The sequence below is a fragment of the Bacillus sp. URHA0034 genome, from assembly GCF_056280405.1.
In genome coordinates, this window is record NZ_JBWCDK010000002.1 from 2,360,195 (window position 1) to 2,821,567 (window position 461,373).

Annotated in this window: 363 protein-coding genes, 46 tRNA genes, 24 rRNA genes, 9 pseudogenes, 4 riboswitches and 3 other annotated features (1 of these 449 running past the window's edge); of the genes and pseudogenes, 61 read left to right on the forward strand and 381 right to left on the reverse strand. The window is 41.3% G+C overall.

Annotated elements, in window-relative coordinates; all coding sequences use genetic code 11:
* Positions 1-43 precede the first annotated feature (43 nt).
* The 14 genes from ACZ9EE_RS13435 to ACZ9EE_RS13500 form a co-directional block, all read right to left on the reverse strand.
* On the reverse strand, positions 44-829 hold the full coding sequence (locus ACZ9EE_RS13435) for a 3-hydroxybutyrate dehydrogenase (RefSeq protein ID WP_476027787.1): 786 nt from the start codon (positions 827-829) through the stop codon (positions 44-46).
* A 37-nt stretch (positions 830-866) separates the two neighbouring features.
* A complete protein-coding gene (locus tag ACZ9EE_RS13440) occupies positions 867-2,300 on the reverse strand; it encodes a GntP family permease (protein WP_476027789.1) in 1,434 nt (477 codons plus the stop codon).
* A 220-nt stretch (positions 2,301-2,520) separates the two neighbouring features.
* The gene (locus ACZ9EE_RS13445) at positions 2,521-3,705 is read right to left on the reverse strand and encodes an acetyl-CoA C-acetyltransferase (protein ID WP_476027791.1); all 1,185 of its coding nucleotides are present in this window, start codon (positions 3,703-3,705) and stop codon (positions 2,521-2,523) included.
* A 115-nt stretch (positions 3,706-3,820) separates the two neighbouring features.
* The gene (locus tag ACZ9EE_RS13450) at positions 3,821-4,471 is read right to left on the reverse strand and encodes a 3-oxoacid CoA-transferase subunit B (RefSeq protein ID WP_476027793.1); all 651 of its coding nucleotides are present in this window, start codon (positions 4,469-4,471) and stop codon (positions 3,821-3,823) included.
* Positions 4,468-5,121 carry an acetate CoA-transferase subunit alpha gene (atoD, locus tag ACZ9EE_RS13455; protein ID WP_476032949.1) on the reverse strand — a complete coding sequence of 218 codons (654 nt, stop codon included), beginning with the start codon at positions 5,119-5,121 and terminating at the stop codon, positions 4,468-4,470. Before atoD ends, ACZ9EE_RS13450 begins: the two co-directional genes overlap by 4 nt.
* A 241-nt stretch (positions 5,122-5,362) precedes the next feature.
* Complete coding sequence (locus ACZ9EE_RS13460; protein WP_476027795.1) at positions 5,363-6,544, reverse strand: ABC transporter substrate-binding protein; 1,182 nt, start codon at positions 6,542-6,544, stop codon at positions 5,363-5,365.
* A 371-nt stretch (positions 6,545-6,915) separates the two neighbouring features.
* On the reverse strand, positions 6,916-7,968 hold the full coding sequence (gene mglC / locus ACZ9EE_RS13465) for a galactose/methyl galactoside ABC transporter permease MglC (protein WP_476027797.1): 1,053 nt from the start codon (positions 7,966-7,968) through the stop codon (positions 6,916-6,918).
* Positions 7,969-7,980: 12 nt separating this feature from the next.
* Positions 7,981-9,486: a galactose/methyl galactoside ABC transporter ATP-binding protein MglA gene (gene mglA, locus ACZ9EE_RS13470; RefSeq protein ID WP_476027799.1), complete on the reverse strand. Its 1,506-nt coding sequence runs from the start codon at positions 9,484-9,486 to the stop codon at positions 7,981-7,983.
* A gap of 541 nt (positions 9,487-10,027) precedes the next feature.
* On the reverse strand, positions 10,028-11,092 hold the full coding sequence (gene mglB, locus ACZ9EE_RS13475) for a galactose/glucose ABC transporter substrate-binding protein MglB (protein WP_476027801.1): 1,065 nt from the start codon (positions 11,090-11,092) through the stop codon (positions 10,028-10,030).
* Positions 11,093-11,320: 228 nt separating this feature from the next.
* Entirely contained in the window at positions 11,321-11,782 is a 462-nt protein-coding gene (locus ACZ9EE_RS13480) for a helix-turn-helix transcriptional regulator (RefSeq protein WP_476027803.1), read from the reverse strand.
* The gene (locus tag ACZ9EE_RS13485; RefSeq protein ID WP_476027806.1) at positions 11,767-12,909 is read right to left on the reverse strand and encodes a response regulator; all 1,143 of its coding nucleotides are present in this window, start codon (positions 12,907-12,909) and stop codon (positions 11,767-11,769) included. Before ACZ9EE_RS13485 ends, ACZ9EE_RS13480 begins: the two co-directional genes overlap by 16 nt.
* Entirely contained in the window at positions 12,884-14,368 is a 1,485-nt protein-coding gene (locus ACZ9EE_RS13490) for a sensor histidine kinase (protein ID WP_476027808.1), read from the reverse strand. The genes ACZ9EE_RS13485 and ACZ9EE_RS13490 overlap by 26 nt, the downstream gene beginning before the upstream one ends.
* Positions 14,365-15,366, reverse strand: a complete 1,002-nt coding sequence (locus ACZ9EE_RS13495) for a sugar-binding protein (RefSeq protein WP_476027810.1) — start codon at positions 15,364-15,366, stop codon at positions 14,365-14,367. Before ACZ9EE_RS13495 ends, ACZ9EE_RS13490 begins: the two co-directional genes overlap by 4 nt.
* A gap of 177 nt (positions 15,367-15,543) precedes the next feature.
* Complete coding sequence (locus ACZ9EE_RS13500; protein WP_476027812.1) at positions 15,544-17,940, reverse strand: beta-glucosidase; 2,397 nt, start codon at positions 17,938-17,940, stop codon at positions 15,544-15,546.
* A 405-nt stretch (positions 17,941-18,345) separates the two neighbouring features.
* Here ACZ9EE_RS13500 and ACZ9EE_RS13505 point away from each other — a divergent pair, with 405 nt between their 5' ends.
* The gene (locus tag ACZ9EE_RS13505; protein WP_476027814.1) at positions 18,346-20,700 is read left to right on the forward strand and encodes a glycoside hydrolase family 3 C-terminal domain-containing protein; all 2,355 of its coding nucleotides are present in this window, start codon (positions 18,346-18,348) and stop codon (positions 20,698-20,700) included.
* Positions 20,701-20,745: 45 nt separating this feature from the next.
* Positions 20,746-22,074, forward strand: a complete 1,329-nt coding sequence (locus ACZ9EE_RS13510) for a prolyl oligopeptidase family serine peptidase (RefSeq protein ID WP_476027816.1) — start codon at positions 20,746-20,748, stop codon at positions 22,072-22,074.
* 89 nt (positions 22,075-22,163) lie between these two features.
* On the opposite strand, the gene ACZ9EE_RS13515 is transcribed toward ACZ9EE_RS13510, so the two are convergent.
* From ACZ9EE_RS13515 to ACZ9EE_RS13645, 27 genes and pseudogenes are all read right to left on the reverse strand, one after another.
* Positions 22,164-23,156 carry a LacI family DNA-binding transcriptional regulator gene (locus ACZ9EE_RS13515; protein ID WP_476027818.1) on the reverse strand — a complete coding sequence of 331 codons (993 nt, stop codon included), beginning with the start codon at positions 23,154-23,156 and terminating at the stop codon, positions 22,164-22,166.
* 3 nt (positions 23,157-23,159) lie between these two features.
* Positions 23,160-24,218 (reverse strand): aldose epimerase family protein, encoded by a 1,059-nt coding sequence (locus ACZ9EE_RS13520; RefSeq protein WP_476027820.1) that lies wholly within the window; start codon positions 24,216-24,218, stop codon positions 23,160-23,162.
* A 36-nt stretch (positions 24,219-24,254) separates the two neighbouring features.
* The gene (gene galT / locus ACZ9EE_RS13525; RefSeq protein WP_476027822.1) at positions 24,255-25,736 is read right to left on the reverse strand and encodes a UDP-glucose--hexose-1-phosphate uridylyltransferase; all 1,482 of its coding nucleotides are present in this window, start codon (positions 25,734-25,736) and stop codon (positions 24,255-24,257) included.
* Between the two features lie 65 nt (positions 25,737-25,801).
* A pseudogene (locus ACZ9EE_RS13530) lies at positions 25,802-26,966 on the reverse strand (galactokinase).
* A 231-nt stretch (positions 26,967-27,197) separates the two neighbouring features.
* On the reverse strand, positions 27,198-28,427 hold the full coding sequence (locus tag ACZ9EE_RS13535; RefSeq protein ID WP_476032951.1) for an Ig-like domain-containing protein: 1,230 nt from the start codon (positions 28,425-28,427) through the stop codon (positions 27,198-27,200).
* Between the two features lie 81 nt (positions 28,428-28,508).
* Positions 28,509-29,669, reverse strand: a pseudogene (locus tag ACZ9EE_RS13540) (arabinogalactan endo-1,4-beta-galactosidase); the annotation flags it as partial.
* A gap of 786 nt (positions 29,670-30,455) precedes the next feature.
* Entirely contained in the window at positions 30,456-32,525 is a 2,070-nt protein-coding gene (locus ACZ9EE_RS13545; RefSeq protein ID WP_476032952.1) for a beta-galactosidase, read from the reverse strand.
* A gap of 37 nt (positions 32,526-32,562) precedes the next feature.
* Positions 32,563-33,414, reverse strand: a complete 852-nt coding sequence (locus ACZ9EE_RS13550; protein WP_476027824.1) for a sugar ABC transporter permease — start codon at positions 33,412-33,414, stop codon at positions 32,563-32,565.
* A 3-nt stretch (positions 33,415-33,417) separates the two neighbouring features.
* Positions 33,418-34,674: a carbohydrate ABC transporter permease gene (locus ACZ9EE_RS13555; protein WP_476027826.1), complete on the reverse strand. Its 1,257-nt coding sequence runs from the start codon at positions 34,672-34,674 to the stop codon at positions 33,418-33,420.
* Between the two features lie 191 nt (positions 34,675-34,865).
* The gene (locus ACZ9EE_RS13560) at positions 34,866-36,143 is read right to left on the reverse strand and encodes a sugar ABC transporter substrate-binding protein (RefSeq protein ID WP_476027828.1); all 1,278 of its coding nucleotides are present in this window, start codon (positions 36,141-36,143) and stop codon (positions 34,866-34,868) included.
* A gap of 152 nt (positions 36,144-36,295) precedes the next feature.
* Positions 36,296-37,288: a LacI family DNA-binding transcriptional regulator gene (locus tag ACZ9EE_RS13565; RefSeq protein ID WP_476027830.1), complete on the reverse strand. Its 993-nt coding sequence runs from the start codon at positions 37,286-37,288 to the stop codon at positions 36,296-36,298.
* Positions 37,289-37,620: 332 nt separating this feature from the next.
* Complete coding sequence (locus ACZ9EE_RS13570; RefSeq protein ID WP_476027832.1) at positions 37,621-38,748, reverse strand: glycoside hydrolase family 88 protein; 1,128 nt, start codon at positions 38,746-38,748, stop codon at positions 37,621-37,623.
* Positions 38,749-38,766: 18 nt separating this feature from the next.
* Positions 38,767-40,407, reverse strand: coding sequence for a response regulator transcription factor (locus ACZ9EE_RS13575; protein ID WP_476027833.1), 1,641 nt, complete (start codon positions 40,405-40,407; stop codon positions 38,767-38,769).
* Complete coding sequence (locus ACZ9EE_RS13580; RefSeq protein WP_476027836.1) at positions 40,385-42,223, reverse strand: sensor histidine kinase; 1,839 nt, start codon at positions 42,221-42,223, stop codon at positions 40,385-40,387. Before ACZ9EE_RS13580 ends, ACZ9EE_RS13575 begins: the two co-directional genes overlap by 23 nt.
* Before the next feature lie 58 nt (positions 42,224-42,281).
* Positions 42,282-43,628, reverse strand: coding sequence for an ABC transporter substrate-binding protein (locus ACZ9EE_RS13585; protein WP_476027838.1), 1,347 nt, complete (start codon positions 43,626-43,628; stop codon positions 42,282-42,284).
* A 451-nt stretch (positions 43,629-44,079) separates the two neighbouring features.
* Positions 44,080-48,861, reverse strand: coding sequence for an FIMAH domain-containing protein (locus ACZ9EE_RS13590; protein WP_476027840.1), 4,782 nt, complete (start codon positions 48,859-48,861; stop codon positions 44,080-44,082).
* A 90-nt stretch (positions 48,862-48,951) separates the two neighbouring features.
* Positions 48,952-50,637 (reverse strand): hypothetical protein, encoded by a 1,686-nt coding sequence (locus ACZ9EE_RS13595; protein WP_476027842.1) that lies wholly within the window; start codon positions 50,635-50,637, stop codon positions 48,952-48,954.
* A gap of 98 nt (positions 50,638-50,735) precedes the next feature.
* Entirely contained in the window at positions 50,736-51,518 is a 783-nt protein-coding gene (gene kduD / locus ACZ9EE_RS13600) for a 2-dehydro-3-deoxy-D-gluconate 5-dehydrogenase KduD (RefSeq protein ID WP_476027844.1), read from the reverse strand.
* 18 nt (positions 51,519-51,536) lie between these two features.
* The gene (gene kduI, locus ACZ9EE_RS13605; protein WP_476027846.1) at positions 51,537-52,367 is read right to left on the reverse strand and encodes a 5-dehydro-4-deoxy-D-glucuronate isomerase; all 831 of its coding nucleotides are present in this window, start codon (positions 52,365-52,367) and stop codon (positions 51,537-51,539) included.
* 112 nt (positions 52,368-52,479) lie between these two features.
* Positions 52,480-54,315 carry a DUF2264 domain-containing protein gene (locus ACZ9EE_RS13610; RefSeq protein ID WP_476027848.1) on the reverse strand — a complete coding sequence of 612 codons (1,836 nt, stop codon included), beginning with the start codon at positions 54,313-54,315 and terminating at the stop codon, positions 52,480-52,482.
* Positions 54,308-56,032, reverse strand: coding sequence for a heparinase II/III domain-containing protein (locus ACZ9EE_RS13615; RefSeq protein ID WP_476027850.1), 1,725 nt, complete (start codon positions 56,030-56,032; stop codon positions 54,308-54,310). Before ACZ9EE_RS13615 ends, ACZ9EE_RS13610 begins: the two co-directional genes overlap by 8 nt.
* Positions 56,033-56,061: 29 nt before the next feature.
* On the reverse strand, positions 56,062-56,724 hold the full coding sequence (locus tag ACZ9EE_RS13620) for a DUF624 domain-containing protein (RefSeq protein WP_476027852.1): 663 nt from the start codon (positions 56,722-56,724) through the stop codon (positions 56,062-56,064).
* 5 nt (positions 56,725-56,729) lie between these two features.
* The gene (locus tag ACZ9EE_RS13625; protein ID WP_476027854.1) at positions 56,730-57,590 is read right to left on the reverse strand and encodes a carbohydrate ABC transporter permease; all 861 of its coding nucleotides are present in this window, start codon (positions 57,588-57,590) and stop codon (positions 56,730-56,732) included.
* Between the two features lie 12 nt (positions 57,591-57,602).
* Positions 57,603-58,538 carry a carbohydrate ABC transporter permease gene (locus tag ACZ9EE_RS13630; protein WP_476027856.1) on the reverse strand — a complete coding sequence of 312 codons (936 nt, stop codon included), beginning with the start codon at positions 58,536-58,538 and terminating at the stop codon, positions 57,603-57,605.
* 118 nt (positions 58,539-58,656) lie between these two features.
* Positions 58,657-59,955 carry an ABC transporter substrate-binding protein gene (locus ACZ9EE_RS13635; RefSeq protein WP_476027858.1) on the reverse strand — a complete coding sequence of 433 codons (1,299 nt, stop codon included), beginning with the start codon at positions 59,953-59,955 and terminating at the stop codon, positions 58,657-58,659.
* A 502-nt stretch (positions 59,956-60,457) separates the two neighbouring features.
* Complete coding sequence (locus ACZ9EE_RS13640) at positions 60,458-62,239, reverse strand: ABC transporter ATP-binding protein (protein ID WP_476027860.1); 1,782 nt, start codon at positions 62,237-62,239, stop codon at positions 60,458-60,460.
* Positions 62,226-63,995, reverse strand: a complete 1,770-nt coding sequence (locus tag ACZ9EE_RS13645; RefSeq protein WP_476027862.1) for an ABC transporter ATP-binding protein — start codon at positions 63,993-63,995, stop codon at positions 62,226-62,228. Before ACZ9EE_RS13645 ends, ACZ9EE_RS13640 begins: the two co-directional genes overlap by 14 nt.
* Positions 63,996-64,140: 145 nt before the next feature.
* Here ACZ9EE_RS13645 and ACZ9EE_RS13650 point away from each other — a divergent pair, with 145 nt between their 5' ends.
* The gene (locus tag ACZ9EE_RS13650; protein WP_476027864.1) at positions 64,141-65,019 is read left to right on the forward strand and encodes a helix-turn-helix transcriptional regulator; all 879 of its coding nucleotides are present in this window, start codon (positions 64,141-64,143) and stop codon (positions 65,017-65,019) included.
* A gap of 96 nt (positions 65,020-65,115) precedes the next feature.
* Here ACZ9EE_RS13650 and ACZ9EE_RS13655 read toward each other — a convergent pair whose 3' ends face one another.
* The 3 genes from ACZ9EE_RS13655 to ACZ9EE_RS13665 form a co-directional block, all read right to left on the reverse strand.
* Positions 65,116-68,274, reverse strand: a complete 3,159-nt coding sequence (locus ACZ9EE_RS13655; protein WP_476032953.1) for a family 43 glycosylhydrolase — start codon at positions 68,272-68,274, stop codon at positions 65,116-65,118.
* A gap of 91 nt (positions 68,275-68,365) precedes the next feature.
* On the reverse strand, positions 68,366-70,411 hold the full coding sequence (locus ACZ9EE_RS13660) for a glycoside hydrolase family 2 protein (protein WP_476027866.1): 2,046 nt from the start codon (positions 70,409-70,411) through the stop codon (positions 68,366-68,368).
* 690 nt (positions 70,412-71,101) lie between these two features.
* Entirely contained in the window at positions 71,102-71,695 is a 594-nt protein-coding gene (locus ACZ9EE_RS13665; RefSeq protein WP_476027868.1) for a biotin transporter BioY, read from the reverse strand.
* Positions 71,696-71,805: 110 nt separating this feature from the next.
* Between ACZ9EE_RS13665 and ACZ9EE_RS13670 the strand changes: the two genes are divergently transcribed.
* Both ACZ9EE_RS13670 and ACZ9EE_RS13675 read left to right on the forward strand, forming a co-directional pair.
* Positions 71,806-72,030, forward strand: coding sequence for a hypothetical protein (locus ACZ9EE_RS13670; RefSeq protein ID WP_476027870.1), 225 nt, complete (start codon positions 71,806-71,808; stop codon positions 72,028-72,030).
* Between the two features lie 242 nt (positions 72,031-72,272).
* Positions 72,273-72,809, forward strand: a complete 537-nt coding sequence (locus tag ACZ9EE_RS13675; protein ID WP_476027872.1) for a ribonuclease H-like YkuK family protein — start codon at positions 72,273-72,275, stop codon at positions 72,807-72,809.
* 40 nt (positions 72,810-72,849) lie between these two features.
* Here ACZ9EE_RS13675 and ACZ9EE_RS13680 read toward each other — a convergent pair whose 3' ends face one another.
* The 5 genes from ACZ9EE_RS13680 to ACZ9EE_RS13700 form a co-directional block, all read right to left on the reverse strand.
* On the reverse strand, positions 72,850-74,310 hold the full coding sequence (locus ACZ9EE_RS13680) for a PAS domain-containing sensor histidine kinase (RefSeq protein ID WP_476027874.1): 1,461 nt from the start codon (positions 74,308-74,310) through the stop codon (positions 72,850-72,852).
* A gap of 194 nt (positions 74,311-74,504) precedes the next feature.
* Positions 74,505-75,455 (reverse strand): siderophore ABC transporter substrate-binding protein, encoded by a 951-nt coding sequence (locus tag ACZ9EE_RS13685; RefSeq protein WP_476027876.1) that lies wholly within the window; start codon positions 75,453-75,455, stop codon positions 74,505-74,507.
* Positions 75,456-75,469: 14 nt separating this feature from the next.
* Positions 75,470-76,231: an iron ABC transporter ATP-binding protein gene (locus tag ACZ9EE_RS13690; protein WP_476027878.1), complete on the reverse strand. Its 762-nt coding sequence runs from the start codon at positions 76,229-76,231 to the stop codon at positions 75,470-75,472.
* The gene (locus ACZ9EE_RS13695; protein ID WP_476027880.1) at positions 76,228-77,181 is read right to left on the reverse strand and encodes an iron chelate uptake ABC transporter family permease subunit; all 954 of its coding nucleotides are present in this window, start codon (positions 77,179-77,181) and stop codon (positions 76,228-76,230) included. The genes ACZ9EE_RS13690 and ACZ9EE_RS13695 overlap by 4 nt, the downstream gene beginning before the upstream one ends.
* A complete protein-coding gene (locus ACZ9EE_RS13700) occupies positions 77,174-78,124 on the reverse strand; it encodes an ABC transporter permease (protein ID WP_476027882.1) in 951 nt (316 codons plus the stop codon). The genes ACZ9EE_RS13695 and ACZ9EE_RS13700 overlap by 8 nt, the downstream gene beginning before the upstream one ends.
* 220 nt (positions 78,125-78,344) lie before the next feature.
* Here ACZ9EE_RS13700 and ACZ9EE_RS13705 point away from each other — a divergent pair, with 220 nt between their 5' ends.
* Positions 78,345-78,824, forward strand: coding sequence for a hypothetical protein (locus ACZ9EE_RS13705; protein ID WP_476027884.1), 480 nt, complete (start codon positions 78,345-78,347; stop codon positions 78,822-78,824).
* 110 nt (positions 78,825-78,934) lie between these two features.
* Here the strand turns inward: ACZ9EE_RS13705 and ACZ9EE_RS13710 are convergent, their stop codons facing one another.
* The 9 genes and pseudogenes from ACZ9EE_RS13710 to ACZ9EE_RS13750 form a co-directional block, all read right to left on the reverse strand.
* Positions 78,935-79,951: a DUF418 domain-containing protein gene (locus tag ACZ9EE_RS13710; protein ID WP_476027886.1), complete on the reverse strand. Its 1,017-nt coding sequence runs from the start codon at positions 79,949-79,951 to the stop codon at positions 78,935-78,937.
* A gap of 70 nt (positions 79,952-80,021) precedes the next feature.
* Positions 80,022-80,624 carry a class I SAM-dependent methyltransferase gene (locus ACZ9EE_RS13715; protein ID WP_476027888.1) on the reverse strand — a complete coding sequence of 201 codons (603 nt, stop codon included), beginning with the start codon at positions 80,622-80,624 and terminating at the stop codon, positions 80,022-80,024.
* Positions 80,625-80,725: 101 nt separating this feature from the next.
* Positions 80,726-82,171 (reverse strand): N-acetylglucosamine-specific PTS transporter subunit IIBC, encoded by a 1,446-nt coding sequence (gene nagE / locus ACZ9EE_RS13720; protein ID WP_476027890.1) that lies wholly within the window; start codon positions 82,169-82,171, stop codon positions 80,726-80,728.
* A gap of 263 nt (positions 82,172-82,434) precedes the next feature.
* On the reverse strand, positions 82,435-83,346 hold the full coding sequence (locus ACZ9EE_RS13725; RefSeq protein WP_476027891.1) for a Gfo/Idh/MocA family protein: 912 nt from the start codon (positions 83,344-83,346) through the stop codon (positions 82,435-82,437).
* A 55-nt stretch (positions 83,347-83,401) separates the two neighbouring features.
* Positions 83,402-84,151 carry a sulfite exporter TauE/SafE family protein gene (locus ACZ9EE_RS13730; protein WP_476027893.1) on the reverse strand — a complete coding sequence of 250 codons (750 nt, stop codon included), beginning with the start codon at positions 84,149-84,151 and terminating at the stop codon, positions 83,402-83,404.
* A 138-nt stretch (positions 84,152-84,289) separates the two neighbouring features.
* Complete coding sequence (locus ACZ9EE_RS13735; RefSeq protein ID WP_476027895.1) at positions 84,290-85,051, reverse strand: TerC family protein; 762 nt, start codon at positions 85,049-85,051, stop codon at positions 84,290-84,292.
* A gap of 196 nt (positions 85,052-85,247) precedes the next feature.
* Positions 85,248-85,562, reverse strand: a complete 315-nt coding sequence (locus ACZ9EE_RS13740; RefSeq protein ID WP_476027897.1) for a hypothetical protein — start codon at positions 85,560-85,562, stop codon at positions 85,248-85,250.
* Positions 85,563-85,586: 24 nt separating this feature from the next.
* Positions 85,587-86,360, reverse strand: a complete 774-nt coding sequence (locus tag ACZ9EE_RS13745; RefSeq protein WP_476027898.1) for an FtsZ/tubulin family protein — start codon at positions 86,358-86,360, stop codon at positions 85,587-85,589.
* A gap of 157 nt (positions 86,361-86,517) precedes the next feature.
* Positions 86,518-87,715: pseudogene (locus ACZ9EE_RS13750) on the reverse strand (MFS transporter).
* A 222-nt stretch (positions 87,716-87,937) separates the two neighbouring features.
* Between ACZ9EE_RS13750 and dltX the strand changes: the two are divergent.
* The 5 genes from dltX to dltD are packed head-to-tail and all read left to right on the forward strand — an operon-like array spanning position 87,938 to position 92,216.
* On the forward strand, positions 87,938-88,087 hold the full coding sequence (gene dltX, locus ACZ9EE_RS13755) for a teichoic acid D-Ala incorporation-associated protein DltX (protein ID WP_215045259.1): 150 nt from the start codon (positions 87,938-87,940) through the stop codon (positions 88,085-88,087).
* A 19-nt stretch (positions 88,088-88,106) separates the two neighbouring features.
* On the forward strand, positions 88,107-89,615 hold the full coding sequence (dltA, locus tag ACZ9EE_RS13760) for a D-alanine--poly(phosphoribitol) ligase subunit DltA (protein ID WP_476027901.1): 1,509 nt from the start codon (positions 88,107-88,109) through the stop codon (positions 89,613-89,615).
* Positions 89,612-90,778 carry a D-alanyl-lipoteichoic acid biosynthesis protein DltB gene (dltB, locus tag ACZ9EE_RS13765; RefSeq protein ID WP_476027903.1) on the forward strand — a complete coding sequence of 389 codons (1,167 nt, stop codon included), beginning with the start codon at positions 89,612-89,614 and terminating at the stop codon, positions 90,776-90,778. The genes dltA and dltB overlap by 4 nt, the downstream gene beginning before the upstream one ends.
* Before the next feature lie 5 nt (positions 90,779-90,783).
* Positions 90,784-91,020, forward strand: coding sequence for a D-alanine--poly(phosphoribitol) ligase subunit 2 (gene dltC, locus ACZ9EE_RS13770; RefSeq protein ID WP_476027904.1), 237 nt, complete (start codon positions 90,784-90,786; stop codon positions 91,018-91,020).
* Complete coding sequence (gene dltD / locus ACZ9EE_RS13775; RefSeq protein ID WP_476027906.1) at positions 91,017-92,216, forward strand: D-alanyl-lipoteichoic acid biosynthesis protein DltD; 1,200 nt, start codon at positions 91,017-91,019, stop codon at positions 92,214-92,216. The genes dltC and dltD overlap by 4 nt, the downstream gene beginning before the upstream one ends.
* Before the next feature lie 113 nt (positions 92,217-92,329).
* Here the strand turns inward: dltD and ACZ9EE_RS13780 are convergent, their stop codons facing one another.
* Complete coding sequence (locus ACZ9EE_RS13780; protein ID WP_476027908.1) at positions 92,330-93,181, reverse strand: helix-turn-helix transcriptional regulator; 852 nt, start codon at positions 93,179-93,181, stop codon at positions 92,330-92,332.
* Between the two features lie 106 nt (positions 93,182-93,287).
* Here ACZ9EE_RS13780 and fabF point away from each other — a divergent pair, with 106 nt between their 5' ends.
* Positions 93,288-94,523, forward strand: coding sequence for a beta-ketoacyl-ACP synthase II (fabF, locus tag ACZ9EE_RS13785; protein ID WP_476027910.1), 1,236 nt, complete (start codon positions 93,288-93,290; stop codon positions 94,521-94,523).
* Between the two features lie 125 nt (positions 94,524-94,648).
* Here fabF and ACZ9EE_RS13790 read toward each other — a convergent pair whose 3' ends face one another.
* From ACZ9EE_RS13790 to garR, 3 genes are all read right to left on the reverse strand, one after another.
* Positions 94,649-95,968: a gluconate:H+ symporter gene (locus tag ACZ9EE_RS13790; RefSeq protein WP_476027911.1), complete on the reverse strand. Its 1,320-nt coding sequence runs from the start codon at positions 95,966-95,968 to the stop codon at positions 94,649-94,651.
* A gap of 72 nt (positions 95,969-96,040) precedes the next feature.
* Entirely contained in the window at positions 96,041-97,477 is a 1,437-nt protein-coding gene (locus ACZ9EE_RS13795) for a four-carbon acid sugar kinase family protein (protein WP_476027913.1), read from the reverse strand.
* A 3-nt stretch (positions 97,478-97,480) separates the two neighbouring features.
* Positions 97,481-98,374: a 2-hydroxy-3-oxopropionate reductase gene (gene garR, locus ACZ9EE_RS13800; RefSeq protein WP_476027915.1), complete on the reverse strand. Its 894-nt coding sequence runs from the start codon at positions 98,372-98,374 to the stop codon at positions 97,481-97,483.
* Positions 98,375-98,627: 253 nt separating this feature from the next.
* Between garR and ACZ9EE_RS13805 the strand changes: the two genes are divergently transcribed.
* A complete protein-coding gene (locus ACZ9EE_RS13805; protein ID WP_476027917.1) occupies positions 98,628-99,257 on the forward strand; it encodes a GntR family transcriptional regulator in 630 nt (209 codons plus the stop codon).
* A gap of 113 nt (positions 99,258-99,370) precedes the next feature.
* On the opposite strand, the gene ACZ9EE_RS13810 is transcribed toward ACZ9EE_RS13805, so the two are convergent.
* From ACZ9EE_RS13810 to ACZ9EE_RS13860, 11 genes are all read right to left on the reverse strand, one after another.
* The gene (locus tag ACZ9EE_RS13810; RefSeq protein WP_476027919.1) at positions 99,371-100,078 is read right to left on the reverse strand and encodes a M48 family metallopeptidase; all 708 of its coding nucleotides are present in this window, start codon (positions 100,076-100,078) and stop codon (positions 99,371-99,373) included.
* Between the two features lie 18 nt (positions 100,079-100,096).
* The gene (locus ACZ9EE_RS13815) at positions 100,097-100,594 is read right to left on the reverse strand and encodes a YehS family protein (protein ID WP_476027921.1); all 498 of its coding nucleotides are present in this window, start codon (positions 100,592-100,594) and stop codon (positions 100,097-100,099) included.
* A 26-nt stretch (positions 100,595-100,620) separates the two neighbouring features.
* Entirely contained in the window at positions 100,621-101,991 is a 1,371-nt protein-coding gene (gene rlmD / locus ACZ9EE_RS13820) for a 23S rRNA (uracil(1939)-C(5))-methyltransferase RlmD (RefSeq protein ID WP_476027923.1), read from the reverse strand.
* A gap of 256 nt (positions 101,992-102,247) precedes the next feature.
* Positions 102,248-103,717, reverse strand: coding sequence for a nicotinate phosphoribosyltransferase (locus tag ACZ9EE_RS13825; protein ID WP_476032954.1), 1,470 nt, complete (start codon positions 103,715-103,717; stop codon positions 102,248-102,250).
* 63 nt (positions 103,718-103,780) lie between these two features.
* On the reverse strand, positions 103,781-104,326 hold the full coding sequence (locus ACZ9EE_RS13830; protein ID WP_476027925.1) for a cysteine hydrolase family protein: 546 nt from the start codon (positions 104,324-104,326) through the stop codon (positions 103,781-103,783).
* A gap of 96 nt (positions 104,327-104,422) precedes the next feature.
* On the reverse strand, positions 104,423-105,364 hold the full coding sequence (locus ACZ9EE_RS13835; protein ID WP_476027927.1) for a diacylglycerol kinase: 942 nt from the start codon (positions 105,362-105,364) through the stop codon (positions 104,423-104,425).
* Between the two features lie 94 nt (positions 105,365-105,458).
* Positions 105,459-106,376: a hypothetical protein gene (locus ACZ9EE_RS13840; RefSeq protein ID WP_476027929.1), complete on the reverse strand. Its 918-nt coding sequence runs from the start codon at positions 106,374-106,376 to the stop codon at positions 105,459-105,461.
* 84 nt (positions 106,377-106,460) lie between these two features.
* A complete protein-coding gene (locus ACZ9EE_RS13845) occupies positions 106,461-107,546 on the reverse strand; it encodes a hypothetical protein (protein WP_476027930.1) in 1,086 nt (361 codons plus the stop codon).
* Positions 107,543-108,040: an anti-sigma factor family protein gene (locus ACZ9EE_RS13850; RefSeq protein WP_476027932.1), complete on the reverse strand. Its 498-nt coding sequence runs from the start codon at positions 108,038-108,040 to the stop codon at positions 107,543-107,545. The genes ACZ9EE_RS13845 and ACZ9EE_RS13850 overlap by 4 nt, the downstream gene beginning before the upstream one ends.
* Positions 108,037-108,555, reverse strand: coding sequence for an RNA polymerase sigma factor (locus ACZ9EE_RS13855; protein WP_476027934.1), 519 nt, complete (start codon positions 108,553-108,555; stop codon positions 108,037-108,039). Before ACZ9EE_RS13855 ends, ACZ9EE_RS13850 begins: the two co-directional genes overlap by 4 nt.
* A gap of 218 nt (positions 108,556-108,773) precedes the next feature.
* A complete protein-coding gene (locus ACZ9EE_RS13860; protein ID WP_476027936.1) occupies positions 108,774-109,559 on the reverse strand; it encodes a class I SAM-dependent methyltransferase in 786 nt (261 codons plus the stop codon).
* A gap of 102 nt (positions 109,560-109,661) precedes the next feature.
* On the opposite strand from ACZ9EE_RS13860, the gene plsY reads away from it, so the two are divergent.
* Complete coding sequence (plsY, locus tag ACZ9EE_RS13865; RefSeq protein WP_476027938.1) at positions 109,662-110,288, forward strand: glycerol-3-phosphate 1-O-acyltransferase PlsY; 627 nt, start codon at positions 109,662-109,664, stop codon at positions 110,286-110,288.
* Between the two features lie 36 nt (positions 110,289-110,324).
* Here the strand turns inward: plsY and ACZ9EE_RS13870 are convergent, their stop codons facing one another.
* A complete protein-coding gene (locus ACZ9EE_RS13870; RefSeq protein ID WP_476027940.1) occupies positions 110,325-110,876 on the reverse strand; it encodes a thioredoxin family protein in 552 nt (183 codons plus the stop codon).
* Between the two features lie 21 nt (positions 110,877-110,897).
* Positions 110,898-111,431, reverse strand: coding sequence for a DUF1697 domain-containing protein (locus ACZ9EE_RS13875; RefSeq protein ID WP_476027942.1), 534 nt, complete (start codon positions 111,429-111,431; stop codon positions 110,898-110,900).
* 180 nt (positions 111,432-111,611) lie between these two features.
* On the opposite strand from ACZ9EE_RS13875, the gene ACZ9EE_RS13880 reads away from it, so the two are divergent.
* On the forward strand, positions 111,612-112,043 hold the full coding sequence (locus ACZ9EE_RS13880) for a VOC family protein (protein ID WP_476027944.1): 432 nt from the start codon (positions 111,612-111,614) through the stop codon (positions 112,041-112,043).
* A 452-nt stretch (positions 112,044-112,495) separates the two neighbouring features.
* Here the strand turns inward: ACZ9EE_RS13880 and dgoD are convergent, their stop codons facing one another.
* From dgoD to gatC, 6 genes are all read right to left on the reverse strand, one after another.
* On the reverse strand, positions 112,496-113,644 hold the full coding sequence (dgoD, locus tag ACZ9EE_RS13885; RefSeq protein WP_476027946.1) for a galactonate dehydratase: 1,149 nt from the start codon (positions 113,642-113,644) through the stop codon (positions 112,496-112,498).
* A gap of 244 nt (positions 113,645-113,888) precedes the next feature.
* Complete coding sequence (gene ebgA, locus ACZ9EE_RS13890) at positions 113,889-117,074, reverse strand: beta-galactosidase subunit alpha (protein ID WP_476027948.1); 3,186 nt, start codon at positions 117,072-117,074, stop codon at positions 113,889-113,891.
* A 170-nt stretch (positions 117,075-117,244) separates the two neighbouring features.
* Positions 117,245-117,382: an IclR family transcriptional regulator domain-containing protein gene (locus ACZ9EE_RS13895; protein ID WP_476027950.1), complete on the reverse strand. Its 138-nt coding sequence runs from the start codon at positions 117,380-117,382 to the stop codon at positions 117,245-117,247.
* Positions 117,383-117,890: 508 nt separating this feature from the next.
* A complete protein-coding gene (gatB, locus tag ACZ9EE_RS13900; RefSeq protein WP_476032955.1) occupies positions 117,891-119,318 on the reverse strand; it encodes an Asp-tRNA(Asn)/Glu-tRNA(Gln) amidotransferase subunit GatB in 1,428 nt (475 codons plus the stop codon).
* Between the two features lie 12 nt (positions 119,319-119,330).
* The gene (gene gatA, locus ACZ9EE_RS13905; RefSeq protein WP_476032956.1) at positions 119,331-120,788 is read right to left on the reverse strand and encodes an Asp-tRNA(Asn)/Glu-tRNA(Gln) amidotransferase subunit GatA; all 1,458 of its coding nucleotides are present in this window, start codon (positions 120,786-120,788) and stop codon (positions 119,331-119,333) included.
* Between the two features lie 12 nt (positions 120,789-120,800).
* Positions 120,801-121,094, reverse strand: a complete 294-nt coding sequence (gene gatC, locus ACZ9EE_RS13910) for an Asp-tRNA(Asn)/Glu-tRNA(Gln) amidotransferase subunit GatC (protein WP_335498431.1) — start codon at positions 121,092-121,094, stop codon at positions 120,801-120,803.
* A 202-nt stretch (positions 121,095-121,296) separates the two neighbouring features.
* Between gatC and ACZ9EE_RS13915 the strand changes: the two genes are divergently transcribed.
* Positions 121,297-121,956 carry a lysozyme family protein gene (locus ACZ9EE_RS13915; RefSeq protein ID WP_476027952.1) on the forward strand — a complete coding sequence of 220 codons (660 nt, stop codon included), beginning with the start codon at positions 121,297-121,299 and terminating at the stop codon, positions 121,954-121,956.
* Positions 121,957-121,963: 7 nt separating this feature from the next.
* Here ACZ9EE_RS13915 and ACZ9EE_RS13920 read toward each other — a convergent pair whose 3' ends face one another.
* Positions 121,964-122,440 carry a VanZ family protein gene (locus tag ACZ9EE_RS13920; protein ID WP_476027954.1) on the reverse strand — a complete coding sequence of 159 codons (477 nt, stop codon included), beginning with the start codon at positions 122,438-122,440 and terminating at the stop codon, positions 121,964-121,966.
* Between the two features lie 90 nt (positions 122,441-122,530).
* Here ACZ9EE_RS13920 and ACZ9EE_RS13925 point away from each other — a divergent pair, with 90 nt between their 5' ends.
* Positions 122,531-122,983, forward strand: coding sequence for an OsmC family protein (locus ACZ9EE_RS13925; protein ID WP_476027955.1), 453 nt, complete (start codon positions 122,531-122,533; stop codon positions 122,981-122,983).
* Between the two features lie 25 nt (positions 122,984-123,008).
* On the opposite strand, the gene fosM is transcribed toward ACZ9EE_RS13925, so the two are convergent.
* The 19 genes from fosM to ACZ9EE_RS14020 form a co-directional block, all read right to left on the reverse strand.
* Complete coding sequence (gene fosM / locus ACZ9EE_RS13930) at positions 123,009-123,428, reverse strand: FosM family fosfomycin resistance protein (RefSeq protein WP_476027957.1); 420 nt, start codon at positions 123,426-123,428, stop codon at positions 123,009-123,011.
* A gap of 84 nt (positions 123,429-123,512) precedes the next feature.
* On the reverse strand, positions 123,513-123,959 hold the full coding sequence (locus tag ACZ9EE_RS13935) for a YueI family protein (protein WP_476027959.1): 447 nt from the start codon (positions 123,957-123,959) through the stop codon (positions 123,513-123,515).
* 586 nt (positions 123,960-124,545) lie between these two features.
* Complete coding sequence (aceA, locus tag ACZ9EE_RS13940) at positions 124,546-125,829, reverse strand: isocitrate lyase (RefSeq protein WP_476027961.1); 1,284 nt, start codon at positions 125,827-125,829, stop codon at positions 124,546-124,548.
* 196 nt (positions 125,830-126,025) lie between these two features.
* A complete protein-coding gene (gene aceB / locus ACZ9EE_RS13945) occupies positions 126,026-127,618 on the reverse strand; it encodes a malate synthase A (RefSeq protein ID WP_476027963.1) in 1,593 nt (530 codons plus the stop codon).
* A 171-nt stretch (positions 127,619-127,789) separates the two neighbouring features.
* A complete protein-coding gene (locus ACZ9EE_RS13950; RefSeq protein ID WP_476027964.1) occupies positions 127,790-128,407 on the reverse strand; it encodes a precorrin-2 dehydrogenase/sirohydrochlorin ferrochelatase family protein in 618 nt (205 codons plus the stop codon).
* The gene (locus ACZ9EE_RS13955; protein ID WP_476027966.1) at positions 128,404-129,267 is read right to left on the reverse strand and encodes a hypothetical protein; all 864 of its coding nucleotides are present in this window, start codon (positions 129,265-129,267) and stop codon (positions 128,404-128,406) included. The genes ACZ9EE_RS13950 and ACZ9EE_RS13955 overlap by 4 nt, the downstream gene beginning before the upstream one ends.
* Entirely contained in the window at positions 129,212-129,859 is a 648-nt protein-coding gene (gene cobA / locus ACZ9EE_RS13960) for a uroporphyrinogen-III C-methyltransferase (protein ID WP_476027967.1), read from the reverse strand. Before cobA ends, ACZ9EE_RS13955 begins: the two co-directional genes overlap by 56 nt.
* A 19-nt stretch (positions 129,860-129,878) precedes the next feature.
* Entirely contained in the window at positions 129,879-130,199 is a 321-nt protein-coding gene (gene nirD, locus ACZ9EE_RS13965) for a nitrite reductase small subunit NirD (protein WP_476027969.1), read from the reverse strand.
* Positions 130,196-132,619 carry a nitrite reductase large subunit NirB gene (nirB, locus tag ACZ9EE_RS13970; protein WP_476027971.1) on the reverse strand — a complete coding sequence of 808 codons (2,424 nt, stop codon included), beginning with the start codon at positions 132,617-132,619 and terminating at the stop codon, positions 130,196-130,198. Before nirB ends, nirD begins: the two co-directional genes overlap by 4 nt.
* 227 nt (positions 132,620-132,846) lie before the next feature.
* Positions 132,847-133,833 carry a hypothetical protein gene (locus tag ACZ9EE_RS13975; RefSeq protein WP_476027973.1) on the reverse strand — a complete coding sequence of 329 codons (987 nt, stop codon included), beginning with the start codon at positions 133,831-133,833 and terminating at the stop codon, positions 132,847-132,849.
* Between the two features lie 81 nt (positions 133,834-133,914).
* Entirely contained in the window at positions 133,915-134,142 is a 228-nt protein-coding gene (locus ACZ9EE_RS13980) for a hypothetical protein (protein ID WP_476027975.1), read from the reverse strand.
* A gap of 305 nt (positions 134,143-134,447) precedes the next feature.
* Complete coding sequence (gene pruA, locus ACZ9EE_RS13985) at positions 134,448-135,995, reverse strand: L-glutamate gamma-semialdehyde dehydrogenase (RefSeq protein ID WP_476027977.1); 1,548 nt, start codon at positions 135,993-135,995, stop codon at positions 134,448-134,450.
* A 141-nt stretch (positions 135,996-136,136) separates the two neighbouring features.
* The gene (locus ACZ9EE_RS13990; protein ID WP_476027979.1) at positions 136,137-137,297 is read right to left on the reverse strand and encodes a CamS family sex pheromone protein; all 1,161 of its coding nucleotides are present in this window, start codon (positions 137,295-137,297) and stop codon (positions 136,137-136,139) included.
* A 13-nt stretch (positions 137,298-137,310) separates the two neighbouring features.
* Positions 137,311-139,317: an NAD-dependent DNA ligase LigA gene (gene ligA / locus ACZ9EE_RS13995; RefSeq protein WP_476027981.1), complete on the reverse strand. Its 2,007-nt coding sequence runs from the start codon at positions 139,315-139,317 to the stop codon at positions 137,311-137,313.
* 47 nt (positions 139,318-139,364) lie between these two features.
* Positions 139,365-141,665, reverse strand: coding sequence for a DNA helicase PcrA (pcrA, locus tag ACZ9EE_RS14000; RefSeq protein ID WP_476032957.1), 2,301 nt, complete (start codon positions 141,663-141,665; stop codon positions 139,365-139,367).
* 55 nt (positions 141,666-141,720) lie between these two features.
* Positions 141,721-142,404: a heptaprenylglyceryl phosphate synthase gene (pcrB, locus tag ACZ9EE_RS14005; RefSeq protein ID WP_476027983.1), complete on the reverse strand. Its 684-nt coding sequence runs from the start codon at positions 142,402-142,404 to the stop codon at positions 141,721-141,723.
* Between the two features lie 272 nt (positions 142,405-142,676).
* On the reverse strand, positions 142,677-142,988 hold the full coding sequence (locus ACZ9EE_RS14010; RefSeq protein ID WP_476027984.1) for a YerC/YecD family TrpR-related protein: 312 nt from the start codon (positions 142,986-142,988) through the stop codon (positions 142,677-142,679).
* A gap of 13 nt (positions 142,989-143,001) precedes the next feature.
* A complete protein-coding gene (locus tag ACZ9EE_RS14015) occupies positions 143,002-144,045 on the reverse strand; it encodes a DUF3048 domain-containing protein (protein WP_476027986.1) in 1,044 nt (347 codons plus the stop codon).
* A gap of 70 nt (positions 144,046-144,115) precedes the next feature.
* The gene (locus tag ACZ9EE_RS14020; RefSeq protein ID WP_476027988.1) at positions 144,116-145,861 is read right to left on the reverse strand and encodes an adenine deaminase C-terminal domain-containing protein; all 1,746 of its coding nucleotides are present in this window, start codon (positions 145,859-145,861) and stop codon (positions 144,116-144,118) included.
* A 164-nt stretch (positions 145,862-146,025) separates the two neighbouring features.
* Between ACZ9EE_RS14020 and ACZ9EE_RS14025 the strand changes: the two genes are divergently transcribed.
* Positions 146,026-146,319, forward strand: a complete 294-nt coding sequence (locus ACZ9EE_RS14025; protein ID WP_476027990.1) for a YgaP family membrane protein — start codon at positions 146,026-146,028, stop codon at positions 146,317-146,319.
* 496 nt (positions 146,320-146,815) lie between these two features.
* Here ACZ9EE_RS14025 and purD read toward each other — a convergent pair whose 3' ends face one another.
* The 14 genes and pseudogenes from purD to ACZ9EE_RS14095 form a co-directional block, all read right to left on the reverse strand.
* Positions 146,816-148,087, reverse strand: a complete 1,272-nt coding sequence (gene purD, locus ACZ9EE_RS14030; protein ID WP_476027992.1) for a phosphoribosylamine--glycine ligase — start codon at positions 148,085-148,087, stop codon at positions 146,816-146,818.
* 15 nt (positions 148,088-148,102) lie between these two features.
* The gene (gene purH, locus ACZ9EE_RS14035; RefSeq protein ID WP_476027994.1) at positions 148,103-149,641 is read right to left on the reverse strand and encodes a bifunctional phosphoribosylaminoimidazolecarboxamide formyltransferase/IMP cyclohydrolase; all 1,539 of its coding nucleotides are present in this window, start codon (positions 149,639-149,641) and stop codon (positions 148,103-148,105) included.
* Positions 149,616-150,218: a phosphoribosylglycinamide formyltransferase gene (gene purN, locus ACZ9EE_RS14040; RefSeq protein WP_476027996.1), complete on the reverse strand. Its 603-nt coding sequence runs from the start codon at positions 150,216-150,218 to the stop codon at positions 149,616-149,618. Before purN ends, purH begins: the two co-directional genes overlap by 26 nt.
* A complete protein-coding gene (gene purM / locus ACZ9EE_RS14045; RefSeq protein ID WP_476027998.1) occupies positions 150,215-151,249 on the reverse strand; it encodes a phosphoribosylformylglycinamidine cyclo-ligase in 1,035 nt (344 codons plus the stop codon). Before purM ends, purN begins: the two co-directional genes overlap by 4 nt.
* A gap of 14 nt (positions 151,250-151,263) precedes the next feature.
* Complete coding sequence (purF, locus tag ACZ9EE_RS14050; RefSeq protein WP_476028000.1) at positions 151,264-152,667, reverse strand: amidophosphoribosyltransferase; 1,404 nt, start codon at positions 152,665-152,667, stop codon at positions 151,264-151,266.
* Positions 152,652-154,871, reverse strand: coding sequence for a phosphoribosylformylglycinamidine synthase subunit PurL (gene purL, locus ACZ9EE_RS14055; protein ID WP_476028002.1), 2,220 nt, complete (start codon positions 154,869-154,871; stop codon positions 152,652-152,654). Before purL ends, purF begins: the two co-directional genes overlap by 16 nt.
* Positions 154,855-155,538: a phosphoribosylformylglycinamidine synthase subunit PurQ gene (purQ, locus tag ACZ9EE_RS14060; RefSeq protein WP_476028004.1), complete on the reverse strand. Its 684-nt coding sequence runs from the start codon at positions 155,536-155,538 to the stop codon at positions 154,855-154,857. The genes purL and purQ overlap by 17 nt, the downstream gene beginning before the upstream one ends.
* Positions 155,535-155,789 (reverse strand): phosphoribosylformylglycinamidine synthase subunit PurS, encoded by a 255-nt coding sequence (gene purS, locus ACZ9EE_RS14065; RefSeq protein WP_476028006.1) that lies wholly within the window; start codon positions 155,787-155,789, stop codon positions 155,535-155,537. Before purS ends, purQ begins: the two co-directional genes overlap by 4 nt.
* A pseudogene (gene purC, locus ACZ9EE_RS14070) lies at positions 155,782-156,502 on the reverse strand (phosphoribosylaminoimidazolesuccinocarboxamide synthase). The gene purS and the pseudogene purC overlap by 8 nt, the downstream one beginning before the upstream one ends.
* Before the next feature lie 79 nt (positions 156,503-156,581).
* Positions 156,582-157,880, reverse strand: a complete 1,299-nt coding sequence (gene purB / locus ACZ9EE_RS14075) for an adenylosuccinate lyase (RefSeq protein WP_476028008.1) — start codon at positions 157,878-157,880, stop codon at positions 156,582-156,584.
* Between the two features lie 4 nt (positions 157,881-157,884).
* Entirely contained in the window at positions 157,885-159,033 is a 1,149-nt protein-coding gene (gene purK, locus ACZ9EE_RS14080; protein ID WP_476032958.1) for a 5-(carboxyamino)imidazole ribonucleotide synthase, read from the reverse strand.
* Complete coding sequence (gene purE, locus ACZ9EE_RS14085) at positions 159,026-159,514, reverse strand: 5-(carboxyamino)imidazole ribonucleotide mutase (protein ID WP_476028010.1); 489 nt, start codon at positions 159,512-159,514, stop codon at positions 159,026-159,028. The genes purK and purE overlap by 8 nt, the downstream gene beginning before the upstream one ends.
* Before the next feature lie 126 nt (positions 159,515-159,640).
* A riboswitch (purine riboswitch) is annotated at positions 159,641-159,742 on the reverse strand.
* 88 nt (positions 159,743-159,830) lie between these two features.
* Positions 159,831-160,028, reverse strand: coding sequence for an NETI motif-containing protein (locus tag ACZ9EE_RS14090; protein WP_476028012.1), 198 nt, complete (start codon positions 160,026-160,028; stop codon positions 159,831-159,833).
* Entirely contained in the window at positions 160,025-160,549 is a 525-nt protein-coding gene (locus tag ACZ9EE_RS14095) for a DUF2179 domain-containing protein (protein WP_476032959.1), read from the reverse strand. Before ACZ9EE_RS14095 ends, ACZ9EE_RS14090 begins: the two co-directional genes overlap by 4 nt.
* A gap of 141 nt (positions 160,550-160,690) precedes the next feature.
* On the opposite strand from ACZ9EE_RS14095, the gene ACZ9EE_RS14100 reads away from it, so the two are divergent.
* Positions 160,691-161,941 carry a TolB family protein gene (locus tag ACZ9EE_RS14100; RefSeq protein ID WP_476028014.1) on the forward strand — a complete coding sequence of 417 codons (1,251 nt, stop codon included), beginning with the start codon at positions 160,691-160,693 and terminating at the stop codon, positions 161,939-161,941.
* A gap of 139 nt (positions 161,942-162,080) precedes the next feature.
* On the opposite strand, the gene rrf (ACZ9EE_RS14105) is transcribed toward ACZ9EE_RS14100, so the two are convergent.
* From rrf (ACZ9EE_RS14105) to ACZ9EE_RS14145, 9 genes and pseudogenes are all read right to left on the reverse strand, one after another.
* Positions 162,081-162,196, reverse strand: a 5S ribosomal RNA gene (gene rrf / locus ACZ9EE_RS14105).
* Positions 162,197-162,277: 81 nt separating this feature from the next.
* Positions 162,278-165,211 (reverse strand): 23S ribosomal RNA (locus tag ACZ9EE_RS14110).
* 204 nt (positions 165,212-165,415) lie between these two features.
* Positions 165,416-166,965 (reverse strand): 16S ribosomal RNA (locus ACZ9EE_RS14115).
* The 16S, 23S and 5S rRNA genes sit together here with 1 tRNA gene alongside, the layout of an rRNA operon.
* Before the next feature lie 389 nt (positions 166,966-167,354).
* Positions 167,355-167,423 (reverse strand) — tRNA-Arg (locus ACZ9EE_RS14120).
* A gap of 208 nt (positions 167,424-167,631) precedes the next feature.
* Complete coding sequence (locus ACZ9EE_RS14125) at positions 167,632-167,835, reverse strand: hypothetical protein (protein WP_476028016.1); 204 nt, start codon at positions 167,833-167,835, stop codon at positions 167,632-167,634.
* Positions 167,828-168,354: pseudogene (locus ACZ9EE_RS14130) on the reverse strand (ATP-dependent DNA ligase). Before ACZ9EE_RS14130 ends, ACZ9EE_RS14125 begins: the two are co-directional and overlap by 8 nt.
* A gap of 256 nt (positions 168,355-168,610) precedes the next feature.
* Entirely contained in the window at positions 168,611-169,735 is a 1,125-nt protein-coding gene (locus ACZ9EE_RS14135; RefSeq protein ID WP_476028018.1) for a restriction endonuclease, read from the reverse strand.
* A 483-nt stretch (positions 169,736-170,218) separates the two neighbouring features.
* Positions 170,219-171,088 (reverse strand): YitT family protein, encoded by an 870-nt coding sequence (locus ACZ9EE_RS14140; protein WP_476028020.1) that lies wholly within the window; start codon positions 171,086-171,088, stop codon positions 170,219-170,221.
* A 472-nt stretch (positions 171,089-171,560) separates the two neighbouring features.
* Positions 171,561-171,761: a cold-shock protein gene (locus tag ACZ9EE_RS14145; RefSeq protein WP_027322891.1), complete on the reverse strand. Its 201-nt coding sequence runs from the start codon at positions 171,759-171,761 to the stop codon at positions 171,561-171,563.
* A gap of 349 nt (positions 171,762-172,110) precedes the next feature.
* On the opposite strand from ACZ9EE_RS14145, the pseudogene ACZ9EE_RS14150 reads away from it, so the two are divergent.
* Positions 172,111-172,874, forward strand: a pseudogene (locus ACZ9EE_RS14150) (IS110 family transposase).
* Between the two features lie 469 nt (positions 172,875-173,343).
* Here ACZ9EE_RS14150 and ACZ9EE_RS14155 read toward each other — a convergent pair.
* From ACZ9EE_RS14155 to ACZ9EE_RS14250, 20 genes are all read right to left on the reverse strand, one after another.
* The gene (locus tag ACZ9EE_RS14155) at positions 173,344-173,775 is read right to left on the reverse strand and encodes a hypothetical protein (protein WP_476028022.1); all 432 of its coding nucleotides are present in this window, start codon (positions 173,773-173,775) and stop codon (positions 173,344-173,346) included.
* Between the two features lie 301 nt (positions 173,776-174,076).
* Positions 174,077-174,280 carry a hypothetical protein gene (locus ACZ9EE_RS14160; protein ID WP_476028024.1) on the reverse strand — a complete coding sequence of 68 codons (204 nt, stop codon included), beginning with the start codon at positions 174,278-174,280 and terminating at the stop codon, positions 174,077-174,079.
* 199 nt (positions 174,281-174,479) lie between these two features.
* A complete protein-coding gene (locus ACZ9EE_RS14165; protein WP_476028026.1) occupies positions 174,480-175,454 on the reverse strand; it encodes a tyrosine-type recombinase/integrase in 975 nt (324 codons plus the stop codon).
* 123 nt (positions 175,455-175,577) lie between these two features.
* A tRNA-Arg gene (locus tag ACZ9EE_RS14170) sits at positions 175,578-175,651 on the reverse strand.
* Between the two features lie 18 nt (positions 175,652-175,669).
* Positions 175,670-175,744 (reverse strand) — tRNA-Asn (locus ACZ9EE_RS14175).
* A 43-nt stretch (positions 175,745-175,787) separates the two neighbouring features.
* Positions 175,788-175,861: transfer RNA gene (locus tag ACZ9EE_RS14180), tRNA-Ile, on the reverse strand.
* Between the two features lie 4 nt (positions 175,862-175,865).
* A tRNA-Gly gene (locus tag ACZ9EE_RS14185) sits at positions 175,866-175,939 on the reverse strand.
* Positions 175,940-175,951: 12 nt separating this feature from the next.
* Positions 175,952-176,027 (reverse strand) — tRNA-His (locus ACZ9EE_RS14190).
* A 5-nt stretch (positions 176,028-176,032) separates the two neighbouring features.
* A tRNA-Tyr gene (locus tag ACZ9EE_RS14195) sits at positions 176,033-176,117 on the reverse strand.
* Between the two features lie 28 nt (positions 176,118-176,145).
* A tRNA-Phe gene (locus tag ACZ9EE_RS14200) sits at positions 176,146-176,218 on the reverse strand.
* A gap of 313 nt (positions 176,219-176,531) precedes the next feature.
* Positions 176,532-176,608 (reverse strand) — tRNA-Pro (locus ACZ9EE_RS14205).
* 3 nt (positions 176,609-176,611) lie between these two features.
* Positions 176,612-176,688, reverse strand: a tRNA-Arg gene (locus ACZ9EE_RS14210).
* 39 nt (positions 176,689-176,727) lie between these two features.
* A tRNA-Leu gene (locus ACZ9EE_RS14215) sits at positions 176,728-176,809 on the reverse strand.
* 25 nt (positions 176,810-176,834) lie between these two features.
* A tRNA-Lys gene (locus tag ACZ9EE_RS14220) sits at positions 176,835-176,910 on the reverse strand.
* Between the two features lie 145 nt (positions 176,911-177,055).
* A tRNA-Thr gene (locus ACZ9EE_RS14225) sits at positions 177,056-177,128 on the reverse strand.
* 174 nt (positions 177,129-177,302) lie between these two features.
* Positions 177,303-177,378: transfer RNA gene (locus ACZ9EE_RS14230), tRNA-Val, on the reverse strand.
* A 12-nt stretch (positions 177,379-177,390) separates the two neighbouring features.
* Positions 177,391-177,465: transfer RNA gene (locus ACZ9EE_RS14235), tRNA-Glu, on the reverse strand.
* A 42-nt stretch (positions 177,466-177,507) separates the two neighbouring features.
* Positions 177,508-177,623 (reverse strand): 5S ribosomal RNA (gene rrf, locus ACZ9EE_RS14240).
* Positions 177,624-177,704: 81 nt separating this feature from the next.
* Positions 177,705-180,638: ribosomal RNA gene (locus ACZ9EE_RS14245) — 23S ribosomal RNA — on the reverse strand.
* A 204-nt stretch (positions 180,639-180,842) separates the two neighbouring features.
* Positions 180,843-182,392 (reverse strand): 16S ribosomal RNA (locus ACZ9EE_RS14250).
* A 393-nt stretch (positions 182,393-182,785) separates the two neighbouring features.
* Here ACZ9EE_RS14250 and ACZ9EE_RS14255 point away from each other — a divergent pair.
* Complete coding sequence (locus tag ACZ9EE_RS14255) at positions 182,786-183,403, forward strand: YitT family protein (RefSeq protein WP_476028028.1); 618 nt, start codon at positions 182,786-182,788, stop codon at positions 183,401-183,403.
* Between the two features lie 9 nt (positions 183,404-183,412).
* Here ACZ9EE_RS14255 and cysC read toward each other — a convergent pair whose 3' ends face one another.
* The 5 genes from cysC to ACZ9EE_RS14280 are packed head-to-tail and all read right to left on the reverse strand — an operon-like array spanning position 183,413 to position 187,276.
* Positions 183,413-184,012 carry an adenylyl-sulfate kinase gene (cysC, locus tag ACZ9EE_RS14260; RefSeq protein WP_476028030.1) on the reverse strand — a complete coding sequence of 200 codons (600 nt, stop codon included), beginning with the start codon at positions 184,010-184,012 and terminating at the stop codon, positions 183,413-183,415.
* 29 nt (positions 184,013-184,041) lie between these two features.
* Entirely contained in the window at positions 184,042-185,205 is a 1,164-nt protein-coding gene (gene sat, locus ACZ9EE_RS14265) for a sulfate adenylyltransferase (protein ID WP_476028032.1), read from the reverse strand.
* 56 nt (positions 185,206-185,261) lie between these two features.
* Positions 185,262-185,972, reverse strand: coding sequence for a phosphoadenylyl-sulfate reductase (locus ACZ9EE_RS14270; protein ID WP_476028034.1), 711 nt, complete (start codon positions 185,970-185,972; stop codon positions 185,262-185,264).
* Between the two features lie 16 nt (positions 185,973-185,988).
* Positions 185,989-186,525: a histidine phosphatase family protein gene (locus tag ACZ9EE_RS14275; RefSeq protein ID WP_476028036.1), complete on the reverse strand. Its 537-nt coding sequence runs from the start codon at positions 186,523-186,525 to the stop codon at positions 185,989-185,991.
* A 1-nt stretch (position 186,526) separates the two neighbouring features.
* Positions 186,527-187,276, reverse strand: a complete 750-nt coding sequence (locus tag ACZ9EE_RS14280; RefSeq protein WP_476028038.1) for a phosphosulfolactate synthase — start codon at positions 187,274-187,276, stop codon at positions 186,527-186,529.
* Positions 187,277-187,440: 164 nt separating this feature from the next.
* On the opposite strand from ACZ9EE_RS14280, the gene ACZ9EE_RS14285 reads away from it, so the two are divergent.
* The 4 genes from ACZ9EE_RS14285 (at position 187,441) to ACZ9EE_RS14300 (ending at position 190,288) form a co-directional block, all read left to right on the forward strand.
* The gene (locus ACZ9EE_RS14285) at positions 187,441-188,685 is read left to right on the forward strand and encodes an MFS transporter (protein ID WP_476028040.1); all 1,245 of its coding nucleotides are present in this window, start codon (positions 187,441-187,443) and stop codon (positions 188,683-188,685) included.
* A gap of 42 nt (positions 188,686-188,727) precedes the next feature.
* Positions 188,728-189,009, forward strand: coding sequence for a hypothetical protein (locus ACZ9EE_RS14290; protein ID WP_476028042.1), 282 nt, complete (start codon positions 188,728-188,730; stop codon positions 189,007-189,009).
* Positions 189,010-189,149: 140 nt separating this feature from the next.
* A complete protein-coding gene (locus tag ACZ9EE_RS14295) occupies positions 189,150-189,914 on the forward strand; it encodes a sulfite exporter TauE/SafE family protein (protein WP_476028044.1) in 765 nt (254 codons plus the stop codon).
* Positions 189,915-190,015: 101 nt separating this feature from the next.
* On the forward strand, positions 190,016-190,288 hold the full coding sequence (locus tag ACZ9EE_RS14300) for a YqhV family protein (protein WP_476028046.1): 273 nt from the start codon (positions 190,016-190,018) through the stop codon (positions 190,286-190,288).
* 67 nt (positions 190,289-190,355) lie between these two features.
* Here ACZ9EE_RS14300 and ACZ9EE_RS14305 read toward each other — a convergent pair whose 3' ends face one another.
* The 15 genes from ACZ9EE_RS14305 to ypfJ all read right to left on the reverse strand — a co-directional run bounded on the left by ACZ9EE_RS14305 (position 190,356) and on the right by ypfJ (position 214,983).
* Positions 190,356-191,831 carry a spore germination protein gene (locus ACZ9EE_RS14305; RefSeq protein ID WP_476028048.1) on the reverse strand — a complete coding sequence of 492 codons (1,476 nt, stop codon included), beginning with the start codon at positions 191,829-191,831 and terminating at the stop codon, positions 190,356-190,358.
* 119 nt (positions 191,832-191,950) lie between these two features.
* Positions 191,951-192,066 (reverse strand): 5S ribosomal RNA (gene rrf / locus ACZ9EE_RS14310).
* Positions 192,067-192,147: 81 nt separating this feature from the next.
* Positions 192,148-195,082 (reverse strand): 23S ribosomal RNA (locus tag ACZ9EE_RS14315).
* A gap of 196 nt (positions 195,083-195,278) precedes the next feature.
* Positions 195,279-196,827, reverse strand: a 16S ribosomal RNA gene (locus ACZ9EE_RS14320).
* Between the two features lie 390 nt (positions 196,828-197,217).
* Positions 197,218-197,333, reverse strand: a 5S ribosomal RNA gene (gene rrf / locus ACZ9EE_RS14325).
* 83 nt (positions 197,334-197,416) lie between these two features.
* Positions 197,417-200,352: ribosomal RNA gene (locus ACZ9EE_RS14330) — 23S ribosomal RNA — on the reverse strand.
* Positions 200,353-200,545: 193 nt separating this feature from the next.
* Positions 200,546-202,096 (reverse strand): 16S ribosomal RNA (locus tag ACZ9EE_RS14335).
* Between the two features lie 366 nt (positions 202,097-202,462).
* Positions 202,463-204,511: a glucose-specific PTS transporter subunit IIBC gene (gene ptsG / locus ACZ9EE_RS14340; RefSeq protein WP_476028050.1), complete on the reverse strand. Its 2,049-nt coding sequence runs from the start codon at positions 204,509-204,511 to the stop codon at positions 202,463-202,465.
* Positions 204,512-204,700: 189 nt separating this feature from the next.
* Entirely contained in the window at positions 204,701-205,543 is an 843-nt protein-coding gene (gene glcT / locus ACZ9EE_RS14345) for a glucose PTS transporter transcription antiterminator GlcT (protein WP_476028052.1), read from the reverse strand.
* A gap of 146 nt (positions 205,544-205,689) precedes the next feature.
* Positions 205,690-207,015, reverse strand: coding sequence for an NCS2 family permease (locus tag ACZ9EE_RS14350; protein WP_476028054.1), 1,326 nt, complete (start codon positions 207,013-207,015; stop codon positions 205,690-205,692).
* Positions 207,016-207,124: 109 nt separating this feature from the next.
* Positions 207,125-207,226: riboswitch (purine riboswitch) on the reverse strand.
* A gap of 246 nt (positions 207,227-207,472) precedes the next feature.
* Complete coding sequence (gene guaA, locus ACZ9EE_RS14355; RefSeq protein WP_476028056.1) at positions 207,473-209,011, reverse strand: glutamine-hydrolyzing GMP synthase; 1,539 nt, start codon at positions 209,009-209,011, stop codon at positions 207,473-207,475.
* 257 nt (positions 209,012-209,268) lie between these two features.
* A riboswitch (purine riboswitch) is annotated at positions 209,269-209,370 on the reverse strand.
* Positions 209,371-209,530: 160 nt separating this feature from the next.
* Positions 209,531-211,738 carry a DUF4129 domain-containing transglutaminase family protein gene (locus tag ACZ9EE_RS14360; protein ID WP_476028058.1) on the reverse strand — a complete coding sequence of 736 codons (2,208 nt, stop codon included), beginning with the start codon at positions 211,736-211,738 and terminating at the stop codon, positions 209,531-209,533.
* Positions 211,735-212,952, reverse strand: a complete 1,218-nt coding sequence (locus ACZ9EE_RS14365) for a DUF58 domain-containing protein (protein ID WP_476028060.1) — start codon at positions 212,950-212,952, stop codon at positions 211,735-211,737. The genes ACZ9EE_RS14360 and ACZ9EE_RS14365 overlap by 4 nt, the downstream gene beginning before the upstream one ends.
* Positions 212,953-212,954: 2 nt before the next feature.
* Entirely contained in the window at positions 212,955-213,911 is a 957-nt protein-coding gene (locus tag ACZ9EE_RS14370) for an AAA family ATPase (RefSeq protein WP_476028062.1), read from the reverse strand.
* A gap of 241 nt (positions 213,912-214,152) precedes the next feature.
* A complete protein-coding gene (gene ypfJ / locus ACZ9EE_RS14375; RefSeq protein WP_476028064.1) occupies positions 214,153-214,983 on the reverse strand; it encodes a KPN_02809 family neutral zinc metallopeptidase in 831 nt (276 codons plus the stop codon).
* 249 nt (positions 214,984-215,232) lie between these two features.
* On the opposite strand from ypfJ, the gene ACZ9EE_RS14380 reads away from it, so the two are divergent.
* The gene (locus ACZ9EE_RS14380) at positions 215,233-217,620 is read left to right on the forward strand and encodes a M14 family zinc carboxypeptidase (protein WP_476028066.1); all 2,388 of its coding nucleotides are present in this window, start codon (positions 215,233-215,235) and stop codon (positions 217,618-217,620) included.
* A 255-nt stretch (positions 217,621-217,875) separates the two neighbouring features.
* Here the strand turns inward: ACZ9EE_RS14380 and ACZ9EE_RS14385 are convergent, their stop codons facing one another.
* Positions 217,876-219,999 carry a glycoside hydrolase family 3 protein gene (locus ACZ9EE_RS14385; protein ID WP_476028068.1) on the reverse strand — a complete coding sequence of 708 codons (2,124 nt, stop codon included), beginning with the start codon at positions 219,997-219,999 and terminating at the stop codon, positions 217,876-217,878.
* 412 nt (positions 220,000-220,411) lie between these two features.
* Here ACZ9EE_RS14385 and ACZ9EE_RS14390 point away from each other — a divergent pair, with 412 nt between their 5' ends.
* On the forward strand, positions 220,412-221,329 hold the full coding sequence (locus tag ACZ9EE_RS14390) for a helix-turn-helix domain-containing protein (RefSeq protein WP_476028069.1): 918 nt from the start codon (positions 220,412-220,414) through the stop codon (positions 221,327-221,329).
* Between the two features lie 171 nt (positions 221,330-221,500).
* Here the strand turns inward: ACZ9EE_RS14390 and ACZ9EE_RS14395 are convergent, their stop codons facing one another.
* Positions 221,501-223,033 (reverse strand): glycosyltransferase family 4 protein, encoded by a 1,533-nt coding sequence (locus ACZ9EE_RS14395; RefSeq protein WP_476028071.1) that lies wholly within the window; start codon positions 223,031-223,033, stop codon positions 221,501-221,503.
* 10 nt (positions 223,034-223,043) lie between these two features.
* Positions 223,044-224,129, reverse strand: coding sequence for a CotS family spore coat protein (locus ACZ9EE_RS14400; RefSeq protein ID WP_476028073.1), 1,086 nt, complete (start codon positions 224,127-224,129; stop codon positions 223,044-223,046).
* 287 nt (positions 224,130-224,416) lie between these two features.
* On the opposite strand from ACZ9EE_RS14400, the gene ACZ9EE_RS14405 reads away from it, so the two are divergent.
* Both ACZ9EE_RS14405 and ACZ9EE_RS14410 read left to right on the forward strand, forming a co-directional pair.
* Positions 224,417-225,724, forward strand: a complete 1,308-nt coding sequence (locus tag ACZ9EE_RS14405; RefSeq protein WP_476028075.1) for a UDP-glucose dehydrogenase family protein — start codon at positions 224,417-224,419, stop codon at positions 225,722-225,724.
* 141 nt (positions 225,725-225,865) lie between these two features.
* Entirely contained in the window at positions 225,866-226,855 is a 990-nt protein-coding gene (locus ACZ9EE_RS14410; protein WP_476028077.1) for an NAD-dependent epimerase, read from the forward strand.
* 166 nt (positions 226,856-227,021) lie between these two features.
* Here ACZ9EE_RS14410 and ACZ9EE_RS14415 read toward each other — a convergent pair whose 3' ends face one another.
* The 11 genes and pseudogenes from ACZ9EE_RS14415 to ACZ9EE_RS14465 form a co-directional block, all read right to left on the reverse strand.
* Positions 227,022-228,347, reverse strand: coding sequence for an amidohydrolase (locus tag ACZ9EE_RS14415; RefSeq protein ID WP_476028079.1), 1,326 nt, complete (start codon positions 228,345-228,347; stop codon positions 227,022-227,024).
* Complete coding sequence (locus tag ACZ9EE_RS14420) at positions 228,331-230,055, reverse strand: adenine deaminase C-terminal domain-containing protein (protein ID WP_476028081.1); 1,725 nt, start codon at positions 230,053-230,055, stop codon at positions 228,331-228,333. Before ACZ9EE_RS14420 ends, ACZ9EE_RS14415 begins: the two co-directional genes overlap by 17 nt.
* A 79-nt stretch (positions 230,056-230,134) precedes the next feature.
* On the reverse strand, positions 230,135-231,196 hold the full coding sequence (locus ACZ9EE_RS14425) for an ABC transporter substrate-binding protein (protein ID WP_476028083.1): 1,062 nt from the start codon (positions 231,194-231,196) through the stop codon (positions 230,135-230,137).
* A 51-nt stretch (positions 231,197-231,247) separates the two neighbouring features.
* Positions 231,248-232,289 (reverse strand): annotated as a pseudogene (locus tag ACZ9EE_RS14430) (ABC transporter ATP-binding protein).
* A 42-nt stretch (positions 232,290-232,331) separates the two neighbouring features.
* A complete protein-coding gene (locus tag ACZ9EE_RS14435; protein ID WP_476028085.1) occupies positions 232,332-233,111 on the reverse strand; it encodes an ABC transporter permease in 780 nt (259 codons plus the stop codon).
* The gene (locus tag ACZ9EE_RS14440; protein WP_476028087.1) at positions 233,104-233,940 is read right to left on the reverse strand and encodes an ABC transporter permease; all 837 of its coding nucleotides are present in this window, start codon (positions 233,938-233,940) and stop codon (positions 233,104-233,106) included. Before ACZ9EE_RS14440 ends, ACZ9EE_RS14435 begins: the two co-directional genes overlap by 8 nt.
* 1,406 nt (positions 233,941-235,346) lie before the next feature.
* Positions 235,347-237,059: an NAD-dependent malic enzyme gene (locus ACZ9EE_RS14445; protein WP_476028089.1), complete on the reverse strand. Its 1,713-nt coding sequence runs from the start codon at positions 237,057-237,059 to the stop codon at positions 235,347-235,349.
* A 205-nt stretch (positions 237,060-237,264) separates the two neighbouring features.
* Complete coding sequence (locus tag ACZ9EE_RS14450) at positions 237,265-238,233, reverse strand: 2-keto-3-deoxygluconate permease (RefSeq protein ID WP_476028091.1); 969 nt, start codon at positions 238,231-238,233, stop codon at positions 237,265-237,267.
* Positions 238,234-238,354: 121 nt separating this feature from the next.
* Positions 238,355-239,062, reverse strand: coding sequence for a response regulator (locus ACZ9EE_RS14455; RefSeq protein WP_476028093.1), 708 nt, complete (start codon positions 239,060-239,062; stop codon positions 238,355-238,357).
* Complete coding sequence (gene dcuS / locus ACZ9EE_RS14460) at positions 239,055-240,659, reverse strand: DcuS/MalK family sensor histidine kinase (RefSeq protein ID WP_476028095.1); 1,605 nt, start codon at positions 240,657-240,659, stop codon at positions 239,055-239,057. The genes ACZ9EE_RS14455 and dcuS overlap by 8 nt, the downstream gene beginning before the upstream one ends.
* Before the next feature lie 109 nt (positions 240,660-240,768).
* Positions 240,769-241,521 carry a sulfite exporter TauE/SafE family protein gene (locus tag ACZ9EE_RS14465; RefSeq protein ID WP_476028097.1) on the reverse strand — a complete coding sequence of 251 codons (753 nt, stop codon included), beginning with the start codon at positions 241,519-241,521 and terminating at the stop codon, positions 240,769-240,771.
* A gap of 276 nt (positions 241,522-241,797) precedes the next feature.
* On the opposite strand from ACZ9EE_RS14465, the gene ACZ9EE_RS14470 reads away from it, so the two are divergent.
* Entirely contained in the window at positions 241,798-242,679 is an 882-nt protein-coding gene (locus ACZ9EE_RS14470) for a YsnF/AvaK domain-containing protein (protein WP_476028099.1), read from the forward strand.
* 332 nt (positions 242,680-243,011) lie between these two features.
* On the opposite strand, the gene ACZ9EE_RS14475 is transcribed toward ACZ9EE_RS14470, so the two are convergent.
* The 8 genes from ACZ9EE_RS14475 to pdxR form a co-directional block, all read right to left on the reverse strand.
* The gene (locus ACZ9EE_RS14475; protein ID WP_476028101.1) at positions 243,012-243,719 is read right to left on the reverse strand and encodes an SH3 domain-containing protein; all 708 of its coding nucleotides are present in this window, start codon (positions 243,717-243,719) and stop codon (positions 243,012-243,014) included.
* Positions 243,720-244,386: 667 nt separating this feature from the next.
* Positions 244,387-245,169, reverse strand: coding sequence for an SDR family NAD(P)-dependent oxidoreductase (locus tag ACZ9EE_RS14480; protein WP_476028103.1), 783 nt, complete (start codon positions 245,167-245,169; stop codon positions 244,387-244,389).
* Positions 245,170-246,137: 968 nt separating this feature from the next.
* Entirely contained in the window at positions 246,138-247,700 is a 1,563-nt protein-coding gene (gene sdaAA, locus ACZ9EE_RS14485) for an L-serine ammonia-lyase, iron-sulfur-dependent, subunit alpha (RefSeq protein WP_476028105.1), read from the reverse strand.
* Between the two features lie 78 nt (positions 247,701-247,778).
* Complete coding sequence (locus ACZ9EE_RS14490; RefSeq protein WP_476028107.1) at positions 247,779-249,182, reverse strand: amino acid permease; 1,404 nt, start codon at positions 249,180-249,182, stop codon at positions 247,779-247,781.
* A gap of 50 nt (positions 249,183-249,232) precedes the next feature.
* On the reverse strand, positions 249,233-250,210 hold the full coding sequence (locus tag ACZ9EE_RS14495; RefSeq protein ID WP_476028109.1) for an L-threonine 3-dehydrogenase: 978 nt from the start codon (positions 250,208-250,210) through the stop codon (positions 249,233-249,235).
* 110 nt (positions 250,211-250,320) lie between these two features.
* Positions 250,321-251,511: a glycine C-acetyltransferase gene (locus tag ACZ9EE_RS14500; RefSeq protein ID WP_476028111.1), complete on the reverse strand. Its 1,191-nt coding sequence runs from the start codon at positions 251,509-251,511 to the stop codon at positions 250,321-250,323.
* Between the two features lie 206 nt (positions 251,512-251,717).
* On the reverse strand, positions 251,718-254,045 hold the full coding sequence (locus tag ACZ9EE_RS14505; RefSeq protein WP_476028113.1) for a helix-turn-helix domain-containing protein: 2,328 nt from the start codon (positions 254,043-254,045) through the stop codon (positions 251,718-251,720).
* 233 nt (positions 254,046-254,278) lie between these two features.
* Positions 254,279-255,682 (reverse strand): MocR-like pyridoxine biosynthesis transcription factor PdxR, encoded by a 1,404-nt coding sequence (gene pdxR / locus ACZ9EE_RS14510; protein ID WP_476028115.1) that lies wholly within the window; start codon positions 255,680-255,682, stop codon positions 254,279-254,281.
* 106 nt (positions 255,683-255,788) lie between these two features.
* Between pdxR and pdxS the strand changes: the two genes are divergently transcribed.
* Positions 255,789-256,673 carry a pyridoxal 5'-phosphate synthase lyase subunit PdxS gene (pdxS, locus tag ACZ9EE_RS14515; protein WP_328049295.1) on the forward strand — a complete coding sequence of 295 codons (885 nt, stop codon included), beginning with the start codon at positions 255,789-255,791 and terminating at the stop codon, positions 256,671-256,673.
* A gap of 1 nt (position 256,674) precedes the next feature.
* Positions 256,675-257,265: a pyridoxal 5'-phosphate synthase glutaminase subunit PdxT gene (pdxT, locus tag ACZ9EE_RS14520; RefSeq protein WP_476028118.1), complete on the forward strand. Its 591-nt coding sequence runs from the start codon at positions 256,675-256,677 to the stop codon at positions 257,263-257,265.
* A 624-nt stretch (positions 257,266-257,889) separates the two neighbouring features.
* Here pdxT and ACZ9EE_RS14525 read toward each other — a convergent pair.
* The 3 genes from ACZ9EE_RS14525 to ACZ9EE_RS14535 all read right to left on the reverse strand — a co-directional run bounded on the left by ACZ9EE_RS14525 (position 257,890) and on the right by ACZ9EE_RS14535 (position 260,876).
* The gene (locus tag ACZ9EE_RS14525) at positions 257,890-258,744 is read right to left on the reverse strand and encodes a Cof-type HAD-IIB family hydrolase (protein ID WP_476028120.1); all 855 of its coding nucleotides are present in this window, start codon (positions 258,742-258,744) and stop codon (positions 257,890-257,892) included.
* A 13-nt stretch (positions 258,745-258,757) separates the two neighbouring features.
* Positions 258,758-259,411, reverse strand: coding sequence for a bifunctional 4-hydroxy-2-oxoglutarate aldolase/2-dehydro-3-deoxy-phosphogluconate aldolase (locus ACZ9EE_RS14530; RefSeq protein ID WP_476028122.1), 654 nt, complete (start codon positions 259,409-259,411; stop codon positions 258,758-258,760).
* 76 nt (positions 259,412-259,487) lie between these two features.
* Positions 259,488-260,876, reverse strand: a complete 1,389-nt coding sequence (locus ACZ9EE_RS14535; RefSeq protein ID WP_476028124.1) for a PTS transporter subunit EIIC — start codon at positions 260,874-260,876, stop codon at positions 259,488-259,490.
* 296 nt (positions 260,877-261,172) lie between these two features.
* Between ACZ9EE_RS14535 and ACZ9EE_RS14540 the strand changes: the two genes are divergently transcribed.
* On the forward strand, positions 261,173-262,372 hold the full coding sequence (locus ACZ9EE_RS14540) for an enolase C-terminal domain-like protein (protein WP_476028126.1): 1,200 nt from the start codon (positions 261,173-261,175) through the stop codon (positions 262,370-262,372).
* A gap of 85 nt (positions 262,373-262,457) precedes the next feature.
* Positions 262,458-263,171 carry a GntR family transcriptional regulator gene (locus tag ACZ9EE_RS14545; RefSeq protein WP_476028128.1) on the forward strand — a complete coding sequence of 238 codons (714 nt, stop codon included), beginning with the start codon at positions 262,458-262,460 and terminating at the stop codon, positions 263,169-263,171.
* Positions 263,172-264,083: 912 nt separating this feature from the next.
* Here the strand turns inward: ACZ9EE_RS14545 and ystJ are convergent.
* Entirely contained in the window at positions 264,084-265,277 is a 1,194-nt protein-coding gene (gene ystJ / locus ACZ9EE_RS14550; RefSeq protein ID WP_476028130.1) for an NADP-dependent malic enzyme, read from the reverse strand.
* Positions 265,278-265,641: 364 nt separating this feature from the next.
* Between ystJ and ACZ9EE_RS14555 the strand changes: the two genes are divergently transcribed.
* Entirely contained in the window at positions 265,642-267,021 is a 1,380-nt protein-coding gene (locus ACZ9EE_RS14555) for an MATE family efflux transporter (protein WP_476028132.1), read from the forward strand.
* Between the two features lie 170 nt (positions 267,022-267,191).
* Here the strand turns inward: ACZ9EE_RS14555 and ACZ9EE_RS14560 are convergent, their stop codons facing one another.
* On the reverse strand, positions 267,192-268,586 hold the full coding sequence (locus ACZ9EE_RS14560) for an MATE family efflux transporter (protein ID WP_476028134.1): 1,395 nt from the start codon (positions 268,584-268,586) through the stop codon (positions 267,192-267,194).
* 299 nt (positions 268,587-268,885) lie between these two features.
* Between ACZ9EE_RS14560 and ACZ9EE_RS14565 the strand changes: the two genes are divergently transcribed.
* On the forward strand, positions 268,886-269,083 hold the full coding sequence (locus ACZ9EE_RS14565) for a tyrosine-type recombinase/integrase (protein ID WP_476028136.1): 198 nt from the start codon (positions 268,886-268,888) through the stop codon (positions 269,081-269,083).
* 449 nt (positions 269,084-269,532) lie between these two features.
* Here the strand turns inward: ACZ9EE_RS14565 and ACZ9EE_RS14570 are convergent, their stop codons facing one another.
* The 4 genes from ACZ9EE_RS14570 to groES form a co-directional block, all read right to left on the reverse strand.
* Positions 269,533-270,102, reverse strand: a complete 570-nt coding sequence (locus ACZ9EE_RS14570) for an SF0329 family protein (protein WP_476028138.1) — start codon at positions 270,100-270,102, stop codon at positions 269,533-269,535.
* A 349-nt stretch (positions 270,103-270,451) separates the two neighbouring features.
* Complete coding sequence (locus ACZ9EE_RS14575) at positions 270,452-271,630, reverse strand: M24 family metallopeptidase (protein WP_476028140.1); 1,179 nt, start codon at positions 271,628-271,630, stop codon at positions 270,452-270,454.
* Between the two features lie 782 nt (positions 271,631-272,412).
* Complete coding sequence (groL, locus tag ACZ9EE_RS14580) at positions 272,413-274,047, reverse strand: chaperonin GroEL (protein WP_476028142.1); 1,635 nt, start codon at positions 274,045-274,047, stop codon at positions 272,413-272,415.
* An 87-nt stretch (positions 274,048-274,134) separates the two neighbouring features.
* Positions 274,135-274,422, reverse strand: coding sequence for a co-chaperone GroES (groES, locus tag ACZ9EE_RS14585; RefSeq protein ID WP_476028144.1), 288 nt, complete (start codon positions 274,420-274,422; stop codon positions 274,135-274,137).
* Between the two features lie 359 nt (positions 274,423-274,781).
* Between groES and ACZ9EE_RS14590 the strand changes: the two genes are divergently transcribed.
* Both ACZ9EE_RS14590 and ACZ9EE_RS14595 read left to right on the forward strand, forming a co-directional pair.
* A complete protein-coding gene (locus ACZ9EE_RS14590; RefSeq protein ID WP_476028146.1) occupies positions 274,782-275,504 on the forward strand; it encodes a lysostaphin resistance A-like protein in 723 nt (240 codons plus the stop codon).
* The gene (locus ACZ9EE_RS14595) at positions 275,501-275,701 is read left to right on the forward strand and encodes a YdiK family protein (RefSeq protein ID WP_476028148.1); all 201 of its coding nucleotides are present in this window, start codon (positions 275,501-275,503) and stop codon (positions 275,699-275,701) included. The genes ACZ9EE_RS14590 and ACZ9EE_RS14595 overlap by 4 nt, the downstream gene beginning before the upstream one ends.
* 41 nt (positions 275,702-275,742) lie before the next feature.
* Here the strand turns inward: ACZ9EE_RS14595 and ACZ9EE_RS14600 are convergent, their stop codons facing one another.
* The 6 genes from ACZ9EE_RS14600 to moaC form a co-directional block, all read right to left on the reverse strand.
* Entirely contained in the window at positions 275,743-277,254 is a 1,512-nt protein-coding gene (locus tag ACZ9EE_RS14600) for an MDR family MFS transporter (RefSeq protein WP_476028150.1), read from the reverse strand.
* A gap of 12 nt (positions 277,255-277,266) precedes the next feature.
* Entirely contained in the window at positions 277,267-277,977 is a 711-nt protein-coding gene (locus tag ACZ9EE_RS14605) for a cytoplasmic protein (RefSeq protein WP_476028152.1), read from the reverse strand.
* 15 nt (positions 277,978-277,992) lie between these two features.
* A complete protein-coding gene (locus ACZ9EE_RS14610) occupies positions 277,993-278,715 on the reverse strand; it encodes a polymer-forming cytoskeletal protein (RefSeq protein ID WP_476028154.1) in 723 nt (240 codons plus the stop codon).
* Between the two features lie 12 nt (positions 278,716-278,727).
* Positions 278,728-279,351: a YhbD family protein gene (locus tag ACZ9EE_RS14615; protein ID WP_476028156.1), complete on the reverse strand. Its 624-nt coding sequence runs from the start codon at positions 279,349-279,351 to the stop codon at positions 278,728-278,730.
* A gap of 107 nt (positions 279,352-279,458) precedes the next feature.
* Entirely contained in the window at positions 279,459-280,112 is a 654-nt protein-coding gene (locus tag ACZ9EE_RS14620; RefSeq protein WP_476032960.1) for a redox-sensing transcriptional repressor Rex, read from the reverse strand.
* A gap of 33 nt (positions 280,113-280,145) precedes the next feature.
* The gene (gene moaC / locus ACZ9EE_RS14625; protein ID WP_476028158.1) at positions 280,146-280,643 is read right to left on the reverse strand and encodes a cyclic pyranopterin monophosphate synthase MoaC; all 498 of its coding nucleotides are present in this window, start codon (positions 280,641-280,643) and stop codon (positions 280,146-280,148) included.
* 279 nt (positions 280,644-280,922) lie between these two features.
* Between moaC and ACZ9EE_RS14630 the strand changes: the two genes are divergently transcribed.
* Positions 280,923-282,842, forward strand: a complete 1,920-nt coding sequence (locus ACZ9EE_RS14630; protein ID WP_476028160.1) for an ABC-F family ATP-binding cassette domain-containing protein — start codon at positions 280,923-280,925, stop codon at positions 282,840-282,842.
* 541 nt (positions 282,843-283,383) lie between these two features.
* Here ACZ9EE_RS14630 and tsaD read toward each other — a convergent pair.
* From tsaD to ACZ9EE_RS14730, 20 genes are all read right to left on the reverse strand, one after another.
* Entirely contained in the window at positions 283,384-284,409 is a 1,026-nt protein-coding gene (gene tsaD / locus ACZ9EE_RS14635; protein ID WP_476028162.1) for a tRNA (adenosine(37)-N6)-threonylcarbamoyltransferase complex transferase subunit TsaD, read from the reverse strand.
* Positions 284,406-284,855: a ribosomal protein S18-alanine N-acetyltransferase gene (gene rimI / locus ACZ9EE_RS14640; protein ID WP_476028164.1), complete on the reverse strand. Its 450-nt coding sequence runs from the start codon at positions 284,853-284,855 to the stop codon at positions 284,406-284,408. Before rimI ends, tsaD begins: the two co-directional genes overlap by 4 nt.
* A 12-nt stretch (positions 284,856-284,867) precedes the next feature.
* Positions 284,868-285,575: a tRNA (adenosine(37)-N6)-threonylcarbamoyltransferase complex dimerization subunit type 1 TsaB gene (gene tsaB / locus ACZ9EE_RS14645; RefSeq protein ID WP_476028166.1), complete on the reverse strand. Its 708-nt coding sequence runs from the start codon at positions 285,573-285,575 to the stop codon at positions 284,868-284,870.
* Positions 285,576-286,028: a tRNA (adenosine(37)-N6)-threonylcarbamoyltransferase complex ATPase subunit type 1 TsaE gene (gene tsaE / locus ACZ9EE_RS14650; protein WP_476032961.1), complete on the reverse strand. Its 453-nt coding sequence runs from the start codon at positions 286,026-286,028 to the stop codon at positions 285,576-285,578. It abuts the gene before it with no gap.
* A gap of 703 nt (positions 286,029-286,731) precedes the next feature.
* Positions 286,732-286,808, reverse strand: a tRNA-Asp gene (locus ACZ9EE_RS14655).
* Positions 286,809-286,811: 3 nt separating this feature from the next.
* A tRNA-Met gene (locus tag ACZ9EE_RS14660) sits at positions 286,812-286,885 on the reverse strand.
* A gap of 167 nt (positions 286,886-287,052) precedes the next feature.
* Positions 287,053-287,168 (reverse strand): 5S ribosomal RNA (gene rrf, locus ACZ9EE_RS14665).
* Positions 287,169-287,245: 77 nt separating this feature from the next.
* Positions 287,246-290,181, reverse strand: a 23S ribosomal RNA gene (locus tag ACZ9EE_RS14670).
* 193 nt (positions 290,182-290,374) lie between these two features.
* Positions 290,375-291,924, reverse strand: a 16S ribosomal RNA gene (locus tag ACZ9EE_RS14675).
* 98 nt (positions 291,925-292,022) lie between these two features.
* Positions 292,023-292,096: transfer RNA gene (locus ACZ9EE_RS14680), tRNA-Gly, on the reverse strand.
* Positions 292,097-292,113: 17 nt separating this feature from the next.
* Positions 292,114-292,190 (reverse strand) — tRNA-Pro (locus ACZ9EE_RS14685).
* 6 nt (positions 292,191-292,196) lie between these two features.
* Positions 292,197-292,273 (reverse strand) — tRNA-Arg (locus ACZ9EE_RS14690).
* Positions 292,274-292,333: 60 nt separating this feature from the next.
* Positions 292,334-292,419 (reverse strand) — tRNA-Leu (locus ACZ9EE_RS14695).
* 61 nt (positions 292,420-292,480) lie between these two features.
* A tRNA-Leu gene (locus tag ACZ9EE_RS14700) sits at positions 292,481-292,565 on the reverse strand.
* Positions 292,566-292,579: 14 nt separating this feature from the next.
* A tRNA-Lys gene (locus tag ACZ9EE_RS14705) sits at positions 292,580-292,655 on the reverse strand.
* 118 nt (positions 292,656-292,773) lie between these two features.
* Positions 292,774-292,848 (reverse strand) — tRNA-Gln (locus ACZ9EE_RS14710).
* 57 nt (positions 292,849-292,905) lie between these two features.
* Positions 292,906-292,977: transfer RNA gene (locus ACZ9EE_RS14715), tRNA-Glu, on the reverse strand.
* Between the two features lie 15 nt (positions 292,978-292,992).
* A tRNA-Ser gene (locus ACZ9EE_RS14720) sits at positions 292,993-293,083 on the reverse strand.
* Positions 293,084-293,090: 7 nt separating this feature from the next.
* Positions 293,091-293,165: transfer RNA gene (locus tag ACZ9EE_RS14725), tRNA-Asn, on the reverse strand.
* Positions 293,166-293,284: 119 nt separating this feature from the next.
* Complete coding sequence (locus ACZ9EE_RS14730; protein ID WP_476028168.1) at positions 293,285-293,755, reverse strand: SprT family protein; 471 nt, start codon at positions 293,753-293,755, stop codon at positions 293,285-293,287.
* Positions 293,756-293,854: 99 nt separating this feature from the next.
* On the opposite strand from ACZ9EE_RS14730, the gene cmpA reads away from it, so the two are divergent.
* On the forward strand, positions 293,855-293,968 hold the full coding sequence (gene cmpA, locus ACZ9EE_RS14735; RefSeq protein WP_007083554.1) for a cortex morphogenetic protein CmpA: 114 nt from the start codon (positions 293,855-293,857) through the stop codon (positions 293,966-293,968).
* 78 nt (positions 293,969-294,046) lie between these two features.
* Here cmpA and ACZ9EE_RS14740 read toward each other — a convergent pair whose 3' ends face one another.
* The 6 genes from ACZ9EE_RS14740 to acpS all read right to left on the reverse strand — a co-directional run bounded on the left by ACZ9EE_RS14740 (position 294,047) and on the right by acpS (position 300,265).
* Complete coding sequence (locus ACZ9EE_RS14740) at positions 294,047-296,233, reverse strand: Tex family protein (RefSeq protein WP_476032962.1); 2,187 nt, start codon at positions 296,231-296,233, stop codon at positions 294,047-294,049.
* Positions 296,234-296,465: 232 nt separating this feature from the next.
* Complete coding sequence (ndoA, locus tag ACZ9EE_RS14745) at positions 296,466-296,816, reverse strand: type II toxin-antitoxin system endoribonuclease NdoA (RefSeq protein ID WP_007083556.1); 351 nt, start codon at positions 296,814-296,816, stop codon at positions 296,466-296,468.
* 4 nt (positions 296,817-296,820) lie between these two features.
* Positions 296,821-297,102 (reverse strand): CopG family ribbon-helix-helix protein, encoded by a 282-nt coding sequence (locus ACZ9EE_RS14750; protein ID WP_098531723.1) that lies wholly within the window; start codon positions 297,100-297,102, stop codon positions 296,821-296,823.
* A 264-nt stretch (positions 297,103-297,366) separates the two neighbouring features.
* Entirely contained in the window at positions 297,367-298,539 is a 1,173-nt protein-coding gene (gene alr / locus ACZ9EE_RS14755; RefSeq protein WP_476028172.1) for an alanine racemase, read from the reverse strand.
* 158 nt (positions 298,540-298,697) lie between these two features.
* Positions 298,698-299,717 carry a LolA family protein gene (locus ACZ9EE_RS14760; protein ID WP_476028174.1) on the reverse strand — a complete coding sequence of 340 codons (1,020 nt, stop codon included), beginning with the start codon at positions 299,715-299,717 and terminating at the stop codon, positions 298,698-298,700.
* 200 nt (positions 299,718-299,917) lie between these two features.
* Positions 299,918-300,265, reverse strand: a complete 348-nt coding sequence (gene acpS / locus ACZ9EE_RS14765) for a holo-ACP synthase (protein WP_476028176.1) — start codon at positions 300,263-300,265, stop codon at positions 299,918-299,920.
* A 67-nt stretch (positions 300,266-300,332) separates the two neighbouring features.
* Here acpS and ACZ9EE_RS14770 point away from each other — a divergent pair, with 67 nt between their 5' ends.
* Positions 300,333-301,079 carry a rhomboid family intramembrane serine protease gene (locus ACZ9EE_RS14770; protein ID WP_476028178.1) on the forward strand — a complete coding sequence of 249 codons (747 nt, stop codon included), beginning with the start codon at positions 300,333-300,335 and terminating at the stop codon, positions 301,077-301,079.
* A gap of 39 nt (positions 301,080-301,118) precedes the next feature.
* Here the strand turns inward: ACZ9EE_RS14770 and ACZ9EE_RS14775 are convergent, their stop codons facing one another.
* Together ACZ9EE_RS14775 and ACZ9EE_RS14780 are read right to left on the reverse strand one after the other, a co-directional pair.
* Complete coding sequence (locus ACZ9EE_RS14775; RefSeq protein ID WP_476028180.1) at positions 301,119-302,555, reverse strand: PH domain-containing protein; 1,437 nt, start codon at positions 302,553-302,555, stop codon at positions 301,119-301,121.
* Complete coding sequence (locus tag ACZ9EE_RS14780) at positions 302,548-303,027, reverse strand: PH domain-containing protein (RefSeq protein WP_476028182.1); 480 nt, start codon at positions 303,025-303,027, stop codon at positions 302,548-302,550. The genes ACZ9EE_RS14775 and ACZ9EE_RS14780 overlap by 8 nt, the downstream gene beginning before the upstream one ends.
* Positions 303,028-303,220: 193 nt before the next feature.
* On the opposite strand from ACZ9EE_RS14780, the gene ACZ9EE_RS14785 reads away from it, so the two are divergent.
* The 6 genes from ACZ9EE_RS14785 to menC are packed head-to-tail and all read left to right on the forward strand — an operon-like array spanning position 303,221 to position 308,722.
* Positions 303,221-303,817 carry a MurR/RpiR family transcriptional regulator gene (locus ACZ9EE_RS14785; RefSeq protein ID WP_476032963.1) on the forward strand — a complete coding sequence of 199 codons (597 nt, stop codon included), beginning with the start codon at positions 303,221-303,223 and terminating at the stop codon, positions 303,815-303,817.
* Positions 303,818-303,851: 34 nt separating this feature from the next.
* Positions 303,852-304,067 carry a hypothetical protein gene (locus ACZ9EE_RS14790; RefSeq protein WP_476032964.1) on the forward strand — a complete coding sequence of 72 codons (216 nt, stop codon included), beginning with the start codon at positions 303,852-303,854 and terminating at the stop codon, positions 304,065-304,067.
* Between the two features lie 27 nt (positions 304,068-304,094).
* Positions 304,095-305,228: an amidohydrolase gene (locus ACZ9EE_RS14795; protein ID WP_476028183.1), complete on the forward strand. Its 1,134-nt coding sequence runs from the start codon at positions 304,095-304,097 to the stop codon at positions 305,226-305,228.
* Positions 305,229-305,251: 23 nt separating this feature from the next.
* On the forward strand, positions 305,252-306,733 hold the full coding sequence (locus tag ACZ9EE_RS14800) for an amino acid permease (protein ID WP_476028185.1): 1,482 nt from the start codon (positions 305,252-305,254) through the stop codon (positions 306,731-306,733).
* Between the two features lie 21 nt (positions 306,734-306,754).
* Positions 306,755-307,582, forward strand: coding sequence for a GNAT family N-acetyltransferase (locus ACZ9EE_RS14805; RefSeq protein WP_476028187.1), 828 nt, complete (start codon positions 306,755-306,757; stop codon positions 307,580-307,582).
* 27 nt (positions 307,583-307,609) lie between these two features.
* Positions 307,610-308,722 carry an o-succinylbenzoate synthase gene (menC, locus tag ACZ9EE_RS14810; RefSeq protein WP_476028189.1) on the forward strand — a complete coding sequence of 371 codons (1,113 nt, stop codon included), beginning with the start codon at positions 307,610-307,612 and terminating at the stop codon, positions 308,720-308,722.
* Between the two features lie 622 nt (positions 308,723-309,344).
* Here menC and uvsE read toward each other — a convergent pair.
* From uvsE to ACZ9EE_RS14840, 6 genes are all read right to left on the reverse strand, one after another.
* Complete coding sequence (gene uvsE / locus ACZ9EE_RS14815) at positions 309,345-310,307, reverse strand: UV DNA damage repair endonuclease UvsE (RefSeq protein ID WP_476028191.1); 963 nt, start codon at positions 310,305-310,307, stop codon at positions 309,345-309,347.
* 257 nt (positions 310,308-310,564) lie between these two features.
* Positions 310,565-312,064 carry a degradosome RNA helicase CshA gene (cshA, locus tag ACZ9EE_RS14820; protein WP_476028193.1) on the reverse strand — a complete coding sequence of 500 codons (1,500 nt, stop codon included), beginning with the start codon at positions 312,062-312,064 and terminating at the stop codon, positions 310,565-310,567.
* A 217-nt stretch (positions 312,065-312,281) separates the two neighbouring features.
* A complete protein-coding gene (locus ACZ9EE_RS14825) occupies positions 312,282-312,977 on the reverse strand; it encodes an alpha/beta hydrolase (protein WP_476032965.1) in 696 nt (231 codons plus the stop codon).
* A gap of 20 nt (positions 312,978-312,997) precedes the next feature.
* Entirely contained in the window at positions 312,998-314,377 is a 1,380-nt protein-coding gene (locus ACZ9EE_RS14830) for a UDP-N-acetylmuramoyl-tripeptide--D-alanyl-D-alanine ligase (protein ID WP_476028195.1), read from the reverse strand.
* A 79-nt stretch (positions 314,378-314,456) separates the two neighbouring features.
* Positions 314,457-315,536 carry a D-alanine--D-alanine ligase gene (locus ACZ9EE_RS14835; protein ID WP_476028197.1) on the reverse strand — a complete coding sequence of 360 codons (1,080 nt, stop codon included), beginning with the start codon at positions 315,534-315,536 and terminating at the stop codon, positions 314,457-314,459.
* 333 nt (positions 315,537-315,869) lie between these two features.
* Entirely contained in the window at positions 315,870-316,646 is a 777-nt protein-coding gene (locus tag ACZ9EE_RS14840) for a hypothetical protein (protein WP_476028199.1), read from the reverse strand.
* 247 nt (positions 316,647-316,893) lie between these two features.
* Here ACZ9EE_RS14840 and mgtE point away from each other — a divergent pair, with 247 nt between their 5' ends.
* Both mgtE and uptA read left to right on the forward strand, forming a co-directional pair.
* Positions 316,894-318,252 carry a magnesium transporter gene (mgtE, locus tag ACZ9EE_RS14845; RefSeq protein WP_476028201.1) on the forward strand — a complete coding sequence of 453 codons (1,359 nt, stop codon included), beginning with the start codon at positions 316,894-316,896 and terminating at the stop codon, positions 318,250-318,252.
* A gap of 215 nt (positions 318,253-318,467) precedes the next feature.
* A complete protein-coding gene (gene uptA / locus ACZ9EE_RS14850; protein WP_476032966.1) occupies positions 318,468-319,064 on the forward strand; it encodes an undecaprenyl phosphate transporter UptA in 597 nt (198 codons plus the stop codon).
* Here the strand turns inward: uptA and ACZ9EE_RS14855 are convergent, their stop codons facing one another.
* From ACZ9EE_RS14855 to argS, 5 genes and pseudogenes are all read right to left on the reverse strand, one after another.
* The gene (locus ACZ9EE_RS14855; RefSeq protein ID WP_476028203.1) at positions 319,065-319,457 is read right to left on the reverse strand and encodes a hypothetical protein; all 393 of its coding nucleotides are present in this window, start codon (positions 319,455-319,457) and stop codon (positions 319,065-319,067) included.
* Positions 319,458-319,463: 6 nt separating this feature from the next.
* Positions 319,464-319,569, reverse strand: a riboswitch (guanidine-I (ykkC/yxkD leader).
* A 31-nt stretch (positions 319,570-319,600) separates the two neighbouring features.
* The gene (locus ACZ9EE_RS14860; RefSeq protein WP_476032967.1) at positions 319,601-321,427 is read right to left on the reverse strand and encodes an APC family permease; all 1,827 of its coding nucleotides are present in this window, start codon (positions 321,425-321,427) and stop codon (positions 319,601-319,603) included.
* Positions 321,428-321,668: 241 nt separating this feature from the next.
* Positions 321,669-322,847, reverse strand: coding sequence for an MFS transporter (locus tag ACZ9EE_RS14865; protein ID WP_476028205.1), 1,179 nt, complete (start codon positions 322,845-322,847; stop codon positions 321,669-321,671).
* Positions 322,848-322,923: 76 nt separating this feature from the next.
* Entirely contained in the window at positions 322,924-323,391 is a 468-nt protein-coding gene (locus tag ACZ9EE_RS14870) for a DinB family protein (protein ID WP_476028207.1), read from the reverse strand.
* Between the two features lie 74 nt (positions 323,392-323,465).
* Positions 323,466-325,162 (reverse strand): annotated as a pseudogene (gene argS, locus ACZ9EE_RS14875) (arginine--tRNA ligase).
* Positions 325,163-325,215: 53 nt separating this feature from the next.
* Positions 325,216-325,428, reverse strand: a binding site (T-box leader).
* Between the two features lie 98 nt (positions 325,429-325,526).
* Here argS and ACZ9EE_RS14880 point away from each other — a divergent pair.
* Together ACZ9EE_RS14880 and ACZ9EE_RS14885 are read left to right on the forward strand one after the other, a co-directional pair.
* Entirely contained in the window at positions 325,527-325,781 is a 255-nt protein-coding gene (locus tag ACZ9EE_RS14880; protein WP_476028209.1) for a small, acid-soluble spore protein, alpha/beta type, read from the forward strand.
* Positions 325,782-325,883: 102 nt separating this feature from the next.
* Positions 325,884-326,210 carry a hypothetical protein gene (locus ACZ9EE_RS14885; protein WP_476028211.1) on the forward strand — a complete coding sequence of 109 codons (327 nt, stop codon included), beginning with the start codon at positions 325,884-325,886 and terminating at the stop codon, positions 326,208-326,210.
* Positions 326,211-326,241: 31 nt separating this feature from the next.
* Here ACZ9EE_RS14885 and ACZ9EE_RS14890 read toward each other — a convergent pair whose 3' ends face one another.
* Positions 326,242-326,793, reverse strand: coding sequence for a TetR/AcrR family transcriptional regulator (locus tag ACZ9EE_RS14890; RefSeq protein WP_476028213.1), 552 nt, complete (start codon positions 326,791-326,793; stop codon positions 326,242-326,244).
* A gap of 246 nt (positions 326,794-327,039) precedes the next feature.
* Between ACZ9EE_RS14890 and ACZ9EE_RS14895 the strand changes: the two genes are divergently transcribed.
* Positions 327,040-327,945: a nuclease-related domain-containing protein gene (locus ACZ9EE_RS14895; protein WP_476028215.1), complete on the forward strand. Its 906-nt coding sequence runs from the start codon at positions 327,040-327,042 to the stop codon at positions 327,943-327,945.
* A gap of 927 nt (positions 327,946-328,872) precedes the next feature.
* Positions 328,873-330,129 carry an aminopeptidase gene (locus ACZ9EE_RS14900; RefSeq protein WP_476028217.1) on the forward strand — a complete coding sequence of 419 codons (1,257 nt, stop codon included), beginning with the start codon at positions 328,873-328,875 and terminating at the stop codon, positions 330,127-330,129.
* A 79-nt stretch (positions 330,130-330,208) separates the two neighbouring features.
* Here ACZ9EE_RS14900 and ACZ9EE_RS14905 read toward each other — a convergent pair whose 3' ends face one another.
* From ACZ9EE_RS14905 to ACZ9EE_RS14960, 12 genes are all read right to left on the reverse strand, one after another.
* Complete coding sequence (locus tag ACZ9EE_RS14905; protein ID WP_476028218.1) at positions 330,209-331,900, reverse strand: glycerol-3-phosphate dehydrogenase/oxidase; 1,692 nt, start codon at positions 331,898-331,900, stop codon at positions 330,209-330,211.
* A gap of 186 nt (positions 331,901-332,086) precedes the next feature.
* The gene (glpK, locus tag ACZ9EE_RS14910; RefSeq protein ID WP_476028221.1) at positions 332,087-333,577 is read right to left on the reverse strand and encodes a glycerol kinase GlpK; all 1,491 of its coding nucleotides are present in this window, start codon (positions 333,575-333,577) and stop codon (positions 332,087-332,089) included.
* A gap of 33 nt (positions 333,578-333,610) precedes the next feature.
* Positions 333,611-334,435 carry an MIP/aquaporin family protein gene (locus ACZ9EE_RS14915; RefSeq protein WP_476028223.1) on the reverse strand — a complete coding sequence of 275 codons (825 nt, stop codon included), beginning with the start codon at positions 334,433-334,435 and terminating at the stop codon, positions 333,611-333,613.
* A gap of 213 nt (positions 334,436-334,648) precedes the next feature.
* On the reverse strand, positions 334,649-335,197 hold the full coding sequence (locus ACZ9EE_RS14920) for a glycerol-3-phosphate responsive antiterminator (RefSeq protein WP_476028224.1): 549 nt from the start codon (positions 335,195-335,197) through the stop codon (positions 334,649-334,651).
* A gap of 123 nt (positions 335,198-335,320) precedes the next feature.
* Positions 335,321-336,463 carry a mannitol-1-phosphate 5-dehydrogenase gene (locus ACZ9EE_RS14925; protein ID WP_476028226.1) on the reverse strand — a complete coding sequence of 381 codons (1,143 nt, stop codon included), beginning with the start codon at positions 336,461-336,463 and terminating at the stop codon, positions 335,321-335,323.
* A 5-nt stretch (positions 336,464-336,468) separates the two neighbouring features.
* The gene (locus ACZ9EE_RS14930; protein WP_476028228.1) at positions 336,469-338,592 is read right to left on the reverse strand and encodes a BglG family transcription antiterminator; all 2,124 of its coding nucleotides are present in this window, start codon (positions 338,590-338,592) and stop codon (positions 336,469-336,471) included.
* Between the two features lie 310 nt (positions 338,593-338,902).
* The gene (locus tag ACZ9EE_RS14935) at positions 338,903-340,807 is read right to left on the reverse strand and encodes a PTS mannitol transporter subunit IICBA (protein WP_476028230.1); all 1,905 of its coding nucleotides are present in this window, start codon (positions 340,805-340,807) and stop codon (positions 338,903-338,905) included.
* 224 nt (positions 340,808-341,031) lie between these two features.
* Positions 341,032-341,469, reverse strand: a complete 438-nt coding sequence (locus tag ACZ9EE_RS14940) for a PTS mannitol transporter subunit IIA (protein WP_476028232.1) — start codon at positions 341,467-341,469, stop codon at positions 341,032-341,034.
* 2 nt (positions 341,470-341,471) lie between these two features.
* Positions 341,472-343,592, reverse strand: coding sequence for a BglG family transcription antiterminator (locus ACZ9EE_RS14945; RefSeq protein WP_476028234.1), 2,121 nt, complete (start codon positions 343,590-343,592; stop codon positions 341,472-341,474).
* 197 nt (positions 343,593-343,789) lie between these two features.
* Positions 343,790-345,238, reverse strand: a complete 1,449-nt coding sequence (locus tag ACZ9EE_RS14950) for a PTS mannitol transporter subunit IIBC (RefSeq protein ID WP_476028236.1) — start codon at positions 345,236-345,238, stop codon at positions 343,790-343,792.
* A 433-nt stretch (positions 345,239-345,671) separates the two neighbouring features.
* Positions 345,672-346,523 (reverse strand): aldo/keto reductase, encoded by an 852-nt coding sequence (locus ACZ9EE_RS14955; RefSeq protein WP_476028238.1) that lies wholly within the window; start codon positions 346,521-346,523, stop codon positions 345,672-345,674.
* Between the two features lie 37 nt (positions 346,524-346,560).
* Complete coding sequence (locus tag ACZ9EE_RS14960) at positions 346,561-347,544, reverse strand: aldo/keto reductase (protein ID WP_476028240.1); 984 nt, start codon at positions 347,542-347,544, stop codon at positions 346,561-346,563.
* Between the two features lie 329 nt (positions 347,545-347,873).
* Here ACZ9EE_RS14960 and ACZ9EE_RS14965 point away from each other — a divergent pair, with 329 nt between their 5' ends.
* Positions 347,874-348,791, forward strand: a complete 918-nt coding sequence (locus ACZ9EE_RS14965; RefSeq protein ID WP_476028242.1) for an AraC family transcriptional regulator — start codon at positions 347,874-347,876, stop codon at positions 348,789-348,791.
* A 262-nt stretch (positions 348,792-349,053) separates the two neighbouring features.
* Here the strand turns inward: ACZ9EE_RS14965 and glmS are convergent, their stop codons facing one another.
* The 6 genes from glmS to sigW all read right to left on the reverse strand — a co-directional run bounded on the left by glmS (position 349,054) and on the right by sigW (position 356,225).
* Positions 349,054-350,856, reverse strand: a complete 1,803-nt coding sequence (glmS, locus tag ACZ9EE_RS14970) for a glutamine--fructose-6-phosphate transaminase (isomerizing) (RefSeq protein ID WP_476028244.1) — start codon at positions 350,854-350,856, stop codon at positions 349,054-349,056.
* Positions 350,857-351,370: 514 nt separating this feature from the next.
* The gene (gene glmM / locus ACZ9EE_RS14975) at positions 351,371-352,720 is read right to left on the reverse strand and encodes a phosphoglucosamine mutase (RefSeq protein ID WP_476028246.1); all 1,350 of its coding nucleotides are present in this window, start codon (positions 352,718-352,720) and stop codon (positions 351,371-351,373) included.
* A gap of 39 nt (positions 352,721-352,759) precedes the next feature.
* Positions 352,760-354,070: a CdaR family protein gene (locus ACZ9EE_RS14980; RefSeq protein ID WP_476028248.1), complete on the reverse strand. Its 1,311-nt coding sequence runs from the start codon at positions 354,068-354,070 to the stop codon at positions 352,760-352,762.
* Positions 354,063-354,890, reverse strand: a complete 828-nt coding sequence (gene cdaA, locus ACZ9EE_RS14985; protein WP_476028250.1) for a diadenylate cyclase CdaA — start codon at positions 354,888-354,890, stop codon at positions 354,063-354,065. The genes ACZ9EE_RS14980 and cdaA overlap by 8 nt, the downstream gene beginning before the upstream one ends.
* Positions 354,891-355,022: 132 nt before the next feature.
* The gene (locus ACZ9EE_RS14990; protein WP_476028252.1) at positions 355,023-355,646 is read right to left on the reverse strand and encodes a zf-HC2 domain-containing protein; all 624 of its coding nucleotides are present in this window, start codon (positions 355,644-355,646) and stop codon (positions 355,023-355,025) included.
* A 15-nt stretch (positions 355,647-355,661) separates the two neighbouring features.
* Positions 355,662-356,225 (reverse strand): RNA polymerase sigma factor SigW, encoded by a 564-nt coding sequence (gene sigW, locus ACZ9EE_RS14995; RefSeq protein ID WP_476028254.1) that lies wholly within the window; start codon positions 356,223-356,225, stop codon positions 355,662-355,664.
* Between the two features lie 188 nt (positions 356,226-356,413).
* Here sigW and ACZ9EE_RS15000 point away from each other — a divergent pair, with 188 nt between their 5' ends.
* Entirely contained in the window at positions 356,414-356,599 is a 186-nt protein-coding gene (locus ACZ9EE_RS15000; protein ID WP_476028256.1) for a Spo0E family sporulation regulatory protein-aspartic acid phosphatase, read from the forward strand.
* Between the two features lie 16 nt (positions 356,600-356,615).
* On the opposite strand, the gene rocF is transcribed toward ACZ9EE_RS15000, so the two are convergent.
* The 15 genes from rocF to ACZ9EE_RS15075 all read right to left on the reverse strand — a co-directional run bounded on the left by rocF (position 356,616) and on the right by ACZ9EE_RS15075 (position 364,717).
* Positions 356,616-357,515, reverse strand: a complete 900-nt coding sequence (gene rocF, locus ACZ9EE_RS15005; protein ID WP_476028258.1) for an arginase — start codon at positions 357,513-357,515, stop codon at positions 356,616-356,618.
* An 816-nt stretch (positions 357,516-358,331) separates the two neighbouring features.
* A tRNA-Ala gene (locus ACZ9EE_RS15010) sits at positions 358,332-358,407 on the reverse strand.
* Positions 358,408-358,409: 2 nt separating this feature from the next.
* Positions 358,410-358,484: transfer RNA gene (locus tag ACZ9EE_RS15015), tRNA-Gly, on the reverse strand.
* Positions 358,485-358,513: 29 nt separating this feature from the next.
* Positions 358,514-358,586, reverse strand: a tRNA-Lys gene (locus ACZ9EE_RS15020).
* A gap of 1 nt (position 358,587) precedes the next feature.
* A tRNA-Gln gene (locus ACZ9EE_RS15025) sits at positions 358,588-358,662 on the reverse strand.
* Positions 358,663-358,708: 46 nt separating this feature from the next.
* Positions 358,709-358,793: transfer RNA gene (locus ACZ9EE_RS15030), tRNA-Tyr, on the reverse strand.
* An 18-nt stretch (positions 358,794-358,811) separates the two neighbouring features.
* A tRNA-Thr gene (locus ACZ9EE_RS15035) sits at positions 358,812-358,887 on the reverse strand.
* 19 nt (positions 358,888-358,906) lie between these two features.
* A tRNA-Val gene (locus tag ACZ9EE_RS15040) sits at positions 358,907-358,982 on the reverse strand.
* Between the two features lie 36 nt (positions 358,983-359,018).
* A tRNA-Glu gene (locus tag ACZ9EE_RS15045) sits at positions 359,019-359,093 on the reverse strand.
* Between the two features lie 21 nt (positions 359,094-359,114).
* A tRNA-Thr gene (locus ACZ9EE_RS15050) sits at positions 359,115-359,187 on the reverse strand.
* A gap of 28 nt (positions 359,188-359,215) precedes the next feature.
* Positions 359,216-359,290, reverse strand: a tRNA-Asn gene (locus tag ACZ9EE_RS15055).
* 14 nt (positions 359,291-359,304) lie between these two features.
* Positions 359,305-359,420, reverse strand: a 5S ribosomal RNA gene (gene rrf / locus ACZ9EE_RS15060).
* Between the two features lie 135 nt (positions 359,421-359,555).
* Positions 359,556-362,491, reverse strand: a 23S ribosomal RNA gene (locus tag ACZ9EE_RS15065).
* Between the two features lie 193 nt (positions 362,492-362,684).
* A 16S ribosomal RNA gene (locus ACZ9EE_RS15070) occupies positions 362,685-364,234 on the reverse strand.
* Positions 364,235-364,486: 252 nt separating this feature from the next.
* On the reverse strand, positions 364,487-364,717 hold the full coding sequence (locus tag ACZ9EE_RS15075) for a hypothetical protein (protein WP_476028260.1): 231 nt from the start codon (positions 364,715-364,717) through the stop codon (positions 364,487-364,489).
* A gap of 137 nt (positions 364,718-364,854) precedes the next feature.
* On the opposite strand from ACZ9EE_RS15075, the gene pdaB reads away from it, so the two are divergent.
* Positions 364,855-365,607, forward strand: coding sequence for a polysaccharide deacetylase family sporulation protein PdaB (pdaB, locus tag ACZ9EE_RS15080; RefSeq protein WP_476028262.1), 753 nt, complete (start codon positions 364,855-364,857; stop codon positions 365,605-365,607).
* Positions 365,608-365,637: 30 nt separating this feature from the next.
* Here pdaB and ACZ9EE_RS15085 read toward each other — a convergent pair.
* Positions 365,638-366,328 (reverse strand): annotated as a pseudogene (locus tag ACZ9EE_RS15085) (KinB-signaling pathway activation protein).
* A gap of 148 nt (positions 366,329-366,476) precedes the next feature.
* Between ACZ9EE_RS15085 and gerD the strand changes: the two are divergent.
* Positions 366,477-367,034 (forward strand): spore germination lipoprotein GerD, encoded by a 558-nt coding sequence (gene gerD, locus ACZ9EE_RS15090; RefSeq protein ID WP_476028264.1) that lies wholly within the window; start codon positions 366,477-366,479, stop codon positions 367,032-367,034.
* A 51-nt stretch (positions 367,035-367,085) separates the two neighbouring features.
* Here gerD and ACZ9EE_RS15095 read toward each other — a convergent pair whose 3' ends face one another.
* The 3 genes from ACZ9EE_RS15095 to ACZ9EE_RS15105 form a co-directional block, all read right to left on the reverse strand.
* Complete coding sequence (locus ACZ9EE_RS15095; RefSeq protein ID WP_476032968.1) at positions 367,086-367,883, reverse strand: Mrp/NBP35 family ATP-binding protein; 798 nt, start codon at positions 367,881-367,883, stop codon at positions 367,086-367,088.
* A gap of 381 nt (positions 367,884-368,264) precedes the next feature.
* Positions 368,265-368,987: an N-acetylmuramoyl-L-alanine amidase CwlD gene (gene cwlD, locus ACZ9EE_RS15100; RefSeq protein ID WP_476028266.1), complete on the reverse strand. Its 723-nt coding sequence runs from the start codon at positions 368,985-368,987 to the stop codon at positions 368,265-368,267.
* A gap of 165 nt (positions 368,988-369,152) precedes the next feature.
* Positions 369,153-369,596, reverse strand: a complete 444-nt coding sequence (locus ACZ9EE_RS15105; RefSeq protein ID WP_476028268.1) for a YbaK family protein — start codon at positions 369,594-369,596, stop codon at positions 369,153-369,155.
* 170 nt (positions 369,597-369,766) lie between these two features.
* Between ACZ9EE_RS15105 and ACZ9EE_RS15110 the strand changes: the two genes are divergently transcribed.
* The 3 genes from ACZ9EE_RS15110 to ACZ9EE_RS15120 are packed head-to-tail and all read left to right on the forward strand — an operon-like array spanning position 369,767 to position 373,395.
* Positions 369,767-371,233 carry a spore germination protein gene (locus ACZ9EE_RS15110; protein ID WP_476028270.1) on the forward strand — a complete coding sequence of 489 codons (1,467 nt, stop codon included), beginning with the start codon at positions 369,767-369,769 and terminating at the stop codon, positions 371,231-371,233.
* Between the two features lie 15 nt (positions 371,234-371,248).
* Positions 371,249-372,337 carry a GerAB/ArcD/ProY family transporter gene (locus tag ACZ9EE_RS15115; RefSeq protein ID WP_476028272.1) on the forward strand — a complete coding sequence of 363 codons (1,089 nt, stop codon included), beginning with the start codon at positions 371,249-371,251 and terminating at the stop codon, positions 372,335-372,337.
* Positions 372,334-373,395, forward strand: coding sequence for a Ger(x)C family spore germination protein (locus tag ACZ9EE_RS15120; RefSeq protein ID WP_476028274.1), 1,062 nt, complete (start codon positions 372,334-372,336; stop codon positions 373,393-373,395). Before ACZ9EE_RS15115 ends, ACZ9EE_RS15120 begins: the two co-directional genes overlap by 4 nt.
* 286 nt (positions 373,396-373,681) lie before the next feature.
* On the opposite strand, the gene ACZ9EE_RS15125 is transcribed toward ACZ9EE_RS15120, so the two are convergent.
* From ACZ9EE_RS15125 to ACZ9EE_RS15150, 6 genes are all read right to left on the reverse strand, one after another.
* A complete protein-coding gene (locus ACZ9EE_RS15125; protein ID WP_476028276.1) occupies positions 373,682-375,268 on the reverse strand; it encodes a SagB family peptide dehydrogenase in 1,587 nt (528 codons plus the stop codon).
* Positions 375,269-375,290: 22 nt separating this feature from the next.
* A complete protein-coding gene (locus ACZ9EE_RS15130) occupies positions 375,291-377,231 on the reverse strand; it encodes a TOMM precursor leader peptide-binding protein (protein WP_476028277.1) in 1,941 nt (646 codons plus the stop codon).
* The gene (locus tag ACZ9EE_RS15135; protein WP_476028279.1) at positions 377,231-379,192 is read right to left on the reverse strand and encodes a putative thiazole-containing bacteriocin maturation protein; all 1,962 of its coding nucleotides are present in this window, start codon (positions 379,190-379,192) and stop codon (positions 377,231-377,233) included. Before ACZ9EE_RS15135 ends, ACZ9EE_RS15130 begins: the two co-directional genes overlap by 1 nt.
* 161 nt (positions 379,193-379,353) lie before the next feature.
* Positions 379,354-379,668 carry a heterocycloanthracin/sonorensin family bacteriocin gene (locus tag ACZ9EE_RS15140; RefSeq protein WP_476028281.1) on the reverse strand — a complete coding sequence of 105 codons (315 nt, stop codon included), beginning with the start codon at positions 379,666-379,668 and terminating at the stop codon, positions 379,354-379,356.
* Positions 379,669-380,070: 402 nt separating this feature from the next.
* On the reverse strand, positions 380,071-380,328 hold the full coding sequence (locus ACZ9EE_RS15145; protein ID WP_476028283.1) for an ATP dependent DNA ligase: 258 nt from the start codon (positions 380,326-380,328) through the stop codon (positions 380,071-380,073).
* Positions 380,303-380,995, reverse strand: a complete 693-nt coding sequence (locus tag ACZ9EE_RS15150; RefSeq protein ID WP_476028285.1) for an ATP-dependent DNA ligase — start codon at positions 380,993-380,995, stop codon at positions 380,303-380,305. Before ACZ9EE_RS15150 ends, ACZ9EE_RS15145 begins: the two co-directional genes overlap by 26 nt.
* Positions 380,996-381,092: 97 nt before the next feature.
* Between ACZ9EE_RS15150 and ligD the strand changes: the two genes are divergently transcribed.
* The gene (ligD, locus tag ACZ9EE_RS15155) at positions 381,093-381,992 is read left to right on the forward strand and encodes a non-homologous end-joining DNA ligase (protein ID WP_476028287.1); all 900 of its coding nucleotides are present in this window, start codon (positions 381,093-381,095) and stop codon (positions 381,990-381,992) included.
* 198 nt (positions 381,993-382,190) lie between these two features.
* Here ligD and ACZ9EE_RS15160 read toward each other — a convergent pair whose 3' ends face one another.
* The 97 genes from ACZ9EE_RS15160 to cysK form a co-directional block, all read right to left on the reverse strand.
* On the reverse strand, positions 382,191-383,435 hold the full coding sequence (locus ACZ9EE_RS15160; RefSeq protein WP_476028289.1) for an MFS transporter: 1,245 nt from the start codon (positions 383,433-383,435) through the stop codon (positions 382,191-382,193).
* A 286-nt stretch (positions 383,436-383,721) separates the two neighbouring features.
* Complete coding sequence (gene pqqE / locus ACZ9EE_RS15165; RefSeq protein WP_476028291.1) at positions 383,722-384,855, reverse strand: pyrroloquinoline quinone biosynthesis protein PqqE; 1,134 nt, start codon at positions 384,853-384,855, stop codon at positions 383,722-383,724.
* On the reverse strand, positions 384,836-385,171 hold the full coding sequence (gene pqqD / locus ACZ9EE_RS15170) for a pyrroloquinoline quinone biosynthesis peptide chaperone PqqD (RefSeq protein WP_476028293.1): 336 nt from the start codon (positions 385,169-385,171) through the stop codon (positions 384,836-384,838). Before pqqD ends, pqqE begins: the two co-directional genes overlap by 20 nt.
* 24 nt (positions 385,172-385,195) lie before the next feature.
* Positions 385,196-385,933, reverse strand: a complete 738-nt coding sequence (gene pqqC / locus ACZ9EE_RS15175) for a pyrroloquinoline-quinone synthase PqqC (protein ID WP_476028295.1) — start codon at positions 385,931-385,933, stop codon at positions 385,196-385,198.
* A gap of 3 nt (positions 385,934-385,936) precedes the next feature.
* On the reverse strand, positions 385,937-386,869 hold the full coding sequence (pqqB, locus tag ACZ9EE_RS15180; protein ID WP_476032969.1) for a pyrroloquinoline quinone biosynthesis protein PqqB: 933 nt from the start codon (positions 386,867-386,869) through the stop codon (positions 385,937-385,939).
* Complete coding sequence (locus ACZ9EE_RS15185; RefSeq protein ID WP_476028297.1) at positions 386,859-387,098, reverse strand: hypothetical protein; 240 nt, start codon at positions 387,096-387,098, stop codon at positions 386,859-386,861. Before ACZ9EE_RS15185 ends, pqqB begins: the two co-directional genes overlap by 11 nt.
* 388 nt (positions 387,099-387,486) lie before the next feature.
* Positions 387,487-387,675 (reverse strand): hypothetical protein, encoded by a 189-nt coding sequence (locus tag ACZ9EE_RS15190; RefSeq protein WP_476028299.1) that lies wholly within the window; start codon positions 387,673-387,675, stop codon positions 387,487-387,489.
* A 108-nt stretch (positions 387,676-387,783) separates the two neighbouring features.
* Positions 387,784-388,290: a hypothetical protein gene (locus ACZ9EE_RS15195; RefSeq protein ID WP_476028301.1), complete on the reverse strand. Its 507-nt coding sequence runs from the start codon at positions 388,288-388,290 to the stop codon at positions 387,784-387,786.
* Positions 388,291-388,353: 63 nt separating this feature from the next.
* Complete coding sequence (locus tag ACZ9EE_RS15200) at positions 388,354-390,282, reverse strand: outer membrane protein assembly factor BamB family protein (RefSeq protein ID WP_476032970.1); 1,929 nt, start codon at positions 390,280-390,282, stop codon at positions 388,354-388,356.
* A 355-nt stretch (positions 390,283-390,637) separates the two neighbouring features.
* Positions 390,638-391,030, reverse strand: coding sequence for a 30S ribosomal protein S9 (gene rpsI / locus ACZ9EE_RS15205; protein WP_476028303.1), 393 nt, complete (start codon positions 391,028-391,030; stop codon positions 390,638-390,640).
* Between the two features lie 20 nt (positions 391,031-391,050).
* Positions 391,051-391,488, reverse strand: a complete 438-nt coding sequence (gene rplM / locus ACZ9EE_RS15210; RefSeq protein ID WP_476028305.1) for a 50S ribosomal protein L13 — start codon at positions 391,486-391,488, stop codon at positions 391,051-391,053.
* A 414-nt stretch (positions 391,489-391,902) separates the two neighbouring features.
* Complete coding sequence (gene truA, locus ACZ9EE_RS15215) at positions 391,903-392,640, reverse strand: tRNA pseudouridine(38-40) synthase TruA (protein ID WP_476032971.1); 738 nt, start codon at positions 392,638-392,640, stop codon at positions 391,903-391,905.
* A 12-nt stretch (positions 392,641-392,652) separates the two neighbouring features.
* The gene (locus tag ACZ9EE_RS15220; RefSeq protein WP_476028307.1) at positions 392,653-393,450 is read right to left on the reverse strand and encodes an energy-coupling factor transporter transmembrane component T family protein; all 798 of its coding nucleotides are present in this window, start codon (positions 393,448-393,450) and stop codon (positions 392,653-392,655) included.
* On the reverse strand, positions 393,447-394,316 hold the full coding sequence (locus ACZ9EE_RS15225; RefSeq protein WP_476028309.1) for an energy-coupling factor ABC transporter ATP-binding protein: 870 nt from the start codon (positions 394,314-394,316) through the stop codon (positions 393,447-393,449). Before ACZ9EE_RS15225 ends, ACZ9EE_RS15220 begins: the two co-directional genes overlap by 4 nt.
* Complete coding sequence (locus tag ACZ9EE_RS15230; RefSeq protein ID WP_476028311.1) at positions 394,292-395,131, reverse strand: energy-coupling factor ABC transporter ATP-binding protein; 840 nt, start codon at positions 395,129-395,131, stop codon at positions 394,292-394,294. The genes ACZ9EE_RS15225 and ACZ9EE_RS15230 overlap by 25 nt, the downstream gene beginning before the upstream one ends.
* 370 nt (positions 395,132-395,501) lie before the next feature.
* Complete coding sequence (rplQ, locus tag ACZ9EE_RS15235; RefSeq protein WP_215047068.1) at positions 395,502-395,864, reverse strand: 50S ribosomal protein L17; 363 nt, start codon at positions 395,862-395,864, stop codon at positions 395,502-395,504.
* Between the two features lie 52 nt (positions 395,865-395,916).
* Positions 395,917-396,861 carry a DNA-directed RNA polymerase subunit alpha gene (locus ACZ9EE_RS15240; RefSeq protein WP_476028313.1) on the reverse strand — a complete coding sequence of 315 codons (945 nt, stop codon included), beginning with the start codon at positions 396,859-396,861 and terminating at the stop codon, positions 395,917-395,919.
* Positions 396,862-397,034: 173 nt separating this feature from the next.
* Entirely contained in the window at positions 397,035-397,424 is a 390-nt protein-coding gene (gene rpsK, locus ACZ9EE_RS15245; protein ID WP_024027886.1) for a 30S ribosomal protein S11, read from the reverse strand.
* 22 nt (positions 397,425-397,446) lie between these two features.
* Positions 397,447-397,812 carry a 30S ribosomal protein S13 gene (gene rpsM, locus ACZ9EE_RS15250; RefSeq protein ID WP_335503930.1) on the reverse strand — a complete coding sequence of 122 codons (366 nt, stop codon included), beginning with the start codon at positions 397,810-397,812 and terminating at the stop codon, positions 397,447-397,449.
* A gap of 21 nt (positions 397,813-397,833) precedes the next feature.
* A complete protein-coding gene (gene rpmJ / locus ACZ9EE_RS15255) occupies positions 397,834-397,947 on the reverse strand; it encodes a 50S ribosomal protein L36 (protein ID WP_000868344.1) in 114 nt (37 codons plus the stop codon).
* A 41-nt stretch (positions 397,948-397,988) separates the two neighbouring features.
* Positions 397,989-398,207 carry a translation initiation factor IF-1 gene (gene infA, locus ACZ9EE_RS15260; protein WP_007085268.1) on the reverse strand — a complete coding sequence of 73 codons (219 nt, stop codon included), beginning with the start codon at positions 398,205-398,207 and terminating at the stop codon, positions 397,989-397,991.
* Positions 398,208-398,483: 276 nt separating this feature from the next.
* Positions 398,484-399,134 carry an adenylate kinase gene (locus tag ACZ9EE_RS15265; protein WP_476028318.1) on the reverse strand — a complete coding sequence of 217 codons (651 nt, stop codon included), beginning with the start codon at positions 399,132-399,134 and terminating at the stop codon, positions 398,484-398,486.
* 56 nt (positions 399,135-399,190) lie between these two features.
* On the reverse strand, positions 399,191-400,486 hold the full coding sequence (secY, locus tag ACZ9EE_RS15270) for a preprotein translocase subunit SecY (RefSeq protein ID WP_476028320.1): 1,296 nt from the start codon (positions 400,484-400,486) through the stop codon (positions 399,191-399,193).
* Entirely contained in the window at positions 400,486-400,926 is a 441-nt protein-coding gene (gene rplO / locus ACZ9EE_RS15275; RefSeq protein WP_098533196.1) for a 50S ribosomal protein L15, read from the reverse strand. Before rplO ends, secY begins: the two co-directional genes overlap by 1 nt.
* 32 nt (positions 400,927-400,958) lie before the next feature.
* Positions 400,959-401,138, reverse strand: a complete 180-nt coding sequence (rpmD, locus tag ACZ9EE_RS15280) for a 50S ribosomal protein L30 (protein ID WP_098533198.1) — start codon at positions 401,136-401,138, stop codon at positions 400,959-400,961.
* Between the two features lie 13 nt (positions 401,139-401,151).
* The gene (gene rpsE, locus ACZ9EE_RS15285) at positions 401,152-401,652 is read right to left on the reverse strand and encodes a 30S ribosomal protein S5 (protein ID WP_098533200.1); all 501 of its coding nucleotides are present in this window, start codon (positions 401,650-401,652) and stop codon (positions 401,152-401,154) included.
* Between the two features lie 24 nt (positions 401,653-401,676).
* Positions 401,677-402,039, reverse strand: a complete 363-nt coding sequence (gene rplR, locus ACZ9EE_RS15290) for a 50S ribosomal protein L18 (protein WP_476028323.1) — start codon at positions 402,037-402,039, stop codon at positions 401,677-401,679.
* A gap of 32 nt (positions 402,040-402,071) precedes the next feature.
* Positions 402,072-402,608, reverse strand: coding sequence for a 50S ribosomal protein L6 (gene rplF / locus ACZ9EE_RS15295; protein ID WP_476028325.1), 537 nt, complete (start codon positions 402,606-402,608; stop codon positions 402,072-402,074).
* Positions 402,609-402,639: 31 nt separating this feature from the next.
* Entirely contained in the window at positions 402,640-403,038 is a 399-nt protein-coding gene (rpsH, locus tag ACZ9EE_RS15300) for a 30S ribosomal protein S8 (RefSeq protein WP_098533206.1), read from the reverse strand.
* A 29-nt stretch (positions 403,039-403,067) separates the two neighbouring features.
* Entirely contained in the window at positions 403,068-403,253 is a 186-nt protein-coding gene (rpsN, locus tag ACZ9EE_RS15305) for a 30S ribosomal protein S14 (protein ID WP_007085277.1), read from the reverse strand.
* Between the two features lie 24 nt (positions 403,254-403,277).
* A complete protein-coding gene (rplE, locus tag ACZ9EE_RS15310) occupies positions 403,278-403,817 on the reverse strand; it encodes a 50S ribosomal protein L5 (protein WP_098533207.1) in 540 nt (179 codons plus the stop codon).
* Positions 403,818-403,843: 26 nt separating this feature from the next.
* The gene (rplX, locus tag ACZ9EE_RS15315; RefSeq protein ID WP_215047087.1) at positions 403,844-404,152 is read right to left on the reverse strand and encodes a 50S ribosomal protein L24; all 309 of its coding nucleotides are present in this window, start codon (positions 404,150-404,152) and stop codon (positions 403,844-403,846) included.
* A 36-nt stretch (positions 404,153-404,188) separates the two neighbouring features.
* Positions 404,189-404,557 (reverse strand): 50S ribosomal protein L14, encoded by a 369-nt coding sequence (gene rplN / locus ACZ9EE_RS15320; protein WP_034676100.1) that lies wholly within the window; start codon positions 404,555-404,557, stop codon positions 404,189-404,191.
* Between the two features lie 41 nt (positions 404,558-404,598).
* Entirely contained in the window at positions 404,599-404,862 is a 264-nt protein-coding gene (gene rpsQ, locus ACZ9EE_RS15325; RefSeq protein WP_476028330.1) for a 30S ribosomal protein S17, read from the reverse strand.
* A 23-nt stretch (positions 404,863-404,885) separates the two neighbouring features.
* A complete protein-coding gene (gene rpmC, locus ACZ9EE_RS15330; RefSeq protein ID WP_098533209.1) occupies positions 404,886-405,086 on the reverse strand; it encodes a 50S ribosomal protein L29 in 201 nt (66 codons plus the stop codon).
* Positions 405,076-405,510: a 50S ribosomal protein L16 gene (gene rplP / locus ACZ9EE_RS15335; RefSeq protein ID WP_476028333.1), complete on the reverse strand. Its 435-nt coding sequence runs from the start codon at positions 405,508-405,510 to the stop codon at positions 405,076-405,078. The genes rpmC and rplP overlap by 11 nt, the downstream gene beginning before the upstream one ends.
* A 2-nt stretch (positions 405,511-405,512) precedes the next feature.
* Complete coding sequence (gene rpsC / locus ACZ9EE_RS15340; protein WP_289989307.1) at positions 405,513-406,169, reverse strand: 30S ribosomal protein S3; 657 nt, start codon at positions 406,167-406,169, stop codon at positions 405,513-405,515.
* 3 nt (positions 406,170-406,172) lie between these two features.
* Positions 406,173-406,514, reverse strand: coding sequence for a 50S ribosomal protein L22 (rplV, locus tag ACZ9EE_RS15345; RefSeq protein WP_098533214.1), 342 nt, complete (start codon positions 406,512-406,514; stop codon positions 406,173-406,175).
* Between the two features lie 17 nt (positions 406,515-406,531).
* The gene (rpsS, locus tag ACZ9EE_RS15350) at positions 406,532-406,810 is read right to left on the reverse strand and encodes a 30S ribosomal protein S19 (RefSeq protein WP_026565526.1); all 279 of its coding nucleotides are present in this window, start codon (positions 406,808-406,810) and stop codon (positions 406,532-406,534) included.
* 60 nt (positions 406,811-406,870) lie between these two features.
* A complete protein-coding gene (rplB, locus tag ACZ9EE_RS15355; protein WP_476028336.1) occupies positions 406,871-407,701 on the reverse strand; it encodes a 50S ribosomal protein L2 in 831 nt (276 codons plus the stop codon).
* 29 nt (positions 407,702-407,730) lie between these two features.
* Positions 407,731-408,018: a 50S ribosomal protein L23 gene (gene rplW, locus ACZ9EE_RS15360; RefSeq protein ID WP_176541446.1), complete on the reverse strand. Its 288-nt coding sequence runs from the start codon at positions 408,016-408,018 to the stop codon at positions 407,731-407,733.
* Positions 408,015-408,638: a 50S ribosomal protein L4 gene (rplD, locus tag ACZ9EE_RS15365; protein WP_476028338.1), complete on the reverse strand. Its 624-nt coding sequence runs from the start codon at positions 408,636-408,638 to the stop codon at positions 408,015-408,017. The genes rplW and rplD overlap by 4 nt, the downstream gene beginning before the upstream one ends.
* 29 nt (positions 408,639-408,667) lie before the next feature.
* The gene (gene rplC, locus ACZ9EE_RS15370; protein WP_476028340.1) at positions 408,668-409,294 is read right to left on the reverse strand and encodes a 50S ribosomal protein L3; all 627 of its coding nucleotides are present in this window, start codon (positions 409,292-409,294) and stop codon (positions 408,668-408,670) included.
* A gap of 38 nt (positions 409,295-409,332) precedes the next feature.
* The gene (gene rpsJ, locus ACZ9EE_RS15375; protein ID WP_007085291.1) at positions 409,333-409,641 is read right to left on the reverse strand and encodes a 30S ribosomal protein S10; all 309 of its coding nucleotides are present in this window, start codon (positions 409,639-409,641) and stop codon (positions 409,333-409,335) included.
* A gap of 1,050 nt (positions 409,642-410,691) precedes the next feature.
* Positions 410,692-411,879, reverse strand: coding sequence for an elongation factor Tu (gene tuf, locus ACZ9EE_RS15380; protein ID WP_335573455.1), 1,188 nt, complete (start codon positions 411,877-411,879; stop codon positions 410,692-410,694).
* 128 nt (positions 411,880-412,007) lie between these two features.
* On the reverse strand, positions 412,008-414,089 hold the full coding sequence (fusA, locus tag ACZ9EE_RS15385; RefSeq protein ID WP_476028343.1) for an elongation factor G: 2,082 nt from the start codon (positions 414,087-414,089) through the stop codon (positions 412,008-412,010).
* Between the two features lie 48 nt (positions 414,090-414,137).
* The gene (rpsG, locus tag ACZ9EE_RS15390) at positions 414,138-414,608 is read right to left on the reverse strand and encodes a 30S ribosomal protein S7 (protein ID WP_215047099.1); all 471 of its coding nucleotides are present in this window, start codon (positions 414,606-414,608) and stop codon (positions 414,138-414,140) included.
* Between the two features lie 41 nt (positions 414,609-414,649).
* Positions 414,650-415,072, reverse strand: a complete 423-nt coding sequence (gene rpsL, locus ACZ9EE_RS15395; protein WP_026565517.1) for a 30S ribosomal protein S12 — start codon at positions 415,070-415,072, stop codon at positions 414,650-414,652.
* A gap of 102 nt (positions 415,073-415,174) precedes the next feature.
* The gene (locus tag ACZ9EE_RS15400; RefSeq protein WP_476028346.1) at positions 415,175-415,423 is read right to left on the reverse strand and encodes a 50S ribosomal protein L7ae-like protein; all 249 of its coding nucleotides are present in this window, start codon (positions 415,421-415,423) and stop codon (positions 415,175-415,177) included.
* Between the two features lie 161 nt (positions 415,424-415,584).
* On the reverse strand, positions 415,585-419,184 hold the full coding sequence (rpoC, locus tag ACZ9EE_RS15405) for a DNA-directed RNA polymerase subunit beta' (RefSeq protein WP_476028348.1): 3,600 nt from the start codon (positions 419,182-419,184) through the stop codon (positions 415,585-415,587).
* Between the two features lie 215 nt (positions 419,185-419,399).
* A complete protein-coding gene (gene rpoB / locus ACZ9EE_RS15410; protein WP_476028350.1) occupies positions 419,400-422,960 on the reverse strand; it encodes a DNA-directed RNA polymerase subunit beta in 3,561 nt (1,186 codons plus the stop codon).
* Between the two features lie 257 nt (positions 422,961-423,217).
* Positions 423,218-423,817 carry a class I SAM-dependent methyltransferase gene (locus ACZ9EE_RS15415; protein ID WP_476028352.1) on the reverse strand — a complete coding sequence of 200 codons (600 nt, stop codon included), beginning with the start codon at positions 423,815-423,817 and terminating at the stop codon, positions 423,218-423,220.
* Between the two features lie 205 nt (positions 423,818-424,022).
* Positions 424,023-424,385: a 50S ribosomal protein L7/L12 gene (gene rplL / locus ACZ9EE_RS15420; RefSeq protein WP_101645926.1), complete on the reverse strand. Its 363-nt coding sequence runs from the start codon at positions 424,383-424,385 to the stop codon at positions 424,023-424,025.
* Between the two features lie 78 nt (positions 424,386-424,463).
* A complete protein-coding gene (gene rplJ / locus ACZ9EE_RS15425) occupies positions 424,464-424,964 on the reverse strand; it encodes a 50S ribosomal protein L10 (protein WP_476028355.1) in 501 nt (166 codons plus the stop codon).
* Between the two features lie 33 nt (positions 424,965-424,997).
* Positions 424,998-425,141: a sequence feature (ribosomal protein L10 leader region), on the reverse strand.
* A 53-nt stretch (positions 425,142-425,194) separates the two neighbouring features.
* On the reverse strand, positions 425,195-425,893 hold the full coding sequence (gene rplA, locus ACZ9EE_RS15430; RefSeq protein WP_476028357.1) for a 50S ribosomal protein L1: 699 nt from the start codon (positions 425,891-425,893) through the stop codon (positions 425,195-425,197).
* 185 nt (positions 425,894-426,078) lie between these two features.
* Complete coding sequence (gene rplK / locus ACZ9EE_RS15435) at positions 426,079-426,504, reverse strand: 50S ribosomal protein L11 (protein ID WP_141561102.1); 426 nt, start codon at positions 426,502-426,504, stop codon at positions 426,079-426,081.
* A 235-nt stretch (positions 426,505-426,739) separates the two neighbouring features.
* Positions 426,740-427,273: a transcription termination/antitermination protein NusG gene (gene nusG / locus ACZ9EE_RS15440; protein ID WP_476028359.1), complete on the reverse strand. Its 534-nt coding sequence runs from the start codon at positions 427,271-427,273 to the stop codon at positions 426,740-426,742.
* Between the two features lie 182 nt (positions 427,274-427,455).
* Positions 427,456-427,638, reverse strand: coding sequence for a preprotein translocase subunit SecE (gene secE / locus ACZ9EE_RS15445; RefSeq protein WP_476028361.1), 183 nt, complete (start codon positions 427,636-427,638; stop codon positions 427,456-427,458).
* Between the two features lie 47 nt (positions 427,639-427,685).
* A complete protein-coding gene (gene rpmG, locus ACZ9EE_RS15450; protein ID WP_476028363.1) occupies positions 427,686-427,829 on the reverse strand; it encodes a 50S ribosomal protein L33 in 144 nt (47 codons plus the stop codon).
* A gap of 117 nt (positions 427,830-427,946) precedes the next feature.
* Positions 427,947-428,597 carry an RNA polymerase sporulation sigma factor SigH gene (sigH, locus tag ACZ9EE_RS15455; protein WP_476028365.1) on the reverse strand — a complete coding sequence of 217 codons (651 nt, stop codon included), beginning with the start codon at positions 428,595-428,597 and terminating at the stop codon, positions 427,947-427,949.
* Positions 428,598-428,667: 70 nt separating this feature from the next.
* On the reverse strand, positions 428,668-429,177 hold the full coding sequence (locus ACZ9EE_RS15460; protein WP_476028367.1) for an NYN domain-containing protein: 510 nt from the start codon (positions 429,175-429,177) through the stop codon (positions 428,668-428,670).
* Between the two features lie 5 nt (positions 429,178-429,182).
* Positions 429,183-429,926, reverse strand: a complete 744-nt coding sequence (gene rlmB, locus ACZ9EE_RS15465; RefSeq protein ID WP_476028369.1) for a 23S rRNA (guanosine(2251)-2'-O)-methyltransferase RlmB — start codon at positions 429,924-429,926, stop codon at positions 429,183-429,185.
* A gap of 42 nt (positions 429,927-429,968) precedes the next feature.
* On the reverse strand, positions 429,969-430,379 hold the full coding sequence (locus tag ACZ9EE_RS15470) for a Mini-ribonuclease 3 (RefSeq protein WP_476028371.1): 411 nt from the start codon (positions 430,377-430,379) through the stop codon (positions 429,969-429,971).
* Between the two features lie 3 nt (positions 430,380-430,382).
* Positions 430,383-431,780 carry a cysteine--tRNA ligase gene (gene cysS, locus ACZ9EE_RS15475; RefSeq protein WP_476028372.1) on the reverse strand — a complete coding sequence of 466 codons (1,398 nt, stop codon included), beginning with the start codon at positions 431,778-431,780 and terminating at the stop codon, positions 430,383-430,385.
* The gene (gene cysE, locus ACZ9EE_RS15480) at positions 431,761-432,435 is read right to left on the reverse strand and encodes a serine O-acetyltransferase (RefSeq protein WP_476028374.1); all 675 of its coding nucleotides are present in this window, start codon (positions 432,433-432,435) and stop codon (positions 431,761-431,763) included. Before cysE ends, cysS begins: the two co-directional genes overlap by 20 nt.
* Positions 432,436-432,484: 49 nt before the next feature.
* Positions 432,485-432,738 (reverse strand) — a binding site (T-box leader).
* 220 nt (positions 432,739-432,958) lie between these two features.
* Complete coding sequence (gene gltX, locus ACZ9EE_RS15485) at positions 432,959-434,416, reverse strand: glutamate--tRNA ligase (RefSeq protein WP_476028376.1); 1,458 nt, start codon at positions 434,414-434,416, stop codon at positions 432,959-432,961.
* Between the two features lie 70 nt (positions 434,417-434,486).
* Positions 434,487-434,969 (reverse strand): 2-C-methyl-D-erythritol 2,4-cyclodiphosphate synthase, encoded by a 483-nt coding sequence (gene ispF, locus ACZ9EE_RS15490; protein ID WP_476028377.1) that lies wholly within the window; start codon positions 434,967-434,969, stop codon positions 434,487-434,489.
* A 136-nt stretch (positions 434,970-435,105) separates the two neighbouring features.
* Entirely contained in the window at positions 435,106-435,810 is a 705-nt protein-coding gene (gene ispD, locus ACZ9EE_RS15495; protein ID WP_476028379.1) for a 2-C-methyl-D-erythritol 4-phosphate cytidylyltransferase, read from the reverse strand.
* Between the two features lie 57 nt (positions 435,811-435,867).
* A complete protein-coding gene (locus ACZ9EE_RS15500) occupies positions 435,868-436,959 on the reverse strand; it encodes a PIN/TRAM domain-containing protein (protein ID WP_476028381.1) in 1,092 nt (363 codons plus the stop codon).
* Between the two features lie 204 nt (positions 436,960-437,163).
* Entirely contained in the window at positions 437,164-438,240 is a 1,077-nt protein-coding gene (gene disA, locus ACZ9EE_RS15505) for a DNA integrity scanning diadenylate cyclase DisA (protein WP_476028383.1), read from the reverse strand.
* Positions 438,241-438,243: 3 nt separating this feature from the next.
* Positions 438,244-439,626: a DNA repair protein RadA gene (radA, locus tag ACZ9EE_RS15510; protein ID WP_476028385.1), complete on the reverse strand. Its 1,383-nt coding sequence runs from the start codon at positions 439,624-439,626 to the stop codon at positions 438,244-438,246.
* Between the two features lie 157 nt (positions 439,627-439,783).
* Positions 439,784-442,225, reverse strand: a complete 2,442-nt coding sequence (gene clpC, locus ACZ9EE_RS15515; RefSeq protein ID WP_476032972.1) for an ATP-dependent protease ATP-binding subunit ClpC — start codon at positions 442,223-442,225, stop codon at positions 439,784-439,786.
* Between the two features lie 13 nt (positions 442,226-442,238).
* On the reverse strand, positions 442,239-443,312 hold the full coding sequence (locus tag ACZ9EE_RS15520) for a protein arginine kinase (RefSeq protein ID WP_476028387.1): 1,074 nt from the start codon (positions 443,310-443,312) through the stop codon (positions 442,239-442,241).
* A gap of 1 nt (position 443,313) precedes the next feature.
* Positions 443,314-443,862, reverse strand: a complete 549-nt coding sequence (locus ACZ9EE_RS15525; protein WP_476028389.1) for a UvrB/UvrC motif-containing protein — start codon at positions 443,860-443,862, stop codon at positions 443,314-443,316.
* A 27-nt stretch (positions 443,863-443,889) separates the two neighbouring features.
* Entirely contained in the window at positions 443,890-444,351 is a 462-nt protein-coding gene (locus ACZ9EE_RS15530) for a CtsR family transcriptional regulator (RefSeq protein WP_476028391.1), read from the reverse strand.
* A 343-nt stretch (positions 444,352-444,694) separates the two neighbouring features.
* A 5S ribosomal RNA gene (gene rrf, locus ACZ9EE_RS15535) occupies positions 444,695-444,810 on the reverse strand.
* Positions 444,811-444,893: 83 nt separating this feature from the next.
* Positions 444,894-447,829, reverse strand: a 23S ribosomal RNA gene (locus ACZ9EE_RS15540).
* A gap of 205 nt (positions 447,830-448,034) precedes the next feature.
* Positions 448,035-449,584, reverse strand: a 16S ribosomal RNA gene (locus ACZ9EE_RS15545).
* A 165-nt stretch (positions 449,585-449,749) separates the two neighbouring features.
* Positions 449,750-449,825: transfer RNA gene (locus ACZ9EE_RS15550), tRNA-Ala, on the reverse strand.
* A 16-nt stretch (positions 449,826-449,841) separates the two neighbouring features.
* Positions 449,842-449,918 (reverse strand) — tRNA-Pro (locus ACZ9EE_RS15555).
* A gap of 8 nt (positions 449,919-449,926) precedes the next feature.
* Positions 449,927-450,003, reverse strand: a tRNA-Arg gene (locus tag ACZ9EE_RS15560).
* 17 nt (positions 450,004-450,020) lie between these two features.
* A tRNA-Leu gene (locus tag ACZ9EE_RS15565) sits at positions 450,021-450,109 on the reverse strand.
* Between the two features lie 7 nt (positions 450,110-450,116).
* Positions 450,117-450,188 (reverse strand) — tRNA-Gly (locus ACZ9EE_RS15570).
* A 30-nt stretch (positions 450,189-450,218) separates the two neighbouring features.
* A tRNA-Leu gene (locus ACZ9EE_RS15575) sits at positions 450,219-450,303 on the reverse strand.
* A 43-nt stretch (positions 450,304-450,346) separates the two neighbouring features.
* Positions 450,347-450,422, reverse strand: a tRNA-Lys gene (locus tag ACZ9EE_RS15580).
* A gap of 150 nt (positions 450,423-450,572) precedes the next feature.
* A tRNA-Thr gene (locus tag ACZ9EE_RS15585) sits at positions 450,573-450,645 on the reverse strand.
* 22 nt (positions 450,646-450,667) lie between these two features.
* A tRNA-Val gene (locus tag ACZ9EE_RS15590) sits at positions 450,668-450,743 on the reverse strand.
* Between the two features lie 7 nt (positions 450,744-450,750).
* A 5S ribosomal RNA gene (rrf, locus tag ACZ9EE_RS15595) occupies positions 450,751-450,866 on the reverse strand.
* Positions 450,867-450,949: 83 nt separating this feature from the next.
* Positions 450,950-453,885: ribosomal RNA gene (locus tag ACZ9EE_RS15600) — 23S ribosomal RNA — on the reverse strand.
* Between the two features lie 205 nt (positions 453,886-454,090).
* A 16S ribosomal RNA gene (locus ACZ9EE_RS15605) occupies positions 454,091-455,640 on the reverse strand.
* 323 nt (positions 455,641-455,963) lie between these two features.
* The gene (lysS, locus tag ACZ9EE_RS15610) at positions 455,964-457,448 is read right to left on the reverse strand and encodes a lysine--tRNA ligase (RefSeq protein ID WP_476028393.1); all 1,485 of its coding nucleotides are present in this window, start codon (positions 457,446-457,448) and stop codon (positions 455,964-455,966) included.
* 274 nt (positions 457,449-457,722) lie between these two features.
* On the reverse strand, positions 457,723-458,724 hold the full coding sequence (dusB, locus tag ACZ9EE_RS15615; RefSeq protein ID WP_476028395.1) for a tRNA dihydrouridine synthase DusB: 1,002 nt from the start codon (positions 458,722-458,724) through the stop codon (positions 457,723-457,725).
* 17 nt (positions 458,725-458,741) lie between these two features.
* Entirely contained in the window at positions 458,742-458,948 is a 207-nt protein-coding gene (locus tag ACZ9EE_RS15620; protein WP_476028397.1) for a helix-turn-helix domain-containing protein, read from the reverse strand.
* Positions 458,900-459,427 carry a 2-amino-4-hydroxy-6-hydroxymethyldihydropteridine diphosphokinase gene (folK, locus tag ACZ9EE_RS15625; RefSeq protein ID WP_476028399.1) on the reverse strand — a complete coding sequence of 176 codons (528 nt, stop codon included), beginning with the start codon at positions 459,425-459,427 and terminating at the stop codon, positions 458,900-458,902. Before folK ends, ACZ9EE_RS15620 begins: the two co-directional genes overlap by 49 nt.
* A 2-nt stretch (positions 459,428-459,429) precedes the next feature.
* A complete protein-coding gene (folB, locus tag ACZ9EE_RS15630) occupies positions 459,430-459,789 on the reverse strand; it encodes a dihydroneopterin aldolase (RefSeq protein WP_476028401.1) in 360 nt (119 codons plus the stop codon).
* The gene (gene folP, locus ACZ9EE_RS15635; protein ID WP_476028403.1) at positions 459,782-460,624 is read right to left on the reverse strand and encodes a dihydropteroate synthase; all 843 of its coding nucleotides are present in this window, start codon (positions 460,622-460,624) and stop codon (positions 459,782-459,784) included. Before folP ends, folB begins: the two co-directional genes overlap by 8 nt.
* A gap of 96 nt (positions 460,625-460,720) precedes the next feature.
* Positions 460,721-461,373: the 3' portion of a cysteine synthase A gene (cysK, locus tag ACZ9EE_RS15640; RefSeq protein WP_215045763.1), read on the reverse strand. Its footprint extends 274 nt past the window's final position; only the last 653 of its 927 coding nucleotides appear in the window; its start codon lies off the right edge, out of view; its stop codon occupies positions 460,721-460,723.

Sequence of the window (461,373 nt, forward strand, 5' to 3'; positions counted from 1 at the left end):
TGCAACAAAGAATCCTATCCGTCATCGAATAGGATTCAAAAATTTATTGTGCGGTATAGCCGCCATCTAAAATCACGGCTTGGCCGGTAATTCCTCTTCCTTTATCACTTGCTAAAAACACTGCATAATCGGCAATTTCTGTTACGGATAAAAGTCTTTTTTGTGGAACAAGCGGTAAAAGCACTTCATCGATTACACTGTCTAAGCTGACATTTCTTGTTGAAGCAAGGTCTGCTAATTGATTTCTTACCAGTGGTGTATCAACATATCCTGGGCAAAGGGCATTGACCGTGATTCCGCACTCTGCGCCTTCCAACGCTGCAACCTTTGTTAATCCGATGACGCCATGTTTCGCACTATTATAAGCAGCCTTTCCAGCAAAGCCAATCACTCCATTAATAGATGCCATATTAATTACTCTTCCAAAGCCCTGCTCCTTCATAATGGGGAAGACGTTTTTAATACCGATGAAGGGTGCTGTTAACATGATTTTAACCAAGAGTTCAAACTTTTCCGTTGGGAACTCCTCAATTGGTGAAACATACTGCATACCGGCATTATTAACTAAGATATCAAGACGGCCAAAAGTTTTATAGGCTTGTTGGATACTATTCTTAAAAGCTTCCTCGTTTGTGACATCACATGGAGCAGCAATGGCTTCAAATCCCTGGTCCCTTAATTCAGCTGCCTCCTGTTCACTTTTTTCTGCATTTAAATCGGAAATGACAACCTTTGCTCCTTCATGAGCGAAAGCCTTGGCAATACTTAAGCCAATCCCGCTCGCTGACCCTGTAATGAATGCTGTCTTTCCTTCTAGTAACTTGCTCATTTATGTCGGCCTCCTAATTGTCTAGTAATCTTTTTTCTTAGATGATTCCAAAGATGGTATATAGTGCGATCACAAAGAATACCGCTAATGTTTTAATCACCGTAACGGCAAAAATATCTTTATATGATTGTTTGTGTGTTAAGCCTGTTACTGCAAGCAGGGTAATAACTGCACCGTTGTGCGGCAATGTATCCATCCCGCCAGATGCCATTGCAACCACGCGGTGCATGACTTCTGGTGGAATATTGGCTGCGGCAATCGCCTGGTTATACTTATCAGCCATAGCTCCTAAGGCAATCCCCATTCCTCCGGAGGCTGAACCTGTCATACCGGCAAGTGTACTTGTTGTGACTGCCCCGTTTACAAGCGGATTCATGAAGGTACCGGAAATACCATCACTAATTTTTGCAAAACCAGGCAGTGCGGCGATGATTCCGCCGAAACCATACTCAGCACCTGTGTTCATCGTTGCCAGCAGGGATCCGCCAATTGCGGTGTTAAGCCCTTCTTTAAAGTTTTTCGTGACTCGTTTCCAATCATAAAAAAGCGAAGAAATAATCCCAACAACCAATGCCATAATAATAGCCCAAATCGCCGCCATTGCCGTAACATCGACAGTGTAGGCCTTCAAGCCAATTGTTGAAAAATCAAAGCCATTTGGATACCATTTCGGAATATATGTTATAAATAATTTATTCGTCACTCCCACTAGAATGAGTGGAACAAACGCTAAAATTTGTTTTAGAACGGATTGTTGAGAGGTTAAATCTGGAGCAGCTGCTTCATTTGCTTCTAATTTTTCAGCGGCAGCCGCGTTTTCAGCACCAAAGCCATAATAGCCCTCTCCTGCTTTTTCTGCCTTCCTTCTTCTTGATTCAAGATATACGAGTCCTAGAACTAAAACAAAAATAGCTCCAATGATTCCTAGAGTCGGTGCCGCATAAATATCTGTTTTAAAAAAGTTAATTGGGATTACGTTTTGTATTTGTGGTGTTCCCGGTAAAGCGTCCATGGTGAAGGTAAAGGCACCAAGAGCAATCGTCCCAGGAATAAGCCTTTTAGGAATATTCGCTTGTCTAAACATTTGTGCTGCAAATGGATAAATGGCAAAAACGGCTACGAATAAACTTACGCCGCTATACGTTAAAATAGCTCCTAATAAAACAATCGACAGCATCGCACGTTTTGCTCCAAGTAAACGGACAATCGTTTTAGCGATAGATTCTGCAATCCCTGACATTTCAACTACTTTTCCAAAAATCGCCCCTAATAAGAAAACGGCAAAATAGGATTTAATGAAGCCAACCATTTTCTCCATGAATACCCCGGAAAAGAAAGGTAAAACATGGCTTGGATCAATTAGTAATACAGCAAGAAGTGCACATAATGGCGCGAATAAAATAACGGAAAACCCACGGTAGGCTACGAAAATCAACAGCCCGAGCGCCAGTAAAATAACAAATAATTCCATGTAAATCCCCCTAAATTGTTTTTGTAAGTTTCCTCGTTTACCTTCCCCAAATGTTAAGCGCTTCCATTTAAAAACTTACACCTATTTATTTGCAAGAATTATGCCAATTTTTATTTATATTTAAATGAACTAATCATATCTGGAACGATTCCGTAATTCCGGAAAAGTGATTGAAAGCGTTTCTGCAAAAACGGAATTTTCCGTATTTGCGGAAACAATGTTATTTCTCCATTTCTACTACGGTAGCAATTCCTTGACCACCGCCAATACATAGTGTGGCTAGTCCGTAACGGGATTCTCTTCGTTTCATTTCGTGAAGCAGGCTAACTAACACGCGGGCACCGCTTGCACCGATTGGGTGGCCTAAGGCAACCGCACCGCCGTTAACGTTTAATTTTTCTTTTGGAATCTCCAAGTCCCGGCCTACAGCAAGGGATTGAGCTGCAAATGCTTCGTTCGCTTCCACTAAATCCATCTCATTTATGGAAAGAGCTGCTTTTGCTAGTGCCTTCTTAGATGCGGGCACAGGGCCAATTCCCATTATTTTTGGATCCACCCCTGAGGTCCCATTGCCGCGGATGACAGCCATTGGCTTAATTCCCAGCTCTTCTGCCTTTTCTCTGCTCATTAGTACTAGTGCTGCCGCGCCGTCATTGATCCCGGAGGCATTGCCAGCTGTCACCGTACCGTCCTTTTTAAAAGCAGGCTTTAATTTTGCTAATTTTTCAGCTGTCACCCCTGAGCGCGGGAATTCATCTGTATCAAAAACTACAGGCTCTCCCTTACGCTGCGGAATGACAACAGGGACAATCTCATCTTTAAATTGGCTGTCTTTGATGGCTGCTTCTGCCTTTTGCTGGCTCCAGGCCGCAAACTCATCTTGCTCTTCGCGGCTGAGGTCATACTGTTCGGCAATGTTTTCAGCGGTTACGCCCATATGATACGAGTTAATAGCACATTGCAGTCCATCTTGAATCATACTATCGAGAATTTTGCCATCACCCATGCGGTAGCCTGTTCGTCCATCCATCAGCAAGTATGGTGCAAGACTCATATTTTCCATGCCGCCAGCAACGACAACTTCAGCTTCACCAGTTTGGATAGCTTGGGCTGCCAAATGGACTGCTTTTAGACCGGAACCGCACAGTTTGTTGATCGCCATAGCTGAAACCTCAATTGGCAAACCAGCCTTGAGTGCGGCTTGACGTGCAGGACCCTGGCCAAGACCTGCTTGCAGAACATTTCCCATAATGACTTCATCCACTTGATCTCCGCTAATTCCGGCGCGGTTTATGGCTTCTTTAATCACAATGGCCCCTAATTCGGTTGCTGTTGTATTGCTTAATGTCCCCATGAAACTGCCAATTGCTGTCCGTACAGCACTAACGATAATTACCTCACGCATAAATATTTTCCTCCCTCTGCCTGCTCTTATCTATTTTTCTTTTAAAATTACAAACTTGACATTATCAATCACTTTCTAAAGTACTGCCGCGCTTCTTTTTGGAGCCAAGAAGGATTTATCTTATAACAGGACTAACGATAAAAGCAGCTTCTGTCTTTTCCTTTACTGTCTCTAGATCGACACCGTCTTGAAGTTCTTCAAGAACCAAGCCATCCGCTGTTACACGAAAAACAGCCAATTCCGTTACAATTAGGTCAACTACCCCTTTACCAGTCAAAGGAAGGCGGCATTGTTCGAGAATTTTAGACGAACCATTCTTGGCCGTATGTTCCATTGCGACAATAACCTTTTTAGCGCCAGTAACAAGGTCCATTGCCCCACCCATTCCCGGAACCATTTTTCCTGGAACCATCCAGTTGGCAAGATTTCCTTTTGCATCTGCTTCAAGTCCGCCCAGGACGGTAACATCGACATGACCACCGCGAATTAATTCGAAGGAAAACAGGCTATCAAAGAAGGCACCGCCGCGAATAATACCAGCTGGCTGGCCACCGGCATTAACTAAGTCTGGATCAATATCGCCCTCTAGAGGTCCAAGACCCACATAGCCATTTTCCGATTGTAAAATCAAATTAACACCTTCAGGCAAGTAGTTTGGCACCATGGTTGGCAGACCGATGCCCAGGTTTACTACATCACCATCCTTCAATTCCTTTGCCACGCGTGCAGCGATGATTTGTTTTGGATTGACGAGTGTAGTCTTCATGATGGACGACCTCCTTGAACATAAATTTTATCGACGAGGATTCCAGGTGTCATGACTTCATCTGGATCGATTTCTCCTACTTCTACAAGCTGCTCCACTTGGACAATAACGGTGTCAGCAGACAAGGCCATCAACGGGTTAAAGTTCCTGGCCGAGCGGTGATAAATCAAATTTCCGGCCTTATCGGCTTTAAAAGCCTTTAACAAAGCAACTTCAGCACGAAGGGGTTTTTCAAGCAAATATTCCCGACCGTCGACTGTAAACTTTTCTTTTCCTTCCTCGACAACGGTTCCCACTCCAGTAGGAGTTAGCACTCCCCCTAACCCTGAACCACCGGCACGGACACGTTCAGCCAAGGTTCCTTGTGGAACTAGCTCTACTTCCATTTCACCAGCAATCATTTGCCGGCCGGTCTCCGGATTTGTTCCAATATGTGAGGCGATCACCTTTTTCACCCGTTTATTTACTATTAAAGGTCCTACACCCGTTTCTAGGAAAGCGGTGTCATTAGCAATTAAGGTAATGCCCTTTACATTCGTTTCAAGCATTGCTGTAACAAGCTCCTGAGGTGTCCCAACCCCCATAAATCCCCCAGCCATAATGGTCATTCCATCGGCAAAAAGGGATGACACTTCTTCCCTTGAAATCATTTTATTCACTTCAAAAGCACCTCCTGAAAATTAAAAGCGAAGTAAATATGGTTACGCTAATTTAATATGCAAGAAGTGTGCCAAGTACACTAGGCGCTGGGCGCTGGAGCTGGACGTAGATTACTCGTAATACTAATTCACATAGATAAATTTATAATCTCCCACCAAGTAAAAAAGACTCTTTCACCATAGAAGTGAAAAAGTCTTTGTAGAAAATCATATTTCGAGGGAAACCTCAGATTTATTCCGGAGCAACCTTTGTATTAAATACTTGCTTACCGTCTTTATATTCTAAAACTGTTGCAGATTTAATCGGATTGTGATTTTTGTCAATCGTTACCACACCGGTTACAAGTGAAAGATCTTTAGTTTTCTCTAAAGCTGCCTTAATTTTGCTAGGGTCAGTACTTCCCGCACTCTTAATCGCATCTGCTAATAGATAGACAGAATCATAGCCAAGGGCGTTGAAAGCATTCGGTGATTCTCCCTTGTTCTTTTCTTTATAGGCAGATACAAACGTTTGGATCTTTTTGTCTGGATCTTCAGATGAATAGTGATTTGTAATATAGGTGTTGTTTAACGCGTCGGCACCAGCTAATTCTACTAATTTCGGTGAATCCCAGCCATCTGCCCCCATTAATGGAACATTAATTCCTAACTCACGGGCTTGTTTTACAATTAGTCCAACTTCTTCGTAGTATCCAGGAATAAAGATAAATTCAGGATTCTTAGACTTGATACGCGTTAATGTTGCACGGAAGTCTGTATCCTTCCCAACATATGCCTCTTCAGAAACGACCTTACCGCCTGCTTTTTCAAACGTTTCTTTAAATGACGCTGCCAAGCCTTTCGCATAGTCACTGGCACTATCAGCAAAAATTGCAACATTTTTAACCTTTAATTCCTTCGCTGCAAAGTTTGCTGCAACTGTTCCTTGGAATGGGTCAATAAAAGAAGTACGGAATACGAATTCGTTTAATTTCCCTTTATCTGTAACCGTTACATTTGGAGCTGTACCTGATGGAGTTAATAAAACGGTTTTATTGCTATCGGCGATTTCAGCTTGGGCAACTGTGTCACCGCTTGTAGCCGCACCGATAATAGCTGTTACTTTATCTTGGCTAGTTAACTTAATGGCACCATTTGTCGCTTCCGCTGCATCTGATTTATTGTCCACTTTAACAAGCTCGATCTTCTTGCCGTCGACTCCGCCCTTTTTGTTAATTTCATCAACAGCAAGATTGATACCTGAAGCAAGCGACTCCCCATAAGAAGCAACTCCACCTGAAAGTTCTAAGTTTACGCCGAATTTAACGGTATCTCCTCCGCCTCCAGCACTATCTTTTGCTCCCGAACATCCGGCTAATACGCCAGCCAATAATGTTGAAGCCATAAACATCTTTGCAAAATTCTTCTTCATCATGACATCCCCTTTATCTATTTATCTGATTTTTCTGACATAAACATCCATTATTTAGTAGTTTAATAGTTTTAGTGTGTTTAGTCGTTGAATTAATTGATATTTAGTATTGTAATACAATTATTTTCATTCGTCTAGTATATTATTTGTTAATTTGAATATTTCTGAAATATATTATTTTTCAAATACATCAATTGTAAAAAACCCATCTTATAAACAGTTTATCTCTGTCCATAGCTTCTTTTTCCTATTTCCAAAGGTATTCTATAATATCGAACGGTCTATGATTTAAATAACAACGATGGTTGCGTTTTCTTAATAAGATAGCAAAAAGGCAGCTCTCCATGTTGGATGCTGCCCGTTTAGTTTTGTGTTTATTTTTTCTTTGCGTGTTTGCGCATGTCGAAGGCTACTGCGACGATAATGATTAAGCCTTTTACGATAAATTGAATGTACGGGCTTACACCTAGGAAAGCTAATCCGTAGTTGATAACTTGGAAAATAAGAACTCCAGTCACGATCCCTGGAACGGTTCCTATCCCGCCAGTCAATGATACCCCGCCGACTACGCAGGCTGCAATCGCGTCCATTTCGTACATGTTACCTGTATTGTTAGTGGCACTACCTACACGTCCTGCTTCAAGAACGCCAGTGAAGCCGTATAGAAGACCAGCAATCATATAAATGATAATGATATTCTTGGCTACGTTAACCCCTGAAACCTTTGCTGCCTCAGGATTTCCACCGATCGCGTACATGTTTTTACCAAGCTGCGTTTTATTCCAAATAACCCAAATAATAAGCGATACAATAATGGCATAGAAAATTAGATATGGGAATTCATATTGACCAAGCTTAATTCCTCGTTGTGCAAAAGTTGTAAACTTCTCACTTAAACCACCAATCGGCTGTGCACCATATGGAGGACGGTCAAAATAGATGGAAGATGTACCATAAACGACAATCATCATACCTAGTGTGGCAATGAATGGAGGCACATGGAATTTTGCCACAATCACACCACTGATCGCAGAAATTAAACCAGTTGCTAACATCGCAATAATAATTGGAACAAATAGTGGTAATTCATGTAAATGTGGATACATTTTATAAGCATAGTCACTTGCTTGAAGCATGGAGGCTGAAACAACCGCTGCCAGACCGACCATCCGGCCTGCAGAAAGGTCCGTACCCGCCAGAATCAAAATACCTGCTACCCCAAGGGCAATAATAACGCGTGATGACGCCTGACTTAGAATATTAATTAAGTTCGTCATCGATAAGAAGTCTGGAGATGCTACAACGATTCCAACGACTAGTAGAAGTAATACTAAATAAATAACATTATCAACAATCCATTTTGAAAAACCTGATTTCGATCCTTTTGCTTCTTTTAATCCCGCTTTTTTTAATGCTTCTGTACTCATTTTTGTCGCCTCCTAATACAATGCGGCTAATCGCATGATTTCTTCTTGAGAAGTAGTCTTCGTATCAACGATCCCAGCTGCTTTTCCATTACTCATTACTAGAATTCTATCTGTCGTACCCAACAGCTCCGGCATTTCGGAAGAGATCATGATAATTCCCTTTCCGTCTGCTGCTAATTGGTTGATTAATTGGTAAATCTCGAATTTTGCCCCAACATCAATACCTCGTGTGGGTTCATCGAGCAATAATATATCAGGCTTCGTCAATAGCCAGCGCCCAATAATCACCTTTTGCTGGTTCCCGCCGGATAAACTGCCAATTGACGTTTTCTGTGATGGAGTTTTTACCTTCATCGAATCAATTACCCATTGGGTATCGTCTGCTACTTTCTTATTGGATAGGAATCCACTCTTTGTTTTATACTGCTTCATGTTTGAAATGATCGAGTTAAAGCTGATGCTTAAATCGGAAAATATACCGGTGGATCTTCTTTCCTCCGTTACAAGGGCAAAGCCGTTTTTAATGGCGTGCTGCGGAGATTGATTCTTAACCACCTTGCCATTCAGCTCAATCTTTCCGGATTTTAAGGACCTGATTCCAAAAATTGCTTCAACTACTTCTGTCCGTTTGGAACCTACCAAGCCGGCAATTCCGAGTATTTCACCCTTTTTCAGTTCAAAGCTTACATTTTCAAAAGATGGCTGTGTTTCCGCTGTTAAATCAGAAACCTTTAAAATAATATCTCCTGGCTTGTTTTCTTTAGCTGGGAAGCGCTGCGATAGGTCACGGCCTACCATTAGCTTAATGATTTCATCTGTTGTCAGGTCATTTGCGCTTCTAGTCGCAATGTACTGGCCATCCCGCATAATGGTTACTTCGTCTGAAATCTTTAAGATTTCTTCCATCTTGTGCGAGATATAAATGATCGCCACATTCTCACTTTGAAGCCGCTTAATAATTCTAAATAAGTGATTTACTTCCGTCTCCGTTAGGGATGAGGTTGGCTCATCCATTACGATAATTTTTGAATGATAAGATACAGCCTTTGCAATTTCAACCATTTGCATCTCAGAAACAGATAACGAACTAACCTTACTGCGCGGGTCGATATTTATATCTAAACCTTTGAATATCGCTGCGGTATCCTCATACATTTTCTTTTCATCTACGAAAATACCTTTTTTCGGATAACGGCCGAGCCATATATTATCCATAACATTTTGCTGGCGGACCTGGTTCAATTCTTGGTGCACCATGGAAACGCCGTTTTCTAACGCCTGCTTGGAATTGGCAAATGAAATCTCACTTCCATTAAAGATGATTTTGCCATTATCCATCGAATAAATACCGAATAAGCATTTCATCAAGGTCGATTTTCCTGCACCGTTTTCTCCCATTAAGGCATGGACCGATCCCGGCCTCACTTTCAAGCTAACATTGTCTAATGCAAGTACTCCAGGAAATCTTTTTGTGATATTCTGCATTTCAAGTAGATAGGTAGTACTAGATCCTGTCATAAGTGAACCTCCTAACTTAACCATTTAAAAAGTATGAGTGATCCTTCCAAGTCCAACTCATATCTATTTAATAAAAAGTATCTGAGTTTAATATTTGCACGGTTTCCAGCTTCACAAATAGGGAAGCTTAGGTCTCCGAACGAAGGAAAAGCATGATCTTTTCCTTCGTTCGAAGAGCGCCAAGGGGAAGATGGCTCCAACCCCCGGACAGGCGCTTTTCATAGTTTACTTCTTACTGTCTAACTCGAGTGCCTAGGAAAAAAAGAACTAAGGCTTTCCGCTTTTCTATTTGCCTAGATCCAGCTCCCAGCGGCTAGTGTCCTTCGCTCTTTGTCCTACGATAAGTCAACATCGATTCGCTATTTGCTCATCGTGCTGTCTAGCTACAGTGCCTAGGGGCTCGGGGTCATAAGCCAATCCGTCAAGAAGGCTCGTCTTATGCCTGTCGCACCTGATCAAGGCACTTCCGCTTTTCTATTTTCCTTTATCTCGGTCAAAGCGCTCCAGTTCATACGCCGCTAAACGGTCGCTTCCGCTTTTCTTATTTATAAGCATCCTTACCAACTTGGATGTTGTCCTTCGTGATTTCAACATAAGGAACACGAACTGCTTTCTTGTCGTCAAGCTTCCACTCAGTTCCATCTAAAACATCTTTTCCTTTTGCTGCATTTGCTGCAAGGTCAATTGTTGCTTTTCCTTGGTTCTTCGCGTCATTCAAGACTGTACCAACCATTTTGCCTTTTTCGATCATTTCAAGAGCTTCCGGAATTGCGTCAACACCTACAACTGGTACAAACTTGTCGCCAGTGAAGTAGCCTGCTTTTTCAAGCGAGGAAATTGCACCTAATGCCATACCATCGTTGTTAGCGATTACAAATTCGATTTTATCGTTGTACTTAGAAACCCAAGCATCCATCTTTTCAGTTGCTTTTGTTGCATCCCACATTGCTGTATCCATTGCTAATTGATCCACTTGGATACCCTTAGACTTAATGGTGTCAATTACATATTTTGTACGAGCTTCCGCATCTGGGTGTCCTGGCTCACCTTTTAATAATACATATTGAAGCTTGCCATCATGGTTTTTGTCCCACTTATCTTTGTTAGCTTCCCAAGCTTTAGCGATTAATTGACCTTGCAGAACGCCTGATTCTGAAGAAGTAGTTCCTACATAGTAAGCTTTATCATAGCCGCTTAATACGCTTTCGTCCGGCTCTTTATTAAAGAAGATAACAGGAATATCTTTAGCTTTTGCTTTGTCTATAATGGTTTGTGCGGCTTTTGGATCTACTAGGTTGATTGCCAGCGATTTTGCACCTTTAGCAATTAACGTATCTACTTGCTCAATTTGTTTTGCTTGGTCGTTCTGTGAGTCGTTCAGCATTAAATTAACCGTTCCTTTTGCTGACGTTTCCATCGCACGACGCACGTAAGACATGAAGTTATCATCGAACTTATAAATTGTTGCTCCTACAGCTGGAAGGTCACTGCCCTTCTTTCCAGAATCTCCAGATCCGCTTGTCGAACTGCTGCTGCAGCCTGTTGCTAATAGAATACTAGATGCAACTGCTAATGATAGAACCAAACCTTTTTTCTTCACACTCATCAAACTCCCTTTTCTTTTTATAAAGACCCTATTAAGCTGTTTACTTGAAGCTTAATTCAGCCTTAATGTAAGCCCTTGCAAATATAGTATCATGGTGACACCGGCTACAATAGGTGCTACATATAGCACTAATTTGTGATTTCCTAGATTATTTTGCAATCTTTGAAACAAATCCGTAATAAAAAATAGGACCATTTTCGCATGAAATTGGTCCTGAACATTATCTTCTTAATTGGCCGTTGCCTTTCGGAACTCACTTGGAGACAATCCTGTCAGTTTCTTAAATACCCTGCTGAAGTAGTTAGGATCCCGGTAGCCGACCGAATAACAGATTTCTTTCATGCTCTTTCCCGGGTCCAGCATTTCCGTTTTGGCTTTCTTGATCCTGATCTCCGTTAAGTAATCAATAAAGGTCAGTCCAAATCGATCTTTAAAGAGCTTGCTAAAATAAAACGGACTTAATTCGACGTATTCAGCGACCGATTCTAGGGTAATTGAATCTGCATAGTGCGTTTCTATAAAATCCTTTGCTTTTTGCAGCATCCCCTTAGCATGATTATTCCGCCACACCTGTACATGCTGGACAACTGCAAGTAAGTGCGACTTGCCCGTTTCCAAAACCATCCGGATATCAACGGATTCATCGATGTTGGGAATCCGTTCATAGTTAATCCCTAAATCATGCAGCATTCGAGAAATGAGAATATAAACAGCTCATCAAACGACTTTTTTACAAAAGATGCTGTTACTGTATTGCTGTTAATTTTTGAAACAAAGGAATCAAAGATTAACAGCACCTGATTGACATCCCCTTGTCTGACACTGTCAAGCAGTTTTTTCTCCACTTCAATCACCTCTGAGTCAGAGGGAACATCAAAAGCTGACCCCTGCTTGTTGCAGAATAAATATTTACGGTTTGGCATTTTTAAAAGCTCTTCGAGTGCCAAGACCGCCTCGTGATAAGATTTATTGAGCTCATGTGCATGGTTATAGGGGTGACCAATGCCAATTTTCATTTCTGCACCAAGGCTTTCTTGTTTAAATAAGCGATAAAGGTTGTCGATGATGGTTTCAGCATTAGTCCTAAAATGGTTTTTCTCCGCCGACTTTTTGCACAGAAATAAAACTGGAACCTGACAGTCCATCATCGCTCCCACGATAATTTCATGTTTGACGACAATGGACTTGAGCGATCCCTTTAGCCAGCTGTACCATTTCTCTTTTTTTGACAGGGACAATTCCCCTTGAGAAGATGGTTTTAATGTAAATAACATCATATATCCGGAGGTAATTTCCACACCAAGGAGCTGACTCCATTCATCAAATGATATATCCTGCACCTGGTTCATTAGTAAGGAGGTAACCCATTCCTTTTGAGCTATGGAAACGGCCCGATCCAGATTTGCTCTTAGACTATGCTGTTCTTCCTTTTGCTTTCGTTCTGACTGGATTTCATCTGCAACCCGCTGCATGCTTTCAAGCAGATCCTTTTTACTGCTCGGCTTGAGAATGTATTCCTTAACCCCTTGCTGCATGACCTCCTTTGCATATTCAAACGTATTAAATGCTGAAACCATGATAAAACGAATACCCTGATCGAACTTTTTTATTTCCTTCACCGCTTGAACGCCGTCAATACCGGGCATTTTAATATCCATAAAAACGATATCCGGCCGGTGTTCCTGTGCCATTTCAATCGCAATTCTTCCGTTCTGTGCTTCCCCAATGACCATGACATCCTCTTTAGAGCTTTGAATTATTTTAGCTACTGCTTTTCGTTCGAGTACCTCATCATCTGCTATAAGAATTTTCAACAAGTTCGGTTCCTCCTTTGGCTGCGACAGGAATCGTCAGTCGGAAAATGGTTCCATTGTTTAGTTCTGATTCTATTTCAACAATATCTTTTCTTTGGTAAAAAAGCTGCAACCTTCTAATCACATTTTTAACTGCTATACCATTGGATTGATCTTTGGGTTTCGCCGTTTCAACGGTTTCTTCCGCTTCCAGCTGATGGACGTAATTAAGCAGTTTCTTTTTCGTCCGCAGGTCCATTCCCGCTCCGTTGTCGATTACTTCTACATTAATGCAATCATTCACCCGATAAATATGGAGCTCGATCACACCATTTTCTTCATATCCTTCGACGCCATGGATGAAGGCGTTCTCAATTAATGGCTGGAGAACTAAACTCGGGATTTCCATATCCAAATATTCATCCTGAATATCCGTAATAAATTCAATTCGATCACCGAATCTTGTTTTTTGAATAAAGAAATACTCTTTCACAATACTTACTTCATCCCTTAAGGTTGAGACCTTATCGAAATCACTTAGATTGTAGCGTAATAATGCGGCAACTGCTTCGATCAACCTTGACGTCTCCTCTGCTTCTTCAAGGTAAGCCATCTTTGAAACAGTATTGAGGGTATTGAATAAAAAGTGCGGATTGATTTGGTTTTGCAGACTTCTCAACTCTAATTCTTTTAATAGTTTATCGAGTTCACCTTGTTGTTTGATTTCGGTAACCAGTACTTTTAAATTTGTACGCATTTGATTAAATGTCTCTGTTAAAAGCTTAAGCTCATCCTTTGTGGTTATTTTAATATCATCACCTGATAAGTTACCTGTTGCTATTTCTTTAGCAGCACTTGATAGCATACTAATCGGCTTTGTAATCCCTCCGGAAATCCATAATGCCAATAAAGTGCTAAGGAAAAAGGCCGCCGCAAATAAGGACATCGACAGGAGCTTATAATAATGGTTTTGCTGCTCCATTTGATCATAGAATTTTTGATAGTCTGTTAATTTATTATTCAATAAGGCAAGTGTACTTTCCTGAAGAAACGAGTTAATTTTTAAGACTTCGTTAAAGTGGTTGGAGTATTGATTAATCTGGTCCTGCTCAAATGTGCCGATGGTAGCATCACCCTCGTCTAGGAAGCTGTCAATCATATTTTTGTAATTTGTAAGGGTCACATCATTGCTGTTCATCACTTTAATCAGTCTCTTCTGGTCCTTAATTAACTTTAGTTTTTCACTGCGATAGTCATGAAAATACGATTTTTCCTTATCTAAAATATACGCATGCAGCTTTTCTGTCAGGAGATTACTTCTCTGTGAAATATCATTCAGTAAAAGAAAACGTTCAAAACTATTATCGTATTCAGAAACTAGTTTTTCACTGCGATCATAAAAAAATGTGCCAACTGAGGTCAGTAATACGACAAGGACAATAAAATAGAGTAACAGTTTAGAACGGATCCGAAATAGCATCATTGGTCAACCGCCTTTCGGAACTGATTACTCACAGGCAGATCTGATTTTCTTAAGATCCGGGTATCGGTATGGACGACTGGCGGGACCTTTTTTCCTTGAATAAGATCAATCATCATTTTAACGGCTCCATACCCCATTTGATAAGGCTCCTGAACAACCGTTGCACTGATGGTGCCCTCACGAATAAAATCAATTGTTTCTGGGAGCGTATCGAATCCAATGATATAAATCTGCTTTTGTTTATGATATTTTTTGACCACATGGGCTATTTCAATTCCATCAAGGGCACTTGTACCAAAAAAGGCTGTCACCTCCGGATGATCCTGCAGGATTTGATTGGCCTTTTCGGCCGCTTTTACCCTGCTAATCTCTGATTCTTCCACCGCGACGATGTTGATTCTAGGTTCCGGTTTAACCGCATCTTCAAACCCTTTGACACGCTGCTGCATATGGTTCGCATAAAAACTACCTGTAATGATAGCGACATTTACTTTCCCGAATGTATCCGCTATCAAAGCTTTCCCTGCCAAATAACCCGCATAATAATTATCGGTTCCAATATAAGCCATTCTTCTGCTGTTGGCTGCATCAGTATCAACGGTAACAACAGGAATCCCGCTTGACACGACTCGGTCGATCAGCGGCGTAAATTGTTCATCACTCAATCCTTGGGTCATGATTCCATCTACTTTGGAGGCAGCTGACATTTCAATCGTCTTTACATGATCTTCAATGTTTGCCTGCTTTGGACCAGCATATTCAAGAAGAACTCCATATTTATTGGCTGCATCTTTTGCCCCTTTTTCGACAAGCTTCCAATATTCATTGTCTAGCTCTTCTGGAACTAGAACAAAATGATAGTTATACTTTTCTACTGTTTTCTGTTCTTTAGGTAAATCATGAGTAATTACCTTGTAGCCATAATAGATTGAAAATGAGCAACTAATTAAGAAAAACAAACTTCCCACTGAATAGGCAATGATGGATAATCTGCTCATATCACAACTCCGATCCCTCAGCATAGATAAACCTATTATACGTAACTTTCCAAAAATCGACAATCTCATTTAAATGGCTGCATGTTTCAGAATTATACAGTTTAATAATACTGTGTAAAACTATGAAAAAACCAGCCTTCATGTACCTTATGATGGCTGGTTTTGATAATTATTTCGTTATTTAGTAAGTCTCTCAAATTCAACTTTCGGTGCCAATGCCTCGTTAACTTTTTCAACGATCACATCATGATCTACTGTAAATGTGGCAGATCCTTTAATATCCTCTGAGGACGCCCCAACTTTAACTGTATAGGTGCCTTTTTCAAGAACCCATGCATTTTCCTCTTCATCGAAGGAGGCAAGGTCTTTGGCATTAAGTTCGAATTGAAGAAGCTCACGCTGATGAGGTTTAAGATCCTTTGTTTTACCAAAGGCTTTTAGTTCAACAGCAGGTTTCTCAAGTTTTCCATCTGGTGCCGAAACATACACTTGGACAACCTCTCTTCCAGAGAGGTTACCTGTATTTTCAACCATAGCAGACAGTTTAAGCTTGTCTTTAAATTTCTTGCCCTCACTAATAGTTAAATGATTAATATCAAAGCTTGTATAGGACAATCCATAACCGAATTCATAAGCAGGCTTTACATTAAATGTGGTATTGTAACGGTAGCCAACATAAATGTCTTCGTTATAGACCACCTGTTTTGGGTTATCTACAGGCGTACCAGGGAAACTGTTCGCCGATGCCACATCACTGTATTTTACAGGGAAGGTAGTTGCCAATTTCCCAGAAGGATTGACTTTACCGGAAATAACATCCGCAACAGCATAACCTGCTTCTTGACCTGGCTGCCATGCTAATAGGATTGAGTCGACTTTATCCCGCCAGCTGGCTACTTCGATAGGCCCGCCAATATTCAAAATAACGGCCACCTTTTTTCCTTGCTCATGGTACTCTGCTGATACTTTCGAAATCATGTCTTGTTCTGCATCGCTTAATAAATAATCCCCTTTTACAACTTTACGGTCTGCACCTTCCCCAGAATTACGGCCAATTACAATGATACCGATATCCGATTCTTTGGAAGAAGAAGCAATATCGTTATCTGCCAGAGGCTTTTCAGGAATGGCTGGAATTAACTTGCCAAAATCTTCACCCCATGGACTTTGTTTAATTTTATACTGATCCTGCGAGCGCAATGTATCAATATATGTCTTATATTCCTGAAGTAAACGTTGATTTATTTGGTATCCAGCACTCTTTAGCCCATCAACAATAGAAGTGGTGTAAGCCGCATTGACATCGCCGCTTCCTGTTCCTCCTTTAACTGTTTCGATTTGTGTATTGCCAAATAAAGCAATCTTCTGATCCTTGCTGATAGGAAGCGGCATCTTGTCGTTCTTTAAGAGAACCATCCCTTCTGCCGCTGCTTTTCGAGCTGTTTGGGCATGTCCAGCCAAATCTGGCTTGTCTGTGTTTTGATACTTTTTAAATTCAGGAGTTTGGATGACGATTTGGAGAATGTTTTTAATATTACGGTCAAGTACCTTTTCATCTAGATTCCCAGTTTCAACAGCTGCTTTAATTAAATCGGATTGATTGGACGTACCCGGCATAATCATGTCATTACCAGCTTTCATTTGTTCTACCGGATTATCCCCGCCAAACCAGTCTGTCATGACAAACCCTGTGTAGCCCCAGTCTTTACGTAAAATAGTTGTAAGCAAGTCCCTATTTTGGGATGTGTATGTTCCATTAAGTTTGTTATAGGAACTCATAACAGACCATGGATGGGATTCTTTAACAGCAATTTCGAAGCCTTTAAGATAAATTTCTCTTAATGCTCGTTCTGAAACGATCGTATCAATGCTATTCCTGTTTGTTTCCTGGTTATTGGCAGCAAAGTGCTTGATTGTTGCTCCAACACCATTGGATTGTATCCCATTTACCACCGCCGCGGCCATTTTTCCTGCAATTAAAGGATCTTCTGAATAGTATTCGAAGTTTCGTCCGTTTAATGGATTACGGTGGATATTGAGTGCCGGAGCTAGTAAAAGGTCGACACCGTATTCTTTCACTTCATTTCCCTGAGCTTGACCTACAGCTTCTGCTGTTGCAGGATCCCAAGTGGATGCAAGAGCCGTCGCAATCGGGAAAGCGGTTGCATAATAAGTTTGGGTTTGTCCCGGTCTGGTCGGCCTAATCCTAAGACCTGCCGGGCCGTCAGCTAAACGTAGTTCAGGGATACCTAAGCGGGGAATTCCAAATGTACCGCCTACAGCTCCAGTTACTTCAAATGGAGGTGTCCCCCCGAATCCAGGCATTCCTACACCCACAACGAATTTAGCTTTTTCCTCGAGGCTCATCGCTTGAATAACACTGTCAATGGAAGCTGCATCAGTTAAAAATGGTGCTGCTGTTTGTATAATAGAAGTTTGGTTTTGTTGCATGGTTGTTGAATCTGGACTCTGAGCGGATGCAATGTCAAAGGTGAGTCCTGAGAGAATTAATGATGATGTAAGAGTGATTGCTAGTAGATTTGATTTTTTCTTTTTCTTAAGTTTTTTTAACATAAATTAGTACCCCCTTCAATTGGTTAAAATTCCACACTTATAAGCGCTTCCAAAGTTAGTTTAACCGAATTGAATGTTCAGAGTTTTAGTAATATTCTGGATTATTTTGCGAAATTCTTCACTATTTTGTTTTTTGATAGACAGTTAATAGAATAACACCATGTGATAAAATCTACCCATTTTTCAGCCGTTAATACTCCTGTAACTAAAGTCATGTCGGATATTGTCTAAGGAATATGAATAAATACTCTTGATTTTTTTGTTTTTGATTGAATTTTCAGATAACAACAATTTAATCTAGTAAATCGCAAGTTAATGCTACTTCTTGTAACTTACCGAATTAACATTCACATGCTAACTTCTTAAATGTAAGGGTTTTCAGATAAATAAAAGGGGTTGTTAAGTGTGAAGGGTTATTACAAAGTTCTAAGTACATCCATGTTTAGTTTAATGCTTTTATCATCAGGTTATACTAGTGCATTTGCTGAGGAACAGCAAACAGCGCCAGTACATGCTACGGCTGTTATATCAGATACTGGGAGTGTACAAACAGGTGCAGCCGAGGGACAAACGCCAATTTTAGTTGACCAAGCCTCGATTCCAGCCGTTATTAAAGCTATGACACTGGATGAAAAAATTGATTTGATTGGCGGTGCCGGAGCATCCATTACAGGGGCTGCAGGCGGTACCTTTGCCATTCCACGGCTTGGCATTCCGAAGCTAAACTTTGCAGACGGTCCAGCCGGGCTTCGCTTTGGATCGACAGCAAATAAATCTACAACAGGTTTCCCTATTCCAACAGCCCTCTCTTCAAGCTTCAATAAAGACCTCATGTATAATGTAGCTGCAGCTATGGGAAAAGAAACTCTTGATTATGGTGTGGATGTGATTTTAGGACCTGCCTTGAATATACATAGGGATCCTCGAGGCGGACGGAACTTCGAATATTACTCTGAGGATCCACTTCTAAGCGGTGAAATGGCAGCTCAGTTTACTAAAGGAGTTCAGGATCAAGGCGTTGGTGTCAGCATGAAGCATTTTGCTGCCAATAATCAGGAAACCAACAGACAATCCGTTAATGAGGTTATTTCTGAACGCGCCTTAAGAGAAATTTACTTAGCTGGTTTCGAACGGGTGGTAAAAGAAGCTCAGCCATGGACCGTGATGAGTTCCTATAACTCAATTAATGGACCTTTCTCTGCCCATAATTCCTGGCTCTTAAATGATGTATTAAGAAGTGACTGGGGCTTTAATGGGATGGTCATGACAGACTGGGGCGGATCTAAAAATAATGGTATTGCTATGTTGAACGGCGGAAATGACTTGTCCATGCCAAGTTTAAATTCTGTGGGTAAGGCGGCAGTAAAAGCGGCAATTTTAGACGGTTCATTATCAGAGGAAAAACTTGATACCGCGATCGAAAATATTCTTGCCTTAGTTGTTAAGTCCCCTACTTTCAAAAAGCTAAGTACCGTTGATAATACGAAACTAAGCGTTAGTACTGATCTAGCTGCCTCTGATGCACAGATTTCACGAGAAGCCGCTCCAGAAGGTATGGTCTTATTGAAAAATGAAAATAAAGCGCTTCCGTTTAATAACAAGGTGAAAAAGGTTGGTATAGTGGGTAACTCCTATTCAATGCCTAGCTGCGGGTTTGGTACTCCTTTATCTGCCTGTACCACTGATAATGCCGCTTCAAAAATGTTCTTAATGGGTACAGGCAGTGCCTATGTTACCCCAACGCATTCCGTGCAGCTTCCTGACGGACTAATTAAAGCAGGATATACACCAGTGACTACTAATGCTAGTGGTGCTGAAATCGATGAAAATCTTACCGCCGAAGATGCCGCTTATATGGCTCAGAATTCAGATATTGGCGTGGTGGTAATTGCTCGAGGATCCGGCGAAGGGGCAGATGGAAATGCTACGACCTTTGAACCAACTGCAAAAGAATTAGAACTTATTAAAAGGGTATCTACTGCTTTTCATACAGTAAATAAAAAGGTAGTAGTAGTCTTAAATGTTGGGGCTCCATTTAACACGGTACCTTGGAGAAATGACGTAGACTCCATTTTATTATCCTGGCAGCCAGGCATGGAAGCTGGAAACGCCCTTACAGATGTTCTTTCTGGAAAGGCCTATCCATCTGGTAAACTCCCGGAGACTTTTCCAATCCGTTTGGAGGATGCTCCAAGCTATGCGAACTTTCCAAACTCTGATGGCAATCCAAACTTAGTTAAATATACAGAAGATATTTATGTTGGTTACCGTTACTATTCTACTTTTAATATCAAGCCTGCTTACGAGTTTGGCTACGGTCTCTCCTATACCACTTTTGATTATAGTGATTTTAAATTAAACAAAGATAGCTTATCTAATAAAATCAAAGTCTCGTTTAAGGTTACTAACACTGGTTCATTTGCAGGGAAAGAGGCACCGCAAGTTTATGTAAGTGCGCCTGATGGAAAGTTAGAAAAACCAGCCATTGAGCTTAAAGCCTTCGGAAAAACCCGTGAGCTCAAACCCGGTCAAAAAGAGACATTCAACTTCTTTATCGATCCAAAGGATATTGCTTCCTTTGATGAATCTACTTCCTCTTGGATTGTTGAAAAAGGGACATACAAATTCAAGGTTGGTGCCTCTTCTGCCGATATCAAGGGGACACTGGATTTTAAAGTGGACAAAGATATCATTGCTGAATTAGATAATGACAATGGACCTGATGTGCAATTAGACACACTATCAAAATACAATCAGTAGAGACGTTTTGACGTTCAAAAAAATAACATTTTGGAGGTAAAGAAAATGCTTAAAAAAATGAAAAAAAGAGCCATGTTGGCCACGATGGCGGTAACGATGACATTATCATTCAATTCGAACGTTTTCGCGAAGCAAATCAATCCACAGCCAACATCCTACCAAACTGTCACAGAAATTGAAGATTGGGGTGCAGCAACAACGAAAGTAATTGTCAATGTTGGGAAACCGATACCAAAGGGCTCTATAACAGCAGATACCTTTAAAGTCCATGTCGCAAGAAGCGATGAACGGTTAAAAAATCCGTTTTTAGAGGAAGGCGACCGAACTATTACTAAAGCCTACGTAGCAGATAAAGACGGCAATCCCGCTGTCCAAACAGGTAAATATGTGGTCTTAGAAATGAAAATTGGCCCTGATGTATCCTTAGGTTCACCTCTTAACTATGATTGGGCGACTACTGGTTTTAATGATTGGGTTGATATGAAATATACAATCACACAGCAAAAAGATATTGAAACAAGTGCAGGAACCATTTCAGGATTAGTTGTCGACCAATTTGCTGGGGAAACAAGAGAACTGGTAGATGATTTTTCAACGGGAAAAGGAACCTATGATAATATTAGTTTAACTTATGCGGACTATTCCCCAGCTACTGACAATCATAAGAATCCATTAATTATCTGGCTGCATGGAGCTGGTGAAGGCGGCACAGATCCTACGATTCCAATCTCGGCCAATAAAGCAGCCAACTTCGCTTCAAAGGATATGCAATCCTACTTTGATGGTGCCTACGTTCTTGCCCCTCAAACTCCAACCTTTTGGATGGACGGTTTTACCGGTATGGGAGATGGCACCTCTAAATATGAGAATGCTTTAATGTCTTTAATTAAGGATTATGTAGCTAATCACAAAGACGTTGATACCAGCAGAATTTACATTGGCGGTGACTCTAACGGCGGGTATATGACCATGTTAATGGCCCGGGATTATACCAATTACTTTGCTGCTGCCTTCCCAACATGCGAAGCCTTAAAGGATACGTTAATAACAGATACACAAATTAATAAATTGAAAGATCTTCCGATTTGGTTCATTGCCGCTAAAACAGACCCAGTGGTTATCACATCTCAATATGTTGAACCTACGTATCAACGCTTAGTCGATGCCGGCGCCAAAAATGTCCATTTATCATTATTTGATAAGGTACTAGATACCTCCGGTTTATATACCAAAGTGGATGGTACTCCATATGAATACAACGGACACTGGTCTTGGATATATGTCTACAATAACAAACCGACCGATTTGATCAACGGAAAAACCACAACCATAATGGAATGGTTAGCCAACCAAAACAACACAAACACGAAGTAAATAGTTTAATTGGTGACAGGCACCATTAAAAGACAAAATAGGCGGGATTGTCCATGTTGGATGGACAATCCCGCCTATTTCATTCTTCGTTAGAAGCTGCTGTTGCGAATCACGAGTTTGGTAGCGATGAGAATTTTTTTGGCGGTCTTTCTGCCTTCGATTCGTTCTAAAAGGGTATCTACCGCCGTCTCACCCATAAGCTCTGTATATACTTTTACTGTACTCAAAGTTGGGTAGACATATTTGGAGATGCTGATATCATTGACTCCAATAATGTTAACCCGATCCGGGACAGCAATGCCTTCTTCAAGCAGCGCTCGTAAAGCCCCAACTGCAATTGAGTCATTTCCCGCAAAGAAAGCTGTTGGCAAATTGTCACCATGATCTTGAATCGCCTGTTTCATCAAGGCATGGCCATCCTCTGCCGAAAATGTTCCATTATACATAAAGTTGTTAATGAAAATACCCTTTTCCGTTAAATACCGTTTAAAGGTCTCTTCCCTTGCATCCTCGATTGCCGAGGTCTTGTCTTTAAATTCCTCTTTGCCGCCGATATAGCCAATTTGCGTATGACCCTTTTCGATAAAATAATCGAGCACTTTCTTCGTTGCCTTCTCAAAATCGATGACAATCGAATCATACTGTTCTTCATCGGGTGAGTTGTCCACAAACACAATATTCTTAGTAATCGACCGCATTTCTTTCACTTGTTTACGACTAAACTTTCCAATCGCGATCAGCCCTTGAAGCTCATCATCTTGTTTTAACTCCTCATAGTTATCCTGAAAATACTTAACAAGCTGGAGACCATGATGACGACAGCGATTTTCAACACCCAGCCGGATCGACATATAATATAGATCTTCTAGTTCTTCCTTTTCGGTATACCATTGCAGGACAGCAATCTTGCCGGAATCCTGTTTACGAGCCGGTTTCTTCTTATAAGAGAGCTCCTCAGCCGCCTCAAAAATCCTCTTTTTTGTTTCATCGCTGACAGAAAGCGTCGTATCATAATTCAGCACCCGCGAAACCGTCGCAATCGAAACACCCGCTAACTGAGCAATATCCTTTATTGTAGCCATAAATTAATCACCTAACATCTTGGTTAAGAAACGATACGTGGTCGCTGCACGGTATACATCCTCAGGTTTTAAAGTCACAGATGGAAAGTTTGGATGATGGATCGCATCTGGCAGCCCTTGGGTCTCTAAGCAGACACCTAGATAATTTCCAGCCTTTACACCTGAAATCTCAAACTCTCCATCTAACATATTGGACGTATACAGAACAACGCAAGGCTGGTCGGTTGTAATCTCAAGAACCCGTCCGCTCTCTTCCTCACTTAACACAATCTGATTTTCCCCTTCTTTTGAGAAAACAAGCGGGTGGTCGTAACCTTTTCCAACCAAGACATTTTGCGGAAAGGAAGACTCGATCCCATCCTTTAATTTTCTTCCGTTAGTAAAATCAAACGGTGTATTCACTGACACCGGCATCTCCCCTGTGGGCATAAGGTCCGGAGCTAATTCTACGTATCGGTCACTATCCAACTGGAGTACGTGTTCAGAACAATTACGCTTGTTATTTCCACTTAAATTAAAATAGGAATGATTGGTTAAGTTCACTAAGGTTGTTTTATCTGTTCTTGCTTCATAGCTTACTTTCAGTTCATTATTATTTGTTAACAAGTAGGTTACCGTTGTTTCTAGATTTCCTGGGTATCCTTCTTCCCCATCTGGACTAGTATAAGAGAATGCCAAACCAACTGCATCATCTGCCTCAATTTTTTTCGTTTTCCAAATAACCGAGTCAAACCCTTTTACACCACCATGAAGGTGATTCAGTCCATCATTTTGCTCAAGAACATATTCCTTTCCATCCAATTCAAAGCTTGCCGCTTTAATTCTTCCCGCGACTCGTCCGCAAACAGCACCAAAATACGGCGACCATTTTGGATAATCTTCGAAGTTATCAAAACCAAGGACCACATTTTCTACATTTCCATTCCTGTCAGGAACGAGGATTTTCGTAATCACACAGCCGTAATTTAAACAAGATACGGTCATGCCGGAGTCATTGCTTAACGTGTACTCTACTACATCCGCTCCATCATAACTGCCAAAAAGCTTCTCATTCATTTCCATTGCTATTCCACTTCCTTTTTTTAGTAGGGAGAAAATTTATAATGTATCGATAAAGCGGCGGAATCCTGCCTCTCCCACTTCATTCCGCTTAAACACACCAGCATCTTCTAAAACTCGTAAAAACTTTTTGCCTACTTCTTCTCTTACCAGCGTTTCTACTTGGGCTTCGTCAACAGACGTTCCATAACGGTCCTTTAATTCATTTGCCCAATCAAGATGATAGTCAGCAACCGTATCCGTTTTACCAAGCAGGAAGTTCTCTACCTCTTCCAGTTCTCCCTTAAGGCGGGCAGGGAGGACCGCCAATCCCATTACCTCAATCAGCCCAATGTTTTCCTTCTTGATATGGTGAACATCTGCATGCGGATGGAAAATGCCTAGTGGATGTTCGTCACTCGTCCGGTTATTACGGAGAACCAAGTCTAGTTCAAACATATCACCATTTTTACGGGCAATCGGGGTAATCGTATTATGCGGTGTTTCATCCGTCCAAGCTAAAATATCAAGGGCTTCATCACTGTAGCCTTTCCATTTTTCAAAAATATGAGCTCCAGCTTCCACCAGTGAACCGATATCAGCTGACTGCAAACGAATCACCGACATTGGCCATTTTACAATCGAACCTTCCACATTCGCAAATCCCTCGATGGCAAATCTCCAATCGATCCCAGCCTTGGCCATCGCAAATTGATAGTTTCCGCCTTGATAGTGCTCATGAGATAAAATAGAGCCTCCAACAATCGGAATATCCGCATTTGAACCTAAGAAATAATGAGGGAATTGCTCAACAAACTCCAAGAGCCGTTTAAACGTGTAGGGACTGATTTTCATGTCCGTATGTGTTTCTGATAACACAATGCAATGCTCGTTATAATAAACATAAGGAGAGTATTGTAAATACCAATTCTCATCTGTTAAATTCACTCGAATCATCCGATGGTTCGAACGTGCAGGGTGGCCGATTCTTCCAGCATACCCTTCGTTTTCGATGCAAAGCAAACATTTAGGATAGCTGGACTTTTTCGCCAGCTTCTCGAGTTCAATACTTTTTGGATCTTTTTCCGGCTTCGATAGATTAATCGTAATGTCTAACTCGCCATATTCTGTCTTAGCCTTGTATTCGATATTTTGACGGATTCGCTTCATCTGGATATAGTTACTGTTCTTACTAAATTCATAAAAGTACTCCGTCGCCTGCCTAGGATTTTCTAGATACTTTTCATAAAACTGGGCGTTCACACTCGATGGCCGGGCGATAAAGCAATTCATGATCTTACTTGAAAAAATATCCTTATGATCAAAGATATCTTCGATGATTCCTTGTTCCACTGCATAATCAACGATCTTTTCAAGCAGGTCAGGAATCTCATCGATGCCCTCTTCAAGTTCAACTTCCTTATACTCCTCTAATTGCAGTAGTGCGAGTACTTGGTTTCTTGCATATATTTCGTCTTCCCGCTCAATTAATTGAGCGGCAAGTGCCTGTTCACCTAATTGCTGGACTAATTGAAAAATCATATTTGATCGCCACCTAAATTTGATAACTTTTGGATGATGCTCATGGTAGGTCCAAGCATCTACTATTATAATTCTTTTGCTCCGTCACCAATACTAGCTACATAAAAATCTGCTTCATAGCCAATTTTTTCAGCATATGCTGCTCCAACATTTGCAATAAAGTTTTCAACCTGATCATTTTCAACAATGGCAATCGCACAGCCGCCAAAGCCTGCTCCTGTCATCCGTGCCCCAAGGACACCTGGTTGTTTCCAAGCTGCTTCAACTAAACTGTCAAGTTCAATCCCTGTCACTTCATAATCGTCTCGAAGCGAGATATGTGATTGGTTCATTAATTGACCGAAGGCTTCTAAGTTTCCAGCCTTTAGTTCTTCAAGCGCACGTAATGTTCTAATATTTTCATAGACCGCATGCTTTGCCCGTTTACGAACAATTTCATTGGTAATTAAAAACTGATTCTCATCAAATTCCGCTTCGGTAAGCTGTCCAAGCGCTTCGATTGGAAGCTTTTGCTGCAAAATTGCTAATGCCTCTTCACATTCACCTCGGCGCTCATTGTATTTGGAGTCAGCTAACTCCCGGCGCTTGTTGGTGTTCATAATGATAATTTTGTGATTTTCTAGCTGAATCGGCGCGTATTCGTATTTCAGTGTCTGGCAATCAAGTAAAATTCCTGCATCCTTCTTGCCCATACCAATTGCAAACTGGTCCATAATTCCACTATTAACACCAATAAACTGATTTTCGACCTGCTTGCCAATTTTAATCAAATCAAGACGAGGAATCTCTAAACTAAACAGTCCCGCGACAAGAACCCCTGTTAATAACTCAATTGAAGCGGATGATGATAGACCAGCACCATTGGGGATATTTCCTTCAATCACGCACTCAAAGCCGGTTGGAATTTGGTATCCCGCCTCTGAAATATACCGAATCATTCCCTTTGGATAGTTGGCCCAATTGTGATCCTTATTGTATTCGAGTTGTTCTAAGGTAAATTCAATCACACCTTTGTCTGGGAAGTTAGCTGAATACAAACGAACAAGCTGGTCATCCCGCTTTTTTGGCAACCGCATAGGTCCCATACGTAATCGCACACGGAAAAACATGGCCGCCATTATAGTCTGTATGTTCACCAATCAAGTTAATGCGCCCCGGTGCAAAGAATGACTTTTCCGGTGCGGTATTAAAAATAGTTTGAAATATAGAATTAAGTGTTGAGATGGTCATTGTATCGTTCCTCCCTATTGTAATCCTTTTCATTTGTCTAAATCTTAATATGAATCTTTACTTTCATTTTACTTACTTCAGTAAAAGAAATCAATATTTTTACTAAAATATTACTAAAAATAAAAATGGCGCATGAATTGTTTACCTTCATGCGCCGTTTCTTTATTATTTACGTATTGTTTTCTACTTTTACCAACAACATACTATCTGTTTATTCATCAGAAGAATAGCTTATTTTTTTGAATTATCATGTTTAACCATAATTTGATTGGATTGAATTACAGAATTTCCAGCATTATCCCAAGCCTTATAGGTTACCGTATAAACTCTGTCACTGTTTCCGCTTCTCTCTGCTCTCAGCAGGAAATCAGTATCAAAGGTTCCATAGTTCGCTTCCTGAATATCATTGACTGTATTTCCGTCACCCATTCCATTATCTAATTGATTACTTTTAATCGAAACTAATTCAATCCTGTTAATCCCTGATTGAACGTCATTACCAACAACCGAAGCCGTAATTGGAATGAGAGCATGGTCTCGATCGAATAGGATGCTAGAGTTAAAAGAGACATTCAATGTCGGAGCTGTTTTATCAATTTTAACGGTAACAGATTGTGCGTCTTCAACATTACCCACTTGGTCTGTACTTCGGTATTGAATAATATTTACCCCTTCTGTTGTTACATCAAATGGTCCGCTATAAGTTTGCCAATTGCCATCATTAACTTTATATTCTGTTGCGGCCAGACCGGATTGATCATCAGACCCATTTAGACTTACCTTAACATTCTGATTATACCAGCCATTTACGGCTTGTCCTGAAAGATCTGCATTTGTTACAGGTGCCTGAGTATCTTGATCATTTGACCGGTATAAATAGAAATCATCTAAACTCCCCCATGCACCGCCATTAGCTTTTATATTTGCTCCAATCGTTATGGTTCCATCTTTAACGAGAATATTTTGGATTTCAGGATTACTCCAATTTACCCAGCCATTTACACCTGTAGCAACTTTTATTTGTTTACCGCCAGTTTGGGCATAGAGATTCATTACAGGATTTACTGCGTCTCCGCCTTGTAAAAACATAGAAAGATTATAATATCCTGGCTTTAAGCCTGAAATCGTCTGTTCTACTCTAAAATCAACTCCAGCAGCTGAGTAAAAGTGCAACGAATAATTGCCTGTTTTGGCATCTGAAGCCTTTTGTTGATAATCTGTATGTGCTGCTGTTCCATTTTCATAAATAATTTTCCACATCGATCGATTACTATTTTCAAAACTTGGGTTCACTACAAAGTTTTCTGCCTTAATTTGAAGATGTGCCTTAACAGCCGCTCCACCTTCGACAGTACCATTAATCACATAATTTCCTGTCCCACTTTTGATCGCATCGGCAAGTGCGCCTTTATCCCATGTAACGGAAACCGTCCCTGTGCTTCCATCATTATAAGTAACCACAACCGTTTTTGGTAAAGTGATTGTGTCCCCTTGTACGGCACTAACGGAAATATCTTTAATTTCGTCAATATTTAACGGAGCAACCGCACCGGTATCAACATATTTAAAGACATTTAAAGAAGGAAGCGGATGTCCAGTGAAATCAAACATAGCCTGATTGTCAACCGCACTGCCGCCGTACCACAAACCAGCGTCGGCAGGATCGTATTCCTTAGAATAGCTAGCAGCCCATCCAGAACCATATTGCTCCCAAAGCTGTTTATTTTGGGTTATATTTTGCGGAGGCCCAACCGGAATCCATGCAGGCTCCCAATAAAATACACCAATCCCAGCTTCACCAACATTCGCAACCGCTTGGATGACATCCCGAACGGCATTGGCTTGACCCTGAACGGTAATCGGGTAATTTAATGTTTGACCGGAATCTTTTGGGGCTGTATTATCATGTCCGTCCCCATCTGCTGCGGTATAGGTGTAAGATGTTTCAGCGACCATCACCTTTTTGCCATAAGTATCTGCAACATTCTTTAGAACCGACGTCAAATTGCTTAATGTACCATGCCAGAATGGATAATAAGAGCTGGCAAATACATCATAATCTACGTGATTATCAGCAAGAGTTTTAGCATAGGAAGCATATCTTCCTGCTGTTTCAGGATTCGTAAAATGAACAGCGACTAAAATATTCGGATCCACTGCTCTTACTGCTTTACTTCCTTCATTAAATAAAGCACTGATGTTTGTCCAATCCTTTTCTCCAGCAACTCCGCCATTCGTTTCATTGCCAACTTGAACCATACCAATATTAATCCCTGCAGCCTTCATGGCATCAAGGCTATTTTTAGTATAGTTATATAAAGCTGTCTTCTTATCTTCAAAACTTAAGTTAGCCCATGCTTTTGGTACCTGCTGCTTAGCTGGGTCTGACCAAAAGTCGGAATAATGGAAGTCTACTAATAGCTTCATTCCATTTGCAGTTGCTCTTTTCCCAATTTCAATCGCCTTAGCTAAATCATTATTACCGCCGCCATAGCCATGTCCCTGGGCATCATAAGGATTATTCCAGACACGAACCCGAATATAATTGACTCCTGCATCGTGCAAGGTTTTAAAAATATCCTGCACTTCACCGGCTGTATTATAAAATTTAACTCCGCTGTCCTCTAAGGAAATAACACTAGAAACGTCCACACCTTTAATGAAATCCTTACCGATTCCATCTACTTTTTTTACAAAAATATCAGCATTGACAGGTTGCGAAACATTCCCACTATCGAGGGAAGTTAAATTAAAGCTATCTAAATATCCCCATCCCTTCGGTGCTCCAGAAACCACTGCGCCTACTTTTAAATTAGAAGTATCTTCCTTTAAATCGAATCGCAAGGTAATTTTTCCCCAATTATTGTAACCTGTTGTGGCAACAGCATCGATCGTATTTGTACCAGCAAAAAGTTTAATACTGCCTGCTTCAGAAGCTGCTCCACCCATCGATTTTACTGATAACTCATAGCTTCCGGCTGGAAGTGTGGAAATCGTTTGTTGAACAGTAAATGATGGATTACCCGTTGCAGTATCTTTAATCCAATATTTAAATGCATGATCCCCTTCATCTTTCGTCATCCAAGAATCATTTGCATAAGCATATTGGCTAATATCAAAATTTCCCAAATTGGTCGTTTCAATGTTCCATGAACCATCATTCCAAAAATCGCTTTCAAATCCTCCATTCTTTACATTTTGCGTTTGTGAATCGGCAGCGAAACTAATGTGACTATTGAACAGAAGTGTACTAAACACCATCACAACAGTTAATAGAATCGCAAACGGTTTGACTGTTCTTCTCAAATTCTCCCACCCTCTCATTTGTTTTTATGAAAATAGCAAAATCATTGCCAAATCACCAATTAAGCGTTTCCAGAAAACTGTAAAACTATCAAACTATAGAAAAGACATCCACTCTAACTAACGGAATGGATGTTTTCTCAGTTTGGACAAATCAGAGCGGGAAGGACCCCAGCTCATCATCTATTAATTATTTCTAGTCTTTTCTAAAATGCGAACCTCATATTTTCCCAATGTCAGCTCACCTGTAAGCTCATCACCGGTAACTAAATCTTTTAGATGATCCTCAATTACGATCGGCTGCTTTTCTTCCGTAAAATTCATGATAAAGATATAATCTTGATCAGGCGCTTGTCTAACTTGTACCGAAACGCCTTTTTCATGTTTTACAGAAACAACTGGCTGAAGTGCCAATTCATTGATTACGTCCTGGTAAAACTCACGATGGAAGGCATCTTCTAAGCGCCCGCCAATATAGTAGGTTTTTCCTTTTTCATATTCATGGCTCGTTACCGCTGGAGTATTGGCATAAAAGTCTTCTTCGTATTGACCCTCTGTCTTTGCAGCATCTAGCTCAATGACAGTAGCATAGTCCTTCAGTTCATAGGATTGATTCCGATAGCTCACATAGTTTTTATCATTTGGATATAATGTATCGGTTTCAACCGGCTTGATTCCGAATATTTCTTGCAAGTCTTTGTGCCAGCCGCCCAAATACGTTAAATCATGTTCGTTAACAAGTCCACTGATATAAGTCATAACTAATCTGCCGCCATTTGCAACAAATGTCTTTAAACGGGCAATGGTTTCTTCACTTACTAAATAAAGCATTGGAACAACCAATAGTTTATAAGAAGAAAAATCTTGTTCTTTGGTAATGACATCAACTGGGATATCTTTTTCCCAGAAGGGACGGTAATGATCGACTAATGTTTGCGGGTAGCGCTTGGTCTCCAATCCAAACCCTTGGGCATCATTTAATGCCCAGTTGCTTTCCCAATCATATAGGATTGCTACATCTGACGGACGATTTGTTCCAACCACATCAGATAGCTTTTCTAACGTTTGACCAACCTGCGCCACTTCTTTAAATACACGGTTTTCCGAACTATTATCATGGTCGACAACCGCACCATGGAACTTTTCCGACGATCCGCGTGATTTCCGCCATTGGAAATACATCACGCTATCAGACCCATGAGCAACCATTTGCATGGATGCAAGCAGGTGCATACCTGGGCGTTTTGCTTTATTAACATTATGCCAATTGACACCGCTTGGGGTAGATTCCATTAATAAAAATGGCTGTTGTTTTAGACTACGGTATAGGTCATCGATAAAGCCAACCCTCATCGCTAAATCAGCAGTACTTTCCCAGTCATTGTGCCATGCAGGATATGCATCCCAGCTAATCACATCGAGATGTTTAGCAAATTTGCTATAGTCCAAGGCCTGGAATGGAATAAGTTCATGCGTATCTGCCATAAAGTTTGTGGTAATTGGAATATCTGGTGTCAATTCTTTTATTGGAACAATCTCATTTTCAAAGAATGAAATCGTTTGATCGGTAACAAACCTGCGCCAATCAAGGTTTAAGCCATGAACCATATTTTCTCCGATTGGTGATGGCGATTCAATTTGTGACCAATCCGTAAAGGTATGACTCCAAAATGGACCCCACCAGGCATCATTCAGTGCTTTAAGGTCGTTATTGTATTGTTCTTTAAGCCAGTTTCTGAAAGCATGCTGGCATTTTTCACAATGGCATTCACCGCCGTACTCGTTGGAAATATGCCACATTAATAAAGCTGGGTGGTTTCCGTATCGTTCTGCGAGCAAGCGATTGATCTTCTGTGTTTTTTCACGATAAACCTCAGAAGTAAAACAATGATTATGTCTTCCGCCATGCAGTTGTTTCACCCGCGCACCATTTACACGAAGAACTTCTGGATATTTTTGTGACATCCAGGCAGGTCGCGCCCCGCTTGGAGTAGCTAAAATAACCCTTCCGCCAATTCCATGAATGTTGTTGAAAATCTCATCTAACCATTCAAAGTTGAAAACTCCCTCTTCCGGCTCCAACGCTGCCCAAGCAAAGATTCCGACAGAGAACGTATTTGTATGTGCAAGCTGCATCAATTTGATATCGTCTGCTAAAATATCAGGCCGATCTAACCATTGATCTGGGTTATAGTCTCCACCATGAAGCATGAAGTTCGCTTTCGTTGTATAGGTCTTTTCACGATTTGTCATAATAATCTCCTTCTACCATTTATCAATTCATGTTGTTCCATTAACCTTTTGTTCCACCTGCCGTTAAGCCTGAAACAAAGTGCTTTTGCAATAACAGGAAGGCGACAGCAATTGGTATACTGATGAGAATAGCCCCTGCAGCAAAGGTTGTGTAACTTGCCCCCATTACTTCATTGACTAAATTGTATAGTCCGATTGGCAATGTGTAGGATTCAGGTGTTCTCAAGATGGTTGATGACATAACGAAATCCCCAAGTGGTCCCGTAAATCCATTCATCGCAACTACCGCTAGCATTGGTCTTGATAGTGGCATGATAATTTGTAAGAAGATTCTTGTATTGCTTGCACCGTCAATTTTGGCACTTTCATCTAAATCCATAGGAATCGAATCCATATACCCTTTCATCAAATAGGTATTCATTGGAATCGTACCGCCAATATAAAGCAGGATTAAGAGCCAATGGCTGTTCATCATACCAAGAAGCTGAGCCAGTACGAACAAGGCAATTAAAGCGGAAAACTGCGGAATCATCTGCAGTAACAAAAACAAGGTTAAGGCATTTTTTCTGCCTTTAAAGCGGAACCGAGAAAAAGCATAAGCCGTAAAGGAAACACTGATAACCGACCCGATCATTGTAAAGATACTAATCTTAAGGGAATTCAAATACCAATGTCCATATTGCAGACTCTCTTTTCCAGCGAACAACTCTTTGTAGTGATCCAAGGTTGGATTTTTAGGAATAATTGAATTACTAACTAAACTGTTACCGGGATTAAAGCTGGCTCCCACGGTCCAAAGTAAGGGGTAAATAATAATTACCGCCATTAGAATTAAGATTACATGTGAAGTGAGGAGACGAAAGAATCTATTACTCTTCATTCCTGTCAGCATCTATTAAGCCCCCTCCTTAAATGAATTTGTTCTTCTGAACTGCCATAAAGCAATCGCAATGACAAATACAGATAATAAAATGGTCAAGGCTGCTGCAAGTGAATATTGACTTGATTGCATAGTCAATTTGTAAATCCAAGACACTAATATATCGGTTCCGCCGGCATTTGAACCTGGAACGGCTGGGCCGCCGCCGTTGAACAGATAGATAATATTGAAGTTATTGAAGTTAAACGTATACTGAGTAATAATAATTGGTGCCATTGCAAGTAAAATCATTGGCATAGTGATATGTCTGAATTTAGCAAAGATGGATGCCCCATCAATCGTTGCTGCTTCATAAAGATCATCAGGAATCGACTGAAGAACGCCTGTCGTCACAATAAAAATATACGGGAATCCAAGCCAGCCCTGCATCAGAATAAGCGCTAATTTAGACCATGCTGCATTGGTCATCCAAGGAATTGGATCGATTCCAAACGATGCTAAAATCGTATTATTGATTGCACCAAAGCTGTCGTTAAATAGACCAGCAAAGATCAAAATCGTAACAAACCCAGGTACTGCCCATGGTAAAACTAAAATCGTACGATAAAGTCTTTTAAATTTAAGATCCTTTTGGTTAACTAAAACAGCTAAGAAAATTCCAAGAGCAACCTGAACGGTTGAAGCAACTAGGGTCCAGATCACTGTCCAGCTTAAAACATCAAAAAATGTTGATCGCCAGATATCTACAGTAAATATTTGCTTAAAAGTGTTTAAACCAACCCAATCTGCTAAGTGCGCAGGCGGTGAATGATATAAATCATAATTCGTAAAAGCTAGTGCAAAACTGAATAAAATCGGAAAAACAACTGCGAAGATCAAAATAAACAATGATGGTCCACTAATAACATACGGATAACCTTGTGAAATTAAATTATGATAATCTTCCCGAAGAGAAGTTGGTTCCATATTTTCGTCACGCATTTTTCCATTTTTATAGGCATCTCGGAAATTTGCGTAATAAACGGCCAGTCCGAATGCTGTCACAATAAGAGCAATAATCCCTTCAGCCAATAGGAAAATAGAGTTATCACGCGGCACTTCCGTCCCCAGTGTCATTAAACCCCAAAAACCCATATTTAATAGATCTTTAAACACCGCAATGAACGATACACCTAATATAAGAAACAATAAACCTTTTACCCACTGCTTATTGTATAATTGGCCAAGTCCAGGAATAACGGATAGTACTAAGGCTGTTTTACGATGCTGCATATCTTTCACCTCTTTATTATTGAAAAGCGTAAGCTCCTTGGTCAGCCCCGATGAAGGAGCTTTTTGCCTTTCCAAAGCGATTAACTTATTACCCCGAGGGGCAAGCGTTGAAGCTAGACACTATTCGAATTCTTTAGAAAACAAATGGTGTCAAACATCATTAGGCGTTTGACACCATTCTTCATACCTAATTACTTGCTGTGTTTTGCTTTAATTTGTCCTTTAATCGTTTCAGCAGCTTGATTTAAGGCTGCTTTTGGCTGTGCCTTACCTGTTGCGATTGTTTGTAATGCTGCATCAGCAGGAGTCCAAACTTCGTTCATCTCAGGAATATTTGGTGTTAATTCTGAGAATTGAGATTGCTCAGCAACCGCTTTTGCTGCATCGCTCTCTGTTACGACTGGGTCATTCGCTAAATCCTTAACAGCAGGAACTTCTTTTGTAATTTCGAAACGTTTCTTAGAATTATCTTTGTTAGCTAAGAATTCAACTAGCTGTTGTGCAAGGTTAGCATTTTTCGAATAAGCACTTACGTTATAGCTTTTCACACCAACAAATGCGCTCATGTTTTTACCATTGTCTAAGGCTGGAAGTTTCGCTACACCATAATTCACGCCTGCTTTAGTAAATGGTTCAATATTCCATGGACCAGAAATGATCGCTGCAGCTTTTCCGGATGTAAATAATGATTCTAATACATTAATACCTTGCGCACCGATAATACCGGCAGGGAATAATTTTTCTTTATAGAACTTTTGAATAATTTCTGCACCCTGTACAGAACCATTATTATTGATACCAATGTTAGCTGGATCATAATTTCCTTTATCATCTTTATTAAAGATGTAGCCGCCATAACCACTCATAACACTTTGAGCATAATAGATCTGGTCAAATAGGGCTAAGAATCCATAGTTGCCGCCTTTAGTTACTTTCTTATCATACTCGTACCATTCATTAAGTGTTTTTGGCAGATCTTTTTCTGCAATTAGATCTTTATTATAGTAAAGCATTGTGGTTTCGACTGCTTTTGGAAGTCCGTAAACTTTACCATCCACTTTTTGTGATTGCATCGCCACATCGGTATAGATTGACTGAACATCGTCACCTACGTTTAACTCTTTAATCAACCCTTCTGTTACAGCTGTTCCAATTTGGTCACCAGGCATTGTCAGTACATCTGGGCCTGTCCCAGCTGGACCATCTAAACGCAGACCTTCAATTTGTTTCGCATATGGCTTTTCAACAACTTTAATCTTTACGTTATGGTCTTTTTCAAATTGAGCAATCGCATCTTTGATACCAGCTGCCTTCTGTTGATCTTCCCAAACTAATAACTGCTTAGTTTTATTATCAGACTTAGAAGTATCTGAGCTTGACTTTCCGCTATCCTGTGGTCCACAAGCAACTAAAGAGAAACTCAATGCAAGTCCGCTGACGATTCCAGCGTATTTCTTAAAATTTTTCATATCTATTTCGTCCTTTCAAGTCATTTAGGTGAAAGCGTTTTACAAGAATAATATATCACCTAGAAGGAAAAGTGTAAACAACTTTTTTACTAAAGTTAGTAAATATTTTTACGAAAAATATTCCGTAAATTAAGCTAATGATTTTTACTAATTTAATTCGTGCTCTTTCTAACGACTAATTCCGCACCTAAATATAAGGTTTTAACGGACTTACGTTTTTCTAACACTAGCTCCAGCAGTAATTCAATCGCGTTTTTACATATTTCCTTTAAATCAATATGAAAGGTAGTCAATGGCGGGGAAACATATTTAGCGATACTTATGTTATTAATACTGATAACGCTTACGCGATTAGGTATGGCGATTCCGTGTTCATTTAAGGCCTGGAGACAACCGACAGCGATCGGGTCTGCTGCGATATAGAAGGCAGTTGGTAATTGGTCACCGAGCTTATTAATAGCATCCGTCATTAATCGGTAACCATTTTCGACAGAGAAACCTCTGTGACAAAAGATATTTCGCTCCTCCAATAATCCCTTCTCCGTCATATAAGCACGAAACGTCTGTTCACGAATATCCATTTCATCAAGGTCTGTATTAGGATTATGATAGGTACCGCCAATAAAACCGATATCATGATGGCCTTTTTCAATAAGAAAGTCTACTGTTCTTTTCGTGATTTGAACTAGATCCGGGCGAACGGAATCATAATGATTCGGGTCTGGTGTTGTATCAAGAAACACTCCCTTTGTCGTGATTTTTCGTAAATAGGCTAATTCTTTGTCTGAAAACATACCTACGGCAATAAAGCCCTCGATCGTATCAGGGATTTTTTCTATTCCGTCGCTTATTTTATATGTGGTTAGCTCGATGTTATATTTACTGGCCCACTTTTCGATTTCAATCCTCATCGTTTTAAAATAAACATCTTCTAATTCTTCAATGTCTGTTAACCAGTATAAAAAGGCAATATTCTTTACTAATAGCCTTACCGTTTTCTTACGATAGTTTAGTTTTTCAGCAATTTCATATATTTTTTCCCTTGTTTCATCAGGTACAGAAAGGCTTTGATCATTATTTAAGACACGCGAAACGGTTGAGATTGAAAAACCCGACTCTTCAGCAATATCTTTTATTGTTGCCATTCTATCCACCCCCACTTTTGTTATTGTCGCCTATATGCGCATTTATTATTTTTACTATTTATCCGATAGTATTTTTGTGAAAGAGTAAAACATTTTACTTGTATTTTACTTGTTTTTCTTAAAGTGGTCAACCCCTTCGAGTGATTTGGGTTTTTCTATATCGGAGAGTAAAATAAAAAAGAGCCTCATGAATAGACTCTTTTCTTACAAACTTTTATTAATAAATCCTGTTAATTTTACATTTAAATCGTCAATGTTGATCTGCATGAGCAGGGGGTCCTTTATGAATGGTTCTCCCCAGATTTCGTACTTATTAAAGTGGATTGTTAATCCTACCAGAATAGCTTCTTGTACCCTTTTAAACTCGCAAGACCTTCAACAAAATAGTAATCTCCATAAATCAGTGAGTTATCTATGTATTTCCCTTCAGGAAAATGACTTGTACCATGCAAGATTAACCCCTCCTCTGCACCTTCCCAATCACCATAATTTTTGTATAACGATTCGAGGATTTTCTCTCCGGCCCTTTGATATGCAGGCGACTCTGCCTTCGTGACTTTATTTGCTAATAACAGGAGCCCGCATGCTGCAATCGCCCCCGCAGAGGAATCCTTTGGAGAATTGATATCAGCAGGAAGACGGAAATCCCAGGCTGGAACGAAATCTTCTGGAAGGTGGGAAATAAAGAAATGAGCCACCTTTTTGGCTGTTTCCAAGTATAGGGCTTCTCCTGTGTAATGGTGGCTTAATGTTAAACCATAAATCGCCCAAGCGGTTCCTCTTGACCAAGCTGAATCTGGGGCAAATCCTTGTCCCCCCAATGCCTCAATTCTCTGCCCACTTTCAGGGTCAAAGCGGACAATATGATGAACACTGCCATCACTCCGGATAAAATTCTCCAAGACCATATCAGCATGCCTTCTAGCAACACTTTTGAACCTTGGGTCACCTGTTTCTTCGGTTGCCCAAAAAAGAAGTGGCAAATTCATCATGCAATCAATAATTGCAATACCTCTATTGTCTTCTCCTTCATGCCACGGGTTCCAAGCCCGGATGAAGTTTCCATTTGCATTAAAACGCCCCATTAGGAGATTCGCAGCCACTAGTGCGCGACGCTTGGATTCCTCCTCCTTCAAGAGCTTATATCTAGCGACACTCGTTAAGGTCCACATAAAGCCCATATCGTGATCGAGCTTATAGAACTCATGTTGGACAGCATCCAGCCTGCCCTCACATTCCTCTGCCAGTTTCTTTAAATCAGGATTCTTCGTATCCTGATAAACCAGCCAAAGCAAACCAGGCCAAAAACCAGCTGTCCACCAATGAGGTTCCTCAAGGGTATATTCTCCCTTTACACTTGCATGTGGGAAATTGGCCCCTATTCTTTTGCTTGTTCTATCGATTTTGTTTGTAACTTGCTGCCACGCCTCATTTACCCATTGCAATTGTTGTTCTGTCATTTTCTTCACCTTTCTCAATCAAATTGGCAACTCTTTTTTTTGCACCGCTGAGACTCTTCCGCCCCGATACTCGATCGGCGTTATCCCAACATGGTTTTTAAATAGCTTGATAAAATAGCTTTGATTATCGTAGCCTAGGCGTTCACAAATTTTCCCTACCGAGTCGGCGGTTTGTTCAAGTAATTCTTTAGCTCTGGAAATTTTCATTTTTGTAACGTATTCTACAAAGGTCTCTCCCATTTCCTTCTTAAACAAACGGCTAAAGTAGCTTTGGTTTAAGAACAGATACCCGGCCACCTCTTCCAGGCTAATTTTCTTTTCCAGATTCATAGAGACGTAACTGATCGCGTCCAAGATTTCCGTTCGTTTTGTCTGATTGTAAACTTCATTTGATAGATATAATAATGATTTGAAATAATCAATTAATAAATCCCTTACTTCACATAAAAAATTACACATAATAATCTCTTGATGCAGACATTCAACATCATGATCTTGACGGAAAAACTGAAGAGCATGCAATTTAACCTTTAGATCTAACAATAGTTTCAAGATCCATTCTTTGACTAACTCCGGAGGAAATTTCTTTTCCTCGAGGTATTTGATCCATTTAGACACAATTGGAACAATCATACTCTCTTCCTTCATTAACAATAAATCCTTGAAGTCTGATGAAACTTCATCGTATCTTGAAAAAAGATCCTCATTAACTGCTTGAATGTCCCCCCTGTTTAAAATAGTTCCTGGCTGCATGTAAAAACTCTGATGCTTAGTATTAAGCAATAGAGACAACTCCTGCATTATATCTGAAAGGCATGAAAAGTCTTTTCCTATCAAAAAGGATAAATCAATGTTCAAATAGGTTTTTAACACCTTTTGAATTTTTTTTATCTTTTCATTTATTTGATCAAAGGAACCTGTCTTCAACGATTTATCACATGGAAAAAACAAAAACAATTGGTTTGCAGCTAAAAAAAAGTGAACGGCATCCAAGTTAGATTCAGCAATATGTTCTTCTAATATATTATTAATTGCAAAAATCAAATTATCTTCGGAGAGGTACCTCTGTTTAACTAATTGATAATCATGAACGAATGCTAGTGTTGCAGTGTATTTGTGTTTCGCTAATTGTAATCCAAGGGCACTAGCATCTAGCAGCCAATCTTTTTCAGAGATATGGAATTGATTAATTGTTTGCCTGATAAACTTTTCTTTTACATTCTCTTTATTTTTATCAAGCATATGCTGGAGCTGAAGCTGCACTAACGATTCCTTTTGGAGATGATCAAGATTTACTTTTACTGTTTTGACTACTTCACATAAATCTTCCGGATTAAACATGTCCTTCACTAAATAATCTTGCACTTGCAGCTTTAATGCTTGTTTGGCAAATTCAAATTCAGAATGACATGACAAAATAATAACCTGTAAATTAGGATTTAATTGCTTTAAGCGCTTTGTTAGTTCAATACCATTCATTTTTGGCATTCCAATATCGGTAATTAGTATATCAGGCATCTCTTCCAATGCTTTCTCAAACGCACTTGCGCCATTTTCATGCGTACTTTCAAGTGTTACGCCAAGCCGCTCCCACTCAATGGTTGCTGTTAAAAATTCTAATACCGGGTAATCATCATCAACTAGCATTACTTTGTACATTAGACTTGCCGCCTCCTTTAGGAATAGACAGAATGACTTGAGTTCCCTTGCCAACTTCACTTTTTATTTCCATTTTAAATTCCTGTCCAAAGGTCATATACATTCGTTCATACACATTTGATATCCCCAATGATGAGAAGCCTTTTTTATTTTGGATGATCGAATAATCGGTGTCATTTGAGAGGATAAGCTTATTTTGCAACTTTTGCAGCGTCTCTTCATCCATCCCCTGACCGTCATCCTCAATCATAATAATCAGTTCTTTTTCTCTTACTTTTGTCACTACCTTAATCGTCCCTGCACTCTGGTTCAAACCATGGATGATACTATTTTCAATAATTGGCTGCAGGATAAACCTTGGAATCAGTACTGTATGAGTCTCTTCATGGACCGATAGTTCCACATTCACCTTTTCTTTTTGCCTCATATTCATAATATTTATAAAGTCCAAGACAATTTGTATTTCCTCAAGAAAAGTAATTATTTTTTTCTCCTTTGATATGGTCATTCTCATTAATTTCGATAACGAACTAATCATATTGGCACTTTCTTTATCTCCTTTTACCAATACCTTCATCCGAATAGAATTAAGGACATTAAAAAGAAAATGGGGATTAATTTGAGCCTGTAGCATGTCCAGCTCTGCTTTTCTTTTTCTTTCCTCTGTAGCTTTAATTTCATAAATCTTTTCATTAATGCGATCAAGCATCAAATCAAAGGATTCAGACAGTTTGCCTATCTCGTCCCTGCCTCGAATCCGCGAACGGATCGTTAAATTTCCTTGCTGGACAATATCTGCAACATTCCCCAGGCGGGAGATAGGTTTCGTAATCGTCCTCAGCAGATAGGTCATTAGGAATAGAAAAAGGGTGAAAAATATAATCTGAACAATAATTACCTTATTAAAAATCGAATTCACTTTATTTGTTGCTTGTTTATATGGGATAACAGAAACTAGTTTCCAGCCTGTGAAAGAAATTTTATGCTCCGCAATTAAATAATTCTTTTTAGATACTTGAAAAATGTTTGAGTAATTATTTTCTCTAACTTGATCTCGGTATCTGAATAGTTTACCAATTCTGGAGTTATCTCTGTTTGAAATGATATGATTGGAAGAATCAAGGAGCACCATTTCTTCATGCCCTGTCATGTTTTCGAATATTTGACTAATTTTATTTTCCATAATGGTAACAATTACATAACCGTAAATATTTGAATTCTCATCCCTTAACGTTCGAGCAACTGAAACTTGATAGGGATTCATTTTTTTCTCCGATTTAAACATGGTAGGCTGGCCTCCTATCCATACTGACTCGTATCCCTTTGTTTTATTCAATTGCTTAAACCAATTCTCATGAAACAAATTCGTCGGGTGATATTCACTGCTGGAATAGTTTGTATATGATTTGCCGTTTTTCAGAAGGATTGTAACGTAGGATTTTCCTCCAAGTAATGTAATATTATCAATGGTTTTGTTGATTTTGCTGTCATCCATAAACATTTGATATTTTTGGTCGGGAGTTTGTTCCAAGATGTTCTTTGTTTTTCTTTTTAAAAGGGTATTCATCTCAGCGTCAACTTGGATAAAATTTGTAATATACATCATATCTTCGAGGAGCTTTTGCACATATTCATTTGCAATTGTCAGCTCTCTATTTGCATTAGATAATGCCTGTTCTTTGATCGTATCTTTCGTTAAATAGTTATAGATAAATAACGTCATAGTTGCCGGGATAAGCAGACAGATGATTGATATAAATATGACTTTAAAACGAAATGATTGAGGTGCCAGTATATTTCGAATCTTTTTCCCCATATGCTCAGTCCTTTTAATCGAAAATCAGCAGCGCTTATCCACAGTACAAATCTATCTTTTATCGATTGTTATCGATTATTTCTTGTACCCTTTCTTGACATACTTTGATCGTTTTATCAATGTCTTGTTCTCCAAAAATTAACTTTTCGTATTCTTCGTTAATTACCTTATAAATTTCAGCCTGGGAAGGAGCTGGTGCAATGAACTTCGATGACCTTGCATTCGTTAACACATTTATAAGGGACTCTTTATCAACTTTTTCGGGATACTTACTTCCACCAAGAATACGGTCTATGATTTTTCTTAAGTCATGATTTTTAACTTTTTTCCATGAAGGAATGTTTTTACCTTGGACGATCTGTCCTTCTGTTGTATACCACCTAATAAAAGTATATGCTTCTTGTTTATGCTTTGAATTTGCAGCAACTGCCATATAGTCCGTTGTAACTGGTGCATAACCGCCTATATCCGTTTTTTTGTTTTTTGGGAAAGGAGCAACAGCAACATTGAAATTGATTGGGTATTCGTCTGTACCTGCAAGCTCTGTGTTCATCCAGCTTCCTATCAGTACAGAGCTTACATCCTGATTAAAAAACTCATCACGGTAATGAAGCTTTTGTGAGATGACATCTGCATATGGAACAGCAGATTTATCAACCTTCTCCATTTTTAATCTGATTTCAAGTGACTTTTTAAAGAGCGGATTGTCTAGATTTGGCTTCCCATCAGCAGTTAGGAATTCTGAATTTTCAGACTCACTTGCAAGTGCAAGCCTCATATACTCCATCCAACTACCATCCTGTGGTCCATGAAAGTATGTTCCATAATGCCCATCTCTTGTTAGCTCTTTCGCATATTTCATGAATTCATCCCATGTCCAATCCCTTGGTACCTTTAGCCCAGCTGCATCCAAATGGTCTTTATTTAGCAGAACGTACCATGGATTAAATTTGCCTGGGAGTGCATAATATTCACCGTTCACCATCGTATCAACCTTATATTCATCTGAAACTTTGTATCCATCCGCTTTTATAAATTCATCAAGGGGTGCAAGCATTCCCATGCTTACATGCTGGGCATAACTAGCTGATTCACTAAACATAAGAACATCCATCTGTTCGCCCGAAGCTGCAGCAAGGTCTAACTTCTTAGTTGCTTCTTGTGTGTCTCCCTTATCACTTAATACGACTAAATCAACATCGATGTTTGGATACTTTTTCTCAAAAGCCTTGATTGTCTTCTTCCAGTTGTAGCTTGCCTCGGTTCCATGGGAATAGAATTTTAAAGTAACCTTTTTGTCATTGTTTTTATCTGGCGAGGCATTGCTTTCGCTAACCGAACAGCCCGTAACTAGACCCGAAAATATTACGGTACACATAAATAACGACCATATTTTTTTCTTCATTCTTTTCCCCCCAGGAGTCTAGGCTCCATAAGAAAGCCTTTTCAAAAATCCCTATTGAAATTTCTCCAACTAATATAAATAATTATACTAGTTTCACAGGAAATTTGACATGTTTTTATCCTCCCGGAAAAAGAGAATTGGTCACTTCTTGCCAAAAGTAGTAGATTATTAATGGTATTTGTCATTTCTCCAACAATCCTGTCAGACAATGAATCACTCTGTTTTTTTTATTATAAAATAAACATGAAACACTTCTTTAACGTTATTTTGATTTATCTGTCCATTTATTTGACCTTCATTTATTCAGTGATCATTTTTGGTACAATATATCACTGTTTATATATTTAGTCGTTTTTATCTATTATTTAGTTCCCAAGAAAACAAAAAGAAACGACTCATTTCTTGAATGAATGAGTCGCTATTGCTTACTGATTTAATTTCCTTCCATTTACTATTTAGTTATCAGATACCTTGCATCTGCATTTAAAATAGTTTTAGCTTTTTCACTGATATATTCATTTAAGGATTTATTATTTAGATGGTCGATAAAGTCTTGAATATGTTTAACCGCATGATCAGATCTGCCTACGTCCAGTTGATGCTGTGCCTGATCGAGAGCACTTGTTAACTGTGATATCATTGGCCCGCTAAGCTCCTCTTGTGAAATAAAGCGATCAACTAGCTGCTTGATTGATTTAATACTAGTTGTGACCTTAAAGGAAAAGGGAACGGTTACGATATTACCTGCATGATCCTCTTCGGTAATTGTTGCTGTGAAACTTCCAAGTTGCCCCGACAAATCTATCTCCACACTCTGCGTTTGAGGATTAATCGAATAGCTTTTACCCCCGATGTTGATTGTTGCAGAGGCAATACCGGATAAATTATCGGCTGCTTTAAAGGTTAGCGGCAAATAATCATCCAAGCCTTCTCCATCGCTAAGATCCTTACCGTTTACTGACAATTCGAAATGAGGCTTAGTTTTATCCACTTTTATTATCTGCTGTTTTGCCTCTTCTATATTCCCTGCTTTGTCGATTGAACGATAAAGCAGGGAAATTGTACCTTCTCGGTTAAGAAGAATGGGCTTACTATAAGGGGTCCAGTCGCCACTTTCGCCAATCCTGTACTCTGTTTGATCAATACCGGTAACCTTATCTTCTCCACTTAAAGTAACCGTAACATCGGTATTGTACCAATTGTCTTTTTCCTTTCCATTTACCTCTGCAGTAGTAACTGGCGGCGTATTATCAATTAATTTATCTAGCACCTCAATGGCATCAATGGAGAATGAGCCGCTTACTGTTTGAACCTGAATCGTATGCTTCCCATAATCCAAACCTTTTACAAAATAAGAAGCAGCACGGTCAGCAGTTGAAGAAATACTATAATTATCGGCTACTTCTTTTCCATCAATTGTAACATTAATCTTAGATGGTCCAGTGTTACCCACAAGATTGATTCCGGTTCCAGTAAACGAGTAATTCATCGTACTGCCGGCAGAACTTACGGAATTTGTCCGATTAAAGTTGCCAAAGCCGGTTGAAGCATTTTTACTCCATGTTCCCTGATAATGGACACTTGAATCCAAATCATCTACCCTGCGGACATAAGCTGAATATCCCTCAATCGGGACGACCTTCAGGTTATCAAACTGAGTATGGTAATATCCGCTGGTAATCCCTACTTTTCCAGACATATACTGACTTGATGGATCTGTAAACTCGGCAATTTGCTCACCGTCGACATAAGCGGTAATCGTATTGTCCACAGCCTTTAAAGCTTCATTGTGCCACTTAGTGTTGTCAAACCCCTTAATCGTTCCTGATAATTTTACAGAGCCTCCTTTAAGCAGCTGGTAGGTACCATCCGTAAATACCTTGAAAATATATCCCGGATTTTCACCACCGCTAGTAATTAGATTTCGTGCAGCGATTCCAGCATAGTTAGCTCCAGTGCCCGAAGTAGCAGTATCAAGTTTAAAATCAATGCTTACCTGGTAATTAGACCAGCGATCATCTCCAAGCACAGTATCGTTACCTGGCTTAGGATTCCATTCTCCAGTTGCATGAGTACTTGAGTCGATTACTGCTTCTAGAGTATTATTGTCAGTTCCCTCTTTAACCTCAAAAGCACCGCCAATATCCGTAGTGTAACGTGGCGTATCTCCACGGCTGGCAAGGTAACCTTGCTCACTGCTGTTTAAGACCGATTCATCTCTATACGAAGTATATTTTGCATCTTTATACTCAAAATCGTCCGTATAAGGCAATGGCAGAACCTTATCATTTTTCTCTGCCTGATCAGCATCACGTTTATATTCTTTTTGTCCGCTCGTTGTTGTCAACGTAAGGATTGAATTAGGTTTTACAATATAGGTAAACGTGTAGCTTCCGTCACCATTTTCCGCAGGCGTTATGTCATCTATATGTTTCATCCAGTTTGTATCATATGCTTGTCCATAATCTGGACCCTTTGTCTCCCATACTTTAAGGCCAGTTCCGGCTTTTTTCAGGTTTTTCACCGTAACGCTATACTTACGTGGCACAGCACTGTCATTGGTGAAAATCATGGAATAGTCATCTGTGTTTGGATCGGTAAGGGTCAGGTAATTATTTGTCGTATTGCTAATAGAGTTTGCACCGGTTCCATCTCCAAAACATGCACCGAGAATATATTGCCATCCTGTCTGAGCAAAGTTCATAAATTGACGTACCATCTGAACACCAGAATCGGAATAAGAATAGCCGGACCAAGGGCTGTCTGCATGAATCAGCTCTTTAGAGGAATACTGTCCGCCATCGTAGAATGAGCCGATAGCTGGTTGAAATTCATAACGGGTCATATAGGCGCTCTTGGTATCTGTTGAATAAAACATGTTAATCAAGTGGTTTGCAGTATCAATAATACTGTTAGTACCACCCATGCCACCTGCAGGATTCGAAGAATTGACCCGATATTCAGAGAATGTCATCGGTGCTGTTCCCTCGCTATACCAAACTTCCTTACCGTATGTCTTATTCATTAGAATACTGTCAGCAGTTCCATAGGCATTATAATGCATGCTGATAACATCCACTGCATTGCGCAAATCTTGATCGTTTTTCATTAACGTTGCTATTTTTATCGTACCATTTTCATCGGAGGCAACTATTTTGATTTTGCTATAATCATAGCGTTCATCCAATTCACTATTTAGGCGCTGAGAAAAGTATTTGATCCATGCCGTATCTGGTGAACCGGTTTCATTTTTATCAGGATCAATATAGTCCATTTTTATCCCATAAGTATCATATACTGCATCAATGGTGTTCTTATACCATTTGTAACGGGCTTGGTATCCAGCATCTGTGCTAGTTTTAAATGCATCACTCACCCATTTAGGATCTGCCCAGCGAAGCGCATCAACCGTAATATTGGGATTAATCTTTTTAGCATCTGCAACTAGATGCCAATCAGCCCCGCGTAATACATTGGCCTTTTCATCGGCTGTCCGCATTGTAGCTGGTGTTGCTTCAGTTGAGGTATTTACATCAGCGCCTAACTCCACCTTTAAATGGTTGAGTCCTGCGCCTGTGGCTGGATTAAAAAGCTCATTTAAGATTTCCTCATACTTCTTTGGATTTTCGGCTTTGTAATCAAGCAGCAAACGCGAAGTTCCATTAGCGGATACCATACCAAATCCCTTAAAGTTGTTGGCTGGATTCTGATCTGCTTTGTCACCGTCAACAGTGATTGAAGTAGCTTCAAGGCTCTCAGTTGTTACCTTGATAGATGAAGATTTATCTGATTCTCCTGCCCCATTCTTTGCTGAAACCTCATAGTAATAAGTGGTATCTGGTAATACCTTATCATCTGTAAAGGTATTTGTCGTAACTTCATCCACAAGCTTATAATTGCCGTTACTGCTATCAGACCTATATACTTCGTAACTGTCCGCTCCAGGTACTGAATTCCAGTTAAAAGCTGCTGATCCGGAGGTTACTGTTCCTATTGCAAGATCAGTGGGAATAGAAGGTTTAACAAGCTTGGTGGTCACTTTCACTTCTTGACTTTTTGCCGATTCATTTTCATTACCATCAACAAATTTCATAACATAGTAATAGGTTTTACCGGTAACTAGTGATGTCTCAGTAAAGGAATCATCTTTACCAGAATAAACAAGCGAATAGCCGCTTCCGGACGTTGATGATCGATATAGATTATAACCATTTGCCCCGTTAATACTTTCCCATTTCAGAGTCGCAGCCGTGTCTGTAACACTGGAAGATGAAAGCACTGCTGGATTAGAGATTGCTTCAGTTGTTGTACTTTTTATAGAGTCAGACAAGCTCGATTGCCCGCCTTGTCCAACTGCTGCTATTTTGTAGTAATATGGCGTTAAAGGGTCCAGCCCTTTATCTGTAACAGATGTCCCATTCACGTTGGATTGAACCAAATCATAGGGCCCTGCAGCATTTGCAGCCCGGTATAGATTATACCCAGTCGCTCCATCCACAGCATTCCAGCTTAAATGTACAGTAGTAGATGAAGCTGCAGCAGTGAAACCTGCAGGTGCTGTTGTTCCTGCCCCAGTGATCGCAGTGACCTGAACATCATCCACATAAACTGGCTGCCATTTATCTCTTATCGCTATTTTACCACTAGTAAATGTATTATCGGTTGCATCAATGACAAGTGTATCCGCTCCATTATTGACGGTATAACACTTGATAGAGTTACCTGCTACTACCATTCTTAAGGTGTACCAGGTATTCTCTTTCGTGGTAAAACTGGCACTTTTAATGGTGGTACTGGTTCCGTTGATCACTTTTGTAAGGACTAAACTTGATTTTTGCATCTGTAAATAATAATAATTACTCTTATCCTTAAAGCGTGCCAAAATTCCCGGCCAAACATTTGCCGTGCTAGGCGCCTTCAAACGCATCGATACAGAATAATCTGTCCAATTGGGGCTTCCCGCACTAATAATTCCCTCGTTTGTATCTGTTTGATTCAATACTTTATTAGTTGAATCAGCAGGGTCGGTAGAAATCTGCCATACGCCAGAATCTACAGTCCAGGTAGGATTAGCGGTATAGTCACCATCTCCAAAATCATCTTGCAGAAGAGCATTAGTTATGTGTGCAGATGTTTCCGTATCTGCAAATGCAGAAATGCCTGGTGGAATAATTAAATTTGAACTAACCATGAGCGTCGCTAGAATCGAGTAAACTTTCCTCTTTCGTTTCATCTTGAACCTCCTTTAATGGATAGGAAAATATTATTTTCATTAAAATAAGCTAACTGCACAGGTCATGAGTAACTTTTTTCAGCCGGGAAATTATATTTGATAATCGTTAAAACTCATCACTTGGTCATCTATTAATCTGGTAACTTTTTCTTGTGAAGAATCATATTTTAATTCCAACCTCTCACCTTGCGTAGTTATGTAATCAATGACCAACTCATCACCTCCCTTAATTTTAAAATCCACTTTAAAACTTTCCATATAGTTTTTTAATTCTCCAATATTTTGAATGTTCAGTGATTTAACCTCGTGTGTAGTTAAAGCTTCAATGACTACCCCATTTGTATTTCCAACACTTTTTACTAAAAAATGACTGTCCTTCTCTATCAATGAAATAGGGTTAGCTAAGTGAATGGCAACATACACTTCGCCAATTTTTCCATAAAGATCCTTTTCATCCTTTAGCCATTCGCCGTTTGGAAGATATCCGACAATAAATTGAGTTTCCTTTGGTAAATCATTATATAGAGCACAAACTACATTTTTATGAAAAAGCACTTCACTATAGGGGCTTTGATGTCGCCCGTCTTCCATACTGGAATGATATCCTTCACCCGGATGAAAGAAATAAACTTGATTTATGGTATCGTTATGTTCCACCGGTAAGGAAATATCCCAGCGGTGCTGCTCATTTAAATATTCCTCTGTCCGTTCCCACATTCCCCCGATTGCAAAGGAAGAAGTGATGTAGACATAATGATGAAGTTCCTCTCGTTCCGTCCTTTCTTCTTCAGAATATAAACGGATTTGCTTTTTTATCTCAACTGGCTGATCATGATTCAATGCCCTTTCACGTATGGATTCGGGAACTTGGTAGGATAAAAACCCCGCCCCCTCTAACCGGGATATGGAAGAAGGCATTGGAAAATTACCGAACTGGATATAGTCAATAAGAGTATTATCATCCTTAGATATATCATGTGGCAGACCTCTGGAATGAGCGCCCACCCATGCTCCTTTTAAATAAAAAGCCGCCCGTTCTTTCCAAAAAAAGTTTAATAAGTCGGTTAGGACTTGCTTAATTGGTTCTTCGTGAATGTATTCTTGAGCAAAAGTAAGAGACTGAATCCGGTGCCATAACCACGGTAAAGCACCATACTCTCTGAGCCCATATTCAGTGAGATGGCGGTATAGCACTTTCAAATGGTAATAGCCATTATTCTTCATCTCATCGTCATGGAAGAATTGACCAAACATTAATTGAATAACAAATATTTTCGTTTCATGATGGTTAAATAATTCAGGGACTCTATCTTTCAACTTACTTTGATAAATAGTGGTGAGAGCATTGTTGATCTCTATGTACAAATCCTCGGAAAACGCAGCTTTAAATTTTTCGTAAAAATGTAACAGCAAACTGCCAAATAACTCGACTGGTAACGTGTTCTTTTCAGCCTTTAAAGGTACCGGGTAAAGACTTAGTGGCCAATGGCCAAACATAGGACTCTTGGGATCTTGGTCTTGAAGTTTGATGCTATTGATTAGCACCATTTCCGCTAATCTTTTAGCCGATTCCTTATCTATGGTTAAGGAAATACGGTCTTCCTCTGTTGCTGCAAAAAGATGCATGGCATAATAAAAATTATCCCGAATGTCGTCAAGAAACCAATAATGTTCTTTTATTAATGGCAAATGAAGCGCCTTTTCTGCCGCCATTGAAGTTATTTCAAGTTTTCTAGTTTCAAAACCGATGTCACTCTCCCCCTTTTTCTCTAACACTTACATGAAAAAAGCCTTTTACAAATCTAGGAAACCTATTCTTTGTAAAAGGCAGAATCCACCTTTCATAGTATACGAAGGTACTATTTTTTTAATTTCTATCTTGCCAGCCAGCCTCCGTCGACAGCTAAAATATGGCCATTCATATAATCTGAAGCTTTACTTGCCAAGAAGACAACGACTCCTTGTAAGTCTGCAGGTGTTGCCCAGCGTCCGGCAGGAATACGAGAGGTAATTTCTGCTTTCCGTTTTTCATCTTCGCGGATTGGTGCAGTATTGGCCGTTTCTACATATCCAGGTGCAATCGCATTAATTTGAATATTATATTCTGCTAGCTCGTTTGCAAAAGCCCTTGTTAACCCAGCTACAGCGTGTTTGCTCGCTGTATATGGCGGGACAAACTTTCCTCCTTGGAAAGATAACATGGAAGCTACATTAATAATCTTCCCGCTCTTTTGTTCGACCATTACTTTCGCTGCTTCCTGACTTAAAAAATAAAGAGAGTTTAAGTTAATATCCATGACAGCATCCCAATCCTCTTGCTTATACTCAAGGAGCGGCGCACGGCGGATGGTTCCTGCATTGTTTACTAAAATATCAATTCTTCCATATGCATTTAAACAAGCGGAGACAATATCTTTAATAGATTCACGATTGGTTAAATCTGCCTGAAAAAATTCGACTCGACGCCCCTCTTTCTCAATTAATTCTTTCGTTTCTTCCCAATTACGTCCATGTGTCGTAATAAAGAGATCTGCCCCTGCTTTGGCTAGTGCTACAGCATAGCCTTGACCAAGGCCTGTATTTCCACCTGTTACGATTGCCACCTTACCTGCTAATGAGAAATAATCTAATGAAAAATGCTGCAAATTATTTTCCATCAATATACCTCCTGAAGTTTATCGTAATTCTTCCATCTTTATATGATCCATATCATCATAAGTGATGTTTTCTCCACACATCCCCCAAATAAACGTATAGTTGCTAGTTGCCGTACCTGTGTGGATAGACCAACTTGGAGAAATCGCTGCTTGTTCATTTTTCATGACTAAATGTCTAGTTTCATCAGGTTTGCCCATAAAGTGGAATACACGAGTATCTGGTTCCATATCAAAATATAGATATACTTCCATTCGACGTTCATGAGTATGGCAAGGCATCGTATTCCAAACACTGCCAGGGGATAACATGGTTAATCCCATTTGAAGCTGGCATGATTCACAAACATTTGGATGGACATATTGATAGATTTTTCTTTCATTTAAAGTACCAGGTTCTCCAGCTTCAAGCGGTTTGATATTCTTGATATCAATTTTTACCGTTGGGTATGTATGATGGGCAGGAGTAGAGTTAATGTAAAATTTGGCTGGATCTTTTGAATCCTTAGAGCGGAACAATACTTGTTCTGTTCCCTTCCCTACATATAAACCATCACGACGCTCCATATCATATTCAACGCCATCCAGGATAACAGCACCTGTTCCGCCAATATTAATGATTCCGAGTTCACGGCGTTCCAAGAAGTAATTTACTCCTAATTCTTTATCCAATTTAATCGTTAATTCTTTTTCGACTGGAGTGACTCCACCAAAAATCATACGGTCAACATGGGTATAGGTTAAATGAACTTTTCCTGGTTCGAAAATCGTTTCAACAAGGAAATGGTTCCTTAAGTCTTCTGTTGTAAATCTTTTCATTTCTTCCGGATGATTTGCATAACGTGTTTCCATTTTTATCAATCTCCTTTGACATGATTTAGGAATATTCCATTTACCTTTAGCGAGCAATTTTACCAGGTACACTTTTCAACTATTGCGTAAATCTCTTCTTATAGATGTAAGTTTAGTTATCTAAATCTAATAAACTCTTTGGTATGGAAACCTGATCTTCTCCAACTGATAAGATAATTTCATTTTCTTCTATCGTACAGTTTGGTTCTGGAATCTCATCTTCAATAAACGTCCCATAAAAACCATGAATTAATAAATGCTTGCCTTTTTCCACTTTATCCTTTGCTGTTGGGATAAAGGTTTGATCTTTCATGATATTGGAATTCGGCTCACCAAATACAAATTCCAGTTCTGAATGATGACTAAAATCGATTACTCCAACCTGGTGTTCAGCACTCATCACCTTAATTTGATTGGATTCAGTCATGATTTTTTTCTGGATATGAGCACCATCATTTTCAAATCCTAAAGCAAAACTTCCATCTGCAAGATAGATAGTTTTATCCGTTTCAATCACATGGATTCGGAAATGAAACGGAGTAAATGGAACAATAATACTTCTAATTCTCACGCCTTCGTATGGATTCCAGTTTGTCAGCAAGTATTGGTCCGTAATCTGATAGGGCGATTTTTCATAGCGCATTCTGTAGTATCTTTCCGGCTCTAAACTAACCGCAAGAGTATTATCAAATGCCCCTTGCCTTAAATTTAACTGACCTTTAGAAACACTAAATCCAAACACACTTGAATAAACAAACTTTTCATATTTCGCATCGCAATGGGTGTGTGGTTCACAATGCAGTCCAGCCGTATACAATTGAACTTGTGCATTTTGATGATCCCGTGTCACATAGAATCGTGCCGGAGTGATTAGCTTTTTACTAGGAAGTTCTGGTGCCTTTGCTGAAATTGACCAAAATGGATGCTGTTCTGGCAATCCCAATAACAAAAATGTCTTTAATGCCCAATAAGGCGAACCAAAAGCATTATATCCTTCAGTAAACACTTGATTTCTATAATAATAACCTACCGTCAGCAAGCCATCATGACTGAAAATAGATTGTTTCATCCAATGCTTTAGGTGTTCCATAACCAGCCATTTCATTTCTGGATAGGGCAGAACTTCAATTTCAGCAAAAATGGCGGCACTAAAAAAGGCTGCCTGGGCAAAACGATAGGTCATACTCCGGCCAAATGGGACAGCTGCACCATTACCATCAAAGAAGCAGGCAAATGATTGGGCAAACTCTTTAGAGCGTTGCACAAAAATTCTTGCATGCGGGTCATCTTCAGCCGCTGTTTTTGCGTACACTAAACCGTAAAAATGGATGGCGAAAGGAACATAATAGTCTATTTGATCAGGATATCCGTCTACATACCATCCTTCACCCTGGTAAAATGAGTGAACGGTCTCCAGATCTTTCTCTAAGGTTTTTAAATTATAAGGTAATCCATTCAGTCGAAAACCATGATTGATTAAGATACGGAAGAAAGTCCAATTATTTCTCGGTATATCCCGATCATTGATTTGGTTTAACCACGCATGCAGTTGCTTTTGTTCTTTTTCATTAAAGTAACTTAACCACTTTTCTCCACAAATGCATAAAGCTAATCCAATAACAGCCATTTCCACAAGCCGTTGGTCATAATTATGGGTTTCCCCAAAATAATGGGGATGTTCTGGATGAATACCTTTTTTAAGTCTCGCAATATATTTTTCTAACCCTTTATACTTGGTTCCCCCTGCAAGTAACGGAACGATTCCCCAAAGTGGTCGAAATAAGGCTTCCATTTGCCGGGTTGTTTCGCTGTAATGCGTACCACCCGTATCAAACTTTAAACCAGGACCTTCATGATCAAAATGCACGAGTAGTGGGTCAAGCAGTTTTTCTAAAATATCTACTAACTCATTTCGGGCCGATACCTTTATCACTTCGACATTATTCATCTTTTTCACCATCCAACCAGGTTATCTTTAGAGTAAAATTACAGCAATTTTGATCCTTAGAAGTAAAAATGAGGGTGTAGATTGTTTCAGTTTCATTAAGATGATTGTTAATTTCTAACTCTTCTATCTCAACAGTAAATAATTCCTTATTAAAATGGATAGCCCATTGTCCATGATTCCAAAGAATAGTCTCGGAATAAACTTCCGGTTTCCTTCTTGTTATAAAATGTGTCTCATATGGAACAGGCTGCGATAAAACGTCCGTAATGGTAAGCTCCCGTTTATCAGGGAACAATGTATAAGAGCGGGTAAAATAAATGTCTCTTGTATTTGGATAGGCATCTTGAAGCTCAATCTTCACACATAGCCTATTAGAATCCTTACTAATTTCTGAAATGGCAGAGTGATAGTCTGAACCATCCCTTTGCTCCTGTTTATCCAAGCGGGGAACAGAATGGTAATAGGATCTTGCATGGGCAACCTCATATCTGTTTTCACCAAAATAATTGGCAGTATAAACTGGCGCACCCAAATCATCAAAAATTAGGCCCTCTTTATCCCCTAGAATGAAATGTCCTAAGTCATTATGATTATGAGATTCACCATTATGCCCGCCTTTTGCGGCAAAATATAGATTTGCTCGTTTAACAATTACCCATTTAGCATCTTCGATAATGAACTCTCCATTTAGTTCTAGATAGGAATTTCTTACTTCCTCATTACTCCACCACAAAATCCGGCTAACATGCCCCCAGCGATAACAGTGATCAAAGTGAAAATTCGTAACCTCACTTTCCTTTGCAGGGACAATCCCAAACTTTTTGTAAAAGAAAGCATTAAGGCTCGAAGGAATGGTCACTTGCTCTGGTGAATCTGAAAAGGGCAGGTACTTTCCCGAAGGCATAACGGCCTTTAAAGGAAATGACACAATATTTTCCCACTTTGGATTGGTAAATAAGTTTTTCCCTTCCAGTTGTTCATACATATCTGCAAAATATGTGTAATAACCTACACCGTATACCCAATAACCCATTCCTTCTACACAGGCGCCATCATCTCCATATCCGTGTAAAAAATATTCAAGCGCATTTTCTACCCGTTGTAAGATGAGGCTCTTCCTGTCCAAATCTTCCTCTACTATTAAAGCGGCCATGCCAATAGAACCGGCACAAACGGCACTCCAATTATTTGTCAGTCTTTCAAACGCCCATTCCTTTTTGACAAATGGAGTTAATACTCTCTTTTGAATTTCTGTTTTGATTATATCCATTAATGACGGTTCTAATTTATTTTTAAAAAGAACCGTACATTCTGCTAAAAAATGGGCCGTTTCCGATGCAAATAAATCAACGGTTTCATATGAATCAATATAGCTGGTTTTATTTTCATTAATGGGAATATGAGCGGGTAATGCCCAGCTATATTCCTGACAAATAGTAAAGAGCATCTCTTCAAACAGCTGTAATTTTTCTTCACTTTCTCCCCATTGCAAGTAGAGCGCTAAAGAAGCAGCATCTCTTCGTCGCTTAAAATATACATCTTCCAGCTTCTTACGATTTCCTTCTTTCAAGAATGCTAGATATCCTTCAAGCTTCGGTAAGGGGAGGGTCACATTACTAGTTAATTGTGCAACATGATGTTCTACCTGTTCTTGGAACTGTTTCGTATAATTTTTATTTATACTAAAATTCGAGAGATACTCCTCAACAGATTTCACTTTTTGGCACTTCCTTTAGAAAATTTCCATTATACAATCGGCTCATTGCAGATCACCAATGAACTATTACGCACGATCAAGAAAAAAATTAAACTCGGTAAGACCATAAAGGCAAACACAGGCTTAAATAAGAGAATGAAGATAAAAAAGCAAGCCAAAGCTGTGTTTAAAAAGGTAATATAGAATTTTTTTATTGAATAATAGAATGACAGGATGAAGAGCGTTTTTAATTTATGTTTTGTCTTTGTCATGATCACTAAGCCACAAATCACCATATTTAAAAGGAGGATCGATAAGATAATAAATAAGGGAGAAGCCATTGCAAATATAGATTTATCTATGAATACCGCAATATCAATCGTTAAAATGAATAACAGTGATAAAGTGATTGTCCATAGAAGGATAGAAGACGAGAAATTCCCCTTATAAAACTTCCAAAAATCTTTGGTTACACTTATATCTTTTTCTACTACAATTTTATTAAGAGATGCCATTAGTGCTGCCAAGGCAGGTCCCATTGGAATAAGCGTGATAAAATAATAAATCATATTGGATGGAACAAATTGTAACGTAGACAGAGCCAAAATAAAGGGTATATTAGCAATCGCAAAATACAAATTTAACATCAAAAACCAATAACCGTAATTAAAAATGGCAGCATATTGGAAATGTGACAGGTTCATTCGAAACATCAGGATCAACCTTTCATGCCAGTAGTCGCTATTCCTTCGATAATGTATCTTTGTGCAAAAATGAAGATAATGGTGATCGGTATAATCGAAACTAAAGATGCCGCCATAATCAGCGCATATTGTGCATCATATAAAGTGACAAACATGCGTAAACCTAGCTGAATTGTTTTCACTTCTGTTGAATTCAAGTAAATAAACGGTCCCATGTAATCATTCCAAGTATTGACGAAGGTTAAAACAATCAGGGTTGTAAGTGCTGGTTTGGATAATGGCAGGATAATCTTGAAGTAGATTCCATATTCACTTAATCCATCTACACGGGCAGCTTCACTTAATTCTTCAGGAATACTCATATAGAACTGTCTCATTAAGAAGACACCAAACGCACTAAATGCTTGTAATAAGACTAAAGACCACAATGAATCCGTTAAATGAATATCTCTCATCATAATAAACTGTGGAATCATATAAGCCTGCCATGGTACCGCAATCGTCCCAATATAAGCTAGGAAAAGAGTGTTTCTCCCCTTAAATCTCATCTTAGAAAAACCATATGCCGCAAAACTACTAGTCAATACTTGAATAAAGGTAACGACTACACTTAAAAAGATGGTATTTTTAAAGAATGTTAAAAGTGGAATTTGGTGCCAAATTTCCACAAAGTTCTTCCATTGCGGTTTTGCAGGAATCCATTGAATTGGGATACTAAATACTTGATTATCCTGTTTTAACGAGGATGAAATCATCCAGAAAAAAGGAATTAAAACCAATAGAGATAAGATAAGTAAAAAGATATACGTAATGGTATTCCCTATATGCTGCTTTGTACTTCGAGACATTCCAGGGCTTTTTGCTGTTGCATCCAATGTTTTCACTCCCTAATAGTCTGTATTTTTTTCTTGAATGCGGAATTGAATAATCGTGATTCCTAAGACAAGAACGAATAAGATTAACGCGATCGCAGAAGCATAACCAAAGTCATATTTGACAAACGCTTGATTATAGATTTGATAGACCAATACGTTAGTAGCCCGGCCTGGTCCACCCATTGTCATGACTTGAATCAAATCAAATACTTTAAAACTAGAGATTGTTAACATAATTAATACTAGGAAGGTGGTCGGAGCAAGCATTGGTAAAGTTACATGTCTAAATTCATGCCATTTATTGGCCCCATCAATTTTGGCAGCCTCATATAACTCTTTTGGTATACTCTGTAATCCCGCTAAATAGAGGACCATATAATAACCCATACCACGCCAAACACTTACGATAATAATAGCTGGCATGGCCCATTTGGACGAAGATGTCCAGCCTGGCGGATTTTCAATTCCAATCCAGCGTAAGAATTCATTGATAAGCCCCATATCTGGATGAAATAACATATTCCATACAACTGCAACGGCTACCAAGGAAGTTACATAGGGAAAAAAGAGCGCCGCCCGGAAAACCCCGATTCCACGGATCTTCTTATTTAGCAGAATGGCTAAAAGCAAAGCACAGATTAATGTTAATGGGACGGTACCGATGGTATAGTAGACAGTGTTCCAAAGGGAAATCCAAAAAGTAGTGTCATGAATCATGGTTTTGAAATTTTCTAATCCAACGAATTCAGGAGCTGAAAATGCATCCCATTTCATAAAAGCGATTACGAAGGAAGCTACTACAGGGATTAAGGTAAAAATAAAGAATCCAAGGAAATTCGGGGTAATAAAGGACCAGGCAACTAATGTGTTTCTTCTTTTTCTTTTCTTTTCGGAAACCACTTTAATCGCAGGGGAGTTAACTACCACGTTTGTGTTTGTATTACTCATATTGTCCCACCCTTTCTAATTGGCGGTTCTCTCCTTTCAAAAGAAGCATTTAAAAAATGGGACAAAAGCTGAGATTAGTAATCTCTATACCTATTTACTTTTGTCCCGCCATGTTTAATTACTTATTTAAAACTTCAGACTTAACACGTTTTCCCATTGTTTTGATTCCTTTGTCAATACTGTTTTCACCAATCATGATTAAGTCATGCTCTTCATTTAAAATTTGGTCGATGGCAGCAGAGTTTTTGTCCATTGGCATTTCAATATTGACAAAATCAGGGTTAAACGCTTTCTTAGAAAGTTCATCGCTAGGCATACCGGCAACCTTAAAGTAGATATTATTAATTTCATCTGTACGATAAGCTGGAACTACACCAACACCTGCGACGACTTTTGCCCCTTCCTCACCGGAAGCCCATTTAACAAATTTTTCAGCTTCTTTACTATGGGCTGCGTTCTTATTTACAGCGAAAGCTGTTGGCGAACCCCATGATTTAACTTCACCTTTTTCTGCTTGAGGCAGTGGAGCAATTGCCCAATCTACATTAGTTTTTCCAGCATTTTTCGAATTAAGAACACCAGCCATGTACCAAGTACCCATTGGAAGCATAGCCGCTTTTTCGGTTTCAAATTGTGAAGCATACGTAGTATTAGTTGATTTTGCCGTTCCATAATCTAATACACTCTTATCTTCCTGCATACCTTTAAAAACCTTATACATTTTGGTTAGGAAGCTATAGTCACCTTTGATCAATGCATTTGGTTTTCCTACTTCTTGTGCCGCTGCGGTTGCATTTGTAATCGATCTCCAAACATGGTTATAAGCGCCATATACTTTTGTATCTCCTGAACCAGAAGTTAATTTCTTAGCTGTTTCTCTATACTCATCCCATGTTAAATTTTCAGGATACTTTACGCCTGCTTGATCAAATAGTTTTTTATTGTAATAAAGCACCCAAAAGTCATTACGATATGGTAAAGCGTAGATTTTTCCATTGGCATCTTTCATATTCTCTAACATGCCCTGATATTTATCTCCATCTAGGCTTTTAGCGTATGTAGTCAAGTCTTTTAATTGACCGCGGTAAGCATAGTTAGAATAACCGATCAAGTTTTTCATTGTTAAAACATCAGAATCATCGTTACCAGCCAGCATGGTTGTTAATTTTTGATCATACTGTGCTGCTTCAATATCAACTGGTTCAATTTTTACATTCGGATTTTCTTTTTGATATGCTTCAAATAATGCTTTAAATTCAGGTGTTGTATCATAGTTCCATACCGTTACCTTTAAGGTAACTTTTCCATCTGATCCTTTTTCTGTTTCCTTTGATGCGGTATCTTTAGAACTACAACCCGCCATTACACTACTGAGCATAAGTAATAGTACAAATATTAAAGCGAAATGCTTCTTCATAATTTACCCCCATTATTTCATTTTTTTAATTATTTTTACTCTTTAAGCAGTGCTTACTGTAAATAAACTAAATCTTGCTAAAGATAAATTCCTTGTTTGACCTAAATCAATGCATTTTTCATTGAATAAGGGACTTTCATCTCCCTTCCGATTTGATTAATCAATATTGAAAGCCTTTACAAGTAAAAGATTAACAAATTTTCGTATCCTACCTATAAGAATAATTTTACTTGGTGAGTGAAAATTTTGACTTTTATCAGAACAAAAGCGCAAGCGCCTTGAACAGCCCCGACAAGCATAAGACGCTCAGGGAAAGAAGGCGTTCTTTGCCTTCATCATTCCCTGAGTGGCTGTAGACCATCGAGGGGCTAGGCGCTGGAGCTGGACGGCAACAGACCTTTTATTAACAGTTATCAACAAGCGAAAATTTAATCATTTCCTAAAACGATAAAAAAAAGAACTTTGTTTATCTCTTTCGAGAAAGACAAAGTTCTTCTTGTTATTATCCCACTTCTAAAGATTGATGCTGCGATTGATGAAGTTTCCAATAGTAACTCTTTTGGTTTAATAATTCACGATGTGATCCTTCCTCAATGATTCTGCCTTTGTCGATGACAAGGATACGGGATGCATTTTGAATCGTTGAAAGGCGGTGAGCAATTATAAAAGAGGTCCTTCCGGCAAGTAAGATCTCAAGCCCTTTTTGTAAGGCCAGTTCTGTTTCCGTATCAATGGAAGAGGTAGCCTCATCGAGAATTAAGATTTTAGGATCAGCCAAGAGTGCGCGGGCAAAAGAAATCAACTGTCTCTGTCCGGTAGAAAGCCTTGTGCCTCTTTCGTTGACCTCTGTTTGGTACCCTTCTGACAGACCGCTGATGAACTGATGAGCCTGGACCGCCTTCGCCGCTGCAATTACTTCTTCGTCGGTAGCATCAAGCCGGCCATAACGGATATTATCCATTATTGTTCCAGAAAAAATAAATGGATCTTGGAGCATGACGCCCATTTGCATCCGTAAAGACGGAATGGTAACCGTACTGATATCAACTCCATCGATTTCTATTTTCCCGCTGCTTACATCATAAAAACGGCTGAGCAAACTGACAATCGTTGTCTTTCCCGAACCGGTTGCACCGACAAGTGCTATTGTTTCACCAGGTTCTACACAAAAATTTATATTCTTAAGGATTCTTTCCCCTTCTTCATATTCAAACACAACATCTTTAAATTCAACTTTCCCGTTGATCATTGGAAGCTCGACAGCATTTGGACGATCTTCAACTGTCGGACGTTCATCGATCATCTCAAAAATTCTTTCCAAATAGGCCGTCGCATTGATAATGGCATTGTAGAAGTTCCCAATATTGGCGATTGGGGTCCAAAACATACCGATATAGCCAACAAAGGCAACCAAAGCACCGACGGTTACTCCTTCACCTATCTGAGATATTCCAAAAACATAAATGACGGAAGTCGTAAGAATCGAAATGTTTTCAATTGAAGGCCATAGTAAGAACTGGATTCTAACCGCTTTCATCCACGAGCTTCGATAGCTTTCCGACACGTCTTTAAAAATACGCTTATTTTCTTCTTCCCGTGTAAAGGCCTGAGTCACTTTGATGCCATTGATGCTTTCATGAATATACGCATTCATATTGGACTGCTTGTTACTTAATGTTTGCCATGCCTTTCGCTGTGCATTTTTAATCAGGAGAATGACGCCAGCAAGGATCGGAAATCCGAGCATCGCCATAAGTGTTAGCTTTACATCAATCGCTAACATAAAACCAAAAATAACGAAAAGGCTAAACAAGTCCGTAATCAAATTAATTAAACCGTTTGATAATAAGTCACTTAAGGAGTTAACATAGTTAACCACCCTCACTAAAATCTTCCCATGCGGTCTGCTGTCATAAAAGGAGAAAGACAACTTTTGTAAATGACTAAACAAATCTTTTCTAATATTGAGGATGACACTCTGGCCTATCTCCGACATCATCCGAATTCTGTACTTCATGCAAATTCCCGTAATAACAAGAGCACCAAGATAAATACCGGCAAGGAGCAGTAAATTACCCACATCCTTGTTAGGAATACTATCGTCAATGGCTCTTTTAATCAAATATGGGCCAATTAAATTGGCTCCGCTGGCAATCAGCATAATTAAAACGGTAAAAATGATCTTTTTTCGATAGGGTTTTAAATAAATAAGCAATCGTTTTAGATGAACAAAGCTAAACGGTGATTCCAACTCTTCATCCACATCAAATTTATTGCGCGCCATTGAGATAGATCACATCCTCGCCATTGTACTGACCATCGAAATTTCCATTCTGGTTCATAAATACCTTATAGTAATAGCCTTTTTTCGCAAGCAGCTCTTTATGCTTTCCTCTTTCAATGATATTGCCATTTTCCATTACAAGAATTAAATCGGCCTCTTTTACAGAAGAAATCCGGTGAGCAATAATAAAACAGGTCTTCTCCTTCAGTAACGACTTTAACGTACGTTGTATGCGAAGTTCTGTTTCCATGTCGACAGCCGATGTTGTGTCATCAAGAACCAGGATGGATGGATTTTTTAAGAGTGCCCGTGCTAACGCAATCCTTTGCCGTTGGCCGCCTGAAAGACCCACGCCCCGTTCGCCAATAATCGTATCGTAACCATCTGGAAGATTGATGATAAAATCATGTGCCTCTGCCATTTTAGCAGCAGATTGAACCATTTCGAGAGTGGCATCTGGATTCCCATAGGCAATGTTCCCCTCAATCGTATCGGAAAATAGGAATATATCCTGCATAACCATTGCCATACTATCTCTCAATTTAGGAATATCCCAATCTTTCACATTAATCCCATCTACTTTAACTTCCCCGTTCGTTGTATCATAAAAGCGGCTTAACAGGTTTACCAATGTGGATTTACCTGCACCCGTTGGGCCGATAATCCCTACTGTTTGACCAGGTAGCACCTTATAGCTGATATCACTAAGAACCTGTTCATCACCGTAACTGAAGTACACATGGTTAAACTCGACTACCCCATTCATCTGTCTGATATTAGCTCTAGTTGCTTCATTAGTGATTTCAGGCTGGGTATTTAACAAGTCTTCTACTTTTTCAGCTGAAGCAATAAACCGCTGGACATCATTGATTAACCAGCCAGCCATCCGCATTGGATTATTTAACGCCCAAATCAAGGAATTAAATGTTACTAATTCACCAAAAGTAAGTGAGCCATTAATAACCATAATCCCTCCAACTAAAATCATTACAACCGTCAATACACCTGCGAGTGAATCGAGAACAGGCAAATACTTTTCCCAGACTTTTGCAGAATCAAGACTTTTTTTCTTAAATGCTTCATTTTCGACTGAAAATTTGTCAATTTCGTAGTCTTCCTTGGCAAATGCCTTTACAACCCGATTTCCACTAATGTTTTCCTGCACCACTGAGTTTAGTCGTGCAAACTGTCCCCTGATTTCTGTAAAGGTGGGTTTAACCGTAAAGGATAGACGAGTAGCAAAGAAACCAATAATCGGTGTTACCGCTATCATTGCGAGGGCCAACAATGGGTTAATGTAGAACATAAACCCAACCGCAATTAGTAAAATGGTTAGATTTTCGAAGATCATATAAATAACCCATCCCGTAAAATGCCTTACGGCTTCTAGATCCCCGGTCATGCGGGCCATAATATCTCCCGTTTTAGTCCGATCGAAAAAACTAAAATCTAATTGCTGCAGCCGCTCATATAACTGTTGTCTTATTTTGAATATCACACTTTGTGAAACTTGTTCAAACATTAATTGATAACTATATCGAATGACCGTCTTGATCACGGTTACCCCTATCATAGTCCCTAAAAACGTCCATAATAACTTGTTCTGATGGCCATAAATTACCTTATCGACAATTTTCCCTGCAAAATATGGGTTTAACATGTTTAACACGGAAACAGCTAATGCCAGAAAAAGACCACTAAATAATTTAATGCGGAAGTCCCTAATATACTTCCACACCCAACGCATGCTTTGCATAATGCACGTCCCCCCTCCTACGCCCCTGTACCAAAATACATTAAAATAAAAACATACATGAACCTATTATATTGTTATTATTAAAGAATAAAATATAAAATCATAACAAAAAATTGCACAATCCTAACATGTGAGGTGAAATGAAATGCTTCAATTAATCGCTCCGCCCTTACCAACACTTCTTGCAGCCGGCAGGAATACCCTTGATATCGGTCAATCGCATATTAATAGGAATAATATTGGAGTTTTTGATTTATTAGTGGTTACAAAAGGACAATTGTACATGGGGGAGGACTATCGTAAATACAATGTTTGCAGAGGAAATACACTTATCCTCTACCCAGATCGGTACCATTTTTCTGTTTCACCATGTGATCAAGTGACCGATTTTTTTTGGTTTCATTTCATTTCTTCTAAAGGGTGGCAGGATCTTACCATTTCTAAACCTGTTCATTACGAAGAAAAGGCAGCAGAAGATTGTGGTAACTTTTTATTCGAGAGTCCGTTTGGTATAACTCTGCCCAAATATTGCAAGACAACCAATCCAGAAGCTGTTGAGCTACTTTGCTCAAAAATTATTTCAGCAGAAAACGAGTCCATTTACTCTGGAGAATGGCAGCGGCAAATCCTCTTTCAGCAATTATTACAGGAACTTTCAAATCATATGCACTTGGCGAATTCTCTGCCTGCATTCGCGGTAGCAGAAAAGGCAGCTGTTTATTTACGGAAAAATTATGCAAAAAAAGTTACCTATGAAGACCTGGGCCGGGCTCTCAGATTTCATCCAAACCATATTGCCAGATGCATGATTCAGTCATTTGGGTGTACACCGATTGAGTATGTCAATAAAATTCGGATTGATCAAGCAAAGATATTACTAGTTTCCACAGATTGGAGTATTGATCGGATTTCAGAAAGCAGTGGTTTCACACAATCTGCCTATTTCAGCAGGATCTTCAAAAAGCTGGAGCATTTATCTCCCCATCAGTTTCGAAAACAATATGTTGGAAAAATCCCTAAATAAATCGTAAAGAAAACAATGAGGACACGCCCTAGTTTTGTTTATCACTCAACTAGGGCGCGTCCGTTTTACTTTATCCTTGCTTTTGATTTGTCTTCTTTATTTTAATAAAAGGTTACTAGATAATGATATTAATCTATTTGCTTGCCCTTCCGTAATGGATTTTCCGCTTTGTGCCGACAGCTCATTCACAAATGCTTTAAGTTTGCCAGCCACTGCCTCTTTATTTCCTCCAGCTGCAGCTTCTTTTGCTGATGCAAGTTTCGCTGTAAGTGAATGCGCTATTCCCTCGTCTGTAATAAATGTCTCAGTTAAGCGGCTTAGACTATCAAAATCAACATTTACTGTAAATTGAATTTCAGCTTCCGATGTATTCCCTGCATGATCTGCAGCTTTTACTGTAAATTTATTTACACCAACACTATATTCGTATGCTGGACCATTAATCGCCGGGCAATCAATGGATGCAACTCCGGATAAATCATCGTTCGCACTGCAGGAGATGGATATGTTTCCATCAACAGAATAGCTTTCTTCATTACCTTTAACCGTAATGACTGGAGCTGTTGTATCTTCTTCCACAATCATAATCCAGCTGATTTGCGGATCTGGTGATCCAGGTACCCTGCGAACAGTCAAATCAAGTTTCCCATCCGTTACATTCACATGTTGATAGCTTAAGACATCATAGGAGCTTGTAAATACATATCCCTTGGTTTTTGTTTCATTATTAATCAGAATATCCGCTTTACGGCTTCCCTTAGTCGATGTATACCAGCGATCATAAAGACCAGTATATACGGTGTATTTGCCATCCTTTATATCAAACTTATAGGAAAGATCATCGCCAGAATTCGCTAAAAGGTAGCGTAATGAAGAAAATAAATCATCACCTTCCCCACCGGCAGGTCTTGTTTGATCACCAACATATCCCCAACTCTTGCCATTTGCTGGATCATACTTCTGATCAGTAACCTCTTTGTTTATTAGTGTATTCTCCATATAAGAAGACCATGTCACGTAATCACTGGTTTTCACTCCGCCTGCATGGATAAAATATCTTACATGATCCGGAATAACTAAGATTTTTGTTCTAATCACTTTATTTGCTAACTCAGAAAGCGTGCCTTCAACAACAACACTTCCCGGCTTAGAAAAACTTTCAGGATTTACCGCCCATGTTACTGGTGTATCCAGCTTTTCCCCCTCTGAATTCGTCACGTTAATCGCATTCGGTAAAGCGGGAACTTGACCAACAGAAACCTTCTCAGGCAGTTCCGTATTGATCGTGACTTTCCCCATTCTGTCTAATGTATCGAGTTTCCACTCGTCATACCATTGCAAACTCATTTCATCATCCTGACCAAACTCAATAGGCAGCCATATATATCGTGAATCCTTTAAATCACTCGCCTTCCATCTGTCAGCCATAAAGATAAATTTTCCCTTTTTAGCATCGACGGGAATGACATCGGTACTTTGTGAATCAAATGTGGTTGAAGCTTTGTCCCCTATCGAAGGATCACGCAATGGCTTCCAATCTCCAAAAATATTATCCGCTACTGTGTACCTTGCTGGATTAGGGTCCCAGCCGGTAGCCCCAGATGTAATTAAATAGTATTTTCCTTGATATTTAAACATAGCCGGTGCTTCACGCTGCGCCCCTGGAAAGACCCTCACATAATCCTCACCATACACTGCTTTGTACTCAGTATCACGTTGTTTATTTCCATCCTTATGCCAGCCAACCACGTCCGTATAGGAATCATTTAGCTGTGAAATATAAATGGTCCTATTTTCTTCGCTGGAATAGATCAAGTATGCAGTACCGTCGTCATCCTTGAACAAGTTCATATCACGGGCCATCCCCGGCTGGTCAGGCTGTCCATTATAAACAGCATCCTTTGGTGCTCGATCCATCCGATTGCTTTCTTGGTAAACGAACGGTCCTGTAGGAGAGTCACTTAATGCATAACCCGCTTCCGCTTTTGCATACATCGCTGTCGATGTAGTCGAAGGACCATCGGTATGCATCCACATAACATATTTTTTGGTCTTTTCATTGTAGATGACTTTAGGTCTTTCAATTACCCGGTCTGTGCCAATGTCATTTAGAATATCGGCCTTGTCCTTTCTGCCTTCATAAAGCTTCGAGATTAATGGGTCGGCTTCAAACTGGCTCATTGATTCAATCGCAGTAAGCGCTAAGCCCTCATCTTTCCAGTTATATAAATCTGTAGAAGAATAAACCCTTACACCCCTGGCAGGAAGATATCCATTCGTTTTATCTTCACCGTACCAGTAATACTTCTTTGTTTGTTCGTCATACATAATCCCGCCGCCGTGCGCCTGAATCGGAGCACCGTTTGTATCTGTCCATACTTGCCCGGGTTTATAGGAAATGTTCGGAGCGTATACCATAAGCCCTGCCAATGCAGAGTCTAGATTTTTTATCGCTGTTCGGATTTGCTCCTGAATCGTTTTATTCTCACTATCTAACCCGTTTTCTTTGATACTTTTAACCAGCGCAATTGCTTGTGTGATGGCTTTATTTAGTGACTCTAGGCTGAATTGGGTATAGATAGCTGTTTTTTCCGCCTCTTTCTTCGCTGTTTCTATGTTGGATTCTAAATCTGATAGAGGTATTACTACGTAATTTTTAATAATGATATAGTTTACTAGTGGGTCATTATAGTTTGATAATGCAGCTGTGGCAGGTCCTTGGATCCTGACGTCTAAAACTCCATCCGTTACCGAAACCTGTTGGTACGTGACCTCTTTTTCAGCGTTATAGCTTCCAATATCAAAGTCTCCGTTTGATAAATTCTGTCCCTCACTGATGATATTCACACTTCGGCCACTCCACGGATTTTTGAATCCTAATGTAAGATCATATTGACCATTTGGCAGTTCGAACTTATACTCTAATGCCTTATCCCGAACCTGGGAGCCGTTATAATATCGAAGCGATCCTAATTTATCAGCACCATTAGAGACACTCGTACTGCTAGTGGTGGTTACTAATCCCCATTTTTTTCCCGTAACGCTGTCTACACCGTATTTTTGCTCTGTTTTACTAGCATACAACCCCATTTTATCGTTACCTTCGACCGTATCGGTGGTCGGGTCACCTGCATTCACAAAATAGAGCACGTTATTGTCCACGGTTGTCCCCTCCGCATAAACATGTCCGGCTGAGGAAAAAATCGGGCTGGTAACGAGTGAAGCTGTCAAAATGGACGCTAAAACCTTTTTCATTTTAAACAACAAGATTCCTCCTTACTTAGTTCATTTTTCTTTTGTAGTACAAGAGGTAAATTCATGTAGATGACCCCTACTTCCTGAGCTATTAGCGAATAGGGTTCATGGCGTTTTTAAATGTGTCATATACTAAACGTGGTTTTTCTTTATCGAAAGACAGTAAGCCCATTGTGGAAATTCCGTTGATCTGTTGGTTGTAGTTATTTCTTTCTTTATAATCTTTTAACACCCAGAACGTATAACCAGCCATATAAGATAGTCGACTTGGATCTGTAACCTGATTCCAATGGTTAAGGAACTTATATGATTGCCATTCTTCTGTTCCAGATTGTGTTTCTGGCCCATGATTATTGACTTCATCTGCATAGGCCCATGTTCCATTCTCCGTAATGAGAATCGGTTTATTTGGATAAGTTTTATGAACAATATCCACCGTTTTCCCTAGGTCTGAGTCCTGCATATAAAAATATCCGAAGTATTCATTTAAACCGATCACATCTGCCAAGTCATAGGCCGGGTCCCAGCTGCTGCCTGATGCCCATGTGACAGGACGTTTTTGGATATCAACGCTTTTGACAGCTTCTTTCATATCGGCCAGCCAATTGCGATAAACGGTTTGATCATCCCAAATTCCTGACTCATTCTGTAATGACCACATGATTGTAGAAGGGTGATTAATTTGATTCCAGGCCATACTTAAAGCTAATGCTCGAGAAAGACCGTAAGAGTTGGTTTGCAGCGCTTCCTGCTTAGTATCAAGCCACATATTCTCTACCTCATCAAGCACCATTAATCCATGTTGATCCGCAAAATCATACACATAGGGATGACGATTGTAGTGGCTGTTACGGATGAAGTTTGCTTTTACATCCAGAACATGATTTAACTCCGTATCGTACTCTTCGATCGTCATAGAGCGGCCGCTGGCAGCCGTTTCCTCATGCCAGTTAAGACCTTTCAAAAAGACTTGTTTCCCATTCAGTGTTAATTTGCCGTTCTCAACGGCAATGGTTCTCATTCCATAATTTGTCGAAAGACGATCATCGAGCGAACCATTTCCTTTTTGTTGAACCTGTCCTTCCCCTTTACCTTTATAAAGTTCTGCGGATACTTGATAAAGGGTTGGGGAATCCGGAGACCAATAAGCGGCTTTCGGAATCTGGAAATCCATCGAAACGACTTTTACTTCACCAGGTTTTAAATCTACTTCCTGTGACTTGGGATCTCCACCTGTTTTTTCCCCTGGATCGACAACTAATTGGCGAAGTACTTCTTTATCGCCATGATTGTACACAACCACTTTTGTTGTTAAGGTATGGTCGCCTGTTGCCGTTAGGATTTTACTAACATTTACATCGGAAGTTGCTTCTAAATAGACACTGCGTGTAATTCCTGCATATGGCCAGAAGTCTACCGGTTTATATGGTAATTCTGTGTCAGCTGTTATAGGGTTCGGATTCGAACTTGTATAGGAATCGAAGGTCGGTTTGCGGTATACTCGGACTGCAATGACATTATCTTTGCCCGGTTGTAAGTATTCACCTATATCAAGTGCAAAAGGTGTATTCCCGCCCTCATGCTCCCCAACAAAATGACCATTTACGTAGACCCCTGCCCGATAGTTAACGCCAAGAAAATTAAGCTTGACGAACTGGTTTTTCCAATTGGCGTCCGGCGAAAAGTGGGTCCGGAACCAAGCATAACCATCGTAAAAAGCACTTCCTTTTCCGAAGTTTGAGCCATCGTATGTACCAAATTCAGGGGTATCATACAGATCCCAACTGCCCGGAACCTTTTCTTCTTGCCATTTTTTATCATCATATCCTTGTTCAAACCATTTTTCATTCACCCCTTGATTATTGGGATCCATGGCAAATTTCCACTTTCCATCAAGATTTAAATAACTTCTGCTTTGCTCCTTTAACGTCCATGTATCAAACGAAGGAACTGGTTCCCCATACTGAAACAACACATTTGTTCCGTCAATTGATTGCACTTTGGTATTCATCGGTTCATGTTCAGCAATCTTCACAGTATTTCCATTTGTATCTGCCTTGGCATTCGGCAGCCCAGCAAAAAAAGTGGAGCCAAGAAGAAGGACTCCAATGCCAAAACTAGTGACCTTTCGATTCATTTGTTAACCTCCCGTTTAGAAGTATTTGTCGATTAGAAGACCTCACCTTTTTAGACTGCTTGGTTTCGAGAATTTTGAAACCGGTTTCATAAACCCTTAAGATTGAAACGCTTACATTTTCTTTGGATAATAGACTTTTTTCATCACCTCCCTAAAGGATCCGAAGTGTGGTTTCTAAACGAATGAGCTTGAGCTGCCTTGCTTTATTCCGGGGATACTTTACTTTATTACTTTTTGATTAGCCAAAGTTGCTGATTAATGAATGATTGACTAAATATTTATAACAGAAATTTTTCTTGAGACCAAAGTAGGTAAGTTAATAATTATGAAACCCATTTCAAAAAAAGTTTCATAAATTGGTTTAATAGTCAGTTTTGAGAATATTTTTACAATTGTAGCTAAATTTTACATGATTGGCTTCTACTGTGTCATGGGCATATTTTCTTATGTTAGGCGGCTAGTTGAATAAATTTCAATTGAGGATCGATACTATTTTTTTAAAGGGGCAGGTAGTGGATTTATGCTATCTTGGTCTTGGATTCATTAGTATCATTCTTCTTACTTATATATAGAAAAACAGATGTCAGTCAAGACTTATTAACTTTTATGAACCAGCGAGAACCTAAAGCAAAAGCGGCTCAACCTACCGGTTGAACCGCTTTTTGCATAGTGACAAGGTGAGTAATGGTGTCAGGCACCACGTTTGAGTTGTTTGAATTGGCCTTTGGATAGGACGGTTTTTTCTAGGCGGTGGGCCATTATTCCGGCTAGTACGGATAGGATAAGGTCCTTTGGCAGCGGGGCGGCCATCCATAGCCATGCCATTTTGTAGGAGAATCCATCTGGTGCAGCTCCCCAAAGTTTGTAGGCAAAGTACATCCAGTTGGTGCCGAAAAGATAGTTGACGGCCATTCCGATTAACGAAGCAATGATAAACGCAGGCAGACTTTTATTCTTTTCAACGATTTTTCCGATAATAAACGCTGCTAAAATATAAGAAAGAATAAAGCCAAATGTAGGTCTTATGATGATCGACAGCCCGCCGGTAAAGTCGGCAAATACGGGAACCCCGACTAATCCCACTAACATATAAACAATCATGGCAATTGAACCTAAACGACTTCCTAAGATAGCCCCTGCTAAAATAGCAAAAAATGTTTGTAGTGTAATAGGAACTCCACCGACATGTAAAAACGGTGCAATCGTCGAAATATTTGCCCCTATGGCCATGAGTGCCACAAACATCGCGGCAAGTGTTAAATCTAGTGCCCTTAATTTCCTCATATAGTCTCCCCACCCTTATTTTTTTATCTACCTTAAAAATAAATGGTAAGAGTGACCATTGTCAACCAAAATATTTTATTAGTTAACAATACAAGTAAAGATAGCAACTAATGGTACGTTATTTATTACGGCAATTTTTGCAAACCTGGATCGTTTGGCCTGTTTCAGTTTTATGTGAATATAGCAGTTTTATCCCAGTTCTTGCACATAATGGGCATGTCCCGCGTCCATTTGAAGGTAGGTTACTAATTGTCTTTCCTCTGTTTCTTTTAGCCATTCATCATCATCCTCTTCCAATTAATCCTGTTTCTTTATCTAATGATGGACTGGCATAAATATTGTTAGGCAAATAATTGTTTTAAGATAAATCTTTCTCCGAAACATATTCCGTTTGTGAAATTGATCAGCCGTCCCCCTCCAATCCTACTTGTTTTACTATTTTTCCAAGACTCGACATACATATAAATTAAACTGGATTGCCGAAGATGATGTCCGCACGACAATGGTCTTCTCGCCATAAGATAGGAATAAGAGTTAGTCTAAGTTTTTTATCGAAGGGAGTAGGTGGTTTTTCATTATGAAAATTAATTCGGCGTACCACCATACATTTCAAAATCTTCAAGAGAATGGACTCACGTTCGAACAGGTTTTTGAACGAATCATTTTATTCATGTCATTAACCCCTAAAGGAAACTATCGCTTAATGGTGGGAACAGATTCACAGGTTCATAAATCGCAAACGGTTTTTATTACTGGAATTGTCATTCAAAATGAAGGAAATGGTGTGTGGGCCTGCATCAGAAAGGTTGTTGTCCCACGAAAAATGACACAGCTCCATGAGCGGATTTCACTTGAATTATCATTAACGGAGGAAATTGTCGCCATGTTTACCGAAGAGCGGAAAAATCAGCTTATTGCGATTGTCCTGCCCTATCTCTATGAAGGAGCAACCTTTACCATGGAAGGGCATATCGATATTGGTGCTGGCAAACGGAATAAGACGAGAGAGTTTGTAACAGAAATGGTAACACGAATGGAGTCAATGGGAGTAGAACCAAAGATTAAACCGGATGCTTTTGTCGCCTCAAGCTATGCCAACCGCTATACAAAATAAGCGTCAGACACCTGAATTAGCTTGGTACCTGACGCCTTTTTTATACATATTCTAATTCAACCGTAATAGTCGTGCCTCTGCCTAACTCACTTTCAATTTTCATGGTACCATTATGTTCTTGAATGATTTTGTTACTAACCGTTAAACCAAGCCCGATCCCCTTATCCTTGGTAGTATAGAACGGTGTTCCTAGATAATCCATGAGATGATTGTCAATTCCGGCGCCTTCATCCGTAATACGAATCAAAACATGGTTCCCTTCAGCTTTTTGCACATCAATATGAACTTTACCACCGGACGGCATCGCTTCAATTGCATTTTTTAAAAAATTAACAAAAACCTGTTTTAACTGATTTCTGTTCCCAAGTAAATCGATATCATCTGTTATGAAATGGTTAATAATTTGCACGTTATGTAATAAAGCTTGCGGATGAAGAATATTAATAGTGCTTTCAAGAATCGAGCTTAAACTCTCCCGTTTAAATTGAATGGCTTGCGGCTTCGCGAGCGACATAAATTCATTGACAATCATATCAATTCTATCAAGTTCATCCATGATAATCGATAAATAGTCATCTTGTTTCTGTTTATCAATTGTACCCTTCAATAGCTTGGAAAAACCTTTTAGGGAAGTCAAAGGATTTCGGATTTCATGAGCAACTCCGGCAGCTAGTTGACCAATAATGGAGAGCCGGTCTAAATTACGAAGGGCGTCATCATTTTTGATTCGATCGGTAATATCACGAGTCACGGTAACATATGACTCTATTTCATTTTTCTCGTTAAAGATTGGCGAAATGGTGATTTCCGTATCAATAAAGCTGTTATCACTCGTTCTCATTTTAATCTGAAAAAGCTGTGGTTCACCTGTTTTCATTACTTTCTCATAGACTTGGTCCAAACCCTCTTTGTCTTCTGGCAGGATCAGACTGTATACCTCCTGGCCAATTAGTTCTTTCACGGGGATTCCCAGCGATTTTTCATGAGACGGAGAAGCATAGATTACTATTTTATCTTTCGTATAAAGCTTAATCATATCGGTGGTATTTTCTGTAATCAACCGATATAGCTCACGAGTTCGCTTTAGTTCTCGTTCAATATTTAAATGTTTGGTAATATCACGATAGCTGCCAATGCTGGCGATAATTTCCTTAGCTGAGTTACGCAAGGGGGAAAAGGACACGGCTATATCAAGCAGACTTCCATCTTTATGTACACATTGAGTCACTAGATCGTGGAAAAACTCCCCTTGTTTTACTGCCTTAATGACCCCCATTGCTAAATCAGACTGATCAATTTCCTCGAAGCTTCGTCCGAGCAGCTCTGTTTCGGTATAGCCAAAAATTTTCGTATACATATCATTTACGCGGATAAATCGATTTTCCATGTTCAATATACATATTCCATCGGCCGTACTATTAAGAAAAAGGTCGATTAAATCATCAGGATTAATCGTATCTGAATGATTCAGTTCGCCAAAAATAGGGAAACCCTTCGCCATACATATCTCTCCCAAACACATAATCTCTCAAACTTCATTTTACAGAACTTTTCGATAAAGAAAAGAGGTAAATTTATGGTGTCAGGCACCACAAAAGAACATTTCTTCTAATTTGTCCGTCCCGTCTGGACATTCGCATAAAAACGCTTGGCCTTTATCGATGGCCAAGCGTTGGTTTTCTCGGTTATTCTCTTTTAAAAGGCTGCTTCTACCTCTGCAGCCATATCTTTCATTGATTGTAAACCACCGCCGCTTAGATACCAGGAGTCTGCGTCTAAGTAAACAATCTTATCATCTTGATAGGCTGCTGTTTTTTTAACTAATTCATTCTCTACGATCTCTTTGGCCCCGATTTCCCCGCCTACTGCAGTGGCCCGGTCAATCACAAACAATACGTCCGGATTTTTCTCCTTAATGTATTCAAATGTAATGCTTTGCCCGTGGGTAGAGACTTCAATATTCTGATCAGCCGCTCCAAAGCCAAATACATCATGAATAAGACCAAATCGTGAGCTTGGGCCGTAAGCACTCACTTTTCCTTCGTTTGCCAGAACAACCAGCCCTTTTTGGTTAAGAGCAGCTGCCTTTTTATTCAAATCCTTTACTCTTGCTTGAATCTCTTCTAATTCGCCGTCCACTTGATCTTCTTTCCCAAAAATCTCACCGATTAAATTCATATTTCTCGTAAAGGAATCCATATAGTTGGTATAATCCATTCCCACATAAACCGTAGGGGCAATCTCAGCAAACTGATCGTATAATTCCGCTTGACGTCCTGAAATAAAAATCACATCAGGCTTTAAAGCATGAATCGCTTCGAAATCCGGCTCCTTCAAGCTGCCGACATTCGTATATTTCTTATCACTGTATTTCTTTAAATAAGAAGGAATTGTCACTTGCGGAACACCGGTCACTTCGATTCCTAATTCATCTAATGTATCCAGTACACCAAAATCAAACACGACCACCTTCTTCGGGTTCTTTTCAATCACTGCCTCACCATACTGATGTTTAATGGTCACCTTTTCGTCTGATTGTTCGCTAGAGGACGCTGATTGGGAAGCCTCCTCCTCTTTTGTCCCGCCGCAAGCTGCTAACACCAAAATCAATGTAAAAATAAACCCTAGTAAACTCCACTTTTTCATCTCTTCATCCCCTTTTATGAATTAAAATAAACGCAAATTCGGCAATTGTTCATTTCTTGAATCGGTATATCCATATCATAAATCTCATTTAATACCTCCGATTGGATAATTTCCTCAGTCGGGCCGTTTTTAACCACCTTCCCGTCCTTCATCGCGACAATCCAGTCCGAATAGACGGAGGCAAAATTAATATCATGAAGGACAATAACAACCGTTTTTCCAAGTTCATCTACTAAGCGGCGCAAGATTTTCATTATTTGAACCGAATGCTTCATATCCAGATTGTTCAGCGGCTCATCGAGCAGTATGTACTGAGTATCCTGAGCAATTACCATCGCAATAAAGGCGCGCTGCCGCTGTCCTCCCGATAATTCATCCAAAAAACAATCCTGCAGGTCCGTAAGACCCATATATACTAACGATTGATCCACCATCCGCTCATCCGCTTCGGTGAGCCGCCCTTTGGAGTAGGGAAATCGGCCAAATGAGACAAGTTCGCGAATCGTGAGACGGACATTCATGTAGTTCGATTGTTTTAAAATTGAAACGGATTTGGCAAACTCATTGGACTTCAACATGCGGACATTGGACTGATCGACAAGTACTTCACCCGTATCGGCATCGAGCAGCCGGCTGACCATGGATAAAAGTGTTGATTTCCCGGCACCATTTGGCCCAATAAAAGAGGTTATTTTTCCAGGCTGAATATCTACAGTAACATCTTCGACAACTGCTTTCTTCCCGTAAAACTTCGTTAAAGACTTCACTTGGATCATGCTGCTTTCCTCTCCTTTAAAAGTAGATAGATAAAGTAAATCCCGCCGATAAAGTTAATGATGACGCTGAGCGTGGTTGAAAAAGTAAAAATTCGTTCGACCACCCATTGACCGCCGACAAGGGCGATGACACTCATTACAATCGCCCCACTAATGAGAACCTTATGTTTATAGGTTTTAAAAAGCTGATAGGAAAGGTTAGCCACAATTAAGCCAAAAAAGGTAATCGGCCCAACAAGTGCGGTTGATATCGATATAAAGACGGCCACGATAATCAGCATCTTTTTTACAATAGAATCGTAGGGGACGCCAAGATTAATCGCCCACTCCCTCCCCAATGACAATACATCGAGGTATTTCATATAACGCCAGGCATAAATAATCACGACACTTACCAGCAGCAGCGCCAGCCAGACCAAGTCCGAATTAATATTGTTAAAACTAGCAAACATTCGGTCTTGAACCATCTGAAATTCATTCGGATCTATCAGCACTTGAAAGAAGGTAGATATACTCGAGAAAAAGGTTCCGACAATAATACCGATTAGCAATAAAAAATAAATCGACTGACTGCCCTTTTTAAAAAGAAATCGGTATAGAACAAGGGCAAAGATTATCATCACAACAATCGAGATTAAAAAGTTAACCTGCCTATTGACCACTGCCACATGGCCAGAACCAAGAAAGAAAATAATCACGGTTTGCAAGAGCAAATAGAGAGCATCGAGCCCCATTATGCTCGGCGTGAGGATTCGATTATGGGTAATGGTTTGAAACACCACCGTGGCATAAGCAATCGTAAATCCTGTAATGACCATGGCGATGACCTTTATCGCCCTTTTGGGGAGGGCATAATCAAAGCTTCCATTAAGGTCGTGAAATAAGTACACCCCGCAGCACAAAAGTGCGGCTAAGATAAGACTCCCCATTTTCATCCACTGGTTACGCATAGGCTCTCCTCCTAAAAAGCAGATAGAGGAAGATTCCACTGCCGATGACCCCGACCATAAGACTGATCGAAATCTCGTAAGGATATATGATGAGTCTCCCAAGAATATCGCAAACTAGCAAAAAGCATGCTCCGAGTAAGGCCGTATGCGGCAGCGTCTTTTGCAAGTGGTCCCCTTTAAAAATGGAGATGATATTCGGAATAATTAAACCGAGAAACGGAATCATTCCGACTGTCAGTACAACCGTTACCGTTATTAGGGCAACGAGCACCAATCCAATATTGACGATTCTCCGATAGGCAAGGCCTAGATTCTTTGAAAAATCTTCCCCCATTCCGGCAACAGTAAATCGGTTTGCATAGAAATAGGCAATGATCAAAATTGGGATACTTATGTATAGGAGTTCATAGCGGCCTTTCATAATCATTGAAAAATCTCCTTGAAGCCAGGCCGCCATATTTTGAATTACATCCGCCCTGTAGGCAAAGAACGTTGTGACGGAAGATAAAATGTTGCCGAACATTAAGCCTATTAGTGGGATAAAAATGGCATCCTTCAACTTAATACGGTCTAGAATTTGCATGAATAAAAACGTTCCCGCAAGTGCAAATGCCAAGGCGACAAGCATTTTTTGCATCATTGAGGCGTTTGCAAATAACAGCATTGACACCAATATTCCTAAACGGGTGGCATCCAGTGTTCCGGCTGTTGTTGGTGAGACAAATTTATTACGGCTCAGTTGCTGCATGATTAGACCCGCAATACTCATACCTGCCCCGGCAAGGACGATGGCGATCAGCCGCGGTACCCTGCTGATTAAAAATATTTGCGTTTCTTCAAATTGGAAGTTTAGGAGATCACTAGGTGATATGCTGCTAACTCCGACAAATAATGAGGCCCCTGACAATATAGCTAACACCAATAAAAGATATCGTTTCTTCATCACTGTCTCCATAGGTTTATTTTGTATAAATGATATTGAAAATCATTATCACTTACATCAAGTATAAACAATTGGCAAAAATGATGTCAATATGTAATTGAGAATTTTTATCAATTAAATTTAGTGGCTTGTTTAACGTTTTCTTAGAAAAAAGGATTTTCCCCCCCTAACATATTGGACTTCCAGCACCTCATAAATTGAGGATTAGGAGGTGACTGCAGTGAAAAAAAGACTTTTAGCGTTTGTTTTTCCAATCATTTTGCTGTTGTCAGGCTGCTTTAGCGACCCTGTACAAGATGATCTGTTGAATTATGTGAACAAGGAAATCAAACCAGCGGGGAAATTAGAAGCGGCAGCGGTTTCTGCTTACGAAGGGGTGTCTGGAGCGAATTATCAGGATGACCAGACGATGTACGATGCATTAACGAAAGAAGTGATTCCAAACTACAATGAATTTATTAAGGAACTGGATTCTGTCAAGATAGAAACAGATGAGTTAAGGAAGATTCACGAGATTTATATTGAGGGAGCTGACATTCAATTTAAAGCATTTGTTACGATTAAACAGGCCTTAGAAGAACAGGATCCGGCATTAATTCAGAAGGCAAATGATATGCTGGCCGATGCAAGAGAGCATATTCGGGATTATAAGACTAAGTTAAACAAACTGGCGAAAGAACATGACGTAAAATTAAAGTAATTAGGATGCTTGCAAAACGAACCAAGTGCCAGACCACATTCAATGTTAGGGTCTGGCACTTGGTTTTATACTATGAATTACCACCTGCCGGACGGACGGCGCAGGCTCAGCTAGCTTCTTTTTCGCATCGGCGGTAACTCTAGATAGGTCAGGGCTCTCCAAACCCATTCTAATGGGCCGAATTTGAAATAGCGAAGCCAAAGTGTACTATAGATTAATTGGATGACATATATAGCCAAGCATACATATAAGGTCTGAAAATAGCTAATATGGCTTTGCAGCTGCAGTACTTTTCCTGCCACTAAGATCAAGACCGTTTGCCCTAAATAATTCGTAAATGCCATCCTGCCATAGCTTTTTAATGGGGCAAATAGCCTGCGAAAAAAGGGTATTTGAATCAACATGATCATACTGCCCACATAAAAGGCAGAAACCACAGGACCAATCGTAATGCCAATACTAATAAATTGATGCAGCGGCACGGATATCGCTTCATCCGCAGTATTGCCGATCAAGATTGGGGCCGACTGATATTGAAAAATTAGCCCGCCCAGTCCTAGGACCAACATGATAACGGTAAAAACAGCTGTTGCTTTGAGGTGATGGGAGATTCGTTCAAAAACATGATATTGTCCTGCAGCGATTCCCAACAGCATCAGGGGAATAACCATAACTATTTTTGCAGCAAAAAGACCTAATACAACTAGCATGACGATGCCAAACAAGAGATTAACAGTTCTGTTTACTTTGTAAAATGGGAGGAGGATTAGACCTGCGACGGAGTATAGCGTTAATGCTTCTCCAGGGTGAAACTGCATATGTACTATTCCAAATAGGAATAACACCATCAGTCTCCGTACAAACAAAACTTGTCCTTTTTTACCTTTTGAATTGGCACGGTTGATGAAAAGATAGAAACCGATACCAAACAAGAAAGTGAAAATGGTATAAAAACGGCCTTCGATAAATAAATACAAGAACTTCCAATAAGCAGCATCGGCGGTACCTGCTGCCAGGGGATTGGCCGCCAATAATGTCCCAATATTAACCAAAATAATACCCAGTAATGCAAACCCCCGCAAGTAATCCAACACATCAATCCGCTCATTTTCCCCTATTGCACTCATACTAAACTCCTAATCCGTTACTTTTACCACTAACAAACGGTGCCTGTCACCATTTTTACTATAAACTTGCTCACAGTGTTAGTTTATAGATGATAAACCGTTCATTTGGGTTGTGTTCATACACATATGGTAATGTTACTTCCTTCTTCAGTTCGAAAGCCGTATCCTGCTCTAGGAAATAAATATAATCCTCGGTCGGATAATATAAAACAAGTTCCACTTCCCTTGGCGTATCTTCCAAGGAGCGTAAGATATTGTTAACCACTCTCCGAAACACTTGAATCGAGAACGGATTAAAGAAATAAAACCGATTATCGAAATGGTTGATTTGATATTCTTCTGCCAGGCAGCAAACAAATTGAATTTTACCTTTGCCATTCTTTTTCACATAGCGCTTTTGGTTTAACAGCGCCTCATCATAAAGATCCTCATTCATCTCTACCCCGACAACTGTTACATCAAAAAAATAATGAAGGTAAAAATTCAGCCTGCCCTTCCCTGATCCAAAGTCCACAATATAATCGTCGTTATTAATTTCATAATGACGGAACAACTCCTCGAGCGCGCTGTATGGAGTCGGTTCGTAACGATGATAATGCAAGGACTTGTTAAATCCCTGCTGGTCCCCGCGGGTTTTAATGTTAAGTAATTTATCATAATAATATTCCTTCATCAGAAGCTCCTATAATCTCTATTTCCACTATTTATAGTTTAACAAACAGGAACATAAAAAACCGCTTAGATGATAACAAATCTAAGCGGTTCCTAATCCCTTTATTTTCCTTTACGCAGCTTATGAACCTCATCGGCTACAAATTGAACATTGGTACCAATAATAACTTGGATGCTTTGCGGACCAACGATGTTAATTCCCGGTACACCCGTCGATTTAATTTTCTTCTGATCGACTTTACTCATATCGTTTACTTCTAATCGCAGGCGGGTGACACAGTTATCCACTGAAACAACATTCTCATCGCCGCCCAAGCCTTCATAAATGATCGCTGCCATTGATGCAAACTTGCTTTCACCCGCTGCCTTTTCTTCCACAGCCTGATCATCGTCCTCTTCACGGCCAGGGGTCATTAAATTAAATTTCACAATGATATAACGGAATAGGATGTAGTAAATAACGGCAAAAACAAGGCCTTGAACAATTAACATATACGGTTTATTGGCAATTGGAATTTTAAAACTTAATACAAAATCCACAAGCCCAGCACTAAATCCAAAGCCAGCTGTCCAATGGAACGCTGCTGCAATCGCCAAGGATAGTCCTGTTAAAATCGCATGCACCAGATAAAGCATCGGAGCGAGGAACATGAACGCAAACTCAATCGGTTCCGTTACACCTGTAAAGAAAGAGGCAAAGCCAGCAGCTAGCATTAACGAAGCGACTTGCTTTCTTTCCTTAGTTTTAGCCGTATGAACCATGGCCAAAGCAGCAGCAGGCAGTCCGAACATCATGATGGGGAAGAATCCAGCTTGGTACATTCCCGTTACACCCTTTACGCCCTTGCTTGCCCAGAAGTTCGTTATATCACTGATTCCAGCCACATCAAACCAGAACACCGAGTTTAAGGCATGGTGTAATCCTGTTGGAATTAATAAACGGTTGAAGAAACCATAAAGACCCGCACCGACAGCCCCTAAATCACTGATTGTTTTACCGAATGTAACCAAGGCAGTATAAATGATTGGCCATATAAAGAATAGTACCCCGGAAACCACCAGCATCGAAACGGCTGTCATTATTGGCACTAAGCGTTTACCGCTGAAGAATGCAAAGGCATCGGGTAATTTAACATGGCTATAGCGATTGTACATAATCGAAGCAACAATACCGGAAATGATTCCAACAAAGGCATTTTTAATTTTTATAAAAGAGGGGTCCACCTTTGAAGGATCTATTCTTTCTAGTAATGCCACTGCATCTGTTGAAAGTAATGTGGTCACAACTAAGAAAGCAACTAACCCGCTCAATGCTGCCGAACCATCCCTCTCTTTCGACATCCCAAGAGCGACACCTACTGCAAACAGAATCGGAATATTATCAATAATCGAGCTCCCTGCCTTAATTAAAAAGGCAGCAAGCGGACTGTCTGCCCCCCAGCCGGTTGGGTCAATCCAATACCCGATACCCATCAAAATCGCCGCTGCCGGGAGGACTGCAACCGGTAGCATCAAAGAACTTCCTACTCGTTGGAGATATTTTTTCACTTTTTCTACCCCCTAATCTGATTATCTTCGCTGCTGCAACTATCAAAAACAAAACGAATAAATAATGACTATTAAACTATAAAGATAGCTGCTCCCTTTCTAAAAATCACCTCCTCTAGGACCTTGCTCCCTATAATAGTTTACTGTCAGGTATTAACTCCTATTACTGATATTAGGACAAAAGAAAAAAATAAAAAAGCATGGAGGTACAATAAAAGAGCCTTAGCGGCCTTTCATGTTACCTCCATGCCTAAAAAGGCGTATTAATGATTCTTTCCTAGTTTGGAAAGTATTCTTTCACAGATCTCATGTGTTTCTAGCGCATCCATTGCCGCTATGCTTACCTTTGACCCCGTGGTAACTGCCTTTACAAACTCCGTAACCATTTGCTCGAAACCACGTTTCTTAAGAGTCGACTCCCAGTCATTGCCCCGCACCTCGATCGTCTCCGTCCCTTTTGAAACAACCAACTTTGAAACATTATAAACACTGCGTTTCTCCAGAGGCCCCATCACCTCAGCGATTTCTTCATTTGTGCCATTGTCCCGGTTCATGATTCCAATTGCTGTTGCTCCGCCCGATATAAACTGAACAATGACATGGTAAAGGGAGTCCTCGACCATTCTGCCGTTAACAATTAACTCTTCGATCGGATGCGGAAATAAATATCTCATGGTATCAACAACATGGATGAAGTCGTCATAAATAAAGGTCCTGGGCTCCCCTGGAAGTGCCTTTCGGTGCTTCTGGACCATAACCATATTGGGATTAGCTACCTCCTTTAGCTGCTGGTAGGAGGGGGCGAATCTTCGATTGAACCCTGCCGTTAGAATAAGATCCTTCTTTTCAGCCAATTCGACTAGTCTTGCTGCACCCTCATAATAGTCTGTAATCGGCTTATCGACAAACACATGGATGTTGTGTTGAAGTAATAGCTCTACGATTTCCTCGTGAGACGCAGTCGAGGAATGGACAAATGCCCCAGAAATCCCACTGTCTAGCAAGGATTCTAGTGAAGAGTGAAGATGTTCAAACCGATATTGGCTGCCAAGGGACTTTAGCTTTTCCTGATTACGTGTAAAAAAGTGAAATTCTTGATCCTTCAATCTGCTGTAGACTGGCAGATACGCCTTTTGCGCAATATCTCCGAGCCCAATTACACCGAATTTAGCCACAATGTATCTCTCCTAAAAAGTTCGTTAGTATTTTTAAGAATATCCATTATCTTGCTTAAATTAATAATTTTATTGCTGATAGAGCAGTAACCACGATGATAATAATTCGAAAAGGCTTTTCATTGATTTTTTTAATTAAAAATGCACCTAAAATCGCACCGATAGCAATAGCTGGTATCAAGATCACAGCCAATAAAAGCGTTTTTAAATGGATGTTATGCCACGCCAAAATTTGCATAGGTACCTTTGATACATTGACGAGGAAGAAAAACCATGCAGTTGTCCCCAGAAATTCCGCCTTTTTAAACCCTTTGGCTAATAGAAAAACTGTAAAGATTGGTCCCGCTGCATTACCAATCATGGAGGCAAAACCGCTAAGAATTCCCGTTAAGGCATAAAACCACTTCCCTTTAGGGACCTTAGCTTCTTCACCCTTTTTCTCCATATAAATCAAAATAAATAAGCAAACGATTACACAAATAGAAATAATCATCTTAAATTGTTCGTCATTCGTATACTCTCCAACGAACAGCCCTAATAATAGCCCTGCCGCCACCCAGGGAATTAATTGCTTAATATTTTTCCAGTCCGCATGGCGATTATAATAATAAATGGCAAAAAGATCAGCCATAATTAACAAGGGTAAGATGGTTCCAGTCGACTCTTTCCCTCCAAAAATTAAGGCAATGATCGGGATGACCGGCATTGAAAAGCCGTTTATTCCCGTCTTTGAAAAACCGATTAAAACCGCTGCAACAATTAACCATATCCACTCTGATATGTTCAAATGAAATAAACTCCACATTTTATTATCCCCTATTAATCTAGCATCTACGAAATCCCAAGGTGTATTTAAAAAGCAGAAGAACCATTAATGCATTCTTCTGCTTCTATATCAATATTGAGTTTTGCTTCCAATAATGTCAATAGCAGTCAAGCGTTTTTAATGTGATAATTTTTCCGTCCTGTTTTTCCGGATACCATGGACAATAAATGTAATCACAAAGGCTACCACCAGTACGACGATAAAAATTTCATTTGCTATCTCGATATCAACAAGGGTAAGCCCCATTTTAACGGCAATAAACAAAATTAAGAAATACGCTGTCGTCTCGAGCTCTGGTACCCTGTTCATTAAACTGATGAAGAAGGTCGCTACTCCCCGCATCAAAAGAATCCCTATCATACCGCCAAGTAAGACAACCCAAACTTCATCGGAAACGGCAAGTGCGGTCAGGATACTATCCACGGAAAAGGCTAAGTCCATTAGTTCCACACTAATAACCGTTGCCCAAAAAACCCCAAATGTTTGGGTCAGCCAGCCCTTCGGCTCCCGCACTTCCTCCTCGTCTTCCCCTTCTTTACTTTTCAGCTTGTCCATAAAGAACTTAACGGAAAGCCAGAGTAGATAAAGCGCACCAATCAACTTAATAAACCAAAGCTTAATTAAAAACGTTCCCAGCCCAATAAAAATAAACCGGAATAAATACGCTCCCCATAGTCCGTAAACTAAGGCCTTTTTTTGCTGCTGCTTTGGTAATGGTTTCACAAAAGCGGATAAAACCAAAGCATTATCAGCCGATAAAATACATTCCAGCACCGCTAACGATACAATTAATCCCCACGCCTTTGGTGAGGTCAATACATCTGCCCACATATGCCAATTAAGCATTGAGGCAAAGTTTGATACTACTTCTTCCCACATCGTTCATTTCTCCTTTTTTTCCAAAAAACTGCAGCTGTTTCCTAACACGTTGCCTGGATTTATTTTAGCGTATAAATTGCTTAACCAACTAGTTTTTCGCCTAACTACGCACTTCCTCCTTTTATTATAGCCTAAAAATGGGAGCATTACCCAATAGAAAAGGGCCAGCCTCGGAGAAAAAGACTGACCCTTCGTTTTACCTTTGATATTTAGATAATTTGGATGTAACGTTCCCCGCTTTTCTCTCCTGCTGACGCGCTTTTAAGTTAGAAGCCCAGGAAACCTGCGACTCGTAATGTTGGGTATATTCCTTATTCACCAAGTTCTGCAGCCGGTCTTTATTTTTTTCCAGGAGATCTTCAAGGGCCTTCAAACGGCGGCCTGGAAATGCGAGCCCTGCCAAAACAGTTGTTATGGTCGGGTCTGATTCCGATATATAGGTTCCTTCGAATAACTCAACTGGTTCTCCAACCCTTTCAAAAATCGATGGAACATTGATTAGTTTTGCCATACTTTCAGGACCTTCATAAATTAATCAGGCTCTGATGACGCCAGTAGATTCAACCGGGCAAAAAATCGAGTTAACCCACGATTGCTGAATTTTACTGGAGACATCCGCAGTAGTCTTTGCATCCGTGATGGTGGTTGACGAGATAATGGTAACACCTCTTGTTCCGAGAATATTCATTAAATCGGTTTCATCGAAGTTCCCAAAAAAGGAACTCTTTCTTGTTACTTGCAGCACATTATTAATGGCCTCGATGACTTGATGATTGGAAGAAAGGTAGATCTGATGTTTACTTGATTGAGGATTGACCTTCCGTAATTGATCATTATCAACAAGGAATACGGAGGATAAGGACTCAATTCTGGAAATCTCCTCGATGCAGGCTGCGGCATTGATGCGGTTTCCTGCCAGTGCATTACGGTCCGGGACCACTGCGATCGCTCCGATGTTGACCCCGGGCAGCTGGTCTAATAAGATATCCATTAGGAGCGGGCTCATTCCTGACCCTGTCCCCCCGTCCGTAGAAAAGGCTACTAATAACAGTTTAATATTCTTGAAGGACTTTTTGATAAAGTCGATTAATTCCCGGTAATTCTCATTCACTGCTTTTAACCCAATCGACCGATCCTGGCCGGCCCCGCTGTATCCCGGGACAAAGTATTTCTTCTCGACCCTTGTATTGACGGTACCGTCTCGTTGATTTGTATTTATCAGGGCGGCTTGGAAGCCCATAGAGGCAGCAATTTCCGCAATATTTCCACCTGCCTGGCCTACACCCAAAATTCCAATAGATTTCACCATTTTCTACTATCCCCTCCCTTTCTTTTAAAATAATACTCATATTTTTTAAAATTAGACTTTACCATTTTTAAAAAGCACAAAATAGTTCCGTTCAAAAGTAAAAAAAGAACCTTTTTCTTATCTGAAAGGTTCTTTTTCAAAAATTTAGAAAGACTGTTTAATTTGTTGCCTGCAATGGTTTTATGGAAGAGAGTTTGAGTGATATTGGAAAGGCCAGCAGAAGTAAACAAGCAATAAAACCAATAACCCCTCCCCAGCCAAAATGGGACCAGAAAACCCCCCCCCGCAGTACCGGCAATGCTTGAACCAGAGTAGTAGAAAAATAAATAAAGCGACGACGCTTGAGCTTTGGCTGTGCGCGCCCGTCTGCCAACCCAGCTCGAGGCAATGGAATGTGCCCCAAAAAAGCCAAACGTAAAGACCGCAATCCCGATTATTTTTAACACTAATAGGGCAAACAGAGTCAATAATGCTCCGGTAACCATAATCACGAGACCGATCCATAATACCTTCTGTCGTCCCATGGTATCAGAAAGACGCCCCATCCAAGTCGAACTAAACGTTCCAGTCAGATAAACGATAAAAATCCAGCCCACAATGGTTTGACTTAAGTGATACGGAGGTTCCAGCAGCTCGAAGCCGATATAATTATACAAAGTCACAAAGCTTCCCATTAAAATAAAAGCAATGCAAAATAAACACAATAGAGCTGGATCCTTTAAATGTCCAACTAGGGATTTGCTTAATGCTTTTAACTGTAAAGGCTTTGGTGTAAAGTGACGGGAGTTCGGAAGATGAAACCAAAACCAGACGCTGAGGATTAAACTAATGATTCCAATACTCCCCATCGCAATGCGCCAAGAGTACAGATCGGTAAGGGACCCGGTAATAATTCTGCCTGCCATGCCGCCAATGGAATTTCCACTGATATAGATGCCCATCGCAATTCCTAGACTCCTTGGTTCAACCTCTTCACCAAGGTAGGCCATCGCAATCGCCGGAAGTCCTGCGAGCACTATTCCCTGCAGAATACGAAAACCTAGTAATGAGCTAAATGTCGGACTAAAAGAGGTGATCATCACGATTAGTGAAGAGAGTAATAATGAGGCCGACATAATCGACTTTCTCCCCCATGCTTCAGATAATGAGCTAATAAACAGCATGGATATAGCAAGCGTAAACGTGGTTACCGATAATGTCAGACTCCCCGCCGCCGCTGTGACATCAAATTCTTTTGTAAAGATTGGCAGTAAAGGCTGGACATCATAAAGAATCGAAAAGGTAATAAAACCTCCGGCAAAGAGAGCAAAATTGGCCTTTCGAAACGCAGTCGTTCCCTGTTGCAGCTTCTCCAACGATAAAACCTTCTTCCCTTCTTTTTTCCACAATCCACTTTACTCCTCTACCGCACAAAATTCAAAAATTTGGTGTCAGGCACCACTCCCTAAGCAGGACTGACTTAGGCGTCTAATGAAATAAATTAAAAATTAATTTCCTTTTCATTAAATCTTAATGCAAAGAGTTTGAAGGCGAATTATGATAAAAACGTCAAATAGAGATTACTGGGGGGAAGCATCATGCTGCAAAAAATAAAAGGTTTCCTTAACCAGGAGAAAGTGAGATGGACCAGCAGGTTCGTCTATTACCTGCTCATTCTTCTGTTACTGTTTTTTATGTACGGATTTAATGACGCCAGTGCAGGTTCGTATATTTACAATGATTTTTAACGTCAGGGGGGGTTTTAAAATGGAATTATTACAAGCCATTCATAACAAGGCTAGGTTACAACCAGATAAATTGGTCTTTATCTCTCCAGCTAAACAGATCACTTACGGTGAACTTTGGCATAAGTCCGACCAAATTGCCGCTTTCATTCTGGCACAGAACTTAAAAAAACAATCACCTATTTTGATTTACGGACATATGGAACCGGAAATGCTGGTCTCCTTTCTTGGCAGTGTAAAAGCTGGTCATCCCTATATACCTGTAGATACATCCATTCCACTCGAACGTGTTGAAAAAATAATTAGGAATTCTAATACGGAATTATTGATAAATGTATTGGGTCTGCCCCTTCCGATAGACCATTCATCTGTTAGAATGGTAAACCTGGACGAAGTGAGACAGCACGAGCGTATAACAATTGATTCATCAAACTGGGTAAAAGGCCATGATAATTTCTATATTATTTATACATCAGGGAGCACAGGGAATCCAAAAGGCGTCCAAATATCTGCTGCCAATCTGCAAAGCTTTGTGGATTGGATGATAGAAGATTTCCCTATTCAAGGAGGGCTTCGCTTTTTAAACCAAGCTCCTTTTTCCTTTGATCTTTCAGTCATGGACCTCTACCCTTGTTTAGCAAGTGGCGGTACCTTAATTGCGATTACAAAAGAAATGGTCGCTAAGCCAAAACTCTTATTTGAAGAATTAGAAAAATCCGAAACACAGGTCTGGACCTCTACACCATCGTTTGTACAAATGTGTTTAATGGATCCATCATTTAAAAGCAAACTGCTTCCGAAATTATCAGTCTTCCTCTTCTGCGGTGAAATTCTTCCTGTTTCAGTCTGCAGGCAGCTGCGGGAACGGTTTCCTAAAGCAAAGATTTTTAATACTTATGGTCCGACGGAGGCAACTGTTGCAGTCACTTTTTTAGAAATAACAGATGAAGTAATAGAGCAATATCAAACTCTTCCGATAGGCGCCCCAAAATCGGATACGCAAATCATCCTAATAAATGAAGAGAATGAACCTGTATCTGAAGGGGAAAAAGGAGAAATGATCATTGTTGGACCGAGTGTAAGTAAAGGCTATTTAGGACAGCCAGAACTAACAAATAAAGCCTTTTTTACTTATAATAGACAGCAGGCTTACAGAACTGGTGATGCAGGATTCAACAAGCAAGGTTTACTTTTTTATAAAGGAAGATTAGATTTTCAAATCAAATTACATGGATATCGGATGGAGCTCGAGGAAATCGAATATCATATTGCAAAATCGAAATATGTGAAATCAGCCGTTGTTGTTCCTATTTATCAAGATGATAAAATTGAATACCTTTCCGTCTTAATCATTCCAGCGGAACATCCTTTTGAAAAAGAATATCAGCTAACTGGTGCGATAAAAAAAGAACTAGGGTTAGTACTGCCATCCTATATGATTCCACGGAAGTTTTCATATCATAAGGAGCTGCCCATTACTCCGAATGGAAAAGTAGACCGTAAGCAAATCCTCGAAAAGGTATTGCTATGATTCCATATGGTTCTTTTACATTCTTTTTCATCCTTGTGATTTTATTAGCACCAACGATCATTCTTGGCTTACAAGGAAAAAGATTTCAAACCTATAACATGATGGTCACTGTCATCATCTTAGCCATTATTTTTACATCTAAGCCTGCAAGCGCTCTTGCATTGATTCTGTTTACCATCTGGCAGGTTCTATTGATTGAAGGATATATAGCCTATAGAAAAAGGGCAAACAACGGCTGGATTTTTTCATTAGCAGTGATTGCATCGATTCTTCCATTAGCCATCTATAAATTGCTTCCTTATTTTTCAGAGCCGAATTGGATGGCCTTTTTGGGAATTTCCTATTTAACCTTTAAGGGAACCCAATTAATTATGGAGACAAGGGACGGATTAATCAAACAAAGGCTTCCCCTTGCCCGTTTGCTGTATTTCATCTTGTTTTTTCCGACTATTTCATCGGGCCCGATCGACCGATACCGCCGGTTTGACAAGGATTTAAAAGCAGAACTAACGGGCGAACAGTATAAGCAGCTTTTATATGACGGGATCAACAAACTATTCCGAGGCTTTTTATATAAATATATTATCGGCTATTCTATTAATCATTTTTTCATTGCAAATTTAAGATTTATAGCGACAAGTCATTTTCAAAGCCAGCTCTTTTATATGTATGGATATAGTTTTTATTTATTTTTTGATTTTGCCGGCTACAGTGCTTTTGCCATCGGCATCAGCTATATTATGGGAATCAAATCACCGGAAAATTTCAATCTTCCATTTATCAGCAGGAATATAAAAGACTTCTGGAATCGGTGGCATATGAGCCTTTCCTTTTGGTTTCGTGATTATGTCTACATGCGGTTTGTTTTTTGGATGACGAAAAAAAAGTGGACCAAAAACAGAAGTATCATCTCCAACCTCGGTTATGTTTTATTATTTCTGTTAATGGGTGTTTGGCATGGTCTAGAAATTCAATATATTCTCTATGGAATCTATCATGCCCTTCTGATGGTAGGCTACAACACCTTTGAACAGTTTAATAAAAAGCATAAATGGTGGCCGCAAACTAGGTTAACGCGGATCATTAGTATTGTGATTACCTTCCATTTTGTTTGCTTTGGATTTTATATATTTTCAGGACATTTTATTCAAAAAGGAGTATGATTTCGATGGAATTTAAAGATCAAGTGATTGAGTTACTAGCAGAAATTTGTCAAGATGAGGTTATAAAAGAAAATCCAGATATCGATTTATTTGATGAGGCACTATTAGACTCATTCGGAACAGTGGAGTTATTGGTTCAAGTTGAAGAGCGCTTTGGAATCCTTGTTCCGATTACTGAATTTGACCGGGATACTTGGAATACTCCGAATCACATCGCCATTCAGTTGGCTGATTTGAGATGAAGAAGCCAGTTTTTATACCGCTTTTTCTAGCTTTTTTTGTTTTGTTTATCCTAGTAATCATTCCAGATCGCTGGATTGTAAGCCTGATTCCGAAAAACAGAGTCAGTCAAGCGGCGACAGAATTAAATCCCGTCATGTTTCAAGGAAAGTATATACAGCAAAAAATGCTGGAGAGCCGCCGTTATCTGCCAATCTTTGGTTCTTCTGAACTGGCAAGGCTGGATCGTTTTCATCCGTCTAATTACTTTCAAGAAGTCCATGAAGACTTCACGCCGTTTCTCGTTGGCCGAGGCGGAACCGAATCACTGATTCACTTTTTAAATTTTTCCGAGCATATTAATCAGTTAAAGGATAAGAAAATCGTGTTTGTGTTGTCTCCTCAGTGGTTTAATCCACAAGGAGCCGATGAGTCACACTTTGTACCCAATTATTCTTCCTTGCAGGGATATGATTTTGCTTTTAATAAACAAGTTGATCCAGAGGTGAAAAAACAGGCCATTAAACGCCTTTTAACTTTTTCATCTGTTAAAAACGATCCGATTCTCTCTACTCTCTATAAAGCGGAGTTAACGAATGATCAGTGGACAAAGCGGGAAGCCAGTGCTCTCCGCCCTGTCGCATTAGTCTATCGACATTTGCTAGAGAAAAAGGATTTATATTACTCCTTGGCTGGTGGTTTTTCTCGTCATCGGGACCTTACCCCGAAAGTCAGAAATAAATCGTGGAACGAGTTAGCGCAGGATGCTGATCAATATGGTGCCAAGCGGGCAACGAACAATCATTTTTATATCAGTAACTCGCAATATAATAAGATTAGAGGTTTCCTGCCGTCTTTAAAAAACAAAGACATTAAACGTTCCTACGGTGAATCAAAAGAATACGGAGACTTTCAGCTTGTCCTCGATGTTTTAAAGCAATCGGGTGCAAAACCGTTGTTTATCTCTATTCCGGTCAATGGTCATTATTATGATTATACTGGTTTCCCAAAGGAAGGGCGAACAGCCTATTACGAACGAATTAAGAAGCAAATAGGAGCGGAAGGGTTTCAAGTTGCCGATTTTTCTGGTCACGAATATGATCCTTATTTCATGAAGGATACCATTCATATAGGCTGGAAGGGCTGGGTTTACACGGACCGGGCCATTAAGCAGTTTTATAAGGGCAATGATCAAAATCTTGCGATGGTGAATCTTTAAAACAAAACCCACTAGTATAAAAATGAAGAAGGCGGCTCCCACGAATCGGTTAGCTGCCTTCTTTTATTACTATCTTAACGATGGCTTCTATATGACAGCGTGTATGTTATTTTCTATTTAGGATTATTTTTATTGTTAATTAACCGCTTTAGCTTCGATTCTGTTCTGGTATCTTCAGCTGGAGTATAGACACTGCATCTTAAATCATTATTTCCCTGTACTTGTAAGGAGGTTAGATTAAAGATCATTTTCCCCGCCTTCGCATGACGAAATTCGATTTGCATTTCCGGAGCTGAACTCACTTCACCTTCATGCCATAATAGGCGGAAATCCGGATAAGCCTGTTCCAAGTCCTCAATAAATTGTTTATACCATTTGTCGGCTACATATTGCCCGTAATAGGTGCGAAAAATGGCAAGAAACCCTTTCACAAAATGTTCCCAATTAACAGCTAAACTGCGAAATTCCTTTCTTGAAAACAATAATTGAATAAGATTCCTGTCTTCGATTGGAATCTGGTCAAAATCTAAAAAAACATTTGCAGCGGCCAGATTCCATCCGACAATAAACAAGCGTCGATCAGTAATAATCGTTGGGCAGTACTGAAGTTCCTGGAGAATTTTTTTCAGGGATGGACTAATCTCGGTTTCTTCGATATTGGAGGAGACAGGATCTACTCCCTCTTCCAGGGCCAATGCATATAAATACTTTTTTTCATCTTTATTTAGTTGCAAGGCATCTGAAATAGCATCTAAAACTGAAGTTGATACTTTAATTTCTCTTCCTTGCTCTAGCCATGTATACCAAGTTGTACTTACACCTGCTAATTGAGCAACTTCCTCTCTTCTGAGACCTGGAGTCCTCCTGCGTGTACCAGGCGGAAGTCCGACCATTTGAGGATTCAATTTGGACCGCTTGGCTTTGAGAAACTCTGATAATGCTTGCAGTCTAGTTTCAGGATTCATAAAATCTCCTCCTATCATGGTATTCATTATACTATGATAAACAACAACTTGTAATAGGATAAAAATAAGCTAAAATTAAAGAAAATTGAAGGCAGGAGGAATCACAATGAAAAGAGTAGTGATAACGGGGATGGGAATTATCTCACCTCTTGGCAATGATCTTGATACATTTTGGGGTAATTTAGTCGAAGGAAAATCAGGAATTTCTACTATTGATACGTTTGATGTATCTAATTCCAAAACAAAGATAGCAGGAGTTGTCCGTAACCTAGATCCAGAGGGACGATGGGGACAGAAGGAAGCCAGACGATTGGATCGTTTTGCCCAGTTTGCTTTAGCCGCAGCCGAGCAGGCTCTAGAAGCCTCTCAATTACAACTGGAAAAGATTGATCGCGAACGTTTTGGCGTCTATGTTGGATCCGGAATTGGAGGAATCCAAACTTTTGTTGATAATGTTAATCTGCTAAATGAACGAGGTCCTGGAAGAGTAAGCCCTAATTTAGTCCCGATGATGATTTCCAACGCAGCAGCAGCTCAAATCAGTATTAAATTGGGTGCACATGGTCCATCACTGTCACCGGTAACCGCTTGTTCTATTGGTAATACAGCGATCGGTGAAGCCTTTAATACCATTCGCTATGGTGATGCAGATGTAATTTTTGCCGGTGGAACGGAAGCAGCTATAACCAATTTATCCCTAGCAAGTTTCGGTAATGCAAAAGCATTATCCACCAGAAATGAGGAACCAGCGCTTGCAAGCAGACCGTTTGATGCGAATAGAGATGGTTTTGTTATGAGTGAGGGCGCGGGAATTTTAGTGTTAGAATCATTAGAACATGCCGTACAAAGAAATGCACCAATCTTATGTGAAGTAATCGGGTACGGTGCCAGCTCTGATGCACACCATATGGTGGCCACACACCCTGAAGGAAAAGGAGCCTATCTAGCGATGAGGAATGCCTTACTAAAGGCCAATCTAGCGATTGATGAGATAGATGTAATCAGCGCCCATGCAACGAGTACACAGCTGGGTGACCTTTCGGAGACGATGGCGATAAAGAGGCTATTTGGAGATTATGCTTATAAAATACCCGTTACCGCTAATAAATCGATGCTTGGTCATATGCTTGGTGCTGCCGGCGGTGCCGAGGCAATTGCTCTCGTGAAAAGCCTCCAGCAAGGGATCGTGCCTCCAACTATCAATCTGGAAAATCCAGATCCAGCTTGTGATTTAGATTATGTTGCAGAGGGGGCAAGGAGAGCACCTTTATCTATTGGTATATCGAACTCATTCGGCTTTGGCGGTCATAATTCAGCTATTGTATTGAAAAAGTATGAATAAGCACGTGTTATAAAGAAACCATTCACATATGTAAAAAAGAGCAACTAATCCTTCTTCCTTAGAAGATAGGTAATAGTTACTCTTTTTTCTGGTTCTACTTTTCCAGGGAATCCCTTAAAAGATCTTTAGATAAAAAGATTTATAATCAACACGCCTGCAAGTCCGACCAATGAAGCAATGGTAACCATAACAGACCATGTCTTAATTGTTTTACCAATGGAGAGGTTAAAGAATTCTTTGTAAATCCAGAAGCCTGCGTCATTTACATGGGAAAACGTCATACTTCCAGCCCCTGTAGCTAAAACCATCAGTTCAGGACTTACATGTGTTGCTGCAACGAGTGGTGCTGCAATACCAGCTGCAGTCATACCTGCGACAGTAGCAGAGCCCAGAACAACACGCAATATTGCGGCAATTAACCATGCTAAGATTAATGGAGAAATTGATGATCCTTCCATTAGATGGGCAACGTATTTATCGACATGGCTATCAATCAATACTTGTTTGAATGCACCGCCGCCGCCGATAATTAATAAAATGACCGCAATACTGCTGATTGATTCTGTCAATGAATTCATAAGTTCCGGCATTTTCCTGCCACGATTAAGACCGAATGTGAAAATGGCAACGATTACAGAAATTAACAATGCCACACCAGGATTACCTAAAAATTGAGCAGCAGGTAAGAGACCTGATTTTGGTGCGACAATTTCTACAATAGCCTGAAATGCGATAAGAATAACGGGAATAAGAGCTGCAAACATGCTAATTCCGAATCCTGGCATTTCCTCTTCTTTAAAGTGTTTTGGTGTAAAGAGCCCTTTTGGAATCTCTACTTCCAAATCTTCTTTTTTAAATAACCTTGTATATAATGGCCCGCTAATAATAACAGCAGGTATGGCAATGATAATGCCGTATAATAATGTCTTACCTAGATTTGCTTGATAGATTCCTGCAACCGCTGTTGGTCCTGGATGGGGCGGAACAAAGCCGTGCATTGTAATTAATGCTGCGATTACCGGCATTCCTATGTATAGGATGGGAACACCCGCTTCTGCGGCAATCGTGAATACTAACGGAATTAAAACAACAACGCCTGTTTCAAAAAATAAAGCGATTCCAACAACAAACGCAGTGAGAACAGCCGCTAACTGTACTCTCTTCTTGCCAAATGCCCTGATTAACGTCACGGAGATTCGCTGGGCACCTCCTGAATCAGCCATCAATTTCCCAATCATGCCCCCAAATACAATGACTAAAGCCAGACTTCCTAATGTACCGCCTAAACCAGTTGTAATCGATGTCATCGCTTCGACTGGTGACATTCCTTCCATTATACCCACAAGCAATCCGACTACAATTAATGAGATGAAAGCATTTAACTTAAAGACCACCATTAATAATAGTAGTAATGCTACCCCTATGCAGATAAATACAATTGGCATTTTCTCCCTCTTCTCCTTGTATTAAATGGATGCCAATCGAATGATTATTGGCATCCATTTAATTAAAAAATTCTATTTACCACTTAAAATTTCAGCAACCTCTTTTAAATCGGTTTGAGATCCTACGTTACCCGGGAAAATGACATAAGCGATGCCGGGATATTTGCTTTCATTCCCTGTTCTCCACACCGGGATACCAGGTCGAATCTGGCCAGCCACTGTTGCTCTTTTCACCTTCAAGCCTTTCGTTCCCACATCACTTGAGGTGATCCCTCCTTTAGCGATGAGAAAGTTCGGCCTAACTTTTAATCTCGTAACGATACTTGTCACCGCATCCGAAATCGAAACTGATAGTTTTAACTCTTCTTCCTTTTTGCCTTCCCCAAGGTCCAGACGCTCTCTACTCGTGTAAACGGCAACGGTTTTACCGGATCGAATGAGATTTTCAGTTTTTTCAATTACACGGTCACATTCTTTCTCGAATAGGTCAGGCTGTAAAACTAAACGACTATTAAATTCAATAAATTCAATCCCACTTAGCTTTTTAAGCTCTTCCAGCTGTTCCGTCGTCTTTTTCACATGGGAACCGATAATGATTAATCCACCATTCCCTGTTTCTTCCCCCACTAATTCCGCTCTAGTAAGCAGCGGTTTATTGCTCACCCCTCCGATTACCTTTGGAAGAGCGGCTGCACTCCTAAATAAGAAGTTCTTACCGCTGTTGATCGCTTTTACTATGGCAATCGTAAAGATTTTTACATCCACCTCGTCAACAGCATTGACTACTACCTTATTAAAATTGTTCACTTCAAGAAGCTGTGCAGTTATTTTTTCAATCTGTAATGTGCGAAGCTGTTCAAGTGAAATATATAATGTATTTTCAGCTAAAAATTCTCCATTCGACTTCTCTTCAATCCATTCACCTAAATCTGATTTTGTGTATCCAAAGGTGCGGTCCTTGGCAAATTCCGTTTCACCAGCTGGTACGAGCTCCTTACCGTACTGGACATAGTGAATATTATTGATGGTAAAGCGTCCACCCTCTTTGAAGAACGGCAGGATGACCTCGCCATCAATTTTCATATCAGAAGCAGTTTCAATGGTTCCCTTCAAAACATTTGTTTCTAATGGATAGTGTCCTCTTAAAGTTGAATCCCCACGGCTGATAATCATAAATTCCCGGTTTAACTTCGAAGCTACAGTTAGAATATTACCGGCAATTTCTCGGTGGGCTTTCTCTGTTTCTTCCGATGTAAACCCTCTTGAATTGGTCAAAATAAAGAACATCGACTGTTCTTCATTAAATCCCTGTTCGATACTTTCTAGTGACCAATCTGTAAAAACTGAGATGTCATGAACTGTTTGTACACCAGTAGGATCATCATCCAAAACAATAATTTTTTTATTTAAAGACTTTAGTGCTTCCTCAAGCAATTGATCAACGTGGGCACTGTTTACTTCAGGAAGAGTCTCAAGAATTTCTACGGATACTCTTTTTGTCTCGTTCATGCTTTAAACCCTCTTTACTTCAACATTGGCAAGTTTTTCATAGTATCTAACAATGCTGCCATGATCATCTTGTATTTTCCCATCAACCTTTAACGCATGGAAAATCTCTAATAACTGACTTGATAGCGGTAATGGAACACCGATTTCATGGGCTGTATCCATTACATTAGTAATGTCTTTTAGATTGATCGCAATGCTTCCGCCTGCGACAAAGTTTCGGTCTAAAATCATTGGCACCTTTGCATCGAGAACTGCACTTCCTGCAAGTCCACTTCTAATGGCCTGATACATTTTTTCAACATTAATACCTGCCTTTGATGCTAATACCAGTGCCTCAGACATAGCAGCTATGTTAAGGTTTACTATAATTTGATTAGCAAGTTTTGCCGTTACACCACAGCCATTATCACCTACTAAGGTTACGTCCTTTCCCATACCATAAAGAACGGATTGAACGCTTTCAAAAACATCTTCTTTACCGCCAACCATGATGGCCAACGTACCGTCAATCGCTTTCGGTTCCCCGCCGCTCACTGGTGCATCAAGCATACCGACTCCTTTTTTCGCTGCCTCGGCTGCAAGTTCTTTAGATACTTCCGGAGTAATGGAACTCATATCAATAATTACCGAACCTTCTTTAGCTCCCTCTAGAATGCCATTTTCACCTGATACAACCTCTTTTACATGTTTGGAAGCTGGCAGCATGGTAATAATGACATCGCTGTTTTCTGCCACTTCCCTAGGAGATGCTGCTGAGGTTGCTCCTGCCTCTACTAAACTATTGACCGCCTCTTGATTAAGATCAAATACAATCAGTGTGTGTCCTGCCTTCATTAGGTTTAATGACATTGGTTTTCCCATGATGCCAAGTCCAATAAATCCAACTTTTCGTTCCATTCTAATTCCTCCCGATGTTCATTGATTCAATATATATTAAGCTGATTGCGCTTTCTCAACATTGACGCAATCGCTTTCAATTAGTGATTACATTTGATATTGTATACTAACTTTTTTATTTTGTATACAATTTTTATTACTTTTGTATACAAAAAAATATTTAGTGTATACTTATTAGTGGATAAAAGATGACTCTGTATTTTTTTATCTATAAATTTGGTAAGATAATTTTAATAGTGAAATCATATTTGAGGTGAAATCTTTGTTAGGAAGTGATCGTTCTCGCCCTGCTTTTCATCAATCCTATGAAATTATTCGCGATAAAATTTTAAATGGAGAGCTTCCCGGAGGGACCAAAATTGTCGAAGAAAAGGTTGCCGCTGAATTAGGTGTGAGTAGAACACCAATAAGGGAGTCCATTCGGAAATTGGAACAAGAAGGGCTTATTGTGAATAAGAGGGTTGTTAAGCCGACCGAAAAAGATTTGAGAAATATGTTCCAGGTTCGCATTCTATTGGAGGGCTTTTCAGCAAAATGTGCCGCATCGTATCTCCAAGAAGACGAACTTGGATCTCTGTATAACTGTGTGGAGATTGGAAGGAAAGGTACTGTCGAAGAAATCATGCAAGCTAATGAGCGCTTTCATGAAATAATTGTTCATGCGAGTAATAATTCGGTTATGATTGATATCATTGATCGGATGCAATCGACGATTTATCTTTTCCGGAAAACGGTTGTATTTTACAACCGTCCTCATTTAATTGATGAACACGAGGAAATCTATGAGGCCATTAAGGCCAGAGACGGGGAAAAGGCTGAAATCCTGATGAAAAATCATTTACAAGCTGATTTAGACTTTTGTCTGCATCTAATTGGTAAATAGGTTTAAACAAATGACACATCTTTCTCTAATATGGAAGATGTGTTTTTTATAAGGAAAACACAAAGCACCTGCAAAAAGCAGATGCCTTGTTTGATATTAATAGGGTATTACGGCTAAACTGTCATTTTCCAATTTGAAACTGCCAGCCAGTTTTCCTTTTCCTTATAATCGGGCATAATTTTCCCAACCAGACGCCAAAAGGAGCGCTCGTGATTCAGATGGACCATATGGCACATTTCATGAACGACGACATAGTCGACGACCTCACGCGGTGCCATAGCCAGACGCCAATTAAAGGTTAACTGCTGCCTGGAATCACAAGTGCCCCAGGTCGTTTTACTATCTGTAATCCGGATAGACCGCGGTTTTGTTTTAAAGTAGCTTTGATAGGAGGTGATACTCTTCTCAACCAAGGCTTTACACTGCTGATAATAGAAGCGTTTTAGAGCTTGCTTTAAGCTCTCATCTTCCATTTTCTTCACATAGATTCGTAACTTCTCTCCTTCAAACACCACATAGTCCTGATCCATCTGATTGTTTTCAAGGATTTGGACGGGATAATGGTTCCCTAAATAAAGAAAACTCTCGCCCTGCACATAATCCTTTTTCTGCGGACCCTGCAGTCTATCCTGCATTTCTTTCAATTTTTGCTGAATTAGCTCCCATTTTTCCTCGACTAATTGAAGCACTCTTTCATCAGGAGTTCCTTTCGGAGCCTGGACTTCCACATTTCCATAACTATCGATCGTCATCCCGATTGAAGTTCTGTTTTTGTACTTTATTTCAAAACGTATCGTCTTCCCTAAGTAGGTATGTATCATCTCATCACCTATAGTTTGTTATCCCCTGTACTTAAGTGCTAATCCTTTTAAGAAATTCCGAGCAAATTTATCGCCGCATTCTTTATAATTCTTATGCCCTTCTTTTCTTAGTAAAGCACTGAGTTCCCCTTTTGATACCCTGATACCTGCCAGTTCAAATATATCGAGCATATCGTCTGTTGTTAAGGCAAGAGCTATTTTGACTTTCTTTAACAGAAGATTATTCACGTTTGCGCTTTTTGGCGCGACCGGCTCGGGTGTATTAGCCTCTCCTGGTTTGGATTCTTGTCTTCCTCTTTTAAAAATAATAAGGCCATTTAAAAAGGAATCGAACATATTGTTATTACATTTTATTTGAAGGTCATCGGCAATATCATCGTCATCTACTTTTTTTAGTATCTGAATCACCTCTGGGACGGTTACTTCCACGCCGCCAAGTTTAAAGATTTCAGCCATTTCTTTATTTTTTATTTCTAATGCATATCGCAAGCGAATTAATATATCGTTATTGTCCACCAAGAAACCTCCTATTTATCTTAATACTACTTTAATTCAATTTTAGCCACTGCCTCAACGTGTGTTGTCATCGGAAACATATCAACCGGCTGGACCTCCACCGTTTTGTAGCCGCCATCCTCAAGAATTCTTAAATCCCTAGCAAGTGTGGCCGGATTGCAGGATACATATACGACCTTCTTTGGCTTCATTTCAATAATCGTCTGCAGCAATGCCTCATCACAGCCTTTGCGAGGAGGGTCAACTACGAGCACATCAGCAGCGTTCCCTTCCTTGTACCACTTCGGAATCACCACTTCTGACTCTCCGGCAGCAAACTCAGCATTCGTAAGTCCATTCAACTCAGCATTTCGCCTGGCATCCTCAATTGCTTCTGGTACGACCTCTACGCCGAAAACCTTTTTAGCTTTTTGCGCTAAAAATAACGAAATGGTCCCGATACCACAATAAGCATCAATGACGGTTTCTTGACCGCTTAAATCTGCATACTCAAGGGCTTTGTCATAAAGCACCTTTGTCTGGACTGGATTAACTTGATAAAACGACAAAGCGGAAATGGCGAATTTCACCTCACCAATATAGTCATAAATGACCTCGCTTCCCCAGAGTACCGTTGTTTTTTCGCCCAAAATAACGTTCGTCCGCTTGGAATTAACGTTATGAACTATCGATTTGACCTTTGGCAGCCGAGCAACAATTTCTTCTACCAGTTGCTTCTTTTGTGGTAACTCTGCTGTTCTAGTAATCAGCACGACCATCAGCTCACCGGTTTGTTTTCCATAGCGGGCCATGATATGGCGGAGCACACCTTTATGGGTTTCCTCCTGATAGGCCGCGATACCAAGTTTGCTGCAAATCTCTTTTATTATTTGAACTGCCTCATTAATTTCCGGTAATTGAATCAGACTTTCATCGGTATCTACAATTTCGTGGCTTCTTGGTTTAAAAAAGCCGGCAATCAGTTTACCATCCTTTTCACCAACAGGCACCTGCGCTTTATTCCTATAATGCCATGGGCTTTCCATTCCGAGAATCGGATGTACAACCACATCTTCAAGTTTACCGATCCGCGTCAGCACCTCGCGGACTTGGTTTTCTTTATACGTTAACTGTCCTTCATAACTGATATGCTCAAGCTGGCAGCCACCGTATTTATGACGCTCACTGCTTGGAACTTCCACCCGGAATGGGCTTTTTTCATAAAGTTCGATTAATCGTCCAAAGCCATAGCTTTTACCGGTCTTAATTACTTTTACTTTTCCCTTTTCACCAGGCAAACCGTTCGGGACAAACAATGGATATCCTTCCACCTTGGCAACCCCTGCCCCGTCATGGGTTAAATCTTCGAACACTACATCTATATACTCATTTTTAGTTACTGGGATCGTTTTGTTCATTTAGTTCTTCCTTTGCTCCGAAATTGACTAGAAAGATTGTAACATATAATCGGGCGGAACACGAAATGGGGCTCGTGAAGGACACGATTCCGCGGATTTTTGGGATAATTCCGTGTTAACCTTTATTTATTCCGTGCAATTCCCGTTTAATTCCGCGAAAAACAGCAACTTTTCCGTGCAAGTTCTCGATTATTCCGTGCGAGTCCCCTTAAAGCTCCAAAAAACAAGGACGCCCCTAGAAGGACGCCCTGTAAATTTATTCTTCCGCTTGCATTGCAGCGACTTTTTCTCTAACTTCTTCAATGTTTCTCATCTTGTTATCCCAGCATTTTTGACTTAAGTCAACTGGATATTCTTCGGGATTCATCGTCCGCTTATACTCATCCCAAAGGGCATGAAGGTTTTGCTGTAAGTAGTCACGAGATTCTTCCAAACAAGGAACTTCGTAGACAAGCTCTCCGTTCGTAAATATGTCGACATGAAGTTCTTTTGCCGTAAAGTTAGTTACCACTTTATTGATAAACGTATGGGTAGGGTGGAACATGCGAAGCCGTTTTTCCGGAAGTACTTCATCTTCCATCGCAATATAATCCCCTTCGGCATGATTATTGGTATTGTTGATAATCCGGTAAATCTTTTTCATCCCCGGAGTCGTTACCTTAACCGGATTAGAGGAAATTTTAATGGTATCGACTAATTCCCCCTGTTCATCCTCAATTGCGACAATTTTATAAACCGCACCAAGTGCCGCTTGGTCATAGGCGGTAATCAATTTCGTCCCTATTCCCCAGCTGTCAATCCTTGCCCCTTGGCCTTTCAAACTGATGATCGTATATTCATCCAGGTCACTTGAGGCCACAATCTTAGCATCAGGAAAACCGGCATCATCCAGCATTTTTCGAGCCTCTTTGGATAGATAAGCAAGGTCACCGCTATCAAGACGGATCCCGATGAAATTAATTTTATCACCCAGTTCCTTGGCAACCTTAATGGCATTTGGCACACCGAGACGGAGGGTATCATATGTATCAACTAAAAAGACACAATCCTTATGTGTTTCAGCATATTTGTGGAATGCTGTATATTCATCCTTATAGGCTTGCACCATGGCATGGGCATGTGTTCCCGACACTGGCACGCCAAAGAGCTTTCCTGCCCGAACATTACTGGTCGAGTCAAATCCAGCTAAATAGGCCGCTCTTGTTCCCCAGATGGCCGCATCCATTTCCTGTGCTCGTCTGGTCCCAAATTCCATCGCTACCGCATCGCCGACAACCTGCTTAATTCGAGAAGCTTTGGTTGCGATTAATGTTTGGTAGTTCACAATATTAAGTAAAGCCGTTTCAATAATTTGTGCTTCACCTAAAGGTGCATCCACACGTAAAATGGGTTCATTGCCAAAGACAAGCTCGCCCTCTTGCATAGCACGGATGGATCCGGTAAAACGCATATTTTTTAAATAATCGAGGAAGTCATCCTTGTACCCTACTTCATCCTTCAAATATTCAAGGTCTTCCTCACTAAAATGGAACCCTTGGATAAATTGAATGACCTTTTCCAAGCCTGCGAAAGCAGCATAGCCATTTCCAAACGGCAGCTTGCGGAAAAACAGTTCAAACACAGCCCGTTTATTATGTATGCCGTCTCTCCAATACGTCTCTGCCATATTTATCTGGTATAGGTCAGTATGCAGAGCTAAACTATCATCATGATAAATGTGTTTCATCATAAAACCTCCGGAATACTATTACAGCTTTTTCGAATATACCCCATCATAACATTTAAATACCTATTTCACCATAGCACCAAGGGTTTGTTCAAAGTGACCCAGCGCCCAGTCATGCCCAGCTTGATTAAAGGAAGCAACAGCATCCTTATAGACAACGATCTTAAACCCCCTGTTATAGGCCTCCACTGCCGTATGGAGCACACAAATGTCAGTACAAACGCCAACTAAGTGCAATTCGGTGATATCCCGTTCGCGCAATTTAATTTCAAGGTCTGTTCCTGCAAACGCAGAGTAACGGGTTTTATCCATATAATAGACATTTTCACGCTGTTTATTATCATCATAAACAACCTGAAGATCCCCAAACAAATCACGGCCAGCTGTTCCTCTTACGTTATGCGGCGGGAATAATTTCGTTTCCGGGTGGTACTGATTTCCCTTGTCATGGACATCAATCGCAAATACCACATAATCGCCATTTTGGATAAATTCCTTGGTCAGCTCGACAATTTTGCCTTCAATCCGCTGCCCTGGCATTCCGCAGGTTAACGCTCCGGCATCTGCAACAAAATCGTAAGTATAATCAATATTAATTAACGCCTTCATTTCCTGATTCCTCCTTACTATTTTGACGATCGTCTTTCACTCATTATACACAGAAATATGTAAAAAAGTCCGCTCCACGTGTGGAACGGACCTTTCTTAGCTATATCTTTGACCTGTAACCCAATCTGTTGGACGGTCATTCGGCCGGATATCATCAATTGGTACAAACACCTCTAAATGGCGGTAAAGATTTTCAAACTCTGCCGGAAGCAGGCCGCCAAATTCACCGTCTAAATTTAATTGTACCTTTTCATTTGAGTAAACCTTAATGCGATTGGCCTGTGTGTAGATGACATTTGGATCATTTACGTGTTCACCGCGGACCGCTAGGGTCGAAATCCGGATAAATTCAGCGAGATTTACTTTTTTCAAAATTAATAAAGAGAATAGCCCATCATTAATCGAGGAATCCGGTGCCAGTTTTTCAAATCCACCGATTGAGTTGGTCAGCCCGACAAGGAACATCATCGCTTCCCCTTCAAACAGCTTTCCATCATATTCAATCCTTAAGTCTGATGATTTAATAGACGGGAGCATTTCCATCCCTTTTAAATAGTAGGCGAGCTGTCCGAGCATCGTTTTTAATTTGCTAGGCACTTCATAGGTAATCTCGGTAATCCGGCCGCCGCCAGCAATATTTATAAAATAGCGATCATTTATCCGGCCGATATCTACAGGAATGAGATCCCCTCTGGTGATGATATCCACTGCCGATCCGATATCCCTAGGGATTTGGAGGGCTCGGGCAAAATCATTGGTTGTTCCTGCTGGAATAATCCCTAATTTCGGGCGATATTCCTGTTCAGCGAGGCCATTGACTACTTCATGTATGGTTCCATCGCCGCCTGCAGCAATGACAACATCGTACTGCCGTTCCACAGCAAGCCGCGCAGCCTTCGTCGCATCTCCAGCACCTGTTGTAGCATGGCAGGATGCCTCATATCCGGCAATTTCTAGTTTTTCAAGGATTTCAGGTAAATTCCGCTTCAGAATTTCCCGTCCCGAAGTAGGATTGTATATCAGTCTTGCTCTTTTCATTAATCATCATCCTATTTTTTAAATAACAATTGGCTTTGTCAGTTCTATATTCTACCAATTATTATTCAAGCTTACAAATATATTGGTAAACTGATTATTGATTGGTATTCAGTTTAACCTCATACGCATTGCTAATATGAATAAAGTATTTTCCATCACCGGATTGATATTCTGCACTTTTCAGCCCTAGCGGATCCTGTTCTTCACTCTTCGGTTCCTCAGTGATTTTCCACTTTTCCCCGGTGAGTTGATCAACTCCAACCGTCCTTACTGTCATATTGCTATTCTTCATTACATCAACCGCTACAGCTGACGAACTTTCAATATCCCAGTCATTGGCTAGGGTACGTGGTTTTAAGCTGAGTGAATCATTACTTCCCACCACTTCTAGCTTTACATTGTTCGGAACTAGGACGGTTGCCGCTACCATTCCCTGTGAATTAAACAGGCCCATCTCGTCCGGCAGCATCTTAAAATTCAAGTAAAGTGTGTCCCCCTTTTGATTGGCGGTCACAATATCCTTCGCATTTTTTAGCAGTGCTGTTTTTTTCGCTGATTCGATCCTGTATGTGCCAAACATCGAGACTTCTTTGCTATTTGTTGCCTCAACCGTCATATCATACCCAACGGATCGCACAACTACACGTTTAATACTTTCATCGGTTTGATAGGAAAAAGCCGGGAGATCATAGGAGCGCACTTCTCTCGCCATGACTTCTTCCACCTTGCCCATCACTCCGGCTGAGCTGAGGACTGCAAATACAATGCCTGCTGTACCGATTAGCCCAACAATGATAATACTGAGAAAATCATATTTTAATATCGGCTGTTCCTGTTTTGATAAAAATAGATAGACTAAAATTTCAACACCCAAAACGACCAGCAACACCGGCCACCAAGCCATCAGCACTTCAGCTAAATCTAAGCCAAGAAACTTCGAAAAGAAAAGAAAGGAACCCAGGAAAATAAGCGAGGCTCCCATCGAAAACGTCCCAACACGCCAAGTTCTCATTCCTTGTTTTCCCCCTTTCTTTTTCTAAAAAGGAACCCGATACCGGCTCCGATCAGTACGACCCCTGCCATCCTGTTTCCCCACTTACTCATGGCTCTTTGCCCCCCTTTTTTGTTTACTTCCAGATAAAAGTTTGATACCGCCGCCAATTAGCAGCACACAGACAAGCGCTGTCTGGAAATAGCCTTGAATCCAATACATAATATCAACATTAATTAATCGGTGAATCAGCGGTGAGAAGGCCGGCAGCAGGATGTTCATCAATAAATAATAAGCCCCTAATAAGACTAGCCCAATTCCGACCCATTTTTGATGATTAACAAAGTAAGCGATAATCGGCTCATCCTCCACTTTTTCTACCCCATATCTCGAAACCTTTTGCATCGCATCAAAAAAGCTATAGAACCAGATGATTGGAATTAAAAATAAGAAGATTCCGAGCCTTAACACATCTAAGATATAGATAGAGAACAAGAAAGCAGCCATTAACTGGATTCCACGGCGCTGCAGACCTAGATAAAGGTGGCCTGCCCCTGGAAAGATCGACAGAAAGGTCGCAATCGATTTACTCTTTTTTCCGTCTTCCCTGCGCATTTCAAAGTCTTCAAAGATGGTTCGGTCAACAAGCTCTTCCCCGCGCTGCTTTTTATTTACCTGCTGGACGGCATCAAAAAATCCATATACCCAGATAATCGGCAAACCGGCCAAGAAAACCATAAACTCGCTGCGGTTGGACATTGCTGTTACAAAAATGACCATGACAGCAAGCCCCAAAAACGCTCCAAGCAGGGTTAAGCCTCTGTTCATAAGGCCAATTTGGAAGTGTCCCAGCCCGGGGATAAAGGAGAGGACAATCGTGTAAAAGCGCTCCGAGTCTTGGGAAGCCTTGTTAGGATTCTGATGGTCAGCGTCCCCTTCCGCAAGCTGGGTCTTTTTTTGTTTTGAGACCTGTACGCCCATATCGATAAAGCTGATTAAATATATAAAGATTCCCGCCATGAAGGCTAAGATGGCAACCTCTGGAGTGTTATTCATTAATCCTATTACGGTAATGAATGCCAGGCCAACAACCGAAAGTAAGTACACAACCCCGCGCACCATATTACCGAAATAAATATGTCCGAGGCCGGGAAACAGCGATAAGGTTAATGCCTTGGTTGAACTTTTCATTTCTTATTTGCCTCCTTTTTTTCTAGTGAATCCATCCACGCAAATGTTTTATTGATAACGCCCTCCGTCATAGAAGGCTTTTTCTCTTCCATAATCGGTTTCTCTAACGAACCTGCATACGATGCAAGCGATTGAAACGCCCCCGAAAACATTAAAAGCAGAGTCGCCGCCGCCGCCAGCAAATAATGAAAACCTGCCCGCTGATACAACGGCCTATTGTTGTTGTTGTCGTTGTCAGTGTCAGGCACCAATGAATCCATTTCCACCGTGTTAATGTTCTTATTGGTGACAGGCATCATTTCCATTATGCGGCTGGTGAATTCGCTGTTGTTTGGAAGGGTTGGCAGGGATGTTTCATTGGCTGTTACAGCTTCCAGGTATACTTCTAGACACTGATCACATGTATAGAGATGACGCTCCAACTCTTCGCGATGGTGTTCACTCAGTTCATCCTTCACATATTGCTGCCATTTTTCGTAACTGTAATGCTTCATGAAAAATCGTCCTCCTTCCAATTCTTTTTCATCCAATTTTTCGCACGGTACAACTTGGTCTCAATCGTTTTAACTTGAACATTTTGTTCCTTGGCCATCTGCTGATAGCTTTTTTCAGCTATGTAAAAACCATAAATGACTTCCCGGTAGTTCTCAGGCACTTCATTAAGCTTTTTTTGAACCAGCCTGCGCTGGTCCTCAGCGATTACTTCCTTTTCGACACTATCCTTCGGCGACCCTAGCGCCTGTTGGTCTAGCGCATCCACAACATCCTCTCTTCGCCTTACCTGTTTTCGTTTCACATCTATCGCATGGTTAACGGCAATGCGCGTTATCCACGTTTTAAACCCTTGGTTTTCATAGTGGGAGAGAGAGGTGTATACTTTCATAAACACATCTTGGGCAGCGTCTTCCGCTTCCTTTTGATCGCGTAGAACAGCAAAGACAGTCCGGAACACATCATTGCGGTATTTCTCGACCAATAGGCGAAAGGCATGATCATTGCCTTCGAGCACTTTTTCAATTAAGACGGTATCACTAATTGTTCTCTCCCCCTTTCTTTTTTTCTTTCACAACATTAGACGTAACATCTCAGATCAAACCCTACACCTATTTTTAAATATTTTTAAGATTTTTTTCATCTTAGCATTAGATCTAGTTAAAATTTAGACATTCCACAGTGTTTGCTCCAAATAAAAAACGTGCAAGGGGGAATCCTCACACGTTTCAAGCATTACTTTTCTGATAATCGTAAAAGACAAACATTACACTCATGTAGTATTTTGAAAGGCTCCTGTTCGGAAATGGAGCTCGACAATTCCTGGAGCGCCTTTTTCCGTACGGACTCATCCATGTCCGCCATCCATGAAACTGATTCTATCCTGTCCAGCCATTCCAGCTTAGAAAACTCAACTGTATAATTCAATTTATAAAAATCCCTCAGATCAAAGCCGCTTTCCTGCCATTCCTTGAACCACTCCACTGGAAAGCCATTAATACGCAGCTCAGAGTCTGCCTTTGAACCGGCAGGGGTTAAACCGCCCTCTACATAATTAGACAACACTTCAAAGGTTTTCGCTACAACGGTTGTACCGGGTAGAAAACCCGAATCAATCACAATCAATGTTCCCTTTTTCTTTAAGATGCGCTTCATTTCCGCAATTGCCTTTGGTCTGTCAAACCAATGCCAGGCGCGCATTACCGTGACTATATCAAATTTCGATTCTTCTAAACTGGTTGCTTCCGCCGTTCCCTGGAGATAGGGAATTTGAAAATTTTTCGCCACATTCAAGGCCAGGGCCTGTGCTCTCAATTCCTGAGATGGATCTATCCCAACCACATCCGCATTTCGCATGGCCATCTTTCTTGTTAACGCTCCAGTTCCAGACCCGATATCAGCAACCTTTTTACCTGCAAAGAAAATGTTTCGCAGCTGAAGACTCTCCATTAAAGCTACAGGTATATCTTCTCTTGAACGCGCATAGCTATTAGCAACTTGGCCAAAATCTGTCCGTTTCATATCGAGCGCCCCCTTCTTCCTGATTGTGATAATTCAACAAAATAATACCATTTAAGTATGTTAGAATGCTAATAGAAATTACTTTATGAGGGAATGATGTAAATGTTTTGGTCGTTACTCTTAGCTTCCTATCTCATTGGAAGTATTCCCACTGCTCTTATTGTGGGCAAGCTATTCTTTGGAGTTGATATCCGTGAGCTTGGAAGTAAAAACCCCGGGGCCACAAATACGCTGAGAGTCCTCGGTAAGAAATGGGCCTTGTTTGTCCTCTTCATCGATTTGACCAAAGGTGCTGCAGCAGCATATCTGCCAATCTACTTTCAGCTTGATGCAGAGCCGCTTTACTTCGGCCTATTGGCAGTGGTTGGTCATTGTTTTCCCATCTTTGCAGGCTTTCGCGGCGGCAAAGCAATCGCAACTACCGCTGGTGCTCTTTTGATCGCTAACCTCCCTTTACTAGCCATCGCCTATGTAAGCTTCTTCTTAATGATTTTTCTAACGAAATATGTATTTATTGGCTCCATCTCAGTGGGTCTTAGCATGTTAGCCTATGCTATTCTCTCCCCTAAACTAGAATTAGAGCTTATCTTTCTAGCATTCTCATTGTTTTTATTGTATCTGCACCGCTCCAACATACGCAACTTCATCCTTGGCATCGAACCTAGGATTAATGACAAGAATCTGAAGAACGACCGCATTCCTCCCAAAAATGGAGGATTCAAGATGTAAACAAAAGGGCCCTTCTACTAGAAGAGCCCCGCTTTTTTATATAAGTTTAGAGATAATACTGTCCGCAACAGTTTCCCAGATTCCCGCGTCATTTAGGTATGACTCTCTGAGCTGTTTATACATCGCCATTTGCTTCTCCTGAAAGTCAGGTGCATCCTTATCAGGCAGGGACGCACGTTTCTCCGTCACAAGTGCCTGCATTTCAGCTGCCCTCGGTCCCCAAACTGCGACTTCATTTCCTTCTTCATTTATAAAAATATAAATAGGAATCGCCCGGGATGTACCATTCGTTAAGTATTGGTCCATTAGGTCGAGATTTTGATCACGGAGGATAAAACGAAGTTCCATCCCCGCTGCTTCGGCTATCTTCATCAAAATCGGGTTATTAAGCAGCGCATCACCGCACCAATCCTCTGTCAACGCCATAACCCTTAAGTGCCGCTCTCTTAATGCCCCCAGCTTGCCTTGATCCTCGCTAGTTAAGGTAAACTTCTCATAAATAGTCAGCATTTCTTCTTTATTTTGCTTCATTGAGTCAAGGTACTCCTCAGCGCTCATCCCTTTTTGGAACCATTCATTTAAATTCATGATCATATCCACTCCTTCATATTATAATTTCAACATTTCCTCCAGCTTCACAACCGTCTTCCAATTACGAACGGTTGCCGGCACACGGAGTTTGGGAAGCTGTGTAGCAAGCTTAGAATCCCTGATACTTTTTCGGAAGTAAAAGTAAACTTCTTTCCCTTTAATTTTACACTCTTCTAATTCATTATTATAGGTGTACATGTGGTCGATGCCCTCTTTAGTTGGTTCCCCTCCCAAAAAGGCAACTTGGATACTTTCTCCTTCACTTAGCGAATCCGATGAATAGGGGCAATCATTGATCATCTGTTGGAATTCCTCAGCGGTCCGTAAAACCACCGGAACCAGAAAACCATAGGTATTGTTTAGTTCGTCCTCGATTTTCTTACTGAGTTGTTCTGCTTCCTCTTCTGACTCAAACAAAACATTTCCACTTTGAATATATGTTTTTACTTTTTGTAAACCCATCGATGCTAATAAGTTTTTCAAGTCTGCCATCTTAATTTTATGATGCCCGCCTACATTAATTCCTCGTAATAGCGCAATATAAATAGTCATTTCTCAGCCTCGCATCCATATTGATATCCATTACCTAAATCTTACCATCTTCAGTCGATATTAAACTTAAGAAAAGACTTAAAGTATGTTTGCCTAGTTATTTGATCCAAATAAGAAGGACACTAGCAGTTTATGAAGAACAGTAATACTATCAAATTATTGCAATGGAGGAATGAACGAATGGTCCCACAAAGAGTTAGTTTACTAACGTTCGGTGCATACGACTTACCGGCTCTTCGTACTTTTTACAAATCCCTGGGCTGGGAGGAAACCGAGGCCAGCTCCGACACTTATGCTGTCTTTAAAACGGCAGGCGTCCTGCTTACCCTTTTTCCAATAGCTGAGCTGGCAAAGGACGCTGGCGTTGAGCTGCCAAAAGCTCCAGAAACCTTTCATCCCGTGACATTTGCTATAAATGTCGAGCAGCCAGAAAAGGTAGATTCAACGATCGAACTAATCCGTACAGCTGGCGGTATCATTCTAAGAGAACCTAGTAACGCTTTCTGGGGTGGACGGACGGCTTACTTTGCTGACCCTGAAAAAAATCTTTGGGAAGTGGCCTGGAATCCCAGTTCTGTCTTTGACGAACGAGGAGCAATGATTTCCTTCTAAAAACGAGGATGTAAAGACATCCTCGTTTTTCTTTATTTCACCATTAAAACTAATCAAACGTTTAATTAAATTCTTTACAACCCTTGATACCCCTAGGTTTTTCCCGTCACATTCAGAAAAGTTTGTAGAAATATAGAAACTAATCAAATGTTTAATTAAATTAGGATTAGGCCAGACAGGTCTTAGGTCGAAGTGTTTTTTAGTATGAATACGGGCCATTTCAAACTGCAAATACTGCCGAATACAAGCACCTATAACACCCATCGACACAATCCACCAATATTCCTTACCAACTAAACGATTGAATAATATGGCCATAAGCCCTTAAAAACAAAGGAATTTTCCCGGGAAATGGGGAAAAGATTGTCGAGACATGTTTCGACATTTACCCATAAAATAAGCTGGCAGAATCAAATCTGCCAGCTTTCAAAATCAATGTCTGATAGGAATTGCTACCACTCTGCAATCGTACCATCCTTATGTCTCCAGACCGGGTTCTTCCAGTTGTGGCCCACTTCAGCCTGTCTTCTCAAAAATTCCTCATTGACAGTAACGCCTAACCCGGATCCTTTTGGCAGCAGCACCGAACCATCGTTATAGTCAAATACAGTCGGATCGGCAATATAATCTAGTAAATCATTGCCTTTGTTATAATGAATACCAAGGCTTTGTTCCTGAATAAAGACATTATGGGATACAGCGTCAACCTGCAAACAGGCGGAGAGTGCAATCGGGCCGAGCGGGCAATGCGGGGCAACTGCAACATCATAGGCCTCAGCCATTGCAGCTATCTTTCTGCACTCTGTGATTCCCCCTGCATGTGAAAGATCAGGTTGAATAATGTCTACATATCCATCAGATAGCAGCTGTTTAAAGTCCCAACGAGAAAACATTCTTTCCCCGGTTGCAATCGGAATTGTAGTTGCCCGAGCGATTTCCCGCAATGCTTCATTGTTTTCAGGAAGGACAGGCTCTTCAATAAACATCGGTCGGAATTGCTCAAGTTCTTTTGCTAAGACTTTAGCCATTGGTTTATGTACCCTTCCATGAAAATCAATACCAATTTCCAGATCATTACCACAATATTCTCGAATAGCCGCTACGCGTTCGAGCACAGCATCGATTTTCTTATGAGAATCAATGTATTGGAGCTCTTCTGTTGCATTCATTTTTATTGCTGTAAAGCCAGCTCCTGCTTTTTCTTTCGCTTCCTGCCCAACCTCACTTGGCCGGTCGCCGCCAATCCAAGAGTATACACGGACAGAGTCGCGACAAGCTCCTCCAAGCAAATCATAAATAGGAGCGTTATAGTATTTTCCTTTAATATCCCATAAAGCCTGATCTATCCCGGCAATTGCACTCATTAAAATCGGTCCGCCCCGATAGAAGCCTGAACGGTACAGCGCCTGCCAATGATCCTCAATTCTCATTGGATCCTTACCAATAAGATATTCCCCCATTTCTTCTACTGCAGCTTTAACCGTATAAGCCTTCCCTTCAACGATTGGTTCGCCCCAACCTACAATCCCTTCGTCCGTTTCAATTTTTAAAAATAACCAGCGTGGAGGAACGACAAAGCATTTAAGATTAGTTATTTTCATTGAACAATCCACCTCTTCGGGAAGTAATAGTATTTTAAAAAAAATCCATCAATCATCTTCGCTCCGATGCGTATCTCATTTTCATTGTTCGTTACACTTTATCGAATAGCTTCCACTAGCTTCTTAGCCCGATTATAAATCTCATTAAAGTTTTTCTGTTCAAGTCATACCAAAGGAATATTGTAATGATTGGCCATGGAAAATCCTATTGTGAGGAAAAACAAACAATAGGATTTCACCGAGTCTATACAAATTGTTTTACAGTTAATGCTTCTAATTGAACTTTGCTAAGTTCAATGGGAGACGATTCGTTTCGAGAATAAGGTTTGAAACGCACTTCGAATTCAAAAGATTCTGGTTTTAATCGATATTTCTCCAGTACATCTGGTCCGCAGCTAGATGAACCAAGACCATGCTGTTTATGATCCAGATTTAAGGTTATGAAGTCCTGTTTTTTCAAGTCATACGTATGATCAGCCTTATCAAAGTCGTCAATCGTATAATAATGAGCACTAAAATCTATTTCTGGGTTCCCGACTGCTAGTAACCCGAAACCATTAGCTTCTGTTAAGGAGACCCATCTCACCTGATGGCGATTTCCATTTTCTTGCGGCCAAACATAAGGGGTATACAGATCATCCACTTTGCTGGACCATACTCCCACTCGGTTCGCCATCCTGCTATCAACATATGCTTCACCAGGCCCAAGTCCGTACCAACTGACATTCTCCAGCCGCTTTGGAAGCTTCATCGTTAAACCGATTTTCGGCATAGTTTCCGGCAGATCTCCTTGTGGGTCGCCTTTCACCTTCAGGATAACATCACCGCTGCCAAATATAGTATAGGTGTACACGGTGCTGATTCCCCAAGAAAGCCTTGGCGGAGCAATCCGTACAGACACTTGAATATCCAATTTCTTCTTATCAGCTGAAACAGAATACGATACGTCATCGATTCGGTGCTGCATCCAATGCAAGCCATGATTTTGCCAAGCCTGCTTCGAGCTTATGTTCTTCCATTTACCGCTGGCAAGCTTGTCATTGTCTGTCGGTGCTCTCCAGAAGTTAAGCTTCGGACCTTCCTCCAAAACTTTTATTCCTTCACTGGACCATGAATCAATCACACCAAATACCTTATCAAAAGCAATCTCAAAACCATTTCCGGATACTGTAATAAAACAATCAGACTCGTTGACATCAAGCGGATATTGCAATGATTTCGTTTCTTCCGCTTGGGCAGCAGCAATAGGAAGCTTAAATTGCGCCCATGCTGTCTCAAAGCCTGCTTTCGCCCATATTGAATCCTCTGTTGTCAGGAAACTTAGATTTAACCAGTAATCAGTGTTCGCCTTAATAATCACTGGAAGTACAAATGGAATCGTGATTTCCTTCGATTGGCCTGCTTGAATACCGTTAATCGGAAGCAGTCCCTGATCAAGGATTTGATCATCACAGACAACAGACCATGATAATTGCAGATGATCTAATGAAATGAAATCAAAACGATTGGTTAGTTCTATAATCCCTTTCTTTAAATCAACCACGTTTGCTTTAACTGGTTCAATCACCTTTTTGTACTCAATCAATGCTGGTGATGGCTTACGGTCAGGCATGATTAATCCATCAATGACAAAGTTTGAATCATGCGGCGTTTCACCAAAATCTCCGCCGTAGGCAAAATACTCTTCGCCATCCTCGGTTACTTGTCTGATTCCGTGGTCAATCCATTCCCAGATAAAACCGCCCTGTAAGCGGCGATATTTATAGAAGGTATCCCAATACTCTTTCAATCCGCCTGCACCATTCCCCATTGCATGCGCATACTCACAAAGGATATGGGGCTTTAATAAGTCCTCTCTCTTCCCTAATTCGTCCATAATCTCGACAGCGGTATACATGGTTGTATGAACATCAGAAGCAATTGGATCTCTTGTTGGATTATTTTGATCCTCTGTCATGATGAAACGGCTTTCGCCCTCATAATGAATCGGGCGCGCAGGGTCCTTTAACTTGGCCCACTCAGCCATTGCCTCATGATTTCGGCCAAAGCCGGATTCATTCCCGAGCGACCACATAATAATGGAAGCATGATTCTTATCACGCTCGACCATCCGCTTCATCCGGTCGAGATAGGCATCTTCCCAAGCTGGATCATCACTGATTTGATTAATGTCATCAATTACGTGAAAACCATGACACTCCAAATCAGCTTCATCAATCACATATAACCCATAAACATCACACAGATCATAGAAACGAGGATCATTAGGATAATGAGATGTTCTCACCGCATTGATATTATGCAGCTTCATTAAGCGAATGTCTTCAATCATTGATTCTAATGGAACCGCTCTTCCTAAGTCTGGATGATGATCATGACGGTTTACGCCTTTAATCATGATTGCTGTACCATTGACCTTTAGTACACCGTCCTTGATTTCAACGGAACGGAAGCCGACCTTGGTTGGAACTACTTCGACTATATTGCCTTTTTCATCCTTTAAAGTAAGAAACAGATGATACAAATAAGGACTCTCAGCTGACCATTTTTCTGGATTAATGACTGGAATTGAAACGGAAAGTTTCGTATCTTCGATTCGGTCAATATTAATATTCTTTAAATCTTCTGTCGCGACTTCTTCATATAAATGATTCAATAACTTGATTTCCAACTGATAATTACTAACTGCATTAAATTGCTTATTTAATAGTAAGATTTCAATTTCTAACGCTGCATTCTCATAATTTTCATCCAGATTTGTTTTGACAAAATAATCCCTTACATGGACCTTAGGCCTCGCAAGTAAATACACATCTCTAAAGATACCGCTTAACCACCACATATCCTGGTCTTCGATATAACTCGCCTCAGACCATTGATAAACCTGAACAGCAAGCACATTTTTCCCTTCACGAACAAATGAGGATATGTCAAATTCACTTGGCACGCGGCTTCCCTGGCTATAACCCACTTCTTGTCCATTTACCCAAAGATGAAAAGCACTATCAACACCTTCAAATCGCAGGATAACAGCTTGATCTAGCCATTCACTCGGGATAATAAACTCACGTCTATAAGAGCCTGTCGGGTTTTCAGTCGGAACATGGGGCGGATCAATCGGAAATGGAAATTGGACATTGGTATAATGCGGCCTGCCATAGCCATGCAGCTGCCAGTTCGAAGGAACATGGAGGTCATCCCAATGACTTGTATCAAAAGTCTCTTCAAAAAATTGCTTTGGGGCCAATGCAGGATTCGAAGCGTAGTGGAATTTCCAAAGTCCATTTAGAAGTTTAAACCCTGCAGCCTTACCTCTGTCATACGTTAGCGCTGATTGTTCATTAGCATAAGGAAAGAAATAGGCTCTCTCCTCTAAGCGATTTTTTTGCAAAACAGATAAATTTTCCCAATCTCTTAACTCTTTTGGCATAATGCTTCTCCCATCTATAATATTAGATTTAAGTAACAGCTAGTAACTCTTTGTTATACCGAGGTATCCCCATTTATCCTTTAACAGACCCGCTAAATCCCCCGAATACAGAGTGCTTTTGAAAAAAGAGGAACAAGAAAATAGATTAATAGAATTAAACCCTTATCTGGTTAATCAGCAGTTTCAAAATGAACAGGTGCTCTCTTGTCAATTCTTGAATACATTCCTATAGTCTTTGGGCTTTCAATTTTATCAATGTAATCGGTTTCACTATTATCAGTGACAACAAGATGGACGTTTTCTCCCAATCATTTACAAGTATCGGTAATTCCTAGTCCATCTAGCTTTTCTTTTAATAACCCTAGTATTAATAATGCTCTTTTAACACGATTGAATAGAGGAATTGCTTTTTGATATCACCTTTTTCTCCACCCGCCAAACAAAATTGGCTCCAAATATGGAGCGCCATTCCAAATACAACATAAGTTTATTTCACAACGAAAACGTTGTCAATTATGTTTTCTAAAAGTATATAACATTCAGACTATTCTACTACCTGTATTATTTTAATAGTAATCATAGGTTTAAAAAGCCTAGTAATTCTGTAAAAAACAAGAAATTAGTCGAAACATTAGCGTCCCTTTTTTATTTGACATAAACCACTATTTTCTACAACTAACCAAACGTTTGATTGAAGGATGAGTAATCGTTGTAAACATAAGCTTTTTTCCTGGGAAATGACATAGAATTTGTCGAGTTATGTTTCGCCTTTTTCAGACACAAAAAAAGCTGGCAGATAAGACTGCCAGCTTTTGTTTATCGTTTCTGCAATTCCTGCTGTAATAATTTATTAACCAATTGCGGATTAGCCTGTCCTTTAGTCGCCTTCATCAGCTGTCCAACAAGGAAACCTACGGCTTTATTTTTACCATCCTTGAAATCTTCCACCGATTTCGGATTGGCATCAAGTACCTCGGCAATAATCTTCAGAAGTGTTCCCTCATCAGAAATTTGCACAAGGCCCTTATCCTTCACGATTTGCTCCGCATCGCCGCCCTGCTCGATTAGCTCTTTGAAAACAGTTTTCGCAATTTTAGAAGAAATCGTTCCATTTTCAATCAACTTAATCATGCTGGCTAGACCTTCAGGTGTTAATGCAACCTGATCGAGTTCCTTACCCTCTGCATTTAAGTAAGCAGAAACATCGCCCATGATCCAGTTCGAAGCAAGCTTCGCATCAGCACCATCGTTAACCGTTGCCTCAAAGAAATCTGCCATTTCTTTTGTTACCGTCAATACCTTGGCATCATAAACAGGTAAACCAAGCTCTTCGACATAACGTTTTTGGCGCTGGTCTGGGAGTTCTGGAATTTCCGCACGAATGCGTGCCTTCCAATCCTCATCAATAAACAAGTCAAGTAAGTCTGGTTCTGGGAAGTAACGATAGTCATCTGAACCTTCTTTTACCCTCATTAGTATTGTAGTCCCGGTCGCCTCATCAAAACGGCGTGTTTCCTGATCAATGGTTCCGCCTGAAGATACCACTTCCCGCTGGCGTTTTTCTTCATACTCAAGACCCTTACGAACAAAATTGAATGAGTTCAAATTCTTTAATTCTGTTTTCGTTCCGAACTCTTCCTGCCCGACGGGACGAATCGAAATATTGGCGTCGCAGCGAAGCGAGCCCTCTTCCATTTTACAATCAGATACGCCTGTATACTGGATGATTGACTTTAATTTTTCAAGATAAGCATATGCTTCATCAGGAGTACGAATATCCGGCTCAGAAACGATTTCAACAAGCGGCGTCCCTTGACGATTGTAATCACATAAAGAATATCCTTTTTCATGGTTCAGCTTGCCGGCATCTTCCTCTAAATGAATCCTTGTAATCCCGATCTTTTTCGTATAGCCGTTTACTTCAATTTCAATCCAGCCATGCTCGCCAATCGGCTGGTCAAATTGTGAGATTTGATAAGCCTTGGGATTGTCCGGATAAAAGTAATTCTTCCGGTCAAATTTTGTATGTGTTGCAACCTGACAATTTAGGGCCATCGCCGCCTTCATTCCAAAATCAACTGCCTTTTTATTCAAGACAGGCAATACGCCTGGATAGCCAAGGTCGATTACACTTGTATTGGTATTCGGCTCAGCCCCAAAATGGTTTGGGCTCGCTGAGAAGATCTTTGATTCTGTTTTTAACTCAACATGGACCTCAAGTCCAATTACTGTTTCAAATTCCATCATTTCCACCCCCTACAATTCCGGCTTTTGTTTATGAAAGTCTGTCGCCTGCTCAAACGCATGGGCAACACGATAAATCGTTGCTTCATCAAAATGCTTGCCAATGATTTGCAATCCAAGCGGAAGACCTGCATCAAAGCCGCAAGGAATCGAGATTCCTGGTACACCTGCAAGGTTAACCGGAATCGTTAAAATATCATTGATATACATGGTTAGCGGATCATCGATTTTTTCGCCAATTTTAAACGCAGGTGTTGGCGTTGTTGGTCCGACGATCACATCATATTTTTCAAAAACATCTTCAAAATCCTTCTTAATTAACGTCCGGACCTGCTGTGCTTTTTTATAATACGCATCATAGTAACCGGAGCTGAGTGCAAACGTACCAAGCATAATCCGGCGTTTTACTTCATCACCGAAACCTTCAGCACGTGTCTTTTTATATAATTCAATTAAACTTTCGGCATCTTCAGTACGATAGCCATAACGCACGCCATCAAAACGAGCAAGGTTGGCTGACGCTTCTGATGAGGAAAGCAAATAGTAAGCAGCCAGTGCATACTTGGAGTGCGGCAGGGAAACCTCTTCCCATACAGCGCCAAGCCCTTCAAGGGTCTTTAAAGAATCCATTACAGACTGGCGAACAGACCCCGTCACACCTTCGCCTAAATATTCTTTTGGTACAGCAATTTTAAGACCTTTAATATCGCCTGTTAAGGAAGCTGCAAAGTTTGGAACGTCCACATTTGCAGAAGTGGAATCCATCGGATCGAGACCAGAGATGGCTTGTAATAGATACGCGTTGTCCTCAACGGTTCTTGTAATCGGTCCGATCTGGTCAAGCGATGAAGCAAAGGCAACAAGGCCAAAACGAGATACTCGGCCATAGGTTGGCTTCATTCCAACAACGCCACAAAAAGATGCCGGCTGCCGGATAGAACCGCCGGTATCTGATCCTAATGAAAATAGTACTTCTCCTGATGCTACCGATGCAGCAGAACCGCCTGAAGAACCGCCTGGTACTCTCTCAAGGTTCCATGGATTCCGTGTTTTTTGGTAATGGGAATTCTCATTTGAAGATCCCATTGCAAACTCGTCCATATTTAACTTTCCAATCGTGATCGTTTCCGCCTGCCGTAATTTTTGTACTACAGTTGCGTCATAAATTGGGTCAAAATTTTCGAGAATTTTACTCGCACAAGTTGTCCGTAATCCTTGGGTAACAATGTTATCTTTGACACCAATCGGCATACCAAACAGCAATCCTCTTGAATCCCCAGCGTTCAACTTTTCATCTTGTGATTTTGCAGCTGCCCGGGCAACTTCTTCATCCAAGGTTAAAAAGGCCTTGACCTTCTCTTCGACCTTACCGATTCGGTTATATGATTCTTCTACAAGGTCTGATACGGTTACTTCCTTCTTATGTATTAATTCATGAAGGTCTGAAACTTTATAATCAAATAAACTCAATGTTTTCACTCCCTACTCTCCCAAAATCGATGGTACCCTAATTTGCCCGTCTTGATGCTCAGGTGCATTTTTAAGTACTTCTTCACGTGGCAAACCTTTTTGTGGAATATCTTCGCGCAATACATTTTTCATATCAAGGACATGGTATGTAGGTTTCACATTTTCCGTATCCAATTCGTTTAACTGTTCGGCAAATGTGATAATCGCGTCCAGTTGTTTTGTAAATTTTTCGACTTCTTCTTCCGTAATGGCTAATCGTGCCAAGTTAGCAACGTGTTTTACTTGGTCCGTTGAAATTCGTGACATCATTTTAACCCCCAATCTCAATGTTATTTTATAATTGATAATACCAGACTTTTCTGCGTTACCGCAATGATTCCTTCTTCAGTATTAACAAACAGAAAGAGTTTTAGATTATAAAAATCGCATTTTAAAGATGAAACCTGACAGTTAGTAGATCCGTCATTTATAATATTCACAGAAGAAAAGAATTTGGGAGAGTATTTGAATGAAGAAAAGACGAAAACGGAAGAAATGGAAAACCTTCCTCGTACTGTTTTTGCTTTTTTGCGGATTGGCCTGGTTTCAGAGTTACTTTCAAAAACAAAGTTCTCCACCGCTCGTCAAAACCGATTCCTTTGCGGCGGCAAAAAAATATATGCCTTACATCCACGACGAATTAGCAAAATACCATCTTGAAGAACATACTCCTGTACTCATTGCCCTGATGCAGCAGGAAAGCCACGGACTTGGCGGAGACCCCATGCAAGCCTCGGAGTCAGCCGGACTGACAAAAAATACGATTACTGACCCTAAACAAAGTATTCAAGTCGGAGTTAAACATTTTCAATACGTTTTGGCTTATGGAACACTACAAAAGGTAGATTTTCCAACGATTATTCAGGCCTACAATATGGGGGCAGGCTATATTGACTACGTAGCACAGCACGGCGGTAAACATAGTGAGGAACTGGCAAAGGAATTTTCGCTCCTTCAAGTAAAACAAAAACCTACCCTCTATAATTGCGGCGGAGACAAGAATAATTTCCGCTATCCGTATTGCTACGGTGATTTCACCTACAGTACAAAGGTATCCAAAAACATTGAATTACTTGCTGATACTGTTCCAGTGACAAACAGTCAAAAAACACCCAGTGGATCTTTTTAGAGATTCATTAGGTGTTTTTCTTATGTTTAACGACAATCAAAATGATTTTAATCGGAATATAACCCAAAATTCCGCCGAGCGTATTTAATATTAAGTCATCAACATCAAAACTGCCAAATTCAAAGATAAGTTGAATCACTTCAAATGCTAGACTTAAAAAAAAGGTTGCTAGGGTAACCACTCTAAATTTTTGAAACCCTTTTGTGAACAATGGTAAGATAAACCCAAATGGGACAAATCCAATGACATTCCCTGCCAAATTCTCAATTCTGATATTTGGATTGATTTCTGCTTTGTACAGATAAAACTTAATTGTTTTAAAAGGGACAAAGTTATTGTCCCGCCAATGGTATTCATCGTATGTAAAATTAAAATGCTCGATAATTTGAGCTAACGGGATGTATTTAAATAAGATAAGTTTTGACAGTACAGCTATATATAAACACAGAATAAGAAATAGGACTATTTTTGAAAAAATTCTCATTTATTCTTGCTCCATTTTTAAAGTATCACACATACCATAACATAGTTGTCCGAGGTTGTGGTGATTACATTCTACTAGGAGGATATGATTATGGCAGTACATCATTTTCACTTAAAAGCAAACTGGCCTGGCTTGCGTAATGACATAGGCGAGATTGAGGCCGGTAACTTAAAAACAAAAATTTCGATCCCGCCGGAAATGGACGGCCCGGGTGTTGGCACAAATCCGGACGAAATGCTGCTCGGAGCAGCAGCAACCTGTTATATTATTACTCTTGCCGCAATGCTGGAGCGCTCTGGTCTGGAAAAGGCTTCATTAACAATGGATTCTGAGGCAATTGTCGATGTGACGAGCGGTGTGTTCACTTATAAAAAAATAATCCATCGCCCTCGTTTAGTTTTGAAGCGCGGTGCAACTGAAAAAGAGGTGGCATTAGGGGAGAAGCTTGCCCGGAAAGCAGAGAGTTCGTGCATGATCAGCCGTGCGATTCAAGGAAATGTGGAGTTGGAATTGCAAGCTGCTGTAGAGGTGGCTGCTGAATAAAAACGGGGCGTGAAGCCCCCCTTTTTTAGTAAAATTCCATATGCCCTTTTTCCTGTTGATAATACTCTAATCGATCTTGCAGTGTTCCGGTATGGAATTCGAACTTATGACCATCAGGGTCGGTAAAATAGAGTGATTTTTTATCCTTCTCATCCCTCGGACGTCCAGGCAATGTATGGATTTCCAACTCTTCAAGTTTTGAGCACATTTTAGAGAAATCCGCCTCTTCAATTGAAAAAGCAATATGGGTATAGGATTGGTGGATCTCATTTCGAGGGATGTCCTTTTCTACATTAAGGGCAAGCCATAAACCATTTAAATCAAAGTAAGCTGTGTTTCTGCCTTTAACTAACAGTTTTGCCTCAAAAACATTTTGATAGAATTCTATCGATCTATTTAAATCAGAAACGGAGAAAAGTAAGTGGTTTATTCCTTTGATTTTCATACATTCACCTTTTTTAAATTAATTTTATTTCCCTTTTTTGAAAAATAAAAGTGTGTAATCCACATTTGGACCACACACTGGATTTCACCGTTTAAATAATTTCGCAAACAGACCTTTTTTCTCTGGTAGCTTCTCAGGTATCTGGACTTTATGGCTAATAGATATCTCTTCCTTGTCAATCGCATAGTTCATAGCTAATACTAACCCTATTTCCGTATCATGCTCTTTATTGGTTACAATTTTATGCTCGATTTTATTTTTTGCTGCTAGTTTTACGTATTTGGATAACTCTTCATAGGCCATGTTACCGTTTAATAAAAGTAGTGCCTTTGGATACTCCTTCATTGATTGTTCTATTTGGGGGTATATGTTTGTTTCCGCAACCTGGTTTTTGGTCAATGCCACAATGATTCGTTCGCGTAGGGTTCCTAGGTATTTCCGCCGCTCTTCTGGTTTGGTTTCTAGAGGCCCATAGATGCCTTGCTGCAGGACATCTTCAACGGTTTTCCTTTCCAAAGCTATCATCTCCATCTAAAAGGCTATTATTATGTATGATGATACCCTAAAAAATGTGCAGTTCCAAAATTGGTTTGTAACCTGGTTTCCAAGTCGCCAGTAAATCCTGTTTATACGACAGTAAATTTGATTTATGCGCCAGTTAATTCGGCTTTCGCCAGTTAATTCTTCTTATCCGCAAGTTGGCTCCCCTATCCGCAAGTTGACTCCCTCTATCCGCAAATTGGCTCCCTCTATCCGTAAGTTGGCTTCCCCTATCCGCAAGTTAACCCCTCATCCGCAAATTGCCTCCCTCTATCCGCAAGTTGGCCCCTCTTATCCGCAAGTTAACCCCTCATCCGCAAATTAACCCCTCATCCGCAAATTGCCTCCCTCTATCCGCAATTTAGCTCCCCCTATCCGCAATTTAGCTCCCCCTATCCACAAGTTGGCCCCTCTTATCCGCAACTTAACCCCTCATCCGCAAATTGCCTCCTTCTATCCGCAATTTAGCTCCCCCTATCCGCCAATTAACTCCTCTCATCCGCAAATTAACCTGCTGCCGCCTACAAAAAAATCCTCCCCTCCAATAGGAGAGCAGGATCCACCACACACACCAAATTTATTTATTACTACTAAACTGCTCCACTTCTGTTGACCCTTTCAACGCCGTCGTCGAAGACGTACCACCCGTAATCACCATAGATACCTGATCAAAGTAGCCCGTACCAACCTCACGCTGATGGCGTGTTGCCGTATAGCCGTATTGCTCACTGCCAAACTCAGCTTCCTGCAATTCAGAGTAAGCCGCCATACCGCGCTCCTTGTAGCCGCGGGCAAGTTCGAACATGCTGTGATTCAAGGCATGGAAGCCGGCCAGTGTTACGAACTGGAACTTGTAGCCCATTCTGCCAAGCTCCTCCTGAAAATTCGCAATCGTCTCCTGATCCAATTTCTTTTTCCAGTTAAAGGATGGTGAACAATTATAGGCTAATAGTTTGCCAGGGAACTTCTCATGAATAGCTTCCGCAAACTTTCTAGCTTCCTCAATATTTGGTTCAGAAGTTTCACACCAAATTAGGTCTGCATATGGAGCATAAGCTAACCCGCGGGCAATTGCTTGATCAATTCCAGCCTTCGTACGGAAAAAGCCCTCCGGTGTCCGGTCACCCGTAATAAACGGGGCATCGTTCATATCAATATCGCTTGTAATCAAATCGGCGGCATTAGCATCCGTCCGGGCAACAAGTACAGTCGGCACCCCCATTACATCTGCAGCCAAGCGTGCCGCAATCAAGTTGCGTACCGCTGTTTGCGTCGGCAGCAACACTTTACCACCTAAATGTCCACACTTTTTCTCGGAAGACAACTGGTCTTCAAAGTGAACACCGGAAGCACCGGCTTCAATCATGCCTTTCATTAGTTCAAAACAGTTTAACTGTCCGCCAAACCCAGCTTCAGCGTCAGCTACAATCGGTGCAAACCAATCGATAGAATCATTACCTTCTGAATGATGGATTTGATCCGTACGCTGGAGGGCTTGATTAATCTTTTTTACTACACTTGGTACGCTGTTTGCAGGATACAAGCTTTGGTCCGGATACATGTGCCCTGAAAGGTTCGCATCCGCTGCAACCTGCCAGCCGCTTAAGTATATGGCCTTTAGCCCGGCCTTTACTTGCTGGACAGCCTGATTACCAGTTAAGGCCCCAAGTGCATGAATGTAATCTTCTTCATGTAATAACTTCCATAGCTTTTCAGCACCCTTACGAGCCAACGTATGTTCAATATCAATCGAACCACGGAGTTTGATAACATCCTCTGCAGAATATGGTCTCGAAATCCCTTTCCAACGACTATCCATTTCCCAGCTTTCTTGTAATTGCGCAGCTCTTGAATCTGTCATTTTAAAATTCCTCCTATTAATCTATTAAAATATTTTTATATAAGGCTTTTTCGTAAACTTTGATGCTTCTGGAGCTTTTCAAGAACCATAATCTAGGGTTTTCGCAAATATTCTTACGAAAAGATGCCACGAAGCATTTAATTAGATGGGTTGATGAACTTTTATTTAGCGAAAATAGCCTTATAAAGAGAATCCCTTATAACTGCTGATATCCCGGCAGTGTTAAGAAGTCGATAAATTGATCAGTTAAGATTAAACGGTCAAATAGTTGAACAGCTTCGGTGAATCGGCCGTTTTCAAAGTTTTCAGCTCCGACTTCGAGCTTAATCTTTTCCAACTCTTCTAGCTTCAATTGCTGATACATTTCAGCCGTCACTTTTCTGCCGTCCTCTAAAATACCTTTTGGATGGCGGATCCACTGCCAGAGCTGCGCCCGTGAAATCTCCGCCGTTGCTGCATCCTCCATCAAATTATGGATTGGAGCAGCACCTCTTCCATTCAACCAGGATGCTACATATTGAATCCCCACATTAATGTTCGTCCGAACACCTTCTTCTGTGATTGTCCCGTTTGGAACCTCTAGCAAGTCAGCAGCTGTAATCGTTATTCTCTGCTGTTTTGGTGTATGGATTTGGTTTGGTGTTGGCATTTCACGGTTGAATACTTCCATTGCGACCGGTACTAATCCTGGGTGGGCAACCCATGTTCCATCATGACCATCGCGGGCCTCCCGTTCCTTATCGGCACGTACCTTGGCGAACGCTTCCTCATTGGCCTGAGGATTATTTTTTATCGGAATTTGCGCGGCCATTCCTCCCATTGCTGGTGCCTTGCGGCGATGACAAGTTTGAATCGTTAATAATGAATAGGAACGCATAAAGGGTGATGTCATGGTTACCTGTGACCGGTCTGGTAAAATAACTTGCTGTTGATTACGCAGTTTTTTAATATAGCTGAAAATATAATCCCAGCGGCCACAGTTTAAACCTGCGGAATGTTCCTTTAACTCATACAGGATTTCATCCATTTCAAACGCAGCTAAAATGGTTTCGATTAATACAGTTGCCTTAATAGTTCCTTGAGGAATCCCAAGTTTCTCCTGTGTATACACAAACACCTCATTCCAAAGCCGTGCTTCTAAGTGACTCTCAAGCTTTGGCAAATAAAAATAGGGTCCCGAACCGTTTGCAAGCAGTGTGTTTACATTATGGAAGAAGTACATGCCAAAGTCGAAAAAGCTTCCCGAGATAGGCTTGCCATCTAAAAGTACATGTTTTTCATCGAGATGCAGTCCGCGCGGTCTAACAATGAGTACCGCTGTTTCTTCATTGAGCTGATATGTTTTTCCATTTGGATTTTCAAAGGATATCGTCCGATTGATTGCATCTCTTAAGTTGATTTGTCCTTCAATGATACTTTCCCATGTCGGTGATGTGGCATCCTCAAAGTCAGCCATAAACAATTTTGCACCAGAGTTTAACGCATTGATGACCATTTTTCGATCGGTCGGCCCTGTAATTTCTACCCGGCGGTCATGAAGGTCCTTTGGCAGCGGTGCAACGGTCCAATCACCGTTCCTGATATGCTTTGTTTCTGCAAGAAAATCTGGAAGCTTACCATTATTCAATTCCTCTTGGAGCTTATCCCTGTACTGTAACAGTTCAATTCTGCGCTGACCAAATTTGTGTTCTAACTCTTCAATTAAGTTCAATGCCTCTGGTGTCAAAATCTCATCATACTGGGCTTTTAATGGCCCAACTACTTCAATACCCGTAGTTTGCGTCGACATGTACTCGTTCACTCCTTTGTTATAATACAGTAATTATCTTTGTTTTGTATTATATAACAGGTTTTTGGAAAAGTGAACCATTTTTTCTGAAAATTTTTTAAAATAGGTAAATTTCCCTGTCCATATACATATGGATACAAAAAACGAGTACCCTACGAAAGGTACTCGCTTTTACTTTAAATCCTCATATAAACGCCGGAAATCCGAGGCGCGATTCGGACTATTTAATAATTCCTCGCTCACAATTGCTATAAGTAATTTTCTTTTTAGAGCAGGATCGTCCACTTCCTTCAAAATCCATTGCCTTGCCGTAAAAAGAAAGTCAAGGTATTCGTCATATCGTTCATCAAATTGCTGTTCTAACTCCGCCCGTAATTTCTTTGCAAGGGTGGGGCTTGCCCCGCCGGTCGATACAGCAATACTTAACCGGCCTCGCTGCACATGTGCTGGCAGATGAAAGTCGGAAAGCTCCGGATCATCAGCAATCGACACCAGCTGGTGCTTCCCTGCTAAGGATTTGACTGAAAGATTGATGTCTCTGTTATCTGTTGCCGCAAAAATTAGCGCTGCATCCTGAAGGTCTTCCGCTGAGAAGGATTTTTTCTTCCAATCAATTCTTCCATCCACAAAAAGGGTTTCGAGCCCCATAGTTGCCTCCGGACTAACCACAATTACTCGGGCCCCTGTACCAAGCAGGCCGTGCACCTTTCGCTCGGCCACCTTGCCGCCGCCAATTACCACTACCTTTTTTCCATCAAGTTGTAACATAATCGGATAATTTGTACTCATTCATGTACTCCCTGTATTGGATGCTCCACCATATAATTCACTAACGCCTCCCTCGATGGGCAGGATGGCCTTTTAGTTGAAGCTAGTCCAGCATGGAGGGCAGCGGTTTGTGTTAACTCTCCCATAGCGATAACCTGCTTATCCTTCAACAACTCTACTGCATTTATATCACAATCTGCTAGTGCAGCCATAAACGGTTTAACAGAGGCACTGCTTGGGAGTATCACTGTATTGACCTGTGCTTCCTTAAGCATCCGCTGAAAAATTGGAAGGAATTGCTGATCTAATTCCTTCCGGCTTGTTACCATTACCTCTGATTTTTCAAAGCCCATTTGTAACAGGTGACTATCGCCGACAATCATTGTATTTTCTGAGGCATAGATTTCCGGAGCCAGCTTCCCGATCATTCCGCGTTCACGTAATGCCTTTAGTGTTTTGCTGGACAGCCCAAAGAGTTCTGCACGTATGCTGCGAATATCGATTTCCTGTTCAATGACTGCTGTAAAAAATTCTGCCGCACTTTCAGGAGATGTAAATAATATTTTTTCAAAACGGGTCACATTTGTAAGATCAAGCGGTTGTTTCGTTACTTTCCATTTGGGAAACTCAATGACATCTGCCCCTTGGTCCAGTAAGTCTTTTGCTAATTGACTTGGGCTGGCACTTGTGCGGGCAAGCAGGATTTGTCTGCCGTATAACGGCTTTTTCTCAAACCAGCTGATTTTTTCACGCAGGGAAATGACTTCCCCTACTAAAATGATAGATGGGTTACTGAACTTGGCTTCCAATACCTTTTCGGAAATATCAGCTAATGTTCCCTGCAGTGTCTTTTGCCGGCCAAAGGTACCCCAGTGAATCAAGATTATGGGTGTAGACGATGCCTTCCCATTGTTGAATCAGATTTTTACAAATAAACGGTAAATTCCCCACCCCCATGTAAAAAGCAATCGTATCCACACCGCGGGCAAGACCTTCCCAATCAAGGAGCGGCTTGCCATCCTGTGATTTATCATGAGCTGTTACGACAGCGAACGATTCGGCGTGCTCCCGATGAGTAACAGGAATTCCCGCATAAAGGGGGGCTGCAATCCCTGATGAAATGCCAGGAACAATTTCAAATGGAATCTGGTATTCAGCAAGGGCTGCTGCTTCCTCGCCCACTCTGCCAAATACGCCAGGATCGCCGCCTTTTAAACGGACTACTATTTTTCCTGCTAAAGCCTTTTCGACTAGGAGGTCATTAATGTTCTCCTGCCTTAATGTATGACGGTCAGGCAATTTGCCGCAATAGATAAGCTCACAATCACTGCCGGCAGATTCTAATAGCTTGGGATTGGCAAGCCGGTCATATAGAATGACTTCAGCTTGCTTTATTGCATCCAATCCTTTTACCGTAATTAAGCCTGGATCACCTGGACCTGCTCCTACTAAAAATACTTTTCCTGATTTCATCCTGCAGCCTTCCTTCCCTCTATAAAACAATAAAGATGATATCTTCTTTGATTTCAACCTTAAAGGTTCTGACCTGACCTTCGTCAGGCGCCTGAACTTTTCCATCTACTAATGAGATTTTCCAATCATAGACCGGACAATACACATAATCGCCGCTAATCAGGCCCTCAGAGAGGACGCCACCCTTTGGATGCGGGCTGTGGTTTTCTAATGCATAAACCTCTCCAGCTGTTGTTTTAAATAGAGCCACTTCTGTCGTGTCAACTTTGATTGAATATCCAGCTCTTGCTTTAACATTTTTATAATGTGCTACTGGTATACGGGTGATTGTTTCGATCATTTGGATTCACTCCCGACTGAAATGTTATGTCTTGTATAATATTTGTCTTTGATTTCTGCATTTTGAATCGCTTCATTCCAAGGCTCAATATATTTATTCAAGGTTTGATCCATTCTTTCGTTTAAAGCTTTACGTGTTACATCGTCTGCCAGTACTTCCTTGACATGATCCAGTCCCATCCGCTCTACCCATTTAGAGGTCCGCTCCAAATAATTAGCTGTTTCCCGATAATATTGAAGGTAAGCCCCTGTCATTTCCATTACTTCCGCTTTGGTTTTCACCGTACATAGCAGATCACCGGCGCGAAGGTCAACACCACCGTTACCAGCCACATAGATTTCCCAGCCCCCATCAATTCCGACAAAGCCAATATCCTTGATGCCAGCCTCAGAACAGTTTCTTGGACAGGCAGACACGCCCATTTTCACTTTATGTGGTGTATCAAGACGTTCAAATTTCTTTTCCAACTCGATGCCCAGAGCCATTGAATCTTGGGTTCCATAGCGGCAGAACTGCGCACCAACGCAAGTCTTAACGGTTCTTAATGTTTTTCCATAAGCATAACCGGAAGGCATATCAAGCTCTTCCCACATGGCCGGAAGGTCTTCTTTTTTTACTCCGAACAAACCAATTCGTTGTCCACCAGTTAATTTTACTAAAGGAACGCTATACTTTTCAGCAACTTCAGCAATTTTTTTCAAATCCGCTGCTGTGGTGACCCCACCGTACATTCTAGGAACCACAGAATACGTTCCATCTTTCTGAATATTGGCGTGCATCTTCTCATTCACGAGACGGGAATCACGGTCATCCTTATAGGCATCCATATGAATCATGCCAAGATAGTAATTGATTGCCGGACGGCATTTTGTACAGCCTTCTAAGTTATTCCAATCAAGTACATTCATGACCTCTTTGACACTTGTTAAGCCTTTTTCCTTAATTTCCGCTACCAATTCCTCACGGCTTAATGTCGTACATCCACAAATGCTTGTTTTCTGAGCTGCGGCTGCATCAAACTGATCACCTAGTGTATGAGCAAGAATTTGGCTGACCATTGGTTTACAGCGTCCGCAAGACCGCCCAGCTTTAGTGCAATGGCTGACTTGGTCTAATGTTGTTAGGCCTTGTGTTTGAATTGCCTCCACAATGGCTCCTTTTGTGACACCGTTACAGCCGCAGACTAATTCGTCATTTGGCATGGATGCAATATCGTCAGTATCGCCTTCTCCAGTACATTCTGTATGGAAAATAGAAACTCCAGTGATATCTTCCTTTTTAGTCAGCATTCGGTATAATCTTGTGCTGTCTTTTGTGTCACCATATAGGACAATCCCTACGATTACATTGTTTCTAGTTAACACTCGTTTATAGAGACCTTCGTACTCATTGTAAATCATGATAGATTTGGTCGTACCATCTTCAAAAATTTCACCGGCAGAGAATAAATCGACACCAGCCACCTTTAACTGAGTACCTGTAACAGAAACCTCGTATGCGTTTGTTTCAATCCCGCAAATGCGGCTGGCAAGGATTTTGCCTTGCTCATATAATGGTGCAACCAAACCGTAAACAATTTCTCTATGTTCGGCACATTCACCGACTGCGTAAACATGAGGGACACTTGTTTCCATATAGTCATTTACCATGATGCCGCGATTCACATAAATGCCACTGTCTTTTGCAACTTGCGTATTAGATTTAATGCCGATGGCCATTACCACGAGATCTGCTTCGACTTCAGAACCGTCTTTAAAGCGAAGTCCTGTAACACGTTCATCCCCCAAGATTTCAACTGTTTGTTTCTCCATTAAGAAATTCATGCCTTGTGATTCTAGCTCTGTTTTTAGTAATGAAGAGGCAATTGGGTCCAACTGGCGTTCCATTAGATGGGGCATCAAGTGTACAACATCGACTTTCATACCTAGGTTTAACAGTCCTCTTGCGGCTTCTAGTCCGAGCAGACCACCGCCAATGACGACAGCTTTTTGGTATTGCCCAGCTGATTTGATCATCATTTCACAATCTTTTATATCACGAAAACCCGTTACCCCTTGTTTATCAGCACCGGGAATTGGGAGAATAAAAGAGTTGGATCCGGTTGCGATAATCAGTTCATCATAGTCCACTACTCGATTTTGATCACTGATAACACGTTTACCTTCTACATCGATTGCTGCTATGGCCTCGCCGCTGTACAATTGAATCTTATTTTCCTTATACCATTCAAGCGGGTTGATAATAATATCGTCAAAGTTGGTGTCACCTTGGAGAATATTTGATAGTTTAATACGGTTGTAATTTGGATGCGGCTCTTCACCAAAGATGGTAATTTCAAATTGCTCAGTGTTAAGTTTAAGGATCTCCTCAATGGTTCTTACTCCAGCCATTCCGTTACCGATCATAACTAACTTCTTCATATCTGGTTGGCTCCTTTATCGTTAATAGTTGGTTAATTTTTTATTAGTAGGTTTTCTCTATAGTTAGATTGTAAAGGGTCCAGTCCTAAAAAATTGTGACGTTCATCACATCTCACAAGCTAATTGTGAACATTTCTAGTAAATGTCAAAGCCTGATCATTAGACACTACGTAACCACTATTACTAAATGGACAAAATAAAAAAGGGTGACAGGCACCCTTTTTACGTTATGCGGGTTGTTTACTTTTTTTAAGTAGGAGCTGGGGTTTGATGATGGTATTGATAACGGGAACAAGGATACCAATTAGCGCTACAGGGGCAAGTTCCCATAAGACCAGCGGCGGGGTGATGAGTATTTCGGATTTATGAATGGCGTATAGGCTGAGAAAATAAGCAAGGCTGCCAATAAGTCCAGCGAGCCAATTGGTTCTTCTCAGCAATAAGAAGGCCAGCGGTATCAGGATAATGGTCATTGGCACATAGGAGGTTGGATAATTGACTGCTGCAAAGATCGCTTTCCCGATAAATCTTAAGCAAACATAAAGTACGGCACCCATAAACGGAATCGTAAAATCACGGCAAATTCGTGCCGTTATAACGGTCAATAACCCTACCATTAACAAGGAATAAATGGGATACACATATTCCGGTATACCGCCGAAAATCTGTGAGGCCGGGTCCGATATTAACTGAAGGATTTCCTTTGAAGCGATTGATTTTCCATGCATGTACTGGTAATAAGAGATAGCCCCATTTTCCTGCTGCATATTCGGAAACAATAAGCATTCCAACAGGAACATCGCAAACCACGTATGCAGCGACTTCCATGTCGGTACTGTATGCCACGTAAAGAAATAAAAACCGCGCCATACCCCAAAAATCATGATATCTGTTGCTATATAGTAAATAAAATGGGTTGGACTCCAGGTCGTTAAATCAATTCCATAGGCAATATGATACGTAAAATCAAGCGGAATGCCAATCAGAAACAGACCGTATCCAATCGTAATGAGATTCCTTGAAAATCCGTCCATGTAGGTTGAGTGTCTCCACTCTTTAAATAACAGGAACCCCCCTAAGGCAAACCCCATTGTATTCACAATATGGGGAATAGAGTACTCTTCAAATAAATATTTAAAGTGATAGGATGCATCCCAAGCAGATCCTATAAATTTTAATAAAAAAGCGATCACCCATAAACGGTAATATTTCATTCCAGTCATCTCCTCTCAGTTTTCCTGCCCATGTTCCATAACGTCCAGCACCCTTGATTCACCGTTAAAATATTGCTGTCATTATCCTAAGAGGTCAAACGGATCCCCTAAAATAGCGATAAGGATATAATTAATAGCTAATGCCACACCAAACACAATCCCGGCCATCCGGACCTTTTTTTGCGTAAACAACTTATAGATAAAGACAATACCGGCACTGACCACAAAAACATTACAGGTTAAAAAGGTCCAAAGCATACTTTCACTATGTTCTACTGCTGTGACATGGAACAAATATAATGGGATCAAAGGTACAAAACCTCCAGGGAAGACGATTTACAAACTAGGTCTTTAAGTCAATCATATTTTAATAATCAGTTCTTTATTATGACGAATTTCAATTTAAAAATGTTTCTTTTTAATCTTGCTTTCTTAATATTATCACAGCGGATATTTATTTACATAAATTTCTTGTAAAGGATGTATTTATGCATTAGAAATTAAAGTTGGGGGAAACAAGCCTAATCCATTATATTTTTGTCTTTTTCCTTTTTATTATTACATTTTCAATGAAAAACCCCTCCTCGGGTGTGAGAAGGGGTATCATTTATTAATTAATACATTTCTGAAGTTGTTTTCGCCTGCATATGAAGAAGTAAGTAGTCAGGACCGCCCGCTTTCGAGTCAGTTCCAGACATATTGAAGCCGCCAAATGGCTGGTAGCCAACAATTGCTCCTGTACATGAACGGTTAAAGTATAGGTTACCAACATGGAAATCTTCACGAGCCTGTTCTAGGTGGGCACGGTTATTGGTAATAACGGCTCCAGTTAAGCCGTATTCTGTGTTATTGGCAATATCAATTGCTTCCGTGAAATCTTTGGCTTTTGTAAATCCAACAACAGGGCCAAAGATTTCTTCCTGCATGATACGGGATGTTGGAGAAAGGTCCGCAAAAACGGTTGGCTGAATGAAATAACCTTTTGAGTCATCACCTTCGCCTCCAGCCAGCAACTTACCTTCTTGTTTGCCAATTTCAATATATTCAAGGATTTTTTTATATGCATTGTTGTCAATTACAGGTCCCATGAAATTCCCTTGCTCAACAGGATTTCCTGCAGTTAATTGGTTGGTTAGCTCGACAACACGATTTACTACTTGTTCATATACATCCTCTACGACTACTGCACGTGAACATGCTGAACATTTTTGACCAGAGAAACCGAATGCCCCAGCAACAATAGATTGGGCTGCAAGCTCAAGGTCAGCCTCTTTATCAACGACAATCGTGTCTTTTCCACCCATCTCAGCAATCAAACGTTTCATCCAAATTTGACCCGGGCTTAATTTAGATGAACGTTCGAAGATACGAAGACCCACATCACGGGAGCCGGTAAAGCTAATGAAACGTGTATCTTTATGATCAACCAAATAGTCTCCCACTTCAGCTCCGCTGCCTGGAACAAAGTTTAAAACTCCTTTTGGCAGACCTGCTTCTTCCATTACCTCAACAAATTTAGCTGCGATAATCGGTGTGGTAGAAGCCGGCTTTAATAAAACCGTATTACCGGTGACTATGGCTGCTACAGTTGTTCCCGCCATAATGGCAAATGGGAAGTTCCATGGTGAAATAATAATACCAACACCAAGCGGAATATAGTCATAACGATTGAATTCATTCGCGCGGCTTTGGACGGGAACTCCATCTTTTAAAGACAGCATTTGGCGTCCGTAATATTCAAGGAAGTCAATCCCTTCAGCTGTATCTGCATCAGCTTCTCTCCATGGCTTTCCTGCTTCTTTAGTCATTAAAGCCGAAAATTCGTGTTTACGGCGGCGAATAATGGATGCTGCCTTAAACAGGACATCAGCACGAACTTCAGGTTTTGTTTTTTTCCAAGTTTTAAATGCTTCTACCGCTGCTTGCATAGCTTTTTCCGCAAGTTCTTGATTAGCCTTTGAAACTTGTCCGATTACTTCTTCTTTATTTGCTGGATTATAGGAAATGATTTTCTCTTCCGTTGTGATTTTCTCTCCGCCAATGACCAGAGGATAGTCCTGCCCCAAATAACCCTCTACTGTTTGTAATGCTTGTAGATAGGCTTGTCGGTTATCTTCCACTGAAAAATCAGTAAACGGTTCATGCTTATATGGTTGTATCATTTCTAACCCCTCCTATGTATTAAAACGGTTACATACCTCATCATTCTAACATGATTAAGAATGATTAGGAAAGATAATGAATTTAGACTATGATAGACCTTGCTGGTTAGAGAGTAAAAAAGACCCAGCAAAAGCCAGGTCTTATTGATAAATATAAACAAATGGTTCTGTTGCATCAGCTTTTTTGACAATGAGTGCCTCGGGACCATCCACGGACGTTACACTAACGGAAACAGAAAGATACTTAGGGAAATGTTCCATCACAAGCCCTGTTACATATTGGGTAAAACCAATCCCCTCTGTTTTTCCATAAAATTGAATTGGAATCGTGATATTTAAATCCTGAAGCTGGTCACCAATATAAAATGCTTTGCCAATTACACCATTGTAATTAGGGAAGTATTGTTCCACATCTTGTTTGAAGTTTAAAAAGGCAATCGTATCATCACGATGGTCGTTTTCAGCATCTGTTGAAGGGAAAAGGTAGTATTTTTCATCAACCTTTTCCCAGCTATTTAGATCCGTGCTTCCTTTATCAACAGTTGAATAACTGAAAAAGTTACCAGGTACAACCGATGTCTTACTTTGCTGCTCGAATAAAGCAATCGTGATTGGTATATCAGATAAATTCTTCATGGCACGAATACGTTTGACCACTTCCGCCGCCATTTTCTGGCCTTCTTTTTCCATTTCAGCAAACGGAATTTTTTTCTCAAACGTATCGCCATCTGTTTGTAATTTATAATAGTAAATCGAGTTTAATGCCAAACCAATGGTCATCCCTGCTAGGGACACATTACCTTTATCGTCTTTGGTTAGATAATCATGTTCCAGGATATGGGCAAGATAAACCGGGCTTGAAGGCGTACTGCCAGTAGGATTGGTATTAACTGGATTTAAACCAATATTGTCCGCTGCTTTCTCCTTATTCTCCTTAAGCTGAGCAGGGGTATACTGGCGGCTTAACCACTGTTTAATTGTCGCGGCCTTAATTTGCTGGCCCTCTTGAAAATAGTACTTATCCGTGTCAAAACTGTTTTGGGCAATTCTCATCAAGCCCATTTCAAATTCATTTAAGTCATACCTAGTATTGATATTGTTAACGACTAATCCGCGCGCTTCCCCCGGTTCAAATGGCAGGATTGTCCGGTAAAATTTATTCGAGATATTATATTTGGGAATAATTGCTTTCCCTGTTGCCTTCTCCTTTGTTTGAACTGTTTCATTTTGCTTTTGAAAGTTAGGTGCACATGCACTTAGCAAAAAGACAAGGGAGAGAGCGAGCAATGAGATTTTTCTCACGTCGGTCCACCTCTTATTTATTTAATTCTACTAAAAGCCTCTCCTCGTCCCACACTTCGATACCCAGTTCTTGAGCTTTCGTTAGCTTAGAACCCGCATCTTCACCAGCGATGACGAGATGTGTTTTCTTACTAACACTTCCGGCAACATTGCCGCCAAGGGCTTCGATTTTTTCTTTCGCTTCATTGCGGGATAATTGCTCCATTTTTCCTGTAAGGACAACGGTTTTACCGGCAAATACGCTGTCTGATTCTTCGGCAGAAATCGGTCTTGCCCCTTTATATTCCATGTTAACGCCTGCTGATACTAACTCATTTATAAGCTCAATCGCTTCTTCCTGCTCAAAAAACGATACAATCGAATCAGCCATCTTATCTCCTATTTCGTTAATATTAATTAACTCATCCTTGGAGGCTCCTGCTAATTTTTCCATCGTCATAAACTGTTGTGCCAATGTTTTGGCCGCCTTTGCTCCAACATGGCGGATCCCCAATCCAAATAACAGCTTTTCAAGGGAATTGCCTTTTGAAGTTTCAATCGCCTTTAACAGGTTAGTGACAGATTTTTCACCCATTCTTTCCAAGGCTAACAGCTGCTCACGAGTTAGTTTATAAATATCCGCAACATCACCGATTAATTTTTCAGCAAAAAGCTGACTGATCACCTTTTCACCAAGGCCTTCAATGTTCATGGCATCACGGGAAACAAAATGAATCAATCCTTCTCGAATTTGTGCCGGACATTTCGGATTAATACATCTTAAGGCTACTTCCCCTTCTAAGCGAACAAGTTCACTTTCACACTCCGGACAATGGGTTGGCATTTGAAAATCCACTTCTTCACCTGTTCGTTGGTCAGCAAGCACATTAACCACTTCCGGAATGATATCACCTGCTTTTTTTACAACTACTTTATCACCGATTTTAATATCCTTTTCACGGATTAAGTCCTCATTGTGTAAAGATGCCCGTTGTACAGTTGTCCCCGCCACTTTCACTGGCTCGAGAATGGCAGTCGGTGTGATTACACCCGTTCTCCCCACACTTAACTCAATCTCTAAAAGAGTCGTTACCACTTCTTCAGCTGGAAACTTGTACGCAATGGCCCAACGCGGGCTCTTTGCCGTTGTACCCAGCACCGCCTGCTGCGCAAGTGAATCTACTTTGATTACAATTCCGTCAATTTCATAGGGAAGATGCGACCGTTTATCAATCCAGCTGTTAACATACTCAATAACTTCCTCAATCGTTGCACATTTTCTTCGTTCTTTATTGGTTTTAAAGCCAAGGCGGTCTAGATAATCGAGCCCTTCACTATGGGCCACAACTCCTGTTTCACCTGCGTTGCCAATCCCATATAAAAACACATCCAGCTTCCTTGATGCGGCGATTTTCGGATCGAGCTGCCGTAAGGATCCAGCTGCCGCATTTCTTGGGTTGGCAAATAGCTCCTCCCCGCGTTCTTCACGGTACTGGTTTAAGGCTTCAAACGAGCGCTTTGGCATGTATGCCTCCCCGCGCACCTCGATCCATACATTTTCTCGAAGGCGAAGCGGAATCGCTTTGATTGTTTTCAGGTTAGCCGTAATATCTTCCCCAATAGTACCGTCGCCTCGGGTTGCACCTTGAACAAATAATCCATCTTCATAGCGCAGCGAAACTGCCAGTCCATCAATTTTCAATTCACCAATATAAGAAACATTATCACCCACAGCTTGTCGGACTCGTCGGTCAAAGTCCCTTAAATCTCCTTCATTGAAAGCATTACCCAAGCTTAACATCGGTGTGCGATGCTCCACTTTTTCAAATAGGTCAAGAACTGACCCACCGACACGGACAGACGGAGAATCAGGTGTTCTTAACTCTGGGAAGGTTCTTTCCAGATCCAGCAGCTCCTGCATGAGCAAGTCATATTCAGCATCTGGTACCGATGGTTTGTCTAATACATAATATTCATAACCATATAAATTTAAGAGGCTTCTTATTTCCTCGATTTTTTTCGCAGCGGTTTGAAGATCCATATATCCAGCCCTTTCATAAAGGTAATCTATACTGTTTAAAACAGCTATTATGCCTTTTTAATCGGCGCGAATTTAGCTAATAGGCGTTTAATTCCCACTGGGCTAGGAAAAGCAATATCAAGCTCTGTTCCCTCACCCTGTCCTTTTACACTCACAACGGTTCCAATCCCCCATTTACCATGTTCCGCTTTATCGCCAACCTTCCAGCCGGTTTCGTCTCCACCGGTAGCAGCCGATACAGGCCGCATCACAGGCTTTCTTGTTGTCGTTGGGGTCGTAAATGTACTTTTTTGTGAACCAAATGATGTTCCGGTCGATCCAAATGAACTTCTGGACGAACCAAATGATCTTCCGCTGGAACCAAACGAACTGCCCGTCCGGTGTTCTGGTACCATCCCTTCGATTAAATCTTCAGGTATTTCTGAGATAAATCTAGAGGCAGGGTTCATACTGGTTCTACCAAACAAGGTTCTCATCTGGGCATTGGTTAAAAACAAGGTCTGCTCTGCCCTTGTAATACCGACATATGCAAGACGACGCTCTTCTTCCATCTCTGCTTCTTCCATTAAGGAACGGCTATGCGGGAATACTCCTTCTTCCATACCAATCAAAAAGACAACTGGGAACTCCAGTCCTTTTGCAGAGTGTAATGTCATCAAGGTAATCGCATCAGTCTTTTCCCCATCTTCATCAAGCGAATCAATGTCAGCCACTAGAGCCAAATCGGTTAAGAAAGCTACGAGGCTTTTGTCTTCACTTGAATCCTCGAAGTTTTTCGTTACCGATAATAATTCTTCAAGGTTTTCGAGACGGCTTTGGGCCTCAATGGATTTTTCAGCCTTCAGCATTTCCTTATAGCCTGTCTTTTCCAGGACTTCCTCCACTAATTCTGTGACGGATAGGAATTCTTGCATATTCGTATAGTTACGAATTAAATCGCGAAACTGAGCTGCTGCTTTGGTAATTTTAGGGCTTAGTCCTAACAATTCGACTGAATCTAAAGCTTGATATAAAGAAATATCATGCATTGCGGCAAAGTCAGCGATTTTATCCAACGAACTCGAACCAATTCCACGTTTTGGAACATTAATCACCCGCTGCAAGCTGATATCATCATCCGGGTTAGAAATCAAACGTAAATACGCAAGCATGTCCTTGATTTCTTTTCTGTCATAGAACTTGATTCCGCCGACAATTGAATAATCAATATTTGATTTTAAAAGCACTTCCTCCATGACACGGGACTGTGCATTGGTTCGATAAAGAATCGCAATGTTGGAAAGTTGATAGTTCTTATCACGTGTTAGTTCCTTAATTTTGCCAGCAACGAACTGAGCTTCACCTTGCTCACTATCTGCACGGTAATAGACAAGCTTGTTTCCTTCAGGATTTTCTGTCCACAGATTTTTCTTCTTCCGGTTTAGGTTATTTTCAATCACCTTATTGGCAGCAAGAAGTATTCGTTTGGTAGAGCGGTAGTTCTGCTCCAGAAGGATAACTGTTGCATTCGGATAGTCCTTTTCGAAAGAAAGGATATTGGCAATATCAGCGCCGCGCCATTTGTAGATGGACTGATCGGAGTCACCGACAACACACAGGTTGCGGAACCGGCTCGCCATCATTTTCACCAGCATATACTGGGCCCGGTTTGTATCCTGATACTCATCGACATGAATATATTGAAACTTACGCTGATAATATTCAAGGACTTCCGGAACTCGCTGAAATAATTGAATCGTCATCATAATTAAGTCGTCAAAATCAAGTGCATTATTTTTTCTGAGCCGCTTTTGGTAGTCCTTATAAACTTCACTTACCGTTTGTTCAAAATAACCACCAGCAGCCTTCTCATATTCTTCGGGGCCAATGAGTTCGTTTTTCGCTGAACTGATGGAGCCTAAAATAGCACGCGGATCATTTTTCTTCGGATCAAGATTTTTATCTTTGAGAATGGATTTAATTACTGATTGTTGGTCTGTAGTATCAAGAATGGTAAAGTTCCGACTAAAGCCCATCCGGTCAATATCGCGTCGCAAAATCCTTACACACATGGAGTGAAACGTGGAGATCCAAATTTCCTCTGCTGCTCCACCCATCATTTTACCGATACGTTCTTTCATCTCTCTTGCTGCTTTATTTGTGAACGTGATTGCCAGAATGTTATAAGGGTTCACACGTTTTTCCACTATTAAATACGCAATCCGATGCGTTAATACTCTTGTTTTACCACTTCCGGCACCTGCCATTAGAAGAAGTGGGCCGTCAGTTGCCTTAACAGCATTTTGCTGTTCTGGATTAAGTCCGTTTAGAAGCTTATCTGTTAAAAATTGCACATTCTCCACCACCATTACAAACATTTGTTCTTATTTTTATTTTAGCGTTTTTAGCATTGCCACGCAAATTCTATCGAACTGCCTTTAATGTTTCTAAGGCCTTTTGAAAATCTTCATAAATCACATTTCCAACCACAATCACATCGGCATGATTAGCCATTTCAGCTGCCTGCTCAAAAGTGTGGATGCCGCCGCCATAGAAAAGTGTTGTTTTTTCTAGTGCCTTCTTCGCTTCCCTTACTACGTTCGGGTCTCCATATTTACCACTGTATTCTAAATAAAAGATTGGGAGTTGATACATTTTTTCAGCCATCATTGCGTAGGCCTTAACATCCTCGATTGTTAAATGGGCATCAGCTTTCGTGAGCTTTGCGGCCTTACAATCCTCGTTAAGAATACAGTAGCCTTCCATAAAGAATTCATTCCAGTCCATGACTTCGCCAAATTCCTTAACAGCCTGATGATGTAACCCTGTAATCCATTTTGGATCCTGGCTATTTAAAATAGTTGGGATAAAATAAAGATCAAATCCCGGTGTTACGCTATCTATAGTAGACACTTCAAGGATACAGGGAACGGTATAACGGCGGATTCTTGCCATTAAATCGAGGACATTTTCAAGTGTCACTCCGTCTGTTCCGCCCACAATCACGGCATCTGTCCCTGATTCGCAGATTATTTCTAATTGATCGTCTGTTATTTTTTTATTAGGATCGAGTTTAAACACATGCCGCCACTCGCGAATATCATACATCGAAGGAATCCTCCCATTCATCTTTCCATTACACCATTATAGCATTAGCCGTTTGTAATAAAAAAAGAAAACCATAAATCTATATATAGAAATCATATCCAATCAAAAGCGGAAGCGCCTTCAACAGGGGCGCGAGGCTACAGACGCGCCGGCGCGAAGGCTGTTCCTTAGGAGCCCCTAGGTGCTAGAGCTGACCGCATCTAAAAGTATAACAAAGAACTAATTATAAACTGGCAAAAAGAAAAACCGAAGATTTTTATCTCCGGTTCGTTTTATTCTTTTTCAGCCTTACTGTCTTCCTTAATGCGTTCCAGTACCATTTCATACGTATCATTGCCAAAGTTCAAACAGCGTTTTACCCTTGAGATCGTCGCTGTGCTTGCTCCAGTTTCGGTTTCAATTTTATGATAAGTGTTGCCCTCACGAAGCATTCTAGCTACATCGAGCCGCTGTGCTAGCGATTGAATTTCATTAATGGTACATAAATCATCAAAAAATCGATAACATTCTTCAAGATCCTGTAAGGAAAGAACCGCATTAAATAATTGATCTAGTTCTTTTCCACGTAATTTATTGATTTGCATATCCTTTACCCCTTTAATTTGGATTAAGTATCAAGTTCTTTTGAAGCGACGGTACAACATTTACCCATGTTTTCCCTTGGGCTAAAGGAACCTCTACCCCATTTTTAACAGGGGCAATCCTGCCATTTAGATTTGCCCACTCTACTTCGTTGACCTTGCCCATTTGCAGCAGATAGCCTTTGCCTCCGGATTGAAGGTCAATATCCCTTCGGCCAACAGAGTCGATGATTTTATGAGTGGCTTCAATAATAAACAGGTTATCTAACAATATCGGTTCTTTTGTTTCTAAATCGACCGTCTGTTCACCGCCTGAAAAACGCTTGTATTTTCCAAGTCTACTGTCATATTGGTACATGGAGTCAGAAATCCCGCCCCTCGAGTAAGTAATTTTTACAGAGGAGGCATCGCTGCCTGTAATGTTTTTTCTTTCTTCCTCTGATAAAAATTTAAAGCTTGGCGGGCTGCCCTTTATAGAGTAGTTTTTTTGCTTTGCACCTTTTAAAATGTTTTCATACGTGATATACGAGTTATGCGGTGCTTTACGAGTGCTCGACCGTTTAAAAAGAGTACCATCATAGACCATTCCGTTTAAATTATCGACATAATTGTCTTCCAGCATTCTTTTGGCCTCTTCACTCCAGCCATGGGCAATATAAAGAGCTTCCAGCCCCTTGGCGATTTCAACATAATAATCGCGCGCACTCCGGACAGGACCGATATTTGCCGGCTTTTCGCTTTGAAACACAGCAAGGAAGCGGGTAATATCCCCTTCAGCCAACACTTCATATACAATATCAGCTTTGTTTAAACCCGATTGCGGTCTAGCCTTTGGATGGTTATTAATCATGACGGCAATAGCTCGATCATCAGGTTTCTTGTCCGTACCAATACCTGTTAATGGATAAAAATAGGGGCCGGCTTTTCCCACGTCCTCAGGTTTATTATCATGTTTCGTATTTGGCTTTTCTTCCTTAGTCGTCTTTTTAACTGGTTCTTTATTGGTACACCCTGAAAGCAATAAAAGGAACGCTGCCACGGCAACTGCCCATTTTTTCATTAAATGAACACCTCTATTTTATCCATTTCACAAAACACTTTCACGCTTTAACTCTTTAGTCATATACAGTTTAACGCATTATTGATGGAAAGAGTACAGATTTATTCATAACATCATACATACCTTGCTGCGTGATACGGATGTATGGTAAATGAGTCGCTGAAAAAAAGGCAAGACTATAGATCGGATCTGAAAATTTATAACCTCGTTCTCTCAGTTCTTTTAGTAATGTTTTCTCTTGTTCTATTAAATTTTCAATCGGAAGGCTAGACATAACTCCACTTAAGTCTAGTGGTACTTCACAAATAACTTGAGCGCCTTCCATCATGACAATTCCTCCGCCTAATTCTTTCATTCTATTAAAAGCATTAACCATATCACTCCTGTTTTTCCCAATTAAAATAATATCTCCTGTGCTCGAATAGGAGCTTGCCAGAGCAGAAAGGTTTGTTGCGAATCCCTTTAATAAGGTATTTATTCTCCATTGCCCATGACGGTCGACCAACATGAAATAGCATTCATCTGATTCTTTTGGGAGCTGGTCCGCTGATGCATCAATCGAGATGGAATAAGGCTTTGTTATCACAGAGTTTTCCATCTTAATTCCAAACGGCATAGAAAATTGCAAATCATCGAGTGATAACTGCCAATCCATTTCCATTCGTTTAAATCCGTATTCATCCCAATTTAATTCTCCATAAATAGCTTCTGCTTTTACACCGTCTCTCTTCACCCATTTTCCCTTAGCTAAAACAGAAACTGGTGTTGGGTTTTCCATACTTGATAAGAAGTTAATATTAGCAATACGTCCCGTTGCAATCCCACCATGAAGATGTTCAATATTGTAGTATTTTGCAATATTTACCGTTGCCATATTATAGGAATCTATAACAGGGACTCCTTTTTCAATGGCAATTCGAATCATTTGATCGGTGATTCCTTGTTCGTAAAAAGTAGACGAGGAACCATCTGAATTAAACATCAGCTGGTCATAGGCCTCAATTCCTAACCGTTTCATATCATCTAAGATCTGTGGCAGATCAGGACGAATGGATGAATAGCGCAGTGAAACCATATAACCTTGCATGAGCCGGCTGTATACTTCTTCACCAGTCATGGCTTCATGATCACAATCGGCACCTAACAGCATCATTTTTGCTAAGGTATTTTCCGAAGCGCCAGGAAAATGCCCTTCAATCTGCTTGCGCATCCGCTTGGCTTCTTGGATCCAATGAAGCATCATATCGTCACCATCGAGCAATTTAGGCCAGCCAGTTAATTCACCGCCTTGGAGAACAGCATCATGCTCAAGCCATGCTTTTACATTACTATGTGAAAAAACTTCTTCTTCATTCAATAACTCCGTCTGCGAATCAAATCGACTCCACCAGTACATGGTTGACGGGATAGAGCGAAGGTCCCTTAAGAGTGAAAACGCTTCCCTTTTATTCAAATGTGAAATAAGCGCCATATTATCATTAATTAGTGTCGTTGTGCCAAATTGGGATGCATAGGCGGCTAATGACAGGGGATTATATAATTGAAACGGATGTGCATGGGGCTCGATATACCCGGGCACCAGTATTTCATTTGTGCAATCGATGATTTCACAGTCTTCAATATAGGACGGCATGCTTTCGCCAACATAGACGATTCGATCTTCATAAATCCAGATGTTGGCTCTCATCCACTTGCGAAAGGTCTGATTTAAATACAAAGCATTTTTCAATAATAATGTTGGGGATGTTTTCCCTTCTAAAACGGATACATGCATGCGTAAATGTTTATTTTTCCAGCGGTAGCGTTGTTCCAGCATACCATGTCCCTCCCTTAAAAAACTATCTATATAATAATAAGTTGATTTAGCAGTAAAGAAAGCCCTTACATTTTTTCTTTAGATTCTTATCTTAACATATTTTACTTTTTAAAGCAGTAAAGTATTGATAAAAAATGTAAAAATATTGTGAAGGAGTGATCATATTGAAAATTACACCAAATATCGGGATTTTGAATGCATTGATTCGGATTACGTTTGGGCTCACGATTGTCGCTTGGAGTACTTCTAAGATGGTCAAGCGTCCTTGGCGGGACTCTTATTTGTTTGCAGCTTTCTGTGGTGCGATGAAGGTTGCTGAGGGTATTGTCCGCTATTGTCCGGTAACGGATTTATGTGAACGTTGGTCGGATATGGTGAAGGAGCATCAGCATGCGACTGATTCTGGGGACGTGACGGAAGGGTTAGCTGAAATGGATGTGCCTTATAATCCGACTTGAACTTCAATGGGAGCTTTTGGGGTCAATTCATTGACCTCGAGGGCTCTTTTTTATCTTTTGGAGGCAATAAGAGGGTAGTTCATTGACCGGTGAAGCTTAATTTTTCTTTAGATGGGTAATGAATCGGCTCTTCATTTACCGATTAGGGCCGCTTTTTCCTTTTTCGGGCAATGAAACAGCTCTTCATTTACCGATGGGGCCCGCTTTTTCCTTTTTCGGGCAATGAAACAGCTCTTCATTTCCCCTTTTAGCTTCGTTTTCCTCTTTTAGGGTAATGAAACAGCTCTTCATTTACCGATGAGGCCCGCTTTTTCCTTTTTGGGGTAATGAAACACTCTTCATTTCCCCTAGAAGCTTTGTTTTCTTCTTTTGGGTAAATGAATTGTCTCATCATTTACCTTAAGAGCTTCCTATTCATTTTTTCAGGCAAAGACATGATGTAATAAAAATGACCGCATGAACCTCTCATGCGGTCATTTCCCTAATCTATCAAAGTTTAACGAACCACCGGTACAATCGCCTTCGCACCAATATCGCTGCGATAAAAAGCACCATCACAATCTAGCTTCGCTAACTCCTCATACACCTTCGCCTGCGCGTCAGCAAGAGTCTCAGCCTTGCCTCCCACAAGAAGCACCCGGCCGCCTGCTGTCAAAAACTCACCAGCATCATTTTGAACCGTACCGGCATGGAAGGTATAAACATTCTCCGAAAAGTCGCTTAATCCCTTAAGCACAGCACCCTTTTCATAAACACCAGGATATCCTTTTGCAGCAACCACAACACCGACCATTGCCTGCGGATCCCATTCAAGTTCAGGACACTCACCATTCAAAAGAGCCAAGATAACCTGAACCAAATCAGATTGCAGCCTTGGTAAAATTACTTGTGTTTCCGGGTCGCCAAAACGGGCATTAAACTCAATTACCTTTGGGCCTGCTGCCGTTTTAATCAACCCAGCATATAAAATTCCAGAGAAACTGCGTCCCTCTTGAACCATCGCTTTTGCCGCCGGAATCAACACCGTTTCAACAGCAGTTGCTACGGTTTCCTCACCGATTTGCGGTACCGGAGAGTACGCCCCCATGCCGCCCGTGTTCGGACCTTGGTCGCCATCATAGGCGCGTTTATGATCCTGAGCGATTTCAAGCGGGATGACTACTTCCCCGTTCACAAAGGCCATCAACGAAAATTCCTCGCCGTCTAAAAACTCCTCAATCACAACACTTGAAGAAGCTGCTCCAAATTTCGCCCCAACGAGCATCTCTTCCACACTCGCAAGAGCTTCCTCTAAAGTCATCGCAACCGTAACACCTTTTCCTGCTGCCAAGCCATCGGCTTTAATCACAATCGGAGCACCTTTTTCATGGATATAGCTGCGCGCTTCATCAATCGAAGTAAAGACAGCATAATCAGCAGTAGGAATATGATATTTTTTCATTAAATCCTTGGCAAACGACTTGCTGCCCTCAATTTCAGCAGCTGCCTTCCGCGGTCCAAACACTGCCAAACCCGCTGCCTCAAATTGATCAGCAAGGCCTTCAAGTAAAGGAACTTCCGGCCCAATAATCGTTAAGCCGACCTCTTGCTCTTTCGCAAAGGCAATTAGCTCATCATGCTGGGATTCGTCAAGCGCAATTAATTCCGCCACATCTACCATTCCAGCGTTTCCTGGAGCGACAAATACTTTTTCAACCAATGTGCTTTCGCTGACCTTTCGGCAGATCGCATGCTCGCGTCCGCCGCGGCCGATGATTAGTACCTTCATCCATTACACCTCATTTTAATGTTTAAAGTGTCTAACGCCCGTAAACACCATGGCAATTCCGTATTCGTCTGCTTTTTTAATCGAATCAGCATCCTTAATCGATCCACCAGGCTGAATAATGGCAGTAATTCCTGCTTTTGCTGCCGCTTCAACGGTATCATCCATTGGGAAGAAAGCATCAGAGGCAAGGGCCGCACCTTCTGCTTTTTCACCCGCTTGCTTAAGGGCAATCTCCGCTGAACCAACGCGGTTCATTTGGCCTGCGCCAACCCCAAGCGTCATGTCTTTACTAGTGACAACGATCGCATTGGATTTCACATGCTTAACCACTTTCCAGCCAAGTTTTAAAGCTTCCCATTCTTCATCGGTTGGCTGTCTCTTTGTAGGAACAGTGAGCGTAGCATCCTCTAGCGTATAACGGTCTTGTTCTTGAACAAGCAATCCGCCTTCAATTGTCGTCATTATTAGCTCCGGTTTTTTCACATCATTAAACGGAATGGTTAACAGACGAAGATTCTTTTTGCCTGTTAATATCGCTAATGCTTCCTCTGAGAAAGATGGCGCAATGATAATTTCTAAGAAAATTTCATGAAGCTTGCCTGCTGTTTCAGCGTCTACTTCACGGTTAAAGGCAATAATGCCGCCAAAAATAGAAACAGGATCGGCTGCAAATGCTTTTGTAAATGCTTCAAAGCCGGTTTGACCAGTTCCAACACCACATGGGTTCATATGCTTAACCGCTACCGCTGCTGGCTCTGTGAACTCTTTTACGATTTGCAAAGCAGCATCGGCATCATTGATATTATTGTAAGATAGTTCTTTTCCATGAAGCTGAACAGCATTGGCAATCGAGAAAGTTGAACCTAACGGCTTTCTATAGAAAGCAGCCTTCTGATGCGGATTTTCTCCGTAACGAAGTGTCTGCTTAAGGTCATATGTAACCGTTAAGGTTTCAGGTGTTTCTTCCTGTGCAAGGTTTGTCATATATTCAGCTATTAAAGCATCATAAGCGGCTGTATGACGGAATACCTTTGCTGCCAGCTTTCTTCTTGTTTCAAGTGTCGTTGCACCTTCTGCTTTAAATTCCTCAATAACTGTCGCATAATCTGCCGGATCAACAACAACTGTTAAATACTGGTGGTTTTTAGCTGAAGCGCGCAGCATAGATGGACCACCAATATCAATGTTTTCAATCGCATCTGCTACCGTTACATCTGGTTTTGCGATTGTTTGCTGGAAAGGATAAAGATTGACGCAAACTAGCTGAATAGGCTGAATTCCATGCTCGTCCAGCTGTTTTAAATGATCAGGATTATCATGCTTAGAAAGTAAACCGCCATGAATAAATGGATTTAACGTTTTGACACGGCCTTCTAAAATTTCCGGAAAACCTGTTACATCACTAACACTCATTACAGGGATACCCTGCTCTTGAAGAGCCTTTTTTGTCCCTCCGGTCGAGATTAGTTCAAACCCTAGGCTGACTAGTTCTCTCGCAAACTCGGTAATACCATTCTTATCAGATACACTAATTAGCGCGCGCTTTTGTGACATTGATTACATCTCCTTGTGTAAATAGCATTTGAAGTATTTCTGGATATAGTTTGTGCTCGATCTGCTGGATCTTCTTTTGCAGACTGTCTCTCGTTTCTTTTTCTTCTAATCTTACCCGTTCTTGAATAATAATCGGACCCGTATCCATCCCTTCATCCACATAATGAATGGTAACCCCGCTCCACTTTGCTTTGGCAGCAAGGGCCTGGCCAATCGCATCTTTACCTGGAAAATCAGGCAGCAGTGAGGGATGAATATTGACAATTCGACCCTGATAGGCACACAGCAATGTTGTGCCGAGCAAGCGCATGTATCCTGCAAGAACGATGAACTCGACATCATATCTCTTTAATTCAGTTAATATCGCTTGCTCATATTCTTCCTTACTTGAGTAATCCTTCGCTTGAAAAACAAAGCTTGGGATTTTTGCCGCGTTGGCTCGATCAATAGCATAAGCACTTGGTTTATCACAGACTAAAAGGGAGATGTCTGCCTGCAGCTCGCCTGACGCAACGACATCAATGATCGCTTGAAAATTGCTGCCGTTTCCAGATGCAAACACTGCTACTTTTTTCATAGCCGGCCACCTTGTCCCTTAATTTCAATCCCTGCCTGCTCCGTTACAACACCAATCTGATAGGCTTTTTCACCGCATTGTTCAAAATGCTGAAGGACATCGGCAGCCATTTCACGATCCACTGCAACGACCATTCCAATTCCCATATTAAAAATATTATACATCTCCTCATAGGCAATTTGCCCGTGAGAAGAAATCAATTGAAACACTGGTGGAATCGGCCAGCTTTTCTCTTCTATTTTTGCCCCAAGACCTTCAGGCAGCATCCGCGGAATGTTCTCGATAAAGCCGCCTCCGGTAATGTGAGCCATCCCTTTTAACGGGAACTTTTTCAATGCTGACAGAATCGGTTTGACGTAAATTTTCGTCGGCTTTAACAACTCTTCTCCTAATGTACATCCGAGTTCATCAACAAAATCTAACAAAGACCAATTATTAAAAACTTTCCGTACAAGGGAATAACCGTTGCTATGAATACCGCTGGATGCTAATCCTATCAACACATCGCCAGCTTGAATGGTTTCACCTGTAATTAACTGTGATTTTTCACAAGCCCCGACCGTAAATCCAGCAAGGTCGTACTCGTTTTGGCTGTATAGTCCCGGCATTTCAGCTGTTTCGCCGCCAATCAGCGCACAGCCAGCCTGCTCGCAGCCATCTGCAATACCTTTAACGATTGCCTCAATTTTTTCCGGCTCTGCTTTCCCGCAGGCAATATAATCTAAAAAGAACAATGGCTCTGCCCCTTGAACCACGATATCGTTCACACACATAGCCACTGCATCAATTCCGATCGTATCATGTTTATCCATCCAAAACGCAATCATTAGCTTGGTGCCGACTCCGTCGGTGCCTGACACCAAAACAGGCTCCTTCAATTGAAGTGATGATAAATCAAACATACCGCCGAAACCGCCAAGTCCGCCAATTATTCCGGCCCTTGCTGTTCTTTGGACATGCTTTTTCATTCGTGAAACAGCCTCATAGCCCGCTTCAATGTTTACGCCAGCCTCTTTATATGCTTTAGCCAAGAGTCTCTCCCACCTTATTTTTGATAATAGTATTGTAGTGTATCAGGATAAATTTCTGTTGGATAATTCCCGGTGAAGCAGCCAAGGCAATAGCCATTCGTTCCTTCCTGGCCAAGTGCCTTCATCATCCCTTCGACACTAATAAAGGTTAATGAATCTGCCCCAATCAATTCTCTAATTTCCTCAACGCTTTTATCAGAGGCAATCAATTCCTCTTTTGTCGACGTATCAATGCCATAAAAACAAGGATTTTTAATCGGTGGTGAGCTAATCACCACATGAACCTCTGTTGCTCCGGCTTCCTTCAATAGGTTCACAATTCGTCTGCTCGTCGTTCCGCGCACAATCGAGTCATCAACCATGACAACACGCTTTCCTTCGACAACTCCGCGGACCGCCGAAAGCTTCATCTTTACCCCTTGCTCACGGAGTGATTGTGACGGTTGAATAAACGTCCTGCCAACATACCTGTTTTTAATTAAACCCATTTCATACGGAATCCCGGTAGCTTCTGCATAGCCGATCGCTGCTGATATACTAGAATCAGGAACCCCAGTCACAACATCCGCTTCAAAAGGTGCTTCCACTGCTAATTGTTTCCCCATATTTTTACGGGCAGTATGAACATTGATTCCTTGAATATTACTATCAGGTCTTGAAAAATAAATATATTCCATCGTACAAATCGCTTTTGTGGTACTGATGGAAAACCGCTCAGATGTTAATCCTTTTTCATTAATAATTAATAGTTCACCTGGCATAATATCACGGATATATTCGGCCCCTACCACATCAAAGGCACAGGTTTCTGATGCTACAACATAAGCATCTCCTAGACAGCCTAGGGACAATGGACGTAAACCATGTGGATCGAGAGCTACCATAAGCTCTGTTTCTGTCATGATTAAATAGGCATATGCTCCCTTTAACATCGATAAAGCGTTTTTGACTTGATCCTTCAACTGAGGATAACCGCTTCTTCTAATGAGATGAGCCAAAACCTCTGTGTCAGAGCTTGTTTGAAAAATACTTCCCTGGGATTCAAGCTGGTACTTCAGGGAATTGGCATTGACTAGATTGCCATTATGGGCAAGCGCAAGACTTCCTGTTTGTGAATGAAACAGAAGCGGCTGTACGTTCTCATAGCCCCCGCCGCCTGCTGTAGCATAACGAACGTGGCCGATGGCGGCATCGCCTACTAAGTCCTTCATAGCTTCAGTTGTAAAAATTTCCGATACTAGCCCTTCGCCTTTTACACCTGTAAGCTTTTTGCCATCGGAAACAACAATACCGGTTCCTTCTTGACCGCGATGCTGCAGGCTGTGAAGTCCGTAATAGGTCAACTGGGCAGCATCCTGATGTCCAAAGACACCAAAGATACCGCACTCTTCGTTTAATCCCTTTATTTCAGGCAGCATGGGATGGCTCCTTTCCAGGCAGCTTTTAGTTCTGCTACTGAAGCAACAAGCACTGATGCATCATCATTTTTGATTTCCAATGTTGAGGTTTCCGTTACAGTACCAATCTGCACTGCGTCTACTACTAATCTTTCAAACTCATCTTTATTTTCTGGTTTCACAGTTATTAAGAAACGAGATTGAGTCTCACTAAATAATGCAGAAACAGAATTCCCTGCAATTGATACTTCAGCGCCAAGCTTTTCATTTGCGAATAGACTTTCCGTTAACGCAACCCCTAAACCACCTTCTGATAGGTCATGGGCAGATTGAACCACTCCTGCACGAATCGCTGCAAGTATCTGATTTTGTCTTTCCTTTTCTATCGTTACATTCAATTCAGGAGCCTTACCAAATACACGTCCGTTTAAAAGCTTTTGCAGTTCACTGCCGCCAAATTCATCCTTCGTTTCCCCTACTAGATAAATAAGGTCGCCATTCTGTTTGAAATGCTGTGTTGTAATATGGTCAAGATCTGTTACTAAACCAACCATTCCTACTACAGGGGTTGGATAAATCGCAGTTCCACTAGTTTCGTTATATAAAGAAACGTTTCCGCCGATAACTGGCGTCTCAAGGACACGGCAGGCTTCGCTCATACCATCTGCTGCTTTTTCAATTTGCCAGAACACTTCTGGCTTTTCTGGGTTACCGAAATTCAAGTTATCCGTAATCGCTAAAGGCTCTGCCCCGGAACATACAATATTACGGGCTGCTTCTGCTACCGCGATTTTACCGCCCACTTCCGGATCCAAATAAACATAGCGGGAGTTACAATCGGTTGTCATTGCCAGTGCTTTTCGTGTGCCGCGGATTCTTACAACGGCTGCATCCGATCCTGGAGCAACGACTGTATTGGTACGCACCATATAGTCATATTGCTCATAAACCCATTCTTTGCTAGCGACCGTTGGCTGACTTAAAAGACTTACTAATGTTCCTTTCAGATCGTCGACCTGAGGAATTTCGTTTTCCATCGCTTGGAATTCAGCAAAATAGCTTGGTTCTTTTGATGGTTTATGGTAAACCGGTGCTTCTTCCGCTAGTGCATCCGCTGGAACATCCGCCACGATTTCTCCTTTATGGAAAAGGCGCATTTGTTTATCACTTGTAACAGTACCAATACCAACTGCTTCTAAGCCGTATTTTTCAAAAAGCTCAACGATTTCTTGTTCTCTTCCCTTTTTAACAACAATAAGCATCCGTTCCTGGGACTCAGATAGCATCATTTCGTATGCAGTCATCCCTGTTTCACGCTGTGGCACCAAGTCCAAATTCATCTCAATGCCCATTCCAGCTTTGCTGGCCATTTCTGCAGATGAACTAATAAGTCCCGCTGCACCCATATCTTGAATACCCACTAGTGCATCACAATGAATGAGCTCTAAGCAAGCTTCTAACAACAGCTTCTCCATGAATGGATCACCAACTTGAACAGCTGGACGGTCCTCATTGGATTGTTCGGTTAATTCTTCAGATGCAAAAGTAGCACCGTGAATACCGTCGCGTCCTGTTTTTGCTCCAACATACATAACCGTGTTGCCTTCACCATGTGCCTGGCCTTTTTTGATGTCCTTATGGTCAATTAATCCAACACACATCGCGTTAACTAGTGGATTCCCTTCATAGCATGGATCGAATTGAATTTCGCCGCCAACTGTCGGAATTCCGATACAGTTCCCATAGCCGGCAATCCCAGCGACTACCTCTTTAAATAAGTAACGTACGCGGGCAGAATCTAGTTCACCAAAACGCAGAGAGTTCAACATGGCAATCGGACGTGCCCCCATCGAGAACACATCGCGGATAATCCCGCCTACACCTGTTGCTGCTCCTTGATAAGGCTCAATCGCAGATGGATGGTTATGACTTTCAATTTTAAATACTACCGCCTGCTCGTCACCGATATCGACGATCCCGGCGCCTTCTCCTGGTCCTTGAAGTACCCGTTCACCTGTAATCGGGAATTTTTTCAAGATAGGTTTTGAATTTTTATAACTGCAGTGTTCCGACCACATTACCGAAAAAAGACCAGTTTCAGTGTAGTTAGGTGTGCGGCCAAGAATGTTTTCAATCAGTGCAAATTCTTCGTCGGTCAAACCCATTTGCTGGTAAACTTTTTCTGCTTTGATCTGAGTAGGATTTGGTTCAAGCGTTGACAACATGTGCTTCCCTCCAAGCTTTTACAATCGATTGAAACATTTTTAAACCATCAGCTCCGCCGAGGAGCTCATCAACCGCTCTTTCTGGGTGCGGCATCATTCCTAGGACATTGCCTTTTTCATTGGTGATTCCTGCAATATCCGCAAGACTTCCGTTCGGATTTTGATTATAGGTAAAAGCAATTTGGTTATTTGCTTTCAGTTTGGCTAGTGTCTCTTCATCGCAATAATAATTTCCTTCTCCATGTGCGACAGGGATCATGATGCTTTCTCCTTCCCCATACGCGTTTGTAAACATGGTCTGATTGTTCTCCACTTTTAGTTCGACTGGTTTACAAATGAACGATAGGCTCTCGTTTCGTCTCATTCCCCCTGGAAGCAGACCTGCTTCAAGAAGAATTTGAAATCCATTACAAACGCCAAGGACTGGCTTTCCGGCTTCCGCTGCTTTTACTACCTCTTTCATTACGCGGCTGAAACGGGCAATCGCTCCTGTGCGCAGGTAGTCCCCAAAAGAGAAACCTCCAGGCAGCAAAATGGCGTCAAACTCGTCTAGATTATCGGCATCATGCCATACATATTCCACTTCTTCTCCAAGTTCATCCTTAACGGCATGAAACATATCAACGTCACAATTTGATCCAGGAAATACGATTACCGCAAATTTCACAGTGTCACACACTCCTCTACCTCGTAACGATAATCTTCAATAACCGGATTCGCTAACAGGTTGGTACAAATTTCATTAACGACTTCATTAATATCACGATCTGATTTTTCAATTGTTAACTCCATGAATTTTCCGATACGGACATCTGTTACTTGTTTATAGTTTAATGAATGTAAGGAATGCGTCACTGCTTTTCCTTGTGGATCTAAAACACTTTCCCTTAATGTTACATAAACCTTAACTTTATACATGCTGATGTCCTCCCAATTTCGCTAAAATAGTTTCATAGGCTTCTGTTAAACTTCCTAAATCCCGGCGGAATACATCCTTATCGAGCTTTTCATTGGTTTCTTTATCCCACAGTCTGCAGGTATCTGGAGAAATCTCATCGGCAAGTAAAATTTGCCCGTTATGGTCTTTGCCGAACTCGAGTTTAAAATCGATTAAACGAATCCCGAGCTCATTGAAAAAGCTTGATAAAATTGCATTGATTTGAAGTGCTTTATTCTTTAAAATTTCAAGTTCTTTGACGGTTGCTGCCTTTAGCTCAAGAATGTGATCAACAGTCACAAGCGGGTCGCCCAAAGCATCGTCTTTAAGATAAAATTCAACGATAGGAGTAGACAGTTCTTTGCCTTCTTCAATTCCCAAACGATTTGAAAGTGTTCCTGCTGCGACATTGCGGACAACGACTTCAAGAGGAATAATCGATACTCTTTTCACCAGCTGCTCAGTTTCTGATACTCGTTTGATAAAATGTTTTTTTTGAATCGATGCCTTGTTCTTTTAGCTTTAAAAATAACAAACTAGTAATCTCGTTATTCAAACGGCCTTTTCCAGTAATAGTGGCTTTCTTTTGACCGTTAAAAGCAGTTGCGGAATCTTTATATTGAACCAACACGACTTGTTCATCGTCAGTTGTAAAAATCTTTTTCGCTTTGCCCTCGTAAAGCATTTCTCTCATCCTAACGCACCCCTATTCATAATATTGTGAATTTATCTCACATGAGAAGGGCAGACCTCGCCCTTCATCATCATTTAATTTATCCATTTAACCCTAAGCGATCAAAAATGGTATCCACATGCTGGAGATGGTAGTTATAGTTAAAGCAATCTGCAATCTCTTCTTGTGAAAGCAATGAGGTAATCTTATCTTCCGCCTCAATTAAACCGCGGAATGGTACTTGTTTCTCCCAGGCTTCCATCGCTTTAGGCTGTACCGTATCATAAGCCTCTTCACGTGATAACCCCTTATCAATCAAAGCTAATAGGACACGCTGAGAGTAAATCAATCCCAAAGTACGCTCCATATTGCGTTTCATATTCTCTGGGAACACCGTTAGATTTTTCACAATGTTGCCAAAGCGGTTTAGCATGTAGTTCAAGGCAATTGTCGCATCCGGAAGGATAATCCGCTCTGCAGACGAATGTGAAATATCACGCTCATGCCATAGCGGTACATTTTCATAGGCAGTCATCATATAGCCGCGAATCACGCGTGCCAATCCTGTCATGTTCTCTGAACCAATTGGATTCCGTTTATGCGGCATTGCCGAAGAACCCTTTTGACCCTTTGCAAAGAACTCCTCTACTTCACGAGTCTCACTCTTTTGTAAGCCGCGAACTTCAACTGCAAACTTTTCTATTGAAGTCGCAATCAACGCAAGCGTAGACATATAGTGCGCGTGACGGTCACGCTGTAAGGTTTGTGTTGAGATTGGCGCTGGGCTTGTTCCTAATTTTTCGCAAACATATTGCTCTACAAATGGATTAATGTTTGCATAGGTCCCTACAGCACCGGAAATCTTGCCAAACTCCACGCCTTTAGCAGCCTGTTTAAAGCGCTCAAGGTTGCGCTTCATTTCTTCATACCATAAGGCCATCTTTAATCCAAAAGTAGTTGGTTCAGCGTGGACTCCATGTGTGCGGCCCATCATTACCGTAAACTTATGTTCAATCGCTTTATTTTTTAAAATCTCAATGAAGTTTTCGATATCTTTTAAGATAATCGCGTTAGCCTGCTTTAAGAGATAGGATAGTGCGGTATCGACTACGTCAGTTGATGTTAATCCATAATGGACCCATTTGCGTTCCTCACCCAATGTTTCCGAAACTGCACGGGTAAAGGCGACGACATCGTGTCTAGTTTCCTCTTCAATTTCTTTAATTCTGTCGATATTGAAAGAAGCATTCTCGCGTAATTTTTTCACATCTTCTTTTGGGATTTCCCCTAACTCTGCCCATGCTTCACAAGCAAGAATTTCAACCTCGAGCCAGGCATTAAAACGGTTTTCCTCCGTCCAAATAGCTCCCATTTCTGGTCTTGTATAACGATCAATCATTCATTTATCCCCCGATCTTTTCTTTAGCAGTTTCCCAGATGCTGCTTTCATCAATTTCTTTAAGAGCCGTCTCTACGTTCTCTCGTAATATGGTTATATGCCCCATTTTGCGTTTGACCTTTGCTTCCTTCTTCCCGTACAAATGTACTTTCCAACCATTTAAGTCCGGAATCTCTTCATACAGGTTCTCCAGATGCTCACCTAATAGGTTGACCATAACAGCAGGTTTTAACAACTGTGTACTCCCTAATTGCCAATTGCAGATCGCCCGGATGTGCTGCTCAAATTGCGACGTCTCGCAAGCCTCAATTGTATAATGACCGGAGTTATGCGGGCGTGGTGCCAACTCATTAATAAAAATGGTACCGTCACTGTTTACGAACATCTCAACAGCCAGTGTCCCAACAAGCTCAAGCGAATCCGCAATCTGCTTTGCCTTTTGAATCGCATCTAACTCAGTTGCCTGCGAAATTCGCGCCGGTACAATCGTTTTATGCAAAATATTTTCCTTATGGATGTTTTCAGCCACCGGAAAAATCGCTGTTTCTCCATCCATCCTTCGAGTTACAATGACCGAAATTTCTTTTTCAAAGGGAATCCATTTCTCTAACACACAAGCACCGTGTGTTAGGAGCGGCTCCGCCTTTTTTAGATCCTGTTCTTCTCTAATTACCAACTGGCCTTTTCCATCATAACCGCCTCTTGCAGTCTTTAATACAGCCGGGTAACTAATCTCATCTATTTTTAAAAATAAATCCTGCCGTGTACTAATGACTGCGTATGGTGCCACTTCCACACCCGCTTGCTGGATAGCTGCTTTCTCCTTAATCCGATCCTGCGTGATCGTCAGCAGCTTTGGACCCTGAGGTACATAGGCCTGGTCACAAATCCAGCTTAACGTATCGGCATCTATATTTTCAAATTCATACGTAATGACATCACTTACTTCAGCTAAGCGGCCGATAGCTTCTCTGTCGTCGTATGCCCCGATAACTTCTATATCTGCTACTTGTCCACAGGGCGAGTCTTGCGTGGGCTCTAAAACAGCGATTCGAAAGCCTTGTGCCCTCGCTGCCAAAGCCATCATTCTTCCAAGCTGGCCGCCTCCGATGATTCCAATCGTTTCACCTGGTAAAATCGTCTTCTTATCCAAGTTGATCACTACTTTCTAGTACCTCTTGTTTAGTGGCTTCTCTTCTTGCCTCTAATCTGCCTGCAAGCGCCTGGTCTTCCGTTGCGATAATTTGTGCTGCTAATAATCCCGCATTAACTGCACCTGCTTTTCCGATAGCCACTGTGGCCACCGGTACACCGCCCGGCATTTGGACGATCGACAGCAGGGAATCTATCCCCTTTAGCGCTTGGGTTTGAACAGGAACCCCAATAACCGGCAAGGTTGTTTTGGCTGCAACCATCCCAGGAAGATGGGCAGCACCGCCTGCTCCAGCAATGATCACCTTTAGCCCTTTGTTTCTAGCTTCTTCTGCATATTTGAACATTAAATCTGGTGTACGATGTGCGGAAACGACCTTTTTTTCATAAGTGACCTCTAACTGGTCTAAAACTTCACATGTATATTTCATGGTTTCCCAATCTGATTTGCTTCCCATGATGACACCAACAAGTGTGGTCATTCTAGATCCCCCTTTTAAAAGGCAAAATAAAATGCCCGTAACAAATAGCTTCTCAATGTAAGAGAAAGCCATTTGTCCGGGCATGTTGAAGAAATAAAATAAAGTAAGGGACAAGCCCTTTTGCCGAACATATTGACTTTCCCTCATAGTCCAATAATTTACGGTTATTGGGTAGAAACTTATGGGCCATATTCCCATGGATATACGAGGGTAAAAATAGTTGTTTGATCCGATAGCTTTATCTTACCAACCATCACCTTAGGTGTCAATAAATATGTCGAACATTATTTTTAAATAACACTATAATGTTCGTGTTTTACTCGATTAACTTAGCTTCAAAGACAATTTGGCGGCCAATAGGTTCATAAATGGTTTCGCCTGCTTTTTTTACCTCTTGAAATATTGGCTTCTCTGTCCGCCGGACGGGAGCATATCCCTGCTGTTTCATCCTATTCAGACATTCCTCAATACTTTCATTTTCCTGCAGCTCGAATAATAGTTTTTTCTTGCTCATGAAAACAACTTCCCTCTTTTCACTGATTTCACCCAAAAGCCGCCATGAATTGATTTTGGTTCATATGAAATAATAAAGGCTTTGGGATCTAAACTTTTAATCATATCATATAGTTTTAATTCAAATTTTCGGGGAGTAAGGATTTGCATCGCCATTCGATTTCCTTCCAGACCATGTGCAGCCCAGTCGGTCACCCCATAGCCTTTCTCTCTTAAAAGTTTAGGTAGATCCTTATCGTACTCCGCGGTAATTACATTCACCGTAATGTATCCTAGAGCGAGCTTCTCTTCAATCTTCATCCCAACAATGACTCCAATTCCATATCCTACTGCATAAGCAATCAGATTCTGGATTTCATTTAGGTTATTGAGAACGAGGCCAAGTCCCAGCACATATATGACAACCTCAATCATACTTAGACCAGCAGCTAAATACCTCTGTCCCTTTAAGGTCAAAATCATCCTTATCGTAAAAAAAGAAACATAAATGATATTAATGACTAAGATAATCCCTACCATCATAAAACTATTGTCTAACACTTTTGGCCCTCCTTCTTCTTACACTTTTCTCACTTTAACACAGATTTATTTTTCAAATCATGATTAATCTTATTTATTTGTACAGAATAACAAAAAATCATTCTAGGTAAAAGGACGGTTAGAATGTTAAAAAAAGTTATTTTGTTCATGTTTCTATTTACAGTTCCCAATCTATCCTTAGCCATAACTTTTGCAAGTCAGAAACAAGTTATCCATAAAGCGGCCTTTATTAGAACCAATGATCTGTGGATAAAAGTTGGAAGTAGGGAAAACAAGGTTACTAACAATGAGTATATTAGGTATCCAAAGTGGTCGCCTGATGGAAATTGGATTGCCTACCTTAAAGAAAAAAAGAATGAGGAAACAAAGCTCCTCAATGATGGGGAATTGTGGCTATTCAATCTTAAAATAAATAAACATTTTAAAATAAAATCAGGTGTGAATAAAAATTTCCAATGGGCACCTCGAGACAATAAAATTTCTTTTTTAGTAAGGAGGGATTTATATTCCCTGAATCTCGAACCAGCCATTCCATTCCTCGCTACAAAAGTGGCAGACCATATTGAAAATTTCTCTTGGCTTCCTGATGGCAACGGGATTTTAACATCATCAAAAAAGAGCAATCAGCTTCACTCAGATATCCTTTTATCTAAAATAACTCTTAAAACACACAAACCAGTGATCAAGCTGATTTTTACTATTCCAGTTCGTGACAATGATTTTTTTATCAGTACAAGTCAGTTTAAATGGTCGTATGACCAAAAGTGGATTAGTTTCTTACTAATTCCAACAGCCTCATTGTCAGCAGACGCTAATACGCTTTGTTTGATATCCCAGGACGGGCAAGTCTATAGTAGAGCTGGTGAGATGCTGAATGATGAGAAATGGTTTAAGTGGGCACCCTCTGAAAGGTCACTTGGATATGTTAAGGGAGTCGGAAGAGAAGCAAATCTTAATAAGCGGACTGAAATTATTCTTGTTCCTTCAATGAGTAAAATGGTATTTACTCCAGAAGGTTATGTTGATAGGGACATTTCATGGAAGAATGACCAGATCATTTATATTGCCCGTGCTAAAGAAGACCCTCATGCAGATTTTAGCAAAAGGTCATTGCCAAGTATTTACAAGGTTAATCTGTCTGCCGGTCAGCAAACTCAGGTAACCTTCCCTTCTGAAAAAGAAGCGGATTTTGTCCCTCAATACATTGGTAATAAACTTCTTTGGATTAGGACAAATAAATTTACTGCTTCAATATTTGTCTTAGAGGATAAAAAAGAGCGAAAGTGGATTAAAAATATAACGATGGCAAGCTCTTATTATGATCGATGGAATTGGGAAGAGGTGTTTAGTATCTATACCGGCGGTGATCTCTAAAATTCCAATAGAAGTACATCTATTGAAGGGAATTACCATTTTATTTATATTGTTTCTATTAGTATAGGTTCTATTAGCCGAATACTAGTTAGTTGGAATGCACAAAAAAAGACAATCATTAAAGATTGTCTTTTTTCGTGCCTGGCAACGTCCTACTCTCACAGGGGCAAAGCCCCAACTACCATCGGCGCTGAGAAGCTTAACTTCCGTGTTCGGTATGGGAACGGGTGTGACCTTCTCGCCTTAATTACCAGACTATTTAATTGAAAGATCGCTCTCTCAAAACTAGATAATGTAGAAGAAACTTTATAAAAACGAGCTTATTCGCTTTAGACTATGGTTAAGTCCTCGATCGATTAGTATCAGTCAGCTCCACATGTCGCCACGCTTCCACCTCTGACCTATCAACCTGATCATCTTTCAGGGATCTTACTAGCTTACGCTATGGGAAATCTCATCTTGAGGGGGGCTTCATGCTTAGATGCTTTCAGCACTTATCCCGTCCGCACATAGCTACCCAGCGATGCCTTTGGCAAGACAACTGGTACACCAGCGGTGCGTCCATCCCGGTCCTCTCGTACTAAGGACAGCTCCTCTCAAATTTCCTGCGCCCACGACGGATAGGGACCGAACTGTCTCACGACGTTCTGAACCCAGCTCGCGTACCGCTTTAATGGGCGAACAGCCCAACCCTTGGGACCGACTACAGCCCCAGGATGCGATGAGCCGACATCGAGGTGCCAAACCTCCCCGTCGATGTGGACTCTTGGGGGAGATAAGCCTGTTATCCCCGGGGTAGCTTTTATCCGTTGAGCGATGGCCCTTCCATGCGGAACCACCGGATCACTAAGCCCGACTTTCGTCCCTGCTCGACTTGTAGGTCTCGCAGTCAAGCTCCCTTGTGCCTTTACACTCTACGAATGATTTCCAACCATTCTGAGGGAACCTTTGGGCGCCTCCGTTACTCTTTAGGAGGCGACCGCCCCAGTCAAACTGCCCACCTGACACTGTCTCCCACCCCGATCAGGGGTGCGGGTTAGAATTTCAATACAGCCAGGGTAGTATCCCACCGACGCCTCCACCGAAGCTGGCGCTCCGGCTTCTCAGGCTCCTACCTATCCTGTACAAGCTGTACCAAAATTCAATATCAGGCTACAGTAAAGCTCCACGGGGTCTTTCCGTCCTGTCGCGGGTAACCTGCATCTTCACAGGTACTATAATTTCACCGAGTCTCTCGTTGAGACAGTGCCCAGATCGTTACGCCTTTCGTGCGGGTCGGAACTTACCCGACAAGGAATTTCGCTACCTTAGGACCGTTATAGTTACGGCCGCCGTTTACTGGGGCTTCGATTCAGAGCTTCGCGTGAGCTAACTCCTCCTCTTAACCTTCCAGCACCGGGCAGGCGTCAGCCCCTATACTTCGCCTTGCGGCTTCGCAGAGACCTGTGTTTTTGCTAAACAGTCGCCTGGGCCTATTCACTGCGGCTCTTCGAGGCTATGAACCCCAAAGAGCACCCCTTCTCCCGAAGTTACGGGGTCATTTTGCCGAGTTCCTTAACGAGAGTTCTCTCGCTCACCTTAGGATTCTCTCCTCGCCTACCTGTGTCGGTTTGCGGTACGGGCACCTTTTATCTCGCTAGAGGCTTTTCTTGGCAGTGTGGAATCAGGAACTTCGGTACTATATTTCCCTCGCTGTCACAGCTCAGCCTTCGCGAGAAGCGGATTTTCCTGCTTCTCAGCCTAACTGCTTAGACGCACATATCCAACAGTGCGCTTACCCTATCCTCCTGCGTCCCCCCATCACTCAAACGATAAAGAGGTGGTACAGGAATATCAACCTGTTGTCCATCGCCTACGCCTTTCGGCCTCGGCTTAGGTCCCGACTAACCCTGAGCGGACGAGCCTTCCTCAGGAAACCTTAGGCATTCGGTGGATGAGATTCTCACTCATCTTTCGCTACTCATACCGGCATTCTCACTTCTAAGCGCTCCACCAGTCCTTACGGTCTAGCTTCAACGCCCTTAGAACGCTCTCCTACCACTGACACCAACGGTGTCAATCCACAGCTTCGGTGATACGTTTAGCCCCGGTACATTTTCGGCGCAGAGTCACTCGACCAGTGAGCTATTACGCACTCTTTAAATGGTGGCTGCTTCTAAGCCAACATCCTGGTTGTCTAAGCAACTCCACATCCTTTTCCACTTAACGTATACTTTGGGACCTTAGCTGGTGGTCTGGGCTGTTTCCCTTTTGACTACGGATCTTATCACTCGCAGTCTGACTCCCACGGATAAGTCTTTGGCATTCGGAGTTTGTCTGAATTCGGTAACCCGATGAGGGCCCCTAGTCCAAACAGTGCTCTACCTCCAAGACTCTAACTACGTGAGGCTAGCCCTAAAGCTATTTCGGAGAGAACCAGCTATCTCCAAGTTCGATTGGAATTTCTCCGCTACCCACACCTCATCCCCGCACTTTTCAACGTGCGTGGGTTCGGGCCTCCATCCAGTGTTACCTGGACTTCACCCTGGACATGGGTAGATCACCTGGTTTCGGGTCTACGACCACATACTCATACGCCCTATTCAGACTCGCTTTCGCTGCGGCTCCGTCTCTTCAACTTAACCTTGCATGTAATCGTAACTCGCCGGTTCATTCTACAAAAGGCACGCTATCACCCATTAACGGGCTCTAACTACTTGTAGGCACACGGTTTCAGGAACTATTTCACTCCCCTTCCGGGGTGCTTTTCACCTTTCCCTCACGGTACTGGTTCACTATCGGTCACTAGGGAGTATTTAGCCTTGGGAGATGGTCCTCCCTGCTTCCGACCGGATTTCACGTGTCCGGCCGTACTCAGGATCCACTCAGGAGGGAACGAAGTTTCAACTACAGGGCTTTTACCTTCTATGACGGGCCTTTCCAGACCGCTTCATCTACCCCGTTCCTTTGTAACTCCATGTTGAGTGTCCTACAACCCCAAGAGGCAAGCCTCTTGGTTTGGGCTAATCCCGTTTCGCTCGCCGCTACTTAGGGAATCGCGTTTGCTTTCTCTTCCTCCGGGTACTTAGATGTTTCAGTTCCCCGGGTCTGCCATCAATACCCTATGTATTCAGGTAAAGATACTGCTCCATTACGAGCAGTGGGTTTCCCCATTCGGAAATCTCCGGATCAAAGCTTACTTACAGCTCCCCGAAGCATATCGGTGTTAGTCCCGTCCTTCATCGGCTCCTAGTGCCAAGGCATTCACCGTGCGCCCTTTCTAACTTAACCTAAAAGGTTTTACTCTATTTAATAGAGAGAAAAAACTAAAATGGCGATTTTACTCGGTTTTTACTTGGTTTCTTCTATACGATTATCTAGTTTTCAAAGAACGATTAAAAAAAGCCTTGAGAGATTGCACTCTCAAAACTAAACAAACAGAAAACCATCAAACAAACGTTTTGTCTGGCTCATATGTCCAGCTTATATCCTTAGAAAGGAGGTGATCCAGCCGCACCTTCCGATACGGCTACCTTGTTACGACTTCACCCCAATCATCTGTCCCACCTTAGGCGGCTGGCTCCTTACGGTTACCCCACCGACTTCGGGTGTTACAAACTCTCGTGGTGTGACGGGCGGTGTGTACAAGGCCCGGGAACGTATTCACCGCGGCATGCTGATCCGCGATTACTAGCGATTCCGGCTTCATGTAGGCGAGTTGCAGCCTACAATCCGAACTGAGAATGGTTTTATGGGATTGGCTAGGCCTCGCGGCTTTGCTGCCCTTTGTACCATCCATTGTAGCACGTGTGTAGCCCAGGTCATAAGGGGCATGATGATTTGACGTCATCCCCACCTTCCTCCGGTTTGTCACCGGCAGTCACCTTAGAGTGCCCAACTGAATGCTGGCAACTAAGATCAAGGGTTGCGCTCGTTGCGGGACTTAACCCAACATCTCACGACACGAGCTGACGACAACCATGCACCACCTGTCACTCTGTCCCCCGAAGGGGAAATTCCTATCTCTAGGAGTGTCAGAGGATGTCAAGACCTGGTAAGGTTCTTCGCGTTGCTTCGAATTAAACCACATGCTCCACCGCTTGTGCGGGCCCCCGTCAATTCCTTTGAGTTTCAGCCTTGCGGCCGTACTCCCCAGGCGGAGTGCTTAATGCGTTAGCTGCAGCACTAAAGGGCGGAAACCCTCTAACACTTAGCACTCATCGTTTACGGCGTGGACTACCAGGGTATCTAATCCTGTTTGCTCCCCACGCTTTCGCGCCTCAGCGTCAGTTACAGACCAGAAAGCCGCCTTCGCCACTGGTGTTCCTCCACATCTCTACGCATTTCACCGCTACACGTGGAATTCCGCTTTCCTCTTCTGCACTCAAGTCCCCCAGTTTCCAATGACCCTCCACGGTTGAGCCGTGGGCTTTCACATCAGACTTAAAGGACCGCCTGCGCGCGCTTTACGCCCAATAATTCCGGACAACGCTTGCCACCTACGTATTACCGCGGCTGCTGGCACGTAGTTAGCCGTGGCTTTCTGGTTAGGTACCGTCAAGGTACCGGCAGTTACTCCGGTACTTGTTCTTCCCTAACAACAGAGCTTTACGACCCGAAGGCCTTCATCGCTCACGCGGCGTTGCTCCATCAGACTTTCGTCCATTGTGGAAGATTCCCTACTGCTGCCTCCCGTAGGAGTCTGGGCCGTGTCTCAGTCCCAGTGTGGCCGATCACCCTCTCAGGTCGGCTACGCATCGTCGCCTTGGTGAGCCGTTACCTCACCAACTAGCTAATGCGCCGCGGGCCCATCTGTAAGTGTCAGCCGAAACCGACTTTCAACTTTTCCTCATGAGAGGAAAAGGATTATCCGGTATTAGCACCGGTTTCCCGGTGTTATCCCAGTCTTACAGGCAGGTTGCCCACGTGTTACTCACCCGTCCGCCGCTAATCAACAGGAGCAAGCTCCTGTTGATTCGCTCGACTTGCATGTATTAGGCACGCCGCCAGCGTTCGTCCTGAGCCAGGATCAAACTCTCCGAGAAAGTTGATTTAGCTCATTTTGTTACGTTGGCTTCATTTCATAAGAAATGAATAATTATTGTTTGTTGACGTTTTTGTTTGTTTAGTTTTCAAAGAACAATTTAATGAGACAACTTTTATATCTTATCAGTTATCTTCGATGCTGTCAACAACTATTTTCTATCTTTTAAATAATAGCTTAATAGTTTTGCTGGCAACTTTTATATAATAACACCAACTTATTTTGGTGTCAACCATATTTATTATTTTAAAAAGGTATCCTTTTTCAACTTTTTAAATATCACCCATTATTGAAATGATTTATATTTAAGTCATAGTTTATCATTTAATATGCAAAAAAACGCCTGAGTAGGCCTAGTACTCAAGCGTTTTAGATCATTATGAGTTTTTACGCGCCTTAGAGGATTCGAACCTCTGACCGTACGCTTAGAAGGCTTATGCTCTAAACTGCTCAAACCGCTATATGAACGCATTTTGAAACGGGCACTGATACGGTCATTTGACGAACTTTCGACCGTTTCATTATAACACGGTATATATTAGGAAGAAAAGTCGTTGAAATACAATATTAATGTAATAAAAAAGAGTGGACGTCAAATCCACTCAACAAAACTTGGAAGACGTAATAAACCTGCCTTTGTAAAATTACGATATTTTACACGGCACCTTCACGGCTCAATAAATGCAGTATCCTTCTCTTTACGTATCACTGACTTACCGTATATATACTTACGAACCAACTGATTTGTACCCAGCTCCAATACTCCTGCATAACACCCATCATCAAACGTTAGTAATAACCCGAATTCCCCTGATTTACGATAGCCAACGACATATACTTCCGAATACTGATAGTTAACACCTTCAACCACGAGTGTGAACGTTTGCCGACTTCATAACAGACTCTTTCCGTTTTAAGACGATACCCTCGAGGGCTTGCGCTTTAACAGCGTCAAAATAGGCTTCACCGTTACCTTCAATAAACTGTGTCTTGGCGATTAACGAAGAATCTGTTTGTACTATTTCCACTAGTATATCTTTACGCTCATGTAATGGTAGATATGTGATCCGTTCTCCTTTGTGTTGCAAAACGTCAAAAGCGACAAAAGTAATTGGCGACTTATCTTTCGAACTCATGAAACGGCTCATTACTGCTTCAAAGTCGGGTCTACCATGATTGTCACTTACTATTAACTCTCCATCGAGTACGGTACCTCGGGGAATTTCGATGTGATTTCGTTATTTTGCCGTGAATACAAACGGACTTTACCCGAGTCAGCAACTGAATATATTAAACGGATGCCGTCTAATTTTAGTTCCGTGATGCAATCGGTCGAATTTGAACGGTTGATCCTATTTATGCAATAGCATAGGCGATATATACATAACACAACACCTCTACAATATTTAACAGAATATAATTGTAAATTGAATGGAAACCCCAAGTATCAACGATTGTCGCATTTGGCGATTTAAATTTATATGGCTTTTTTTAATGAAATAAAAAGACCGCCAAATTAATGGCCGCCTTTTAACAACTATATTAGTAAGCAGGAGTAGTAACATAACATTGTGAGAGTGGTCACAACACTCCTGAAAACAATAGTTTGTCTCACAGGCACCATTGGCATGATCACAATAAAATGCTTATTCTCCTTCAAAATATGTAAAATCTACCTCTTTAACTACAAACTTCTTTTTAATACCTACACCAATATTGTTTTCTATCATTAATTTTGCCAAGCGTTTTCCATCAATAAGAATTATTTTCTTAGTTTCTAATCTTTCAACATATTCTTTTGCACCTGATGTAAAGGTTGAAGTAGTAATAAATATCCCTTTTCTGGCTCCTTTAGCATCTAATGCACCTGAAAAACTCATTACCTCTGGTCTACCGACTGAATTCTCCCACTTTTTTGCTTGAATATATATATTATCTAAGCCAAGCTTGTCTTCTTTGATAATTCCGTCCAATCCACCGTCATTTGTTTTTTCAGTAACTTGTCCATCCCCATATCCCATAGCAGTCATTAATTCTACAACAATTGTTTCTAATCTTCTCCAATGTGCTTGTTTTAATTGATCAATTAGATCCTTTACTAAATCATTTTCAATTTCTTCAACTTTTTCTTCAACAACTTCAAACGGATCAACTAATTTTTCTAATTCTTTTATCTCTTCATTAATATCTTCTGCGTTATCGTTAAGGAGTTCAATACCTTCTTCTGTGATTTGGTACGTGAATTTACTTACTTCATCGATGAATCCTTGTTTTTTCAAACTAAATCTCGCAGTCCTCATTCTATGCGAAAAAATACTATCTTTACTATTTTGATAAGTCATATTCCTTTGATCTTCACTTAGAGAAAAATAAGACGAAACAGCATTGTTTAACATGGATGTAGTATGCGGTTTTTTATCACTTAAAATAGAAAGTACAGGCAAGACCAAATCTTTTTGACTGGGAACTGTATCAGCGATATTCTTAATATAACCACTCATAGATTTACTTGTATGTTTATCAAATGCCTGCTTTAGCTCAGTGTCACTTTCAGGTATTCCATTCACTTTAAATATCTCTAAGATTTCAGAACTTGTTAAACCGTTCTCGCTCATCCTTTTAATTAAAGTCAATATTTTATAAGACTCTTCTGTATAGTAAACTTTATTTTTTCCCACAATATAAGGAATATAATCTTTAAAGTTTTTCACCCATCTCCTACCATTAGCTTCAGACCAACCAACTTTTGCAGACAATGCTTTCTTGCTCATTAGATTACTATCCATTAATTCGCCCCAATTCTTCCTCTACACATGACTAATTTTACCATAAAAACACTTTTCAATATTTATTTTTTGTAGGCATCAAGGTCCAAAACATTAATAAAAATTCTCATGAAGGGTTTGATAATTATGTCCATAGACGTGAATCATCAGGCACATGGCGATAAAACATATCTCCCCTGGTTCGTGATACGGTACCCCCATTAATCTATTGATCCATACTCATTCGTCTCTATTCCGTTTACCAAACAGTTTGTCTACATTATCGAATGTTTCATCTAGGAACCAAAAAAAAATGATCGCCAGTTAGACGATCATCGGTTATAAAAGTAAAGCACCCCGATAGCTAGTATTCGAGAGAAAAATGTATTAAACTGAGGGATTTTTTTCACAAACATGTTGCTGATGTATATCTTTAAATACAAAATATCTAATACCTAATAAATATATCGAAAAGTATTCTCAGCCTAATTAATGTATGTCTTTCTTTTTATTTCTTCCACCTCTTACTTCTGCTATATCAGCTATAGCCAAAAAGGCAGTCGTATCAATTTCGTCAACGATATTCTTAAGTTCTGCTTCTTCTAGACGTGTTATGACGCAAAAAATCACCTTTGTGTCATCTCCTGAATATGCACCTTCACCATTCATGTAGGTTACACCACGCCCCAACCTAGCAAGTATAGCATCTCCTATTTCTTTATTCTTATTGCTAAAAATCCATGCGGATTTTGATTGTTCCAAACCTAGAACAACTACATCTATTGTTTTAAACGCAATTATATAGGCAAGTATGGAGTACATTGCTCTATCCCATGTGAAAACAAATCCTGCTGCACCTAAAATAAAAAGGTTAAAAAACATTATGATTTCACCAACAGAAAAAGGTACTTTTTTATTAATTAATATCGCAAGTATTTCAGTTCCGTCCAAGGCTCCGCCATAACGAATAACTAGTCCTACCCCAACTCCCAAAATTATTCCCCCAAAAATTGTAGCTAGAAGAATGTCATCTGTAAAAGCTGGGATGGGATAAAAGAGCGATGTGAAAATAGAAAGAACAATAATACCGAAGACTGATGATATCGCAAATGTTTTTCCAATTTGCTTATAACCTAAATAAAAAAACGGTAAGTTGAGAATGAAAATAAATAACCCTAAAGGTAATCCAGAAATATGGGAAAGCATAATGGATATACCAGTTATCCCCCCGTCTATAACATTGTTCGGGACAAGGAAAATCTCTAACCCTATCGCCATCAAAACAGCCCCGATAAAAATAGCAATAACACGTTTTAAAACATTAGTTTTTGATAATTTTTTCTTCGATAGTTCTGTCATCCTTATCTCCTTCTAGTATGTAATGTTTCCTTTTATTTTTCCCTAATTATTATAGGGACATTAACATAAACTGGTTTTATGTATAAAAACAAAAGAACCTGTTACAAGTGGACATGATTTTATCCCTCTGGTGACAAATTATCATCGTAATGTGTATTAATATTCATCCGAGAAGTAAAATGAATAAGAAAATTGTATTTTCTGCTTGTGTCTGGGGGTATCCTGATTTTGTTAGGTTCCCTTTTTCACATGGCATTTGATTGGTTCGATAAAAGTAGTAAATAAAACGAGCAAGCTTTTCAGCCTCCCATTCAAATTAGGACATTTCGTTATTATGTGATACACTTTGTTTACCATTTGATTTACTTGTTTACATGTGCCCTACTCATTCGTGAGTGGGGCTCCTTGTTTTTAAAAGAAGAAATAAAAAAAACAGACTCTATAAAGAGCCTGCTTTAGTTTGTTCTTATTATTAAGCTTTACGCACGTTAGCCGCTTGAGCTCCACGTTGACCTTGCTCAACGTCAAAAGTAACTGCTTGACCTTCGTCTAAAGATTTGAAACCTTCGCCTTGGATCGCTGAGAAATGAACGAATACGTCTTCTCCGCCTTCACGCTCGATAAATCCGAAACCTTTTTCTGCGTTAAACCATTTTACTTTACCTTGTTCCATTTTGTTTCCTCCTGCTGTGTGCTTTACACACATTGTGTTACTATCCTTGCACTCAGTGATCATCAAGACGAAAAGTTAATCTTATACTATCCTTTACACCGAACAAAAATAATTCTTCTAAAGTTTAACATTTTTTAAAAGTATTTGCAAGAAGACGTAAACAAAACCATTTTTGCCATTCATGAATTATCATACCTAGTTTTGGATTCTTATGTTGCTCTTATTCAAGTAAAGCACCCATATAGCATTCCTGTAGATCGTTATTTTTCGACTTTGAAAAAAATAAGGCTCCTCAGTAAGATATGAGTATAGACACCACTCTAACTCACAACTTAGGAGGAACCCTACTATGAAGTTTAAAATGCAAAACAAACAAAATCAACTAATAGAAAGAATTTCCGTTAAACACCTCGTTGTTGGTGTGGACATTGCTCAACAATTACATGTAGCACGAGCTGTTAATTTCCGTGGAATTGTTGTCGGAGATCCACTTACATTCAAAAATAATGAAGAAGGTTTTGCTAGTTTATTGAAATGGATTATAAATCTTCAAAAATTAAATAACCTAGATGAAGTTATAATTGGGATGGAACCTACTGGACACTACTGGATCAATCTTTCAAAATGGCTTTCCAATCAAGATATTGAAGTAGTAACGGTAAATCCACATTTAGTAAAAAAGAATAAAGAAAATCGTGATAATACTCAATCAAAAAGTGATAAAAAAGATGCCTTAGTTATTGCGGATAGGGTAAAGAACGGATACTACTCTGAAGTTAGGTTCACATCGGAATCATTCGAATTCTACTTCGCCATGCGGGACTACACTTAGCCGAAGCAAGTTCGGGCAAATGGAAAGGACAAATTGTTATTTCGAAGCGTGGAAAGTCGAGATTAAGGCGATTCCTCTTCCTGGCAACCATGAGTCTAGTTGCGAATAATCCAGAATTTAAAGCATTACACACTCATAATGTTAAAGCTAAGAAAATGAAGAAAATGAAATCAATTATGAAGTTAGTTGGCAAGTTGGCTAGGATTTTTGTGGGAATCTCTAAACGTAATGAATCCTATTGTTCTGATAAACTCAAACCATTATCACCGATGGCGGCATAATAAACATACTAAATTATAAGTCATCCATTTTAGGAGAAAGTGTAAATTTATTACCGAATGTTGGCTTATTCGTAGGATTTCAAATATGTACGGCGTACCAGATTACTTAAACATAAGGGCACAGACCCATTCCTATAGCAAAACTGGCCTCCACCCCTTGGATAGGCATGACGAAGGAATGATAGGGCAATTGACCCGTTGAGACATGGGAGGGAAAGCCTCCAGGGGCGGCGTGGAGCATGTACATCATATGGTAAAATATGGAGTAGTATTGCACTCCTTTATTTCACTATGCCTTCACGAAGCCAAAATGGTCTGAAATCACATCCTTTAACCGTTAAACCTATTCAAATGGGTATGAAATCCTGCGAATAAGCGAGTATTTGGGAGAAAATCGTATTAAACTGAGGGAGTTTAAGTGCTATTGTTCACAATCTCTTTTTCACTAAATATTACTTCTAATATAGGGTTAACTCTTGAATATAAATTTTTTTAGCAACAATCCTAATGTAATACCAAAAATGATGGTGCTGAAAATATGAGAATAATAATCATTGATTGGTCTAATATCGATATACTTACCTTCTATTAATGCTGTGAATAATAGTTCACATGCTAACCAGGCAAATAAAGTGCCCACGGTCGTTTTTATAACTAAATGGAATGAACCAAACTTTTCAAATATAAAGTAAAGTAAGACTGCAAAAACACTACTAACTAAAAAATCTACAATTAATCCTATGAAAAATACAGGTCTGTTAAATGTAATAATAAGACTTGATAATTCATAAATACCAAACTTTCCGAAGCCAAAATGTGCAAATATCCTCGAAGCAATCTCTCCTGGTATTGTTGACAGTACACCTAATATACCTATTCTTAACATCCTATCTTGGATCATATCATCATTCCTTAATCTTAATTGGACAAATTTAGTATTTAAATTATATATAATTTTATACGTAATAAAGGACGACACTTCTATATTTGAAATAAGGCACCAGTCTAGCTAATGAACTTATAGTACCCACTTTTTATTAAACTATCCTGCAGTTTGTTAAATAAAAACCATAACATGGTACTTCTTTCCATAAGCAATAACCTTTTTAGTGTTATAATAAAAATGGTCGGGGGATTGAAGCCCTCGACTTTTCTATTACGAAATGATTATTAATAGGGCAAAAAAAAAGACACAGTCTATTTTATAATAGTTCTGTTGTCTCGAATAAAATTTCTCCTGAAGGTAAACCCTTCTCATCAATAATTATATGCTTATAAAGTTTGTTAATTAAACTATTCATTTCTTCATGGGAGTACGCTATTACGACAACATGTTCTTCCTGACCATTTCCCTTGATTGTTACATGGTACCTCTGTCTTCTTCTCGCTTGGAGTAATGTCTCCATTTAAAGTCTACCTCACCTTGACGGAAATTACTTAAAATTATATACCCAGTTAGCGGGACATTTAAACAGAAAGCATTCGTTAAATATTGACAACAATTTGTGATAAAAATTTACCTCGTTATCTCTTTTGTTATTCAACTAAACTGCCAGTTAGCTTAATAAGAAAAAACGCCACCCGTTATGATGATGTCACTAAGTACTATAAATATTTCCGTAGATTCTCCTCAACTTCTTCTTTATCCAGGTGCAAGTACTGTGTTGTTACAGCGAGATTACTATGACCAAGCGCTTTTGATATTTCAGCAATATTCGCTCCTTTATTGAGTAAAGACTTTACAAAACCACGTCTGAGTGCATGTGGATTAATATTACGTAATCCAAACTCCTTAGAATACTTATTTAATCGCTTCTGAATGTTATTGTGCGTAGGACTATTCGAAATGACCCCGCCTTGTTTCGTGATAAAAACGTAATTATTCTGTACTCCGTATACTTGCCTTATAGCATCATTCTGGCGTACAAGCACGCTCAGTAGTCGGTGCAGTGTATCATCAAATGGCAACAGTAACTGATCGTGATTCTTCATAATAGCCCCGTCAAGTCTCAGTAATTTATCTTGTAAGTCAATATGCCTGTTTTCCAGGTGTACGATTGTATTAATACGAATCCCCGTTTTAAACATTAATAGAGCGGCCGTAGCGTCTCGTAACTGCACGAAGTCACTAAGGTCTAGCAAAGACAATAACGTTCGAACTTCACGCTCTGTAGCCCCTTCTTTCACGTTACTATCAACTCGAATTTTGATTGGTTTCCAAAACTGCCGTTCAATCCATCCATTTTGAAAACAACGGGACAAGAATGCTTTCAAACACTTTAGGCGTATTAATTTAGTTTGATTGCTAACGTCCATAAGTGACAACCAATAGTAAATTCGTTCCGCAGTAATGTCACTTAAATAAGCAAGTCCAGTCGTGTCCTTAAAATGATTTACATGAATGGAGTAGTCGCTTATTGTTCGAGGTCGGTTGCCACTGATCTCCATTTGACGGGTAATAGTCGTTAGTGCATTATCAATGGTTAGTCGTTTAGAAATCGATTTGCTCTGTGCAAGACGCTCGATAAAAAGGTTGTTCAAGTCTTCGGTAATAGTAAAAACGCTTTTCTTTTTCGGCATTAAAAAACCTCCTAAAACGTTAATGAAATATCGAGTGAATTTCGGCTTTTGACCGATGCACTGACCGTTTCATTTGACGTTCTAGAAGGTTGATTTGACGGGCTTTAACGCCCATTTTAAATACGCGCCTTAGAGGATTCGAACCTCTGACCGTACGCTTAGAAGGCGTATGCTCTATCCAGCTGAGCTAAAGGCGCATGATATGTATAGTAGAATGGCTCCGCAGGTAGGACTCGAACCTACGACCGATCGGTTAACAGCCGATAGCTCTACCACTGAGCTACTGCGGAATAATGGTAAGTTAGTTATTTTTACTATCATAAAATACTATGATGGGCCTAAATGGACTCGAACCATCGACCTCACGCTTATCAGGCGTGCGCTCTAACCAGCTGAGCTATAGGCCCATTTTGGAGCGGGTGATGGGAATCGAACCCACTACATCAGCTTGGAAGGCTGAGGTTTTACCAGTAAACTACACCCGCAAAACATTCATATGGGGCGGCTGATGGGAATCGAACCCACGAATGTCGGAACCACAATCCGATGCGTTAACCACTTCGCCACAGCCGCCATTATGGTGGAGGGGGACGGATTCGAACCGCCGAACCCTGAGGGAGCGGATTTACAGTCCGCCGCGTTTAGCCACTTCGCTACCCCTCCATAAAAAAAACAATTGTGTATTTAAAGGTGGCTCAGGACGGAATCGAACCGCCGACACAAGGATTTTCAGTCCTTTGCTCTACCGACTGAGCTACTGAGCCTTAATAATATGATTACCTACAATAAATTTGCGAAAAGTCCTTCGTCCCCATCTCAGAAAGCTTACTCTAGCAGCAGCTCGATGGATACGCTGATGCTTTTCTATGCAGCTTATTCATTCGTGCTCTACCGACTGAGCTACTGAGCCTTAATAATATGATTACCTACAATAAATTCGTGGGAAGTCCTTAGTCCCCATCTCAGAAAACTTACTCAAGCAGCAGTTCGATGGGTACGCTGATGCTTTTCTATGCAGCTTATTCTTCGTGCTCTACCGACTGTGCTACTGAGCCAATTATATAACAAATGAAAGACTGGTCGGGAAGACAGGATTCGAACCTGCGACCCCTTGGTCCCAAACCAAGTGCTCTACCAAGCTGAGCTACTTCCCGTTATGGCGCGCCCGAAAGGAGTCGAACCCATAACCTTCTGATCCGTAGTCAGACGCTCTATCCAATTGAGCTACGGGCGCATTATAATGAAGTTATTTTTCTCTTATAAAGAAATTTAGTGCGGGTGAAGGGAGTCGAACCCCCACGCCTTGCGGCGCCAGATCCTAAGTCTGGTGCGTCTGCCAATTCCGCCACACCCGCAATATTTTGCTTGTGAAATAAACTATGGTGAGCCATGAAGGACTCGAACCTTCGACCCTCTGATTAAAAGTCAGATGCTCTACCAACTGAGCTAATGGCTCATACAAAGATGATTTCCTACAACTAATTTGTGGTAGGTTTGATGCTCAAAAGAACTTGCGTTCTTTCTCACAAATTGCCCGCAGAAGCTGATTCACAGAAGTCTGCAATCTGCTCTACCAACTGAGCTAATGGCTCGAATTAAGGTGCCGGCGAGAGGACTTGAACCCCCAACCTACTGATTACAAGTCAGTTGCTCTACCAATTGAGCTACCCCGGCATATAGTAAGAAAAAATATATTAAATTCAAACACGCCGTCTTTGGTACCGTCATCCTGACCTCAGAAAGATTATTCAAGTAGCAGCTCGGTCCGTATGCTGAAGCTTATTCAGGCAGCTTATTCGGTCGTGCTCTACCAATTGAGCTACCCCGGCATTAAGTAAGGAAAAATTATGGTGGAGGATGACGGGATCGAACCGCCGACCCTCTGCTTGTAAGGCAGATGCTCTCCCAGCTGAGCTAATCCTCCACATTTAAAAAATGGTGACCCGTACGGGATTCGAACCCGTGTTACCGCCGTGAAAGGGCGGTGTCTTAACCGCTTGACCAACGGGCCAACTGTAAAAGTAGACAAAATAATAGCCCCAAAAGGGGCCTAGCCTGGCAACGTCCTACTCTCACAGGGGCAAAGCCCCAACTACCATCGGCGCTGAGAAGCTTAACTTCCGTGTTCGGTATGGGAACGGGTGTGACCTTCTCGCCTTAATTACCAGACTATTTAATTGAAAGATCGCTCTCTCAAAACTAGATAATGTAGAAGAAACTTTATAAAAACGAGCTTATTCGCTTTAGACTATGGTTAAGTCCTCGATCGATTAGTATCAGTCAGCTCCACATGTCGCCACGCTTCCACCTCTGACCTATCAACCTGATCATCTTTCAGGGATCTTACTAGCTTACGCTATGGGAAATCTCATCTTGAGGGGGGCTTCATGCTTAGATGCTTTCAGCACTTATCCCGTCCGCACATAGCTACCCAGCGATGCCTTTGGCAAGACAACTGGTACACCAGCGGTGCGTCCATCCCGGTCCTCTCGTACTAAGGACAGCTCCTCTCAAATTTCCTGCGCCCACGACGGATAGGGACCGAACTGTCTCACGACGTTCTGAACCCAGCTCGCGTACCGCTTTAATGGGCGAACAGCCCAACCCTTGGGACCGACTACAGCCCCAGGATGCGATGAGCCGACATCGAGGTGCCAAACCTCCCCGTCGATGTGGACTCTTGGGGGAGATAAGCCTGTTATCCCCGGGGTAGCTTTTATCCGTTGAGCGATGGCCCTTCCATGCGGAACCACCGGATCACTAAGCCCGACTTTCGTCCCTGCTCGACTTGTAGGTCTCGCAGTCAAGCTCCCTTGTGCCTTTACACTCTACGAATGATTTCCAACCATTCTGAGGGAACCTTTGGGCGCCTCCGTTACTCTTTAGGAGGCGACCGCCCCAGTCAAACTGCCCACCTGACACTGTCTCCCACCCCGATCAGGGGTGCGGGTTAGAATTTCAATACAGCCAGGGTAGTATCCCACCGACGCCTCCACCGAAGCTGGCGCTCCGGTTTCTCAGGCTCCTACCTATCCTGTACAAGCTGTACCAAAATTCAATATCAGGCTACAGTAAAGCTCCACGGGGTCTTTCCGTCCTGTCGCGGGTAACCTGCATCTTCACAGGTACTATAATTTCACCGAGTCTCTCGTTGAGACAGTGCCCAGATCGTTACGCCTTTCGTGCGGGTCGGAACTTACCCGACAAGGAATTTCGCTACCTTAGGACCGTTATAGTTACGGCCGCCGTTTACTGGGGCTTCGATTCAGAGCTTCGCGTGAGCTAACCCCTCCTCTTAACCTTCCAGCACCGGGCAGGCGTCAGCCCCTATACTTCGCCTTGCGGCTTCGCAGAGACCTGTGTTTTTGCTAAACAGTCGCCTGGGCCTATTCACTGCGGCTCTTCGAGGCTATGAACCCCAAAGAGCACCCCTTCTCCCGAAGTTACGGGGTCATTTTGCCGAGTTCCTTAACGAGAGTTCTCTCGCTCACCTTAGGATTCTCTCCTCGCCTACCTGTGTCGGTTTGCGGTACGGGCACCTTTTATCTCGCTAGAGGCTTTTCTTGGCAGTGTGGAATCAGGAACTTCGGTACTATATTTCCCTCGCTGTCACAGCTCAGCCTTCGCGAGAAGCGGATTTTCCTGCTTCTCAGCCTAACTGCTTAGACGCACATATCCAACAGTGCGCTTACCCTATCCTCCTGCGTCCCCCCATCACTCAAACGATAAAGAGGTGGTACAGGAATATCAACCTGTTGTCCATCGCCTACGCCTTTCGGCCTCGGCTTAGGTCCCGACTAACCCTGAGCGGACGAGCCTTCCTCAGGAAACCTTAGGCATTCGGTGGATGAGATTCTCACTCATCTTTCGCTACTCATACCGGCATTCTCACTTCTAAGCGCTCCACCAGTCCTTACGGTCTAGCTTCAACGCCCTTAGAACGCTCTCCTACCACTGACACCAACGGTGTCAATCCACAGCTTCGGTGATACGTTTAGCCCCGGTACATTTTCGGCGCAGAGTCACTCGACCAGTGAGCTATTACGCACTCTTTAAATGGTGGCTGCTTCTAAGCCAACATCCTGGTTGTCTAAGCAACTCCACATCCTTTTCCACTTAACGTATACTTTGGGACCTTAGCTGGTGGTCTGGGCTGTTTCCCTTTTGACTACGGATCTTATCACTCGCAGTCTGACTCCCACGGATAAGTCTTTGGCATTCGGAGTTTGTCTGAATTCGGTAACCCGATGAGGGCCCCTAGTCCAAACAGTGCTCTACCTCCAAGACTCTAACTACGTGAGGCTAGCCCTAAAGCTATTTCGGAGAGAACCAGCTATCTCCAAGTTCGATTGGAATTTCTCCGCTACCCACACCTCATCCCCGCACTTTTCAACGTGCGTGGGTTCGGGCCTCCATCCAGTGTTACCTGGACTTCACCCTGGACATGGGTAGATCACCTGGTTTCGGGTCTACGACCACATACTCATACGCCCTATTCAGACTCGCTTTCGCTGCGGCTCCGTCTCTTCAACTTAACCTTGCATGTAATCGTAACTCGCCGGTTCATTCTACAAAAGGCACGCTATCACCCATTAACGGGCTCTAACTACTTGTAGGCACACGGTTTCAGGAACTATTTCACTCCCCTTCCGGGGTGCTTTTCACCTTTCCCTCACGGTACTGGTTCACTATCGGTCACTAGGGAGTATTTAGCCTTGGGAGATGGTCCTCCCTGCTTCCGACCGGATTTCACGTGTCCGGCCGTACTCAGGATCCACTCAGGAGGGAACGAAGTTTCAACTACAGGGCTTTTACCTTCTATGACGGGCCTTTCCAGACCGCTTCATCTACCCCGTTCCTTTGTAACTCCATGTTGAGTGTCCTACAACCCCAAGAGGCAAGCCTCTTGGTTTGGGCTAATCCCGTTTCGCTCGCCGCTACTTAGGGAATCGCGTTTGCTTTCTCTTCCTCCGGGTACTTAGATGTTTCAGTTCCCCGGGTCTGCCATCATTACCCTATGTATTCAGGTAAAGATACTGCTCCATTACGAGCAGTGGGTTTCCCCATTCGGAAATCTCCGGATCAAAGCTTACTTACAGCTCCCCGAAGCATATCGGTGTTAGTCCCGTCCTTCATCGGCTCCTAGTGCCAAGGCATTCACCGTGCGCCCTTTCTAACTTAACCTAAAAGGTTTTACTCTATTTAATAGAGAGAAAAAACTAAAATGGCGATTTTACTCGGTTTTTACTTGGTTTCTTCTATACGATTATCTAGTTTTCAAAGAACGATTAAAAAAAGCCTTGAGAGATTGCACTCTCAAAACTAAACAAACAGAAAACCATCAAACAAACGTTTTGTCTGGCTCATATGTCCAGCTTATATCCTTAGAAAGGAGGTGATCCAGCCGCACCTTCCGATACGGCTACCTTGTTACGACTTCACCCCAATCATCTGTCCCACCTTAGGCGGCTGGCTCCTTACGGTTACCCCACCGACTTCGGGTGTTACAAACTCTCGTGGTGTGACGGGCGGTGTGTACAAGGCCCGGGAACGTATTCACCGCGGCATGCTGATCCGCGATTACTAGCGATTCCGGCTTCATGTAGGCGAGTTGCAGCCTACAATCCGAACTGAGAATGGTTTTATGGGATTGGCTAGGCCTCGCGGCTTTGCTGCCCTTTGTACCATCCATTGTAGCACGTGTGTAGCCCAGGTCATAAGGGGCATGATGATTTGACGTCATCCCCACCTTCCTCCGGTTTGTCACCGGCAGTCACCTTAGAGTGCCCAACTGAATGCTGGCAACTAAGATCAAGGGTTGCGCTCGTTGCGGGACTTAACCCAACATCTCACGACACGAGCTGACGACAACCATGCACCACCTGTCACTCTGTCCCCCGAAGGGGAAAGTCCTATCTCTAGGAGTGTCAGAGGATGTCAAGACCTGGTAAGGTTCTTCGCGTTGCTTCGAATTAAACCACATGCTCCACCGCTTGTGCGGGCCCCCGTCAATTCCTTTGAGTTTCAGCCTTGCGGCCGTACTCCCCAGGCGGAGTGCTTAATGCGTTAGCTGCAGCACTAAAGGGCGGAAACCCTCTAACACTTAGCACTCATCGTTTACGGCGTGGACTACCAGGGTATCTAATCCTGTTTGCTCCCCACGCTTTCGCGCCTCAGCGTCAGTTACAGACCAGAAAGCCGCCTTCGCCACTGGTGTTCCTCCACATCTCTACGCATTTCACCGCTACACGTGGAATTCCGCTTTCCTCTTCTGCACTCAAGTCCCCCAGTTTCCAATGACCCTCCACGGTTGAGCCGTGGGCTTTCACATCAGACTTAAAGGACCGCCTGCGCGCGCTTTACGCCCAATAATTCCGGACAACGCTTGCCACCTACGTATTACCGCGGCTGCTGGCACGTAGTTAGCCGTGGCTTTCTGGTTAGGTACCGTCAAGGTACCGGCAGTTACTCCGGTACTTGTTCTTCCCTAACAACAGAGCTTTACGACCCGAAGGCCTTCATCGCTCACGCGGCGTTGCTCCATCAGACTTTCGTCCATTGTGGAAGATTCCCTACTGCTGCCTCCCGTAGGAGTCTGGGCCGTGTCTCAGTCCCAGTGTGGCCGATCACCCTCTCAGGTCGGCTACGCATCGTCGCCTTGGTGAGCCGTTACCTCACCAACTAGCTAATGCGCCGCGGGCCCATCTGTAAGTGTCAGCCGAAACCGACTTTCAACTTTCCCTCATGAGAGGAAAAGGATTATCCGGTATTAGCACCGGTTTCCCGGTGTTATCCCAGTCTTACAGGCAGGTTGCCCACGTGTTACTCACCCGTCCGCCGCTAACCAACAGGAGCAAGCTCCTATTGATTCGCTCGACTTGCATGTATTAGGCACGCCGCCAGCGTTCGTCCTGAGCCAGGATCAAACTCTCCAAGAAAGTTGATTAGCTCATTTTGTTACGTTGGCTTCATTTCATAAGAAATGAATATTATTGTTTGTTGACGTTTTTGTTTGTTTAGTTTTCAAAGAACAATGCCATCAGAAGCGACAGGAAATATCTTAACACATCCAACAAGAGGCTGTCAACAAAATTTCTTAATTCTTTTTGACGTTTACCTTTTCTCGAAGGAGCTTTATTAATATATCACTTCTTTTCGCAAACATCCACATGTAAAATTATCCATTTCATTTTTCTATTTGTTTTATTTTCCGTAGAGTATCCTTCATAATCAGGATAATCCCTACATAAAATGGACAAGTAAGGATTGTCCTAGGGGGTTATTAGCTTGATAACGACTAATAAACAATTGGCGCTAGTATTTATAAGAGTATGAGAAAAACATTGTTAAGTTATTGCTTAATAATAATTGGCGCCAGTATGCAGGGAATGTCAATGTCCTTGTTTTTATTTCCTCATTCTATTCCATCTGGCGGGGCTGCTGGAATTGCCATTTTAATGAATCACTGGTTTCACTTATCATTAGGATTTTCCTTATGGATTGCTAATATCGTTTTTTTATTCTTTGCAATTCGTTATTTTGGCTTTACATGGACCTTTAAAACCATCATTTCAGTTGCCACTACCTCTACCACTGTAAATTACTTAACACTGCATGTCCCACATATTCACGTGCATCTATTATTGGACCTGCTAGCTGGAAGTGTTTTTTTTGGAATTGGCGTAGGGGTCCTCATCCGGGCGGGAGCATCCAGTGGTGGTATGGTCATTCCTGCTTTAATGATTGCTACTTACAAGAATTGGAGTCCTGGAAAAGTAATGATGGCCATCAACCTTTTAATTTTCCTATTAACAGCCTTAGTTATCGATTATAAAATTGTGATCTTCGCAATTATTTGCCAATTTTTTTCAACCAATATCATTGATTATATTTATGAATTAAAAATTCATAAGATTAGCTTCCTTACGGCTAATTGGCGTAAAAGATAAGAAGATCCGCTATAGAATCTTCTTATCTTTTAAATATCCAATTACTTTGTCTACAGATTGTTCGATCGTTATCTTATTGGAATCAATCATAATTTCTGGCTTAATTGGTGGCTCATAAGGAGATGAGATTCCTGTAAATTCAGAGATTTCACCTTTTCGGGCCTTTTTATATAGTCCTTTTGGGTCGCGTTCTTCACAAACAAAGATCGGACAATTCACATAGATCTCAATAAACTCACCTGGTTCAAACATTTTGCGAACAAGATCCCTGTCTTCTAGGAAAGGAGAAATAAAAGCAGTACATACGATTTGCCCACTGTCAACAAACAGTTTTGCAACTTCCCCGATTCTGCGGATATTCTCTTTTCTGTCTTCTGGATGAAAGCTTAAATCACGGTTTAATCCATGACGGATATTGTCCCCATCCAGCACATAGCTTCGATAACTTTCTTGAAATAACATCTTGTCAACCGCATTTGCCAATGTAGATTTTCCTGATCCGGACAAACCAGTAAACCAAAGAACGCAGCTTTTATGCCCATTTAAAAGATGCCGCTCTTCTTTTGTAACAGATGTGTGATGCCAGGTGATATTACTTCTTTTATTCATTCTCCTACACCCTTTAGTTGTTTTGGCAGCTAGCCAATTCTTGAGTTTTCATTTATATATGTTTCCTTCATTCCTTGAATAAGAATTTCGACTACCTCTGGCCGGCTGAATTCTTTTGGAGGATGAACGCCATTACTCAGCATTCCTCTAACCGCCGTCCCCGATAAAATCACATGATACCCCCGGTCATGAGGGCATGTTTTTGCAGACGCCATGTTTTCACACTTTTTGCAGTAGAAACTATGTTCGAAAAATAGTGGTTTAATCCCTAATTCCTCTTCTGTGAAGTGACTGAAGATTTTTTGTGCATCATAGGTCCCATAATAATTCCCTACTCCAGCATGATCTCTTCCGACAATAAAATGTGTACATCCATAATTTTTCCGGACAATGGCATGAAAAATAGCTTCTCTTGGTCCGGCATAGCGCATGGCAGCTGGAAAAACAGACAAGAAGACCCGGTCTTGTGGATAATAATTTTCCAGTAATACTTGATAGCTCTTCATTCTAATCTCACTAGGAATATCATCGGCTTTTGTCTCGCCGACTAACGGATTTAAGAATAATCCATCAACCACCTCTAAAGCTGATTTTTGAATATATTCATGGGCTCTGTGAACAGGATTTCTCGTTTGAAAACCAACAACCGTTTCCCACCCTAGCTCCTTAAATTTCTCTCTTGTCTGCATCGGGTCTAAATAAAAGCTTTCAAATTTAACTTTCTCCAGCCTTTTGATAAGAGTTATCGGACCAGCAATATAAATATCCGGTCGTTCAAACAGCTTTTTAACACCTGGATGGCTAGGATCAATAGTTCTATATACTTTGTCGGCTTCCACCTTTTTATCCGGCTTAAACATTTCCTTAACCGTCATTACACCATAAATCGTATGATCGTGAATTAGGTTGATCGTTTCTCCTATTTTAAGCAGCTTCGCTTTCTGAGGCTCCACAGCTAATGTAATGGGGATGGACCATGGAAGTCCGTTAGATAGCCTCATCTTCTCAACCACGGAATCATAATCCTTCTTTTCCATAAATCCTTCTAGCGGACTATACGCCCCATTTGCTATCAATTCTAAATCACTTAATTCCAATTTACTTAGTTCGACAGAGTTAATAATATTTTCCTTTGAAAAATGCACGTCGATCCGATTCATTAATTTGCCACCATGTGGCACACTCTCACCCATAACTATTCCTCCCTAGACCTCCCAATTATTCGGTCAGCATGTTATTAGATTTATCTTTATCCCTCGTGGAGGCCACATTCTGTTTTGGTATTTCCGGCCCAGCGCCCTGCACGAAGATCTGCCGTATCGGTCACAGCCTGAGTACACGGGGCACAGCCGATACTCGGATATCCTTGGTCATGCAAAGGGTTATACGGAAGATTATTTATTGTAATATAGGTCATGATGTCATCCCATGACCAATGAATAAGAGGGCAAATTTTTACTTTATGAAATTTTTCATCCTTATTAATATATTGGGTATTTTGCCTTGTAAGGGATTGATCTCTTCTTAAACCGGATATCCAGGCCGAAACATTCGCTAACGCTTCTTTTAAGGGAACTACTTTTCTCATATGGCAGCATAAATTGGGATTATGCTTCCACAGTTCATCACCATACCATTTTGCTTGGTCCGCTAGGCTGGCCTTCGGTTTTAGCATTGTGATCTCAAGTGTTGGGTAACGTTCTTTAACCTTATCTATTAATTCATAGGTTTCGGGGAAATGCAGCCCAGTATCAAGAAAAATAATCTTTGCATGTTTGTTAACTTTATAAATTAAATCAATTAGTACAATCCCTTCGGCGCCAAAGCTGCAGGAATATACGATATCATCTTTATACTCCTGATAGGCCCATTTTAAAGCATCTAAGAAATCTGGTTTATTGTTCATAAAGGAGGCTATTTTCTCTTCATCCCAATTTTCATACGTTAACAGTTCTGACAATCCTTAGCCCTCCATTTCATTCACTCAATTCCACTTCTAAGGTGATGCATTGATTGTTTTCAACGATGATTTTATTCATGTTATTGATGTCGCCATAGTTCACATAAGAAACTAGCCCCCGTATCCATGAACCGTGCCCGAAAACCAATACATTGTGATAATCCTTATATTTTTTTAAAAATTTTTCGATTCGGGCCTCAAGATTCTTTAAACTCTCACCAAGAACTAGTTCCTTGGGGCTTTCAATCCATTTATCACCATATTCATGGATAAGCTTACTCTTTGGAACACCCTCAAATGGACCAAAATCCAATTCATCTAATAATCCCTCAGTTTCAGGGTAATACCCATAAAGATGAGCGGTTTGATGGGTTCGTTTCAAAGTGCTGGCCAATACTAAATCAAACCGCTCGTTTTTGAGACGTTCCTTATTCTGGTTTATCTTTTTCGCATACTCCACTGTGACAGGTGCGAGGTCTATGTCTCGTCTTCCTTGAAGCCATGTTTTTTTATTCCATTCTGTAGGTAGGTGCCGGATTAAGGTAAGGTACATCTTATGCCTCCAAAAAAAAGGTTTCACTTCTTAGTCCACGGCGCTGTGATTCCAGTACCAGTACATCGTGCAGTTTTACATTTCCTAAATTGACATTAGGGCCAATTTCTTTTATAAAATACATTTGGTGCTTCGCTGATGGAGCCTCAAAAATAATTTTACGCGCATCTAAATCCTTCAATAGCTCTTGAACTAAGTTAGATTTAACAGTGCCACATTTATCATAAATTCCAGATGTCCCGGAATCCCGGCCTTCCGTTATCACATAATCACATCCAGCGTCGAGCAGCACTTTTATTTCCTTTTTCCAATCAGTGATTGGCATTTCATTATTAGAATCTTTGGAACCGACTTCGGCAATTACATGAAAATCATTCTTTATTTGCGAAATCAGATCAAGCCTCTCTTGAAGTGGAATATCCAAGGTCCCATTGGATATTTCCAGCCATTCAATTCCTACACTGTTTAAGTAGGCCAAATATTCCGGAATCTTATTTTGGTAATAGCATTTCTCAAATAAGGTTCCGCCACAATACGGTTTTATTTGGTGTTCCTTATAAAGATTGATTTTTTCCCTTAAATTTGGGGTAACATAGGCAGATCCAATGCCAATTTTGGCAATATCAACGATGTCACCATAATCAGCTAAGATATTTTTTAACTCCCCTAATGGGGTCCCGAAATCAATGACAGAAGTCAAACCATAAGTTCGATTTCCTGAAGTCCTTTCCGGCAATGTTAAAAAATCCATAGGCAATGCGCCTCCTCTATTTTTCTAGGATAGATTATTCAAAAACTGGGTTATTGTGTAAACAATGGGCTATTACACCTTGTAATTAGGCATTTGTCATGTATAAACATTGATCTAGAACAAACAATAATAAAGCTTAATTTTATAGTTAGGGGTGTACATCCTTGCCAAAGCAAAAACATAAAGGGTTAACGATAGCAGCCATCGGTTCTATCCCGCTCATTTTGGTTCTGGGGAACTCGATGTTGATCCCTATCCTCCCAAGCATGAAAACAGAACTTAATGTAACTCAATTTCAAACTAGTTTGATTATCACCGTATTTTCGATTGCAGCTGCAATCTCTATACCAGTCTTAGGATATTTATCCGACCGATTTTCTCGAAAAGCCGTCATCATTCCTGCCCTTATACTGTACGGCTTGGGCGGGCTTTTAGCTGGAGCGGCGGCTGCTTGGTTTTCTAGTTCCTATACATGGATACTAGCCGGAAGGATTATGCAGGGAATTGGTGCAGCAGGAACGGCCCCAATTGCAATGGCCTTAGCAGGCGATTTATTTAAGGGCGCCGAGCAAAGTAAGGTATTAGGTTTAGTAGAAGCATCTAATGGGTTTGGTAAAGTAATCAGCCCCATTATTGGGTCGTTATTAGCCTTACTCTTTTGGTATGCTGCCTTTTTTGCCTTTCCGATCTTTTGTTTCCTATCCGTTTTATTCACCATCTTTTTTATTAAAGAAAAAAAGGCCGAGAAAGAGCCTCCTCCTATTAAAAAATATGTTAAAGGCCTTGTATCTGTGTTTAAAACAGAGGGACGCTGGTTGTTTGCCGCTTATTTAACGGGGGCTTCCTGTTTATTTACCCTGTTTGGGATTTTGTTTTATATTTCTGACATCCTTGAGAAAGACCATCATATTGATGGTCTATTGAAAGGGGCTATATTAGCCATACCACTTTTATTTATGACGACTACTTCCTATATCACCGGAAGTAATATCGGCAAAAAAATGAGTCTTATGAAAAAATTAATTGTCATTGGTTGTCTATTAATGACCGCTTCCTTTGCATCTCTAATGTTCTTTACCAAATTATTACCGTTCTTTTCAGTACTGGTGGTCAGCAGTGTCGGCACGGGCCTTGTACTCCCTTGCATTAATAGCTTTATTACTGGCTCTGTTCCATCCGATAGAAGAGGATTTGTTACCTCATTATACGGTTCCGTTCGTTTTTTAGGGGTAGCCATAGGCCCGCCAATCTTTAGTACATTAATGGAATGGTCCAGATCTGGAATGTTTCTTGCCACAGCTGGATTAACGTTATTATGCGGAATTCTTTGCATGATGCTGATCCATGTCGCTAAAAAGAAGCCAACAGAAGAAAATGATTCGCTGTTTGAGAAGCTGCAATTTACGTAAAATCGCCCATCCTATCCATTGATTGAAAAGGAGAAGATTTCATTGCAAATATATTTTTCACCCGAGGTCATTACCCCGGAATATCAAGTTTTAAATGTGGTTGATGGAAAAAACAAAGGAGTAGGAAATGTAGCCTTTTTATTTGACGAAAAGAAACTTTATGTATATGGCATTTTAGAAGAGGATGAAGTGGGAGCTGACTTTAAAGATTTAATTACCCCCTACATTAAAGGACTTGCAAAAGCGAAGCCTGGACTCGATATCTTCTCTTGTGTGTATGTTGGATGCAAAAAAATCAAATTAAATGAAGAAGAAAAAGAATAAGATTCCATAGCTCCATAAACGGTTGACTCAGAAACTGAACTGGGTCAACCGTTTTTTGGTATACAAGAAGTGATGTCACAAGGCGGATACCTACTTCATAATTTAGTTTTATAAGTATATTTTCTATGGAGTGCTGCCTAATGAGCTTTGGAATCATTTTAATGGGATTAGCGATTGGCTTTATGGTCGGGTTAACAGGCGTTGGTGGTGCAGCCTTGTTAACCCCGATTCTAATATTATTGGGGATAAATCCATCTATTGCTGTGGGGACAGATCTTTTCTACAACTCCATTACAAAACTCTTTGGATCTATTCAGCATTGGAGGCAAAAGACCATCGACCTTAAACTCGTCAAATATTTAGCGATCGGGAGCATTCCCAGTGCGGTCATGGCTGTTGGACTCCTCCACTTATTTGATTCCTATTTTCACAATCAAGAATTGGTGATTAAGCATGCTCTTGGCTATGTTTTAATACTGGTGGCATTGTCTACCCTGTTTAAAACGTTTATGAAAAATAAAAATAAGTGGAATCACCTGCAAATAAGGCCTCTTGAGGAGAAACGGGCATTAACGATTGGATTAGGGGCGGTATTAGGCTTTATTGTTGGTTTAACTTCGATTGGCTCTGGCTCATTATTTGCTTTAGCAATGATCTTTCTATATCGGTTAAGTCCATCAGAACTCGTCGGAACAGATATAGCCCATGCTTTCTTCCTCGTTACCGCAGCTGGAATTATCCATGCCGGTTTTGGTAATGTTGATTACCTCTTAATGGTTAATCTTCTAACTGGATCTATTCCAGGTGTGATTATAGGTAGCACCTTATCCTCAAAATTCCCCGAAAAACCATTAAGGACAATTATGGCGATCATGATTTTAATTAGCGGGTTTAAACTAATTTAATCTTCTCTCTTAAAATGAATTCATTTTAGAAAAAAAACATGTCCTTCTCTAGAAAATATCAACATATAATGTGGTGAAATGGATATTTTCGGGAGGTAGCTATGTTTATAATCTTAGAAAAAGCAGTTTTGGGAATGGCCTTTTTACGATTATTATCTGGCAGTATTGAGGTATTTGCAGCCATTTTAATGCTAAGGTTTAATTCAATTGAAAAAGCATTAATGATTAATTCTTCACTTGCCCTTGTCGGCCCTATTATATTAATTTTAACCACAACAATAGGCCTTGTAGGGATTGTTGGGGATATATCTGTCATGAAGATCGTTTGGATTTTACTAGGTGTTGCCTTTATTTTAATAGGAGTAAAGTCCTAATTAGATATGGGGATTCTCCCTTGCCTATCAAAGGAAAAAGCCTATCGGACTCGATAAGTCGATAGGCTTAGTCATTTTCTTGTCTGGACCGATCCTGTGGGTTTAGCATGTTTCCTCGTATATTACTGTATGGAACAGGTGAGCGGAGAAGGACTAATTTGAAATCCAGGGGGTTAAACGGCATAAACGGATATAAATAAGGTATATTCATTGTCCTTGTGGAGACTAAAAGTAAGATCCATAATGTAATCCCGATAATTAAACCAGGCACTTGGAACAATGCGACCATGATTAAAAAGAAAACACGGAAAATACGGTTGGCAAGGCTTAATTCATAACTAGGTGTCGCAAATGTTCCTATCGCTGCAACCGCAACGTATAGCACTACCTCATGGGTAAATATTCCGACTTGAACCGCTACATCCCCGATAATAATGGCGGAGACGATACCAAGGGCGGTAGCAAGGGCATTAGGGGTATGTATAGCCGCCATCCGCAAAATTTCAATCCCGATTTCCGCGATGAGAAACTGCCAAATGAGGGCAATTTCCCCATGTTCTTTTACTCCAATAAACTTCCATCGTTCCGACAGGAGCTGTTCATTTGTGGCATAGGTATACCATATTGGTAATAGGAATAATGAAGCAGCAACGGCAATAAATCTTGCAAATCTTAAAAATCCTCCAACCAAAGGTTTTTGACGATATTCCTCCGCATGCTGCAAATGATGCCAAAAGGTAGCTGGACAAATCATAACGCTAGGCGAACCATCGACAACGATAAGGACATGCCCCTCCATTAAATGAACAGAACTGGTATCCGCTCTTTCCGTATATCTGACTAATGGATACGGGTTATAGTTCCTGCCAAATACAAACTCTTCGACAGTCTTCTCACCCATAGATATCCCATCTATTGAAATATCCTCAAGTTTTTCTCTTAGCATTCTCACGTTATCCATATCAACAATACTATCTATGTATACTAATGCTACATCTGTCTTTGATCGATTTCCTACTTGTACATATTCCATAACCAACGAGCGATCTCGTACCCGCCTGCGAATTAAGGCAAGGTTAAATACAATTGTCTCCACAAACCCATCACGGGGCCCACGAACCACTCGTTCGATATCAGGTTCCTGAGGCGAACGGATCGGATATTCCCGTGAATCAATCAGGACCACTTTACTGCCTTGTTCAACAACTATAGCCGTCTGTCCCGCAAGAACTTGGGCAATTACTTCCTCTAAGTCGGGTGTAGCAACCACTTCAACATGTGGTATAAATGTTTTAACTAGCACGTTTATTGGATCGTCTTTAAATTCTTCAGGTTTTCGTTTCTCAATCTCCTTCATGATTAAAAGCAAGATATTTGCCTGGGCAAATCCATCCACTAAGAACATGCTCATCTTATGTCCAGCATAATCTATCTTGCGGTGGATGATATCAAAGCTTTTCCCTACACGAAGCTCTTTTTTCAAATATTCGATATTTTCTTCATAAGATTCCTTAACCGGAATTTGAATCCCCTTTTTTCCCAACCATGCCAACTCCTATAACAATCATTAATGGTATTTTGCGGCAAGTTGAAGGGTTATATACCCATTTTCTTAGTCCTAGAAAACAAAAAAAGACAATCACTATGATTGTCTTTTTTCGTGCCTGGCAACGTCCTACTCTCACAGGGACAAAGTCCCAACTACCATCGGCGCTGAGAAGCTTAACTTCCGTGTTCGGTATGGGAACGGGTGTGACCTTCTCGCCTTAATTGCCAGACTATTTAATTGAAAGATCGCTCTCTCAAAACTAGATAATGTAGAAGAAATTCGTAAAAACGAGTTATTCGCTTTAAAAAATATGGTTAAGTCCTCGATCGATTAGTATCAGTCAGCTCCACATGTCGCCACGCTTCCACCTCTGACCTATCAACCTGATCATCTTTCAGGGATCTTACTAGCTTGACGCTATGGGAAATCTCATCTTGAGGGGGGCTTCATGCTTAGATGCTTTCAGCACTTATCCCGTCCGCACATAGCTACCCAGCGATGCCTTTGGCAAGACAACTGGTACACCAGCGGTGCGTCCATCCCGGTCCTCTCGTACTAAGGACAGCTCCTCTCAAATTTCCTGCGCCCACGACGGATAGGGACCGAACTGTCTCACGACGTTCTGAACCCAGCTCGCGTACCGCTTTAATGGGCGAACAGCCCAACCCTTGGGACCGACTACAGCCCCAGGATGCGATGAGCCGACATCGAGGTGCCAAACCTCCCCGTCGATGTGGACTCTTGGGGGAGATAAGCCTGTTATCCCCGGGGTAGCTTTTATCCGTTGAGCGATGGCCCTTCCATGCGGAACCACCGGATCACTAAGCCCGACTTTCGTCCCTGCTCGACTTGTAGGTCTCGCAGTCAAGCTCCCTTGTGCCTTTACACTCTACGAATGATTTCCAACCATTCTGAGGGAACCTTTGGGCGCCTCCGTTACTCTTTAGGAGGCGACCGCCCCAGTCAAACTGCCCACCTGACACTGTCTCCCACCCCGATTAGGGGTGCGGGTTAGAATTTCAATACAGCCAGGGTAGTATCCCACCGACGCCTCCACCGAAGCTGGCGCTCCGGTTTCTCAGGCTCCTACCTATCCTGTACAAGCTGTACCAAAATTCAATATCAGGCTACAGTAAAGCTCCACGGGGTCTTTCCGTCCTGTCGCGGGTAACCTGCATCTTCACAGGTACTATAATTTCACCGAGTCTCTCGTTGAGACAGTGCCCAGATCGTTACGCCTTTCGTGCGGGTCGGAACTTACCCGACAAGGAATTTCGCTACCTTAGGACCGTTATAGTTACGGCCGCCGTTTACTGGGGCTTCGATTCAGAGCTTCGCGTGAGCTAACCCCTCCTCTTAACCTTCCAGCACCGGGCAGGCGTCAGCCCCTATACTTCGCCTTGCGGCTTCGCAGAGACCTGTGTTTTTGCTAAACAGTCGCCTGGGCCTATTCACTGCGGCTCTTCGAGGCTATGAACCCCAAAGAGCACCCCTTCTCCCGAAGTTACGGGGTCATTTTGCCGAGTTCCTTAACGAGAGTTCTCTCGCTCACCTTAGGATTCTCTCCTCGCCTACCTGTGTCGGTTTGCGGTACGGGCACCTTTTATCTCGCTAGAGGCTTTTCTTGGCAGTGTGGAATCAGGAACTTCGGTACTATATTTCCCTCGCTGTCACAGCTCAGCCTTTACGAGAAGCGGATTTTCCTGCTTCTCAGCCTAACTGCTTAGACGCACATATCCAACAGTGCGCTTACCCTATCCTCCTGCGTCCCCCCATCACTCAAACGATAAAGAGGTGGTACAGGAATATCAACCTGTTGTCCATCGCCTACGCCTTTCGGCCTCGGCTTAGGTCCCGACTAACCCTGAGCGGACGAGCCTTCCTCAGGAAACCTTAGGCATTCGGTGGATGAGATTCTCACTCATCTTTCGCTACTCATACCGGCATTCTCACTTCTAAGCGCTCCACCAGTCCTTACGGTCTAGCTTCAACGCCCTTAGAACGCTCTCCTACCACTGACACCAACGGTGTCAATCCACAGCTTCGGTGATACGTTTAGCCCCGGTACATTTTCGGCGCAGAGTCACTCGACCAGTGAGCTATTACGCACTCTTTAAATGGTGGCTGCTTCTAAGCCAACATCCTGGTTGTCTAAGCAACTCCACATCCTTTTCCACTTAACGTATACTTTGGGACCTTAGCTGGTGGTCTGGGCTGTTTCCCTTTTGACTACGGATCTTATCACTCGCAGTCTGACTCCCACGGATAAGTCTTTGGCATTCGGAGTTTGTCTGAATTCGGTAACCCGATGAGGGCCCCTAGTCCAAACAGTGCTCTACCTCCAAGACTCTTACTACGTGAGGCTAGCCCTAAAGCTATTTCGGAGAGAACCAGCTATCTCCAAGTTCGATTGGAATTTCTCCGCTACCCACACCTCATCCCCGCACTTTTCAACGTGCGTGGGTTCGGGCCTCCATCCAGTGTTACCTGGACTTCACCCTGGACATGGGTAGATCACCTGGTTTCGGGTCTACGACCACATACTAATTCGCCCTATTCAGACTCGCTTTCGCTGCGGCTCCGTCTCTTCAACTTAACCTTGCATGTAATCGTAACTCGCCGGTTCATTCTACAAAAGGCACGCTATCACCCATTAACGGGCTCTAACTACTTGTAGGCACACGGTTTCAGGAACTATTTCACTCCCCTTCCGGGGTGCTTTTCACCTTTCCCTCACGGTACTGGTTCACTATCGGTCACTAGGGAGTATTTAGCCTTGGGAGATGGTCCTCCCTGCTTCCGACCGGATTTCACGTGTCCGGCCGTACTCAGGATCCACTCAGGAGGGAACGAAGTTTCAACTACAGGGCTTTTACCTTCTATGACGGGCCTTTCCAGACCGCTTCATCTACCCCGTTCCTTTGTAACTCCATGTTGAGTGTCCTACAACCCCAAGAGGCAAGCCTCTTGGTTTGGGCTAATCCCGTTTCGCTCGCCGCTACTTAGGGAATCGCGTTTGCTTTCTCTTCCTCCGGGTACTTAGATGTTTCAGTTCCCCGGGTCTGCCATCAATACCCTATGTATTCAGGTAAAGATACTGCTCCATTACGAGCAGTGGGTTTCCCCATTCGGAAATCTCCGGATCAAAGCTTACTTACAGCTCCCCGAAGCATATCGGTGTTAGTCCCGTCCTTCATCGGCTCCTAGTGCCAAGGCATTCACCGTGCGCCCTTTCTAACTTAACCTAAAAGGTTTACTCTATTTAAAATAGAGAGAAAAACTAAAATGGCGATTTTACTCGGTTTTTACTTGGTTTCTTCTATACGATTATCTAGTTTTCAAAGAACGATTTAAAAAGCTTTGAGAGATTGCACTCTCAAAACTAAACAAACAAAAAGCGGTCAACTTCTTATCAGTCCATAAGGACTGCATTATCCTTAGAAAGGAGGTGATCCAGCCGCACCTTCCGATACGGCTACCTTGTTACGACTTCACCCCAATCATCTGTCCCACCTTAGGCGGCTGGCTCCTTGCGGTTACCCCACCGACTTCGGGTGTTACAAACTCTCGTGGTGTGACGGGCGGTGTGTACAAGGCCCGGGAACGTATTCACCGCGGCATGCTGATCCGCGATTACTAGCGATTCCGGCTTCATGTAGGCGAGTTGCAGCCTACAATCCGAACTGAGAATGGTTTTATGGGATTGGCTAGGCCTCGCGGCTTTGCTGCCCTTTGTACCATCCATTGTAGCACGTGTGTAGCCCAGGTCATAAGGGGCATGATGATTTGACGTCATCCCCACCTTCCTCCGGTTTGTCACCGGCAGTCACCTTAGAGTGCCCAACTGAATGCTGGCAACTAAGATCAAGGGTTGCGCTCGTTGCGGGACTTAACCCAACATCTCACGACACGAGCTGACGACAACCATGCACCACCTGTCACTCTGTCCCCCGAAGGGGAAAGTCCTATCTCTAGGAGTGTCAGAGGATGTCAAGACCTGGTAAGGTTCTTCGCGTTGCTTCGAATTAAACCACATGCTCCACCGCTTGTGCGGGCCCCCGTCAATTCCTTTGAGTTTCAGCCTTGCGGCCGTACTCCCCAGGCGGAGTGCTTAATGCGTTAGCTGCAGCACTAAAGGGCGGAAACCCTCTAACACTTAGCACTCATCGTTTACGGCGTGGACTACCAGGGTATCTAATCCTGTTTGCTCCCCACGCTTTCGCGCCTCAGCGTCAGTTACAGACCAGAAAGCCGCCTTCGCCACTGGTGTTCCTCCACATCTCTACGCATTTCACCGCTACACGTGGAATTCCGCTTTCCTCTTCTGCACTCAAGTCCCCCAGTTTCCAATGACCCTCCACGGTTGAGCCGTGGGCTTTCACATCAGACTTAAAGGACCGCCTGCGCGCGCTTTACGCCCAATAATTCCGGACAACGCTTGCCACCTACGTATTACCGCGGCTGCTGGCACGTAGTTAGCCGTGGCTTTCTGGTTAGGTACCGTCAAGGTACCGGCAGTTACTCCGGTACTTGTTCTTCCCTAACAACAGAGCTTTACGACCCGAAGGCCTTCATCGCTCACGCGGCGTTGCTCCATCAGACTTTCGTCCATTGTGGAAGATTCCCTACTGCTGCCTCCCGTAGGAGTCTGGGCCGTGTCTCAGTCCCAGTGTGGCCGATCACCCTCTCAGGTCGGCTACGCATCGTCGCCTTGGTGAGCCGTTACCTCACCAACTAGCTAATGCGCCGCGGGCCCATCTGTAAGTGTCAGCCGAAACCGACTTTCAGCTTTCCCTCATGAGAGGGAAAGGATTATCCGGTATTAGCACCGGTTTCCCGGTGTTATCCCAGTCTTACAGGCAGGTTGCCCACGTGTTACTCACCCGTCCGCCGCTAACCTTCCGGAACAAGTCCGGTAGATTCGCTCGACTTGCATGTATTAGGCACGCCGCCAGCGTTCGTCCTGAGCCAGGATCAAACTCTCCAAGAAAGTTGATTAGCTCATTTTGTTACGTTGGCTTCATTTCATAAGAAATGAATATTATTGTTTGTTGACGTTTTTGTTTGTTTAGTTTTCAAAGAACAATGTCACCAAAAGCGACAGGAATACTATCTTATCGCATTTCTAACAAACTATCAATCATCAATTATTTCCAATTTCGATTGACTTGCGCTCTCTTTTTGAAGAGCGACTTTACTATCTTAACACGTTTTGTGTTTCAGAACAATAGAAAGTTTTTTCTATTTTTGATTCCTTGATCACTCTTTGGAAGAGCAACTTTTCTATTTTAACACCGTCGGTGTTCACTTGCAACAGAAAATTTATTCCAATTCTCAAAATGGGGAAAGAAAAAGACAGAAACGTAAATTCCTGTCTCTCGCCTGGCAATGTCCTACTCTCACAGGGGCAAAGCCCCAACTACCATCGGCGCTGAGAAGCTTAACTTCCGTGTTCGGTATGGGAACGGGTGTGACCTTCTCGCCTTAATTGCCAGACTATTTAATTGAAAGATCGCTCTCTCAAAACTAGATAATTATATAGAAGAAATTGGGTAAAAACAAGTTATTCGCTTTAGACTATGGTTAAGTCCTCGATCGATTAGTATCAGTCAGCTCCACATGTCGCCACGCTTCCACCTCTGACCTATCAACCTGATCATCTTTCAGGGATCTTACTAGCTTGACGCTATGGGAAATCTCATCTTGAGGGGGGCTTCATGCTTAGATGCTTTCAGCACTTATCCCGTCCGCACATAGCTACCCAGCGATGCCTTTGGCAAGACAACTGGTACACCAGCGGTGCGTCCATCCCGGTCCTCTCGTACTAAGGACAGCTCCTCTCAAATTTCCTGCGCCCACGACGGATAGGGACCGAACTGTCTCACGACGTTCTGAACCCAGCTCGCGTACCGCTTTAATGGGCGAACAGCCCAACCCTTGGGACCGACTACAGCCCCAGGATGCGATGAGCCGACATCGAGGTGCCAAACCTCCCCGTCGATGTGGACTCTTGGGGGAGATAAGCCTGTTATCCCCGGGGTAGCTTTTATCCGTTGAGCGATGGCCCTTCCATGCGGAACCACCGGATCACTAAGCCCGACTTTCGTCCCTGCTCGACTTGTAGGTCTCGCAGTCAAGCTCCCTTGTGCCTTTACACTCTACGAATGATTTCCAACCATTCTGAGGGAACCTTTGGGCGCCTCCGTTACTCTTTAGGAGGCGACCGCCCCAGTCAAACTGCCCACCTGACACTGTCTCCCACCCCGATCAGGGGTGCGGGTTAGAATTTCAATACAGCCAGGGTAGTATCCCACCGACGCCTCCACCGAAGCTGGCGCTCCGGTTTCTCAGGCTCCTACCTATCCTGTACAAGCTGTACCAAAATTCAATATCAGGCTACAGTAAAGCTCCACGGGGTCTTTCCGTCCTGTCGCGGGTAACCTGCATCTTCACAGGTACTATAATTTCACCGAGTCTCTCGTTGAGACAGTGCCCAGATCGTTACGCCTTTCGTGCGGGTCGGAACTTACCCGACAAGGAATTTCGCTACCTTAGGACCGTTATAGTTACGGCCGCCGTTTACTGGGGCTTCGATTCAGAGCTTCGCGTGAGCTAACCCCTCCTCTTAACCTTCCAGCACCGGGCAGGCGTCAGCCCCTATACTTCGCCTTGCGGCTTCGCAGAGACCTGTGTTTTTGCTAAACAGTCGCCTGGGCCTATTCACTGCGGCTCTTCGAGGCTATGAACCCCAAAGAGCACCCCTTCTCCCGAAGTTACGGGGTCATTTTGCCGAGTTCCTTAACGAGAGTTCTCTCGCTCACCTTAGGATTCTCTCCTCGCCTACCTGTGTCGGTTTGCGGTACGGGCACCTTTTATCTCGCTAGAGGCTTTTCTTGGCAGTGTGGAATCAGGAACTTCGGTACTATATTTCCCTCGCTGTCACAGCTCAGCCTTTACGAAAAGCGGATTTTCCTGCTTCTCAGCCTAACTGCTTAGACGCACATATCCAACAGTGCGCTTACCCTATCCTCCTGCGTCCCCCCATCACTCAAACGATAAAGAGGTGGTACAGGAATATCAACCTGTTGTCCATCGCCTACGCCTTTCGGCCTCGGCTTAGGTCCCGACTAACCCTGAGCGGACGAGCCTTCCTCAGGAAACCTTAGGCATTCGGTGGATGAGATTCTCACTCATCTTTCGCTACTCATACCGGCATTCTCACTTCTAAGCGCTCCACCAGTCCTTACGGTCTAGCTTCAACGCCCTTAGAACGCTCTCCTACCACTGACACCAACGGTGTCAATCCACAGCTTCGGTGATACGTTTAGCCCCGGTACATTTTCGGCGCAGAGTCACTCGACCAGTGAGCTATTACGCACTCTTTAAATGGTGGCTGCTTCTAAGCCAACATCCTGGTTGTCTAAGCAACTCCACATCCTTTTCCACTTAACGTATACTTTGGGACCTTAGCTGGTGGTCTGGGCTGTTTCCCTTTTGACTACGGATCTTATCACTCGCAGTCTGACTCCCACGGATAAGTCTTTGGCATTCGGAGTTTGTCTGAATTCGGTAACCCGATGAGGGCCCCTAGTCCAAACAGTGCTCTACCTCCAAGACTCTTACTACGTGAGGCTAGCCCTAAAGCTATTTCGGAGAGAACCAGCTATCTCCAAGTTCGATTGGAATTTCTCCGCTACCCACACCTCATCCCCGCACTTTTCAACGTGCGTGGGTTCGGGCCTCCATCCAGTGTTACCTGGACTTCACCCTGGACATGGGTAGATCACCTGGTTTCGGGTCTACGACCACATACTAAATACGCCCTATTCAGACTCGCTTTCGCTGCGGCTCCGTCTCTTCAACTTAACCTTGCATGTAATCGTAACTCGCCGGTTCATTCTACAAAAGGCACGCTATCACCCATTAACGGGCTCTAACTACTTGTAGGCACACGGTTTCAGGAACTATTTCACTCCCCTTCCGGGGTGCTTTTCACCTTTCCCTCACGGTACTGGTTCACTATCGGTCACTAGGGAGTATTTAGCCTTGGGAGATGGTCCTCCCTGCTTCCGACCGGATTTCACGTGTCCGGCCGTACTCAGGATCCACTCAGGAGGGAACGAAGTTTCAACTACAGGGCTTTTACCTTCTATGACGGGCCTTTCCAGACCGCTTCATCTACCCCGTTCCTTTGTAACTCCATGTTGAGTGTCCTACAACCCCAAGAGGCAAGCCTCTTGGTTTGGGCTAATCCCGTTTCGCTCGCCGCTACTTAGGGAATCGCGTTTGCTTTCTCTTCCTCCGGGTACTTAGATGTTTCAGTTCCCCGGGTCTGCCATCAATACCCTATGTATTCAGGTAAAGATACTGCTCCATTACGAGCAGTGGGTTTCCCCATTCGGAAATCTCCGGATCAAAGCTTACTTACAGCTCCCCGAAGCATATCGGTGTTAGTCCCGTCCTTCATCGGCTCCTAGTGCCAAGGCATTCACCGTGCGCCCTTTCTAACTTAACCTAAAAGGTTTACTCTATTTAAAATAGAGAGAAAAACTAAAATGGCGATTTTACTCGGTTTTTACTTGGTTTCTTCTATACGATTATCTAGTTTTCAAAGAACGAATATACTCTTGAGAGATTGTACTCTCAAAACTAAACAAACAAAAAGCGGTCAACTTCTTATCAGTCCATAAGGACTGCATTATCCTTAGAAAGGAGGTGATCCAGCCGCACCTTCCGATACGGCTACCTTGTTACGACTTCACCCCAATCATCTGTCCCACCTTAGGCGGCTGGCTCCTTGCGGTTACCCCACCGACTTCGGGTGTTACAAACTCTCGTGGTGTGACGGGCGGTGTGTACAAGGCCCGGGAACGTATTCACCGCGGCATGCTGATCCGCGATTACTAGCGATTCCGGCTTCATGTAGGCGAGTTGCAGCCTACAATCCGAACTGAGAATGGTTTTATGGGATTGGCTAGGCCTCGCGGCTTTGCTGCCCTTTGTACCATCCATTGTAGCACGTGTGTAGCCCAGGTCATAAGGGGCATGATGATTTGACGTCATCCCCACCTTCCTCCGGTTTGTCACCGGCAGTCACCTTAGAGTGCCCAACTGAATGCTGGCAACTAAGATCAAGGGTTGCGCTCGTTGCGGGACTTAACCCAACATCTCACGACACGAGCTGACGACAACCATGCACCACCTGTCACTCTGTCCCCCGAAGGGGAAATTCCTATCTCTAGGAGTGTCAGAGGATGTCAAGACCTGGTAAGGTTCTTCGCGTTGCTTCGAATTAAACCACATGCTCCACCGCTTGTGCGGGCCCCCGTCAATTCCTTTGAGTTTCAGCCTTGCGGCCGTACTCCCCAGGCGGAGTGCTTAATGCGTTAGCTGCAGCACTAAAGGGCGGAAACCCTCTAACACTTAGCACTCATCGTTTACGGCGTGGACTACCAGGGTATCTAATCCTGTTTGCTCCCCACGCTTTCGCGCCTCAGCGTCAGTTACAGACCAGAAAGCCGCCTTCGCCACTGGTGTTCCTCCACATCTCTACGCATTTCACCGCTACACGTGGAATTCCGCTTTCCTCTTCTGCACTCAAGTCCCCCAGTTTCCAATGACCCTCCACGGTTGAGCCGTGGGCTTTCACATCAGACTTAAAGGACCGCCTGCGCGCGCTTTACGCCCAATAATTCCGGACAACGCTTGCCACCTACGTATTACCGCGGCTGCTGGCACGTAGTTAGCCGTGGCTTTCTAGTTAGGTACCGTCAAGGTACCGGCAGTTACTCCGGTACTTGTTCTTCCCTAACAACAGAGCTTTACGACCCGAAGGCCTTCATCGCTCACGCGGCGTTGCTCCATCAGACTTTCGTCCATTGTGGAAGATTCCCTACTGCTGCCTCCCGTAGGAGTCTGGGCCGTGTCTCAGTCCCAGTGTGGCCGATCACCCTCTCAGGTCGGCTACGCATCGTCGCCTTGGTGAGCCGTTACCTCACCAACTAGCTAATGCGCCGCGGGCCCATCTGTAAGTGTCAGCCGAAACCGACTTTCAACTTTTCCTCATGAGAGGAAAAGGATTATCCGGTATTAGCACCGGTTTCCCGGTGTTATCCCCAGTCTTACAGGCAGGTTGCCCACGTGTTACTCACCCGTCCGCCGCTAACCAACAGGAGCAAGCTCCTATTGATTCGCTCGACTTGCATGTATTAGGCACGCCGCCAGCGTTCGTCCTGAGCCAGGATCAAACTCTCCAAGAAAGTTGATGTAGCTCAAATTTTACGTTGGCTCATGTTCTACTTATATAATAGAAGAAACATGATAATTTATTGTTTGTTGACGTTTTTGTTTGTTTAGTTTTCAAAGAACAAACTCTAAATCACTTCTTTAAGAAGCAACTCTATTAATATACCACGTCATCAACTTAAAGTCAACAACATTTTTTAACATCGTTGAGTTGTTTATGTTTCTCAACGACTGCTAAAATATAATACCACCTTCATCAGTATGGGTCAATACTAAATTTCATTTTTTTATTCAGTTTGTATCAATTTTGAAAACCTGGTTGCATTAACATAAGTAATATAGAAAGAAGCCGGCTATTAGGCCAGCTTCTTAATTAAATCTTACTTTGTTATCTTAATAATTCCTTCTTGCTTGATATTAACATGACCTGACTTCTCAAGCACCACTTTTTCACCTTCAGCTAGGTTCGTGAAGACAATTGGAGTAATGGTTGAAGTTGCATGTTCTTTTATATAGTTAATATCGAACTTTAAGAGCGGTTGACCTTGCTCAATAATTTCATTTTCCGTTACAAGCGTCTCGAAACCTTGACCTTTTAGGTTAACAGTATCAATACCTACATGGATGAGGATCTCACGTCCTGTATCAGAAAGGATTCCGATTGCATGTTTAGTCGGGAACAGGTTAACAATCTTACCGTTTACAGGTGATACCACCATACCTTCTGATGGTACAATCGCAAAGCCATCACCCATCATCTTACCCGCAAACACTTGGTCAGGGACTTCGGTAATCGGCTTGATTTCCCCTTTTAACGGTGCAGCAAATACTTCATTTTGACGCGCAGCCTGCATTACATCCGTAGCGGCTGCCTGCGTCTGCTGTTGCTCAGGCTCCGCTGCACGAGGACGTTTTCCTGACATAATATCTTTCATTTGACCTTTAATTGTTTCGGAACGTGGACCAAAGATCGCTTGAATATTGTTACCTACCTCAAGCACACCTGCAGCACCGAGGCGTTTTAATTCATTTTTGTCTACATTTTTAATATCTTTGACTGAAACACGCAGACGAGTAATACATGCATCAAGATTTGCGATATTATCTTTACCGCCCATAGCATCTAGAATATTAGAAGCTAAATCTCCACCTGAAGTTTTTCCTCCTGCTTGTTGTCCTTCTTCTTCTTCTTCTAGCTCACGACCTGGTGTTTTAAGATCAAATTTACGAATCGCAAAACGGAAACCAAAGTAGTAAATAAGTGCGAATACAAGACCTACAGGGATAACAAGCCACGCATGTGTTTGTGGATTGATTAAACCGAATAGTACATAGTCAATTAAACCACCAGAGAAAGTCATCCCGATTTTAACATCTAATAGATGCATCACCATAAATGATAAACCAGCAAATACCGCATGGATACCAAACAATACCGGTGCAACGAAAAGGAATGAGAATTCAATTGGTTCAGTAATACCAGTTAAGAAAGCTGTTAGACCAGCAGATGCCATCAATCCACCAACAAATACCTTCTTTTCAGGTTTTGCTTCATGATAAATTGCTAATGCAGCAGCCGGCAGACCAAACATCATGAATGGGAATTTACCAGTCATAAATGTACCAGCAGTAAGATTTTTCACATGATCTGAGATTTGAGCCATAAAGATACGCTGGTCACCGTGAACAACTTGACCCGCTTTGGTAGTATAAGATCCGAATTCAAACCAGAATGGTGAATAGAAAATATGATGTAATCCGAATGGAATTAATGAACGTTCAATAACCCCGAAAATAAAAGCAGATAGAGTTAAGTTTGCATTTACCATGTTGTTCGAGAATGCGTTTAATCCAGACTGGATTGGCGGCCAAATTACCAACATAATTAAACCAAGAATGATCGCTAAACCAGCAGTGATAATAGGAACGAAACGTTTTCCTGCAAAAAATCCTAAATAGGACGGAAGTTCAATTTCAAAAAACCTGTTGTACATGGAAGAAGCAAGAATACCAACGATAATCCCGCCGAATACTCCTGTTTGCAGTGTCGGGATACCAAGAACACTTACATAACTTGTTCCGTTAATTTCTTTTGCATCAATACCTAAAACAGTACCCATTGTTACATTCATAATTAAATAACCAATGATAGCTGCGAGACCAGCTGTCCCTTCTCCTCCAGCTAACCCTACAGCAACACCGACCGCAAACAATAGCGGCAAGTTACCAAAAACAATATTCCCAGCATTTTGCATAACATTTGCAACCATAGCAACCCCGCTATTATCTAACCAAGGAGCTAAGTTCAATAATGCCGGATTCACTAAAGCCGCGCCTATCGCAAGTAGTATACCAGCTGCCGGTAAAAGAGCAACCGGAAGCATAAGTGCTTTACCGACTTTTTGTAAAGTACCAAAAGCGTTTTTCATATCAATAACCTCCTGAAATTTTTAAGCTCATAAAGCGGTTACACATTAGATAAAAAACAACAAAAAAGGCATGAGCGAGAGTAAAAATTAAAATAAAGTTTAGGGTTAGAATACCCCAAAATCTTCATTTCAATTAGTACTTTTCACTCATGCCTGATCGAATCAGTAACACGTAAAAAATAATAAGTGCTATTTAAATTTGTTTTGAAGTCTTTGCAGATGCATCGTCAGATAAACGGCTTCCGCATCAAAGACCTTCTGTTTTAATGTTTGCTGCATCACTTTAATGAGCTTCCACGAAAGATTATAACACACTGGATATTCAACTTTCAATAGGTTCGCAATTTTTTCTGGTTCTTCTACTTTTTCAGCCTTTACCACTCGTTCAATAGCAAAGCGGAGATGTCGGACAAGCCTCATGTAATCGATACTCTCTTTATCAATTTCAATTTCAAATTGATTTTCTACCATCTCAACCAATCTACTGACAAGCTGAGAATGTTGATTTACATCTGATAGATCTTTATTGGTCATTGCACTATGGATGTGCAAAGCAATAAATCCTATTTCACCTACAGGAAGGTGTATTCCTGTTCTTTCTCCAATGTATTCTACTACAGTTGAAGCGATTTCATATTCATGCCGATAAAGTGCCTTTGTTTCGACTAAAAATGGATTTCTCATTTCCATTCCTTTTGATGTTCTTGTTAGAGCGAACATTAAATGGTCAGTGAGGGCCACATGAATATGTTCATTTAATTCGGTATGTGTCCGTTGTTTAATCAAATCAATCGCAGATATTATCACTTCTAGATAGTCCGTATCGATAAACGGCAGCAACTTAATGTAATTTTCCTGCTCTTTTTCATCCTTCAAAACAAAAAGCTTTTCAACTGTTTCTGTTTCTATATAGTCGCCTCGTTTGCGATTAAACCCGATGCCTTTCCCAATTAGAACGACTTCTTCATAAGAAGGATGTTCAGCAATGAGTACATTGTTATTTAACACTTTATCGATTCGTAAGTTTGCCAAACCCTCACCTCCAATCTCCCTTTTTTACCATTATAATTTTCATGTTATAAGAGGTGAAACAGGAAGTCAACGACAATGTTCGACAATATTATGTCTACCTAAAAAAAGAGAACTGCTTTTATCACAGTTCCCTTGGAGGGTTTTGATTATCTTAAGATAAAATATAACACAAAGATTACAAAGAATAGGTACATGATTGGGTTAATCTCTTTTACACGACCCTTTACAATCATGGTAATTGGGTAGAAGATAAACCCTACTGCAATCCCGGTCGCAATACTGTATGACAGCGGCATCGCAATCATTGTTAAGAAAGCAGGGACGGCAACTTCAAACTTTTTCCAATCTATGTTACCTAATGATGATACCATTAATACTCCAACAATGATTAAAGCTGGTGCTGTTACAGATGATGTAACCACTGATAATAAAGGAAAGAAAAAGATTGATAAGATAAATAGTCCAGCAGTTACGAGCGATGCAAATCCTGTTCTTGCTCCAGCAGCAACACCTGCTGACGACTCAATATATGATGTCGTAGTCGAAGTACCCAAAATTGCTCCAACAGTTGACGCAATTGAATCTGAAATTAAAGCGCGGCCAGCACGTGGCAGCTTATTATCTTTCATAATTCCCGCTTGGTTTGCTACCGCTACAAGTGTACCTGCATTATCAAAGAAGTCAACAAATAAGAAAGTTAAGATAATACCAAGCATTGATGTAGTATAAAACGAACTGTCTCCAAAGGAAGAAAAGGCTGCACCAAAAGTAGGCGCTAAACTTGGAACTGTGTCTACTATTTTACTTGGCATCTTAATTTCACCAAAGATCATACCCACAATAGCAGTGATAACCATACCATAGAACACAGCACCATTAATGCCTCTTGTCATCAAAATTACTGTTACAACAATCCCAAAAATAGCTAAAAGCGTAGGACCTGAAGTTAAATCTCCTAAACCAACAAGTGTTGCATCATTATTTACAATAATCTTCGCATCCTGTAACCCGACAAAGGTAATGAACAAACCAATACCCGCCCCAACTGCGTGTTTTAAATCAACAGGAATCGCGTTAATGATTTTCTCACGAAGACCAGTAAGTGTTAGTAATAAGAAAAAGATTCCGGAAATAAGGACAGCACCAAGGGCATGCTGCCAAGGAATACCGCTTCCTAATACAACAGTATAAGCAAAGAACGCATTTAAACCCATTCCCGGCGCTAAAGCTAGCGGATACTTACCAAGCAGACCCATAACAATAGAACCAAGAGCTGATGCTAAAGCTGTTGCCACAAATACTGCACCATAGTCCATTCTTAATGCATCCGGAAAATCTTTAATAGATGCAAGTGATAAGGTTAACGGGTTCACGACTAATATATAAGCCATTGCCAAGAAAGTCGTTAATCCCCCAATAAATTCACGGCGATAATTCGTGCCATGCTTCTCAAACTCAAAGTATTTCTGCATTCTCTTTTCCCCCTATATACTTTCTGTTATTATGCAAAAAAATGCTCCGGCATATTCTACCGGAGCATGACTATAGGCATGTGCAATAACCAGAGGAAAAGGAATACCTCTTTATTAAAGACTGCCTCGTAGTCAAGCCATTTACGGTGGCTCGGTAGAAACTTCTGGGCCTTATCCCCAAGATTATACGATGCAAATATTATTCGCTTAATTACTTTTTCATTTTAGCAAGAAAGTCGAAATTTGTAAATAAAAAATACGAACGATATAATAAAAAAAAATAGCATCGTTCGTATTTTTGTGTATTACTACCAATTTTCCTCACTAAACAACATAATTCGACAGGATCACTATCACATTCCATGTGTCTGTTTCCCCCACAAGTCAAAAAAACGAGCCGTTTTATCCGGCTCGTCTTATCCTTTTGCCCTTCATCAAGGCAATTCCGCTTTTTAGTTTATTCCCATTCAATTGTAGCAGGCGGCTTGCTGGTAATATCATAGACAACTCGGTTGACGTGTGCCACTTCGTTAACAATCCGAGTGGAGATCAATTCTAATACATCCCATGGAATGCGCGCCCAATCTGATGTCATCCCATCAATCGAGGTAACCGCACGGATCCCAATGGTATAATCATAGGTCCTAGCATCACCCATAACACCTACACTGCGGATATCCGGCAGAACGGTGAAATATTGCCAGATTTCTCGGTCAAGGCCCGCCTTTTTAATTTCTTCGCGTAAAATCCAATCAGATTCGCGGACAATCTCAAGCTTATCCTCTGAAATCGCTCCTAACACACGAATCCCAAGACCAGGACCAGGGAATGGCTGACGCCATACAATATCATCAGGAATGCCAAGCTCCGTACCTAAGGCACGAACTTCGTCCTTAAATAAGGTATTGAGCGGTTCAATCAATTTAAATTGCATATCTTCAGGCAGCCCGCCAACGTTATGGTGGGACTTAATGGTTTGCGCTGTCGCTGTTCCACTTTCAATAATATCGGTGTAAAGGGTCCCCTGTGCTAAGAACTCAATTCCCGCAAGCTTAGTCGCTTCATCATCAAATACATAAATAAATTCATTGCCGATAATCTTCCGCTTTTTCTCCGGATCAGAAACACCCTCTAATTTGGATAAAAAGCGTTCTTTTGCATCGACTTTAATCACGTTCATATGGAAGCCTTCAGAGAAGGTCTTCATGACACTCTCCGCCTCATTTTTCCGAAGCAGTCCATGATCGACAAAGATACAGGTTAATTGATCGCCGATCGCTTTATGAATTAACACAGCCACAACGGATGAATCAACTCCACCGCTAAGCGCACAAAGGACTTTTTTGTCTCCAACTGTTTCGCGGATCTTTGCCATTTCCAAATCAATAAAGTTTTCCATTGACCAGGTGGCATTGCATTCACAAACCTTAAAAACATAATTCTTGAGAAGCTCATTTCCATATACGGAATGAAGAACTTCCGGATGGAATTGAACGGCATACAGTTTGCGCTGTTCATCGCTCATCGCGGCAATTGGACAAGATGGGCTTGTTCCATTGACGGTGAACCCTGCTGGTGTTTCAACAACAAGATCTCCATGACTCATCCAAACAGTCTGCTCGTTAGGAAGTTCAGCAAATAAGGCAGATGGTTGTTCAAGGACCACTGTAGCCTTGCCATACTCGCGTTGCTGCGCTTTTTCTACTTTCCCGTTAAAGTGGACAGTCATTAACTGCATGCCGTAACAAATCCCTAGTATCGGCAGGCCCATTTCGAAGATTGCTTCGTCACAGCGGAAAGAATTCTCATCATACACACTGTTTGGTCCGCCTGAGAATATAATCCCCTTCGGATTCATTTTGCGAATTTCTTCCGCTGTAATCGTATGCGGATGCAGTTCACTGTACACACCGAACTCACGTATTCTCCGCGTAATCAGTTGATTATATTGGCTTCCGAAGTCTAATACAACAATCAAATCTTGCTTTTCCGTCAAAATAGCCACCCCTATAATTTCATAAATTTATTACTAGCATATACCAAAAGTAAAAAAATAATAAAAGCGCAAGCGCCTTGGTCACCCTCGACAAGCATAAGACCAGCCGGCTGAAAGGTTGATTTTTAACCTTTTGGACGGATTGGCTGTAGACCATCGAGGGGTTAGGCGCTGGAACTAGAAAATAAAAAAAACTAGAATTCTCTCCCCAACAAAAACAGGAAGGCAGAATTCTAGTTATATCGCAAAAGTATCGCTTAAAGAAATTCCGCCTTCATAGTCAGGCCATTTACGGCAGCCCGGTAGAGACTCTCGAACCTTATTTTCGAGGATATATGAAGGTATTTATACCCTATTAGAAAAGCGCAAGGCGCTTAGACTTCAGCAACAGGCACAAGACGAGCCGGCAGGAAGGTTGATTTTTACCTTCATGACGGATTGACTTGTGACCTCGAGCCGATGGCGCCTGGAGCTTGACATTGAATTAAATCTAATTGTAACAATAGGGCGTTTTTCCGGTCAAGCGATTGTCTTTTTAATTAAATTTTCCCACAATTCACGCGTTTCTTCCCAAGACCCTTTTGGAAGACTTTGGTGATAAAGATATTGTTCATAGCGAGCGGTTATCCGGGTCATTTCTCTGGTTGCAAAAAACGTATCAATGTAACGAGCATAACTGCGGAGGGTTTGATGATCTTTTCTCTTAAGTCCATAACGTTCTAACTGAATTAATAAAAGAAGATACGCAGAGCCAAGATTTTCATCCTTTTTCTTAAATCTATAATAGAATAGAATCCCATATGGAGCCCAACGACCGCGCCAACGGTAAAGTAGGAACGCTGCTCCCGCTAGGAACAGTATAATAAATAGAATCTTCCCCCAATGCAGTTTCGCCTTATTCAAGACTGTTTTTATCCCATTTGATGGGTTAGAATCCTTTTTTGTCGTTGTAGGATTTTTTTCTTCCTGCTCAGGTTTTTTCACAGACGGCGGTGTGATTGGCTGGCTGCTTACCTCAGCATCGTCTTTACTATCATAATTGATTGTCAGTTCATTCGAAAAACCTATTGTCGGCTCAAAAGGCACCCAGCCTAAATTTGGCAAGAAAACTTCCACCCATGAATGGGCATTATTATTTGTCACTTCATAAAAGAGTTTAGAGGAACCCTCATCGTTGTATGCCTGAAACTCTCCGCCAGTATAGCCCTTTACCCAGCGTGTAGGAATACCGATCGTTCTCAGCAGGACCGCCATAGAAGTGGAAAAGTTATCACAGTAACCTCTTTTTGTTTCAAATAAGAATTGATCCACATAATCATCCTTCTCACCAGGCACTGCCACATTTTTCTGATCATAGATATAGCCAGAATTCCCAAAATACTCTTCAACAGCCTTTGCCTTTTCATACCAGGTTGTCTTCCCCTTTGTAATCTCTTCTGCCAATTCTTTTACCCGCGGCGGCAAGTTAGTTGGCAGCATCGTATATTTATTATAAATGGCCCTGTTCATTTCAGCAGGGAGAGTGGTTGTCTTCAATAATTCCGACGCTTTATATTTAGGGATATCGAATTCAACCATAAAAAGTTGGGGAACTACCGGTTGCTGATCGCTAGTAACAAAGCTAATTTTCTCGTTGTTCCCATCAACCAAAAACTGATTTGTATTTTGGTTAGAAGGTTGTATAGATAGAATCTTCGTAACCCCTGCTGGATACATGATATTATTAAATTTATAGCTGCCATTCAAAATCACACGTGCCGTTTCCTTTATTCGCTCTACTTCGGCGGGAATTGAATAAATAGGAACAAGATCGCCTTTTTTAAAAGGGCTAAACGTTGACCCTGAGGCAACCCAGCCTTTCCCTGTATACATATCCTTCGTTTCCATCTTCCAATAATTCTCTCCATTACTTTCATAAGCAAAAACAGCCTGGTCATCACCAACAAACGGACCACCTAAGGCCCTATCATCCGTACTATATCCGATTCGGCGCGGACCTGCCTTATGGTTGGAAGAAACTGGATTATCATTTTTAGCCGTTAAGTATGGAACAGGATCAGGCCATATTGGTGCCGCTTTTGGTGCTGCAATTCCCACCAAAACACTGACAACAATCATAACGGATAGGGGAATCATCCATTTTCGTATCGATCCTGCGTCATAATCAACCTTCTCTTTTTGGATGATTCGATAAAAGGTGAGCATACCCATAACTGCAAATCCCGCCACGACCGTCCGAATAATAGCGGTTTTTGCACTGTAGGCAGTAAACGTATCCAATACCGTTATAAATACTAATGTCATAAAGAAGAAAATAAAGATCCGCTGCCTCCTTAAGAGCCAGTAGTTAATTAAGTACACCATTAGGGATAACAGCAGAAAAAACAACAGGGTTCGGAATTCATTGGAAAGGTCGTACCATTGTCTGCTAAGGAGCAAGCGGATATTATTTGCACAATCCTTGATAAAGGATGCTACCCAGCTGGGATTTAGAAGTCCTTTCTGATAGTGAAGACGATGGATCGAAAAGAGAATATAAATGAGCATTAGGATCGATTGCCAAATTACTTTGATATTTAGAAAGGATGCGGTAAAAGAAACTATTAAAAAAACAATAAAGATTCCCATATTACTAGTATCGGTTAATTGCGTGATTGGACGAAGCCATTCCCATAACAGGAAAAAGCTGAACACGTATAAGAGAAATGACGGAATATCCCTTTTCATACCCGGAAACCCACCTCCGAAAAGGCTGACCTTTGCTCGCCCTCATTTACCATGATAATGCGGATCCCGCGGGCATTGGCAATCGAAATCAAAGAGCGTTCATTGTCTGATGCTGTTTCCTTATGCCCTTTGATAAGGAAGAGGACGATCGAACCTTTCCTTTGCCCCAGAAAACTTGCTTTTTCGAGTAATGGTTTTGTTAACTGAGCCGTGACCAGTAGGAAAGAAACGGATTGTTGGATAAACAGCCCCTCTGTTTCAATGACTTTATCAAATGGCTTTAAACTTGTTGCCTCAATTTTTGCCAAGTGATAGAAGAGCTGCCTAAGGTGTGCTTCCCCGCCGTTAATCGGGAAGTATGCCCTATCCTTACTATGGGTTATTAGGCCTGTCTGGGCACCCTTCTTTAAAACCGCTCGAACAAGCGAAGCCGTAAAGGACACAACTGCTTCAAAACACTGATCTGGAACACTGTCCATTAATACAAACACATCATGTGATTGGCGCTGCTCAAATTCCTTTGTCATGATTTCATTCCGCTTTGCAGATGCTTTCCAATTAATCCACGAGAAACGGTCTCCTGGCTGGTAATCTCTTACCCCAACCGCCATGGAAGTATCTCGCTGAACTCGTTCTCTCGATGCCGTCAGGCCTTGGTCATATTGGTTTTCAAATGGCTGGTAGAACAGTTCGGAATATGCGGGATAGACAATAATTTTCCCTTCTTGATCAAAAGTCTTTTCTTTTTCAAATAAGCCTAGCGGGTCACCAATTTTAAGGGTAAAAGAGCGAAAAAAATGTTCTCCGCGTGGTAGTTCATGAATGATGTATTCATAGGAAAACTCTTTTTTCACCCCAGGCAGGATCAGGCTCTTTGTGACTCGCTGTTGGGCTGATTTTAGTGGCTCACTTACATTATCTTCGATTAGCAGAAAAAATAAAGGAAAGGCATTGGCCCGCTTCACCTTTACCGTTACCGTTAATGTTTCTCCAGCATGAAAATCACTTTTTGGCAAAATCCTCGTGATTTCTAGTTCATTTAAGGAATAAAAGGATAAGGCCATGCAATAAATAGCAAATGGCAAAAAGCTATAAAATAAGAACCAGCTGACAAATCCTCCTTCGAACATGGCATATGAAAAAGTGAGGAGTATCAGAATAAGCAGGAGAATGAATTTCCAAACTTTTTTAAACAGGATCCATCTTTTTTTCATGATTATTTCACAAGCCTTTGAACCGGTACAGGTACTCTCGCAACCACTCGGTTGACAATTTCTTCTGCTGAGATTCCCTCAAATTTTGCCTCTGATTTTAAAATAATCCGATGTGATAAGACAAATGGTGCTAAATATTGGATATCATCCGGCAGGACATATTCACGGTTGTTCATAAATGCATAGGCCTGAGCAGCTTTCATTAAGGCAATCGATCCCCTTGGACTTGCCCCTAGATAAACACTGCCATGCCCCCTAGTTCGGTTGACAATATCGACGATGTAGCGTTTTATCGTATCATCGACGAAAACATTTTTAATCTCATTTTGTAGAGCAATCAAGCCTTCGAGGTCAATCACTGGTGTAAGCTCTTCGATCGGCGGCACTTTTTGGGCCCGGTTGAGGACTTCCATTTCCTCTTGTAAATCCGGATATCCCATTTTCATTTTTAGCAGGAATCGATCAAGCTGCGCCTCTGGAAGCGGATAAGTTCCCTCATATTCAATTGGATTTTGAGTAGCCATCACAAAAAATGGCCGGTTCAATTTATGGGTCACCCCATCGATGGTAACGCTCGCTTCTTCCATCCCTTCTAAGAGAGCTGATTGGGTCTTAGGTGATGTCCGGTTGATTTCATCGGCGAGGATAATGTTTCCCATTAGGGGACCTGGACGAAATTGAAATTCCATTTCTTTAGGATTATAAATAGACACGCCAGTTACGTCCGACGGTAAGAGATCCGGGGTAAATTGGATTCTTCTGAAGTTAGCATTCACTGACTTGGCGAGGGCACGAACCATCATCGTTTTCCCCACACCTGGGACGTCTTCGAGCAACACATGACCACCGGCCAGAAGCGCTACAAGACTCAATTCTGCTACATTCCGTTTTCCAATCATAACCTTTTCAATATTTTCTATTATTCTTTGAATTGTTGGATTCACTTGATCTAGGGACAAGGTAATACCTCCTTGCGGTTTAACTGATTTATGGTAACTAACTATGTATTCTCGTTTTTCTGGAAAATTCCTGTATAAAAAGACACCTTATTCTGAATGCAGACAATTATTGGACGAAAATAGGATTGGCCATGTTCAAAAAACTAGTGCAGCTATCATTCATAGACTTACAAGTAGTTCCGTTTATGTTTGTCCGTAATTCAAAAAGACCCCTCCGTAATGGAGAGGTCTTGCTTTCCAATTAAAGGTTGGCCGTATGAAAGGTGTCTCCTCCTTCAATGGTGCCGGTTTTAAAGCCTTTATTAAACCAGCGCTTCCGCTGCTCGGAGGTTCCATGAGTAAAACTATCCGGAACAACATAGCCTTGTGCTTTTTTCTGAATATTATCATCACCTACAGCGTTAGCTGCGTTTAATGCCTCTTCTAGGTCACCCTTTTCGAGATAACCTTTTCCTTCCGCATAGTGGGCCCAAACGCCCGCTAAATAGTCAGCCTGCAATTCAAATCGAACGGAGTACTCATTTGTCTTTTTCTCGGCTGCTGAAACCTCATCCCCAGAATTCAATAGTGTTTGAACGTGGTGGCCAACCTCATGGGCTATTACGTACGCCATGGCAAAGTCACCTGGTGCCTGGAATTTGTCTTTCAATTCCTGATAAAAACTTAAATCAATGTATAGCTTATGATCACCTGGACAGTAAAACGGGCCTACAGCTGCACTAGCTGATCCGCAGGCTGACTGGACACTGTCTGTGTATAAAACTAACTTAGGATTTTCGTAAGTGAGTCCTCTTTTCTTAAACTCTTCAGACCACACATCCTCTGTATCGGCCAGAACAACAGAAACAAAATCTGCCTGTTCCTTTTCTTGGGCTGACTCTTGGTATGGAGTATTTGGATCAGCCCCATTGCTTGTTGTCATATTATTGATTAAATTGCCTGGATTTCCGCCAAGAAGCGTAACGAGGAGCACAATAATGATACTGCCTATTCCTCCGCCAATGATAGTTTTGCCGCCCATTCCCCTGCGGTCTTCAATGTTTGAACTTTCTCGTCTTCCCTTCCATTTCATGATTTTACCTCCTAAAAAATGATAGCGGGTTATTTACTGTGTTATACCCAATTAGAAGGATTAAAAGTATTAATATATTCAGGAAATCATTATGTTAATATTCGATACTATTGTCCTACCTTAATATTCAATTCCTTCTAAATTCAGGAAAATAGTAGGTTGTTATTTTAATCAATAAAATAATAGAATAATAATGTATATTTTATACATAAATAATAATAAATATACAATAATAGGAGGTTAATAAGTGTGAAGAAAAACAAAAAGAAAAAAGTGGCTGCCGGTTTATTGGTTGCTAGTTTAGTCTCTACGATTCCTTGGACGACTGGTTTTGCTGAGGAGCAAAAATGGACAAACGTGAATGCATACGAGGAACAAGATGGAAGCAAGTTTAATAGTGAAAACTATGACTTTGTAAAGTTCTCGCAAATCGGCACAACACTAAGTAATATTGAGAAACAATCAAACCGTGTGAAAGTAGAGGTCCGCGGAACATCAGCAGATGGAAACCCTCTTTATGTTGTCACCATTGCTGACCCAACCACACAAGGAAAGTTTGGAAAAATACAATCTTTACGAAAACAAATGTTTAAAAATCCAGGCAAGGCTCAGGATTGGATTGCCGCTAACCCGGATTTTAAAGTGCCCATTATGATTAACGGCTCTATCCATGGGACAGAATTTGTAGGAAGTGACGCGGTTCTTCAATTAATCGAACGATTTGCTACCCAGAATGACCAAGAGACCAAAAATATCTTAGCCAACAACATTCTTATTTTTAATGTTGTCCAAAACCCTGACGGCCGTGTCAATGCTACCCGTTTTAACGGTGAAGGAATCGATTTAAACCGTGATTTTATCACCCAGTCTCAGCCGGAAACGCAGGAAACGGTTGCGCTAATTAAAGAATGGAATCCGATGGTATTCCTTGATACACATGGATATGTAAAAAATTACGCACCAAACCGACAAGGTTTAATTGAACCATGTACACCACCGCATAATCCTAACTATGAGTACGATTTATATAATAAATGGGCTTATAAGCAGGCTGAAGCAATGGAAGCAAACATCATGAAAGATAATCCTAACTTTAATGGCAATCTCTATAAGAGCATGGAAGGTGTCTATATTCCACAGCGCAATGACTCCGCCGGCTGGGATGACTATCCGCCGATCTTCACCCCAATGTATGCAATGTACCATGGGGCCTATGGTCATACACTAGAAGCGCCGACCAACGATTGGGACGGCGTCCGCTGGCAGTATGATGCGATTATGGGTGCATTGAAATTTGCTACTGAAAATAAACAAGCAATGATTACGGATCAAATTGAAATGTTTAAACGCGGTATCAACTTTGACCATCCATTCCATCAGGACGGCTTCTTCCCGAAAGCTTATATCCTTCCAGTTGATGAGAAGGACCCAACTGTAACAGATAAAGCGGTTAACCATTTATTTAAAAATGATATTGAAGTGGTACAGGCATCAAAAGATTTTACGGCAGATGGAAAAGCATATCCTAAAGGAACCTATATTGTGAAAATGGACCAGGCTAAGGCGGGGTTAGCCAACACCATGCTGTGGGATGGAGAAGACATTACAAATGATACACCTGCTATGTATGATATTTCAGCATGGAGTCTGCCAGAATTGTGGGGATTTGAGGCAGTGCCAACACAAACATCGGTTGACGTTACATCAACAAAAGTGAATCAGGTTACGGAGCAAGGTTCTGTTATAGGTAAGGGGCCATTCTTACTACCAAACAGTTCCGTGAAAGCTGTTAATCTTGTTAATACATTATTACAGCAAGGGGTAGCTGTAAAGCGTGATACAAAGGGTAACTTCTATACAGACGCAGCCGCTAATAAAATTTCAGCAGCTGTAAAAACAGCCGGGCTGAAGGTTGAATCAACAGATAAGATTCCTGCGGATGCCGTTGCTCTATCCAGCTTAAAGGTGGCCATTCTAAAGGATGGCGGGATGGGTAAACAACAATCTCACAGTGGAACCAAGCTTGCCCTTAAGCGTCTTGGCTTTGATGTGACTGAAGTGACTCCAGTAGAAGCGGCAGAGAAGGGTCTTAACGGATTTGATGTATTTGTATACAGCGGTACAGAAAGTCTAATTTCTACAAACTTATCAGCAGCCAATAAAGAATTTGGTTTCGAAAATGCTGGTCAGCTTGATTCATTTAAGGCTAATATTAATACATTTGTAAGCAATGGTGGGAAATACGTGGCCGTAGGCGCTGGGGCGTCTAAGGCAACCAAAACACTTGGACTTACGGATGATATCATTAATGCCGGTGGTTCTAACAGCAATGGGATTGTAAAGGTCAATTATCAAGGAAGTGGTGTCACTGCAGGTTATACTACAGATGACTTGGGCTTCGTTTATCGTCCCGTTTGGTACACAGGGACTGACAATGATAAGGTCGTCGCAAGCCTAGCAAACTCTGATGATTTCTTCATGGCAGGACACTGGGCAGGTAATAATGCAGCCAAGGGTCAGGCGGTAATTGTTAAAGAGCAGGATCATGACGTAACCCTAATCGGATTAGAAGCCGGCTTCCGTGATCATACCGATTACTTGTTCCGACTATTATCCAATGCTATTTTTGAAAAATAAAAGGTAAGGCCTGGCTCCACTTGGAACCAGGCCTTTTTTATACATTAAACTAGTCTGTTGATTTCCGCTTCAGGCACTTCGCTTTCCGCGGGCGGTACGGGGAGCCTCTTCGTCGCTTCGCTCCTGCGGGGTCTCCCCTGCCCCGTACTCCCGCAGGAGTCTTCGCGCCTTCCGCTCCAATCAACAGAGTGTGCAAAAACTATTCATCAATCACCTTTTGGGTCAGCCTCTTTGTTTATCAAGGGTTAGAGAATATTAATAAGTTAATCCATGACCAAGTTTATAGATATTACTATCGCTGTCTTTATAGGCATACTCAAGTCCTTCAGGCATATATTTGTCCTTGTCATAACCTGGTACGTCGTTTCTTGACACACAGTTACCATGTTCATCAACTGCAATGACAGCTTCACTAGCTGGCAATGTCAATGGTAAAACTCCTACAGGGCGGCTATTGCCTGCGATTACCTCATATTGTGCCTTATAGTAGGTATCGTAACCAGCGATGAGAACATCGGCCAAAGGTTCAACATTCCCAAGGATCCATGGCAAAATGACATTCACACTCATGATAACTTTTCCGCCACGAACATGAATACTATCGGCCACTTCCTTTAGGTGGTCCATTCCACTTAGAGTGGTTTCTTGATAGGTAGACCCATCCAAAGCTGTTTCCGTTTTATCTTCGCAGATTTCAAGTTCTAACAGTCCCGGTGTTGCATTGAAATAAGCACCTGATTTTGGACTTAAGAACAGAATAGCAAAGTCAGCTTCTTCATGGTTATCTGTCAATGTAAATTGACCCAACTCTTGACATTCTTGTCTTGCTTTTTCTGTATAAGCTGCTGCCCGCTCCGGTTCCTTATGGAACACTTCCACATATAGCTTCTTATTACCAAGCTTATCAGCAGTTAAAGGTAACGTCCGGTTAGAATTTTTAAGAACGGTTACCGATTTTTTATGAGCTTCATAGGCTGCCTCCCAGTTCGCTGGATTTTTTACTACTGAAGTAGCTTTCTCTGGTGAAACATAGGTCCTATCATCAAATAGTCCTAAAGCAAACATCTCGGTAAGAAGTCTAATATTAGCCTCATCAATACGTTTTTCACTAATCCAGCCATTCTCAATTGCCTTTTTAAGGTTCGTAATGTCATTGGTATCAGCAACAAGGTCTGTACCTGCGTTGACAGCCTTAGCAAAACGCTCAGCCTCACTCTTGTCTTCAACACCCCAGCACATTTTGCTTGTGACGCCGCTGTCACTATTTACATAGCCTTTAAATCCGAGTCTTTCTCTAAGGATATGATTAATAAAATAATGATTAAATGTAAAGCCCACTTCTTCGAATGGAATGTCATTCCCTTCAAATTCTTGAACAACACTTTTCTTGATACTTGGAATCGAATAATATGGCATAATTGATGAAGTGCCATGGTCTACAGCTGCTTGGAACGGTGGCAGGTGATATTTTTCTAAGCTGCCTGGAGTTGGGTACAAGTTCCACTTTCCTTCTGCATAATGTGGATCGAATCCATTTTCCCTTGCACCGCCGCCAGGGAAGTGTTTTGTTGTCATGGCAATACTATGTTTTCCGACAGTCTCACCTTGGAATCCATCAATGATCCGGCCGATGGCATCAGAAATAAATTCTGGGTCTTCCCCAAATGTACCATATGTCCGCTGCCATCTAGGATCTGTCGCAGTATCAGCCATATACATATAACCTTTTCTGATTCCTACTGCATCCCACTCATCATGTGCTATTTCAGCAAATTGGCTGATAAGAGAGGCATCACCGCCATTTTTGATTTCCCCTTTAGCTGCTGCTGCAAGACCTAATGTTCCAGGCCAAGTCGAGAAAATTCCGGCTGCATCATTCATCCCAAAAATGAATTCTGTATTTTCGTTTCTTGAATTAGATGCGATTAAACAAGGGATCCCAAGACGTGTTCCCTCACATACTTCATTCATTGTATTGACCCACTCTGCCATTTGAGCTGGACTCCAGTTATCTCTTAGGATGAAGTGGCGCAAATGCATGTTTTCAATCGTATGCGTTGTGCCATAAACCTTTTCCAAAGCAAAAATGGTTTCGCCCTTTTCAACTATCCCTTCATCAAGCACGCCATCATGGCTTGTCTTACTCTTATCTTTTTGAGTAAGTCCCATTTGACGCGTATTAATCAGCATCATACCGACCTTTTCATCGATATTCATAAATGAGACTAGGTTCTCCGCACGTTCTTTCGGACTCAAGCGCCAGTCCTTATATGGTTCTAGTTTCCCACTATTATTCAAATCTTTAAATTTTAATCCATCAACTTCAATGATATTCTTGACTCTGACCTGTAAATTTGGTTGTTTATGGTTAGACTCCACTTTTATGCCTCCTAATCTTGTTCTCCCAATAAGATGCTCTAAATGTATCTTTTTTCTTTAATTTAACTTTATTATTTCATTCGATAGGGTGCTCAATTTTGGTTATATCCATTTATTCAGTAAGCAGTTTATTTAAGGCTATTGCTTTTATAAAAAGCACTGTTAAACTTGGCTGTTGATTTCCGCTCCAAGCGCTCGCTTTGGGCGGAGCGCCTGTGGGGTCTCCAATGCCCATACTCCCGCAGGAGTCGAGCGCCTTCCGCTCCAATCAACAGAGTATAAAAAACAACGATATCGTTTAACTGAGAAATGGATGTTACCGCTTGCAGTTATAGAATAACAATAAAAAGCTTAAAATATATAGCACTTATTGCTAGAATAATTGTAAATGTTGCTGTACGAAGGAGGATTTATGAAGCAGTCCGTTTTTATCCCGGTCATTGGAAAAGATTTTGAGATTTATTACTTCAACAAAAAGTATCATTCCGAAGATCAGCTTAAGAAATATAACGAATCATCGGTGAATTTCTCCCAATTAGCAGAGACATTATTCCGCCTTCACAGCCATGATGTTTATGAGTTTCTTGTATTCCTAGGCGGGGAATGTGAATTTTTCTGTGAAGGAAAGACCTATACCCTGAAAAGAGGGGATGTTGTTGTCATCCCTCCTTATGCTGTTCATGAGGCTAATGTTAAAAATATCGATAAATATGAACGTATTATTATTATGGTTAGTGAGCATTTAATGGCAGACTTCTCAGCTAGTTTACCATCAATGAAAGAGAATATTGTTTATCAAAAGATACAAGGATCCTTTGTGCTACATCTTCATTCAAAAAATTTCCAAGATATCATTTCTTTATTTCATGAAATCATTAATAGAATCAAGAATGATAAGGAGAATTTTTCCTTTACACTGCATTACTTATTGCTTCAGGCTCTACAAGTTATTTTTAATCCTGCAAGCAGTACACTAAACCTTAGCAACAAAGATGAATTGGACCAGAGGTTTGTCTCTATTTTAGAATACATAGATTCACATTTTACAGAGCCGGATTTGAGTTTAGAAAAGGTATCTAATTATTTCAATTTGAATAAATATTATTTTTCTCATTATTTTAAGAAAAACATGAACCTGCCCTTTTACCGTTATGTATCGTTAAAGCGACTATCATATTCTGTCACCATGATTAAACAAAATCAGTTTTCCATCGAGACCATAGCCTTAAAATGTGGTTTTCCTGACTATTCCAGTTTTTACAGACTCTTTAAAAAAGAATACCATCTTTCTCCAAAAAATTTACAAAAAGAATATAAAAACTACCATTAAACTTTTATACAGCATATTAGGCAAAGAACATAAAAAGAGGCTATCCTTAAGGCCAAAACATAAAGAAGCCTCTTTTGCTCTTATTTTTTTCTTATGGTTACTATTATTATTGCTAAAAGCCTGATAGTGCTTGGCATATTCAAATGGGATTGGAAGATTCAAACTAACCGGTTATTTTCGATCTCCTTTTTTATATCTATTATCTTTCTTTTTTTTTGAATTTTTACTTTCGTTGTCTTTACTTTTTTTGTATTCTTTCTTGTCTTTATTTTTTTTTGAATTTTTACTTTCGTTGTCTTTACTTTTTTTGTATTCTTTCTTGTCTTTATTTTTTTTTGAATTTTTACTTTCGTTGTCTTTACTTTTTTTGTATTCTTTCTTGTCTTTATCTTTTTTTGAATTTTCACTTTCGTTGTCTTTATTTTTTTTGTATTCTTTCTTGTCTTTATCTTTTTTTGAATTTTCACTTTCGTTGTCTTTATTTTTTTTGTATTCTTTCTTGTCTTTATCTTTTTCTGATTTTTCCTCTATTTCAGATTTCCCAACTCCATCTTCTGCCTGATCGTTAGATTGTATCCATACTTCAAGGACCTCGTCTGCTACTCTCTTCCACTGGAATTTGGTTTCAACCAGTTTTCTCCCTGTTTCCCCCATTTTCTTCATCAACGTTTTGTCAGATAATATTTCGGCTATTTTTTGGGCAAAATTCTCAGGATCCTCTGGATTTTCCACGATAAGTCCATTCTCTTTAAGAATAATAACCTCCGGATTTCCTCCCCTTGCCGTCGTAACGATTGGAAGGCCTGCTGCCATGGCTTCGTAATGAACCCTTGCCAGTGGTTCTTGCCAAAGAGAAGTACAGACAAACAAATCAGCCGCTGCAAACCAGTTTTGGATTTCAAATGCACTTACAAAACCTGTTGTCACAACAGGTACTGATTGTTTAGCCGCTAATGCTCTTACATAAGCTACATAATCGGTTACCTCATTTTGGCTAAACCAATTACCCCCAACGATGACTAACGCCAAATCTTTAAATTTTTTAGAAAGTGATGGTAAAGCTCTGACTAATCTGTCGACTCCTTTGTTCGCTGAAATTCTTCCTGCAAATAATATGACCGTTTTATTCTCTAGGCCATGTTCTTTGCGAAGGGAACTCCTAATTTTTTTCATTTTAGAATCGCTGCCTGGGAGAAATCGTTCCGTATCAACTCCTGAATAAATGGTTCGGAGCTTTGGCGAAGCTTCTGGATAAAGTTCACGGATGACATTTCCTACATAGTTACTCACGGTAACAATTTTTGATACTTCTTGGATAACCGCATTTGCTTCTGACGGGTCAATTTTATCTAGATTGAACATATCATTATGCATACTTAAAGTAATTTTAGAGTGAGGGGCAACTTCCCGGACGGGTAGTACAAGGCGTGGGCGGTTAAAAATGTGGATCAAATCGAAGTGATTGTTTTCAATATAGCGAACAACCCCGTCTCGATAGAGTTCAAAAACTTTTCCTGGTACACGAACATAATGGATTCCATTGATCGTTTCTGTTTCCGGTAGAGATGAATCATTAATTCCCAAAACAGTAATATCATGGAACTCACTTAAATATGGCAAAATGCCGGAAATATAAGTTTGTATGGCTCCTCCTAATACTGGAGGGACAGGAAGTTTTTCAGTACAAACCATTAATAGTTTCATGCTTTTCCTATTACCTCCAATCGTTTTGAATTGCATTTAATACAGGCCATTTGGATTGTTCCGTCTCGATAAGGGATTTAATTACTTCTGCTGTTGTGAGATTTAGGAATAATTCAGGTTCCAGCACCATGTCTTTCATAAATCTGTAAAATTCATTTGGCAAAGATAAATCAATCATTAAAACTTCATATAGTTCAGGAGATATCGGATTTCCCTTGTGGTAAGCCTTAATCATTTCACGAACCCATGTAACATCCCATTTATTTAATTCTGCCATTTTACCAGTAATCAACTTTCTTAAATCCCGAATTGGAAGGTCAAAGGCGACACCATCCAGGTCGATCACCCACATCCCATTCGGTCCCATTTGTGCATTGGACCAGCCATAATCCTGGTGTGCCAGCCCCCATTCTTCATGTCCCTTTTTAATTAAGTCGAGATATTTAGATTGATTAAGTCTATTTAGACTTGTTCTAACTTCGTCTTCATATTTTTCTATTACATTCAAAATAACCGAACTAGCAGGCATTTCCCGATAGGCTTTGGCCAAATTTCTGAACCAATCCATTTTGTTCATCATTTTTTTATACTTGCTTGGCCATTTGTACAATCTTGAAGCAATTTCTGCCCCATCTGGAGGGACGTAGCCCCTGGTTTGACTGTGAAATTGACCAAGAGTGTAACAAAGCTGCTTTGTTCCTTCCAAATCTTTTGATATCGGGGCCAGTGGTTCAATCCATTCAGCAACAAACCACACTTTTCCGCCAGCTTCAATAAAATCTTGTCCATTTTTTGTTTTGACAATAGCTGGCACTCTTGCACCTTTCACATCAACCAAATATCTTTGAGCCCCAAGGCTGAATAAACTTCGTGTTGGTCTTCGGTGTAACAGCTTTAAACTTTTCGGCCCCTTATTGGTATTAAGTTTCCATATAGCTCCGCCTTGTTCAGGCTTAGTTGCAACTGCCTCCATGCTTTGAACCTGAAAACTATACTCTTTAATAACTTCTTTTGCTAATGTATTTACATATTCAGGTATAAAATTTTTATCAATATCTTCCCTTTCTTCCCATGGAAGAATTACTATTTCCTTCAAAATAACCCTCCTTTGAAGTTCCCCCCAATGGGGAGACAATTTTTTTAAAAAGATTGGCTAGAAACTAACTTGGGACAACAGTTAGAGAACCCTTAAATAGACTTAATTTATGATATGAAATAGTACAAATAAGGAAAGGGCCATAAGCGGATGTATTAAAAAAAACTCCATATTAGGAGAAAAAACCTTTTTAGTATAGGTTTTTAACTGTTTCGAATACTTAATAAATCTCATAAACTACATAATAATAAATATTTATTTAGAAAATTTGGTAAGGAGGTCAAACGATGAATATAGCTGTAATAGGGACAGGCTATGTCGGAACTACTACAAGTGTTGCGCTTGCATTAAGTGGACATAACGTGTTTGCAATTGACCATGATGTGGAAAAAGTTCAAAAACTGAAACAGGGAAACCTTCCCTTTTATGAAGAGGGTATAGAAGAGTTGTTAAAAAACTTCTCTTCAAACGGGAAACTTTCATTCACAACTCAATTAGAAGAGTGTATAGATAAATGTTCCATCCTTTTTATTACAGTGGGTACCCCATCATTATTGAGCGGACAAGCTGATTTGTCCTATGTGGAAGAAGTGGCAAGAAAAATTGGGCGTTTAATGAACGATTACAAGGTAGTCGTTATGAAGAGTACCGTCCCTGTAGGAACCAGTACAAAAATGAAAAAAATAATAATAAACGAACTAACAAAACGAAATTTGAATACATCTTTCGACTTGATTTCAAACCCTGAATTTTTAAGAGAAGGAAAAGCATTATACGATACCTTGCATCCAGATCGAATTGTTATTGGCTGTGAAACAAAGAAAGCACAAAAAATTATGAAGCAATTGTATGAAAATGCAAGCTCAAAAATCCTTTTTACAACCCCAATAGATGCAGAAATGATTAAATACGCGTCTAACGCATTTTTAGCTACTAAAATTTCATTTATAAATGAAATGGCAAGATTTTGTGAAAGAATTGGAGCAAATGTCAACGAGGTGGCAAAAGGAATGGGGATGGATAGCAGGATTGGTCCTCAGTTCTTATATGCAGGAATAGGCTATGGGGGGTCATGTTTTCCGAAGGATATCAGTGCATTACTGGCATTGGCATCCGAAAATAATATTCCCTTAAATATACTTCAAACTGTCTCACTTGTGAATCAAACACAAACAGAATGGTTTCTGGAAAAAGTAAAGAAAGCTTTAGGAAAACTCTCAGGAAAACGTATAGCTATATTAGGATTAACATTTAAACCCCAGACAGACGATATAAGAGAAGCTCCCTCCTTAAGAATAATTGATAATCTCCTTAAAAATAATGCCATTATTACTGCATACGATCCGCAAGGTATTGAACATGTCAAAAAAATTTATCCTTCTATTAGCTATACTTCCAATCCTTTAGAAGCATTAAAAGAAGCTGATGCTGTCCTTATTGTCACGGAATGGAAAGAAATTATCGATATTGATTGGAAAACGGCTATTAATATTGTTTCTGCTCCCCTTGTATTTGATGGCAGAAATGCCCTTAATGCATCTGTCATGAAGCAATTGGGCTACCATTATGTAGGAGTCGGTATGCCTGAATTATAATGTAGAAAGATGAACTATTCATGAAAGTTGCTACTTATAAATTCTTCAGACTTAAACAAGGAAGGGAAATAACTAGTTTTCTCCTGTTTCGAACTGTTTATCCCCGGCAGCATATGGTCAATTCAGAAAAGGAGGAATAACGTGAAAAAATTTACTGGAGGTATATTTGTCACCGGTAGTGCAGGCTTCATAGGTTTCCATCTTTCTAAGCGCTTATTAGATGAAGGCTTCCATGTGCTAGGTATTGACAATATCAATGATTATTATGATACTAACTTAAAATATGACAGACTAAACATTTTGGCGAAGTATCCAAATTTTAATTTTATTAAAGGATCTATCGAAAACCTCGAGCTAATGGAAAGTCTCTTTGACCAATATGATATTAACATTGTCGTTAATCTAGCAGCTCAAGCAGGTGTAAGATACAGTTTGAAAAATCCACACGCATACATCCAATCAAACCTTGTTGGATTTGCAAATATTTTAGATTGCTGTACCAAACATCAAGTCAAACATCTGATTTACGCATCGTCCAGTTCTGTTTACGGGAACAATAAACAAATGCCGTTTTCTGTTACTGATCGTGTGGATAATCCGGTTAGTTTATACGGAGCCACTAAAAAAGCTAATGAGTTATTGGCTTACTCGTACAGCAATTTATATCAACTTCCTACAACCGGGCTGCGTTTTTTTACAGTTTACGGCCCTTGGGGCAGACCAGATATGGCATATTATAAATTTTCGGATGCCATCATAAACCAAGAGCCTATTGAGGTTTATAACTATGGGAATATGAAAAGAGACTTCACCTATATTGATGATATTATAGAGTCCATCTATCGTCTGATAAAAAAAGAACCGCCTGGCAAATCTATATCTTATTATAAAATCTACAACATTGGTAACAATCAACCAGTTCAACTAACGGACTTCATTAAAGTGCTCGAAGAACAACTCGGAAAGAAGGCGGTTATGAACCTATTACCTTTACAGCCCGGAGATGTTCTCGAAACATATGCGGATATAGATGACTTGATAAATGATATTAACTATAAACCTATCACTTCTGTCGAGGAAGGAATTAGAAAGTTTGTCGAGTGGTATAGAAAGTACAACAATATTTCTTAGCTTTTAGAACTTCACCTCCCTGACCATCCTCAAATCATTTTAGCCATTCTCTACTGTTTTTCCAAAAATTTTTATATGATCCTGTACTAAACAAAAAGGACTTTCCTTATGGAATAGTCCTTTTCTGTATATTGAGATTTACAATTTTCAGTTACTCATTAATTTATTACTCCATTGCTTTTAATGCTTTTGTTTTAAATCCGCATTGCTCCATGGCTTCAGCAAGCTCTCTTCTTAATTGTGCTTCATCAAAATCAACTAATTTCTTTCCTTCAACCACTTGCTTTCCAGCGATAAATACATCTCTTACATTGCCAGCATTAGCGGAGTACACTAAAGCCGAATATGGATCGAAAATAGGAAACATATTAATTGAATCTGTTTCAATTAAGATAAAGTCAGCCTGTTTCCCTGCTTCAATTGAACCAATTTGCTTCTCCATTCCTAAAACCTTCGCTCCGCCAATGGTGGCTAACTCTACAATTTCTTGTGCTGGAAAGGCGCTGCGGTCCTGTAAAATGGTTTTATGAAAATTGGCAAACAATCGCATTTGGCTGAATAAATCCAGGGTATTGCCGCTGCTTGGGCCATCTGTACCCAGCCCAACTGTTACACCGGCAGATAATAAATCCCGAATGCGGGCCACACCTTTGGCAGATTTTGTATTCGCACCGATACAATGAGCTACCTTTACATCATATTTCTTCAATAGCTGAATATCTTTATCTGACAGATGAATACAGTGAGCAGCTACAAGCCTTGCACTCAATACACCAATCTCTTCTAAAAATTCAATTGGTGTTTGATTACGTTCTTCGCGATATTTGTTTATTTCAAAATCCATCTCACTTAAATGCATCATCCATGGCACATTGTACTTCTTGGATAAAAGTTCTGCTTGCTTCAGGACTTCGATTGTATTCGAATAGGGCGCATGCGGTGCAATAGATGCTTTAATTCTCTTATTTTCTTGCCATTTAGGCAAAAACCTTTCAGCATATCGTAAGCCGCCCATTGGCTCCTCTACATCTACCGTTACGGAATCTATGACGGTTTCCGCAAAAAGGCCGCGGCTTTTCATTTCCTCCGCCGCTTCGGCCAGTTGCTGCTCAAAATAATACATATCAAAAAACGTCGTCACACCGGCAAGCTGCATTTCCGCAATCGCATATTTCCCACTAGTATAGGCAAGCCTTTCATTCATACATTCATTTTCTAATGGAAATAAGAAGCGGCGCAGCCGGTCGGGGTAGTCATCCCCTAATGAACGAAACGGAATCATCCCAATATGTGTGTGCGTATTGACCATACCAGGCAATAAAATAGCCCCTCTAGCATTGATGACTTTGTCATACGTCATATCCTTTGGCAGTAAATCCATTGCTCCCGCTTCGATAATTTCCTCCCCGTCTACCAGTAAATAGCCATCTTGAAACTGCTCCATCTTCTCATTCATTGTTAAAATCCATGCATTTTTAATGAGTATTCTCAAATTCCTCACCCTCCACCAATGGGATCATGATTTGAGAGCGAACATTCATCATCCCTTTGTCAGTAATTTTGATAATAGGTGATACCGGCAAGGATAAAGTTGAGAAAGACATAATTTCATTGCTGTTACGGTAGCCTAACTTAATCATCGCTTGACGGACTTCTTTCAATTGCGACCCTAGTTCTTGTATCGGTGCATCACTGATAATGCCGCCAACCGGCAAAGGGCATACGGCTTGTACCATCCCAGCTTGGGTGACGACATAACCCCCTTGCATGTCCAATAATCGCTTTTGCGCGGCTAAGATATCTTCGGAACTTGTTCCCATAACCATCAGGTTATGATGATCATGGGCCCAAGTAGTGGCAACAGCTCCTTTTTCATATAACGCTTTATCCACAAATCCGTAGGCGATATTACCTGTTTTCCCATAACGCTCCATTACAACAATCAAGGCTAACCCGCTATTCTCCCAATCCAAAAATCCATCTACCACGCTAACCTCCCGCTTTACATGTTCGGTAAAGGTACCTGTTTCTGAAATTTGAATCACGTTGACGATTGCATTTTTCGATGCTTTGACCTTGAAACGTAAATCCTCTGTTGTTAATTCACGGCAATGTATGGACTGATAAAAATGCTCTGGAAAAGCAGGTTTATCAGTTGGAAACTGGATATCTGTTCCCCGTTTGTGCACCAATTTTCCATCCTTATAAACTGCCACAATATTAAAGCTTTCGATATGATCGATTAATAAAAAGTCTGCTTTAAATCCAGGGGCAACGGCACCCCGATCCTGAAATCCCATTCGTCTGGCAGGTGTATAGGTAGCGCAATAGATAGCCTGTTCTATTGGCATCCCGCAAGAAAAAGCTAATCGCACGTTTGCATCTAAATGTCCTTCCAATAAGTCGTCCGCCATCACATCATCGGTAATGAGGGCCATATATTCATAGAACTGATTTTCAACAATGACTTGGATATTTTCTGGTGTAATTGATTTTTTTTGAAACTCTATAAACATCCCATTAGTGATTTTCTCGTAAATCGATTCCGGCGATTGATGAGTATGATCAGCTGTTAAGCCCGCATATAAAAATTTAGCTAATTCCAATCCTGAAACACGTGGAATATGACCTTCTAAAGGCATGAACGGTCGATCCGTTTGAACTTCGCGTAAAATTTGCCGAATCAATGAATTTGGTTCGTTGACAATCCCATTAAAGTTCATCGCTTCGCCTAAAGCAATGACTTTTGGATGCTTCAAGAGCTGCTTCACTTCTTCCACACCAATAAAGCCCCCTGTCGTTTCTAATTCCGGCGTGGTCGAAGGGACCGAGGATGGAATCGCAAAGAAAGTATCGATAACACTTGGCTGAGAAAAGAACGCCTCCAGTCCTTCCATACCAAACACGTTCGCAATCTCATGTGCATCGGCGACAACCGTTGTTACCCCATGGGTTAACACTGCCTCTGAAAAAATAGATGGAGAAGTCATTGAACTTTCAATATGCATATGAATATCTATTAATCCCGGCACTAGATAACGATTCTTTGCATCTAATACCTCGCTTACCTGATAGTGATCGATTTCTTCAGCGGTAATATAATAAAATTTATCTTTAGTAATAAACACATTTTGCTTTTCAAACCTTTTGGTAAAAGTGTTATAAACCTGTGCATTTACGATTGCTAAATCGACTTTCATCAAATTTCTCCACCCCTCGAGTACATTATAAAGAGAAAAAAGGCCAAGAATAATCCTCAGCCTTCCCCCTTAACACCTTTTATTTATTCAAAATACGATTCCATTGATTAATCCAAGACGCAAGGTTTTTATTTACAAGGTTTGAATCCACCTTATTTGTGCGTTTAGCAACATCACCATAAGTTTTATTTTTAGCTGTTTCCTCGTTGAGTACAACATTTTTATTGGTTGGAGCCTCATTTAAAGAAACTGCCGTTTTTTCTTGAACCTCTTGGCTTAATCTCCAGTTAATATATTTATAAGCAAGGTCTTTATTTTTAGAGTTTTTGTTGATGTTTATTGTATTAAAGTTTGCATATGTTCCGGATGCTGGAACTACATAGGCAACATCTGGGTTGGACTCGGTAATAATCGGAACAGCAAAGTCGCCGACAACAGCAGCCGCTATTTCTCCTGATTGGAACATATTCGCTAAATCGGAAGATTTGCTATATGTTTTTACCACGTTTGGAGCTAAATCAGTGATTCCTTCAAAAGCTGTTTTTCCACTAATCGTTTTTGCTTCCGTATTCTTGTGATTGTTTGCTACATAAAGCATAGCTGGTCCAAATGTGGTCGTAATATCAGGAATGGAGACTTTCCCTTTTAATGAAGGATTCCATAGGTCATCCCATTCCTTAATTTCTTTGCCAGCTGTCTTTTTATTGTAGACAATCCCGATACTATTCAACGTGTATGCCGGGCCAGAACCATCTGCTGATAATTCCTTTGCGCTATCGATTAAGTTTTCCATGTTAGGAACTTTTGATGTGTCAACTTTTTCAAATAAACCTGCTGATACACCATCAGCCGCATTTGATTGGGATAATTCAATAACATCAACAGTAGAGTTTGGATTGCTTTTTAATTTTGTTAAACGCTCAGAGCTTGTACCTGTTTCTAACACAATATTTACATTGTATTTTTTTTCAAAAGGCTTGAAGACATCCTCTTGCATTTTATCTTCTTCCAAACCAAATGTAGAGATGACCAAAGTTTTTGGTTTTTCCTTACTTGCAGTTTTGGCACCGCCGCCTCCGCATGCAGCCAATACACTTGCAGTCACTAAAGTTAGACTTACTAATCCTAATTTCTTTTTCATTTTTCTATCCCCTTTTCTTAGTTGTCTTGTACTTATTTATGGAATTTCCTATTAAACTATAATTAATTTGTGAGCTGGAATAGATAACGTTACCATGTCCCCCACTTGGTAAATCACATCATCTGCTTTATTTGCTAGTAATGTTCCAATCGGGGTTTCAACTTCATATTGGTAGGACTTGCCTAGAAAGGTTCGGACTTTTATCTTTCCGACCACCATATTACTCGTACTGGATTCATTGCTTGCTGTAATCTCAATATCATCCGGACGAATCGTTCCTGTCCGTTTTCCTTGGTCATATTTACCGGTACTTTCGAAAATCGTTCCATCCACCGCTCTATACTTCCAATCTTCAGTCAGTGTTAACTCAAAAAAGTTCTCAAAGCCGATAAAGCGGGCAACAAATTCTGTTTTAGGATTTTTATAAATTTCCTCAGGTGTATCGAATTGCTCAATTACACCTTTATTCATCACGGCAACCCTGTCTGAAATGGAGAAGCATTCTTCTTGATCATGAGTGACAAACACGGATGTAATCCCTAATTGGCTTTGAATCCGTTTAATTTCGATCCTCATCGCCAAGCGCAATTTGGCATCCAGGTTACTCAAATGGTTCATCTAATAATAATAATTTCGGTTCAATGACTAAGGCGCGTGCTAGAGCCACACGCTGACGCTGACCGCCTGAAAGCTGTTTAGGATAGCGGTCCCCAAGCTCCTCTAAGCCAGTAATCGCTAAGATATCTTCTACTCGTTTATCAATAGCGGCCTTTTTTTCCTTACGTAATTTCAAACCAAATGCAACATTTTCTTTAATAGTTAGATGGGGAAACAGTGCATAGCTTTGGAATACCATTCCAAATTCACGTTTATGAACAGGCACCTTTGTTAAATTTTTATTGTCAACAAGGAACTCACCATCATTCGGCTCAATTAGTCCGGCAATGACACGCAAAGTGGTGGTTTTTCCACAGCCTGATGGTCCTAACAAGGAAACCAATTCTCCCTTTTCGATTGATAAATTTAAATCTTTTAAGATATTGGTTTTATTGTCATAACTGACACGAATATCTTTTAATTCAACATAGGACATTGTGCGGTTCTACCTCCTTCGATGTAAACATCTTGTCAGCTCCTATGAAATACTGGCTAAACCTAATGTCTTCTCAATAATAAACATCAGAATAATCGTACCAAGCATTAAAATGACCGATAAAGCTGAAACAGATGGATCGTAGTTGTATTCTATATAATTCATTAAACTCGTTGGCAGCATCGTTACACCAGGTCCTGATAAAAACTGCGATACTGGTATATTGTTAAAGGAATTAATAAATGCCAGCATGAAGGAAGCAAAAATTCCCGAAGTAATGTTTGGCAGCACCACTTTGATAAACGATTGGAGCTTTGTGCAGCCTAACGTCCATGAAACTTCTTCTATTGAAAAATCCAACTGTTCAATCGTTGAACCTACAACACGAATGACATAAGGGAGACAAATTAGGAAATGACCTAATAGCAACCCTTGGATGATCGGGAATTGAAACTTAATCACGATAAATTGATACATAGCATAGCCCACGACCAATCCAGGGACGATGGTTGGGGAAAGGAAAAAGCTCTTAATCCAATTTCGTCCGAGCACCTGGTGACGCGCCAAGGAATATGCGGCAGGAACACCAATGACTAATGCCAAGAGAGTCGCTATAAAGGCTACTTCCAGACTAAGAGAGAAGCTGTCCATAAAAGATTCATTCGTAAAGACCTTACTGTACCACTCAAAGGTAAAACCTTTAATCGGAAATTGAATGGTAGGATTTGTTCCGAAAGAGGTCACGATTATAATAAGCAAAGGAATTAATAGAAATGCAAACACCAGAACCGCAAAGATTTTTAGACCGACATTTTTACGCACTCACTTCACCTCTTTTATCCAAACGGCCCGCAATCAAGTTAAATAACTTCATCACGATTAAAGTGGCCACAATCATAATCAGGGCAATTACACTTGCACCTTGCCAGTTTCCTAATGCAGTTGCATTTTGATATAAGAAGGTGGCTAGCATGATGTTTCTGTTTCCGCCTAATAATTGCGGGGTTGTATAGGCTGTCATACTCCCCGTGAAGACCAAAATGCTGCCAACAATAATCCCCGGCACACTTAAGGGCAATATAACCTTCACAAACGCAATCAAACGATTGGCCCCTAACGTTTCAGCAGCTTCCATAATTTCAGAATCAATGTTCTCTAAAATCCCCACTAACGTAATGACCATTAAAGGAAGGAAGAGATAAACTGAGCCAATGATAATGGCGAATTCTGTATAAAGTAAGGTAAGCGGTTTTGAAATTAAGCCAATAGTTAGTAATGCATGATTAACAATACCGTCTTGCCCCAAAATGGTAATCCAGGCGAAACTCCGTACAACTGAATTCGTTAATAACGGAAACAAGGTGATCGACATTAACAGGCCGCGCCACTTTTTGGGACTTTGCGAAATATAGTAGGCAGTCGGAACTCCAACGACTACACAAATTAGTGTGGCAATCAGTGAAACCTTGATTGTCCGCCAAAAGATACCAAAGTTATACTCATCCAAAAAGAACGCAGTATAATTCGAAAAGGTAATTCCTCCGTTAAAGAACGTCGGAAAGATAATGGAGATAAGGGGTAACACCAAGAATAAAATCAAGAGAATCAATCCTGGAGCCAAGATGAGATAAGGGATTCTTCGCTGCGTCATATCTGGCCTCACTTTCCAAGTCAAAAAAATAGTATGGAATGACGATGAACATCATTCAAGGGTTCGGTTCTTTCTCTTACATTGAAGATTATACGGAATAAAAAATGATTTGGCAACCTAAAAACCGAATATTATTATTAAACTACAATGTAATGTTCGTGAAATGATTAAATCATATATTTTATTAGTTTAAAAATGGTTATGAGATGCAGGTAACACGAACGTTAGGATGGCAAAGTAATTTGTTTCTGTAAAAAATACCCTATACAAGTTTTTTCTGGTTCTTGCTCAGAGAAAATAAATTGATTCCATCTTAATAAAGGAATCAATCTATGATTCGATTCGAGTCCCATTAAAAGTTGGACACCAAAAAAACCACTCGATTAATGGATGTGGTTCACATGTTGAATGCATGACAAATGTAAAAATGGATCCTGCCGACAAACCACGAAGGAATATTTGTCGATATCGACTCGGAAGATGTAGATATTTCCCGGGAATTGCTGAAACAGGAAATTGAGCTTGTCGAAAAATGGAGGAGTCAGGAAACAGCGTGGTTTTAGGAGGAGATCCTATCATATGTCAGTTATATTCTTCTTTAAGCAGCTGCACGATTATTAAAGACTATACTCCATATCGGCGATAGGTGGAGGCAATCTCCTGCCCATTCGATCTTTCTAACCTTCTTTTTGTTGATACGCAAGGTCTTTTGCTGTATCGCCCAAGGGTTTCTCTGTATCGCGCAGCGCTATAAGCGCTTCGATGTCGGTTTGAACAAAAATACGCCGATCACCATCCTTTAAAAACTCATATCCATACAGCTCTAAGATTTGGCCATACTATCGAACAGTAGGTGTTGCGATCCCTACATCTTCTGCTACTTCCTTAGATGAGGAAGCTCGTTCATTCGGTTGTATATCACGTCGCATATCGCGCCTCCTTTTCATCTAAACATGAGGGTTTTTGGCTTTATTTACAAGAGCTATATCGACCAGCGATACAAAACAAAAAGTTGTCCAATCAGCCCCTTCTGTGAAGTGGTTAACAGAAAAACTTCCCTCTATTTAGTTCTTAACTTCTTAATTATTGGGAAAAGTTTGTTTCCGCTGTTGTTTTGCTAGGTAAGTATAGTTTGTAAGCTTATAAGCTTACAAATGGGAAATGGAGGCAATAACTACGAGTAAAACAGTTCCGACGATGTCTCCGAAGGGACTATTGCTAGTGGACAAACGGATTTGGAGGATACTCTCGCTTCTAATTTTTAAATAATAAGGTGTTTTTAAATTTACTATTAGGATAGCCCTTTGGTTAATTTCAAGGTATATATTAAGGCAGTTTTTATAAAAAAATGCTCATCCTATTGCCTAGTAAGCATAGGAATGAGCATTTTTTATTTTACTATTTATTCATGCATAGGAATGAATGTTTGTCCAAATACCTACACTCTTTATTTCCTTATATTCAGGCATCCACATAGCCTCTTCAATAGCCGTCTCAACATCTTGGATATCTGCTCTTGCAATTCCCTCGTGGATTGCAGCATTGACTACTTCAATGGCTACGTATTTTGAGACCTCATGAAGTTTTTCAACAGATGGCAGCAGAGATGCCCCAGTTGTGCTGAGGTCACACATCCTTGCAACTGCATAAGCAGCAGCTGCAAACATTCCTTTTGAGATCACTTCAGCTTTTGCAACAATCGCTCCCAGACCCAGTCCTGGGAATATAAATGCGTTATTTGACTGCCCAATTTCATAGGAAATACCTTTGTATTCTACGTTGGGAAACGGGCTGCCAGTTGCAATTAGAGCCTTGCCATCTGTCCATTTCATCAGGTTTTCCGGCACCGCTTCAGTCAATGCAGTCGGGTTGGACAAAGGCAAGATGATTGGGCGCTCAACATGCTTGGCCATTTCTTTCACAATTTCCTCCGTGAAAGCACCGGCCTGTCCGGAAGTTCCAATCAGGATGGTCGGCTTGACCTTCTGAACGACTTCCATTAAAGAAATGATTCCATCCTCATTCATATCCCAGTCCTTTACTTCCTCTGCCTTTCTTACATAAGGCTTCTGGAAGTTAAAGACACCTGGTGTTTCATCCGTTAGTAACCCCCGATAGTCAATCGCCCAGAAACGGTCATAGGCTTCTTCTCTGCTCAGCCCTTCAAGAACCATAGCATCTGAGATTTGGTCAGCTATACCGAGGCCGCCAGCCCCTGGTCCGAAAACAACAATACGCTGGTCCTTCAGATTAGCTCCTGTTATTTTCATCCCAGACATTACAGCAGCAAGCGTAACTGCCCCTGTTCCCTGGATGTCATCATTGAAGGTAAGGATTTTATCACCGTACTTATCCAAGATTTTACGCGCATTTACGTTGCCAAGGTCCTCCCAGTGAATCAGAACCTCTGGAAAGAACTTTCTTGCAGTCTGAACGAATAAATCAATGAATTGGTCATAACGCTCGCCACGGACTCGGGCGAATTTGTTGCCAATATAGAGAGGATCAGCAACCAAAGCCTGATTGTTCGTACCAACATCCAACACGATTGGCAGAACTCGGCTTGGATCAATGCCAGCTGCCGCTGTGTAAACAGCAAGTTTACCGATCGCAATATTAATACCGCCTACACCTTGGTCTCCAATACCCAAAATGCTTTCAGAGTCGGTAACGACGATTAAATCAATGCCATTGGGCTGTCCAAGATTATTAAATGCCTTTTCGATGCCCTCAGGATCATCAATGGAAAGATATAATCCACCCGGGCGGTGATAGGTATGAGAGTAAGTCTGGATCGCATCACCGACAGTAGGAGTATAGATGATTGGGAGCATTTCTGCTAAGTGGTCTTTTAAAAGACGGTAAAACAAAACGACATTGCGGTTATATAAATCATTAAGTAGACCGTTTTTAAACAGATTTGTAGTTCGCATCAGATATTGCTCATAAGTCCTATTTGCTTGTTCATCAAGGGTGAGCACTCGGGGAGGTAATAGACCGTCAAGTCCAAGGTCTTCCCTTTCCTCTTTCGTAAAAGCCGTTCCTTTATTTAGAAAAGGGTTTGAGAGAACTTCTTTTCCCTTTAATGTTGTAATAATCACATTCTCAGGTACATTCATGGTGTTTCCTTCTTTCTATATTAAAATAACTCTTCGGACAATTACAGGAACATAGATTTCTATCTTACCATGTTAATAACATTTTCCTTATCAAACTAGTTTTTTTAATTTAATGTCTCTTTTTTGTAATTAAACAAAGCAGACAGTAAAAATCGACTGACTGCTTGTTCTATCTTCCACTTTTTTCGTATTTATTTACTTTTTATCAGGCTGCCCTTGCAATCGATTGTTTCGCTTTTTTCTTTTGAGACCTTTTAAATACATAGCTCACAATAAGCGGACAGACGATGGCAGAGATAACACATGCAGCTGCAACTTGTGCAGTAGCTGAAGATGCTACTGCAGCTAAGGTTGGATCTGCTGCAGCGACAACAGCTGGTGTAGCTACCGCATTTCCTGCTGTTGACCCTGTTGCTAAACCAACGATAGGGTTTTCTTTACATAACTTTAATAAGAAGTAAGCTCCAATTCCAGTGAAGGCAGCGATTAATCCTAGTAATATCCCAGGACCCCCAGCTTTTACAATCGTTGAAAGGTTCATTCCGGCACCTAATGGGAATGAGAAGAATGGGATTAATAATAATTTACTGCTTCCAAGGAACTTTCTCATATCGGGATCAATATTTCCTAAAATCATTCCGATAACAATTGGAATTAATACTCCCAGAAGTGTTTGAAAAGGAATCGAGGCAAGGCCGGATGCACCTAATGCCACTAATGTGAAAAATGGACCATCTTTTAAAGAAAATAACGCATATGCACCTACATCCGTTTCGTCACCATACGATGAAGCAAGAGATGCATATAACCCACCATTAGCATTTAACAGCGCTGCAAGGATGGCTAATGGTGTTAATCCTAGTATTCCGGTTGGCCCAAAAATCGCTGCTACAGCTAAACCAATACCAGCACCTACAATAAATTTTCCTGTTAATAAAATTGCACCTTTTTTTAATGCCTTTGGTGCTAATTTGAAATTAATTTGAGAACCAATTAAAAACATAAAACATGCCAAAATGGTTGATGATGCTTCTTTACTGAATAATGCCGTTGTAAAACTACCAATTTGTAAAACTTGCGGAAAAAATGTATTTGTTAATACTCCTAAAAATAGTGGAACAACCATCAAACCGCCTGGAATTTTATCAAGCGTTTTCTTAATTGGAATTTGCATTTTTATTCCTCCTTTAACTTGCTACGTACCTATCATATTCCCATGTAAACCGTTTTCATAGATTATGAAAGTTTAATCATTCTTTTTGTAAATAAAAAAAGTAAGCAGTTTCAAAAACTGCTTACAGAAAGTTTTTTATTAAGTGCTCTTTAAACTTGTTGTATTCATGCTGATAGACAGGCCTTCCGACTGTTCCGTAGATCACCTTGACTTCAAGGATTCCTAAGTCCTTTAGGAAATTAAGATACTTTCTTGCCGAAACCCTTGATATTCCTACAACATTTGCTACTTCATCCGTGGAAAAGGGCCCGTCCTTCAATTCATGAATCGCCTCCCATACCTGCTTTAAGGTATCCCTGGTTAACCCCTTTGGCAGTTCTTCTGCTACAACAGTTTCGTCTCTGTGCAAAAGTAAGTGATCGAGCTCCTGCTGACTAACCGACTCTTGTTTATCAATGAACCGAGTTTGCTCAAGGTAGGCAGCAAGTGCAGCGTTAAACCGTTCAAACTCGAATGGCTTAATTAAATAGTCCACAACACCATACCTTAATGCCCTCTTAATTCGTTCAAGATCTGAAGCCGCTGAAATGATGATAACATCAATTTCAAAGTCATTATTCCGAAGGTACGCTAATAGCTCTAGTCCCTGCTTCCCCGGCATAAAGATATCCAGAAGAATGAGCTGAATGTCACTCTTCCCCAAAAATTGGATCGCTTCCGCTACTGAACCGACGGTTGCAGCCAACCGGAACCCATCAATTTTAGTAAGATACTGTTTATTGATTTCCGCTACCATCGGGTCATCTTCGACAATCATTACATTAATCACTGAATTCATCCTCTGCTTTATAAGGTATATACACGGCAAAATTTGTTCCCTTTCCAGGCCTGGACGAAATAATCATGTCCCCTTCCAGTCTTCCAATTGCCTGTGCCAAAAGATATAACCCGAACCCGCGGTTTTTTCCTTTCGTAGAGAATCCTTTATCCAATATTTTGCTTTGGAGTGCTGTCGACATCCCCATCCCTGTGTCTTTCACCTCAATGGTTAAAATATCCTCTGCATAATCAAGTTTAAGGTCGACTTTTTTGTTTGGACTGTCCGCAATGGCCTCCATTGCGTTATCGAAGAGATTTCCAATGATTGTGATCAGCTTATGGGTGATTTCCAAGTTGGCAGGCTTGGGAAGTTTACTTACACAATCAAATGATAGAGAAGCACCTGATTCTCTGGCAAAGCTTAGTTTGCCAATTAAAAATCCAGCAAGAACAGGGTCTTGAATTTTCTTCGTTACAAAGCCCATTTCTGTTTTCCGATGGTTAACCGTTTCACTCACATAGCCAGCAAGTGTATCATATTGTTCAGTTCGAACCAGGCCAAGGATAACATGAAGTTTGTTCATGAATTCATGTGCCTGGGCACGAAGAGCATCTGCATAGTTACGCACACCTGTGAGCTGTTCGGCCAACAATCGGACTTCGGTTTTATCACGAAATGTAGCGATTGCTCCCACCGTCTCATTTTCCACAATAACTGGAACCCTGTTGACTAAAATGGTCACCCCATTCAGGTTTTGTTCTTGATCCAATTCGGTTTCACCCGATTTTATTATGTGAGTTAATCGAGTCTCTGGCAAATAAGCTTCAATGTTCCTACCCATAGGGTCCTCTTCAAGACCGGCTCTCTTAAAAAGCTTACTGGCTGCCCTGTTTACAAGTGTGATTTTTCCTTCTTGGTCAATAGCTATTATTCCTTCACGCACAGACTGAAGCATGGAACTCCGTTCTTCAAGCAGTTTAGCAATAGCGAATGGCTCGAGTCCTAAAAGAATTTTCTTAATATACCTTGCCAGGCCCACTGCACCGATTACACCTATTAGGATTCCAATTAACGTCCCAATAGCGATCCCCATCCGTCCTTTAAGTACCGCCTTTGTAACGTTTTCTAAAGAAATTCCTACCGCAACGGCACCCACTTGTTTTCCATGTGAATTCCTTATTGGAGTAAATGCCCGCATGGACCTGCCGAGAGTTCCCTTGGAAATGGAAACATACTCCTTTCCTTTAAGGACAGGCCCTTCATCTCCTCCCCTGAAGTGCTTCCCTACTTTACTTGGATCTGGGTGGGAAAGACGGATCCCTTTCATATCCATAACGACAACGAAGTTAACATTCGTTTTATCTTTTACTTTGCTGGCAAAATCTTGTACTACCGTATGCCTAGTGGCCCCATCTAAAGCATCAATCACCTGCGGGCTTAAGGAAACCATTCTTGCAACATTCAGGGCCTTTTCTTTCTGTGTTTCTTCCACACTAGAGGTAATTCTTTTGCTTATTAGTAAATCGGTTATTCCAAGTGATAACGCGACGACAATGCATACGAATATAATAATGATAGCTTGTAAACTATATTTGGCCTTTTTCATGATCTTCTCCCGATATGTGCTTGTTTGTTAGTATGTATAAGACTTATCGATTAAATGACAAGAGACCGCTAAGCTCCTATGTAGAGCTTTAAGCAGCCTCAATTAACAATCATCGAATTAGCAAAATGGCACCCGCCATTATTGGGGTAAGAACCATAGCACTTTTTAAAATGGACAGTGGAACATTGTTGGTAAATTTAGCTCCAATAAAAGAACCAATCATCGTTCCAGCCAGTACCTGGATCAAAAGCAAGACGTTGAAGTAACCCTCAAAATAGTAGCCTGTCCCGCCAGCGATAGCGATAGGAAGAATAACCAGCATTGTTGTGCCGACAGATTCTTGCACAGAAAGGCCCAACACAATCATCAACCCAAGCTGGATGAATGGAGCTGACCCAATCCCAAAAGTACCAGATAAAATACCAGTCACGATACCGACAGAAGCTGCTCTTACTAGAAAGCTTCCAGTTAATTTAGTTTCCCTTTTATTTGTATCTTTAAGCCTATTCACTAGAAAAAGACGGATCATTAGCATAACAGCAGATAGGAACAGCATCCCGGCTGTGAGCCAATGGAGTGAATTGACCGGAATCCATACGGCAATCTTGGAACCAAGATAGGACATAATTGCCCCGAAGGCGCCAACAGTTATTCCTGTTTTCACATCAATGTTTCCCTGCCGGTAATGGCTGAAAGCTCCGGACAAAGTTGTAAACACCATTGCAGCCAGAGACGTACCTAATGCTGTGTGAATTGGCACTCCAAAAACAACGGTTAACAGCGCAATAATAAAACCGGATCCTCCGGCCCCAATAAACCCTAATAAAATTCCCATTAAGAACATAGTAAGTGTGATAATCAAAGCTGTCCCCCCAAACATACTTTCACTTCAAAAGTGAAATTTGTCCAAGTTTATTATAGTATATGTAACCGGCACAAGGCTTTTTGTAATTTAAAAAAGTGTTTAGGCAAGTTGTGTCTGAACCTGCTTCGCTCCAGTCTCTCAACTTGTTCATTCATTGAAATTGCGACATCCTTAGTCTCGCTCGAGAAAATTAGTTTCCAATGTTGTTAAGCCGGGTACGTATAATTTGAAAGCTTTATTAAGGAAACAAAAAGAGAAATGGAGGCTATAACTATGAGTAAAACTGTTTTAGGTGTTTATAATTCCAGTGATGAAGTCGTTCGGGCCATTGAGGAATTCCAAGACCAAGGGTATTCTGTAAACGATATGTCGATTATTGCTAATACAACAGACACCCCTTCTTCCATTGAAGAGGAAACAGGGGTAACGGCTCAGGAGGTCAGTTCGAATAATCAGCCACAGCCAGAAGAGCACCAAGGATTCTTAGCAAGCCTATTTACCCCGTTTGAGAATCGTATGTATCAAAATGATGATGGCAGAGATACCTATTATGATCATCTGGTCGCTCAAGGCATTAGTAATGCAGATGCACTAAAATACGAAGAGGATATTAATTCCGGAATGGTTCTACTTTTAGCTGAAAAGGGACAAGCCGGGGTTAGTACTGCAGGCGGTATGTCCACAGGAACTATGGCTCGTGAACAAACGGGCCTTGAAGAAGATACTCTCGACAGAGAAAAGCAGCGTTCACTAAAGCTTCGTGAAGAACAGCTGGATGTTAATAAACAGCGTGTTCAGACAGGCGAAGTTGAGGTAAAGAAGGAAGTTGTCGACGAAGAGAAAACGGTCAATGTACCAGTACAACATGAAGAGGTCTATGTAGAAAGACGAGCAGTGGACAAGACTGAAGCAGACACAACCACACCAATAGGCGAAGATGAAACGATACGAGTACCAATTGTCGAGGAAAAAGTGGAGGTTAAGAAGAAACCTGTCGTTTCTGAAGAACTGGTCATAGGCAAAAAGCAAGTTACGGAAACCCAATCGGTAACAGAAAATGTTAAGCGTGAAGAAGCAAAAGTGGAGAAAGAGGGCGATGCTTCAGTCGATGAAACTACTACTGACAGCAATCGTGTGGATCCTGATAGATTCTAACCTTAAAAAAATGAAAATATCCTAAAAAAATGCTCATCCTTTTACTTACTTAAGCAAAAGGATGAGCATTTATCTCTTTTTATTGCATGTAAAAACTTATATAAGGCTTTATGATGCTTTTTTAAATTATGTGGCCCATTCATCAAGGGTATTTGTCGATATCTACTCAGAATTTGTAGATATTCCCGGAACTTTGTTGAAATTTGAAAATGGTAAATCCGAAGTGGCGAACAATCGAGGAAATATTGGAAACCAGGAAACGTTGTTTTAATCGGGACACCCTATCATTTATATCGCCTAGCGCTATAAGCGATTTATGTCAAAAAAGCATCTTATTTTCGGAATATAGAGAAAAGCCAGCCCCATTTTTCACTAGGTTTTTGTATTGCTTCCTCTAGACGTCTATTAAATTCATTTTGTGAAAGCCATTCCTTTTTCTGTTCTTCCCGCAGATTTTGTAACTCTTTTTGCAAGAATTCACTTTTTTCTTTTTCTTGCTGCAGCAATGTTTCATAATATGTATTTTGTTGCTCGGTTAATTTTTCAATTTTCGCATGAGTTTTTTGAGCCGAATTCCCAATACTAGAGCTTATTACATGATGATCTTGCTGGAGCCGGGAAACCTTTTCTTTAAGTTGAGACATATCGCTTGTCAGTTGGACATTCATTTCACGCGCAGCTGCGATTTCATTGGCCAGAAACATTAAAATCTCTTTTATTTGATTGGGGTCTTGAGGCAAGTTTTCATATGTATCGGTTATCGCAAGCTCTTTTTCATTGGAGCTTTCTAATCTTTCCTTTTGTTGATACGCAAGTTCTTTAGCTGTATCGTCTAAGGGCTTGTCTGTATCGCGTAACGCTATAAGCGCTCCGATGTCAGATTGAACAAAAATACGCCGATCGCCATCTTTTAAAAATTCATATCCATTCCGCTCTAAGATTTGGCCATACTTTCGAACAGTGGGGGTTGCAATTCCCACTTCTTCTGCCACTTCCTTAGAGGAGAATGCTCGTTCATTTGGTTGTATATCACGTCGCATATCGGGCCTCCTTTTCTATTAAATATGAGGGTTTTTGGATTTATTTGCAAGCTATATCGCCCGGCGATACGAAACAAATGGACCACCAATCAGTGACCCTTCGTCGTTTTTTAGTGCTGTATCTTTTTTTTAACTTTTACTCGATACTAAATTTTTATATAACTCCTTATTTGATCATTACATTAGCTATTTTTAAGTATGAAGCTAATTTAGCATCGGTAACAAGATTCGTTAGAGATAAAATTATCTGGTAATTGGAGGAGCCAAAAGGGGAAAGCACTGAAGAAATGTACTTTAGGACGCTGTTGACAAATCAGAGTTTGAAAGGGACATTGACAGATTCTACTAGGCAAAGAGTACAGATCCTTAGTCCCCATTTTAATGACATTGTATTTTAGTTGTTTCCTCACACAAGAAAAAGAATGGAGGAAATCGATTTCTTATTCGCTCATTTTTCAGGAAGATTGGCTGATATTGGCACTTGATTGGCTCATTTCCATAGATTATTAGCCTTTTTACCATTTATGACCAATTTATCATCATGAGAAAACGAAAGGTACAACCCTTTCTAAAGTCATTCATAACCCCGATGAACGAAAAACCGCATAAATAAGTCTCTTTCTCTATTCATTCATATTGCGAAAGAAGAAGTGTCTTCACTCATTTTTTATTTGGTTCTATTTTTTAACCAGCTGTCAAATTCGGTTGCGACTAGGCGTTCACCTGTTAATCCTTCAGATTGCTCGGAAGCAAGATAAACGATAGGTTTTGCCATGATTTCCGGCTTAAGGAGCTGAGAGTTTCCTTTAAGTTCCCTTCTCACTTGATCAGGTATCATTCCGGTTACGGTGGCCCCGCCAGGAAGAAGCATATTTACCGTCACTCCAAATTCACGCAAGTCTTCAGCCATGATAAATGACAGGGACTCGGTTGCGGCACGAGAAGGGCCGTATGGGACAAATCCTTTTCGTTTCATGGTTTCATAATTCATCGATATATTGATGATTTTTCCTCTTCCCTGCTCGACCATCAGAGGAGCGAATCCTCGGGAGGTTAGGAAATAACCGGTCACATTTGTATCGATTAAATTTCGAAACCCTTCAGGAGAGACCTGATAGAAAGGCTGTGGTTCTGTAAGGAATTTTGAGTTTACAGTCCTCATGCCAATCCCGGCATTGTTCACGAGGACATCGATCTTACCCCATTCCGTTTTTACCCAGTTGACTGCATCTTGTACCGATTCCTCTGACCTGACATCCAATGGAAGTTCAAAAACATTCGAATATCCCTTATTTTGAAGTTTTTTTACAGCTTCCGTCATTTTTGCTCCTGGACGGGATGCCACTGCAACTGTCGCTCCTTCATCAAGAAGTGCTTCTACCATGGCATATCCTAAACCGCTTGATCCTCCTGTAACAACGGCATGTACGCCATTTAATTCTTTTGCCATTTTCCCACCCCATTTGGCTTAAATTCCAATCTTCGAAAGGATTATGATAGTATGTACAGTTTTTATATATAAGTTCCCCAGCAGTTAAAAATTTTATGTGCATCGGAAGCGACTAAGTTTTTCCAAACTCATTCTTACTTTCTTTGCCAATAAAGCCCAGCCAAATAATCCTTTTCATAAAAAACTGGAATGATTAAAGATCAGGAAAATCCCGACCACTATAACTATTTCTCAAATGTAGGGCTTAAAAGCCTTACATCATGCCGCCCATTCGTCAAGGGTTGTCGATATCTACTCAGAATTTGTAGATATTTCCCGGGAATTTGTTGAAATTTGAAAATGGCAAATCCGAAGTGGCGAACAATCGAGGAAATATTGGAACCAGGGTACGTTGTTTTAATCGGTACACCCTATCATTTGTATCGCGTAGCGCTATAAGCTCGAACAGTAGGTGTTGCAATTCCCACTTCTTAAGCCACTTAAATGCTCGTTCATTCGGTTGTATATCACGTCGCATATCGGGCCTCCTTTTCTATTAAATATGAGGGTTTTTGGATTTATTTGCAAGCTATATCGCCCGGCGATACGAAACAAAAAGGGCCACCAATCAGTGACCCTTCGTCGTTTTTTAGTGCTGTATCTTTTTTTAAACCTTTACTAGATACTAAGTTTTTATATACCTCCCTATTTGATCATTACATTAGCAATTTTTATTCGACCCATGAACTTTTATTTCCATAGTATCAACTTCGAAAAAAAGCTAGAACTGTGATTATTCGATAAAAAAGGGGTGAAGACTTAGTCTCCAACCCTTAAAATATCATAGTTTTTCGCGAAAGGATTACCTCATGCCGCCCATAAGGTAAGAAGGTGTGACCTTCTTTAATGTAAAATTACATTCTTGATTTCATTGTGTTTGCAAAATGATAGCATTTCTCTCCCATTCTACCTGAAATCTCCCTTGATCACTATTTTGTTTGAATTAATAATATTTCATCAATGATGGGAATTTCTTTTTTCAATAAGGTTAAAAGATTTCCCTCAATCTGATTGTCGATTTCACAAATCGTTATCGCCGAACCATTGATTTTTGAGCGTTCATTCGCCATACGGGCAATATTTAACCCCTTTTGATAAAGAGATCCTGATAGCTCAGAAATAACCCCCTTTCGATCGGTATGGCGGATTACAAGTGTTGGTCGGTCTCCGGAAAATTTTAATGGGTAATCATCCAATTCTTGAACTTCCACTTTGCCGCCGCCTAAGGAACTTGCCAATACCTTTACAGTTCGTGTTGCCCCTGATAATTCTACTAACACCGTATTCGGGTGGTAACTTCCAAGCACCCGTTTTGTAAACTCATATTGTAAGCCATTTTCTTCGGCTATGGATTTCGCATTTGGAATGCCTTCATCCATTGTTGTTAACCCAAGAGACCCTGCTAATAATGCTAAATCTGTGCCATGGCCTTGATAAGTTTCAGCAAAGGAACCCATCAGGGAGAACTTTGCAAATAATGGTTTTTCGTTTAACAGCTGATAGGCTATGTTGCCAATGCGGACAGCACCTGCTGTATGTGAACTGGATGGCCCGACCATAACGGGGCCGATAATCTCATAGGCGCTTTGATATTTGGCCGGCCCGGAGCCGCTTTTCTTTTCGCTGAAAATCTGCGCCTTCAATTTCTGACCTGTCGGGGTGCCTGCCAAACCGCCAATCCCGGTTTCCCTTAGCGATTCAGGCATTTGCTGCCCGACTTCATGCATCACATGGATCACCTCATCCGGTGGAATGATGCTAACCACCCCTGCTAACGCCATATCTGCCGCAGCCTGGGCGGTAATCGCATGTAATCCGTTCCGAAGGATACATGGAATTTCCACCAGCCCGGCGACCGGATCACAAACCAGTCCCAGTGAATTTTTTAAAGCTATTCCGATGGCATTTCCTACCTGCTCTGGAGTGCCGCCGGCAAGCTCAACTAAAGTGCCAGCGGCCATCGCGGTTGCAGAACCTATTTCCGCCTGGCATCCGCCGGCTGCCCCTGAAATGGAAGCTTTATTGGCAATCACTAAGCCAAGGGCAGAAGCAGTGAACATCGACAGTACAATCCGCTCCCGTGGGAATTTTCCGCTGTCCAGAGCATGTACGAGTACTGCCGGCAAGATTCCCGCTGAGCCTGCAGTCGGTGTCGCCACAATCCGTCCCATTGTCGCATTGACCTCTGATACGGCCAGTGCATTGGCTGCGGCATTTAATGTCACGGGATTGATAAAGGATTTTCCTTTTTCGGCATATTGGTGAAGTCGGTACCCATCTCCTCCGGTCAAGCCAGTACGGGACATAACAGCACTTTTCGTCCCCCTTAGGACAGCCTCTTCCATTACCTTAAATTGCTCGTCCATTTTTTCGATAATCGCTTCCCGTGGAATGCTCTTTTGCTGTATTTCAGTTTGGATCATTAATTCCGCAATCGTTATATTTTGCTGCTCGGCTAGTTCTATTACTTCTCTTAAACTCGTGAAAGACATCGTATCACTCCCTCAAAGAAGACGGTTCCCATGCATGAAGCATTAGAACCGTCCCCCTGTTTTCTTTGTTTCTTTATATTATACTGCTTTCGTTTTTGTGCCTTTTTCGTTTTCGGCCTCGTCTAACGGTACGCGTTTTTCCATTTTTAACAGATAGAAAAAGGCTGTCATTATGGCAAGGAATGCAATTCCCGTGATTAACGGAATACGCGTGCTTGGATTGATCGCCATACCGACAAGGACTACCAGTAGAAATACAATGGTAGCGTAGTTGCTGTACGGTGTAAGAGGCATTTTAAATGGATGTTTTTCCATTGCACCAGCGTTTACTTTTCTAAATTTGATTTCACTGATGAGCAGTACAAACCATGGAATCATTCCTGGAAGTACACTCGCACTGTAAACATACACAAAGATGGATGGCGGTGCAACATAGCTTAACACAACACCAATAGCCAAACCTATTAAAACCGTTATGGTTGAATAAACAGGAACTTTATTTTCCGATAATTTTGCAAAAATCTTTGGTGCCTGTCCATTTTTCGCCAATGCGTAAAGCATTCGTGTGGCGCTGAAGATGCCGCTGTTACAGCCGCTCATTGCTGCCGTAATGACGACAAAGTTGATAATACCAGCTGCAGCCGTTATTCCAATTTTAGCAAAAACCGATACGAATGGGCTGCCAACTTGATTGAGCTGATTCCAAGGATAAACGGTTACAATTACGAAGATAGCACCAATATAGAAAATTAAAATACGCCAAACGGTGGTTTTCACAGCATGTGTAATTGTTTTTTGCGGATTTTCTGCCTCTCCAGCCGTCATCCCTATTAGTTCCACCCCTTGATAAGCACCGATAACGATGGAAAGAGCAAAGAAGAAACCTTTAAATCCCCCAGTGAAAAAGCCGCCGTTTTTCCAGATATTCGAAAATCCAATTGCATGGCCGCCATTTCCAATCCCAAAGAGAATAATGCCAATACCAGCAATAATCATGAAGACAATCGTTAACACTTTAATTAATGAGAACCAGAATTCAAATTCACCAAAGTTTTTAACCGAAATCATGTTGGCAACGCCCAGAATCACCATCGCGACCACCCCAGGGACCCATGTTGGCAGATGTGGGAACCAATAATGCATATACGCACCAACCGCGATGATTTCCGACATGCCGACAATGATCCATTGGAACCAATAGCTCCAAGCTGTCAAATAGCCAGCCAAAGGATGGATATATTTATTGCCGAGGTCAGCAAATGAACCGGTGGTTGGTTCCAAATAAAGCATTTCCCCCATCGAGCGCATGATGAAAAATAAGAAGAGGCCGGCAACTGCATAGGCAATCATAACCGATGGACCCGTCCATTTAATTGTACTGGTCGAACCCATAAATAAACCAACCCCGATCGTACCACCCAAAGCAATCATTTGAATATGACGCGACTTAAGCCCCCGCTTTAATTCCTGGTTTTTTGACATAAACTTCCCTCTTTCCCCTTGTATGTTTTAAACCCTTTCTTCTTGATGCCTTAAACCAATATAGGTTCCCCAAATGGAATGCCCAATTTTTTGGCTAAGTTTTCGAGCATTGATTTTGTCATACGGTCTAAATCGTACCGCGGATTGAAATCCCACTCCTCTTTGGCGGCGGTCGCATCAATGGAGTTTGGCCAAGAGTCGGCAATCTGCTGCCGGACTGGATCCACTTGATAATCCATCGTAAATTCCGGTATAAATTTCCTGATGGAAGCAGCAATTTCTTCAGGTTCAAAGCTCATCGCTGTAATATTAAAGGCATTTCGATGTTTTAATCTTGATGAGTCCGCTTCCATTAGTTTGATAATTGAATCAATCGCATCTGGAATATACATCATGTCCATGTAAGTGCCTTGCGCAATATAGGACGTATATTTTTTGTTCTTTAATGCTTCATAGTAGATATCAACCGCATAGTCTGTCGTTCCTCCGCCCGGTAGTGTTTTGTAGGAAATCAATCCAGGGAAGCGGACGCCGCGGGTATCGACGCCAAATTTTGCAAAATAATAGTCACATAGTAATTCAGCGCTGACCTTGGTGACACCGTACATCGTGTCCGGCCGTTGGATTGTATCCTGAGGTGTATTGTCTTTTGGTGTGGACGGACCAAAGGCGCCAATTGAGCTTGGTGTAAAGAACTGTGCATTGGAATTCCGCGCCACCTCGAGTGCATTTACCAATCCGCCCATATTTAAATTCCAGGCTAGCAGCGGTTTTTTCTCGGCTGTGGCCGATAGAAGCGCTGCCAAATGGATAATCGTATCAATGTGATAGTCATTGACCAACTTCTGCATTTTCTCTCCATCCAGCACATCCAATGTATCAAATAAACCATTTTCCACCACTGGGTTGCCATCAACATGGCGGATATCAGTGGCAAGGACATTTTTCTCTCCGTAAAGTTCCCTAAGTCTCAACGTTAACTCTGAACCGATTTGACCTAAGCTTCCAGTCACAAGAATTTTTTTCACCGTAAACAACCTCCTGAGTATTTCCCTTATATAATGAACACATGGTATCAAATTGTAAGAGAGAGGGACTTATTCCGGAAACGGGGCCCTCCCCTGTTTATCTTCTAAACTTAGATGACGCCCAGCTCTTTTCCAACTTTTTCGTATACAGCAAGCACTTGGTCCAGCATTTCTTTTGTATGGGCTGCTGTCGGCATATTGCGCACCCTGCCTGTTCCCTTCGGCACTGTCGGGAAGGTGATGGCTTTGGCGTAAACTCCCTCTTCCATTAGACGGCGGGAAAATTGCTGCGTTAATGTTTCTTCTCCGATAATACATGGCGTAATCGGTGTTTCTGAGTGGCCAATATCAAACCCTAATTTTTTCAAGCCTTCTTTTAAATAGCGGCCATTTTCCCATAGCTGGTCGACTCTCTCTGTTGATTCCGTCATGATGTTAATGGCTTCAATGCAGGCAGCAGCAGCTCCTGGTGTAAGTGATGTTGAAAATAAAAAAGGACGGGCGCGCACTTTTAACCAATCAATCAATTGCTGGGTACCGGCCACATAGCCGCCTACGACACCAATGGCCTTGGAAAGCGTTCCAATTTGAAAATCAATTTGATCCGATAGGCCAAAATGTTTAACGGTGCCGGCCCCATTGCCCATAACGCCTGATCCATGTGCGTCATCAACATATGTAAGCAAGCCATATTCTTCGGCGATTTCCACGATTTCCGGAAGCTTTCCCACATCTCCATCCATTGAAAAAACACCATCGGTAATATACATAATTTTTTCATAATCGCCGCTTTCGACTGCTTCTTTTGCAACCCGCCTTAGGTCATCCATGTCCTGATGCTTGACCCGAAGGATTTTTGCCCCGGACAAACGGCAGCCATCAATAATCGAGGCGTGATTCAATTCATCAGAAATAATCGCGTCCTTCTTCGTCATGACTGCCGAGATTGCGCCCATATTGCAATTAAATCCTGACTGAAACGCAATCGCCGCTTCCGTATGCTTAAATTCGGCAATCCTTTTTTCTAATTCATCATGAATGGTCATCGTTCCATTGATTGTCCGGACAGCACCAGCGCCCACACCATACTGTTTTGTGGCTTCGTTCGCCTTTTGGATTAATCGTTCATTGTTTGCTAATCCAAGGTAATTGTTGGACGACATATTGATGACTTCCTTGCCATTGATTGTCACAATTGGGCCATTAGGTCCCTCTACTGTATCAATGACGTTATATAGCCCTTTCTCATGCAGCTCTTGCAGCTGGGGAGTTAATATCTCTTCTAAAACCTTTTTTGACATCGTATAAACCTCCATCAATAAACTTTGCAGCAAAAAATTCGATATCCGTTTCCCAATTAAAAAGAATTACATTGAAAACGTTTCCATACTATTAGTTTAAATCGAATTTTGTCAGTTTACATTCCAAACTTTGTCGTAGGTCCCTCCCATATTTGCCCTCCTTTCCATCTTTGTCACAATTAACCACAAAAAAAGACCATCAAGTTTTAACTTAATGGCCTTATTTCAAAAAGATGAAAAGCGTTTAAGGTCAAGGTAGATTGCAAATAAAGCTCCGCCTCCACTTTTTCCTCATAAATTTTCAAATCTGGGTGGGTCCCCTGCTTGATAAAGCTAATGATCTCCGGGTCGTATATATCCTGATGCTGCAAATTTATCCAGTTAATATAAAATTCGCCGTTATTTTGATCAAGGATGTGCTTGCGAATTTGGTAACGTCCAGGCGGCAGGCCTGAAATCACGACTTTCCTTTCCATTGTGATGGATTGCAAAAAGAAGCTTTCAACTGAATAGGAAGGATTGATATAGGCTGGATTATAAACGGCCAATTGATAGCCATTTTCCCCCTTTGCCATGACAAAATCCACGCCTTCAGCTAAAATCCTTAAAGTCATTTTTGCCATCAGTTGAAGATTAAAATAAGCTGGGCGTTTAATTTGATAATAATACAGGAGAGCAATTCCATTCATGGCTATATGGTCTTGGTCCAGGTTATTCCTTTCAAGTGAGTGGGTATCAATCCAGAAACCCAAACCGGAAATTTCTTTCATCGCATCCAGCATTCCTTTAAAAATAAGAGCTGAACGGAAAAAAGTGCCGCTCAAATCCATCGTATTTCCATAAAGTGTATTCCAATCTGTTAGAAAAATCGGAACCTTCTCCAAGCCTGCAGACGATAAACTTTTCTTTAATGTGCTGCATGCATTCTTTAAATAATTTTTTACTCCTTCAAAGGTACGATTATTCATATCGGTAAAATCCACTTCTTCATTCGGATTACAGGTGAAGCAGACCAGCTCGCAACAATCGGAAATTTCGTTTAAAAAGTCAGCAGCAGGATCAGGTATAGACTTTCCTAAAGAAAACGGCACATGAAGGCCTATTTTTGCTTCAGAAGCCCACTTTTTCACGGTTAGATAAAAATCTTGATAAAAGCTCTTTGCTGTTTCACTCCATTCCGGGAAAACCAACTCAAACTGCCATTTGCCTACAAAGCCGCTGCCAAAATAACTAACACTGTGCTGTAAAAATTCATCCAGCTTCTTAAGGTATTCAGAGCCGCTTGCCACTTCCTTTTCAACTTCGACGCGGATGAATGGAATTAACCCTAATTGTCGAAATCGGTTGAATAAGGTATCCATCTGATAAAATTGCCCGCCTATTTGATAGAGAGGTGTTGTCATCGCAAAGCTGTCTGTAAAAAGGTTCGTAAAATAGATATAGTCAAATCCAAGTTCTTCTTGGATCAATTTTAAATCTGCCTGCACTTCTTCGTTCAAGGCATATTCCAGCTGCCCAATCACCAGTACCTTTAAGGTTTTTTCCCTGATAAAAATAGGCTCCTGCGGCAGGTCCACATGTACAGTTGAAGCAGCCGGTTCCATCAGTGTGGTGCTCTTCTCATTTCCTGAAATATATTTGCTAATTTCCATTAAAAGGCTGGGTGATTGCAGTAATGTATATTGTTGGGTTTCATGCCTCACTTCCTCGACATCCATCGGTTCCACTTTGTGAAGGCTGCGATATTCAGTAGGCGTTTGCTGGTACATTTCTTTAAAAGCCTTATTAAATGCCTTCACATTGGGAAAACCATTATTCAGCGAAATCTGGGTAATATTATGGCCCGTATAAAGCAGCTCATGAACCGCTGATTTCAAACGGACATTTTTGACATATTGGGAGAAACTAACTCCAACTTCCTGCTTGAAATAACGCGACAAATAGTAAAGAGACAAATACAGCTGTTTGGCGATTTCCTCTAATGATATCGGTTTGCGATAATTTTTTTGGATAAATGCCAGAATCTCTTTAATTCTTTCATCCTTCATGTCAGTGAATTGATTACTCCCAAGATGGGTAGCTTTAAAATTTCGAATCAACAGTGTAACTAACTGAAAAATCAGTCCGTTAATTTCGATTTCACTTCCATCCTGCTTTCGGTAATATGTAATTAGAATTTTCGCCATTAGTTGGCGAATTTGATCAAAAAGCAGATACGGCCCGTTATCCTCTTTGGATGAATTACAGTTAAAATGACACTCACGTATATCCGGATAATAAGGTTCGATTAGGTCTATGGGAATTTGTAATGATAAGACCACATTCTCCTTATTTCCTTTAATAGAGCGTATATCATTGGCGTTAATAAGCAGAAGATCGTTTTCTGCTAAATGGCAGGAATGTTGATTAACCGTAACCTCAATTTCTCCCCTTATAACAAGAAGGATCTCAATTCCTAAATGGATATGGTGTGAGTAATATTCAATGTTTTGTATACTTATTTGATAAGAATTATCTTTTATTGACCGGTTCATGAACATTCTCCTCAGGACTAGAATAAAAATGTGCAACGCACATAAAGAATAGACTAGAGCCTTTATCCCTAGTCTTTTTACTTGTTTTCAAGATTATCCCAATAAGACAGTTTTTAATAATTTTAAAAGGGCCTTCAATTAGTATAACAAAAAACTATTAGTAGTTTTTTCAGTTCCAAAGGCTCAAGCTGGAAGAATCCAAGAGAACAATCTCCACGATCTTACATAGTCAGTCATTTTGTTTTTGAAATACCCCAACATTGCATTAATTGGTGAATGCCTTTTTCAATTTGATCGAATGGAATACTACCAAAGCCAAATAGAAAAGTTGGATATGGGTATTCAATTGGCTTTAATAGATAATCGCTAACTGGATAGATGGCAATGTTGTTATTTGCTGCAATCTGTTTTAACTGATCTTCACCTTTTGACAGGGGGACAGAAATTAAAATGTGCATTCCTGCTTGGTCTCCAGTAATGATGACATCTGGATAATACGTTTCAAATATTTGAGTTAATTTTTCATGTTTTTTTCGATAAATTTTCCGCATTCGGTTTAAGTGCTTGGAAAAATATCCATCTCTCATAAAGTTAGCTAATATATGTTGATCAAATCTAGGTACTGTTGCTGAGTAAAAACTAAAGGTCTCTTTATATTTTTGTAGTAAGGTTGTAGGTAATATAAAATAAGCAACTCGTAATGAAGGCATTAATGATTTGGAAAAAGTACTCATATAAATGACTTTATTGTTTTGGTCTAATCCTTGTAATGCAGGAATCGGTTTTCCGATATAACGAAACTCACTATCGTAATCGTCTTCAATGATGTAGCGATTTTCACCTTTTGCAGCCCAGTTTAACAGGTGCGTTCTTCTTGTTGCCGATAAAACCGCACCCGTAGGGAATTGGTGAGAGGGTGTGATGTAAACAACATTGGCATTTGTTTTTTCAAGTTCATCCACCATTAAACCATCTTCATCTACCCGAATGGGGATGGCTCTATTTTGCAATTGTATTTTTGGGATTGCTGAATATCCAGGATTTTCAAGGGCAAATTTTGAATCATTTTCAAGTAATCTAAGAATCATGGGAAGTAGTTGTTCCGTTCCCGAACCAATAACAATCTGTTCTGGTTTAGATACAATCCCCCTTGATTGATAAAGATATTTTGAAATTTCCCCTCTTAATGCCAATTCTCCCTGATGGTCTCCAATTTGTAACAACTCTTTTGAACTATGATCATATAAACTTTTTGCATATTTTCGCCACATTGAAAAAGGGAATGAGTCCGTATCGATTTTTCCTGGATGAAAGTCAAATTGATAGATTTTTTTCTTGTCCACCTCTACACGAATGTTGAAAGGCTCTTTTTCAATATAGGGTAAATCATCGATCTCTTCTACATAAAATCCAATCCGAGGTTTAGATGCCACATACCCTTCTGCAATCAGTTGGGTATAAGCAATTTCAATGGTTGTTTGACTGATATTTAAAAATTCAGCTAATTTTTTTTTTGATGGTAATTTGGTTCCAACTTCAATTTGTTTATGGATAATGGCATCTTTAATACCGGTATAAAGCTGTTCATATAAGGGCATTGCATTACTTTTATCCAATTTAAACATAAGCATATCCATCCCTAATCCCCCTACTGACCACATTAAATTTTTAAAAATTGAACCTTTTCATAAAGTCAATTTCTATTATACTAATAATCATCATCAAATCAATGGAGGTTTTTCTATGAAACAGGTAGGAACGGAAACAGTAAAACGTGGAATGGCAGAAATGCAAAAAGGCGGCGTCATTATGGATGTCATTAATGCCGAGCAAGCAAAAATTGCAGAGGCTGCAGGTGCAGTTGCGGTTATGGCTTTAGAGCGAGTGCCATCAGATATCCGAGCAGCTGGAGGAGTAGCCCGTATGGCAGATCCTCGTATTGTAGAGGAAGTAATGAACGCTGTAACGATTCCAGTAATGGCAAAAGCACGTATTGGCCACATTGTAGAAGCACGTGTATTAGAATCAATGGGCGTCGATTACATTGATGAAAGTGAAGTATTAACACCTGCAGATGAAGAATTCCATTTATTAAAAAGCGAATACACCGTACCTTTTGTTTGTGGTTGCCGCGATTTAGGGGAAGCTGCACGCCGTATTGGAGAAGGAGCTTCCATGTTACGAACAAAAGGTGAACCGGGAACCGGAAATATTGTAGAAGCGGTTCGTCATATTCGCAAAGTGAATGCACAAGTAAGACGTGTTGTGAGTATGAGTACAGATGAATTAATGACAGAAGCAAAAATTTTAGGGGCACCATTTGAATTATTATTAGAAATCAAAAAATTAGGCCGATTACCAGTTGTAAACTTTGCTGCTGGCGGCGTGGCAACACCCGCTGATGCTGCTTTAATGATGGAACTTGGAGCAGATGGTGTATTTGTAGGATCAGGTATTTTCAAGTCTGATAACCCAGAAAAATTCGCACGTGCAATTGTAGAGGCAACAACGCACTATCAAGACTATAAACTGATTGCTGAAATTTCAAAAGAGTTGGGTACACCGATGAAGGGTATTGAAATTGCAACGCTAGATGCAAGTGAACGTATGCAGGATCGTGGTTGGTAATATGCTAAAAATTGGTATACTGGCATTGCAAGGTGCAGTCAGAGAGCATAGTAGACAAATTGAAGAGCTTGGTTGTGAGGTAATTCTAGTTAAATCGGTTGAAGATCTAAAAGGAATAAAGGGTCTGGTATTACCTGGCGGAGAAAGTACGACAATGCGTAAACTGCTGGACCGTTACGATTTACTAGAACCCATTCGTGCCATGGCTGACAAAGGCATTCCAATGTTTGGAACATGTGCAGGCCTGATTTTATTAGCCAAAAAAATCGTTGGCTATGATTCCCCACATCTAGGGTTAATGGATGTAGTTGTTGAACGGAATTCATTTGGACGCCAAGTAAATAGTTTTGAAGTAGATCTATCCGTTCAAGGAGTAGGGGCAGATATTCCTGCCGTTTTTATCCGGGCTCCGCATATCGTTTCTGCAGGTGAAAATGTTGAAATTCTAGCAAAACATGAAGAGCGCATTGTTTTAGCTCGAGAGGGTCAATTTTTAGGTTGTTCCTTTCATCCAGAGTTAACAGAAGATAGTAGGATTATGAAGTATTTTATTGAAATGGTGCAAGAGAGCACAAATGTTTTATCTCATTAGTCTTTAAATTTTTAAAAATACAAAGCACTCACGAATGTTGTTGACCAGCGTTTGTGAGTGCTTTTGTAACTTCCTAATTATTAAAAAAACAACCACTAGCTAGGAGGTTGGAATAAATATTCACCCTTTTATATTGTCACAATAAATGTGCTAATGTATGGCAAGTAAAGCTGTTTGAAACAAGACAAAAAAGAAGAGACAGATAAGTTAAACTACATGCCCTAGAATGAGAATTCCAAGTTTGACTTTGTTGGAACTACCACTCATGAGAAAAAGTGCTGGAAAGTTGAAAATCGGAGATTTCCAAAAAAACGACATGTTTCACGTGTAACATGTAGAATATCGTCGTTTGACTTTTCGCTCAGCTCTCCTTCCTCTAGAACTTTATAAAATAATGTTTTATCTATGCCTTTTGAGGCTTATTCAACATAGATTCCATTTATAATTTTTGACAGTTAACGTCCATGTTAACATTATTATGAATAAAAACTTTAGTTCGGGATTTTGCCTACGGCTTCCTTCAGATTCCACCTCGCGGGACGCCTTTAATCGACAATCTTTGCTGGTAGATAACCGAAGCATAATCTCTCCCAAAGTTAAAACTTTGCTCTTCTGTTTTTCTCCTTACTGCTTAAGTATAAAATGTTCAAATGCATAAGCCACTCCATTTTCAGCATTCGACAGTGTAACAGTATCGCAGAGCTCTTTTACTGTAGGATCAGCATTCCCCATGGCGATCGATAATCCGGCTTCTTCAAGCATAGGAACATCATTAAAGTTGTCACCAATGGCAACGGTATCTGCCAATGGAATACCAAAGTATTCCGCAACCTTTTTAAGTCCATTGCCTTTATTACCGTTTTTATCCATGATTTCAAGGTTCCAGGGACCTGACGATGTGGTAATTATCCCTGAAATCCCATTGAGATAGATGGTTAACTCCGTTTTTTTCTCTTCATCAAAGATAGGCACAAAGAATTTTTGAACCGTTAAGTCCTTCATGTCCATTAATTCTTGATAATCATCAATAAAATTGAGGAGATCCGATTTCTGCGGCTGTTCAGTGATCCGTTTATAAAGGTTATCCGACATCCCTTCGATTCTTTTTCCTTCGAGAGGAAGAGCCACTCGTTCTGACCAATCGGAAGGTACAAAGATTCCCTTACTTGTGTAGATGCGATAAGGAATCCTCTCCTCATCTAATTTGTCTGCTATTTGTGCGACGTTTTCCATATTCATGGAAACATTGGCTAAAAGCTTTCCTTCGACTTGTACAAGGGTTCCATTGCTTCCAGCAATGGGACAGGAAAAATCATATTTTTTTAGAATTTGTTCGATATCCTCCGGGGCGCGGCCCGAGCAGATCATAATAATGTGCCCCTCGTTTTGAGCCTTTTCGAGCGCCTGAAGATTCTCATTTGTAATGTTATTTTCCAAAGACAATAATGTACCATCTAAATCGATTGCAATAAGCTTCATAGCATACACCCCATTACTTTCTGATTGCGTTAAGTTTCTCTATATATTGTTCAGCTAAAGTGGTCATTTTGTCAAAATCGCCGCTTTTGGCCGGTGCGATTAGATTGCCGCCAATTCCGACAGCAGAACATCCCTTAGCAAACCATTCTTCCATGTTTTCTAAATTCACGCCGCCAGTGGGCATGATATTCACCTGTGGCATTGGCGCTTTAACGGCACTCACAAATTCTGGTCCCAAGGCACTTCCTGGGAATAGTTTGATGATATCCACACCCGCTTTTAAAGCCGTTGCGATTTCGGTCAGTGTCATGCATCCCGGTAAATAGGGAATCTGATATAAATGGCACAATTTAGCTGTTTCGTCATCAAAGTATGGACTTACAATATAGTCTGCGCCTGCCATGATCGCAATTCTTGCCGTAACTGCATCGAGTACGGTCCCGGCACCTATTACAATATCCTGATGGTCTGCATACTTATTCTTTATCTCTTGAACGGCGATTTCTGCCTGCGGCACGGTAAAGGTCAATTCCAGACCGGTGATGCCCCCTTTAACAAGGGCATCAGTTATGCTCAAAGCCTCCGTTTTAGAATCCGCCCGAATAACCGCAATTACTCCACTGTTTATTAATTTGTTTAAAATCGATACTTTTTTCGAATTGATCACCTGTTTTTTTATTTTTTTACCCTATCAAAAGGAAAGGCTCGACTACCGTTAGGCAATCAAGCACTTTCTTTGTTAGCTATCCGATTTTTCTGATAGTTTGAACGTTGTTTATTTCGCTATTGCGGTTTTTTTTAACAATCACATAAGTGAGGGCAAATGAACCGCCGATTGCGATTGCAATTCCGATTAAAGCATATGGGAAATAAGGTCCGACATATGCAACCAAACTTACAATACTTGAAAGAATATATCCGTAAATTCTAACTCCCATTGTAGCAAAGAAGGTGGAGGCCACTGCGCTGCCGATTGAACATGCGATAAAGGCTTTTTTATTCTTAATCAGCACCCCGAATAATGCTGGTTCTGTGATACCTAGGATGGCTGAAAGAGCCGCAGAAAAAATGACTGATTTTTCCGCTTTGCTGTTGGTTTTAAAAACCATTGCAAAAGTGGCACCGGCAATTGACATATTGGTCATAAACATCATTGGCATTAACATGTCATACCCTTTATCGGCGAAGTTCTGTAGCGCAATTGGTGTGATCGCATGGTGCACGCCAAACACAATTTCAATCGGTCTGAATCCGCCCATGACAACTCCTGCCAAGATTGGAGAAATATCAAATAAGGATTGAATAATAAAGCCTATACCTTTACCTACATATTCTCCCAATGGACCTGTTACCAATAAGGAAAAAGGTATCGCAATAAATAATGTTAAAGTAGGGGTAAATACCGTTCTCAACAGGTTTGGCATAAATCTGTCAACCCACTTATAAATATAGCTTAATGCCCATACTGACAAGATAACCGGTATAACCGCACTAGCATAATTATAAACAGGAATTGGTAAACCAAAAAAATCAAAGGAATGGATCTTGCCCAGTTTAGCGGCGTCGATTAAGGTTGGATACATAAAGCCGCCTGCAATCGCGATGGCAAGGTATTGATTGACTTTAAAGATTTTTGCTGCAGATGCTGCCAGGAAAAATGGCAGGAAGTAAAACACACCGCTTGAAATCAAGTCAAGCATTTTTACCGTATCGGTTTCAGCTGATAAAACTTTTAATGCAATTAAACCGGCGATAAGACCTTTAATCATACCTGCTCCGGCGATGGCTGGAACGATTGGTCCGAAAACGCCGGATACAACATCCAATAATCGTCCGAAAGGTCCCTTTTTCTTAGTTTCTTCCTTTTCGTCGATTTCTTCTCCATCGATCCCCAATTCCTCTGACAAAACAGAGTAATATTTCGATACATTTGTACCGATAATGATTTGATATTGGTCGCTTTGTAATTGCTCCCCAATAACGCCATTCAAGTTTTTTATTTGATCATGAGAGATTAAAGAATCATCATATAAATCGAAGCGAAGCCTTGTCATGCAATGCCAAGCTTTCTTTATATTTTCTTTCCCCCCCACGTATTCTATGATTTTTTTGACCGTTTCCTTTTCTTTCACTTGGTTTCATCTCCCTTAAATTGATTCTACAACATCTTAAAGTTCACTTTGATTTGACAGGCTCATAATAGCATAACGGTAAAATTTTTGAAAACGGTTTAAAACGACCCAAAAAATCACGGAAGCCTCCTCATTTCAAGGATTTTTACGGAATCCCATTCTAAATTGGTACGGAAAATTGCTTTATTTCACTAACCTTTCTGACCAAATTGACGCTGCAAATTTACTGTGTTTAAATCTAATTATAAATCACTTTGATTTGACAAAATTGAATGCAGAGAGAAGGAGAATCAAAGTTGGAACCCACCATTATTACAGATATAAAATCATTTGTGACGAATCCACATCGACATAATCTTATTGTTGTCAAAATAGAAACAAATAAAGGCATTTTCGGATATGGATGTGCCACTTTTCAGCAGCGTCCATTAGCTGTTCAAACCATTATTGATGAATATTTAAGGCCTCTTTTAATTGATCGTGATGCAAACCATATAGAGGATTTATGGCAATTAATGATGGTCAATTCCTATTGGAGAAATGGCCCGGTTATTAATAATGCCATTGCTGGTATCGATATGGCTTTATGGGATATCAAGGCAAAGCTAGCAAACATGCCTCTTTACCAATTGCTTGGGGGAAAGTCCAAAAACGCCATAGCCGCATATGGCCATGCGGACGGACTTACGCTCGAGGAACTTTTTCATAATGTTGATACGCTAATTGAACGAGGATTCCGTCATATCCGCTGTCAATTAGGAAAATATGGCGGCAAAAATCATGATATGCACTTAACCACTCAAATAAGTGAGGGTGAATATTTTGATCCGGACATCTATATGAAAGATGTTGTGTATATGTTTAAAGCTTTAAGAGAAAAGTATGGCTATTCCATTCATTTCTTGCACGATGTCCATGAAAGACTGTTTCCGAATCAGGCACTTCAATTGGCCAAAGATCTGGAACCATATAAGCTATTCTTCCTCGAGGATATTCTGCCTCCGGATCAAACCGAATGGCTGTCTCAGTTGAGAACACAATGTACAACACCTATCGCCATTGGTGAACTATTTAATAACCCAATGGAGTGGAAAAACCTGATTGTTAATCGGCAAATTGATTATATTCGCTGCCATGTTTCCCAGATTGGCGGTATCACACCTGCCCTGAAGCTCGCAGCACTTTGCGAAAATTTCGGTGTTCGAATTGCGTGGCATGGCCCATCTGACATGACTCCAATTGGGGTAGCTGTCAATACTCATTTAAATATTCATCTTCATAATTCAGCGATTCAAGAGATCCAGGAGCCCGATGAAACAACGAAGGAAATGTTTCCTCAATCCGTTGAAGTAGTGGATGGATATATATATCCAATTGAGAGAGTTGGTATTGGCGTCGATTTTAATGAAGATATGGCCAAAGAATATCCAGTGAGATATAGAAAGCATGAATGGACTCAAGCACGTATTCCAAATGGTTCGATTCATACACCATAATTAAACAAACCCTCTTTAGCATGTGTTGCTTTAGAGGGTTTTTATTATATAGAATGTTGTTAAAAACTTCCCTGAGGTAATTATTATGAAAAAAAGAGATTTCATTGCAGATGATATCCTAAGTAAGGTTTATCAAAATAAATACAAAGCCGGAGAAAAAATTCCTACTGAAAGGGATCTTGCGAAGCAATATGAAGTTTCACGATATACCATTCGGGATGCGTTGAAAAAACTCGTCAATATTGGATGTATCAAAATCATCCAAGGTTCAGGAATTTTTGTAAGTGAAACAAAATATAAAAGTCCATTAATTTATAATTCATTAACTGAAAAAAAATTTAAAGATATTGAATCAAAAATGATTTATTTAAAAAAGATCACCCCTGATGCGGCATTAGAAAAAATCTTTGATATCAACGGGCAAAATGCAAAGTTATGGGAGTACAAACGGGTTAGGATTGTCGATTACCAAAAAGTACAAATTGAAACGACCAAATTACCCTATTCCTATTTTCCAGATTTAAATGAAGCGGTAGTAACAAGCTCCGTACATGATTATGTACAACAGAACGATTACCAAATATCTCACTTCATCACAACATATAGTGCCGTAAATGTCAGTAAAGAAGATGCTGAGCTCCTCAATTGCAAGAAGGGTATTGCGGCAATGAAGATTGTCAATAGAGGGATTCTGCAAAACAGCAAAGTGTTTGAATACAGTGAAATTATTAATTTAGATTATTCCGTTTCCTATTTTACACCATTTAACCCTTACAGTCATAAGTACAGAAAGAATTAATACTCTTTGCAAGTGGCTACCCTAACAAATTTTGTTTAGGAATTTAAATGGAGGATAAGAAAAGGATGCATTAGCTTAATGGGTTCCGTCCCGATACCTATCTCAAACTTTTAAATTGCAAATTAAAATGGGTGCATAGGAAAATGCGCATCAATTCGTAATGGTAAGCTAGCTGTAGTACCTCTACAAGTTCACCTGCATTCTGATATACAAATGTCTACTATGGATAAAGTATTACTAAAAGAGTAAAAGAGGTGCATGTTTTAAATTTCTTGTAATGGGTTGGGTAACATGAGTATAAATAACTGTTGTCGTCTTTGGATCCGTATGGCCAAGTCGTTCCATTACTTCTTTGATAGTTGCACCAGCGCAGCATAAAAGAAAAGACCCCCCAACAGTTTAGCAAACTGATGAAAGGCCTTCTGAATTAGTTGGGATTTTCTTTTGTCGATTAATGCGGACAAACTCGGACAAGTTTGTCTACCTATCATTGCAGCAGTATAGACGTCTATTTATACGTGTTCGAAATTTCCTTTATCTAAATGATCATTAAACAACTTCATAATCACGCAGAAACGCCGCTAAGAGTTTCTGCGTGATTATCATATAAATCTTTTCTTTGATCTAACAAAAGCGCTTTGACATCTGGATAGGTATACTTATCAACAATCGACAAGGCAAAAATGAGGTTACGGTTCCATCTACCGAATTCTCATAAATGTGATTAAAGGAATCTAAATCAACAATACATCCATGGATTGTCCCAATACCGCCAATTTTAGACCGCTAACCGGAAAATGAACCATAACCTGTGTTCCTTCCCCCTTCTTTATTTATCCTTTGTTAGGGGCAACAGACACCCTGGAAAGACATTTGTCCATTTACGGTGCCTGTCACCTGAATTCACTTTTGTTATAAACTTACAAAGGATTTCCTCGCTACACCTGTTTCTACAGCCGCAGTTGCAACAGCCTTTGCTACCGCAGTTGCTACTCGGTCATCAAAGGGGTTAGGTATCACATAGTCTTCTGATAGTTCCTCTTCTGAAATGAGCGAAGAAATGGCGGAAACTGCAGCCTTTTTCATTTCTTCATTTATTTCTGTTGCTTGAACATCTAGAGCTCCCCGAAAAATCCCTGGAAAGGCAAGCACATTATTAACCTGATTGGGAAAATCAGAACGTCCTGTTCCTATCACTTTTACCCCTGCAGCTTTTGCCTCATCTGGCATAATTTCTGGAACAGGGTTTGCCATTGCAAAAATAATCGCATCCCTTCTCATTGTTAAAATCATTTCCTTTGTTACTGCACCAGCAACAGATACACCAACAAAAACATCTGCACCGACAATTACATCCTCTAAGCTTCCCTCTGCATTGTTACGGTTGGTCTGGCTAGCAATCTTTTCTTTAATTGGATTCATTCCATATTTACGATTTTCATAAATTGCACCTTTTGTATCACATAGAATGACATCATACACACCAAAACGATTTAGCAATTGAGCAATTGCTACACCAGCAGCACCCGCACCATTTATTACGACTTTGATTTCGTCCATTTTCTTATCTACTAGTTTAAGAGCATTTACTAATCCGGCAACAGTGACAATTGCTGTACCATGCTGGTCATCATGAAAAATAGGGATATTTGTTTCCTTTTTCAAGCGTTCCTCAATCTCAAAGCATCTTGGTGCTGAAATATCTTCTAAATTCACCCCACCAAATGTTGGTACAAGACGCTTTACTGTTTCAATTATTTCTTCAGCATCCTGTGTATTTAAACAAATAGGGAATGCATCTACATTAGCAAAGTTCTTAAATAAAGCTGCTTTGCCTTCCATAACTGGCATCGCTGCTTCCGGCCCAATATTCCCAAGCCCTAATACCGCCGAACCATCTGATACGACGGCAATGGTGTTACCTTTCATCGTGTATTCATATACTCTATTTCGGTCTTCATAGATTTCCATACAAGGCTCAGCGACACCAGGTGAATACGCTAAGCTTAGATCATATGCATTTTTAATCTCAACCTTTGCTTTCACTTCTAATTTCCCTTGTGTATCCCGGTGCATTTGTAACGCTTTGTCACGCAATGTTTCCATGATTACCTCTCCCTTTTCAAGAAATATTTCTATCGAACCAAAAATGGTTCCAAAGCTAATTTAAAGCCTTCCATGTTCTTGCGCTCATTTCACAATCATCCTTAGAAGAAAACTACTTATCCACCTTGAAAACGCTTTACCTTGAAAGTTCAATAAATATAACTCAATCTTATAAATCAACAGACTAGTTTAATAGAATTTTTAATTAATTAAAGCCTTTTGTAATTAAAAAAACATAAGTTTTTTCAAAAATGGTAGGTTCCCATTTAATTAAGTTATAATAGTAATTAATTTCTTAAAATCAAATGTAGCCACGAAAAATTGCGCTTTTTATACCGTGGTAAAGCGCTAAGGAAGTATGTATATGATTAAAGATATGACAAGAGACAACATACCTCACCATTTGATCAGTTTTTCTATTCCTTTAATAGTAGGAAATTTACTTCAGCTTACTTATAATGCAGTCGATTCCATTGTGGTCGGACAATTTGCTGGAAAAGAAGCATTAGCCGCAGTTGGTACCGCAAATCCTGTAATGAATATTGTCATTTTGGGGATTACTGGTATTTGTATTGGTGCTTCGGTGCTCATGAGTGAATTCTTTGGGGCCGGAAAGTACGAAGAGTTAAAAAAGGAAATATCAACCACATTACTTTTTGGATGCTTTTTTTCTTTGCTAATTGTCATACTGGGTTTAATTTTTTCAAAAGAAATTTTGAGTCTCCTTCGAGTGCCAAAGGAGATTCTTGATTCAGCAACGCTTTATTTAAGAATTATTTTTGCTGCAATGCCATTTACTTATTTATATAATGCCGTATCAGCAGCGATGAGAAGTGTTGGTGATTCTAAAACGCCACTAAGATTTTTAGCTATTGCCGCTATTTTAAACGCATGTCTTGATATCGTTTTTGTAGCCGGCTTTAGAATGGGGATAGTAGGAGCAGCACTGGCAACAGATATTGCGGAATCTTGTTCCGGAATTTTCTGTATCATTTACATTTATAAAAACGTTCCATTATTAAGACTTAACAAAAGAGATCTAAAATTGGATAAAACTCTTTTAAAAAAGACTCTTCAACATGGTTCAATCACAGCTTTGCAGCAGTCCGCACAGCCAATTGGAAAGCTGTTAATCCAGGGGGTTATAAATCCATTAGGTGTTGATGCGATTGCGGCATTCAATGCAGTAAGCCGGGTTGATGATTTTGCATTTACTCCACAGCAAAGCATATCCCATGCAATGATGACCTTTGTGGCACAAAACCGTGGTGCAAAAAATAAAAAGCGTGTAATTGATGGATTTATAATTGGGTTACAGGTGGAGTTTTGTTATTGGATCTTAATATGTATCGCGACTTTATATTTAAAACAACCAATCATTAAACTGTTTGTTTCTTCAAATGAAATAGGACTAATACATTTGGGAGTTGGTTACTTAAGTCTGATGGCCTTTTTCTATCTGCTTCCAGCATTAACAAATGGTGTACAAGGTTTCTTTAGAGGTATGGGAAATATGAAGATTACTTTAGTTTCTACCATTATTCAAATATCCTTCAGAGTAATAGCTACATATACATTAGTCCCTCGGATTGGCATGGAAGGTGTAGCTTATGCAAGCCTTATCGGCTGGATACTTATGTTAGCATATGAAGTACCGTATTATTTCAGATATAAGAGAAAAAATGATTTTCTAAAAGATTCAATTGAATTTGAGGGAAATATACAATCAAACCATAAGAGATAGTAGTGGATCCCACTTACATTATTGGGCCTTACTATATCCCCCATTAAGAAAGAACAGGCCTTCGATCAGTTTAGTTAAACTGGATGGAAGGCCTGTTCTTTAGAAATTTATATTATTGTTATTTATGCGTACAAGCTTCATGTAAACCTAAGTGTTCTTGTTCCCCTGTATCAGAAGGATTCCTTCATTTTTTTTCCTGTTCCGTACAATTTGTTTAGGTTGATACGCTTCCATCCCCCCTGAAAATAATAAATAAATAGTAAAACATCTGAAATAAAGAAACTGATCGGGAAGCTCCACCAAACCCAATCGATTCCTGAGTGGTGGGCTAAAATATATGAAAATGGGATGCGAACCACCCATAGAGTCACAAATGAAATGATTAATGGGTATAAAACGGCACCTGTAGAACGCACCGTGCTCACGAGAATATTCATAACCCCAAACAAAATAAAACTCCAGGCTGTAATATTATTAACCCGAATTCCTAGTGCAACTATAGTAGGCTCCGTAACAAACAAGTGTAAGATATCTTTGTTGAATAAATAGACGAGTCCTGCGAGTGTACCTGTCATAACCAGGTTGTACAAGAGACCCGCTTCAAATGTACGCTTGACTCGATCCCACTGGTTTGCACCAACATTTTGTGAGCAAATATTAGAGACCGAGGCACCGATCGCCATCGCCGGCATAGCGATATAATTCGTAATGTTCATGGATACACTAAACGCGGCGACTGCTGTGGAACCAAACGTGTTTATCAAGTTAATTAACGCCATAGAACTGGTAGAAGCCACCATCATCTGAAGACCCATGGACATGCCGCGTTGTGTCATGAGCTTCACTAAATTTGGAATCGGCCGTAAATATCGGAGCTCCTTACCGCGAAGTGACAATGGGTGTTTGATGTAATAAAGAAAAATAATTAAACATGATAAACAAATAAATTGCGCCGTTAAAGTCGCAGCTGCCGATCCTTCTATGCCCATCTTCGGAAAAGGGCCAAGGCCAAAAATCAATACGGGATTCATCCCGGTATCAATCACTACGGAAATTAATAAAAAATAAAATGGTGTTTTGGAATCCCCGGTACCCCGCAAGGCCATCGTTATAAAATTGTACAAGTTGGAAAATGTAACCGATACCATGAAAGTCTTTAAATAAGGGACTGCATATGGCATTACCGATTTAGGGGTATGCAACAGCCCGAGCAGATTGGTGGCAAAAACTTCACTAAGAACCGTAATGACTAGTGAAAACAAAACAAAGAACGTAAACCCGGTTCCAAACACACGTTTGACTTCGTCATATCTTTTCGCTCCATAGTGCTGTCCGACAACAATTGAAGACGCCATCGCTATACCAAACGTCAAACTAAAAACCAGGAAATTTATATTATTGACGTTGGCAGTTGCTGCGAACGCGTTGGCACCTAAATAGTGGCCAACCCAGATGGAATTAATCGTTCCGTTTAATGACTGCAAAATGTTGCCTAACAACAAAGGCAAAGAAAAGAAAAAAACAGTTCGGTAAATCGGCCCCTCGGTTAGTTTTCTGCGTTCCATAACCTTTCCCCCATAGTATTCAATAAAAACAAAAAATAATATTATTGCGCTCAGTTTATTCGTTTCAAGCGATGGATGTCAGCGCTTTCGTAACTTCGGTTCCTATGTGACATCAATTAACAATCCCCCCTCTGTCTATTTAAGCATGGATTCATCTTAACCGTCCATTCATTCAGCTTTAGTTGAACTAATTGGTGAACTGACTAGCCAAAAGTAAAAACTTAGCACTCAGTTCTCCCATTTATCTACCCGCCAGGACTACTCCCTAAACAGAAGTCATTGCGGCTTACACAAAGCATATGCTAGCGCAGCAGAAAGTGCAGGAGTACTATGGTGAAGCCTATCATGATGAAGGATTCATTTTCGCCAAGAAAGAGAGACAACCAGGCTATCCTATTTTCATTAAGACCGTGGAAAATAGAATGGTGAAGTTGCTGAAGCTGGCCGGCTTAAATCTAGATCTCACTCCCCACTCTTTGCGCCATACACATACGTGATTGTTATCAGAAGCAAAGGTAGACTTAGGAGAGATTATAGACCGCTTAGGCCACTGTGACGACGAGACAACAAAAAAAGTCTATTTGCACGTAACGAAAGTAATGAAAAAAGAGGCTTCCCACAAGTTTGCTCAACTCATGAGAAACCTCTAATTTTAGGAGAGAAATGTTAGCATTCCGCTCCCCTCTTACATAAAAGCCACATATATCAAGGGGTTTGGGCGTTGATTACATCCTGCCGCCCGTAAGATGACGTTTGTAATATCTTTCACGATGTGTTACAAAAGTGCGATATATCAAGGTTTTTGAGAAGCTCAAGTGTAACAGCATTAACGAGATTTTATCGTTTTTTCATTTGATTGCGTTAGCAAAATGTTAGCCTCTATTCATAAACTCCTCCTGTGTTACTTGTAGGTTACAGAGGTATTAAATAGATGAGTTATTTATTATCATAAAGTACTTAGCCGTATTTCATAAAAATACTGTACAATTGGATGCTTTAACTTCATCTTCTCGTTCATTTTTAAAATACGTTTTTTTCCTACCCGTCTGTCCACCAAAGCTAAAATATTCAATAGGATATCATTGCTCTCTAGGCTTTCTTCTATAGAAGTGGATAAAAACTTATTAGCTACAACGATAAAATTTGATTTACTTAATGATGACTGCGCTGCCAAAAGCTCCTTTGCATATTCTGATAATTTTCTACCCCTAGCAATTACTTGTAGACGATCCTCAGGAACTATCCCCTTGGTTTCTTTTCTTACGGCTTCAATCTCCTCATTGTTGATAGGAATTTGGATATCAGGATCATTCTTAATTTCCAGCTCCGTCTGATACCATCTGATTAAGGTGGTTATGTCACTCATATTGAGTACATTCTTTTTATCTACTGCAATATAACAAATTCCTGCTTTATCAGGTAAATAACGGTAGCTTGTTGCACGGTATTCAACCCTTCCATATAATGCTGGACAGAGAAAACTCTCCAGATTTTGCTTTAATTTGTTCCAGGTCATGTAGTTCTCCTTAACTTTTATATGATATATATTTATTGAGGTAGTCTTTTATATTATCCATAATACAATAACCAACACATCGAACATACTAATTACAAAGTTTAAGTGTAACTTGTAATAATCATACCTACCACAAATAAGAGGTGACCCATCAGGTTCACCTCCTATTTTCATATTACTCGTTCACCTGTAATACAGCACTATTAAACATAAACAAAACGGGCCCGATTGACACACTAAAATCAAAATCAACTGTAGAAGTTATCAGGTTGGGCATGGTAAGCATCACCGCGATTTGAAACGCTAACGGGATATATATTTTTCATTAAACCTCATGGCGAACTTAACATCAAAGCTTCAAATACTTCTGTATAAACTTCCCTTTTAACTTTGCCAATATGTTTGATTGGGTGATCGTCATATCTTTTAGATCAGAAGGAAATGTTGTAAGAACTTCATAGCCATCCTTGGTTACACGGATGGTATCGGAGTGTCGATATCCGCCTACCCCCTCAATATAGAGGCCTGGCTCAATCGTAATCACCATATTTTCCTCTAATATTTCGTTGCTACCTTCTGCAATATATGGTCCTTCGTGATTTCGCAAGCCGACCCCATGCCCGGTACGATGTAATAAACGATTAAGTAGCCCATGTTGATCAAAATAAGCTCGTGCCTCTTCATCGATGTCTGCTGCCCTTACACCTGCTCGCACCATACTCAAAGCTCGATTTCGTGCGTTTTGCATATGTTGGAACATTTCCACATCTTCTTTGGTAGGTTGTCCAAGAAAAAACGTCCGTTCACACTCTGCTGAATATCCGTTAATTCGATAATAGGCCATCGCGACGTTCGATCCCTCCCCAAATCGATCACCTAACTCAGGAATACTATGCGGCATCGCACTTGTTGGTGCATTCCAAACGGCTGTGAGCAATGAAGTTGTGATTGGGTCAAATTGCTTTGTTTTTATTAGGTTGGTTTGTACTTTTTTTGACAAGGTAAATGGTTCTAACACACTGGCACCGCGATAAATCGTATTAAAAATATCCTCCATTGCTTCATCGCACACTTTAGCACTCATGCGAATTTTTTCAAGTTCATAGACGCTTTTCACTTTACGTTGTGCTTCGACTAACTGTACTGAAACTAGTTCCTTTGCTTTCATGAGATGATACACGTCTGCACGCACGTTACTCTCTATTCCTACTCGTGAATAACCTTGGATCAACTGGTTTAGTTTATCATACCAATTGCTTCCATTTGAAGATGGAAACTCCCAATAAGAAACAATATCATAATCGATAATACTTTTATGTACGTGGGATTCCTCAAGCTTTGGTACAAGTAATGTAGGTGTTTGTTCGGGGACAACTATGATGAAAAAGGGGCGTTCCTCTGGTTTGTATGTAATGTTTGTGTAATACCAGATGTCTTCTTCGGCAGTAATAATATAAGCGTCATATTCGTTCGTAATTAACCTTTCTTGCAATTGCTTCATGCGGTTGGTAAGTTCTTGCTTGAGCATTCCTATCACCTCCAACATATTTTTTACAATTTTTATAGTTTCCCATTGTATGCAGCAATTTAGTGAAAAATGCCTTTTAGCAAGGTTAATGGAGTTTCTTAAGCGAGCCATCCTGAGTTGTACCATTTTATGGCGATAGGATATCCGGGATGTTCTCTTTTTTAGCAAAGTTGATGTCTTGATTATAGTCCCGTTATTTACCCTACGAAAAATCTGACTATCATTTTTTTATATAAATATCTATATAACTATTTTTTAATCTATACTTATCGTAAACTTAATATTGCATCCCCGGAGATCAAATTGATTAGAGGAATCAACTTGGAAAGATCACATAGATTCGATGGAAACTGGGGTTATGTTAGAAGTGTTTGAGGAAAGACTTATTTTTCTTAAAGCCTATTTACAAGCATATGGAGCAAAATAACAACAACATAGTAGATAATATTTAAATAATAGGTAATGAATAAAGCAAGGCAACTTCTTGCAATCGCAAATTAAACACTGACTTAATACCTCACTCATTGAGACATACACAACTTCACTTTTAACAGAAGCAGTTGTCGCACCGGAACAAATCATGGATAGACTTGGTCACTCCGATGGTCAAATCACAAAGAATGTCTATCTCCACGTTACAACTGAAATAAAAAAAGAAGCTTCCCAAAAGTTTGCACAACTCATGAGAAGCCTCGATTATAATCGTCTATATGAGCAAATATGTTAGCATTTCATTTTCGTATTACATAAAACCCAGTCATATTAAGGGTAATAGGCTATGATTACATCATGCCGCCCATTCCACCCATACCACCCATGTCAGGCATTCCGCCACCAGCACCAGCAGGTTCTGGTTTGTCTGCTACTACAGCCTCAGTTGTTAAGAACATAGCCGCTACAGATGCAGCGTTTTGAAGAGCTGAACGTGTAACCTTAGTTGGGTCAACGATACCAGCTTGAATCATGTTTACCCATTCACCGTTAGCAGCGTTGAAACCTGTGCCGACTTCTTCACGCTTTAAGCGGTCAACAATAACAGATCCCTCAAGACCAGCATTGTGAGCGATTGTGCGAACTGGCTCTTCCATTGCACGTAATACAATGTTGATACCTGTTGCTACATCGCCTTCTTCTTGAAGCTCAGCTACGCGGCTGTATACGTTTAGAAGGGCTACACCACCACCGGATACAATACCCTCTTCAACTGCTGCACGAGTTGAGTTCAAAGCGTCTTCGATACGAAGTTTGCGCTCTTTTAATTCAGTTTCAGTCGCAGCACCAACTTTGATTACTGCTACACCGCCAGCTAGCTTAGCTAGGCGCTCTTGTAACTTTTCACGGTCAAATTCAGAAGTAGTTTCTTCTAATTGAGAACGGATTTGATTTACACGAGCTTGGATCTCTTCAGTTGCGCCAGCACCTTCAACTATTGTTGTATTTTCTTTTGTTACAACAACTTTAGCAGCGCGTCCTAAAGATGAGATGGTTGCAGATTTAAGGTCACGGCCAAGCTCTTCAGTGATCACTTCCCCGCCAGTTAAGGCAGCGATATCTTCAAGCATTGCTTTTCGACGGTCACCAAAGCCAGGAGCTTTAACAGCAACAGCATTGAATGTTCCGCGAAGCTTGTTCACTACTAATGTTGATAATGCTTCACCTTCGATATCTTCAGCAACAAGTAATAATGGCTTGCCTTGTTGTACTACTTGCTCTAACACTGGAAGGATTTCTTGAATGCTAGAAATTTTCTTGTCAGTGATTAAGATATATGGATTATCTAATACAGCTTCCATTTTGTCAGTGTTTGTTACCATGTATGCAGATACATAGCCACGGTCAAATTGCATACCTTCAACAACATCTAACTCAGTTGTGAAGCCTTTAGATTCTTCGATTGTGATAACACCGTCGTTACCAACGCGCTCCATTGCTTCTGCAATCAATTGACCAACCTCTTCATCAGCAGATGAAATAGCAGCAACTTGTGCGATAGAAGCTTTGTTTTCGATTGGTTTAGAGATTGCTTTTAATTCTTCAACTGCTGTAGTAACAGCTTTTTCAATCCCTTTGCGGATACCCATTGGGTTCGCACCAGCTGTAACGTTCTTTAAGCCTTCACGAATCATCGCTTGTGCAAGAACAGTTGCAGTTGTAGTACCGTCACCAGCAACATCATTTGTTTTGCTTGCTACTTCAGCAACCAATTTAGCACCCATGTTTTCGAATGCATCTTCTAATTCGATTTCTTTTGCAATTGTTACACCGTCATTAGTGATTAGTGGGGAACCGAATTTTTTCTCAAGAACCACGTTGCGTCCTTTAGGTCCAAGCGTAACTTTTACTGCATTTGCTAGAGCATCAACACCACGTAGCATTGCGCGGCGTGCATCTTCACTAAACATAATTTCTTTAGCCATTGTAAAAAAACCTCCTCGTATTTTTACTCTGAATCTATTCTTTTAAAAGTTCACTAACTGACAAGTGTCAGGCTTAAATGCTTCTATTTACTCGCTTACTGCAGCAAGGATATCGTTTTCACGTAAAATTAAGTATTCAACACCCTGGTATTTCACTTCTGTACCAGCGTATTTTGAGAAGATAATACGATCACCTACAGCCACATCAAGTGCTACACGCTCACCGCTTTCAAGGACACGGCCAGTACCAACGGCAACAACTTTTCCTTCCTGAGGCTTTTCTTTCGCTGAATCCGGTAATACGATGCCGCTTGCAGTTTTTTCTTCTGACTCAACAAGCTCAATAATAATACGATCACCTAATGGTCTTAACAATTCAAACAACCTCCTCAAATATATGTAGTTTTCTTTATTAGCACTCTCCTCTGATGAGTGCTAACACAATTATTATAATAATGAATCTTAAAATCTTTTGCAAGTATGATGCATAAATTTTTACAAAGAAATTTTCTTTTCTACAACCTTATAAAGTATGTGAAAAAGCAGGCAATCTATACCTCCTTTTAAAAAGAAATTAAACAAACTTCTATATTAGGGGTTTCACTGCTCAGAAGCCTTTAATTTTGCGTAAACAGTACATCTAAATTGAAACCATTACAGTTTTAAGAGTAAAATAAATATTAGTGCTTATATTGATCCAGGATCCTATAACTATAAATAAAGGAGATTGTCATTTGAAAAAGGAATATTGGTGGGTCATTATTGTTTACATTGCTATGCAGTTTTCAAGTCTAGTGGGGCTCCCCATCTTAATCTTTGGCTTTAAACATTTCGATATCAGTCAAAGACTTGCTGTTCCTGTTTATCTGATTGCCAGTTTTTCGATCGCCTTAATCATTATCCTTCTTATTTTACGGAAGGAAATGAATACACGTAGTTTGGATGAGAAAGGGACTTCGTTTGGATATTCGGCAATGTGGGCAGTAGTAGGGGTATTTTTAGCTTTATTTGCCCAGTATGTTGCAGCTATAATCGAAAGCCTTTTAGGAATTAAAATGGGTTCGGAGAATACACAGGATATCCTCAAAATCATCGAAACCCTGCCGCTGGCAATCCTAGTAACAAGCATCATTGGTCCAATTCTAGAAGAAATCGTTTTTCGCAAAATTATTTTTGGTGCACTATATAAACGATATAATTTTTTCATCTCAGCATTAATTAGTTCCGTTATCTTCGCATTAGCCCACATGGAGCCTGTCCATATTTTACTTTACTCGGCGATGGGCTTTACGTTTGCATTTCTCTATGTCAGAACAAACCGTATTATTGTTCCGATCTTTGCTCATGTATCGATGAACACAATGGTTGTTTTGGTTCAATCTGTTTATAAAGATGATATTGAACGACTAAGACGAGAGGCGGAAGCGATTCAAAACTTTATCGGAGGCTTTCTATGAGACGTTCACCCTTGTTTTCCGGTTTTATCTACCTCTTTCTCGGTACCTTGTTTACCTACTTTGCCATCGACCATGTCCAAACAAGCGGCTGGGGATTCTTCGGTTACCTGCTCGTATTACTAGCCACCTTTGACTTTGGCTCCGGCGTCAAAATGATCCTATTTCATGTAAAGTATAAAAATAAAGTGAAAAGATAAGAAAAGGTGACAGGCACCATTGGTGCCTGTCACCTTTTCTATTATTTCGATGCTGCTTGTGTGTTTATTCTAAGACGGTCTTTGCCGAGGATGAAGATAAAGAGGAAGGCTATTCCTGCAGGGACTAGTGCCCATGTAAAGGTGTGGACGATGGAGCTTGAAAGGGCATCTGTGATTTTGTCTAAGATTTGCGGCGGGATGTGACTTCTGGCTTCTCCTGATAACAATGACCGCGAATCGCCAAACGGTTGCCCCTTCATCTGCCCCATTCCAGAAAAGGCCTCTTTCAGCCCCTCGTTGAGATTACTTCTTTGGATGGTTCCAAAAATGGTGATCCCAATCGTCATTCCAAGTGAACGTATAAAATTACTCGTAGAAGTAGCCGAACCTCTCTGCTCCATACCAAATGGGTGAATTGCCGCCATGCTTAACACCGAGAAGGAAAACCCAACTCCTAAGCCGATGACAATCATATAAACCGTTAATAATGCCCTGCTGGTTTCTGGGGAGATGCTGCTTAACAGCAAAAATCCGATAATCAAAATGATGCCAGATAAAAACATGATGTTCCGGTAACTCATCTTAGTCGTCAAAAATCCACCTGTTTGGGCCGTCACCACTGATCCAAGCATCATCGGTAATAAAATCAGGCCTGAATTCGTCGCTGTTCCGCCGTAGACCCCTTGCACAAAGATGGGAATATAAACAGTAGCTGCCATAAACGCCGCTCCATAAAATAAGCTGACAAGAGTACTTCCGGCAAACAGTCGGTTCTTAAACATCGTAAACGAAATGATTGGATCCTTTGCCTTTGTTTCAATATATAAAAAGAGTAAAAAAAGAACGGCGAAGCCCGCAAATAAGCTCCAAATAATACTAGAATCCCAATCATATTTCTGCCCGCCAAGCTCTAGGGCAAACATTAAACAAACAACGGACCCAATTAAAGTAATAGCCCCCCACCAATCGATTCTCTGTTTCTGGTGAATCGGCGATTCTTTGTAGGCAATCGAAACAAAAAACAAGGATAAGATTCCGAGTGGTAAATTGATATAGAAAATCCAATGCCAACTGATATGGTCCGTAATATAGGCCCCTAATAACGGACCGAAGATGCTGGATAATCCAAAAACAGCCCCAAACAATCCGCCCATTTTCCCACGTCTTTCAGGGGGAAATAAATCAAACATGATCGTAAAGGCAATCGGAACTAAGGCTCCGCCGCCTATGCCCTGAATGGCCCGGTAGATGCTTAGCTGTGTAATGGTTTCCGCAGTTCCGCATAAAGCAGAACCAATCATAAATAAGATCAACCCAAAGATGAAGAATTGTTTACGCCCATACATATCAGATAATTTCCCGAAGATTGGCATCCCGGCCATCTCTGCCACCATATAGGCTGAAACTACCCAGACAAAGCTTTCCAGCCCGCCAAGATCGCCAACAATGGTTCCCATTGCTGTCACAACAATCGTATTATCCATCGATGCCATCAGGATTCCCAGTAACAATCCTGCAACGACCAACCCTAATTTGCTTTCCTTTTTGGCCATTCTTTTACCCCTTTACACTTTTGTCTTAGATTTTATGGCTGACGATGAATCGCTTTTCAATTCCGTAGTATATTCAACAAGGCCTATTTGACAGCCGGGGCCAATTTTAACCGTATTACCGCGGACAACTTCAGCAGTTGTATTTTCTAAGTAAATATCATCACCCTCAATTACTTTGGCCGAAAGAGTTCCTTCCTCTCTTCCGAACGGGAGGATCGAGTTTTTCTTTCTTTTGACGATGATTTTGCCACCGCCTATTTCTTCCGCTGTGCTTTGGCCGAATCGCAGTGAAATCTTGACCTTGTCTGCTGTTAGTAATCCTTTGACGTCAAAACTGCCGCTGGAATCGAACGTTTCAAATTCCACGTCTCCTTTAACAGAGATACTTCCTTTGATGGTCGCCTCCTCTCCGCTTAACTTTTCACCAATTTCCAGCACACCAAATACCTTCATCTTCTTCAAACCGGCATTCCGGCCGACCAACATCGTTCCCATGACAAGCGAATCGTTTGCCGCCATATCCCCTTTAACCTCGGCCTCGCCCATAATTTTTACCGAACCGGTTTTCACATTATCTCTCGCCTCACTTGTGCCATACACATGAAAGGTGGAACATTCCACGTCATTTACAATGGTCCCTTCACCGCGGATGCTGATTTTATCATATATGCCGCCTGGGTAGCTTCCCGAACCATTAATTATTAAATTTTGTCCTTTGCCCATTCTTTTCCCCTCCTCCTACACCTTCTGAATATCGCCTACAACTGAATTTTTATCTTGAGAAAATTCATCCGTATATTCAACCACACCGATTTGACAATTCGGACCTATTTTCACTTGATGACCTCGGACCACCTTCGCCACGGTATTTTCCAGCACAATTTTGTCGCCCTCAATCAAATCCGTTTCCAATTGGTTTTTGAAAAAAGGTTTTAATATGGTGCCGATAATGGACCCCTTATGTTGTTTAACGGTAATGGTCTGCCCTCCTATTTCCTTTGCCCTGCAATCCCCATAAACCTCCACATCAATTTGCTCTGCATTTAGAAGCCCGCCAATTGTAAAGCGATATTTTCCTTTAAAACTCTCAGCTTCACAATCTTCACCCACTGTTAAAATACCATGAATGGTGATCTGTTCCGCTTTTACTTTACCTTCAACATTGACTTTTCCGGAGACCTTTACGTTTTTCACCGAAAGATTTTGGGCAACCTTGGCTGTCCCATCCACTTTCATCATCTCGCCCTCAATATTTCCATGGAACCGGGCATTTCCGTTAATTATTACATTTGTGGCTGCTACATTCCCCTTCAACGTTCCGGAGCCGTTACATTCTAATTCCTCACATTCGAGGTCACTATTTACTGTCCCGCTTCCATTCAGCGTAACCAAAGAAAAATGTCCCCCATTGGATGAACCAAGTCCATTAATGACCAGGTCCCCTCTTCGATTCGTTTCCATAGTCATTCTCCCTTATAATAATTTAGCTTTTATTTCTTCCATACATGTCATCATTGATAATACAGTGACCACTTTTGTTCCGGGTTCAAAATGAAAGGCCTCTGCATTAATCAGCAGCAGGCAAGAGGAAACGCCAAGCTTTCTTGTTATCACTAATTCACACTTCCTCTGTTTGATCAGCTGCGTATTGTCCTTTAAGACTTGAAGCAGCATTTTACCTTCATCTAAATTTATTTCCCCAGACTGTAAAAGTTTCTCTAATACATAAACTTCGAGCATTCTTGAAAAGGTAAACTGATGACTGCCTTTATCCATTTCCAAATAAATATCCATAACAGATGGTGAAACAATGTTACGTTTTATGAGGTCATCCTTTTCCAGCTTTAAATCACTAATATTAGGTGAAAACATATCTGCTAATTCATCCAAAGACAAATTATCCTTCATGGTCTGGATTTTATTAATCCGCTCTAAAATCTTTTCTTTTGGAAAGAACGTTTCCTGTCCTGTGAACGTGGATTTTCGGATAAACCACTCTTCCGGGATCAGATCCTTCCGCTTCCATCGATACAGCTGGCCGTAAGAAATACCGGCAAGATCCAGCAGCTCCTTTTTAGAAATTAACTCGTCGCTCATTTTAGATAACCCCTTTCTAAAATAGAATGTAACATAACACTGTTACGTTTGTAAAGAGACAAAAAAAGTGTTTCACTAATTTTTGTTAGTAAAACACCCTTTTATCATTATTCTTCTATTTCTTCTGTTGGATAATGTTTTAAGAAATAAACTAAAGACTGTAATTCCACTGCCAAGTCGATGTGATGAACTCTAATCGATGCAGGGACATTTAATCGTGCGGGCGTGAAGTTCAAAATCCCTTTTACTTCGGCTTTTGCCAGCCTGTCGGTAATCACTTGGGCAACAGGGGCTGGAACCGTAAGAATGACAACGGATATCTTTTGCTCTAAGAGCACCTTTTCGAGATCATCCATGTGATAAACAGGAACCTCCCGAACTTTTGCACCCATCTTTTCCGGATCGACATCAAAGGCAACCTCTATTTTGGTATTATTGTTTTTTAAAAAATTATAGTTCAAAAAGGCTGTTCCTAGATTACCAACCCCAATTAACGCAACCTTTGTTAGTTCATCTTGATCAAGTGTCTTACGGAAAAAGGTTAACAAATAATTGACATTGTAGCCGTACCCTTTCTTCCCCAAGGCCCCAAAGTATGAAAAATCTCGGCGAATCGTTGCACTGTCTACCTTTACCGCTTCACTTAGTTCCGCAGACGAAACTCTTTGTTTCCCGGAAGTATGCAGATTTTTTAAAAACCGATAATAGAGGGGCAGCCGTTTTGCTGTCGCCTGTGGTATCTTCATCGTTTCATTGCTCATAATCTCCCACACCCCATTCCAAAAATGTAAATATTACTTAACTTGTTCCGTTCTTTTAAAGTCTCCGTTTTTTCCGCCTGTTTTCTCAACTAAGTATGTCGGTCCAATGATCATACCTTTATCTACTGCTTTGCACATATCATAAACGGTTAAAGCGCAAATTGATGCCGCTGTGAGCGCTTCCATTTCAACACCTGTATTTCCTTTTGTTTTAACGGCTGCAGCAATATGCAATTGATGGCTCTCATTTTGGCCTTTTTCCCATGAAAAGGATATATTGACCCCTGTTAGTGGAATCGGGTGACACATTGGAATAATGTCCCATGTTTTTTTCGCAGCCATTACCGCTGCTACTTGTGCGACCGCTAAAACATCGCCTTTTTTCATTTCATGGTTTGATATCTTTTGAAAGATTTCATCACTTACAGTAATACTCGAATGAGCAAGAGCCGTTCGTGCGGTTTCGGGTTTGTCACTAACGTCCACCATTTTAGCTCTGCCTTCGTCATTGAAATGCGTAAATTCTGCCATAAAAAAATCCCCCTACGAAAAAATAATACACTATTTTTACCACAATGTGTGTGAAACTTTGAACGAATATGTATTTTTTCTTGAAAAAAGTGCCATAAATCCTCACTTTATTGCCGACCTTACGCTAATACGGTACACTATTTATATAGTAAAGACTGATTTGCTGCTTATATAAGTGAAAGGTTTCACTTTAAAGATGAAATGGGAATACAGCTTTTGTCTTATATTACCATGCGACATAATCCTTACGTTTTGTTTTTTTAATAGAGGTGAATATAAATGATTTTACTGCAAGTAAACCAACTGCAAAAATATTATGGGGCTGACCTTATTTTATCGAATATAAAGCTTGAATTACAAACCCGCGACCGCGTTGCCCTTGTCGGTCGGAATGGCGCTGGGAAATCCACGTTATTAAAGATTATTGCCGGACACCTGTCCCATGATGGCGGCGAGATTATTAAACCCAAGGATGTAACCATCGGTTATTTAGCGCAAAATACCGGCCTTGAATCAAATTTATCGATTTGGGATGAGATGTTAACCGTCTTTGAACCGCTTCGATTGATGGAAAAAAAGCTTCGTCAACTCGAAGAACAAATGGCCGACCCTGATATTTTTGAAGATAGTGCAAAATATGAGCGTATTTTAAAAGAATATGATCAGCTCCAGGTTAAATTTAAAGAGCAGGGCGGCTATCAATATGAAGCCGATATTCGCTCCGTCCTTTACGGGTTAAACTTTCACAACAGTTCACTGATGATTACAAGCTTAAGCGGAGGGCAAAAGACCCGGCTCGCTTTAGGAAAGCTGTTATTAACAAAACCTGATATTTTAATATTGGACGAGCCTACTAACCATCTTGACATCGATACCCTTTCCTGGCTGGAGCAATATTTACAGGGATATGATGGTGCCATTTTGATTGTTTCCCATGACCGTTATTTCTTAGACAAAGTTGTCACCCAAGTTTACGAAGTATCACGGAAACAAATCCAACGATTTACCGGCAACTATAGTGCCTACCTTGATCAAAAAGCAGCCAATTATGAGCGCGATATGAAACTCTATGAAAAACAGCAGCAAGAGGTTGCTAATCTGCAAGATTTTATCCACCGTAATCTTGCTAGGGCCTCTACGACGAAACGAGCCCAAAGCCGCCGTAAAAAGCTTGAAAAAATGGAGTTAATGGACCGGCCGCTTGGAGATGAGAAATCAGCTACCTTCTCCTTTGAAATTGAAAAACAAAGCGGCAATGATGTATTGACGATAGAATCCTTGGCTGTAGGGTATGAAGGTAAAAAGGTCTCGGAGGATATTTCGTTTCGGGCCTATAAAGGAGAAAGTATTGCATTAGTCGGACCCAATGGAATTGGGAAATCGACACTCTTAAAAACGATTATCAAGAAGCTGCCTCAACTGGCGGGTACCATCCTCTATGGGACCAATCTTGCAATTGGTTATTATGACCAGGAGCAAGCAGAATTAACCTCAAATAAGCGAGTGTTAAATGAATTATGGGACGACTATCCCTTAAAAAGCGAAAAGGAAATCCGGACAGTTCTAGGTAATTTCCTTTTTTCCGGTGACGACGTATTGAAAATTGTCTCAACCTTAAGCGGCGGCGAAAAAGCACGGCTCGCACTTGCCAAGCTTATGCTAGAAAAAGCCAATTTGCTTATTTTAGACGAGCCGACGAACCACCTCGACCTCGACAGCAAAGAAGTACTGGAAAATGCCTTGATTGATTATCCTGGTACCATCCTATTCGTCTCACATGATCGTTATTTCATAAACCGGATTGCGACTAAGGTGTTGGAGCTGAGTCCTAAGGGCAGCTTAGAGTATCTGGGGGATTATGATTATTATGTGGATAAGAAACTCGAACAGGAAGAACTAGCGGCACTCGCACAAGCAGACTCTGCTAAGAAAACCGCTGAGAAGGATTCAATCGAAAAAAATAGTTATCAACAGGATAAAGAGAGTAAAAAACTTGAACGCCAGCGAAAAAGACGATTAGATGAAGTGGAACAGCGAATTGAGGAACTTGAAGAGCAACTTCAAGCGTTTGAACAACAGTTATGTGATCCAGAGGTTTTTCAAGATCATGAAAAGGTATTAGATATTAATATTCAGAATGAAAAAGCAAAAACAGAACTGGAGCAGTTAATGGATGAATGGGCTGCGCTTGCCGAATAATGACGAAACCGGGGGTATTTTCCCGGTTTTTTTTTAACATGAAATTTAGTTGTCCACAAGGTTACGCACATTTTAAATAGTATTTATATAAACATTTGTTGCAGTTTTCCACAATATCCACAGTTATCCCCACTTTTATCCACAGTGTCCACAGATTGTTGATATCTATCCACAAATTGTGAATATTATATTTACTTTTCAGAATTTTTTATCCACAGGCAAGAAAAGCGCAGGCGCATTGTTCAGAAGCGTATGGCCTGGAGTGCTTCAACTGAGATAAAGGAAATTCGAAAAGCGTAAGCGCCTTGATCAGGGGCGACAGGCATAAGACGAGCCGGCGAGAAGGCTGCTCTCTAGCCTTCTTGACGGTTTGGCTTATGACCCCGAGCCCCTAGGCGCTGGAGATAGACAACACGAAGAGCGGCAGCGATTCGATGTTCACTTATCGTAGGGCGAAGCGCGAAGGACACTAGCCGCTAGGGCGCTGGAGCTGGACAATTCTCTGTTCTAAATACAAAAAAATCCTCCCGATTCGGAAGGACTATTCGTTATATAATTCGATATCAAGCCCAGGATTGGCATTAAGGTTCAAGCCAGCCCTGATTCCTTTTTCAAACATAACACTGCCGGCAGCAGCAATCATTGCTGCATTATCCGTACATAATGAAAGTGGAGGTATCACCAATTCAACCTCAGGGTGTTTTAAAAAGGTCTGTTCCAAGGTGGTTCTTAGTCCCTTATTGGCAGCAACGCCTCCTGCTACTAATAGCTGTTTAACTTGATACTCTGCAACAGCCCTCTCAGTCTTTTTCACAAGCACTTCAATGACACTTTCTTGAAAGCTTGCTGCTAAGTCCTCAGGGACAATGGTCTCTCCGCGCTGCTCTGCATTGTGGACCGTGTTGATAACAGCTGACTTTAAACCACTGAAACTAAAGTCGTATGATCCTTCCTCAAGCCATGCCCTTGGTAAGTCAATTGTCGGTTTACCTTCATGGGCCAGACGATCAATATGAGGGCCGCCTGGATAAGGCATATTCAAAGTTCTTGCAACCTTATCATACGCTTCACCAGCTGCATCGTCTCTTGTTTCACCAATCACTTTAAAGTGACCATGCTCCTTCATATAAACAAGCTCCGTATGCCCGCCAGAAACGACGAGGGCCAGGAGTGGAAATTTTAGTTCAGTTACCAATCTATTTGCATAAATATGCCCAGCGATATGGTGAACCGGCACCAATGGCTTGTTGTGAGCGAAGGCAAGGGCCTTAGCAGCATTTACCCCAATTAACAATGCGCCCACTAAACCTGGGCCCTCTGTAACGGCAATGGCATCTATTTCCGAAAATGTTAGCTTCGCTTGGCGCAGTGCCTCTTCTATTACGATGGTTATTTGTTCAACATGGTGACGAGAGGCTATTTCAGGGACAACCCCTCCAAATCTTTTATGACTCTCAATTTGCGATGCCACCACATTCGCTGCTATTTCACGGCCATTTTTTATAATCGCTACGGCGGTTTCATCGCAGCTAGTTTCAATTCCTACTATCCATAAATCTTTTTTCATAAGTTCACCCACATAATTAATGCATCTTCCTGATTATCGGAATAATAATTTTTTCGAATCCCGCCGTTTTGAAACCCGAATTTTCGGTAAAGGGATTGAGCGACATGGTTAGTCACACGGACTTCAAGTGTCATACTCCTTGCTCCCATTTCACGGGCTGTCGAAATTAGTTTTGTTAATAAAGCTTCGCCCAGTTTCTTGCCCCTATAGCCGGGGAGGATCGCTATATTGGTTACATGGGCCTCATCAATGACGATCCATGTGCCGCAATACCCAATGATTTTATTATCCTCCTCAAGGACGATATAAACAGCAAATTTATTATTGTGTATTTCATTGAAAAATGCCTCTCGACTCCATGGTGTGGTAAAGGAGGCCTGCTCTACTTCTAATACCTGGTCAATATCCTCTTCCCTCATAAAACGAAAAACATAAGAATCTACCATTTATCTCTAACCCTATCCATTTAGAATTTTTCCCTTTGCCTCCAGCCATTTTGCTTCAGCTTCTGCCAAGCGAATATAATTTGGAACAAAGGAATGTAAATCTTCTCCTGGTTTATCCTGCCCTAATGCCGCCAGCTCTGCTGGCCGAGGGTTGTGCTCTGTTATGCCGGCAAAGATAGCTTTATTTCCTAAAATCTCTTCGATTTTAACATGATGCAATGGTAAATCATTTCCGACGAATAAAATAGGTTTGTCCAATTCTTGTAGGCCAGCGGCCCAGTCAGCCAACATAACGAGCTGATCCTGCCTTACCGCTGCCAACTTACTGTTTTGATATTGATAGAGAGCTGTATATACCTGCCCTCTTCTAGCATCAAATAGTGGTGATACGTACCCATTAAAGTATCGCCCTGTACCGGCTGCTAATATTTCAAGACTGGAAATCCCAACAAGGGGTATGTTTAAGGTCCAGGCTAACGTTTTTGCTACGGTTACGCCTATTCTAACTCCTGTATAGGATCCAGGCCCTTTTGCAACCACTATCTTCGTTAAATCAGCAGGTACTCTGTCGCAATCCTTCATTAAGGTTTGGATTGCAGGCATTATTCGAACAGAGTGGTTTTTCTTTAAGTTGGTAATATATTCACCGAGCACCTGATTATCTTCTAACAGCGCTACTCCTAAAACATAATTAGAAGTATCTATCGCTAAAATGGTCATCTAAAATATCTCCTTACATAATTGCTCATATCTAGGTCCTTTAGGCTTCAAGACAATTTTCCGCTGATCCTGACCTTGATGGTATAAAAAGATTGTTAACAGTTCTTCTGGCAACTGCTCTTCAATCAGATGGGCCCATTCCACTACGGTAACTCCTTCACCTGCAAAGTATTCATCAAAGCCTAGATCTTCGTAAGCATCCGCTACTCGGTATACGTCCATATGATACAATGGAAGCCGTCCTCGATATTCTTTGATTATTGTAAATGTAGGGCTATTAACCGTCTTTTTTACTTCTAACCCCTTGGCTAAGCCTTTAGTAAACGTAGTTTTTCCAGCCCCTAGGTCGCCCTCAAGAGCAATGACGTCACCTGGCTGCAGATACTTCGCGAGTCTTTCCGCGAATTGCGAAGTATCCCTATCGTTTGATGTCGTTAATTCAAATTCCTTCATCCAATCACCTAACTTTACCATAACAATTCTTTATTTTCATTTTACCCTTATTTAGGCATAAAAAAAACCTTAGGATGCTTCCTAAGGATGAATACCTATGTTGTTTATAAGAATTTGGGCTTTAATGCAAAAAGAGGACGGTTCTCTATGTTAGACAGACCCCCGAATTAATCCCTGATTCTTACCATCAGGATCATCCAAAGATTTGGCTTTGAATTTGTACCTCATCAGGGGACGAAGTACCGTTTACATGGTTTCACTCTTGTTCTTGGTTATAAATAGACCAACTGCTCTATTGGACAAATTCAAAGGATATATTAAAAAACTGTCCAATAGAACCTCTTTATTGGACAATATCATCAAATTTCTTAGGTTAAATGTCCATTGGATCCTCTCTAATGGACATTTTCTTCAAAGCTCTTTGAAAATTTGTCCATTAGATGCAACTCTATTAGATAAATCTTTCCCATTTCCTAATAGAATGTCCATTAGAACATTCCTATTGGACAAATTCATCGGACTTTAAAAAATCGTCCATTAAAGATAAACAGGTCGGTTTAAGAAAGATGAAGGAAGGTGTGGTTTATCTTTAGAATTTTAAGAGTCTTCTTTAAAAAATGTTCATAAAGGTATTTCACTTTTTACTCTGTATTTTAAGGCAAAAAAAAAGACGAAACCATGTTTCGACTAGTTTTAATAAATATGGCGGTCTGGACGGGACTCGAACCCGCGACCTCCTGCGTGACAGGCAGGCATTCTAACCAACTGAACTACCAGACCAAATTGCGGGGGCAGGATTTGAACCTACGACCTTCGGGTTATGAGCCCGACGAGCTACCAGACTGCTCCACCCCGCGATAATAAAAGTTATAAAGTTTGGAATATGCTCCATGTTTTGTTACTGACTGTCCCCATCTCAGAAAGCTTATTCAAGCAGCAGCTCGATGGGTACAACTCGCAGATTATTCATTGTAGCAACGCTCGTTGCTTCACCCCGCGATAATAAAATTTTTTAAAATAAACAGCCCGGCAACGTCCTACTCTCACAGGGACAAAGTCCCAACTACCATCGGCGCTGAGAAGCTTAACTTCCGTGTTCGGTATGGGAACGGGTGTGACCTTCTCGCCATAATTGCCAGACTATTTAATTAGAGAGATCGTTCTCTCAAAACTAGATAATGTGTAGAAGAAGTAAAAACGAGTTCGCCTTATAGACTATGGTTAAGTCCTCGATCGATTAGTATCAGTCAGCTCCACATGTCGCCACGCTTCCACCTCTGACCTATCAACCTGATCATCTTTCAGGGATCTTACTAGCTTGACGCTATGGGAAATCTCATCTTGAGGGGGGCTTCATGCTTAGATGCTTTCAGCACTTATCCCGTCCGCACATAGCTACCCAGCGATGCCTTTGGCAAGACAACTGGTACACCAGCGGTGCGTCCATCCCGGTCCTCTCGTACTAAGGACAGCTCCTCTCAAATTTCCTGCGCCCACGACGGATAGGGACCGAACTGTCTCACGACGTTCTGAACCCAGCTCGCGTACCGCTTTAATGGGCGAACAGCCCAACCCTTGGGACCGACTACAGCCCCAGGATGCGATGAGCCGACATCGAGGTGCCAAACCTCCCCGTCGATGTGGACTCTTGGGGGAGATAAGCCTGTTATCCCCGGGGTAGCTTTTATCCGTTGAGCGATGGCCCTTCCATGCGGAACCACCGGATCACTAAGCCCGACTTTCGTCCCTGCTCGACTTGTAGGTCTCGCAGTCAAGCTCCCTTGTGCCTTTACACTCTACGAATGATTTCCAACCATTCTGAGGGAACCTTTGGGCGCCTCCGTTACTCTTTAGGAGGCGACCGCCCCAGTCAAACTGCCCACCTGACACTGTCTCCCACCCCGATAAGGGGTGCGGGTTAGAATTTCAATACAGCCAGGGTAGTATCCCACCGACGCCTCCACCGAAGCTGGCGCTCCGGCTTCTCAGGCTCCTACCTATCCTGTACAAGCTGTACCAAAATTCAATATCAGGCTACAGTAAAGCTCCACGGGGTCTTTCCGTCCTGTCGCGGGTAACCTGCATCTTCACAGGTACTATAATTTCACCGAGTCTCTCGTTGAGACAGTGCCCAGATCGTTACGCCTTTCGTGCGGGTCGGAACTTACCCGACAAGGAATTTCGCTACCTTAGGACCGTTATAGTTACGGCCGCCGTTTACTGGGGCTTCGATTCAGAGCTTCGCGTGAGCTAACCCCTCCTCTTAACCTTCCAGCACCGGGCAGGCGTCAGCCCCTATACTTCGCCTTGCGGCTTCGCAGAGACCTGTGTTTTTGCTAAACAGTCGCCTGGGCCTATTCACTGCGGCTCTTCGAGGCTATGAACCCCAAAGAGCACCCCTTCTCCCGAAGTTACGGGGTCATTTTGCCGAGTTCCTTAACGAGAGTTCTCTCGCTCACCTTAGGATTCTCTCCTCGCCTACCTGTGTCGGTTTGCGGTACGGGCACCTTTTATCTCGCTAGAGGCTTTTCTTGGCAGTGTGGAATCAGGAACTTCGGTACTATATTTCCCTCGCTGTCACAGCTCAGCCTTCGCGAGAAGCGGATTTTCCTGCTTCTCAGCCTAACTGCTTAGACACACATATCCAACAGTGCGCTTACCCTATCCTCCTGCGTCCCCCCATCACTCAAACGATAAAGAGGTGGTACAGGAATATCAACCTGTTGTCCATCGCCTACGCCTTTCGGCCTCGGCTTAGGTCCCGACTAACCCTGAGCGGACGAGCCTTCCTCAGGAAACCTTAGGCATTCGGTGGATGAGATTCTCACTCATCTTTCGCTACTCATACCGGCATTCTCACTTCTAAGCGCTCCACCAGTCCTTACGGTCTAGCTTCAACGCCCTTAGAACGCTCTCCTACCACTGACACCAACGGTGTCAATCCACAGCTTCGGTGATACGTTTAGCCCCGGTACATTTTCGGCGCAGAGTCACTCGACCAGTGAGCTATTACGCACTCTTTAAATGGTGGCTGCTTCTAAGCCAACATCCTGGTTGTCTAAGCAACTCCACATCCTTTTCCACTTAACGTATACTTTGGGACCTTAGCTGGTGGTCTGGGCTGTTTCCCTTTTGACTACGGATCTTATCACTCGCAGTCTGACTCCCACGGATAAGTCTTTGGCATTCGGAGTTTGTCTGAATTCGGTAACCCGATGAGGGCCCCTAGTCCAAACAGTGCTCTACCTCCAAGACTCTTACTACGTGAGGCTAGCCCTAAAGCTATTTCGGAGAGAACCAGCTATCTCCAAGTTCGATTGGAATTTCTCCGCTACCCACACCTCATCCCCGCACTTTTCAACGTGCGTGGGTTCGGGCCTCCATCCAGTGTTACCTGGACTTCACCCTGGACATGGGTAGATCACCTGGTTTCGGGTCTACGACCACATACTAAATACGCCCTATTCAGACTCGCTTTCGCTGCGGCTCCGTCTCTTCAACTTAACCTTGCATGTAATCGTAACTCGCCGGTTCATTCTACAAAAGGCACGCTATCACCCATTAACGGGCTCTAACTACTTGTAGGCACACGGTTTCAGGAACTATTTCACTCCCCTTCCGGGGTGCTTTTCACCTTTCCCTCACGGTACTGGTTCACTATCGGTCACTAGGGAGTATTTAGCCTTGGGAGATGGTCCTCCCTGCTTCCGACCGGATTTCACGTGTCCGGCCGTACTCAGGATCCACTCAGGAGGGAACGAAGTTTCAACTACAGGGCTTTTACCTTCTATGACGGGCCTTTCCAGACCGCTTCATCTACCCCGTTCCTTTGTAACTCCATGTAGAGTGTCCTACAACCCCAAGAGGCAAGCCTCTTGGTTTGGGCTAATCCCGTTTCGCTCGCCGCTACTTAGGGAATCGCGTTTGCTTTCTCTTCCTCCGGGTACTTAGATGTTTCAGTTCCCCGGGTCTGCCATCAATACCCTATGTATTCAGGTAAAGATACTGCTCCATTACGAGCAGTGGGTTTCCCCATTCGGAAATCTCCGGATCAAAGCTTACTTACAGCTCCCCGAAGCATATCGGTGTTAGTCCCGTCCTTCATCGGCTCCTAGTGCCAAGGCATTCACCGTGCGCCCTTTCTAACTTAACCTAAAAGGTTTACTCTATTTAAAATAGAGAGAAAAACTAAAATGGCGATTTTACTCGGTTTTTACTTGGTTTCTTCTATACGATTATCTAGTTTTCAAAGAACGAATATACTCTTGAGAGATTGTACTCTCAAAACTAAACAAACAAAAAACGGTCAACTTCTTATCAGTCCATAAGGACTGCATTATCCTTAGAAAGGAGGTGATCCAGCCGCACCTTCCGATACGGCTACCTTGTTACGACTTCACCCCAATCATCTGTCCCACCTTAGGCGGCTGGCTCCTTACGGTTACCCCACCGACTTCGGGTGTTACAAACTCTCGTGGTGTGACGGGCGGTGTGTACAAGGCCCGGGAACGTATTCACCGCGGCATGCTGATCTGCGATTACTAGCGATTCCGGCTTCATGTAGGCGAGTTGCAGCCTACAATCCGAACTGAGAATGGTTTTATGGGATTGGCTAGGCCTCGCGGCTTTGCTGCCCTTTGTACCATCCATTGTAGCACGTGTGTAGCCCAGGTCATAAGGGGCATGATGATTTGACGTCATCCCCACCTTCCTCCGGTTTGTCACCGGCAGTCACCTTAGAGTGCCCAACTGAATGCTGGCAACTAAGATCAAGGGTTGCGCTCGTTGCGGGACTTAACCCAACATCTCACGACACGAGCTGACGACAACCATGCACCACCTGTCACTCTGTCCCCCGAAGGGGAAATTCCTATCTCTAGGAGTGTCAGAGGATGTCAAGACCTGGTAAGGTTCTTCGCGTTGCTTCGAATTAAACCACATGCTCCACCGCTTGTGCGGGCCCCCGTCAATTCCTTTGAGTTTCAGCCTTGCGGCCGTACTCCCCAGGCGGAGTGCTTAATGCGTTAGCTGCAGCACTAAAGGGCGGAAACCCTCTAACACTTAGCACTCATCGTTTACGGCGTGGACTACCAGGGTATCTAATCCTGTTTGCTCCCCACGCTTTCGCGCCTCAGCGTCAGTTACAGACCAGAAAGCCGCCTTCGCCACTGGTGTTCCTCCACATCTCTACGCATTTCACCGCTACACGTGGAATTCCGCTTTCCTCTTCTGCACTCAAGTCCCCCAGTTTCCAATGACCCTCCACGGTTGAGCCGTGGGCTTTCACATCAGACTTAAAGGACCGCCTGCGCGCGCTTTACGCCCAATAATTCCGGACAACGCTTGCCACCTACGTATTACCGCGGCTGCTGGCACGTAGTTAGCCGTGGCTTTCTGGTTAGGTACCGTCAAGGTACCGGCAGTTACTCCGGTACTTGTTCTTCCCTAACAACAGAGCTTTACGACCCGAAGGCCTTCATCGCTCACGCGGCGTTGCTCCATCAGACTTTCGTCCATTGTGGAAGATTCCCTACTGCTGCCTCCCGTAGGAGTCTGGGCCGTGTCTCAGTCCCAGTGTGGCCGATCACCCTCTCAGGTCGGCTACGCATCGTCGCCTTGGTGAGCCGTTACCTCACCAACTAGCTAATGCGCCGCGGGCCCATCTGTAAGTGTCAGCCGAAACCGACTTTCAGCTTTCCCTCATGAGAGGAAAAGGATTATCCGGTATTAGCACCGGTTTCCCGGTGTTATCCCAGTCTTACAGGCAGGTTGCCCACGTGTTACTCACCCGTCCGCCGCTAACCAACAGGAGCAAGCTCCTATTGATTCGCTCGACTTGCATGTATTAGGCACGCCGCCAGCGTTCGTCCTGAGCCAGGATCAAACTCTCCAAGAAAGTTGATTAGCTCATTTTGTTACGTTGGCTTCATTTCGTAAGAAATGAATATTATTGTTTGTTGACGTTTTTGTTTGTTTAGTTTTCAAAGAACAATTTGGAGCGGGTGATGGGAATCGAACCCACTACATCAGCTTGGAAGGCTGAGGTTTTACCAGTAAACTACACCCGCATAATATGAATTTTGAATGGTCGGGAAGACAGGATTCGAACCTGCGACCCCTTGGTCCCAAACCAAGTGCTCTACCAAGCTGAGCTACTTCCCGTATATATGGCGCGCCCGAAAGGAGTCGAACCCATAACCTTCTGATCCGTAGTCAGACGCTCTATCCAATTGAGCTACGGGCGCATTTTGTTAAGCAACTTTTAAAGTATAACAAATCCAATTGAGATTGTCAATAACTTTTTTTGGTGCGGCCGAGAGGACTTGAACCTCCACGGGGTTGCCCCCACTAGGCCCTCAACCTAGCGCGTCTGCCATTCCGCCACGACCGCATTTATTTAGCGACAGAATCAATAATAACATCTAACTCCATCTATTTCAAGAGGAAATTAATGGTGCGGGTGAAGGGAGTCGAACCCCCACGCCTTGCGGCGCCAGATCCTAAGTCTGGTGCGTCTGCCAATTCCGCCACACCCGCATATGATAATCGAATGGTGAGCCATGAAGGACTCGAACCTTCGACCCTCTGATTAAAAGTCAGATGCTCTACCAACTGAGCTAATGGCTCATTCTAAGATGATTTCCTAAAACTGATTTGTGGTAGATCAAACGCCCTCTTCTTCGCAGACTCGCTCGTTGCTCTACCGACTGAGCTACTGGCTCATTCTAAGATAAAAAATCACAAATGGCTGGGCTAGCTGGATTCGAACCAACGCATGTCGCAGTCAAAGTGCGATGCCTTACCGCTTGGCTATAGCCCAATAAGGTTTTAAAATTTAAGAAACAGGAAATGAAACAGAGTCACTCCCCGTCCCTGATGACCCCTACGGGATTCGAACCCGTGTTACCGCCGTGAAAGGGCGGTGTCTTAACCGCTTGACCAAGGGGCCGAAACAAAAAATATATGGCGGAGAAGGAGGGATTTGAACCCTCGCGCCGGTCACCCGACCTACACCCTTAGCAGGGGCGCCTCTTCAGCCTCTTGAGTACTTCCCCATATAAATGGCTCCGCAGGTAGGACTCGAACCTACGACCGATCGGTTAACAGCCGATAGCTCTACCACTGAGCTACTGCGGAATAGTCAACATTATCTTTTCAATAAGGCATTTGCCCTATCGACTCTTTACATTATAAAGACCTATAACTATAAAGTCAATATTATTTTACATAAAGATTTTAACCATATTATCACAGAATTATAATTGAATTTCTTTAACTTTTAACAATTTCCCTCTGCACTTCCCACATACGTACTTTGAAGTATTAATACTTCTTTTTCTTTGATACGTAAGCTGACAGTTTGAGCATTGATAAATTAGTACTTTTTTTGCTGTTTGTTTTGCCTTCCTTTCAGGCAGCTGATTGCAAAATCGGGGTCCTCCTACCTTTTTTAATAAAAGCTTAAAATCTTGGTCCTTGTGCTGATATCCTCTGCCTTCAAGATGGAGGTGATAATGGCAGAGCTCGTGCTTGATGATACCAATTAACTCCTTTTCACCAAGCTGTTCTAGATACTTTTTATTAATTTCAATATTATGAGTGCCTAAAAGATATCTTCCCCCGGTTGATCGTAACCTCGGATTAAACAATGCCATATGTTTAAACGGTTTACTAAAGAAATCAAGAGATATCTTTTCTACTAATAATTGCAGTTCCCGCTGCTCCATTTTTACAGTTCCCCACTTTCCAGCGAACATGACAACCTATTATAGCATATATTGTATATACCTTTAATGAATGATGTACTTTTCGGGAGGTTTTACACTATGCCAACTTGGTTACAAAACCAAATGAAAAGGGCTTTCTATGAGAAGGACCGCTATCAGATTAAGCTGCTAAACCAGTGCTGGTTTTTTTACAGAAAAAAACACTGCTCCTAAAAGCAGTGTTCCTCTAATTACGGCGCCTCTAGTCCCCGAGCCTCTCTCGGGGCCAAAGGCGCTTTCCCTATCTTAATCTTAAGATGGCGGCAGCATGGTTAAAGCAACTCGGCCCTTTTTCATATCAACAGAGTCCACCCATACCGTAACAACATCACCTACTGAAACAATGTCCAAAGGATGTTTTACAAACCGATTGCTGAGCTTAGAAATATGAACAAGCCCATCCTGTTTAACACCGATATCAACAAAAGCACCAAAGTCGACAACATTACGAACTGTCCCTTGAAGCTCCATTCCCGCTTTCAGGTCTTCTAGTTTTAAGACATCCTTTTTCAGAAGCGGACGGGGTAAATCATCACGTGGATCTCGTTCTGGTCTTACTAAGGCATCAATAATATCCTTTAGGGTTAACTCACCTACGGATAGTTCTTCAGAAACCGCCTTTAAATCAAGACCATTTAGTGCGGTTTTTAACTTTTCTGAACCTAAGTCCTTTGCTGTCAAACCTAAACTAGTTAACAGCTTTTTAACTTCATCATAGTTTTCAGGATGAATTCCAGTCCGATCAAGTGGTTGTTTACCATCTAGCACACGCAAGAAACCAATGGCCTGCTCATAGGTTTTTGCCCCTAATCGCGGTACCTTCTTTAATTGCACTCTACTAGTAAACTTACCTTCTTCATCGCGCTTTTTGACAATATTATTGGCAGCGGTTTTGTTTAACCCCGCCACATATTGAAGTAATGAAGAAGAAGCCGTATTCACATTTACCCCAACCCGGTTAACTGCCGTCTCTACCACAAAATGCAGGGATTCGGATAGACGTTTCTGGGAAACATCATGCTGGTACTGGCCAACCCCAACTGATTTTGGATCTATTTTTACCAACTCTGCTAAAGGGTCCTGCAGGCGGCGGGCAATCGAAACAGCACTTCTTTCTTCAACTTGGAAATGTGGAAACTCTTCTCTAGCAAGGTCAGAGGCTGAATAAACACTGGCACCTGCCTCGTTGACGATTAGATAAAATATTTCTTCATCCATCTCTTTTAAGATATCAGCGACAAACTGTTCTGTCTCCCTCGAAGCAGTTCCGTTGCCAATAGCCGCCATCTCCACTTTATATTCACGTAGAATTTTAATGAATTTTTCACGTGCCTCTTTTGTTTTTGAAACAGGGGGATGCGGATAAATGACATCAATTTTCAAGACCTTCCCTGTTTCATCGACTACCGCTAATTTACATCCTGTCCGATAGGCTGGATCTACACCGATGACCACTTTGCCTTTTAGAGGTGGCTGCAGCAGTAAGTTACGGAGATTTTCCGAAAATATATGTATGGCTTGCTCTTCCGCCTTTTCCGTTAACTCAGCGCGGATCTCACGTTCGATTGAAGGCTGAATCAACCGTTTATATCCATCTTCCAACGCTTCCTGCACAAGCGGAGCAGCTGGCGAATACTGAACACCGACCCATTTTCTTGATAGATAGGTCATGATCAGTTCAGCATTCATCTTAATCGAAACACGTAAGATGTCTTCTTTTTCACCGCGATTTAAGGCCAGAATCCGGTGTGGAACAATCTTATTGACAGGTTCCTCATACTCATAATACATTTCATAGACATTTTTTTCGTCTTTTTCTGCATCTTTCACAATTGAACCGACTGTACCAGATTTAAATGTTTCTTTACGAATCCATTTACGCCCTTCGGCATCATCAGAAACCATTTCCGCAATAATATCCTTCGCACCTGCAATGGCCTCTTCAATCGTAACAACTTGTTTTTCGTCAGATAGAAACTCTTTTGCCTTTTGCTCGATATCTTCTTTTGGAAAAGTCATCAACCACACTGCAAATGGTTCTAATCCTTTTTCTTTAGCTACTGTTGCTTTCGTTCTTCGTTTTTGTTTATAAGGCCGATATAGATCTTCTACCTCCTGGAGCTTCTCTGCCTTTGTGATGGCTTTGCTTAATTCATCGGTTAATTTTCCTTGTTCCTCGATAATTCGCAAAACTTCTTCTTTTCGTTGCTCAAGGTTTTGAATGTACTGCCAGCGTTCTAAGATTGCCCTGATTTGCACCTCATCAAGGGCGCCGGTCATTTCTTTTCTATAACGGGCAATAAAAGGAACGGTGTTTCCTTCATTAAGCAATGAAATAACACTTTTTACTTGTTTATTGGAGATAGTTAGCTCAGCGGCAATTTTCCCCAAGAGTTGATCATCTTTTACAACTGTATCGTTCACAAAACAATCCTCCATCCTTTTTTCATTCCATTGTATCATTTTAAGATACTCGTTTCATTAATCGGAAAAGCAAAAGCGCCCATTTAGCGAAGTCATTAGTCGCTGGGCGCTATAGCTGGACCTTTTTTAAAAGTGTTGCAGCCAAAAAGAAAAGCAAGCTACGATAGGGTAGCTTGCTGGAATGGCAGAAAAATCGAGAGGCAGATTATGTATGAAAAAACGCTCTTTTAAAAGAGCGTATTTAAAACTAAAATTCGATGAGACCTAAACTTACCTGTAGGGCTTCATCCACTTTCTCCATCATTTCGTCATCGAGATGGGTGATTTTATCGGTTAACCGCTGCTTATCAATTGTACGAATTTGCTCTAGCAGAATGACCGAGTCACGTTCAAATCCGTAGCGCTTCGCATCAATTTCGACATGAGTAGGAAGCTTTGCTTTTTGAATTTGAGCTGTAATCGCTGCAACAATCACTGTGGGACTAAACCGATTCCCGATGTCGTTTTGGATGACAAGTACTGGTCGGACGCCGCCTTGTTCAGAACCAACAACTGGGGATAGGTCCGCAAAATAAACGTCACCACGCTTGACAATCAAAGGATTATCCTCCGCTTACAAGACGTTCAACTGTGTGTTCTGCCTCATATTCTGCTAAAAATGCTTCTGATGCAATTCTAAGATTGATCTTAGCCATTTCCATGTATCCGCGTCTCATCGACTCGCGAATTTGTCTCTTTTTCCGTTCGCGTAAATACATTTTGGTTGCTTGGTAAATAAACTCACTGCGGTTCACATTTTCTTGCTTAACGAAACCATCTAACTCAGTTAAAAGATGTTGCGGTAACTTTACTAAGATTTCCGTAGTTGCGCCAGTTTCAGACACAAACATACACCTCCACCATCACTACACACCATTTTTATCTAACCAGAATTTCATTCTGATGCTTAAATTTAACCGCACTTCTGTCTGGCCCTTCAAGGGTTTCCATCAGCGAGTTTTAAATTTAATATCTGTACCATATTTTATAATAACACTAATCAAGCCCAATTCATAGACTAAATATAATTCTACTGTATTATAAGCCAATCAAAGATGCTTTTATGCACAATTTACCGCAATATCATAAATATGTTTAAATTTCTTTATTTACGCCTGTGAATTGCCAAGGACGGCATTTTTTATATCGACAATTTTACCACCCTTTTTATAAAGACGGGGAACTCGGTTGCTAATGATACACGGGACCTCATAATTTATGGTCTCAAGCCTCGCTGCAATTTCATTGATTGAAATGAATTCCTTTCCCTGCCGGCCAATTAGCGTGACAGCTGTACCAACAGGCAAATTAGCAGGAAGACGTACCATACACTGATCCATACAAATTCTCCCGACAATTGGCGAACGCTTTCCGTCGACTAATACTTCTTGCCGTTGGAGCCTGCGAATCCATCCATCGGCATAACCAATTGGGATTGTGCCAATCCACTCATCTTCGTCACTTTCATAAGTCGCCCCATAGCTGATCTTATCCCCTTTTTTCATCTGCTTTACATGGACAAGCCGTGTTTGCAGTGAAAAAGCCTCCTTCAATGGGAACGGGATTTCCTTTTCCATTTCAAGAGATGGTGTAAGACCATACATCGTGATACCAAGCCGGACGGCATTAAAGTAGGCATTAGGAAATCTGATAGCTGCTGCACTATTACTGGTATGAATATACTTTGGCCGTTTCGTTAACCCCTTTAGTAATTCCTCAAACAGCGCTAATTGCTGCTGAAAGTAACGAGTATCCAGTTCATCTGCTGTGGCAAAATGAGTGAATATTCCTTCAAAACGAAATTGTTCATTCCTTAAAATTAATTGCTCAACGCTTGATAATTCTTCACGGCTTCTTACTCCAATTCTGCCCATTCCCGTATCCACTTTAATGTGCAAGGAAACTCTTTCGCCAACAGCCAAATGTTTTTGCGCTTGCTGCAGCCATTCTTTCTGAAAAACAGTAAGAGAAATATCATATTTGGCTGCCACTTGGACATCTTCAGGCCGAGATGCGCCTAATACTAAAATTGGGGCAAGAATTCCTTTATGCCTTAACGCCACTGCTTCATCCATAAAAGCTACCGCAAGAAGGCTTGCCCCCGCTGAAAGGGCTGTTTTCGCCACTTGAACGTCACCATGGCCATAGGCATTCGCCTTAACCACCGCCATAATTTCCACTTTTTCTGGTAAGTGTTTTCTTACAGAGGAGACATTCTCAGTGATACAATCCAAGTCAACTTCAGCCCATGTATCTCGATAAAAATAAGCTTGCTCTTCCATTTTTCCACTTCCTAATTTAATTCCATTTTTTATTTTACCACAAAATTGGATGTTAATAATTTATTTCGGGTTCCATGCTCTTTCACATAAAAATATCATACTACTTTTTCCGTTTACATACCAAAAAAAACAGGCACAAGGCCTGTTTTGCTAAGATATTATTTTACTGCGTCACCTTGAACTGATTTTGCGATTTCAACCATCTCATCTCTGTTCAGGTTATTGGAGGCAATCATATAATCGACACCGCCTTGTGACCACGAAAGCGAATGATCCGACAAGGCCCCAATCGTTGCGCCTAAATCAACGATATCCCCTTCCATTCGAGTCGGAGTAGTAGATACTACCTTTGCAGCCACCTTTTCTTGAACGATTGTAAAGGATTTTTTGCCGTCATAGGTGAGGACTACTCGTTTGCCATCCTCCATTTTGACTGTCTTTTCTTCAATTAACTTGGTTCCTTTTAGCTCAAATGTAGGATACTTAACAGAGAATGTTTGGTCTTTTTCTTTGCCGCTTGCCATTGCAGGTAAATTTAACTGTGCTCGTGTCATATTCTTTTTCATATCGAAATCGTCCTTGTCAAAATTCGCATTAAATTTAACCTTCGAAAACTCAACGGTTACCAGGGCATTCCGATCAGGGTCCATTACTTTGACGACAGCAGGCGATAAGTCACTTTTATTCAGCTTAATTTCCTGGAATGGAAGCATACTATTGTTTTGATAACGGGTCTTCGTTTCAAAGATATAGAAGTCCTTTGTGGAAGAGAACTTAGCTTCTCGGTCCGCCACAATATCCTTAATTAGGGATTCATACAAATAGGCTTGACTGCTATTTTGCGGCCAATCGCTTTGGAATCGGAAACTTTTATTCAAGGCTGGAGTAAGAACAAAGACTCCTTCTTTATTTCTTAGAATCATTTGACTCTGGTCTTTCTCAGCATTTTTTAAATTTACACGGTAGAATGTAGGATCCTTATGCCAGATTTCAACATTATAAACCTGCGAATCCGAGCCCATTTTCAGCGTCATTTTCGCATTCACTTTATAGCTGGTCAAATCACTCTGCTTACTCTTGAGTTCCTTTACCACATCGTCTTGTGATTTTGTTCCACAGGCAGCCAGTACGAAAATGACCATTAGCCCAGTAATAAGCAGTAAAAACTTTTTCCTCATTCCTTCAACCCCTTCTTGTCTCATTTTCATATGATTATCAAAGAAGAGAAAGGCAGGAATCAGGCTTATAACCATAGCTGACCTTGTCTCTCCTATTTCCCTATGAATATATGAGACAACCCAGGGGATTATTCTCGCAAAGAGGCAAGCTGTCTAAAAAATATAGCCCACCATATGGAGAGCCAATCACATAATTCGGACTATTCTTCTATTACGACATGAGCAACGGCATATTCTTTACTATGAGAGATGGACAAATGCGACTGAACCTCTGGTTTTCGAAAAAGTGGTTTTCCTGAGCGATCTGTCTCAATTTCAATATCCAAAAAGGATAGTTCCTTTCCGATTCCAGTACCAAATGCTTTGGAAAAAGCCTCTTTTGCCGCAAACCTTCCTGCTAAAAACTCCACTTTTCTGGCCTCAGATAAGCCTTCATATGTTTTCTTTTCGTTAACTGTTAAAATCCGGTCGACCAACTTACGTTGCCTGCTGATCAGTTCGCGAATTCTATGCAGCTCAATGATATCAATGCCAATTCCTTTAATCACGGTTTATCATCCTTCTATTTAATTTATTGCCAGCATAATAGTGTACAAGACCAAAAAACGGTTTAAGATGTATGGAAAGGAGGTTTTAACCATATTTGCCAGAACCGAAAGCTTTCGTGAATTTATTCGCTTTTTTCCGATGGTTTCTCTGATTGTAACGATTCACTTAATATTATATCTTTTAACCATTCTTCCTATCTTCCCAAACAACTGGTTCTTTGAAAATTTTTCAGGGGTCAACCTTTATATTATGGAAGGAGAAGTTTGGAGACTGATTACCCCCACGTTTATGCATAGCGGTTTTTCACATATGCTGTTTAATAGTTTCTCCTTAATCTTATTTGGACCGGCTTTGGAACGGATGCTGGGAAGCGGCAGGTTTCTATTCATTTACCTTTTCTCAGGTTTCACTGCCAATGCGGCCACCCTGCTGTTTGAGCCATTGACCTACACCCACGTTGGGTCAAGCGGGGCAATATTCGGCTTATTTGGCTATTATATTGCCATTATTATCTTCAGAAAGTCTATTGTGTCCAAGCAAAACAGTCAAATTATCTTGATACTATGTGCAGTCAGTTTAATTATGACCTTTATACAGCCAGATATAAATGTGATTGCCCATCTGTTTGGACTACTAGGAGGATTTCTTATAGGGGCAATTCCCTACTTTAATAAAAAGGATTTGTCAGAATCAATCCAAACCACCACCTCTTGGGCTAGCAGGCAAAGGAGAAATGTATCCTTTCAATCGCCCGTTAAGGTTCTAATCTGGGCAGTTATTATCATCCTGGTAATTCTAGGATTTTGGAGATAAAGGATCCTGCCCTTTTCTACACAACAGGGAGTACCCAAGCTACTCCGGTCTGCTCCCTGCTTCTTGTTCCCGTGAATACCAGCGATAGATACTTATGAGGTCAGCTTGATCTAGGTCGGACACACGACCGCCAGTATTAACTGCCCCTGACTTGACAAAGGCCTCAAGTGTTCCTAGCCCCTGCCTTCGTTGAAAATAACTAACGCTTGCCTCTAAACTTTGTATCTTATTTTTCTTCATATAAATAGTGGTCCGTTTAAAACTCCGGAATTTCAAGCTTAACTGGTCTCGGCTCACCCCCCAGCCTGCCGATTTATAGTTTAAAAATGCTCTAATCGTTGCAAGCACGAGTAAGACTAAAGAAAGCAATCCCCAAATCTTTAAGAAAATCAACGAAAGTAACACTATCGGGATGACCATGTACCAGCTGCGAAAAATATACCTCCACATTGCCCGTCTTGGTAATGGCTTAAAAACTTCCATCATTTCATATTCCGGTAAATAGGGACCGATAATAGCTGGAATGTCCTTTACTTTTACGATGGGCAAGAGCATTACATATGCGCCCTCTATATTGGCGGAGGATCCTCCTGCACTTTCCAAGTATACGGTTCCAAGTCCAAGCATTTGTCTAATCAGATTTTCCCTGATTCGGACTGCTTGAATTCTATTCAGCGGAATCGTCATTTGCTTTTTTTCCAGTAGGCCTTGTGAAATAACGAAATCCGTTTCTGTCTGAACAACCGTGAAACCTGCATATTTAAGCATCGTGATCATGAACGAAATAATCCATAAGAGGACAAATCCTAAAAACACAATGAACGTTATGAGCATTATATTATGAACAGCCCATGTCTCTACCCCGCCAAATACGTTTTTATAAGGGATTAAATCATCAAGCTGCGAAAAAATCGCCAAAACAGCTGAAATCACTACCCCCATTCCGCCTGAGGTCAAGGAAAGCAAGAGTAACTTCTGTGTACTGAGTTTAAACATCGGCTTTATTTCTGCTGTCGTTTTAAGAGCATCCTTTTTAGCCGCATTGACATATGCTTGAATCTGCGCTGCTTCCCCTTTTGGTATTGCCGATAGCACCGCTTCTGCCTCATCACCTCTGCCCGCTGTCTCAATCTCCACCTTAGCAAGTCCAAATAATTGCTGCAGCAGCCCTTCTGTTATGTTAATACTCTGAATCCGTTCGAACGGAATGTATCGTTTCTTACGAAGGAATACACCATATTCAATCCGCAGCTCATCATCCTCAAATCGATAGGTATACCGAAGCCAGGACATGATTCCCGTAATGAGGGTAATAAGAACCGCTATCAAGGATAGAATTAGCGAGAGGAGCAATGATGTTTTACTATCCCGTCCCCCAGAGATATTGAGAACAATCATGGGAAGGATGAGATTTCTAATTCTTTTTCCAGTCGTGACAATGCTTGAAACCGGGTGAAGTCGTTTTGGTTCAGACATCTTCATCTGCCACCCTTGCTAATTTTGAAATAAATCTTCGCAGTTTTTCAGCCTCATCCTCTTCTAATGCAGGAATTTGATGGGCCGTCGCTGCTGTATGTATCAGGACAGAGGCTAATTTGTACTTCCTTAAAAGCGGCCCTTGGACCGTATCGACATGCTGTACACGAACCATCGGAACCAGCGTCCGAGTCTTGATAAATATCCCTTCCTCTAGTTCAAGTTCTTCTTCACGTACCTCATATCTCCAGCTCTTCCATCTAAAGAGTGGAGAAATAACTATATGATAGAGAGGAAAAATCACTCCCAGGGATATTAATATCATGAAAATCCAAAAAGGGGCATCAAAAACATCTAATAATAATAGAATGACTGCGGTTATCGACCAGCCAATCACTGACCTGATAAAACCCGATATTCTCCATACCGTTAACGCCTTCCTTGAAATTTTATTTTGCGGTTTCGCTAACAAATCTTAGCCACCTCCCTAGACATTAGGAAAAAGATTTCTCTACCTACAATATATCCCATCTAAATACACAACAAAATATCCACAAATAATCTTTTAATTTATATTTATTTATGATAATGTATAAAAATAAAAAGTATTAACTGCAACATTTTTATGAAGTGAAGGATTTCCTTCTTTTAGAAAGGTGGATAAGATGGAACCACTTCCTTTTAAACAATTGGTTAAGAATCGATTTAACAATTTATCAGCAGGTCAAAAGAAGGTAGCCAATTACCTGATCGAAAATTTAGATATGGCTGTCTTTAAAACGGCTTTTCAAATCGGTCAGCAAGCATTGGTTAGTGAAACTACCGTCATTCGTCTTTCATACGCATTAGGATTTCAAGGGTTTAGCCAAATGCAGGAACACATTCAGCAGCAGCTGCTAGTGCAGAACCAAACCGCAGCTGCTGTCGACACCTATCAATCTACCGATAATCATGTTTTTACTAAAGTGATAGAAAACCAGGTTGATATATTAAGGAACCTGCTAGATTCAGCAAACATTCAGGAGATTTGGAAAGCTGTCGAGGCGTTAACCAAGGCAGATCAAATCTTAATAGCAGGTCATCGCATTTCTCATGCGGCCGCCTATTGGTTTTCATATATGTTAAGTACCATTCGGGATCAAGTGAATTTATGTTCAACATCAGGTGGCTTTTTCGAAAAGTTTTGCAATTTGACTGAAGACTCCGTCGTCGTCGTGTTTTCATTTCCTCGTTATTCAAATGAAACGATAAAAAATTGCTGAGTGTGCAGCTGCGCATGGAATTACTCTGATTTCCATAACAGATCGGCTTCTATCTCCTGCAGGAAGGCTATCCGATATCGTCTTAACTACTGAGGAAAATGCGGAAACCGGTACAAACTCAATCGCTTCCGTTATTAGTTTATTAGATTTAGTGATTGAGGGAATCCAGCAGAAAGATAAGACACGTATACTGGCATACCAGCAAAAACTAGAACAGCTTTATACAACATTCGATGTATTTAATGAATAAGTAAAGAAGTTTAAGGGGTGGAAAGATTTGAATCCGCTAGACTTTATTGAGCAGCATAAAGAAGATTTACTAACAACCTACCAAGAGCTACATTGCCTTGCGGAGCCGAGCTGGAAAGAAGAGAAAACCTCTGGTTACATTGCAAAAAAACTGCAGACTGCCGGCTTTCATGTAAAAAAATATTCGGATCATTACGGTTTAATTGCCGAAATACCTGGCACATCCGATCAGGTCGTGGCACTGCGGGCCGATATGGATGCACTAGTTCAAGAAGTGAATGGTGTAGTAAGACCTAATCATTCTTGCGGTCATGACGCACACAGCACAATGGTCCTCTATTCGGCACTGGGACTGGCTGCGAGTGGCCTTAATCCAAAACATACCATAAGGTTTATTTTTCAGCCTGCCGAAGAAAAAGGTAAAGGTGCGCTAAAAATGATGGCGGATGGCGCATTAGAGAGGGTCAGTTTGTTATTCGGCACCCATTTACGGCCGGTTAGTGAGCTCCCTTATCTGCAGGCCTCTCCAGTAATCATTCATGGCTCAGCCGGAACAATCCGGGGAACCATAAAAGGACGGCAGGCCCATGCAGCGCGGCCAAACGAAGGAATCAATGTGATTGAGACTGCTGCACTTTTGGTACAAAACCTGACAGAAATCAACTTACGAACGGAGGTTTCGTACTCTGTTAAAATGACACAGCTGACGACGGAAAGTGATGCAACAAACGTAATCCCTGAGACAGCACATTTTGCTCTCGATATAAGAGCACAAACCAACGACGTTATGTCCGAACTAGAGCAGATGACGAACCAAGCAATTGAATTAGCCGCTGAACGGACAGGAGCGGTCATTACAGCGGCAATGGAAGAATTTGTTCCGGCCGCAGTGATAAACGAAAAAGCCATGAAATTGACAGAAAAAGCCATAGGCGAGATTCTCGGCGAAGAAATGGTCGCTCCGGTTTGTATCTCCCAGGGAGCTGAGGACTTTCATTTTTACACAGCTAAAAATCCCGGTCTTGCGGCTACGATGATTGGTTTAGGCTGCGGGTTAACACCTGGGTTGCACCATCCCGAGATGAGATTTAATTTAGATGCACTCATATACGGAACAAAGATCTTAACACAAACCTTGTTAACGGCTTTACAAGAAACTTAAAAAAATATTAGGAGAGGTCTAACTTGGAAAATACTGCAAGTAAAATAGATACAACTATTGAACAAAACAAACCACAAGAACCATTAGAAAGAAAGTTAAAAACCAGACACTTATCCATGATTGCCATTGGCGGAACGATTGGGACAGGGTTATTTTTAGCAAGTGGGGCAACCATTGCTGATGCCGGTCCTGGCGGAGCGCTTACTGCCTATTTAATTGCTGGAATTATGGTTTATTTTATTATGACAAGCCTAGGAGAAATGTCGGCATTTATTCCCATTACAGGCTCGTTTAGTACGTATTCGGACCGATTTGTCGATCCTGCATTAGGATTTGCCGTTGGCTGGAATTACTGGTATAACAATGCGATTATTGTAGCCTTGGAATTATCAGCTTCCTCGTTGATTATGAAATATTGGTTTCCAGATGTACCTGGTTTCGTTTGGAGTGCCATCTTCCTTGTATTGATATTTGGTTTAAACATTTTATCTGTAAAAGGGTATGGTGAATCTGAATTCTGGTTTGCCATCATCAAAGTGGCTACGATTATTATATTTATCGTGTTAGGGTTATTAATGGTTTTTGGAATCATGAAAGGTCATACTGGCGGATTTGATAACTTTACGAAAGGCGAAGCTCCTTTTAAAGGCGGATTCCTCTCCATTTTAAGTGTGTTTATGATTGTAGGATTCTCGTTCCAAGGAACAGAGCTTGTCGGGGTTGCTGCCGGTGAAAGTGAAAATCCTGAAAAGAACATGCCAAAAGCGATTAAACAGATCTTCTGGAGAATTCTGTTATTCTACGTTTTAGCGATTTTTGTAATCGGCTGTTTAGTCAGCTATAAAGATCCATTATTATTAAGCACAGATGTGAAAGATGTTGCAGTAAGTCCATTTACACTTGTATTTAAAAATGCCGGCCTTGCCTTTGCTGCTGCCCTAATGAATACTGTTATCCTTACAGCTGTCCTATCTGCTGGTAACTCTGCCCTTTATGCTGCCTCCCGTGTGTTATGGGTGCTTGCGAAGGAAGGAAAAGCTCCTGCCTTCTTAAAAAGGGTAAGCAAGAAAGGTCTTCCGACTAATGCTTTGTTAGTCTCAACCGTGATTGGTATGCTTTGCTTCTTAACCTCCCTGTTCGGTGATGGAACGGTATATGGCTGGTTATTAAATGCTTCTGGCTTAGCAGGCTTTTTATCATGGTTAGGAATCTCCATTTCGCATTACCGTTTCCGTAAGGCATATGTTGCCCAAGGAAGAAGTTTATCTGACTTACCATACGTGGCGAAATGGTTCCCACTCGGACCAATCTTAGCTACTGTATTGTGTTTAGTAGCCGTCTTCGGACAAAACTACGGTGCCTTCTTTGGTCCAAAAATCGATTGGTACGGGGCATTAGTTTCTTATATTGGCCTGCCTCTTTTCTTACTAGCTTATTTTGGCTACAAGGTAGTGAAAAAGACCAAATTGGTACCATTACAAGAGGCTGATTTCAGCCGCGAATAGTTTTATTGGAGGGAAATAACTTTGACTAAAGAAGAGATCAAAATTCGCTCCCTATCTAAAACGCAAGAGTTAGAAGATGTACGCAGACTTGAAAGTAAAATTTGGGGTGAGTCTGACTCCATCCCCACACACCAAACCATTACCGCCGTCAAAAACGGCGGTTTAGTGCTTGGCGCCTATAGTGGTGGTGAGCTTATTGGATTTCAATACAGCTTCCCTGGGTTTAACGGCCAGTCTGTCTATCTTTGCTCTCATATATTAGGGACAGATGAACAGTTTCGTAATAAAGGGATTGGTGAAAAACTAAAGCTTGCTCAGCGCGATGAGGCGTTAAAGCTTGGCTATTCCCTTATCACCTGGACGTATGATCCACTTGAAAGCATTAATGGATACTTAAATATCGGCAAGCTTGGCGGTATTGTCTCCACTTATCTTCCCAACTGCTATGGCGAGATGGAGGATTTGTTAAATAGCGGGCTCCCATCAGACCGTTTTCTTGTAGAGTGGCATATCCGTGCTGACAATGCTGCTGATACTTGCGGGGACTCATTCGAACAAGACTTTGTTTTAGAAAATTCGCTTCTGCAGTGGAATATAAATAAATGCGGTCAGCCAGTTATATTGCCTTTTACGCTTAAAGGACTACAAAGCGATCACATTCATTTTGTGCCTGTTCCGAAAAACTATCGGACAATTCGTGAGACAGACATAGCGCTGGCTAGTGATTGGCGGATGCGAACGAGAGACGCTTTTTCTAGTCTGTTTAACCAGGGCTGGCAGGTCAGCGGTTTTAAAAAAATATGCAATCCCGAGATTCCGGTGAATTTCTATATTCTTACTAAACAGTAACTCGCAGATTTAAAGGAGACTCTTGGCATGAAGATTAAGCAAGTCATTTTAAGACATTTAAAACTTGATTTACTCTACCCTTTTACAACTAGCTTTGGAACTGAATATGACAAAGATTTTATTTTAGTGGAAGTTAAAAACGAGGATGGTCTTTCGGGCTGGGCTGAATCGGTTGCGATGCTCGATCCTCTTTATAATGAGGAAACAGTCAAAACCAATTGGCATATCCTAGAGGATTATTTGATTCCGATCGTTTTACGAAATGAAATCGACCACCCCGATGAACTGTTAGAAAAATGGTTTGCTCACCTGCGCGGCAACAATATGGCTAAAGCAGCTATTGAGGGTGCCGTTTGGGACTTGTATGCGAAAGAACAAAATATGCCGCTCGCCCAAGCTCTGGGTGGTGAACGATCCAAAATTGATGTGGGTGTCAGCATCGGGATTAAAGATTCGATTGAGGAAACGATTGAAACGATTGGCGAACGCCTCTCGGAAGGCTATAAGCGGGTAAAATTGAAAATTAGACCAGGCTGGGACGTGGCATTAATTGACCGGGTTCGTCAGGAATATCCTGATATTCCGTTAATGGCTGACGCCAATTCTGCTTATACACTCACTGATATCGACCGCTTGGCGGCATTAGATGATTATCAGTTAATGATGATCGAGCAGCCATTGGCTCACAATGATATCATTGACCACTCTGACTTGCAGGCTAGGATGAAAACACCGATTTGTTTAGATGAGAGTATTCATTCGGTTGAGGATGCCCGGAAGGCTCTAAAGCTTGGCAGCTGTAAAATTATTAATATTAAAATTGGGCGTGTTGGCGGGTTAACGGAATCACGCAAGCTTCATGATTTCTGCCAAGCTCATCATATCCCGGTATGGTGCGGCGGCATGCTTGAGTCCGGGGTAGGCCGGGCCCATAATATCGCGATTACTTCCCTGCCGAATTTCACTCTTCCCGGTGATACTGCAGCTTCTTCCCTTTATTGGGCTGAGGATATCATTGAGCCTGAGGTAACGGTTGAGAACGGAGAGATTAACATTCCTACCGGACCAGGGATCGGATATGACGTTTCTTTAGAAAAGGTAAATAAGTATACGGTTTACAGCAGGACTTATCGAGCTTAAGTTTTGTTTATGAGATGGCCCTTCGTTTGTTAGGAGGGCTATTTTTTGTTTATTGTTTAAGATATGGCCAGATAGAGCGGTTCTATCAGACAATAATCCGAGGTGGAACCACAAAAGTGTCCATTAGAACGGTCTATTGGACACTACCGGGAAACAAATCAAAAATTTGTCCATTAGCCGGATTTCTATTGGACAAAAAATTTATGAAATTAAGGGGATTGTCCAATAGTTCGCTTCTATTAGACAAAACTCCGATGTTTAACCTCAAAAGTGTGCAATAGAGATTGTCTATCGGACACTTACAAGGAAAAAATCAAAAGTTTGTCCAATAGCCGAGTTTCTATTGGACAAAAACAGAATAAATATAGCGATATTGTCCAATAGACCAGGCCTTATGAACAAAACTGAAGAAAAAATCAAAAATTTGTCCATTAGCCGGATTTCTATTGGACAAAAAATTTATGAAATTAGAAGGATTGTCCAATAGTACGATTCTATCAGACAAACTCCGATGTTTAACCTCAAGAGTGTCCAATAGAGATTGTCTATTGGAGACTTACAAAAAAAAAATCAAAAATTTGTCCAAGAGCCGAGCCTCTAATAGACAACACTCCATCATCCCCTACTCCACCACAAAATTAGTCTGATCCAGCCATTTGAAATCGCCACGCTCCTTTAAATCCTGGACCAACTGAAACAGCGCCCCATCCTTTTGCTTCGCTTCGATCATACAATGAATCTCAGGTACACTCCCCTTCACTTCATTTAAAAACGTCAAAAACATCTCAGGGTCTACATAATCAGCATGCGCTCGAAACTCTTTCTCCGACCGCGGACTCGAAATATGCATCTTAATCGGCAAGTCCGAATGATCCCAGCTTGAAACAATCCGATCCCAATCCGAGATCCACTCCTCCTCTTCATGGTTCGCAAGGTGGTGATGATAATCAAACACCATCGGAATCCCCAGTTTCTCACAAAGATACAACGTATCCTTAACCGTAAACGTAGTGTCATCATTTTCTAACATGATCATCTTTTGAATTCCTGGCTTAATGTAACCCCAATTATGGATAAACTGTTCCAGCGCCTTTTCCTTATCTTCATACCCGCCGCCCACATGGAGCACACACCGGTGTTCGGGATTGATCTCCATCCCCTTCAAGAGTGCCTCATGCATCGTTAAGGTTTTAAGTGAATTTTTTAAAATATCCTTATCAAGTGAATTAAGCACCACAAAATGATCAGGGTGGAAATCAATCCTCATTGGATGATCCTTTAAAAAATCGGCTAATTTTTTTAGAGTCCCCTTTAAAGGCTTGATATAGTTCCAATCTAGTAAATCTCCATGATTGGCAAGTGGAATCAATCGTGAACTAAATCGAAAAAACTGAATATCATTTCCCACATTATGCTTTAGAAGACGCAGACAATTTTCCAAATTAGATTCAGCGACCCTTTCTAATTTCCGAATTGCCGCCTCACGGTCTTTAATTTTTGAGAATTGGGCAAATGTCATGGTTTGGGAGGGCGATGCATGCTGCAGTTCTACACTCATCGCTACATACCCAAGTTTCACAATCATATCTTTCCACCCCCTGCTTTATCGTTATCATTATTCTCACCTAACTAACTTTTTAACTACAAATTATGGCCATGAGTATTCATATACATCGACCATGCTGAAAAAGCTTTTTTATAACCTTTGCCTATTGTGTCGTGCTTATTCCGTTATTATATTTGTTGGTGAATACCATTAAAAATATATAAAGGAAAAGTCAACTGACCACATTCCCAAAAACGCATAAAAGAGCAAGGACTTTGTCCTTGCTCTTTTTACGATTATTGATGATTGTAGCTTCTTGGCTTCGATGTCTTGCCGCCAGTTCTCTTCTCACCACTTCTTGGTTTTACCGGAGCTTTTTTTCGGTTACGATCAGAGTTGTATGAACCTCTAGAGTCGTCTCTTCTGCGACGGTCTCCACGATCAAACTGTTTTCTATCTCTTTTTTGTGGCAGCGGAGATTCCTCTGTTAATTTAACAGGAGTAGTATCCGGCTCTTTTGTCAGCATCTTTAAGACTGCAGCCACAACTGTTTGAGCATCATTGCCATCTAATAATTCTTGAGCTGCTGCTTTGTAATAATGAAGGTTGTTGGATTCAATTGTTTGAACAATTTTATCAACAACTGCACGTTGTTGACCTTCCAAAGCCTCATCAAGGGTTGGAGCCTGCATTCTTTCCATCTTCCTCTTCGTTGTTTTTTCCACAACGGCAAGGTAGGATTTCTCACGTGGTGTGATGAAAGTCATCGCAACACCAGTCTTTCCGGCACGACCTGTACGGCCGATACGGTGAACATAGCTCTCTGGATCCTGCGGAATATCAAAATTATATACATGTGTAACTCCGGAAATATCCAGACCCCTTGCTGCTACGTCTGTTGCAACAAGGACATCAACTGTTCCTTCTTTAAACTTTCGAAGGACCGACATACGCTTGGCTTGAGTTAAATCACCATGAATACCTTCTGCTGTATATCCTCTTAAAGTCAATGCTTCCGCTAATTCATCAACACGGCGCTTTGTCCGGCCAAAAACAATAGCAAGTTCAGGTGACTGAATATCAAGAAGTCTTGTTAACACATCAAATTTATTTCTTTCTTGCACTTCAATGTAATATTGTTCAATTAAAGGAACGGTCATTTCTTTCGTTTTCACACGAACAATTTGCGGATCCTTCATGAATTTCTCTGCCATTCTTTGTATTGGCCCTGGCATTGTCGCAGAGAACAATAGTGTTTGACGCTCTGCTGGTGTTGAAGCAAGAATGGATTCAATATCTTCGATGAATCCCATGTTTAACATTTCGTCTGCTTCATCAAGAATAACGGTATTGACGGTATCTAAGCGCATTGTTTTCCGATTAATGTGGTCTAAGACGCGTCCAGGGGTACCCACTATAATATGTGGAGCTTTCTTTAATGAGCGGATTTGGCGGCTAATATCCTGACCACCATAAATTGGCAGCACACGGACTCTTTTTCCTGCTCCAATTTTATATAGCTCTTCCGAAACCTGAATCGCTAATTCCCGAGTTGGCGCAATAATAATCCCTTGGATGGCATCCATTTTCACGTCAACTTTTTCCACCAATGGAATTCCAAAAGCAGCTGTTTTACCTGTTCCTGTTTGAGCCTGCCCGATCAAATCTATACCTTTTAGCCCCAACGGAATCGTTTCTGATTGGATTGGTGTAGCTTCCTCAAAGCCCATTTTGAGTACAGCTTTTAAAGTGGCCTGACTTATGCCTAATTCTTCAAACTTTGTCAATGTTTTCATTCTCCTTCATCTATATAAAAAATAGTTGGTATATAAGTGCTGAATATACAAACATACGCATCAAAATGCGGTAATTTCCACTTCTTTATTTTACCAAAAAAAGACATTCTCCAAAAGAGTATGCCTTCAATCATCGTCCTTTAGACACGTTGATGAATATCATACCACTGTTACTAGTATTTTGCAATAAAGACACGTTTTAAACTCGTCATGAACCTTAAGTTGTTTCCTCCATTAAAAAATCCAGCACTTGAGAAAACAGGGTTTCCCGTTCCTCACAGTGGCAAATGAGATGCTTGGAATGCTTGAAAAGGGCGAGTTTTTTCTGTTTGGCACTTATCGTATGGAATAAATATTCAGCGCTTTTAGGCGGCACAATCCCGTCACACTCCCCTTGTGCGATAAAGGTTGGCACTTTTACCTGATGCAGTAGAGGTTTAATAAAAGAAACAAGCCTGCGGAATTGTAAGGTCGCCGCAAAGGGTGTTTCTGTTATTTTTCGTTTGTAACGGAGAAATAATTCATTTTCTTGTAAATTTCCACGCAGGGAATCTTTCATGATTTCTGTGATGTCAACTGCTAATTGCTTGAGGTTAACATAGTAAGCAGCTGCACTCAAAAGAATAAGCCTGTCCACAGGGTATTGGGCGGCGAGATAACTGGCGATCATCCCTCCCATTGAAAAACCGACCACATATACCGTGTCACAGGTATCAATCAGTTTGGTCAATTCGGCTTCAGCGTGATTAATCCACTCCTGATACTGCACCCCCTTTAGGGAGCCGGGAACACCATGCCCCGGCAGTGTAGGAACACTAATCTTCCAATCAGTTCGTTCTTTTATAAACTCTGCCAGGGGCTCGACTTCATAAGGGGCACCCGTAAAGCCATGAATCAGTAAGCAGCCAATCATATTCTCACCTGCCAATCCCTTTACTTCTTTTGTAAAGCTTGAACAATCTCCTCTAATCTCATCCCGCGAGAAGCTTTAACAAGCACAAGTGTGGTTTCATCTACATACGTCTTTAACTTTTCAATCAGTTTTGACTTATCTTTAAAGGCAAATACCTGATTCTCGCCTAAAGCTTGATAAGCTCCTTTGGCAATATGTCCGCCTAACTCACCATAGGTAAACAGATAATCAATTTTTTCCGAATTCAGTCCTGAGCCGATTTGCAAATGGTACTGTTCTTCCTGCGGCCCCAGCTCGAGCATATCTCCGAGCACAAGGATTTTTCGTTGATAGCCTTGAAGATTTGAAACCAGTTCAATGGCTGCCATCATCGATGTCGGGCTGGCATTATAAGCATCGTTGATAATCTTTTCGCCTTGTTTTCCTTCAACTAGCTCCATTCGCATATTTGTAAGCTTAATATTAGCCAATCCTGGATTCATTTTTTCAAATGGAATCGAAAAATAACGGGCAATCAGCATCGCGGCTAGTGCATTTAAAATATTATGCGTGCCGAGAACCGGCAGTTCAAAGATCGTCTCTGATGTATTAATTTTAAAGGAGTTGCCTTGCTCAATTTGGGTTATATCCTTGGGATAAATATCATTCGTTACATTTCTTCCAAAGGTTTGGATATTGATATTCCCTTTATATTGGTAGATTCGCTCCATTAATAGCGGCTCATCACCGTGAAGCACTGCAAGTCCACCATCACGCAGCCCTTGAAGAATTTCAAGTTTCGCTTCGGCTATGCCTTCTCTTGAACCGAGGTCAAGTAAGTGAGATTCTCCAATGTTGGTAATCACAACGGCATCCGGGCAGGCAAGTTTGGTCAGGAAAGCAATTTCCCCTCGGCCGCTCATGCCCATCTCCAATACCGCAATTTCAGTTTCTTCACTTAACCCTAAAACCGTTAATGGAAGTCCAAGATGGTTGTTGTAGTTCCCCTCAGTCTTTTGAACCTTATACTGGGTGGATAATAAACTTGCTGTCATATCCTTTGTCGTGGTTTTACCATTACTGCCCGTAATCCCCACTACTTTAACTGATAATTCCTGCCGGTATTTTCGCGCCATCTCCTGCAGAGCAACAAGGCAGTCGTCAACAAGTAAGATTGGCAGCCCTTGCGGCGGATTTGGTACATCCTTTTGCCACAGAGCAGCTGCAGCTCCTCTTTTAATTGCCTCTTCTACATACTTGTGACCGTCGGCATGTTCGCCTTTAAAGGGTACAAATAAATTTCCTGCTTGAACTTTTCGCGTGTCGATGGTAACCCCCTCAATGATAACATCAGCGAACGGGGTAATATCATTTATGGCGGAGGCCATGGCTGAAATCTGTTTCAAAGAACGTTTGATCAATTGGAACCCTCCTTTTTCTATTTGCTTTTCCTAAATAGAAACGGACACGGCATGGGAGCCGTGTCGCAATTATTTTAATTTAAAACGTATACTTAATCTGCTGTTTCTCCGCATGTCGTTCTTGCGCTAGTTGAACAAGTCGTTCAATCAACTGCGGATATTCTAAGCCTGTATGCTTCCATAAAAGCGGGAACATACTGAAAGGGGTGAAGCCCGGCATCGTATTGACCTCATTAATCAATGCTTCGCCATCCCTTGTTAAGAAGAAATCAGCACGAACAAGTCCGGAACAGTCCAGTGCCTTAAACGCACGAACAGCCATCTCCTTCATTTGCGCATACTCTTCTTTGGTCACATCAGCAGGGATAATTAACGCTGTTTCCCCATCTTCATACTTCGCTTTGTAATCATAAAAATCCTTCTTCGGAACTATTTCACCTGCTACAGAGCATTCCGGCTCATCATTGCCAAGAACCGCAATTTCAACCTCACGGGCGGTGACTCCTTGTTCAATAATGACTTTCCGGTCAAATTGGAATGCCTCACCAAATGCAGTATCTAATTCAGCCCGATTGGTACATTTGCTGATTCCCACACTAGAGCCAAGATTTGCTGGTTTAACAAAGCATGGATAACCAAGCTGTTCCTCTACACGAGTATAGGCCTCTTCCTTTGCCTTCGCCCATTCACTTTTGATAAAAGAAACATAGTTAACCTGCGCCAGCCCTGCTTGTGCAAAAATATTTTTCATCAACACTTTATCCATACCTGCCGCTGAAGCAAGAACACCATTTCCTACATACGGCAAATTAAGAAGTTCTAATAAGCCCTGGACGGTCCCGTCTTCACCATTTGGCCCATGCAGTAATGGAAAAATAACATCAAGCGGTGCAGCGTCTTGCTGATTAGCTTGAAAAAGGGCAGGCGCCAATGATAACGGGGATAATTGGGGCGCATTGGTGAATTCAAGTGCTTGCACATTTTCAACCGGCTCGAGTAGCTGCGGCCCTTTAATCCACTGTCCTTCAACGTTTATATAAATGGGGTGAATTTCAAATTTCTCAAGGTCTAATGCTCGAATAACAGCAAGAGCTGTCTGTAAGGAAACCTTATGTTCAGCAGATTTTCCTCCATATAACAAACCTAATTTTGTTTTCATTTCTATTCCTCCAAATTCTCTCTCACATTTTATTTTAACACTTTACTAAATAAGAAAGGAAATGTCGCAGACCTGTTTTTACATGTTTTTTTCTCATGTATTATTTTATGATGCCGAGTGCTTGCTTCAATACTGACTATCAGCATTTTGTGACAATGTCTATCGCAGCCTGCTTTTCCTGTGTGATAAGTTGGAATCCCCTTTGTCCTTACGGCAGGCAAACAATTGAACCATCTCAATAGCATGGCCTGGAATCATCGGTATTTTATTTGGTCTATCTAATATGTATAATTATAAGAAAAACAGTCCTGCCGCTAGGACTGTTTTTCTATCTTATATGACATTGAGCTTCCACTCTTTTGTTCTCTTATCAAAGATTAGTTTGGCATGGTATGGCTTATTGGAGATTTGTTGATACTCCTCATACATATCATCCATATTGTCAAAATCCCCCATCACCCAAATTGGAATATCAATTCTTGTCCGCTGGTGTTCAGCGTCCCGTAAGGATATACAAATACCCTCTTTCATAAACGGCGTTAACGAGAGAAGATTTTCTTTATTGACCTGGGGATAGCTCCGTTTCTTTCTGATTCCAAGGATTGTTTTTTCAAGCTTTAGTTCTCCAAGCTTAACGGCAATCGCTTCACTTAGTAAGTGGAAAAAGTCCTTAAAGCTTCGATAATAAATTTTGTTATACCAACCATCATCATGAGCTAAATAAACAAAGCGATTGCCTAGTTTATTGTAAAAGGGCAGCTTTAAATGCTGCTTCTGATGTCCTAGGTATAATAATTCAGCTAATTCCTGACCTGAAAGTTCATTCAAACCTTCTTCTTCAGTAAAATCAATCCAGCAAAAGTTTCCGTAACCGTACACATCCTCTGCTGCTAACTTATCAATTCGGTCGTCCGGACAATATTCGAGCAGGGTATGCATATTAAAATCAGCATCATCAAAACGGTGCTTGAGTAAAAGCAGATGATTTAATGAACCTGAAAAAGCAGCAGCAAATTCGCTGAATTCGATACCGTAGGACATGACATACTGGTCAGATTGATTAAGATGTACATAGATAAGATCCCGTATGTCTTGATGATGCTTTTTCAAAGCCAAACTCCTCCGTTCAACCACATGTAATATGTTAATGGGCAGTTTCCACGAAACTTCCAATTTTCATTTATAAATCCTTCCTTATTTTATCAAATTATAGGCCTAATAGCATATTTCATTTCTTTTACAAAAAATTTTCATCAATTACACATACTACTTTATGTATCCTGCTCTTTATTATTTGTTCATCTACCATTTTTAACAGTTAATTTTTAACGGCACCCACAGAAAGGGGCAATTTAATATGATAAAAAATATGACTGCGGATGAAATCAGCCTTTATATTATTAAAACTCTAAAGGAAAATAAAAAAGCGGAATTTGAAACAATCCTTGAGGAGCTCCAGCCTTATGATGTGGCTAAAATCTATGGGGACCTGCCGGAAAAGCACAAGGGCAGATTTCTACTATTTTTGAACATGGATGTATTAGCAGACTTAATGGAGGAGCTTGATAAGGAAGAACAGCTTGGGTTATTAAATATTCTTGGAATTGAAAAGTCCAGTAAGGTTTTAGACTTGATGGATAATGATGATTTAGCCTTGTTGTTGAATGAATTATCCCCAGAGAAAAAGGATTCGCTATTATCTGGGATGAAAAAAGAAGAGTCCCATGCTGTTCAAGGTATTATGAATTATCCGCCAGAAACAGCGGGGCGAATTATGACCAATCGCTTCGTTTGGATTCGTGACTATTTTACAGTCAGGGAAGCTGTAGACAAGTTTAAAACATTTGCCGAGTTTGCTGAATCGATAAACTATCTGTATGTCATTGATGATGCCCGGAAGCTGGTAGGCGTTGTCTCCTACCGGGATTTATTACTGGCCGAACCGGAGGAAAAAATCCGTGATATTATGTACGAACGGGTGATAGCCGTTTCCGTTACCACCGACCAGGAAGTCGTGGCCCAAACGGCTGAAAGATATGATTTCCTAGCCATTCCGGTTGTGGATGAAAACAACGTCTTGGTCGGGATTGTGACGGTCGATGACATCATTGATATTTTCATCCAGGAGGCAAATGAGGATATTGAAAAATTATCAGCTTCAGGGAAATCGATTGACTTCGAAACAAAAACCTTAGTAGCCGCCGCGAGACGGTTACCATGGCTGATCTTATTATTATTTATCGGTGTTATTTCTGGAAGAATCATTAGCAGTTTTGAGGAGACCCTGCAGAAAGTTGTGGCCCTGGCCTTTTTTATGCCAATGATTGCTGGAATGACGGGAAATACCGGCACCCAGTCGCTGGCAGTGGTGGTCAGAGGGCTGATTACACAGGATATCAACAAAAAGGTGATTACACGATTAGTGGCACGGGAGCTTGGTGTCGGGATTACAATTGGGGTAATCTGTGCGATTATTATTGCGGTTATCGCCTACATTTGGCAAGGCAATTTGATTTTAGGTGCTGTCGTCGGTTCCTCGCTCTTTTTTACTCTGATAATTGGAACTCTCGCCGGTACGATTATTCCGTTGATTTTATATCGCATGAAGATTGACCCGGCTGTGGCGTCAGGCCCGTTAATTACAACTTTAAATGATATCTTCTCGCTTATGACTTACTTTGGCATTGCAACGATGTTTTTGAAGCATTTGATGTAAAATCACAAAAAAATGAAACCCTTCGCTTAACGAAATCGTTAATAATAGAAGTCACGCTGCTAAATAAGGCATGATTTCTAAAGTATCACCATATTTATTTCAATATAAGACAAACTGGTATAAAATAAGAAACATAATTTGTTAGGGCTATTTTCGTATGGTAGTAACAAAGTTTACGGAAAGAGCCTTTGTTAACAAGAAATAAGCGAAGGTGAATTATGACAGACTATGTAAGCTCTATTTTGGATTTTTTTTCGCAGTTAGGCTACTTTGGAATTGCTTTAGGATTGATGATTGAGGTCATTCCAAGTGAAATTGTTTTAGGCTATGGCGGCTACATGATTTCCCAAGGTCATTTAAATTTTTTCGGCGCGGTCATTGCAGGGACGATCGGCGGAACGATTGCCCAGCTATTTTTATATTGGGCCGGCTATTATGGCGGAAGACCCTTTTTGGAGAAATACGGGAAATATATCCTCATTAAAAAGAAACATATTGATGTCGCTGAACACTGGTTTGAAAAGTATGGTGCCGGGGTCATTTTTTCCGCAAGGTTTATTCCCGTTGTGAGACACGCGATCTCCATTCCTGCAGGGATTGCTAAGATGCCAGCTAGTAAATTCACTCTATACACTGTCGCTGCAGTATTGCCATGGTCGATTCTGTTTTTATATTTAGGAAAGACGCTAGGCAGCAACTGGTCACATGTAAAAGAAGTCGCACAACCTTATGTCCTGCCACTTATTATTGCGGCGATTGTGTTAGGAGTTATTTATTACTTAATTAAAAGAATGAAGAAAACCACCGAATAATTACTCCCGGTGGTTTTTTCGTGTCGATTGCTTAGAGAATTTTTTTTGCGCCCAGGCATCAAGTCTTTTTACATGTTGTTTTCCTATAGTAAAACCATATAAAAGGAGCAGGACGATTATCAGTGTAAACAGATCTATTCGTTTCGTAGAAATAAAATTTATGATCCCCATAAGCACTTGCGGAATAACTCCTGTTAAGGCGAATAAAACCGTCGCCACCTTAAACCAGAAGCTGGATTTAAGCCGATACCGTGCATATAAAAGAAAAAAAGTGGCTGTCCATGCCAGTACTTCAAGACTGACTAATATCACCCATTTATTTTCAAGCAAAAATTCCAAATTAAATACCCCTTCCTCTCCATAATAAAAAACCTGAAAGAACGATCGCTGCACGACCATTTCTCCCAGGCTTTTCTCCTTCCGTGTATACAGAAACAGATAGCTTCTGTACGTTTTCTCTCGGACCAGACTGGCTTCATACCACGGAACCCTAGAAAACTAATTTTATAAAACTATTGTTCACCAAGCAGTCATTCCTATTTTTTAAAATGAAAAGGGAGTGTCGCCACAATAACCCTCTTCTTAAAAATCAGGTAGGCACGAATTAACAAACTGGATTGGTTGTGCAGGATATTGTGCCAGCTCTTTTTCGTAATAAACTGCGGAATCAACACAGTAACCCGATAATTATTTTCACTGGCTTTATGCTCAACCGTATCAATAAACTTTGATAACGGATTTAAGATGCTGCGATAATGTGAGTGTAAGGTGACCAACCGGACATCAGGCTGCCATTTCTCCCATTTTTCCTCGAATCGTTTTTCATCTTCACGATCGAAGGAGACGTAAACAGCAAAGATTTGATCCGTTAGCGATTTAGCATAGTTGATTGAGTTTTCCACCACTTTCGTGATCCCAGCAACCGGAACAATAATGACATTCCCTTGAACCGCCATTGCTTCATCATCCGGATGAATCCGTAACTGTTCGCCAACGGCCTCATAATGCGAATTAATTCGTTTAAACATGAGAACAATTAACGGCAAGAATATAACGACAAACCATACTTGGCTAAATTTAGTGACAAAGAAAATGATTAATACCGTTAAAGTAATCAGGGCCCCAATTAGATTGGCGGTTAATTTTGCTACCCAGCCAGCTGGCTTTGAGCGGAGCCATTTAATAATCATCCCTGTTTGCGATAAGGTAAACGGAATAAACACCCCAACAGCATAAAGTGGGATTAGGTGCTCCGTCTGACCCTTTGACACGATGATTAAAATGATGGAAGCAACTCCTAAAGACACAATCCCATTCGAATAACCAAGACGGTCTCCACGAATCGTAAACATCCTTGGCATGTATTTATCTTTGGCAAGGGCAAACGCTAAAAGTGGAAAAGCTGAATAGCCAGTATTGGCAGCTAGTACCAAAATCAAGGCTGTTGTCCCTTGTACAAAGAAGTAAAGATAATTACGCCCAAATGTTTCTTTAGCAATTTGTGAAACAACGGTTTCGTCCGCTTTCGGTGCAATTCCATAATAATAGGCCAAAAAAGTGATTCCCGAAAATAACAAAGCCAAAAGGAAACCCATTAATACTAATGTTTTCGCGGCATTTTTAGGTGCCGGGTCTTTAAATGTCGGGATTGCATTAGAAATGGCCTCTACCCCTGTTAAGGCTGAGCATCCTGACGCAAAGGCACGGAGAAGCAAGAATAGGGTAATACCCTGAACTGGTGCTCCAATTGCGGCATGCTGGGCAGATGGGGGAATATCCCCCATTAAAATTTTAAATATCCCGACACCAATTAGTAAAAACAGCGCAATTACAAATAAATAGACCGGATAGGCCAAAATAGTGGCAGATTCCGTTAACCCGCGCAGATTTAAAATCGTAATCAATATAACTAATACACAGGCAATGGAAACGGTATGTGCATGTAAAGACGGAAATGCAGATGTAATCGCATCAGTACCAGCTGTAACACTTACCGCCACCGTTAAGATGTAATCAACTAATAAGGAACCTCCGGCAATTAAACCTGCCTTCTCTCCGATATTTTCTTTCGAAACGACGTAAGCCCCTCCGCCTTGAGGGTACGAATAAATAATCTGCCGATAAGATAATATGAGTGCAGCTAAGAGAAATAGAACCCCAACAGCAATAGGTACGGAATACCAGAAGGCCACAACACTAATCGTTGCTAGTACAATTAGGATTTGTTCAGTCCCGTAAGCTACTGATGACAAGGCATCTGAAGATAAAATGGCTAACGCCTTTAAAATACCTAACTTTTGCTCGCCTAACGCCGTCGACTTTAACGGACGGCCGATTAAAAAACGCTTAAAAGAAGAAAGCACGTGATTTTCACCCACCACTTTTTGAAGTAGAATTACCGATTGATTTTATCATAACAGGGTTATTAATATGAAGTATTTCTTTTAAAAAGAGTGTAATATTTAACATTTTGATGAACGCTGTTTATGTAAGCGTCTATCAATAAAAATTGATAGTTACCATTACTGTTTCCATTTCCAATGAAATCATCCATTCTTATCCCAAAGGATAGAAAAGGGTATGGATCTACTCCATACCTTTTCATTACCCATTCTTCCGAGAACTTAAGCGATCCCTATGTAAGAAATAGAAATAGAGCAATATCGATAAAGCAATCGAGATAGCACCTGTTCGATAAATACTACTGTAGCCAAGGAGGTGGCTTATTTGGCCAAATATCATGGCACCTAGGCCGATTCCCAGGTCAAAAAAGGAATAAAAGGTTGCTGTCGCCATTCCCCTTCGATTGACGGACACCTTTTCAATAGACCAGGCCTGTAGAGCTGGCTGAACCATCCCAAATCCCAAGCCATATAGAATTGCAGCAAGATATAGGACTAGGCTATTAGGCAGCCAGGCTAGCAGGATCATAGCTACTAAAATTAGTAATGTTCCCGGAATAAAAACGGTCCGAAGTCCCTTTCGGTCATATAACTGACCCGCAAACGTTCTCGTGATCATTAAAGCCAATGCGTAGAATAAAAAGTATAATTGGATGCCCGATATATGCTTTTCGGCCGTATATAACGGGAGAAAGGCTGCAATTCCACCAAAGGTGAACGTAATAAAAAACATTAGAGCTGATGGCTTTAAAGCCCCTTTTTCATACAGGTCAAGTTTAGTTTTTCCTTTTACCGGTTTGGGATCGACTTTCTTATAGGTTATTCTTGATGAGAGAATCAGTGCTGCCAACCCTAGGCCAGCGCATAGAAGAAAAAAGGGTTTAAAGGGGATGATCCCTGTTAAAATCAGACCTAGTGAAGGGCCAAACGCCAACGCCAAATTACCTGAAAGTCCGTAGAAGCCCATTCCCTCACCCCGCCTCGAAACAGGAATTAAATCCGAGGCAATCGTTCCTGATGCAGTCGTGGAAAAGCCCCAGCCTCCCCCTTGTACTACCCGCATCATAAATAACAAGACGATACTAGTTAAGAAACCAAAAGAGCCGACTGAAACGACAAAGATAGCCAAGCCGATTATATAGACAAACTTTCTGCCTTTTGTTTCAAGAGCCTTACCTGCATAAGGGCGAAGCAATAACGCAGAAAATGTAAAAATTCCCACCACGAAGCCAATTAGTTGATCATTGCCGCCTAAATCTTCCACAAACAGTGGAATCGTCGGAAGTGTCATTTGAAACCCAAGAAAGATAAAGAAATTAGCCAAACAGATCAGTACAAAGTCTTTGGTCCAAATCTTTTCTTTTTGAAGCTGTTTTTCCATAAAGCAAAGAATCTCCTTCCCAAGTATGTATGAAAAGTCGTTTCTTTGATCAATAGAAACGACTTTTCGCAAGAAATTATTTGGTTTTTGCTGTCTCAATTACTCGATTCATCGCTTGGATTTGTCCTAGATGGTTCGCCTCATGAAAGATAGCAAAATTGGCAATCTCACCAAAGGTTTCTTGACCAAGAAATGGTGTTTTTAATCTTTCATTAAAGCTCTCGGCTGGAATTTCCATGATTCGTTTCATTTGGTCTTTTAACTGCTCCGTTAATTCTTTTATGGATGGAACCTCACTATTCCAGTCAGCCGGTTTTGTACCCGTTGCAAACAACTCCATATAATTTGCGGGAAGGCTGGTTGACTTTTTAGGAAAACCAAACATAAATTGTTCTGCAACGGTAAGGACATGCCCCACATGCCACTGAATGGTATTGTTAAAACCCACTGGCTGTACATCCCCGCTTGCGTTATCAAGTGTTTCTACATACCTTACGAATTTACTTCTTGTCAGCTCAAAGCTTTTAAATAGCAGTTCACTCATCCTATCTTCTCCTCTCAATCCTTCATGCTTTCTATTCTATACCCCTTATTGGCTTATTATTAAATGAAACGCCTTTACATTTCTTCGGGTGCTTCAATACCTAATAGGCGCAAGCCCTCCTTAAGTACAACTGTAACCGAAAAGACGAGGGCTAAACGGGACGCTCGTTTTTCATTTTCCTCAAGGATTTTCACTTCTGCATAATACTTGTTAAAGCTTTGAGCTAAATCGATAATGTACTTAGCGACAAGCGATGGATCATGATTCTCACACGCTCGCTTAATAGCCGGTGCAAAGTCCAACAAGAGACCTGCCACCTTCCATTCCTTTTCCCACGTATTCGGCTCGTTATCGGAAAGAGCCTCTGCCTGATAGTCTCCTTTTCGTAAAATCGAGCATGCGCGTGCATAGGTGTATTGAACATAAGGCCCTGTCTCACCTTCAAAACGGAGCATTTCCTCAAGGGAGAATTCAATATCGTTCATACGGTTATTTTTTAAATCATGGAAAATAACCGCCCCTACACCGACCTGTTTTGCTACCTGATCCTTGTTGAGCAAATTCGGATTCTTTTCCTCAATATTCTGTCGGGCCATCGCAATCGATTCGTTCAATACTTCCTCTAATAAAACGACCTTCCCCTTACGAGTAGACATCTTTTTACCGTCTTTTAACATCATTCCAAATGGTACATGAACCATTTTCTCAGCCCATTCAAAGCCCATTTTTCCTAGGACTGCTATAAGCTGTTTAAAATGCAGACTTTGTTCATGGCCCACGACATATAACGAATGAACAAAATCATAGTTTTCTTTACGATAAAGTGCCGCTGCCAAATCGCGGGTGGCATAAAGCGTAGCTCCATCCGACTTTTTGATAAGGCATGGCGGGAGCTGCTCCTCTGTTAAATCCACGACCATTGCCTGGTCAGATTCAACTAATAACTGTTTTTCCTCAAGGAGGTTGACAATCCGATCCATTTTGTCATTGTAAAAAGCTTCACCAGCATACGAATCAAACTTTACATTCATCAGGTCATATATTCGCGAGAACTCCTTTAGTGATTCATCACGGAACCACTGCCAAAGTGTCAGGGCTTCCTCATTTCCATCCTCCAGCTTTTTAAACCAGCTGCGTCCTTCATCTACTAACGATGAGTCCCCTTCTGCCTCTTCATGGAACTTAATATACAGGGTTAGAAGTTCTTTGATTGGATTTTGTTTAACCTTTTCTTCCTCGCCCCAAAGTTTGTAGGCAGTAATTAGCTTTCCAAACTGTGTACCCCAATCGCCAAGGTGGTTAATCTTGAACGGCTTATAGCCGCATTTTGCTGCAATATGGGCTAAAGCATTACCTATCACGGTCGAACGCAAATGCCCCATTGAGAACGGCTTGGCAATATTCGGTGATGACATATATCAATCGTTACCGTACCGCCCTTCCCGAAATCAAGTCGGCCAAATTGTCCCTTTTCCATAATCACTTGATTAATTAGTTGTTCAGACACAAGCTTTTTATTTAAAAAGATATTGATATACCCGGCGACGACCTCTACTTTATCGAAAGCCGGTGATTTAATTTGCTTACTTAGTTCATTGGCAATAACGTTTGGTGACTTTCGTTTTAATTTAGCAAGTGTAAAACATGGGAATGCTAAATCTCCATGGTCTGGATTTTTAGGTTTTTCAATTAAAACTTCCAATTGTGGCGCTGCAATTTCTTGGTCAAGCAGACCATTGAGTATGGATGCCAGCTCCTTTTTATAGTTCAATATAATGACCCCCTTTTAACTATTAAAATAAATAAAAAAACCCCCGCCTCTATAAAAGAGACGAGAGTTTATATTTCCCGCGGTACCACTCTAATTGTTCACAAGAACCAGCTTTCTTTTGTAACGGAGGATTCTCCGGCCTCACCCTACTTGATTCAGGCTGGCATCTCCAAAGTGCGCTTCATTATCTGTTCTATATCAGGCTTCCACCGCCCCTGACTCGCTAGGACTTCCCAGATAACTACTCTCTTTTTCATTGATGTTCATATTAATTAACAGTTATTATACTGGAAAGATTAGGATTTATCCATAGGCGTTGATTATTTTTTTCATAGGGAATCCTTACTGTAAAGGAGGGATTTTTATGGCAAGACGAAATAAAATACTGGTTCCCGAAGCTCGTAATGGATTAGATGCCTTAAAAGCAAGAGTGGTCCAATCGTCAAGTCCTGAGGATGCTAAGTTTGAAGCAGCTGAAGAGGTTGGAGTTCCCCTAAAAAAAGGGTATAACGGCCAGCTGACATCTGAACAAGCTGGAAAGGTCGGCGGCAGACTAGGCGGCAGCATGGTCCGTGAACTAGTCAAAATGGCTCAGGAAAATTTAAGTAAAAGACAGTAAATCAAAGGAGCCATTTGTCAATGGCTCCCACATTTTTTCAAAAAAAGTTTGACAATTCTGTGACAATTGGTAGAATATTCAGTATAAGGGGGAGTGGTTGAGATGCATGAAAAACACGTAAAGAATTTACAGGCTTTTAAAATGGCTGCCGTCTATGGTGGGGGATTGGGAATCATCTTTCTTTTATTCGGTATTTTTGAAAACGATTACAACCTTATGCTTGGACTGGGTATCGGCATAACCGCTGCCTCAATCGTCCTATTCCTATTCGGTACCTTTTTATCTTTAATTGAAGAATACACTCATGCAAATAACGGGGCACCAACGACGTCACGGTCCTCTGGGCAGTTTTATTATGAATACACAAAAAAAAGCGAAAGCGCCTTGAAGAGCGGCTTTGACCTAAGGGCCTCAAGACGCTGGAGCTAGAAAAAAGACTTGTGAGTGCTCACAAGTCTTTTTATTTTGCCTTCCCTCCTAATAGGAAGATTTTCATGACCTCGGCAATTTGCTCAGAACTTAGTGGTTCATGATTTCTTTCCCAATCGGAAACAAGGACTATGTACATTTTTAACAAAAGGAAACTAATAACTTCCGTATTTCCAGGTGGAATGGCTCCCTTTTCAATTGCTGTTTCAATCTTTTTTCTTAGATAAGCAATGATTTCATCCTCAACATGCCGCAACATATCAGATACGGCTAATGTACCCATTTCTTTTTCCTCTTGGACTAGCTTGATCATCAGCTGGTGCTGGGAACGAAAAGCCAATAATCGAGTCAAGGCCCGGTGGACATTTTCCGTAAAAGGTAAACTAGGCTCGATGACGGCCTCAGCCTCGGCAATCATCTCTTTTACTAATTTAGAGATGATTTCTTCAAATAGTTCTTCCTTATTTTTAAAAAAGGTATATATGGTTCCTTTTCCAACATTAGCGAGCCTTGCTACCTGGTCCATGGTGGTGGCCTTATAGCCGAATAAAGAAAAGGACTTTGTTGCCGCTTCTACAATCATGGTTCTTCTGTCGGTGAGCCATATTTACAATCCTCCTGTTTGACTAATTTAGTTCTCCGGTCATATTCCAATTTTACTATATCATAGCTTTTGATTTGTTACAAATAGAGGAATAGGGAGTCAATATTGTCAATGTTTTCTTGAATAATATGAAGCTTTTTTTTGGAAATGTTGCCAAAGTTTTCACTTATCAATGGGTGATTGTTTAGTAAAATGGATTTGTTATTTAGAAAGGAAGTGGAATAGATGATTAAAAGGGCTCTAACTAGATCAACTGACTTAATGATCCTTGGTTATTTAAATACACGAATGAATTTATCCAAGGATGACAAGCAAAATTTCGAAAACTTAACAAGAGGGTATGAGGGCGAGGTGATTTTCAATGCAATGACAGAAAAACTTGAATGTGATTGTCTTATTTTAAATGGGTTATTACTTGAGATCAACCATACAAAATTCCAAATTGATTCATTGATAATAATGCAACATCTAATTTACTTAAACGAAGTGAAAAACTTTGAAGGTGACTACTTCTATAAAGATAAGAAGTTCTATTCTATAAATGGAAAAGAACGGAAAGACCCTCTACTCCAATTGGACCGCTGTTCTTCTCTCCTCCGACAATTGCTCCAAGGTCTTGGATTCCCCTTACCAATTGAACCTTGGGTTGTTCATATCAATCCTGAATTCTCCTTATACCAAGCGCCACGTAATGAGCAAATTATTCTCCCAACACAAGTTAAGCGCTATTTAAATAATATCAACACTACCCCATCGAAATTAACTAGTAAGCACGAAAGGCTTGCTGATAAACTATGTTCACTTCATATTGTTAAGTCGCCCTATTCTATTTTGCCAGCATATACTTATGAACAATTAAAAAAGGGTATTTTTTGTCAAGTATGCGATTCTTTTTTGATTTTTCTACGCGGCAAATACTGTGTCTGTGGGGAGTGCGGTCATGAAGAGAAGGTTGAATCAGCTGTATTACGGAATGTGGCAGAGTTACAGCTTCTTTTTCCAGACCGAAAAATCACAACTAGTACAATCCATGAATGGTGCCAGGTCGTGGAGTGTAAGCGGAGAATAAACCGAATTCTTGACAGGAACTTTAATATTATTGGAAACCGTCGATGGGTTTATTATGAGTGATACCTACTGGTTTTATAGCTTGGTAGCTTTTCTTCAGGAAAGGGAAAATTAGATCATTTTATCCAATAGAGCCTCTGCTATTGGATAATTTCTCCCTTAGAAATCTTGTCCTTTAGAACCGCTCTATTGGACATCATCATAAAGATGGGAACTTTTTTGTCCAATAGAGCCTCTGCTATTGGACATTTTTTTCGGATTATCCCTGTTTTTGTCCAATAGGACTCCTCTATTGGACATTTTTTTCCTTAAATCAGAAATCTTGTCCTTTAGAACCGCTCTATTGGACATTTTCATAAAGGTGGGAACTTTTTTGTCCAATAGAGTCCTTGCTATTGGACATTTTTTTCGGATTATCCCTGTTTTTGTCCAATAGGACTCCTCTATTGGACATTTTTTTCCTCAAATCAGGAATCCTGTCCTTTAGAAATCTGCTATTGGACAATTTCAACCAAAGTCCAATATTTTTGTCTAATAATACCCTTTTAAAAAAAACTAAACCCGTAAATTCGCAATCATACCTGTTCCTTTACAGCAGACATTAAACAATCTGCACGATATCATTCCAGTGGCCACTATTTACCTTTCTTAATTTAGAGCGTTAAAGATGACAAGTAATAAAATTCCATTAATAAGTTTAATTAAACGTTTGTTTAGTTTTTTTCTTCACTTTCATTTATTTAATTAAACGTTTGTTTAGTTTAATAAAACCCTTCCCAGTAAGCATTTTCTCCTTTCAATCAAACGTTTAATTAGTTTTCTGCCACCTTCATAAATTCAATCAAACGTTTAGTTAGTTTTGAACGCTCCTCAGTCCGCACTTTATTGCGGACTGACCCCTTTTTTAATCATTTTCATGTTTGAGAGGATAGGACTTAGTTTATAGAAAATTTCGCATACTATGCTAGTATAGTGAATGAAAGTAAATGAATGGAGGGAAACAAAGTGCTGCCAAATTTTGAAGAAAATCTACATAAATATGCAAGATTACTTGTTGCAAAAGGAATCAATGTTCAGCCTGGTGATTGGGTTAAAATGACGATCACCGTTGACCAGGCCCCATTAGCACGTTATATCACGAAAGAAGCCTATGCACTAGGTGCTGAAAAGGTAATTGTAAAATGGTCTGATGATGAAATTAGTAAACTGAATTACTTACATCAGCCATTTGAGGTACTAACCAACATTCCTGACTACGAAATTCAGGAGTCTGAAGATCATGTTTTAAATCATCGTGTAAGCCGGCTTTCGATTGTTTCAAGTGATCCTGGTTTATTAAATGAAGTCGATCCTGCTAAAATTGCTGCCTACCAAAGTACAGCCGGAAAGGCCTTCAAGGCTCAACGTGTGGATACACAAAATGATGATTTAAAATGGACAGTTGCTGCGGCTGCCGGAGCTGGCTGGGCAGCTAAGGTCTTCCCTGACTTATCCACCTCGGAAGAACAAGTGGATGCCCTTTGGGACCAAATTTTTAAAACCTGCCGTGTTTATGCAGATGACCCAGTAGCTGCCTGGGATGAGCATAAAAAGACGTTGAACGAAAAAGCAGCAAAATTAAATGAGATTCAGTTTGATGCTTTGCATTACACTGCCCCTGGTACTGATTTGACTCTAGGCCTGCCTAAAAATCATATTTGGATGAGTGCGGAAAGCCATAATCCAAAAGGTGAGCAATTTATCGCTAATATGCCGACAGAAGAGGTCTATACAGCACCTGATACCCACCGTATGGATGGTGTAGTACGCAGCACAAAGCCGCTTAGCTATGCTGGGACATTAATTGAAGGCATCGAGGTACACTTTAAAGACGGAAAAATTGTTGATATTTCGGCTAAAAAAGGCGATGAAACCATTAAGAAATTAGTTTTTGACAATGAAGGCGGAACCGGCTTGGGTGAAGTTGCTCTAGTTCCAGACCCATCCCCTATTTCTCAATCTGGGATAACCTTCTTTACTACTCTATATGATGAGAATGCATCCAACCACTTAGCCATAGGGGCAGCTTATCCTACTACGATTCAAGGTGGTACGAAGATGAGTGAAGAGGAATTATTAAAACATGGCATGAATACTTCGACCGTTCATGTTGACTTTATGATTGGTTCTGACAAAATGAATATTGATGGCATCAAACAAGATGGTACCATCGTTCCTATCTTCCGTAATGGGGACTGGGCATTCTAAAGAAAAGCGCAAGCGTAAAAAAACAATCCAGTTTCATGAAGCTGGATTGTTTTTTATGGACCTTATTGAAAAGGGATATTTAGTCCCCGTTAACCACACGAAGTGGTACATCTCGTTCATCTACAGGGATAATAGCATCTGTTAAATTTTGTTCGAGTAATAGTAAATAATTATTTTTAACTTTTTCCGTCCAGTTTAGTTTCTCAGCCATGTAGGCAAGCACCTGACTTTTCCATCTTTGCACTGTTTGAATATCAAACAAAATAGCTCCAGTACGGCGGTTAAAGAAATCAATTGGTGTTACAACCATCTCATGTTCAATTCCATAAATTAATTTTGCAAAAAGAGGCAGCGGTAAATCATATTCCACTGCATCAGCTGCATTCTCCTTGAGAATGTTAAAAACAGCAGCTGCGTTCGAGCCATACATTCTCGTTAAATGTTCCGCTTCTGCTTTTGTTAGTCCAGCTTCCTCTCCTTTTTTAAGCATCTTAGCAACATAACTATTAAAATTACTAGAACCTCCCACATCTCCACCAGAAATCGGCAAATGCTTTGTTTGACAAGGTGAGAACCTTCTTGATTCTTCTAATTGAAATATAGATACTAATCGATCAACTACAATTTCAGCCATTTTACGATAACCCGTTAATTTACCTCCAGCAATTGTAAGTAATCCTGATTCAGATTCCCAAATCTCATCTTTTCGAGAGATTTCAGACGCACTTTTTCCTTCTTCATAAATCAGCGGGCGAACACCTGCCCAGCTTGATTCAATATCTTTCTCGCTTATCTTTACTTCTGGGAACATATAATTGATAGCATTGATAATATAACTCCGATCAGCAACAGTCATGTTAGGATTTACTGCATCCTCATTATAGAAAGTATCAGTCGTTCCAACATATGCCTTCCCATCACGAGGAATCGCAAATACCATTCTTCCATCAGGTGTATCAAAGTATATAGCTTGCTTTAAAGGGAATCGTGACTGATCAATCACCAGGTGAACACCTTTAGACAGCTGCAGCACTTTTCCTTTTTTTGAATGATCCATTTCGCGGATTTTATCAACCCACGGTCCCGCCGCATTGACCACCTTCTTCGCATGGATTTCGTATTTGTAACCGGTTAACAGATCTTGTACAAGTGCTCCAATCACTTTTCCATTGTTGTAAAGCAACTCCATTACCTTTGTATAATTGCTGGCAGTGGCACCTTTTTCAACGGCAGCCTTCATTACTTCAATCGTCAGACGGGCATCGTCCGTACGATATTCTACGTAATAACCGCCTCCCTTTAATCCTAATTTCTTAACCAGCGGTTCTTTGGCAAGTGTCTCTTCAGCTGAAAGCATTTTTCTACGTTCTTGCTTTTTCACTCCCGCTAAAAAATCATAAACCCGCAGGCCAATGGATGTACTTAACTTACCAAACGTTCCCCCTTGGTGGATCGGTAATAACATCCATTCTGGTGTCGTTACATGGGGACCATTCTCATAAACGATGGCCCGTTCTTTTCCAACCTCAGCTACCATCTTTATTTCAAATTGTTTTAAATATCGTAAGCCGCCATGAACGAGTTTTGTTGATCTGCTTGATGTGCCGGCAGCAAAATCCTGCATCTCAACAAGGGCTGTTTTCAATCCACGTGATTCGGCATCCAAGGCTATCCCAGCGCCGGTAATACCGCCTCCAATAACTAATACATCAAATGTTTCACCTTTTAATTTATTAACTATCTCTTTTCGTTGTAAGGTTGAAAATTTCATCGTCTCTTCCTCCCGATTACGTATCTTATTATTTACATATGCATTGAAGTATAGGATGGAAATAGAAAAAGACCACAAAAGACATTATCCAATCGCGATAATGTTTTTGTGGTCTCTCCGACTTCTCCTGACAAATATTAACTTAGGTTTATCTTACCATATTGAATCATCGAGATACAACTATTATTATTTGAAGGCCATTGCGGCTTTAACTGCCTTTTGCCAGCCATCATATAGATTGTTTCGATTGTCGTCTGTCATTTTTGGATGAAACTTACAGTCTACCGCCCATTGTTTTGCGATTTCCTCTTGGCTTTCCCAGAAACCGACTGCCAGTCCCGCTAAATAAGCAGCTCCCAATGCAGTCGTTTCGTTTACAACTGGACGTTCAACCGGGACGTTTAATAGATCACTTTGGAACTCCATTAAAAAGTTATTTTTTACAGCACCGCCATCAACACGTAGTGCTTTCAGTTTAATTCCAGAATCTGCTTCCATTGCGGATAATACATCCTTTGTTTGATACGCTAATGACTCAAGTGTTGCCCGGATAAAGTGTTCCTTGGATGTTCCCCTTGTTAAACCAAACACAGCCCCGCGGACATCACTATCCCAATAAGGTGTTCCTAATCCAACAAAAGCAGGGACGACATACACACCTTCAGTAGATTCAACCTTTTTCGCATATTCCTCACTATCTTTGGCGTCCTTGAACATTCTTAAGCCGTCACGCAGCCATTGGATTGCTGAACCTGCTACGAAAATACTTCCTTCCAGTGCATATTCTACTTTTCCATTTAATCCCCATGCAAGGGTAGTTAATAAGCCATGTTCAGACCGAACTGCTTTTTCTCCCGTATTCATTAACATAAAACAGCCTGTGCCATATGTGTTTTTAGCCATACCGTCTTCAAAACAAGCCTGGCCAAACAATGCTGCCTGCTGATCCCCTGCCACTCCTGCAATCGGGATTTCTTTGCCAAAGAAATGGTAATCAATGGTGTTTGCATAAACTTCTGATGAAGGGCGTACATCCGGGAGCATTGATTTTGGAACCCCAAGTATTTCTAATAATTCATCGTCCCATTTTAGGTCATAAATATTAAACATTAGTGTACGAGATGCATTAGAATAATCCGTTACATGGGCACGGCCTCCGGAGAGCTTCCAAATCAGCCAGGTATCGATTGTTCCAAACAAAAGCTTGCCCTGCTCTGCTTTGTCGCGAGCACCCTCTATATTGTCAAGGATCCATTTCACTTTGGTTCCAGAAAAATAGGCATCAATGAGAAGTCCTGTCTTTTCACGGAAAAGATCATTATATCCCTTCTCTTTCAGCTGTTCACAAATTTCACTTGTCTGGCGAGACTGCCAAACAAGTGCATTGTATACTGGCTCTCCCGTTTCCTTATCCCATACAACCGTTGTTTCACGCTGATTGGTGATACCGATTCCGGAAATCTGTTCAGGTTTGATGCCTGACTCAGAGAGCACTCCTGCTATGACAGAAAGAATGGAACCCCAAATTTCATTTGCGTTATGTTCCACCCATCCTGGCTTCGGAAAGTGCTGTGTAAATTCCTTTTGGGCAGTATGAACAATTTCTCCATTTTTATTAAAAAGAATAGCCCTTGAGCTTGTAGTACCTTGATCTAAAGATAAAATATACTTTTCCATAATAGATTCCTCCATTTATAAAATAACTTCCTATTAAGCTACTTGGTTAGCCTGACTTCTAAGAGAACTCTGCTTTTTACTAGATACAAATGAAAGTAATAGGACCACAAAACTGATTCCTAATACAATCCAAAGAGACCCTGTTGCTTTTCCTAAAAAGACTGTTTTATAAAAAACTGCCCCGAGGCAGCCGCCTAAAAGCGGTCCGACAACCGGAATCCATGAATAGCCCCAATTAGAACTTCCCTTTCCACTGATTGGCAATAAGAAGTGAGCAATTCGCGGACCAAGGTCACGAGCTGGATTGATTGCATAACCAGTTGTCCCACCTAAAGACATCCCAATGACCACAATTAATAAACCGACTGCAAGTGGATTTAATCCTTCTGTAAATTTATTAGCTCCAATAAATAATAGACCAAGAACAAGGATAAATGTACCAATAATTTCACTTAATAGATTTGAGAAAGTATGCGGTATAGCAGGACTTGTTGCAAATACCCCAAGCTTTGTTGCAGGATCCTCCGTCTCCTTCCAGTGTGGCAGGTAATGTAAATAAATTAACACCGATCCTAAAATAGCACCAAGCATTTGTGCCAAAATATAGGATGGTACATCAGACCAAGGAAAATCTCCATTTAGTGCAAAGGCTATTGTGACAGCCGGGTTTAAGTGAGCTCCACTCACCGACCCTACTGCAAATACTCCCATTGTTACTGCAAGTCCCCATGCAACTGTAATTACGATCCATCCCGCATTATTGGAATATGACTTCTTTAAAGAAGAGCCAGCCCCAATTCCTGCACCAAACACAATAAGAATCATTGTTCCAATCATTTCCCCAACGAATGGTGTCATTTTTCTTTCCCTCTCTCTTTTATAGTATTTTTCCTGTTACGTCTAGGCTGTAAACGAAAAAAAAAGAGATTCACAACAGACTGAACCCATTAATGGGCCTCTGTGTGAATCTCCTTATCTCCGTCACAAAATATTAACTTAAGACGAGTATAGTACGAGGTTGAAAGCGGTGTCAATCTTTTTTTATGATTAAAATAGTATTAACGTTAAAAACTAATTGGCAAAATGGTTCCATAGCTCTTTTTTAGATGTGGTAATTCCAGAGGCACCGGCTTCTAATGCAGCATAAACGTCTTCAGAAGTTCGAATGAGCCCTCCAGCTAAAATAGGTGTTTTCACTCGTTCTTTTACCTCCGTTATCATTTTAGGCATTGCTCCAGGAAGTACTTCAATATAATCTGGCTGTGTTTTTTCAATTAGCTTGTAGCTTTTTTCAAGTGCATGACTATCAATTAAAAAAATCCTTTGTACGGCAACTACACCTTTTTGCTTTGCCTTTTGGATGACACTTGACTTGGTTGAAATTAATCCATAAGGCTTGAATTCTTGGCAGATATATTCGGTTGCATATTCATCATTTTTAATTCCATGGATTAAATCAACATGATAAATCATTTTTTTATTGTGTTCCTTTGCCATTAAGTTAATATTTTTTAGTTGTGCTATGTGCATATCTAAATAAACACCGATTTCATACGGGCTTTTTAAGAAGTTCTCAAATTCCTTCATATTCCCAGAAGCAGGTAATATCTTTTGTTCCAAATGACTCAATCCCCTTTGTACCAACTTTTCTACTATCTTAAAGACAAAATCTTTATTATTCAATAGCAAAAAAGAGGCAGGCCCCCGCCACTTTAACGCAGCGGGAGACTAACCCCTTTTCTCTTATTTCTTTAACAAATCATAATATCTGATTACTTCTTTGGTAATTTCGCTATTTTCAGCCAATCCGCTTACTTCTTTTAAGACAGCTGATAACCCGTTTTCCTTTATCATAGCTTGCAGCTTTACAGCCTCTGGATCTTCTTGGTAATCAAACAGCAGAGCGGAAGCAATTGCCCTTGCAAGATTAGTGAAGGAAAGTCCGGCTTTATTTGCTTCAACAGCAGGACGTACGAGACGATCATTAGGACCAAGCTTACGGAGAGGAGAACGTCCTACTCTGGTCACATCATCATTTAAATAAGCATTTTGGAAACGATGAATAATCTTATCGATGTATTGGCCATGTTCTTCAGGATTTAATCCATATTGATGAATTAAATAGGCACCTGTTTCACCTAGCGTCGCTTGTACTTGTTTTACTATTTCTTCATCTGCCAATGTCTGGTCAATAGTAGACTTCTTCTCTAGATATCCCAAGTACGCAATTACGGCATGACCTGTGTTTACGGTAAATAATTTCCGTTCAATAAACGGAGCAAGATCAGCAACCATTTTCATCCCTTCAACTGGTGGAATGTTTTCACTGGTTTCTACTACCCATTCATAATAAGGTTCTACTAACACATCAAGTGATCCTTGATTATTTTGAAGTGGAACGATTCGGTCAACTGCCGAATTAAAGAAGTATACCTTACCTTCTAATTTCTCCTTGGTTTCACTATCTAAATGTTCAAAGATATATCCTTTTAATAAGTCGGTAGCTGAAATTTGATTTTCGCACGCTATTACATACAGCTTTTCATCATTATTCTTTACTCTTTCAGCCAATCCTTTAGCAATTAACGGTGCAATATGTGGAAGAATATTCGGCCCTATCGCAGTGGTTAGATAGACAGCTTGTTTGATGGCTTCTATTACTTCACTTTCTTGCGTCATATTATTTAATCCGGAAACATTCTTGATCGTCATACTTTCTTGTTCAACTGTGGCTAATTTTACTTGGTATTGTTTTTCCTCATTTAACTGATTAATGATTTGGTCAGCAATATCCACAAAGGTAACATGATAGCCAGACTGTGAAAAAAGCGCCCCGATAAATCCTCTTCCAATGTTCCCTGCTCCAAAATGAACTGCTAATTCCATTCTAATCATTCCTTTATAATTTTTGTTTGGAGATAATGTAAAAAAATCGCCTCTAATTTTGCGCGAATCACTTGTTCATTTGATGATGAAAAAATCATAATGGCTTCATGGTTTTCAATCAAACTAGTGCTAATCAAGCTTACTATCTCCTGCTCTCTCACGCTTAATTCCTCAGGAGCGAGCAATAACAGTAAGGTTTTCATGTACATATCCTTCCCATCCATACCTTTGACCACAATCGGTTTATGTAAATGTGAGATTTGAAAAATAAGTTCATGAATATTCTTATCTCTGCAATGGAAAAGGCCCATTCCAGTACCCGGTATCCCCAGACCGCCTTTTCTTTCCCGCTCCCTTAACGAGGCTAGGACATCTATACTTGAGGTTAAAAGCTTTTGTTTTTGGATCGTAATGATCATTTCTGCCAACACTTTCTCATGATCATTTACATGCCGCATTTTATAAACTCTGAAATTTGTTAATATAGCCTCAATACTTTTTTGTACAGTCCTGAGCAGGTCTAACACTTCATAAATGGTTCCACTTGGTTTAACTCCCATAGAAGAGGGATTTGTTTCTGAAAAGGGTAGATAATTCTTTTTTTCCGTCACCCTTTCCAGGTTATTTCTTAAAAAGTTTCTAATTGATAGAATGTTCTCCTCTGTTAAAAGTGGAGAAACCAAAAGATAGTCAATGTCTAAAAAAGGGAGCTTGACGGTAGAAATGACTAGATCAAACCTTTTCAAATTAGTCTGATCCTGGATTTCTTTCATTGACTTTATTTCAATATGGTCAATACCAATAATCTCCTTTTTTATCCTGCTTGCTAACATTTTGGATGTCCCAATACCTGTTGGACAGACAATTAAGGCATTTATCGATAATTTCTCTTCCCGCATCACTAAGGCAGATCCAAAATGAAGGACAATAAAGGCAATTTCATCATCCGGGATAGAATCAATATCAGTAAACAGCTTTTCAACACTATTTTTAACTGCTATAAACAGAAATGGATACTTCTGTTTTATTTCCTCTTTTAAGGGATTAAACAATCCCATTTGTTGTTTAATACGATACAGTGATGGTTCCATGTGAGCTAAAAGCCCCTGATACAAGGAAAAGTCATTCGTAAGATCGATATGAAGCTGTGATGAAACGTCCTGTATAAGGATCTTTACCATTTTACTTAGAACAAGGCTATCATAAGGCACAGCATCTACTGACTGAAGCTTAGATCCCTTTAAGATTACAGCCAAATAAATCAGGTCTTGTTCCCTAAATGTTACCGAGAAGGCCTTTTCAAGCTGACCGCATATTTCATTAATGAGATTATATTCAATCTGCAGGTTATTCATAGACTCTGCATCTTCTTCTAGTAGGAAGAGAGCTTCTGTCCGTTGCATGGTTATACCTATATGTACAATGAGTCCGATGTAATCATTATCGGCTAAACGTTGCTGTGTATTACTAAAAATAGTATTCACTAGCCGGTCTATCACAACGATGTATTCTGGAAGAAAGTAGTTCACAATTAATTCTTGAGTATATTTTCCGTTTTCCAATAAAAATAAACTCTCAATTAACTCTTCATAAAAATACAACAAAAAGTAGCTAGCCAGTGCTTTTCGTTTTGCTGACTCTGTTCCCGTAAGATCAACGCCAACTCCTCTTTTCCTTGTAATCGCCACATTAAACGGGCTTAACCATTCTGTCAATTCCTCTATATAGGTTGTTATCGTTGCGTTACTAACACCGAGTTCCATTGCTAAAGATTGAATTTTAAAGGCATCCTCCTGCATCAGGACAATCAGCAGCTGCAATTTCTTTTCCTCAGGAGTTTGATCGATTGGAACCATACTCAATACCTTCTGTACTAACCGAAAGATATTTTCGTTCTTTCCCTCAATCCTAAGCCCTGTTTCCAAGTTGCGAACTAAGTGAAGATCGAACGTTTGAAGGATCTTTTCTACCCCGCTTAAATCACGGTGAACTGTACGGCCGCTTACATTTAAGTGGTTCGCAAGTGATGCGGCTGTTTGTTTTCCCGATGTTTTAATAAGTAATTCAATAATTGCCTTTTCCCTTGTTGTTATATACATGCTACCAGCTCGTTTCTGTGATAGTAACATACTGAGAACTCACCGATTGGTAAGTATTATGAATGAGGATGGAGGCATAACACTTATTTTCTAGCTGTGTTAAATTTGAATGTTGATTTCCGTTTCAGGCGCGAGCGGTTCGCGGGCGGTCCGGGGAGCATCCTCGGCGCTTAAGCGCCTGTGGGGTCTCCCCAGCCCCGTACTCCCGCAGGAGTCTTCGCGCCTTCCACTCCAATCAACATTGCTCAATATCAACAGTACCTATTAACACAGCCAATTTCTAAAAAAGTGAATAGAAAAGCGGCAGAACGGCTTTTCTATTCACAAACTATCCTAATGATTACTTATCATTTAAAATGTTGATAATTTCTCTTGCTGATTTTGCTTCCACTAATTTTTCAATATTTGCCATATCTGAACATGTAACAGCAATTCCAGATAAGATTTCGAGATGTGTACCATCTTTACCGGCAATACCAAAGATTAATCGAACCTTTTGGCCATCAAAATCGACACCATCTGGAACTTGTAATACGGTAAATCCGGAATTTAAGACATCCTTTTTCGCATCTTCTGTTCCATGTGGGATCGCTACATCATTCCCCATATAAGTTGATGTCATTTCATCTCTTGCAATCATGGCATCGATATAGCTTTCTTTTACGTATCCAGCCTTAACCAACGCTCTTCCTGCAAAACGAATCGCCTCTTCTTTCGTAGCGAATGACTGATTTAAAAAGATATTTTCCTCACGAAGTAATGCATCTTCCGCTTGATTTCTTCCATCAGGAACATTCGCTTCCGCATCTTCAACAATCTCTTGAAGGTCAGCGGTTTCCGGATTTTTAAGCTGGTTAATTAATTTATCATATTCCGGACTCGATAAGAAATTCTCGACTGAAATATGGTATGCATTCGGCAATTTATTCTGTGCTCTAGGTGTTAACTCTTCCTGTGTAACAACAATCTGAGCATCAGCTGGCAAATTACTGATAGCCGTATTTGTAACGGAAATATTCAATCCCGCTTCTTTTACTTTTTTCCGCAGCAAGGATGCACCCATCGCACTTGAACCCATTCCTGCATCACAAGCGAACACAATCTTGTTTACTGTTTCAGGCATTGCAACGGAATTAGAAGCAAAGACATTAGAAACCGAACTCTTCTTTCCTTTCATTTCCTGCATTTTTTTTGCAGCTTCTTCAATATCTTCATCTTGTTGTTTACCTGTTTTAAGAATAAACGATGAAACAACAAAGGAAACAATTCCTGCTACAAGCACTCCTGCAAGGTTGGCAATATAAGTGCCTGCATGATGCGGGGTGACTGCCATAATAGCAAGGATACTACCCGGTGATGCAGGAGCAAGTAATCCACCGCCTAAAAGGACTAATGTAAAAACGCCGCTCATTCCACCAAGGATAACTGCCAGGAACAGCATTGGGCGCATTAAGATATAAGGGAAATAGATTTCATGAATTCCACCGAAGAATTGAATAATGGCAGCTCCCGGTGCTGTTCTTTTCGCTGTACCTTTTCCAAAAATACAGTAGGCCAAAAGGACTCCGATACCAGGTCCTGGATTTGCTTCAAGAAGAAATAATAATGATTTTCCTGTTGATTTTGCTTGCTCAACACCAATCGGTGATAATACACCATGGTTAATTGCATTATTTAAGAACAGAATTTTGGCAGGTTCAATAATGATACTTGTTAATGGCAATAATCCCGTGCTTACCAGCCAATCAACACCTGCAACAAGCCAGCCTGTAAATACATCCACAGCTGGACCAATGGCTAAGAATGATAGGATTGCCAGCAATCCACCAAGGATACCTGCTGAAAAGTTATTCACAAGCATTTCAAAGCCCGCTTTAATTTTTCCTTCAACAGATTGGTCAAATTTCTTAATCACCAAACCGCCGAACGGTCCCATGATCATCGCGCCTAAGAACATTGGAATATCTGTTCCGACAATAACACCCATTGTTGCAATGGCACCAACTACTCCTCCGCGTTGGTCATGTACAAGCTTACCACCTGTGTAACCTATCAAAAGCGGAAGTAAGTATGTAACCATTGGGCTGACCATCTTGGCAAGGCTTTCATTCGGAAAGAAACCTGTTGGTATAAATAAGGCCGTGATTAGCCCCCATGCTATGAAAGCTGATATATTCGGCATAACCATCGAACTTAGGAAGTTTCCGAACTTTTGTACAGCTACCTTTATATTAGATTGAGCCATTTGCTCTCATCCCTTCTTTGTTTTAGTACCTATCTATAGTAAGGCACTGACCCACTGCATTCAATAAAGAGTAAAGTGAGATTTGTCACACTTAATGAGACAAACCTATTGTTTCTCAAAGAATATTGAATATACAGCATATCTAACAAAATAGGTTATGCATAAAATGGCTCGCAGCCAACCCTTTATTACTTCTTTACTTGGGCATGATGACTTCGATTTAATTAATTTACATCTTCAAAAATAGCAAGGACCTCATCCGCTGATTGGGCAGTGACGAGTCGCTCGATGTTTTCCTCCTCAGAACATACAATCGCAATATTAGATAATATATCTAGATGTTCATTGTCTTTTCCAGCAATTCCAATCAGAAGCTTAACCATATTTCCAGCCCCAAAATCCACACCTTGCGGAACTTGAACAAATGATATACCAGATTCCTTTACAAATGGCTTGGAATCCTCGGTACCATGTGGAATAGCTACAAAATTCCCCATATAAGTAGATGTTAATTGTTCTCTTTCAAGCATTTTTTCTATATAATCAGCATCCACATAACCTTTTTCTACAAGAATTCCCCCAGTTAATCTAATCGCTTCTTCCTTAGAATCTACGTTTGTGTTTAATAGAATATTTTCTTTCGTTAAGATTGATTTTGTCATCCTTATACACTCCTTAATTCCGTTAATTTATAATCAAAAAATTGCCCCAGTCTTTCTGTTAACAATCCGGCTATTTTTTCCTTGTTATTAGATTGAAAAGTATTAATATTCTCTTCGCTTTCAATTAACAATGAACTTAAAAAACTTAATACCTCCAATGTCTTTTCTGATGCATTGGCAGGTGATAAAAGGAGGACGAGAAATTTCATGTTCATTTCTACACCATCCATACCGATGACTATTATCGGTTTATTTAGTGTCGTGATAGTAAAACTCGGCTTAATGACATATGGAGACCGTGTATGAAATAACGCCATTGCTGTTTCGGGAATACCAATCCCTCCAAGACCTTCTCTTTCGAGGATGGCATCAACTACCTTTTCGACGTCAATGATTCTTTGTTGCAGAAATTCTTTTTGACAGGTCACGGATAATAGCTCTTTAACCGTTTCGTTACCTAGTTCGGTTAAGTCAAATCCCTCTAGAACGGATTCAATCGTCCCTGCATACTCTTTTATCGTTTTCATTTCTTCAATTAACCTTGGAGTAGGCTTCTTACCCTTATTTGGATTGAACATCACCGGAAGTTGTGTCTCTGAACTATTTACAAATTTATATTCATTAATAAAGGAGCGGATTTTTTCTATTTCATCCTTATTCAAGAATGGATTGACCACTATATAGTCCCAGCTATAATCAGGGATAGGGATGGTAGAGATGACAAGCTGAAAATCGGTTTTATCCATTTTTCGAAATTCCATCACCGATACGTTTTGGATGAACCTCAATTCAGGAAACTCTTTTTGTAATCTAGTTGCCAGCATTTTAGAAGTACCAATTCCACTCGAACAAACCACAAGCGTTTTAAAGCTGCCCAGATCTTTGCTGCCCATTAGTACTGCTCCAAAATGCATGACTAGATAGCCAGTTTCTTCATCGGGAACATAAAACTCAGGGAATACCTGGTTTACCGCCTGTTTAACAAGCTCAAATAGATCGGCATAATCCTTTTTAATCTTATCTAACAAAGGGTTACTGATGCCCATCTGTTGCTTTATACGATAGATTGCTGGCTTTAGATGAACACTCAGACCTTCAAAAAGTGAGCGATTTGTCGATAAATCCATCCCTGCCAGCTTCCCTACTATTTCGATCAGCTTTTTCGTTTTTATAGCCGCCTGTATACTTGTATCCTCGATTGAATGTTCATTTTCATGTCTGAGTTTTGCACCCTTTAAGTGCATGGTAATATAAGCTATCTCTGCTTCCGGTATATTAATAGTAAATACTCGTTCTAATTGTGATACTATTTTCTCTGCAAATTTGTATTCCTTCGTAACCTTCTGGTCCTCCAAATAGGAAAAATTGATTTTAATTCCTTCCCCTTTTTGGATTCTTTCTACAGCCAGTGCTAAATGTACCACAAGACCAATATAAGCACTGTCGGCCATTGAGAATGGCAGCTCTTGAACAATCGAATTGACTATGTTTTCAACAATTACCAATTTCTTTTTTTCAACAAGTCCCATTAATCTTTCAGAAATGCTATGAATTTGTTGAGTCGACCTCATTTGGATATTATCCCGTGTTAAAGAAAGGAGCTCTGATTCATCAAGGTATTCTGAAATTAACTGACTCATTGCCCTTCTTTTTGCACTTTCTTCCCCCTCAATTTCAACACCGTAGCCTCTCCTACGAATCAGGGCTAATCCAAACGTTTTTAACCTCTCTTCTAGCTTCGTTAGATCAGAGCTTACCGTTGCAATCGTTACGTTTAAGTCTGAGGCAAGCGCAAGAAGTTTTACAGGTTCACTTGTTTCTAACAATTCACACAGCATAATCGTTTGCCGTTCATCTGGCGTATATTCTTTATGTGAGAGATTAAACAAATAGAGTTCCAATTCCCTAATCTTATTTTGCTCACCCGTTATTTGGACACCCACCCCTGATTTTTTTTGCAATATGAGGTTGTATTCCTCAAGAATATCTTCTATGTTTTTTAAATCTCTATGGATCGTTCTGCCGCTAACACCAATTAATTCTGCCAGGTCTTTCACGGTTGTTTCATCCGGGATTTTTAATAGGACTTCAAGAATTTGTCTTTCTCTAGCCGAAATATACATTTCTCACCTTCCTTATGGGACGATCGCGTCCCTTGAAACGGATGATGTTGCCAAAATTAAAATTTGATACTTACAATATTTATTGTAAATCCATAAAATCCCTTACACAACAAAAGCTATTTATGATTTAGTCCATTGTATTGTTGACATGATTAAAACAAAAGAGTCTAGCATATCTGTCTAGACTCTTTGGCTAACTATTTTTTTAAACTATTTACTAATTCATCATATTTAGGGCTGTTTAAAAAGTTTTCCACAGAGATATGCTTAGCATTCGGCAATTTTGCCTTTGCACGGTCTGTTAAGTCCTTATGAGTCACCACTACGTCAGCATCTGCTGGCAAATTGTTAATGGCGGTATTAGTAACCGTTATACCTAAACCTGCCTTTTGCACCTTATTTCTTAAAATGGATGCCCCCATGGCACTGGAACCCATACCCGCATCACATGCAAAGACAATTTTGTTTACATGTTCAGGTTTCATTTCATTTTGTGTTGTTAAAACAGAGCTTACTGAACTTTTCTTCCCTTTCATTTCTTCCATCTTAGCGGCAGCAGAAGATAAATCCTCCTCAGCTGCAGCCTTACTTGTTCTTAGGATCAGTGAAGCTACTGCAAAAGAGACGCCTGCTGCCACGATTACACCAGCAAGAGTGGCAAAATATCCGCCTTTTGGTGTCATCGCAAGTAATGCAAAGATACTTCCTGGTGATGGAGCTGCGACAAGTCCTGCGTGAAGGATGTTAAAGGTAAATACTCCACTTACACCACCGGCCATTGCTGCAAAAATCAACATAGGCTTCATTAAAATGTATGGGAAGTAAATTTCGTGAATACCACCTAAAAAGTGGATAATTACTGCACCTGGTGCCGTTTGTTTTGCTGTTCCTTTTCCAAATAACCAGTAAGCAAGTAAGATCCCAAGACCAGGACCAGGGTTTGTTTCTAATAAGAATAGAATCGATTTTCCTGCTTTTGTTGCTTGCTCAATGCCCAGTGGGCTTAAAATGCCATGGTTGATCGCATTATTTAAGAATAATACTTTTGCTGGTTCAATAAATATGTTGGCAAGCGGCAGCATGTTATGATCAACGATAAACTGAACTCCCGATGCTAAAAATTTGCTCAATGCTTCAACAACCGGGCCGACACCTTTATAGGCTAATAGTGTCAAAGCACCTCCAAGAATACCTGCTGAGAAGTTATTGACTAGCATTTCAAAACCTGACTTTACTTTTCCTTCAATCAGTTTGTCGAATTTCTTAATAACAAATCCGCCAAGTGGTCCCATAATCATAGCTCCTAAGAACATTGGGATATCGGTTCCGACAATGACACCCATTGTTGCTGTAGCTCCGACTACTCCTCCGCGGATATCATATACCATCCGGCCGCCGGTAAAACCTATTAATAATGGCAATAAGAATGTAATCATTGGGCCGACTAGTGTAGCGAGATCCTTGTTTGGAATCCATCCGGTGGGGATAAATAATGCTGTTATTAGACCCCAAGCAATAAAGGCACCAATATTCGGCATGACCATCCCGCTTAAATAACTTCCGAACTTCTGTATTTTAACTTTTACATCTGATTTCTCTTTAGCAGTCACGTTTACTTCTGACTTCACTTTAACTGTTTCACTCATCAGATTTCCCCCCACTTAATATTTTTTTATCTTTCTAGCTCAATATTAAAACGCTTTCAACTATTCATCAATTGATACTAAATTTCATTTTGTCACTGCGGTTGTTGACAACATTTACTTTTTCTCAAAAAAAGGGAGGCTGACCCAAAAGGTGGTTGACGAATAATTTTTGCACACTCTGTTGACTGGAGCGGAAGGCGCGAAGACTCCTGCGGGAGTACGGGGCTGGGAAGCCCGCGAACCGCTCGCGCCTGGAGCGGAAATCAATAGACTAGTTTAAAGAAGAAAGAAGGTGCACCTAAAAGTTATACTTTTGGGACACCTTCTTTAAAAGTTATTCAGACTGTACTCGCCTGGTGAGATAATAGTTGAACACGATTCAATTTCGTACTCTGCCGAATAATATCATTTTAGTTGGTGGTAAGAAAGAACATTAAATATCAAGTTTACGTGTCCCGATCCATTTCACCATTTCAGGGTCTTGATGTGAAAAGAACAAGCTTTGTTTCGTATCTAAAGCAGCGATTTTCTCCATATCTTCTTGGCCTAATTCAAAGTCAAAGATATTGAAGTTTTCGATGATTCTTTCCTTACGTACAGATTTTGGAATCGCAACAACGCCTCTTTGTGTTAACCAACGTAAAACCACCTGTGCAACGGATTTATTATAATTTTCAGCAATTGATACCAAAGTTTCGTTCTGGAACATGTTATTTTTTCCTTCAGCAAACGGTCCCCAAGACTCAATCTGAACATTGTTTTCTTTCATAAAGTTGTGACTTTCAATTTGTTGATTAAAAACATGTGTTTCGATCTGATTTACGGCTGGAACAACTTCATTATGAATGATTAAATCAATTAGGCGGTCTGAATAGAAGTTACTTACTCCGATTGCTCTGATTTTTTCCTCCCGGTATAATTCCTCCATAGCCCGCCAAGAACCATATACATCGCCGAATGGCTGATGAATCAAATACAAGTCTAAATAATCCAATTGAAGTCTTTTTAGTGAATTGGCAAATGCTTTTTTTGTACTCTCATAACCAGCATCCTGAACCCAAAGTTTTGTTGTGATGAACAATTCCTCTCTTTGCACACCGCTCCGCTTGATTGCTCTGCCGACTGCTTCTTCATTTAGATAGGAGGCAGCCGTATCGATTAGACGGTACCCTGCCATAATTGCATCGTAAACAGCTTGTTCACATTCTTTTTCATCTTGAATCTGATAAACACCAAAACCTAGAATTGGCATATCAACACCATTGTTTAAAATTACTTTTTGCATAAAAAATTCCTCCTGTTAATTAAAGAATGAGTGTCTTTTATTTTCCCACTCTATTTGCGTATTCTGCCGGGTAGCGCTCTCCCGAAATTTCAATCTTTGATAGTGCATCGTTCAAATCATCTAGTTCTTCAGGAGTCAGCTTAACTTCAGCTGTGCCTAGATTTTCTTCCAGACGTTCGAGTTTCCTTGTACCGGGAATCGGAACAATCCATGGCTTCTGAGCAAGTACCCATGCTAGTGCAATTTGAGCAGGAGTTGCATCTTTCCCTACTGCAATCTTCTTGATCAGTTCGACCAATATCTGATTAGCTGCAATATTTTCAGGTTTGAAGCGAGGAACAATACAGCGAAAATCTGAGCTATCAAATGTTGCACTGTTATCAATTTTTCCAGTAAGGAATCCTTTGCCCAGAGGACTGAACGGCACAAAGCCGATTCCAAGTTCTTCAAGGGTAGGCAGCAGTTGTTCTTCAGGACTTCTCCACATCATGGAGTATTCACTTTGAATCGCAGTCAAAGGCTGAACCCCGTGCGCGCGGCGAATCGTTTCCACACCTGCTTCAGAAAGCCCCCAATGTTTAACCTTACCTTCCTTGATTAGGTCTTGTACTACCCCGGCTACTTCCTCAATCGGCACATTTGGATCCACCCGATGCTGATAGTAGAGGTCAATGGTGTCAGCATTTAGACGATTTAGCGAGCCTTCAACTGATTGCCGAATGGTCTCCGGCTTGCTGTCCAACACCTGCTTACCATTTTCCATGTGGATACCAAATTTAGTGGCAATGACCACTTTCCCCTTAAAAGGTCTAAGCGCTTCACCCACCAATTCCTCATTCACATATGGACCATAAACTTCGGCGGTGTCGAAGAAAGTGACGCCTCGATTAATTGCTGCATGAATTAACGAAATCATCTCTTTTTTATCCGATGCCGGACCATAACCATGACTCATCCCCATACAGCCTAGACCTATAGCAGAAACTTCTAAGCCGCTATTTCCTAACATACGATTTTGCATTAGTTATCTTCCTCCCATTTCCACTTAAATCTTAATAAAATGATGGCTTTCTCCAATCTATATCTAGAGATTCCAATGCCCCCAAACATGTATATTTTCCATGTATTAATCATGGTAATCTATCTATTCCCTTATCAATAATTTGATCTTATTTCGTTGAAAATAAAAATGTGTGATAACTTACATCCTCATTATGCAACAAATGAAAATACGACTGGTATCTCAATCCTGTCAAATGATTGCATAATCCTCTCACAACCATTTACGCCGAAAGTATATTAGCTTTATAATGGGACCATCACAAATGAAGAAAACAGAGGAGAAATTTTATGTTTGAACAATTATATAGACAAAGAGTTGAGCTCGCCAAAATCATAGAGGGTCACACAGGACGAGATGGTACTCAAATGACCGCAATTAAGTCTTTATTTTTCTCCCGTTACTCTAATGATACTGGTCCAAATTACGGTGTTTACAAGCCTTCCTTATGCATTGTCGTTCAAGGGATGAAGGAGGTATTGCTGTCACAGGAGAGTTTTCAGTATGGTCCTGCAGATTACCTAGTTGCATCTGTTAAGCTGCCAATAACCGGACAAGTCACGGAAGCCTCTTCTGAAGTTCCATATCTGGCTCTCAAACTTGAATTCACACCAAGTGAAATATTGGAGGTATTACGTGAATTCCAAATGGGCACTGACAAGAAGGAAAATGCTAAACGAGGTATGTATGTCAGTAAAATAGGGCCATCTTTGCTAGACGCGGTAACAAGATTAGCACGGTTACTAGATACGCCGAAAGACATCAAGGTACTTGCTCCTTTAATCACGAAGGAAATCATTTATAGAGTTCTGCAAGGAGAACACGGAGGAATGCTAAAACAAATAGCAATAGAAGGAAGTTCCACCAATCAAATCAGTGACGTGATTGAACATATCATGAATAACTATGAAAAGTCATTTAAGATTGAGGAACTAGCAGAAATAGCAAATATGAGTGTTTCTTCACTCCATCGGCACTTTAAAGAAATAACCGCAATGAGCCCCATTCAATTCCAAAAACAACTGAGACTTCAAGAAGCACGGAGCCTGTTATTATCAGAATCAGCAGATGCAGCAGATGTTGCATTCCGGATGGGCTATGAAAGTCCATCACAATTTAGTCGTGAATATTCGCGTATGTTTGGTTTACCACCTAAAGAAGATGTAAAGCGCTTAAGAGATAACCAAGGCAAAATGATAGAACTGTGAATCCCCTTCCTTATGGTTGGGGTCCTTTTGTGTATAAGAAGAGAACCTATACTATAGAGAGCAAGTAAATGAAATTTTGTCGTAACTAACATTTTCGCAAAGACAGCACCAGCTTATGATCATTCAACAAAAAAAAGACCCAATCCCAAAAATGGATTGAGCCTCACATTAAACAACCATCACAAATTCAATGTTGAAAGACATTACAAAAGCCAGTTCACAACTTTTTTCTTTCAACATCTCCAGCCTTACAATAGCCCTTTTACTCTACCGTTACTGATTTGGCAAGATTTCGTGGTTTGTCGACATCACAACCACGGTGTAAGGCAGCGTAGTAGGCAAGTAATTGCAATGGAATAACAGAGATAAGCGGTGTTAATAATTCATGTACTTCTGGGATGACAAAACTATCTTCATCCATATTGAGACCATCCATTGAAATAATGCATGGGTTTGCTCCGCGCGCTACAACTTCCTTTACATTTCCACGAATACTTAAGTTGACGCTCTCCTGCGTGGCAAGGGCAATAACTGGTGTGCCTTCTTCAATTAATGCAATGGTACCATGCTTTAACTCGCCGCCAGCAAAACCTTCTGCCTGAATATAGGAAATTTCCTTAAGTTTCAAGGCACCTTCAAGGCCTACATAATAATCAACTCCGCGGCCAATAAAGAAGGCATTGCGTGTAACAGATAAGAACTCTCTTGAAATATGCTCAATTAGCTCCTTTGAGTCACAAAGTACTTCCATTGCATTTGCAATAATACCCAGCTCATGGATCAGATCAAAATCAACCGGAATTCCTTGGCTCTTGGCAGTTACTTCCGCTAAAATAGCTAAAACAGCCAACTGTGCTGTATAGGCTTTAGAGGAAGCAACAGCAATCTCAGGACCAGCATGCAATAACAGTGTATAATCTGCTTCACGTGACAAAGTAGATCCTGGTACATTCGTGATCGTTAATGTACGATAGCCCATCTCTTTTACTTTTACAAGGACAGCACGGCTGTCAGCAGTTTCACCGCTTTGTGAAATGAAGATAAACAACGGCTTCTTAGTCAGAAGTGGCATATTATAAACAAATTCACTTGCAATATGGACTTCAACTGGCAGTTTTGCAATGCTTTCAATAAACTGCTTTCCAACCAAACCTGCATGGTAAGATGTTCCAGCTGCAATAATGTATACACGGTCAGATTCATTCATAGCATGAATGATGTCAGGGTCAACGGTCAATGTCCCTTGCTCATCTTGATATGTTTGAATGATCTTACGTAAGACCAATGGCTGTTCATCAATCTCTTTTAACATATAGTATGGGTAAGTTCCCTTTTCAATGTCACTTGCATCAAGTTCCGCTGTATAAGGCTGACGGCTAATAATATCACCATTGAGGTTTTGAATGGTCACTTCATTCTTAGTAACAAGGACAATTTCCTTATCCATCAATTCGAGGTATTGATTAGTTACTTGAAGCATTGCCATTGCATCACTGGCCACAACATTAAAGTCACTACCAAGGCCTACTAGCAGCGGGCTCTTGTTTTTCGCAACATAAATGGTCTCACTGTCTTCTTCATCTAAAAGTGCAATAGCATATGATCCATGTAAAAGAGTTAACGTTTTCCGAAATGCCTCAATAACCTCTAAGCCCTGATTAACTAGCAACTCGATCAGTTGAACTACTACTTCCGTATCGGTTTCACTTCTGAATGAAACATCGGCTAAAAATTCACGTTTTAGAAGCTCATAGTTCTCGATTACACCGTTGTGAACAAGGGTAAACCGGCCAGATGTACTTTGATGTGGATGGGAGTTTGACTTACTTGGAACACCATGTGTTGCCCATCTAGTATGACCAATTCCCATATTGCCTTTTACATCTTCATTGACAATTTCACGTAAATCCGCAATGCGGCCCTTTTCTTTAAAAACATGAACACCATTTTCATTTTTTACAGCGATGCCAGCAGAATCATACCCTCTATACTCAAGCTTTTCTAAGCCTTTTAAAAGAATTTCTTTCGAGTCGTTATGACCAATATATCCAACAATTCCACACATTTTCTTTTTCCTCCCTGGAATCAGGGGGCAAGAATGCTTTTGGAGGCAGTACTTGCCCCCTTATCTCTGCTTTTGATTAAGGTATCTGTCTATACCTTTCTAATTTCATTACAGTTAGTATGCGCATATCCTTCTCTTTGTGCATAGAGTTGCCTCTAGGTTTTAAAGAAGAACTTTTCGGTTGTGCGAAGGCAACCGGGAGGTATCCGCCGAACATTCGATAACCCTCCTCCTCGTCAACTAATCAACTCTCATCTGATTAGTCCAGGCGCTTTTAATTTTCCTTGTGTCTACCTCTATCCTCCTTCCAAAGATTCGCTTTAATAAACAAGCATATTTATCTTACATGAAAGGTTAAACGTCCGTCAACTAAAACTTAAACATAAAAACATGAGTCAAAACTATCCTTAATAAAATATGCATAAGGGAACGAATCCGTTCCCTTATGCATAAAGACATAGTCTATCGCTATAAAGTTTTTCTCGTAGTAGAGGTACTTTATTAGAAGTACATTCTATTCCTTTAATTCCATTTCTTCTTTAACAACATCAACAATCCGGCTCACAAACGATTCACAAAGTTCCTCTGTTGCTGCCTCTGCCATGACTCGAACAAGCGGTTCTGTTCCACTTGGACGGACAAGAATTCTTCCGTTCCCTTCCATCTCAGCCTCAACTTGTTCGATTACAGCTTTTACCTTTACATTATCGGTAACATGGTTTTTATCCGTTACTCGTACGTTGACAAGCTTTTGCGGATACTTTTTCATTTCACCGGCTAATTCTGATAACGGCTTCCCGGTTACCTTCATGATATTAACTAACTGCAATCCTGATAATAATCCGTCGCCTGTTGTGTTGTAGTCTAAGAAAATGATGTGTCCTGATTGCTCACCGCCAAGGTTAAAACCACTTTTCTTCATTTCTTCTACCACATAACGGTCACCAACTGCTGTAGGTACACTATGGATTCCATGTGTTTCAAGGGCTTTGTAAAAACCAAGGTTACTCATGACCGTGGAAACAATGGTCCCATGTTTTAAACGACCTTGCTCTTTCATATACTTTCCACAAATGTACATGATTTGGTCGCCATCTACAATATTACCCTTTTCATCAATAGCAATTAAACGGTCACCATCACCGTCAAAGGAAAGACCTACATCTGCTCCTTTTTCTTTTACAAGAGCTGCAAGTGCTTCAGGGTGGGTCGACCCCACTCCAGCATTAATGTTTAATCCATTTGGTGAAGCTCCCATTGTCGATAAATCAGCGTCAAGGTCTGCAAATAAATGGCTTGCTAATGACGAGGTTGCTCCGTGCGCACAATCCAAGGCAATATGAATGCCTGAGAAGTCTTCATCTACCGTATTCTTCAGGTATTGCAGGTACTTTTGACCGCCTTCAAAATAATCCATCACCTGACCAAGTTCTGCCCCTGTTGGTCGTGGCAGTTGATCTTCCGGTAAATCTATATAGTTCTCGATTTCTAGTTCCTGCTCATCGGACAGCTTAAAACCATCCGGTCCAAAGAATTTAATTCCATTATCGGCAACAGGGTTATGTGAAGCAGAAATCATTACACCTGCTTGAGCCCCTAATGCTTTGGTTAAATAGGATACCCCGGGGGTTGAGATGACGCCCAACCGCATTACCTCTGCACCAATTGATAGTAACCCGGCTACTAGTGCTCCTTCTAACATATGACCTGAAATACGTGTATCACGGCCAATTAATACTTTAGGTCGATCTTTATCCTTTGTTAAAACATAACCGCCGTAGCGGCCTAATTTAAAGGCCATCTCCGGTGTTAATTCGCTGTTTGCTACTCCACGTACCCCATCAGTACCGAAATATTTACCCATCTTAAAAAATCTCTCCTTCAACATGTGTAATGCTATAAATTAGGCATTATTAGTAATAGTTATTTTTGCGGTGGATTGGTCAGGTGTCCATTGGACATCCGTTGGCCCTTTCACCTGGATTTTGACATCATGGGTCCCTTCGCTCAACCCAGTCAAGTCAATAAAAACCGTGAAATCACTAGGCCCCAGCTCTGTTACCGCCTCAGTCGGCCCATTCACTTGTAAATTAACAGTCTGACTTGCAGGATCATTTACTTCTGCTTTAAAATCATCAGCTAAGCCTCGAATGATTAAAGGGATGCCCGAGACCGTTTTTTCTTCATTCACGGCTGTTTTTTCTTCATTCACGGCTGTTTTTTCTTCATTCACGGCTGTTGTTTGTTCATCTACAGCTGGTTTCTGTTCCACTTTTTTTACCACTACAGTTGCTTTTACTAACTGAGGGGTCACCTTCGTAATTCCATTTGAAATGATCACAGGTAAGGTAAGTGTTGTGTTTTCAGTAATCTTACTTAAATCTACTTCCACCCGAACACTATCTGTATCTTTTAAGACCTCTTCACTTCCGGTAATTTTTGCTTCTGTTTCATCTAACTCAATTGATTCAATCGTAATCCCTTCTGGGGAAGTTCCTTTTTTCACAATATTGATCGGAACCGTTTTGCTGTTCGACTTTATTGGAATCGTCACTTTAACCGTTTCAGGATCAACCGTTACATCCAATTTATTTAGCTTTTTATCAAGTACTTGAATTTGTGCTTCCTTCGAAATGGTTGCTTTTAGTTTTCCAGTACCCTCAAGAGTGGCTTTTACGTAAGTAATTTTATCAATGTCACTTTTAGCACCGGTAATCTTTACTTTATTAGGCTCAACCTGAGGCAGACCAGCTGAGTAACCATCCTCTATTTGACCTCCATCGAATTCTGCTTCGACCCTGAATTCCTTCGTAATCTTTTCTTGCACAGACACCGTCACACTTGCCGGCTTCATGGTTGCCTTTAATTTATCAGATAAGTTCCTAATTTTCAGCTTTACATTCTGCTTTCCAATCTTCGCATTTGTCAAATCAACATATACCTCAAAGTTTTTTAATGCCTTCGCCGATTGGACATGTGTAATTGGACCCTTTATCGTGACATCTACCGTGTTCGGTATTCCTGAAACAACTAAATTCTCCGTATCATAATAAACTTTTACAGGGATATCCTTTATGGTCTCTGTTGTTTGCTCACCAGGAACATTAACATCTGTTAACTTTTGACCTGTATGTGGGACAGAGGAATATAATAGGACTGCCAATAACAAGGCCAGTATTTTTATAAACCAAGGATTATCAAACATTTTATCCATTTTGTTTTCCCCTCCAGTTCCAACGAGCTGAAGAAGCCTGTTTAGCTTTATTATGAATCACCATTTCACTGGTAAGCAGTTCCTTTAGTTCCTCCACTTTTAAATCACGATGAAGTTCTCCATTCCTTGTCAGTGAAATCCCTCCCGTCTCCTCGGAAACTATAACGGTTAAGCTATCGGTGACCTCGCTTATTCCTAAAGCTGCCCGATGCCTTGTACCCAGCTCCTTTGAGATAAATGGACTTTCAGAAAGGGGGAGATAGCATGCTGCCGCTGACACATTATTTTTTTGGATGATGACCGCACCATCGTGAAGTGGTGTATTGGGAATAAAAATATTAATGAGTAATTCCGAAGAAATATTGGAATTTAATCGTATACCTGTTTCTATGTAATCACTCATGCCCGTTTCTCTTTCAATTGAAATTAAGGCACCTATACGGCGCTTTGCCATATAATCTGTCGCCTTAACAATGGCTTCGACTGCTTTTTCCTGATTATCATCGTCTTGTGTACTGCTTCGCGAGAAGAATCTCCCTCTTCCTAATTGTTCAAGGGCTCTCCTGAGCTCAGGCTGAAAGATAATGATAACCGCAAGAAATCCCCAATTTATGGCCTGTTGCATCATCCAGCTTAACGTAATTAAGCCGAGCCACTCACTGACCACTCTGACAAGAAGAATAACAAGGATTCCTTTTAATAATTGAACGGCCTTTGTACCTCTTATCACGTTGATCAGTTTGTAAATGACGTACCATACGAGGGCAATATCAACAATACTAGCTAGATACTTCCAAATACTGAGATCCGCAAACTGCATTGTTTGTTCCTCCGTAACTTTCTAACAACATATAATTCATACAACTTATTTATTATAACATAAATTCACCATACAACTTTATTATATGTATGTGGTTAAAAAAACAAATCACCCTCGTGGAGTGATTTGTGTTTATTTAGTTTCAGGCTGGCCAAAGATATCTATTACCTCTTGAGCTGTTTTTTTCATATGATACCAAATCCAGTCGAAAACTTCATTTATTTCTTCTATTTGTCCTGTCACATGACCGGCAGAAGCTAAATACTTTTCTCCATTAATTACGGTAACATCACCTTGAACTTCGCCTTCTATCCGCACATTCCCATTGTGGACAACGACATCTCCTTTGACCGTTTCACCTTTAGGAACTATGACTGTATTATTTTGAACGACTAAATTTTTTTGCTTTGAGACAGAGAATTCCCGATCCTGGCTCCAGCTAGAAAATAAGCTTCCCATCATCAAAATAATAAAAACAGACGCTGCTGTAAGCATAGGATGGTTGGTAAACCACCTTTGCATCCACACCTTTTTCTTTTCTTTCGGCAGCTTGGCCAGCACATTTGCAGTGAAGCCCGGCGGCGCCTGCATGTGGGAAATGCCTCTAACAAACGCATCCGTCTTTTTTAATTCATTAAAAATAATCTCACACTCTTTACAGCTTTTGAGGTGGTCTCTTAAGATTTTTTCTTTGTCTAGGTCTAGTTCTTCATCTAAGTATTCATGCATGAGTTCGATAATCTGTTCAGGACACATTTATGTTTCACCTCATTATACATATCGTAATTGCTTCCTTAATGCCTCCCGGCCGCGATGGATTCTTGTCTTAACAGTTCCAAGAGGGAGGTCCAGAATTTCACTTATTTCATTTAAAGACATGTCCTCCATATACTTTAGGACGATTGCGGAGCGATATTTTTCTGGTAATTTTAATATTTCCTTTTGAACGGTCTCCTGCAGTTCTAGACTTTCTACCTCGGTCTCTGGTAAAGGAGAATCCGAGGATATGTGCGAATACATAGTTAACCCTTCTGTCCCAGCTACTTCCGCGTCTAAATAGTAATCTGGTTTCTTTTTGCGCAGCCGGTCGATACACAGATTGGTGGCAATCCGAAAAAGCCACGTTGAAAACTTTAAATCTTGGTTAAACGACTTGATGTTCACATAAGCACGGATAAAAGCCTCCTGTGCTATATCCTCTGCTTCATGTCGATTCCCAAGCATCCTGTAACATAGCTGGTAGACACTGTTTTTATATATTTCTACGATCTCACCAAAGGCATCTTGATCTCCTTTGATGACCTGTTTTATCCTTTTTTTCACAATTGTATCCATTAAGTTTCCTCAGCTCCATTGTCGCTATACGATATACGAACTTCAGCCAAAAAGGTTTCATTTTTTAAACGAAAAACTTCTCAATACCTTTAATATTAACAAATATTTACTAATGTGGAACAAAATATGTTTAAAGTTTTTATTGTGGGGGAAAAAGAAAGTATGTACATAGAAAGAGGTGGAAGATTATGTCTTCTTCATACCGTGGATTAATAGAAGAAATAGAGATTCAACGAAATAATATGATTCGATTAGCATCTGAAACTTCTCTGTCCAATCACAAAGTCATTGAAGCAAGTAAGCGGCTTGACTCTTTACTTAACAAATATGATCTGTCATTGACCCAGAGAGATATCGAAAGCTGCATAGGTTAGTATGCAGCTTCTTTTTTTATAATAGTTTTTCGCCAAATAATGATCCCATGAGCTCGACCGCGCAAATGGCTGTTTTATTTTTCTCATCCAGGATTGGATTTACTTCCACAAATTCTGCAGATGTAATCACTCCTGCCTCTTCAAGCATTTCCATTGCCAGATGGCTCTCACGGTAACTGATTCCGCCAATAACCGGAGTTCCCACTCCTGGAGCATCGTTCGGGTCTAAGCCGTCTAAATCTAGAGATAGATGCACACCATCTGTTTTTTCCTTTAGGTAATCAATCGTTTCTTCCATCACTTTAGCCATGCCTAATCGATCTATTTCATGCATGGTATATACTTTCATGCCCTTTTCCTTAATTAATTGTTTCTCACCATCATCGAGAGATCTTGCCCCAATAATGACAATATTCTCTGGCTTTACTTTTGGATTATAGCCGCCGATTTCGGTTAATAACGGATGTCCTAAGCCGATGCTTACGGCAAGGGGCATACCATGGATATTTCCTGATGGGCTGGTTTCAGCAGTATTTAAATCCCCATGAGCATCATACCAAATGACGCCAAGGTTTTGATAATGTTTGGAGACTCCTGCTAATGTTCCAATCGCGATGCTATGGTCTCCTCCAAGTACAAGTGGAAAGGCCCCAGATTGAATCGCTTCGTCTACCTTGTCGGCAAGCAATGCGCTTTTTTCTGCTACTAGATCTAGGTTTCGTAGATTAGATTCTTTATCAACGACTACTTCTGGTCTGCCAACAGGGATATCACCCCAGTCATGGATTTCATCAAATAGAGGCTTAAGGCGTTCATTGATTCCCGCGTAGCGGATTGCACTTGGCCCCATGTCTACTCCCCGTCTCATTTGTCCTAAGTCCATCGGCATTCCAATAATTGATAGTTTCTTTGTCATCTCATTTTCCCCCTTGCCTGTTATACTGACTATTTTAACCGTTTTCATAGTGATGACTCAACTCGACAAAATTCTGTATATATATGCGTTATTTTTAAAATATTCTGCAGTTAAGCGGTTACGTTTTAGGGGGGAGGCTGTTTCTGGTTTTTGAGAGGGGAGGGGGGTTAGGTTTGTTCCGGATTAATAGATGGAGTGTTGGATTTGACAAAACTTACTGGAGTCCTCTTTGAATTGTCTATAGACTGGGGCTTTGAGACAATATCTCTATGGATTTTTTTAAAATTGCCTTTTAGAAAAGGGCTATCGGACAAATCTCTTGCTGCTCCTAAATATTGTCTTATAAAAACCTTTCTATTGGACAAACTTCCTCTGAATATCAAAAAAATGTCCAATAGGTGGGGGCTATTGGACAGAACTCTTTTGAGGTCTCTTAAAATTGTCTTTTAGACATGGGCTATCAGACAATTCTCTTGACTGCTCCTAAATATTGTCTTATAGCAACCTCTCTATTGGACAAACTTCCTCTGAATATCAAAAAAATGTCCAATAAGTGGGGGCTATTGGACAAACTCTCTACTTTCCTTATAAAAATGTCTTATAGACAAAGGCTATCGGACAAAAATGGACCATTCCATATGAAATTGTCTTAGAGGCCACTCCTTTAAAAGACTTAACTGAAAAAATTGAAACCAATCTAACTAAATAATGATGTTAATATAGGATTTCCTTACCTTAATAATGAAATTTACCAAGTTCTAAAAATAAAAAAGCCTTAAACCATAATCATGATTTAAGACAAGATATGTAGTGTGATGGTGGAGTCTAGGGGGATCGAACCCCTGACCTCCTGCGTGCAAAGCAGGCGCTCTCCCAGCTGAGCTAAGACCCCATTGGAGCGGAAGACGGGATTCGAACCCGCGACCCCCACCTTGGCAAGGTGATGTTCTACCACTGAACTACTTCCGCAAGCTGCGGATAAATATTAAAAACTAAAATGAGCCATGAAGGACTCGAACCTTCGACCCTCTGATTAAAAGTCAGATGCTCTACCAACTGAGCTAATGGCTCTTGGCTGGGCTAGCTGGATTTGAACCAACGCATGTCGCAGTCAAAGTGCGATGCCTTACCGCTTGGCTATAGCCCAAAGATGTAATTACTTCTAGTATGTCCAACTTTTTTTAAATTATGAATGGTGGAGGGGGACGGATTCGAACCGCCGAACCCGGAGGGAGCGGATTTACAGTCCGCCGCGTTTAGCCACTTCGCTACCCCTCCATATTCAAAAAAAAAGAATGGTGCCGGCGAGAGGACTTGAACCCCCAACCTACTGATTACAAGTCAGTTGCTCTACCAATTGAGCTACCCCGGCGTAAAGTAAGGAAAATATATGGTGGAGGATGACGGGATCGAACCGCCGACCCTCTGCTTGTAAGGCAGATGCTCTCCCAGCTGAGCTAATCCTCCGAACTAATAATAGTTATTTTTCCTATTATGGAAAAATGGTGACCCCTACGGGATTCGAACCCGTGTTACCGCCGTGAAAGGGCGGTGTCTTAACCGCTTGACCAAGGGGCCATAATTTTTAAATTTAAGGTAAGCTTCCAAGCGGGCTCGAACCGCTGACCTCTTCCTTACCATGGAAGTGCTCTACCTACTGAGCTATGGAAGCGCAGCTATACTTTATGTTGACATAAAAATGGCTCCGCAGGTAGGACTCGAACCTACGACCGATCGGTTAACAGCCGATAGCTCTACCACTGAGCTACTGCGGAACGATAAGATAACAGCCTGGCAACGTCCTACTCTCACAGGGACAAAGTCCCAACTACCATCGGCGCTGAGAAGCTTAACTTCCGTGTTCGGTATGGGAACGGGTGTGACCTTCTCGCCATAATTGCCAGACTATTTATTCGACACTATTTTATTATAATGTCTTTTTTTTATTTTGCAAGAGAAAATTTAATTTTTTTTCATTCTCTCAAAACTAGATAATTTATAGAAGAAATTGGGTAAAAACGAGTTTATTCGCTTTAGACTATGGTTAAGTCCTCGATCGATTAGTATCAGTCAGCTCCACATGTCGCCACGCTTCCACCTCTGACCTATCAACCTGATCATCTTTCAGGGATCTTACTAGCTTGACGCTATGGGAAATCTCATCTTGAGGGGGGCTTCATGCTTAGATGCTTTCAGCACTTATCCCGTCCGCACATAGCTACCCAGCGATGCCTTTGGCAAGACAACTGGTACACCAGCGGTGCGTCCATCCCGGTCCTCTCGTACTAAGGACAGCTCCTCTCAAATTTCCTGCGCCCACGACGGATAGGGACCGAACTGTCTCACGACGTTCTGAACCCAGCTCGCGTACCGCTTTAATGGGCGAACAGCCCAACCCTTGGGACCGACTACAGCCCCAGGATGCGATGAGCCGACATCGAGGTGCCAAACCTCCCCGTCGATGTGGACTCTTGGGGGAGATAAGCCTGTTATCCCCGGGGTAGCTTTTATCCGTTGAGCGATGGCCCTTCCATGCGGAACCACCGGATCACTAAGCCCGACTTTCGTCCCTGCTCGACTTGTAGGTCTCGCAGTCAAGCTCCCTTGTGCCTTTACACTCTACGAATGATTTCCAACCATTCTGAGGGAACCTTTGGGCGCCTCCGTTACTCTTTAGGAGGCGACCGCCCCAGTCAAACTGCCCACCTGACACTGTCTCCCACCCCGATAAGGGGTGCGGGTTAGAATTTCAATACAGCCAGGGTAGTATCCCACCGACGCCTCCACCGAAGCTGGCGCTCCGGTTTCTCAGGCTCCTACCTATCCTGTACAAGCTGTACCAAAATTCAATATCAGGCTACAGTAAAGCTCCACGGGGTCTTTCCGTCCTGTCGCGGGTAACCTGCATCTTCACAGGTACTATAATTTCACCGAGTCTCTCGTTGAGACAGTGCCCAGATCGTTACGCCTTTCGTGCGGGTCGGAACTTACCCGACAAGGAATTTCGCTACCTTAGGACCGTTATAGTTACGGCCGCCGTTTACTGGGGCTTCGATTCAGAGCTTCGCTTGCGCTAACCCCTCCTCTTAACCTTCCAGCACCGGGCAGGCGTCAGCCCCTATACTTCGCCTTGCGGCTTCGCAGAGACCTGTGTTTTTGCTAAACAGTCGCCTGGGCCTATTCACTGCGGCTCTTCGAGGCTATGAACCCCAAAGAGCACCCCTTCTCCCGAAGTTACGGGGTCATTTTGCCGAGTTCCTTAACGAGAGTTCTCTCGCTCACCTTAGGATTCTCTCCTCGCCTACCTGTGTCGGTTTGCGGTACGGGCACCCAATATCATCGCTAGAGGCTTTTCTTGGCAGTGTGGAATCAGGAACTTCGGTACTATATTTCCCTCGCTGTCACAGCTCAGCCTTTACGAGAAGCGGATTTTCCTGCTTCTCAGCCTAACTGCTTAGACGCACATATCCAACAGTGCGCTTACCCTATCCTCCTGCGTCCCCCCATCACTCAAACGATAAAGAGGTGGTACAGGAATATCAACCTGTTGTCCATCGCCTACGCCTTTCGGCCTCGGCTTAGGTCCCGACTAACCCTGAGCGGACGAGCCTTCCTCAGGAAACCTTAGGCATTCGGTGGATGAGATTCTCACTCATCTTTCGCTACTCATACCGGCATTCTCACTTCTAAGCGCTCCACCAGTCCTTACGGTCTAGCTTCAACGCCCTTAGAACGCTCTCCTACCACTGACATCGAAGATGTCAATCCACAGCTTCGGTGATACGTTTAGCCCCGGTACATTTTCGGCGCAGAGTCACTCGACCAGTGAGCTATTACGCACTCTTTAAATGGTGGCTGCTTCTAAGCCAACATCCTGGTTGTCTAAGCAACTCCACATCCTTTTCCACTTAACGTATACTTTGGGACCTTAGCTGGTGGTCTGGGCTGTTTCCCTTTTGACTACGGATCTTATCACTCGCAGTCTGACTCCCACGGATAAGTCTTTGGCATTCGGAGTTTGTCTGAATTCGGTAACCCGATGAGGGCCCCTAGTCCAAACAGTGCTCTACCTCCAAGACTCTAACTACGTGAGGCTAGCCCTAAAGCTATTTCGGAGAGAACCAGCTATCTCCAAGTTCGATTGGAATTTCTCCGCTACCCACACCTCATCCCCGCACTTTTCAACGTGCGTGGGTTCGGGCCTCCATCCAGTGTTACCTGGACTTCACCCTGGACATGGGTAGATCACCTGGTTTCGGGTCTACGACCACATACTAATTCGCCCTATTCAGACTCGCTTTCGCTGCGGCTCCGTCTCTTCAACTTAACCTTGCATGTAATCGTAACTCGCCGGTTCATTCTACAAAAGGCACGCTATCACCCATTAACGGGCTCTAACTACTTGTAGGCACACGGTTTCAGGAACTATTTCACTCCCCTTCCGGGGTGCTTTTCACCTTTCCCTCACGGTACTGGTTCACTATCGGTCACTAGGGAGTATTTAGCCTTGGGAGATGGTCCTCCCTGCTTCCGACCGGATTTCACGTGTCCGGCCGTACTCAGGATCCACTCAGGAGGGAACGAAGTTTCAACTACAGGGCTTTTACCTTCTATGACGGGCCTTTCCAGACCGCTTCATCTACCCCGTTCCTTTGTAACTCCATGTTGAGTGTCCTACAACCCCAAGAGGCAAGCCTCTTGGTTTGGGCTAATCCCGTTTCGCTCGCCGCTACTTAGGGAATCGCGTTTGCTTTCTCTTCCTCCGGGTACTTAGATGTTTCAGTTCCCCGGGTCTGCCATCCATACCCTATGTATTCAGGTAAAGATACTGCTCCATTACGAGCAGTGGGTTTCCCCATTCGGAAATCTCCGGATCAAAGCTTACTTACAGCTCCCCGAAGCATATCGGTGTTAGTCCCGTCCTTCATCGGCTCCTAGTGCCAAGGCATTCACCGTGCGCCCTTTCTAACTTAACCTAAAAGGTTTTACTCTATTTAATAGAGAGAAAAAACTAAAATGGCGATTTTACTCGGTTTTTACTTGGTTTCTTCTATACGATTATCTAGTTTTCAAAGAACGAATATACTCTTGAGAGATTGTACTCTCAAAACTAAACAAACAAAAAGCGGTCAACTTCTTATCAGTCCGTAAGGACTGCATTATCCTTAGAAAGGAGGTGATCCAGCCGCACCTTCCGATACGGCTACCTTGTTACGACTTCACCCCAATCATCTGTCCCACCTTAGGCGGCTGGCTCCTTACGGTTACCCCACCGACTTCGGGTGTTACAAACTCTCGTGGTGTGACGGGCGGTGTGTACAAGGCCCGGGAACGTATTCACCGCGGCATGCTGATCCGCGATTACTAGCGATTCCGGCTTCATGTAGGCGAGTTGCAGCCTACAATCCGAACTGAGAATGGTTTTATGGGATTGGCTAGGCCTCGCGGCTTTGCTGCCCTTTGTACCATCCATTGTAGCACGTGTGTAGCCCAGGTCATAAGGGGCATGATGATTTGACGTCATCCCCACCTTCCTCCGGTTTGTCACCGGCAGTCACCTTAGAGTGCCCAACTGAATGCTGGCAACTAAGATCAAGGGTTGCGCTCGTTGCGGGACTTAACCCAACATCTCACGACACGAGCTGACGACAACCATGCACCACCTGTCACTCTGTCCCCCGAAGGGGAAAATCCTATCTCTAGGAGTGTCAGAGGATGTCAAGACCTGGTAAGGTTCTTCGCGTTGCTTCGAATTAAACCACATGCTCCACCGCTTGTGCGGGCCCCCGTCAATTCCTTTGAGTTTCAGCCTTGCGGCCGTACTCCCCAGGCGGAGTGCTTAATGCGTTAGCTGCAGCACTAAAGGGCGGAAACCCTCTAACACTTAGCACTCATCGTTTACGGCGTGGACTACCAGGGTATCTAATCCTGTTTGCTCCCCACGCTTTCGCGCCTCAGCGTCAGTTACAGACCAGAAAGCCGCCTTCGCCACTGGTGTTCCTCCACATCTCTACGCATTTCACCGCTACACGTGGAATTCCGCTTTCCTCTTCTGCACTCAAGTCCCCCAGTTTCCAATGACCCTCCACGGTTGAGCCGTGGGCTTTCACATCAGACTTAAAGGACCGCCTGCGCGCGCTTTACGCCCAATAATTCCGGACAACGCTTGCCACCTACGTATTACCGCGGCTGCTGGCACGTAGTTAGCCGTGGCTTTCTGGTTAGGTACCGTCAAGGTACCGGCAGTTACTCCGGTACTTGTTCTTCCCTAACAACAGAGCTTTACGACCCGAAGGCCTTCATCGCTCACGCGGCGTTGCTCCATCAGACTTTCGTCCATTGTGGAAGATTCCCTACTGCTGCCTCCCGTAGGAGTCTGGGCCGTGTCTCAGTCCCAGTGTGGCCGATCACCCTCTCAGGTCGGCTACGCATCGTCGCCTTGGTGAGCCGTTACCTCACCAACTAGCTAATGCGCCGCGGGCCCATCTGTAAGTGTCAGCCGAAACCGACTTTCAGCTTTTCCTCATGAGAGGAAAAGGATTATCCGGTATTAGCACCGGTTTCCCGGTGTTATCCCAGTCTTACAGGCAGGTTGCCCACGTGTTACTCACCCGTCCGCCGCTAACCAACAGGAGCAAGCTCCTATTGATTCGCTCGACTTGCATGTATTAGGCACGCCGCCAGCGTTCGTCCTGAGCCAGGATCAAACTCTCCAAGAAAGTTGATTTAGCTCATTTTGTTACGTTGGCTTCATTTCATAAGAAATGAATATTATTGTTTGTTGACGTTTTTGTTTGTTTAGTTTTCAAAGAACAAATCACCTTATCGCTAAAAGCGACTTTTATAATATATCATCCGCAACCAGCAAAGTCAACAACTTTTTAAAAATTATTTTTTACTGTCAGCAGCGACGTTTATTACTATAACAAGATAATAATTATATGTCAACGTATTTTTTAATTTTTTTACTCTTAGCCCTTTCTCCGGTCTTTTGTGCCTTTCCGTAAATATTTAAAACATTCTTGAGGAGATGCAACCCGCTTAAATAAGGTAAAAAGAATCTTGTATCTTTCTTCCATTGACCTTTTCACAATATGGTCAATTCGATCATCTTTTAAGTCAAATAAAATTTCATCCATTTCTCTCTTAATAAGGTATTCCATTTCTTTTACTTCTTTCTCACTTATCAGAAGCCCAAACATTGAAAAACCTCCAGCGAAATTTTCTAGTTATAGTAGTCTTTTCCAAAAATAGAAATATTATAATCAAAAAGTTTAATCATATTATCAAAAAAAAAAGCATAGTTTGAGACAAGGAAGTATTGGACGAGGTGGGAAGAATGAATTTCTTTTTTGTATTAAATGGAAAAGCTTTAAAAAATGTTTCACTGATTCTCATTGCCGCTTTTTTCACAGCATGGTTCCTCTACCTGGAAAATTTAGTCCAGATACCTGTGTTTTCCACTAAGGACAGCACAAATGCTATTTATCGCGGTGAAAAAGATTTAGCCCTCACGTTTAATATTGGCTGGGGGGATGAAAAAGCAGAGCCTATTTTAGATGTACTGAAAAAAGAGAATGTTAAATCTGCGACTTTTTTCCTAGCGGGTTCCTGGGCAGAACGTCATCCTGACATTGTCAGCCGTATTGTTAAAGATGGCTATGAAATTGGAGTTTTAGGATACGATTATGTCGATTACCTTGATGTGGAGGATGCGAAAATCGCAAAGGATATTTCCAAAGCCCAAGAAGTCTTCACTAAATTAAATGTAAAGAATATCAAGCTTTTACGGGCACCGACAGGTCATTTTGATGAGCGTACATTAAAAATAGCGAAGCGTTATGGATATACAGTTGTTCATTGGAAGGTTGACTCTAAGGATTGGCAAAATCCTGGTGTTGAAAAAATAGTGAAAAATGTTAGCAGAGCTGATGAGGGGGATATAGTCCTACTTCATGCCTCAGATTCAGCAAAACAGACGGCGACAGCACTGCCGTTGATTCTTGCTGATATTCGACAAAAAGGACTAAAGCTTGTATCAGTATCAGAAATGATTGCTAACGGCGAAGTCCAGTCTAAAGAAATCAATTAACTTGAATTTTAACCAATAAAACCGCCCATATTACATGGACGGTTTTTTAGTCATTTTATTATTTTTAGTTGTTTTTTTTTCTTTAGGATTGGTTTGCTCCGCTCGTTTTTGTCTCTCTTGTACGGATTGAGCGTTTAATTTATGAAGTATTAAAATTTGAAAGGCATTACATGCTAGTAAAGAAATCATCATGAGGTAGAACCCAATTCCTCTCATTCTCACGAAGCACTGGAACCCATTCAACTAATGTCGCAACAACCATAAAAAATAACGCAGGGATAAAAGCTCCTCGGTTTGTCTGTTTTACTTTATACCATGCAACGACAAGGGAAACTGCTAAAAGAAAAATTGCCGGTCCTAAGTATGGGAGCACGGAATCCCCTGGCTTTGCAAAGTTCTCATAACGAAGGTAGACTAAATCGAATAAACCAAACAGAACAAGAACGACTTGGACAGAATTCCATAAGGATACTGATTTAAATATGCCTAATCCAAAGCGGTGGATTGTTAAATAAGAAAAGAAGCCCATTTGGCTAATCATACTAAATAGAAACCCCATACCAATAAGCCAAACCAACGTGGATAAAATATCGATAATTTTAAAATGAATAAAATAGGGCTGAAATTCATCCCAGCGAATGATAAAACCCACAATAGCCGTCGTGACCCCGCCAACTAATAATGTGGACATAAATAGTCTTACCCAATTACGGCTTGTCACACCTCAAACCTCCAGAATACTAAAATTATTTCATACTGATTGTATCAATCAAAATGTGAAAAATCCATAATTTCATTTTTTCAGCGAATAATCTCGCTGTAATTTCTCATCCTAAAATTAAGGATTTATATGTGAAAGGGGCTTGAAAATGAGAAGAAAAAGTATGGTGCTCCTCCTGCCCATCGTGTTGTTCCTGACTAGCTGCTCTTCTAGTAATGATTTAAGCAACGCGGTACAGCCTGATTATGACCAGACAAAAAAAATGGTGGTTGATATTCTTAAAACCGATGATGGTAAGAAGGCAATTCAGGACGTTATGACCTCTGATGCGATGAAGGAAAAGCTTGTTATGGACCAAAAGGTTGTTGCAGACACCATTCAAACAACTCTTACATCCGATAAGGCCACTGATTTTTGGAAAAAAACGTTTAGCGATCCTAAGTTTGCCCAAGGCGTAGCTAAAAGTATGAAGAATGAAAATAAAGCTTTATTAAAGGAATTAATGAATGACCCTGAGTATCGGGCCATGATGATTGAAGTTTTTCAAGAACCGGAAATTGAAAAACAAATGGCTGATGCTCTCAAAAGCAAGGAATACCGGGAACACCTTCAAAAGGTCATTACAGAAACCATTAATAGCCCGCTATATAAAGCTAAAATACAAGAATTACTGTTAAAGGCTGCAGAGCAAGAATCAAAAAAATGATTATATTTTTACAAACAAAAAGCCTCTTCCAATTAAGGTAGAGGCTTTTTCTTATTTTTTCAGCAGACTTGTCACTTTTTCAGCAATTTCCAAATATATTTTTCCGATTTGATGATCTTCTTGGTATACAGATGGTGCAAAATCTTCATCATTCCAATCAGGCTGGTTCAGCGGTAAGCGTCCAAGCAGAACCGTATTTAATTCTTCGGCTAGCTTGTCTCCTCCGCCACGCCCAAATACGTATTCCTTTTCACCCGTTACTTTGCTTTCAAAATAGGCCATATTTTCAATAACACCAAGTACTTCATGTTCGGTCCTTAATGCCATTGCTCCTGCGCGTGCTGCTACAAAAGCAGCGGTCGGATGTGGAGTTGTGACGATAATTTCCTTACAAGAAGGCAGCATCGTATGAACGTCTAAAGCAACGTCCCCTGTACCTGGAGGCAGATCTAATAACAAATAATCAAGCTCTCCCCATTCTACTTCACTAAAGAAACTATTCAACATCTTCCCTAACATCGGTCCACGCCAGATAATTGGGGCATTGTCCTCTACAAAGAAGCCCATTGAAATGACTTGAACTCCAAACCGTTCAACTGGAATGATTTTTTCGCCGCGGACAACTGGGCGATTCGTAATGCCCATCATATCAGGCACACTAAAACCGTAGATATCGGCGTCAATCAGTCCAACCTTTTTGCCTAAACGAGCTAGCGCAACAGCCAGGTTAACGGATACCGTTGATTTACCGACGCCTCCTTTTCCACTGGCAATCGCAATAAAGGTTGTATCCTTAGAATTAAGGAGGGTTTGATTGTTCTCGGGTTCTGCATTGCGATGTTGTGCCATTACTTCTTCAGGCAATTCAGCAAATCGGATCCCCACGGTAGCTGCTCCTGCCTCCTTTAACACATTGACAATTTGCGTTTGAAGCTGCAGCTGTTCACTTGTACCCGTTTTAGCAATTAGGACCTTAACACTAACATGGTTCTTTTCTTCTTTAATTTTAATTTCTTCGAATGCATTTAATTCAGCTAATGTTTTATGTAAAAAGGGCTCTTTGAGGCCGCCCAGAACTTCACGGACTACTTTCTCTGTTAACATAAAATGCACCTCACCTATGAATTCATTTCCAATTTCAGTATACCATAACCTAAACAAGAAACAGTTAATTCAATCACTGTTTCTTAACTATTTAACATAAAAAAACGGAAGATGCCTCCATCCCCCTTAATCTGTTTCTTTTAATTCTTTTTCATTCGTAAAGTAGCGCAGGATTCCGTTATTAATAGATGCGGAAACTTTTTCTTGATAGGATTCCTTTTTTAACAGCGCCTTCTCTCTTGGATTAGAGAGGAACCCTACTTCCACTAAAACTCCAGGCTTCTTGGCATTTTTCAGGATATAGACCTGATTAATTGGCTTCGCCTTCCGTTCTGTGTTTTCGAGATTTCTGCGGAGTTCTTCCTGAATAAATTTTGCTGCTCTCGCATTTTCTTTATGCTGCGGAGCATAAAAGGTTTGGGCACCACTCCATCTAGCGGATGGAATCGCATTTAAATGAATACTGACAAATAGGTCAATATCTGTATTATTTATCATTTTTAATCTTTTTTTGAGGTCCTCTACCTTCCTGCGGCTATATCCCCTTGTATCAGGATCAGCTAAATCCTCATCCTTTTCCCTCGTCATAATCACAAGGGCTCCTTGTCCTTGTAAATAATCACGAACATTTTTGGTGATTGCTAATGCGATATCCTTTTCAAGCGTTTGGCCCGTGCCTGCCCCGCCATCCGGCCCGCCATGGCCTGCATCCAACAAGATTATTTTTCCTGATAAAGGAAGGTTCCAGGTTTTCCATGAATTATTTTCACTAAAATCATGCTGTAGTATAAAAAATAACACAATTAATCCTGTAATAAAGCTAATAATCTTTATTCTGCGTTTAGCCACCCATATCCTCCTTCCCGCTCGTCCCTGTTCAGTTAACTATATGGGACAAGGGGAAGTTTTAGAACTGTAAAAAGCATCCTTTAAGCTGTGTACTGAGAAGCTCCTATTTCTTTATAGGAACTCCCACTGTAAGTACGCTGCAGGATGCTTTTGATTTACCAAGGTTTAATGTAATCTCAACTTATGACGTCTCTGCCCTTTTTCATAACCTTCTCTCCACCAGACAATAATATATTGTTCGCATAGATAATAAAGGGATTCACTCATCGTGCCTTCTTGTCCATTTCCCCAGTAAAGTAGAAAATTATAAAGGGTATCAATCAGATGCTTTTCTTCTCTAAAACACCGTTTGCGTACATCATCTACTGTTTCTCCATAATAACCAAACTTACTGAATTTTGCTCCCAAGAGAAACGCCTCTAAGGCGACATCATAACAGGCTTCCTCTATTCCTGTATTCATCACAAAGCTTGTCGCAAGGCTCGTGGAACCGAAGTATTGTTTTACTCTTTCTTTCAATGTATTAATGGATAAATCCCGCAGCACGGAACGTTCATATTTAATCTGCTTTTCACGTCGTTTTTCTTTAAAGGTTGTTATAACTGTCACTTCTTTTCACCTCTTAGGACTATTCTTTATCCCTTAGGTCTAAGAAATGCAAAGTCGTGATTTCCAATTTTTAATATCACTTTTTCGTTGGGACTCTCTAGACCGTTGTTATTCATAATCCTTCCAATATAGGGAAACGATAATATCAGGCTAAATAGGGGTGATGAAAAATGGGCTGGTTCTCAAAACATACTCAACATGAAAGAGATGAATTGGAGAAATATCTCAAGAGGTCAAAAGATTTTAAAAAGGTCTCCTATATCAACGAACCCACGAATAAACAGTTTTCTATTTGGTTCATTTCGACCATTATTGATGAGAGCATTTTACAGGAGAACGCCCTTCCCTATTTATTGGAGAAACCATTTGAAAAAATTGAAGATGTAAAAAAAATTATTGCTCTCGCCGATGTACAAATTAGTACAGATCCAAATGAGATTGAACAGAAATTGTTCAATGGTTATGCCCTTTTGACTTTGGATTCTGACCGCCATCATTATGTATTTCTAGCTGCACAAAAGGAACTCGTCCGAAGCATTTCAACACCAGAAGTGGAGTTCAGCGTAATCGGCCCGAAAGAAGCCTTTGTTGAATCAATAGATCAAAATGTAAACCTTATTCGCAAACGGCTTCCCGTCAAGGAATTAATTGTTGAAGAGATGACACTTGGGTCGCTTTCCAAAACAAAGTTATCAATTTTATATCTTGATGGCATCGTTGATCCTGCCAATGTTCAAACCGTTAGGGAACGACTTAAAAATGTAGAATTTGATGCGATTACGGATAGCTCTTATATCGTTCAGCTGATTTGCGATAATAGAAACTCTCCATTTCCACAGCTTTTGGATACGGAGCGGCCAGACAGGGTTACGTCTATTTTAGCTGAGGGGAAAATCGCTATATTCGTAGATGGTTCGCCGCATGCCTTGATTACACCTACTACACTCGTTGAATTTTTCAGTTCCTTTGAGGATTATTTTTTAAATTGGCTGTTGGCCTCCTTTTTCCGGTTAATTCGGCTCTTTGCCGTTGCATTTTCGATATTGGTAACACCTGTTTATGTGGCAACATTATCCTATCATTATGAATTAATACCGACAGACTTGATGAACACCCTGGTTACCTCCCGAAGAGATATACCACTTCCGCCTATTTTAGAAGCATTCTTCTTAGAGCTGACCATTGAGCTCCTAAGAGAAGCAGGAGCCCGTCTGCCCACAAAGGTAGGTCAAACAATAGGTATCGTAGGGGGTATTGTAATTGGAACTGCATCCGTTGAGGCTGGATTAACGAGTAATGTTCTCCTCATCATTGTAGCTCTTGCTGCATTGGCCTCCTTTACAACCCCTGTTTATAAAATGGGCAATGCCATTCGGCTGCTCCGCTTTCCATTTTTGTTTTTTGCCGAGCTCTGGGGGCTGCTGGGTATTGTCCTGTGTTTTTGTTTTTTAATGACCCATTTAATCCGGCTGACCTCTTTAAACAGGCCTTTTTTAGAACCTTTATATCCGCCTAGAAGAACAGACCTTAAGGATTCTCTTATCAGACTGCCATTTAGCAAACAATCCTTACGACCACAAGCACTTAGGACAAAAAATCCTGTTCGTTATCCTGAAAGAAGTGACATTGACGAGTAAAGCGGGGGAGGGTCTATGGAACATTTAGTACCTGAAAAAGCAAAAATATCGCCTTTTTTGGTTTTTTTTCTAGTGCATACCATGCAGCTGGGCATTGGTGTTTTAGGGTTTCAGCGGATTATTGCGTTAACAGCTGGATATGATGCATGGATTTCGGTCATTTTAGCCGGACTAAGCATTCATATCATTATATATATGATGTATAAGATTCTTGGAACAGTTAAAGGCGATTTTATTTCTGCCCATTCCTTTGTTTTTGGCGATAAATTGGGCCGAATCATTTCACTTCCTTTTGTTCTTTACTTTTTATGCGTCGCTTTAATCCTGCTCCGGTCATTTATTGAAGTAGTTCAAGTCTGGATGTTTCAGGATATGAGTACGTTTTGGTATTCCCTCGTTTTCTGTCTGCTAGCTGTCTATATCATATTTGGCGGCTTTCGTACCGTCACAGGGGTAGCCTTTTTTGGAGTGGTTCTTCCATTCTACTTAATATTCACCTTTTTCTTTGCCTTTCCCTATTCGGATTTCAGAAACTTACTTCCAATCTTTGATCACTCGATCAGTGATTTGATTAAGGCAGCCTATCATATGTCACTTACCTATCTTGGTTATGAAACACTTTTATTTTTTTATCCTTATATCAAAGATCCCGAGAAGTCTAAGAAATGGGCTCACTTGGGTGTCCTATATACCACCATTCTCTATACTGTCGTCGCCTTAACCACTTTTTCCTATTTTTCTGAAGGTCAGCTGCAAAAAAACATCTGGGCTACCTTGACTATTTGGAAAGTGGTCGAGATGCCATTTGTGGAGAGATTTGAATACATTGGGATCGCTAATTGGAATATTGTCATCCTGCCTAATGTCTGTATTGCCCTTTGGTGTGGAAGCCGGATTTTAAAACGGGTTACCCGCCTTAAACAGAAGCACGGTGTCCTTCTTTTATCGGCAGTGGTTTTAATTTTGATAAATTTTTTAAAAACACGAGAGCAGATAAATACCCTACTTGACTACACAGGAGTGGTTTCCTTTTTCCTAAATTATGTCTATATCCCTTTTCTGTTTGTTCTTGTGTTGATTGTAAAGAGGGTGAAAAAGAAATGAAAGTTCTTTGTGCTGTTCTTATCCTATCAACATTCCTTACAGGTTGTGTTCAGAAGGAGATTGTTGATGATGTCAATCTAGAGACTGGAGCTGCCTATGATTATATAGGCGGGAAGATTCGCGGGACTGCATTAGTTCCTATCTATTTATCAAATAAATCCGTTAGTAACAAAACCTTTTCATCTTCCTCTAATTTAAGCCGGGATTTTATAAGAGATGTACAACGCCAATCTTCTGACCCACTGGTAGCAGGCAGTCTTAAAGTGGTCCTTTTTGGTGAACGGCTTGCGAATGAAAAAGGAATTTTGGACTTAATTGACTCCTTTCAACGTGATCCAAGCATAGGGGCAAGATTATACTTAGCTGTAACAGAAGGAGATTCAAAGTCTGTGATTAATGGAAACTATGGAGAAAGAGGCAATGCGATTTATCTATCCCACCTTATCCGCCATAATATGCAATCAAAAGATGTGCCCAAAACGGACCTTCAGCGTTTTTTATTTGATTTTAATCAGAAAGGAAAGACCCCTTATCTTCCCCGCTTAAAAAAGTGGGGGAAGGAAGACATTGAAATTAGCGGTCTCAGCTTTTTTCGATATGGGCATGTCGTCGATACCATTTCAGCTGACAAGATGTTTTACTTTAAGCTGTTAGTAGACAAATACAGTAAAGGAACTTTAAAAGTGAATCTTGGTAAAGATGCTGCTGCCATTGAAAGTATTCGTTCAAATTACAAATTGCGGCTTTCTTCAAGAAACCCTTACAGGGTTACGATCAACATCAGTATAAAGGCCATCTTAAATGAATATTCGGGCTTCCGTATAACACCCAAGAAATTAACAAATATAGAGAAAAAACTAGAAAACAATATTGAATCCGAATGTGTAAGGTTAACTAAAAGATTTCAAGAAAAAAAACTCGACCCTGTAGGATTCGGCCATTTTATTAAAAGCAAAACAAGACATTTCGATTTTGAAAAGTGGGAAAAAGATTATAAGGATTTACAAGTAAATGTTCGGGCAAATGTAACCATTACGGAATCAGGAGTCATAGATTAATTTTAGATTTAGAGAGGTCGGCAGTAAAGGTAATGGAAACAGAATGAAAAGGTTTAATCCAAATATTAATATTGATTTAACAATGCAGCCAAATATTAATAAAGAACTTCAAAAATGTGACTTTCAATTTTAATAACATTCTGTGACAATCTCTACGCCATGGACAGAGCAATTTGAGGTACAGGATAAAAAAAGGCTCCTAACCAATATGGTTAAGAGTCTTTGGATATTCGTAAAAATCTTTTAAAACTAAAAGAAACCCGGCACAGTTGCCCAACAGTCTCTTCTAACTAAGCAGACTCCCTTTTAACCAGGCACGAGGACGATAAGGACCGACCGGGATTTGAATCAAGCTTGTTTTTCCCCTTGAATTAATCCCATAAAGTTCATCACATCGGTACGCATCAAATCCTAATAAGGGGTGCCCCCCCATCCCTAATGCACACGTCACCAAGAGCAGTCGTTGAATGAGTATCCCGGCTTCCATTTGTTGAATACGGTAACCTCTATATCCCAAATCCTTTTTTAGGTGGTCCTTGTCGCCAACAACATGCAGACAGACCGGAACTTGAAACAGATTTACATTAGGCATGGTTAATCCATATTGCAAAAACTCCCGAAAATCCCCCTTGGTTATTCTCTTTAGTGCATGAGTGCTTTTATCATAAGTGTAAGCACCATTTGGGACTCCCTCTACATTATAAAAACTGCCGTACAAATCGACACGAGTTTCAGCATTCCCATGCATTTCATAAAGGTCATTCTGATATGATAAAGAGAATGTCTCTTTTAACAAAGTGGCCAGCTGTGTTTGACTGACTTTACCCATGATAAAATCATTATCAGGAGAACGCCTCTCCCTGCAAACGGAGGCGAGATCGTAGGAAAAGTCTTCGGTAAATGGCAGCAAGATGGCCTCCGTACCTAAGGAAGGCTCAGCAGGTTCATCGTTCTTTATCTTCACAAATAGCTCGGTCGTTTCCAATAACGATGCTTCATTCATTTTTCTCAGCATCGGGTAATCAATAACTTTCTTTGAACGATTATAGGTCTCATGCATCAGCAATGGAATTTCCCTGCACAATTCTGTGTCAGAAATATTTTCTTTCCCATTATTATCGTTGTAAGCAAACTCGATAGGTCGATGATTGGCTAATGGGATAACCGCATAAACGCTTTCATCCTGCTCAGCTAGCCCGAGTAAATGATTGATCGACCGATCGAGAAATTGGTAGCATACCTGTGAAGAAAACCCCATTCGATTCGCGACCTCTAATGCTTGCCCAATTAACACACCGGCATCTAGCCCTTGGAGTCTATAGGAAAAATTATTGTATTTGTAGAAATTCTTCCAATAAACCGTTGAGACAAAAACCGTACAGAAACAGTCAGAAAGGTCACTCCTATTTCCAAGACTTCTTGATAAGTAGGAATCGTAATTTCCTTCTCTTAATAAGAGGAGACGGTGGTGTGCCACATCATAGTGATAAATTCCCTCTGGTGCGTCATCCAGCTTTACATACACATATAATTCATTAGGATATAATGCCCCTCCAGAGGGTACAAACCTCCGTAATAACTGAGCATAGCTTACATTTGCTCTTTCCCTATTATCCGCGCTTAAGGCGGCTTGGGAATAGTGAGTTAGCCCGTATACATACCATAAGAAATGACCCAGTTCCCTTATGCTGGGTTTTTCTTGAGTTTCCCGTCCGTTTAGCGTTAACGGGACATCTGCATTCAGTTGGATCTGTGGTAACCCGCGATACAGTTTATAGGAAAGCGGTGCATCTTCCCAATCCACTTGCCAATCCGGGGGAAAGAGTTTTTCCGTATTAAAATGAAGATGGTGCAGAAATGTTTCAAGCTCCAAGCTTACACCTCCTACTATTCATTTATGGGAACGGGTGGGGATATGGATTTAGCTGTTCATACGATAACGGCTGTTTTATAAATCCAAGTTTCATTGGTACTTTTAGGACCCTCTCCAGCCCTTTCACACGGATAAGATGCTGGCCGAATGTCATCGGTAACATACCAGGAATTAAAACTTTTACACAGAATAATCCGTTTCGTCTGGTTATCGGTGTCGTTTGGTCAACAACAATCACTTCGAGGTCCAACCGGCGAAACCTTTGAAGAATGTCCTCAAGGTCTTCCTTCAAATCCGTATTTACTGGTGGCTCTTTAAACTCTTCAGCAAACGTCCGTAATGGACGTTGATCATCCAATAAAAAATCCAGCCGTGCCTCTGCTTCCTTCAGACCATAGAGCATGCCATGGTCCTCCATGGTACGTACTGCGAATGGGTTTTTTAACATTACTTCATATTTCTGCCGGTTTTCTTCCAATTTTTTGTCATGCCTAACCATCATTCCTGCGAGCTCGAAAAGAGAGCTTTTTACGGCCCTTACAGGATCAGGATTAGCTCCGGCCGCACAAATCAAGTTTACACCCTTGGAACTTCGATTTTTTGCCACTGCCCAAACACTTGGAATTCCATGTTCCATTGTCGAATTGTAAAAATGAAGCTCATATCCCGCCACCTCATGTATTCGGTCGACCATCAGTTCTAATTCCTTATTGTTAGTGGAACGAAGGTCAAGACGCGGAAGCGGAAGTTTTGCATACCAGGTTAACAAGAATGAATCGCGCTCGACGACCTCCATAATGGCATGGAAAATAGCCTCCTCCAAACTTCCCCCTAAAGCACATCCATTAGAGGTCTCATAAACAAAGCCCTCCCCATAGCCCAAACTGTAATAGGCGAGCAATTCTGGAACTAGTATAGGACGTTTTTGTAAAAACGAATATCCCCAGACCCAATTCATAGGGTCATCAGGATGGAATGGCTTAAACGGAAAATGAGGCTGAGCATATTGTTCTGTTTCATGTAAACCTACTTTTGCAGGATTTAGTGCTTTATCCTTTAGATGATGATAACTATCACGTACTGCTTTCCTTTTGCCTCGAGGCTCGACCCCGCAATATCGTTCTAATCCCTCTAAAATGGCAGTCAACTCACTCATTTCATAAGAATTAGACCTGCCGGCTACTCCTTCATCTCCTTCAAACAGTGGCATGTTAACCAAAACATCTGCAAATGGCAGCCTTATGTCCTGCATTTTTCCATTCATGACCCCAGTACGGTAATCAAGATAATCTTTGACCAGAACTGTTTTCAATTCATCCATTGAACGGGAGCGATAACCAGCATCTTTAATTTTAGGACTAGACTCTAGCCTAATTTGAGCTAATTCTGGTGTGTCATCAGGCAATGGACTGCAAATCGGGCACAATGGATCAGGCAAGAATAAGTGGCTTTCGTTCGTTAATGTTCTCAGATTAGTAATGAACACTCTTTCTTCCAAGCGGCCGGGTTCTCCTTGAAGAATTCTCTCCACTTCGTTACAGATCAGGATTGCCATTTGCGATAGTCCTGTTCGTGTTGCCCACGCATCGCGCAGGACGTCCCCACCTGTTGCCATTCTTAGTTGAAGCTCCCACATTTCACGCCGGTCAGGTCCAGCTATCAGGCGCCTTATATCCATACAGCGGGAACATCCCGGTGTATCAGGGCGTACTAATGGACCAATGATTCCTTCTCCAAACGAAACGAAGCCCCTAAGCCAGGGGATACCAGTATTCCTATATTTTTCTTCTGCTTTTTGATGAATCGATGACTGCCAAGAATCATGCAGCACTAGGGCTAATTCTGTTTGTTCGGGGACCTGTTCAAAAAGGCCTCGACGGCTTACATGATAACTGCCGGATAATTGTTCAAAAACATAATCTGCTAATAGACCCTCTCCGTCAATGAGAATATGGGCAGCCATTAGGATTCCTCCTCCCCGACCTGTACACCATAGACTCCGGCCAATTCTTGTTTTAAAAAGGGTTCTAGCGTAAGGTCGTAGACAAATAACCGTTTTCTGTTTCGATTTAGGACCTGAATAGAGGATTGTAATAGCTCAAAGTGTGTTATATCCTCACTGGAGTTGAAGTTAAGTTTGGTCTCTTTCCTCTCTAGAAAAACCGCAGACTCTATCTCTTGCCTAAATTCGGAGTTTACCTGGTTCTGACTGTCCAGAAGCGCTTGTTGCAAAGCAGTTTGTAATGCCAATGTTGGAGTTAAATCTGCCCTCATGTACAAACGGCCATTCGACCTTACCCATATAACTGGAAAGCCTAGTATCTCTTCTTTCAAGCCGATTGTCGGGGCACCATTCAAAGTAGTCAAAGCGTTTAAATAAAATCTGCATCGTTGATCTTCCATTGTTCCTAGCTGCAATCGATAAACCTTATTGAGTTGATCCGTCTTTCTTTTTCTCAATTGTTCATTTAAATATTCTTGCAACCCGCGGCAAACTGCCTCTGAAATGGTTTCCCCTGCACCGATACCGATAAATTCTCCTAGTCTATCCGTATCAATTGTATTTTTCTCATTTTCGAATCGGTAAAGGGGTGAATTCACCAATCTGGCAACATACATTTCAATGCCGGTCAGCCCTGCCTTTCTTTTTGCTTCCTCATGGGTTAAACCCGCACAAATAACTTCTGACAGAAGATCTGCCGGTCCCTCTGACAGTGGGTTAACTGCTTGAACATAGCACTGTGAAAGAGGAAGCTGCGTCAAATCCCGCTCCTCCCAGGTATGGAAAATACCGATTTCCTCTGAAGTTAATCGACTGAAATATTCCAAAAGGATAACCGGGTCAACCCTTTTTTCCGAATCCTGCTTAAGTCTTAAATCAATTTCCTCAACCAGCCTTGGCGTAACCATATTAGATGTTACCAAAGGATGTGTGATGAATGCTATCCAATCTCCTTCCAATGTTTCACGATCAAGCAGGTAAATTTGATTATCTTGATTAAAACCTTCAATCCCAGATGCCTTCTTGAAAAATTCGAATACGGTAACATTCGCTAGAATTGCTCCCACTGTTGAAGAAAAAGGCTGATCATCCCCATTAACCCGCACGGCAGTTTGATGAATTCGGCGCCATGCAGACTCCCAGCATCCGTCTGATTCTGGATGAACCAATGGGCCAGAGAGCCCCACATGTTCTAAACAGAGGGCCGGCAAAAATGTCTTCTTTTCTTCCTTACAAACTTGATTAAGATCTCTTACTTGTTTTATATTTCCGTCTTCGGAAACATACAGAATCCAATCAAAGGGCTGAACCACTTCTTTCCAAAAAATTTTTCCTGTCGTTTTAGGAAAGGGGATTTCCACTATTTCAACTTCGGCATCTACCTTTCTGGCATTCCGCGCCAATTCACTGAGCCGCACCCGATTGGTAGGAACCGTATCAGTTATCATGATATTTAATTTAGGCAGCCCTGTTTCCAGCAACGCAGAAACCAACGATATCATAAAAGACCCAGAGCCGACCGCGAGAACCTTAGCTTGACGGAACTCTTGAAACTGATAGGCACCCGATTCCACAAAATTCTCGATAAATTCAATTTGGGAAGCATGCCTTTCAAGAACGTTACTATTTAATTGATGTGGGGTATCTTTGCTTATATCCCGAACAAAGCCATTTTTGTACAGCGTTTCTCCAATTTCATATACCCTGTCACGATATGGGGCCGTTAATCCCTTTGTTAAATCTCCCAATGTTTGCTCCCCATTAAACATCGGCATTAATGTTTCAATCCATTGATAAATCGTATTCCCTTCCATTCGAAATGAACTTAAGTTATTTCGAAAATACACACCACCCTTTGGGTCTGGGAGAAAAAAGGTATCCCTTTTTACCTTTAAACGTGTGGACGAGTTAAGTTTTGTCATTCAGCTCCTCCTCATTCCTTTCTACTTCTACACTATCAGTTTATGTACGATTTTTTGTCCAATATGTTAAACACAGTAAAGAAGCGCCCTTACGGCATATCCTGCAGGGGCACTTCCTTTTCATAACCTTTTTCTAGAAAATTCCGCAGTCAAAACAATGGTTAAATGATAGCAATGCCGACACAGTTATAGCAGCTATAACAACCATAGCAGCCTCCACAGCCTCCACAGGCAAAACCGAAGCAGCTAAAGCCAATACCAAAACCAAAGCCTCCGCAACGACCGAATCCTCCGCAACGACCGAATCCTCCGCAATGATGAAAGCCTCCACAACGACCAAATCCTCCACAGCGGCCAAAACCTCCGCAACGGCCAAAGCCACGCGGATCTTGGCCCTGAGCATCGATAGGAATTAACTCACCCACTTGGAATTGGTCCATTCCCAACGCTTGTAAATTATTCTGAAAATTATGCATTTCTTCCTCCCCTTTGTATTTATTCAACTGGTTAAACCTAAAACCTGAATAGAGAGTGGTATAAGCTAATTTGTCAATTTTGTAAATTCGGAAACAATCAGTTACTTGTGTACTCTCTTCAACAAAATATGATTTTTTCTAGGACGTTGTTACTGATGTATTAGCCTATTTTACGGCTAGGTATCATGAGATGCTGATTCATTACAGAAATTTATTTGAAACTTATTAGATGCAAATCTGATAAAGTGACAAAAGTACAAATCACTACGAGACCTAGCAAATCAAAATATAGTCAAGTTAGGCACAAAAAAGACCCCCAACCAAAATCGGTGAGAGTCTTTAATGATTAATCAATACGTTTTGGAACTGAGGGGAAGACGTTTCTCTATTTTGTGTGTATCCTTAGGTTCTTTCCAGTAAACACTCCTGGGGTGGAACTTCAATAAATCCTTCAATACTTGGCTGCCGCAGCGCCCCACCTTCCGTCCATTCAGCAAATTTAATCTTTACCGTCTTTTCCGGCCGCACCCAGATGGCCTGGGAATGGCGCTGAGGTTTTTGTTGAAAAGGATAATGCGCAACCGTAATTCCGTTTAATTCCTTAGTTAAGTCTTTCCAATCACTTACCGTCATTTTACCTGTTCCCTGTATGCCCGACATATTGAAGTTCTCCTTGAGAGTCATATAGGCCAAGTAAAATCGAGTTTACAATATCATGTCCTAAAGTAAAACCACCGATGACCGCGATAATATCTCGATAATTTTTTACTTTGAGCCAGTCATCGCGTTTTTTCCCAATTGAATAAGGAGAACCGCTCCTTTTCAGCACTATCCCTTCCATGCCTTGTTCCCTAATCGCACCAAATAATGCTTCTGCTTCAGTGACAGAGGGGACAAGTTGAATCTGACCGTTTGGTTTGATGATATCCGCAAGTATTTCATTTCTTTCATGAAAGGACTTGTTATGAATCCACTCTCCATTCAGGTAGATGACGTCAAAAATCATATAGATAATGGGCACAGACTCCGCAGCCATTTTTAAACGTTCAAATTTTCTCAAACCATCACGTTTCATTACTTCATGGAAGGCGGGCTTTCCATTTTCCCCTAATGCAATCACTTCACCATCTAAAATAACGGAACTGCTGGAACAATATTGATGGATGTTTGTGATCTCTGGATAATGCAATGTTCTTTCATTCTTTTTCCGATTATAAAGCCGTACATCCTGATTTTCGGCATAGGTGAGGATTCTAACTCCATCCCATTTCACTTGTGCAATCCATTCGTCACTTGTTGGAATCGTATCACTACTAACAGGTTCCATTGCAAAAATTGGCTCCAGATATATCACCCCAAATTTTAGATCATACATAGTTTAAACGAAAATCACTGAAAATATAGAATAACAGGAGGTCGTAAACGTGGAAGAAGTAGTAGTTGACGGCAGAATGATTGAAATTTCAAACCCCGACAAAATGATATGGGAAAGTCAAGGCATCACAAAGATGGACTATATTCGATATTTGGTAGATATATCCCCCTATCTAATGGAACATGCCAAAGAAAGATTATTAATGTTGTGGATCTATCCAAACGGAATAAATGGCAAAAGGATTGAAAAAAGATCAGTTCCACAGACTGCACCAGAATGGATTTGCAGTACCTTCTATAAGGACAAGGAAAGAATCCTATTAAATGATAGGGCTACACTTGTTTGGGCAGCAAACTATGGTGCGGTTGAATTCCATGTACCGTTTGATCGCCATGATAAACCCGATTATCCTTTGGAAATGGTTTTCGATTTAGATCCTCCCGATCATAATAGCTTCAACCTCGTGTTAGACGTCTCAATCAAACTGAAGAATCTTTTAGAATCACTTGGTCTTATCTCTGTACCAAGAACTTCGGGTTCTTCAGGTATGCAAATATTTATTCCTATTCAACCCGATTACACCTTCGAGGAAACAAGAAAGATCAATGCCTTTGTTGCTCATTATTTTGCCGCCCAAATGCCGCAGCAGATTACGCTTGAACGAGTAGTTTCAAAAAGAGGAACCAAGCTATATTTTGATTACTTGCAGCTATGGAGAGGACGGACGATGCCGGTGGTTTACTCGGCAAGGGCAAATTTGAATGCCACGGTGGCCACTCCGCTTACCTGGAAGGAGGTAGAAGCCGGTGTTATGCCCACCGATTTCACCATTTTAAATATGAAGAAAAGACTGCAAGAAAAAAGGGATCTGTTTAAGCTGATAACAACAGAGAAACACAATCAGTCCCTAAATGATATTCTCGGATTTATTAAAAAACACGATATTTAGTTGTACTTCAACCCTTTATTAAATTCAAGATGGAAAACAAGGACACAGGTTATACAAAATTAATAAAACAATAGAAGATGATTAAGAAAAGGAGCCTATTTTATAGAGCTCCTTTTACTTATTTAAATATTTTTAAACCGTCTATATGTTCTTTGAGTTTTTCAGAAACTCCAGGGGACTGTATTTAACCTAAGACTCTCAACCCGATGAAGCATGCGATCTCATGCGAATTTCGTAAGAAGAAAATAGTCTGCCGTATAAATAAGCAAAACTGAGTTGTAGACATGAGGCTATGTAAAAAGGCAGGGATAGGGAACCCAATCCAAAAAGATAGCCTGTAATATACGGTCCAATGGAGGTGGGCAGCCTCATTGAAAAAAGATTGATGCTTGATGCAAAGCCGCTCCGCTGGTTACGTGTTAAACTCACACTCAGCGCCTGCTGTGCCCCCTGCGTACCTCGATTTAAAGCCGTTCGGAGCATATAAATGACAGAAACGAGTGCGTATGATGATAGTAAGGGCATCAAAATTAAAAGCAGACTTCCGATCAAACGGATGAAAACAATGGACCGGATTGTCCCATGTTTATGGGATAATCTTGCTTGAAAAATGGAGGTAACTCCGGTCATGAAGAAAGTAATAGCCAATGTGCTGCCAATTTGAGCATGGCTTGCCCCAAATTTAGCCGAAAACCAATAGGACATCATCGGGCCGGTCAGCCCAATGGCAATCCCATTAAGTATGTTAATGGCTGCAAGCTTCAATACCGCTGCATTTTCTTCATGCAAGATTTTCTTTTCTTCATTCCTCTGTCCCTCTTTTTTGTTTCCTTGGTGGTTTTCGGCTTCTCCTCCTTGAATCGTTAAAATGATGGAGGCTGTGATCAACGACGCAACGAGAATATAGCAGAATAGAAGGCTATAAGGAGATACTCCAGTTTTCAAAAACGATGCAGCCCCCGCTAGCACTGCTCCAACCCCCATCCCGAAAAAACTGAGAGCATTATTCAAACTGTATACTCCGCCGCGTTCTGCTGTTGGGACAAAGGATGCCAGCCAGGCCTGCTCTGCAGGGGCACATGGACTGGGTGAACCAGCGTCTGCTTTTCCAAATCCGGAAAGTGTAATCGCAATAGACAAAAAAATTGGGTTAGTGGTTAATACCCCGATCAGTGCACATCCGGCGGTAACTAGTTCAGAGATAAGGACAAACGGTTTTCTGCCAATCCTGTCACTATAAACACCTATAAAGGGTGCAAGGACAACACCGAGCAATCCTCCTGCAGCAAGCACACTGCCAATCGCTGCCGTGTTCCACCCCAGCGCATCGAGATACAATGCCAATTCCACTACCATCATGCCTTGTCCAATACTGCGAATAAAATTTACCAGCATAAGCCGCTTGACCACCGGATGTATTTGAACAATTCCTGGAAACTTCATTTTGATCACTACCTTTTCATTTTTATAGGGAATATTTAGAATTACTAAGTTTCTACTTAAAAGGGTGCCAATTCTCAATTTCCTTTATTCATAGTCATAAACAAACAAAGTTAACCGTAGCATTACATGTTTACATGGGATTGATGGTAAATTGAGGGATAAGCTAAGGACTGCAAAGGGAAGGATTCGTTTTGGCAGGTAACTGGAAGGGCATTATTTCAAAAAAAATGGTGCTGCAGGGTATGTACGTATCCCCTGCAGCACCACTTTGGCAACACCTATTTTTTTATAACCGTTTTATTGCGGATCGGTCCTGAGAATACCTCCGATAGATTAGGGGGGATGATGATTCAACCGGTTTGCTGTTGGCATCCTGTACAGCTTTTTCAATTAAATGATGTTCTGGTGCCCATTGGCAGACCGGGTCGGTCGCATAAGCATCTCCCGTTAAGGCAAAAGCCTGACAGCGGCACCCTCCTCCATCCTGGTGCCTCAAATCACAGGGGAGACAAGCTTTGGGCATCCATTCTTCCCCCCGGAAACGGTTAAAAGATTCAGATTCATACCAAATATATTCTAGCGATGACTGACGGACATTTTCAAAAGATAACTCTTTTATTATCCCGGCGGTTGGACACGGTAGGGCAATTCCATTCGGCGCTACCGTAAGACCAATAGCTCCCCATCCCCCCATGCAAGGCTTGGGTGCAGATGTATAATAATCAGGAATAACCCATATAATTTCCATTTTTTGCTTCAGTCGTGCTTTGGCGGCTTCATAGACTGCACTTGCACGCTCAATCTGTTCCCTGCTTGGCAGCAGTTTCTCCCGATTTAGCAGCGCCCAGTTATAATACTGGGTGTTCGCCAGCTCCAACCGTTCGGCCCCCATTTCCTCCGCAAACTGAATGATCTCATCCACCTGATCAAGATTCATTCGGTGTAACACCACATTTAATGACAAATGCATTTCTGCCTTTTTTACAGCAGTGATAGCTTCTCGTTTTTTTTCAAAGGCTTTGTATCCGCCGATAAAATCGGAAAGCTTCGCTTCTGCCGCTTGAAAGCTCACCTGCACATTTACTAAACCTGCTTCCTTAAGCCGTATCGCTTTTTCCGTTGTTAAGCCAATACCGCTTGTAATGAGATTGCTATACATCTCTAATGCAGCAGCGTGGCTGATAAGGGATTCCAGATCATCCCGCAAAAGCGGTTCGCCGCCAGAAAAATGAACTTCTACTACTCCCAATTCGGCGGCCTCCGACAAGACCCGGCTCCATTCCACTGTTGAAAGTTCCATGGATTCTTTAGCCATTTCAATAGGGTTTGAACAATACGGACAATTCAAAGGACAGCGATGGGTTAACTCAGCAAGCAGCGAAAAAGGAGGTTGAACTGCACTATGACTCCTCGATTTCATGGTGAACCACCACCCATCCCTGATCCGCCATTTCCTGTAAAAATCCGGAAATGTCTGCCTCCATTGTTTTCAAATCAGGCAAAGCACCCGAACTCCTAGTTTCTGAGCCTTCCATTAGAGAGGTCCTGATGGATTCAGTTATGGTGTTCACGGTCTGGCTCCCGTCGCATAAACGAAGGATCGATGCTGCAGTTTCGTTTAGGACTACGACCTTTTCCGGTAGCAAAAGGAGATGTTTTTCTCTCACCTTATCAAATTTTAATCGCGCCTTTGCAGCGAGTTTTGGAAGACTGCCTGTTACAAAAATAGACTCCACCACCAATCATTTATTCTTCCCATTTTACGATTCACGGGGATAGGCCTTTTCAATCGCATCAAGCTGTGCCCATAATACATCACATTTGAACCGCAAGGCGTTGACAGCCCGTTGCTGTGATTCTGGTGTTTGACAATGGGTTAAAACAAGTCTGAGTGCCACATCCGAATCACTTGGTGCTTGAGTCAAGCGGCTTTGAAAATAATCAAGCCCTGAACGGTCAATCCAAGGATACAACTGCTCAAAAACCTTTATCCTTTTTGAGATAAGGTCAGGCGAAAACAATTCCGTCAAGCTTGAGGCAACGGCTTCAATCCACGGTTTTGTCCGAGCGAAGTTCACATAGGCATCCACAGCAAATCGAACGCCCGGGACAACATATTCCTCCTGTATGACTTCTTCCCGAGACAATCCTACCGCTTCTCCCAGCCGTAGCCATGCTTCAATACCGCCATCTTCTCCTGGCCTTCCGTCATGATCAAGAATACGGCCAATCCACTCTTTCCTCAGTTCCCTTGACGGCAGATTGGACAGGATAGCTGCATCTTTAATTGGGACTGATTTCTGGTAGTAGTATCGGTTGGCCACCCAGCCGCGGATCTGTTCTTTGCTTAAGTTTCCTTGGTGCATCACGATATGAAATGGATGTTTGTCATGATAGGAAGAACGCCCTACATTCCTTAGCCGCCCTGTGAACTCATTCGCCGGCCAAAGCTCTTCCCTTTTTTTATCACGGCTAATGAACCCCTTTTGCTCCAGCAAAAGTCACACCTCCATTTCCATGCCATCATAAGCAACTTCAATACCAAGCCGCTCCAATGTATACCTCTCCACTGAATCCTTTTTCAAAATAGGGTTGCTGTTGTTAATGTGGATTAGAATTTTTCTTTCTGCCGGGAAAGAGGCTAATAATTCCAAAGTGCCTGTTGGTCCGCTAATCGGTAAGTGGCCCATGCTTCTTGCGTCACGAGCGGCTGCCCCCATCCCGGTTAATTCATCTTCCGACCAAAATGTTCCATCTACCATCAGGATATCGGCTTTTTTTAAGCAGGCTTCTATAGCCGGAGTGATCCTTTCTAATGTAGGAAAAAAAGCAAGACACTTGCCCGAATCCTCATTATGAAGAACCAGTCCAACCTCCCAAATATCTTCTTGACCGTCCAGCTCCTGGCTCGACTTGGCATATAGCGGCGGTTTTTTCGAAACGGGAACCGGCTCAACGATGATGGTTCCTTCTGTTCCCTCATGTAATGGTTCCACCCTTTGCCGAATGCCTGGATTAAGAGACTGCCATTCCCATGAACAATAGTCTTTTAGCATTGGAAACACCGGAAAAGCGGAGTACAAGCAGCTTCGTACCATCTTGGTTCCAAAGATCGTCATACTGGAGCCCTCCCGCAGTGACAATAGCCCAATCGTATGGTCGAGCTCCGCATCTGTTAAAAAAACCCCGGCAAGAGGGGTCTCTCTTATGCCTGGACCTGCATGTAGTGAAGCAAAAGATTCAATTTGCCTGAGAATATCCGGGCCTGCATTTATGAGGTACCAGTCCTTTTCATTGGCAGTTACCGCAAGCGAAGATTGTAATAACGGCCGGAGTGAATCGTTTCCTGAGCGGACTGCCCGACAGTTGGGACAGGCACAGTTCCACTGCGGAAAACCTCCTCCGGCCGCTGCTCCTAATACTCTAATTCGAATTTGGCTTCAGTCCTTTCCCTTCGATGAGGGCATTGTTTTTTTCAATATTCTTTGATTTTCCAAATAACCTGCCAACCTGCCAACCTATCGCCATATTTACTACAGCCATCAGGATAAATAGCAAATAGTCCCCTATTGGATCAGGAAGCAGGAGATCGACAAGCAGCCATCCTCCTGCTGTAGCACCCCCGATCATCAAGCCCATCACTGATTTTAAGTAACGATTCATTGGCACACCCTCCGTGTTTTGGTTAAAATCATGAACTAGAGGCAAGCAGTCTGCTACTTGGCGATGTAGGAATACATCGTCACCTCGGAACACGTGTTGATTATTTCGTACTCAGGCTTTAACCACATGTGATCCCCCCCTTTCAAGACACTTTCAATAATGATTATTTCTTAAAGGAGTGTCTGATTTTACCTTTCAACACAATCTTATGTCTGTGGAAACATCAAAATAACTAAAATTTCAACATGAAGTTGTCCAAACCGTGTTTTGCAAAATGTTGCAAAAAAGGACAAGCTTGGAGGCACACACTCCTTAAAATCCCAAAGAACAACCTGAGTCCGTAAACTCAGGTTGTCTTGTTTCTATTAAATTACTTGTTCTGAGACAGCTATTTTGCCAATACTTCGGCCTGATCCTTATTAACAAGACCTCCAGGCGTACGTCCGCCTCCGTTAACGATTTGATTTACTATCTTCTCTTCAGACATGGATACACCAACATGGTTTAGGTCAGGGCGTGTCCGTGACTGAATTAAAAATAACCTGAGCTTATCAAAGCTCAGGTTAAAAACATCCATTTATTCACAAATTCTTCAATTGAAGGCAGTTATTATTACTTCAAAGGATTTATCCCAACGCACGGTTTAAGAATGATTCGGGATACCTTTAGTTTTTCAACATCTGCCTCAGTACTGACTATTCCTTAAGATAAAATCAACTGTCCATTGACCCTTTTGATTCAATATTCCATGTGTATGAAATGACATTTCAGAAGTATCGGGTCTGTAATTATGCAGCTGTGCTATTATCGTTCCTTTATACTCATTATTACTTACTTTCTTAAACGATTCTGATTCCTCACGAACTAACGTATGCCCAATCCAAATATACGGGTTTTCAATCAAACTTTTAGTATTTGAACTAACTTGTATATTTGAATTTGAGTATATCGTATAATGCAGTTGAATGTTTTGGCCGTGGTTTATTATGGAATAGTCATTGATGGTTAACCTGATTCCGTTATCCTCGGATGAACCTAAGCCCTGATTTGATTGAGCATTGGACAAAGTTGGGAAGGCAAATCCTAAGAGTAAGGAAATACAGGCGGCACCAATGAATCGCACGGTATAATTCGGTAATTTCCTCATTTTACCACCATCCTTATTTTTCGCGAATTTCTGATGTTTCTCCAATTTATAATTATCCTTTTAAGAAACCAGTAAAGGAATCGAATCGGGGTGTTTCTAGAGTAAAAATCATTTCTTTTTGGAAAGCCAATCCGCTAGTGCTTCTGCCTCTGCACCTTTAGCCAAGCCTGCTGGCATGCGGTCGCCACCATTAAGAATTTGATTCAATATGTCCTCTCTAGACATAGTTTTACCTATGTGTTGAAGATTTGGTGCTGTTGCGCCTTGAAGATTATCCCCGTGACAGGAAATACAACTCCTTTTGTAAACCTTTTCCGGATCGATAACAACGTCTGCTTCCCCTTGTAATTTTGCATTTTTATTTACAGCTCCAGGTTTTAACTTACCTCCAAGACCATAAACAACAACCTTCGTACCACCAGTAATTACTGCAACATATTCATGGCCGTCAACGGTATATATGGAAGGTGCCATTTTGATTTGTTTTCCTCCACTTTGCATCTTCCATAATACTTTACCTTTTTTAATATCAAGGGCATTTACGTTTCCATCCAATTCCCCGTAGAAAGCAAGACCGGAAGCAGTGCTTGTGAATCCGCCATACATCGGATCGTCCGTATTCTTTTGATATACTTTTTTCCCTGTATTCATATCAATTGCTGTGATGGTACCAGAAACATCAACATCTTTTGGCAAAGGAAGTATCTTTGTACCTGGGAAGGTATTATTATCTTTTGCAATCTCTTCTGCATCTTTAGCTGCTACCATTAAATTAGGGCTATTAATACCTGGAATAAGAACATAGTTGGTGTCAGGGTCATATGTCTCTGGAGCATAGCTTTCTCCACCTGGAGTCCCTGGCCATTGGAGTTTAGCTTTACTCTCATCGCTTGGTACGCTCGAATGTTCAATTTTTACAAAAGGTACCCCATCATAAATGGTTTTCCCCGTTTTTGCGTCCCACGCATACCACTTTCCATTCTTACCGCCTTCAACCACAACCTTCTGTTTTTTCCCGTCAACCTTTGCATTGAGAATCATCGGTGTTGCGGCAGCGTCATAATCCCATATATCATGGTCTACTTGATTGGATGACCACCTAAATTTCCCTGTTTTACTATCTAAAGCAACAATAGAATCGGTATATGGATTTTTTCCTTTTCTATCTGCATCGTAAAAGTCCGGAGCTGGATTCCCTACTGCAAAATACATCATGTCAGTATCCGGATCAAATGACATCGGTGTCCATACGGAGCCTCCGCCCGTATATTTACCCTTCGCCCAGCCTGTTCCTCTTTCAGGAACGGTCCAAAACGGCTCTTTCCATAGCGGTTCCAGGGTATCTGCTTTAAACGCCCAAACAAAACCTCGTGTACCATTATCACCGCCGCTGCTTCCAACGTAAACGTTGCCATCATAATACATCGGAGCTGAAGATTCATAATATCTGTTTTCTAACTTGATAGAAGGTTCATGATCCCAAAAGTTGACCATTTTTAACAGTTTTCCGTTCTTCGCATCAAGTTTGGCCAGCCGATTATCTATCATCAAGACAAATACATTTCCATTGGCCACTGCGACACCCCTGCTTGCCACATTGGACTGCCATGGCAAACTAGTAAGATGATCAAGTACGTCCTTGGGCGGTGTCCATGCCCAGAGTTTCTTTCCACTTGCGGCATCGATCGCAAACACATGATTTTTCGCACTTGTCACATACATGACCCCGTCATGGACGACAGGGAAATCTTCTTGTAAATTTGGAACATCCTTATTCCAATCTAAGATATCCTGCTGCCATGCAATCCCCATTTTTTTTACATTATCTTTTGTAATCTGTTTATAGGGCACATGTCGGGTATGTTGAAAGTCATACCCCCAATTTGGGAATCCTATCTCATCTTCCTTTTTTGCCTGGTTGGATTCCTTGGTTTCCCCTTTTTTGTCTTTTGCATTATTCTTGTTATCATTCGACTGACAGCCAACTATAACCATACTCGCTAGAATAACTAAACCTAATGACTTTAAAAATCGCATCACGGAAATACCCTCCTGACATGAAATAATAAATTGCATCTTTGATGAGGAATTTATATTCTTTGAGTCTTTAAACCTCCTTAAGGCATTCCAATTTTTATAAGAACATTGGTATATTTACCTAAGGCACAATAAATTATGCAAATGTAACTATTTTTCCCTCCCCTCTTTTGAAGTGCGGGTGATAAGTTTTCGATGAATTCCACTTTACCTCATAAACGATGAACAATCCCTGTAATGAGTAAATGGTACCTTTATCAAAAGTTTAATTGTACTGTTGTACAACCAATTACTCATTTTAAGCATAAAAAAAGACCCCCAGCTAAAATGACTGAGAGTCTTTGAAACGTCCATATTAACGTTTTGAGAACTGAGGCGCACGACGAGCACCTTTAAGACCGTATTTCTTACGCTCTTTCATACGTGGGTCACGAGTAAGTAATCCAGCGCGTTTTAATGTTGGACGGAATTCCGGATCAACCTGAAGTAATGCACGAGCAACACCATGGCGGATTGCGCCAGCTTGACCAGTATATCCACCGCCGCTTACGTTTACAAGAACATCATAGCTGCCAACTGTTTCAGTTGCAACTAGTGGTTGTCTTACAACAACACGTAATGCTTCAAATGGGATATATTCTTCGATTTCACGACCATTAACTACAATTTTACCTGTGCCTGGAACTAAGCGCACACGTGCGACAGAGCTCTTACGACGACCAGTACCGATATATTGAACTTGTGCCAAGTTATTTCCCTCCCTCTAAATTAACCGCGAAGTTCGTAAACTTCAGGTTGTTGTGCTTGATGTGGATGCTCACTGCCAGCATACACGTGTAATTTTTTGAACATTTGACGGCCAAGAGAATTCTTTGGAAGCATGCCTTTAACTGCAAGCTCAATCATTCTTTCAGCGTAGTTTGTACGCATTTCTAATGCAGTTCTTGTTTTTAAACCACCTGGGTGCATTGTGTGACGGTAGTAAATCTTGTCAGTTAATTTTTTACCAGTTAGTTCTACTTTAGAAGCATTAAGAATAATTACATTATCACCAGTGTCAACATGTGGTGTAAAAGTTGGTTTGTTTTTACCGCGTAAAATTGATGCAACTTCAGAAGCAAGACGACCAAGAGTTTTGCCTTCAGCATCAATCACATACCATTTACGCTCGATATTGTTGGCATTTGCCATAAACGTTGAACGCATGTGTTTCCCTCCTATTAAATCCATCAAAGATTATTATTTTCGCACTTTTAAAGCGATTAGCGTTCTATTCTGTTCCGGGAATAAACATCTAATGCCCTCGTGCAGTAATTTTTCAAATCATATATTTTCAATCACGATGAAGACTTTCCGGGGCTTTATCGTGGGATTAAAAACACGCACATCTAATATAATAAATACTACAGGTCTAAATGTCAAGAAAATGTTACACCAGGTTAGGTTGTTTTATAAGAAAGGCGGAAGTGTCCGTTTAGCGCACGACAGGACTGGAGCGCTCCAACTGAGATAAAGGAGACACGAAGAGCGATAGCTTTTTCGTGTTGACTTATCGTAGGGCGGAGCGCGAAGTACACTAGTCGCTGGGCACTGAAGCCAGACACTGCTCAAAGTTCCATGCTAATAAAATACTTTCCAAAGATATAGTCCTTGAGCTGGAGCAGTTTTACCAGCAGAGCGGCGATCTTCTTTGACCAGTATATCAGTCATTTCTTCTGGCTTTCGCTTTCCTGAACCTACTTCCAATAGAGTTCCTGCCAGGATACGAACCATATTATATAAAAATCCATTGCCAACAAAACGCAGCGTAAGGAAATTATCTTCTAGTAAAAAATCAATCATCTCGATGGTGCGAACTCGATCCTCAACCTCTGTCCTTGCCGAGCAAAAACTAGTAAAATCATGAGTTCCAATGAAAAAGCGGCTCGCTTCCTTCATAGCCTCTATATTTAATTCATAGGGATATTGATAAGCAAAATGCCGTTGAAAGGGATCCCTATTTTTCGAAAGTTGCAGGACATAGCGATATTCTTTTCCAATCGCATCAAAACGGGCATGAAACGAAGAATCTACTTTTATGACCGAAAGAACCGATATATCCTCCGGCAGCAACGAGTTAAGAGCTACTTCCCATTTTTGCTCTGAGATCTGAAGTGAAGAATCAAAGTGAATAACCTGCCCTTTTGCGTGGACACCGGCATCTGTTCTTCCTGATGCAGAAACTTTAATAGCTTCCCCTTTATGCATTTTGGCTAAGACAGCTTCCAAATCGGATTGAACGGTCCGTTTATTTGGTTGAACTTGGTAACCGGAAAATCCTGAACCATCATAAGAAATAATCAACTTATACCTTTGCATCATATTGCTCCATTATGACCGTAATAGAATTAGTAAAATAGTTAATACAACTAATAAAAGGATTTGGAGCGTATCTACTGGCCTCCAGCTGAGCTGACGGTACTTTGTCCTTCCCTCACCGCCGCGATAGCCGCGTGCCTCCATAGCGATAGCAAGCTCCTCCGCCCGTTTAAAGGCGCTGACAAACAAAGGAATCAAGAGTGGAATGACCGCCTTTACCCGCTCCTTTATTGGACCGCTGTCAAACTCCACACCACGGGCAATTTGCGCTTTCATTATCTTATCGGTTTCCTGCATCAGCGTTGGAATAAATCGTAAGGAAATAGACATCATTAGTGCCATCTCATGGACCGGAAACCGGACCTTCTTCAACGGATTTAACAGAGTTTCCATCCCATCGGTAATTTCTATCGGACTAGTTGTTAGAGTTAATAAAGAGGTCATGAGAATTAAGAAAAAAAATCTTAGTGAAATAAAGATCCCCTGCCTGACCCCTTCTTCATAAATCTCCAAAGGCCCCCATTTAAATAGAAGATCACCCTGCTTTGTAAAAAACAACTGCAGTACTAACGTAAATAAAACAAGCCAAATGACTGGTTTAAGGCCGCCATATAAAAAGCGGACCGGAATCTTCGACATACCAAGCATATAAAAAGTATAAATACCAATCAGTACATAGGTAATCCAGTTATTAGCAAAAAAGATTATACAAACAAATAAAAAGATAATTAATAGTTTTGAACGAGGATCCATTTTGTGAATGGTCGAATCAGCAGGGACATAACGGCCAAAAATCATTTTTTCCATCATGAGCGAACACCCCTGCTTAATACCTCGGCAACCTTTGAGGATAACTCTTCAATTGTGAGATAAATTTTGTCTAATTTTATGCCTGTTTGTTTTTCAAGTTTCAACTGAAAGCGAACTACTTCGGGAACATCGAGACCCATTTGTACCAATTCCACTGGGGATGAGAAAATTTCCTCAGGTGTCCCTTTCTTAGCGACTCTGCCCTGCTGCATGATGGCGATTTGGTCCGCATACCTTGCTGCATCTTCCATACTATGAGTTACTAAAATGGTCGAGAGCTTTCTCTCCTTATGAAGTTCATAAAACATATCCATAATCTCTTTTCGGCCTCTCGGATCTAACCCAGCAGTAGGCTCGTCCAAGACGATAACTTCAGGTTCCATTGCCAATACACCAGCAATGGCCACTCGCCGCATCTGCCCGCCTGAAAGATCAAATGGTGATTTCTCCAAGATATCCTCCGCAAGACCAACTTGTTGTAAGGCAAGCCGTGCCCGTTTCTTAGCTTCTGTTTCAGAAACACCAAAATTCATTGGACCAAAGATAATATCCTTTTCTACGGTTTCCTCAAATAATTGATGTTCTGGAAATTGAAAAACAATTCCAACCTTTTGTCGGACAGATTTTAAATGTTTATTTTTCTGACCCGCTTTAATTTCGTGTCCACCGATTAGGACAGTACCCTTTGATGGCTGCAACAGTGCATTTAAATGCTGAAGAACAGTTGATTTCCCCGAACCAGTGTGGCCAATAATAGCCATGTATGTGCCAGCAGGAATATCAATGGAGACATCTTCTACTGCCAGCCTCTCAAAAGGAGTATTTGCTTGATACCGGTACTCTACATGCTGAAGCGAGATGTCCATAGCTCTGTCACCAACTCTTCTTCCGTTAAATAATGCTTCGATAGTTTAATTCCATTTTGACGGAATGCTTTACTCATTTTTACAGAGAAAGGAATGTCCAATCCTAATTGAATCAATTGCTCATCCATGGCAAAAATCTCTTCCGGAGTGCCCTCTCGGAAAACTTCTCCACGATTCATCACAATAATACGGTCAGCTTTGGCTGCTTCCTCGAGATCATGGGTAATCGAGATAACGGTTAAAGATTTTTCCTGTTTTAACAGCCGGACCGTTTCCAAAACCTCTTCACGACCTCTAGGATCGAGCATAGAAGTTGCTTCATCAAGGATAATTATAGAAGGCCGTAACGCTAATATCCCAGCAATTGCTACACGCTGCTTCTGTCCACCAGATAGATGATGCGGCTCTTGATATAGAAATTGATCCATTTTCACTTTTTTTAATGAATCTTCTACACGCTGGACCATATCGGCTCGGGGTACCCCATTATTTTCTAAACCAAAAGCCACATCATCTTGTACAGTTGTGCCTACAAATTGGTTATCTGGATTTTGAAAAACCATACCGACTTTTTTTCGAATATCCCAAATCGTTTCTTCAGTCAACTTTACACTATCAATGGTAATATCACCTTCCTGTGGAAACTGAAGACCATTTAATAATTTTGCCATCGTTGATTTTCCAGAACCGTTATGTCCAACAATCGCAAGCCATTCGCCATCATAAATATCAAAGGTTACATTTTTGAGGGCATACCGTTCCTGTGCATCATATTGAAAGGATACTCCTTTAAGAGATACAATTGACTTTTTCATTGCGCCATTCTCCCTAGCTAGACTATTCTCCGCTCATATTACAAACCCATCAATAAAACTCCTATATAACAAAAAAAGCCCGCACCTCGGTCCCTATGCAGTCTGTATTCAACTGCGAGAAAAGGGATTTCAAAAGAAATGGGAGGAGGTGCATGAGCTAGACGAGACGTGAAATCGAAAACAAATAAAGGTGTTTTCATTCCGAGGAGTACAAAAATCCTCCTATTGGCTCCCAAAGAATGGAGTCACGCTCATCATAACACTCGTTTGGCTTGTGTCGAACAATTATAAAAATTTCCTTTACAGAAAAAGGGCAAAGAACAAGTTTGTTTGTAAACTGTCCAGCGCCCTTGTTGTCTGTTAAAGTGTATTAAACTAACTCGATAATAACCATTGGCGCACCGTCACCGCGGCGAGGTCCAAGTTTCATAATACGAGTGTATCCACCTTGACGCTCTTGATAACGTGGAGCGATATCAGCGAAAAGTTTTTGAACAGCATCTTGACCATTTTCAGCATTAGCAACTTCATTACGAACGTAAGAAGCAGCTTGGCGTCGAGCATGTAAATCTCCGCGCTTACCTAGTGTAATCATTTTTTCAACAGTTGAGCGAAGTTCTTTCGCACGAGTTTCTGTTGTTTCGATGCGCTCGTTGATAATTAAATCTGTAGTTAAATCACGTAGCATAGCTTTACGCTGTGCGCTTGTGCGTCCTAACTTTCTGTATGCCATGAAGGGTTCCCTCCTTTGTTGAAGTCATAAAACGGATATCAGCTGCGATAGACTAGTCGTCTTTACGTAAGCCTAATCCAAGCTCTTCTAGTTTTGCCTTCACTTCTTCGAGTGATTTGCGGCCTAAGTTACGAACTTTCATCATATCCTCTTCAGTTTTATTAGCTAGTTCCTGAACAGTGTTGATGCCAGCACGCTTTAAGCAATTGTAAGAACGAACAGAAAGATCTAGTTCTTCAATAGTCATTTCAAGAACTTTTTCTTTTTGATCTTCTTCTTTCTCAATCATAATTTCAGCATTTTGAGCTTCATCGGTTAAACCAACGAAAATATTCAAATGCTCGGTCAAAATTTTCGAACCAAGAGCAATCGCTTCTTTTGGCCCAGTACTTCCATCTGTCCAAACATCAAGCGTTAGTTTGTCAAAATTTGACAATTGACCTACACGAGTATTTTCTACTTGATAGGAAACGCGGGAAACTGGCGTATAAATAGCGTCAATCGGAATGACACCAATTGGTTGGTCTTCCCTTTTGTTCAGTTCAGCCGGTGTATATCCACGACCACGTTTAGCGGTTAGACGCATACGAAGATGTCCATTTGTCGCCAATGTAGCAATATGAAGGTCTGGGTTTAAAATCTCAACATCGCTGTCATGGGTAATGCTGCCAGCCTTAACAGGTCCTTCACCTTGTACATCAATTTCAAGTGTTTTCTCTTCATCAGAGTAGATTTTTAACGCTAATTTTTTAATGTTTAAAATGATGGATGTTACATCCTCTACGACGCCTTCAATTGTTGAGAACTCATGAAGTACCCCATCGATTTGAATCGATGTAACAGCGGCACCTGGGAGTGAAGATAATAGGATACGACGTAAGGAGTTACCCAAAGTGGTACCATATCCACGCTCAAGTGGCTCTACGACGAACTTTCCGTACTTGGCATCATCGTTGATCTCAATCGTTTCGATTTTTGGTTTTTCTATTTCGATCATCAAATAACCCTCCTTCAAAACGTCGAAACTTCATTAGGTATTCCTAACTGAAATTCCCCCATGTATACGTTCCCGTTTTGTGCACAACAACTGGAATAAATATTCTGTAATAGTGCAAATAATTAATATCATATCCCATTATAGACATATGATAAGAATTCTATACAGAAAAATTAAACACGACGACGTTTTGGCGGACGGCATCCATTATGAGGAACAGGAGTAACGTCTTTAATAGCAGTTACTTCTAGACCAGCAGCTTGAAGAGCACGGATTGCAGCTTCACGGCCTGCACCAGGTCCTTTAACGGTAACTTCTAAAGTTTTCATACCATGTTCAATGGAAGTTTTAGCTGCTGTTTCAGCTGCCATTTGTGCTGCGAATGGAGTAGATTTACGAGAACCTCTAAACCCAAGCGCACCTGCACTTGACCATGAAATTGCATTACCATGAACATCAGTAATAGTTACAATAGTATTGTTAAATGTTGAACGGATATGAGCGATCCCAGATTCAATATTCTTTTTAACACGACGCTTACGCGTATTAGTTTTACGAGCCATTTAAATTAACCTCCTTTGCCGATTACTTCTTCTTGTTCGCAACAGTCTTACGAGGACCTTTGCGTGTACGAGCGTTGTTTTTCGTATTTTGTCCACGAACCGGTAAACCACGACGATGACGTAATCCGCGGTAGCAGCCGATTTCCATTAAACGCTTAATGTTAAGAGAAATTTCACGGCGAAGATCACCTTCAACTTTTAATCTGTCGATGATGTCACGGATTTTGTTTAATTCGTCTTCAGTTAGATCACGTACACGAGTATTTTCTGAAACACCAGCTTCAGCTAATACTTTTTGTGCAGTAGCTTTACCAATACCATAAATGTAAGTCAAAGAGATAACCACACGCTTTTCACGTGGAATATCTACACCAGCAATACGTGCCATAATGAGCGCACCTCCTTAAAATTAACCTTGTTTTTGTTTATGTTTAGGGTTTTCACAGATAACCATAACTTTTCCGCGTCTACGGATAACTTTGCACTTTTCGCAGATCGGTTTAACAGATGGTCTTACTTTCATTATCCTAACCTCCTTAATAGTACGGAGTGCAAGCAAGCAGTTTATTTGAAGCGGTAGGTAATTCTTCCGCGTGTTAAGTCATATGGAGAAAGCTCAACTGTTACTTTGTCACCAGGAAGAATTCGAATGAAATGCATACGAATTTTACCGGAAACATGAGCCAGCACTGTATGACCATTTTCTAATTCTACCTTAAACATCGCATTTGGCAAAGTTTCTATGACTTTACCTTCAATTTCAATAACATCATCTTTGGCCATCGTCTCGTCTCCCTTCTTTAATCAAAAATAGTGTTCGAAAATCTATTGCAAAACTTTCATTCGTCCAACATTAGCAACCTTATAATATTACCATATTGTTCGTCTTCTGTCCGCAACTTTTTTCTACATATGCAAGAATAAGTAATTCCTCTGTAAGTCTTGCCCAACTCTCGGTTCTACATACTCAGTACTATAGAATAGCAATTTTCTAGCACATACTTTTAGATCTAATTGAAGAGTTGTCGAGAGTCGCTCGCACAGTGGTACAAATGACCATTAACGTAAATCCTCAAGTATTTGTTGGATATCAGCAAATACTTTTCGTATATCTTGCTGGCCATCGATGGTGCGAAGATAGCCTTTTGTTTCATAGAAAGTAAGTAATGGTTCTTGTTGTTTGATATTAACATCTAAGCGATTTTGAACAGTTTCAGCATTATCATCCGCTCTTTGGTAAAGTTCTCCGCCACATTTGTCGCAGACACCCTCTTTTGCAGGAGGATTAAAGATTAGATGGTAGGTTGAACCACATTCTTTACAAATCCGACGTCCAGTCAAACGATCCATTAAGATACTTTTATCAACACTAATATTTAAACAATAGTCGATCTTTTTATTTAAGTCAGTTAGTAGATTTTCCAAAGCCTCAGCTTGAGGTACAGTTCTAGGAAAACCATCTAAAAGAAAGCCCTTTTGACAATCTTCTTTACTAAGACGTTCACGAACTATGCCGATTGTTACCTCATCTGGAACAAGCTCGCCTTTATCCATGAATGATTTAGCTTGTAAACCTAGTTCTGTTCCTTCTTTCATCGCTGCACGGAACATATCTCCTGTAGAGATATGAGGGATGCCGTATTGCTCGACGATTCTTTCAGCTTGTGTGCCTTTTCCGGCACCTGGAAGCCCCATTAATACTAAATTCACACGTTTTCCCCCTCGTGCTTTAAGTGGGTTTTTAGGGGCCAAAGGTCCCTAAAAACCTATTTTATAAAGCCTTTATAATGACGTTTAACTAGCTGTGCCTCAAGTTGTTTGTACGTATCAAGCGCAACGCCGATGACGATTAACAAGCTTGTTCCACCAATTTGAGCCGATTGCGGTAAGTTCGCTAATTTTATAAAAATAGTAGGAAGTATCGCAATAATGGTTAAGAAAAGAGCACCAACAAAGGTTAAACGGTATAGGACGCGAGTTAAGTATTCCTGCGTACTCTTTCCTGGACGAATACCAGGAATATAGCCGCTCTGCTTTTGTAAGTTTTCCGCTGCTTGTTCAGGGTTGACTTGGATAAAAGCATAGAAATAAGTGAACGCGATAATTAAAATGGCATATAACGTCATCCCAATTGGATGAGTATAGTCAAGATTTCTTGTAATCCACAATGTTACATCATTAGTTGGGAAAAATGATGCGATTGTTCTTGGCGTTACAATAAAGGATACCGCAAAGATAACCGGGATTACACCTGCAGCGTTAACCTTCAACGGCATATGTGTGGACTGTCCGCCAACAGGATTACGCCCTGTAACCATACGTTTTGCATATTGAATTGGTATTTTACGATTTGCTTGTTGAATGAAGATAACTCCAACAACGATCGCAATAATCGCAATAACGATTAAGATAACCGTCACAATACGTAAGAATAATGCTTCACCGGCATTCTCAAACTGTTGAACATAAATTTGATTAACAGTTGATGGGATCCCAGCGGCAATCCCTGCAAAGATGATAATGGAAATTCCATTTCCAACACCTTTTTCAGTAATTTGCTCACCAAGCCACATTAAAAATGAAGTCCCCGCAGTCAATGTAACAGCAATTAATAAATACGTACCAATACCAGGATTCTCAATCAATTGACCGCTGGCTAGATTATTAAATCCGTAGGACATACCTAATGCTTGGATAAATCCAAGCACAACAGTAAAGTATCGGGTAAATTGAGCAATCTTACGACGGCCCGATTCACCTTGCTTGGACCATTCTGTAAACTTTGGAACTACGTCCATTTGTAAAAGCTGAATGATAATCGAAGCGGTGATATACGGCATAATACCCATTGCAAAGATGGAGAATTGTTTTAACGCTCCACCTCCGAAGGTATTAAGGATACCGAAAACACTTAGCTTATCTTGATTAGCAAGAACATCAGCATTTACATTCGGTACAGGAATAAAAGTACCAAGTCGAAAAACGACTAACATTAAAAGGGTGAATATTATTTTACGTCTTATCTCACCCACGCGCATAAAATTGGAGATCGTCTGGAACATTAGATCACCTCAGTAGTTCCACCAGCAGCTTCGATCGCTTCCTTAGCAGCAGAGGAGAATTTGTGAGCTTTTACAGTCAACTTTTTCTCTACGTTCCCTTTTGCAAGAATCTTGATTCCTGCTTTTTCGTTACTTACTACGCCTGTTTCGATAAGAAGTTCTGGAGTAACTTCTGTACCTTCTTCAAAGCGATTTAAAGCATCAAGATTGACAACAGCATATTCTTTGCGGCTGATATTGGTAAAACCACGTTTTGGTAAACGACGGAATAAAGGTGTTTGACCACCTTCAAAACCTAAGCGAACACCGCCGCCAGAACGAGCGTTTTGACCTTTATGACCTTTACCTGCTGTTTTACCTTGACCAGAACCGATTCCACGGCCTAAACGCTTGCGTTCTTGACGAGAACCTTCGGCAGGCTTTAATTCATGAAGTTTCATATTGGCACCTCCTTATGAAAGAAAACAATAAATTATTGTTCTTTAACTGTTACAAGGTGAGCAACTTTGTTGATCATACCGCGGATAGCAGCGTTATCTTGATGCTCAACTGTTTGATTTAATTTACGTAAACCTAGCGCCTTAACTGTTTCACGTTGGTCCTCAGGGCGACCAATTACGCTGCGGTTGAGGGTAATTAAAAGTTTCGCCATTTGAATTCCCCCCTTATCCTAACAGTTCTTCTACTGATTTACCACGTAATTTTGCTACGTCTTCAGCACGTTTTAATTGTTTTAAACCATCAATTGTTGCGCGAACCATGTTAATCGGAGTGTTTGTTCCTAGTGATTTAGAAAGGATGTCAGCAACACCGCCTAATTCTAGGACAGCACGAACTGGTCCACCAGCGATAACTCCAGTACCTTCAGAAGCAGGTTTTAAGAGGATTTCGCCAGCACCAAAACGTCCAATTACTTGGTGAGGAATTGTAGTTCCAACCATTGGTACTTCGACTAAATTTTTCTTTGCATCTTCGATGGCTTTACGGATAGCATCTGGTACTTCTTGAGCTTTACCAGTTCCGAAACCTACATGACCGTTTTTATCCCCAACTACTACAAGAGCAGAGAAACGGAAACGACGTCCACCTTTAACAACTTTCGCAACACGGTTAACGGTTACTACGCGTTCTTCTAGTTCAAGTTTGTTTGGATCAATACGACGCATCTTTTTGTGTCCCTCCTTTGTCTATTAAAATTGTAAGCCGTTTTCGCGGGCAGCATCAGCTAGTGCTTGCACACGTCCGTGATATAGGTATCCTCCACGATCAAAGACAACAGCAGTGATACCTTTTTCAACCGCACGTTTAGCGACTAATTCACCGACAGCTTTTGCAGCTTCAACATTACTTGTAGATTCAAGACCGAAATCTTTTTCTATTGTAGAAGCACTTGCTAAAGTGACTCCATTCATGTCATCGATTAATTGAGCATAAATGTGTTTATTTGAACGGTACACATTTAGACGCGGACGAGCAGAAGTACCGCTAAGTTTCGCACGAACACGAGCGTGTCTTTTCTTGCGAGTAGCGTTCTTATCTTGCTTCGTAATCATTTACGTCACTCCTTTCGTTTACTTATGCGGCATTACTTACCGGTTTTACCCTCTTTACGACGAACGAATTCACCTTCGTAACGAATTCCTTTGCCTTTATATGGCTCTGGAGGACGAACTTGACGGATATTGGCTGCTAATGCACCAACACGTTCCTTGTCAGTACCTTTAATAACGATTCTAGTATTAGCAGGTACTTCAATTTCAAGTCCAGCTTCTGGTTCAATTTCAACTGGGTGTGAATAACCAACGTTTAATACAAGCTTGTTACCTTGCTTTTGAGCACGGTAACCAACCCCGATTAACTCTAAGCCTCTTGTGAAGCCAGTAGAAACACCTTCGATCATATTAGCGATCACAGCACGAGTAGTACCATGTAATGCGCGGTGTTCTTTCACGTCAGAAGGACGTGTAATTGTTACAGTGTTTTCTTCTACGTTAATTGACATATCTGGATTAAAAGTACGAGTAAGTTCGCCTTTAGGTCCTTTAACTGTCACAGTATTGTTGTTTAAAGTAACCGTAACTCCTGCTGGAATTTCGATTGGTTTTTTTCCTACGCGAGACATTTAGTGCACCTCCATTCATTCAAAAACTTAATTACCAAACGTAAGCTAAAACTTCGCCGCCAATTTGTTTTGCACGAGCTTCTTTATCAGTAACAACACCAGTTGATGTTGAAACTAAAGCAATACCAAGTCCGTTAAGTACGCGAGGTACCTCATTTGATTTAGCGTAAACTCGAAGTCCAGGCTTGCTTATGCGCTTAAGACCAGTAATAACACGTTCATTATTTGCACCGTACTTTAAGAAGATACGGATAATACCTTGTTTGTTGTCCTCGATAAACTCAACATCACGTACGAAACCTTCGCGCTTTAAAATTTCAGCGATTTCTTTCTTTAAATTAGAAGCAGGCACTTCTAATTTTTCGTGACGTACCATGTTCGCATTACGAATGCGAGTAAGCATATCAGCAATTGGATCTGTCATGACCATTATTTTTACCTCCTTCCCAACTTCTAGTTTTACCAGCTAGCTTTTTTAACACCAGGAATTTGTCCTTTGTATGCTAATTCACGGAAACAAATACGGCAAAGCTTAAATTTACGGTATACAGAGTGTGGACGTCCGCAACGTTCGCAGCGAGTGTACTCTTGTACTTTGAATTTAGGCGTGCGTTGTTGTTTCGCAATCATTGACTTTTTAGCCACGTTTTCGCCTCCCTTATTTAACGATTACTTTTGGAATGGCATTCCAAATTGAGTTAAAAGTTCACGTGATTCTTCATCAGTGTTTGCTGTCGTTACGATAACGATATCCATACCACGAACTTTGCTTACTTTATCGTAATCAATTTCAGGGAAGATTAATTGTTCTTTAATACCTAAAGTGTAGTTACCGCGACCATCAAATGCTTTCTTAGAAACACCACGGAAGTCACGTACACGAGGTAAAGAAACGGAAACTAATTTATCCAAGAATTCGTACATGCGCTCACCGCGAAGTGTAACCTTTGCACCGATTGGCATACCTTCACGAAGACGGAAACCAGCGATAGATTTTTTCGCACGAGTTACTACTGGTTTTTGACCAGTAATAGTAGCTAGCTCCTCAACAGCATTGTCAAGTGCTTTAGCGTTTGCAACTGCGTCACCTACACCCATGTTGATTACGATTTTCTCAAGTTTTGGTACTTCCATAACTGATTTATAGTTGAACTTGCTCATTAGAGCAGGTGTTACTTCTTTAACAAATTTTTCTTTTAGGCGGTTCATTCATTGTACCTCCCTTCTTTTATAAACTATTTATCTAATACTTCACCGGATTTTGCTACGCGTACTTTTTTGCCATCAACCGTTGTGTAACCTACACGAGTTGGGTTACCTGTTTTAGGATCGATAGGCATTACGTTTGATACATGGATAGGAGCCTCAAAGTTAATAATTCCGCCTTGTGGATTCACTTGAGATGGCTTAGAGTGTTTTTTCACAATGTTTACACCTTCAACCACTACGCGGTTATCTTTTGGATAAGCAGCTAGGATCACACCTGTTTTGCCTTTATCCTTACCAGAGATGACTCTTACTTTATCACCTTTTTTTACATGCATCTGTGCGCACCTCCTTAAAGGCAATTAATTTTAAAATTATAATACTTCTGGAGCTAGAGAAACGATTTTCATAAAGTTGTTGTCGCGAAGTTCGCGGGCAACTGGTCCGAAGATACGAGTTCCACGAGGGCTTTTATCATCTTTAATAATGACACATGCGTTTTCATCGAAACGAATGTAAGAACCATCAGGACGACGCGCACCGCTCTTTGTACGAACAATAACTGCCTTAACAACGTCACCTTTTTTAACAACGCCACCTGGTGTTGCTTGTTTTACTGTACAAACGATCACATCACCAATACCAGCAGTTTTGCGACCAGAACCACCAAGAACTTTAATCGTAAGTACTTCACGAGCACCAGAGTTGTCAGCAACTTTTAAACGTGATTCTTGTTGAATCATGTGTGTAACCTCCCTTCGGAAATGTTGCGTTATCCGAACAATTAAATAATAACTGCTTTTTCTACAATATCAACTAAACGGAAACGTTTAGTAGCTGAAAGTGGGCGAGTTTCCATGATGCGTACTACATCGCCGATCTTTGCTTCGTTTTGCTCATCATGAGCTTTAAACTTCTTAGAGTATTTCACGCGTTTACCATATAAAGGATGCTTTTTATGTGTTTCAACTAAAACAGTAACGGTTTTATCCATTTTGTCAGAAACAACGCGTCCAGTGTAAACTTTGCGCTGGTTACGTTCACTCATTGTGTGAACCTCCTCTCGGATAATTACTTGTTAACGCTGATTTCTCTTTCACGGACAACTGTTTTCATGCGAGCAATCGATTTGCGTACTTCACGAATACGAGCTGTGTTTTCAAGTTGTCCTGTCGCCAATTGAAAGCGAAGGTTGAAAAGCTCTTCTTTTAAAGATTTAACTTTTTGTTCAATTTCAGCAGTGGTAAGTTCACGTAGTTCATTAGCTTTCACTTGATTCACCACCAATTTCTTCACGTTTTACAAACTTACATTTTACAGGAAGTTTGTGCATTGCAAGACGAAGTGCTTCACGAGCAGTCTCTTCAGAAACACCAGCGATTTCGAACATAATTTTTCCAGGCTTTACAACAGCTACCCATCCTTCAGGTGCCCCTTTACCGGAACCCATCCGTACTTCTAGCGGTTTAGCAGTGTAAGGCTTGTGAGGGAAAATTTTAATCCAAACTTTACCGCCACGTTTCATGTAACGAGTCATCGCAATACGAGCTGCTTCAATCTGACGGTTTGTGATCCATGAAGCTTCTAAAGCTTGTAGGCCGTATTCACCGAATGTTACTTCAGTACCGCCTTTAGCTTGACCGCGCATCTTTCCACGGTGTTGACGGCGATATTTTACGCGTTTTGGCAATAACATAATTATTTGCCTCCTTCCGCATTTTTCTTCTTAGTAGGAAGGACTTCTCCCTTATAGATCCATACTTTAACGCCTAGCTTACCATAAGTAGTATCAGCTTCAGCTGTAGCATAGTCGATATCTGCACGAAGTGTATGAAGTGGAACAGTTCCTTCACTATAGTGTTCAGAACGAGCAATATCAGCTCCACCTAAACGACCAGATACCATAGTTTTAATACCTTTCGCACCTGCACGCATAGCACGTTGAATAACTTGCTTTTGTGCACGACGGAAAGATACACGATTTTCTAATTGACGAGCAATATTTTCAGCAACTAGTTTCGCATCAAGATCAGCTCTCTTGATTTCAAGGATATTGATGTGAACACGTTTGCCAGTAAGTTGATTTAATGCTTTACGAAGTGCCTCAACTTCAGTACCGCCTTTACCGATAACCATACCAGGTTTCGCAGTATGAACAGTTACATTCACACGGTTAGCCGCACGTTCGATTTCTACTTTAGAAACAGAAGCATCTTTTAAACGCTTCGTGATATACTCACGAACTTTAAGGTCTTCGTGTAAAAGATCAGCGAAGTCTTTACCTGCGTACCACTTAGATTCCCAATCACGGATGATACCGATACGCAAACCGACTGGATTTACTTTTTGACCCACAGCTTATCCCTCCTTCTTTTCTGTTAAAACGATTGTAATGTGGCTTGTGCGCTTGTTAATTTGGCTTGCACGGCCCATAGCACGAGGACGGAAACGTTTTAAGGTTGGTCCTTCGTCGACGAATGCTTGTGCAACAACTAGATTGTTAACGTCCATTTCATAGTTGTGCTCAGCGTTTGCCATAGCAGATTTTAGTACTTTTTCCACGATTGGAGAAGCAGCCTTAGGAGTGAGATTTAAAATCGCCACCGCTTCACCAACTTGCTTACCTCGGATTAAATCAACGACTAAACGTGCTTTACGAGGAGCAATACGAACTGTTCTTGCAACAGCTTTAGCTTGCATTTGGATGCCCTCCTCTCTTAACGTCTTGTTTTCTTGTCATCATTACCATGGCCTTTGTAAGCACGAGTTGGAGCGAATTCTCCAAGCTTGTGTCCTACCATGTCTTCAGTAACATATACAGGCACATGTTTGCGACCATCATAAACTGCGATTGTGTGGCCGATAAATTGTGGGAAGATCGTAGAACGGCGAGACCAAGTTTTAATAACTTGTTTACTCTCAGTTTCATTCAACTTTTCGACCTTAACCATTAAATGATCATCAACAAATGGTCCTTTTTTCAAGCTGCGACCCATGAAGGAACCTCCCTTCGTGACTGTTCTACGGTTCTACTCATGAACCGTAGGTTAGTCCCGTTATTTTTTACGACGACGTACGATAAACTTATCTGACTTATTTTTCTTCTTACGAGTTTTGAATCCAAGAGTTGGTTTACCCCATGGAGACATTGGTGACTTACGTCCGATTGGTGAACGTCCTTCACCACCACCGTGTGGGTGATCGTTAGGGTTCATTACAGATCCACGTACAGTTGGGCGTTTGCCTAACCAGCGTGAACGACCTGCTTTACCAATGTTAATAAGTTCGTGCTGCTCGTTACCTACTTGACCGATAGAAGCGCGGCACTCAGCAAGAATCATACGAGTTTCACCAGAAGTTAAACGTACTAATACGTATTTACCTTCTTTACCAAGTACTTGAGCAGAAGTTCCTGCAGAACGAACAAGCTGTCCGCCTTTTCCTGGTTTTAACTCGATGTTGTGAACAACAGTACCAACAGGAATGTTAGCTAGTGGTAATGCATTACCCACTTTAATGTCAGCCTCAGGACCAGACACTACTTCCATACCAACTTCTAAGTTTTTAGGAGCTAAGATATAACGCTTTTCTCCATCTACATAATTAATTAATGCGATATTCGCAGAACGATTTGGATCATACTCGATTGTAGCAACGCGTCCTGGAATGCCATCTTTGTTACGTTTAAAGTCAATTAAACGATATTGACGCTTATGGCCGCCACCTTGATGACGAACAGTTAACTTACCTTGGTTATTACGGCCGCCTTTGCTCTTTAATGGAGCTAATAGAGATTTCTCTGGAGTGCTAGTTGTGATTTCAGCAAAATCAGAAACTGTCATTCCACGACGACCATTGGAGGTAGGTTTGTACTTTTTAATCGCCATTTTATTTCCCTCCTCTTCTTGATAGGTTCTTATGCTTCAAAGATTTCGATTTCTTTGCTGTCAGCAGTTAATTTAACAATTGCTTTACGACGCTTGTTAGTGTATCCGCCGAATTTTCCCATACGCTTGAATTTACCTTTATAGTTCATGATGTTAACTTTATCAACATCTACGCCAAAGATTTCTTCAATAGCATCTTTAACTTGTGTTTTATTAGCTCTAACATCAACTTCAAACGTATATTTTTTCTCAGACATTAGGTCAGTAGACCGTTCAGTGATAACGGGGCGCTTAATGATATCGCGTGCATCCATTATGCAAGCACCTCCTCTACTTTTTCAACCGCTGCTTTAGTCATGATTAACTTATCATGGTTAACAACGTCTAATACGTTTATTCCATCAGCTGTTACAACTGTTACACCAGGGATGTTACGAGCAGATAATGCTATGTTTTCATCAAGGTCAGCAGTAACGATTAGAGCTTTCTTCTCAACAGAAAGACCACCTAATACTGATTTGAATTCTTTTGTTTTTGGTGCTTCGAATGCTAAGCTTTCAAGTACCAAAATATTTTCTTCTAACACTTTAGATGAAAGTGCAGATTTGATCGCTAAGCGACGAACTTTTTTCGGTAATTTGTAGCTGTAGCTGCGTGGTGTTGGACCAAATACAGTACCACCTCCGCGCCATTGTGGTGAACGGATTGACCCTTGACGAGCACGGCCTGTTCCTTTTTGGCGCCATGGTTTACGGCCACCGCCTGCTACTTCTGAACGAACTTTTGTTTTATGAGTTCCTTGACGTAAAGAAGCTCTTTGCATAACAATTGCTTCGAATAATACGTGTTGGTTAGGCTCAATACCAAAAACTGAATCATTAAGTTCAATATCCCCAACTTGTGAACCGTTTTGGTTTAGTAATGCTACTTTAGGCATTCTTTGTTCCTCCTTTCTTGAAAAGTGACTTATGCTTTAACCGCACCTTTAATTTTTAGTAATGCTTTTTTCGGGCCTGGTACGTTTCCTTTGATTAAAAGTAAGTTACGCTCTGTATCAACTTTTACGATCTCAAGGTTTTGTACTGTAACTTGATCTCCACCCATACGTCCCGGTAATGCTTTACCTTTGAATACGCGGTTTGGAGCAACAGGTCCCATAGAACCAGGACGACGATGATAACGAGAACCGTGAGCCATTGGGCCGCGTGATTGTCCGTGGCGTTTAATAACACCTTGGAAACCTTTACCTTTTGAGATTCCTGTTACATCTACGATATCTCCTGCAGCGAAAATATCAACTTTGACTTCCTGACCAACTTCAAGTGCTGCTAAGTCATCTCCGCGGAATTCGCGAATGAAGCGCTTAGGAGCAGTATTTGCTTTAGCAACATGTCCCTTTTCAGGTTTGTTAGCTAACTTCTCACGCTTGTCTTCAAAACCAACTTGAACAGCAACATATCCATCACTATCAACTGATTTCCTTTGAAGAACAACGTTTGGAGCTACCTCAACAACAGTTACTGGAATTAAGTTTCCGTTTTCTGCAAATACTTGAGTCATACCAATTTTTCTTCCTAAGATTCCTTTGGTCATGTAAGTCACACCTCCTATTTTTTTAAATGTTTATTTGATTAAAGTTTAATTTCGATATCAACACCAGATGGTAAATCTAAACGCATTAACGCATCAACTGTTTGTGGAGTTGGGTTAACGATGTCGATTAGACGCTTATGTGTCCGCATTTCGAATTGCTCACGAGAATCTTTATACTTATGAACCGCACGAAGAATTGTATAAACAGACTTTTCAGTTGGTAGCGGAATCGGACCAGAAACTGCCGCACCAGAACGTTTTGCTGTTTCAACGATTTTTTCTGCAGATTGATCAAGGATTCTGTGATCATACGCTTTAAGACGGATACGAATTTTTTGTTTTGCCATTATTTTCCCTCCTTTATTCGCCTATTTTCAAAATAGACATTCTCAGTGGAAATTTCCCACACACTCGCCATGGCAAAGCGGCCGGGTGTGTCAGCAACCTTCCACATCATCGCAGTCAAAGACCAACATTGTCTATTATACATAAAACATAAAGCAAACGCAACATTTATTATGAATATTTTCTTTATGTTTCTGTCTTGAACACTTTTCCTATTATAGCGGCAGTTTCTGCTTTTTTCAACACTAAATATAAATCTCCAAAAATCTCCTAATTCAATCATCCATACTTACTTAATTACTAAATTATCTAACTAATATATATAGAAGAAACACGGAATTAATTTGTTAGGATTAATGGATTGGTTTGTAATTGATTTAGAAATAGGAAGGTCAAAGTACGTACATTCCATTAGAAAGGGCCTGTTGGACAAATTCTCTCTAAAGACCATATAACTGTCCAATAGATTGGCCCTATTGGACAAATTCTCTTTGAAGATCAAAAATCTGTCCATTAGATTGGCCCTATTGGACAAATTCTCTCTAAAGATCATATAACTGTCCATTAGATTGGCCCTATTGGACAAATTCTCTTTGAAGATCAAAAATCTGTCCATTAGATTGGCCCTATTGGACAAATTCTCTCTGACGATCTTAAAACTGTCCTTTAGAATGGCCCTATTGGACAAATTCTCTCTAAAGATCATAAAACTGTCCATTAGAATCGCCCTATTGGACAAATTCTCTCTAAAGATCATAAAACTGTCCATTAGAATCGCCCTATTGGACAAATTCTCTCTGACGATCTTAAAACTGTCCTTTAGAATGGTCCTATTGGACAAATTATCAATTTCCTTTTGAAAATCGTCCAATAGCAGTGACTCTATTAGACAAAACCCCTGAACACGCACTTCCAACATCTCGCATTTGCCCATAGATTATGTTTAAAGATAGCTTTACAATATGACTCCTGAAAAAGACCAGAATTCATTATTGTGATCCATGAACAAAAAAAGCAGATGGATCGTCATCCATCTGCTTTTTATAGAGTAATTACTCTTGAATTGTAGTGATTGAACCTGAACCTACTGTACGTCCGCCTTCACGAATAGAGAACTTAGTTCCTTCTTCGATCGCAACTGGAGCGATAAGTTCAACAGTCATTTCGATATGGTCGCCAGGCATAACCATTTCAGTACCTTCTGGAAGATTACAGATACCTGTAATATCAGAAGTACGGAAATAGAATTGTGGACGATAGTTTGTGAAGAATGGAGTATGACGTCCACCTTCTTCTTTTGATAATACGTAAACTTGTGCTTTAAACTTTGTGTGTGGAGTGATTGATTTTGGTTTAGCCAAAACTTGTCCACGCTCGATTTCTTCACGAGCAACACCACGAAGAAGGGCACCGATGTTGTCACCAGCTTCAGCGAAATCAAGAAGCTTACGGAACATTTCAACACCTGTTACAGTTGTAGATTTTGGCTCTTCAGTGAAACCAACGATTTCTACTACGTCACCAACTTTAACTACACCACGCTCAACACGTCCTGTAGCAACTGTTCCACGACCAGTGATTGAGAATACATCCTCAACTGGCATCATGAAAGGCTTATCAGTGTCACGAGTTGGAGTTGGGATGAACTCGTCAACAGCAGCCATTAATTCAAGTACTTTTTCTTCCCATGCTGCTTCACCTTCTAATGCTTTAAGAGCAGAACCTTTGATAACTGGAGTGTCATCGCCAGGGAAATCGTATTCTGTTAATAGGTCACGAATTTCCATTTCTACTAACTCAAGAAGTTCTTCGTCATCAACCATATCACACTTGTTCATAAATACAACAAGGTAAGGTACGCCTACCTGACGAGAAAGAAGGATGTGCTCACGAGTTTGTGGCATAGGACCGTCAGTAGCAGATACTACAAGGATACCGCCGTCCATTTGAGCAGCACCAGTGATCATGTTTTTAACATAGTCAGCGTGTCCTGGGCAGTCAACGTGTGCATAGTGACGAGCATCAGTTTCATACTCAACGTGTGCAGTTGAGATTGTGATACCACGCTCTTTTTCTTCTGGTGCACCATCAATTTGATCGTATGCACGAGCTTCTGCTTTACCTGATTTAGCAAGAACAGAAGTGATTGCAGCTGTTAAAGTAGTTTTACCATGGTCAACGTGTCCGATTGTACCAATGTTAACGTGTGGCTTTGAACGGTCGAATTTAGCTTTTGCCATTTGGAAAATCCTCCTTTGGATTATAAGGTTTTAAGTATATTTTAAGTGGAAACTGTTAAAAGGATTTGCCATTCAACAGTTTCCGTTCTTACATAAGTAGTTATACTTTATATAAAGGTGAAAATCAATTATTCACCTTTATTTTTTTTGATGATTTCTTCAGAAATTGATTTTGGAACTTCTTCATAGTGATCAAAGTGCATAGAGAAAACTCCACGACCTTGAGTACTTGAACGAAGTGCAGTTGCATAACCAAACATTTCAGAAAGTGGAACCATTGAACGAACTACTTGTGCATTACCACGTGCTTCCATACCTTCAACACGGCCACGGCGAGCAGTAATTTGACCCATGATATCACCTAGGTAATCTTCAGGAATTACAACTTCTACTCTCATAACAGGTTCAAGGATAACTGGCTGACACTTAGAAGCAGCATTTTTAAGCGCCATTGAGGCAGCAATTTTAAACGCCATTTCAGAGGAGTCAACATCATGGTAAGATCCGTCGAATAATCTTGCTTTAATATCAACTAAAGGATATCCAGCAAGAACACCACGGTCTAGTGCATCTTCAAGACCAGCTTGTACAGCAGGGATGTATTCACGTGGAACTACACCACCAACGATACCGTTTATGAACTCAAATCCTTTACCCTCATCATTAGGGCCAAATTCAATCCAAACGTGTCCGTATTGTCCACGACCACCAGATTGGCGGGCAAACTTACCTTCAACTTGTGCAGATGTACGGAATGTTTCACGGTAAGCAACCTGTGGAGCACCTACGTTAGCTTCAACTTTAAATTCTCGACGCATACGGTCAACAATGATATCAAGGTGAAGTTCACCCATTCCAGCAATGATGACTTGTCCAGTTTCCTGATCTGTATGTGCGCGGAAAGTTGGATCTTCTTCTTGAAGTTTTTGTAAAGCAGTTGTCATTTTATCTTGGTCTGCTTTTGACTTAGGTTCAACTGAAAGTTGAATTACTGGCTCAGGGAATTGCATAGACTCTAGGATAACAAGGTTTTTCTCGTCACATAGAGTATCACCAGTAGTTGTATCTTTCAAACCTACAGCAGCTGCAATATCACCCGCGAAAACCTTAGAGATTTCCTGACGGCTGTTTGCGTGCATTTGCAAGATACGTCCGATACGCTCACGCTTGCCTTTAGTTGAGTTCTGAACATATGAACCAGCCTCTAAAGTACCTGAGTAAACGCGGAAGAACGTTAATTTACCAACATAAGGGTCTGTCATAACTTTGAATGCAAGAGCTGAGAAAGGCTCTTCATCGCTTGAGTGACGCTCAAGAATTTCATCTTCATCATCAACAGCATGACCTTTGATTGCAGGTACATCTAGTGGAGAAGGAAGATAATCGATAACTGCATCCAACATTAATTGAACACCTTTGTTTTTGAAGGCTGATCCACAAATTACAGGGTAGAATTCTACATTAACAGTACCTTTACGAATCGCTGCTTTTAGCTCTTCTTTAGTGATTTCCTCACCGCCGAGGTATTTTTCCATTAATTCTTCATCTAATTCTGCAACTGCTTCAACAAGCTTTTCACGATACTCTTCAGCTTGAGCACGGTACTCTTCTGGAATCTCACGAACTTCAATATCAGTTCCTAAGTCGTTTCCGTAGAATACTGCGTTCATTTCTACAAGGTCAATGATTGCTTCAAACTGATCTTCTGCACCGATAGGTAACTGAATCGCATGTGCATTCGCTTGTAAGCGGTCATGAATGGTTCCTACAGAGTATAGGAAATCCGCTCCGATTTTATCCATCTTGTTAACGAATACAACACGAGGTACACCGTAGGTAGTTGCTTGGCGCCAAACTGTTTCAGTTTGAGGCTCAACACCTGATTGTGCATCAAGTACTGCAACTGCACCATCAAGAACACGAAGGGAACGTTCAACTTCAACAGTGAAGTCTACGTGTCCTGGGGTGTCAATGATATTTACGCGGTGACCTTTCCACGAAGCAGTTGTTGCTGCAGACGTGATGGTAATACCACGTTCTTGTTCTTGCTCCATCCAGTCCATCTGAGATGCACCTTCATGTGTTTCACCAATCTTATGAATACGACCAGTGTAATAAAGGACACGCTCAGTGGTAGTCGTCTTACCGGCATCAATGTGTGCCATGATACCGATATTACGAGTGTTTTCTAAGGAGAACTCTCTTGCCATTGGGTCTTTCTCCTTCCTAGTATGAAAGTTTTTATATTGAAGGTAAAATTACCAACGATAGTGAGCAAACGCTTTGTTTGCTTCTGCCATTTTGTGTGTATCTTCACGTTTCTTAACAGATGCACCAGAGTTGTTAGCAGCATCCATGATTTCGTTAGCTAAACGCTCTTCCATCGTTTTTTCACCGCGAAGACGCGCATAGTTCACTAACCAACGAAGACCTAAAGTTGTACGACGATCAGGGCGCACCTCAACTGGTACTTGGTAGTTCGCACCACCTACACGACGAGCTCTAACTTCAAGAACAGGCATGATATTTTTCATTGCTGCTTCAAAAGTTTCCATCGGCTCTTTGCCAGTACGTTCACGAATTGTATCGAACGCTGAATAAAGAATTTCTTGAGATTTACCTCTTTTACCATCAATCATCATTTTGTTGATTAGACGAGTAACTAATTTAGAATTATAAAGCGGATCAGGTAACACGTCTCTTTTTGCTACGGGACCTTTACGTGGCATTTTGTTTCCTCCTTTCAAAGAAGCTTCTATTTTAATGTGTTTTATTTCTTAGCTGCTTTTGGTCTCTTAGTACCATATTTAGAACGACCTTGCATACGGTTGTTTACACCAGCTGTATCAAGCGCTCCACGCACGATGTGATAACGTACCCCCGGTAAGTCCTTTACACGTCCTCCACGGATAAGAACAACACTGTGCTCTTGAAGGTTATGGCCGATACCAGGAATGTATGCTGTCACCTCGATACCATTTGTCAAACGTACACGTGCATATTTACGTAACGCTGAGTTTGGTTTCTTTGGAGTCATTGTACCAACACGAGTACATACACCGCGTTTTTGTGGTGAAGATACATTTGTTTGAGATTTCTTAAAGCTGTTGTAACCTTTGTTAAGTGCTGGTGATTTTGACTTTTCCTCTTTAGATTGACGAGGTTTGCGCACTAATTGGTTAATAGTAGGCATGATTTTTCCTCCCTTCGTTATTTGTAAGTCCACACATCCAGGTGGTTCATTTTTTTGCAAAAACAAAGTTTTTGCAGATTACTCTATCTACAAAAACAGTTTTTAACGGATAATAGCGACAGTTGCTGCACCAACTTCTATACCAGATGCTTTACCGAGTTTTTTCATCGAGTCTACATACTGGATAGGGATCTGCATCAAGTTTGCTTCTTCAACGATTTTTGCTGTTAACCTAGGTTCAGCATCGTTTGCAACGAGAATCTCTTGAACAGTTCCTTCCTTTAATGCTTTCACTGCTTGTTTTGTACCAATAACAATCTTGTGTGCTTTTAATACTTTTTCATAAGACATTGAGTATATCCTCCAAAGTATCCGTTGAATAGGAGCACCTTTGATATAATATCATCTTACCAAAAAGATGTCAACAAATGTTTCATAAATTTTATTCAAAGTACTCGCTGGTAATATTTTCATAAATGTGGTACCTGCATTTAGCAGGTACCACATCTTAATTAATCAATTGTAACAGTTTCTTCAGAGGTTGTATCGCGCAGGACTGGCTCTGCCTTACGATAACGCTGCATTCCTGTACCAGCAGGAACAAGTTTACCGATGATTACATTTTCTTTCAAGCCGAGTAACTCATCACGTTTACCTTTAATTGCGGCATCAGTAAGAACTCTTGTTGTTTCTTGGAATGATGCAGCTGACAAGAATGAATCTGTTTCAAGTGATGCTTTGGTAATACCAAGTAAGACTGGACGTCCAGTAGCAGGCAGTTTACCTTCAAGCAAAGCCTTCTCGTTTGCATCAGTAAACTGATGAATATCAAGAAGTGTACCTGGAAGTACGTCTGTTTCCCCTGCATCGCTGACGCGGATTTTACGCAACATTTGACGCACCATTACTTCAACGTGTTTATCGCCAATTTCAACCCCTTGCATACGGTAAACCTTTTGTACCTCACGCAATAGGTATTCCTGGACAGATGTAACGTCTTTTACTTTGATTAATTCTTTCGGGTCAATTGATCCTTCTGTTAGTTCTTGACCACGTTCAACTTGATCATTGATTGCAACCTTTAAGCGGGCTGTATATGGAGCATTATAGGTACGAGATTCAACTTCACCTTGAACCACAATTTCATGCTGGCGGTCACGGCCTTCATTAATACCTACAACAACACCTGCAATCTCAGAGATGATAGCTTGACCTTTAGGGTTACGCGCTTCAAAAATCTCTTGAATACGTGGTAAACCTTGGGTAATATCGTCACCGGCAACTCCACCGGTATGGAATGTACGCATGGTTAACTGTGTTCCTGGCTCACCGATTGATTGGGCAGCGATAATACCAACTGCTTCACCCACTTCAACCTCTTGGCCTGTTGCCAAGTTACGGCCATAACACTTCTTACATACACCATGACGAGTGTTACATGTAAAGGCAGATCTGATTTTTACTTCTTCAATTCCTGCATTTACGATCACTTCTGCTAGATCTTCAGTAATTAAGCCATTTTCAGGTACAATAACTTCTTTTGTCTCTGGATGTCTAATTGGTGTACGAGCATAACGGCCGATTAGACGTTCATCCAAACCTTCAATTGTTTCTGTTCCATCTTTTAAGGCACTAATTAAGAAGCCGCGGTCAGTTCCACAATCGTCCTCACGAACAATAACATCCTGGGCTACGTCAACTAAACGACGAGTTAAGTAACCTGAGTCAGCTGTCTTAAGGGCTGTATCGGCAAGACCTTTACGCGCACCGTGAGTCGAGATAAAGTACTCTAATACAGTTAATCCTTCACGGAAACTTGATTTAATCGGTAATTCGATGATACGTCCTGCCGGGTTGGCCATCAGACCACGCATACCAGCAAGCTGTGTAAAGTTAGAGGCGTTACCACGGGCACCGGAATCACTCATCATAAAGATTGGATTCGTTTTATTCAAGGACTTCATCAGTTTACCTTGAATGGTGTCTTTAGCAGCACTCCAGATCGCAATAACACGATCATAACGCTCATCTTCAGTAATAAGACCACGTCTGAATTGCTTCATTACGTTATCTACTTTTTCTTGAGCTTCATGGAGAATTTGCGGTTTTTCAGGAAGTACGACAATATCAGCCACACCAACTGTTAAACCAGCTTTAGTTGAATGCTTAAAGCCTAAATCCTTCATGCGGTCAAGCATTTTTGATGTTTCGGTAATTTTGAATCGTTTAAAGACTTCAGCAATGATATTTCCAAGAATTTTCTTTTTAAATGGATCAATCAATGGCATTTCTTTAATTCTAGCTTTTACGTCTTCACCTTTTTCAATAAAATACTTGGCAGGTGTTTCGACTTCTAGATTATGTCTTGTTGGTTCATTAATATATGGGAACGACTTCGGAAGAATTTCATTAAAAATAAGTTTACCAACCGTTGTCATTAATAACTTATTATTTTGTTCTTCTGTAAATGTTTCATTGCCCAATGAACCAGCATGAACAGCTACACGTGTATGGAAGTGTACATATCCGTTTTGGTAGGCAAGGATCGCTTCACTAGTGTCTTTAAAGACCATACCTTCACCAATTGTGCCTTCACGCTCTAAGGTTAAGTAATAGTTACCTAATACCATGTCCTGAGAAGGAGTAACAACTGGCTTACCATCTTTAGGATTCAAGATATTTTGAGCGGCTAACATTAACAGGCGCGCCTCTGCTTGAGCTTCCGATGATAGTGGTACGTGAACAGCCATTTGGTCACCGTCAAAGTCTGCGTTGTATGCAGTACATACCAGTGGATGCAGACGAATTGCCCGTCCTTCAACAAGTGTTGGTTCAAATGCCTGGATACCTAATCTATGCAATGTTGGGGCACGATTCAATAGAACCGGATGCTCCTTAATAACATCTTCAAGCACATCCCATACATCAGGGGATACACGTTCGATTTTACGTTTTGCTGATTTAATGTTGTGTGCTAAACCTTTTTCAACTAGTTCCTTCATGACAAATGGCTTAAAGAGCTCAAGAGCCATTTCTTTCGGAAGACCACATTGATACATTTTTAGGTTTGGACCTACAACAATAACGGAACGACCGGAATAGTCAACACGTTTACCGAGCAAGTTTTGACGGAAACGGCCTTGTTTACCTTTAAGCATATGAGAAAGCGATTTTAACGGACGGTTACCAGGACCCGTAACAGGTCTGCCGCGACGGCCGTTGTCAATTAAAGCATCGACTGCTTCTTGAAGCATACGCTTTTCGTTCTGAACAATTATGCTTGGCGCACCAAGATCCAATAAACGCTTTAAGCGGTTATTACGGTTAATAACACGACGATAAAGGTCGTTTAAGTCAGATGTTGCAAAACGTCCGCCATCCAATTGTACCATCGGACGAAGTTCCGGTGGAATGACTGGAAGTACATCTAGAATCATCCATGATGGCTCATTACCAGAGTTACGGAAGGCCTCCAACACTTCAAGGCGCTTAATCGCGCGTGTACGGCGCTGGCCTTGTGCTGTCTTAAGTTCTTCCTTCAGGATGTCTACCTCTTTATTTAAATCAATATCAGAAAGAAGCTTTTTAATCGCTTCTGCCCCCATGGCAGCTTGGAATTTGTTTCCGTACTTTTCACGATAGGCACGATATTCTTTTTCAGATAAAAGGTGTTTTTTATCAAGTGGAGTATCACCTGATTCTGTCACAACATAAGAAGCAAAGTAGATAACTTCTTCTAATGCACGAGGGGACATGTCTAATACAAGACCCATTCGGCTTGGAATTCCTTTAAAATACCAAATATGTGAGACAGGTGCAGCTAATTCAATATGACCCATACGTTCACGACGTACTTTTGCACGTGTGACTTCTACACCACAACGGTCACAAACAACGCCTTTATAACGGACACGCTTATATTTTCCACAATGACATTCCCAGTCCTTTGTTGGACCAAAGATTCGCTCACAGAATAAGCCGTCTTTTTCAGGTTTTAACGTACGATAGTTAATGGTTTCTGGCTTTTTCACTTCTCCGAATGACCATGAACGGATTTTATCCGGTGAAGCAAGACCAATTTTCATGTATTCAAAATTATTAACGTCAAGCATAGGGCCTACCTCCCTTTCGATATCCAGGTTCTACCCTTATTAGAAAAGCGGAAGCGCACGTCTTAGCCCCGACCAGCGTAAGACGAAATCAGCCGGAAGGCGTTCTTTGCCTTTTGGATGATTTTGGCTTACGACCTCGAGGGGCTGTGCGCTGCAGCTAGACAATCTCTTCAAAGCCGGAGCGCACGGACTTCCGTACACTATAGCTTGAAAAATTACTCTTTAGATCCTACTTTTTCAGATTCAAAGCTTGGTGCATCAGGTGCGATGTTTAATGTGTCAACTTGCTGTAGGTCGTCATCATCTTCCGTATCGCGCATTTCAATTTCTTCTTCATCACCGGAAAGGATTTTCACATCCATACCTAAGCTTTGAAGTTCTTTAATTAATACTTTGAATGATTCAGGAACACCTGGCTCCGGAACATTTTCACCTTTTACAATTGCCTCATATGTTTTCACACGACCAACAACATCGTCTGATTTAACGGTTAGGATTTCCTGAAGTGTATAGGCAGCACCGTATGCTTCAAGTGCCCAAACCTCCATCTCACCGAAACGCTGGCCTCCGAATTGAGCTTTACCGCCCAATGGCTGCTGGGTAACAAGTGAATATGGTCCTGTTGAACGCGCATGGAGTTTATCGTCAACCATGTGTGCCAGTTTAATCATATACATGACTCCGACTGATACACGATTATCAAACGGTTCTCCTGAACGGCCATCATACAGAACAGTTTTGGCATCACGAGCCATACCTGCTTCTTCGATCGTACCCCATACATCTTCTTCTCGAGCACCATCAAATACTGGTGTTGCAACATGGATACCTAGGTATCTCGCTGCCATACCCAAATGAAGCTCAAGCACCTGACCGATGTTCATACGAGATGGTACCCCTAATGGGTTTAACATGATATCTACTGGTGTGCCATCTGGTAAATAAGGCATATCTTCTTCCGGTAAAATCCGTGAGATAACCCCTTTGTTACCGTGACGACCGGCCATTTTATCACCTTGGTGAATTTTACGTTTCTGAACGATATAAACACGGACAAGCTGGTTTACACCTGGTGGCAGTTCATCGCCATCTTCACGATTAAAGACCTTAACATCATGAACAATACCGCCGCCGCCATGTGGAACTCTTAGTGACGTATCGCGGACCTCACGTGCTTTTTCACCAAAAATCGCATGAAGGAGACGTTCTTCAGCTGTTAATTCTGTTACACCTTTTGGCGTTACTTTACCAACAAGAAGGTCACCATCTTTAACTTCAGCCCCGGTACGGATAATACCACGTTCATCCAAGTTACGAAGAGCATCTTCACCTACGTTTGGAATATCACGGGTAATTTCCTCAGGTCCAAGCTTGGTATCACGAGATTCTGATTCGTATTCTTCAATATGAATGGAAGTATAGACATCATCTTTCACAAGACGTTCACTCATAATGATGGCATCTTCATAGTTATAACCATCCCATGTCATGAAGGCAACAAGAACGTTACGTCCAAGCGCTAACTCTCCTAGTTCCATGGATGGACCGTCTGCTAAAATTTCGCCTTTTTTCACGCGATTGCCAACAGCTACGATAGGACGTTGGTTATAGCAAGTACCTTGGTTAGAACGGATAAATTTCAATAATCGATATTTTTTAAGATCGCCTTTTACTTCTTGGCCATCTACTTCTTTCACTTCACGAACCCAAACTTCGCGGGCTTCAACATGTTCAACAATACCATCTTGCTTACAGATGACCGCTGCACCGGAGTCTTTACCTGATACATATTCCATACCAGTCCCAACTCTTGGCGCTTCAGGCTGCATTAAAGGCACCGCTTGACGCTGCATGTTCGCACCCATTAAGGCACGGTTCGAGTCATCATTTTCAAGGAACGGAATACACGCTGTTGCTGCAGATACTACCTGTTTCGGTGATACATCCATGTAATCGATGCGTTCACGGCTTACAACCGTGTTTTCACCACGGAAACGAGCCACTACCTCATCATCAAGGAAGGCACCGTAATCACCGAGGCGGGAATTTGCCTGTGCAACTACATAGTTATCTTCTTCATCCGCTGTTAGATAATCAATCCGGCTTGTCACCCTGCCGGTATCTGGGTCAACGCGGCGATATGGTGTTTCAATAAAACCAAAACGGTTTACCTTCGCGTATGATGACAGCGAGTTGATCAAACCGATGTTTGGACCTTCAGGCGTTTCAATTGGACACATACGTCCGTAGTGAGAGTAGTGTACGTCACGTACTTCCATTCCGGCACGTTCACGTGTTAAACCACCAGGTCCTAATGCTGATAGACGGCGCTTGTGAGTTAACTCCGCAAGCGGGTTGGTTTGGTCCATGAACTGCGATAATTGCGAGCTTCCAAAGAACTCTTTAATAGAGGCAATTACCGGACGAATATTAATGAGTTGCTGCGGTGTAATGGTTGCAGTGTCTTGAATGGACATTCTTTCACGAACTACACGCTCCATCCGGGACAATCCGATTCGGAATTGGTTCTGCAATAATTCACCGACAGAACGAAGACGTCTGTTACCCAAGTGATCGATATCATCTGTATCGCCTACACCATGTAATAAGTTAAAGAAATAGCTAATCGATGCAATGATATCAGCTGGTGTAATATTTTTAATCGGCTCTGCTACATAAGCATTACCTAGTACATTAATAACTTTTTCGTTTTCATCGCCAGGAGCATAGATCTTAATGCCTTGAAGAATGATTTCTTCGTTTACTACACCGCCAACAGGGTTGTGGCCTCGGAAGTTAATATTCTTTTCAAGGGCAGGGATAATTCTATCAAGGTTTCTCCTATCGAGGAGTGTTCCTTTTTCAGCAATGATTTCACCTGTTTCAGGATCAGCGAGTGATTCTGCTAAACGTTGGTTGAATAAACGATTTTTAATATGAAGCTTTTTGTTGATTTTGTAACGACCCACATTTGCAAGATCATAACGCTTAGGGTCAAAGAAGCGAGACACTAATAAACTCTTTGCGTTATCTACTGTCGGCGGCTCGCCTGGACGAAGACGCTCGTAAATTTCTAAAAGCGCTTTGTCAACTCCCTCGGTATTATCTTTCTCGAGAGTATTGCGGATGTACTCGTTATCTCCAATCAATTCAATAATCTCCTGATCAGAGCCGAAGCCTAATGCACGCAAAAGAACCGTAACGGGCAGTTTCCGAGTACGATCTATTCTTACATATACGACATCTTTGGCATCTGTTTCATATTCCAGCCAAGCGCCGCGGTTCGGAATTACCGTCGCAGTAAAACCCTTCTTGCCATTTTTATCAAGTTTTCCACTAAAGTAAACGCTCGGAGAACGCACTAACTGTGATACAATAACGCGTTCTGCCCCATTAATGACAAATGTACCTGTTTCTGTCATCAGCGGGAAATCACCCATAAATACATCTTGGTCTTTTACTTCACCAGTTTCTTTGTTTACAAGACGTACTTTTACACGTAATGGAGCAGAATATGTAACGTCCCGTTCTTTAGATTCTTCTACAGAATACTTTGGATCGCCAAGGCTGTAATCAATAAATTCCAGTGATAGGTTACCAGTAAAATCTTCAATTGGTGAAATATCTTGAAACATTTCACGTAATCCCTCATCCAGAAACCATTGATAAGAAGAGGTTTGGATTTCAATAAGATTTGGTAATTCTAAAACTTCACTGATTCGTGCGTAACTTCTACGTTGGCGGTGTCGTCCATACTGAACTAGTTGACCTGTCAACTGATTCACCCCTCAAATCAAGCGTTTTTTAATAAATCTATTACGTCTAACTAATAGAACTTAAAAACTCTACCAATTAGACAAAAAGAAAAAGGGTTTTTTTACTAAAAACCACATTTTCACATTTTGATTATTATTTTGTCATCATTTCCTTCTTATGCCGTTTTTATACTAAGAAAATAAGTATTTTAAGGAATAAATCGGAAATTATTATGATGGCATTTTATAATGCTAACACAACGACAAAATCGAGTCAACTATTTTTTTGCTTTAATAATAAAATAACCTTTAGTTTTGTCAACTGTCTCGACAACAGAAAATAGGGTTTTTAATTTTTCAAGCGCAGACGGTGCTCCTTGTTTCTTTTGAATAACGATCCAAAGTTCACCATTAGGAACTAAATGCGCAAAGCTTTGTTCAAAAATAACATGAACGGTTTGTTTACCTGCTCTAATTGGTGGATTTGTTAGTATGACTGCGAAATTATCGCCTTTAATATTTAATAAGCGGTCGCTTTCATAAATATCAACATTCGTAATATGATTTATAGAGGCATTTTCCTTCGCTAACTCGATGGCCCGCCCATTTACATCTACCATATGAACAAAGCGGTCATTGAATTCCTTTGCAATCGATAAACCAATTGGTCCATAGCCACAGCCTACATCAAGAACATGTCCTTCAACGTCTGGCATCATAAAAGACTCTATGAGTAAACGTGAGCCAAAATCTACTTCTCGTTTTGAAAAAACACCGTTATCAGTCTTAAAGCGGAAAGAATGGTTTCGTAAGCGATAATCCCAATATTTCGGATCACTTTCCACATTTTGTGTTCGAGAATAGTAGTGTTCGGACAATAGACTCACCTCCGGAGATCATTATATGAAGAAATAAGAGGAATAGCTCATCATTAAAGTATAACCCTTTTAATCTTAAGAACTTCTGCTCAAACGACTAGCAGCTAATGGCATCTACTCTCCATCCATCGCAGACTAAGTCGCTCTTCGCTTTTAAAATAGCCAAAAAAAGCCCGCTTATGCAGCGAGCTTTTTTATAGCAGAATTACTTAACTTCAACGTTAGCTCCAACTTCATCAAGCTTAGCTTTGATTGCTTCAGCTTCTTCTTTAGCAACGCCTTCTTTAATTGCTTTTGGAGTGTTGTCAACAAGGTCTTTTGCTTCTTTAAGACCAAGACCAGTGATTTCACGAACAACTTTAATAACTTTGATTTTTTGATCGCCAGCGCTAGCTAGGATTACATCAAATTCAGTTTGCTCTTCAACAGCAGCAGCTCCAGCTCCGCCTACCATTGCTACAGGAGCAGCAGCAGTTACGCCGAATTCTTCTTCGATTGCTTTTACAAGATCGTTAAGTTCTAAAACAGTCATAGATTTAACTGCTTCAATGATTTGTTCTTTAGTCATGATTAAGTTTCCTCCTTAGTTTTCGTTACCTTTTATTAGTTTAACGCTTCAAATTTGAATAGCTTCAGCTTTTCTAACTTACGCGCCTTGTTCTTCTTTTTGATCTGCCACTGCTTTTGCAGCAAGAGCAAGATTGCGAATTGGAGCTTGTAGTACGCTGAGTAGCATAGAAAGCAAGCCTTCGCGTGATGGTAGATCAGCAAGAGCTTTAATCTCTTCAGCTGTTGCAACGTTGCCTTCGATTACACCTGCTTTAAGTTCAAGTGCCTCGTGCTTTTTCGCAAAGTCATTCAAGATTTTCGCTGGTGCTACTACATCTTCAGTACTGAACGCAATTGCGTTCGGACCAGTTAATGCTTCGTTTAAGCTAGAAAGCTCAGCTGCATCAGCTGCACGGCGTACCATTGAGTTCTTGTAAACTTTGAATTCAACGCCCGCTTCACGAAGTTGTTTACGAAGTTCAGTTACTTCCGCAACTGAAAGACCACGATAATCAACAACGACAGTTGATACACTTGCTTTTAACTTATCAGTAATTTCGTCAACTAATTGTTTCTTTACTTCGATTACACTGCTCATCTTTACACCTCCTGTAGATTATCTACATTTATACCAGGCAAGTTAAAGCCTCCATATCGAGCAAGACATGGAGGCAGCATTCAAAAGCTGATTGTTCAGCTTAATCTATTCGCTCTACCTCGGCAGGAAATTAAGCATTTAAGCACCTGCTGTCTACAGTACAAATGTTTTATTTTAAACAACAATCTAGATTATATAAAATATATTCTAGATTGTCAATTGGTAATAAATTACTTCGCTGCTACTGTTGAAGGATCTACTTTTACGCCAGGTCCCATTGTTGAAGAAACTGTAACGTTCTTCATGTAAGTTCCTTTTGCAGCTGCTGGCTTAGCTTTAAGCATTGTATCAAAAATAGTGTTGAAGTTTTCAACAAGTTTTTCATCTTCGAAAGATGATTTACCAATAGGAACATGAATGTTACCAGACTTGTCTACACGGTATTCAACTTTACCTGCTTTAATTTCATTGATCGCTCTTGTTACATCAAATGTAACTGTACCTGTTTTAGGGTTTGGCATTAAGCCTTTAGGTCCTAATACACGACCAAGTTTACCAACTTCACCCATCATGTCAGGAGTTGCTACGATTACATCAAAATCAAACCAACCTTGTTGGATTTTGTTGATGTATTCAGAATCACCTACATAATCAGCACCAGCTGCTTCTGCTTCTTTCACTTTTTCACCCTTCGCGAATACTAAAACGCGTTGAGTTTTACCAGTTCCGTTAGGAAGCACTACTGCGCCACGGATTTGTTGGTCAGCTTTCTTAGGATCTACGCCTAAACGGAAAGCCACCTCAAGAGTTGCATCAAACTTAGTGAAGTTTGTTTTCTTAGCAAGATCAATTGCTTCAGCAATTGGGTATGCTTTTAAGCGATCTACAAGCTTTGAAGCTTCTAAATACTTTTTACCTTTTTTAGCCATTTTTATTTCCTCCTAGATTGTGGTTTTAGCGAATTATTCTCCCACGCCGAAAAGCGGAGGCACTTCTATTTTTTAAAAGTCTACTGACCTTAAAACGAAGTGCCGCTGCTAGACAGAACAAAGGTTGCGAGTATATTAAAATATCGCAACCCCTTCATTACACACTTGCGCTTCAGTTACATGGATTAGTCTTCGATAACGATACCCATGCTGCGTGCAGTACCTTCAACCATGCGCATTGCTGCTTCAACGCTAGCCGCGTTTAGGTCAGGCATTTTTTGTTCCGCAATCTCGCGTACTTTATCACGCTTTACTGTTGCTACTTTATTACGGTTAGGTTCACCTGAACCAGACTGAATTCCAGCTGCTACTTTTAAAAGAACGGCAGCAGGAGGAGTTTTCGTAATAAATGTAAATGAACGGTCTTCAAATACCGTAATTTCAACAGGAATGATTAATCCAGCTTGATCTGCTGTACGAGCGTTAAATTCCTTACAGAATCCCATGATATTAACACCTGCTTGACCTAGTGCAGGACCAACCGGTGGCGCTGGGTTTGCTTTACCAGCAGGAATTTGTAATTTAACGACTTTAATTACTTTTTTAGCCACGAGACACACCTCCTTAAAGTCCGTGATGTGGTAATAGGGACCAATTAGACCCTCCCACTCAACATATGTCTTTATATAAAAATCATAAAGAACTTAAACATTAGTCTCATCTCACAATGGAGACATACTGACCTATGAAATAGTAACATTTTTTTAATATGATTTCAAGTTTTTTTACAATAACTGATTATTTTCTTTTAAATCACACAAAAATCTAACGCTAACATATAGACATTTATAATTTTTCAATCTGTGTAAAATCAAGTTCTACTGGGGTGTCGCGGCCAAACATATTAACAAGAACTTTGAGTTTTGAGCGATCCTTGTCCATTTCTTCAACAGACCCAGTAAAGTTCGCAAAAGGGCCTTCCTTTACGCGCACTGTTTCCCCAATTTCATAATCAACATCGATCCGTTTTTCCTCCACACCCATTCGCTTAAGTAAAACGACTACTTCCTCAGGAAGTAACGGTGTTGGTTTTGAACCGGAACCAGCTGAACCGACAAATCCTGTTACACCAGGAGTATTACGGACTACATACCAAGAATCATCTGTCATAACTAGTTCGACTAATACGTAACCAGGGAATACCTTACGTTTGACAATTTTTGTTTTGCCGTTTTTAATTTCTGTTTCTTCTTCCTCAGGTACAACGACACGGAATATTTTATCTGCCATGCCCATTGATTCAACCCTTTTTTCCAAATTCGCTTTTACCTTATTTTCATAACCAGAGTAAGTATGAACTACGTACCAATTCTTTTCCATTTAAGAGGACTAGATCGTCCGTCCCTCCCTCAATTTTGCAGAAATTTTCATGCCTATTTCCTGAGCCTAACGACGCTAAACCCCACCGTTCCGCTTTCTAGACAAATTAAAAAACCCGTTCATACGGGTTTTTAGATAAAACTTCCTTTATTAATTTCCATTATACCATGAATGATGGCTATTTATTCAAGAATTAACCGAATCAATTTAGAGATTCCTAAATCTAGAACAGCAAAAAATGCTGCGAAAAATACTACTGTTGTTAAAACCGTAACCGTCGAACGAACCAATTCCCCTCGTTTCGGCCAGCTAACTTTTCTCATTTCACGGAATATATCACTGAAGAAATTCGTTATGCGCTGCATTATTTCGTAACCCCCAACAACTTAAGTAACAATGCTAGTATCTATTATTATTTTGTTTCCCGGTGAATCGTATGGGTCGCACAAGTCTTACAAAACTTTTTTAGTTCTAATCGTTCCGTTGTGTCTTTACCGGCTGTCGAATAATTTCGTGAGCCGCACTCTACACAAGCTAAGATGACTTTTTTACTCATATTCGACACCTTCAATAATCGTCTAATCTATCACTAAAAATGTAACATGACCCCTATTTAATGTCAATAACTCCTAGAACGCATTACGACTATTGACAAAATATTTCATCCTTCTACCTATAATGAAAATTCTCGAATTTCTAGATACCGTTCAAGCTTTCGCTTTACCCTTTGTAAGGCATTATCGATCGATTTCACATGACGATTTAGCTCTTCGGAAATTTCCTGATATGATTGGCCGTCTAAATAGAGCGCTAGCACTTTTCTTTCTAAGTCGCTTAATAATTCAGTCATTTTCACTTCAATATGGTCGAATTCTTCTTGATTAATAATTAATTCTTCTGGATCCAGGACCTTTGCACCTGACAGGACGTCCATTAAAGTTCTGTCAGATTCTTCATCATAAATAGGCTTGTCCAATGAGACATACGAGTTCAACGGGATATGCTTCTGCCGTGTTGCTGTCTTAATCGCGGTGATTATTTGGCGGGTAATACAAAGTTCAGCAAACGCTTTAAAAGAAGTCAGCTTGTCCTCGCGAAAATCTCGAATGGCTTTATATAAGCCAATCATTCCTTCCTGGACAATGTCTTCTTTATCTGCTCCAATTAAAAAATAGGATCTTGCTTTTGCACGTACAAAATTACGATACTTGTGAATCAAATAATCCAATGCTTCACTATCACCTTGGTGTACCAAGTCGACAATTTCCTCATCTTCCATTTCGAAAAAGTGTTCGTTAATCCTTGCTCCGAAGTCCGTACTCAAAGTAGATCCCCTCCACCGAACGTGCATAGATATTACTAGTATACATTAGAAATATTTTGAAGTCGAGGGCTCATTTCTCGCCTCTGCGCCATTTTTCAAAAATTTCTGCCATTTCTTCGCTAATCGGTATTTTTGAGACCGGCTTTTTTTCTTGGATCTTTTTCACTTTCTTTTCAATCCCTTTTTCAATGGAGGACATTTCAATCAGCAGTTCACGAGCAGACTTTCTTAATGCACCCTGTCCAAATATCGCCCATTGCTCTGTAAAATCGGAGGTCGCTACATGGATTTGTGTTCTTCGATTGCTTAAGCTAATGGCCATTTTTTCAATCCGCTCATCTGCTGTTTCATTTTCCTTTGTAAAAATAACCTCAACCTTATGATTTTTATATTTTTTCTCTATACCTTGAACATAATAGGCATCAAAAACAATAATCACACGGTAACCAGAAAAGGCCTGATATTCGGCCATTTTTTCGATCAGTCGATCCCTCGCAGCTGGTAAATCCCGGTCCTTGAGTACTTTTAATTCTGGCCAGGCTCCAATAATGTTATATCCGTCAACAAGCAGGATGTCCATATACACTACCTGCCAAGCGGATGACGTTTGCGGTATACCTCATACATGAGTAGGGATGCAGCAACAGAAGCATTTAATGAAGTTACTTTACCGGCCATTGGCAAATGGATCAGAAAATCACATTTATCACGGATTAACCTTCCCATTCCTTTCCCTTCACTGCCAATTACTAAACCGAGTGGAAGCGTCCCATCCATTTGACGGTAATCTTCCTTTCCCTTAGCATCAGTTCCAGCAATCCATACGCCCCGTTCTTTCAGTTCATCAATCGTCCGTGCCATATTCGTTACCCGGACCACTGGTATATATTCGATTGCACCCGTTGAAGCCTTAGCAACCGTTGCAGTTAGTCCAACTGCTCTGCGTTTTGGAATAATAATACCATGTGCCCCGACTGCATCCGCAGTCCTCATAATTGAACCTAGGTTATGGGGATCCTCTATTTCATCAAGCAGTAAAAAGAACGGTGCTTCATTTCTCTTCTCTGCAGCGGCAAACAAATCATCAATTTCTGCATATTGGTAAGCTGCCACATAGGCAAGCACACCTTGATGATTTTCTTCGGCAATTTGGTCAAGTTTTTTCCTTGGAACAAATTGCACAAGGACATTGGCTTCTTTCGCCAATTGTGTAATCTGCTGCATCTGCCCCCGTTGAGAACCTTCGGCAATTAATATCTTATTGATATCTCTTTCCGATTTAAGTGCCTCGATAACTGGATTTTTTCCAACAATGTATTCCTGACTCATATTATTTCGTTCCTCCTTTCATTGGAAAGCGCAATTCGCTTGTTATCGTTCGTTTTCAATACAGCTAAAGGCTTTCTCCACTAACTCCTCTAACCGTTCCAATCTGCCTTCTAAAAATAAATAGCCGATTAAAGCTTCAAATGCTGTGCTGTAGCGGTATGTTTGGACATCTGTATTCTTAGGAACCGTACCTGATTTTGCATTTCTGCCGCGCATAACGACAGCAGATTCCTCTTCATTTAAAAGCTTCTCATCCATAAATTGAAAAAGGATCCGGCACTGTGCCTTTGCGGAAACGTATCTAGTAGCCAGACGGTGCAATTGATTGGGCCTCACCTTGCCATTATAGAGAAGGTGGCGTCTAACATAAGATTCAAATACAGCATCGCCCATATACGCCAGTGCAAGGCCATTCAATTGTTTGGCATCAATATTGTTCTCAAAATCAAGCATGAATTAGCCTCTTTTCCACCTTGTACCTTGCGGTGTATCCTCTAGAATGATATTCATTTCCTTTAGCTGATCTCTAATTTGGTCGGACAGTTGGAAATTACGGTCTCTCCGTGCCTGGTTCCGCTGTTCAATCAGAGCATCGATTTCTTCATCTAACATTTCTTCGCTTCCTAGCGTTAATCCCAACACCCCGAATAACTCCTCGAATTTGTCAGTAAAGGCCTCAATTACCTGAACTGCCGTATTCTTTTCTAAAAGATAATAATTCGCCAGTTTGGATATTTCAAAGAGAACGGAAATCGCTAAAGCTGTATTAAAATCATCATCCATTGCCTCAATAAACTGGTCATTCAGGACGGTTAGCTTATCCAGCCATTCCTGATTTTGATCGGTTAAATCGGTACTTGCCTCTTTCCGATGTTTTAAATTTTGATACGAAGTTGTTAACCGTTCAAACGCAGCCTTTGTACTTTCAAGTAATTCCTCACTATAGTTAATTGGATTCCGATAATGCACCGACAGCATAAAGAACCGTAATACTTGTGGGTTGTGTCTTTTAATAATGTCATGAACGAGGACAAAGTTTCCAAGTGATTTAGACATTTTTTCATTGTCAATATTAATATACCCATTATGCATCCAGTACTTGGAGAATAATTTACCGGAAAGAGCTTCTGATTGAGCAATTTCATTTTCATGATGCGGGAAAGTTAAGTCCTGGCCTCCTGCGTGAATATCAATGGTCTCGCCTAGGTACTTCTTCGCCATTGCTGAGCATTCAATATGCCAGCCCGGGCGTCCAAGTCCCCAAGGGCTTTCCCAATAGATCTCCCCTTCTTTTGCCGCTTTCCAAAGAGCAAAGTCTAAGTCGTCTTCTTTCCTATCACCGACTTCGATTCTAGCTCCTACTTGGAGGTCATCAACCGATTGATGTGAGAGTTTTCCGTAATCATCAAAGCTTCTTGTCCGGAAATAAACATCTCCCTCTGATTCATAAGCAAAACCCTTTTCTACTAATTGGCTGATAAAATCAATGATGATATCCATATTTTCCATCACTCGCGGATGGACATCCGCCTTTTGGCAGCCTAATGCTGAAACATCCTCAAAGTATGCATCGATAAAGCGATTAGCAATGGTCGGAACATCCTCCCCAAGCTGATTAGCTGCGCGGATTAATTTATCATCCACATCTGTGAAGTTTGAAACATATTTAACATCAAAGCCGCGGTATTCCAAGTATCGGCGTACCGTATCAAAAACAATCGCTGGGCGGGCATTTCCTATATGAATATAATTATAAACAGTTGGACCGCAGACATACATTTTTACCTTTCCTTCTTCAAGCGGTACAAAGGTTTCCTTTTTTCTGGTTAATGTATTATATATTTGAATGGCCATTGACTTCTATCCTTTCATTTTTTAATTCTTGAAGCTCTCGCCTTAATTGAATGACTTCACTTTCCATCTCGCGGATGCGGTCAGCGATTGGATCAGGAAGATCGCAATGGTTTAAATCTTTTTCCTTTTGTATTCGGATGCCATCTTGAATGACTACCCTTCCTGGGATTCCGACAACTGTTGAGTTGGGCGGTACCTCTTTTAATACGACCGAGCCGCCGCCAATTTTTGAATTTTCACCTACCGTAATGGAACCAAGTACCTTAGCACCGGTGGCAATGAGGACATTATCCTTAATCGTCGGATGGCGTTTTCCTTTTTCCTTCCCTGTTCCGCCCAGTGTAACACCTTGATATATAGTTACATTATCCCCAATTTCACAGGTTTCCCCTATGACTACACCCATACCATGGTCAATAAAAAATCTCCTGCCTATTTTTGCACCGGGATGAATTTCAATTCCGGTAAAGAAACGGCTTGCTTGTGAAATGGCACGGGCCGGGAAATATAATTTACGTTTGAAGAGTGCATGTGCAATCCGATGTGCCCAAATGGCATGCAAACCTGAATAAGTCAATACGACTTCAAAAGCGCTTCGCGCCGCAGGATCTTGTTCAAAAACAACCTCAATGTCCTCCTTCATCCGGTTGAACATCGCTCTTCCCCCTTTGTTGTTATATACAAAAAACGCCCCTGTCGCAATCGACAGAGACGCATAATACGTGGTTCCACTCTGATTAGGTCGATCAAGCCATCCCCCGACTGATTGGGCCTAAGCTTATCATTACCTCACTCTACTTGTTAACGGATTGCTCCGCCCAAACCTACTCGAGTTGACTCTTTCGAAATGGGGCTCGGAGGTGCATTTCAAAAAATGGGAGGCTTAAACCACTTTCAGCCGGTGATGGTTCTCTCTTTAAAGCATCATTTTTTTACTTGTCCTCTTCTGCGCTTTGGCTTATATTATTAGGATTCTAACATTGGACCTCGATAACTGTCCAGCTCGAGCACCCAGCGGCTAGTGGACTTCGCTCTTCTCCCTGCGGTAAGTCAACATCGGATCGCTATCGCTCTCCGTGTTTCCTTTATCTCAGTCGAAGTACTTCAGTCCATACGCCACTAAACGGGTGCTTCCGCTTTTCTTGTTTCCTTTACTATATTACATTTTCTTGATCTTGTTAACTAATAATTTTATTAATTCTGTTTTGGACCTTTGCTTTCCCTAATAATTCGATTGCTTGTGGAAGGTCTGGGCCGTGTGTTTGACCTGTTACCGCTGCACGAATCGGCATAAACAGATTTTTTCCTTTTTGGCCGGTTGATTTTTGTACAGCTTTCATGGCTGCTTTTATTCCATCAGCACGGAAGCTGTCGAGTTGGTCAAGTTCCTGAGAAAAAGCCCTTAACACTTCCGGAACCGTTTCACCTGCTAAGATTTCCTTTGTGTCTTCTTCATAGACTGCTTCATCCTCGAAGAACATCTCGGATAATTCTACGATCTCCGCACCAAAGCTCATTTTTTCCTGTAATAGTCCGACAAGGCTGCGAGCCCATTCATGCTGCTCATCCGTTAAACTTTCGCTTAGTCGCCCAGCCTTAATTAAGTGTGGTAAAGCAAGCTCCAATGCGCGGTCAACCTCGATCTTTTTCATGTATTGATTATTCATCCATGCTAGCTTTTGTTGATCAAATAATGCCGGTGATTTTGAAAGACGATTAGCATCAAAAATCTCAATAAATTCTTCTTTTGAGTAGAGCTCCTCCTCACCAGCCGGTGACCAGCCTAAGAGCGTAATAAAGTTAAATAGTGCTTCCGGAAGATAGCCAAGTTCTTCATATTGTTCAATAAACTGAATAATCGATTCATCACGCTTACTTAACTTCTTACGGCTTTCGTTTACAATTAAGGTCATATGTCCAAAAACAGGTGGTTCCCAACCTAATGCATCGTAAACCATTAATTGTTTTGGTGTGTTTGAAATATGGTCATCACCACGGAGTACATGACTGATTTCCATTAGGTAATCATCGATGGCAACCGCAAAGTTATAGGTTGGTGTTCCATCCTTTTTCACCATTACCCAGTCACCCATACCTTCAGATTCGAACGATACAACCCCTTTGACCATATCGTCAAACGTATAGGTCTTACCCTCAGGCACAGCGATGCGAATACTTGGCTGACGGCCTTCTGCTTCTAATTGACGGCGTTCTTCCTCTGTTAAGTGACGGCATTTCCCTGAATAGTGAGGGGTTTCGCCTCTTTCTGTCTGGGCTTCACGTTCTGCTTCCAGCTCTTCTTCTGTACAGTAGCATTTATACGCATTGCCGGTTTCTACTAACTGATTATAATAGGTTTCATAAATATCATTTCTTTCTGATTGGCGGTAAGGTCCGTATTCGCCGCCGATATCAACACTTTCATCCCAATCGATTCCGAGCCATTTTAAATATTTTAATTGGCTCTCTTCCCCGCCGGCAATATTCCGTTTTTTATCAGTATCTTCTATTCGAATAATAAATTTTCCGCCTTTATTTCGGGCAAATAAATAATTGAATAGTGCAGTACGGGCGTTTCCAATATGTAAATGTCCTGTGGGACTTGGAGCATACCTTACACGAACTTGGTTTGACATAATGCTGCCTCCATCGTTATATATTGTCTCAACCGATTTATTTTACCATTGTAATGTCTATCTATAAAGTCTAATCATTAACCTTTTTTAATAAAACAACGGCTTGAGATGCAATCCCTTCGCCTCTGCCTGTAAAGCCCAGTTTTTCTGTAGTCGTCGCCTTTACATTAATTTGCTCTGGCGATGCCTCTAGCAATTCAGCAATCCGTGCCCGCATGTCTTCAATATAGGGCGCCATTTTCGGTTTTTGGGCAATAATGGTGCAGTCTGCATTGACTAACTCGTAACCTTTATCTTTGACTAGCTGCCACACATGTTCAGTAAGCTTTGCCGAGTCAGCATCTTTAAAATTGGCATCTGTATCGGGAAAATGTTTGCCAATGTCCCCCTCACCAATCGCACCAAGACAAGCATCGCAAACAGTATGTAATAAAACATCTGCATCAGAATGTCCCAAAAGCCCTTTTTCATACGGGATTGTAATGCCGCCGATGATTAGCGGGCGCCCTTCTGTTAATTGGTGCACATCAAAGCCCTGTCCAATTCGAAACATCAAAAAAACCCCTTTATTATGAAATTAAAATTAATTCTTTGAACTTAGATAACTGTCTAACTGCAGCGCCTAGGGGATCTTGGGTCTAAGCCGACCCGTCGAAAAGGTTAAAGAACAACCTTCCCGCCGGCTCGTCTTATGCTTGTCGCCCCTGTTCAAGGCACTTCCGCTTTTCGAGTATGGCTTCCGCAAAAAATAAATCCTCTGGTGTTGTCAATTTAATATTATCGTAATCCCCCTCGACAACCGTTACAGGATAACCTATACGCTCGACTAAACTGGCATCATCCGTCCCGAGAAAGTTGTCCTCTTCTGCTTTTTGATAAGCCTTCTTAAGTAAAGAAATGCGAAAAGCTTGTGGGGTTTGAACAGCCCACAAGCTTGAACGTTCGACAGTTTCCACTACCACACCATCATTTACTTTCTTCATAGTGTCTTTGGCCGAAACGCCCATAATAGCAGCACCTGTTTTTTCTGCCTTCTGTGTTAGATGGCGGATATGGTCCTTTTGAATAAACGGCCGAGCTGCATCATGTACAAGAATTATTCCATCTTCTTTGACTGTCTTAAGTGCATTATATATGCTGTACTGCCGTTCGTCCCCGCCCTGTACCAAATCAGATGCTTTCGAAATTTGATACTTTTTAAGCAGCTCATTAATTTCCTGAGCATCCTGAGTATGTATCGCTAAAATTATACCATTGCAGGCTTCATCCTCTTCAAATACCCTTAAGGTATGAATAAGCACCGGCAGACCATTAAGCTCTAATAAAAGTTTGTTTTTCCCCGCGCGCATTCTTTTTCCCAGGCCAGCCGCTGGGATAATGACTTGGTAACCCATGAATATACCTCTCTATCTGTCTTACTGCAGCACCCAGAGGCGCTGCAGCTTTTCTCTCTATAGTGCTTTTTCTAATAACTTGGGTTTGGCAAATATCATCCGGCCGGCAGAGGTTTGAAGAACACTTGTTACCAGTACTTCAATTCTCTTACCGATATATTCTCTTCCTTCTTCGACAACGATCATCGTTCCGTCATCTAAATAAGCAACACCTTGATGGTATTCTTTTCCGTCTTTTATTACTTGAACCGTTAATTCCTCTCCTGGAAGAACAACCGGTTTGACTGCATTTGCTAAGTCATTAATATTTAATACAGAGACATTCTGTAATTCACATACTTTATTTAGGTTAAAGTCATTCGTGACAAGGATTCCATTTGTTAATTTTGCCAGTTTAACGAGTTTTGAGTCTACCTCGCTAATCTCATCAAAATCACCTTCATAGATTTCGACCTTAATGGATAATTCCTTTTGAATTCGATTTAATATATCTAAGCCTCTGCGGCCGCGATTTCGTTTTAATACATCAGAGGAATCTGCAATATGCTGTAATTCCTCAAGAACAAACTGCGGAATAACAATTGTCCCCTCTAAAAAGCCAGTCTGACAAATATCAGCAACCCGGCCATCAATAATGACACTCGTATCTAAGATTTTCAAAGCTTTGCCGGCTGCAGGATCCACTTCTTCTTCATCACCGGACTTCTTCTTGTTACCACGATTTCCAAATAGACCTAATAGCTCGTCACGCTTTTTAAAACCAACTTGAAAGCCCAGATAACCAAACAAAAGCGTTAAAAGGATGGGTGCAACCGCATTTAAAATTGGTACTTGTACGGCATTAAGAGCAAAACTAATTAAAAAGGCAACAAACAAACCAAAAATTAATCCAACACTGCCAAATAATACATCTGTAACAGGAATTTTAACTAAAGAATCTTCCGTCCATTTAATAAAATTAAAGACATAATCTACTGCCCAAAAGGTAATAAGGTAAAAAATAATAGCCCCTATAATAGCAGTAACATATGAGTTATTAATCAGTGGAATGTCATTGATATGAAGTAATTTAAACAATTCCGGCAGTAATAGTATTCCGAGCGTACCTCCAATAATGAGAAAGCATGCCTGCACAATTCTTTTTAACATTCCTTCACCTCCTCTAATTCATTATAAACATATTCTCAAAATTGAAACCTTGATTTTGTGATTATTTTTCCCAATTGTCATCTTCTTGTAATAAATCTGTTTTGTAAAAATCTTACTTCTCATAGGTTATCATTGGAAATTTTCTGTGTCAAACAAATTGGGGCTGCACATTTTAGCATACTAGATTTTCTTTTTCAATCATTTTTATAGATGTCTATCTGTATATAGCCGGTCTTTAATTAATTTAAAGCCCTCTTTAATTTTTTTTGCCCGCACTTCCCCGATTCCCTCCACATCATCAAGCTCTTCAACGGTTGCCGACATGATGTTTGCCAGCTCCCCAAAACTTGTGATTAAGTTCTCAATGATAATCGAAGGTAATCTCGGAATCTTATTCAAAATCCGATATCCACGCGGGAATTTATTTTCTTCGAGATGGACATAGCCTAAGTAGCCCATTAATTTCAACAACACCATATCTTCTATGGTGCCGCTATTTGCCAATGACTGCATCCGCTGAAGCACATCCCGGGCCTGGATATCCCGTTCGTTAGCATAATCTTTAATGATCAGCATAATTTCATCTTCGAGGTCTGTTAGAATCTCATTCATTTGGAGCCGAATCAGTCTGCCTTCTGTCCCCAGCTCATGTAAAAAGGTTAAGAGTTCATTTTTTATTTTCAAGACCATTTCAAAACGATGAAGTACCAGTAAAAAATCATTATATGTTACCGATTCTTCAAACTCTAAAACACTTAGATTAGTTATACTTTGTTCAAGAACAGCCTTATATTTTTCCAGCGTCTGAATCGCTTGATTGGCTTTTGTTAATATAACAGCAATATCCTTTAAGGAATAACGAAAATTCCCTTGATAAAGGGTAATCACATTTCTTCTTTGTGATATGGCAATCACCAGTGCTTTCGTTTGTTTGGCAACTCTTTCTGCTGTTCGATGCCGCATTCCTGTTTCCGTTGAAGGAATCTCAGAGTTAGGTGCGAGCTGGGCGTTGGCAAATAAAATTTTATTACCTAACTCGTTTAGAATAATCGCACCATCCATTTTGGCAAGTTCATATAAAAAGCTTGGTGAAAAGGAGCAATTAATTGAAAATCCACCATCTACAATGCTTTTTACCTTTTCGTTATACCCAATCACAATCAGTCCGCCTGTATTGGCTCTTAGAACATTATCAATTCCCTCTCGAAGAGGCGTACCGGGGGCTATAAACTGTAAAACATCTATTACGGTAGTTGCCTCTCCAAGTTTCTTATTTTCCATCTGCTACCCTCCTAACGCTGCTTGCAGTGCCTCGCTGACGGAAGAAACACCTATAAGCTTAATCCCCTTAGGGCCTGTCCAGCCACTTAAATTATTAGCCGGTAAAATAATGCGCTCAAAGCCTAATTTGGCTGCCTCCTGAACGCGCTGCTCAATTCTTGACACCCTTCTTACCTCTCCGGTCAAACCAACTTCACCGATAATACAGTCGGTAGGTCTTGTCGGCCGATCCCTAAAGCTGGAAGCAATACTAACGGCAATCGCTAAATCAATTGCCGGTTCATCCAGCTTGACTCCTCCAGCAACCTTTAAATAGGCATCCTGGTTGGCCAGAAGCATACCCACACGCTTTTCTAAGACTGCCATTAAAAGCGGTACCCGATTATGATCGATTCCTGTTGCCATTCTCCGGGGATTTCCAAAACTTGTGGGTGAGATTAGCGCCTGGATCTCAACGAGAACCGGACGAGTTCCCTCCATTGAAGCAACAACCGTCGAACCTGCTGCCCCCCGAGATCGCTCTTCCAAGAAGATTTCCGATGGATTTTCTACTTCTTCCAGTCCAAATTCCTTCATTTCAAAGATGCCCATTTCGTTTGTGGAGCCAAAACGATTTTTGACTGCTCTTAGGATTCGGTAAGTATGATGTCTTTCCCCTTCAAAATAAAGCACGGTATCGACCATATGTTCTAATAGCCTTGGCCCGGCAATCGAACCTTCCTTTGTCACATGCCCGACAATAAAAATAGCAACCCCTTTGGTTTTGCCAATCCTCATCAATTCAGATGTACATTCGCGAACTTGAGAAACACTTCCAGGTGCTGAAGTTACTTCTGGATGGAAAATCGTTTGGATAGAGTCAATAATGACAAAGCTAGGATTCTCACTATCAATCGTCCGGTTTATTTCCTCAAGGTTTGTTTCTGAATAGACTAACAGGTTTTCTGACGAAATCCCCAGCCGTTCAGCACGAAGCTTTGTCTGTCTTAATGATTCTTCACCAGATATGTAAAGAACAGAATTCCCTTTATTCGCAAGCTGTGAGGATACCTGAAGCAGAAGTGTAGATTTCCCTATTCCAGGATCACCGCCAATTAGAACTAACGAACCTTTTACGACACCACCACCCAATACGCGGTTAAGCTCGTGTAAATCGGTTAAGATTCTCGGTTCGTTCTCCATTTCAATGGCATTGATCTTCATTGGTTTGGTTAATAGATTAGAACCAGTTTGTGAATGAGCAAATGCCCCTCTTCGTTGTGCCCCTGTTACTTCCACTTCCTCAACCATCTTATTCCATTGTCCACAGCCTGGGCATTTCCCCATCCATTTAGGGGATTCATATCCGCATTCTTGGCAAATGAACTTTGTTTTCCTTTTTACCATGACCTTCAACCTTTCCTAACCACATAGAGATTTATCCCTGCCTCTAATACCAGTATTTATTAATAAATAAAAAAGAGGCACACGGGTTGACTTTATTCACGTGTACCTCTTGCAATGTGTTGTTAAACACTCTGGAAACTATTCGTAAGTCTTTAACTTATTTTGCTAAACTTGTTTGTTCTGCCATTCTAACAACGAACTCACCGTTGACTACATCTATTATAGCATGCTGGCCTGTTAATAATGTCCCTTTTAATAATTCTTCAGAAAGACGATCTTCAATATGCTTTTGAATAGCACGGCGAAGTGGTCTCGCTCCATACTCTGGATCGTAGCCTTCCTGAGAGATTTTCTCTTTTGCTGCAGGTGTTAATTCTAATGAGATATTTTGCTCTTTTAGTCGTTTTACCAGCTGGTCAGATAATAGGGTAACAATTTCTTCAAGATGCTTTTTCTCTAACGCATGGAATACAATAATTTCATCGATACGATTCAAGAACTCCGGACGGAAAGCCTTTTTAAGCTCTTCCATTACCTTACCTTTCATATCTTTGTAATCCTGTTCTCCGTCTTGAATATTGAAGCCCACAAACTTATTTCGCTTTAATGCCTCCGCACCCACGTTAGATGTCATAATAAGGACAGTGTTTCGGAAATCAACTGTTCTTCCTTTTGAATCGGTTAAACGCCCATCTTCAAGAACTTGAAGCAGGATATTAAAGACATCTGGATGTGCTTTCTCGATTTCATCCAACAAGATGACAGAATACGGTTTTCTGCGAACCTTTTCGGTTAATTGTCCACCTTCTTCATAACCGACATATCCAGGAGGGGAACCAACAAGGCGGGATGTAGAATGTTTCTCCATATACTCTGACATATCGATTCGAATCATCGAGTCCTCATCACCAAACATGGCTTCTGCAAGGGCGCGTGCCAATTCTGTTTTCCCTACCCCTGTAGGGCCAAGGAACACAAATGAACCAATTGGACGTTTTGGATCCTTTAATCCCGCTCTGGCACGGCGGACTGCCTTAGAAACAGCTATAACGGCTTCCTCTTGCCCAATTACACGGGAGTGTAACGCTTCTTCTAAATTAAGTAACTTCGCTGTTTCAGTTTCTGCAAGCTTAGAAACTGGTACACCCGTCCAGCTTGAAACGACACTGGCAATATCTTCAACGGTCACTTCATTATTTTCTTTTCCTTGTTTTTCTTTCCAAGTTTTCTTCGTTTCTTCCAACTGTTCACGGAGACGCTGCTCTGTATCTCTTAAAGAAGCCGCTTTTTCAAATTCTTGACTTTGAACAGCAGAATCTTTTTCTTTTCTAACATCCTCCAGTTTAACCTCTAACTCTTTTAGATTTGGAGGTGTAGTATAAGACCGAAGTCTTACCTTTGAACCTGCTTCATCAATTAAGTCAATGGCTTTGTCAGGCAGGAAACGGTCAGAGATATAACGGTCTGACAGCTTAACGGCTGCCTCGATTGCCTCATCAGTAATTGATACCCGGTGATGGGCTTCATATCGGTCACGTAAGCCTGCTAGAATTTGAATCGATTCCTCCATTGTTGGTTCATCCACTCGAATTGGCTGGAAGCGTCGTTCAAGAGCAGCATCTTTTTCAATATATTTGCGATATTCATCCAATGTAGTTGCACCGATACATTGTAGTTCTCCACGGGCAAGGGATGGCTTTAGGATATTAGATGCATCAATTGCCCCTTCTGCGCCGCCCGCACCGATTAAGGTGTGCAACTCATCGATAAACAGAATGATGTTTCCTGCTTGACGGATTTCATCCATTACTTTTTTCAAACGGTCTTCAAATTCACCACGATATTTCGTTCCTGCAACAACTGTTCCCATATCCAGTGTCATGACACGCTTATCACGCAGGATTTCAGGTACTTCATTGTTGACAATTTGCTGGGCAAGCCCTTCAGCAATAGCTGTCTTACCAACACCAGGCTCCCCAATTAATACAGGGTTATTTTTCGTTCTACGGCTTAATACTTCGATAACACGCTGAATTTCTTTACTACGGCCAATGACAGGGTCGAGACTGCCTTCTCGTGCAATCGCCGTTAAATCCCTTGCAAGACTGTCAAGTGTAGGTGTATTTGCACTCACGGATGCCCCCCCCTGGTGAGAACCTGATTCATTACTGCCTAATAACTGGAGTACTTGCTGACGTGCTTTATTTAGGCTGACACCAAGATTATTTAATACCCTTGCAGCTACCCCTTCTCCTTCTCGAATTAAGCCAAGAAGGATATGCTCGGTACCAACATAGGAGTGTCCTAATTTTCGGGCTTCATCCATTGATAGTTCAATAACCTTTTTAGCTCGCGGAGTATAGTGAATAGTTTGAGATGTTTCCTGTCCTTTACCGATTAAATTTTCCACTTCTTTTTGGATTTTTTCAGAACCCAGACCAAGGCCATATAGTGCCTTTGCTGCAATCCCTTCTCCTTCGCGTACAAGTCCTAATAAAACATGCTCAGTTCCAATGTTATTATGACCAAGACGAATCGCTTCCTCTTGTGCCAGTGCCAGTACCTTTTGTGCTCTCTCAGTAAAACGTCCAAACATCATATCCTCTTCCTCCTCACCTATTTTCATTCTCCATGTTTATACGGTCCCTAATTAATGCTGCTCTTCGAATATCTCTTTCATGCGGCCGTAATGGACCACCCGCATATTGTTGAAGAAAACCCGGCTGGGTTAAAATCATTAATTCATTTAAAATGGTCTTCGGCATATTTTTTATATACCCCATATCTATACCAAGCCGAACATCCGATAAGCAGCGGGCTGCTTCTTTCGATTCAATAATCCGGCTATTAGATAACACCCCTAATGAGCGGAACACCCTGTCTTCTAATTGTATGTTAGAAGTTTTGCGTAATGCTTCACGAGCAGACCTTTCTTGTGAAATTAACTGACTCGCTACTCCTTTTAAATCACGGCTAATATCTTCCTCTGATTTTCCCAGTGTTATCTGATTAGAGATTTGAAAGATATTCCCCAATGCTTCACTGCCCTCTCCGTAAATCCCTCTTACCACAAGGCCTAACTGGTGGATAGCAGGAATGATCCGATTAATTTGCTGTGTTAAAATTAACCCGGGCAGATGCATCATGACAGATGCTCTGAGACCTGTTCCTACATTGGTGGGACAACTAGTTAAATAGCCATATTTTTCATCAAAGGCATAATGGATTTGTTCTTCAAGCCAATCATCTATTTCATTCGCCGCATGTAACGCTTCTGCTAATTGCAGACCAGGAAATAAACACTGAATACGAATATGGTCCTCTTCATTTATCATAATACTAACTTCTTCATTTTCTGTTAATAGAACAGCACCATATGGAGATTCCTCCGCCAACAGTGGACTAATTAAATGCTTTTCTACTAAAACCCGCTTATGAAGAGGCTGCATTTCATCCATTTTCAATAATTCCATTGTACCGAAGCTCTCAACAGTAGATTTTTTAAGAATATCCTCCATGGTATCTATAATCACTTTTGCCTCGTCGTGTGAAAAAACAGTTGGGAAATTATAAGATTCAAAATTTCGCGCAAGACGAATCCGGGAGCTAAGGACAATATCAGAATCTGGGCCTTCTTCGCTCATCCAAGAGCTGACGGCTTGATTAAAAAATCTTTCAACTGACACTTTATTCCCCTCCCTCTTCATTTCCAGCTATTTGTTTTTCTAATGTACGGACTTGATCGCGAATTTCAGCTGCTTTCTCAAATTCTTCTTTGGTGATGGCCTCTCTTAAGTCCAGTTTCAACTCTTCAATCTGTTTGCGAAGTTGAAACTCACCGCCGATTCTTTTCGGGATTTTACCATTATGGGTCCAGTTTCCACTATGAAGGCGTCTTAAAACAGGCTTTAACTGATCTTTAAATGTATCATAGCATTGAGCACAGCCAAAACGGCCAACTTTTAAAAACTGGGGAAATGTCATCGAACAATGCTGACATTGAAGGATTTCCTCTTGTTGAAATGGACTTTCACTCGGCTTTTGGAAAGATGGATCAATATTTAATAAACCTGCCAAAAGGTTGTTAAACGCAAATCCCGATTCCCCATTCATGATAAACATTTCGCCTTTCTCCTGAGCACACTTCTCACATAGATGGACTTCTGTTTTTTCTCCATTAATAATTTTGGTAAAATGAAGAGCTGCAGGCCTTTGATTGCATTCCTGACAAATCATATATTTTCACCTCTTTAGGCTGCATAATTATTTATATTTTAAGGAAGTTAACATTGCTTTTAACATTCTCGCTCTTAATTCATCGCGGAATGGAAGATCAATATATAGTACAGAACGATCAATGACACTTAGCATAATTTTTGCTTCTCGTTTTGTAATGACCTCCTCATGAACAAGTCTTATGATTACGTCTTCGGCGGTCGTTTGACTTATACGATTGTTGACAAGGGACAGCAAATGATCAATTAAATGGGCTAAGTCGTGGGATTGGACCTTCATTATCCGAATAAATCCGCCGCCGCCCCGTTTACTCTCAACAATATATCCTCTTTCAATCGTAAAACGGGTATTAATAACATAGTTTATTTGTGAAGGAACACATTGAAATTTATCGGCAATTTCACTTCTTTTAATCTCAACAAGATCTTCTTCACTCATTTCTAAAACCTGCTTTAGATATTTTTCAATAATATCGGAAATGTTTCTCATCTTCCCACCTCCCATCTTCTGACTTTGACTATATTTGACTTTAATTATACTGAAAATTTTATGGAGATGCAACGATTCACTATTACTGATTTTCTCCAAATTTCACGGTTGTGAAACCTAAAAAGCCCAGAAAATAAGTGTCTATAAAATTCGACTTTTTTCGTAAATATTAACTTTCTATAAAGCTGTTATCATTTTTATAGTAATATTAGGGAAGGATATGTGAAAATCATGGGGATCATCTGTAGTTCCTTATTGGGGTTTTAGGAACAGAAGTGTGGAATAAGGGATATTAAAAATAATCAAACAAAAAAAGACAACCCTTCACGGATTGTCTTTTTTTGCCTGGCAACGTCCTACTCTCACAGGGACAAAGTCCCAACTACCATCGGCGCTGAGAAGCTTAACTTCCGTGTTCGGTATGGGAACGGGTGTGACCTTCTCGCCTTGATTACCAGACTTATGAAATTAGAGAGATCGTTCTCTCAAAACTAGATAGTATAGAAGAAATTCGTAAAAACGAGTTATTCGCTTTAAAAAATATGGTTAAGTCCTCGATCGATTAGTATCAGTCAGCTCCACATGTCGCCACGCTTCCACCTCTGACCTATCAACCTGATCATCTTTCAGGGATCTTACTAGCTTGACGCTATGGGAAATCTCATCTTGAGGGGGGCTTCATGCTTAGATGCTTTCAGCACTTATCCCGTCCGCACATAGCTACCCAGCGATGCCTTTGGCAAGACAACTGGTACACCAGCGGTGCGTCCATCCCGGTCCTCTCGTACTAAGGACAGCTCCTCTCAAATTTCCTGCGCCCACGACGGATAGGGACCGAACTGTCTCACGACGTTCTGAACCCAGCTCGCGTACCGCTTTAATGGGCGAACAGCCCAACCCTTGGGACCGACTACAGCCCCAGGATGCGATGAGCCGACATCGAGGTGCCAAACCTCCCCGTCGATGTGGACTCTTGGGGGAGATAAGCCTGTTATCCCCGGGGTAGCTTTTATCCGTTGAGCGATGGCCCTTCCATGCGGAACCACCGGATCACTAAGCCCGACTTTCGTCCCTGCTCGACTTGTAGGTCTCGCAGTCAAGCTCCCTTGTGCCTTTACACTCTACGAATGATTTCCAACCATTCTGAGGGAACCTTTGGGCGCCTCCGTTACTCTTTAGGAGGCGACCGCCCCAGTCAAACTGCCCACCTGACACTGTCTCCCACCCCGATCAGGGGTGCGGGTTAGAATTTCAATACAGCCAGGGTAGTATCCCACCGACGCCTCCACCGAAGCTGGCGCTCCGGCTTCTCAGGCTCCTACCTATCCTGTACAAGCTGTACCAAAATTCAATATCAGGCTACAGTAAAGCTCCACGGGGTCTTTCCGTCCTGTCGCGGGTAACCTGCATCTTCACAGGTACTATAATTTCACCGAGTCTCTCGTTGAGACAGTGCCCAGATCGTTACGCCTTTCGTGCGGGTCGGAACTTACCCGACAAGGAATTTCGCTACCTTAGGACCGTTATAGTTACGGCCGCCGTTTACTGGGGCTTCGATTCAGAGCTTCGCGTGAGCTAACCCCTCCTCTTAACCTTCCAGCACCGGGCAGGCGTCAGCCCCTATACTTCGCCTTGCGGCTTCGCAGAGACCTGTGTTTTTGCTAAACAGTCGCCTGGGCCTATTCACTGCGGCTCTTCGAGGCTATAAACCCCAAAGAGCACCCCTTCTCCCGAAGTTACGGGGTCATTTTGCCGAGTTCCTTAACGAGAGTTCTCTCGCTCACCTTAGGATTCTCTCCTCGCCTACCTGTGTCGGTTTGCGGTACGGGCACCCAATATCATCGCTAGAGGCTTTTCTTGGCAGTGTGGAATCAGGAACTTCGGTACTATATTTCCCTCGCTGTCACAGCTCAGCCTTCGCGAGAAGCGGATTTTCCTGCTTCTCAGCCTAACTGCTTAGACGCACATATCCAACAGTGCGCTTGCCCTATCCTCCTGCGTCCCCCCATCACTCAAACGATAAAGAGGTGGTACAGGAATATCAACCTGTTGTCCATCGCCTACGCCTTTCGGCCTCGGCTTAGGTCCCGACTAACCCTGAGCGGACGAGCCTTCCTCAGGAAACCTTAGGCATTCGGTGGATGAGATTCTCACTCATCTTTCGCTACTCATACCGGCATTCTCACTTCTAAGCGCTCCACCAGTCCTTACGGTCTAGCTTCAACGCCCTTAGAACGCTCTCCTACCACTGACACCAACGGTGTCAATCCACAGCTTCGGTGATACGTTTAGCCCCGGTACATTTTCGGCGCAGAGTCACTCGACCAGTGAGCTATTACGCACTCTTTAAATGGTGGCTGCTTCTAAGCCAACATCCTGGTTGTCTAAGCAACTCCACATCCTTTTCCACTTAACGTATACTTTGGGACCTTAGCTGGTGGTCTGGGCTGTTTCCCTTTTGACTACGGATCTTATCACTCGCAGTCTGACTCCCACGGATAAGTCTTTGGCATTCGGAGTTTGTCTGAATTCGGTAACCCGATGAGGGCCCCTAGTCCAAACAGTGCTCTACCTCCAAGACTCTAACTACGTGAGGCTAGCCCTAAAGCTATTTCGGAGAGAACCAGCTATCTCCAAGTTCGATTGGAATTTCTCCGCTACCCACACCTCATCCCCGCACTTTTCAACGTGCGTGGGTTCGGGCCTCCATCCAGTGTTACCTGGACTTCACCCTGGACATGGGTAGATCACCTGGTTTCGGGTCTACGACCACATACTCATACGCCCTATTCAGACTCGCTTTCGCTGCGGCTCCGTCTCTTCAACTTAACCTTGCATGTAATCGTAACTCGCCGGTTCATTCTACAAAAGGCACGCTATCACCCATTAACGGGCTCTAACTACTTGTAGGCACACGGTTTCAGGAACTATTTCACTCCCCTTCCGGGGTGCTTTTCACCTTTCCCTCACGGTACTGGTTCACTATCGGTCACTAGGGAGTATTTAGCCTTGGGAGATGGTCCTCCCTGCTTCCGACCGGATTTCGCGTGTCCGGCCGTACTCAGGATCCACTCAGGAGGGAACGAAGTTTCAACTACAGGGCTTTTACCTTCTATGACGGGCCTTTCCAGACCGCTTCATCTACCCCGTTCCTTTGTAACTCCATGTTGAGTGTCCTACAACCCCAAGAGGCAAGCCTCTTGGTTTGGGCTAATCCCGTTTCGCTCGCCGCTACTTAGGGAATCGCGTTTGCTTTCTCTTCCTCCGGGTACTTAGATGTTTCAGTTCCCCGGGTCTGCCATCAATACCCTATGTATTCAGGTAAAGATACTGCTCCATTACGAGCAGTGGGTTTCCCCATTCGGAAATCTCCGGATCAAAGCTTACTTACAGCTCCCCGAAGCATATCGGTGTTAGTCCCGTCCTTCATCGGCTCCTAGTGCCAAGGCATTCACCGTGCGCCCTTTCTAACTTAACCTAAAAGGTTTTACTCTATTTAATAGAGAGAAAAACTAAAATGGCGATTTTACTCGGTTTTTACTTGGTTTCTTCTATACGATTATCTAGTTTTCAAAGAACGATTAAAAAAAGCTTTGAGAGAATTGCACTCTCAAAACTAAACAAACAGAAAACCATCAAACAAACGTTTTTGTCTGGCTCATATGTCCAGCTTATATCCTTAGAAAGGAGGTGATCCAGCCGCACCTTCCGATACGGCTACCTTGTTACGACTTCACCCCAATCATCTGTCCCACCTTAGGCGGCTGGCTCCTTGCGGTTACCCCACCGACTTCGGGTGTTACAAACTCTCGTGGTGTGACGGGCGGTGTGTACAAGGCCCGGGAACGTATTCACCGCGGCATGCTGATCCGCGATTACTAGCGATTCCGGCTTCATGTAGGCGAGTTGCAGCCTACAATCCGAACTGAGAATGGTTTTATGGGATTGGCTAGGCCTCGCGGCTTTGCTGCCCTTTGTACCATCCATTGTAGCACGTGTGTAGCCCAGGTCATAAGGGGCATGATGATTTGACGTCATCCCCACCTTCCTCCGGTTTGTCACCGGCAGTCACCTTAGAGTGCCCAACTGAATGCTGGCAACTAAGATCAAGGGTTGCGCTCGTTGCGGGACTTAACCCAACATCTCACGACACGAGCTGACGACAACCATGCACCACCTGTCACTCTGTCCCCCGAAGGGGAAATTCCTATCTCTAGGAGTGTCAGAGGATGTCAAGACCTGGTAAGGTTCTTCGCGTTGCTTCGAATTAAACCACATGCTCCACCGCTTGTGCGGGCCCCCGTCAATTCCTTTGAGTTTCAGCCTTGCGGCCGTACTCCCCAGGCGGAGTGCTTAATGCGTTAGCTGCAGCACTAAAGGGCGGAAACCCTCTAACACTTAGCACTCATCGTTTACGGCGTGGACTACCAGGGTATCTAATCCTGTTTGCTCCCCACGCTTTCGCGCCTCAGCGTCAGTTACAGACCAGAAAGCCGCCTTCGCCACTGGTGTTCCTCCACATCTCTACGCATTTCACCGCTACACGTGGAATTCCGCTTTCCTCTTCTGCACTCAAGTCCCCCAGTTTCCAATGACCCTCCACGGTTGAGCCGTGGGCTTTCACATCAGACTTAAAGGACCGCCTGCGCGCGCTTTACGCCCAATAATTCCGGACAACGCTTGCCACCTACGTATTACCGCGGCTGCTGGCACGTAGTTAGCCGTGGCTTTCTGGTTAGGTACCGTCAAGGTACCGGCAGTTACTCCGGTACTTGTTCTTCCCTAACAACAGAGCTTTACGACCCGAAGGCCTTCATCGCTCACGCGGCGTTGCTCCATCAGACTTTCGTCCATTGTGGAAGATTCCCTACTGCTGCCTCCCGTAGGAGTCTGGGCCGTGTCTCAGTCCCAGTGTGGCCGATCACCCTCTCAGGTCGGCTACGCATCGTCGCCTTGGTGAGCCGTTACCTCACCAACTAGCTAATGCGCCGCGGGCCCATCTGTAAGTGTCAGCCGAAACCGACTTTCAACTTTTCCTCATGAGAGGAAAAGGATTATCCGGTATTAGCACCGGTTTCCCGGTGTTATCCCAGTCTTACAGGCAGGTTGCCCACGTGTTACTCACCCGTCCGCCGCTAATCAACAGGAGCAAGCTCCTATTGATTCGCTCGACTTGCATGTATTAGGCACGCCGCCAGCGTTCGTCCTGAGCCAGGATCAAACTCTCCGAGAAAGTTGATTTAGCTCATTTTGTTACGTTGGCTTCATTTCGTAAGAAATGAATATTATTGTTTGTTGACGTTTTTGTTTGTTTAGTTTTCAAAGAGCAATCGTCGTTTATGCGACTTTTATATATTAACAAAGTAATTTTACATTGTCAATACCATTTTAATTTATTTGGTGGAGTCTAGGGGGATCGAACCCCTGACCTCCTGCGTGCAAAGCAGGCGCTCTCCCAGCTGAGCTAAGACCCCGAAATAATTAAATAAATGGTCGGGAAGACAGGATTCGAACCTGCGACCCCTTGGTCCCAAACCAAGTGCTCTACCAAGCTGAGCTACTTCCCGATAAATAATGGCGCGCCCGAAAGGAGTCGAACCCATAACCTTCTGATCCGTAGTCAGACGCTCTATCCAATTGAGCTACGGGCGCATTATTCATTTCTTAAATGGTGCCGAGGACCGGAATCGAACCGGTACGGTAGTCACCTACCGCAGGATTTTAAGTCCTGTGCGTCTGCCAGTTCCGCCACCCCGGCATTTGAGAGCGGAAGACGGGATTCGAACCCGCGACCCCCACCTTGGCAAGGTGGTGTTCTACCACTGAACTACTTCCGCGTATATGGTACTTATTTTCTCTCACAAAAATGGTGCGGGTGAAGGGAGTCGAACCCCCACGCCTTGCGGCGCCAGATCCTAAGTCTGGTGCGTCTGCCAATTCCGCCACACCCGCAATATTATCTTATCGCAAAAAATTATTTCATTCGTAAAACCTATGGTGAGCCATGAAGGACTCGAACCTTCGACCCTCTGATTAAAAGTCAGATGCTCTACCAACTGAGCTAATGGCTCTTATGAAGATGATTCCCTACAACTAATTTGTGGTAGGTCAGATGCTCAAAAGAACTTGCGTTCTTTCTCGCAGATTGCCCGCAGAAGCTGATTCACAGAAGTTTGCAATCTGCTCTACCAACTGAGCTAATGGCTCGTACAAAGAAAAGGTGCCGGCGAGAGGACTTGAACCCCCAACCTACTGATTACAAGTCAGTTGCTCTACCAATTGAGCTACCCCGGCGTCGTAAAGTAAGGAAAAAATATGGTGGAGGATGACGGGATCGAACCGCCGACCCTCTGCTTGTAAGGCAGATGCTCTCCCAGCTGAGCTAATCCTCCATATAAAGCCTGGCAACGTCCTACTCTCACAGGGACAAAGTCCCAACTACCATCGGCGCTGAGAAGCTTAACTTCCGTGTTCGGTATGGGAACGGGTGTGACCTTCTCGCCTTAATTACCAGACTTATGAAATTAGAGAGATCGTTCTCTCAAAACTAGATAATATAGAAGAAATTCGTAAAAACGAGTTATTCGCTTTAAAAAATATGGTTAAGTCCTCGATCGATTAGTATCAGTCAGCTCCACATGTCGCCACGCTTCCACCTCTGACCTATCAACCTGATCATCTTTCAGGGATCTTACTAGCTTGACGCTATGGGAAATCTCATCTTGAGGGGGGCTTCATGCTTAGATGCTTTCAGCACTTATCCCGTCCGCACATAGCTACCCAGCGATGCCTTTGGCAAGACAACTGGTACACCAGCGGTGCGTCCATCCCGGTCCTCTCGTACTAAGGACAGCTCCTCTCAAATTTCCTGCGCCCACGACGGATAGGGACCGAACTGTCTCACGACGTTCTGAACCCAGCTCGCGTACCGCTTTAATGGGCGAACAGCCCAACCCTTGGGACCGACTACAGCCCCAGGATGCGATGAGCCGACATCGAGGTGCCAAACCTCCCCGTCGATGTGGACTCTTGGGGGAGATAAGCCTGTTATCCCCGGGGTAGCTTTTATCCGTTGAGCGATGGCCCTTCCATGCGGAACCACCGGATCACTAAGCCCGACTTTCGTCCCTGCTCGACTTGTAGGTCTCGCAGTCAAGCTCCCTTGTGCCTTTACACTCTACGAATGATTTCCAACCATTCTGAGGGAACCTTTGGGCGCCTCCGTTACTCTTTAGGAGGCGACCGCCCCAGTCAAACTGCCCACCTGACACTGTCTCCCACCCCGATAAGGGGTGCGGGTTAGAATTTCAATACAGCCAGGGTAGTATCCCACCGACGCCTCCACCGAAGCTGGCGCTCCGGCTTCTCAGGCTCCTACCTATCCTGTACAAGCTGTACCAAAATTCAATATCAGGCTACAGTAAAGCTCCACGGGGTCTTTCCGTCCTGTCGCGGGTAACCTGCATCTTCACAGGTACTATAATTTCACCGAGTCTCTCGTTGAGACAGTGCCCAGATCGTTACGCCTTTCGTGCGGGTCGGAACTTACCCGACAAGGAATTTCGCTACCTTAGGACCGTTATAGTTACGGCCGCCGTTTACTGGGGCTTCGATTCAGAGCTTCGCGTGAGCTAACCCCTCCTCTTAACCTTCCAGCACCGGGCAGGCGTCAGCCCCTATACTTCGCCTTGCGGCTTCGCAGAGACCTGTGTTTTTGCTAAACAGTCGCCTGGGCCTATTCACTGCGGCTCTTCGAGGCTATGAACCCCAAAGAGCACCCCTTCTCCCGAAGTTACGGGGTCATTTTGCCGAGTTCCTTAACGAGAGTTCTCTCGCTCACCTTAGGATTCTCTCCTCGCCTACCTGTGTCGGTTTGCGGTACGGGCACCCTTTTATCTCGCTAGAGGCTTTTCTTGGCAGTGTGGAATCAGGAACTTCGGTACTATATTTCCCTCGCTGTCACAGCTCAGCCTTCGCGAGAAGCGGATTTTCCTGCTTCTCAGCCTAACTGCTTAGACGCACATATCCAACAGTGCGCTTGCCCTATCCTCCTGCGTCCCCCCATCACTCAAACGATAAAGAGGTGGTACAGGAATATCAACCTGTTGTCCATCGCCTACGCCTTTCGGCCTCGGCTTAGGTCCCGACTAACCCTGAGCGGACGAGCCTTCCTCAGGAAACCTTAGGCATTCGGTGGATGAGATTCTCACTCATCTTTCGCTACTCATACCGGCATTCTCACTTCTAAGCGCTCCACCAGTCCTTACGGTCTAGCTTCAACGCCCTTAGAACGCTCTCCTACCACTGACACCAACGGTGTCAATCCACAGCTTCGGTGATACGTTTAGCCCCGGTACATTTTCGGCGCAGAGTCACTCGACCAGTGAGCTATTACGCACTCTTTAAATGGTGGCTGCTTCTAAGCCAACATCCTGGTTGTCTAAGCAACTCCACATCCTTTTCCACTTAACGTATACTTTGGGACCTTAGCTGGTGGTCTGGGCTGTTTCCCTTTTGACTACGGATCTTATCACTCGCAGTCTGACTCCCACGGATAAGTCTTTGGCATTCGGAGTTTGTCTGAATTCGGTAACCCGATGAGGGCCCCTAGTCCAAACAGTGCTCTACCTCCAAGACTCTAACTACGTGAGGCTAGCCCTAAAGCTATTTCGGAGAGAACCAGCTATCTCCAAGTTCGATTGGAATTTCTCCGCTACCCACACCTCATCCCCGCACTTTTCAACGTGCGTGGGTTCGGGCCTCCATCCAGTGTTACCTGGACTTCACCCTGGACATGGGTAGATCACCTGGTTTCGGGTCTACGACCACATACTCATACGCCCTATTCAGACTCGCTTTCGCTGCGGCTCCGTCTCTTCAACTTAACCTTGCATGTAATCGTAACTCGCCGGTTCATTCTACAAAAGGCACGCTATCACCCATTAACGGGCTCTAACTACTTGTAGGCACACGGTTTCAGGAACTATTTCACTCCCCTTCCGGGGTGCTTTTCACCTTTCCCTCACGGTACTGGTTCACTATCGGTCACTAGGGAGTATTTAGCCTTGGGAGATGGTCCTCCCTGCTTCCGACCGGATTTCACGTGTCCGGCCGTACTCAGGATCCACTCAGGAGGGAACGAAGTTTCAACTACAGGGCTTTTACCTTCTATGACGGGCCTTTCCAGACCGCTTCATCTACCCCGTTCCTTTGTAACTCCATGTTGAGTGTCCTACAACCCCAAGAGGCAAGCCTCTTGGTTTGGGCTAATCCCGTTTCGCTCGCCGCTACTTAGGGAATCGCGTTTGCTTTCTCTTCCTCCGGGTACTTAGATGTTTCAGTTCCCCGGGTCTGCCATCAATACCCTATGTATTCAGGTAAAGATACTGCTCCATTACAAGCAGTGGGTTTCCCCATTCGGAAATCTCCGGATCAAAGCTTACTTACAGCTCCCCGAAGCATATCGGTGTTAGTCCCGTCCTTCATCGGCTCCTAGTGCCAAGGCATTCACCGTGCGCCCTTTCTAACTTAACCTAAAAGGTTTTACTCTATTTAATAGAGAGAAAAACTAAAATGGCGATTTTACTCGGTTTTTACTTGGTTTCTTCTATACGATTATCTAGTTTTCAAAGAACGATTAAAAAAAGCTTTGAGAGAATTGCACTCTCAAAACTAAACAAACAGAAAACCATCAAACAAACGTTTTTGTCTGGCTCATATGTCCAGCTTATATCCTTAGAAAGGAGGTGATCCAGCCGCACCTTCCGATACGGCTACCTTGTTACGACTTCACCCCAATCATCTGTCCCACCTTAGGCGGCTGGCTCCTTGCGGTTACCCCACCGACTTCGGGTGTTACAAACTCTCGTGGTGTGACGGGCGGTGTGTACAAGGCCCGGGAACGTATTCACCGCGGCATGCTGATCCGCGATTACTAGCGATTCCGGCTTCATGTAGGCGAGTTGCAGCCTACAATCCGAACTGAGAATGGTTTTATGGGATTGGCTAGGCCTCGCGGCTTTGCTGCCCTTTGTACCATCCATTGTAGCACGTGTGTAGCCCAGGTCATAAGGGGCATGATGATTTGACGTCATCCCCACCTTCCTCCGGTTTGTCACCGGCAGTCACCTTAGAGTGCCCAACTGAATGCTGGCAACTAAGATCAAGGGTTGCGCTCGTTGCGGGACTTAACCCAACATCTCACGACACGAGCTGACGACAACCATGCACCACCTGTCACTCTGTCCCCCGAAGGGGAAATTCCTATCTCTAGGAGTGTCAGAGGATGTCAAGACCTGGTAAGGTTCTTCGCGTTGCTTCGAATTAAACCACATGCTCCACCGCTTGTGCGGGCCCCCGTCAATTCCTTTGAGTTTCAGCCTTGCGGCCGTACTCCCCAGGCGGAGTGCTTAATGCGTTAGCTGCAGCACTAAAGGGCGGAAACCCTCTAACACTTAGCACTCATCGTTTACGGCGTGGACTACCAGGGTATCTAATCCTGTTTGCTCCCCACGCTTTCGCGCCTCAGCGTCAGTTACAGACCAGAAAGCCGCCTTCGCCACTGGTGTTCCTCCACATCTCTACGCATTTCACCGCTACACGTGGAATTCCGCTTTCCTCTTCTGCACTCAAGTCCCCCAGTTTCCAATGACCCTCCACGGTTGAGCCGTGGGCTTTCACATCAGACTTAAAGGACCGCCTGCGCGCGCTTTACGCCCAATAATTCCGGACAACGCTTGCCACCTACGTATTACCGCGGCTGCTGGCACGTAGTTAGCCGTGGCTTTCTGGTTAGGTACCGTCAAGGTACCGGCAGTTACTCCGGTACTTGTTCTTCCCTAACAACAGAGCTTTACGACCCGAAGGCCTTCATCGCTCACGCGGCGTTGCTCCATCAGACTTTCGTCCATTGTGGAAGATTCCCTACTGCTGCCTCCCGTAGGAGTCTGGGCCGTGTCTCAGTCCCAGTGTGGCCGATCACCCTCTCAGGTCGGCTACGCATCGTCGCCTTGGTGAGCCGTTACCTCACCAACTAGCTAATGCGCCGCGGGCCCATCTGTAAGTGTCAGCCGAAACCGACTTTCAACTTTTCCTCATGAGAGGAAAAGGATTATCCGGTATTAGCACCGGTTTCCCGGTGTTATCCCAGTCTTACAGGCAGGTTGCCCACGTGTTACTCACCCGTCCGCCGCTAATCAACAGGAGCAAGCTCCTATTGATTCGCACGACTTGCATGTATTAGGCACGCCGCCAGCGTTCGTCCTGAGCCAGGATCAAACTCTCCGAGAAAGTTGATTTAGCTCATTTTGTTACGTTGGCTTCATTTCGTAAGAAATGAATATTATTGTTTGTTGACGTTTTTGTTTGTTTAGTTTTCAAAGAACAATTTGTTATATCGCTCAAAGGCGACTTTATAATATTACCAAGTTATTAACGTAATGTCAACAACTTTTTTAACTTCTTTTTTCTTTCTCGCTACTGCCTCGCAGCAACAGATAATAATATACCACCTTTAGACACTGGATGCAATACCTATTTTTAAAGTAAAAATATTCACTCTACTCACAGCTTGCAAAAAAAAAGCGCCGGATTTCTCTGGCACTTTGAAAGCTTTATTTATGACGCATTAATGGGAATAATAGTACATCCCGGATGGATGGAGAATTTGTTAATAACATAACCAGGCGGTCAATACCAATTCCTAATCCACCAGTTGGCGGCATACCGTATTCTAATGCCTCAACAAAATCTTCGTCCATTTGATGAGCTTCATCATTACCTTGCTCACGTTCCTTTAATTGTGCTTCAAAACGTTCTCTTTGATCAATTGGATCATTAAGCTCAGTAAAGGCATTGGCATGCTCACGTGCCACAATAAACAACTCAAAACGATCCGTGAAGCGTGGATCCTCTTCATTTTTCTTCGCTAGTGGTGAAATCTCTACAGGATGCCCGTAAATGAAAGTTGGTTGAATTAACTTCTCTTCGACTCTCTGCTCAAAAAACTCATTAACTATATGTCCATAGAGCATGTGTTCCTTTATTTCGATATTATGTTCTTTAGCAAGCTCACGAGCTTCTTCTACACTCATTTCCTTCCAGAAATCTACACCTGTATATTCTTTAATTGCATCAACCATGTGCAGCCTTTTCCATTCAGGTTTTAGATCTACTTCATACTCTCCGTATTGAACAGTTGTTGACCCTAATACCTCTTGGGCGATATGCGCAATTAGATTCTCAGTGAGACTCATAATATCTCTATAGTCTGCATAGGCTTCATAAAGTTCAATCATTGTAAATTCAGGATTATGGCGGGTTGATACACCCTCGTTCCTAAACACACGGCCAATCTCATATACTTTTTCTAGTCCGCCGACAATTAGACGCTTCAAGTGAAGCTCGATAGCAATCCTCATATACAATGGCATATCAAGAGCATTATGGTGTGTAATAAATGGTCTTGCAGAAGCACCGCCGGCAATCGCATGCATCATTGGTGTTTCTACTTCTAAATAACCATGATCATCAAGATATCGGCGCATTGATTGGATAATACGGCTTCTAGTTATAAAGGTTTCCTTGCTTTCCTGACTTACGATCAAATCTAAATAACGCTGACGATAACGCTGCTCAACGTCCTTCAAACCATGGAATTTATCAGGAAGGGGACGCAATGCCTTTGTAAGGAACACAAAGTTCTCCACTTTTACAGACAATTCCCCTACCTTTGTTTTAAAAAGGGTACCTGTCACCCCGATGATGTCCCCAAGGTCAGCTGAATCAAAAACTTTATAGGATTCTTCTCCAATAGCATCTTGACGTACATATACTTGAATTTGACCTGTCAAATCTTGAATATGGGCAAATCCAGCTTTCCCTTTACCACGCTTTGTCATAATCCGTCCCGCAAGTGTGACAGAAACATTTTTAGCTTCAATTTCTTCTTTTTCTAAGCCCTCGTATTGTTCAATAAGTTCTTTCGTACTATGGGAGCGATCAAAACGCTTTCCAAATGGATCTAATCCATTTTCACGCATTGCATTCATTTTTTCACGTCTGACCAAGAATTGGTCGTTTAATTCTTCCTGACTCATGATTACTTCAACTCCATAACTTCTTTTTATGTAAATCTAAATAACTAACTGTCCTTTTAAGTTATAGTCCAGCCATACTAGTAATACCTTATCTAAAAAGTCTAATAGCCTAGTTTTAGGCCTGCTGCTTTTTTACATACTATATTATTTTACACAAACATGACAATTCAGACATCAAAAAAGTTCATAAATACATAAAAACTGCCAGTAATGCTACTGGCAGCTCTATTCAGTAAACAAAGATATTATAGAAAATAGGATGAGGACTGTCAAATTAACCTACGATTAACTGGCTGTTTTCCATTTCTTCGACATCGGCCACTAAACCGTTTAATACGGTTACTAAGTCCTCTCTCGTATTGCATTCGTTAATTGCATTTCGCACCCTTGCATTACCGCGGACGCCTTTTAAATACCATGCTGCATGTTTACGCATTTCACGAACAGCAATATACTCACTTTTTAAAGCAATTAATCGATCTAAGTGAAGGATACATACGTCGATTTTTTCCCTTACTGACGGCTCACCTAAGAGTTTACCGGTTTCTAAATACTGAACCGTACGGTAAATCATCCATGGGTCCCCTAGCGCAGCCCTGCCGATCATAACGCCATCAACACCTGTTTCCTCAAGCATTCTTTTTGCATCTTGAGGTGTTTGTACGTCCCCGTTCCCAATGACCGGGATGTTAACAGACTGTTTTACTTCACGAATAATGTCCCAATTTGCTTTTCCTTCATACATTTGGACGCGGGTACGGCCATGGAGTGCGACAGCCTTACCGCCTGCACGTTCCACCATTTGGGCGTTTTTTACAGCAAAAATATGCTCATCATCCCAGCCCATTCGCATTTTTACAGTGACAGGTTTTTCTACAGCATCCACAACAGCCGAAACCATTTCATAAATTTTATTAGGGTCTAATAGCCATCTTGCTCCTGCGTCACATTTTGTAATCTTCGGAACAGGGCAGCCCATATTGATATCAATGATATCAGCATTCGTGTTTTGATCAACAAATTTTGCTGCTTCAACAAGAGTTTCCTTTTCACCGCCAAAAATTTGCAGGCTCAGTGGTTTTTCCCGCTCGTCTATATAAAGCATATTCATTGTTTTTTCGTTTTTAAGAATAATCCCCTTATCACTGACCATTTCTGCGCATACTAACCCTGCTCCAAATTCTTTTACAGTCAGACGGAATGCTGAATTACATACACCCGCCATTGGCGCTAAAACAACTGGATTTTTTATGTCAATATCTCCTATTTTTAACATGCGGTAACCTCCTTTTCTTATTCTTTTGGTTTTAAGTCTTCTATACTGATTTTTAAAGAATGAGCAATTCTATCGAGTAAATCCTCTGCAGGCAGACGATTCCCTCTTTCAATTTCACCTAAAATAGATACTGATACACCTAGTTCCCTCGAAAAGCCTTCTTGTGTATAACCCTTTAGCTTCCGATAGGCACGAATACGTCTTCCCCATTTTTCCGCTTCCATAATCGGACTCCTTCTTTATCTGGTAGTTCATTCAAAAGTATGTTAAGAGGTTTATCCACCCCAGGTAATCTAAGGTTTTGATCAATTTCTACTAATGGAATCAAAACAAACGCCCGCTCTAACATCCTTGGGTGCGGTACGATAAGTTTCTCTGATTCAATATTTTCTTGGTTAAAGATTAGAATGTCAAGGTCGATTGTCCGCGGACCCCATTTTATTTCCCTTTTTCTCCCAAGTTCCGTTTCAACATTTAAACAAGTATCTAATAACTCCATCGCACTTAGACTAGACTGTACTTTAATTACCATGTTCAAAAATAAATCTTGATCCTCATATCCAACAGGATCTGTTTCATATATAGATGAAAAATTTACCATCCGAATAGCAGGATTCGTGATTAATCGATTAATAGCATTAACTATATTATCATATCTGTTTCCTATATTAGAGCCAAGGGCAATAAATGCTGTATTTTCCACTTTTATCTTCTCCTCGTAATTTCTACGGCAACAGATTTGTAATGCCCTGGTATGGGAGGGTCTGGTTTTATGACTTTTACGGTAACATCCAAAATCAGTGAAAACGCACTAATAACGCTTGCAGCAATTTCTTCTGCAACCGCCTCTAATAGCTTAAAGGGTTTCCCTTCGACCACTTCCTTGCAAACTTGATACAATTCACCATAATTAACAGAAAACTGAAGTTCGTCTGTTTCTCCGGCTTTTTTTAAATCAATGGATACAGCTAGGTCCACAATAAATCGCTGGCCTAACCGGTTCTCTTCCGGAAACACACCATGATAGCCATAAAACTCCATCCTATTCACATATATCTTATCCAATGACGACATCCTTCCCGATCAATATATCCATCATTTTAGCCATCCTGCTCATTTCTTTTACATCGTGAACACGAATCATCTGACAGCCCTTTTGAATTCCGTAACAAATTGTCGCTCCAGTCCCTTCCATTCTTTCAGTAACGGGCAGGTCTAAAGCTTGTCCGATCATAGACTTTCTTGATGTCCCTAATAACACAGGATAGCCCAGCATCACAAACTTTTCTAAATTTTGCATGGTTAACAAGTTTTGCTGATAGTCCCTAGCAAAACCAATACCGGGATCAAGGATAATATTTTCATCTCTTACTCCAGCACGTTTAGCAATTGTAATACTTTCATAAAGGTCATTTAAGACATCCCTCATAAAAGACTTGTAGTTCCGATCATGCCGATTATGCATCAGGATGATCGGAACATTATAGTCTGCTGCAACCTGTGCCATTCTACTATCGGCTTTTGCTCCCCAAATATCGTTAATAATATGGGCCCCCGCCTCGATTGCCTGCTTGGCAACCTCTGCTTTATAGGTGTCGATCGAGATTGGAATTGAAACCTGTTCCGAAATGGCTTTTATTACTGGGACCACCCGTTCAATTTCCTCTTCATCGGAAATGACTGTATAACCCGGTCTAGTGGATTCACCACCAACATCAATAATATCCGCCCCATTTTCCGCCATTTCCCTGGCATGTTGAACCGCGCGCTCAATTTGATTAAAATCTCCACCATCTGAGAAGGAATCAGGGGTAACATTTAAGATTCCCATCACAATTGTTTTTTTCGAATAATCCAAGGTATAGGGCCCGCACTTAATTTGTTCTTGAGTTGTTCTCATTCCATATTCCCCCACAACTTGTTTTTCACATTTTATCATAGTTTTTCCAAAAAAAAGAGGCTTCGGCAAAAACTCGCCAACGCCTCCAATCTTTATTTATTCAGCATCATATTGGTAAAGTGGTGTACTTAAATAACGTTCTCCATTATCAGGAATAATCGCTAGTACTTTTTTACCTTTTCCTAATTCTTTCGCTACCTTTAGGGCGGCAGAAATAGCTGCACCTGAAGAAATACCGCCTAGGATACCTTCTTCTCTAGCAGCACGGCGTGATGCTTCAAATGCTTCTTCCGTACCGATTTGAATCACTTCATCATAAATATTTGTATTTAATGTATCAGGAACAAACCCTGCTCCAAGACCTTGAAGTTTGTGCGGCCCAGGATTACCACCTGATAATACTGGTGAGTCTTTTGGCTCAACGGCAACAATCTTTACTTCTGGGAACTTTTCACGAATAACACTGCCTGCACCTGAAATGGTTCCACCTGTTCCGATTCCAGATACAAAAGCATCTAGTTGATCCATTTGTTCAACAATTTCTTTACCTGTCGTTCTTTTATGTACTTCAGGGTTTGCTTGATTTTTAAATTGTTGTGGTAAGAAGTATCCGTGTTCCTTAACTAGCTCTTCTGCTTTAGCAATAGCACCCTTCATGCCTGCTGGCCCAGGTGTTAAAACAAGCTCTGCACCATATGCGCGAAGAAGGTTTCTTCTTTCTAAGCTCATTGTTTCAGGCATAACGAAGA

Bases quoted from the DNA above. Each gene is read 5' to 3' on its own strand.
- rlmD (WP_476027923.1), bottom strand. From the start codon at position 101,991: ATGAACAAAACGATCCCAGTAACTAAAAATGAGTATATAGATGTAGTG.
- ACZ9EE_RS14360 (WP_476028058.1), bottom strand. From the start codon at position 211,738: ATGAAAAGGGATATTCCGTCATTTCTCTTATACGTGTTCAGCTTTTTC.
- dusB (WP_476028395.1), bottom strand. From the start codon at position 458,724: ATGTTAAAAATAGGAGATATTGACATAAAAAATCCAGTTGTTTTAGCG.
- ACZ9EE_RS14570 (WP_476028138.1), bottom strand. From the start codon at position 270,102: ATGACCTGGAACAAATTAAAGCAAAATCTGGAGAGTTTTCTCTGTCCA.
- ACZ9EE_RS15145 (WP_476028283.1), bottom strand. From the start codon at position 380,328: ATGTCGGGCATACAGGGAACAGGTAAAATGACGGTAAGTGATTGGAAA.
- rpsJ (WP_007085291.1), bottom strand. From the start codon at position 409,641: ATGGCAAAACAAAAAATTCGTATCCGTCTTAAAGCGTATGATCACAGA.
- mglB (WP_476027801.1), bottom strand. From the start codon at position 11,092: ATGAGTGTGAAGAAAAAAGGTTTGGTTCTATCATTAGCAGTTGCATCT.
- ACZ9EE_RS15000 (WP_476028256.1), top strand. From the start codon at position 356,414: ATGTCTTCTTCATACCGTGGATTAATAGAAGAAATAGAGATTCAACGA.
- ACZ9EE_RS14505 (WP_476028113.1), bottom strand. From the start codon at position 254,045: ATGAACCGGTCAATAAAAGATAATTCTTATCAAATAAGTATACAAAAC.
- rplA (WP_476028357.1), bottom strand. From the start codon at position 425,893: ATGGCTAAAAAAGGTAAAAAGTATTTAGAAGCTTCAAAGCTTGTAGAT.
- ACZ9EE_RS13585 (WP_476027838.1), bottom strand. From the start codon at position 43,628: ATGAAGAAAAAAATATGGTCGTTATTTATGTGTACCGTAATATTTTCG.
- rplJ (WP_476028355.1), bottom strand. From the start codon at position 424,964: ATGAGCAGTGTAATCGAAGTAAAGAAACAATTAGTTGACGAAATTACT.
- tsaB (WP_476028166.1), bottom strand. From the start codon at position 285,575: ATGACCATTTTAGCGATAGATACTTCTAATTATGTTTTAGGAGTAGCG.
- purN (WP_476027996.1), bottom strand. From the start codon at position 150,218: ATGAAAAAAGTAGCAGTGTTTGCATCTGGAAACGGCAGCAATTTTCAA.
- ACZ9EE_RS14990 (WP_476028252.1), bottom strand. From the start codon at position 355,646: ATGTGTCCTGAACAGATTATCGAACTCATGCATGAATACTTAGATGAA.
- rpsK (WP_024027886.1), bottom strand. From the start codon at position 397,424: ATGGCTCGTAAAACTAATACGCGTAAGCGTCGTGTTAAAAAGAATATT.
- ACZ9EE_RS14365 (WP_476028060.1), bottom strand. From the start codon at position 212,952: ATGAAAAAAAGATGGATCCTGTTTAAAAAAGTTTGGAAATTCATTCTC.
- ispF (WP_476028377.1), bottom strand. From the start codon at position 434,969: ATGTTTCGAATTGGACAGGGCTTTGATGTGCACCAATTAACAGAAGGG.
- ACZ9EE_RS13565 (WP_476027830.1), bottom strand. From the start codon at position 37,288: ATGGCAACAATAAAAGATATTGCTGAAGAGTCGGGTTTTTCAATCTCA.
- ACZ9EE_RS14255 (WP_476028028.1), top strand. From the start codon at position 182,786: ATGAGAAAAACATTGTTAAGTTATTGCTTAATAATAATTGGCGCCAGT.
- tsaD (WP_476028162.1), bottom strand. From the start codon at position 284,409: ATGAAAAAAGATTTATGGATAGTAGGAATTGAAACTAGCTGCGATGAA.
- atoD (WP_476032949.1), bottom strand. From the start codon at position 5,121: ATGATTTCAAGGGAAGAAGTGTCATCCCTTTTTGCCGATGGAATGACC.
- ACZ9EE_RS15525 (WP_476028389.1), bottom strand. From the start codon at position 443,862: ATGATTTGTCAGGAATGCAATCAAAGGCCTGCAGCTCTTCATTTTACC.
- ACZ9EE_RS13975 (WP_476027973.1), bottom strand. From the start codon at position 133,833: ATGAAATATTACCGTTTATGGGTGATCGCTTTTTTATTAAAATTTATA.
- ACZ9EE_RS13810 (WP_476027919.1), bottom strand. From the start codon at position 100,078: ATGATACATACCTACTTAGGGAAGACGATACGTTTTGAAATAAAGTAC.
- ACZ9EE_RS13650 (WP_476027864.1), top strand. From the start codon at position 64,141: ATGCTTCAATTAATCGCTCCGCCCTTACCAACACTTCTTGCAGCCGGC.
- rpsH (WP_098533206.1), bottom strand. From the start codon at position 403,038: ATGGTCATGACAGATCCAATTGCTGATATGCTTACTCGCATTCGTAAT.
- lysS (WP_476028393.1), bottom strand. From the start codon at position 457,448: ATGAGTCAGGAAGAATTAAACGACCAATTCTTGGTCAGACGTGAAAAA.
- ACZ9EE_RS14900 (WP_476028217.1), top strand. From the start codon at position 328,873: ATGGAGGGAAACAAAGTGCTGCCAAATTTTGAAGAAAATCTACATAAA.
- ACZ9EE_RS13795 (WP_476027913.1), bottom strand. From the start codon at position 97,477: ATGAACGAGACAAAAAGAGTATCCGTAGAAATTCTTGAGACTCTTCCT.
- ACZ9EE_RS13440 (WP_476027789.1), bottom strand. From the start codon at position 2,300: ATGGAATTATTTGTTATTTTACTGGCGCTCGGGCTGTTGATTTTCGTA.
- dltD (WP_476027906.1), top strand. From the start codon at position 91,017: ATGAAGAAGCCAGTTTTTATACCGCTTTTTCTAGCTTTTTTTGTTTTG.
- folP (WP_476028403.1), bottom strand. From the start codon at position 460,624: ATGAGAACAACTCAAGAACAAATTAAGTGCGGGCCCTATACCTTGGAT.
- ACZ9EE_RS13550 (WP_476027824.1), bottom strand. From the start codon at position 33,414: ATGCTGACAGGAATGAAGAGTAATAGATTCTTTCGTCTCCTCACTTCA.
- secE (WP_476028361.1), bottom strand. From the start codon at position 427,638: ATGCAGCGCATAACGAATTTCTTCAGTGATATATTCCGTGAAATGAGA.
- ACZ9EE_RS14390 (WP_476028069.1), top strand. From the start codon at position 220,412: ATGAAGCAGTCCGTTTTTATCCCGGTCATTGGAAAAGATTTTGAGATT.
- ACZ9EE_RS14610 (WP_476028154.1), bottom strand. From the start codon at position 278,715: ATGGAAACGAATCGAAGAGGGGACCTGGTCATTAATGGACTTGGTTCA.
- gltX (WP_476028376.1), bottom strand. From the start codon at position 434,416: ATGTCAAACCAAGTTCGTGTAAGGTATGCTCCAAGTCCCACAGGACAT.
- rplP (WP_476028333.1), bottom strand. From the start codon at position 405,510: ATGTTATTGCCAAAACGCGTAAAATATCGCCGTCAACACCGTGGAAAG.
- pdaB (WP_476028262.1), top strand. From the start codon at position 364,855: ATGAATTTCTTTTTTGTATTAAATGGAAAAGCTTTAAAAAATGTTTCA.
- ACZ9EE_RS14280 (WP_476028038.1), bottom strand. From the start codon at position 187,276: ATGGATTTTTTAACATTGCCGGAAAGGACTTCAGGAAATCGAACTTAT.
- disA (WP_476028383.1), bottom strand. From the start codon at position 438,240: ATGGAAAATAAGAAACTTGGAGAGGCAACTACCGTAATAGATGTTTTA.
- ACZ9EE_RS15135 (WP_476028279.1), bottom strand. From the start codon at position 379,192: ATGACAAAACTTAACTCGTCCACACGTTTAAAGGTAAAAAGGGATACC.
- ACZ9EE_RS13925 (WP_476027955.1), top strand. From the start codon at position 122,531: ATGGCAGTACATCATTTTCACTTAAAAGCAAACTGGCCTGGCTTGCGT.
- clpC (WP_476032972.1), bottom strand. From the start codon at position 442,225: ATGATGTTTGGACGTTTTACTGAGAGAGCACAAAAGGTACTGGCACTG.
- ACZ9EE_RS13850 (WP_476027932.1), bottom strand. From the start codon at position 108,040: ATGAAGCATTACAGTTACGAAAAATGGCAGCAATATGTGAAGGATGAA.
- rplL (WP_101645926.1), bottom strand. From the start codon at position 424,385: ATGACTAAAGAACAAATCATTGAAGCAGTTAAATCTATGACTGTTTTA.
- nusG (WP_476028359.1), bottom strand. From the start codon at position 427,273: ATGGAAAAGAATTGGTACGTAGTTCATACTTACTCTGGTTATGAAAAT.
- ACZ9EE_RS14770 (WP_476028178.1), top strand. From the start codon at position 300,333: ATGTATGGAAAGGAGGTTTTAACCATATTTGCCAGAACCGAAAGCTTT.
- ACZ9EE_RS13875 (WP_476027942.1), bottom strand. From the start codon at position 111,431: ATGACTATTTATATTGCGCTATTACGAGGAATTAATGTAGGCGGGCAT.
- ACZ9EE_RS13735 (WP_476027895.1), bottom strand. From the start codon at position 85,051: ATGTGGGAAGAAGTAGTATCAAACTTTGCCTCAATGCTTAATTGGCAT.
- glmM (WP_476028246.1), bottom strand. From the start codon at position 352,720: ATGGGTAAATATTTCGGTACTGATGGGGTACGTGGAGTAGCAAACAGC.
- ACZ9EE_RS13490 (WP_476027808.1), bottom strand. From the start codon at position 14,368: ATGATGCTATTTCGGATCCGTTCTAAACTGTTACTCTATTTTATTGTC.
- ACZ9EE_RS13870 (WP_476027940.1), bottom strand. From the start codon at position 110,876: ATGAATTTAAATGAATGGTTCCAAAAAGGGATGAGCGCTGAGGAGTAC.
- ACZ9EE_RS14965 (WP_476028242.1), top strand. From the start codon at position 347,874: ATGTTTGAACAATTATATAGACAAAGAGTTGAGCTCGCCAAAATCATA.
- nirB (WP_476027971.1), bottom strand. From the start codon at position 132,619: ATGAAGAAGTTAGTTATGATCGGTAACGGAATGGCTGGAGTAAGAACC.
- ACZ9EE_RS13560 (WP_476027828.1), bottom strand. From the start codon at position 36,143: ATGAAAAATTTTAAGAAATACGCTGGAATCGTCAGCGGACTTGCATTG.
- ACZ9EE_RS13695 (WP_476027880.1), bottom strand. From the start codon at position 77,181: ATGCGTAACCAGTGGATGAAAATGGGGAGTCTTATCTTAGCCGCACTT.
- menC (WP_476028189.1), top strand. From the start codon at position 307,610: ATGAAGATTAAGCAAGTCATTTTAAGACATTTAAAACTTGATTTACTC.
- ACZ9EE_RS13840 (WP_476027929.1), bottom strand. From the start codon at position 106,376: ATGAGAACTTGGCGTGTTGGGACGTTTTCGATGGGAGCCTCGCTTATT.
- fusA (WP_476028343.1), bottom strand. From the start codon at position 414,089: ATGGCAAGAGAGTTCTCCTTAGAAAACACTCGTAATATCGGTATCATG.
- cysC (WP_476028030.1), bottom strand. From the start codon at position 184,012: ATGAATAAAAGAAGTAATATCACCTGGCATCACACATCTGTTACAAAA.
- rpmJ (WP_000868344.1), bottom strand. From the start codon at position 397,947: ATGAAAGTAAGACCATCTGTTAAACCGATCTGCGAAAAGTGCAAAGTT.
- moaC (WP_476028158.1), bottom strand. From the start codon at position 280,643: ATGGCAGAATTTACGCATTTCAATGACGAAGGCAGAGCTAAAATGGTG.
- ACZ9EE_RS14615 (WP_476028156.1), bottom strand. From the start codon at position 279,351: ATGAGCGACGAGTTAATTTCTAAAAAGGAGCTGCTGGATCTTGCCGGT.
- ACZ9EE_RS13640 (WP_476027860.1), bottom strand. From the start codon at position 62,239: ATGGCGCGCAATAAATTTGATGTGGATGAAGAGTTGGAATCACCGTTT.
- ACZ9EE_RS13435 (WP_476027787.1), bottom strand. From the start codon at position 829: ATGAGCAAGTTACTAGAAGGAAAGACAGCATTCATTACAGGGTCAGCG.
- rplV (WP_098533214.1), bottom strand. From the start codon at position 406,514: ATGCAAGCTAAAGCTGTTGCAAGAACAGTTCGTATTGCTCCTCGTAAA.
- ACZ9EE_RS14620 (WP_476032960.1), bottom strand. From the start codon at position 280,112: ATGAGCAATGAAACGATGAAGATACCACAGGCGACAGCAAAACGGCTG.
- mglC (WP_476027797.1), bottom strand. From the start codon at position 7,968: ATGAGTACAGAAGCATTAAAAAAAGCGGGATTAAAAGAAGCAAAAGGA.
- ACZ9EE_RS13860 (WP_476027936.1), bottom strand. From the start codon at position 109,559: ATGAAACGGACAGATTTTGGCCAAGTTGCTAATAGCTATGCGCGTTCA.
- ACZ9EE_RS13520 (WP_476027820.1), bottom strand. From the start codon at position 24,218: ATGGAAATGAATGAGAAGCTTTTTGGCAGTTATGATGGAGCGGATGTA.
- infA (WP_007085268.1), bottom strand. From the start codon at position 398,207: ATGGCCAAAGATGATGTTATTGAAATTGAAGGTAAAGTCATAGAAACT.
- rpsQ (WP_476028330.1), bottom strand. From the start codon at position 404,862: ATGAGTGAACGTAACCAGCGCAAAGTTTACACTGGACGCGTTGTTTCT.
- ACZ9EE_RS15110 (WP_476028270.1), top strand. From the start codon at position 369,767: ATGGGCTGGTTCTCAAAACATACTCAACATGAAAGAGATGAATTGGAG.
- ystJ (WP_476028130.1), bottom strand. From the start codon at position 265,277: ATGGAAACATTGCGTGACAAAGCGTTACAAATGCACCGGGATACACAA.
- purD (WP_476027992.1), bottom strand. From the start codon at position 148,087: ATGAAGGTACTAATCATCGGCCGCGGCGGACGCGAGCATGCGATCTGC.
- cdaA (WP_476028250.1), bottom strand. From the start codon at position 354,890: ATGCAGTTTGCGGATCTCAGTATTTGGAAGTATCTAGCTAGTATTGTT.
- ACZ9EE_RS14925 (WP_476028226.1), bottom strand. From the start codon at position 336,463: ATGGAATTAGCAGTTCATTTTGGAGCAGGGAACATTGGAAGAGGATTT.
- fabF (WP_476027910.1), top strand. From the start codon at position 93,288: ATGAAAAGAGTAGTGATAACGGGGATGGGAATTATCTCACCTCTTGGC.
- ACZ9EE_RS13460 (WP_476027795.1), bottom strand. From the start codon at position 6,544: ATGATGAAGAAGAATTTTGCAAAGATGTTTATGGCTTCAACATTATTG.
- rplM (WP_476028305.1), bottom strand. From the start codon at position 391,488: ATGCGTTCAACGTTTATGGCAAATGCCAACAATATCGAGCGTAAATGG.
- ACZ9EE_RS15220 (WP_476028307.1), bottom strand. From the start codon at position 393,450: ATGATGGAAAAAATGATTTTTGGCCGTTATGTCCCTGCTGATTCGACC.
- ACZ9EE_RS14825 (WP_476032965.1), bottom strand. From the start codon at position 312,977: ATGATTGGCTGCTTACTGATTCATGGCTTTACGGGTGCCCCTTATGAA.
- ACZ9EE_RS13740 (WP_476027897.1), bottom strand. From the start codon at position 85,562: ATGGCAAAACTAATCAATGTTCCATCGATTTTTGAAAGGGTTGGAGAA.
- rpmG (WP_476028363.1), bottom strand. From the start codon at position 427,829: ATGAGTAAAAAAGTCATCTTAGCTTGTGTAGAGTGCGGCTCACGAAAT.
- ACZ9EE_RS14630 (WP_476028160.1), top strand. From the start codon at position 280,923: ATGATTTTACTGCAAGTAAACCAACTGCAAAAATATTATGGGGCTGAC.
- dgoD (WP_476027946.1), bottom strand. From the start codon at position 113,644: ATGAAAATAACTAATCTTAAATGCTTTGTCGTTCCTCCACGCTGGTTA.
- rplC (WP_476028340.1), bottom strand. From the start codon at position 409,294: ATGACCAAAGGAATCTTAGGAAGAAAAATTGGTATGACTCAAGTATTT.
- ACZ9EE_RS14730 (WP_476028168.1), bottom strand. From the start codon at position 293,755: ATGGAGCAGCGGGAACTGCAATTATTAGTAGAAAAGATATCTCTTGAT.
- ACZ9EE_RS13915 (WP_476027952.1), top strand. From the start codon at position 121,297: ATGAAGAAAAGACGAAAACGGAAGAAATGGAAAACCTTCCTCGTACTG.
- ACZ9EE_RS14090 (WP_476028012.1), bottom strand. From the start codon at position 160,028: ATGAGCAAGAAAAAACTATTATTCGAGCTGCAGGAAAATGAAAGTATT.
- ACZ9EE_RS14475 (WP_476028101.1), bottom strand. From the start codon at position 243,719: ATGCGACGTGATATACAACCAAATGAACGAGCATTCTCCTCTAAGGAA.
- ACZ9EE_RS14395 (WP_476028071.1), bottom strand. From the start codon at position 223,033: ATGAAACTATTAATGGTTTGTACTGAAAAACTTCCTGTCCCTCCAGTA.
- ACZ9EE_RS13690 (WP_476027878.1), bottom strand. From the start codon at position 76,231: ATGATCCAAGTGAAGTCTTTAACGAAGTTTTACGGGAAGAAAGCAGTT.
- ACZ9EE_RS13575 (WP_476027833.1), bottom strand. From the start codon at position 40,407: ATGTACAAAGTAATGCTAGTTGATGATGATTACCCGGTATTAGAATTT.
- ACZ9EE_RS14420 (WP_476028081.1), bottom strand. From the start codon at position 230,055: ATGAAAGTCGATTTAGCAATCGTAAATGCACAGGTTTATAACACTTTT.
- ACZ9EE_RS14605 (WP_476028152.1), bottom strand. From the start codon at position 277,977: ATGGGCAAAGGACAAAATTTAATAATTAATGGTTCGGGAAGCTACCCA.
- ACZ9EE_RS15075 (WP_476028260.1), bottom strand. From the start codon at position 364,717: ATGTTTGGGCTTCTGATAAGTGAGAAAGAAGTAAAAGAAATGGAATAC.
- ACZ9EE_RS14600 (WP_476028150.1), bottom strand. From the start codon at position 277,254: ATGGCCAAAAAGGAAAGCAAATTAGGGTTGGTCGTTGCAGGATTGTTA.
- groL (WP_476028142.1), bottom strand. From the start codon at position 274,047: ATGGCTAAAGAAATTATGTTTAGTGAAGATGCACGCCGCGCAATGCTA.
- ACZ9EE_RS14445 (WP_476028089.1), bottom strand. From the start codon at position 237,059: ATGAATGTACCTGAGAATGTGATTATTACAACATTAAAGGGAAAAGAA.
- ACZ9EE_RS14545 (WP_476028128.1), top strand. From the start codon at position 262,458: ATGAAAAAAAGAGATTTCATTGCAGATGATATCCTAAGTAAGGTTTAT.
- ACZ9EE_RS15530 (WP_476028391.1), bottom strand. From the start codon at position 444,351: ATGAGAAACATTTCCGATATTATTGAAAAATATCTAAAGCAGGTTTTA.
- ptsG (WP_476028050.1), bottom strand. From the start codon at position 204,511: ATGAAAAACGCTTTTGGTACTTTACAAAAAGTCGGTAAAGCACTTATG.
- nirD (WP_476027969.1), bottom strand. From the start codon at position 130,199: ATGATCGAAACAATCACCCGTATACCAGTAGCACATTATAAAAATGTT.
- ypfJ (WP_476028064.1), bottom strand. From the start codon at position 214,983: ATGAAATGGAAGGGAAGACGAGAAAGTTCAAACATTGAAGACCGCAGG.
- ACZ9EE_RS13715 (WP_476027888.1), bottom strand. From the start codon at position 80,624: ATGAAGGAATATTATTATGATAAATTACTTAACATTAAAACCCGCGGG.
- ACZ9EE_RS14775 (WP_476028180.1), bottom strand. From the start codon at position 302,555: ATGTCTGAACCAAAACGACTTCACCCGGTTTCAAGCATTGTCACGACT.
- ACZ9EE_RS13610 (WP_476027848.1), bottom strand. From the start codon at position 54,315: ATGAATAATGTCGAAGTGATAAAGGTATCGGCCCGAAATGAGTTAGTA.
- ACZ9EE_RS14480 (WP_476028103.1), bottom strand. From the start codon at position 245,169: ATGGCAAAAGAATTAAATGGCGTACATGCCGTTGTTACAGGAGGATCA.
- ACZ9EE_RS15190 (WP_476028299.1), bottom strand. From the start codon at position 387,675: ATGGATGTTTTTAACCTGAGCTTTGATAAGCTCAGGTTATTTTTAATT.
- fosM (WP_476027957.1), bottom strand. From the start codon at position 123,428: ATGAAAATCAAAGGAATAAACCACTTACTTTTCTCCGTTTCTGATTTA.
- ACZ9EE_RS13495 (WP_476027810.1), bottom strand. From the start codon at position 15,366: ATGAGCAGATTATCCATCATTGCCTATTCAGTGGGAAGTTTGTTTTTC.
- ACZ9EE_RS14785 (WP_476032963.1), top strand. From the start codon at position 303,221: ATGGAACCACTTCCTTTTAAACAATTGGTTAAGAATCGATTTAACAAT.
- alr (WP_476028172.1), bottom strand. From the start codon at position 298,539: ATGGAAGAGCAAGCTTATTTTTATCGAGATACATGGGCTGAAGTTGAC.
- ACZ9EE_RS13570 (WP_476027832.1), bottom strand. From the start codon at position 38,748: ATGACAGAACAACAATTGCAATGGGTAAATGAGGCGTGGCAGCAAGTT.
- ACZ9EE_RS13655 (WP_476032953.1), bottom strand. From the start codon at position 68,274: ATGAAAAAGGTTTTAGCGTCCATTTTGACAGCTTCACTCGTTACCAGC.
- rplO (WP_098533196.1), bottom strand. From the start codon at position 400,926: ATGAAACTTCATGAATTAAAGCCTGCCGAAGGTTCTCGTCAAGAACGC.
- rplR (WP_476028323.1), bottom strand. From the start codon at position 402,039: ATGATTACGAAGCAAGATAAGAACGCTACTCGCAAGAAAAGACACGCT.
- glpK (WP_476028221.1), bottom strand. From the start codon at position 333,577: ATGGAAAAGTATATTTTATCTTTAGATCAAGGTACTACAAGCTCAAGG.
- truA (WP_476032971.1), bottom strand. From the start codon at position 392,640: ATGCAAAGGTATAAGTTGATTATTTCTTATGATGGTTCAGGATTTTCC.
- ACZ9EE_RS13665 (WP_476027868.1), bottom strand. From the start codon at position 71,695: ATGAGGAAATTAAGGGCACTAGATTTAACACTTGCCGCGATGTTTGTG.
- dltX (WP_215045259.1), top strand. From the start codon at position 87,938: ATGCTGCAAAAAATAAAAGGTTTCCTTAACCAGGAGAAAGTGAGATGG.
- ACZ9EE_RS13685 (WP_476027876.1), bottom strand. From the start codon at position 75,455: ATGAAAAAGTGGAGTTTACTAGGGTTTATTTTTACATTGATTTTGGTG.
- ACZ9EE_RS14935 (WP_476028230.1), bottom strand. From the start codon at position 340,807: ATGGCTCAATCTAATATAAAGGTAGCTGTACAAAAGTTCGGAAACTTC.
- rocF (WP_476028258.1), bottom strand. From the start codon at position 357,515: ATGACAAAGAAACTATCAATTATTGGAATGCCGATGGACTTAGGACAA.
- plsY (WP_476027938.1), top strand. From the start codon at position 109,662: ATGTTTTGGTCGTTACTCTTAGCTTCCTATCTCATTGGAAGTATTCCC.
- ACZ9EE_RS14350 (WP_476028054.1), bottom strand. From the start codon at position 207,015: ATGCAGAAATACTTTGAGTTTGAGAAGCATGGCACGAATTATCGCCGT.
- ACZ9EE_RS13680 (WP_476027874.1), bottom strand. From the start codon at position 74,310: ATGGCGAAGGGTTTCCCTATTTTTGGCGAACTGAATCATTCAGATACG.
- sigW (WP_476028254.1), bottom strand. From the start codon at position 356,225: ATGGATACAATTGTGAAAAAAAGGATAAAACAGGTCATCAAAGGAGAT.
- ACZ9EE_RS13675 (WP_476027872.1), top strand. From the start codon at position 72,273: ATGAAAATTAATTCGGCGTACCACCATACATTTCAAAATCTTCAAGAG.
- rpsG (WP_215047099.1), bottom strand. From the start codon at position 414,608: ATGCCACGTAAAGGTCCCGTAGCAAAAAGAGACGTGTTACCTGATCCG.
- ACZ9EE_RS14940 (WP_476028232.1), bottom strand. From the start codon at position 341,469: ATGACAAAATCAATCTTAACGAAAGAAAATATTCTATTAAACACAAAC.
- ACZ9EE_RS14405 (WP_476028075.1), top strand. From the start codon at position 224,417: ATGAATATAGCTGTAATAGGGACAGGCTATGTCGGAACTACTACAAGT.
- rpoC (WP_476028348.1), bottom strand. From the start codon at position 419,184: ATGCTTGACGTTAATAATTTTGAATACATGAAAATTGGTCTTGCTTCA.
- ACZ9EE_RS14425 (WP_476028083.1), bottom strand. From the start codon at position 231,196: ATGAAAAAGAAATTAGGATTAGTAAGTCTAACTTTAGTGACTGCAAGT.
- ACZ9EE_RS15500 (WP_476028381.1), bottom strand. From the start codon at position 436,959: ATGTTAAAAAGAATTGTGCAGGCATGCTTTCTCATTATTGGAGGTACG.
- ACZ9EE_RS15160 (WP_476028289.1), bottom strand. From the start codon at position 383,435: ATGAAGTTTCCAGGAATTGTTCAAATACATCCGGTGGTCAAGCGGCTT.
- ACZ9EE_RS13730 (WP_476027893.1), bottom strand. From the start codon at position 84,151: ATGTGGAGTTTATTTCATTTGAACATATCAGAGTGGATATGGTTAATT.
- ACZ9EE_RS14885 (WP_476028211.1), top strand. From the start codon at position 325,884: ATGCATGAAAAACACGTAAAGAATTTACAGGCTTTTAAAATGGCTGCC.
- rplQ (WP_215047068.1), bottom strand. From the start codon at position 395,864: ATGGCATACAGAAAGTTAGGACGCACAAGCGCACAGCGTAAAGCTATG.
- garR (WP_476027915.1), bottom strand. From the start codon at position 98,374: ATGGAACGAAAAGTTGGATTTATTGGACTTGGCATCATGGGAAAACCA.
- glmS (WP_476028244.1), bottom strand. From the start codon at position 350,856: ATGTGTGGAATTGTTGGATATATTGGTCATAACGACTCGAAAGAAATT.
- ACZ9EE_RS13555 (WP_476027826.1), bottom strand. From the start codon at position 34,674: ATGCAGCATCGTAAAACAGCCTTAGTACTATCCGTTATTCCTGGACTT.
- cysS (WP_476028372.1), bottom strand. From the start codon at position 431,780: ATGGCCATTCAAATATATAATACATTAACCAGAAAAAAGGAAACCTTT.
- ACZ9EE_RS13660 (WP_476027866.1), bottom strand. From the start codon at position 70,411: ATGAATCGAAAGGTCACTAGTTTTGGCATTGGAGTCCTTCTTCTTGGC.
- ACZ9EE_RS13500 (WP_476027812.1), bottom strand. From the start codon at position 17,940: ATGTTAAAAAAACTTAAGAAAAAGAAAAAATCAAATCTACTAGCAATC.
- ACZ9EE_RS14565 (WP_476028136.1), top strand. From the start codon at position 268,886: ATGCTAGCGCAGCAGAAAGTGCAGGAGTACTATGGTGAAGCCTATCAT.
- ACZ9EE_RS14135 (WP_476028018.1), bottom strand. From the start codon at position 169,735: ATGAGCAAGAAAGCATTGTCTGCAAAAGTTGGTTGGTCTGAAGCTAAT.
- ACZ9EE_RS14880 (WP_476028209.1), top strand. From the start codon at position 325,527: ATGGCAAGACGAAATAAAATACTGGTTCCCGAAGCTCGTAATGGATTA.
- pdxT (WP_476028118.1), top strand. From the start codon at position 256,675: ATGCTAAAAATTGGTATACTGGCATTGCAAGGTGCAGTCAGAGAGCAT.
- ACZ9EE_RS15120 (WP_476028274.1), top strand. From the start codon at position 372,334: ATGAAAGTTCTTTGTGCTGTTCTTATCCTATCAACATTCCTTACAGGT.
- ACZ9EE_RS14160 (WP_476028024.1), bottom strand. From the start codon at position 174,280: ATGGAGACATTACTCCAAGCGAGAAGAAGACAGAGGTACCATGTAACA.
- ACZ9EE_RS15460 (WP_476028367.1), bottom strand. From the start codon at position 429,177: ATGGACATCCTGCTTGTTGACGGATATAACATTATTGGAGCCTGGCCA.
- ACZ9EE_RS15115 (WP_476028272.1), top strand. From the start codon at position 371,249: ATGGAACATTTAGTACCTGAAAAAGCAAAAATATCGCCTTTTTTGGTT.
- ACZ9EE_RS14450 (WP_476028091.1), bottom strand. From the start codon at position 238,233: ATGCAAATTCCAATTAAGAAAACGCTTGATAAAATTCCAGGCGGTTTG.
- ACZ9EE_RS15225 (WP_476028309.1), bottom strand. From the start codon at position 394,316: ATGGACATCTCGCTTCAGCATGTAGAGTACCGGTATCAAGCAAATACT.
- cysE (WP_476028374.1), bottom strand. From the start codon at position 432,435: ATGTTCAACCGGATGAAGGAGGACATTGAGGTTGTTTTTGAACAAGAT.
- ACZ9EE_RS14145 (WP_027322891.1), bottom strand. From the start codon at position 171,761: ATGGAACAAGGTAAAGTAAAATGGTTTAACGCAGAAAAAGGTTTCGGA.
- ACZ9EE_RS13645 (WP_476027862.1), bottom strand. From the start codon at position 63,995: ATGCAAAGCATGCGTTGGGTGTGGAAGTATATTAGGGACTTCCGCATT.
- ACZ9EE_RS14010 (WP_476027984.1), bottom strand. From the start codon at position 142,988: ATGCAAATCAATAAATTACGTGGAAAAGAACTAGATCAATTATTTAAT.
- ACZ9EE_RS13620 (WP_476027852.1), bottom strand. From the start codon at position 56,724: ATGTTTCGAATGAACCTGTCACATTTCCAATATGCTGCCATTTTTAAT.
- kduI (WP_476027846.1), bottom strand. From the start codon at position 52,367: ATGGAAACACGTTATGCAAATCATCCGGAAGAAATGAAAAGATTTACA.
- ACZ9EE_RS13845 (WP_476027930.1), bottom strand. From the start codon at position 107,546: ATGAAAAGTTCAACCAAGGCATTAACCTTATCGCTGTTTCCCGGCCTC.
- gerD (WP_476028264.1), top strand. From the start codon at position 366,477: ATGAGAAGAAAAAGTATGGTGCTCCTCCTGCCCATCGTGTTGTTCCTG.
- ACZ9EE_RS14490 (WP_476028107.1), bottom strand. From the start codon at position 249,182: ATGTCAAAAAACCAGGAATTAAAGCGGGGGCTTAAGTCGCGTCATATT.
- ACZ9EE_RS14020 (WP_476027988.1), bottom strand. From the start codon at position 145,861: ATGCTGGAACAACGCTACCGCTGGAAAAATAAACATTTACGCATGCAT.
- purH (WP_476027994.1), bottom strand. From the start codon at position 149,641: ATGTCACAAAAGCGCGCGCTAATTAGTGTATCTGATAAGAATGGTATT.
- ACZ9EE_RS14555 (WP_476028132.1), top strand. From the start codon at position 265,642: ATGATTAAAGATATGACAAGAGACAACATACCTCACCATTTGATCAGT.
- ACZ9EE_RS13445 (WP_476027791.1), bottom strand. From the start codon at position 3,705: ATGCGTGAGGTAATTATCGTTAGTGCTGTACGGACAGCAATTGGCAGT.
- ACZ9EE_RS13745 (WP_476027898.1), bottom strand. From the start codon at position 86,360: ATGGTGAAATCTATTGGAATTTTGGGTGTAGGCCAGGCAGGTGGAAAT.
- uvsE (WP_476028191.1), bottom strand. From the start codon at position 310,307: ATGATTGTGAAACTTGGGTATGTAGCGATGAGTGTAGAACTGCAGCAT.
- ACZ9EE_RS14095 (WP_476032959.1), bottom strand. From the start codon at position 160,549: ATGATGGTAGGGATTATCTTAGTCATTAATATCATTTATGTTTCTTTT.
- ACZ9EE_RS14575 (WP_476028140.1), bottom strand. From the start codon at position 271,630: ATGCTCAAGCAAGAACTTACCAACCGCATGAAGCAATTGCAAGAAAGG.
- cmpA (WP_007083554.1), top strand. From the start codon at position 293,855: ATGCCAACTTGGTTACAAAACCAAATGAAAAGGGCTTTCTATGAGAAG.
- ACZ9EE_RS13710 (WP_476027886.1), bottom strand. From the start codon at position 79,951: ATGAGTGCAATAGGGGAAAATGAGCGGATTGATGTGTTGGATTACTTG.
- radA (WP_476028385.1), bottom strand. From the start codon at position 439,626: ATGGTAAAAAGGAAAACAAAGTTCATTTGCCAAGAATGCGGATATGAA.
- pdxS (WP_328049295.1), top strand. From the start codon at position 255,789: ATGAAACAGGTAGGAACGGAAACAGTAAAACGTGGAATGGCAGAAATG.
- rpsE (WP_098533200.1), bottom strand. From the start codon at position 401,652: ATGCGTCGTATTGATCCAAACAAACTTGAACTAGAAGAACGCGTAGTA.
- tuf (WP_335573455.1), bottom strand. From the start codon at position 411,879: ATGGCAAAAGCTAAATTCGACCGTTCAAAGCCACACGTTAACATTGGT.
- cshA (WP_476028193.1), bottom strand. From the start codon at position 312,064: ATGAAAACATTGACAAAGTTTGAAGAATTAGGCATAAGTCAGGCCACT.
- ACZ9EE_RS13670 (WP_476027870.1), top strand. From the start codon at position 71,806: ATGGTACGTTATTTATTACGGCAATTTTTGCAAACCTGGATCGTTTGG.
- ACZ9EE_RS14500 (WP_476028111.1), bottom strand. From the start codon at position 251,511: ATGTCAAAAAAGGTTTTAGAAGAGATATTAACTCCCCAGCTGCAAGAG.
- aceB (WP_476027963.1), bottom strand. From the start codon at position 127,618: ATGTCGACGCAAACTACGGGTATTGAAGTAGTTGGGCCATTAAAAGCC.
- ACZ9EE_RS14895 (WP_476028215.1), top strand. From the start codon at position 327,040: ATGATTAAAAGGGCTCTAACTAGATCAACTGACTTAATGATCCTTGGT.
- ACZ9EE_RS14950 (WP_476028236.1), bottom strand. From the start codon at position 345,238: ATGAGTGAAACAGTTAAAGTGAAGTCAGAAGTAAACGTGACTGCTAAA.
- galT (WP_476027822.1), bottom strand. From the start codon at position 25,736: ATGATTTTTCAATTAGTCCAGCAATTAGGTGAACAGGCACTTGCCGCT.
- ACZ9EE_RS13950 (WP_476027964.1), bottom strand. From the start codon at position 128,407: ATGAGTACAAATTATCCGATTATGTTACAACTTGATGGAAAAAAGGTA.
- ACZ9EE_RS14930 (WP_476028228.1), bottom strand. From the start codon at position 338,592: ATGTTACTATCACAGAAACGAGCTGGTAGCATGTATATAACAACAAGG.
- ligA (WP_476027981.1), bottom strand. From the start codon at position 139,317: ATGGATCTTCAAACCGCTGCGAAAAAAATCGAGGAAATAAGAAGCCTC.
- ACZ9EE_RS15150 (WP_476028285.1), bottom strand. From the start codon at position 380,995: ATGGAACCTGTTAGTAGTGATACGATTCCAACAAGTGACGAATGGATT.
- ACZ9EE_RS14835 (WP_476028197.1), bottom strand. From the start codon at position 315,536: ATGAAAACAAAATTAGGTTTGTTATATGGAGGAAAATCTGCTGAACAT.
- ACZ9EE_RS14960 (WP_476028240.1), bottom strand. From the start codon at position 347,544: ATGCAAAATCGTATGTTAGGAAATAGCGGCTTAGAAGTTTCTGCTATA.
- rplB (WP_476028336.1), bottom strand. From the start codon at position 407,701: ATGGCGATTAAAAAGTACAAACCTACCTCCAATGGTCGTCGTGGAATG.
- ACZ9EE_RS13830 (WP_476027925.1), bottom strand. From the start codon at position 104,326: ATGAAGGCGTTAATTAATATTGATTATACTTACGATTTTGTTGCAGAT.
- ACZ9EE_RS14905 (WP_476028218.1), bottom strand. From the start codon at position 331,900: ATGAAATTTTCAACCTTACAACGAAAAGAGATAGTTAATAAATTAAAA.
- rplF (WP_476028325.1), bottom strand. From the start codon at position 402,608: ATGTCTCGCGTAGGAAAAAAACCAATCGAAATTCCAGCAGGAGTTACG.
- dltC (WP_476027904.1), top strand. From the start codon at position 90,784: ATGGAATTTAAAGATCAAGTGATTGAGTTACTAGCAGAAATTTGTCAA.
- pruA (WP_476027977.1), bottom strand. From the start codon at position 135,995: ATGATACAACCATATAAGCATGAACCGTTTACTGATTTTTCAGTGGAA.
- ACZ9EE_RS14865 (WP_476028205.1), bottom strand. From the start codon at position 322,847: ATGGAAAAACAGCTTCAAAAAGAAAAGATTTGGACCAAAGACTTTGTA.
- purB (WP_476028008.1), bottom strand. From the start codon at position 157,880: ATGATTGATCGTTATACAAGACCAGAAATGGGAGCTATTTGGACGGAG.
- dltB (WP_476027903.1), top strand. From the start codon at position 89,612: ATGATTCCATATGGTTCTTTTACATTCTTTTTCATCCTTGTGATTTTA.
- purS (WP_476028006.1), bottom strand. From the start codon at position 155,789: ATGTATAAAGTTAAGGTTTATGTAACATTAAGGGAAAGTGTTTTAGAT.
- ACZ9EE_RS14595 (WP_476028148.1), top strand. From the start codon at position 275,501: ATGAGACGTTCACCCTTGTTTTCCGGTTTTATCTACCTCTTTCTCGGT.
- rplD (WP_476028338.1), bottom strand. From the start codon at position 408,638: ATGCCTAAAGTAGCATTACTAAACCAAAACGGTTCACAAGTTGGGGAT.
- ACZ9EE_RS14015 (WP_476027986.1), bottom strand. From the start codon at position 144,045: ATGAAAAAATGGGCAGTTGCCGTGGCAGCGTTCCTTTTATTGCTTTCA.
- rplX (WP_215047087.1), bottom strand. From the start codon at position 404,152: ATGCATGTAAAAAAAGGTGATAAAGTAAGAGTCATCTCTGGTAAGGAT.
- ACZ9EE_RS14870 (WP_476028207.1), bottom strand. From the start codon at position 323,391: ATGAGTGAACTGCTATTTAAAAGCTTTGAGCTGACAAGAAGTAAATTC.
- ACZ9EE_RS14890 (WP_476028213.1), bottom strand. From the start codon at position 326,793: ATGATTGTAGAAGCGGCAACAAAGTCCTTTTCTTTATTCGGCTATAAG.
- ACZ9EE_RS13935 (WP_476027959.1), bottom strand. From the start codon at position 123,959: ATGGAGATGATAGCTTTGGAAAGGAAAACCGTTGAAGATGTCCTGCAG.
- ACZ9EE_RS14275 (WP_476028036.1), bottom strand. From the start codon at position 186,525: ATGTACCTTACCTTAATCCGGCACCTACCTACAGAATGGAATAAAAAA.
- ACZ9EE_RS14955 (WP_476028238.1), bottom strand. From the start codon at position 346,523: ATGCAAAAAGTAATTTTAAACAATGGTGTTGATATGCCAATTCTAGGT.
- rimI (WP_476028164.1), bottom strand. From the start codon at position 284,855: ATGGTAGATTCTTATGTTTTTCGTTTTATGAGGGAAGAGGATATTGAC.
- ACZ9EE_RS13835 (WP_476027927.1), bottom strand. From the start codon at position 105,364: ATGAAAAGAGCAAGACTGATATACAATCCTACTTCGGGACGGGAAATT.
- ACZ9EE_RS13700 (WP_476027882.1), bottom strand. From the start codon at position 78,124: ATGAAGAAACGATATCTTTTATTGGTGTTAGCTATATTGTCAGGGGCC.
- purF (WP_476028000.1), bottom strand. From the start codon at position 152,667: ATGCTGCCTGAAATAAAGGGATTAAACGAAGAGTGCGGTATCTTTGGT.
- ACZ9EE_RS14760 (WP_476028174.1), bottom strand. From the start codon at position 299,717: ATGAGGAAAAAGTTTTTACTGCTTATTACTGGGCTAATGGTCATTTTC.
- pcrA (WP_476032957.1), bottom strand. From the start codon at position 141,665: ATGGTGGTGGAGAATGTGCAATTTTTAACAGATAAGCTTCTAAACGGA.
- aceA (WP_476027961.1), bottom strand. From the start codon at position 125,829: ATGACAGATTCAAGAGCTGCGCAATTACAAGAAAGCTGGGAAATGGAT.
- ACZ9EE_RS14740 (WP_476032962.1), bottom strand. From the start codon at position 296,233: ATGGAGGATTGTTTTGTGAACGATACAGTTGTAAAAGATGATCAACTC.
- ACZ9EE_RS14155 (WP_476028022.1), bottom strand. From the start codon at position 173,775: ATGATCCAAGATAGGATGTTAAGAATAGGTATATTAGGTGTACTGTCA.
- ACZ9EE_RS15620 (WP_476028397.1), bottom strand. From the start codon at position 458,948: ATGGAAGCGGAAAAATGGGGAAGACGTATTCGTGCCTATCGGAAGCTA.
- ACZ9EE_RS14295 (WP_476028044.1), top strand. From the start codon at position 189,150: ATGAGCTTTGGAATCATTTTAATGGGATTAGCGATTGGCTTTATGGTC.
- dcuS (WP_476028095.1), bottom strand. From the start codon at position 240,659: ATGAAAAAGGCCAAATATAGTTTACAAGCTATCATTATTATATTCGTA.
- ACZ9EE_RS13480 (WP_476027803.1), bottom strand. From the start codon at position 11,782: ATGCTGCATGATTTAGGGATTAACTATGAACGGATTCCCAACATCGAT.
- cobA (WP_476027967.1), bottom strand. From the start codon at position 129,859: ATGAAATCAGGAAAAGTATTTTTAGTAGGAGCAGGTCCAGGTGATCCA.
- ACZ9EE_RS13630 (WP_476027856.1), bottom strand. From the start codon at position 58,538: ATGAGTAATACAAACACAAACGTGGTAGTTAACTCCCCTGCGATTAAA.
- ispD (WP_476028379.1), bottom strand. From the start codon at position 435,810: ATGGGTTACCAAGTCATTATCCCAGCGGCTGGCCTGGGAAAAAGAATG.
- ACZ9EE_RS14140 (WP_476028020.1), bottom strand. From the start codon at position 171,088: ATGACAGAACTATCGAAGAAAAAATTATCAAAAACTAATGTTTTAAAA.
- ACZ9EE_RS15140 (WP_476028281.1), bottom strand. From the start codon at position 379,668: ATGCATAATTTTCAGAATAATTTACAAGCGTTGGGAATGGACCAATTC.
- ACZ9EE_RS14915 (WP_476028223.1), bottom strand. From the start codon at position 334,435: ATGACACCATTCGTTGGGGAAATGATTGGAACAATGATTCTTATTGTG.
- ebgA (WP_476027948.1), bottom strand. From the start codon at position 117,074: ATGCCAAAAGAGTTAAGAGATTGGGAAAATTTATCTGTTTTGCAAAAA.
- ACZ9EE_RS13450 (WP_476027793.1), bottom strand. From the start codon at position 4,471: ATGAAGACTACACTCGTCAATCCAAAACAAATCATCGCTGCACGCGTG.
- ACZ9EE_RS15130 (WP_476028277.1), bottom strand. From the start codon at position 377,231: ATGGCTGCCCATATTCTCATTGACGGAGAGGGTCTATTAGCAGATTAT.
- mgtE (WP_476028201.1), top strand. From the start codon at position 316,894: ATGATAAAAAATATGACTGCGGATGAAATCAGCCTTTATATTATTAAA.
- gatC (WP_335498431.1), bottom strand. From the start codon at position 121,094: ATGTCACGAATTTCAACGGACCAAGTAAAACACGTTGCTAACTTGGCA.
- sat (WP_476028032.1), bottom strand. From the start codon at position 185,205: ATGGGTGAGAGTGTGCCACATGGTGGCAAATTAATGAATCGGATCGAC.
- ACZ9EE_RS13515 (WP_476027818.1), bottom strand. From the start codon at position 23,156: ATGGCTACAATAAAGGATATTGCTCAGTTAGCGGGTGTTTCGATTGCG.
- ACZ9EE_RS14525 (WP_476028120.1), bottom strand. From the start codon at position 258,744: ATGAAGCTTATTGCAATCGATTTAGATGGTACATTATTGTCTTTGGAA.
- ACZ9EE_RS14980 (WP_476028248.1), bottom strand. From the start codon at position 354,070: ATGGATAAAATGTTTGATAATCCTTGGTTTATAAAAATACTGGCCTTG.
- ACZ9EE_RS13510 (WP_476027816.1), top strand. From the start codon at position 20,746: ATGCTTAAAAAAATGAAAAAAAGAGCCATGTTGGCCACGATGGCGGTA.
- ACZ9EE_RS14560 (WP_476028134.1), bottom strand. From the start codon at position 268,586: ATGGAACGCAGAAAACTAACCGAGGGGCCGATTTACCGAACTGTTTTT.
- ACZ9EE_RS14165 (WP_476028026.1), bottom strand. From the start codon at position 175,454: ATGCCGAAAAAGAAAAGCGTTTTTACTATTACCGAAGACTTGAACAAC.
- rplN (WP_034676100.1), bottom strand. From the start codon at position 404,557: ATGATTCAACAAGAATCACGTTTAAAAGTTGCTGACAACTCTGGTGCT.
- rpsM (WP_335503930.1), bottom strand. From the start codon at position 397,812: ATGGCACGTATTGCTGGTGTAGATATTCCACGTGAAAAGCGTGTGGTT.
- ACZ9EE_RS13780 (WP_476027908.1), bottom strand. From the start codon at position 93,181: ATGAATCCTGAAACTAGACTGCAAGCATTATCAGAGTTTCTCAAAGCC.
- ACZ9EE_RS13590 (WP_476027840.1), bottom strand. From the start codon at position 48,861: ATGAAACGAAAGAGGAAAGTTTACTCGATTCTAGCGACGCTCATGGTT.
- purL (WP_476028002.1), bottom strand. From the start codon at position 154,871: ATGTTGTCAACGCTTGAACCAAATCCTACTCAGATCAAAGCAGAAAAA.
- rpsL (WP_026565517.1), bottom strand. From the start codon at position 415,072: ATGCCTACTATTAACCAATTAGTGCGCAAACCTCGTCAATCTAAAGAG.
- ACZ9EE_RS13790 (WP_476027911.1), bottom strand. From the start codon at position 95,968: ATGCCAATTGTATTTATCTGCATAGGGGTAGCATTACTACTATTATTA.
- ACZ9EE_RS15185 (WP_476028297.1), bottom strand. From the start codon at position 387,098: ATGAATCGTTACTTAAAATCAGTGATGGGCTTGATGATCGGGGGTGCT.
- purE (WP_476028010.1), bottom strand. From the start codon at position 159,514: ATGACCACACTTGTTGGTGTCATCATGGGAAGCAAATCAGATTGGGAA.
- rlmB (WP_476028369.1), bottom strand. From the start codon at position 429,926: ATGAGTCAGGAATACATTGTTGGAAAAAATCCAGTTATCGAGGCACTT.
- ACZ9EE_RS14100 (WP_476028014.1), top strand. From the start codon at position 160,691: ATGTTAAAAAAAGTTATTTTGTTCATGTTTCTATTTACAGTTCCCAAT.
- secY (WP_476028320.1), bottom strand. From the start codon at position 400,486: ATGTTCCAGACGATCTCCAATTTTATGCGCGTGGGTGAGATAAGACGT.
- ACZ9EE_RS14440 (WP_476028087.1), bottom strand. From the start codon at position 233,940: ATGACGCAGCGAAGAATCCCTTATCTCATCTTGGCTCCAGGATTGATT.
- ACZ9EE_RS13880 (WP_476027944.1), top strand. From the start codon at position 111,612: ATGGTCCCACAAAGAGTTAGTTTACTAACGTTCGGTGCATACGACTTA.
- ACZ9EE_RS15400 (WP_476028346.1), bottom strand. From the start codon at position 415,423: ATGTCTTATGAAAAAGTATTAAAAGCACACAAGATTGTTATTGGTACA.
- pcrB (WP_476027983.1), bottom strand. From the start codon at position 142,404: ATGTATGATATTCGCGAGTGGCGGCATGTGTTTAAACTCGATCCTAAT.
- ACZ9EE_RS15095 (WP_476032968.1), bottom strand. From the start codon at position 367,883: ATGGCACAACATCGCAATGCAGAACCCGAGAACAATCAAACCCTCCTT.
- rpsS (WP_026565526.1), bottom strand. From the start codon at position 406,810: ATGGGTCGCAGCTTGAAAAAAGGACCATTTGTTGATGATCATTTAATG.
- ACZ9EE_RS13635 (WP_476027858.1), bottom strand. From the start codon at position 59,955: ATGAAGAAGCATTTCGCTTTAATATTTGTACTATTACTTATGCTCAGT.
- tsaE (WP_476032961.1), bottom strand. From the start codon at position 286,028: ATGAAGGAATTTGAATTAACGACATCAAACGATAGGGATACTTCGCAA.
- ACZ9EE_RS15240 (WP_476028313.1), bottom strand. From the start codon at position 396,861: ATGATCGAAATAGAAAAACCAAAAATCGAAACGATTGAGATCAACGAT.
- pqqE (WP_476028291.1), bottom strand. From the start codon at position 384,855: ATGAAATCGAGGAGTCATAGTGCAGTTCAACCTCCTTTTTCGCTGCTT.
- sdaAA (WP_476028105.1), bottom strand. From the start codon at position 247,700: ATGTCTTTCACGAGTTTAAGAGAAGTAATAGAACTAGCCGAGCAGCAA.
- ACZ9EE_RS15470 (WP_476028371.1), bottom strand. From the start codon at position 430,379: ATGCTTGATTTTGAGAACAATATTGATGCCAAACAATTGAATGGCCTT.
- kduD (WP_476027844.1), bottom strand. From the start codon at position 51,518: ATGGAAAATAATTTGCAGCATTTTTCATTAGATTATTTCTCATTAGCA.
- ACZ9EE_RS13580 (WP_476027836.1), bottom strand. From the start codon at position 42,223: ATGGGGAAAAAGATTCGAAATATACTGGCACCTCAATCATTTCGTTTT.
- ACZ9EE_RS15230 (WP_476028311.1), bottom strand. From the start codon at position 395,131: ATGAAAAAGTCAATTGTATCTCTTAAAGGAGTATCCTTTCAATATGAT.
- ACZ9EE_RS14945 (WP_476028234.1), bottom strand. From the start codon at position 343,592: ATGTATATTTCGGCTAGAGAAAGACAAATTCTTGAAGTCCTATTAAAA.
- ACZ9EE_RS14300 (WP_476028046.1), top strand. From the start codon at position 190,016: ATGTTTATAATCTTAGAAAAAGCAGTTTTGGGAATGGCCTTTTTACGA.
- ACZ9EE_RS13825 (WP_476032954.1), bottom strand. From the start codon at position 103,717: ATGAAACACATTTATCATGATGATAGTTTAGCTCTGCATACTGACCTA.
- gatB (WP_476032955.1), bottom strand. From the start codon at position 119,318: ATGGAATTTGAAACAGTAATTGGACTTGAGGTCCATGTTGAGTTAAAA.
- pdxR (WP_476028115.1), bottom strand. From the start codon at position 255,682: ATGGATATGCTTATGTTTAAATTGGATAAAAGTAATGCAATGCCCTTA.
- rpmD (WP_098533198.1), bottom strand. From the start codon at position 401,138: ATGGCGAAACTTTTAATTACCCTCAACCGCAGCGTAATTGGTCGCCCT.
- dltA (WP_476027901.1), top strand. From the start codon at position 88,107: ATGGAATTATTACAAGCCATTCATAACAAGGCTAGGTTACAACCAGAT.
- mglA (WP_476027799.1), bottom strand. From the start codon at position 9,486: ATGACAGGATCTAGTACTACCTATCTACTTGAAATGCAGAATATCACA.
- rplE (WP_098533207.1), bottom strand. From the start codon at position 403,817: ATGAACCGCCTAAAAGAAAAATTTGTTAAAGAAGTAACACCTGCTCTA.
- ACZ9EE_RS14470 (WP_476028099.1), top strand. From the start codon at position 241,798: ATGAGTAAAACTGTTTTAGGTGTTTATAATTCCAGTGATGAAGTCGTT.
- ACZ9EE_RS13920 (WP_476027954.1), bottom strand. From the start codon at position 122,440: ATGAGAATTTTTTCAAAAATAGTCCTATTTCTTATTCTGTGTTTATAT.
- ACZ9EE_RS15200 (WP_476032970.1), bottom strand. From the start codon at position 390,282: ATGCGATTTTTAAAGTCATTAGGTTTAGTTATTCTAGCGAGTATGGTT.